Origin of the sequence: Pseudomonas sp. SbOxS1 (genome assembly GCF_013416725.1) — a bacterium.
Taxonomy (GTDB): Bacteria; Pseudomonadota; Gammaproteobacteria; order Pseudomonadales; family Pseudomonadaceae; genus Aquipseudomonas.
Genome location: NZ_JAAVXC010000002.1, coordinates 1 through 454,722 on the forward strand (window position 1 = coordinate 1; position 454,722 = coordinate 454,722).

Sequence of the window (454,722 nt, forward strand, 5' to 3'; positions counted from 1 at the left end):
CGTTTCGACTGCGCCGGAAGTGGGGCGAATTATAGGCCTCCAGAATCTGCCGTCAAGCACTGATTCCGGTTTTCTATCAATAACTTACAGAAAGCGCCAAAACGCCCCCAATTGAGCCCTATAGAGAGGAGACAAACGCTCCTCTATATAGAAGAGCTCTATCAGAGAACGCCCGAAGTCTTGAGTGCAGACACGGCGCCAGCGTCCAGACCCAGCACCCGCTGCAAAACCTCCAGCGTATGCTCGCCCAGCAAAGGCGGCGCATACCGATACTCCACTGGCGTCTCGGACAACCGTATCGGGCTGGCCACCTGCGGCACACTGCCAGCCAACGCGTGAGGCAACTCGATGGCCAACCCGCGCGCCTTGACCTGAGGGTCTTCAAACATCTGCGCCAGGTCATTGATGGGACCGCACGGCACACCGGCCTGCTCCAACTGAGCGACCCATTCAGCGGTCGTCTTGAACACCGTAGCCTGACGGATCAGGGGAATCAGCACCGCCCGGTTTGCCACCCGCAACTTGTTGGTCGCAAAACGCGGATCGTCCGCCCACTGAGGCTGCCCCGCCACTTCGGCAAACTTGCGGAACTGCCCATCATTCCCGACAGTCAGGATGAAATCGCCATCTGCCGTAGGGAAGTCCTGGTAAGGCACGATGTTCGGATGAGCATTGCCCAGGCGCTTTGGCGCGTTGCCCGTTGTCAGGTAGTTCATCGCCTGGTTGGCCAGGCACGCGACCTGCACATCCAGCAATGCCATATCGATATGCTGCCCACCACCATCGTGGTCTCGATGTGCCAGCGCGGCCAGGATGGCCACCGTCGAATAGAGCCCGGTGAGGATATCCGTCAGCGCCACGCCAACCTTGACCGGCCCCGCACCTTCTTCGCCTTCAGGCCGACCCGTCAGGCTCATCAGGCCACCAAGGCCCTGGATCATGAAGTCATAGCCCGCACGCTTGGCGTAAGGACCGGTCTGTCCAAACCCGGTAATCGAGCAATAGATCAGATCAGGATTGATCGCCTTCAGCGACTCATAGTCCAGACCGTAGGCTGCCAAACCGCCAACCTTGAAATTCTCGATCAGGATGTCCGACTTGGCCGCCAGCTCACGCACCAGCTTCTGCCCCTCCGGGCGCGTGAAGTCGATGGTGACCGATTGCTTGTTGCGGTTGGCCGACAGGTAATAGGCGGCCTCGCTGGTGTTCTCGCCATAGGCGTCCTTGAGGAACGGCGGGCCCCAGGCGCGCGTGTCATCGCCATTGCCTGGACGCTCGACCTTGATCACTTCGGCGCCAAGGTCGGCGAGGATCTGCCCGGACCATGGCCCGGCCAGCACCCGCGACAAATCCAGTACCCGTAGATGCGAAAGCGCGCCCATGGCGTTCTCCTATTAATAGAACGCCTGGATGCCGGTCTGTGCGCGACCGAGGATCAGCGCGTGGACGTCATGCGTACCTTCATAGGTATTCACCACTTCCAGGTTGACCAGGTGACGAGCAACCCCGAATTCATCCGAGATACCGTTGCCGCCCAGCATGTCACGGGCCATGCGAGCGATATCCAGGGACTTGCCGCAGGAGTTGCGCTTCATCATCGAGGTAATTTCAACCGCCGCCGTGCCTTCGTCCTTCATACGGCCCAGACGCAGGCAGCCTTGCAGCGCCAGGGTGATTTCGGTCTGCATGTCGGCCAGCTTCTTCTGGATCAACTGGGTAGCGGCCAACGGGCGACCGAACTGCTGACGATCCAGGGTGTATTGGCGAGCGGTGTGCCAGCAGAACTCGGCTGCGCCCAGCGCGCCCCAGGAGATGCCGTAACGGGCCGAGTTCAAGCAGGTGAAGGGGCCTTTCAGGCCACGGACGTCGGGGAAGATGTTTTCTTCCGGAACGAACACGTTGTCCATGACGATCTCACCGGTGATCGAAGCCCGCAGGCCGACCTTGCCGTGAATCGCCGGGGCGCTCAGGCCTTTCCAGCCCTTTTCCAGAACGAAGCCACGGATGTCGCCGGCATCGTCCTTGCCCCAGACCACGAACACATCGGCGATCGGGCTGTTGGTGATCCACATCTTGCTGCCGGTCAGGCTGTAGCCGCCTTCCACTTTTCGTGCGCGAGTGATCATCGCACCCGGATCGGAGCCATGGTTAGGCTCGGTCAGGCCGAAGCAGCCGATCCACTCGCCCGACGCCAGTTTTGGCAGGTATTTCTGTTTCTGGGCTTCAGTACCGAATTCATTGATCGGCACCATCACCAGGGAGGATTGCACGCTCATCATCGAGCGGTAGCCGGAGTCGACACGCTCGACTTCACGCGCAATCAAACCGTAGCTGACGTAGTTCAGGCCGCTGCCACCGTACTGCTCGGGAATGGTTGCACCCAGCAGGCCCACTTCGCCCATTTCGCGGAAGATCGCCGGATCGGTCTTTTCATGGCGGAAAGCTTCGAGCACGCGCGGCGCCAGACTTTGCTGAGCGAACTGCGCAGCGGTGTCGCGGATCATGCGCTCTTCTTCGGTGAGCTGTTGATCCAGCAGCAGGGGATCGATCCAGTTGAAGCTAGCTTTACCGGCCATGAGTGTGTCCTCTCGAAACAGGTCAAATAACGTGCAGTGATCCTAGGCCGGGTTCGACGTCTGGGCAAACGAGGATTTCGCATACTGTTGTGCTAATTTCTCACTCCGAAACGTCGCAAAACCCATTCAAGGCGATGTATTAGTGAGGTTGACGTACATGCGCAGGAAAATACCCAGCACAACGGCCCTGATCAGCTTCGAAGCGGCCGCCCGCCATGAAAGCTTCACCAAGGCAGCCCTGGAACTTTCGCTGACCCAAGGCGCGATTTGCCGACAGATCGCCAGCCTCGAGGAGTTCCTCGGGGTGGAACTGTTCCGACGCTCCCGGCGCGGGGTCAAGCTGACGGAGGCGGGACTTTCCTACAGTCGCCGGGTGGCCACTCAACTCGATGCGGTTGAGCGCGACACCTTGTCCGTGATGGGCCAGCAGGGCGCCAACGTCATAGAACTGGCCGTGGTTCCGACCTTTGGTACGCAGTGGCTGCTGCCCCGGCTCAAGGACTTTCAACACAAACACCCGGAAGTGACGGTCAACCTGACCAACCGCACGCGGCCGTTCCTGTTTGCCGACACCGATTTCGACGCGGCGATCTACTTCGGTGATGCCGATTGGTCGGGTACTGAATCCCACAGGCTGATGGGTGAAAATCCGATGCCCGTGTGCAGCCCCAACCTGCTAGGCAATAAGGATGCCCTTACACCCTCTGAAATCGCCGATCTGCCCCTGCTGCAACAGACCACTCGCCCCTACGCCTGGCGCCAATGGTTCGACTCTCAACACCTGAACGTCCCGCGGGACATGACAGGGCCGCGTTACGAGCTATTCTCCATGCTGGCCCAGGCGGCGATGCACGATATGGGGATTGCGCTGATCCCGCCGTTCCTGATTCAGCGCGAATTGGCTGAGTCGCGCCTGGTGATCGCCAACCCGCAGGCACTCTCCAGCATCAAGGCTTATTACCTGATGATTCCGGAGAGAAAGGTCGAATCGGCGTCTTTAAGGGCTTTTCGTGACTGGCTGGTAAATCAGGCCCATGGCTACAGCCTAGAAGGATAAAGGCCCCGAGCACTTATCTGACCTCGTAGTCAGAAAAATAAAAACCCTACAGATATAAGTATTTGTCGCATGGAAGAAAACTGTACGGCGAAGCAGTACAAACGTGCCACAAGCGCCTGACGACGCGGCTTTGAGCCACTATTTCATCGCGATGCCGCATCATTCATATGGCCGATGTGTAAATTGTTTGATTTGCGTAAAAATCCCGGAAAGGCACGGCCTGCAAGGGATTGAGCCGTTTGGTTGCGACATTCGGTCACGGGGTGACTTGTAGTTAATTTTCCGTCACCCGTCATAATCCCTTGAAAGGGCACAAAGTTCGCCTGCAAAATGCCGCGCCCCGCCTGAATTTGGCGGGGTCGTGCTGATCGGCCGCCCCAGCCGCACCATCCGTAGTGCATGGGTTTACTCAATAAGATCACGCAGGAGATTTGACGTGCACATTGGTGTTCCTCTCGAAACCCAGACCGGTGAAACACGGGTTGCTGCAACCCCCGAAACTATCAAGAAGCTCATCGGCCAGGGTCACAAGGTCACTGTACAAAGCGGCGCCGGCGTCAATGCCAGCGTTGTCGACAGTGCCTATGTAGCCGCTGGTGCGGTCATTGGCAGCGCCAGTGAGGCGTTTGGTGCAGAGTTGATTTTGAAGGTGGTCGCTCCCAGCGACAGCGAGCTTGCCCTGATAAAGAGCGGCACCGTTGTGGTGGGGATGCTCAATCCGTTCAACAACGAAACCATCGCCAAGATGGCCGAGTGCGGCATTACCGCCTTTGCCCTGGAGGCCGCGCCTCGCACCTCCCGTGCACAGAGCCTCGACGTACTGTCCTCGCAAGCCAACATCGCCGGCTATAAAGCCGTGTTGCTGGCCGCCCATCACTATCCGCGCTTCATGCCGATGCTGATGACCGCCGCGGGCACCGTGAAAGCGGCGCGGGTGCTGATTCTCGGCGCCGGTGTTGCCGGGTTGCAGGCCATCGCTACGGCCAAGCGCCTGGGTGCGGTGATCGAAGCGTCTGACGTGCGTCCCGCGGTTAAGGAGCAGATCGAATCCCTGGGCGCCAAGTTCGTCGACGTGCCCTACGAGACCGATGAAGAGCGTGAATGCGCTGTCGGAGTCGGCGGCTACGCACGCCCGATGCCGGCCAGCTGGATGCAGCGCCAGGCCGTGGCCGTACACGAACGCGCCAAGCAGGCTGACATCGTCATTACCACGGCACTGATTCCGGGTCGCAAGGCACCGACGCTGCTCAGCGCGGAGACCGTGGCCCAGATGAAACCGGGCTCGGTGGTTATCGACCTGGCGGCGGCACAGGGCGGCAACTGCCCGCTGACCGTGGCCGACCAGGTGGTTGTCGAAAACGGCGTGACCATCGTTGGCCCGACCAACCTGGCAGCCGCGGTCGGCGCCGATGCCTCGGCACTGTATGCCCGCAACCTGCTGGACTTCATGAAACTGTTGTTCGATAAAGAAGGACAACTGGTGATCAACCTTGAAGACGATATCGTCGCCGCGTGCCTGATGTGCCGCGACGGCCAGATCGTGCGCAAGAACGGCTGAGGATAAAAACAATGGAAGACATGCTGATCTCTCACGGTATCTACAACCTGATCATCTTCGTGCTGGCCATCTATGTCGGCTACCACGTGGTCTGGAACGTGACCCCTGCACTGCACACCCCACTGATGGCCGTGACCAACGCGATCTCGGCCATCGTCATCGTCGGCGCCATGCTCGCTGCCGCCCTCACCGTGACCCCACTGGGCAAGACCATGGGCACCCTGGCCGTGGCCCTGGCCGCGGTCAACGTGTTTGGTGGCTTCCTGGTGACCCGGCGCATGCTGGAAATGTTCAAGAAGAAAGCGGCGCCAGCAAAAGCTCCGGCAGCCAAGGCCGAAGCAATCAAGGCTGAGGTGCAGCAAGCATGAGCATGAATCTGGTTACTTCCCTGTATTTGATCGCCTCGGTCTGCTTCATCCAGGCGCTCAAGGGACTCTCGCACCCAACCACGTCACGTCGCGGCAACCTGTTCGGCATGCTCGGCATGGGCCTGGCGATCCTCACCACGGTCGGCCTGATCTACAAGCTGGGTGCCGAACTGGCCCACGACGGTATCGTCTACGTGATCGTCGGCCTGCTGATCGGCGGCACTGTCGGTACGATCATGGCCAAGCGTGTTGAAATGACCAAGATGCCCGAGCTGGTCGCCTTCATGCACAGCATGATCGGCCTGGCGGCGGTGTTCATCGCCGTGGCCGCAGTGGTCGAGCCACAGTCGCTGGGTATCGTGCAGAACCTCGGCGATGCGATTCCGGCCGGTAACCGCCTGGAACTGTTCCTGGGTGCTGCCATCGGTGCGATCACCTTCTCCGGTTCGGTCATTGCCTTCGGCAAGCTGGCAGGCAAGTACAAGTTCCGCCTGTTCCAGGGCGCGCCAGTACAGTTTGGCGGTCAGCACAAGCTGAACCTGCTGCTGGGCCTGGCCACACTGGCACTGGGCGTGACCTTCATGCTCACCGGCGACTACACCGCTTTCAGCGTGATGCTGGCGCTGGCCTTCGTGCTCGGCGTGCTGATCATCATCCCGATTGGCGGTGCCGACATGCCGGTCGTGGTGTCGATGCTCAACAGCTACTCCGGCTGGGCAGCGGCGGGTATCGGCTTCTCGCTGAACAACTCGATGCTGATCATTGCCGGCTCGCTGGTAGGTTCGTCCGGTGCGATCCTCTCGTACATCATGTGCAAGGCGATGAACCGCTCGTTCTTCAACGTACTGCTTGGCGGCTTCGGCAACACGGCAGACGCGGGCCCTGCAGGCTCGAAAGAAGCGCGTCCGGTGAAATCCGGCTCGGCTGACGACGCAACCTTCCTGCTGACCAACGCCGACACCGTGATCATCGTTCCGGGCTACGGCCTGGCGGTAGCACGGGCACAGCATGCGCTGAAGGAACTGACCGAGAAGCTGACCCATCGCGGCGTGACCGTGAAGTACGCGATCCACCCGGTTGCCGGTCGTATGCCTGGCCACATGAACGTACTGCTGGCCGAGGCCGAAGTGCCTTACGACCAGGTGTTCGAGATGGACGACATCAACTCCGAGTTCGGCCAGGCCGACGTGGTGCTGGTGCTGGGCGCCAACGACGTGGTCAACCCGGCCGCGAAGAACGATCCGAAATCGCCGATTGCCGGCATGCCGATCCTCGAGGCGTTCAAGGCCAAGACCATCATCGTCAACAAGCGCTCGATGGCCAGCGGCTATGCCGGTCTGGACAACGAACTGTTCTATCTGGACAAAACCATGATGGTCTTCGGCGACGCCAAGAAAGTCATCGAAGACATGGTTAAAGCTGTCGAGTAATACCGTTTCGCAGTACCACAACGCCCCGACTCGTCGGGGCGTTTTTGTTTGCGCAAATTGTCGGACAAACCACCGCGTTGTTACCGAAACGGTAACGGTGTTTTGTCTGGAAGCACCGGAATAGACACCTCGTTTGCGACCTTGGTAGCGGGACACAGCGCCGTGAAATTCACTAGACTGCACGTCCTGCTACCCGTTGCCCGAGATAACAATCCATGTACCGTGACCGTATTCGCCTGCCTTCGTTGTTGGATAAAGTGATGAGCGCCGCCGAGGCTGCCGCTCTGATTGAGGACGGCATGACCGTCGGCATGAGCGGCTTTACCCGCGCCGGCGAAGCCAAGGCCGTACCCCACGCACTGGCCGAACGGGCCAAGGTCACCCCGCTGAAGATCAGCCTGATGACCGGTGCCAGCCTGGGCAACGACCTCGACAAACAGCTCACCGAGGCCGGCGTATTGTCGCGCCGCATGCCCTTCCAGGTGGACAGCACCTTGCGCAAGGCGATCAATGCCGGCGATGTAATGTTCATCGACCAGCACCTTTCGGAAACCGTCGAGCAACTGCGCAACCAGCAACTGAAGCTGCCGGACATCGCGGTGATCGAAGCCGTGGCCATTACCGAGCAAGGCCATATCGTGCCGACCACTTCCGTGGGCAACTCGGCCAGCTTCGCGATTTTCGCCAAGCACGTGATCGTCGAGATCAACCTGGCGCACAATCCCAACCTCGAAGGCCTGCACGACATCTATATCCCGACCTATCGTCCGACCCGCACGCCGATTCCCCTGGTCAAGGTCGACGATCGCATTGGCAGCACCGCCATCCCGATCCCACCGGAAAAGATCGTCGCGATCGTGGTCACCAACCAGCCGGACTCTCCGTCCACCGTGCTGCCACCGGACGTGGACACCCAGGCCATCGCCGATCACCTGATCGACTTCTTCAAGCAGGAAGTCGACGCGGGTCGCATGACCAACAAGCTCGGCCCACTGCAGGCCGGTATCGGCACCATCGCCAACTCGGTGATGTGCGGCTTGATCGACTCGCCATTCGAAGACCTGACCATGTACTCCGAGGTGCTTCAGGACTCGACGTTCGACCTGATCGACGCCGGCAAGCTGAGTTTTGCCTCTGGCAGCTCGATCACCTTGTCGAGCCGCCGTAACGCTGACGTATTCGGCAACCTGGAGCGCTACAAGGACAAACTGGTCCTGCGCCCGCAGGAAATCTCCAATCACCCGGAAGTGGTCCGTCGCCTAGGCATCATTGGCATCAACACCGCCCTTGAATTCGATATCTACGGCAACGTGAACTCCACCCATGTCTGCGGCACGCGGATGATGAACGGCATTGGCGGTTCGGGCGACTTCGCGCGCAACGCGCACCTGGCCATCTTCGTGACCAAGTCGATCGCCAAGGGCGGGGCGATTTCCAGCGTGGTACCGATGGTCAGCCACGTTGACCACACCGAACACGATGTTGACATCCTCGTCACCGAAGTCGGCCTGGCAGACCTGCGCGGACTGGCACCTCGGGAGCGCGCTCGCGTGATCATCGACAATTGCGTACACCCGGATTATCGCCAGGCGCTGGACGACTACTTTACGAAAGCCTGCGCAATTGGCGGACACACCCCGCATATCCTGCGTGATGCCCTGAGCTGGCACATGAACCTGGAAGAAACCGGGAGAATGATCGCTGTTTGATTGATACAGATGGCAGCTGACGCAAACACAGTTTCGTCAGCTTGCTGTTGCCAAGCCTAATCACGCCAAAAACTGTACTGCTGTACCGGTCTTTTCCTACCGAATTCTCCTACACACTTCACTCAAATGAGCAAAAATGCACCACAACGGCGCAGACAGGTACAGTTGCCTTATTTTCGACCAGTACACCCCCTATAAACAGTTAACTGAGCTCTCACAATACAGATGAACTGTATCTACAGAGACTAGGCAAACAAGAGGATCATGGGCACCAGTTAAGCCACTACCTAATCCCGCCATAAGCGGAAGGATGAAAACCATGGAACGTACACTCAGTTCCGATCTGTTCTTCGAAGACACCGCTGCAAAAACCCAGGTTTCCATGCCTCTGCGCGTTATCGCCAACCTGATGCTGTGGCAGCGCCGCATCTCCAGCCGCCACCAACTGGCTCGTCTGGACTCGCGTCTGCTGGCTGATGCCGGGATTAGCGAAGCACAACGCTACGAAGAGCTGAGCAAGCCGTTCTGGCGCTAAGTTAGCGTCGCTGGCTCTGACCTGCAGGGTCCACCGCCAGCAACCCGAATTGAACAAACAGAGCCCGTCGTGGGGAACCACGACGGGCTTTGTCGTTTTAGACGCTTCAAACGCGAAACAGGTACAGTTTTGATATTATGAGAACTGACCGTTACAGTTATAAAATGGACTTTCATCCGATCGAACTGGTTTCTAGCAACCTTTCTCTTAAAGGCTGTTCGAAATGGAGTACACAGGCCTAATATCAGGCCAGAACGTGGCGCCCCCCGAGTGTCTGGCGTCTGACTCTCAGACACTGCACCACCTCTTAATTGTCTTATCCAAAGGAGTTACACCATGTCCCGTCTTCGTCTGCTCAGCGCTGCAGCCCTGCTTGCCGTGGCTGCCAATGCCCACGCCACCAGCTTCATCGTGACCACCGATGCCGTCGTCGGTGCACTCAAAGCCACGTCCGACGCGACCTCCGACGTCACGTCTTCGTTCAAGGACGACAAGATCGTGCTCGCGGCCCGTGACGATGCTGCCAGCTTCGTCGCCAGCGAAGGCAGCATCCGTGGGGTAAAACTGGAAAGCGCACTTGATCACATTCGCCATCAGGCTCCACAACTGAACGCAACCGACGCACAGTTGGCACAGGCCATCCTGACCATCTAATCGTTTGCCGAGATGCGGGACACGCATGGCGTGTCCCAATGTTTCAGCACTGGCTCTAGCCCGGGCCTTGCGCTAGCCTTGGGACTCACTTTCAACTGTCGAGTCTCATGCGTTTTCTTTCAAGCCTGTTGATTGCTCCAGTATTTCTAGCAGCCTGCTACTCAGGGGCGGCCCATGCCTTCGACGCGTTTAACCTTTCTACCCAGGGCATCGTGGCCAGCAGTTATGCCTCAGGCATGGTGACCTCTGCCCCCTTCGACCATAAACTGCTCGCCGCCCGGGATGATGCCGCGGCATTCATCGCCAGTGATGGCCAGATGAGAGGCGCACGGCTGGAATCGGCCCTGGCTTACCTGCGCCAGACCCAGCCAAAACTTCATGCCAGCGACCTTGAACTGGCACAGGCAATTCTCGTCCAATAGTTATCCCAAGTTTTTCCGGAGTCGTTCCATGCGTAACCCACTGATTGTTGCCACTCTTGGCCTACTTTTGTTGGCTGATGTGGCCCAGGCCCAAACCCTGGTTGCCACCAGCAACATTCTCATTCGTGCCACCCAGCGCACACTGGACTTCACTTCCGACACCACGACGTCGATCCGCGACTCGAAAATTGTCCGCGAAGCCCAGGACGATGCCGCCAGTTTCGTCGCCAGCAACGGCGATATTCGTGGCGCGCACCTGGAATCCGCTCTCAACTTGTTGCGCACTCGCGTTCCGGAAGCCCGCGAAGCCAGTGATCAGGATCTCGCCGAAGCCATCCTCGCACTGTGAGGTCTCCAACTGCCTGGCTGTTGGCCGGGGCCATGCTGCTGTTCGGCAGCACGGCCCACGCCGACCTCGAACTACGCCTCAAGACCGAAGGCCTGAGCCCCGCGCAACAGCAAGCCAGCCAAGCGTTGCTTGATGAAGCCATGCAGGCATTGCCGCCGCGGTTCATCGAGCAACTCGACCGGCGTATCGACGTCGGCTGGACCGATAACATGCGCAGCGATGCCTACGGCCAGGCGTCGCTGGTGTCCGAGCTCGATCTGAACCGCAACCTGTTGGCGAGCCTTACCGATGGCAGCGCCGCGACCAAGAAAACCTATCGCCCCCATGGCACTGTGCGCCGGGAGATGCTCGCCACGGTGCTGCATGAGCTGACCCACATTTATGACCGCTCGCGCCTCTGGCCGAATGAGGAGCGCACGCTTATCCAGCGCTGTACCCAGCGCAATGGCAGTTCAGGGCTGATCGGCATTCCCGATCAATGCCGCGGCCAGTCCGATCGACGCTTTACCCTCAGCGACGACCCGCGCCTGCTCGACCTTGCCGGCTGGCAGCAGTACGTTGGCCGTCGTGGCGAGCGCGAGCAGCACAACCGCCAGATCGTCCGCAGCCCGGATATCTACGAAACCAGTAGCCCCAAGGAATTCGTCGCGGTCAACATGGAGTATTTCCTCCTCGACCCGAGTTACGCCTGTCGTCGCCCTGCGCTTTACCGCTACTACAAGGAGCGCTTCGGCTGGGCACCTGTGACCAAGGGCGATTGCGGCAAGACCTTCGCATTCCTCAATGCTGGCAATGACTTCGCCAAGACGCCTTTGGGCCAGGTCGATCCGGAGCGGGTCTACGCCGTCGACTACCTGCTGGCAGAGGCCAACCAGAACTGGGTCAGCCGTTGGGGTCACAGCATGTTGCGCCTGGTGATCTGCGCACCGGGCCGGCCACGCGGGCCGGATTGCCGCCTGGACCTGGACCAGCACCTGGTGTTGTCCTACCGCGCGTTCGTGGGCGACGTGCAGCTGTCGAGTTGGGATGGATTGGTGGGTAAATACCCGTCACGCCTGTTCGTGTTGCCACTGGCCCAGGTGATCGACGAATACACCAAGACCGAACTGCGCAGTCTCGCCTCCGTGCCGCTGAACCTGTCTCGTGAAGAGATTGAAAACGTGGTGGAACGGGCCGCCGAGATGCACTGGAGCTACGACGGCAACTACTTCTTCCTGTCGAACAACTGCGCTGTGGAAGAACTGAAGTTGTTGCGTGGCGGCACCAACAACTCAAAGTTGGTTGCGCTCGACAACATCATGCCCAATGGCCTGCTGGAAGTGTTGAAGGGTCGCGGGCTGGCGGATACCAGCGTGCTCGACGATCCACGTGAGGCACTGCGCCTGGGTTATCGCTTCGACTCGTTCCGCGACCGCTATCAAGCAATGTTCGAGGTACTGAGAAAGCAACTACCGATCAAACAGGAAAAGGTCGAAGACTGGTTGTCCCTGACCGCGGCGCAGCGCCGCCAGTGGTTCGATCAGGCGGATTTGCGCACCAGCGCGGCATTGCTCCTGCTGGAGCAGGCAAGCTATCGCCAGCAATTGCTTTTGGCCCAGGACGAGGTCAAGCAACGTTACCTGGGTGCCCGCGAGCTGAAAAACGGCGGAATGGATAAAGCCAACGCGACACTGAGGCAAATTCTCGATAGCAGCGGTTTCCTCAGTCGTCCGGCGGAATTGCTCGGCAGCGGCGGGTATGGCTTGCCGCAACCTGCTGAATGGCAACGCCTGGAATCGGAGACCAGCCTGCGGCAGAAGCAGCTTCAGGCACTGACCGGGGATCTGGACAAGGAAGTCAGGGCGCTGCTCGATCCAGACCGGGCAGCGGAAATGGCGGCCAATGAGGCCAACGTGAAACAGATTGGCGAGCACCTGCGCAAGTTGCACAAGGCTTCGGGTGGGTTGGAGTTGCCGTAAAAAAGGCTTCGTGACACGAAGCCTTTTGCCAAACGAGGGTCAGAGCACCCCTTCGAGAATCTCGTAGACAATCCCGGAGCCCACCGCGATCAATACGATATCGCTACCCGCCCGGCGCCATTCATAACCCTGGTAATACGGCAGCCGCCCCAACGCGCGGCCGTCCAGGCGCTCGCCGTAATAGCCATGGGGCAGTGGCCGGCCGCGTTCCAGATGTATGCCTGGAGGCGGCGGCGCACCACGGACGAAATAGTCGTGATGGTCATGAATCGTCTGACGCACCGGACCAAAATCCCGGGGAGGTCCACCGCGATGGTTGTCCTGCCCGCCACGATGGTCATTGTCGTGGTTATCGTATTGGCCCTGCTGCGGGCCGCCGCGGTCATGATCGTTGCGCTGATCAGCGCTGGCGTTCAGCAACGGGGTCGCACTGAGCATCAGCACACCCAGGCTGGCAATCAGACGTTTCGGCATTTTCATTGGGGCTTTCCTCACCACACACACAACAAAAAGGGCTCCAGAACGTAGTCCTGAAGCCCTCGGTCTTGCTGGTTAGTCTGTGTCGGGAGGCTCTAATTCCTCTGTATCAGGAACTTTACCTTCAGCTGACGCGGGCCTTACGCACGCCATCGGCCAACGCCGAGCACAGGCTCAGGACGCCATCGATGGCCTGATCCGGCGTCGTGGCATTGGCGATGTGATCGATCAGTGCCGAGCCCACCACCACGCCATCTGCCAGGCGCGCGATGGACGCCGCTTGCTCCGGCGTGCGGATGCCGAAACCGATGCTGATCGGCAGGTCGGTATGGCGACGCAGGCGGCTAACCGCTTCTTCGACGTGTTCCAGCGTTGCGGCGCCAGCACCGGTCACACCAGCCACCGATACGTAGTACACAAACCCGGAGCTGCCATTGAGAACTGTTGGCAGACGCACATCGTCAGTGGTCGGGGTGGTCAGGCGGATGAAGTCGAGACCGGCCGCCTGGGCCGGGTCGCACAGCTCACCGTTATGCTCGGGCGGCATGTCGACCACGATCAGGCCATCGACACCGGCTTCTTTCGCGTCGGAGATGAAACGTGGCACGCCGTATTTGTGGATCGGGTTGAAGTAACCCATCAGCACCAGCGGCGTTTCGGTGTTGTCCTTGCGGAACTCACGCACCATTTCCAGGGTTTTCGCCAGGTTCTGCTTGGCTGCCAGCGCACGGATGTTGGCCAGCTGGATCGCCGGGCCATCGGCCATCGGATCGGTGAAGGGCATGCCCAATTCGATCACGTCGGCGCCAGCGGCCGGCAAACCCTTGAGGATCGCCAGGGAGGTGTCGTAGTCCGGGTCACCGGCGGTGACGAAGGTCACCAGGGCGGCGCGGTTCTGTTCCTTGAGTTCGGCAAAACGCGTTTGCAGGCGGCTCATCAGTGTTTCTCCTGCTTTGATTGTTCCATATGGTGCATCACGGTCTGCATATCTTTATCGCCACGACCGGACAGGTTGACCACCATCAGGTGATCCTTCGGCAGGTTCGGCGCGCGCTTGAACACTTCAGCCAGGGCATGGGCGCTTTCCAGGGCAGGAATGATCCCTTCCAGGCGGCAGCACTGGTGGAATGCCGCGAGGGCTTCGTCGTCAGTCACCGAGGTGTACTGGACACGCCCGATGTCATGCAACCAGGCGTGTTCCGGGCCGATGCCCGGGTAGTCGAGGCCAGCGGAGATCGAGTGGGCGTCGATGATCTGGCCATCGTCGTCCTGCAACAGGAAAGTGCGGTTGCCGTGCAGTACACCCGGAACGCCACCGTTCAGGCTGGCCGCGTGCTTGCCGGTTTCGATGCCGTGACCGGCCGCTTCAACGCCGATGATTTCAACGCTCTTGTCGTCGAGGAACGGGTGGAACAGGCCCATGGCGTTGGAACCACCGCCGATGCACGCCACCAGGCTGTCAGGCAGGCGACCTTCCTGGGCTTGCAGCTGGTCACGAGTTTCCTTGCCGATGACGGCCTGGAAGTCGCGGACCATCGCAGGATAAGGGTGCGGACCGGCCACGGTGCCGATCAGGTAGAAGGTGTTGTCGACGTTGGTCACCCAGTCACGCAGGGCTTCGTTCATCGCATCCTTGAGGGTGCCGGTGCCGGCCACGACCGGGATCACTTCGGCGCCCAGCAGCTTCATGCGGAACACGTTGGCCTGCTGACGTTCGATGTCAGTGGTGCCCATGTAGATCACGCAGTCCAGGCCAAAACGCGCAGCCACGGTGGCGGTCGCCACGCCATGCATGCCGGCGCCGGTTTCGGCGATGATGCGTTTCTTGCCCATGCGCCGCGCCAGCAGGATCTGGCCGATGCAGTTGTTGATCTTGTGCGCGCCGGTGTGGTTCAGCTCTTCGCGCTTCAGATAAATCTTCGCGCCGCCACAGAATTCGGTCAGACGTTCGGCGAAATAGAGCGGGCTCGGACGACCGACGTAGTCGCGCTGGAAATAGGCCAGCTCTTCCTTGAAGGCAGGATCTTCCTTGGCCGCTTCGTATTCACGGGCCAGATCGAGGATCAACGGCATCAGGGTTTCAGCGACGTAACGGCCGCCGAACGAGCCGAACAGGCCGTTGGCGTCAGGGCCGTTGCGCAGATTAGTCTGGGTCATGGGGCGCTCCAATTGAATGCGTGATATGACAATGGGCTTCACTCTACCCCTGACGCCCGGACCTGAAAACCGATAAGATCGCCACAACCTGTCAGGAAAACTCACAGATACCATGAGCCACGACCTGCCACCGCTGAATGCCCTGCGCGCCTTCGAAGCCACTGCCCGCTTGAACAGCGTCAGTCAGGCAGCCGAGCAGCTGCACGTCACCCATGGTGCGGTCAGCCGGCAGCTTAAAGTGCTTGAAGAACACCTCGGTGTGAGCCTGTTCACCAAGGAAGGACGCGGACTGAAACTCACAGATGCAGGCATGCGTCTGCGTGACGCCAGCGCTGAAGCGTTTGAGCGCTTGCGCACCGTGTGCGCCGAGCTCACCCAAAGCACCGCCGATGCGCCGTTCGTCCTGGGCTGTTCGGGAAGCCTGCTGGCACGCTGGTTCATACCGCGCCTGGGGCGACTGAATGCCGATCTACCCGACCTGCGCCTGCACCTGTCAGCCGGCGAAGGCGATCTCGACCCCCGTCGCCCGGGCCTGGATGCCCTGCTGGTGTTCGCCGAACCGCCCTGGCCGGCCGATATGCAGGTTTTTGAGCTCGCCAGCGAACGGATCGGCCCGGTCTTGAGCCCACGGTTCGCCGGCTATGAGCGCCTGAAAACGGCGCCGGCCACCGCGCTGCTCACCGAACCCTTGCTGCACACCACTTCGCGTCCGCAAGCCTGGCCCAGTTGGGCGCAGCAAAGCGGGCTCGACGCCAAGGCGTTGAAGTACGGGCAGGGATTCGAGCATTTGTATTACTTGTTGGAAGCGGCCGTGGCCGGGCTGGGCGTGGCGATTGCCCCCGAGCCGCTGGTGGCCGAGGACTTGAAGGCGGGTCGCCTGGTCGCCCCTTGGGGATTTTGCGAAACACCCGCGCATCTGGCCTTGTGGCTACCCAAGCGCGCCGCGGACGGGCGCGCCAGGCAACTGGCGCAATGGCTCAAGAATGAGCTGCGCCAGACAGATCATTCCCCGCGTTTAAACAGCAGGTAGGCCGCCAACAGGCCCAGCGCACCGACGGCAACACCGGCCGTCGTCCAAGGGTGCTCCTGTGCGTAATCGCGAGTGGCGATTCCGGTTTCACGGGTTTTGACCTTGACCTCTTCATAGGCATCCGAAAGCAGATGGCGCGAATGCCTCAACGCATTCTCGGCATTGCCTTTGAGCACCTTGAGGGTTTTACGCGACTCGTCCGAGGCGTCGTCCTTCAGGCTTTCCAAGGATTTGAGCAGACTCTCGATCTCCGCTTCCATGCTTTGCAATGAGGCTTTGCGTAACGAGCTGTTGGCCATGGTGGCTCTCCTGCATTGTTGATGAGTGGCGTGTGTTGGTTGGGACTTCAGGGACTCGAGAAAGTGCAGTAAATGTGAGCTTCCCTGTCGCACCGACCGAAGGAAGTAAGTCAGAAAATCACTGCTAGGCTGTATTTCACACCCTAAGGAGAACGCCATGACTGACCATCACACTTATAAGAAAGTCGAACTCGTAGGCTCGTCCACCAGCAGTATCGAAGACGCGATCAACAACGCGCTGGCCGAGGCCAGCAAGAGCCTCAAGTACATGGAATGGTTTGAAGTGACCGAAACCCGCGGCCACATCAAGGACGGCAAGGCTGCGCACTTCCAGGTGACGCTCAAGGTCGGATTCCGGATTGCCAGCAGCTGACGTTCGTCTAGTCTTCTGAACTTGCGCGCTGGCCGAGTGCCATAACGACTGGCAATGCGCTAGGCGCGTTCCGGCCAATGGCTGGATGCCTTTTTTTTGATCCGACCAGAGAATGCGACCGATGAAGAAGTTTATTTTGGCGGTAGGTTTGTTGAGCCTGGCGGGTACTGCCTTTGCTGACGGCGGCAAGTCCTGTGAAGAGTTGAAAGCCGAAATCGCTGCAAAGCTCGATGCCAAGGGCGTTTCGGGTTATTCGCTGGAAATCGTTGATAAAGGCAATGCATCTGGCGGAAAAATCGTCGGCACCTGCGAGAAGGGCAGCAAGGAAATAGTCTACAAAAAGTAGTCCCAACCCTATGCAAGCAAAAAGCCGACGCCATCGCGTCGGCTTTTTGCGGTTAGCGTGCTCAGCCCTTCATGACCTGCGCCAGCAGCTCATAAGAATGCAGGCGATCCGCGTGTTCGTAGAGGTCGCAGGTGAAAATCAGTTCGTCGGCCTGGGTCTGCTCGATCAGCACTTCCAGCCTGGCGCGGATTTTTTGCGGGCTGCCGATCATCGCCAACCCCAGGAAATCGCTGACGGCTTCTTTCTCGTGGGGCAACCACAGCCCGTCCATCGTTTTCACTGGCGGGCGCTGCACCAGGCTCTGACCACGCATCAGCGCGAGAATGCGCTGGAATACCGAGGTCGCCAGATAGTCGGCCTGTTCGTCCGTGTCGGCGGCCACCAGCGGCACGCCAAGCATCACGTAGGGCTTGTCGAGCACTGCAGAAGGCTTGAAATGATTGCGGTAGACGCGAATGGCCTCATGCATGAAGCGTGGAGCGAAGTGTGAAGCGAAGGCATAGGGCAAGCCGCGCTCCCCTGCCAGCTGCGCACTGAACAGGCTTGAGCCCAGCAGCCAGATCGGCACATTCGTGCCGGTCCCCGGCATCGCGATGACACGCTGGTCCGGGGTGCGCGGGCCGAGATAACGCACCAGTTCGGCCACATCTTCCGGGAAATCGTCGGCGCTGCCGGAGCGTTCACGACGCAGTGCACGGGCCGTTATCTGGTCCGAACCGGGCGCACGGCCAAGCCCCAGGTCGATGCGCCCTGGATACAGGCTTTCAAGCGTGCCGAATTGTTCTGCGATCACCAGCGGCGCATGGTTGGGCAACATGACTCCGCCGGAACCGACCCGAATGGTCGAGGTGCCACCGGCCAGATAGCCAAGCAGCACGGAGGTCGCAGAACTGGCAATGCCGTCCATGTTGTGGTGTTCGGCAACCCAGAACCGGTTATAGCCGAACTTTTCAACGTGCTGCGCCAGGTCCAGCGAGTTGCGCAATGACTGGGCGGCGCTGCCGTTCTCCCGCACGGGCACCAGGTCGAGGGTCGAGAACTTGATATCGGACAGTCGTTTCATAAACCTGCTTCTCCAATTGAGGGCGCAGGTTTTTTGTTACAAACGAAAACCTGCCGAATCCATAAGCGTGGTTCATGCAATGAGGGCATATACCCGAGTTTCAATAGCACGGCGAAATTTACCGGCAAAAAAGCCGATCGATCAGATGCGCTGAACTTTGCTCCCCGGCCTACCCTCAGAACCCTAGCGACCGAAACCACAATGGCGCGACGCTTCGCGCCGGATCTTGAGGAGACAGGCATGGCTATCACCAAGAAAGCATCGGCCCACTGGGAAGGTGATCTGAAAACCGGCATCGGCTCGATTTCCACCGAAACCGGGGTGCTCAGGGACGCGCCCTACGGCTTCAAGGCCCGCTTTGAGGGCGGCAAGGGCACCAATCCCGAAGAGTTGATCGGTGCGGCCCACGCGGGCTGTTTCTCGATGGCGTTTTCGATGATTCTCGGTGACGCCGGCCTCAAGGCTGACAGCATCGATACCAACGCCGAAGTCACCCTGGATCAGGTAGAAGGTGGTTTTGCGATCACGGCCGTGAAACTGATCCTCAAGGCCAAAATCCCCGGCGCAAGCCAGGCGCAGTTCGATGAGTTGAGCAACAAGGCCAAAGAGGGTTGCCCGGTGTCCAAAGTGCTGAATGCGAAAATCAGCCTGGATGCGACTTTGCTCAGCTGAATTCGCATTGAAACGAAAAGATCGCAGCCTCCGGCAGCTCCTACAAATGACGCTGATCCTGTAGGAGAGGCCATAGGCTGAGATCTTTTTTGAGTTGAATCAGATTTGCCGGGTAAAACTGTGGTCGAATAAATGACAGCAGCAAAAACGCATGACCTGTGCGCGCTGCCTCAAGGAGCTTCAACCATGAAACGTTTTGCCTTGGCGGTTATCTGTTGCGCCCTGGCCACTTCGGCCCTGGCGGCACCCAAACCTTGTGAAGAACTCAAGGCCGAAATCGAAGCCAAGATCCAGGCCCGAGGGGTGACGTCCTACACCCTGGAAATCGTTACCAATGACGAAGTGCACGATCAGAACATGGTCGTTGGCTCGTGCGACGGCGGCACCAGGAAAATCATCTACCAGAAGAATGACCGCTGACCGCAGTTACGGCACACAGTTGATCTGGCTCTCTTCGGCAACGATCTCATGCTTGGCGTTGTACAGCCGCGCTTCAGGGGTGAACGCCATGGAGCGAGCTTGTAACAGATAGCGCTGACCGGCTTCGAAATGATCGTATTTGACGATCATGTAGCACAGCCGCTCCGTGGTACCGCCGAACAAGTCCGAGCCCCCGCCGCCTGGTACTTCAAAATCGAAGCGCACGGTCAGTTCGTGGCTGCCGGGAGTGACCTGGAAAAAACGCCCGTCACGCAAGCGCTGGTTGTCCAATCGCTCGGCCATCAGCAATTTATCGTTAGGGAATGGCGTAGAGAAGTCGACCCACGCCATCTGCGGATTGGCCGCCGGCATCGGCGTCGAACAGCCGGCGACGGCACTTGCGGCCAGTAACAGCATCAACCTGCGCATGATGAATGTCCCAATGTCGGGATATTCAGAATAGCGCCGATCAGGTCCGTTGGCAGCCCGCCGGTGTGCCCTGGCCAATCACTTTTCGCTGTTGATCATACAACTTGGCCCATGGCCGGAAGCCGATATTCCCCGCTTGCAGTTGATAGCGCTCGCCCGCATTGAAGTCGTTGAATTTCACATTCAGCTGGCAGTCCCGCCACAGCGGTTCGGCATCGGGACCGATATTGGTGGGCTGGACCGGGAACTGGTAGCGAACGGTCAACTCATGGCTGCCGGGTTGAACCTCGAAATAGCGCTTGTCGGCGGCCGCCTTGTTGTCCACCTCCAGCGCCAGCAAGGCCGTATCTTCCTGATGTGACTCCAGATCGATCCATGCTTGCGTCGGATCAGGGCGAGGTAATCCGAATCCTGCACAACCGGCCAGCATCAGCAGGCCTCCCGTCAGCATCAACTTGCGCATAGCGGAGCTCCAGTCAAGCGGGATAGTCTTGCGAGCAGACTTTCCAGGGATTTTTTTATTTTGATCAGGCCGCGTCGAAGCCTTGGGTTACTTGATCGCGTTTTACGCATTTTGTTTCCGGGTGCGTTGTTTTTGTTACTCAACGGTTGTTCCAGCGTCAGCTACTACAGTCAGTTGGCCAGTGGCCAGCTGCAATTGCTGCGGGCACGGGAGCCCGTTGCCCGGGTGATTGCCGATCCGCAGCGCGATCAGAAACTGCGTGCGCATCTGGCTCAGTCACAAAAGGCGCGGACCTTCGCCAGCCAACAACTGCATCTGCCGGATAATCAGAGTTACCGCTTGTATGCCGACATTGGCCGTCCCTATGTCGTCTGGAACGTGTTTGTCACGCCGGAATTTTCCCTGAAGCCAAAAAACCATTGCTTCCCCATCGCCGGTTGTGTGGCTTATCGCGGCTATTACAGCCAGAGCGCGGCTCGCGGTGAGGCGGCGCTGCAACACCTGCAAGGCATGGACGTGTCCATCGGTGGAGTAGAGGCTTATTCAACCCTGGGCTGGTTCAACGATCCGATCATGAACTCGATGATGGGCTGGGGCGATGAACGCCTGGCCACGCTGATCTTTCATGAACTCGCGCACCAGCGCGTTTATGTGAAGGATGACACTGAGTTCAACGAATCATTCGCCACCTTCGTTGAGCAGGAAGGTACTCGACAGTGGCGGGCATTTCGCAATCTTCCCCCGGAAAGCGGGGCAAAGGCGCAACAACGGGACCAATTCATTCAGCTGATTCTGGACACCCGCACCCGGCTGGAAAACCTTTACAGCCTGCCGCTGCCGCCGGAACAAATGCGTCAGCGTAAAGCCGAGGCGTTCGAACAGTTGCGCGCCGAATACCGACAGATGCGTGATAAACAATGGGCCGGGGACAAACGCTACGACGCGTGGATCAATGCGCCGATGAACAATGCGCGATTGCTGCCGTTCGGTCTTTACGACCAGTGGGTGCCGGCGTTTGCTGCGTTGTTCAGGCAGGAGGGTGGGGATTGGGTGAAGTTTTATGCGCGGGTCGAGAAGTTGGGTGCGTTGCCGGTTGAACAGCGTAAAGCGGCTTTGAGGGCGTTGTCGTTGTAGGAGCGAGGCTTGCCCGCGAACCAGACGCCGCGGTAGATCTGTAGTACCGCGTCATCGTTCTTCGCCGGCAAGCCTGGCTCCTACAGGCGAACCAGACGCCGCGGTAGATCTGTAGTACCGCGTTATCGTTCTTCGCCGGCAAGCCTGGCTCCTACAGGCGAACCAGACGCCGCGGTAGATCTGTAGTACCGCGTCATCGTTCTTCGCCGGCAAGCCTGGCTCCTACAGGCGAACCAGGCGCCGCGGTGTATCTGTTGTACCGCGTCATCGTTCTTCGCCGGCAAGTCGGATCGCCGCCCGCTGGCTCCTACGGCCGCAAAAACGCCTGATGCATCTCTTCCAGCGTTTCGAAGTGATAGGCCGGTGCTTCAGCGCTCAACTCCTCCCGACTGCCGAACCCATAACCCACCGCTGCCCCGTCCAACCCATTACTGCGCGCACCAATCAGGTCGTGCTTGCGGTCGCCGATCATCAGGGTAGTGGCCGGGTCGAGGCCTTCTTCGGCCATCAGGTGGGCGATCAATTCGACTTTATTGGTGCGGGTGCCATCCAGTTCGCTGCCGTAGATCACCTTGAAGTGTTTGGCGAAATCGAAATGGCGGGCGATTTCCCGGGCGAAGACCCAGGGTTTGGAGGTTGCGATGTACAACTGTCGCCCTTGCCCACCCAGGGTTTCGAGCAGCGGCGTGACACCGTCGAACACACGGTTTTCGTACAACCCGGTGACCTTGAAGCGTTCCCGGTAGAAGTTCACCGCCTCCCAGGCCTTGGCCTCGTCAAAGTCGTAAAACTGCATGAAGGCCTGCAACAAGGGCGGGCCGATGAAGTGTTCGAGCTTGGTCAGGTCGGGCTCATCGATACCCAACTTGCCCAGGGCAAACTGGATCGAACGGGTAATGCCTTCGCGCGGGTCGGTCAGGGTGCCATCGAGGTCGAACAGAACGGTTTGGTAATGCATGAAAATTCCTGGGCGATAGCGAAACGTTTCAGATCTGGTCGTAGCCTTCGGCCAGATGCAAATCCTTCAGCTTCACGTAGTTCGCCGCGCTGTAGGTGAAAAAGGCTTGTTCCTTGTCGGTCAGTGGCCGGATCTGTTTCACCGGACTGCCCACATATAGAAAACCGCTTTCCAGGCGCTTGCCCGGTGGCACCAGGCTGCCGGCGCCGATGATCACATCATCGGCGACCACCGCGCCGTCCATGACGATGCTGCCCATGCCGATCAACACCCGGTTGCCGACGCTGCATCCATGCAACATCACTTTATGGGCGATGGTCACATCGTCACCAATCAGCAACGGGAAACCGTCGGGGTTGAAAGGCCCGGCATGAGTGATGTGCAGCACGCAGCCGTCCTGCACGCTGGTGCGCGCGCCAATGCGGATGCGGTGCATGTCGCCGCGGATCACCGTCAAGGGCCATACCGAGCTGTCTTCGCCGATTTCGACATCGCCGATCACCACCGCCGAGCTGTCGACAAAAGCGCCTTTGCCGAGCAACGGCGTGTGGTTCTGGTACTTGCGAAGGGACACGATAGGTTCTCTCTCTGTCGCTGATAGCTGCGGTGAGTGTCGATTGTAATTAAGATGGCTGCACGTTTCTTCCAGCCAAGGTGCCAACCGTGAGCGTGAACAACCCTCTTTTGCAGTCCTACGACCTGCCGCCGTTCTCCACGATCCGTGCCGAGCACGTGAAACCGGCCATTGAACAGATCCTGGCTGACAACCGCGCCGCCATTATCGAGATCCTCAAGACCCAGGGCAAACAACCGACCTGGGCCGGCCTGGTGCTGGCCATGGACGAACTCAACGACCGCCTGGGTGCGGCGTGGAGTCCGGTCAGCCACTTGAACGCCGTGTGCAACAGTGCCGAACTGCGCGAAGCCTACGAGTCCTGCCTGCCGGCCTTGAGCGCCTACTCCACCGAGATGGGCCAGAACCGTGAACTGTTCCAGGCCTATGAAGCCCTGGCCAACAGCCCGGAAGCCGCCAGTTTCGACGTAGCGCAGAAAACTATCCTGGAACATGCCCTGCGCGATTTCCGTCTGTCGGGTATCGACTTGCCGGAAGCCGAGCAGAAGCGTTACGCCCAAGTGCAGAGCAAATTGTCGGAGTTGGGCAGCCGCTTCTCCAACCAACTGCTGGACGCTACCCAGGCCTGGACCAAGCACATCACCGACGAAGCCGCCCTCGCCGGCCTGACCGACTCGGCAAAGGCGCAAATGGCCGCCGCCGCGCAAGCCAAGGACCTCGATGGCTGGCTGATCACTCTGGAATTCCCGAGCTACTACGCGGTGATGACCTACGCCCACGACCGCGCCCTGCGTGAAGAAGTCTACGCGGCGTACTGCACCCGCGCGTCGGACCAGGGCCCGAATGCCGGCCAGAACGACAACGGCCCGGTCATGCAGGAAATCCTCGACCTGCGTCAGGAGCTGGCCAAGCTTCTGGGCTTCGCCAGTTTCTCGGAGCTGAGCCTGGCCACCAAAATGGCTGAATCCAGCGATCAGGTGCTGAGCTTCCTGCGCGACCTGGCCAAGCGCAGCAAACCGTTTGCCGCCCAGGACCTGGAACAGCTCAAGGCTTACGCCACAGAACAAGGCTGCCCGGACCTGCAAAGCTGGGACAGCGGCTTCTACGGCGAAAAACTTCGCGAGCAGCGTTACAGCGTTGCCCAGGAAGCCCTGCGCGCCTACTTCCCGATCGATAAAGTACTGGGCGGCCTGTTCGCCATCGTGCAGCGCCTGTACGGCATCGAAATCGCCGAGCAGCAAGGCTTCGACACCTGGCACCCGGATGTGCGCCTGTTCGAAATCAAGGAAAACGGCCAGCACGTCGGCCGCTTCTTCTTCGACCTCTACGCCCGCGCCAACAAACGCGGTGGTGCCTGGATGGACGGCGCCCGTGACCGTCGCCGCACCGCCGAGGGCGTGCTGCAGAGCCCGGTGGCCAACCTGGTGTGCAACTTCACTCCAGCCGACAGCGGCAAGCCTGCGCTGTTGACCCACGATGAAGTCACCACCCTGTTCCACGAATTCGGCCATGGCCTGCATCACCTGCTGACCCGCGTCGAGCACGCCGGTGTTTCCGGCATCAACGGTGTGGCTTGGGACGCGGTCGAGCTGCCAAGCCAATTCATGGAAAACTGGTGCTGGGAGCCCGAGGGGCTGGCGCTGATTTCCGGTCACTATGAAACCGGCGAACCCCTGCCGCAGGACCTGCTGCAGAAAATGCTCGCGGCGAAAAACTTCCAGTCCGGCCTGATGATGGTCCGCCAACTGGAGTTCTCGCTGTTCGACTTCGAACTGCACGCCACCCACGGTGACGGTCGTAGCGTACTGCAAGTGCTTGAAGGCGTGCGCGACGAGGTGTCGGTGATGCGTCCTCCGGCCTACAACCGTTTCCCTAACAGCTTTGCGCACATCTTCGCCGGTGGTTACGCGGCAGGCTACTACAGCTACAAATGGGCTGAAGTGCTCTCGGCCGATGCTTTCTCCAAGTTTGAGGAAGAAGGCGTGCTCAATGCCGACACCGGCCGGGCGTTCCGCGAAGCGATCCTGGCGCGCGGCGGCTCCCAAGAGCCGATGGTGCTGTTCGTCGACTTCCGTGGTCGTGAGCCGTCGATTGACGCACTCTTGCGACACAGCGGCCTGAGTGAGGGCGCGGCAGCATGAGTGAGAGTCCCGTGATTACCAAACGACGCTTTATCGCAGGCGCAGTTTGCCCGGCCTGCAGCGAGCCGGACAAATTGATGATGTGGAGCGAAGACGATGTACCGCACCGCGAATGCGTGGCCTGCGGTTATTCCGATACGCTGAATGAACAAGGCCTGTCCGTTCCCAAGGAACTGGGCACCCGGGTCAACACTTCCGCACTCAAGCCTGCGGACACCAAGGTTCAGGCCGTGCAGTTTTTTCCAAACCCGAAGCTGAAGAAAAAACCTGACGAACAACACTGAGTAGAAAAACAACACCTCTCACGGCGCAATGCCGTGGGAGGTTTCGCTTATCGAGTGTCCGTCAAGGCGTGGAAATGCTGAGGTAGGCTTTGGCCAGCGCCAGCAGTTTCATCATGTCCTCGGCGTCAATATCGCCGTCACCATCGACATCTTTATTGAAGTTACGGATCTTGAATGATTGTCCCCCATCACTTGAGGAGGCGATGAGGGTGGTGGTGTCCAGCAAAGCGGTGGTCGTCGCGAAATTTTTTGCATCCCAAGTCTCTTCCTTCAATGCAAACTGCATCGATACAAGCACTTCGTTTGGATTGACGGCACTCGGACCCAGTTTTTGTAAAAAAATACCGCGGCGATTAAACATCGACATAATTAAATCCTTTTAATTGATACTCAAATCAATGCATTGAGCGACCGCAACGATACCGGTGCCTGGAGTGCTTCAACCAGACGCGATTTGTATCGTTCAATGACTTCGAAACCAGTCCGAAGAGCTGCCAGACGGCACTGGTCACCCGAGCCTTTCACGTATACTGTATGGGCATACAGCATGCGAGCCATCCCCATGAACGCGCCATTGCCCCCACGCGGTCGCGGCACCGCCACCAACCCGCACAACCGCTTCGCAGCCCATCGCTCGGTGGCCGAGGACGACGGCTGGTATCAGGAAGCGCCGATGACCCAAGGCACCGAGGTGTCCATCGAGACCGCGAAAACCATCATCACCCGCAACAACTCACCGGACCTGCCCTTCGATCGATCGATCAATCCTTATCGTGGCTGCGAGCACGGTTGCATCTACTGTTACGCGCGGCCCAGCCACGCTTATTGGGACATGTCACCAGGCCTGGATTTCGAGACGAAGCTGATCGCCAAGACCAATGCCGCGGACATACTGGAGGAACAGCTCTCCAAGCGTGGCTATCAATGTGCACCCATTAACCTGGGGTCCAACACCGATCCTTACCAGCCCATCGAGCGCGAGTACAAGATCACCCGCCAAACCCTCGAAGTGCTGCTGCGCTTCCGCCATCCGGTGACAATCGTGACCAAGGGCTCGTTGATTCTGCGCGATCTGGACCTGCTGGCCGAACTGGCCCGGCAAAGGCTGGTGGCGGTGATGATCAGCCTGACCACGCTGGACGACGAGCTCAAGCGCATCCTCGAACCCCGCGCTGCAGCCCCCAAGGCCCGACTTCGGGCGATCAGGGTGTTGCGCGAAGCGGGCGTTCCGGTGGGCGTGCTGTGTTCGCCCATGATTCCGATGATCAACGACAGCGAAATCGAAAACCTGCTCACAGAGGCCCACGCGGCTGGGGCACAGAGCGCCGCCTACATGATGTTGCGGTTGCCCCTGGAAGTCGCGCCCCTGTTCGAAGAATGGCTGGCGGCCCACTATCCGCAACGTGCGGCCCATGTCCTGAGCCTGATTCGCCAGAGCCGCGGCGGCGAACTGTACGACAGTCGCTTTGGCACACGCATGCGCGGTGAAGGCCCCTTTGCCGATCTGTTGGCACAACGTTTCGCCAAGGCCATCAAGCGCCTTGGGCTCAACCATCGGGAAGGTTTTAACCTGGACTGCGAAGCCTTCTGTCCGCCGGGTCGCCAAATGTCGTTGATTTAAGGACAATTAGCCTATGGTTGAGTACTGGGGATCGCGCTCGACTTTTTCGCCAGTCACGTTTTTTGTGACCTGGAACACAGGTTCTAGAGCGGTCTATTCAGTTTGAGTTAAGATTCGACGGCTACCTTGTTCATCGAGTGACTGACGGGTCGATTGACGACCTGGATGTTTTTTTAAACAGCCACTGGCTTCACACCGGACAAAACGGGAATATCCCTGACTCCGCCAAAGAGGATGAATCATGAGTGACAAGGATAAACAGCCGTTGGCTGCGTCGGCTTCTGCCCAACCCGAGGCGGAAACCGCCGATGCAGCGCTGCAGCATATCGTTGACGGCTTTTTGCATTTTCATCATGAGATCTTTCCGCAACAGGAAGAACTCTTCAAAAAACTCGCCACGGCCCAGCAGCCACGGGCGATGTTCATTACCTGCGCTGACTCGCGCATCGTACCCGAGCTCATCACCCACAGCTCGCCTGGCGACCTGTTCGTTACCCGCAACGTCGGCAACGTCGTACCTCCTTACGGCCAGATGAACGGTGGTGTTTCCACCGCCATCGAGTACGCGGTGCTGGCACTGGGCGTACAGCACATCATTATCTGCGGCCACTCCGATTGCGGAGCGATGCGTGCGGTACTCAATCCCGACAGCCTGGAAAAAATGCCTACGGTCAAAGCCTGGCTGCGGCATGCGGAAGTCGCGAAAACCATGGTGCACGACAACTGCAACTGCGCCGACGAAAACGAGCGCATGCATGTTCTCACTGATGAAAATGTCATCGCCCAGTTGCAACACTTGCGGACCCATCCCTCGGTAGCCTCGCGCATGGCGAACGGTCAACTGTTCATCCATGGCTGGGTCTATGACATCGAAACCAGCGAAATCAAAGCTTACGACGCGGATCAGGGTCGTTTCCTGCCGCTCGACGGCCGCCATCCGATTCCGGTGGCGACGCCCAAAGCGCGCTTCTAAATACTCCTAACCATCTGTGTGGTTTGACGCCGGCCGCTGTTTCAGCGGCCCGGCCTCGCCATGCCTGAAGAAAACTTCGGGAGAATCATCATGCGTGCTGCGCAACTTAAAGCTGTGCTGCCACGGGAGCTACTCGCTTCGGTGGTTGTGTTTCTGGTCGCCCTGCCCCTGTGCATGGGCATTGCCATCGCTTCGGGACTGCCGCCGGCCAAAGGCCTGATCACCGGGATCATCGGGGGACTGGTAGTCGGTTGGCTGGCCGGCTCGCCGTTGCAAGTCAGCGGCCCCGCGGCAGGCCTGGCGGTGCTGGTGTTCGAACTGGTACGCCAGCATGGCCTGGTCATGCTCGGGCCGATCCTGCTGTTGGCGGGCTTTCTACAACTGGTCGCCGGTCGGTTGAAACTGGGCTGCTGGTTTCGCGTGACAGCGCCCGCCGTTGTCTACGGCATGCTCGCCGGGATCGGGGTGTTGATCATCCTGTCACAGCTGCACGTGATGCTGGACGCCACACCCAAGCCTTCAGGGCTGGATAACCTGGCGGCCTTCCCGGCCGCCGTGGCTCAGGCTTTGCCATCCCTTGGCTGGCAGGCCGGTTTGCTCGGGCTGGGAACGATCGCTGTGATGTGGCTGTGGGAAAAGCTGCGTCCCCATTCCCTGCGTTTTGTTCCCGGCGCGCTACTTGGGGTAGGGATCGCCACCGTCGTCAGCCTGGTCTTGGCGCTGCAAGTCAAACGGGTGGAAGTGCCGGCCAACCTGGCCGAAGCCATCGACTGGCTCAAACCTGCGGACTTGCTGAACCTGGCTGACCCTGCGCTGCTGATCGCGGCATTCGCCGTAGCCTTCATCGCCAGCGCCGAAACCCTGCTATCCGCCGCCGCGGTCGACCGCATGCACAGCGGCCAACGTTCGGACTTCGATCGCGAACTGTCTGCCCAAGGCGTCGGCAACATGCTGTGCGGATTGCTCGGCGCGTTGCCGATGACCGGGGTGATCGTACGCAGCTCGGCTAACGTCCAGGCCGGGGCTACCACGCGCTATTCGACGATTTTCCACGGATTGTGGCTGCTGGCGTTCGTGATGTTGCTGTCGAGCGTGCTGCAAAGCATTCCCGTGGCGAGCCTGGCCGGTGTGTTGGTTTACACGGGTTTCAAACTGGTCGACCTCAAGGCATTTCGCGGTTTGGGTCGATACGGTCGAATGCCGATGTTCACCTACGCCGCGACGGCACTGGCGATCATCTTCACCGACTTGCTGACAGGCGTGCTGATCGGCTTCGGCTTGACCCTGGTGAAACTGGCGCTGAAGGCTTCACGACTGAAAATCAGCCTGATCGACCTGCCCCGGGACGGGGAAATGGAGCTGCGCCTGGTCGGTGCGGCGACCTTTCTCAAGGTCCCGGCGTTGACTCGGGTACTGGGCAGCATTCCAGCAGGTGCGACGGTGCATGTGCCGCTCAATAACCTGAGCTACATCGACCACGCTTGCCTGGAGTTGCTGGAGGAATGGGGGCGGGCGAATACGGCCAAGGGTTCGAAGCTGTTGATCGAATCGCGCGGGTTGAAGCGACGGCTTGAAGGGCGGGTACGGACTACGGTTGGTGTCGGATCGCCAGCGGTATAACAACAATTTCCTGTGGGAGCGAGCCTGCTCGCAATGAACGATAACGCGGTCTGCCTGACAAGCCGCGTCGCCTGAATCGCGAGCAGGCTCACTCCCACAGGTACTGCGTTCAGGATCAAGCCACTGGCTGTTCCAGATCCAGGCCCACGCCCAGGCGGCGGGACATACACGGCCAGCGCTTCCACGCGGCGCCAGTGTCCGGGCTGCTGAGTTTCTCGCGGTAGGCTTCGACCGATTCCAGCGCAAAGCTTTCGTCGTTGAGCATTTCGTCCACGGCGTGATGCACAGCTTCGTCCAGTTGATTGGCAAATTCCTCACCGATCAACTGGTGAGCAATCAGGTTGGCGACAGTCATGTCCAAGGGGATCAGTGGCTGGCCAAGATGCTTGATATACAGGTCGTTGACCTCTTCGACGAACCGGTGCGCCAGATAGGCTTCGTCCAGCAGGCTGTCGAGCCCGACGTGCCCGGCCATGATCGCCGGCGGCTGGAGGAAGTACTGTTCGGCGATTTTCAGCACCGGTTTTACCTGCGATTCGATACCCGCTTCCCTGGCGACTTCATTGGCTGCATCCAGCAGGTCTGGCACTTCATCGATGTAGGCGGCGACAAAACGTGTCAGTACGCCGTTGGCATCAGCCTCCGGTAATTGGATCGCGCGGTGTAGATGAGGCAGTTGGGTTTCCAGCTGACGTGTCAGCAGGCCGGTCTCGGCTTCGTGTTGTTGGGCTTTTTGGATCTGCTCGCGCAATGCGGCGGTGTTCATGAAAACTCCAGGAAACAAGGCAATGAAATAGGGAAGACATAACTTAGCTGGCTTACGAAAAATGCTAAGACGCATTTGTCATAATTGTTTCATCCTTGAGACGTCTCCGTTATATCGGTTCGCCACCACTCGTCTGCATCCTTCTCCATTCGTGCCCTGCAAAGCAAGTTAATGCTGTTTCAGATGATTTACGCCAGCACATTGCGAGGTGAGAGTCGCTGTCTATACTCGGGTTGGAATGGAGTTAGCTGATGACGCCCGACTGCAATGCAGCAAGGCCCGGCGATTCAAGTTCGTAGTCTGATGCAGCCGCTCCCTTGCCGCAGGTGAAAGCCGGCGGGATAACAAGAACGATAAGGGGAACCCGCAATGATGCGACATCCACATGTCTGGATGGGCCTCCTGTTGTGGTCGATTTTCAGTCAGGCGCAAGCGGCCTGGACTGTGAATATGGCGCCTGGAGCGACTGAAATCAGTCACGCTGTGTTTGACCTGCACATGACCATTTTCTGGATCTGTGTAGTGATCGGCATCATCGTCTTTGGCGCCATGTTCTGGTCGATGATCCTGCACCGCCGCTCTACCGGGCAGGTGGCGGCAAAATTTCATGAAAGTACCACCGTCGAAATCCTCTGGACCATCGTGCCCTTCATCATCCTGGTGGCCATGGCGGTTCCGGCGACTGCCACCCTGATCAAGATGTACGACGCCAGTGAGCCGGATATCGATATCCAGGTCACCGGCTATCAGTGGAAATGGCACTACAAGTACCTGGGCCAGGACGTTGAGTTCTTCAGCAACCTGGCCACTCCCGCCGATCAGATCCACAACAAGGAAGCCAAGAGCGAGCACTACCTGCTCGAGGTCGACAAGCCGCTGGTGCTTCCGATCGGCGCCAAGGTGCGCTTCCTGGTGACCTCCGCCGACGTGATCCACTCCTGGTGGGTACCGGCCTTCGCGGTCAAGCGCGATGCGATCCCGGGGTTCGTCAACGAAGCCTGGACCCGCATCGAAAAACCTGGCGTCTACCGCGGTCAATGCGCCGAGTTGTGCGGCAAGGATCACGGGTTCATGCCGATCGTGGTCGAGGTCAAGGACAAGCCCGATTACGAAAAATGGTTGGCTGAACGCAAGGCTGAAGCTGCGCAACTCAAGGAGCTGACAAGCAAGGAATGGACCCTCGACGAGCTGAAGGAGCGCGGCGACAAGGTCTATCACACCACCTGCGTGGCCTGTCACCAGGCCGAAGGCCAGGGGCTGCCGCCGATGTTCCCGGCACTCAAGGGCTCGAAAATCGCCACCGGACCGATCAAGGATCACCTGAGTATTGTCTTCCATGGCAAGCCTGGCACCGCCATGGCGGCGTTCGGCAAGCAACTGTCGGAAGTCGATATCGCAGCGGTCGTGACCTACGAGCGTAACGCCTGGGGTAACAACAAGGGCGACATGGTCACTCCCAAGGAAGTGCTGGAGCTGAAACAGGCGGAAAGCAAATGACCCGGTCTATTGCGCACCCAAGGAACCCGTCGGGGCATCACGCCTCGACCTGCCCAGCCCATCTGCTTGCAGGAGACAGGACATGACTGTTGTAGTCGATGACCATGTTCAGACCGGCACCGCCCACGAGCACGCCCACGGCCCCGCCAAAGGCCTGATGCGCTGGGTGCTGACTACCAACCACAAGGACATCGGTACGCTGTACCTGTGGTTTGCGTTTTCCATGTTCCTGCTCGGCGGCTCGTTCGCGATGGTGATTCGCGCCGAACTGTTCCAGCCAGGGTTGCAGATCGTCCAGCCGGAATTCTTCAACCAGATGACCACCATGCACGGCCTGGTGATGGTCTTCGGTGCGGTGATGCCGGCCTTTGTCGGCCTCGCCAACTGGATGGTCCCGCTGATGATCGGCGCCCCCGACATGGCGCTGCCGCGGATGAACAACTTTAGCTTCTGGCTGTTGCCGGCGGCGTTCATCCTGCTGGTTTCGACCCTGTTCACCCCCGGCGGCGGCCCCAACTTCGGCTGGACGTTCTACGCGCCGCTGTCGACGACCTATGCACCGGAAAGCGTGACGTTCTTCATCTTCGCCATTCACTTGATGGGGATCAGTTCGATCATGGGTGCGATCAACGTGATCGCCACCATTCTCAACCTGCGCGCCCCCGGCATGACCCTGATGAAAATGCCGCTGTTCGTCTGGACCTGGCTGATCACCGCGTTCCTGCTGATCGCGGTGATGCCGGTACTGGCCGGTTGCGTGACAATGATGCTGATGGACATCCACTTCGGCACCAGCTTCTTCAGTGCCGCCGGTGGCGGTGACCCGGTGCTGTTCCAGCATGTGTTCTGGTTCTTCGGCCACCCCGAGGTGTACATCATGATCCTGCCGGCCTTCGGTGCCGTCAGCTCGATCATTCCGGCCTTTTCGCGCAAGCCGCTGTTCGGCTACACCTCGATGGTCTACGCCACGGCATCTATTGCCTTCCTGTCGTTCATCGTCTGGGCGCACCACATGTTCGTGGTCGGCATTCCACTGGTGGGCGAGCTGTTCTTCATGTACGCCACGTTGCTGATCGCGGTGCCCACCGGGGTCAAGGTGTTCAACTGGGCCAGTACCATGTGGCAGGGTTCGCTGACCTTCGAGACGCCGATGCTGTTCGCCGTGGCGTTCGTGATCCTGTTCTCCATCGGCGGTTTCTCCGGGCTGATGCTGGCCATCGCCCCGGCGGACTTCCAGTACCAGGACACCTACTTCGTGGTCGCGCACTTCCACTACGTGCTGGTACCGGGGGCGATCTTCGGGATCTTCGCCTCGGCTTATTACTGGATGCCGAAGTGGACTGGCCACATGTACGACGAAACCCTCGGCAAGCTGCACTTCTGGCTGTCGTTCATCGGCATGAACATGGCCTTCTTCCCGATGCACTTCGTCGGGCTTGCGGGCATGCCGCGGCGGATTCCGGACTACAACCTGCAATTCGCCGACTTCAACATGGTGTCGTCGATCGGCGCATTCATGTTCGGTGCAACGCAGATTTTCTTCCTGTTCATCGTGATCAAGACCATTCGCGGCGGCCCGCCAGCACCGGCCAAACCGTGGGATGGGGCTGAAGGCCTGGAATGGAGCATTCCGTCACCGGCGCCGTATCACACCTTCACCACCCCGCCGGAAGTGAAATGAACACCTTGTCCCTTGTAGGAGCTGGCTTGCCAGCGAAGCTTTTAGCGCCAGTGAGGACGCGTTCGCTGGCAAGCCAGCTCCTACAAGGGTTTGGTGTTGAGGGTTCGAATCATGGCTGACTCGATTTCGATGAAGAAACTGGTCACCCGCCTGTTACTGGTGGTGGTAGCGATGTTTATCTTCGGTTTTGCCCTGGTGCCGATCTACGACGTGATGTGCAAGGCATTCGGCATCAACGGCAAGACTGCCGGGCAGTACGAGGGCGAACAAACGGTCGATACCTCGCGGCAGGTTCGCGTGCAGTTCCTGTCGACCAATTCCGCCGACATGTCCTGGGACTTCTATCCCAAGCACGACGAATTGACGGCCAACCCCGGGGCGGTGAACGAGATGATCTTCATCGCGCACAACCCTACCGATCGCCCAATGAGCGCCCAGGCGGTGCCGAGCATCGCCCCCAGCGCGGCGGCGGCGTACTTCCACAAGACCGAATGCTTCTGTTTCACCCAACAAGTGCTGCAGCCCGGTGAACGGATAGAGATGCCGGTACGTTTCATCGTTGACCGCGACATGCCCAAGGATGTGAAGCACCTGACGCTGTCCTACACGCTGTTCGATATCACCGCCCGACATCCACCGGTCGCAGTAAATACTGGCGGTTGAGCGTGCCCGATAAGGAGAACAATAAATGGCAACTCATGAACACTATTACGTTCCGGCCCAGAGCAAATGGCCGATCATCGCCACGGTCGGGATGTTCGTCACGGTATTCGGCCTGGCCACCTGGTTCAACGATCTGAAAGCGGCGCGGCCGGAATCCCACGGCCCGCTGATCTTTTTCGTCGGTGGCCTGTTGCTGGCCTACATGCTCTTTGGCTGGTTCGGTACGGTGATCAAGGAAAGTCGCGGCGGCCTGTACAGCGCGCAAATGGATCGCTCGTTTCGCTGGGGCATGAGCTGGTTCATTTTCTCGGAGGTGATGTTCTTCATCGCCTTTTTCGGCGCGCTGTTTTATGTGCGCCATGTGTCCGGCCCGGCACTCGGCGGTGAAGGCACCAAAGGCATCGCCCACATGCTGTGGCCTGCCTTCGAGTGGACCTGGCCATTGCTGAACAACCCCGATTCCAAGCTGTTCCCACCCCCCAAGGAGGTCATCAGCCCCTGGGGACTGCCGCTGCTCAATACCGTGATACTGGTGAGCTCCAGCGTCACCGTGACCATCGCCCACCATGCCTTGAAAAAGGGCCATCGCGGCGCGCTGAAAATCTGGCTGGCGCTCACGGTACTTCTGGGCTGTGCGTTCCTGGGCTTTCAGGCCGAAGAGTACATGCACGCCTACCACGAGCTGGGCCTGACCCTGGGTTCGGGCATCTACGGCGCCACGTTCTTCATGCTCACCGGGTTCCACGGCGCCCACGTGACCATCGGCACCATCATCCTGTTCGTGATGCTGATGCGGGTCATGCGTGGGCACTTCGACAGCGAACATCAATTCGGCTTCGAGGCGGCGAGTTGGTACTGGCACTTCGTGGATGTGGTGTGGATCGGGCTGTTCGTTTTTGTCTATGTGCTGTAGGAGCGAGCTTGCTCGCGAAGGTGTGCCAGACACGTTGATTTCGACTGAGACACCTTCGCGAGCAAGCTCGCTCCTACAACTACCACGGGACATGAGAGACAAGCTGGCCGCTGAAAAAACCCCAGGCGATCAAGCCGACGGTGATGGCGGCCAGTGCCACACGAACACTCAAGGCAATGACGAGGCGGTTCGAACTGCTGTCGTCCTTGACCAGAAAAAACAGGCCGCTGAACAGGCTGACAACCGTGGCAATCAGCATCAGGACGATGGCTGCTTTGAGCATGGTGACACTCCGGGGGACAAGCGATGCATCTGAGTATAGCTATCGCGATGACCGACTTTCTGGCGACGCCATGAAGCGCTTTCGGCCGGGCATCATTCCGACATTGGTGGTAGCGCTGTTGCTGCCCCTGCTGGTATCGCTCGGGTTCTGGCAATTAAGCCGGGGCGCGGAGAAAAGCGCGCTGCTGCAAAGCTACACTGAGCGCCGGGCCGCAGAACCGATGGCCAGCACCGAGCTGCAACACACCGCAGATCCTGCTTTCAGACGGATTCACCTGCACGGCCAGTTCGACGCCGCGCACAGCCTGTTGCTGGATAACCGCCAGCGCGGCGGCAAGGTCGGGGTCGAATTGCTGCAACCGTTTCAGGATCAGGCCACCGGGCTGTGGCTGCTGGTCAACCGCGGCTGGCTGCCATGGCCCGACCGCCGGACGCCACCGCAATTCACCACACCGACCGATGCCTTGAGTCTCGATGCATGGGTCTACGTTTCGCCCGGTGCGACCTTCCAGCTCCACGCCGACCCAAGCACCAGCACCTGGCCAAAATTGCTGACGGCCATTGACCCCAACGCACTCTGGACAGCCCTGGGCCGTGAAGGCTTTGCCTACGAATTACGCGCAGAAGCCGGACCTGCGACTTACCAGGCTGATTGGCCAGTGGTTGCCACGGGCCCGGAAAAACATATCGCTTATGCCGTGCAGTGGTTCGCCATGTCGATCGCCCTGTTCGGTCTTTATCTCTACCTCGGCTGGCACAACGCAAAGGAGAAACACCATGGGAGCGGCCATGAATCCACCCAGCATGTCTGAGGCAAAAGCGCCGGTGAACCGACGCAAGGGACGGTTGCAGTTACTGCTGATTGTGCTGGGGGTGGTCGGTCCGATGATCCTCGCCACCGGCATGTACAAACTGAATTTCTGGGTGCCGGAAGGCCGCAGTTATCACGGCGAACTGATCGGCAACGGACAAAGCCGCGCCGACCTTGGCGTACAGGCGCAGGAAGACCGCTGGCAGTTGCTGGTGACGGCACCGAAGGCGTGTTCGGTGGACTGCCAGCAACTGGTTTATCTGGCGCGACAAATCCAGATCGGCCTGGGTCGCGATGCCGGTCGCGCCAGTCACGCACTGGCGGTCACGCAGCCGCTGAGCAGTGATTACGAGACTAAACTTCAACGCGAGTACCCGCAGTTGCAGCGCTATCCACTGGACTTGCCGACCTACACCAAAGGTGCGCAGAGCAATGACTCTCCACACCTGTGGATCATCGACCCCCACGGCAATCTGGTGCTGCGCTACGACCCGTCAGTCAAAGGCAAGGATCTGCTCAATGACCTGCGGCACCTGTTGAAACTGTCGAACATCGGATAAGGGCATCGTCATGGCCAAGCCTGGATTTCGCCTCGCACTGTTTGCCACCTTGCTGGCACTGATTGTGGTGTTGCTCGGTGCTTATACCCGCCTGACCCACGCAGGCTTGGGCTGTCCAGACTGGCCTGGCTGCTACGGCTTTATCAGCGTGCCCAAAAGCGAAGCGCAACTGGCCCATGCCGAATTGCATTTCCCGGACACGCCGGTAGAAGCCCATAAAGGCTGGAACGAGATGATCCATCGCTACTTCGCCGGCACGCTGGGGCTGCTTATTTCCGTGTTGGCAGGTCGGGCGTGGGTCCATCGCCGGCATCCAGGGCAACCGGTGAAGCTGCCGTTGTTCCTGCTGGCGGTGGTGTTTGCCCAAGCGGCGTTCGGCATGTGGACGGTAACGCTCAAGCTCTGGCCGCAAGTGGTCACCGGGCACCTGCTTGGCGGCTTTGCGACCTTGAGCCTGCTGTTTCTACTGACCTTGCGCCTGTCCGGCGTACTGCCCGCACTGACGGTACCGCGACGCCTGCAGTACTGGGCGACGGCGGGGTTGTTGCTGGTCATAGGGCAAATCGCCCTGGGTGGCTGGGTCAGCTCCAACTACGCCGCCGTGGCCTGCATCGACTTTCCGACTTGCCATGGTCAATGGCTGCCGCCTGCGGACTTCGCCAACGGTTTTCACCTGACCCAGCACATCGGCCCGAACTACCTCGGCGGCCAACTGGACAGCGACGCCCGCACCGCCATTCACCTGACCCACCGGATCGGCGCGCTGTTGGTGACCCTGGTACTGCTCGGTCTCGCCTGGCAACTGAAAGTCGTCGGCATGACGCGACTCGCCGGGTTGGTGCTGATCGCCCTCGCGGCGCAAATCACCCTGGGCATCAGCAACGTGCTATTGCACCTGCCGCTGCCGATTGCCGTCGCCCACAACGCCGGGGGCGCAGCGCTGTTGCTGACGATGGTGCTGGTCAATTACCACGCCCGGACCAGTCTGGTTCGGGTCAAGCAGCCGACACGCTGGCGCTTCAGCCCGCGTAAACATTCAGCCGGGCCCATAACAATAAAAGGAGAAATGCCGTGGCGATTCTGATCGGCGAACGCCCCAGCCAGGCGATCTGGCGGGACTACCTGGAGCTGACCAAACCGAAAGTGGTGGTGCTGATGCTCATCACTTCGCTGGTGGGGATGTTCCTCGCGACGCGCGCCGGAGTGCCGTGGACCGTGCTGGTGTTCGGTAACCTGGGCATTGCCTTGTGTGCGGGCGGTGCGGCAGCGGTCAACCATGTGGTGGACCGGCGGATCGATGCGGTCATGGCACGCACCCACAAGCGGCCGCTGGCCGAAGGCCGGGTGTCTCCGGCCGCTGCACTGACCTTTGCCCTGGTGCTGGCGCTGCTTGGCCAGGCCTTGTTGCTGGCCTTCACCAATCCGTTGACGGCGTGGCTGACCCTCGCCTCCCTGCTCGGCTACGCAGTGGTCTACACCGGTTTCCTCAAGCGTGCGACGCCGCAGAACATCGTTATCGGAGGCCTGGCCGGTGCCGCTCCGCCGCTGCTCGGCTGGACCGCCGCCACCGGCCACGTCAGCGCCGAACCACTGCTGCTGGTACTGATCATCTTCGCCTGGACCCCGCCGCACTTCTGGGCGCTGGCGATCCACCGCAAGGAGGAATATGCCAAGGCCGACATCCCGATGCTGCCGGTGACCCACGGCGAGCACTACACCAAAATCCACATCCTGCTTTATACCTGCGCGCTGCTGGCCGTCAGCCTGATGCCCTACGTGATCCACATGAGCGGCCTGCTCTACCTGGTCTGCGCCATCGGACTTGGCGCCAGATTCCTGCAATGGGCCGTGGTGCTGTACCGTGGCACTCGGCCGCACGCGGCGATCAACACCTTCAAGTACTCTATTTACTACTTGTTCCTGCTGTTCATCGCCCTGCTCGTTGACCACTACTTATTGTTGAACCTATGACCCGAACCCAGAAAACCGTCTTCATCCTTGTCGCCCTGATCGCGCTGGTCCTGGGCCTGACCATCAATAAAGTACTCTCCGGTAAAGGCCAGGGCGATCCGACGGCACTGATCGACGCCGGCATCATTCTCCTGCCGCAAAGCCGCAACCTGCCGGATGTGAAGATGACCGACCAGGATGGAAAACCGGTGGCGATCAACGAGCTCAAAGGCAAGTGGAGCCTGCTGTTCTTCGGCTACACCTTCTGCCCGGACATCTGCCCGACCACCCTCGCCCAACTGCGCCAGATCAAGAGCGAGCTACCGCCCGAGGCGGTGGACAAGTTGCAGATCGTGCTGGTCAGCGTCGATCCGCACCGCGATACGCCCAAGCAGCTCAAACAGTACCTGGGCTACTTCGATCCGCAGTTTGTCGGCCTGACGGCAACGTCGATAGAAGAACTGCAGAAAGTCGCCAATGCCGTGAGCATTCCGTTCATTCCGGCGGACACCAGCAAGCCGAACTACACCGTCGACCATAGCGGCAATCTCGCGGTCATTGGCCCGGACGGAACCCAGCGCGGATTTATTCGGGCGCCGTTGAACAATGTGAAGCTGGTGGCGCAGTTGCCGGTGATGCTTAACCGACAATAAATGCCAAAATTCTAAGGTTGACGACTTTACGAAGGTGCTCTTGCGACACCTTCGTCGGAAACTCGCGCTCATTATCTAAGCGAACTTATGATCTTTTAACTCAATGGTATTTGCTCCCAGCTTCTCTAATCGTCTCTTCACAGGTACAAGCGATTCAAAATCCGGTTTGAAATGACCCGATTTATTCGAGATAATAAAACTGTTATCATTTAATCGAATCAGCTCACCTGCGCTAATAACCTCATCGCTTTTCGCCAACACACTTAAACTTAAATGACCCTGACTCCCTACGAAAAGTTCCTTGTGCTTGGTGTAGATGAAGCTCACAGTGTTTGAACCATTTGCAACATACGGATCAAAATGAAACGACCTAGGCCACCTCTGTACTACATGCAACTGCTCAAGCGAGGTTACTTTCCTGATAGGTATAGGGATTCTACGTTTTGCACCTGCACTGTAAATAGCTTTTTTATATGAATTAATTACTGCTTTTTTTGGCACATTTGCATCCAGCACGAGTGAATATAACTTATATTTTTCCGAAGCTAGGGATGCTGGTAGAGAGAAGGAAGGCATTTTTCTGTTCCTTGATAAAAATGCACTTATTCGCCAGAAAGATAAATGTCCACTTTCATCAGAATAATTAACCGGGTCACCCAAGCAGTATGCATAAGGATTTACCCCTCCTTTCCCGAATGGGCTCATATTGTCCGCACTGTTGAATCGCATTAAAGCCGGGTTAAATGCCCGATAACCATTTCCCAACAAATAATGCCCCGTTACCGAATCTGGCCGTGCGCCGTTGAATCCCAACAAACTTAACAAGCCACCTCCCGCAATACGACAGCCATAAGGTGAATAGGCAATAGGTCTAGGGCGATTAGCTTTTACTATCTGCAGCACTGAGCGCATTTGGTCTGTCGCCAGCAATGACGTTTCCACTGCATCTCCATATCGATCTTGCTGAGCAAAAAGCTGTTCGTTTTGCTGAAAAATCGAACGCTGCACAACTCCTTGAATCTCCGTAGCCAAGCGATTTTTGCAGTAAAAACGCTGAAGTCCAACATCCCTTTCAGGTGTGACTCCTATGAGCCGATCCAGCGCATCGTAGTGATAGCGGCATAGGACTCCTTGAACTTGCGCAGACATAGGTTGAACTCCTGGCAATTACTAATCCACATGATTCAGCATCGGTAATGGGCGCAATTCTGTCTACTAGCAGAACTGATAGGGTGAAGGTCCGCACGGCCCTGTAGGAGCCAGGCTTGCCGGCGAAGGCGCCCGTGAGATCGCCTTCGCCGGCAAGCCGGGCTCCTACAAGGGACGGTGTTTCAGGCAAAAAAAATGGGGCGCATTCAATGCGCCCCATTTTTCGTTACAGCTTCAGATCAGAACGCCGGCACGACTGCGCCTTTGTACTTCTCAAGAATGAAGGCCTTCACTTCCGGGCTGTGCAAGGCAGCCACCAGTTTCTTCATCGCTTCGCTGTCCTTGTCGTCCGGACGGGCAACGAGGATGTTCACGTAAGGCGAGTCGCTGCCTTCGATGACCAGCGCGTCCTTGGCCGGATCGAGCTTGGCTTCCAGCGCGTAGTTGGTGTTGATCAGGGCCAGGTCGACCTGGGTCAGCACGCGCGGGATGGTCGCGGCTTCCAGCTCACGGAACTTAAGGTTCTTCGGGTTCTCGGTGATGTCCTTGACCGTCGACAGGATGTTGTTCGAATCCTGCAGCTTGATCACACCGGCCTTGGCCAGCAGCAACAGTGCACGACCGCCGTTGGTGGCGTCGTTCGGGATCACCACGGTAGCGGTGCTTGGCAGCTCTTCCAGGGTCTTGTACTTGCTGGAATAAGCGCCCAGAGGCTCCAGGTGCACACCGGCAACCGAGACCAGGTTAGTGCCCTTGGCCTTGTTGAATTCATCCAGGTACGGCTGGTGCTGGAAGAAGTTGGCATCAAGGCGTTTTTCCGCAACCTGTACGTTCGGCTGGATGTAGTCGGTGAAGACCTTGACCTTCAGGTCGACGCCTTCTTTGGCCAGGGCCGGTTTAACGAACTCGAGGATTTCCGCGTGTGGCACCGGGGTCGCGGCGACAGTCAGGGTGTCGGCGGCGTGGGCGGAAAAGGCTGCAACGGCAGCGAATGCGACGAGTAGTTTTTTCATTCAGCTAACTCCATGTGGGTACCCGCTTGCGGCACCCGTTTGGCGCCTGCCAGCGAATGGCCGGCTCATTTGTCATTTACGAGAACTTTTTATTTCCGAGAAAAATGCACAACCAGCTTGTCGCCGACGGTTTGCAGGACCTGCACCAGCACCAGCAGCAACACCACCGTGACCACCATCACGTCAGTCTGGAAACGCTGGTAACCGAAGCGGATCGCCAGGTCACCCAGACCACCGGCACCGACCACACCGGCCATTGCCGTGTAGGACACCAGTGTAATGGCCGTCACCGTAATCGCCGCGAAAATGCCCGGACGGGCTTCGGGCAGCAAGGCATTGGTGATGATCTGCCGCGTCGTCGCGCCCATGGCCTGGGTCGCTTCGATGATGCCGCGATCCACTTCGCGCAGGGCGGTTTCCACCAGTCGCGCGAAGAACGGCGTGGCACCGACCACCAGCGGCGGGATCGCGCCGGCGACGCCCAGGGACGTGCCAGTGATCAACACGGTGAACGGAATCATCACGATCAACAGAATGATGAAAGGCAGCGAACGCAGAATGTTCACCACCAGGGACAACATCGCGTAGACGCCTTTGGCTTCCAGCAACTGACGCGGGCTGCAGAGGAACAACAGCACGCCCAGCGGCAGGCCCAGCAACACGGTGAACAACAGCGAACCACCGAGCATCAGCAAGGTATCGCCGGTGGCCAGCCAGATTTCGAACCAGTCGATGTTGGCGAAGAAACTAGTCAGGGCTTCCATTAGCGCAGCACCTCCATGTGGACGTCGGCCACGGTGAAGCGGGCGAAGGCCGCTTCCATGTCACCGCCGGTCACGGCCAGGGTCAGTTGCCCGTAAGGGATGTCCTTGATGCGGTCGATACGACCGGCCAGGATGCTGTAGTCCACACCGGTTTCCCGAGCGACGGTACCCAGCAACGGTGCGTAGGTCGCTTCGCCCTGGAAGGTCAGACGCACGATGCGACCCGGCACGTGAGCGAAGTCGTCACGCTGTTCGCCTTCGTCGATCTGCTCGTCTTCTTGCACGAAGCGCTTGGTCGTCGGGTGTTTCGGATGCAGGAACACCTCGGCGACCGAACCTTGCTCGACGATCACGCCAGCGTCCATGACGCCGACCTGGTCGCAGACCCGGCGGATCACGTCCATTTCATGGGTGATCAGCACGATGGTCAGCTTCAGCTCGCGATTGATCTCGGCCAGCAATTGCAGGACCGATGCCGTGGTCTGCGGGTCCAGTGCACTGGTGGCTTCGTCGCACAGCAGAATTTTCGGCTTGGTCGCCAGGGCGCGGGCAATGCCGACACGCTGTTTCTGACCACCGGACAACTGCGCCGGATACTTGTTGGCATGATCGGACAAGCCGACCCGGGCCAACAATTCCGCCACGCGCTGGTCGATGTCGCGGCGGGAAATTTCACCGGCCAGCGTCAGCGGCAGCGCAACGTTGTCAGCAACGGTCTTGGACGCCAGCAGGTTGAAGTGCTGGAAAATCATCCCGACCTGCTGACGGAAACGGCGCAGTCCGTTGGCGTCGAGCGCGGTGACTTCTTCGCCGTCCACGATGATCTTGCCGCCGCTGGAATTTTCCAGGCGATTGATCAGACGCAGCAGGGTACTTTTTCCCGCACCGGAATGGCCGATCAGGCCAAAGACCTGACCATTCTCAATCGTCAGACTGGTCGGATGCAGGGCGGGAATATCCTTACCGGCGACGCGGTAGGTTTTATGGACGTTTTGAAACTCGATCACGTAGCGAACCTTGTGGGGCGCGTTGGAAAAGGGTCAGCGGTTAGCCGGGCGCGCATTTTAGCCTGTCCGTATAGCAGTTCTTAGCATTTATTTCGCATTCGACCAGTCATTTGGCAATAACGCGATCAAAGGTCAGATAAAAGGAACGGCTAAAAACGCCATCAGTCACTACTTAGGCAACTCGAATTCAGCCGAGGAGTCACGCCTGATGAGTACTAAAAAGCCTGCCGCGCCAAAGAGCGACCTGGCCGGGACCGATACCCTGGACCGCAATAACACTAACGCCAAGCTCGACAGCCTGGAAAAATTCCGCTCCGACGCCACCGGCCAGGCCTTGCGTACCAATCAGGGCGTGAAGGTGGCCGACAACCAGAACACCTTGAAAGCCGGCGCCCGTGGGCCGTCGCTGCTGGAAGATTTCATCATGCGTGAAAAGATCACGCATTTTGACCATGAACGCATTCCCGAGCGCATCGTTCATGCCCGCGGGACGGGGGCCCATGGTTACTTCCAGAGTTATGAGAATCACAGCGTCTTGACCAAAGCCGGATTCCTGCAGGACCCCGGTAAAAAGACGCCCGTATTCGTGCGTTTTTCCACGGTGCAGGGCCCTCGCGGGTCAGGCGATACCGTGCGTGATGTACGTGGCTTCGCCGTGAAATTCTTCACCGATGAAGGCATCTACGACCTGGTGGGCAACAACATGCCGGTGTTTTTCATCCAGGACGCCATCAAGTTCCCTGACTTCGTCCACGCGGTGAAACCCGAGCCCCACAACGAAATACCCACCGGCGGCTCCGCCCACGACACCTTCTGGGACTTTGTTTCGTTGCAGCCGGAATCGGCGCACATGGTGATCTGGGCCATGTCCGACCGGGCGATCCCCAAAAGCCTGCGCAGCATGCAGGGCTTCGGGGTTCACACCTTCCGCATGATCAATGCCGAAGGAAAATCGCGCTTCGTCAAGTTTCACTGGCGCCCTGCCGCGGGTACCTGTTCGCTGGTGTGGGATGAAGCGCAAAAGCTTGCGGGCAAAGACACGGACTACCATCGTCGCGACCTCTGGGAGGCCATCGAGACGGGTGACTATCCGGAATGGGAGCTGGGCGTACAGGTGGTGGAGGAAGAAAACGAACACGCCTTCGATTTCGACATCCTCGACCCAACCAAGCTCATCCCTGAAGAGATCGTACCCATCACCCCGCTGGGCAAAATGGTGTTGAACCGCAATCCGGACAACTTTTTTGCCGAAACCGAACAGGTCGCGTTCTGCCCGGGGCATATCGTGCCGGGGATCGATTTCTCCAACGATCCGCTGCTGCAGGGCCGGCTGTTTTCCTACACCGACACGCAGATCAGCCGACTCGGTGGCCCGAATTTTCACGAGATTCCGATCAACCGAACGATTTCCCCCCTGCACAATGGCCAGCGGGATGCACTGCACCGCACCACCATCGACAAGGGCCGTGCGGCCTACGAGCCAAACTCAATCGATAGTGGCTGGCCGAAAGAAACCCCGCCCGCAGCGCAAGATGGCGGCTTCGAGAGTTACGCCGAGCGCATCGACGCCAACAAGATCCGTCAGCGCAGCGAGTCGTTCAGCGACCACTTCTCCCAGGCGCGGCTGTTTTTCCACAGCATGAGCAAGCATGAGCAAGAACACATCATCGCTGCGTACAGCTTCGAGCTGGGCAAGGTTGAGCGAGAGTTCATTCGGGCAAGGGAAGTGAATGAAATCCTGGCCAACATCGATCTGGAGCTGGCCAAGCGGGTGGCCCAGAACCTCGGACTTGCAGTGCCGAAAGCGGGGACCGTCGATGTGCCGAAAACGTCCCTGGAACGTTCGCCGGCCCTGAGTCAGGCCAACCTGCTGCCAGGCGATATCAAAACCCGCAAAGTAGCGATCCTGGCCGCCGATGGCGTAGATGGGGCCGCAATCGATGCCATGAAGAAAGCGCTCGAAGCTGAAGGGGCGCATGCCAAATTGCTCGGCCCGACCTCGGCACCGGTGAAAACTTCCGATGGCAAGTCGCTGCCGGTGGATGCGTCCATGGAAGGCTTGCCTTCAGTGGCATTCGATGCGGTGTTCGTGCCCGGGGGCGCGGCATCGATCAAGGCGCTGGGCACTGATGGCGTGGCGTTGCATTACGTGCTGGAGGCTTACAAGCATTTGAAAGCGATTGCGTTGGATGGCGAGGCGAAGCAGTTGCTGGATGTGTTGAAGCTGGAGGTTGATGCGGGGTTGATTGTTGGTACGGATGCTAAGTTGGCCAAGGCGTTTTTTGTGGCGATTGGTCAGCATCGGGTTTGGGACAGGGAACCCAAGGCCAAGGCGATTCCGGCTTAGGTTATTTGTTGAACGGGGAGGACGCCTTCGCGGGCAAGCCCGCTCCTACAGGAGCGGGGCTTGCCCGCGATGCTTTTAAGGCTGCTTGCGAGGGCTAAGAACAATCTGCGCCGGAACGCTGCGAATAATCTGCCGCTCCAGATTCAGATCAAACTGCGGATCAAGCTTCTTCACCCGCTTGGTCAGCAAGTTAGCCACCCATGGATAATCATCCGTACGCGGCACCTGAATGCTCACGTCGCACTGAAAATTCACCACATCGGCGGCAATAGCATCCAGTTGACGACGCATTTTCCCCATTTCGGTGATTTTCAGCTTCACCGTGGTGCTTTCAGCCTCTGGGTCAATGACCTTGGCTTTGCGCTTGGCTTCGGCGGACTTGAGGTCTGCTTCGGCCTTTTCCAGCTCAGCCTTGCGGGCTTGTGCGATGGCACCGTTGACGCCACCGGTCAGCGCAGGCGCTTTAGGCATCAAGACCCGGGCCCGGGCCAATGCGGTGGCAGCAGCGTTTACATCGCCTTTTTGCAGCACGATCTGGCTACGCAGCAGGTAGGCTTCGGCGAGTTGACGCTGGTATTGCTCAAGGGATTGATCGTTGGGGGACTCGGCCTGCAACGCGCCCAATTGACCTTCGGCCGTGGCCAGATCGCTGCTGGCCAGGCTTTGTTCCAGCTGTGCAATAGCCGTGGCCCGCGCATCCGGGGCCTCGGGGGCTGCCGGTGGCGTGCTTTGGCAAGCGCCCAGCAGCAAAGAAAATGCGACAAGGAGCAGATAACGGGAGGCGAACGACTTCATTCCTGCGACTCTCTATTTGCGCAAAAAACGAGCAAGTCTACACCCCTCGACGGGGCAGAACAAAACTCAGCAGAAACAGCGCGGCGGCCACCACTACAATCGACGGGCCCGCCGGGGTGTCCTTGAACCAGGACAGCGCCAGTCCACCACACACGGCGAGTATGCCCAGCAGGCTGGCGCCCAGTGCCATCTGCTCCGGTGAGCGGGCGTGACGTTGTGCCGCCGCTGCCGGAATGATCAACAACGAGGTGATCAGCAACACACCGACGATTTTCATCGCCACGGCAATCACCACGGCGATCAACAGCATCAGCGCCAGGCGCAGTCCCGCCACCGGCAGTCCTTCAACCCTCGCCAACTCTTCGTGCACGGTGATTGCCAGCAATGGCCGCCACAACGTCACTAACAACGCCAGCACCGCGGCGCTGCCACCGAGGATCCACGCCAGATCGGTCGGACTGATCGCCAGCAAGTCACCGAACAGATAGGCCATCAGGTCGATCCGCACTTCGTGCATGAAGCTTAGTACCACCAAGCCCAAAGAGAGGGTGCTGGGCGCGAGAATTCCCAAAAGCGTGTCGGAGGCCAGCGGCTGGCGCTGTTGCAAGGTCACCAGCAACACCGCCAACAGCAGGCAGCCGACGGTGACTGCAACCGTCGGGCTGACATCGAGCAGAAAGCCCAACGCCACGCCCAGCAATGCCGCGTGGGACAGGGTGTCGCCGAAATAGGCCATGCGCCGCCAGACCACGAAGGAGCCCAAGGGGCCCGCCACAACCGCCAGGGCCAGGCCTGCAAGCAGGGCGTAGAGCAGAAAATCAGCCATGCTTGCAGCTATCTCCGTGAACATGGTTATGGCCCGACGCGGGCGCCTTGACCACCGAACCGTGCAAATCGTGGGCGTGGTCGTGGTGGTGGTGATAAATCGCCAGGCTTTGTGCGTTTTTTCCGAACAGTTCGACGAATGCCGGATCGCCGCTGACCTGCTCGGGGTGGCCGGAGCAGCAGACATGGCGATTCAGGCAAACCACCTGGTCGGTGGTGCTCATCACCAGGTGCAGGTCGTGGGAAACCATCAACACACCGCAGCCGTGACGGTCTCGCAGGCGCGTGATCAGGCTATAGAGCTCGGCCTGACCGGCCACGTCGACGCCTTGTACCGGTTCGTCGAGCACCAGCAATTCCGGCTCGCGCAACAACGCCCGAGCCAGCAGGACGCGTTGCATTTCACCGCCGGAAACACTTTGCACGGGGCTGTCGATCACCTGTTCGGCGCCGACTTCCTTGAGCGCGGCCAAGGCCATCGCACGGTCCACACCCGGCACCAGACGCAAGAAGCGCAGCACCGAGAGCGGCAAGGTTGGATCGACATGCAGTTTTTGCGGCATGTAGCCGACCCGCAGTTTCGGCTTGCGCCAGACACTGCCGCTGTCGGGTTTCAACAAGCCGAGCACGGCGCGCACCAGGGTGGTCTTGCCGGCGCCATTAGGGCCGATCAGGGTCACGATCTGCCCGGGCTCTACGCTCAGTTCGATGTTATCCAGCACAGGTTGCCCGGCAAAGGTGACGGCAACCTGCTCGAGGCGGATCAGCGCGTTGCTCATCAAGCCCCCTGGCAGCCCGAACAGAGACCGATCACTTCGACGGTCTGGCCTTCGACAACAAACCCCACGTCCTTGGCGCTGGCGATGATCGCGTCGCTGATGGATTTCTGTTCGAGTTCGATGGCGGCGTGGCATTCACGGCAGATCAGGAACTGCCCCTGGTGCACGTGCGTCGGGTGATTGCAGCCGATGAAGGCGTTGAGCGAGGAGATACGGTGTACCAGGCCGTTTTCCAGCAGGAAATCCAGTGCGCGGTAGACCGTTGGTGGTGCGGCCCGGCGCCCGTCCTGTTCACTGAGGACCGCGAGAATGTCGTAGGCCCCCAGTGGCTTATGGCTTTGCCATACCAGTTCCAGCACCCGCCGACGCAATGCGGTCAGGCGCAAACCCTGGCGCGCGCACAAGGCATCGGCCTCAGACAGTGCGCTGTGGACGCAATGTGAGTGGTCGTGGGGACGGCTGGCAATCGGTGTTTTAGGCATGAGCGGCGACGAGTTTTGTGAGAGACGTTATTATGTTACCCGTTCTCGCCTCTTCGAGTGGTCATCGTGTCCCGACTTTTTTCCATCTTTGTCGCAATTTTCACCAGTTTTCTGCTGATTGGTTCGGCGCAAGCCGAGGTCAAGGTCCTCACCAGCATCAAGCCACTACAGCTGATCGCCGCTGCCGTACAGGACGGTGTGGCGATCCCGGAAGTCTTGCTGCCACCCGGCGCCTCGCCGCATAACTATGCCTTGCGTCCATCCGACGTACGGAAAGTGCAATCGGTGGATCTGCTGTACTGGATCGGGCCGGACATGGAAGGATTCATGCCTCGCGTGCTCAATGGTCGTACCTTGCCCAGCGTCGCAGTGCAAAATTTGCCCGGTCTAAAATTGCGTCACTTCGCGGAAGATAACCACTCCCACGCCGAAGAAGCCGACGAACACGACCACGATCACCGTCCGGGCAGCCTGGATGCGCATTTGTGGCTGTCGCCGGTCAACGCCCGGGTGATCGCGGCGAAAATGACCGAGGACCTGAGCGCCGCCGACCCGGCCAATGCAGCCCGTTACCAAAGCAACCTCAAGGCCTTCGGTGAGCGTCTCGACGCCCTGGACCTGCGCCTGAAGAAACGTCTGGCCAGTATTGAAGGCAAACCTTACTTCGTGTTCCATGAGGCCTTCGACTACTTCGAAGACGCCTACGGCCTCAAGCACGCTGGCGTGTTCAGTGTTGCGGCGGAAGTACAGCCGGGCGCCCAGCATGTTGCGGCGATGCGCGCGCGGTTGCAGGAAGTCGGTAAAACCTGTGTGTTCAGCGAGCCACCCCTGCGCCCACGCCTGGCGGAAACCTTGGTGGCCGGGCTACCGGTGAAACTGGCGGAGCTGGATGCGCTGGGCGGGTACACGCCAGCGACGGCCCAGGGGTATGAGCAGGTGCTGGAGAAGCTGGGGAATGATCTGGCGGGGTGCCTGGAGTCGTTGTAACAACCCATAACCTGTGGCGAGGGGATTTATCCCCGTTGGACTGCGCAGCAGCCCCTCTTTTTGGGGCCGCTGCGCAGCCCAACGGGGATAAATCCCCTCGCCACAATGTTTAGAGGGCGAAAGGCAATGGCGTGTTGACCGTCTGACGCTGCGCCAAACGCTGCTCAAACTCCATCGGATCGTGAATCAACACGTCCTGCCCGGCAAACGACTCCGCCGCGATCAACCGTGACAACCAGAAACGCACACACGCCACCCGCAACATCGTCGGCCACAACTCAGCCTCGGCCGCGGTAAACGGTCGCAATGCGGCATAAGCCCCCAGCAGTGCCCGCGCCCGTGGGCCGTCGATCAAGCCGTCGTCGTCGGAACACCAGTCGTTCAAGGCAATCGCCACGTCGTAGAGCATCGGCCCCGAACAGGCGTTGTAGAAATCAATCAGCCCGGTCAGGTGCGTGCCTTCGAACATCGCGTTATCGCGGAACAGGTCGGCGTGGATGTTGGCCCGAGGCAGCGCCAGGATTTTCTCTTTCTGCTGGGTGATTTCTTCCAGCGCCCGCTCCAGCAAAGCTTTCTGCCCGGCATTGAGGTGCGACAGGAATTGCGCGCCCTCTTCCAGCATCCAGTCCAGGCCACGATCGGTCTTGCGCTTGATCATCTTGGCCTGGGTCGCCAGGTGCAGGTGGGCAAGCAACTCGCCGACTTGCGCGCAATGCTGTGCGTTGGCTTGCTTGATGTGCTTGCCGGCCAGGCGTGGTTGCAGCAGCGCAGGCTTGCCGGCCAGCTCGCGCAACGCGACGCCGTCGGTGGTGCGCAGTGCGTAAGGCACCGGCAGGTCGGCTTCGTGCAGCACGTCGAGCAATTCGATGAAGAACGGCATCTCCTGGACCGGGCCGCGCTCGACCAGGGTCAGGACGAATTCGCCCTGCTCCAGGCTGATAAAGAAATTGGTGTTTTCGCTACCGGCGGCAATCCCCTGGAAATCAAGCAGGCGGCCGAGGCCATAAGGGGCGAGAAAAGCTTCCAGCTCGGGCCGAGCCAGGGGGGTAAACACAGACATGATTAAAACTGCCAGTACGAGGCGCCGCTCTTGAGCCAACGCCGATTGAAATTAAGAAACTACTTCCACTCAAAGATCTTCCACGACGGTATCAGCATATCCGGCTGATCCGAGCGGATGAAGTTACCGTCCGATCCATCGGCGCGCACCAGAAAATAGGGTTTGCCGACGCTCGGAGTGACCTTGATGGCGTAGAGAAAACCGTTCTGACGGTACTCCTGAATCGTTTTGTCGCCTTCCGTGCGAATGGTTACTTCCGGATCTGGCGATGGCGCATCGTCCGCCGCCATGGCGGCCAACGGAGTGACTGCAAACAACCCAGCCAGCAACAGGCGATTTAGTGTGCGCATGATAACCTTGTCCCTTTGTCGTCAACGGTCCCGCTATTCTAGCGCCGGACCCGCCGAAAAGGTTGATCCTGCTCATGAGCCAAGCCCCCCTCGTCCTGGTGGACGGTTCTTCTTACCTGTACCGCGCCTTTCACGCGCTGCCACCGCTGACCACGTCCAAAGGCCTGCCCACCGGCGCGGTCAAGGGCGTGTTGAACATGCTCAAGAGTCTGCGCAAGCAGTACCCGGACAGTCCCTTCGCCGTGGTGTTCGACGCCAAGGGTGGGACATTTCGCGATGACATGTACGCCGAATACAAGGCCAACCGGCCAAGCATGCCCGATGACATGCGTGTGCAGATCGAACCCCTGCATCAAAGCGTGATCGCCCTGGGCTTCCCGCTGCTGTGCGTTGAAGGCGTCGAGGCCGATGACGTGATCGGCACGCTGGCCCGCAGCAGCGCGGCGGCCGATCGCCCAGTGGTCATCTCCACCGGTGACAAGGACATGGCGCAACTGGTCGACGGCCACATTACCTTGGTCAATACCATGACCGGTAGCAGCATGGACGTAGACGGCGTGAAGGAGAAATTTGGCGTCGCTCCCGAGCAGATCATCGATTATCTGGCACTCATGGGCGATTCTTCCGACAACATTCCAGGCGTTCCGGGCATAGGCCCAAAGACCGCTTCCGGCCTGCTGGTGGGTGTGAATGGCGGACTGACCGAGCTCTACGCGCAGCTCGACATCGTCCCTACCCTGCCGATCCGCGGTGCCAAGAACCTGCCGGCCAAGCTCGAAGAGCACAAGGAGATGGCGTTCCTCTCCTATCAACTGGCGACCATCAAGGTCGATGTGCCGCTGGACATTGGCCTCGACGATTTGCAAATGGGCCCGGAAGATCCGGCCAAACTCTACGAGCTTTATTCGCTGCTGGAATTCAAAAGCTGGCTGAACGATCTCGATCGGGACGCCAAACGTCTTGAACTGAGCGCTGCTGCCTCCAAGCCCGAGCCGGTAGTCGATCTGTTCAGTGCCACCGAAGCCGAAACCGAAGCCGAGGTGCCGCCGGCCACGTCAGAAGCCCGTTACGAGACCATCCTCGACCAGGCGCGATTCGACGTCTGGCTGGATAAACTGAAGAACGCCAAACTGTTCGCCTTCGACACCGAAACCACCGGCATCGACGCGCAGCAGGCGCAATTGGTGGGCTTGTCGTTTGCGGTGCAAGCCAACGAAGCGGCCTACATCCCGTTGACCCACTCCTACATCGGTGTGCCTCAGCAACTGGATCGCGACACCGTCCTGCGCGCCCTCAAGCCGATCCTGGAAGACCCTAACAAGCTCAAGGTCGGCCAGCACGCCAAGTTCGACATGAACATCCTGGCCAACTGCGCCATCGGTGGCGATCAGGCAAACGGCATCACCGTGCGCGGCGTCGCGTACGACACCATGCTCGAATCCTATGTGCTCAACTCCACGGCCACCCGCCATGACATGGACAGCCTGGCGCTGAAGTACCTGGATCACACCACCGTGAGCTTCCAGGACATCGCCGGCAAAGGCGTGAAGCAGCTGACGTTCGATCAAATCGCGCTGGAGCAGGCCGGGCCTTACGCCGCCGAAGACGCGGACATCACCCTGCGCCTGCACCAGGCCCTGTTCGAAAAACTGACCGCCATCCCGACCCTGGCTAGCGTGCTGACCGACATCGAAATGCCCCTGGTACCGGTGCTCGCACGTATCGAACGCCAGGGCGCGTTCGTGGATGCCGCCCTGCTGGGCGTGCAGAGCATCGAACTGGGCGACAAGATGGTAGCGCTGGAGCGTGAAGCCTTCGAGATTGCCGGTGAGGAATTCAACTTGGGCTCACCCAAGCAGCTCGGCGTGATCCTCTACGAGAAGCTCGGGCTGCCGGTGCTGAAAAAGACCGCCAAGGGCCAGCCGTCCACCGCCGAAGAAGTGCTGGCCAAGCTGGCCGAGGACGACTATCGGTTGCCCAAGGTGCTGATGGAATACCGCTCCATGAGCAAGCTCAAAAGCACCTACACCGATCGCCTGCCGGAACAGATCAATCCGCGCACCGGACGCATCCACACCTCCTATCACCAGGCCGTGGCGTCCACCGGGCGCCTTTCGTCCAGCGACCCGAACCTGCAGAACATTCCGGTGCGCACTGCCGAAGGGCGGCGCATCCGCCAGGCCTTCGTCGCCCCGAAAGGCTACAAGCTGCTGGCGGCCGACTATTCGCAGATCGAGCTGCGGATCATGGCACACCTGTCCCGCGATGAAGGCCTGATGAATGCCTTCCGCAATAACCTGGACGTGCACACCGCCACCGCTGCCGAGGTTTTCAAGGTCGAGCTCAACCAGGTCACCTCCGACCAGCGGCGCGGCGCCAAGGCGATCAACTTCGGCCTGATCTACGGCATGGGTGCGCAGAAACTCGGCAAGGACATCGGCGTCGATACCAAGACCGCCAAGGCCTATATCGATACCTATTTCGCCCGTTATCCAGGCGTTCGTGAGTACATGGATCGCACCCGCGCCCAGGCGGCGGATCAAGGGTATGTGGAAACGTTCTTCGGGCGTCGGCTGTACCTGCCTGAAATCAATTCCAACAAGCCGCAGGAGCGCGCCGCCGCTGAACGCACGGCAATCAACGCGCCGATGCAAGGCACAGCAGCCGACATCATCAAGAAAGCCATGGTCGCCGTGGATGACTGGCTGACCTCGTCAGGCCTGGACGCCAGGGTCATCCTGCAGGTGCACGATGAATTGGTACTCGAGGTGCGCGAGGACCTGGTCGAACAGGTCAGCAAGGAGATTCGCCTGCACATGAGCGGCGCGGCGAAACTGGATGTGCCATTGCTGGTCGAAGTCGGGGTGGGCAATAACTGGGATGAGGCGCACTGAGTGGAGACTCTGCTGCGGCATGATGCCACGGCAGACCACGTAGAAGCTGCTTAGTCCAAAAGGCGCTTGGGGTTATTCCAAAGCTTCTGAAAAAAAACTGAACTTATCTGGCCACGGCCACTCAGATTTACTGAATGGCTGGTGAAGCCCTTCGATGCTCCTATGTTGTGTTAAGTGTTGGCAGATATCTGGACCCCGCCCTAGCGGTCTAGAACTTGAACCCCGGAACTTCCCCCTCCCCATAGAAGTCCGGGGTTTTTTTTGCCTGGAAAAAACTGGCTGATGCGATCATGCCGCGCTGGCCTGACCGCTCCCCAGACAGTTTTTTCACACTTATACAGTTACTTCGTCAGCGCCCTTGTCCGCCAGTTCCATCCAGCCTGCCAATACAGTGTAGGCGTCTTCCAGGCCCATGCGTTTCGGGGCGGAAAACAACTGGATCGTCACGGCATCGCCCCAACCCTTGCGAATTTCCGACTGCACCTTGAGCAGCGTGTTCTTGGCCGCGCCGTAGGTCAGCTTGTCCGCCTTGGTCAGCAAAATGTGCATCGGCATGCCGGCTGCGACAGCCCAATCGAGCATCAACAGGTCGAAGTCGGTCATCGGGTGACGGATGTCCATCATCAGGATCAGACCCTTCAAACTCTCGCGACCACCCAGATACGCTTCCAGGTGACGCTGCCAGTGTTGCTTGAGCGGGATCGGTACTTTTGCATAACCGTAGCCCGGCAGGTCGACCAGACGGCGTTCATCGTCTAGCTTGAAGAAGTTCAACAGTTGCGTGCGCCCCGGCGTTTTCGAGGTGCGCGCCAGGCTGGCATGGGTCAGGGTGTTCAGAGCACTGGACTTGCCGGCGTTGGAACGACCGGCGAAGGCGACTTCGAAGCCCTCGTCATCCGGACATTGGTCGACTTTGGCGGCGCTGAGCATGAAGGTGGACTGTTGGCACAGACCGAGGATGGGATTCTTGAGTTGCATGGGATTTCCGATGTGGGCGGCGCCAGGAATGGGCGCGGCAAGCAGTGTCGCTTCCGTTTCAGTGACGCCAGTATATAATGCCGCAGATTTTGTGTGCGCTTTGTCCCGACGCAGGATGAAGTTCACGAGAGCGAAAGACCTTGATTGCGCACTAGAACGCAGATCGCTCTCAACCCTGAAAAGGTCGTTTTATGACGAAATGGCTGCTAGTTGCCGGAATCTTGATGCCGCTTTACAGCGCTCAGGCTACACAGGATCCGGAAACTGTGTACAACCGTGTTTGTGGTGCCTGTCATTCCGGCCAACTACCCATGGCGCCCCGCAAGGGCGATCAGGAAGCTTGGAAGCCGAGGTTGGCGAAAGGTATGGAGACGCTGGTGCAACACGTGACCCAGGGTTTCAAGGCGATGCCGCCGCGTGGTTTGTGCATGGACTGCAGTGCCGAGGATTACCAAGCCATCATCCACTGGATGAGCGAGTAAACCCGGTCCATAACTTAACCCTTAGCCGTAGTTGGATTAGCTGATGAACAAATTGATCGTGAGTCTGCTGTTGACCGTGGGGATCTCCGGCATTGCCCATGCTGCAGGTGAGCCAGTCAAACCTGGTGACGCCGCCGCAGGCCAGGCAAAAGCCGCCGTGTGTGGCGCCTGTCATGGCCCGGATGGCAACAGCATGGCGCCTAACTTTCCAAAACTGGCAGGGCAAGGTGAACGTTACCTGACCAAGCAGCTGCACGACATCAAGTCGGGCAAGCGCACCGTTCTGGAAATGACTGGCCTGCTGACCAACCTGAGCGACCAGGATCTGGCGGACATCGCCGCCTACTTCGCCAGCCAGAAGGGCAGCGTCGGCGCCGCCGACCCGAAAGTCGTGGCTCGCGGTGAAGCACTGTTCCGCGGTGGCGACCTGGCCAAGGGCCTGCCATCGTGCACCGGCTGCCACTCGCCAAATGGCGCGGGCAACGCAGCCGCCGGCTTCCCGCACCTGGGTGGCCAGCACGCTCAATATATCGCCAAGCAACTGACCGATTTCCGCAAGGAAGAAGGTGGTCGGGCCAACGACGGCGACACCAAACCAATGCAGAGCATTGCCAAAAAGCTGAGCGACGAAGACATCGCCGCAGTGTCCAGCTACATCCAGGGCCTGCACTAAGACCGATCCATCGGGCGTTGCGCAGGGCATAGAACCCTTGCAACGTTAACGCTCGATTAATCCGTCACAGCAAGTATAAAAAGGGTGGCTTTGGCCGCCCTTTTTTGTGGCCGCTGCCGTTACACTACAGAACTCAGGCCCGCCATGACCTGTCTGAAATCAGGTCCCGCGAGGCGAAAAAATTTGTCCAGGAGTAAAGCATGCGTAATCTGATCATCAGCGCCGTTTTTGCCGCTGCCAGCCTGTTCGGCATGACTGCCCAAGCCGCTGAAGCCCCCGCTGCACCTTATGTCGAGCTGAGCAATCCGGTGCCGGTCGCCGTACCTGGCAAGATCGAAGTGGTGGAGCTGTTCTGGTACGGTTGCCCGCACTGCTACGCCTTCGAACCCGTAATCAACCCATGGGTTGAAAAGCTGCCTTCCGACGTGAACTTCGTGCGTATTCCGGCCATGTTCGGCGGCCCATGGGATGCACATGGCCAGATGTTCCTGACCCTCGAAGCCATGGGCGTCGAGCACAAGGTCCACGCTGCAGTGTTCGAAGCCATCCAGAAAGAACACAAGAAGCTGACCGACAAGAATGATATGGCGGACTTCCTGGCCACCCAGGGTGTCGACAAGGACAAGTTCCTGGCTACGTTTGACTCCTTCGCCATCAAGGGCCAGATCACCAAGGCTCGCGAACTGGCGAAAAAATATGAAATCTCCGGTGTTCCGACCATGATCGTCAACGGCAAGTATCGTTTTGACGTGGGTTCTGCTGGCGGTGCCGAACAAGCCCTGCAACTGGCCGACAAACTGGTCGACCAGGAGCGAGCGGCAAACAAGGCTGCCGCCAACTAAGAGGCGCCTGCCATGCGCCGCTGGGGAACCGAACGCATCGTTGGCCTGCATGATCCGCGGGTCAACGAGCATCACCTGGAATCGACAGGCCTGCCCGAAGACAGCCGTCTGCGCTTGCTCAGCTTCAATATCCAGGTCGGTATCAGCACCGAGCGGTATCGGCATTACCTGACCCGGGGCTGGCAACATCTGTTGCCGCACACCGGGCGTGCCGACAATCTGCAAAAAATCGGCAACCTGCTGGGCGACTTCGACCTGGTCGCCCTCCAGGAAGCCGATGGCGGCAGCCTGCGTTCAGGCTACGTCAACCAGGTCGAACACCTGGCCCAGCTCGGCGCCTTTCCCTACTGGTATCAACAACTCAATCGCAATCTCGGTCGCCTGGGCCAGCACAGCAACGGTGTGCTCAGTCGCCTGCGGCCGTGGGCGATCGAGGATCATCCACTGCCAGGGCCGAAGGGTCGTGGAGCGATCCTGGTGCGCTTCGGCGAAGGCCCGGAGGCGCTGGTGGTGGTCATGATGCACCTGGCACTGGGCGCCCGTGCCCGCAGCCTGCAACTGGCTTACATCCGCGAGGTCATCGGCGGTTATAAACACCAGGTGCTGATGGGCGACATGAACACCCACGCCAGTGACCTGCTGCAACACTCTCCATTGCGCGACCTTGGGCTTCTGGCCCCGCAAATGGAAGCGACGTTCCCCAGCTGGCGCCCACAGCGCTGCCTGGACCATATTCTGTTGAGCCCGAGCCTGACCCTTGAAAAGGTCGAGGTGCTGGCACAACCCATTTCCGATCACCTGCCGGTCGCGGTAGAGATTCGTCTGCCGGGTTCGCTCACGGCCGATGCATTGCCCGCGTTGAGTCCTGCCCCCCCGCGGATCCCATGAATGAGCGACGACGCACAGCGCTGGAAAGAGAAGTACCTGCAAAGCATCGAACAACAGGAAAAACTCGAACGACGCTGGGATGCCCGGCTCGACCTGTTGCGCCGGGGTCTGGTGCGCAGCACGCTGGCAGCCGAAGGCACCGACCGAGTCGTTGACCAATGCATGAAGGAGATGCGCGAAGTCGTGCGCACCGACGACATGGACGCCGGTCTCGCCGCCCTGCTGCCACGCCTTGAAAAAGCCGTACTCGACTCCGAGCAGCGACGGGAAACACGGATCAACCAGACCAGCGCCGCGCTCACCGCCCTGGTCACGCAGCTGCAAACATTGCCGCTGCCCCGGGAAGTCAGTCGCCCCCTCAAGCACTTCGCCAAGCAACTGGACAGTCGCGTCAGCCAGGCGCGCGAGATCCCGTTGCTGCTCGGCGAGCTGAGCGGACTGCAAGGCAAAGCCCTGAGTCAGCTGGAGGGCCCGGCGGAACCTGAGCGCCCTGGGCTGTTGCAGCGGCTGTTCGGTCAGCGTGACGCCGAAGAGTCGACCACTCCCACGGGGCAAGCTCTTGTCGCGCAGACGGGCGAAACCGTTCTGGCGCCCGTGGTTGCAACCCCGCCGGTCACTGCCGACACCGTGCCGCAGTTGCTCCACGACATACCGGATGCACCCCAGCCTGCTGCTGTTACGCCAGCCCCGGAGCCACAGCAAGCGCCAGCCGGTCCTGCGCAAGTCATGGCCGAAGCCGATACGCAGCAACCCGAGATACTCTCCGCACCGGTCGGCACCTCCACGGCCCAGGCTGACCCGGCCGTCAATCCCGACGAATTGAGCCCGGTGGTGCCGCTCGACACCCTGCCGCTGCCCTCGCCCATGGCCCAGGTCCTGGCGGCCATCGATCCGCAGCAGCCCGAGCAAGACATGCTCTACGCCCTGCCCGACTCGCCCGAACCGTCCTACAGCTCGGTAGCCAAACACATCGAAGACACCTTGTTGGGCTTGCTCGACGACCTGACGGTACCCGAGCGCCATCGTCCACAAGCCGAATCAATGCGTGAACGCCTGAAAAATGGCCTGAACTGGTACGAATTGCTGCCGATTCTCGACGATCTGGCGACGTTGATGCTGGCAATCTCCGACGGTGGCCAACACGAATTCGAAGCCTATCTGCAGGGGCTCAACGAACGCCTGGAATCGTTCCAGAGCAACTTGCAGGCCGCCAGCGCCGGCCATGCCGACAGCCGATCCGCCGCCCATGCGATGGACACGCAGATTCGCGAACAGGTCGACGGCTTGCAGAGCAGCGTTAAGGAAGCAGCCGACCTGGAAGATCTCAAGCACGTGCTGGAAAACCGTCTGGAAGGTTTGCTCGGTACCATGGATCAGCACCGCCAGCAGCGCGACGAGCGCGAGCAGGAGGTGGCGGCCCGCCTGCAAGGCCTGGCCGAACGGGTTGCCCACATGGAACAGGAAGCCCAGGGCTTTCGCGAGCACCTGGAAGAGCAACGCCAGAAAGCCTTGATCGACCCGCTGACCGGCCTGCCCAACCGCGCGGCCTGGAGCGAGCGCCTGGAGCATGAGATCGGCCAATGGCAGCAACACGGCAACACGCTGATGCTGGCCATGCTCGATCTCGATCACTTCAAGCGCATCAACGATAACTACGGGCACCTGGCGGGCGACAAAGTCTTGAAAATCATTGCCAGCGTGCTGCGCAAGCGCCTGCGCAAAACGGATTTCATTGCGCGGTTTGGCGGCGAGGAATTTGTCCTGCTGATGCCGTCCACAGTCCCGGCGAACGGCATGAAACTCCTGGAGGCCCTGCGCGCCGCCATCGAAGCCTGCCCTTTTCACTTCAGGGGTGAACCGGTGACCATTACCGTCTCCATAGGCCTGGCGGCATTCAGGCCCGGCGAGCATGGCGATGCGGTGCTCAAAAGAGCCGACCAGGCGTTGTACCGGGCAAAAAATGCCGGGCGCAACCGGGTGGAACTGGGCTAAGCGCTTCGTCGCTCCATTTTGTTCAAATCGTTGCGATGACCCAACACGCACAGGACAGTACGTTACACTGTTGCATTACTGTCTCTAGCGTGTTGGCTTCCCTCCATGAAATATCTTGCTCTCATCGTGTCGCTGATCCTGCTGGCCGGCTGCGCCAGCGGTCCCCGCTACGACACCAGCCATGCTTCGGCCAATCACGACAGTCGTATTCAGTTCGTCGTGCTCCACTACACCAATGCATCGCTGGAGCGCTCGCTGCAACTGCTGACCCATGGCGAAGTCAGCAGCCACTACCTGATCGGCGACGACAAGAAGGCGACCATCTACAAGCTGATGGATGAAAACCTGCGGGCCTGGCACGCCGGGGAAAGCCAATGGCAAGGCCGGACCTGGATGAACTCCAGTTCCATCGGCATCGAAATCGTCAATCCGGGCTTCAAGGACACGCCGACCGGGCGCCTGTGGTACCCCTATTCCGAAGCGCAGGTCGAGTCCCTGATCGTGCTGCTCAAGGACATCAGCCGGCGCTACGCGATCAGCCCTCGCAGCATTGTCGGCCATAGCGACATCGCGCCCTTGCGCAAGCTTGATCCGGGCCCCCTGTTTCCCTGGAAGCGCCTGGCTGAACAAGGGATCGGAATATGGCCGAACGAGCAAGCCGTAGCCCGCCAGCAAGCCTGGTTCGAAACACAGCTGCCGAGCATCAGTTGGTTCCAGGCGCAACTGGCACGCGTCGGTTATGAGACGCCGCAAACCGGCGAACTGGACGTCGCTACCCGCCATGTACTGGCAGCCTTCCAGATGCATTTCCGCCCGTCGCGTTTTGACGGTACGCCGGACGCACAAACGGCAGCGCTGCTTCAGGTTTTAAATCAGACAAAATAATGACGATCGCCCGACGGTCAGCGCGTTTCTCAAATAGCAGCTATAACTCATTGGTAATCCGTCGGATATTCCATAATGACTGTTGCTCGAGAGACACTTCGCAGCTGGTTCTATCGCCCTTGGTTCCTGGCGATGCTGGCTGCTGTCTTGAGCGCGACGTTGATGATGGCCGGCAGCTACTTTGTCGCCGTGCACCAGGTTGAGCAAAACGAAAGCTGGGAAATGAACGCCCAGGGTGAACGTTTTCTCGCTCGGCTGGAGCAACTGTTCGGGCAGTTACGCGAAAGCCTTGATGACCTCGAAGCCCAACCGTTGCGTAGCTGCGATGACGACATGATCGCGACCCTGCAGCAGGTCAGCTTCAATTATCGCTTCGTCTATGAGGCGGCCTACATGGACGCCTCGCGAATCTGTTCCAACCGTCCGCGCCAGGAAGGCTTGTCCCTGATACGCCCACCGGACATCCAGGGCCCCACCTACAGTTACTGGCTGAACACCACCACCGAGCCCGATGAAAACCGAGCCGCGCTGATGCTCGGACGCGGCAATTTCCGGGTCGCGACCTCTCGCGGTCATTTGACCGACATGGTCGACCTTTCGCCGGGAAGCAGCCTGCTGGTGGTCCTTGACCATGGCACCCGGGCGATTCCGGTACTGGGCGTTGCGCAAGCCTGGCCACCGACCGGCCATTGGCCACCAAAAACCCGCGATGCGCTGCAAGTCACCCAGACCAAGTTGATTTACCGCATGCCCACCGACAACCCGGAATACCAGTTGGTGCTGATCAGCCCGCGCAGCGGCACCCATATACCGCCCGTGTGGTGGTGGTTGCTGCCCGCCTGCCTGCTATTGGCACTGTGCGTGGGCTTCCTGGTGTTTTTGCTGGTGCGCCAGCGCCAGTCACTGGACGCGGAGCTGACGGGCGCCATCCGCCGAGGTGAGTTGCAGGTGCTGTATCAGCCGATCTTCGACCTCGACAGCCGCAATTGCGTCGGGGCTGAGGCCTTGCTGCGCTGGCGACGGCCGGATGGCACCCTGACCAGTCCCGACCTGTTCATCCCGATGGCCGAGAACACCGGGCAGATCCGCCAGATGACCGACTTTGTCCTGCAGCGCCTGCTTGAGCAGCTGGGGCAACTGCTGCGGGCCAATCCGCAGCTGTACATCTCGGTCAACCTGGCGGCCTGCGATGTCATGGTCCCGCGGATCGGCCAAGTGATGGCTCGCCTGCTGACCCTGCACCGGGTCGCGGCCAAGCAGATTGCCTTCGAAGTCACCGAACGTGGATTGATCGATGTGGTGGTGGCCCGGGAAAACCTGCAGGCCTTGCGGGATGTCGGGCATCAGGTACTGATCGATGACTTTGGCACCGGCTACTGCAGTCTCGCCTACCTGCAAACCCTGCCGGTGGATTGCCTGAAGATCGACAAGGCTTTCATCGATGCGCTGGGTCATGACGCGGCGAGCAGCGGTGTGGCGCCACATATCATTCATATGGCCCAGTCGTTGCACTTGAAGGTGATTGCCGAGGGCATCGAGCATGAAGCCCAGGCGGCGCTCCTGAGCAGTGAGGGGGTGAGGTTCGGCCAGGGCTGGCTGTTCGCTCATGCGCTGAGTGCGGTGCAGTTCATTGAGCTGATAACCCGAGGCCGCCGACTGGCCGGTCGACGCCTGGACGACGAAGCGTAAAAGCGCTTACACCGTCAACGTCATATAGAACTGAGTCCCCTGCCCCGGTCGCGAGTAGACGCCCATGCGTCCACCATGCAACTGCACGATTTCCTTGCACAGCGCCAGACCGAGCCCGGCCCCGCCTTTCTTGCGGCCGACCTGGACGAAGGGCTCGAAGATTCGGCCCTGCTGCCCATAGGCAATGCCTTCACCGTTGTCTTCGACGCTGATGATGACCCTTTCCCCATGGCGCCGGGCCTGCAAGCGTATCAGTCCGCCGGTGGCGGTATGGCGCAGCGCGTTATCGATCAGATTGTCGAGCACCCGGTCCAGTTGCGGCTGATCGGCTTGCAGCCGTGGCAAGGGTCCCTGGACTTCCACCAACAGCTCGACCCCCTTCTCCTGTGCGCCGTCAGTGAAACGAATCTGCGCCTGCTCCAGCAAATCCTCGATGGAGCACGGCGCCAGGGTGAGTTTCTGCAAGCCGTTCTGGTAGCGGGAGAAATTCAGCAAGTCGTTGATCAGCTGCATCAGTCGCTGCATTTCTTCGTTTACCGTGTCCAGCAGGTCCGCTTCCCGGGATTCTGGCGGGAAATGCGCGCGCTCGCGAAACAGGCCAAATGCCATGTGCATGCCGGTAACGGGCGTGCGCAGCTCATGGGAGGCGCGCAAGACGAACTCGCTACGCACCCGTTCGAAGGCACGCTGTTCAGTCACATCGTGCAGCACCATCACCGCACCGAGGATATGCCCCTGGGTATGAATGACCGGCGTCAGGCTATACGTCAGCAACCGCGCCTCGCCATCGACCTCGATACTCAGGTCATCCGGCATACGCTCCAGCGTACCGCCACGCAGTACCAGCTGCAGTTGCTCATCGAGTTCAGGGTGCTCCAGCGCCTCACCCAAGCCTCGCCCGAGCCGATCGGTGTCCCAACCCAGCTGGCGCTGCGCTACAGGGTTGAGGTGTTCCAGATGCCCCTGGCGGTCGATCATCAGCAAGCCATCGTCGATGCCGTCGAGCACCGCCTGCAAACGCTGCTGTCCCGCCAGCAGCTCATCGACGTTGGTGGCCTGATGTTCGCGTAGCGCCTCGGCCATGATCCCGAATCGCCGGGTCAGCTGATTCAGCTCCACGGCCGAGGACACCGGCAGCGTGACGTCGAAATTTCCCTGGCCAATATTATCCGCCGCCTGCGCGAGGGCCTCGATGGGCTCACCGAAACGCCGGGCGATGGCGTGGGCGGTGATAAAGCCGATGACCAGCACCGCCAGCCCGACCAAGCCAAGCAGCCCGGCAATCAGCAGCGCACGCTCGCGGGCCTTGCGTTCGACGGTGCTGATGTCATCCAGCGCTCGCTTGTGTTCGGCAATCAAGCCATTGCGCAATAGATTGAATTTTTCGGTCAGCTCATCGTTGCCGCTGAGCACGCGCTTCGGATCAGCGGACACTTCATACGCACCAATAAAGCTCAAATAGTCAGCCTTGGCCTTTTTGAAACCCTGGTTTTCACCCGGTGGCTCCTGGGCGATACCCTCCTCCAGCAGCTCCAGGGAACGCTGCCTGGACGCTTCGAAGGCCGCGGGATCATTTTTTTCGCTGAGCATGATGAGCAACTGATCGCCCAGCGTCTGCCGCAACTTGAGCCCCAGGTCCAGGGTGACGAAGTTATTGCGCACCAGCGCTTCCTGGCTCCCGGCCATCTGCAACACACTGACAAGGCCGAGCAGCAGCCCAAGCAGTGCGACGGTGATCAGCGCAGAAATGCTGAGGAACAGCCGGGTCTGCAACTTCATCGCCAGTTTCATCGACGCGAACTCACAGGTTGTACTGCTTGCGCTTGCGATACAGCGTCGACGCGTCGATCCCCAACGTCTTGGCAGCTTGATCCAGGGTACCCGCGGTGGCGAGGACAGCACCGATATGGGCCTTTTCCAGCTCATCCAGGCTTAACGGGGCACCAATACGCGGGGCGTTATTGATCGGGGATTCGGCCATGCCCAGGTGGCTGATCTCAACCCGTTCCTGCGGGCAAATGATGCTCGCACGCTCCACCACGTTGCGCAGTTCGCGAATGTTCCCGGGCCAGCGGTAACCCAGCAGCGCCTCACGGGCTTCCTCACTGAAACCCCGCGCCGGACGCGCGTATTCCTTGACGAAGCGGGCCAGGAACCGGTCAGCGAGGTTGAGAATGTCTTCCCGGCGCTCGCGCAGTGGCGGCAGGTGCAGCGTAATGACATTGAGGCGATATAGCAGGTCCTCGCGGAAACGGCCGTCGCGGACCATGTCTTCGAGGTTCTGGTTGGTGGCCGCCAGAATGCGCACATCGGCCCGACGGGTGACCGGGTCACCCACCCGCTCGTACTCTTTGTCTTGAATGAAACGCAGTAACTTTGGTTGCAAAACTAATGGAAAATCGCCGATCTCGTCGAGAAACAAGGTCCCGCCATCGGCCTGATTGACGCGCCCCAGGGTACTTTCACTGGCGCCGGTAAATGCACCCCGGCTGTGACCGAACAGCTCGCTTTCCATGAGTTCGGCCGTCAGCGACGGGCAGTTGATGGTGATACAGGACTTTTTCGAGCGCTTGCTCCAGCCATGAATCGCCTGGGATAACTCGCCTTTACCGGTGCCAGACTCGCCAAGGATCAGGATGTTGGCATCGGTGCTGGCCACCTGGCGGGCAGTCTCGAGCACGACCTTCATCGCCGGGCTGTGGGAGTCCAGGCCGTCCTTGGGTTTACGGACCTCACCTTCCAGCGCCTCCAGGCGTGCCGACAATTGCCGCACTTCCAGCTGTTTGGCCGTTGCCAGGCGCAACTGATCGGGGCTGCACGGTTTGACCAGATAGTCGGCGGCACCCGCCTGGATCGCATCCACGGCAGTGTCTACGGCCGAATGCGCAGTGACGATCACCACGCGCATCCATGGGGCCTGGATGCGCATCTGTGCCAGAACGTCCAGGCCGTTGTCCTCTCCGAGGCGCAAATCCAGGAAGCACAGGTCGAAAACCTGGCGTTGCAGCAAGGCTTCCGCCTGCGCAGCGCTGTTGGCGGTCGCCACGCTGTAGCCTTCATCTTCAAGGCAATAGCGGAAGGTTCGCAGGATGGCAGATTCATCATCCACCAGAAGAATGCGGCCTTGATGCTCAGTGGCGGATTCCATTTTCCTACGCTCCTTAATGAATGATCTTGGTTAGTCCCGGAAAAATCGGGCAAGTTGCATGGTTTATTCTGATCCATTCCTGCCTTAGCAGGGTAGCTAACTCCTGTTCCCTCGCCGCAGCGCCCGCAATTGCGCTTTCTGGAAAGAAAGCCCTTATCAGAGATGCCTTGCGTCCATTTCTGACAGCCGCACCCTCCTCTCAATTCAAAAATATTGCGATGTCTTTGCGCGGAGTCGTGCATTACGCACGACTGCACGAGGGCTCATCGTGCAGGATGCGTCGGGGCACATTCGCACCACAAGCTTAACTATTTGTTTTTAAACGATTTTTTTAAGAAAAAAAGCTGGCATGCCGGCTGCAATAACCTGATTAACGCAGGGCAACAACAAATGCCCTCAACCCAATTCCCCAGCGTGGGAGGAGCTTCAGGATGAATCGCCAACGTGCCGCCCAATTGCATCTCTCGCCACTGCATGTTCAGCAAGGCCTGTTTGCGGTGCTTGCACTGGTGATCACCTTGATCGCCAGTCAACAGTTTCTTCTGTGGGAACAGAGCCAGCAGCCAGAAGCCCCGCGCGTTTCGTTCGAGCGTCCGACCCAAACCCAATTCAGCGCGGCAGGCAGCGGTTTGGTAGATACCACCCCGATGCGAATGATGGACGTCGACCAGGCGCAGTCGGCCGATGAGATGTCCCGTCAGGAACGCTGGGTGTTCTAAGCACATCGACTTGGTGCGCTCGCCGCGCCGGGAAAGCAACACCTCTAAATAGAAGCGTAAGGAGAATCACCATGTTGAGCTGGGCAATCACATTCTTGATTATTGCCATCATTGCTGCAGTACTGGGCTTCGGTGGTATCGCGGGCACCGCCACGGGTATCGCCAAGATTCTCTTTGTCGTGTTCCTGGTGATGTTCATTGCTTCCTTCTTCTTTGGCCGTCGCGGCCGAGGATGAACATGAGCGTTTTAAAGACACTGGCAGCCGCCCTGCTACCGGGCGGTCCTGCCATGGCAAGCGAAGTTCCACAGTGGTACTGAATTGAAGACGCGAAAGAGGCGCATCGCTTCTTTCCCATTGCGCCACCCGAGGAAGGCAGGCGCATGACCAAGGGGTCGGGACGTTTTGCCTGTTTCAGGGGCGGAGTGACCTACGGGTACAGGGAGTGCCTGCGCAAGGGCCGGGTCAGGAAAGCTGCCACGCAAGTTCGCCGGCCAACCATGGCTCGACGGGCTTGCGTAGGGCTTGAAGCTCGAAGCGCCAGTGAGAAATAGTCTCTCCGGGCTTCATAAGTGACCGTACATCGAGAAAAATCGCCTGTCTTTTGCGCTCAACTCTCCGTGCGCATCTCGCGATTTTCCGTCATTTTGACACCCTTCCCCGCTGATCAAAAAACATTCAACCTGCCCTGTGATGGCCGGTTCACGGCACTTATGCCTGCTAATATGTCGTATTCGAACCGGTTGGGACGCGCGTTTCACTCAAAAAACCTCATGCCGATTCGGCATAGGGTAGGCGTTTACGGCATTAGACGTCGCTTCCTTGCATCGGAATAGTTGCGCCTTTTTTCGCCTGCCAGAGAGCCATTAACAAGCGCTCCGGGGCTCCTTATACGGGGACAGTTGCACTGACATTTTCGCCACAAGCGAAGCCGCTCATGCAGCTGTCCGAGTCAAACTGAAGTAAGGGTAAAGATATGAAGAAGGCAAAGCTTAGCCTCGCCTGGCAGATCCTCATCGGTCTGGTATTGGGGATTGCAATCGGTGCGCTGCTCAACCATTTCAGTGCCGAAAAAGCCTGGTGGATCAGCAACGTCCTGCAACCGGCAGGCGATATCTTTATCCGTCTGATCAAGATGATCGTGATCCCGATCGTCATCTCTTCCCTGATCGTCGGCATTGCGGGCGTCGGTGACGCCAAGAAACTTGGCCGCATTGGCCTCAAGACCATCATTTACTTCGAGATCGTCACCACCATCGCCATCGTGGTCGGTCTGCTGCTGGCCAACCTGTTCCATCCAGGTGCCGGCATCGACATGAGCACCCTGGGTACTGTGGACATTTCCAAGTACCAAGCCACGGCGGCCGAGGTTCAGCATGAACACGCATTCATCGAAACCATCCTCAACCTGATCCCGTCGAATATCTTCGCGGCCATGGCCCGCGGCGAAATGCTGCCGATCATCTTCTTCTCCGTGCTGTTCGGTCTCGGTTTGTCGAGCTTGCAGGCGGACTTGCGCGAGCCGCTGGTGAAGATGTTCCAGGGCGTATCGGAAAGCATGTTCAAGGTCACCCACATGATCATGAACTACGCGCCGATCGGCGTGTTCGCACTGATCGCGGTGACCGTGGCCAACTTCGGCTTCGCGTCCCTGCTGCCACTGGCAAAACTGGTGATCCTGGTTTACTTCGCCATCGCCTTCTTCGCCTTTGTGGTGTTGGGCCTGATCGCTCGCCTGTTCGGCTTTTCGGTGCTCAAGCTGATGCGCATCTTCAAGGATGAACTGGTGCTGGCCTACTCCACCGCCTCCTCCGAAACCGTGCTGCCACGTGTGATCGAGAAGATGGAAGCCTACGGCGCGCCAAAAGCCGTCTGCAGCTTCGTGGTGCCGACCGGTTACTCGTTCAACCTGGACGGTTCGACCCTGTACCAGAGCATCGCAGCCATCTTCATTGCCCAGCTGTACGGTATCGACCTGTCGATCAGCCAGCAATTGCTGCTGGTACTGACCCTGATGGTCACCTCCAAAGGCATCGCTGGCGTTCCGGGCGTGTCCTTCGTGGTGCTGCTGGCCACCCTGGGCAGCGTCGGCATCCCGCTCGAAGGCCTGGCATTCATCGCCGGTGTCGACCGTGTGATGGATATGGCGCGTACCGCTCTGAACGTGATCGGCAACGCCCTGGCCGTACTGGTCATCTCTCGTTGGGAAGGCATGTACGACGACGCCAAGGGCCAGCGCTACTGGAACTCCCTGCCGCACTGGCGCAGCAAGGAAAAGCTGCCGGCAGGTGAAACCACCAGCAACTGATAGCTGAACCCTGTGGTGGCTTTTCTGTGGGAGCCAGCCTGCTGGCGATAGCGGTATACCAAACAACAGAGATGTTGAATGTGCCGGCCTCATCGCCAGCAGGCTGGCTCCCACAGTGATCCGAGCCAGCCCTACCAACAAACCCCGGAGAAATCCGGGGTTTGTCGTTTCTGGCCACCCCGCTATCATTCGCGCATCTTTTGGGGGATTTGACTGATGCTTAATGGCCTGTGGCTTGGCTTCTTCATCGTGGCTGCCGTGTCGGCGCTGGCGCAATGGCTGATCGGCGGCAACGCCGGGATCTTCGCGGCGATGGTGGAGAGCATCTTCGCCATGGCCAAGTTGTCGGTCGAGGTCATGGTCCTGCTGTTTGGCACCCTCACCCTGTGGCTGGGCTTTCTGCGGATCGCCGAGAAGGCCGGGATCGTCGAATGGCTGGCCAAGGCCCTGGGGCCGCTGTTTTTGCGCCTGATGCCGGAAGTCCCGGCCGGCCACCCCGCCATCGGCCTCATTACCCTGAACTTCGCCGCCAACGGCCTGGGCCTGGACAATGCCGCCACGCCCATCGGCCTCAAGGCCATGAAGGCCCTGCAGGAGCTCAACCCCAGCGATACGATCGCCAGTAACGCGCAGATCCTGTTCCTGGTGCTCAACGCCTCCTCCCTGACCCTGCTGCCGGTGACGATCTTCATGTACCGCGCCCAGCAAGGCGCGCCCGACCCGACGCTGGTGTTCCTGCCGATCCTGCTCGCCACCAGTTGCTCGACCATCGTCGGCTTCCTGGCCGTGGCCTTCATGCAACGTCTGCGCGTCTGGGACCCGGTGGTGCTGGCCTACATGATTCCCGGTGCCTTGATCCTGGGTGGTTTCATGGCGTTGCTGGCAACGCTTTCTGCCACCGCATTAGCCAGTTTGTCGTCGATCCTCGGCAATCTGACGCTATTCGGAATAATCATGCTGTTCCTGGTGATCGGCGCGTTGCGCAAAGTGAAGGTCTACGAGGCGTTCGTCGAAGGCGCCAAAGAAGGCTTCGACGTGGCGAAGAACCTGCTGCCGTACCTGGTGGCGATGCTCTGCGCCGTGGGCGTATTGCGGGCTTCCGGCGCCCTGGATTTCGGCCTGGACGGGATTCGTCACCTGGTGGAATGGGCCGGTTGGGACACGCGTTTTGTCGATGCGCTGCCGACTGCGATGGTCAAGCCGTTCTCCGGCAGCGCCGCCCGGGCGATGTTGATTGAAACGATGAAAACCTCGGGTGTGGACAGCTTCCCGGCGCTGGTGGCGGCGACGATTCAGGGCAGTACCGAAACCACGTTCTATGTGCTGGCGGTGTACTTCGGTGCGGTGGGTATCCAGCGAGCTCGGCATGCGGTGGGGTGTGCGTTGCTGGCTGAGTTGGCGGGTGTATTGGGCGCCATTGGCGTCTGCTACTGGTTCTTCGGCTAACCGAGAATCCTGTGGGAGCGAGCCTGCTCGCGAAAGCGGTGTGTCAGCCAACATCAATGTTGAATGACAGGACGCCATCGCGAGCAGGCTCGCTCCCACATTTGGTCCTGTGCAGGGCTTATGATCTCGGTGGTGGCGCGACTTTCTGCCCTTGCTCCACCGCCCAAGCCACAACCTGCGCCGTCAGTTGATCGCTGGCCTGGCCGAACCCCGCCACCACCGCCGGCACCTTCACATCGCTCAACGGCAGGCGCACCTCAAAGCGGCGACTGGCAAGGATCCGCTGGTCATAACCGCGCACCAACAGGGCATCCAGGCGCACGACCACGCTGGCGGCGGCGCCTTGGTACTCCGTCTGAAACGCCTGCAAACTGCCACCCAGCTCCAGATCCGCCTGGAAATTGCTGTCATCGGTACTGAGCAGTGTCACCCGGCCATCACGCTGGAAACCATCGAGCAGGCGATTGCGCACCAGCACCGGCGCCGGATCGCTCCAGCGTGCGCCCTTGTAGTTGCTGATCACATCGCCCTGGGGAATGACGGCGATGTTCGGGCTGTTCAACGCCTCGCTGGCCTGGGGTTTGTTCAGGCGCAACGACCAGCGCTGCGGCGTGGCGTGAGCAGGCGCCACGCTGCTGTGCGCCGAGGGCAATCGATAAAGGTCGAAGGGTTCGGTCTTGGGCAGGATCGAGCACGAGCTGATCAGGGTGAAGCTGGCGAGGAGGGCGAGGCGGGTCAGCTTCATGGGGTGAATTCCTTGCTCTTGTCACTGCCCAGCAGATAGCCGCTGGGGTTGGATTCCAGGCGTTGAGAAATGGCGCGCAACGAGGTGAGGGTTTCACGCAATTCACGCACCGCCGGGGCCAGGCCATTGAGCCCCTGCATGCCGCTGTTGAGCGAATCCTGATTGGTGGTCAGCAGTTTGTTGATCGTCGCGGTGCTCTGCTCCAGCGACTTCATGGCCTGTTCGGCGCTGCCGAACATCTGTTTGCCCTTATCATTGAGCAAGCCATTGGCGTTGCGCATCAACGCCGACGTCTGTTCCATCATGGTGCTGGCCTGCTTGCCGACCGAGGAAAGTTGCTGCATGGCCTGTCGAATGTCGCCGCGCTGGTCGGCAATGACCCCGGTGGTTTGCTCCAGATGCTCCAGGGTCTTGCTGATGCGCTCGATGTTTTCCGTGGAAAACATCAGGTTGGCGTTCTGCATCAACGTATTCACCCCGGCCATCAGGTCGTTGCTGTCATTGAGCAATCGGGCGATGGGCGAAGGCGAGGCGACGATGGTCGGCAGTTTGCCGTCCTTACCCTTGAGTTTCGGGCTTTGGGGCGTACCGCCGCTGAGCTGGATGATCGATGTCCCGGTAACCCCGGTCAGCGCCAGCTTGGCCTGGGTGTCTTCCTTGATCGGGGTATCGCCGCCCAGACGGATCCGCGCCAGCACCCGGCGCGGGTCTTGCGGGTCCAGGCGCAGCGACACCACGTCGCCGACCTTGATCCCGCTGTACTGCACCGAACTGCCCTTGGACAGGCCGCTGACCGCCTCGTTGAACACGACCTCGTAGTCCTTGAACTCGGTGTCGACGCTGGACTTGGCCAGCCACAGGCCGAAGAGCAGGGCGCCTGTCACCACAATCACGGTGAACAGGCCGATCAATACATGATGGGCTCGGGTTTCCATGTCAGACCTCGTTGAGCTGTTGAGCGGCCGTCAGCGCCGCGCGGCCGCGAGGGCCATGGAAGTATTCGTGAATCCACGCGTCGTCGGTTTCCGAGACGACATCAATGGCATCGGCCACCAGCACTTTCTTCTGCGCCAGCACCGCCACGCGGTCGGTGATGGTGTAGAGGGTGTCGAGGTCGTGGGTCACCAGGAACACGCTCAGGCCCAGGGCATCACGCAGGGTCAGGATCAGTTGATCGAAAGCGGCGGCACCGATCGGATCGAGACCGGCGGTGGGCTCGTCGAGAAACAGGATGTCCGGGTCCAGCGCCAGGGCCCGTGCCAGTGCCGCACGCTTGATCATGCCGCCGGACAGGGAAGCGGGGTATTTGTCCGCCGCCGACAGCGGCAAGCCGGCCAAGGCCAGTTTCACCGCCGCCAGGTGCTCGGCATCGTCACGGCTCAAACCGGCGTGTTCGATCAGGGGCAGGGCGACGTTCTCGGTCACGGTCAACGAAGAGAACAGGGCGCCTTTCTGGAACAACACACCGAAGCGCCGTTCAATCAGGGACCGTTCGTGCTCGGGCAGGGTCGGCAGGTTCTTACCGAAGACTTTCACCTCGCCCTCGCTGGGCTGGCGCAAACCGACAATGCTGCGCAGCAGCACTGATTTACCGCTACCGGAACCGCCGACCACGGCCAGGATCTCGCCCTTGTACAGATCCAGGTCGAGGTTCTCGTGCACGCTCTGGCTGCCGAAACGATTGCACAGGCCACGGACTTCGATCACCGCCTCGGCGGGCGCTCGGGGTAAACGACTCACCAGCTCATCTCCATGAAAAACAGCGCGGCTACGGCGTCGAGCACGATTACCACGAAAATCGACTGCACCACGCTGGAGGTGGTGTGGGCACCGACAGACTCGGCGCTGCCGCTGACCTTGAAGCCTTCCAGGCAACCGATTGCGGCAATCAGAAACGCGAAGATCGGCGCTTTGACGATCCCCACCAGAAAATGCTGGACGCCGATGTCCGATTGCAGGAGCGACAGGAACATCGCCGGCGAAATATCCAGCGATACCGCGCAGACGACGCCGCCACCGATGATCCCCGAGACCATCGCCAGAAAGGTCAGCATCGGCAATGCCACCAGCAAAGCCAGGACCCGCGGCACCACCAGCAACTCGATGGGGTCGAGGCCCAGGGTGCGGATGGCATCGATTTCCTCGTTGGCCTTCATCGAACCGATCTGCGCGGTGAACGCACTGGCGGTGCGCCCGGCCATCAAAATCGCCGTCAGCAGCACGCCGAATTCGCGCAGGAAGGCAAAAGCCACCAGGTCCACCGTAAACACGCTGGCACCGAACGTGGTCAGCACCGTCGCCCCGAGAAAGGCCACCACGGCACCCACCAGAAAGGTCAGCAGGGCAACGATGGGCGCGGCGTCGAGGCCAGTCTGTTCAATGTGCGCCACCATCGGCGTGATGCGCCAGCGACTGGGACGAAACAGCCCCCGAACGATGGTTTCCAGAATCAGGCCGACGAACCCCAGCAGCTGCAGGGTGTCCTGCCAGACCGTGTCCACCGCGCGGCCAATGCGGGTCAGCAATTGAATGCCGACACTGATTTCCGGCTCCTTGAGCGGCACGCAGAAATCCGTCAGTGACTGGTAGACGGTCTGCAACAACGCGCGGTCGGCGGAGGAGAGGGTGCAATCGGGATGTTCGGCGGATCGGCCCAGGCGCTCGGAGCCCAGCAGCTCCACCAACAGCGAAGCGCCAGCGGTATCAAGGGCGCCGAGGCCATTGAGATCGATGTGGGTGCTGTCGTCGTATTGGCCTTCGAGCTTTTCGCTCAGGTGCTTGAGGTCGGCGTAATGGGCAAGCGTCCAGTCTCCCGTCACCCGAATCTGCGGCGGGGAGTGCGAGGTGTCCAATTGGGCATTGCCGGCCACTGTGCTGCTGGTCATAAGCTCCGTGCTTTTTCGGCTATTACGCAGAGCTATGTAATATCACGAACTGACTCACTTTTCTTTGACCGGTGTGCTGTCTGCCACCTTGAAGCGCAACACGCCGATCAATTGGCCGTCTTCGGTCAACACCCGCACCTGCCATTTTCCGGCCGGGTTGCCAGGGAAGTTCTGCTTGTGAGTCCAGGCCCGGTAGCCTTCCTTGCGCCCACCGTGAATATCCAGAGGGATGCGATCGACCTCTTTGCCGTTGAATTGCCAGACGTGATAAATCCGCTCATCCAGCCCGCGTGGCGCGTTGATCGCCGTGTAGGCATAGAGGCCGCCGCCGCGAATCTGCTCGGCGCTGACTTCTTCGAGGCTGGCGCCGGGGGTGCGGTCCTGCATCTGGGTGCTGATGGCCACGTCGGTCATCCACAGGGTCGCTGGCGGCACCCACGAACGCAGCACCCAACCGACACCGCCGATACCCACGGTAATACTCAGGATCGCCAGGGCGTTGCGCACGGTACGAATCGGAAAGATCGACGCCAGGCTGGGGAACGACAACAGCACGGCGATGCCCAGTGCCCATTTGAAGCTCTGCGAGGTGGTCAGGTGCATGATGACCGGCAATGCGGTGAGCAGGGCGGCGAACAGGGTCAGGGTGTGCAACGCCAGGAACGCCCAGCGCCGGGGCGCCAGCCACTTGTAGTAGAGCGGGTCGATGATGGAAATCAGCGCCGCGATACCCAACAGCCCGGTGAAGAACAACTGGCCGCTGTTCCACGTCGTGGTGATGAAAAAGAAGGGCAGGACGAAGAACAGGCTTTCCTGGTGAATCATCTGCGTCGCATAACGCAGCAGTGGCTGGGGGATTTCCCGCTTGAAGATTCGGGTGAACAGCTTGGTCAGGCTGTTTTCCAGCATCAGCCAGACCCAGCTGATCAGCATGATGGTGGTGATCCAGCTCGCCAGGCCCTGCTGGCGATCCACCAGGATGAAGCTGCCGATCCCGGAGATGAAACCGCCGAGCGCAATGACCCCGGGGTAGCGCTTCATCAGTTCGAGGATGCGCTGGACGATAAGGGTCAGGGTCGGCATTCGGCGGTTCACAGTAGTCGTAGGAAAAATCCCTGACAGGTTACCGCCTCATCCGCGAAAAGTGCTTACTTTCTGCGATGAAAACGCCATGCCGCCAGGCTCAACAGCAACAATCCTGACACCCCGGCAATGGCCCACATCAACTGGTCATAACTCACCAACGGCTTTTCGATCCGCACATAGCCCGGTTGCAGGAGCAGTTCGCGCATGGCCTTGTTCGCTTGCGCCAGCGTGACCGCCTGCAATTCCTTGACCGGGCTGGCGAAACGGCCGTTTTCGTAGTCTCCCAAGGCACTCCAGTAGTAGTCGGCCAGTGCGCTGTTGCCTTGCACCGCCCAGGCCTGGCGAGCGATGGCGGCCTGTTTGAGGCGGTTGAAGGTCTCGGCATTGAGACCGTCCTTGAGCAAACCGGCCTTCAGTTCATCCAGCACCTCTTGCGCTTCGGCCACGTCGTCGCGCTCAAGGTCGGCATTCAGGCTCATGAAGCCAACGCCGCCAAACACCTCGCGCTCGGCCCAGGGGCCATAGGACAGGCTGTGTGCCAGGCGCAGCTGGCGATAGAGTGCCCAGTCCAGATAGTCCTTGAGCAGGTCGAAGGTTTCGTCGTGTTGACTGTCCAGCACGGGCTCCGGTACCAGCCAGTGCAGCTTGGCCCCGCCACCGACGAAGCCGCGAATCAGGCTGCGCTCGTGGGCAGCGCTGGCCTGGATTTGTGGCAGGGGCGGGTGCTCTGTCGGGTCGATGGGGGTCAGCGCGCCATAAGCCCGATCCAGATAGGCCGGCAGTAACCGGTCGAGGTCGCCGACGACGATCAGCGTCATGTTGTTGGGCGCGTACCAGCCCTTGCGCACGTTCTCCAGCTGTTCGCGGGTCAGGTGATCGACTTCCGCGCGCTCAGGGCATTTGAGGCCCAGCTCCACGGCCAGTTGCTTGCTGGCGGTATTGCCCAGGTCCTGGCGATCCAGCCAGCGTTGCAGGTGCGTGTAGTGGCCGCCGTCTTCACGCTCGACCACTTGCTTGGCGGCGTGGATGGCATCGTCGTCGAAATGGGTCTGCGTCAGTAGCGCCAGCAGCAGGTCGAGCACCTTGCGCTGGTTTTTCGCCGGGGCTTCGATCACGAAGGTGGTGTCGGCGTTGCTGGTGAAAGCGTTCCACTCGCCACCCAGCGCCTGCATGCGCTCCTCCAGGCCGCCTTCACCGCTGGCGTCGATGCCGCTGAACAGCAAGTGTTCAAGCAGGTGCGGCAGTTCTTTATCGGCGCAACCGAAGTCATCCAGGCCGACGCCAACCACCAGACGAATCGCCACATGGCCGCGTTCGGTTCCAGGCTTGAGCAACATCTGCAAACCGTTGCGCAGGGTGTAGCCTTCGACCTGGAAGCGATCCAGGGCAAACGAGGGGAGTGAGCCAAGCAACAGACAGGCGAACAACAGACAACGCATAACGAGCTTCCCGGCAATCAATCGGAGATCCGTTTCGCATTCCAGGCAGCCATCGCGAGCAGGCTCGCTCCCACAGAGGGTTCTCAAATCAACTGTGGGAGCGAGCCTGCTCGCGATGATTTTGAACCCGAAACCAATGTTACTGACTAACCACCGTGCCAGACGTTCAAGGCGAATGTGTGATGTCCGCCAAATCGTCGACCGCCAGTGCCCCGGTGTCAGACGTTTCCAATACCACGTAGGCACTGCTGCAAAACAGTGAATTCAGACGCTTCATATCGGCAATCAACTCCAGGTGCAGCGAACTGGTCTCGATACTTTGCACGATCTTACGTTGCAAACGGCTGACATGGGCGTGGGCCAGGCGGCGTTCCTGTGCGCGAAAGCGACGTTTCTCACGCAGCAACTGACGGGCACTTTCCTTGTCGCCACTGAGAAATACCGACAAACCCAGGCGCAGGTTGGAGATCAACTGGCTGTGCAGCCCGGCCAACTCCTCCAGCCCCACTTCGGAAAACGACCGGCGCTGGGAAGTTTTCTGCTGCTGGACTTTGCGCAGCATGCGTTCGATCAAGTCACTGGCGAGTTTGAGGTTGATCGCCAGCTCGATGATTTCCGCCCAGCGCCGGCTGTCCTGGTCACTGAGGTCTTCCCGGGGCATTTGCGCCAGATACAGCTTGATTGCACTGTAGAGCGCCTCGACGTCATCGGTCAGACGCCGCATCTCCTGGGTCACGGCAGTTTGCTTGCCGTGCAGCACGTCGAGCATGGCCTCCAGCATGTTGTCGATCAGATCGCCCATGCGCAGGGTTTCCCGGGCCGCGTTGGCCAACGCCAGGCTTGGCGTGACCAAGGCGGTCGGGTCAAGGTGCCGGGGTTTGGCCATGCCGTTGGTTTGCGGGCGCTCGGGCAATATCCACGCACAGAACCTGGCCATCGGTCCGACACTGGGCAGCAGGACCAGGCAACGCGCCGTGTTGTAGAGCAGGTGGAAGCCGATGACCATTTCCTGGGGGCTGAAGTCGAGGCTGTCGATCCAGTGCACCAAGGGGTCGAGCACCGGAATGATCAGCAACAGGCCGATCATCTTGTACAACAGGCTGCCCAACGCCACCTGGCGGCCGGCGGCGTTCTGCATGCTGGTGCTGAGGAACGCGAGAATGCCACTGCCGATGTTGGCACCGATCACCAGGCCGATGGCCACTGGCAGGCTGATCACGTTGGCGCCGGCGAGGGTCGCGGTCAGCAGGACCGCCGCCAGGCTGGAGTAGGAAATCATCGCGAACAACGCGCCGACCAGGGCGTCGAGCAAAATGTCGCCGGTCAGCGAGGCGAAAATCACTTTCACCCCTTGGGCGTGGGTGATCGGCGCAGCCGCTTCGACAATCAGTTGCAGCGCCAGAATGATCAACCCCAAGCCGATACTGACCCGGCCCATTTGCCCGAGCCGCGTCTGTTTGCGCGACAGGAAGAAGATCACCCCGAGAAAAATCAGCAGTGGCGAGAGCCATGACAGATCGAAAGTCAGCACCCGTGCCATCAATGCCGTACCGACATCGGCCCCGAGCATCGTTGCCAGGGCGGGGGTCAGCGCCATCAGGCCCTGGCCGACAAACGAGGTGACGAGCATCGCCGTGGCGTTACTGCTCTGGACCATCGCGGTCACGACGATCCCCGAGATGAACGCCAGCCAGCGCTTGGACATGTTCTGGCCGATGACGTGGCGCAGGTTGGAACCGTAGACCCGCAAGATGCCGGTTCGGACGATGTGCGTGCCCCAGATCAGCAAGGCCACGGCTGAAAGAAGATTGAGCAGGGTGAGCATACAGGCCCCCTGTGGTGGTAGCGCCCCAAAGGGGCAAGTTGACGGTGCCGCGCGACGTTCTACGTTCTGTACTTAAGCTGTAGTTGGCTAACGGTCTGGGCGCCAGCATCGCATAGCTTAAGAAGCGATTGAAATGAAACTGTCACGAAAACAGTTTGATGCAGATAAAGAAAAAGGGACCCGAAGGCCCCTTTTTGTTCAGCAAAGCATTCGGGTTACTGCCCCGGAATGTCCTTGCGCAGTTTTACCGGGTCTTGCTGCTTTTTCTTTCTCGCAATCGCGGTGCGCATCTTGATGTTGATCGCTTCCACCGCCAACGAGAACGCCATGGCGAAGTAGACGTAGCCTTTTGGTACGTGCACATCGAAGGCTTCGGCAATCAGCACCATACCGACGATCAGCAGGAACGCCAGCGCCAGCATCTTCAACGAAGGGTGCTTGTCGATGAACGCGCTGATCGTGCCCGAGGCCAGCATCATCACCAGTACCGCCACGACAATCGCTGCCACCATGACCGGTACGTGGGAGACCATGCCGACGGCGGTGATCACCGAGTCCAGGGAGAACACGATGTCGATGATCGCGATCTGGATGATGGTGTAGAGGAAGTTGCCGCCCTTCATCGAAGGCTCGTCATCGGTTTCGTCTTCACCTTCCAGCGCGTGGTACATCTCTTGCGAGCTCTTCCACAGCAGGAACAGGCCACCGAAGAACAGGATCAGGTCACGCCCGGAGATACCCTGGCCGAACACTTCGAACAGGTCGGCGGTGAGACGCATGACCCAGGTGATCGACAACAGCAACAGAATCCGCGTGACCATGGCCAGCGCCAGGCCGAAAATCCGGGTGCGCTGTTGCATGTGCTTGGGCATGCGGCTGACCAGGATCGAAATCATGATGATGTTATCGATACCCAGGACGATTTCCAGGGCGGTCAGGGTAAAGAAGGCAACCCAGATTTCAGGGTTGGTCAGCCATTCCATGTGTATTCCTTTGAGCGATTGTTAAACCAAAAAGGGCCCCGACTTCAAACCGCGAAGCCTGGACCCGAAATGGTGAGTCTTGGGCTTATAGAGTGCTGAACAGCGGAAAAATCCCCATCAGCAATGCAGCAACCAGTATGCACATGCAAACCAGCACTGCCCACTTCAGGGTGAAGCGCTGGTGATCACCAAAATCGATACCGGCCAGGGCCACCAACAGGTATGTCGATGGTACCAGCGGGCTCAACAAGTGGACGGGCTGACCGACGATCGAGGCACGTGCCATTTCCACCGCGGTTATACCGTAATGGCTGGCGGCTTCGGCAAGTACCGGTAACACGCCGTAATAAAATGCATCATTCGACATGAAGAAGGTGAACGGCATGCTCACCAACGCCGTGATCACTGCCAGGTAGGGGCCGAGGAAATCCGGAATCACCGACAGCAGGCTTTTGGACATGGCATCGACCATGCCGGTGCCCGACAGGATACCGGTGAAGATGCCCGCGGCAAAGATCAGCCCGACCACCGCCAGCACGCTACCGGCGTGGGCCGCGACGCGATCCTTCTGCTGTTGCAGGCACGGGTAGTTGACGATCATCGCGATACTGAAAGCCACCATGAACAGCACCGGCAGCGGCAACAGACCGGCGATCAGGGTGCACATCAGGCCCAGGGTCAGCGCGCCGTTGAACCAGATCAAGTTCGGACGACGGGCATCCGGGAACTGCGAGACGGTAATCTCGCTGTGATCGATCTCATCGCCCACCAAGTGCAGTTCACCCAGGCGTGCACGTTCACGCTTGCCGTAGAAGTAGGCAATGGCGAGGATGGCCAGGACACCGGCCGCCATCGCTGGAATCATCGGTACGAAGATGGCCGACGGGTCGACGTGCAGCGCACTGGCGGCACGGGCGGTCGGGCCACCCCACGGGGTCATGTTCATCACGCCACCGGCGAGGATGATCAAGCCGGCCATGATCCGCGGGCTCATGCCGATGCGGCTGTAGAGCGGCAGCATGGCGGCCACGCAGATCATGTAGGTGGTCGCGCCGTCACCATCGAGGGAAACGACGAGCGCCAGTACGGCGGTACCCACCGACACTTTCAACGGGTCGCCCTTGACCATTTTGAGGATCTTGCGCACGGCCGGGTCGAACAGGCCGGAGTCGATCATCAGGGCGAAGTACAAAATGGCGAACATCAGCATCACACCGGTCGGCGCGAGCTTGGTAATGCCTTCGAGCATCATCGGGCCGATTTTCGGGCCGAAACCGCCGAACAGGGCGAAAACGATCGGGATGATGATCAGGGCGATCAACGCGGACAGGCGCTTGGTCATGATCAGGAACATGAACGTGATGACCATGGCGAAGCCAAGGAAAGTCAGCATGGGAATACTCCAGGCGTAGCGCGGCTAGGGAATGGGCGGATCGGACGGGATCAGCGCAGAACGGGAAGCACGAGGCGTACGGGCGGAGTTGCAGCGAAGCGGCGGATAGAAGAGAACATCAGGGTCACCATTGTTGTTGTTAAATGGGCCGGGCGAGCAATCGAACACTCGCATTAGCCAGCCGGTCTATTGCCGGCAGTGAGGGCGATCCTAATCGGGGAAGCTTTCAGCCAGCTTTCGCCGATGAAAGCATTGACCGGATGTGCAACCGGTCGTCGGACCGGGGCAGGGAGGGAAACCGAGTCGTGTCCTTCGCGAGCAGGCTCGCTCCTACACTGATTTTGTGTACGGCAAAGATCCCCTGTGGGAGCGAGCCTGCTGCTCGCGATGGCGTCAGAGAAAGCGCACCAGGAGGAAACGGTATGGCCAACATCCACACAGGCGGTTGCCACTGCGGGCAACTGCGCTACCAATTCAGCGGGCCATTGCACGATATCGCCCACTGCCATTGCTCAATTTGCCGGCGAGTCAGCGGCGGGATCGTGACCACGTGGATCACGGTGCCAGCGTCATCCTTTCAATGGCTGGCGGGAACACCGGCACGGTACGACTCTTCGCCAACCGGCGCGCGCTATTTCTGCGGTAACTGTGGGGCGCAGCTGGCATTCGTGACCCACCTGAGCCCGGACAGTATCGACTTGACCATCGCTACCCTCGACCATCCCGAGCAGGCCCCGGCCGAACGCCACATCTGGACCGACAGCCGCCTGCCGTGGCTACACCTGGACGAGCACCTGCCGGGCGAAGCCGAAGAAACCATGTGATCAAAAAATAGACAGGTCCAGCGGCCGAATCGCGCCCATCCAGATCGCGTGCTCGCTGTGATCCAGCAGATCGTTGCCGGTGTCCGGGTGCAGGAACACCACCAGCCCCTTGCGGTTGAGTGCCAACCACGGCAGCACATCCCCGATCAGCTCGGGGCCGAATGCCAGTTGGCAGCTCCAGTCCGGGTGCGGGCCGACAGGGCGCTCGTGTACCCGGCCCATTTTCAGCGGGAACAATTGTGCGGCTTGCTCACACAGGGCCCGCGCCTGGTTGATGGTGCTGGCATCGAAATAGACGTGGGCGTGGTAGCCCTTGATCCGTTGCATCTGAATCCCTCTAAAACCGAGTCGAACCCTCACCGTTTCCTGCAGGTCAAATGCAATACAGGAAGGCAAACAACGGAGTTCAGCCATGAAAAATGCCGAAACCCCGGTGGTGAAAGTGGTGCTTTATGGTGCCATGAGTAGCCTGGGCAGTGCGCTGATGGCTGAAATGTTGCGGCGCCAACATGAAGTGATCGCCATTCTCGATGACTTGACGGCGCTGGCGCCACGCCCGGGTTTGCGTACCAAGACCGGCGACCTGTTCGATGCCCAGCGTGTGAAGCAAAGCGTAGCCGGCAGTTCGGTGGTCATCTGTTTGCTGGACGCAACAGGGTTGCCATTCAACAGTGAACACGTGGAAAAAACCATCGTGCCCGGCCCGGTCGAGCAGGTGCTGGCCGTGGATGCCTTGATCGATGGCATGCAGGCGGCGGGCATCGCCCGGTTATTTCTAGTGGGGGATTTCGAAATCCTGGACGATCCGGAGTTCGAGGACGGGTTGCTACGCCATGCCGCCGAAGAAATCCGCGAAGCACTACAAAGCAGCCCCTTGCACTGGACGATGGTGAACGCCCCACGCGGGGTGCCGGGGCTGACCATCGAGCATTTCAGTCACCTGGGCGGCAACCTTGAACCGGATCTGGCCGAACCGCTGGCACGCCTGGCCCGCACGGCGGTGGGGATCGCCGATGAGCTGCGCCTGAACCTGCACATCGGCGAGCATGTCAATTTCATCGCGACCGACAGCTAAACCGCAATGGAGGGCAGCGCCATCCCGTTCAACGATTGCGCGCTACTGGCCTGCTCAGCCATCAACCAATCGACGAACTGCTGAATCAAGGCGCCACGCCGTTTGCGCTGCGGCAAAACCACGTAGTAACCGAGCCTGGAGATCACCGTTTCGGCAATCGGCCGACACAACAAACCTTGTGCCAGCAAGTTATCCACAAGGTGCCGCCAGCCAATGGCCACGCCCTGACCGCCAATGGCGGCCTGGATCAGCAAGGTGTAATTGTCGAAACGCAATTGGCCGGGTGCCGGGGGCGAGGTGATGCCCAGCTCGCGGAAGACCCCGCTCCAGTCAAACCAGTGACTGCTGTTTTCGCCCCGCAGGTGCAGGAGCGGAAACTCCAGCAAAGACCGGGCAGGCAAGGGCAGGGCACGGTCATTCAACAACTGCGGGCTGCACACCGGGAACACTTCCTCGCTGAACAGCCAATGACTCTCGCCCTGCTTGAAGCGGCCATCGCCGAACAGCACTGCCACATCGATATCGCTGCGCAGCATGTTATGGCTGCGTTCACTGGTCACCAGGCTGACGTCGACCTGTGGATTGGCCGCGTGAAAGCGGTGCAACCGAGGCATCAGCCAATAGGCGGCAAAGGCGAAATCGGTGGCGACCTGTAGCACTTCATGCTGTTGTTGCGCGCTGATCGCACTCAATCCTGCCTCGATATTCTGCAAACCGAGCTGAACCTGCTCGAAAAGAATGGCCCCCGCCTCGGTCAGTTCGATGCCGCGATAGATGCGGTCGAACAGTCGAGTCCCCAACTGTTCCTCCAATCGCTTGATCTGCTGGCTGACCGCCGGCTGCGTGGTGCCCAGCTCGTTCGCTGCCGCCGTGAAGCTGCGCTGGCGCGCCGCGGATTCAAAAGCGCGGAGCAAATCCAGGGAAAGGTCACCAAGCGCGTCATACATAAGCTGTGCTTATCCTAGTCATTGTCGGCCATGGGCTTTACCGTAAAGTGTGTGGGTTACATCCTCGATCCCAGCACTCTCGCATAAACATCCACTATGGAATGCCGCGATCACATGAAGCGCAAGAACATTCTTTTCATCATGGCCGATCAAATGGCCGCGCCAATGTTGCCGTTCTACGGTCCTTCGCCCATCAAACTGCCTAATCTGAGCCGCCTCGCCGCCGAAGGCGTGGTGTTCGACAGCGCTTATTGCAACAGTCCGCTGTGCGCGCCTTCGCGTTTTACCCTGGTCAGCGGCCAGTTACCGAGCAAGATCGGTGCTTATGACAACGCGGCGGATTTCCCCGCCGATGTGCCAACTTATGCCCATTACCTGCGGCGCCTCGGGTACCGCACCGCGCTGTCGGGCAAAATGCATTTCTGTGGTCCAGACCAGCTGCATGGCTATGAAGAGCGCCTGACCAGCGACATCTACCCGGCCGACTATGGCTGGGCGGTGAACTGGGACGAACCGGACGTGCGTCCGACCTGGTACCACAACATGTCGTCGGTATTGCAGGCAGGCTCCTGCGTGCGCACCAACCAACTGGATTTCGATGAAGAGGTGGTGTTCAAGGCCCAGCAGTACCTGTTCGACCACATTCGCGAGGATGGTGACCAGCCGTTTTGCCTGACGGTTTCGATGACTCACCCCCACGACCCGTACACCATTCCCAAGGCGTTCTGGGACCTGTACGACGACGCCGACATCCCGTTGCCGGCAACACCGGATCAACGTGAACTCGATCCGCACGCCCAGCGATTGCTCAAGGTCTATGACCTGTGGGACAAGCCCCTGCCTGTGGATAAGATCCGTGACGCGCGCCGCGCGTACTTCGGTGCTTGCAGCTATATCGACAGCAACGTCGGCAAACTCCTGCAAACCCTCGAGGATACCGGGCTGATCGATGACACCATCATCGTCTTCTCCGGCGACCATGGCGACATGCTTGGCGAACGTGGCCTCTGGTACAAAATGCACTGGTATGAAATGGCCGCTCGTGTCCCCCTGTTGATAAGTTCTCCAGGGCAATTCGGCGCCGCCCGGGTCAGCGCATCGGTATCCACCGCCGACCTGTTGCCGACCTTCGTAGAACTGGCCGGCGGCTCTCTTGAACCGGGCTTGCCGCTCGATGGTCGTTCGCTGGTTGCGCACCTGCAAGGGCAGGGCGGTCACGATGAAGTGTTCGGCGAGTACATGGCCGAAGGCACCATCGGTCCCTTGATGATGATTCGCCGTGGCGCTTACAAATTCATCTACAGCGAAGACGACCCTTGCCTACTCTTCGATGTACATAATGACCCGCGGGAGCTGGAAGAACTCAGCCAGTCGCCGCAACATCGCCAGCTGTTCGACGATTTTATCGCCGAAGCGCGGGCCAAATGGGACATTCCGGCGATTCACCAACAGGTACTCGCAAGCCAGCGGCGCCGGCGTTTTGTCGCCGAGGCCCTGACCATCGGCAAGCTGAAGAGCTGGGATCACCAGCCACTGGTGGACGCCAGTCAGCAGTACATGCGCAATCACATCGACCTCGACGATCTGGAGCGCAAAGCACGTTATCCACAACCCTGCCAAAACCAATAATCTCAAGGGGAAGTCCATGCAAAGGTTATCCACAGTACTGACGGTCGGGCTCCTGACCCTTGGCAGTGCATCGGTGTATGCCGATCAGAGTTGCGAGACGGTGAAAATGGCCGACCCGGGCTGGAGCGACATCGCCGCGACCAACGCCATCACCGGGTTTCTGCTGGACGGCATGGGCTACAAGGCCAAGGTCGACACCCTCGCGGTGCCGATCACCTTTGGCGGGCTCAAGGACGGCCAGGTGGATGTATTCCTCGGCAACTGGATGCCGGCGCAGCAGGGTTTCTACGACAAGTTCGTCGCCACCGGCGACGTCACGCAGCTGGCGAAGAACCTCGACGGCACCGAGTTCACCCTCGCCGTTCCGGACTACGTCTGGGATGCGGGTGTGCATAACTTTGCCGACCTGAACAAGTACGCCGACAAGTTCGACCACAAGATCTATGGCATTGGGTCTGGCGCACCGGCAAACATTTCGCTGCAAGAGATCATCAAGAAAAATGATTTCGACATGGGTCAGTGGAAACTGGTCGAATCCAGCGAGCAGGCCATGCTCGCGGAAGTGTCCCGCGCGGTGAAGAAACAGAAGTTCGTGACCTTCCTCGGCTGGACGCCGCACCCGATGAATGTGCAGTTGAAAATGCATTACCTGAAGGGCGGCGAGAAATACTTCGGTGACACCGGCAGCGTCCACACCCTGACCCGCAAAGGTTATGCACAGGCCTGCCCGAACGTCGGCAAGCTACTCACCAACCTGAGCTTCACCCAGGAGATGGAGAACAGCATCATGGCCGAGGTGGTGAACAAGAAAGTCAGCAATACCGATGCGGCCAAGGCGTGGATCAAGGCCAACCCGGCCGTGCTGGACAAGTGGCTCGATGGCGTGAAGACCGTGGATGGCAAGGATGCGTTGCCGGCGGTCAAGGCCAAGCTCTAAACCTGTGGGAGCGAGCCTGCTCGCGAAGGGGCCGTCAGATCCGACATTTATATCGACTGACACTCCGCATTCGCGAGCAGGCTCGCTCCCACAATGTCTGGTGCTGATACCCTTGCGCAAACACCCAACCCGAGAGGACCCATGGCCCTTCCCAGCCGCCATTCACTCTTCCCATTCCTCACATGGTTGCCCCGGCAAAGCCGCGCCAGCGTCGGTCGTGACCTGATCGTCGGCCTCAGTGGCGCGATTCTCGCGTTGCCGCAATCCATCGCCTATGCACTGATTGCCGGCCTTCCCCCGGAATACGGCTTGTATGCGGCGATCATCCCGGTGTTGATCGCTTGTCTGTGGGGTTCGTCGTGGCATTTGATCTGCGGTCCGACGGCGGCCATTTCCATCGTCCTGTACGCCAGCGTCAGCCCCCTGGCCGTTCCGGCGACGCAGGACTACGTCACCGTGATCCTGCTGCTGACTTTCCTTGCCGGGATTTTCCAGTGGCTGCTGGGGTTGCTGCGCTTTGGTGCGCTGGTCAATTTCGTCTCTCATTCAGTGGTGCTTGGCTTCACCCTCGGCGCGGCGGTGGTGATTGCCGTCGGCCAGTTGCCCAACCTGCTGGGGCTGGACCTGCCCAGCCAGGCCACTGCACTGGACAGTTTCATCACGCTGTTCAGGCACCTGGGTGAAGTGGATAAACCCTCGCTCATGCTCGGATTGGCCACCGTCGTGGTCGGCGTGATCCTCAAGCTGTGTTTGCCGCGCTGGCCGACGCTGTTGATTACGCTGGTGTTGGGTGCGCTGCTGGTCTGGCTGTGGCCCTCGATGTTCGGTCACGTAAAACTGGTGAGCGCCTTTATCGGCAAGTTGCCGCCCTTGAGTCCGCTGCCACTGGACCTCGACCTGATCCTGCGCCTGCTGCCCAGTGCCGTGGCGGTCGGTATGCTCGGGCTGGTCACCAGCCTGTCGATCGCCCGTTCGCTGTCGGCACGCTCGCAGCAACTGCTCGACGCCAATCAGGAAGTCCGCGCCCAAGGCTTGTCCAACATCGTCGGAGCGTTTTTCTCCGGATCGCTCTCGGCCGGCTCCTTCACCCGCTCAGGCCTGAGCTACGAAGCGGGGGCGTGTTCGCCATTGGCCGGCGTCTTTTCGGCCTTATGGGTGGCGTTGTTCGCCATCTTCGGCGCCAGCCTGATCGCACACATCCCCATCCCGGCCATGGCCGGCAGCATTTTGCTGATCGCCTGGGGCCTGGTGGACCATCGTGGCATTCGTGCGTTGCTGCGGGTCAGCCGCGCCGAGTTCGTGGTCATGGGCCTGACCTGTATCGCCACGCTGCTGCTGGAGCTGCAGACGGCGATCTATGCCGGGGTGCTGGCGTCGCTGTTCTTTTACCTCAAGCGCACCTCGCAACCGCGCGTGCAGCATTTACGCGACGGCGATGAAGACATTCTGCGGGTCGGCGGCTCGATCTTTTTCGGCGCCAGCCATTACCTGCAGGTTCGCCTGCAACGAATGCACGGTACACGGGTGGTGATCGAGGCGCAGCAGATCAACTTCATCGACTATTCGGGGGTTGAGATGCTGCATCAGGAAGCGCGGCGGTTGCTGCGCCAGGACCGCAGCCTGACCCTGCGCCGGGCACGGCCGCAGGTGGTGGATGAATTGAGGAAGCTGGAAGGGGCAGAGAAATGCCCGATCCGGTTTGAAGACTGAAACCCGGTCAGGCGGCCAATTGCCGGCGCAACTCCGCCAACACCGGCGCCGTATTCGGGCGCACCCCGCGCCACAGGAAGAAGGCTTCCGCCGCCTGCTCGGCCAACATCCCCAGCCCATCCATCGACACCGCCGCGCCGTGCTCGCTGGCCCAACGGCAAAACGAGGTCGGCTCCTTGCCGTACATCATGTCGTAGCAAAGGGTCTTGCCCGGTTCGATCAGGCTGCTGGCAATCGGCGGGACATCACCTGACAGGCTCGCGGACGTGGCATTGATGATCACGTCTACCGACTCTTGCAGCCAGTCATAACCACTGGCCGATACCGGGCCCAGGTCGCAGAACAGTTCCGCCAGTAACTCGGCCTTGTCCACCGTACGGTTGGCAATGACCACTGATGCCGGCTGCTCGGCCAACAAGGGTTCCAGCGCACCGCGCACTGCGCCGCCGGCACCGAGCAGCAGGATGCGCTTGCCCTTGAGGCTGAAGCCGGCATTGACCGTCAGGTCCCGCACCAGGCCCGCACCGTCGGTGTTATCGCCCAGCAAGCTGCCATCGTCCAGTTTGCTCAGGGTATTCACCGCGCCGGCCCGTTGCGCCCGCGCCGTCAGGCTGTCGGCCAGGCGATAAGCGTCTTCCTTGAACGGTACCGTCACATTCGCGCCACGGCCTTCGAGGAAAAACGCCCGGGCACAGCCGGAAAAATCATCGAGCGGCGCCAGCGAAGTGCTGTAGTCGAGTTTCTGCCCGGTCTGCTCGGCGAACAGACGGTGAATCAACGGCGATTTGCTGTGGCCAATCGGGTTACCGAATACGACGTAACGGTCCATCTGGATTCCTCGTTCAGGCCTTGGCCAACCAATCGCGGTCTTGCAGGAAATATTCAGTCAGGCGTGCTTCTTCGCTGCCAGGTTCGGCTTTCCAGTCGTAACCCCAGCGTACTTGCGGCGGCAGCGACATGAGGATCGACTCGGTACGGCCACCCGATTGCAGGCCGAACAGGGTGCCACGGTCGTAGACCAGGTTGAATTCGACGTAACGGCCACGACGGAACTCCTGGAACTCGCGCTGCTTGGCGGTATAAGCGTCGTTTTTGCGGCGCTGCACGATCGGCAGGTACGCCTCGATGTAGGCGTCGCCGATGGCACGCATGAAAGCGAAGCTGGTGTCGAAGTCCCACTCGTTCAGGTCATCGAAAAACAAGCCGCCGATGCCCCGGGGTTCGTGGCGATGCTTGATGTGGAAGTAGCTGTCGCACCAGGCCTTGTAACGCGGGTAGACGTCCGCACCGAACGGCGCACAGGCCTGCTCGGCGACGCGGTGCCAGTGCACGCAATCTTCTTCATTGCCGTAGTACGGCGTCAGGTCGAAGCCGCCGCCAAACCACCAGACCGGCTCTTCACCTTCCTTTTCGGCGATGAAAAACCGCACGTTGGCGTGGGAAGTCGGTACATGCGGGTTGTGTGGGTGGATCACCAGCGACACGCCCAGGGCCTCGAAGCCACGCCCGGCCAGTTCCGGCCGATGGGCGCTGGCCGACGGAGGCAAACCGCTGCCGAAGACGTGGGAAAAGTTGACGCCGCCCTTTTCGATGACCGTGCCATTTTCGACCACGCGCGTGCGTCCGCCACCGCCGGCAGGCCGGGTCCAGGCGTCTTCGACGAAACGCGTGCCGCCGTCTTCGGCCTCCAGGGCAGCACAAATACGGTCTTGCAGATCGAGCAGGTAGGCTTTTACGGCCTCGGTGCGGGTAGTCATGGCATCACCTTGGATCGGGCAAAGCTACGCGGCGCTCCATTGGAGCGGGCTGGCGCAAATGGGCGCGTAGCATACCACCGCCGAAGCGCTCGTCGCAGTTGACGCAGATCACGCTTAGGAGTCCGATAGGGCGCTTGGTAAAACGATCTCAGGAGAGTGCAGATGGCAAAGCGTATCCAGTTCCGTGCCCATGGTGGTCCCGAAGTGCTTGAGTATGTGGATTACCAGCCCGCCGAACCCGGCCCGCAGCAGGTCCGCGTGACCAACAAGGCCATCGGCCTGAACTTCATCGACACCTATTACCGCAGCGGCCTCTATCCGCCACCGTCCCTGCCATCGGGTGTCGGTTCGGAAGGCGCGGGCGTGGTCGAGGCGGTTGGCAGCGCAGTGACCCGGTTCAAGGTCGGCGATCGCGTGGCGTACGGCAGTGGACCGTTGGGTGCCTACAGCGAGGTTCACGTCTTGCCCGAGGCCAACCTGGTGCACCTTCCGGACGCCATCAGTTTCGAGCAGGCCGCCGGGGTGATGCTCAAGGGCCTGACCGTGCAGTACCTGCTGCGCCAGACCTATGAACTCAAGGGTGGCGAAACCATCCTGTTCCACGCCGCTGCCGGTGGTGTCGGATCCCTGGCCTGCCAATGGGCCAAGGCCTTGGGCGTAAAGTTGATCGGCACCGTGAGTTCGGCGCAGAAAGCCGAGCTGGCCAAGGCCAATGGCGCCTGGGCGACCATCGACTACAGCCATGAAAACGTCGCACAGCGCGTACTGGAATTGACAGACGGCAAAAAAGTCCCGGTGGTGTACGACGGCGTCGGCAAGGACACCTGGCTGACTTCGCTCGACAGCGCGGCGCCCCGTGGGCTGGTCGTGAGCTTCGGCAATGCATCCGGGGCCGTGGACGGGGTGAACCTGGGGATTCTGGCCGGGAAAGGCTCGCTGTACGTCACCCGGCCGACGCTGGCGACCTACGCCAACAACGCCGAGAACCTGCAGCGCATGGCCGATGAGTTGTTCGAGATGATCATCAGCGGCAAGCTGACCGTGGACATCAGCCAGCGTTATCCACTGGCGGATGCCGCGAAGGCGCAGACCGAGTTGTCGGCGCGGCGTACCACGGGCTCGGTTGTTTTGTTGCCTTGAGGACGCCTTCGCTGGCAAGCCAGCTCCTACAGGGTTCTGTGTTCGACACAAAACCTGTAGGAGCTGGCTTGCCAGCGAAGAACGATGACGCGGTATCAGTCCGGGCGCACAACATGCCCGGTCGCCAAATCCCGGATAACACTCGGGTTCTTGCGCCCACCCAGGTTCCCGCCCAACACCAGATCAACCTGACCCCGGAAATACTGCTCCACGCGAATCCGCGTGCGCGCCGCCGGCCGGCCCTGGGGGTTGGCGGAGGTCGACACCAGCGGCCCGACCAGTGCGCACAAATCCCGCACCTGCGGGTGATCGCTGACCCGCAACGCCACCGTTTCATGCACACCGGTAATCCACTGCGGCAACATGTTCTGATGCGGCACCAGCCAGGTGTTCGGCCCCGGCCAGGTACTGGCCATGCGGTCCATCCAGAGCTCGGGGAAGTCTTCGAAGAGGAAGTCGAACTGGCGGATGTTGTCGGCGACCAGGATCAGGCCCTTGTCCACGGACCGCCCCTTGATCAGCAGCAAACGATCCACCGCCTCTTCATCCCAGGGGTCGCAACCCAGACCCCAGACTGCTTCGGTTGGGTAGGCAATCACCGCCCCTGCGCGAACTGCTCGTGCGGCTTGCTGCACACGCCAACTGTTGACCATGAAAAACTCTCCAGAATAAGGCTCTGCGCAGTTTACCGTTCTTCATTGTAAAACCTAGCTTACCCGTGCAAACCAGCGCCCGTTTTCGCAGACAGCGCGGCCGTCCATTTCCAGCTCCGTCAACGTCGCCAGGACTTTGGGCAAGGTCCAACCGCTGGCATCGGCCAGCGCTTCACTGGTTTGAGGGCTGGCATGGAGCAGCTTCAGTAGCGGATGACTCGTTGCAGCCGCGGGTGTTTCTGTGGAAAACGGTAGCTGCTGCCAGCCGCGCAACGCTTCGAGGATATGCTCGATGGTTTCCACCAATACGGCGCCGTCGCGGATCAACTGATGGCAACCGCGAGCGCCAGGATGATGAATCGACCCTGGAATCGCATACACCTCGCGCCCCTGTTCCGCCGCCAGCCTGGCTGTGATCAACGAACCGCTGGCAACGCTGGCTTCGACCACCAGCACGCCCAGGGACAAACCGCTGATGATCCGGTTGCGTCGGGGAAAGTTGGCGGCGCTGGGAGCGGCGTCCAGCGGAAACTCCGAGAGCACCGCGCTGCCCGATGCGATCATGGCATCCGCCAGCCGCCGATTGCGCTGTGGATAAAAATTTTCAAGCCCCGTGCCAAGTACCCCCACCGTTCGCCCGCCGACATCCAGTGCCGCCTGATGCGCGGCGGCATCGATTCCCAGGGCCAGACCGCTGGTGATGACGAACCCGGCACCCGCCAGGCTGCGGGAAAACGCGGCGGCGGTGTCCATGCCTGGCCGTGAAGCACGACGGCTGCCGACCATCGCCAGCTGCGGTTTTTCCAGGATTTGCGGGTCGCCCGCCACGAACAGCAACGGCGGCGCGTCGCTGATTTGCGCCAGCAGCGCCGGGTAGTCGGGCTGGTCCCACATCAGCAAATGCTGGCCCTGGCGCTCTATCCAGGCCAATGCATGGCTGGCGCCGTCACGAATTTCAGGGGCGCGCCGGGCTTCGCAACAGACCTGCGGTAAGCCCAACGCTCGCCACGCACTGGCCGGTGCGCTGATGGCCTTGGACGCCGATCCGAAGGCTTCCAGCAATTTCCTGAAACGCGCCGGGCCAAGTTCCGGCAGACGATGCAGACGCAGACGCGCTTCCAGTTCCGCAGGGGAAACCGATGTAACAGGTGGTATCGACATGGATCATCCTTGATCGTTATGAGCACCCATCGAAACGGGAATAAGCTGTGGATAACTCTGTTGGTAACTTGTTAAGTGAGCTAAGGATTCTGCACCTTGTCCAGCACGGCCAAAGAACGTGAGGCATTCAACACCAGCCCATAGCTGAGCTTGTCGTAGGTGCGAAAAACCATCAGCAGGCCGGCGCGCTCATCCGGAATTTTCAATGGCTGGCCGGTGATCCGGTCGCGCACGGTTTCGCCGGTTTTCATGACCACCAGGACATTCCCTTCGGCCAGGCCGTCGCGTTGCCCCTTGTTCAAGGTGACCACGTCAAGCGCACCGATCTGCGTGACCCCACGCGGTACATCGATGATCAGGCCGTTGACCTGGGTGACGGGCGCGCTGGGCATGAAGGTCGAATTGATCGAGCGCTCCTCGCCGCTGAACAGGCGGTCGCCGAGGCGCACCTCCTGGGTCGTGCGTTGCAGCGCCAGGGTCGCGACGTCGTCTTCGGTGGCGACGATCTCGCCTGCGCCAATGTCATCGGCGTTGATGCCCAGGAACTCCTGGGTCTGCGGATCGGTGTAGACCTTGCCCTGGCGGAAGATGCCGTACACCGGCTGGGCCGGGTCGAAGTGGCCGCGGGCGAAGATGCGGTCACCTGTGCCGCTGAGTACGCGCTCGGCATCACCGGCAACGATATAAGGCGCCTTGTCGAACTCCTCGGCCTTGTCGACGATGCGGTTGCTCAGCAAAAAGCTGTTGATCGACTTCAGCGGGATGCTCGGGATGGCGTCGGCCACCGGACTGCTGCGCACTCGGGGCGAAAGCTTGATGGTGCCGCGTGAGGCGCCGCGATTGAGGGTCAGGCGCGGCTGGCCGTTGACGTAGACCAGCGATAGCGTGTCGCCGGGGTAGATGAGATTCGGATTTTCAACCTGTGAATTGGCCTGCCAGAGTTGGGGCCACTGCCACGGGTCACGCAGGTATTTTCCCGATATGTCCCAGAGTGTGTCGCCCGTTGCCACGGTGTACTGCTGTGGAAAACCCTCCCGAAGCTGCACTTGCCCGTGCGCAAAACCTGCCGAGGCCAGAAGCAGCAAGGCGAGTAGTGATTTCCTCATGCGATGAATCCCTTTATTATGTGCATTCGCGTGAAACGCCAGAGCCCTCGGTGGCTCGCTCCCGGCTTGCTTATGAAAAGAAGGGAGCTACGTTTTACAACGGTAGCCTGCATCTTCTCCGGAGCGGCCAGGCCATCGACCCGACTTTACTTCACACGTGCAGTAATCAGAGCTTATGGCCATTTTAAACATCCTCGAATTCCCTGACCCTCGCCTGCGTACGATCGCCAAGACAGTGACCGTAGTGGACGACGAAGTGCGTCAGCTGGTCGATGATATGTTTGAAACAATGTATGAAGCGCCAGGCATCGGCCTCGCCGCGACCCAGGTCAACGTGCACAAACGTATCGTCGTGATGGACCTCTCCGAAGACCGCACCGAACCGCGGGTGTTCATCAACCCCGAGTTCGAGCCCCTGACCGACGAGATGGAGCAATACCAGGAAGGCTGCCTCTCGGTGCCGGGTTTCTACGAAAACGTCGATCGCCCGCAGAAGGTCAAGGTCAAGGCCCTGGACCGCGATGGCCAGCCTTACGAACTGATCGCCGAAGGCCTGCTCGCCGTTTGCATCCAGCACGAATGCGACCACCTCAACGGCAAATTGTTCGTCGACTACCTGTCCACGCTCAAACGCGACCGTATCAAGAAGAAACTGGAAAAACTTCACCGCCAGAACGCTTGATGCCCCTCTTCAAAGGCTTGCTGCGGCAAGCCTTTTTCTTTTCAAGATGCTTTGTAATCGAGAGCTTTCATGACTGAGCCACTGCGCATTGTCTTTGCCGGCACCCCGGAATTCGCCGCCGAACACCTCAAGGCCCTGCTCGACAGCCCTTACGAGATCGTTGCGGTCTACACCCAGCCGGATCGCCCGGCGGGGCGTGGGCAAAAGCTGATGCCGAGCCCGGTCAAGCAACTGGCCCTTGAAAACAATATCGTGGTGTTGCAACCCCCGACCTTGCGCAATGCCGACGCCCAGGCCGAACTGGCCGCACTGAAGCCGGACCTGATGGTGGTGGTCGCTTACGGCCTGATCCTGCCGCAGGTGGTACTGGATATTCCGCGCCTGGGCTGCATCAACAGCCACGCCTCCCTGCTGCCTCGCTGGCGCGGTGCGGCGCCGATCCAGCGCGCCGTCGAAGCCGGCGACAGCGAAAGCGGCGTGACGGTGATGCGCATGGAAGCCGGCCTCGACACCGGGCCGATGCTGCTCAAAGTCGTCACGCCGATCAGCGCCCAGGACACCGGTGGCAGCCTGCATGACCGCCTGGCGGAAATGGGTCCGCCTGCTGTGATCCAGGCGATTGCCGGCCTCGCCGCCGGAACGCTGGAAGGTGAAGTACAGGACGACAGCCTGGCCACCTATGCCCACAAATTGAACAAGGACGAGGCACGCATCGACTGGTCGCGGCCAGCGGTTGAGCTGGAGCGTCTGGTTCGCGCCTTCAACCCTTGGCCGATCACCCACAGCACACTGAACGGCGAAGCGTTGAAAGTGCTGGCGGCGAACCTGGCCGAAGGGCAGGGCGCACCAGGTGAAATCCTCGGCGCCAGCAAGGACGGGCTGATCGTCGCCTGCAGTCAGCAGGCCCTGTGCCTGACCCGCCTGCAATTGCCCGGTGGCAAGGCGCTGAACTTCAGTGACCTGTTCAACAGCCGTCGTGAGAAATTCGCCATTGGCACCGTCCTCGGTCAAGCGGTGGACGCTCAATGAACCCGCGTCTGGCCGCCGCCAAGGCACTCGCCGCTGTCCTGAACGGTAAAGCTTCGCTCAACAGTTCTCTGCCGACGCAACTGGACAAAGTCGAAGACCGTGATCGCGGCTTCACCCAGGATCTGGCGTTTGGCACCGCTCGCTGGCAACCGCGCTTGTCGGCGCTGGCGGCCAAGCTGCTGCAGAAACCGTTCAAGGCTGCCGACGCCGATGTCGAAGCGCTGTTGCTGGTCGGTCTCTACCAACTGCTCTACACCCGCGTCCCGCCCCACGCCGCGATCGGCGAAACCGTGGGTTGCGCCGACAAGCTGAAAAAGCCTTGGGCCAAGGCCTTGCTCAATGCCGTACTGCGCCGCGCGCAACGGGAAAGTGAAACGTTGCTGGCCGAGCTGGAACACGACCCCGTCGTACGTACCGCGCACCCGCGCTGGCTGCAAAAGTCGCTCAAAGCCTTCTGGCCCGAGCAGTGGGAAGCCATTTGCACGGCGAATAACGCGCACCCGCCGATGATCCTGCGGGTCAACCGCCGTCATCACAGCCGTGAGGCCTACCTTGGCCTGCTCGGTGAAGCGGGTATCGCCGCCAATGCATGCGTTTACAGCCGCGACGGCATCATCCTTGAGGCAGCCGCCGACGTGCGCAGCCTGCCAGGCTTCGCCGAAGGCTGGATCAGCGTGCAGGACGAAGCGGCACAACTGGCTGCCGATTTGCTGGACCTGGCGCCGGGCCAACGCGTGCTCGATGCCTGCTGCGCACCCGGTGGCAAGACCTGCCACATCCTCGAAGCCGAACCCAAGCTGGCCGGTGTCGTCGCGGTGGACCTTGAAGCCAAGCGCCTGGTGCGGGTACGCGAGAACCTCGAACGCCTGAAACTGAGTGCCGAACTGATCGCCGCCGACGGCCGCGACACTGCAACGTGGTGGGACGGAAAGCCCTTCCAGCGCATCCTCCTCGATGCACCGTGCTCGGCCACCGGCGTGATTCGCCGTCACCCGGACATCAAGCTGACTCGCCAGGCCGATGACATTGCCGCGCTGGCGTTGCTGCAAGGCGAACTGCTGGACGCCCTGTGGATGACACTGGAAGTCGGCGGCATCCTGCTCTACGCCACCTGTTCCACACTGCCGACCGAGAACACCGAAGTGATCGAGGCTTTCCTAGCCCGCACCCCGGGTGCCCGCGAACTGGACCTGGCCACGACGGCCGGGATCAAACAGCCCCATGGCCGGCAATTGCTCGCCCAGGAAGGCGGCCACGACGGTTTCTACTACGCCAAGCTGATCAAGATCGCCGCCGCACGCGGTTAAACGGATTCAACGGAGTGACTGGATGAAAATCATCATCCTCGGAGCGGGGCAGGTCGGCGGTTCGCTGGCGGAGCACCTGGCAAGCGAAGCGAATGACATTACCGTGGTCGACACCGATGGCGAACGCCTGCGCGACCTCGGTGACCGGCTGGACATCCGCACGGTACAAGGTCGCGGTTCGCTGCCGAGCATTCTGCGCCAGGCTGGCGCCGACGATGCCGACATGCTGGTCGCCGTGACCAGCAGCGATGAAACCAACATGGTGGCCTGCCAGGTTGCCCATACCCTGTTCCACACACCGACCAAGATCGCCCGCGTCCGTGAAGCGGCGTACTTGACCCGCACTGAACTGTTCGACAACGAAGCGATCCCGGTGGATGTGCTGATCAGCCCCGAGCAAGTGGTCACCAACTACATCAAGCGCCTGATCCAGCATCCAGGCGCCTTGCAGGTGATCGACTTCGCCGAGGGCAAGGCGCAGTTGGTCGCGGTGCGGGCCTATTACGGCGGGCCGCTGGTGGGTCAGCAACTGCGCCAGCTGCGTGAGCACATGCCGAACGTCGAAACCCGCGTGGCGGCGATTTTCCGTCGCGACCGGCCGATCCTGCCGCAGGGCGATACGGTGATCGAAGCGGACGACGAAGTGTTTTTCATTGCCGCACGGGCGAATATTCGCGCGGTCATGAGTGAAATGCGCCGTCTCGACGAGACTTACAAGCGCATCGTCATCGCCGGCGGCGGGCAAATCGGCGAACGTCTGGCCGAAGCCATTGAAAGCCGTTACCAGGTAAAGATCATCGAGATGAACCCGGCACGCTGCCGTCATCTCTCGGACAACCTCGACAGCACCGTGGTGTTGCAGGGCAGCGCCTCCGACCGCGACCTGTTGCTGGAAGAGAACATCGCCGACGCCGACATCTTCCTGGCCCTGACCAACGATGACGAAGCCAACATCATGTCATCGCTGCTGGCCAAGCGCCTGGGGGCGAAGAAGGTGATGACCATCATCAACAACCCGGCCTACGTCGACCTGATCCAGGGCGGTGACATCGACATCGCCATCAGCCCTCAACTGGCCACCATCGGCACCTTGCTGGCTCACGTGCGTCGCGGCGATATCGTCAGCGTGCACTCATTGCGCCGCGGTGCGGCTGAAGCCATCGAGGCCATTGCCCATGGCGATGCGAAATCGAGCAAGGTGATCGGTAAGGCCATCGAGAACATCGGCTTGCCGCCTGGCACCACCATTGGCGCCATTATCCGCGATGAAGAGGTGATTATCGCGCACGATGACACCGTGATCGCCGCCGGTGACCATGTGATCCTGTTCCTTGTGGATAAAAAGCATATTCGCGATGTGGAAAAACTGTTCCATGTCGGATTGAGCTTCTTCTGAACCTTTAGGACGCCTTCGCTGGCAAGCCAGCTCCTACAGAGGATCGCGCATAACCTGTAGGAGCCGGCTTGCCGGCGAAGGCGATATCGAAAACGACACCTATTCGGAATTTATTCCATGATCGAATCCCTGGAAAAAATGCTCGCCAAGGGTGTGGATAACTCATTGCTGCGCTTCGGCCTGGGCAAGGGTTACCTGGATCTTGGGGATAACGCCAAGGCAGTCGAGCATTTCCAGCGCTGCGTCGAGATCGATCCGAAGTACTCGGCTGCCTGGAAGCTATTAGGCAAGGCTCATCTGGCGCTGGCGGATTTTGCAGCGGCGCGACAAGCCTGGGAGAAAGGCCTGGAAGCCGCCCAAAACCACGGCGATAAACAGGCCGAGAAAGAAATGACCGTGTTTCTGAAGAAGCTCGACCGTCAGGCGCACTGACTGCAGATCGCCCAAGCCGACCAACTCAGTACCAGCGTTCCTCACCCGGAGGACGCTTCTTGAAGCGCTTCATGCTCCACATGTACTGGCTCGGATACGCCCGCACATAGCGCTCGACGACCTGGCTCATGGCTGCGCAAGACGTGGCGGTATCGGTGCTGTACATCGCCTCGGGCGCGGCTTCCAGGATCACTTTGTAACCAGACCCGTCCGGCAACCGCAGCGCATGCAGGAACACACCAACCGCTTTGCCACCGGCGAGCATGTTCGGCACAAACTTGCTGGTCAGCGCCTGTACGGCGAAGAACGGCACGAAGATCCCGGCGGATTCGGCCGGTTCCGGGTCGGCGGGAATGCCCACTGCACCACCCCTGCGCACTTCCTTGATCACGCTGAGAATGCCTTCCTTGGTGGAAGCGGCCACCTTGTTGCCCAGTTGCACCCGTTGCTTTTGCAGCAATTCATCCACCGCTTTCAATTTCGGCGGACGATAGAAAATGATCGGTTTGCACTGGCTGCAGTAGAAGTGGTTGAGCACTTCCCAGTTGCCCAGGTGACTGGTGATGCCCACCACGCCTTTGCCGGAAGCGAGGGCGTCTTTCAATACGTCGAGGCCTTCCACTTCGCGGACCAGGTCGATGGAGCGCTGGGCCGGCCAGATCCAGGCACAGGCGCTTTCGGTCAGGGACTTGCCAATGTCTTTCAGGCTCTGGCCGACCAGACGCTCGCGTTCGGCAGGATCCATGTCCGGAAAGCATTTGGAGAGGTTGATCCGCACCACGTCGCGGGAACGGTTGGGGGTTTTCCACATCACCCAGCCAATCGCCGAGCCGACAGCCTGCACTGCCCGCCACGGGAGCAGGGCAAACAGCCGCAGAGCGCCTACCAGCAAGGCGCCTTTAAACTTATCCACAGGTCACTCCTGATCTTGTGCTGTGCGCGAGGCGGCTATTCTAACCGCCGTTGACCAGCTGCGCGTAGCGATCGCAATCGCGGGTATGGTCCATGACCATGCCCGAGGCCTGCATCAGGGCGTAGCAGATGGTCGGGCCAACGAAGGTGAACCCGGCCTTTTTCAAGCCTTTGCTCATCTCCACCGCCTCGGGCGTGATGGCCGGCACTTCGCTGCGATCCTTGAAATGATTAATTTTCGGCACGCCGCCGACAAAAGACCAGAGAAACCCCACCGGGTCCTCCAGCGCCATCCAGGCCTGGGCATTGCGTCGGGCCGCATTGAGCTTGAGGCGATTGCGGATGATGCCCGGGTCGAGCATCAATTCATCGATTTCCGCGTCGCTCATCTGCGCCACGCGCTGCACGTCGAAGCCGTACATCACCTGGCGATAATGCTCGCGTTTACGCAGCACGGTGATCCAGGATAGGCCGGCCTGGAACCCTTCGAGCAAAAGCAACTCGAACAATGCCTGCGCATCGCGTAGCGGCGTGCCCCACTCCTGATCGTGATAAGCCATGTACAGCGGATCTTCGGTACACCAAAAGCAGCGTGGCATAGGGCTCCAGGGGGCGTGCGCAGCAACGAATCGGGTATACTCCCGCTCTTTAAATCGCAGCCCAAGAAACAGGTGAATTTCGTGAGCCAGCCTACGCCAGCCGTGCGTACCTTCCAAGACTTGATCCTCGCCCTCCAGCAATACTGGGCCGAGCAAGGTTGTGTGGTACTTCAGCCCTACGATATGGAAGTAGGCGCCGGCACTTTCCACACCGCTACATTCCTGCGCGCCATTGGCCCGGAAACCTGGAACGCCGCTTATGTGCAGCCAAGTCGTCGCCCGACTGACGGCCGCTACGGCGAAAACCCGAACCGTCTGCAGCACTACTACCAGTTCCAGGTAGTGCTCAAGCCGAACCCGGACAACTTCCAGGAGCTGTACCTGGGCTCCCTCAAGCACGTGGGCCTGGACCCATTGGTGCATGACATCCGCTTCGTCGAAGACAACTGGGAATCGCCGACCCTTGGCGCCTGGGGTCTGGGCTGGGAAGTCTGGCTCAACGGCATGGAAGTGACCCAGTTCACCTACTTCCAGCAAGCGGGCGGCATCGAATGCTACCCGGTGACCGGCGAGATCACCTACGGCCTCGAGCGTCTGGCCATGTACCTGCAAGGCGTGGACTCGGTCTACGACCTGGTCTGGGCTGACGGTCCGTTCGGCAAAGTGACCTACGGCGACGTGTTCCACCAGAACGAAGTTGAGCAGTCGACCTACAACTTCGAACACGCCAACGTCGAGAAGCTGTTCGAACTGTTCGATTTCTACGAAAGCGAAGCCAAGCGCCTGATCGAACTCGACCAGCCGCTGCCGTTGCCGAGCTACGAAATGGTGTTGAAGGCGTCCCACACCTTCAACCTGCTGGATGCGCGCCGTGCAATCTCGGTAACCGCGCGTCAGCAATACATCCTGCGTGTACGCACCCTGGCGCGTTCCGTTGCGCAAGCCTACCTGCTGGCTCGCGCCAAGCTGGGCTTCCCGATGGCGACCCCGGACCTGCGTGACGAAGTACTGGCCAAGCTGGAGGCTGCACAATGAGTGCTCTGGATTTTCTGGTTGAATTGGGCACTGAAGAACTGCCACCCAAGGCCCTGAACACCCTGGCCGAGGCGTTCCTTGCCGGTATCGACAAGGGCCTGCAAGCTGCCGGCCTGAACTACGAGACCAAAACCGTGTATGCCGCGCCGCGCCGTCTGGCGGTGCTGATCACCTCGCTGGCCACCCAGCAGCCGGATCGCAGCATCAACCTCGACGGCCCGCCACGTCAGGCCGCGTTCGATGCCGAAGGCAACCCGACTCAAGCGGCACTGGGCTTTGCCAAGAAGTGCGGCGTCGACCTGAGCGAAATCGATCAGAGCGGCCCGAAACTGCGCTACAGCCAAAGCATCGCCGGCAAACCGACCGCGAGCCTGCTGCCGACCATCGTCGAAGATTCGCTGAACGACCTGCCGATTCCGAAGCGCATGCGCTGGGGCGCGCGCAAGGAAGAGTTCGTGCGTCCGACCCAATGGCTGGTGATGCTGCTCGGTGACCAGGTCATCGATTGCACCATCCTCGCCCAGAAGTCCGGCCGTGAATCCCGTGGTCACCGCTTCCACCACCCGGAAAGCGTGCGCATCGGTTCGCCGTCCAGCTACCTGGCCGACCTGCGTGCCGCTTACGTGCTGGCCGACGCCAACGAGCGTCGCGACATCATCAGCAAGCGCACCGAAGAGCTGGCCACCCGTCAGGAAGGCACGGCGATCGTTCCGCCAGCCCTGCTCGATGAAGTGACCGCGCTGGTCGAATGGCCCGTGCCGCTGGTGTGCTCGTTCGAAGAGCGTTTCCTCGACGTGCCGCAAGAAGCGCTGATCACCACCATGCAGGACAACCAGAAGTACTTCTGCCTGCTGGATGCCGAAGGCAAGTTGTTGCCACGTTTCATTACCGTGGCCAACATCGAAAGCAAAGACCCGCAGCAGATCATCGCCGGTAACGAAAAAGTGGTTCGCCCACGCCTGACCGACGCCGAGTTCTTCTTCAAGCAAGACAAGAAGCAGAAGCTCGAAGACTTCAACCAGCGCCTGCAAAACGTGGTGTTCCAGGAAAAACTCGGCAGCGTCTACGACAAGGCCGAGCGCGTTTCCAAGCTCGCCGCCTACATCGCTGCGCGCATCGGCGGCAACGCCTCGTGGGCCGCTCGCGCAGGTTTGCTGTCGAAATGCGACCTGTCCACCGAAATGGTCGGCGAGTTCCCGGAGATGCAAGGTGTCGCCGGCTACTACTACGCCCTCAATGACGGCGAGCCGGAAGACGTCGCCCTGGCCCTGAACGAGCAGTACATGCCGCGCGGTGCCGGCGCTGAACTGCCGTCCACCCTGACCGGTGCGGCCGTGGCCATCGCCGACAAGCTCGACACCCTCGTGGGGATCTTCGGGATCGGCATGCTGCCAACCGGTAGCAAAGACCCGTACGCCCTGCGCCGCGCCGCATTGGGTGTGCTGCGTATCCTGATCGAGAAACAGCTGGATCTGGACCTGAACGACGCCGTGGCCTTCGCCGTGAATGCGTTCGGTACCAAGGTCAAGGCTGCCGGCCTCAACGAGGCCGTGCTGGAGTTCATCTTCGACCGTCTGCGTGCTCGTTATGAGGATGAAGGCGTCGACGTGGCGACCTACCTGTCGGTTCGCGCCTTGAACCCGGGTTCGGCCCTGGACTTCGACCAGCGCGTGCAAGCGGTACAGGCCTTCCGCAAGTTGCCGGAAGCCGCGGCCCTGGCGGCGGTGAACAAGCGCGTATCGAACTTGCTGAGCAAGGTCGAAGGCTCGGTGCCGACCGTGGTGGAAGCCAAGTACTTCGACAATGCCAACGAGTTCTCCCTGTACTCGGCGATCCAGCAGGCGGACCAGGCTGTCCAGCCTATGGCCGCGGCACGTCAGTACAGCGAATCGCTGGCACGCCTGGCCGCCTTGCGCGAGCCGGTGGACGCGTTCTTCGAAGCGGTGATGGTCAACGCGGAAGACGCCAATGTGCGCGCCAACCGTTATGCACTGCTGGCGCGTCTGCGTGGCTTGTTCCTCGGCGTCGCCGATATTTCGTTGCTGGGGTAAGACTGTTTGAAACTGCTGATTCTCGATCGGGACGGGGTGATCAATTACGACTCCGACGCTTACATCAAGTCGGTGGAGGAGTGGATTCCACTCCCCGGTTCGATCGAAGCCATCGCGCAGTTGAGCAAGGCCGGCTGGACGGTGGCGGTCGCCACCAACCAGTCGGGCATCGCTCGCGGCTATTACGATCTCGCCACCCTGGACGCCATGCACGAGCGCTTGCGCTCGCTGGTGGCCGAGCAGGGTGGTGAAGTCGGCCTGATCGTCTATTGCCCGCACGGGCCAGACGACGGCTGCGATTGCCGCAAGCCAAAACCCGGGATGTTGAAAAGCATCGCCGCACATTACAACGTATCGCTGACTGATCTATGGTTTGTCGGCGATAGTCTCGGTGACCTGGAAGCCGCCAAAGCCGTCGATTCTCAGCCAGTTTTAGTTAAGACCGGGAAAGGCGAAAAGACTTTGGGCAAGACCCTACCGGCAGGCACTTTGATTTTCGACGATCTGGCGGCGATTGCCGCAGAACTTATCCACAATTAGAGCGCTTTCGACAGATCGGGAGTGCGCTTGAACAGTCGGGCAGTGCCCGTAACGGTAAACGTCGCCATGTCGATACTGCAGGCCATCAGAACATTTCTCTTTTACCTGCTGCTGGGCACCAGCTCTCTGCTGTGGTGCAGCCTGAGTTTTTTTATCGCGCCCTTTCTGCCGTTCAAGGCGCGCTATCGGTTCATCAACGTGTATTGGTGCCGCTGCGCCTTGTGGCTGAGCAAAGTGTTCCTGGGCATTCGCTACGAAGTGAAGGGTGCCGAGAACGTGCCCACACAGCCCTGCGTGATCCAGTCGAACCACCAGAGCACCTGGGAGACATTCTTTCTCTCGGCCTATTTCGAGCCATTGAGCCAGGTGCTAAAGCGCGAACTGCTCTACGTGCCTTTCTTCGGCTGGGCCATGGCCATGCTGCGCCCGATCGCCATCGACCGGGACAACCCGAAAGCGGCACTCAAGCATGTCGCCAAGAAAGGCGATGAATTGCTCAAGGATAACGTCTGGGTGCTGATTTTCCCCGAAGGCACGCGCGTTCCCTACGGCACCATCGGCAAATTCTCGCGAGGCGGAACGGCGCTGGCAGTGAATGCCGAGCTACCGGTACTGCCGATTGCCCACAACGCTGGCAAGTTCTGGCCAAAAACCGGCTGGAAGAAGAAGCAGGGCGTCATCACCGTGATCATCGGCGCGCCGATGTATGCCGAAGGTAGCGGACCCCGCGCCATCGCCGATTTGAACGACCGGGTTCAGGCCTGGAACGAACAAATTCAACGGGAAATGGGCTCTTTGCCACCCGCTCCACAAGCGCCGGCTGCCAACGATCAGGTGGTTGTCTGAGGTTCTGTGGATAACCTGTGTACCGTTTGTGAGAAAAGTGCTGTTTTTTGAATCTAACTTGATGATTTATATAGATATTTCTTAAAGCGAAAAAAACCCGAAAAACGTGCATAAGTTTTTTTCGGGCGCAAAAAAACCGGCTGATATAGCCGGTTTTTTTATGCCTGTAATGTGGGTGATTCACGCTTGCAGAGGATTTTTCAAAATTCAAAAAAAAGGCCAACGCACATGCGTTGGCCTTTTTCGTTTGGCGAGTGAACCGGGATCAGAAGTCCAGGTTGGAAACCGCCAGGGCGTTGCTTTCGATGAAGTCACGGCGAGGCTCGACCGCATCACCCATCAGGGTGTTGAAGATCTGGTCTGCGCCAATGGCGTCTTCGATGGTCACTTTCAGCATCCGGCGAACGCTAGGGTCCATGGTGGTTTCCCACAGCTGATCCGGGTTCATCTCGCCCAGACCTTTGTATCGCTGGATGGTGTGGCGCTTGGTGCTTTCAGCCATCAGCCAGTCCAGGGCTTCCTTGAACTCGGTGACCGCCTTCTTGCGCTCCCCACGCTGGATGTATGCACCTTCGTCCAGCAGAGTGCTCAGCTGAGCGCCCAGGGACACAACGGTCTTGTAGTCGTTGCTGCCGAAGAAGTCGCGGTTGAAGGTGACGTAGTTCGACAGGCCATGGGAGATCAGTTCGACCTCTGGTAGCCAGACGTTACGCTCACGGTCTTCACGCAGGCTGGCCTTGTACACCAGGCCGGACTTCTCGACGGTGCGCAGGCGCACTTCGTACTGGGCCAGCCAATCCTGCATCGCCGCGTGATCGGACAATTGTTCCAGGCTGACGGCAGGCAGGTAGATGAAGTGCTCGGTCAGTTCCTGCGGGTACAGGCGCGACAGGCGCTTGAGGGTCTTCATCACCAGGCGGAAGTCATTCACCAGGCGCTCAAGGGCTTCGCCCGAGATACCCGGTGCATCTTCGTTCAGGTGCAGGCTCGCGTCTTCCAGGGCCGACTGCGTCATGTACTCTTCCATGGCGTCGTCGTCTTTGATGTACTGCTCTTGCTTGCCTTTCTTGACCTTGTACAGCGGTGGCTGGGCGATATAGATGTAGCCACGCTCGATCAGCTCTGGGAGCTGACGGAAGAAGAACGTCAGGAGCAGGGTACGGATGTGCGAACCGTCGACGTCAGCATCGGTCATGATGATGATGTTGTGATAACGCAACTTGTCGATGTTGTACTCTTCGCGGCCAATGCCGCAGCCCAGCGCGGTGATCAAGGTGCCCACTTCCTGGGAAGAGATCATCTTGTCGAAACGCGCTTTCTCGACGTTCAGGATCTTACCCTTGAGCGGGAGGATCGCCTGGGTCTTGCGGTTACGTCCCTGCTTGGCGGAGCCGCCAGCAGAGTCACCTTCCACGAGGTACAGTTCGGAGAGGGCAGGGTCCTTTTCCTGGCAGTCAGCCAGTTTGCCCGGCAGGCCGGCGATGTCCAGTGCGCCCTTACGACGGGTCATCTCACGGGCCTTGCGCGCGGCTTCACGAGCACGAGCCGCGTCGATCATCTTGCCGACAACCAGCTTGGCTTCGTTCGGGTTTTCCAGCAGGAAGTCGGAGAAGTACTTGCCCATTTCCTGTTCGACCGCGGTCTTCACTTCGGAAGAGACCAGCTTGTCCTTGGTCTGGGAGCTGAACTTCGGATCCGGCACTTTTACCGAAATGATCGCGGTCAGGCCTTCACGGGCATCGTCACCGGTGGTGGCGACCTTGTGCTTCTTCGCCAGGCCTTCGGCTTCGATATAGGTGTTGAGGTTACGCGTCAGTGCGGAACGGAAACCCACCAGGTGAGTACCGCCATCGCGCTGCGGAATGTTGTTGGTGAAGCACAACAGGTTCTCGTTGAAGCTGTCGTTCCACTGCAGGGCGATTTCCACGCCGATGCCGTCTTCACGCTGGATGTTGAAGTGGAACACCTGGTTGACCGGGGTCTTGTTGGTGTTCAGGTATTCAACGAACGCACGCAGGCCGCCTTCGTACTTGAACAGCTCTTCCTTGCCGCTGCGCTCGTCCTTGAGGACGATACCGACACCGGAGTTGAGGAAGGACAGTTCACGAATCCGCTTGGCCAGGATGTCCCAGCTGAAGTGGATGTTCTTGAAGGTTTCGCTGGAAGCCTTGAAGTGGATCTGGGTGCCGGTGGTTTCGCTGTCGCCAACGATCTTCATCGGTTCCTGCGGAACACCATGGACGTAGGTCTGTTCCCAGATCTTGCCGCTACGGCGAACGGTCAGCACCAGCTCTTCAGACAGGGCGTTCACTACCGAGACGCCTACGCCGTGCAGGCCGCCGGATACCTTGTAGGAGTTGTCATCGAACTTACCGCCGGCGTGCAGCACGGTCATGATGACCTCGGCTGCCGAAACGCCTTCTTCTTTGTGCACGTCTACCGGGATGCCACGGCCGTTGTCTTTGACGGTGATGGATTCATCCGGGTGAATGATGATGCTGATGTCGTCGCAGTGGCCGGCGAGCGCTTCGTCGATCGAGTTATCGACCACCTCGAACACCATGTGGTGCAGACCGCTGCCATCGTCGGTGTCACCAATGTACATACCGGGACGTTTGCGTACGGCATCCAGGCCTTTCAGCACTTTAATGCTCGTTGAGTCGTACGTATTTTCTTCGCTCAATGCCTTCACTCCCGATGGTCGTGGGTCTGGGTGATACGGCCCTGTTCCACGTGGAACAGGGCGACTGGCGTTTCCGTCTGCCAGCCTTCCCTCAATAATTCGTGGTCTACACAGGTGATGAACACCTGGCAGCGTAAGTCTTCCAGCAAGCGGCAAAGCGCACGGCGGTGCTGCTCGTCCAGTTCGGACGGCAAGTCATCCACCAGATAAATACACTGACCGCGTCGGGCCTGGCTGACCAGGTGACCCTGGGCGATGCGCAATGCGCAGACCACCAACTTTTGCTGTCCTCGGGACAGGATGTCCGCGGCATTGTGAGCGCCCAATCTGAGGCGCAAATCAGCACGTTGCGGTCCTGCCTGGGTATGCCCCATCTGCTGATCCCGCTGAAGGGATCCGGCGAGTACAGCGCTCAGTTCACGGTCTTTGTCCCAGCCCCGGTAATAGCTGAGCGTTAGGCCCTCGAGCTCAACCAGTTCGCTCAAGGTCTGTTCAAATACCGGTTTCAAGGCTTTGATGTAGGCGCGGCGGTATTCATCTATTTCAGCGCTGGCCTGGCACAACTCCCTGTCCCAAACCGCTTGAGAAACGGCGTCAAGTGTACCATGCCGCAGCCAAGAGTTTCTCTGGCGCAGGGCCTTCTGCAGGCGTTGCCAGGTAGACATGAAGCGGGGTTCCACGTGGAACACGCCCCAGTCGAGAAACTGTCGGCGAATCTTCGGCGCGCCTTCCAGCAGGCGAAAGCTGTCCGGGTTGATCAACTGCAGCGGCAGGATCTCGGCCAGTTGCGCCGCACTACGGGCGTTCTGTCCGTCGATCCGGATCTGGAACTCCCCCTGGCGGTCCCGCGAAATGCCCAAGGCGCTGTGTCCACCTTCGGCCAACTCGACCTGGCCAAATACCGTGCACGCCAATTGTTCGTATTGAATGACCGGTAATAAACGGGTGCTACGAAACGAACGGGCGAGCCCCAGCAGGTGAATGGCTTCCAGGACACTGGTTTTGCCGCTGCCGTTGGCGCCGTAAAGAATATTGATTCGGGGGGAGGGGGAGAAGGTCACCGGGTGCAGATTGCGCACCGCGGTGACCGAGACGCGACTTAAGGACATCTAGCTTCTGCTGAACATGATTACAGACGCATCGGCATGACGACGTAGGCCGAATCGTCGTTGTCGGACTCCTGGACCAGCGCACTGCTGTTGGAGTCAGACAGGATCAGGCGAACCTGCTCGGTGGTCATCACACCCAGTACGTCGAGCAAGTAGCTCACGTTGAAGCCGATTTCCAGGGAGCCTCCGTTGTACTCTACGCCGACTTCCTCTTCCGCTTCTTCCTGCTCCGGGTTGTTCGCCTGGATCTTCAGCTGACCAGCGGCCAGTTGCAGGCGGATGCCGCGGTACTTCTCGTTGGACAGAATCGCCGTGCGGCTGAACGCCTCGCGCAGTGCCTGGCGATCACCGAGCACCAGCTTGTCGCCGCCTTTTGGCAGAACGCGCTCGTAGTCCGGGAATTTGCCGTCGACCAGTTTCGAGGTGAAAGTGAACTCACCGGTGGTAGCGCGAATGTGGTGCTGGCCCAGGACAATGCTGACGATGCCGTCCGGCTCGGTCAGCAAACGTGCCAGTTCAAGGATACCCTTGCGCGGCACGATGACCTGGTGGCGATCCGGCTGGCCGATATCAGCCTGCATCGAGCACATCGCCAAGCGGTGACCGTCGGTGGCCACGGCGCGAATGACGCCTGCCGAAACTTCCAGCAGCATGCCGTTGAGGTAGTAACGTACGTCCTGCTGGGCCATGGCGAAGCTGGTGCGCTCGATCAGGCGACGCAGTTTGCTTTGCTCGAGGCTGCACGTCAGCGAGCCCGGACCTTCTTCCACGGTAGGGAAATCGTTGGCCGGCAGGGTCGAGAGGGTGAAGCGGCTACGGCCAGCCTTCACTACCAGCTTCTGTTCATCGACCTTGATGTCGATCAGCGCGTCGTTCGGCAGGCTTTTGCAGATGTCCATCAGTTTACGTGCAGGCACGGTGATGGAACCTGTTTCAGCAGGCTCTTCGAGTTGCACACGACCAACCAGCTCGACTTCAAGGTCGGTACCGGTCAGCGACAATTGCTGGCCTTCGACAACCAGCAGCACGTTGGAGAGCACCGGCAAGGTCTGGCGGCGCTCGACGACGCCTGCGACCAGTTGCAGGGGTTTCAACAGGGCTTCGCGTTGAATGGTGAAATGCATGGTCTAGTCCCTTGCCTTAAAAGCTGCGCTGGTGTTCATCAAGTGGTCAGTGTACGCAGCAGGTTCTTGTAGTCCTCGCGGATGTCCGCGTCGGATTCCTTAAGTTCGTTGATCTTGCGGCAGGCGTGCAAAACTGTCGTGTGGTCACGGCCACCAAACACATCACCGATTTCCGGCAGGCTGTGGTTGGTCAGTTCCTTTGACAACGCCATGGCGACCTGACGTGGACGGGCGACCGAGCGCGAACGACGTTTGGACAACAAATCCGAGATCTTGATCTTGTAGTACTCGGCGACGGTGCGCTGAATGTTATCCACAGAGACCAGTTTGTCTTGCAGCGCCAACAGATCCTTCAGGGACTCGCGGATCAGCTCGATGGTGATATCGCGACCCATGAAGTGCGAGTGGGCGATCACGCGTTTGAGCGCACCTTCCAGTTCGCGGACGTTGGAGCGAATGCGTTGGGCAATGAAGAACGCCGCATCGTGTGGCAGTTCGACTTTAGCCTGGTCGGCCTTCTTCATCAGGATCGCGACACGGGTTTCCAGTTCCGGTGGCTCCACAGCCACCGTGAGGCCCCACCCGAAACGGGACTTCAAGCGTTCTTCAAGGCCTTCGATTTCTTTCGGGTAGCGGTCACTGGTAAGAATGACCTGCTGGCCACCTTCAAGCAGGGCGTTGAAGGTGTGGAAAAACTCTTCCTGGGAACGTTCCTTGCGGGCGAAGAACTGAATGTCATCGATCAGCAAAGCATCCACCGAACGGTAGAAGCGCTTGAACTCGTTGATCGCGTTCAACTGCAGCGCCTTGACCATGTCGGCCACGAAGCGCTCGGAATGCAGGTACACGACCTTGGCGTTCGGGTTCTTCTTTAATAGATGGTTACCCACAGCATGCATCAAGTGGGTTTTACCCAGACCCACACCACCATAAAGGAACAGCGGGTTGTAACCGTGCTTGGGGTTGTCCGCCACTTGCCAGGCCGCGGCCCGGGCCAGTTGGTTGGACTTACCCTCAACGAAGTTCTCGAAGGTAAAGGTGCGGTTCAGGTAGCTGGTGTGCTTGAGCGCGCCTTCAACCTGGACAGTACGTTGTTCGGCGCGCACCGGAGCCTGCTGCGAACTGGCACCGGCCATGGGGTCGAAGCTGTCACGGGAAGGCTCAAGCTCGGTGACTTCAGCGGCTTTTTGCGTTGCACGCTTGGCCGGTGACGCGACTGGAGCCGCAGGCGCGGCGGCGGCCGCAGCGGAAGCAGCCTGAACCTGGGACGCCGCAGCGGCGGCCAGCGGCGCATTCGGCGCGGCGCGCGGAGCAGAACTGCGTTTGCTGCCTATTAATAAGGAAAGCGCAGGTGCCATGCCGTTGCCGTGCTCGTCGAGCAATTCCAGGACGCGACTCAGGTATTTCTCGTTGACCCAGTCCAGGACGAAACGATTGGGTGCATAGACACGCAACTCGTCGCCTTCGGCTTCGACCTGTAGTGGACGGATCCAAGTGTTGAATTGTTGGGCAGGCAGCTCATCGCGCAAAAGCTCCACGCACTGCTGCCAAAGTTCCACTGACACGGATATCCCCTAAGTTGAAAGCCGGTGAGGCAAAAACAAGCGGTCATTGTAACGGCCTGACGCCGACTTATCCACACGTAGGCGTGTCATGCACCGAGAAGAATCAAGGTTTTATACGGCAGAAAGACGACCAATGGTCTGTGCATAAGCTCTGTGGATAACCACCTCTAAGCTCATTGTACAAGTGGGGGCGAAACTCGGTGGATAACCTTCCTGTGGATAACAGCGCTTTCCACACACAGGTTATCCGACAGCGCAGCACAGGCTGAACACTGTTTTCCACTGTAGTTGTCATTCGCTGTACATCAGGTGATACAAGGGCTAAAGCTACTTATCCACAGACATCTGCTTCCTAAGCTTTTATAAGCTTTACAGAAAAGCTTTAAATACTCTCCTTCTTTATTTTTATGTTTGGCGAAGGGGCAGGGCCGGAAAAACCTCTGGAGATCTATTTATAAGGAAACGTTGGTTGGAAATTGACCTAGAGGCTTGCTTTCTCTAGAATCCCCGGTCTCTTAAAACGGGGGCCATTCCGGCCCGTTGTGGACGAACCAGGTAACACGACAATGAAACGTACTTTCCAACCAAGCACTATCAAACGCGCTCGTACCCACGGTTTCCGTGCTCGCATGGCTACCAAGAACGGTCGTGCCGTTCTGTCGCGCCGTCGCGCCAAAGGTCGTGCGCGTCTGGCAGTTTGATAAGCCGGCACTGGAGGTGAGTCAGGACTTCAGTCGGGAAAAGCGTCTGCTTACTCCCCGGCATTTCAAGGCAGTCTTTGACTCCCCTACCGGCAAGGTTCCGGGGAAAAATCTCCTGCTCCTTGCGCGTAACAACGATCTTGATCACCCCCGTCTCGGGCTGGTTATCGGGAAAAAGAGCGTAAAGCTCTCCGTTGAGCGCAATCGCCTCAAACGTCTGATGCGCGAATCGTTTCGCCTGAACCAGGATTTGCTGGTCGGCTGGGACATCGTTATCGTCGCGCGCAAAGGTTTGGGTGACGTAGAAAACCCCGAATTGATTCAGCATTTCGGCAAACTCTGGAAGCGTCTGGCACGCAGCACGCCGGTACCAGCAGTCAAAACCGAAACTGTAGGGGTAGACAGTCCAGATGCGTAAACTGGCACTCGTTCCGATCCAGTTTTATCGCTACGCCATTAGTCCCCTGATGGCCAGTCACTGTCGTTTCTACCCCAGTTGTTCCTGCTACGCGTTAGAAGCCATTGAAAATCATGGCCTTCTTCGCGGTGGCTGGCTGACCTTTCGTCGTTTAGGTCGCTGTCATCCGTGGAATCCCGGTGGTTATGACCCGGTTCCATCTATCCCTACCTCCCGTTCTTCTTCGATGGCCGAGTAATCATGGATATCAAACGCACGATCCTGATCGTCGCCCTGGCAATCGTGTCCTACGTTATGGTTCTTAAATGGAACCAGGACTATGGCCAGGCTGCCCTGCCGACTCAGAATGTTGCTTCCAGTACGACCGCACCGGGCCTCCCGGATACGGCCACTGGCAATAAAGCGTCCGTCAGTGACGACATTCCGCACGCCGCAAACGATACCAGCGCACCTGCCGAAACTCCGGTTGCTGCAAGCACCGACCTCATCCAGATCAAAACGGATGTGCTCGATCTGGCCATCGATCCACAAGGTGGTGATGTTGCCCAACTGAGATTGCCGCTGTATCCACGTCGTCAGGACCATCCGGAAATTCCATTCCAGCTGTTCGACAACGGCAACGAGCGGACCTATCTGGCACAAAGTGGCCTGATTGGCAGCAACGGCCCGGACGCAAGTCCTACCGGTCGTCCGGTTTACTCGGCGGAGAAGAAGGTTTACCAACTGGCTGATGGCCAGGACCAACTGGTCGTGGACCTGAAGTTCAGCAAGGACGGCGTCAACTACATCAAGCGTTTCACCCTGAAACGCGGCCTGTATGACGTAACCGTTTCCTACCTGATCGACAACCAGAGCGCTCAGCCCTGGTCCGGTGCAATGTTCGCGCAATTGAAGCGCGACGCCAGCTCCGATCCGTCTTCCAGCACTGCCACCGGTACCGCGACTTACCTGGGCGCTGCCCTGTGGACAAGTTCGGAACCGTACAAGAAAGTGTCCATGAAGGACATGGACAAGGCTGCGCTTAAAGAAACCGTCACCGGCGGCTGGGTTGCATGGTTGCAACACTACTTCGTGACCGCGTGGATTCCGGCGAAGGGCGAAAACAACGTCGTCCAGACCCGTAAAGACAGCAAAGGCAACTACATCATCGGTTACACCGGTCCTTCGTTGACCGTTGCTCCGGGTGCCAAGGCTGAAACCAGCGCTGTGCTGTACGCCGGTCCGAAAAGCCAGGCTGTCCTGAAAGAGTTGTCCCCAGGTCTGGAACTGACCGTCGACTACGGCATCCTGTGGTTCATCGCACAACCGATCTTCTGGTTGCTGCAACACATTCACGCGATTGTGGGTAACTGGGGCTGGTCGATCATCTTCCTGACCATGCTGATCAAGGGGATCTTCTTCCCGCTGTCGGCTGCCAGCTACAAATCCATGGCGCGCATGCGTGCAGTAGCGCCGAAACTGGCCGCGCTGAAAGAGCAACATGGCGATGACCGGCAGAAAATGTCGCAAGCCATGATGGAGCTGTACAAGAAAGAGAAGATCAATCCGCTGGGTGGTTGCTTGCCAATCCTCGTGCAGATGCCGGTATTCCTTTCGCTGTACTGGGTTCTGCTGGAAAGCGTTGAAATGCGCCAAGCGCCGTTCATGCTGTGGATTACCGACCTGTCGATCAAGGATCCGTTCTTCATTCTGCCGATCATCATGGGTGCAACCATGTTCATCCAGCAGCAGTTGAACCCGACTCCACCGGATCCGATGCAGGCCAAGGTGATGAAGCTGATGCCAATCATCTTCACCTTCTTCTTCCTGTGGTTCCCGGCTGGTCTGGTGCTGTACTGGGTAGTGAACAACTGCCTGTCGATCGCCCAACAGTGGTATATCACTCGTAAGATCGAAGCCGCTGCCAAAGCGACTGCCTGACTTACACTGTGGGTAACCACTCAAAACGCCCCCTAGTGGGGCGTTTTGCTATCTGTCACTTTTGTCTGGATACCGGTTTATGAGCGCTCCTCGTGAAACCATTGCCGCCGTCGCCACCGCTCAAGGTCGGGGTGGTGTAGGCATCGTTCGTATTTCCGGGCCGTTGGCCAGCGTTGCCGCCGAGGCCTTCAGCGGTCGCGAACTCAAGCCGCGGTTCGCTCACTATGGCCCGTTCCTCGGTGAAAACGACGAGGTGCTCGATCAGGGCATCGCGCTGTATTTTCCCGGACCCAACTCGTTCACTGGCGAAGATGTCCTGGAATTACAGGGCCACGGTGGCCCGGTCGTCCTGGATATGCTGCTTCAGCGCTGCCTCGGACTGGGCTGCCGTCTGGCCCGGCCGGGGGAATTCAGTGAGCGTGCGTTCCTGAACGACAAGCTCGACCTGGCCCAGGCCGAAGCCATCGCCGACCTGATCGAAGCCAGTTCTGCACAGGCGGCTCGCAATGCATTGCGTTCACTACAGGGCGCTTTTTCGGCACGTGTGCATAACCTCACGGAACAACTGATCGGGCTGCGGATTTATGTCGAAGCGGCGATCGATTTTCCGGAAGAGGAAATCGACTTCCTGGCCGATGGCCACGTACTGAGCATGCTCGACAAAGTGCGCGATGAGTTATCCACCGTGATGCGAGAAGCCGGGCAGGGCGCCTTGCTGCGCGACGGGATGACCGTGGTTATCGCCGGTCGTCCGAATGCGGGTAAATCCAGCCTGCTCAATGCCTTGGCCGGCCGTGAAGCGGCCATCGTCACTGAGATCGCCGGCACCACGCGGGACGTCCTTCGCGAACATATCCACATCGATGGCATGCCGCTGCACGTGGTGGATACCGCCGGGCTGCGCGATACCGATGACCATGTGGAAAAAATTGGTGTGGAGCGGGCATTGAAAGCCATCGGCGAGGCCGATCGGGTACTGCTGGTCGTCGATGCAACCGCGCCCGAAGCGCTCGATCCTTTCGCGCTATGGCCGGAGTTCCTCGAAACCCGCCCCGATCCTGCGAAAGTCACGTTAATCCGTAACAAAGCCGATCTCACAGGCGAAGCCATGGCCCTGGAAGTCAGCGATGACGGGCACGTCACCATCAGCCTCAGCGCCAAGTCTGCAGGTGTTGGCCTGGAGTTGCTGCGCGACCACCTGAAGGCTTGCATGGGCTACGAACAGACCTCGGAAAGCAGCTTCAGTGCTCGCCGGCGCCACTTGGAAGCATTGCGTCACGCCAGTGCATCCCTTGAGCATGGCCGCGCCCAATTGACCCTGGCGGGTGCCGGCGAACTTCTGGCCGAGGATTTGCGCCAGGCTCAGCAGTCGCTGGGCGAAATCACCGGTGCATTCAGCTCCGATGACTTGTTGGGGCGAATCTTTTCCAGCTTCTGCATCGGAAAATAGTCCTTCTGCCCTCCACAGACAGGCCGTCCTGGCCTGTCTGCTTCCTCCCTTTCCAAAACAAATCCTCCAGTGCCGAGCAGATTTTTTCCGCTTGAGCGGTTTTTCCCTGCCTGAATTTCCTTTGATTGACGCTTTTCTGTGGATTAAGCCCTGTTAATAACCCCGGCTAAGGGCAGTTGATAACAGGGCCTCAAAACTGAAGATAACCACCCCTGTGGATAAGCACCTCATTCATCCACAGGCTTAAACCGGTTATCCAAGGGCCTCATTGGCACATGACCACAGGGTTTTGAATCTCTGTACACAAGGGATTTAAAGGGCTATAGCAATCTATCCACAGAAAGGCCGGTCAGTAGAAATAAACATAAAAACAAAGATTTAATAAATTTCTCTCTTTTTAATTTCTATAACCGCCACTTTTCCACAGCTGGTTAAATTTTGTGCAAAGGGTTCTTTAGGAAGGGCGAAGTCCCTATACTTGTCGACCAGGTCCAAAAACCTGAGCTCAAACTATTCCTGAATTACCTACTTAAGCAGGCACGAGGTGCGTGGTGGATTTCCCTTCCCGTTTTGAAGTGATCGTCATCGGCGGCGGTCATGCCGGTACCGAGGCAGCACTGGCCTCAGCACGTATGGGGGTCAAGACCCTGTTGCTGACGCATAACGTGGAAACCCTCGGTGCCATGAGTTGCAACCCGGCCATTGGCGGGATCGGCAAAAGCCATCTGGTCAAGGAAATCGACGCCCTCGGCGGTGCGATGGCCATTGCTACCGATAAAGGCGGCATCCAGTTTCGCGTCTTGAATAGCCGCAAAGGCCCGGCCGTACGTGCAACCCGCGCTCAGGCGGATCGGGTTCTGTACAAGGCGGCCGTGCGCGAAATCCTGGAAAACCAGCCGAACCTGTGGATATTTCAACAGGCTGCAGACGACCTGATCGTCGAGCAGGAACAAGTGCGCGGTGTCGTTACCCAAATGGGCCTGCGTTTCCTGGCCGATTCGGTGGTATTGACCACCGGTACGTTCCTCGGTGGACTTATCCACATCGGTTTGCAGAACTTTTCCGGCGGACGCGCCGGTGATCCGCCATCGATCGCGCTGGCTCACCGTCTGCGTGAACTGCCATTGCGTGTCGGCCGGTTGAAAACCGGTACTCCACCGCGTATCGACAGCCGGTCTGTGGATTTTTCGGTGATGACCGAACAACCGGGCGATACACCGATCCCGGTGATGTCGTTCATGGGCAACAAGGAACAGCATCCACAGCAAGTCAGTTGCTGGATTACCCACACCAACGCGCGCACCCACGAAATCATTGCCGCGAACCTCGACCGTTCGCCGATGTATTCCGCGGCGGGTGAAATCGAAGGCATCGGCCCGCGTTACTGCCCGTCGATCGAAGACAAGATCCATCGTTTTGCCGACAAGCAAAGCCATCAGGTCTTCATCGAACCGGAAGGTCTGACGACAAACGAGCTGTACCCGAACGGAATCTCCACTTCCTTGCCGTTCGACGTGCAATTGCAGATCGTGCAATCGATCCGCGGCATGGAAAACGCACACATCGTGCGTCCTGGCTACGCCATCGAATATGACTACTTCGACCCGCGCGACCTGAAGTACAGCCTGGAAACCAAAGTCATCGGCGGTCTGTTTTTTGCCGGGCAAATCAATGGCACCACCGGTTACGAAGAAGCTGGCGCCCAGGGTTTGCTGGCCGGGACCAACGCCGCACTGCGTGCCCAAGGAAAAGATGCCTGGTGTCCGCGTCGCGACGAAGCCTACATCGGTGTATTGGTCGACGACCTGATTACCCTCGGGACCCAGGAGCCGTACCGGATGTTCACATCCCGTGCCGAATACCGCCTGATCCTGCGCGAAGACAACGCTGACCTGCGTTTGACCGAAAAAGGCCGCGAATTGGGTCTTGTCGATGACGTGCGTTGGGCAGCGTTCTGCAAAAAACGCGAAAGCATCGAGTTGGAAGAGCAGCGTCTGAAAAGTACCTGGGTACGGCCGGGCACCGAACAGGGCGACGCGATTGCCGAAAAATTCGGCACGCCACTGACCCACGAATACAACTTGCTCAATCTGCTGAGCCGTCCGGAAATCGACTACGCTGGTCTGGTCGCCGTAACCGGTGGCGGCGCAGAAGATCCACAGGTTGCCGAGCAGGTCGAAATAAAGACCAAATACGCCGGGTACATCGATCGCCAGCAGGATGAAATCGCGCGCCTGCGGGCCAGCGAAGACACCAAATTGCCTGTGGATATCGATTACACGAACATTTCCGGCCTGTCCAAAGAGATCCAGAGCAAGCTCGGCGCGACCCGTCCAGAAACCTTGGGTCAGGCGTCACGCATCCCGGGCGTGACACCGGCAGCCATTTCCCTGTTGATGATTCATCTGAAAAAACGCGGCGCGGGCCGTCAGTTGGAGCAAAGCGCTTGAGTTCGTTGGTCACCCCGCAACACGCAGAAGAGTTATCCACAGGCGCTCGTCAGCTCGGTGTCGCTCTGACCGAAACCCAGCATGCACAGCTGCTGGGTTATCTGGCCCTGTTGATAAAATGGAACAAGGCCTACAACCTCACGGCCGTGCGCGATCCCGATGAAATGGTGTCCCGTCATTTGCTCGATAGCCTGAGCGTGATGTCGTTCGTCGAAAACGGTCGCTGGCTCGATGTTGGCAGCGGCGGCGGCATGCCGGGCATTCCCTTGGCCATCCTGTTTCCCGAGTCGCAAGTGACCTGCCTGGACAGCAACGGCAAGAAAACCCGCTTCCTGACCCAGGTCAAACTCGAGCTGAAACTGGATAACCTGCAAGTTATCCACAGTCGCGTCGAAGCGTTCCAGCCTGCACAGCCATTCAACGGGATCATCTCCCGGGCCTTCAGCAGCATGGAGAACTTCAGCAACTGGACGCGCCACCTCGGTGACACCGATACACGCTGGCTGGCAATGAAGGGCGTTCATCCCGCCGATGAGCTGGTAGCATTGCCGACAGACTTCCACCTCGATAGCGAACACGCCCTGGCCGTTCCTGGTTGCCAAGGCCAACGCCATCTGCTGATACTGCGCCGCACGGCATGATTGGGAACACAAGCAAGAATGGCTAAGGTATTCGCGATTGCGAACCAAAAGGGTGGTGTGGGCAAGACCACCACCTGTATCAACCTCGCAGCATCCCTGGTCGCAACCAAGCGTCGGGTATTGCTGATCGATCTCGATCCACAGGGCAACGCCACCATGGGTAGCGGTGTGGATAAACACGGCCTGGAAAATTCGGTCTATGACCTGTTGATCGGGGAATGCGATCTGGCCCAGGCCATGCATTTCTCCGAACACGGCGGTTACCAGCTGTTGCCGGCCAACCGGGACCTGACCGCGGCCGAAGTGGTTCTGCTGGAAATGCAGATGAAGGAGAGCCGCCTGCGCAGTGCGTTGGCGCCGATCCGTGAAAACTACGATTACATTTTGATCGACTGCCCGCCGTCACTGTCGATGCTGACCTTGAACGCACTGGTTGCCGCCGACGGGGTGATTATCCCCATGCAGTGCGAGTACTTCGCACTCGAAGGCTTGAGCGACCTTGTGGATAACATCAAGCGCATCGCCGAGCTGCTCAATCCGAACCTCAAGGTCGAAGGCCTGTTGCGTACGATGTACGACCCGCGCCTGAGCCTGATGAACGATGTATCGGCCCAGCTCAAGGAACACTTCGGCGATCAGCTGTACGACACGGTCATTCCGCGCAACATTCGCCTGGCCGAAGCGCCGAGCTACGGCATGCCGGCCCTGGCGTACGACAAATCATCGCGCGGTGCCGTGGCCTACCTGGCCCTGGCGGGCGAAATGGTCCGTCGCCAACGCAAAAACTCACGCATCGCCGCTGCTCAGGCAACTTAAGGAATCCCCATGGCCGTCAAGAAACGAGGTCTCGGACGTGGACTGGATGCACTGCTGAGTGGTCCGAGTGTCAGTGCGCTGGAAGAACAGGCAGTACTGGCCGATCAGCGCGAGCTGCAACACCTGCCGCTGGACCTTCTGCAACGCGGCAAGTACCAGCCGCGTCGCGATATGGATCCCCAGGCGCTGGAAGAGCTGGCGCAATCGATCAAGGCACAGGGCGTGATGCAGCCGATCGTGGTGCGGCCGATCGGTGGCGGCCGCTACGAAATCATTGCCGGCGAACGCCGCTGGCGCGCCAGCCAGCAGGCTGGCCAGGAAACCATCCCGGCGATGGTGCGCGACGTTCCGGATGAAACCGCGATCGCCATTGCGCTGATCGAGAACATCCAGCGCGAAGACCTCAATCCGATCGAAGAAGCGGTGGCCTTGCAGCGCCTGCAGACGGAATTCCAGCTGACCCAGCAACAAGTCGCCGAAGCCGTGGGCAAGTCCCGGGTAACCGTGGCCAACCTGCTGCGCCTGATTTCGTTGCCGGAAGTTATCAAGACCATGCTGTCCCACGGCGACCTGGAAATGGGTCATGCCCGGACATTGCTCGGTTTGCCGGATAATCAACAGGTTGAAGGGGCGCGACATGTTGTCGCACGCGGGCTGACTGTGCGCCAGACTGAAGCACTGGTACGCCAGTGGTTGAGTGGTAAACCGGAGCCTGTGGAACCCTCCAAACCGGACCCGGATATTGCCCGCCTGGAACAGCGCCTGGCCGAGCGCCTAGGCTCTGCGGTGCAGATCCGCCACGGGAAGAAGGGTAAGGGACAACTGGTCATTGGTTACAATTCTTTGGATGAACTTCAGGGCGTGCTCGCACACATCCGCTGAAACAATTCCTTATGTAGCGCGCAGTCGGAAATCACTACCTGACAGTTGAATAGGGGCAGAACCGCCCCTATACTCTGCGCGCATTTTGTCGGCACAAATTATGCCAAGTTATTGAATTCTGGCAGCCGACCATTGGAGAGCAATAGTGATGGAAACCCGCACGCCAAACCGCTTGCCCTTCCATCGCCTGGCAGTTTTTCCGGTGTTAATGGCTCAATTTGTCGTTTTGCTGATTGCTGCTTTGGCGCTCTGGCAATGGCATGGAGTCGTTGCCGGGTACTCGGGACTTTGCGGAGGCCTGATAGCCTTGCTGCCCAATGTTTATTTTGCTCACAGGGCATTTCGGTTTTCCGGCGCCCGAGCAGCCCAGTCCATCGTCCGGTCTTTTTATGCCGGCGAGGCAGGCAAACTGATTTTGACGGCAGTGCTGTTTGCACTGGTGTTCGCAGGTGTGAAGCCACTGGCACCGATTGCAGTATTCGGTGTCTTCGTGCTGACTCAGTCGGTCAGCTGGTTCGCTCCCCTGCTGATGAGAACAAGACTTTCGAGACCTTAGGGCGTTTGAGGCAACCATGGCAGAAACAACCGCTTCGGGCTATATCCAGCACCACTTGCAGAACCTGACTTTCGGTCAGCACCCTACCGGCGGCTGGGGCTTTGCCCACACCGCAGCAGAAGCCAAGGAAATGGGCTTCTGGGCTTTCCACGTCGATACACTCGGCTGGTCGGTCGCATTGGGTCTGATCTTCGTTCTTCTTTTCCGCATGGCGGCCAAGAAAGCGACTTCCGGTCAGCCTGGTGCTTTGCAGAACTTCGTTGAAGTATTGGTCGAATTCGTCGATGGCAGCGTGAAAGACAGCTTCCATGGCCGTAGCCCGGTGATTGCACCGCTGGCACTGACAATCTTCGTCTGGGTGTTCCTGATGAACGCCGTCGACCTGGTACCGGTCGACTGGATTCCTCAGCTGGCCATCCTGATCTCCGGCGACCACCACATCCCGTTCCGCGCCGTGTCGACTACCGACCCGAACGCGACGCTGGGCATGGCGTTCTCGGTTTTCGCACTGATCATCTTCTACAGCATCAAGGTCAAGGGCCTCGGCGGTTTCATCGGCGAGCTGACCCTGCACCCGTTCGGCAGCAAGAACATCTTCGTTCAGGCCCTGCTGATCCCGGTGAACTTCCTGCTGGAATTCGTGACCCTGATCGCCAAGCCGATCTCCCTGGCTCTGCGTCTGTTCGGCAACATGTATGCCGGCGAGCTGGTGTTCATTCTGATCGCTGTGATGTTCGGCAGCGGCCTGCTCTGGCTTAGTGGCCTGGGCGTTGTTCTGCAGTGGGCGTGGGCTGTGTTCCACATCCTGATCATCACCCTGCAGGCGTTCATCTTCATGATGCTGACCATCGTTTACCTGTCGATGGCGCACGAAGAAAACCATTAAGACCAGTTTCGACTAGTCTGATGTCCCTCCCGGTCAAACGGGAGGGTGCTCCTCACGGGGCATCTGAAACGATTTGTTTTACCGCTTTAAATTAAAAAAACCTAAACCATACGACGTAAAAGTCGGGAGGAAAGATGGAAACTGTAGTTGGTCTAACCGCTATCGCTGTTGCACTGTTGATCGGCCTGGGCGCACTGGGTACCGCAATTGGTTTCGGCCTGTTGGGCGGCAAGTTCCTGGAAGGCGCAGCGCGTCAGCCAGAAATGGTTCCAATGCTGCAAGTTAAAATGTTCATCGTTGCCGGTCTGCTCGACGCCGTAACCATGATCGGTGTTGGTATCGCTCTGTTCTTCACCTTTGCGAACCCGTTCGTTGGTCAAATCGCTGGCTGATTACTCGGATCTTCCGGGTAATTTGGTGTGATGGACAACGTAACTGCGAGGTGTTGGCGTGAACATTAATGCGACCCTGATTGGCCAGTCCGTTGCGTTCCTGATTTTTGTACTGTTCTGCATGAAGTTCGTATGGCCTCCGGTCATTGCGGCATTGCACGAACGTCAAAAGAAGATCGCTGATGGTCTGGACGCTGCCAGCCGTGCAGCTCGCGACCTGGAGTTGGCCCAAGAGAAAGCGGGTCAGCAACTGCGCGAAGCGAAAGCTCAGGCAGCTGAAATCATCGAGCAAGCCAAGAAACGCGGTAATCAGATTGTTGAAGAGGCTGTTGAAAAAGCCCGTATCGACGCTGACCGTGTGAAGGTTCAGGCTCAGGCCGAGATCGAACAGGAACTGAACAGTGTCAAAGACGCGCTGCGTGCCCAAGTGGGCTTGCTGGCAGTCGGCGGCGCCGAGAAGATCCTGGGTGCCACAATCGATCAAAACGCGCACGCAGAGCTGGTTAACCAACTGGCTGCTGAAATCTAAGCGAGGGCGATCATGGCAGAACTGACCACGTTGGCCCGACCTTACGCTAAGGCGGCCTTCGAGCACGCTCAGGCCCACCAGCAACTGGCCAATTGGTCAGCCATGCTCGGCCTGGCTGCAGCGGTGTCGCAAGACGACACCATGCAGCGCGTGCTCAAGGCCCCGCGACTGACGAGCGCAGAAAAGGCCGCCACGTTCATTGACGTGTGCGGCGACAAGTTCGATGCCAAGGCACAGAATTTCATCAACGTCGTTGCCGAAAACGACCGTCTCCCGCTGTTGCCGGAGATCTCCGCTCTGTTCGACCTGTACAAGGCCGAGCAAGAGAAGTCGGTAGACGTTGAAGTGACCAGTGCATTTGCATTGAACCAAGAACAGCAAGACAAACTCGCCAAGGTTCTCAGTGCACGACTCAACCGGGAAGTGCGCCTGCAAGTTGCGGAGGATGCCGCCCTGATAGGTGGTGTCGTAATCCGCGCCGGCGACCTGGTTATCGATGGCTCGATTCGCGGCAAAATCGCGAAACTTGCCGAAGCATTGAAATCTTGAGTTTGAAGGGGCAGCAGAGCAATGCAGCAACTCAATCCTTCCGAAATAAGTGAAATTATCAAGGGCCGCATCGACAAGCTCGATGTGACCTCCCAAGCCCGTAACGAAGGCACTGTCGTCAGCGTATCTGACGGTATCGTGCGGATTCACGGTCTGGCCGACGTAATGTACGGCGAGATGATCGAGTTTCCGGGCGGCGTCTACGGTATGGCCCTCAACCTGGAGCAAGACTCCGTAGGTGCCGTTGTACTGGGCGCTTACCAGTCTCTGGCTGAAGGCATGAGCGCCAAGTGCACCGGCCGCATCCTCGAAGTTCCGGTTGGTAAGGAACTGCTGGGTCGCGTAGTCGACGCACTGGGTAACCCTGTTGACGGCAAAGGTCCACTGGGCAACACCGAGACCGACGCGGTCGAGAAAGTTGCTCCAGGCGTGATCTGGCGTAAGTCGGTAGACCAGCCTGTACAGACTGGCTACAAGGCTGTCGATGCCATGATCCCTGTCGGCCGTGGCCAGCGTGAGCTGATCATCGGTGACCGTCAGATCGGTAAAACCGCTCTGGCGATCGACGCGATCATCAACCAGAAGAACAGCGGTATTTTCTGCGTCTACGTAGCCATTGGTCAGAAACAATCGACCATCGCCAACGTAGTTCGCAAGCTGGAAGAAAACGGCGCCCTGGCCAACACGATCATCGTGGCTGCCAGTGCTTCGGAATCTCCTGCGCTGCAATTCCTGGCACCGTACTCCGGTTGCACCATGGGTGAATTCTTCCGCGACCGCGGTGAAGACGCGCTGATCGTTTATGACGATCTGTCCAAGCAAGCAGTGGCTTACCGCCAGATTTCCCTGCTGCTGCGCCGTCCACCAGGCCGTGAAGCTTACCCAGGCGACGTGTTCTATCTCCACTCCCGTCTGCTGGAGCGCGCATCCCGCGTTTCGGAAGAGTACGTAGAGAAGTTCACCAACGGCGCAGTGACCGGCAAAACCGGTTCCCTGACCGCACTGCCGATCATCGAAACCCAGGCTGGCGACGTTTCCGCGTTCGTTCCGACCAACGTGATTTCCATCACCGACGGTCAGATCTTCCTGGAATCGGCCATGTTCAACTCGGGCATCCGCCCTGCAGTGAACGCCGGTGTTTCGGTATCCCGTGTGGGTGGTGCCGCTCAGACCAAGATCATCAAGAAGCTGTCCGGTGGTATTCGTACCGCCCTGGCTCAGTACCGTGAACTGGCGGCATTCGCCCAGTTCGCTTCTGACCTGGACGAAGCGACCCGTAAGCAACTTGAGCATGGTCAGCGCGTTACCGAGCTGATGAAGCAGAAGCAATACGCCCCAATGTCGATCGCTGACATGGCGTTGTCGCTGTATGCCGCTGAGCGTGGGTTCCTGACTGACGTCGAAATCACCAAGGTCGGCAGCTTTGAACAAGCGCTGATTGCTTACTTCAACCGCGATCACGCCGAATTGATGGCGAAGATCAACGTGAAGGGTGACTTCAATGACGATATCGACGCTGGCATGAAAGCCGGTATCGAGAAGTTCAAGGCCACCCAAACCTGGTAAGCCGCAGCGGGAGCCGCAAGGCTCCCGCTTGCTAACCTGATAGGTGTTACATGGCAGGCGCAAAAGAGATTCGCAGTAAGATTGCGAGCATCAAAAGCACGCAAAAAATTACCAGCGCCATGGAAAAAGTGGCGGTCAGCAAAATGCGCAAGGCACAAATGCGCATGGCTGCTAGCCGTCCTTATGCGGAGCGCATCCGCCAGGTTATTGGGCATCTGGCCAACGCCAACCCGGAATACCGCCACCCGTTCATGATCGACCGCGAAATCAAGCGTGTTGGTTATGTCGTAGTGAGCAGTGACCGTGGTCTGTGCGGTGGCTTGAACACCAACCTGTTCAAGGCCCTGGTCAAGGACATGGCGGTAAACCGCGAGAAAGGCGTCGAGATTGATCTGTGTGTAGTGGGTAGCAAGGGTGCGGCCTTTTTCCGCAACTTCGGCGGCAACGTCGTAGCAGCTATCAGCCACCTGGGTGAAGAGCCGTCGATCAACGACTTGATCGGTAGCGTCAAAGTGATGCTGGATGCCTACCTGGACGGCCGTATTGACCGCCTGTCCGTGGTATCCAACAAGTTCATCAACACCATGACGCAACAGCCTACCGTGGAGCAATTGATTCCACTGGTGGCAACCCCGGATCAAGACCTCAAGCACCACTGGGACTATCTCTACGAACCGGATGCCAAAGAGCTGCTTGACGGCTTGATGGTCCGCTACGTTGAGTCGCAGGTCTACCAGGCGGTGGTCGAGAACAACGCGGCTGAACAAGCTGCGCGGATGATCGCGATGAAGAACGCTACCGACAACGCCGGTGATTTGATCAGCGATTTGCAGCTGGTCTACAACAAGGCGCGTCAGGCTGCGATCACCCAAGAGATCTCGGAAATCGTCGGCGGCGCTGCCGCGGTTTAACGGTTCAAATATTCAGAGGATCCAGCTATGAGTAGCGGACGTATCGTTCAAATCATCGGCGCCGTTATCGACGTGGAATTTCCACGCGACAGCGTACCGAGCATCTACAACGCGCTGACAGTTCAAAGCGCGGCCGCAACCACCCTGGAAGTTCAGCAGCAGCTGGGCGACGGCGTGGTTCGCACCATTGCGATGGGTTCCACCGAGGGCTTGAAGCGCGGTCTGGAAGTGACCGACTCTGGCGCAGCCATCTCCGTACCGGTCGGTAAAGCGACCCTGGGCCGGATCATGGACGTACTGGGCAACCCGATCGACGAAGCTGGCCCAATCGCCACCGACGAGCGTTGGGGCATCCACCGTGCAGCGCCTTCGTTCGCTGAACAGGCAGGCGGCAACGACCTGCTGGAAACCGGCATCAAGGTTATCGACCTGGTTTGCCCGTTCGCCAAGGGTGGTAAAGTTGGTCTGTTCGGTGGTGCCGGTGTAGGCAAAACCGTAAACATGATGGAACTGATCCGTAACATCGCCATCGAGCACAGCGGTTATTCCGTGTTCGCAGGTGTGGGTGAGCGTACTCGTGAGGGTAACGACTTCTACCACGAGATGAAGGATTCCAACGTTCTGGACAAAGTGGCACTGGTTTACGGTCAGATGAACGAGCCGCCGGGTAACCGTCTGCGCGTAGCACTGACTGGCCTGACCATGGCCGAGAAGTTCCGTGACGAAGGTAACGACGTTCTGCTGTTCGTCGACAACATCTATCGTTACACCCTGGCCGGTACTGAAGTATCCGCACTGCTGGGCCGTATGCCTTCGGCAGTAGGTTACCAGCCGACCCTGGCTGAAGAGATGGGCGTTCTGCAAGAACGTATCACTTCGACCAAGGAAGGTTCGATCACTTCGATCCAAGCGGTATACGTACCTGCGGACGACTTGACCGACCCGTCGCCAGCGACCACCTTCGCCCACTTGGACGCCACCGTCGTTCTGTCCCGTGACATCGCTTCCCTGGGTATCTACCCAGCGGTAGACCCACTGGACTCGACTTCGCGCCAGCTGGACCCGAACGTAATCGGCCAGGACCATTACGACACCGCTCGCGGCGTTCAGTACGTTCTGCAGCGTTACAAAGAACTGAAGGACATCATTGCGATCCTGGGTATGGACGAGCTGTCGGAAGCCGACAAGCAGTTGGTAAACCGTGCTCGTAAGATCCAGCGTTTCTTGTCGCAGCCGTTCTTCGTGGCTGAAGTCTTCACCGGTGCATCGGGTAAATACGTTTCCCTGAAAGACACCATTGCTGGCTTCAAAGGCATCCTCAACGGTGACTACGACCACCTGCCAGAACAAGCGTTCTACATGGTTGGCGGCATCGAAGAAGCGATCGAGAAAGCCAAGAAACTGTAATCCCGGCGCCCGGTAACGGGCGCTAATTTAGGTTGAGGCAATCAGATGGCTATGACAGTCCATTGCGATATCGTCAGCGCGGAAGGAGAAATCTTTTCCGGTCTGGTCGAGATGGTGATTGCGCACGGTGCACTGGGTGATCTTGGTATCGCCCTGGGTCACGCGCCGCTGATCACTAATCTGAAGCCAGGTCCGATCCGCCTGGTCAAGCAGGGCGGGGAAGAGGAGGTGTACTACATCTCCGGTGGTTTCCTCGAGGTTCAGCCGAACATGGTCAAGGTTCTTGCCGACACCGTGCAACGTGCTGCCGACCTGGACGAAGCTTCCGCTCAGGAAGCCGTCAAGGCTGCCGAGAAGGCCTTGCATGAGCGGGGCGCGGAATTCGATTACGGTTCCGCTGCCGCACGTCTGGCCGAGGCCGCAGCCCAGCTGCGTACCGTCCAGCAGATCCGCAAGAAGTTCGGCCACTAAGGCGGCACTTGTTGTGTGATTGATTAAAAAGGGTAGCCTCGGCTACCCTTTTTTCTTTTCCGATATTCATCACGTTGGTCGCAGCCGCTGACCACCCAGGATTGGTAGCCAGTCATGTCTCTTGAAATCGTTATCCTCGCTGCTGGCCAGGGCACCCGCATGCGTTCGGCCCTGCCGAAAGTCTTGCACCCGATCGCCGGCAATTCGATGCTCGGCCATGTTATCCACAGCGCCCGACAACTTGATCCACAGCGCATTCACGTGGTGATCGGCCATGGTGCCGATGTGGTGCGCGAGCGCCTGGCCGCCGACGATCTGAACTTCGTCCTCCAGGACAAACAATTGGGTACCGGTCATGCCGTGGCCCAGGCAGTTCCCTTCATCAAGGCCGACACCGTGCTGGTGCTTTACGGTGATGTGCCGTTGATTGAAATCGAGACCCTGCAGCGTTTGCTCAAGCTTGTAGTGCCCGGGCAGATGGGTCTGCTCACCGTCGAGCTGGATGACGCAACCGGTTACGGCCGCATCGTTCGCGGCACTGATGGCAAGGTCTCTGCCATCGTCGAGCACAAGGATGCCAACGAAACCCAGCGCGCCATCAAGGAAGGTAACACCGGGATCCTCGCGGTTCCGGCCGATCGCCTGGCCGACTGGACGGGTCGCCTGTCTAATAACAACGCACAGGGCGAGTACTACTTGACCGACGTGATCGAAATGGCGGTCAGCGACGGTCTGGTGGTTGCCACCGAACAACCCCACGACGCCATGGAAGTGCAGGGCGCCAACGACCGCAAGCAGCTTTCCGATCTTGAGCGTCATTATCAGCTGCGCGCCGGCCGTCGCTTGATGGCCCAAGGCGTGACCCTGCGTGACCCGGCCCGTTTCGATGTTCGGGGTGAGGTCAGTGTGGGTCGCGATGTGCTGATCGATATCAACGTGATCCTCGAAGGCAACGTTGTCATTGAAGACGACGTGGTCATCGGCCCGAACTGCGTGATCAAGGACAGCACCTTGCGCAAAGGCGTGGTCATCAAGGCCAACAGCCATATCGAAGGGGCGATTCTTGGTGAAGGCAGCGATGCCGGTCCGTTCGCACGCTTGCGTCCTGGCACTGTGCTCGAAGCACGGGCGCATGTGGGTAACTTCGTCGAGCTGAAAAATGCTCACCTGGGCGAAGGTGCCAAGGCGGGCCACCTGACTTATCTTGGTGATGCCGAAGTGGGCGCACGCACCAACATCGGTGCCGGCACCATCACGTGCAACTACGATGGCGCCAACAAGTGGAAAACTGTGTTGGGCGAAGATGTATTCATCGGCTCCAACAACTCGTTGGTGGCACCTGTGGATATCTTGGATGGCGCTACCACGGCGGCGGGTTCGACTATTACCTCCACTGTGGATAAAGCGCAGTTGGCAGTAGCCCGTGGCCGGCAAAAGAACATCGACGGTTGGAAGCGACCGGAGAAGATCAAGAAAAGCTAAGTTATCCACACAGCAATGCTCGGAAGTAGTTATTCACAGGCTATAGCCTGTCAATAATATTAACCGGCAAGCCTCGCTTGGTTCAGGAGGCTTGCTGTTAATAATTTTATCCACAGGGTCTTTTGATCACTCCGCGCTTGACGAAGTTTCACTGATAGGGTTTGATTGCTTTCGCTATCTTTCGAATCGAAACTTATCAAATCATGTCGAAGCGCAACACACCTCAGCGACGCCACAACATCCTTGCCTTGCTCAACGAGCAGGGCGAAGTCAGTGTGGATGAGTTGGCCAAGCGTTTCGAAACCTCTGAAGTTACGATCCGCAAGGACCTGGCGGCCCTTGAGAGTAACGGTCTGTTGCTGCGTCGTTATGGCGGCGCGATCACCTTGCCTCAGGAACTGGTGGCCGACCTGAGTCAACCGGTCTCCAGATATAAGCAGGCCATCGCCCGTGCAGCCGTCGCGCGGATTCGCGAGCATGCACGCATCATCATAGACAGTGGCAGCACCACCGCATCGATGATTCCGGAATTGGGCCAGCAACCAGGCCTGGTGGTGATGACCAACTCCCTGCACGTCGCCAACGCCTTGAGCGAACTTGAGCATGAGCCGGTGCTGTTGATGACCGGCGGCACCTGGGACCCGCATTCCGAGTCCTTTCAGGGACAGGTCGCCGAGCAGGTACTGCGCTCCTACGACTTCGATCAATTGTTCATCGGTGCCGATGGTATTGATCTGGTCCGCGGTACAACCACCTTCAACGAATTGCTGGGACTCAGCCGGGTCATGGCCGAAGTCGCCCGTGAAGTGGTCGTGATGGTGGAGGCCGACAAGATCGGCCGCAAGATTCCCAACCTGGAGCTGCCCTGGAGCAGCGTCCATACCCTCATTACCGATGATCGCCTGTCGCTCGAAGCGCGGGATCAGATTAAAGCCCGCGGTATCACTTTGATTTGCGCGGCTGTCAGTCAGGAGAAATAACATGTGTGGAATTGTCGGCGCAGTTGCAGAACGTAACATCACCGCCATCCTGGTCGAAGGCCTCAAGCGCCTGGAATACCGTGGCTACGACAGCGCGGGTGTAGCGGTGTACACCAATGATCAAAAGCTCGAACGCGCGCGTCGCCCGGGCAAGGTCAGCGAACTCGAACTAGCCTTGGCCGAGGAAGCGCTGGTCGGTCGACTGGGCATTGCCCACACTCGTTGGGCCACTCACGGTGCACCGTGCGAGCGCAATGCGCATCCGCATTTCTCTGGCGATCTGGCAGTGGTGCACAACGGCATCATCGAAAACCACGAAGCCCTGCGTGAACAGCTCAAGGCCCTGGGTTACGTCTTCACTTCGGACACTGACACCGAAGTCATCGCCCACCTGCTGAACCACAAACTCAAGGATATCTCTGACCTGGCCGAGGCCCTCAAGGCAACGGTGAAGGAACTGCACGGTGCATACGGCCTGGCAGTGATCAGCGCGAAGCAACCTGATCGCCTGGTAGCAGCCCGCAGTGGCAGCCCGCTGGTGATCGGCCTGGGCCTGGGTGAGAACTTCCTGGCGTCCGACCAATTGGCGCTGCGTCAGGTGACTGACCGTTTCATGTACCTGGAAGAGGGCGATATCGCCGAAATTCGCCGCGACAGCGTGCAGATCTGGGATGTCAGCGGCAAAGCTGTCGAGCGTGAGACCGTGCAGTATCGCGATGGCGCCGAAGCAGCTGAAAAAGGCGAGTTCCGCCATTTCATGCTCAAGGAAATCCACGAGCAACCGTCCGTGGTGCAGCGCACCCTGGAAGGTCGATTGAGCCCGAACGGCGTGCTGGTACAAGCTTTCGGCCCACAGGCCGCCGAGCTGTTCGCCAAAGTGCGCAATGTGCAGATCGTCGCCTGCGGCACCAGCTATCACGCCGGCATGGTTGCCCGTTACTGGCTCGAAGAATTGGCCGGCATCCCGTGCCAGGTCGAAGTCGCCAGCGAGTTCCGCTACCGCAAGGTCGTGGTGCAACCCAATACTCTGTTCGTGACCATCTCCCAGTCCGGCGAAACCGCCGACACCCTGGCCGCGCTGCGCAACGCCAAGGAACTGGGTTTCCTCGCCAGCCTGGCCATCTGCAACGTCGGCATCAGCTCGCTGGTGCGAGAATCCGACCTGACCCTGCTGACCCAGGCCGGTCGCGAAATCGGCGTGGCGTCTACCAAAGCGTTCACCACGCAATTGGTGGGTCTGCTGTTGCTGACCCTGTCCCTCGGCCAGGTCCATGGCTCGTTGGCCAAAGGCGTTGAAGCCACGCTGGTCGAAGAACTCCGCCGCTTGCCAACCCGACTGGGTGAAGCGCTGGCGATGGACAGCACCGTGGAGAAAATCGCTGAACTGTTCGCCGAGAAGAATCACACCCTGTTCCTGGGGCGCGGCGCGCAATTCCCGGTTGCGATGGAAGGGGCCCTCAAGCTCAAGGAAATTTCCTACATCCACGCCGAAGCCTACCCGGCTGGCGAGCTGAAGCACGGCCCGTTGGCACTTGTGGATAACGACATGCCAGTGGTCACCGTGGCGCCAAACAACGAACTGCTGGAGAAGCTCAAGTCCAACCTCCAGGAAGTCCGCGCCCGGGGTGGCCAACTGATCGTTTTCGCTGACGAGAAGGCCGGCATGACCAATGGTGAAGGCACGCACGTTGTGCACATGCCGCACATCCACGACATCCTGTCGCCGATCCTCTACACCATCCCGCTGCAGTTGCTGTCGTACTACGTGGCCGTGCTGAAAGGCACCGACGTAGACCAGCCACGTAACCTGGCGAAATCGGTGACTGTGGAATAAGTTATCCACAGCTGATCGAACCTTATGTCTCTGAACAATTAGGTTTGTCACAAGATAAATAGCTTTGTCACAGATTAAATAGGTTTGTCACAAGGGCCCTTGAGAGTAAAATTCTTGCCGCGTCGCACCAAGCTCCTGCTTGGGCGACGCGGTCCCTCAACCCTTGGTCAGCAGTAATGGTCAAGCAAACCAGCGTTCCAGCCCGTCGTATCCCATCACGTCTTGTCACTCAGGACTGGATCGATAAGCGTATTGCCTCCGGCGTCGGCCAAGGCGTAAGGGAGCAGTATCGCCCTTGGATCAAGGTCCGATCCGTCGCGTCGCTAGGCTCTTCCCATATTGTTCCTGGTGTGAGGATTCGGCGAGCCCACCACCTCCTGTCGAAGGCGGAATTCCACTTCCATCTGATCCTGGAGCACGATCCCGCAGTAATCGACATCCGTGAGCAATTCCCACTTTTGCCACAGGCAGAGACCTACTCCATCGCATGCAGCCTTGGATATCGGCCAGTTTTCTACCCTAGGACCAAGGTCCCTCACGTGTTCACGACTGATTTTGTTATCACCTCGGCGGCTGAGGGTGGAGGCGAAAAAGTCGTTGCTAGAACGCTTAAGTACCGGAAGGAAATTACAGAGCTCTCCCCCAAGAAACGTGCCCGTTTATTGGAAAAGCTTGCGATTGAGAAGTTGTACTGGAGTCGAAGGGGGGTTGATTGGAAACTGGTGTTGTATGAGCATCTTTCTCCTGTGCATATTCAAAATTTGGTTAAGCTTCGGAGCCACGCATTAGTTTCGGCGTCCCTAGCAACTGAAAAAAACTTTCAGAAGGTCAGCGAATTCATCGACGCATCTAGGCCAAATGAAATTTCGCTGCGGCTCCTTATAACAAAACTCTCGAAAGCATTGTTCATGGATTACAAAGAAGTCAAATCGCTTTTTTTCCATATGCTTTGGCAAAGACGGCTGTCGATGGACTTCGAAAATCAAGAAATTGACCTAGCAAAACCTTTGAATGTTTCAACACAACAATCACTCGTAATAAATATTTGTGTTGAGAGGCGAGACCATGCGTAACCTCATTGCTAACTGTATTATTTCTCCTTCAGCAGAGTCAGCAATTTTCGCCTGTCCAGTACGATTACTTGAACTGGACTCGGCGCGGCGAAAAGTTATTGTTATTGATTATACATTCTCTCCCAAAAAACCGTGGGTCGAGGATCTTGACCCAATTCTTATTGAACTTGATTCAGCACTGTTACGTATATCTCCAGAGCAGGCCCCAGATTTTTTGATCCGAGATGATGATGAAATATCAGAAAACGAGTTGGCAAGTCGGGAGAGAAGATGGAACCTGGTTCGAGACCTTGTTGAGGGCCGTACCGTTGGGGAGCTATTAGCGGGCGGCTGTTTTGGTTCACGGGTTAATGCTCATGCGCTGGCCGTAGGCGTCGACCGAAAGCAAATCTACCGTTTATTGTTCAGGTACTGGAGCATGGGGCAAGTAAAAAATGCCTTCTTGAACAATTCTACAAATTGGGGAAAAGCCGAGAGTCGGAATATCGCGCCAGGTAAACATTTGGGCCGCCCGCCCAAGTATTTAGGCGTTGTTTATGAAGACCGGGCGATACTGCTCGGAGAAAAAGAGCGGTCAGTCATTAGACTCGCCTATGATCGGTTTGCCAGCGGAAAGTGCGGTACAGTTCGTGACGCATGGGACTGGATGCTAGGTGAGTTTTACACAAAAACTCTACCAGGAGGTGAACCTGGAGAAGTTGTAAGGGGAACTTATCCGACGATTTCCCAGTTCAAATATCATGGGAAGAAGTTTTTTGACGATAGTTATGTATTAAAAGGTCGTCGGGGTTCTATCCGGTGGAACAAAGATTACCGAGCATTAACAGGATCAGCAAGTGATGGGGTCTTCGGTCCGTGCCATCGATTTGAGATTGATTCGACCATCGCTGATATTTATTTGGTACACCGGATTAACCGTAACTGGTTGATCGGGAGGCCAGTTATTTATGTGGTTGTCGATAATTACTCTCGCATGATTGTAGGGATACATATCGGTCTTGAAGGCCCTAGCTGGAACGGCGCTCGCCACGCTTTATTTAATGCCTATACCCCTAAACAGGAGTTTTGTAAGCGTTATAACGTAGAAATTTCGGAAGATGAATGGCCTTGCCATCATTTGCCTTTCGAGCTCTCGGCAGATCGGGCTGAGTTGCTCAGTGAGGCGGGTGAAACTATGAGCAACACTCTCGGGACAATTCTAAAAATCGCTCCTCCTTTCCGACCTGACTGGAAATCGATTGTCGAGAGCCGATTCCGTCTAATCAACGAGGGGCTTGATCTAAAATTTTACCCCGGCGGTGTTGATGCCCGGCGCTTGGAGCGAGGTGATCGCGATTACGAGTTGGACGCAATCCTGGACATCGACCAATTTACTGAGATGGTCATTCTCGCAGTGTTGAACCACAACAGAAACTTGCGTCTACCGCACCTCTTGACTGAGCAGATGATTGCGGACGAGGTGAGCCCTACACCTCTCGAGATTTGGCGATGGGCAATGGACCACAGCCCCATCAACGCACGAACAAAAGGCGCTGAAGAACTTAAAATTGCATTGTTGCCGTCTCGGGAAGCCCCCATCAAACGCGGCGGGATCTACTTCCAAGGCCTGCTTTTTACGTGTGAAATTTTGCAGCGAGAGCAGTGGGCTGAAAACTCGCACAATGGCACCACTCGCTATGTCCGGGTTTGGTACGACCCTAACTGCGTAGACAGTGCATGGGTAAAGGTGGGCGCCGAATTTCATCCGCTGACACTGGCGCCTCACATGGCGCAAAAATTCAGTGGTTATCGCCTGGAGGAAATTTTGGACGTGCTTAGCATTACGAAGCAGGTTTCACCTGATGAGTCGTTTCAAGCAACTCAAGATCGGGTGAAATTGAAGCAGAGAGGCGAGGAGATCGTTGCCGAAGCGACCAAGATGAAAAAGCAGGCCGGGAAGCCACCATCCAAAGCCAAGTTTAAAGCGGACAAGCGTGTGAATCGCCAGGCTGAACTCGTGGTGGACCGTGCTCGCGATAGTGTTGACCTTAAAGTAATCCATTCCGGTTCTACGGCAAGTTCTGAATCACCTCGCGAACCTGCAGCCCTCGAAAAAGGCGAACTCTCTTCCCGAGGCCGGAGCTTCCTTAAGCTGGTAACCGGTGAATCTAAGGGCTGCGGCCATGAGTGAAAAAAAACATCAACCCGCGTCCTATAGACCGACGGGACTACCTCATTATGACGGCAATCCACTTATTGAGGCTCTCCCTCCTATCCTCAGCGATGAAGATGTCGCACGGAAGATTCTCCATTCACCGCTTAAACCTACTGAGGCTGAGCTCACCCTTCCTGCCAAGCTCAAAGTCCATGGGGTGAACAGACTCACTGATGCTGTTATCCCACTGGAAATCCACTTGCACTTGGAGGACATCTTCAGCCAACTGCTGAGACATGGATACACCTCCCGCGATCCTTTTCACCGCGATACTGTCGCCATGCTGCATGCTTCCTCGATCGAAGATCTGAAATATTCCGGATTCAAATCGTCGGCGTCGACGATAACGCTCGTTGGTCTTAGCGGCATGGGTAAGACTACAGCCCTGAGCGCGATCGCTCGCCTTTATCCGCAAACCATTAGGCACTCTGAATATGCCGGCCGGCCATTCATACAGACTCAGGTAGTTTGGCTGAAGATCGAATGCCCTCATGATGGTTCGCTTCGTGGATTCTGCGCTGCATTTTTCGCTGCTTTGGACGAAGCGTTGGGTGTGCATGATTACAGCAAGCTTATGTCCACGCGCATGAACATCAGCATTCTCCTTCAAAGGATCGGTCAGCTTTGTCGTAGTTACTTCATCGGCGCATTGATCATTGATGAGTTACAGCACCTCAACTCAGCACGTGTTGGTAATGGGAAGGAGACCTTGCTTAATTTTTTCGTAACCCTTTCGAACGAGGCTGGTATCCCATTGGTGTATGTAGGTACCAACGCCATGGTGCCGTTGTTCTCAGGTGTGTTGCGCAATGCACGACGTGCTGTGGGGATGGGAGTGGTGTCATTTGATCGATTCAGCGCGGACGATGATTACTGGCGATACCTCGTACAAAGACTCTGGGAATATGATTGGACAGGATCCCCTACACCGCTAACCGCGGCTTTGGAGGATAAGATCTATGACCTGACCCAAGGCAACACTGACTTTTTGGTAAAGCTGCTCACATTGACCCAGCGATATGTCATCTATGAAGGGCTACCAAAGGTATCGGAGGAAATTTTGCAGCGCGTTTACAACGAGCAGATGCGTTTACTGCATAAGCCTATCGAAGCGCTGCGCAGTGGTGATCCTCTTCAAATCGCAGATTTTGAAGACATGATGCCTGCGAAAGATCAGATCTCGCAGATGATGAATTTCGACTTAGTACGGCGTGCAAGACGGGCTGATCTGGCGTTGATTTCGAATATCGATGGGGCGAGCAAGAGAGAGAGGGCCAATGAGCCGAAAGCAAATCCAATGGTCCCAGTAAGCAAGTCAATCGATTCGAATATCGCTAAAGAAATCGCTGAATCTGACGACCTGGATGCAGCTTTATCGGCAGAAGGATGGATAGACGACAAGCCTTGGTAGTAATCCCTTTGACGAGCTCTAGCAGGAGACAGCCATGGAGCTTTTTCCGCAAGCTTTCCCTGATGAAACAATCTATAGCCTGGCGTCCAGGTACCATAAACTTGCAGCCAACTCTAGTTATCGTCAAACGAGCAACGAGTTATTTGGTCGATACTCTAGGACATGTGGCTCGGCTTTTCCTTGCTGTCTCGACGCTCTTTCACAGCGATTATCCAAGCAGTTGTCAGTGAATCACCTGATCCAGGAACATACGTTGTTACCGCTTTTCGCACCGTTTCTCAACGCCCGTCAGTTGGGAGTTGCTACTGAAGCTATGTGTGGTACATCCGGAATTGGTTTGAAAATGTCTTTGGGGAGCACTGCATCAGGGTTTGAGCATTTTGGATCTCTGAGGTTTTGCGAATGCTGCCTTGCCCACGATTATCAACATGTGGGTCAAGCGTATTGGCATCGAATTCATCAAGCAACTGGTGTGTTGGTGTGCCCGTATCATAAGGTCGTGCTTAAGATTGTGAGCAAACCACGCGATGATTGGAGGCATCTGTATCTACCTGACAGTCTCAAAGCTCGCGACGTAGAAGATGCAGTTTTGTATCAGGACGAAACCCCTCCGTTAATTGAGGTGGCCCGACTCATAGCTTGGGGGCTTTGTAACCCTGCCCAAGTGGCAAAGCTCCTCGCAAGTGGTTTGCTTCGTTTTCGGCTTACTGAGTTGGGAATGATTCATCGGGATCGTCTTCGTTTATCAAGGCTGGATACTTACCTTAATAAAGTTATGGAAGATGCACCTCGATCACGGGAGTATCAGGTACTGAACTCTGATGGATCCAGGGGAAGCGAGTGGGCTGTTCGGCTACTCCGTGCTCAGAGACGTTCCTATCACCCATTTCGTTTTTACTTCCTCTGCCACCTGCTAGGACTTACCCCCGAGAGATTTACCGAGTCGGACTTCGCCTTTACGTCTCAAGATCCATCGACTCGTGTTGGCACCAAGCGAATGCCTATCCTACCGCTACGCACCCCTAGCGATTCCGAGGTGAGCGCTCAACGAGAGCGATTCGTTGCCTGTTCCGAATCAGTACGAGTTCATGATCGGGTCGGGTATATGTGGTTATACCGGAATGATCGGAGCTGGCTGACGGAATACATCAGATCCCATCGAGTGCCAAATATTGGGCGTTCGCATGTGGATTGGGCTGCCAGAGATGCTGAACTTACGGTTGAACTGCAAAAAGCACATGACCACCTTCTCCAATCCAAGGATCGGCCGGTGAGGATCTCTCGTGCTGTACTTTCCCGTTCAGTTCCGCGTCACTACGATTTTCTGCGACTACCCGGAAAATTCCCTCTTTCTAGCCAGGCAACGGTGCGTCTAGTCGAGACCGAGCACGATTTTCAGTTGCGTAAGCTTCGTTGGGTGCTAGCAAATTCTCCTTATCCGGGCCGTCTCGCCTTTTCAGTCTTGCTGCGTTTGGCGGGAATTCGCATCAGGCATGTCTCGGACGTTGAGCTCCAAAACCTGTTACAAGAGATCCCATGCATGTAGCTAATCTGCTACCAAACTGTCTCAATACCTCCAACGGACCTACCTAGTCTATTCGCGAACTAAGAAATGGTTCTGTCAGCGAATCGGTTCGATGCTCTTCAATTTTACCGGCCAAAAGCACCTCCCTTGCCGACGGATAGTGTCGAAGTAGCCGGATAGCTTCTTTGCGTATGCGTTCTTCGACAGTGGGGTCGGTGGACAAATCGAGCAGGAACTCCTGTGTTTGGACAATTGCTCGTGTCCGTTCCTGTGGCAAGGTCACGTTAACCTCCTGAGGCTCACAGCCGATCTTCGCAAGGGGACAACATGCAAATATAGCCGTTGGTGCGAACTATAGCTGGAACGATTGCACGAGCCTGAGGAGTCGTAACAAGCCATGGTTGCTACATCCATAACCGACGGCCATCCTTCCCAACGCGGATGAACCTTGTTTAAATGGCCCGCGTATTCACTGCATTCCCAAATGGGTTGTCGACAGACGCTCTTACAGCAGTCGAACGAGTGACAACCCAACTCATCTCCTTATTGTGAATCAATGCAAGGAGCCGATGGCTTGGTGGAGGCCCGGCCTTGAAAGCCCGATAGAGGCTGGGCAAGCACAAATTGATTCGCGAGAGTGCGGAGCAATTCCTACTGGAGAGGTCATGGACCCAACCGCTCGAATCTTCGAGTCATGTTCGAAGTCGATTTAGCGGCACAGGTGTCGATAATCGCAGGCAACGAAATTTTCCAGGGGAGGTTAAGCTTTTTTGCTGTAGGCCGTATGCTTCATTTGAAGTAAAAATAATGCATGGTGGAGTACCTACGTCAAAAAAATCTCAGCGCCTTGCAAAGGTTATAAGCAAATCGTTATTCGTTAAACTGAAAAGTTGGCAGAAAGCAAAGTGAGTCGATCAGGTCAAGTCAAGCTATTTCCATGTCCGTTCCCTGACGAAAGTTTAGAGTCAATAGTTTTTAGGTATCACTTACTAACTGGTTCAAACAGTGAAACCGCCACATCAACTTCTTTATTTAATGTGCACTTTGCTCCTGGGGAATATAATCGAGAACACCTTCGCGTGCTTGTGGATAAATTGTATGGGGTTGGTAATGACAGGTATAATTCATTTTTGATTAATCATACTTATTATAGGTTAACTAAAAACTTTAATTCAGGAAGTATGTTAGGGCCGATTCGAGATGGTGGGTGGCGAATTACAAACTTCGGGTCGTCAAAATTTTGTCCAGAATGCATAAGAAATGATATTGAGGTTTTCGGTGTTCCCTATATTCATAGATCGCATCAGCCATATTTAGTTGATTTTTGCTGGGAACATCATGCGAAGCTGACTGCTATTAAGGGTAGACCGTCGCGTGGTAATTATCTGTGTGCAGAAGACTTCTATCAGTGCCTGACAGAAATTGCTAACCAAGAGGTTGCTAAAACGAAGTCTAGGTTCCAAATTAGAGTCGCAATATTTGTACACAAAATTCTGAATAATGATCTTCCTAGAATAGAGCGCGTTGACTTAGTTAGATCGGTTGACTATAAATTGTGGCGTTCCGGTAAAATAAAGAAAAAAGTTAACTTCAGTGGCAGAGTGCCAAAAAAACATAGGAATCGCTGGGTGGTGGATTCGCTTACTAAATCCTCAATATACGGCGAATCAACAGAGCTATTTTCAAATAGTGTTTCAGTTTCGGTAATGCTGCTTGCTTTTTTTTATAGTTTTGAGGAGTTCCGGGAAGCAGTATTAGACGCTATTAAGTATCGTGATGTTTCTCAATTTTCAGGTTTTGTGAAAAATAAAAGTCTAGTATGGTTCTATCGCAGACATGCTTTGGCTCTGGAAAAAAGTCGTGTTAATATCGAGCCTATAAGCCAGTGGCTATCAATAAATGATAAAGACTGGCATGAAGAATATATTGCAGTTGTTAATAGGGTTCCGCCCGTTAAAGATTATTTTGAAGGATGTTTAGACGAGCTAAAAAGTTTTGCTTATGAATCAACATACATAACCCGTTAATAGAAATACCAGTTAACAATAATGTCTGCTTAGTGAATACCAGAGGCGAGTCATTGTTGGTCTTCGAAGCCTACGAAGCCAAGGAGGAATCACTGCATCTTTGGAAAAGTGCAGTGAATGGAGGCGGTGGTGAATCCAGCGCCTCACCCACATTTAAAATTTTCCAATTATTTTTTTGTCAAAATTTACCACTATTTTTTATGAAGTCGTAAAGACAAACAGCTTTAGCAAAATCGCTGACTTGGTGTGAGGTGTCCGCATGTTTCTTTAAAATTTCAAATAGATCTTGCTGGCCAACTTTAATCAGTGCGGGCTCCATATATGGTAGCATTCTTAAAAACAGGTTGAATTGAAGTTCTTTGTAGAGTTCGTTCACGCTTGTCTTTAATTGCGGTATTGTTTTTGATCGTCGCAGTTCATATCCTTTACTGCGATAGTCATCAATTGTAAGCTTGTACCTTATGATGGCTCCTTCACATAGGTTGCTGGCTTTATCCGTCAATTCGCCAGTGGGCGTGATGCAACCTGCTTTTTTAAGGTAATAAAAAATCGGCAGTCGTTGAGTACCCTTTGCAAGCTTTGGGAAAACGCTCATAACCACGTCGAGAGCATCGTAGTTACCAGTTTCAAAAATCACCTCTCGGAGAAGGTGGCTTCGTTCCAGGCCAATAAGCCCTTGTTTTGCGATAGCCTCACCTTTTTTAACGGTAGAGATGGCGCCATATCCAACCACAAACTCGGTTAGCGATTCACTTTTCTCCAGATCCTGTTCCTGCCTCACATAGAGCTGTCCCTTTGGGTCATCTGTAATAACCAATTCATAAAGCTCATCCTTGATTGTCCTAAAAATATGCGCCGGGATGCGCTTTTTAGTCTCAGCAAGAACCTCGAAGAGTTCTGTGAAACTACTCGCGGTGATGAGCTTTACTGGAATTCTCTTATGGATGACAGAGTCGGTGATCGTAGGGCCGTCGAGCTCTTGTTTCCATTCAACAAAGATAAGTTTGTCTCGCAGGAAGTCGAGACTCTTTTCGGGGAAGCAGCTGATTATATCTTCAAGTATGTCTGCAATATGCGGGTCTGTTAGCGAGTAACCAAGGAAGATTACGGGGCGCTCGATAAAAATTGTCAACAGCTTAGATGAAAGGTAAGGGTTTTTTCTTCGGTATTCCTCATAATCGCCGGAAGTGAGCACCAACGAATTTGGCTGTGTGGCGCAGCCATGTATTTTATAAATCTCAGCAATACCGTGACTTCTACCGGCAATAAGGCCGTCTTGGCCGATGAAACTTGTGAATTTCGGAAACAGCTGCTCGATCAAACAGTCCCAGTTTGTGGTGATCACACCGTCGATATTAGCTTTTCGCAACAAATCTAGTTCATGTTTAAGCTCGGCATTAATATTTTCATGCGCTGACTTTAAATACTTCGATATTTCAATCTTTAATATTGAGCTGTCGTTAATTAAGTCAGTTTTAAATTCTTGTGCGGTCTGCTCCGAGCCAGGTAGCTCCCACCATTTATTGCAATAGGTCTCGGCAAGGAGTTGGGCATATTTTGGAAGGTCTCCGCTAGAGTTGGTTTTCAGACGCAGAGAGTTCTCACCTATGAAGTCACAGAATTTTTGGAGCAGTTGCTCCCAGCCTTCCACTCCTAAATACCGACGAGACATTCCTGATCCGATGAACAGCATCGGCGAAGCTTCGAATTTCTTGAAATGCTTATTTAGGTTTTCCTTGAAGGGCATTCTTACCTCTCCATTTTTTTGTGAGCTACATGTCAACCGGGCGGAAACTGTCTTGGTATGCTCGTAACTCCAGTTCCTCTGCCTCACAGTAGCAGCTTCAGATTCTCCTCTTACCAGTGAATGGCAATTGGAAGCGAATGGCCACTATAAATTGATTCCTGATGAAATCCTTGGGATATTTCTGTAAGGCCATCCGGATGGTATCGGGTCTGTTTTCACACTGACGTGGTTGTAGCCACCGCAGCCAGTCCAATATTAGAGTGCAAAGACTCAGGTTCTCATTCGGGGCAGCGAATCCTGTGATGCTATGAGGTAGCTATCGATCCTGAACGGTATTTTGAGTGGACGGTAAGTGCCAAGTGGCAATGAAGCACATCAACAAAAAGCCGCACATCACTCCAAGCATTACCGACGCACCATACCGCTCCAAAATGAAAGCTGCGGCGATCGGGCCGCAAGCTTGGGCGACAAGAACCGGCCGTGCGAGCAGTCCCATCCGTACGCCATAGCCTTGAGGTCCAAACAGGGCCAACGGAAGAGTACCCCGAGCGATGGTGAGAATGCCGTTACCTGCGCCGTAAAGTGCAATGGCCCCGAAAGCCAACCAGGGCAGACCCGAGATCAGCAGTGCAAGCCCAATCAAACAAAGCAATACACCAGCCCGTGCAGACCAGGTCGGGTGGAGATTTCTACCAATGGAAAACTCCGCCAGCCGCGCCACAACTTGCGAGGGACCAATCACCATGCCGATGGTCAATGCCACAGCAGTCGCGATTCCCAATTGCTTGAGGGCATTAAGTAGGTGCACTGAGATGCCAGATACCACCAGAGCCAGAATCGTCAGAATGGCGCCAATCAACAAGAGCAGGTGATTGGTAACGGGACGAAGCTCTGACGCACCGGGTGATGTGTTTATGACGGGATGGGGCGGTTGTTTTGTGCTTCCAGGAATCAACAGGGCGTGAATAGGGAATCCGATTAGCAAGTGAGCCGCTGCAATGACGCAGCAGGCGCTCCTCCAGCCGATCCAACTCTCCAGACCCGCAATCACCGGCCAGCCGATGGTGCTGGCGAACCCGCCTAACAGGGTCAAACCGGTAATTGACGTTCGAGCCCCCTCACCAAACAGTCGTCCCAAAGTTGAAAAAGCAGCGTCGTATAAACCTGCCGCCATGGCGAAGCCGATCAGGGTCCATGCGAGGTAGTAGGTGGCAATGCTGCCCGCTAGTCCCATCAATAGCATGCCGAGTGCCAACAGCAGTGAACTGGCGGCCAGGACTGAGCGTCCGCCATGGCGATCAATCTGACGACCCACTGCCGGTGAGGAAGCTCCCGCTACCAGAAGCCCCCAGGACAAGCCACCCACCACACCGGTGATGGACCACCCGGTTTCTTTAGCTATTGGAGCCGCAAGCACGGCGGGCAAGTAATAGGTCGAGCCCCAGGCAAGAATCTGAGTGAAGCCCATCCCCCATACGAGCCTGGAGCGATTGATCGGGGGATGGATCTGCTCTGGAAGTGTCACGACCGGCGCGCTCGTTTTTAGTTGTCAGTAACAACAAACTAGCGCCTTCCTCCGGGAGCCGTCAACCCGAAGATCCGTGTTGACGATTCCGAAATACGAGGATTATTGTTGCAGCTAACAACTAATTTGTGACGGTTATGACTAAGCTTAAAAACGATCAACTGACCCAGGACTCCGAGGACTTGTACGAGGCTATGAACCAGCTTGTTCGCGTCCATCAGTTCCGTGATCGTGATCGAATCTGCTGTTACGACGTATCTGTAACGCAGTGCTACGCCGTCGAAACGCTGGTCAAAAGGGGCTCGCTGCGCCTTCAGGTCTTGGCGGAAGAAATGTTCCTGGACAAGAGCACGGCGAGTCGAGTGATCGATACGCTGGAGCGCAAAGGATATGTGTCCCGTGTCGAGGATGTTGAAGATCGGCGTGCAGTACGAATCCAGGCAACGGATGCTGGACGTGAGCTGTACGAGAAGATCAGGGCTGACCTGATTGCCGAGGAGCGAGCGATGATCGAGAACCTCTCGCCTGAAGCTAGGCAGGGAGCGTTGAGCTTGCTTAGGCAAATTACACGGGCCACGGAGATTCGTTGCGGGCTTGTGAGCGAGTGCTGTCCAGCTGTGAAAAGCGTGGATTGAAAAAGGGAGGATTTTCCCTTTTTTTGCCAAAAATGTTGTTACTACCAACGTAATGGAACGCCAACAATGCAAGTTCGTTTAGCTGAAGCCAAAGACACCGTTTCTATAGCTGCCATCTACAACCAAGGGATTGAGGAGCGTAGTTCTACGTTTGAAACGACTCCTCGCAGTCCGGCAGACATGCTTGATCGCATCAACTCAATAGGACGTTATCCAGTGTTGGTCATGGTCAATGAAGACGATCAGATTGTTGGATGGGCTGGGCTCAGTAGCTATCGCGCTCGTGCCTGTTACGACGGCATTGCGGATTTCTCCATCTACCTGGATCGCAGCATTCGCGGCCAGGGGCTCGGCAAGCAGCTGCTTCAGTCACTGCTGAAAGAAGCCGAAGCTCGCGGATTCTGGAAAGTCCTTTCGCGCATTTTTACCTTCAATCACGCCAGCCTCGCACTGTGCGAAGCCTGCGGTTTCCGCCAAGTGGGTGTGTATGAAAAACACGCCTGCCTGGAAGGACGCTGGCTCGACTGCGCAATTGTTGAGCGCCTGTTTCCGGTCAATCAACCAGCCTGAAGAAGGAGTCGATCATGGAAAACAATCATCTTCCCGTCGCCATCATTGGAGCAGGCCCGGTGGGCCTTGCCGCAGCTGTCCACTTGCTGGCCAGAGGTATCACTCCGCTGATTCTGGAAGCCGGTCCTAAAGCTGGGTCCAGTATTGAAGAATGGGCGCACGTGAAGATGTTCTCTCCATGGCAGTTCAACGTGGACAAGGAAACGGGCAAGCTTCTGATGGCCGATGGTTGGAATCCACCACAGGAGAACGAATATCCAACAGGTCGTGAACTGCTGGATCGGTTTGTTCGACCTCTCGCAGACCTCGAACTGATTAAGCGTAACTTGCAGCTTAATACCCGTGTTCTGGCAGTCACCCGCGTCGGTCAGGATGTGATGAAGACTCAGAGCAGATCGACGGCTCCTTTCTTGCTGCGTGTTGCAGGGCCAGCAGGTGAGAAGGATGTGTTGGCCAGCGCCGTCATTGATGCATCGGGCACCTACCTGACGCCAAACTGGATGGGCGCTCATGGCATCCCAGCCTTGGGTGAAATCGCCCAAGCAGCGCACATTGCGTACGGCATTCCGGAGGTACTGGGTAGTGCCCGGAATCGATACGCCAACAAGCGAGTGCTGGTGGTAGGTGGTGGTCATTCCGCATTCAACGCTCTCCAGGATCTGGTGCTTCTAACTCAGGAGGCGCCCCAAACCAAAGTGCTTTGGGCGATCCGGGGAAATCCCCTTGAGCGCATTCTGGGTGGTGGTGCAAATGATCGGTTGGAAGAGCGCGGAAAGCTCGGCCAGAAAATTCGCCAGTTGCTGAATGACGGCGTGATCGAGTTGTTCAAAAACGTCGCTATCGATCAGGTTGTTGGCGATGGGCAAGGGTTGGTCGTGAAGACGGGGGAGCAGTTGCTTCCACTGGTGGACGAAATCATTGTGGCGACTGGATTCCGCCCAGACCTGAGCCTGCTTGCTGAGCTACGCGTATCACTTGATCCCGCTACTCAAAGCCCAATGCTGCTTGCTCCAATGATTGATCCCAACGAGCACAGTTGCGGTACGGTCAGACCCCATGGTGCGGTAGAACTGGCCCATCCCGAGGAAGGTTTGTTCGTTGTGGGGATGAAGAGCTATGGCCGGGCGCCTACGTTCTTGTTGATGACGGGGTATGAGCAGGTTCGGTCTGTTGTCGCGGCATTGGCGGGTGATTGGGATGCGGCCAAAAGGGTTGAGCTGGTCCTCCCGGAAACCGGCGTATGCAACTCGGATTTCGATGAAGTCGATGATCGCTTGAAAGCTTCGGCAAGTCAGGTGCCATGTTGCGGCGCTGGTGGGGGAATCCCTGAGGTCGCACCTCGTACCTCGCCGGGTTGTTGCAAAGCCTAGTGCACTGCCACTGAGCCCGCCGTCGATGTCCGGGGCGGGTTAGGGGCGACCTTCTTATTTCTACCGCATGACCAGGTAGTCCTTGAGCCCGAGGGGCGACCTTTTTCTGCGTGAATGACAGATTAATTACAAAAACCATATATATACCAGCGCAGATAATTGAAGATAAATGGAAAGCTATTTACGTGGCTAACGCTGTAATAGAGGGCTTTCATTGAAGGTGGTCGGCGGGAACCAATCGTTTTGATGGATTACTGTGTCGTTAGCTCTTTACGTTGCATACGAAAAATCATATATTCGTAAAACCGTATATGAGCTGAGGCTTCACAATGACCAGCAAAGCCCGTGTCCTGTTCGTCTGCACCGCCAACGCTGCACGCTCTCAGTTGGCCCAAGCGTTGTTGAGACATACCGACTCAGAGCATTTCGAGGCATTCAGTGCCGGCACAACTCCGACTCAGGTCGATCCGCGTACCTTTGAGGCGCTCTCACACATTGGTGTGAGCAGCGAAGGCTTACGCAGCAAGTCGATAGACGAATTCCGTGGTGAGCATTTCGATTACGTCATTACCTTGTGTGATAAAGCCGCCGCCGAATGCCTGTCGTTACCTGGCGCGGGTGAGGCGTTGGCCTGGAGTTTTGAGGACCCGGTGACCAGCACCAAACCCGATGCCTTCCGTCACACCCTTCACGAAATTCATGAGCGCATCAAGATGTTCGTCTTGGTCAAAAACAAACACTGAGAACCGATATGGCTGACCATCTGACACCGACCACTGTTTTCAAATGCCTGGCTGACGACACTCGGGTGCGCACCATGTTGCTCATCACGCGCGAAGGAGAGCTGTGTGTTTGCGAGCTGACCTGTGCGTTGAACGAGAGTCAGCCAAAAATCTCCAGGCACCTCGCACAACTACGGACTTGCGGCCTGTTATCGGACCGTCGGCAAGGCCAATGGGTCTATTACCGACTGCACCCCAATCTGCCGGATTGGGTTCATCAAGTGCTGACCACGGTGCTGGAAAGCAACAAGCACTGGTTGAGCCCCGATGCCAAACGGCTTGATGAAATGGGTGACCGCCCTGAGCGTGCAGCCGTGTGCTGTTAAAGCTGGATCGTCTGACTCCGCCTTCGACTACGAGACCGCTCGATGAAAATCTTGTTCCTCTGCACTGCCAACAGTTGCCGCAGCATCCTTTGCGAAGCGGCCTTCAATCACTTGGCACCGGAAGGCATGAAAGCCTATAGCGCTGGCAGTCAGCCTAAAGGCGAGGTGCATCCGCTGAGTCTCAAAACGTTGGAGAAAGCTGGTATTTCGACGACCGGGCTGTTCAGTAAGTCCAGCGATGTCCATGTGAACCTGGCTCCCGATTTCGTCATCACGGTGTGCGACAAGGCCGCCGGTGAAGCTTGCCCGGTATTTTTTGGACCGGCCACCAAGGCCCACTGGGGGCTTGCTGACCCTTCGGAATACCACGGGACTCAAGAAGAAATTGAGGCGGCTTTTGAAGCCACCTTGGAACAGATCAAAACCCGTATTGAAGCCTTCCTGGCTTTACCGCTATCCCAACTAAGCGCCGAACAGCTCAAGGCAGAGCTGGCCCTGATTGGCACGCTGTAACCACAGGAGCAATGATCATGAGTAAAAGCCGCCTTTCATTCCTGGACCGTTACCTGACGCTATGGATTTTTCTCGCCATGGCCTTGGGCATCGGTTTGGGGAGCCTGTTCGAAGGCTGGCCGCAGTGGCTCAACAGTCTTTCTGTGGGCACAACCAACATCCCCATCGCTATCGGCTTGATCGTGATGATGTATCCGCCTCTGGCCAAGGTTCGTTATGAGGAACTGCCGGAAGTCTTCAAGGACAAGCGCATCCTCGTGTTGTCTTTGGTCCAGAACTGGGTCATCGGACCGGTGTTGATGTTCGCCCTGGCGATCATCTTCCTTCGAGACCAGCCGGAATACATGACAGGCCTGATTCTGATCGGTTTGGCGCGTTGCATCGCGATGGTGCTGGTCTGGAATCAGATCGCCGGTGGCAATAATCAGTACGTCGCCGGATTGGTGGCGTTCAACAGCATCTTCCAGATCCTGTTTTTCAGTGTGTATGCCTGGGTCTTCCTTGGGCTGTTGCCGCCACTGTTCGGCCTGGAAGGCAGTGTGATCGAGACCAGCTTTGTCAGCATTGCCGAGTCGGTGCTGATCTACCTGGGTGTGCCATTCCTGGCAGGTTTCCTGACCCGCAAGATCCTCATCGCACGAAAAGGTGCCGTTTGGTTTCAGGAGCACTTCATTCCCAAGATCAGCCCGCTGACATTGGTGGCGTTGCTGTTGACCATCGTGGCCATGTTCAGCCTCAAGGGTGACGTGGTGCTGCAATTGCCATTGGATGTATTGCGCATCGCGATCCCCCTGACGATTTACTTCGTGGTGATGTTCTTCATCAGCTTCTGGATGGGCAGGCTACTCAAGGCTGATTACCCACGTACCACCGCACTGGCTTTCACAGCCGCGAGCAACAACTTCGAACTGGCCATTGCCGTAGCCATTGCCACCTTCGGCCTGGCTTCCCCGGTCGCCTTCGCCACGGTGATTGGTCCGTTGGTGGAAGTGCCGGTATTGATTTCCCTGGTCGGTGTGGCCCTTTGGTTGAAACGCCGCTGGTTCGATGAATCCAAGAGCGCCATTGCGCAGGACAACGACTATGTTTGATGACCATCTCCCCCAACTCGAAACCGAACTGGTCGATCTCCCATCGACAGACAAGCTCGCTATCGAAAAGACCTCCATCCACAAGCCGCGCATTTTGCTGCTTTATGGATCGACCCGTGAGCGCTCCTTCAGCCGTCTGCTGGTAGAGGAAGCCGCTCGGCTGCTGGAGCACTTCGGCGCCGAGACGCGGATTTTCAATCCGTCCGGTTTGCCGCTTCCAGATGATGCGCCCGATGATCATCCACGCGTGAAGGAGCTGCGCGATTTGGTGTTGTGGTCTGAGGGACAGGTCTGGTGCTCCCCAGAGCGTCACGGAAATATGAGCGCAGTGTTCAAGGCGCAGATTGACTGGGTGCCATTGGCCATGGGCGCGGTACGCCCGACCCAGGGCAAAACCCTCGCCGTCATGCAAGTATGCGGTGGTTCCCAGTCGTTCAACGTGGTCAATCAGCTGCGAGTGCTGGGCCGTTGGATGCGCATGTTCACCATCCCCAACCAATCCTCCGTGCCGAAGGCCTATATGGAATTCGACGACAACGGCCGGATGAAACCTTCTCCTTTCTACGACCGTGTCGTTGATGTGATGGAAGAGTTGGTGAAATTCACGCTGCTGCTTCGCGACCGCCAGGACTATCTGGTCGACCGTTATTCCGAGCGTAAAGAGTCAGCAGAAGAACTCATGAAACGTGTCAATCAGCGCTCCATCTGAGGTTTTTTCACCGTGCAACAACACCCATATTCCGTAATGCCGCTGGCACAGTTCAATGGCCAATTGATCTTCACCCCGTGCCCAGGCACGAAGGGCACCAAGCCTTTCGAGGCGTTGCAAACCCTCAAGGACGCAGGCGCATCGGCGTTGCTGACGCTGATGCCGACCGAGGAGTTGCTTCAGAACGAAATCGACCTGCTGCCCGAAGAGTGCCAGCTGCTTGGCATGGAGTGGTTTCACCTGCCCGTAGAAGACGATCAAGCTCCTGGCGAAGCATTTAAAGCCGCATGGGAGCTGCACCACCCACGACTCAAGCAGCTGCTGACCGAAGGGAAAACCATTGCCATCCATTGCAAGGGTGGCTCGGGGCGTACTGGTTTGGTCGCCGCTCAACTGTTGATCGAAAGTGGCGTGCCATTCAGCGATGCCATCCGTGATGTTCAGTCATTGCGTCCACGCGCCATTCAACATCCTGCCCATGTGGAATACATCGGTCAGTTCGACACCCAGTCGAACTCCCTCTGACAACAGATACAGAGCACAACAACATGACTATCAAAGTTGGCATCAATGGTTTCGGTCGGATCGGTCGCCTCGCTCTGCGAGCAGCCTGGAACTGGCCAGAGTTTGAGTTCGTACAGATCAACGATCCGGCTGGTGATGCAGTCACCCATGCGCACCTGATCAACTTTGACTCTGTGCACGGTCGTTGGCACAGCGAAGCCAGCGCAGAAGGCGATCAGGTAGTGATTGGCGGCAAGCGCATCAAAGTCACCGCAAACAAAGCAATTGCCGACACCGACTGGTCGGATTGCGATCTGGTGATCGAGGCCAGCGGCAAGATGAAAACCGTGGCGCTGTTGCAGGCCTATCTGGATCAGGGCGTTAAACGTGTGGTGGTCTGCGCTCCGGTGAAGGAAAAAGGCGCGTTGAACATCGTCATGGGCGTCAACCACCAGCTGTTCAACCCGACTGAACATCGCATTGTCACCGCCGCTTCGTGCACCACCAACTGTCTGGCGCCCGTGGTGAAAGTCATCCACGAGAAGCTGTGCATTCGTCACGGCTCGATCACCACCATTCACGACCTGACCAACACCCAGAGCATCCTCGATCAGCCGCACAAGGATCTGCGCCGTGCGCGTGCTTCCGGCATGAGCCTGATTCCGACCAGCACCGGCTCGGCCACTGCCATCGCCGAAATTTTCCCGGAGCTGCGTGGACGCCTGAATGGTCATGCCGTACGCGTGCCGCTGGCCAACGCTTCGCTGACCGACTGTGTCTTTGAAGTCGAGCGAGCCACCACGGTCGAAGAGGTGAACAAAATGCTCAAGGACGCTTCCGAGAACGAACTGAAAGACATCCTCGGTTTCGAGGAGCGTCCACTGGTGTCCATCGACTACCGTACCGACCCGCGTTCTTCGATCATCGATGCGCTGTCTACCATGGTCATCAACGGCACCCAGGTCAAACTCTATGCCTGGTACGACAACGAATGGGGCTATGCCAACCGTACCGTCGAATTGGCGAAAATGGTCGGTCTGGCAGTCTAAGGAGCGGTCATGAAAGCGTTGTCAGCCCTCGCTCCGGAAGTGCGGCAGTACCTGCTCGTCACGGGCAACTACTGGGCCTTCACCCTCACCGACGGCGCCTTGCGCATGTTGGTGGTGTTGCACTTTCACGCGTTGGGCTACAGCCCACTGCAAATCGCGGCATTGTTTTTGTTCTACGAACTCTTTGGCGTGATCACCAATCTGGTGGGTGGTTATCTCGGTGCCCGGTTGGGGCTGAACCGAACCATGAACATTGGGCTGGGCATCCAGGTCGCGGCGCTGCTGATGCTGACGGTTCCTGTGGCTTGGCTGACCATCCCATGGGTGATGGGCGCTCAGGCGCTGTCGGGGATTGCCAAAGACCTGAACAAGATGAGCGCCAAAAGCTCCATCAAGCTTCTGGTTCCGGATGGGCAACAGGGCAAGCTCTACCAGTGGGTGGCGATCCTCACCGGCTCGAAGAACGCACTCAAGGGTGTTGGCTTCTTTCTTGGTGGAGCCTTGCTGGCACTCATCGGCTTCAAAGGCGCCTTGTTGGCCATGGCGGGTGTCCTGGCGCTGATCTGGATCAGCAGCTTGATTCTGTTGAAAAAGGACTTGGGCAAGGCCAAAGCCAAGCCAAAGTTTCGCGACATCCTGTCCAAGAGCCGAGCGATCAATATTCTCTCGGCGGCACGGATGTTTCTGTTCGGCGCCCGCGACGTCTGGTTTGTGGTGGCCCTGCCGGTCTACCTGAGCAGTGTCTTCGGTTGGGATTTCTGGGAGGTTGGCGGCTTTCTGGCAGCCTGGGTAATTGGATACGGCATCGTGCAGTCCTTTGCGCCCAACATCACCGGCAAGAAACGTGGGCATGTACCGGACGGTCGTGCGGCGTTTCTGTGGGCACTGGTTCTGGCGGGTCTACCTGCGGCCATTGCGCTCGGGCTGAAATCCGGTTTGTCGCAGCAGGCGGTGCTGCTCGGTGGATTGATGGTCTTTGGTGCACTGTTCGCGGTGAATTCGTCGCTGCACAGCTATCTGATCGTGTCCTACGCCAAGGAAGACGGTGTGTCGCTGGATGTGGGGTTTTATTACATGTCCAACGCCATGGGACGGTTGATCGGCACGGTGCTCTCGGGCTGTGTTTATCAGGTGTATGGGCTGGGCGCGTGCTTATGGATATCGAGTGCATTCGTACTGCTTGCAGCTTTAATTTCAATTGCATTGCCTCGTCATGTGCCTAGTGAATGAACGCTTCGGCCGATTGCTGCCTTTGGCGAGAGGTTGCTAACGATCCATAACTGCCGGTCGCAGTCGCCAGAAATTGAGCACCCAGACTATTCCCCATGTTCAGACCGTTTCTGAATTGCTTATATCCCCCCCAGGGGGATAATATTCGCGTAATTCATTAGTCGCGAAGACTCAAATTATGAGTGAGCACGAACACACGCATCCACACGTCCACCAAACTCATGATGCGATTATCAAACGCCTCAAGCGGGCAGACGGTCATTTGCGTGGAATCATCACCATGATCGAAGAGGGGCGTGAGTGCGTAGACATTGCTCAGCAGCTCCATGCTGTGGAAAAAGCCGTATGTCAGGCAAAGCGCACGCTCATCCAGGATCACATTGATCACTGTCTGGAGGACACCGTCTCGGCATTGAACAATGGCGAGCGAGCACCACTGGAAGCCTTCAAGCAAATCACCAAGTACCTCTAGGTCAGACATGCCCAATTTCGCTGAACTGCTGCAACAAGGCGGGGCTCACGCCTGGCTGTATTTCCCGAGCGCTATCTTGCTCGGTGCCTTGCACGGCCTGGAACCGGGCCACTCAAAAACCATGATGGCAGCATTTATCGTCGCCATCCGTGGATCGGTGAAGCAGGCCGTTTTGCTGGGCTTGGCCGCAACGCTCTCGCACACGGCAGTGGTGTGGTTGGTCGCCATCGGTGGCATGTATCTGGGCAAAGGTCTGGACGCCCAAACGACTGAGCCGTACTTCCAGCTAGCGTCCTCTGCGCTGATCATAGTAATTGCACTCTGGATGCTGTGGCGTACGTGGCGCGGCGAACAGATTTTCAAGTTCGAGCAAGGTGATGATCACCACCACGGCGACCATGACCATGGTCATCACGATGAGACTCAACACATTGATACGGGCCACGGGCGAATCGAACTGTCGATCTTTGAACAGGGAATGCCCCCACACTGGCGCATGAAGGCGTTGAGTGGACATGCCTGGTCAGCGGCAGAGGTACGACTGTCGACTACCCGTTCAGATGGCAGCATTCAAGCGTTCTCGTTCGTCGAGCGCGAAGGTTTTCTGGAATCGACCACCGATATTCCTGAGCCTCATGACTTTAGTGCTCGTTTGAGTCTTGGGCATGCGGGTCATTCCCATGATTACGATTTGGATTACCAGGAGCACGGACACAGTCACGAGCACTCCGAGCTGGAAGGCTTGGAACTGTCGATAGATGGGTATCAGGATGCACATGAGCGTGCCCATGCCAACGATATCCGTAAGCGCTTCACCAATCGTGAGGTCACCACTGGCCAGATCATCATGTTCGGTTTGACCGGGGGACTGATTCCTTGCCCTGCGGCTATCACCGTTCTGCTGCTCTGCCTTCAGGTCAAAGAAGTCGCGTTGGGAGGCATGCTGGTACTGTGTTTCAGCCTTGGTTTGGCTCTTACATTGGTATCCGTCGGTGCGGCGGCGGCCATTGGCGCTAAACAAGCTTCCAATCGTTGGCCTTGGCTTGGCGCAGTTGCGCGTCGCGCACCTTATCTGTCCAGCGTGCTGATCATCGGTGTTGGATTTTACGTGGGGGTTCACGGCTGGATTGGCTTGAGTGCTGCCTAGGCCAGTTTAAACCACTGGCAGATCTGGAATCAGCATGTCAAAAGCTTCTATTTTGTACCGATAATGCTGGCTTAATTCAGGTCCGGTGATATCGCCGGAGCTAGGGCTCTCGGCAGGTCGTTATGCCCAAGCCTCCAATTGTAAGAGCCATTTGCAGCGACTACACTCCAGCCCATGAAACGCTATCTGCGGTTTTGCATCATCTTCCTGATTAGCTTGGCGCTTCCCCTCAGCGGGATGGCGGGCGTTCAGGCACCGACAGAACCTTGCCCAATGAAGACGATGGGCATGGCGGTGATGGACGACATGGGGATGGACTGCTGCAACGATATGAAAAGCCCTGTCGAGCACGGCAAACCTTGCAAGCCGGGTCAAGAATGCAAGACGGGCGGCATGCTGCAAGTCTCGATCTCCAAGCCTCCGGTAACCGTATTCAGCCCCGTAGTGCTTTCTTTCCTTAGCGATTCCCTACCTGTTCAGACCCCATCCGGGGTATGGCGACCCCCTCGCGTTTGATTCCTGTCCCACATTGAGCCTCGTTCCGCGTTAGCGGGATGGACTAGCTGCGCGCTTGTCTTTTGACGCGTGCGGTGGATGATCACAGGAATCATAAACATGAACCCCAAGTGCTATTGCACAGGTTGGTCCCTCGTGGCCGGTCTGGCGGCAAGCGTACTGGCATTGCCGAGCTTCGCTGCTGCTTTGACACTCGATGAAGCGTTGCGGCTGGCCGAAAACAATGCACCGTCGCTGACCGCACAAGACGCCAAAATTCAAGCTGCCAGCAGTGCAGTTATTCCAGCCGGAGAACTACCTGACCCCAAGTTACTGCTGGGTGTGCAGAACTACCCCGTTGGCGGTCCGGATCGCTGGAGCATCGACCAGGACTTCATGACCATGCAAATGGTCGGAGTCAGGCAGGAGATGCCCAACAGCGACAAGCGCAAAGCGCGGATTGAGGTCGCCGATGCGGCTGTTGATCGCGCCGCTGCGGAGCGTCGAGTCGAACGTCTGAAGGTACGCCAGTCCACGGCGTTAGCTTGGATCAGTAGCTACTCGGTTGAGCGCAAAGATGCGCTGTTCCAGGACTTCTACAAAGAAAACCGCCTGCTGAACGACACTGTCCGGGCCCAGATTGCCGGTGGCCGCGCTCAACCCGCCGATGCGGTGACGCCCAAGCAAGAGGCGGCTCAACTGGCCGAGCAACAGGACGATCTGATTCTCCAGAGAGCGCAGGCCCGAGCAGCCCTCAAACGCTGGATTGGCTTAGCCGCCAACGACAAGCCTGTGGGCAGCTTGCCTGAATGGCCGGTCGATACCTCCGGCTACGCCCATAAACTGCAACACCATCCCGAGTTGGCGGCGTTTGCGCCGATGACCCGCGAGGCGCAAGCCAAGGTTCGTGAAGCCGTGTCGGAGAAGCAGTCAGACTGGAGCTGGGAGCTGGATTACCAGCACCGTGGCCGTGAGTTTGGCGACATGGTCAGCGTGCAGTTTTCCTGGGATTTACCGCTGTTTCCTGATTCTCGTCAAAACCCCAAAATCGCCGCCAAACAAGCGGAACTCAGACAGCTTGAGGCTGAGCGCGAAGCCCTGTCTCGCGAGCACACCCAGCAACTGGAAAACGAACTGGCTGACTATGAGCGCCTGAATCGTGCTGTGCGCCGCAACCAGGAAAGCCTGTTGCCGCTAGCCACGGAAAAGGTCGAACTCAGCATGGCCAGTTATCGCTCGGGCAAAGGCGATTTAAACGCCGTTGTTGCCGCCAGGCGTGAACTCATCGAAGCCCGTCTCAAACAGATCGACGTGGAAGAGCAGCGAGCGCTGACCAGTGCGCGGCTGTATTTTGCTTATGGGGAGTCCAGCCAATGATCCTTAAAAAAGGAAACGGGGCATTGCTGGTGGGCATCTCGCTGGCATTGGGTGTTGCCGGTGGTTACTGGTTCGCTCAGCAGCGCATGAGCGAAGTACCCAGTACCGCCCCGGAGCAGGCCATCAATTCACCGGACGAACGCAAAGCTCTGTATTGGTACGACCCGATGTACCCGCAGCAAAAGTTCGATAAGCCGGGTAGGTCCCCTTTCATGGACATGCAATTGGTCCCCCAGTACGCCAACGGCGCAGGGGATCGGGCGACCGTCAGTATCGATCCAAGTCTCACCCAGAATCTCGGTCTTCGTTTTGCAACAGTCAGTCATGGGATCTTTGACTCCAGCCTCGATGCGACCGGTGTCCTGGCATTCAACGAACGGGATGTCGCCGTGATACAGGCTCGCACTCCTGGCTTTGTGGAGCGGGTCTATGCCCATGCTCCAGGCGATGTGCTCAAAGCCAACGCGCCTTTGGCGGATATCCTGGTGCCGGAATGGGCCGCTGCTCAGACAGAGTTCCTTGCCCTGAAGCGCAACGGGGATGCTGCTCTATTGGATGCGGCCCGCCAGCGTCTAAAGCTCACAGGGATGCCGGCAGCACTGATTACTCAGGTAGAGCGTGGCGGCAAGGTTCAGCCGTACCTGACTCTGACCAGTCCCATTGGCGGTGTGCTGCAAGAGTTGAACGTACGTGCAGGTATGACCGTGGCCATCGGCGATACCCTGGCACGCGTCAATGGCTTGAGCAGTGTCTGGCTAGCCGTGGCCGTTCCAGAATCGGATACCGGATCGATCACCGTGGGACAGGCTGTCGAAGCGCGTCTGCCAGCTTTCCCAGGGACAATACTCAACGGCAAGGTCAGCGCGATTTTACCAGAGACCAATCCGGACAGCCGCACTCTTCGCGTACGTGTCGAGTTACCCAATCCGGACGGACGCCTCAGACCAGGTTTGACGGCGCAGGTACGTCTGAATCGTTCGACCGAGCAGAGAGTGTTGTGGGTGCCGAGCGAGGCGGTGATTCGCACGGGCCGACGTGCCTTGGTGATGCTCGCTGAAGACGGTGGCCGCTACCGGCCGGTGGAAGTACAACTCGGGCAGGAAAGCGATGGCAAGACGGCGATATTGAAAGGCCTGGAAGAAGGTCAGAAGGTGGTGACGTCTGGCCAGTTCCTGCTCGACTCAGAGGCCAGTCTCAAGGGTGTCGTTGCAGGCGCAGGGGAAGCGTCACCTCCCGGCGCAGCAGCCTCTGCGTTGCATGAGGCTGAGGGGCAGATCGTCGAGATCAACGACAATGAAGTCACGCTCGCCCATGGCCCCTTCAAGACACTCGGCATGCCTGGTATGACGATGACATTCCCACTCGCCAATCCGGCGCTGATGCAAGGCCTCAAGCCGGGCGACAAGGTTAGGGTCGCGGTGAGCCAGACCGACGACGGCTTGCGTGTTGAACGTCTGGACAAGTCGGGGAGCCAGCCATGATTGCTTCCCTCATTCGTTGGTCAGTGGCTAACCGGTTCCTGGTGCTACTGGCGACATTGTTCGTCACGGCCTGGGGCATTTGGTCGGTGCAGAGCACGCCCATCGATGCTTTGCCGGACCTCTCTGATGTACAGGTGATCATCCGTACTCCCTTCGCGGGACAGGCACCGCAGATCGTCGAGAACCAAGTGACCTATCCGTTGGCCACCACCATGCTCTCGGTGCCGGGGGCCAAGACCGTGCGGGGTTATTCCTTCTTTGGCGATAGCTTTGTCTATGTACTGTTCGAAGACGGCACTGACTTGTACTGGGCGCGTTCGCGCGTGCTGGAGTATCTGAGCCAGATACAAAGTCGGTTGCCGGCCAGCGCCAAGCCGGCCTTAGGACCGGATGCAACGGGGGTGGGTTGGATCTATCAGTACGCACTGGTGGATCGCAGTGGCGGACACGATTTGGCCCAACTGCGCGCACTTCAGGACTGGTTCCTCAAGTTCGAACTCAAGACCCTGCCTAATGTCGCGGAAGTGGCCACCGTGGGGGGCATGGTCAAGCAGTATCAGGTGCAGCTTGATCCGCTCAAACTGGCCAGTCTCGGCATCACTCAGGCTGAGGTGACTGAGGCCATCGGTAAGGCCAATCAGGAAACTGGTGGCTCCGTGTTGGAGATGGCGGAGACCGAGTTCATCGTACGCGCTTCCGGCTACCTGAAGACGCTCAATGACTTCCGGGCGATTCCACTCAAGCTGGGGTCTGGGGGTGTGCCGGTGACCCTTGGCGATGTCGCCACGATCCAGTTGGGTCCGGAAATGCGGCGTGGCATCAGCGAACTCGACGGCGAAGGTGAAACCGTCGGCGGCGTAGTGATTTTGCGCAGCGGCAAGAATGCTCGCGAGACCATTGCGGCGGTCAAGACCAAACTCGACGAACTGAAAAGCAGTTTGCCGGCCGGGGTGGAAATCGTCACCACCTACGACCGCAGCAAGCTGATCGACCGCGCTGTGGAAAACCTCAGCCACAAGCTCATCGAAGAGTTCATCGTCGTTGCGTTGGTGTGTGGGATCTTCCTCTGGCACTTGCGTTCATCGCTGGTGGCGATCATTTCGCTGCCGGTTGGGGTGCTGATTGCCTTCATCGTCATGCGCTACCAGGGCATCAACGCCAACATCATGTCCTTGGGCGGGATAGCCATCGCTATCGGCGCCATGGTCGATGCCGCCGTGGTGATGATCGAGAACGCCCATAAAAAGATCGAGGCCTGGCACGCGGCCAATCCTGGGGCGGAGCTGAAGGGTGAGCATCATTGGCACGTGATGACCGAAGCAGCGGCAGAGGTGGGGCCGGCACTGTTCTTCTGTTTGTTGATCATCACCCTGTCGTTCATTCCGGTGTTCACGCTGGAAGCGCAAGAGGGGCGTCTGTTCGGCCCTTTGGCTTTCACCAAGACCTACGCCATGGCCGCAGCGGCGGGATTATCAGTGACCTTGGTGCCTGTGCTGATGGGTTACTGGATTCGAGGGCGAATCCCCAGTGAACAACAGAACCCGTTGAACCGATGGTTGATTCGGATCTATCAGCCCGCCCTGGATGCGGTGCTGCGTCGACCAAAGATCACGCTGCTGGTGGCGCTATTGGTTTTTGTCAGTTCGCTATGGCCAATGTCGCGCTTGGGTGGCGAGTTTCTCCCCCCGTTGGACGAGGGTGACCTGCTCTACATGCCTTCAGCACTACCGGGACTGTCGGCGCAGAAGGCGGCGCAGTTGCTGCAACAGACCGACCGCCTGATCAAGACCGTGCCCGAAGTCGAACACGTTTTCGGTAAAGCGGGGCGTGCCGAAACAGCCACCGACCCGGCACCGCTGGAGATGTTCGAAACCACCATTCAGTTCAAGCCGCATGCGCAGTGGCGCCCGGGCATGACCCAGGAAAAACTGGTGGAGGAACTGGATCGGGTGGTGCGGGTTCCAGGGCTGACCAATATCTGGATTCCGCCGATTCGCAACCGTATCGACATGCTGGCCACGGGGATCAAGAGCCCGATCGGTGTAAAGGTTGCCGGCACTAACCTGACAGAGATCGATGCCGCCACTCAGGCAGTCGAGCGTGTGGCCAAGGGGGTACCTGGTGTCAGTTCGGCTCTGGCCGAGCGACTGACCGGTGGCCGCTACATCGATGTGGATATCGACCGCAAAGCTGCCGCCCGCTACGGATTGAACATCACCGATGTGCAGTCCATCGTCGCCGGTGCCATCGGCGGTGAAAACGTCGGGGAAACCATTGAAGGGCTTGCACGCTTCCCGATCAACGTGCGTTACCCACGAGAGTGGCGTGACTCGGTCGGCGCCCTGGAGCAATTGCCGGTCTATACCCCTCTGGGGAGTCAGATCACCCTCGGCACTGTGGCGAAGGTCAAGGTCACGGACGGTCCGCCGATGCTGAAGAGCGAGAACGCACGCCCTTCAGGCTGGGTGTACATCGATGTGCGTGGTCGGGACATTGCCTCGGTGGTCGCTGATCTACGCCGGGTGGTCAACGAGCAGGTCAAGATGCAACCGGGCATGAGCCTGAGCTACTCCGGCCAGTTCGAGTTTCTCGAAAGGGCCAACGCACGCCTCAAACTGGTGGTACCGGCCACGCTGTTGATCATTTTCGTGCTGCTCTACCTGACGTTCGCCCGCTTCGATGAGGCCTTACTGATCATGGCCACTCTGCCATTCGCACTGACTGGCGGAGCATGGTTCCTCTATTTGTTGGGGTTCAATCTGTCGGTTGCCACCGGGGTCGGGTTCATTGCATTGGCCGGTGTGTCGGCCGAGTTCGGTGTGATCATGCTGCTCTACCTGAAGAATGCCTGGGCCGAACGTGAAGACCTCGGTGACAGCTCTGAGCGCGGGCTGGTGGCGGCGATTCGTGAAGGCGCCGTGCAGCGCGTTCGACCCAAGGCCATGACTGTGGCCGTCATCATTGCTGGCCTGTTACCCATCCTATTGGGCAGCGGTACGGGCAGCGAGGTGATGAGTCGCATTGCTGCACCCATGGTTGGCGGTATGGTCACGGCACCCTTGCTTTCCCTGTTTGTCATCCCGGCAGCCTATCGCCTAATGCGTCGGCGCCATCTCCCAGTTGAACCCACTACCTCTCAAGGAAAAGTCGTATGAAACTGACCCTGATCGCAGTTGCAAGCACCGTCGTTACCCTGTCTCTTTCTGCCCTGGCAGAAGACATGCCGGGCATGAAAATGGACGGTATGGAGGGCATGCAGATGAAGCAAGATGCAAAGCAGGCTCCAGTCGCCAAAGCAGAGGGCACAATCAAGTCTATTAACTCTGAGAAGCACACTGTGACTATCGCTCATGGCGCCGTGCCGGCGGTGCAGTGGCCTGCTATGACCATGGCTTTTTCCGCAACGGAGGAACAATTGGCGGGTCTAGGCGCTGGAGATCAGGTTGTTTTCGAATTCAGGTCTGAAGGCGCGAAAGCCACGATTGTATCGATTAAAAAAATGAAATAACCATGAGGTGCCTAGCCCCCTCCCACACGATGTAGGTAGGAAGGGGCTTGGTGCCTGTTGAACGATTTTGCTATCAACCAACCGCGATCACGTTAAAACGCCGCGACTTGAAGCTGATCGTCTCTTTGAACTCCTCCACCTTCCCGATGCGACGAATACTCGCCCAGGTGCCTTTGTAATAAGGCACAACGTTGCGGTCCGTCCATGGCGTAGTCAAATTCCCCATCACACCGTTGAAGTGCCCAAATTGCATGAAGGTTTGATTCCGTTTGATGTCAGGCTCCACATAGGCCAGCGCATAGGACGAACCGTAGTCGTTGAACACTTCGACCACATCCCCAGATTCAATTTTCAGCGCCTGTGCGTCATCGGGATTGATCTCCAGATAAGCCATCGGCACGCGCCGCTGCACAAAATCGTTGTACTGGTCGTGGTAGAGGGTTTGCCACACTTCGTTGATGCGTCCATTGTTGACCCAGAACTGGTGTTTCTCCTTCTGTTCCGCCACTGGTTTTGGCAATCCTGGCCATGTAGCTGGCTTGAACTCTGCCTTGCCGTCCGGGGTGTCGAACTTGTAATCGGTGTAGAGCATTTCGGTGCCGATCAGCTTGCCGTCTCGGTATTCTTTAGCCGGTAGCTGGACACCATTGTTGCCCATGGCTTTCAGCCGTTCGTAGGTGACGAGATTTCCAGTGGTCCCACCCTGACTGTCGATGGGGCCAGCGCCAGGTTGGCCAGCCATACGGAAGCCGTCATTGAAGGCGTCCTCCTCGCTATTCCAGTCGAACCCTGAAAAGCGCGTCGCCATGTCCTGTTTACCTTCGTCCGTATACATCTGCCGAAGGGTGTTAGCGATAGCCGCTGCGATCAGGCAATCGGCTTTCGCCGAGCCGGGAGGATCCATGAATTTTTGTGACAGCCGCATCCTGCGTTCACCGTTCATCGAGGTGAGATTCATCTCGCCCGGATGGGCTGCCGGTAGCATCACATGGGCGGCTTCTGCCAGCTTGGTGGGGTAGAGGTTGATATTGGCGAAGAAGAGACCGCCTTTGTTTTTCACCGCGTCGTAGACTGCATCCACCATCTGCGCGGTTGTACCGCCGCGAACGTTGGCCATGGCCTCCCTGACGATGCCGGCGCGCTTCAGAATGACTGCACGATGTTGCTCAGCATTTAGCGTGGTCTGGAATGGGTTGGCCCCCCAAGCCGTGTACATCATTCCCTTACCGTTGATGATTTCCTGATCCACATAGATCTTGGTATTGCCTGGATAAGGGGGGCGTGTGTAACCCTCTTGATGTCCACCCATTCGCACCACTCCTGTACCTCGTCGGCCGACGTTGTGGGTGGCAAGCACCAAGTCGACCAAGGCAGACTGAATGAGGTAGTTGTCATTGCCCCAAATAATCCCTTTTTCGTAGGCGTGCATGGTATGCGGGCGATGGCCAGAGGCCTTGGGTTTGTAAGCCCATTCGGCCGCTTGCTTGAGCTTGTCCACCGAGATCCCGGTAACGCGACTGGTTTCTTCGAGCGACATTCGATTGGCTTGAAGTGCCTGGTCAAACGCTTTGGTATGGGCCGCGATAAACTCCTCGTCATGCCATTTTTGGTCGACCACGTAGGTCAGCAGACCATTGAACAGAGCGATATCCGTTCCCGGTTCGATATCCAGGTGAAGCACGTTGTCCTTACCGGCTGCTTGCTCCGCTATAGAGATGGTTGGTGTCCTGCGAGGGTCGACAAAAATCAACTTGGCTGGAGCAACGGTTTCCCCTGGGAAGCGCTGTTTACGTTTGTCGAGCGTCTGCCCCTGTAAATTGGGCAGCCAATGCGCCAAGAAGTAATTGGTTTGTGTTTCGTACGAGTTGCAACCGATAGCAACGATGACGTCGGCCAATTCGGCGTCTTCATAGCTGTTGTTGAGTTCGCCAATGCCCATCTCGCGTGTGGCGTGGCACTCGGAGTTATAGGCGGGGCGATTGTGGATACGTACCAATGGTGTTTGCAGTGCCATGAACATCAGCTTGCCGGTGCCCCAGGTATTCTCGAATCCGCCTCCGGCACCTCCGTGATCGAAGCAGTCGAAGGCGAGCGAGGCAGGCCCATCATTATCAAGAATCTTCTTGGTCACCCCGGCGTAAAGCGCCAACGCATCATCCCAACTGGTGTCCACCCACTGATCAGCCACATAAACGCGTGGGCTGCGTAACCGCTCCTTGCCTACGCCATCGGGGTTGTACATGACCTTGGCCAGCTGTCCTCCCCGTGTGGACGAGAGACCTTTGTTAACGTCGCACTGCTTGTCCGGCACGATCATGATGTTGTAGCGCTTGCCGTCCTTGTCAGTGATCGTGTTCTGCATCGCAGGCGTCATGATGATGGCCATGGGAGGTAACTGTTTGCGGAAGTCGAGCCCGAGCGCGTTCTCATCAGGGGCGCGTCCACCTTCCTGATTTTCCGGCCACTTGTAGACGTGATAGCCGCAACCCACGATGCAGAAGTGGCATGTCAGGTTGGTCTTTTGGGCATCTGTCGGAGGCAGTGCCATACGATCTTTGTTGGTTGCCATTTTTAATCTCCTTATCAAAGGAGGTTGGACTGACGTCCGTAGATCAACCCTTCAACGGCAACTGCACGTACCGAATCGTCATTGGGGTTGTACTCAAGCACTATGCTCGGCAGGTTCTCGGTGGCTTGGCCGGAAACCATTTGGCCAATATTCTCAGGGTCGAAAATGCTGAAATGACAGGGGCATTTGAACAGCTTTTGCCCTGGGTCATAGGCCACCGGACAGCCCATGTGTGTGCATAGCGTGCTGTAGGCGACAATGTCGCGCTCTGGGCCGACACCACCTGGAACGGGAGCGCCCATCTTGATCAATGCGCAAGGTGAGGCCGCGTCGGGATAGGCGAATAAGACTGGTGTGTTGACCTGCAATTTCTGAGCTTTGGTGAGGGGCTTCATTTGGTAGGGGAGGTTTACTCGCCCCTCTACCGTTGGCTTAGTTGTTGCCGCTTGAGTGAGTTCGGGCAGTCCTATCGCTACGCTTGCCGCAACCCCGCCGCCCACCTTCAAGAAGAGTCTTCTGGATATCGATGCCATCTCTGCCTCCGCATTACGCTTGCGATGCAGTCGGCCCTGTCTGTGTCGTAAGCGACGATAACTTCAACCCATTGAGCATAGTAGACCGTACGTTTTTTGCCGAATTGTTCGAGCTATGCTTGCATCGCACATGATTGTGCGGACATTTCCAATTAGCGAGTTGCTACGTTGTCTGGTTATTGGCGCGGTGGTGTTCTGCCATTCAGAAACGATTTAACGCATAGGCCAGTTGTAACTGAAGGCATCCGGTTGGCACACGGACGTTCGAACTCTGTGACAAAGCTAATTGTTTCAAAAACAACCTGAAAAATCCCAGTGGAGGGTCTTGTGACAAAGCTATTATCAGGATCAACGTCGCACCTATGTCTAGAGGCGTTGAGTTATCTAGCTGGCTGAGACAAACCTAATTGTTTCGGCACACCTTAAAAATCGCAGCCTTTTGGTTGCGATTTTTTTTATCTGAATCGAGGACACGCCCATGGACCGCTTCCAGGAAATGCAGGTCTTCGCCGCCGTCGCCCAGGACCAGGGCTTTTCGGCAGCGGCGCGGCGCTTGGGCCTGTCGGCCGCCAGTGTTACTCGGGCGGTGGCGGCGCTGGAGAAGCGCATTGGCACGCAGTTGCTCACGCGTACTACCCGCAGTGTGTATCTAAGCGAGGCGGGGCAGCGTTATCTGGAGGACTGTCGGAGAATTCTGGCCGAGGTGCAGGAAGCTGAGGATTCGGCGGCGGGCAGTCACGCCCAGCCCCGTGGGCAGCTGACGATCACGGCGCCGGTTTTGTTTGGTGAGTTGTTCGTCACTCCGCTGATGGTGAGTTTTCTCACGCAATTTCCCGACGTGACGATCAATGCGCTGCTGGTAGATCGGGTAGTGAGTATCGTCGAGGAGGGGGTCGATGTGGCCATCCGCATCGGTGAGCTGCCTGATAGCAACCAGCATGCGATCCGGGTGGGAGAAGTGCGGCGGGTGATCTGTGCATCGCCGCGGTTTCTGGCTATCCATGGCCGGCCAAAACATCCACAAGAGCTGGCTCAGGCGCCAATTATTGCGACATCCGCCATTGGACAGTTAAAGCACTGGCCCTTCCTCGAGCGGGGCGAGCCGCTGAGTGTGCGGGCAGAACCGCGTCTGACGGTGACGGCGAATCAGGCAGCGATCACCGCCGCCGCGCTTGGGCTGGGTTTCACCCGGGTTCTGTCCTATCAGTCGGCGAGCAAAGTGGCGGCAGGGGAGCTGGAGATCGTTCTGGCGGATTTCGAAATGCCGCCATTGCCCATCCATGTGCTCTACCAAGGCGGGCACAAAGCTGCGGCGCGCGTTCGCAGTTTTGTCGACTTTGTGGTGAAGGCACTGCGCGAGCATTCCGCTTTGCAGTAATGATGGTTTGTTTCACTGGATGAAATAATTGATTGCGTTTGCTGGGTATTCTGTTGTTTTGGTGACTGGTAGAAGATGGCCGCCATCGGTGCTGATCTCTCCCGACTAGCGCCACTGACCTGCGGAGTCGACCATGCAAGCCATCAAACTCTACAACTTCCCACGTTCTGGCCACGCGCATCGTGTGGAACTGATGCTTTCGCTGCTGCAACTGCCGACCGAGCTGATCTTCGTCGACCTGGCCAAGGGCGAGCATAAAAAACCGGAGTTCCTGGCCCTCAACGCTTTTGGCCAAGTGCCGGTGCTGGACGATCAAGGTGTGGTGCTGGCGGACTCCAATGCGATCCTGGTCTATCTGGCGCAAAAATACGGGAACGGTCGCTGGCTGCCTGCCGATCCGGTTGGTGCTGCCAAAGTGCAGCGCTGGTTGTCGGCCGCTGCCGGGCCAATTGCCTTTGGCCCCGCCCGGGCCAGGCTGATCACCGTTTTCGGTGCGCCGTACAACCCTGATGAAGTGATTCCTTACGCCCATAGCGTGCTTAAGGTGATCGATACGGAACTGGCCGACACAGCTTTCCTGGCTGGCAGCGAACCGACCATCGCCGACGTGGCTGCCTACAGCTACATCGCTCATGCACCGGAAGGCAATGTGTCGCTAGACGACTACGCCAACATCCGCGCCTGGCTGGCAAGGGTCGAAGCCTTGCCCGGTTTCGTCGGCATGCCGCGTACTGTCGCCGGTCTGCAAAAAACTGCCTGATGTTTTTCGCCCGACTTTGTCGGGCCCTTCACGCTGTGCCAATGGCGCAGGGGAGAAGCCGCAATGGACCATTCACCGTGGCATGCTGGCGAAAAAGAGTTGCAGGCTCACATCGGTGTCAGTGAGCGAATGGACGTACTGGGGCGCAGGGTGATTCGCGACCAGATGCCGGATCAACACCGCACCTTCTATCAGCAGCTTCCGTTCATGTTGTACGGCGCGGTGGATGCTGACGGTCGCCCTTGGGCCAGCGTGCTTGAAGGTGAACCGGGTTTCGCTCACTCACCCGAACCAGGATTGTTGCAATTTAGCAGCTTGCCGGCTGCCGATGATCCCGCGCAGTTGAGCGCGGGGGCGGCGATCGGGCTGCTGGGCATTGAATTGCATACCCGGCGCCGCAATCGCATCAATGGCCATATCGGTGCAATGACCGCCAGCGATTTTGCTGTGACGGTGGATCAGTCCTTTGGTAATTGCCCGCAGTACATCCAATTGAGGCAGTTCCGTTCGGTACCCCTGGCGGATCCGGCAACACGTCCCGCGCAGCAATTCAATGAACTGGATGAAGCGGCCAAAGGCATGATTGCCGAGGCGGACACCTTCTTTGTCGCGAGTTTCGTTGACGTCGATGGCGTACGGTCGGTGGATGTTTCCCACCGTGGCGGCCAGGCGGGTTTCGTCCAGGTGGAAGGGAATCGGCTGACCATCCCGGACTTCGCCGGCAACCTGTTTTTCAATACCTTGGGCAATCTGCTGATCAATCCAAAGGCCGGGTTGCTGTTCATCGATTTCAATTCCGGTGATCTGCTACACCTCAGCGGGCGCACCGAAATCATTCTTGATGGTCCGCAGGTTGAGGCATTTCAAGGCGCCGAACGTTTGTGGATGTTCCACGTGGAACACGTTGTGCGTCGTCCCGCTGCTCTTGGTTTGCGCTGGCGCTTTGACGGTGTTTCTCCCACCAGTTTGCTGACGGGGACGTGGGAGCAGGCCAAGGCGCGCTTGCAAGCCAAGACCTTGGGCGATCAATGGCGGCCGCTGCGGGTGGTACGGATCGAAGCCGAAAGCCAACACATCCGCTCGATATACATGGAGCCAGCCGACGACGCCGGGTTGCCGTTGTTTCAGGCCGGGCAGCATTTACCGCTGCGCTTCAATATTGATGGCGAAACCCATATCCGCACCTACAGTCTGTCGAGTGCGCCATCGGATGACTTTTTCCGTATCAGCGTGAAGCGTGATGGGCGGGTGTCTTCGCACCTGCATGAACAGGTTCGCGTCGGTGACCTGTTGGAGGCTCGTGCGCCCCAGGGGCATTTCACCGTGGCGCCCCATGAGCGTCGGCCACTGGTGTTGTTGGCCGCTGGCGTGGGGATTACGCCGCTGCTGTCGATGCTGCGTGAGGTGGTCTATCAAGGCTTGCGCACCCGCCACATCCGGCCGACCTGGTTTTTCCAGAGTTCGCGCACGTTGGCCGATCAGCCGTTTCGTCCAGAGGTGGACCAATTGCTCGAGCGTGCCGGCGACGCGGTCAGGGTGGTGCGCCTACTCAGTCAGCCTGAGCCGGAGGCGCTGGAGGGCGAGGACTTCGATTTGACCGGGCGAATCGATATCGCTCGGCTCTCGGAACTGCTTGAGGTGGAGGACTATGATCAGCTGGATTTTGTGCTCTGCGGGCCCGGCAGTTTTACCCAGGCGTTGTACGACGCCTTGCGCGAACTGGATATCCGCGACGCGCGGATTCACGCTGAAACCTTCGGTCCCTCGACGTTGCGCCGTCGGCCCGACCCCGACGCCGTAATCATCGAACAACCGCCAGCGGCGACCACCTCGGTGCCGGTGGTGTTCCAGCGCTCAGCCAAGGAGGCGCGCTGGCAACCGGACGGCGGCACTCTGTTGGAGCTGGCGGAAAGCCGCGGATTGCACCCGGAATTCAGCTGCCGTGGCGGCTCTTGCGGCACCTGCAAGACCCGGCTGATCAGTGGCCAGGTCAATTATCCACAGCCACCCGCGGAGGTACCGGACGAAGGTCAGGTGCTGATTTGTTGCGCAGTACCGGCTCAAGGCGCGCAGCCTCTGGTCCTGGACCTCTGAGGGATCATCGCAGGAGCCATTGCCCATTGGTCGATGGCTGAGTAGGGTAGGGGGAGTACGAAAAAGGGCCGAGAAAGGCCCTTTGTGCATTTCAGGGACAGGCGTTTTCTCATGGTTTTTTTCACCCGCGCGATCGTCTCGCTGATGACGCTTGCGCTGCTCAGTGGTTGCGAGCAGCACGATGATGCCCCGCCACTCGATCAGCAACTCTATGTCTGGCAACGGCAATGGACTCCGGCGCATGACACTGCGTTGCGAGACAGCCGCGCAGACTTTTCCACCTTGCGGGTGCTGGCATTACAGGCCTTCCCTCAGGCAGGCTGGGGTCGCGCGCGGATTGATCCGGCGCTGCTCAAGCGCGATGGCAGGCCGTTGATTGCGGTGGTTCGCCTGGATGGCCAGCTCAAGTCGCTGGATCAGGACGAGGTCATGGGGCAGATCCAGCAACTGATCAGCGATTGGCAGGGCCAGGGACTGATCCTTACAGGGATAGAAATCGACCACGATGCGGGCAACGCCCGGCTACCCGCCTATCGTGAGTTTCTTGCGCACCTGCGCTCTGTGCTGCCGACGTCCATGGTCATGAGCATCACCGCATTGCCGGCGTGGCTCGACAGTCCTGAGTTGCCGGCGTTGTTATCCACCGTCGATAGCAGCGTGTTGCAGGTGCATGCCGTGAGTGATCCTCGACGCGGTTTGTTCGATCCGGACCTTGCTCGCCAATGGGCAATGGCCTGGAGTCGCATCACGTCGAAACCCTTTTTCCTGGCCCTGCCGGCCTATGGCGTCGCGTTGTTGCCAAGTGTTGGTGGCGCTCCCATCGTGGAAAGCGAAGTAGCGATTGAACGTCACGGCAAGCGCCGGGAGTTGTTGGCTGATCCACTGCAATTGAGCGAGCTGGCTACCCGGTTGCGTGCCGATCCGCCGGCTCATCTGGCCGGGCTGATCTGGTTTCGCCTGCCGTTGGCCAACGACCGTCGAGCCTGGAGCCTGACGACCCTGCGCGCGGTGTCCCGCGGTGAGGTCCTTGAGAGTCAACTGGCACTGAATCTTTCAGAGCACGAAGGTCTCTATGACATCGCTATCACCAATGTGGGCAACCTCGACAACACCTGGCCCGAGCGCGTGACGCTGGGTGTACAGGGCTGCGAGGGCGCCGATGCGCTGGCCGGTTATACGTTGCAACAAGAGCCGAACCTGCTTACCTTCACCCGCCTGCGCGACGGTCGGATAGCGGCTGGCGGACAGCGCGCCATCGGTTGGGCACGCTGCGCAACCATTGATCAAGGAGCTTCGAATGTTCACCCGTAACTGGCCCCGTCACTTGCTCTGTCTGAGTCTTGGCCTGCCGATGGCGGCCATGGCGTGCGGGCCGGATTTCCCCATGCGGCTGCTGGACAATCGAGGTCAATCGTTGGCGGAGTTGCCGGAAGGCAATTTCAGTTTCGAGGTGAGTCGCCTCGGTCATGGGATTGCCGGTCTCAAGCCTGTCACGGCAGCCACCCTCGACCCTGGCGCAGCCTATGGTGAAACCTCCGATCACGCACAGCAGCGGGATCAGGCCGAGCAGGCAGGTTTGACCCATGAACAGCAGGCGCAGGTGAAACGGTTGCGTGGGCTCGCCGATGCCCGCCAGGTTGAAGCACAGGGCGCGAGCCTGCCCGCCGAGCTCAAGTTGTATATGGCGGGCGCGGTGGCGTTCAATGCCGGCGACCATTCGCTGGCTGCCGAATACTTCCGCCAGGTGCTGGCACTGCCCGCCGATCAACGAGCATTGCGCAGCACCTGGGCTGCCTACTCGCTGGGGCGGGCGTTGTTTGCCATGAGTTCGCAGGCCGATGCGGCTCCCGACCTGCTGGAACAATCGCGCAAAGCGTTCGAACAAACGCGTCAGCTGAGCATCGACGGCTTCAGCGACCCATTGGAATTGGGCGTCGCCAGCCTCGGTGAAGAAGCCCGCGTGGCCCGGACGGCGGGTGACTGGAACCGCGCCATCGAACTCTATGCCACGCAAAACCTTCAGGGTTCGGCCGTGGGTTACACCTCGTTGAAGCTGTTGATGGCTGACCTGGCTTCGATGCCCGAGGATCAACTGGCCATGCTGCTCAAGGGAAAGCCCGTGCAGCAACTGGTGACCGCCTCCTTGATCAGTCGGCTGGGCTGGTCATTCGGTGATCAACCACCAAACGAGAAAAAACTGATCAAACTGTTGCAGGACAGCACGCGCGGCAGCCTCGACAATGCGGACCGTCTCGCAGCGATGAATTATCAACAGGGCGATTTCAGCAGCGCCAAAGCCTTTCTCGAGCATGCTGGCGATGGCGGCCTGGCCTGGTGGCTGCGGGCCAAACTGGCGGTGCGCGATGGTGATAAAGCGGCGGCGGCTGCAGCGTATGCCAAGGCAGCCAAGGCCTTCCCGCAGAATGAATCGTGGGGCGATCGGAGAACGCCGGACTTCGATTTTGAAACCCTGCAACCCAAATGTCGGGTGGAAGGCGAAAGCGCGATCCTGGCCCTGCAACGCGGGGATTATCTGCAGGCGTTCGACCAGTTGTACCGCAGCCAAGGCATCTATTGGTTCGATGCGGCCACTGTTGCCGAGCGTGTCCTGACGCTGGAGGAACTCAAAAACTACGTCGACACCCAGGTTCCGGCTCCGCCACCACTCAGTCAGCAGGACCTGGACAACTATGTACCCCTGCCGGTGGCTGCGAGCCTGCGCAATCTGCTTGGGCGGCGTTTGCTGCGCGAAGGGCACTACGAGCAAGCGCCGGCTTATTTCGATAACGATGGCTTGCGCCACAAAGCCAGGTTGTACGGCCAGCAACGCATGGCGGCTGATTCGGCATGGTGGCCGACGCGACGTGCCGCGGCACTGTTCAACGCGGCCTGGACCGCGCGCGAGTGGGGGATGGATATCCTCGGCTACGAAATGGCGCCGGACTATGCCACGTTAGGTGGCAACTTCAGTCTTGAGAGCACTGAACTCAAGGTCGGGCCGCTGGTAGCCGAGGACGAAGTGAAGCGTCAGCAAGCCAGTGCCGCCCAACCCGATCAGCGCTACCACTATCGCTTCGTGGCAACCGCACTCGCCAGCCGAGCAGCCGACAATCTGCCGCACACCAGCCAGGCGTTTGCCGCTGTGCTGTGTGAAGCGTCAGGCTGGAACAGCAGCCTTGAAGAGCAAAGTGCGCTCTACCAGCGATATGTCAAAGAGGGACCATTCGTGGAGTGGGCGGCGGATTTTGGGCATCAATGCCCATATCCCGACTTTGAGAACGCCGATAAGCGCTATGTCACCCAGGTCACCGACGCTGCTCGCTCGGCCCTGCGACCGTACAAGACAGCGCTGCAGATGGGTGGCTTGCTGGTGGTGATGGCGGTGGCGTTGGTGCAGGTCAAGCGCCGCCGCAAGGTGCGATAAGGTTCAAGCCTGTTGAACAAAGGTCAGCCGCACGGCGAAACCGATCAGCAGGCTACCGAACAGCCACTGTTGCAGGCGTTGGGCGCCGGGGCTGCGTTGCAGCCAACGACCCAGCGCGGCACCGGTCAAGGCGTAGGTGCTATCGAACAGCAAGCCGACACCGACCAACACCAGGCCCAGGACCGCAAACTGCGCGAGTACCGGTCCGTTGAGTGGATCGATGAACTGCGGCAGCAACACCGAGCAGAAAAGCAGCGCCTTGGGGTTAAGCAGGTTGGTCAGTAAGCCGCGGCGAATCGCTTCGCCCCAGCGTGGTTTTTCGTCCGTTGCACCTGGAGCGCTCAGGCTTGGCAGCATCGTCGTTCGCAGGCATTGAATGCCGATCCACAGTAGATAAGCCGCACCGACCAGGCGCACCACATCAAAGGTCCAAGGCGCCGCCTTGAACAATGCCGCCAACCCCAACGCCGCCAGCACCACATGACAACCGCGGGCGATCCCCAGGCCGATCGCCGTGGCCAACGCAGCGCCTTTGCCCTGACGGGCACCCGTTTGTAGCAGCAGGATCATGTCCGGGCCGGGTAACAGATAGACCACTGCCAACGCCATGAAAAACAGCCCCAATCCCGCCATGTTGCACCCCTGTTCGTTGTCGATTCAGTAGGGCCAGTCTAGAGCCAGGGAGCAGGGCATGTGCTTGCGTAGTTCGCTTCTAAAGCTGACTGATTTGGCATAACCTGCCAACAAATCACAGCTCTGCCAGCAGGATCTGCCAAACGATGAAACTGGATGCCTACGACCGCAAGATTCTCGCCGCGCTGCAACGGGATGGTCGCCTGAGCAATGTGCAGTTGGCTGAAGAAATCGGTCTGTCGGCTTCACCATGCTTGCGCCGGGTGCGGATGCTTGAAGAGGCCGGGGTGATTCGTGGTTATCAGGCCAATCTGGATCGCGACGAAGTCGGGCTCGGGTTGACCGTGTTCGTCGGGGTGAAAGTCGAGCGCCATAACGATGAACAGGCTGAATCTTTTCGCTTGGCCGTGACGGCATTGCCTGAGGTGATTTCGGCGTTCCTGGTGTCAGGAGAGTCGGATTTTCTGTTGCAAGTGGTGGTACCGGATTTACGTGCCTACGACCGGTTTCTCACTGGGTGTTTGCTCAAGTTGCCGGGGGTTAGCGATATCCGCAGCAATTTTGCGATTCATACGGTGAAGACGCCGGGAGCGTTGCCGTTGGGACATTTGCCGTCATAGACCGAGGCGACTTCTTCGCGAGCAGGCTCGCTCCCACATATGAATGCATTCCAATGTGGGAGCGAGCCTGCTCGCGAAAGCGAACGGGAGGCCTACATCTGCGTCGCCATCCCCTCCACATTCATCGCCGCCTGGCGCAAGGCTTCGGAACGGGTCGGGTGTGGATGACAGGTCAGGGCAATGTCTTCGGCGGACGCGCTGAACTCCATGGCCACGCAATACTCGCCAATCATTTCACTGACGCTGGGCCCCACGAGATGCACACCGAGGATTTCGTCGGTGCGCTCATCGGCCAGGACCTTGGCGAATCCTTCGGTTTCGTGATTGATCTTCGCCCGGCTGTTGGCGGTAAACGGAAACTTGCCGACTTTGAATGCGCGACCTTCGGCCTTCAGTTGTTCTTCGGTCTTGCCGACGCTGGCCAGTTCGGGTTTGGTGTAGATCACGTTGGGAATCAGCTCGTAATTGACCTCGCCGGCCTTGCCGACGATCTGTTCGACGCAGGCCATGGCTTCGTCTTCAGCCTTGTGGGCGAGCATCGGGCCGGAGGTGACGTCGCCAATCACCCACACCCCTGCGGCTTCGGTGCGGTGCCCCTTGTTGGCGAGCATGCCGCGTTTATCGGTGGCGAGGCCGACGTTCTCCAGCCCCAGGCCTTGGGTGTAAGGCCGGCGCCCGATGGCCACCAGCACGTAATCGGCCTCCAGCGATTCGGCGGTACCGCCTGCGGCGGGTTCGACGCTGAGCTGCACACCGGTTGCGGACGTCGTGGCGCTGGTCACTTTTGAACTCAGCTTGAAACTGATGCCTTGTTTGCTCAACGAGCGTTGCAGGGTTTTGCCCGCTTCGCCGTCTACGCCCGGGCAAATCCGGTCAAGGAATTCGACCACGGTCACTTGCGCCCCCAAGCGCCGCCAGACGGAACCCAGCTCCAGCCCGATCACCCCGGCGCCGATCACCACCAGGTGTTTCGGCACTTCTTTCAATGACAGTGCGCCGGTGGAATCGAGGATGCGTTGGTTATCGATGTCCACGCCGGGCAGGGGAGTGGGTTCGGAACCGGTGGCGATGATGATGTCTTTGCCGGTCAGTTCGGTCTTGCCGCCGGCGTTATCCGTCACACTGACTTTGCCGGGCCCGTCGATGTGGCCCCAACCCTTGATCCAGTCGACCTTGTTTTTACGAAAGAGAAACTCGATGCCTTTGGTCAGCCCGGTCACGCTTTCATCTTTCTGTTTCATCATCTGGGCAAGGTTGAGCGTGGGCTTGACCTCGATCCCCAGGTTGGCGAATTCCGCTCCCATGGCTGCATCGTAAAGTTCGGAGGCGTGCAGCAATGCCTTGGACGGCATGCAACCGACGTTCAGGCAGGTACCGCCAAGCGTGGCGCGACCTTCTACGCACGCCGCCTTCAATCCCAGTTGGCCCGCACGGATGGCTGCGTTGTAGCCACCGGGGCCACCACCGAGTATCACGACGTCATAGGTGCTCATGGATGTACTCCTGGATTGAAAGCGGGATCGGGAGGTATAAAAGTAGCCTTCGAATAAAATTACGACCGTAATATGTGCGTTTCGATGCATTTCGGTCAAGGCTTCAGCCTAGCGACAGGTTGGGAAACTTTAGATAGGGCGATTGAGTACGAAAATTTCACCGATATCGTTATATCGTAACGAAATGCCGTGTGGGCCATGATAAACACTGGAGTGGTATGCAAGTCGATCTCGAAGAGGGTGATGATGGAGCGCAGGTAGCCAGGCTACCGCGCTTTCAGCAGGCAGTTTTTCAAGGGCGACGATTGCGCCAGTTCGCCATCGGCCTCGGCGCGCTCGCGGCAATGGGCCTGGTGCTGGGCTTTTTTGTCGAGCTGTTTGCGCCGCAATCCCTTTGGCCTGCCCTGTTGTTCAATCAGTGCGCCGCGTTGCTGGTGCTGGTCGCTGGCTTGCAGTCCGCCGGGTGGGTGACGCAATGGCGTGCAAGGGCGATGAACCCCTTGGCGCCGGTGGTCGACTCTGAAGAAGCTGAAGTCCCGGTGGGTTGGTACGAGCGGCTGCTGGAGCGAATCAGTCAGCGTTGGCTGAAGCTACTCAGGCAAATCGGTGCGCCAACGCTGTGGCTGGGTGGTTGGGCGCTGCTGGCGTTGTTGTGCGTCGAACAGGCCTGGAACCTTGCTTTGCCGCCTGCAGCGCTGGGAATGTCGGCCACCATCGGCGCGGCCCTGGGGTTGTTAATGGCCTTTGGGTTGCTGGTTCTGGAACGTCAGCTTGCCCAGGAAAACAGCGCTCAATGGCCCGAGGCGGGAGCCTTGGCCCAGCTGACCCGCGTGGCAATCATCAGCCTGATACTTGGAGCGTTTTGCCTGTTGTTCGGCAATGAAACGTCGGTTTGGCCGGTGCGTCTGGCGGTACTGATCGGCCTGTTGCCGGGGTTCGTCGCCTTCGAATTGCTACTTCGTGCCGTACTGTCATTGTTCAGCCCACGTCGCGAACAACTTGAACCTGCACTGCTGGCGCGCAGTTTTGTCGCCGATATGCTGCGCTGGCCGCCGCAACCACTGCAGGCGTTGCAGCACGAATTGCACAACCGCTTCGGCATCGACCTGCGGCAGATCTGGGCCTTCACTTACATGCGCCGGGCATTTTTTCCGGTGCTGGTCGTTGTGGCCATCGTCGGTTGGTCACTCACCGGTGTTCACGAAATTCCGCTGCAAGGGCGGGGGATCTACGAGCGTTTCGGCAAACCGGTGATGGTGTTCGGTCCGGGTCTGCATGCAGGTTTACCGTGGCCGTTGGGTCGGGTGCTGAGTGTCGAAAATGGAGTGGTTCACGAATTGGCCACCAGCGTCGGCGAAACGTCGGCACCCGTGCAGGCAGATCCGGCCGAAGGCCCGGCGCCGACGACCGCCAACCGGTTGTGGGACGCCAGCCATGTGAATGACAAATCCCAGGTGATTGCCAGCAGCCGTGCCGACAAGCAGAGCTTTCAGATCGTCAACATGGACGTGCGTTTTGTTTATCGCATCGGTTTGAGCGATCAGGCGGCATTGGCAGCAACCTACAACAGCGCGGATGTGCCGACGTTGATCCGAAGCACCGCCAGTCGCATTCTGGTCCACGACTTCGCCTCACGAACCCTTGATGGTTTGCTCGGTGAGGACCGGGTAGGGCTCGCAGAGGAAATCGGCCGGGCCGTGCAGGCCGACCTGCAGAAACTCGACAGCGGCGTGGAAATTCTCGCCACGGTGGTCGAAGCGATTCATCCCCCGGCGGGGGCGGCCAATGCTTATCACGGGGTGCAAGCCGCACAGATCGGCGCGCAGGCTTTGATCGCCCGTGAACGTGGAGCCGCTGCCGAAGCCACCAACCAGGCGCAGTTGCAGGCGAGCATTGCCCGGGATCAGGCAACGGCGACTGCCCATGAAATCAATGCGACGGCCAAGGCCGGCGAGCTGAAATTCAGCGCCGAGAAAAAGGCTTACGCCAGTGCCGGCCAGGCCTTCGTGCTGGAGCAATACCTCGGTCAACTTTCCCAGGGCCTGGCCAATGCCAGGTTGCTGGTCCTCGATCATCGTCTGGGCGGCAGCAGCAATGCGCCGACCATCGATCTGCGTACATTCACGTTGCCGGCTGACCCTGCGCCGTCGCGTAAAACCGCTCAGCCAGGAGCCGCCAATTGAGCCAGTCACATACCCACGATCACGCCGACCACAGTGGCCACGATCACGGCCATGGCGGACATCACCACGGTCATCACCATCACCACCACGGCGATCCGCAGGAAGCCGGTCCATTCCCTTGGCGACGCATGGGCTGGGCGGCGTTGTTGGTCGCGTTTGCCGTGGCGGCTGCGAGCCTGGTGCAAGTGCGTTCGGGCGAAGCCACGGTCATCACGCGTTTTGGCAACCCATCGCGAGTGTTGCTGGAGCCAGGCCTTGGCTGGCGCTGGCCGGCACCGTTCGAAGCGGCGATCCCGGTGGATCTGCGACTGCGCACCACGTCCAGCGGTTTGCAGGATGTGGGCACGCGGGACGGCTTGCGCATCATCGTTCAGGCTTACGTTGCGTGGCAGGTGCAGGGTGATGGGGACAACGTGCAGCGCTTTATGCGCGCTGTGCAAAACCAGCCGGACGAAGCGGCTCGACAGATCCGCACCTTCGTCGGCTCCGCCCTGGAAACCACGGCCAGCAGTTTCGATCTGGCGAACCTGGTGAACACCGACGCCAATCAGGTGCACATCGCCGATTTCGAAGCGCAGCTGCGCAAGCAAATCGATCAGCAGTTGTTGACCACCTATGGTGTGCGAGTGCTGCAAGTTGGTATCGAGCGCCTGACCTTGCCGTCGGTCACGCTCACTGCGACGGTCGATCGCATGCGCGCCGAGCGTGAAACCATCGCGACCGAACGCACTGCCATCGGCAAACGCGAAGCGGCGCAAATTCGCTCCGCGGCGGAACGTGATGCACGAATCGTCCAGGCCGATGCCACGGTGAAAGCGGCTGACATCGAGGCGCAATCCCGGGTCGAAGCGGCGCAGATTTATGCGCGTGCCTACGCCGGCTCACCGCAGCTTTACAACCTGCTGCGCTCGCTCGACACCTTGGGCACGGTGATCACCCCGGGCACCAAACTGATACTGCGTACCGATGCCGCGCCTTTCCGGGTGTTGGTTGACGGTCCGCCGACGCTCGATAACAAACCCGGATCTCAGCCATGAATTTGGTTCCACGTGGAACAAATGAGTTGAGCAGCCCGTGGATTCAGGCCGGACGCTTGGCGTTTCTCGCCCTGTATGCGGTGACGGTGTTGGCCGCTTTGGCATGGGCGTTCTCCAATGTGCGACAGATTGATCCGCAAAATCGCGCGGTGGTTTTGCATTTCGGCGCGCTGGATCGCATCCAGAATGCCGGTTTGCTGTTGGCCTGGCCTCGACCGTTTGAGCAGGTGATATTGCTGCCAGCGGCGGACCGGGTAATCGAGCGTCGAGTGGAAAACCTGTTGCGCACGGATGCCGCATTGCAGGCCGATCGCGCGGCCAGTTTTGCGACGCCTATCAGTGACGCACTGGCAGGCTCCGGTTATTTGCTGACGGGGGATGCGGGTGTGGTGCAACTGGATGTGCGGGTGTTCTACAAGGTCACTGAGCCGTATGCCTTCGTACTTCAAGGCGAGCATGTGCTGCCAGCCCTCGATCGCCTGGTGACCCGCAGCGCCTTGGCACTCACTGCTGCACGAGATCTGGACACTATTCTGGTCGCCCGACCGGAGTTGATCGGCGCTGATAATCAGGCTGCAGAAAGGCGCGAGCGTCTGCGCGGCGATCTGGTGCAAGGCATCAACCAACGCTTGGCGCAATTGGCCGCGACGGGGCAGGGGCTGGGGATCGAAGTGGCACGGGTCGACGTGCAGTCGAGTCTGCCGGCCCCTGCGATCAATGCGTTCAACGCCGTACTGACCGCCAGCCAGCAAGCCGACAAGGCCGTGGCCAACGCGCGCACCGAGGCCGAGAAGCTGACCCAGACCGCCAATGAACAAGCCGACCGCACGCTGCAAGTCGCCCATGCTCAGGCGAGTGAACGGCTGGCGAAAGCGTCGGCTGATACCGCCACGGTAATGAGCCTGGCCAACTCCCAACAACAAGCCGCCGACCCGCAAATGTTGCTGCGGATCTACCGCGAGCGGATGCCGAAAATTCTGGGCCAGGCCGGCTCAGTCACCACGGTTGATCCGAAAGACGATTCCCGCCTGATCATTCAGGGAGCTGCACAATGACCGCTCAAACCGCCGCTGCACCGAGCATGTTGTCCTCGGCCGAACAACGCAGCGCTGCCCGTCAACTGACCCTGGCCATGCTCGCACTTGGCTTGCTCGCGCTGGGCCTCGTATGGCGCTGGTTGTCGCCGGAACAGACCGGGGTCAGCCAATTGCTGCTGGGTGTTGCTTCCGTGCTGGTGGCCGTACCAGTGATGCGTTCAGCCTGGTACAGCCTGCGGTATCCAAGCCTGCACGGCATCACCGATCAACTGATCGCCCTGGCCATGCTCGGTGCATGGGCAACAGGCGATTTGCTGACGGCGGCATTGCTGCCGATCATCATGATCTTCGGCCATGTGCTGGAAGAGCGCAGCGTGATCGGTTCGCAGGAAGCCATTCATGCCCTGGGCAAACTCACCCGCAGTCACGCGCGCAAGGTGCAGGCCGACGGCTCCATCGTCGAGGTCGACAACGGTACGCTCAGGGCTGGCGATCTGGTGGAAGTCCGTGCCGGTGATCGGGTGCCGGCGGATGGTCGGGTGATGTCCGGCCAAGCGAGTCTGGACACCGCCTCCATTACCGGCGAGTCGGTGCCGATGGAAGCGGGCGTCGGCATGGCGGTGTTCGGTGGCGCGATCAATCTCGATGGCCTGCTGCGCGTTGAAGTGACTCGGACCGGCGACGAATCGACCCTCGGCAAAGTGATAGCGCTGATGCAAAACGCCGAGCGTTCCAAGCCGCCGATAACCAGGTTGCTGGAGCGTTACGCCGGTAGCTATCTGGTGCTGGTATTGCTGCTGGCCGCAGTTACCTGGTTCATCACCAATGATGCCCAGGCCATGCTCGCGGTGCTGGTGGCTGCCTGTCCTTGTGCGTTGGTGTTGTCGGCACCCGCTACGGCGATTGCCGGGGTAGCGGTAGCCGCGCGGCACGGCATTCTGATTCGCAGCTCGGCGTTTCTCGAGGAGCTGGCAGACCTCACATCGCTGGTGGTCGACAAGACCGGAACCCTGACCTTCGGTACCTTGCGCCTGCAATCCATCGAGAGCCCGCTGGAGGATCGCAACCCCGTCTTGAAGCTCGCCGCCAGTCTCGGGTCCGCCAGCAGTCACCCGGTCAGCCGGGCGCTGGCGGGGCTGGTCGCACAAGAGCATTTTCTGTTGCTGTCGGACATTCGCGAGCGGCAGGGTTTGGGCGTGGTGGCCATGACGGAGCAGGGCGAGGCCGCGTTGGGGCGCCCGGAGTTGTTCGCCCAATTGGGCATACCGACCTCAGATGTTCCCGACCACGACGGCCCGATTGCCGGGCTGGCGCTCAATGGCAAGTTCCTCGCTTGGCTGCTGTTGGCCGACAGCGTCAAACCGGAAGCCAGGTTTGCCTTGAGCGAACTGAAGGACCTTGGATTGGGCCGGCAGCTTTTGCTCACCGGCGACCGGCACAGCGTCGCTCACACACTCGCCCGGGATGTCGGCATCAGCGAGGTCGAAGCGCAGGCCTTGCCCGAGGACAAATTGAATCGCGTGTTGAAAGAAATCGGTAACGGTTTTCGTCCTATGGTGGTGGGTGATGGCATCAACGATTCCCTGGCGCTCAAGGCTGGCGTTGTTGGTGTGGCGATGGGTGCAGGCGGGGCGGACATCGCGCTGGCTTCAGCGGATATCGTGCTGATCGGTAGCGACCTGCGGCGCCTCGGCACCTGCGTGCGCTTGAGTCGACAGTGCCGTCAGACCTTGCAAGTGAACGTGATCATCGGTTTGGGCTGGACCCTGGCAATCGTTGCTTTCGCGGCGTTTGGCTGGCTCGGGGCAGCAGGGGCGATGATCGCCGCATTGCTGCATAACCTCAGCACATTGCTGGTGTTGGGAAATGCCGGGCGTTTGCTGCGCTTTCAGGAACCACTGTTCAAGCTCAAGGAAGAGCCGTTTTAAAAATACAGAACTGTCGGCCGAATTTGCAGTCATCTAGGTGAGAGCGGTCATTTCTGCGAATTCGGCACAATGTTGGAGTCATAGAAGACCGCTATGAAATCGATAGCCAGCTATTTTTCAAGGATGGTCTAACCTCTCAGCAGACGTCTGAAACAAGGGGGATTTTCCATGCTCGCGCAACTTCCACCGGCCTTACAGAATCTGCAGCTACCGCTACGCCTGCGACTCTGGGACGGCCATGAGTTCAATCTGGGGCCGACGCCCAGTGTCACAATTGTGGTCAAGGACCCACAAATGGTCACCCAGTTCACCCATCCTAGCCTGGACGCGCTAGGAGCTGCGTTCGTCGAGGGCAAACTGGAACTGGAAGGTTCCATCAGCGATGTGATCCGCGTCTGTGATGAGTGGAGTCAGGCATTGCTCGGTGATCTCGACAGTCAGCCTGTGCGCACCCCCCACGACAAGGAAACAGACGCTAAAGCGATTTCCTACCACTACGACCTCTCCAATGCGTTTTATCAGCTGTGGCTCGACAGCGACATGGCGTATTCCTGCGCTTACTTCGAGACGGGCAGTGAATCCCTTGAGCAGGCTCAACAGGCAAAATTCCGTCATCTGTGTCGCAAGTTGCGCCTGCAACCTGGCGAGTACCTGCTGGATGTCGGCTGCGGTTGGGGAGGTCTGGCGCGGTATGCAGCCCGTGAATTTGGCGCGAAGGTGTTCGGTATTACCCTCAGCAAGGAACAACTGGCCCTGGCTCGGGAACGCGTAAAAGAGGAAGGGTTGGAGGATTTGGTCGAGCTGCAGTTACTCGACTACCGCGACCTGCCTCAGGACGGGCGCTTCGATAAAGTGGTCAGCGTCGGGATGTTCGAACACGTCGGGCACGAAAACCTGGCCGAGTATTGCAAAACCTTGTTCGGCGCGGTGAAAGAGGGCGGGCTGGTGATGAACCACGGGATCACCGCCAAGCACACCGATGGACGTCCTGTGGGACGCGGTGCCGGGGAGTTCATCGAGAAGTATGTGTTCCCCAACGGCGAACTGCCGCACCTGTCGATGATCTCTGCCGAGATCAGTGAAGCAGGGCTGGAGATCGTCGATGTCGAGAGCCTGCGCCTGCATTACGCGCGCACCCTGGATCACTGGAGCGAACGCCTGGAAGACAACCTCGAGGCCGCCTCGAAGCTGGTGCCGGATCAAGCCCTGCGCATCTGGCGCCTGTACCTGGCGGGTTGTGCCTATGCGTTTGCCCGTGGCTGGATCAACCTGCACCAGATACTCGCGGTAAAGGCCCACGCCGATGGCAGCCATGAGCTGCCGTGGACGCGAGACGATATCTACAATCCCTAGAGGATGGGCGAAATAAGCCGGGCGACCCGCATGCCGACCTGCTGCAAGCGATGGGTCTCCCGGCCTTCTTCCTTGGCGATTTCGTGAGCCTGGTCGAAGTCGTCGTTGAGCATCTGCTCCACCTGGGCGGCGAACGCCCTGTCGACCGTCAGCAGCATCACTTCGAAATTCAATCGAAACGAACGGTTGTCCATGTTGGCGCTGCCGATGGCGCTGATTTCACTGTCGATCAACACCACTTTCTGGTGCAGGAACCCGGGTTCGTAGCGGAACACCCGCACACCGGCGCGCACGGCTTCGAAGGCATAAAGGCTGGAAGCGGCGTAGACGATTCGGTGGTCGGGCCGCGACGGCAGCAGAATCCGCACATCCACCCCGCGCAACACCGCCAGGCGTAACGCAGCGAGGACCGCTTCGTCAGGAATGAAATAAGGGCTGGTGATCCACACCCGTTCGGTCGACGCGTGAATCGCTTCGACGAAGAACAGTGAACAGGTTTCGTAGGCATCTGCCGGGCCGCTGGCGAGCATTTGGCACAGCACTCCGCCGTCCGGATAAACCTGTGGCAGGATCAGCTGTGGTAATTCGCGAGCCGCCCAGAACCAGTCTTCGGCGAAGGACTCTTGCATGCAGGCCACCACCGGCCCCCGAACTTGCACATGGGTATCGCGCCACGGTGCCAGCGGTGGTTTCTCGCCCATGTATTCATCGCCAACGTTGTGGCCACCCACGAAGCCAAGGATGCCGTCGACGACCACGATCTTGCGGTGGTTGCGAAAGTTGACCTGGAAGCGATTGAGCCAGCCGCTGCGGGTGGCGAAGGCTTTGACCTTGACGCCGCCATCGCGCAGCGACTGGACGTAAGCGTGGGGCAGGGAGTGGCTGCCGATTCGGTCGTAGAGCAGGTAAATCACCACGCCTTCGCTGGCTTTGTGCAGCAGCAGGTCACGCAGGCGTCGGCCCAGGCGGTCGTCGTGGATGATGAAGAACTGGACCAGTACGGCTTCCTTGGCCTGGCTGATGGCGTGGAAAATCGCCTCGAAGGTTGCCGGTCCATTCACTAGCAAGCGCACCTCATTGTTTGCCAGGCAGGGCATGCGCCCCAGTTTCGGCATCGCCCTCAGCGACGCGTAGGCGCTGGATGCGCGAGCGGTGAGGGCTTCCTCCACCCACGGTCGCCAGTTGAGCTCGGAGACAGCCTTGCGCATCTCCTCGTTGGCCTGGCGCCGAGCCTTGATGTAACCGTCGAAGGAACTGCGGCCGAATACCAGGTAGGGGATGAGTGTCAGGTAAGGCATGAACAACAATGACAAGGCCCAGGCAATCGAGCCTTGGGCGGTGCGGACAGTCAACACGGCATGGATTGCCGCAATCAAGCCCAATGAGTGCAGCAGCGCGATGACATAACCAAACACATGCGGTCCAAAATAATCCATGGGGGGCAGCCTTGCTCCTGAAGATTCAATGCTTAACAGACCATGTTCCGTGCAGAATGTCGCTATTTAATTGGCCCATGAACCGAAGCCCGCCGGCGACGTCTAACGGCCACTACTGATCAGGAGTTACTCGATGAACGTTCGTCTTCTGGGTTTGGCCATGGCATTTGGTTTGGCACTTCCTGTGGCTGCTCAGGCGCAGATGCTTCAGCCAGGTTTGTGGGAATTGACCTCGAGCAACATGAAAGTCGACGACCAGAACCTGCCGGATCTGCAACTGATCCTGGGCCAAATACAAAGCCAGATGACCCCTGAACAGCGCGCGCAGCTGGAAAAACAGGGCATCACCATGGGTGGCAAAGGGATTCGGGCGTGCTTGACCCCAGAGCAGGTCAAGAGCGACAACATTCCGCTGACCGACCCGCAATCGGGCTGCAAACAGGAAATCACCGAGCGCACCGGTAACCAGTGGAAATTCCGCTTCAGCTGCCCGAAAGCGCAGGGCGCGGGTGTCGCCACCTTCCTCAGCGATCGCGAGTTCACCACCAAGGTCAATGGTACGTTCAACGCCACCGGCATCCAGCAGAAGGGTAGCCTCGATACCCGCGCGGTCTGGCTGGGACAGGACTGTGGCACCGTGAAGCCAAGAGCCTAAACGTTATCGGGCTAGCCTTGCTCTTGTTTTGCAGGAGCGAGGCTTGCCCGCGAAGACGTCCGTTCAGCCACCTCAAATCCCCGACTGACCCAACCACTCACACACCGCCTCAACCTTCATCCTGCCAAAATCCTCCCCGTTGCGATTGCGCACGCTGACAAACCCGCCAGCCTTTTCCTGTTCGCCGATCACCACCAGGTACGGCACTGTCTGGCTGTGATGCCGAATCTTGTGGCGAACTTTTTCGTTGCGCAGGTCCGCCAGGGCGCGTACGCCACTGCGGCGCAGGCGTTCGGTGACCGCGTGGGCGTAGCTCGTTTGTCGGTCATCCATGCTGACCACCACCACATGGGCCGGCAGGCGCCAATGCTGCAGCTCCTGGTGGCTCGACCAGCACGTGCCATAGATGCGTTGCTGCAAGGTACCGTTGATGTGATCGAGGGCAAACGCCTGCAAGACCCTGGTGGTCGGGACATGCGGGCCGCTCGTCAAATAGTCGGTGTCTGCGAGGCGATACAGCGACAGATCGGCGCAAGACGGGGAGTGACTGCGACTGCGGCGAATCGAATGGTTGGCCGCTGCCAATGATTGCATGCGCGCTTCGATCAGCGGCAAATCAGCGGCCTTGATTGGGCGCTCGACAGCGAACTCGCAATAGAAGCCGTCACCCAGCGCCGAGCCGGTTCGCAATTGAGCATGGGGATGCAATTGCTTGACCGCCATCGCCAGTATCAGCGAACAGGAGCGCCGGAGAATCTCCAGGCCGTCGGGCTCCTGGGGCGTAACGATACTGACCCTGGCATTGGCCCGGATCACGAACTCACAGTCTACCAACAGGCCGTCCACCCGACCCGCTACCGCAGCGTTGGCCAGCCCGGGGCCAATACTCGCGGCAACTTCATGCACGGAGAGCGGTTGATCGTATTCACGCAATGAACCATCGGGCAGAGTGATCTGGATCATGATTGTTGTTCTCGAATGCTTCGATCACATGCGTCAGCGGATTAACCTTAGATCCAAACCCTGGTCGCTGTCATGTAGACGTTTGTCGTGCCCGCTCAAAACTCTTTCTGCAAGGCCCTGTAGTCGCGCAGAAGAGTGATTGTCGATGCGCGACACATCCTTGGTCCATATCCCGGCGCAAAGCCTGGAAACGCATTATGCGACCTCCCAGTTCCAGCGACTTTCAGCGACGGCATCGTGGGCATGCAGGCTTTCAGCGTGGATAACGCGTATCTGGAAGCCGCTGATACCGGGTGAGCGTTTCAGGGCCAGGTTCAAGCGTCGAGCGGCGTCTTCGCAAAACATCAGGTTCTGCCCATTGGCCAAGGCGAACGCCTGTTCATCAGCGCGCTTGACTGCGGTCTGCACCGCGGTGCCGAGCGCCGCTTCGGCGTCGTTGATCACTGCGATCAGTGGCAACTCCTCTACACACTCGTGCAAACGCAGACTCAATTGCGCCGTGCTGCGTTGACTGTGGGGCGTTGCGACGATGCCTTCAGCGGAGCCGAGCCAAGCCAGCACCTCGGCGTGATGCAATGTCCGGTTGGCAAAATCATCGACGAATTGCTGCTGAATCAGTTGCCGGGAAAGCGCCGCTGAACAAGGACAGGTAGAGGAATAAGGCAGTGCGATTTTTAGTTCCACGTGGAACATCTGGTTTTTCAAACGGGCTTCGATGCTGACGGGATAGCTTTTCCAGCCGGCCAAGGGACTAAGCAGAGCTGGTCTTTTCAGCAGCATATCGGTGTGAATGATCAGGTAGGCGTTGTTTGATAGCCCGTCGTGACTGCTCAGGAAACTGTGCAAAACCCGTCGCAGCAGCTTGGGTGTGAGCGGCTCTTGCTCGAGCGTTTCCAGCGCCAGGTACAACCGTGACATATGAATACCGCGTGCCTCGCCGTTATCGAGACTCACGCCGGCATCGGCCGTTGCAGGCGATTTTTTGCCGTCGAGCAAAACAGGAAGAGCAATGCCACACATGCCCACCCACTCCAGTGGCAGGGCTTGGCGTGAGGCCTGCGTGGCGATGTCCGGCAGAGTCAGTGCGTTCATGAGAAGATCCAATGTGGAGGTCTTCGTGCAATGTTATATGATAACAATGCAGCAGCGATACCCTCTTCCCTGAATGGGCATCCCCATGAGCTCGCCATCGGCCAATAGCGTTATCGCTTTGGTGCAAGAACAAAAAAGTCCAGAGCTCAGCAACCCGCGAGACGGCTGCAGGTGAACTTGGCGCTGCTGCCGCCAGAGCTGGAAAACCGGTTGATCGTGGTCCAGCCGACACGTCGGTTATAGCCGACCCACGCTTCCCCATCGGAGGCTATGCCGGTGAAAAACGTCAGTTGACCGTAGCGGCTGTTGGTCTGTGCCCAATGCCGTTTCCCGACGGTTTCAAAGCCCCGTAAATACATCGTGCTACCGGCAGTGTTGACGCTGTAGGCGTTGCCTTCGCCATCCACACAGGCCAGCAGGTTGGCGCTGCGGGTGCAGTTGGCCAAGGGCTGATCTTGCGCCAGGGCGTCGACCGCAACGAACAGTGAAACGCTCAATAGCATTGATTTGAGGGCATGACGCATAGCGTTTCTCGGTAACGGGACAGGCTCCAGCATCCAGCCCTTTGTCTTGGTGGGCAAGAGGGAAGTGGCTTGCTTGCATTGTTATATTATAACATTAAATGCAGCCCGGCGATTTGACCGGGCACCCTGTGAGGAACCTCTGATGCCAAATCGCCTTCCCGTGACCGTCCTCTCGGGCTTTCTTGGGGCCGGAAAAAGTACACTTCTTAATTACATACTACGTAATAGAAATGGTTTGCGCGTTGCTGTCATCGTCAATGACATGAGTGAAATCAACATAGACGGCAGTGAGGTCCAGCGCGATGTCAGTCTCAATCGTGCGCAAGAGAAACTCGTAGAGATGAGCAACGGCTGCATTTGCTGCACGTTGCGTGAAGACTTGCTGAAGGAAGTCAGCTCGCTGGCCCGGGAGGGGCGTTTTGATTACCTGTTGATCGAATCAACCGGCATTTCAGAGCCGCTGCCAGTGGCGGAGACATTTACCTTTCGCGATGAAAACGGCCAGAGCCTCACCGACATCGCCCGGCTCGACACCATGGTCACCGTGGTCGATGGCATGAATTTCCTGCTCGACTTCCAGGCTGCCGAAACCCTGGCTTCCCGTGGCGAAACGCTGGGCGAGGAGGATGAGCGGGCGATAACTGATCTGTTGATCGAGCAGATCGAATTCGCCGACGTCATCCTGATCAGCAAGATCGACTTGATCAGCAGCCGCGAACGCGAGGAGCTGACGGCCATCCTCAAACGCCTTAACGCTCAGGCGCAGATCATCCCGATGGTCATGGGCGAAGTGCCGCTGGAGAAGATCCTCGATACCGGTCGCTTCGACTTCGAGAAAGCGGCGCAGGCGCCGGGCTGGTTGCAGGAGCTGCGCGGCGAGCATGTGCCGGAAACCGATGAATATGGCATCGCGTCCTACGCCTACCGCGCGCGTCGCCCGTTCCATCCGCAGCGCTTCTTCAATTTCATCGACGGCCCGTGGCTCAATGGCAAGCTGCTGCGCTCAAAGGGTTTCTTCTGGTTGGCGAGCAAACACACCGACGCCGGCAGCTGGTCCCAGGCCGGTGGGATGATGCGTTATGGTTTTGCCGGGCGCTGGTGGCGTTTCGTGCCGAAGGACCAGTGGCCGCAGGACGAGGAAAGCACAGCCGCCATCTTGAAGAACTGGGACGTTGATAGCGGGGATTGCCGGCAGGAGCTGGTGTTCATCGGCCAGGACATCGATTTCATGCAGCTTGCCGCCGAGCTTGCCGATTGCCTGTTGAGCGATGAGGAGATGGCGCTGGGAGCAGAGAGCTGGTGCTCGTTGCCTGATCCGTTCGGCCCTTGGTATGAAGAGGCCGCTTGACCCTCAAGGCTTGAGCCAGGTCCCCTGGCTCTGGGCTTCGCAAAACGGCTTCAAATACGCCGCATCCGTGGCGACGCCGTAATAGTGAATATCCTGCCGGTAAGGCATATTGGCGACTTGGGCGTTGCTGCACACGCCGAACGCCCCGCCAGGGCATTGGTCGACGTACTGCACCTCGACTTTCTGCCCTGCAAGGCTGGGCTGGCAGAAGCCTTCGGCAAAGAGTTTTTGCGGAATGTTGCGGTTTTGCTGGCAGACTTTCACGTCCAGCCGTTCCGCCTGGCTGTGGACCACGCAAGCCTGGGCCAGCGCCTCGCCGCTATTGAGCGCCAGCAGCAACGACATGCCTATCCACCGCATCCTTACCTCCCAAGACACCTTCGATCATGTTGCAGAACATACCCACCCATGTCATCGCCGGGCCGTTGGGGGCCGGCAAGACCAGCCTGATCAGGCACCTACTGGCGCAACGTCCCGCTGGCGAGCGTTGGGCGGTGTTGATCAATGAATTCGGGCAGATCGGTATCGATGCCGCGTTGCTGACCCGTGACGCCGATGGTATCGCACTGGGTGAAGTGGCCGGAGGCTGTTTGTGTTGCGTCAACGGTGCGCCGTTTCAGATCGGCCTCGGCCGACTGTTGCGCAAGGCGCGACCGGATCGACTGTTCATCGAGCCGTCCGGGCTGGGGCATCCGGCGCAGTTGCTCCGGCAGTTGCGTGACGCGCCGTGGCAGGGTGTCCTGAGTGTCCAACCCTGCGTCCTGGTACTGGACGCCCTGGCGCTTGCCGCTGGCAAGCCGCTACCGCCGGCGCAACAGGAGGCGCTGGAGAGTGCCGGCCTGTTGCTGATGAACAAGTCGGAACACCTTGATGAAACCGCTCGCCAACGCCTCGCCGCGCAGTTGCCGGTACGCCCGTTGTACTGGGCGCACCACGCAGCCTTGCCATTGAGCCAGTTGCCTGGCCTGGACGCTCAGGCGGTGGCGGGTGTGGATAACTTCGTGGCGCCCAAGGGGCTGGCGCAGTTGCCGGCGATCTGGACCGATCCGGCGTTGCCGATTTGCTTGAGCCAGGCACAGGAGGGCGGCTGGAGCATTGGTTGGCGCTGGCATCCAGGCCAGACCTTTGACACTGACAGGATCGATCGGTGGCTCGCAGGCCTTGAATGGCGGCGGGCCAAGTTGGTTATCCACGGCATCGAGGGCTGGGTGTCGGCGAATGCGCTGGATAACGCGGTGCTGGAATGGAAAAGCAGCGAATGGCGGCAAGATTCGCGGATTGAGCTTATTTTTAGTGAGTCGCAGGATGTCGAGGGGCTGAAAAGAGGCCTGGACGGCTGTCGCTTGGGGTGAAGATCAAACGACTCAAGGCCGCCACTTGGTATGTTCCTGGCGCCACTGGCTCAATTCGATCACCTCGGCACGTGGCTTGACCACGTCGACCACCGAGGGGGTGTCGTCGAATGGCACGGGATAAGGCGCCAGCTCGATCTGTGCGCTGTGCGGGCCGAATTGTGTGATGGTACCGTTGTGGCGGGTTTCGCCCGTCACGGTGAATTCGAAGTTATACACACGGGCCAATCGTCGCCGGCCATTGGCATCCTTGATGAAGGCGATTTTTTTCAATGCCACGTTGCCATCCAGCAGCTCGATCCCGAGCTTGGCGCAATGCTGCTTGACCCGCTCGAGTGCGTGTTCGCGCAAGCCGTGGTTGTGCCAAAGCCAGGCACCCGCGGTAGCGAACAGCATCAGCACTAGAATATTTCCGAGGGTCAGCATCAACAGGGCGCTCCAACAAGATAGTGTCAGCTTAACTGTGTCGCCGGTCTGTCGTACAGGCTGCGTTTAGTCGCATACTGCGTGGCTCGAATTTCAATCGTTTTACGGATAACTCACCGCATGAAACGTACGCCCCATCTGCTCGCTATCCAGTCCCACGTGGTGTTCGGTCACGCCGGCAACAGTGCCGCGGTTTTCCCGATGCAGCGGGTCGGGGTGAATGTCTGGCCGCTCAACACCGTGCAGTTCTCCAATCACACCCAGTATGGCCAATGGGCGGGTGAGGTGCTGGCGCCGCACCAGATTCCCGATCTGGTCGACGGTATCGCGGCCATTGGCGAGCTGGGCAATTGCGATGCGGTACTGTCCGGCTACCTCGGCAGTGCAGCCCAGGGCAGGGCGATACTGACGGGCGTGGCGAAGATCAAATCGATCAATCCCAAGGCGCTGTACCTGTGTGACCCGGTGATGGGCCATCCGGAGAAGGGCTGCAGCGTCCCGGCGGAAGTCAGTGATTTTCTGCTGGAGGAGGCTGCCAGCGTGGCCGACTTCATGTGCCCCAATCAACTGGAGCTCGACAGCTTCTCGGGACGCAAGCCGCAGTCGCTGTTCGATTGCCTGGCGATGGCGCGTGCGCTGCTGGCACGCGGGCCGAAGGCGGTGCTGGTCAAACACCTAGATTACCCTGGAAAAAAGGCGGATGTCTTCGAGATGTTGCTGGTGACGGCCGAAGGCAGCTGGCATCTGCAGCGTCCGCTGCTGGCGTTTCCGCGTCAGCCGGTGGGAGTTGGCGACCTGACGTCGGGGTTGTTCCTGGCTCGTGTCCTGCTGGGCGACAGCCTGGTGGCGGCTTTCGAATTCGCAGCGTCGGCGGTGCATGAGGTGTTGCTGGAAACCCAGGCCTGCGCCAGTTACGAGATGGAACTGGTTCGGGCTCAGGACCGGATCGCCCATCCGCGGGTGCGGTTCGAGGCAACCCCTATCAGTTTGTAATCCGGTTACGGCTAAAAAGATCGCAGCCTTCGGCAGCTTCTACAAAAGGCTGCGATCCTTTGCTTTAAGCGTCGCCCTTGATTTCCTGATAACGCTTTTCCAGCTCCTGACGAATCTGACGGCGTTGTTGGGCCTGCATATAACGGCGCTTGTCTTCGCTGTTTACAGGTTGCAGCGGCGGCACCGGCGCGGGCTTGCGCTGGTCATCCACCGCAACCATGGTGAAGAAGCAGCTGTTGGTATGGCGTACCGAGCGCTCACGGATATTCTCGGTCACCACCTTGATGCCCACCTCCATGGAGGTGTTGCCGGTGTAATTGACCGACGCCAGGAAGGTCACCAGTTCACCGACATGGATCGGCTCGCGGAAAATCACCTGGTCTACCGACAGGGTCACCACGTAGCGGCCGGCATAGCGGCTGGCGCAGGCATAAGCGACTTCGTCGAGGTACTTGAGCAGGGTGCCACCATGAACATTGCCAGAGAAATTGGCCATGTCGGGGGTCATCAATACTGTCATCGACAGCTGGGCGTTTCCGGGTTCCATAGCGATCTCACGGGTCGAGGCAAGGTTTGAGGGACGCACCTCTGCGGGCGCTTCAGCGGTTTTTTTCAAACCAACAGATATCGGGACGCCACGCGGACGACCGCCGTCACGCCTAATCGATCTGTTTCCATATATTGCACCGCCTTTGCGCCGGAAGTCGCGGTGTTACCCTGCAAAAGCCCAGACCAAGGGAATAGTCCTACACGAGAAGCAGATTTTTACACTGCTCAAATCGGAGACTTCCTGCGTCCGGTGATCAAGCCATTGCACCCAAGGAGCCCCACGCCATGCATGCCATCAGTTTTATTCAGGATCTGGCAGTGATCATGTTGGTCGCAGGCGTGGTGACCGTACTTTTCCATCGGTTCAAGCAACCGGTGGTGCTGGGCTACATTGTGGCCGGCTTCATCATTGGCCCGCACACTCCGCCGTTCGGCCTGATCCACGACGAAGAAACCATCAAGACTCTGGCGGAGTTGGGGGTGATTTTCCTGATGTTCTGCCTGGGCCTGGAGTTCAGCCTGCGCAAGCTGTTCAAGGTCGGTGCCACGGCGTTTATCGCGGCGTTCCTGGAAATCGTTCTGATGATCTGGATCGGCTACGAAATCGGCCGCTGGTTCGATTGGAACACCATGGACTCGCTATTCCTCGGGGCGATCCTGGCCATTTCCTCGACCACCATCATCGTCAAGGCGCTCAATGACCTGAAGATGAAAAACCAGCGCTTTGCGCAGTTGATATTCGGCGTACTGATCGTCGAAGACATCCTGGGTATCGGCATCATCGCCTTGCTGTCGAGTATCGCGGTCAGCGGCACGGTCAGTTCGGGCGAAGTGTTCTCCACTGTCGGCAAGCTCTCGCTGTTCATGATCGTCGCGCTGGTCATTGGCATCTTGCTGGTGCCGCGCCTGTTGGCCTACGTGGCCAAGTTCGAAAGCAACGAAATGCTGCTGATCACCGTGCTGGGCCTGTGTTTTGGTTTCTGCCTGCTGGTGGTCAAGCTTGAGTACAGCATGGTGCTCGGTGCGTTCCTGATTGGCGCGATCATGGCGGAGTCGCGACAGTTGCTGAAAATCGAGCGCCTGATCGAGCCGGTTCGCGACCTGTTCAGTGCGATTTTTTTTGTCGCCATCGGCTTGATGCTCGACCCCATGATATTGCTGCAATACGCCTGGCCAATTGCGGTGATCACCGTGGCGGTGGTGCTCGGCAAGATGCTGTCCTGTGGCCTTGGTGCCTTTATCGCCGGCAACGACGGACGTACCTCGTTGCGCGTCGGGATGGGGCTGTCGCAGATTGGCGAATTCTCTTTCATCATTGCAGCGCTGGGCATGACCCTGCAGGTCACCAGTAACTTCCTTTACCCGGTGGCCGTGGCGGTCTCGGTGCTTACCACGCTGATGACGCCCTATCTGATCCGCGCAGCCGACCCGCTGTCGATCAAACTGGCCGCGGTGATGCCGCAACGGCTGGCTCGGGTGTTGGGGATGTATGGCGAATGGCTGCGCAGCATCCAGCCGCAGGGCCAGGGTGCGTTGCTGGCTTCGATGATTCGGCGGATTTTGCTGCAGGTGGGGGTCAATCTGGCATTGGTGATCGCGATCTTCTTCGCGGGCGCCTACTTCGCCGAAGGCATGTCCACTTACCTGCAAGACTGGATCAGCGACCCGAGCTGGCAGAAAGCGTTGATCTGGGGCGGGGCGCTACTGCTGTCGCTGCCCTTCCTGATTGCCGCGTATCGCAAGCTCAAGGCGCTGTCGATGTTGCTGGCGGAAATGGGCGTCAAACCGGAGATGGCGGGCCGTCACACGCAGCGAGTGCGCCGGGTGATCTCCGAAGTGATCCCGATCCTCTCGCTGCTGGTGATTTTCCTGCTGTTGGCAGCCTTGTCGGCCAGTATTCTGCCGACCAACAAGTTGCTGGTCCTGATCGCCGTGGTTGCGGCCGCCGTGGCAGCACTGCTCTGGCGCTGGTTCATCCGAGTGCACACCCGGATGCAGGTGGCCTTGCTCGATACCCTGGAAAACCACAAGGATTCGCCGGGGCATTGATCATGTGAGGGGCGTCGAACGGCTCAGCTTTCCAGCCAGACGTCCCGCGCCCAGTGCCAGACCGATTCCCAGGTTTCTTCGGCGATCAGCTCTTCTTCGGCCTGCCAAAGCACCACGGTGCCGTCTTCTTCGACGCAGTAGTAGTCGTCGCCGTCCTGGCAGATCGGGATCAGGCTGCGATCGACGCCGGCATCCCAGGCGTTGGCGGCTACGTCCGGCAGGTAGGTGTGGGATTGCGGGTCAGTGACGGTGACCGGCTCCAGGCTGCCATAGACCACGTCGCTGACGGTCAGCAGGAACTCTCTGAAGACGAACGGAATGTCGATGAACAGCTGTTCTTCGATTTCGACCAGCAGATCTTCGTCGGGCAACTCCAAGGGGACCGGTACCGGTTCGTTGGCTTCACGCAGTTGTTCGATGATTTCTTCCACGTCCGGGATCCTCTTGCTTGTATGGCGCGGTTTATATGGGGCGGTTTATACAGTAGCTCGCTATAGATGCAACCGCGAAATAGAAAACCCCAGCCGAGGCTGGGGTTTTTATTACAGCAAATGAAGCGCGGAGGGGAATCAGCCGTTCTGGCGGATACCGGCCACCAGCCAAGGCTGGTTTTCGCCCTGTGCACGTTCCATGTTCCAGCTTTCGCTGAATACTTCACCCTGGTCGAAACGCGAGGTTTTCGACACGCCGCTGAAGGTCAGGGTGGCGATGGTCTTGTCGGCGCGATCATCCACACCGTCCAGTTGCACATTGAGGTTATCAATGTAGGTGGACTGGAAGCCGTCACCCAGGTCAGCACGTTCGCGCTTGAGGAATTCCAGCATTTGCGGGGTCACGAACTCGGCGATCTTGTCCATTTCGTTCGCGTCCCAGTGTTGCTGCAGGGACTGGAAGTGATTGCGCGCGGCTTCGATGAAGTTGTGTTCGTTGAACCAGGCTGGAGCATTGATTACCGGACGAGCGGCAACCGGTGCTGCCGCGCCGCCGAAGATCGAACCGCCAGCAGGCTTGGGTTCGAACGCTTCACGTTGCATCGGCGCGTAGCCTGCCGGAGCCATTTGCGGCTGCTGCTTGCGACGACGAGCGGCGATGAAGCGGAAGACCAGGAACGCGATGACCGCCATGATCAGGATGTCGAAGATCTGCATGCCCTGGAAACCGTCGCCCATGAACATGGAGGCCAGCAGGCCACCGGCTGCGATGCCGGCCAGAGGGCCGAGCCAGCGCGAAGCGCCACCGGCCTTGGCTGCGGCGCCAGCGGCACCGGCTGCACCAGCGGTCGCTGCAGCGCCGCCCATGCCTGGAGAAGAAGGAGCCATCTGGCTGGTCTGGTGTGTCGGCGCAGCGCCTGCGCTTTTGCCACCACCAAAGCGCTTGGCGGCATTGGCGTCGAGGCTCATCGTCAAGCCGATGCACAACGCCATGGCGATGCTAAGAAAACGTTTCATAAAGGGAATTCCCATTTGTGGAAGGCACGCGCGCCATGTTGCACAGCTGAAGTGTTACTGGCTAGCGGCAGAGTGTTTCGAGCTTTTGCCTGACAGGTTGCATTCAGCTTCAGTCAGCGCAATAGGGCTTGTTAACTTTGGTCTGTAGGAAAAGTGGATAAGTTCTGTAGGAAAGGGCATCTAGCGTCGCAGCGCGAGCATGATGACGCCCGCCGTGATCAGGCCGATCCCACTCCATTGGCGCAGATCGAGCCTTTCGCCCAGCAGGACCACACCCAGCACGGCCACCAACACCACGCTGAGTTTGTCCACGGGGGCGACCAGTGAGGCCGGGCCGACCTTTAGTGCACGGAAGTAGCAAATCCACGACGCACCGGTGGCCAGTCCCGACAACAACAGGAACAGGTAGCTCCTGGCAGAGATCGATCCTAAAGACTGATATTGGCCCGTGGCGTACAAAATCAAGGCCAGGCTGACCAGTACCACCACGGTGCGTAACAGGGTGGCGAAGTCTGAATTGATGTTTTCGATGCCGATCTTCGCGAAAATGGCGGTCATTGCCGCGAAGGCTGCGGATAGCAGGGCCCAGAATGTCCAGGAAGAAAAGAAGCCTGAGCCCATGAATACCTCTCCGATGATCGCTCCCACGCTCCGCGTGGTAGCGCCGCCATGGACGCTCTGCGTCCACTGTGACGCAGAGCGTCACGGGATGCATTCCCACGCGGAGCGTGGGAACAATCAATAGTCAGTGCGACCTTAAATAGCTTCCAGCTTGGCGTAACCCAGCATCAGCCACTTGCTGCCTTCGCTGAAGTTAACCTGCACCCGAGCCGCCGCCCCGGCACCTTCGAAGTTGAGGATCACACCGTCACCGAAGATCGAGTGGCGTACCGTCTGGCCCAGGCTGAAGCCGGTCTGCGGAATTTCGCTGCCGCTGAACAGGTTGCTGCCACTCATCGACTGGTTGCCGCCATACGGACGGCTGACGCTGTTGGACAGCCGCACTTCCTGAATCAGGCCCTTGGGCACTTCGCGTACGAATCGCGAAACCTTGTTGTAGGTCTCGCTGCCGTATAGGCGTCGGGTTTCAGCATAGGTCATCACCAGGTTCTGCATGGCCCGCGTGATGCCGACATAGGCCAGGCGACGCTCTTCCTCAAGACGGCCGGGTTCTTCCAGGCTCATCTTGTGCGGGAACAGGCCTTCTTCCATGCCCACCAGGAACACATAGGGGAATTCCAGGCCCTTGGCGCTGTGCAGGGTCATCAATTGAATGCTGTCTTCGTGTTCGTCGGCCTGGGTATCGCCGGCTTCCAGCGAGGCGTGACCGAGGAAGGCCGCCAGTGGCGTCAGGTCCTCGTCCTCTTCGCTGTTTTCGAAGTTGCGCGCCGCGCTGACCAGTTCCTCAAGGTTTTCTACCCGGGCCTGGCCCTTCTCGCCTTTTTCCGCTTCGTGATAGGCGATCAGTCCCGATTGTTCGATGACGGTCTGGGTCATCAGGTGCAATGGCATTTCCATGCACTTGGCGGCAAGGTTCTCGATCAACTCGATAAATGCGCCCAGCGCGCTGGCTGCCCGGCCGGTAACGCCTTTATTGGCCACCAGCAGGCGCATGGCTTCCCACATCGACACATCGCTGTGGCGGGCGTGGTCGCGGATCGCTTCGACGGTTTTCTCGCCGATGCCCCGGGCCGGCACGTTGATCACCCGTTCCAGCGCGGCATCGTTGCCACGGCCTTCGAGCAGGCGCAGGTAGGCCATGGCGTTCTTGATTTCTGCACGTTCGAAGAAGCGCTGGCCGCCGTAGATGCGATACGGAATGCGCTCGCGCAGCAAGGCTTCTTCCAATACGCGCGATTGGGCGTTGGAGCGGTACAGAATCGCGATATCACTGCGAGTCAAGCCGGTTTTCAGCGCACTTTCGATGGTTTCGACAACGTAGCGAGCTTCATCGTGTTCGTTGAACGCGGCGTACAGGTTGATCGCTTCGCCGTCGCCGCCATCGGTCCACAACTCTTTGCCCAAACGCCCGGTGTTGTTGGCGATCAGGGCGTTGGCAGCCTTGAGGATGCCGGCGGTGGAGCGATAGTTCTGCTCCAGGCGAATGGTTTCAGCGTCCGGGAAGTCTTCGGAATACTGGTAGATGTTCTCGATTTTCGCGCCACGCCAGCCATAGATCGACTGGTCGTCGTCGCCGACCACCATCAGGCTATCGCCACCTTTGGCCAGCAGGCGCAACCAGGCGTACTGCACGGCGTTGGTGTCCTGGAACTCGTCCACCAGGATGTGCCGGAAGCGCTTCTGATAGTGCGCCAGCAGGCCCGGGTGATCGCGCCACAGGTCGAGCGCGCGCAGCAGCAACTCGGAGAAGTCGATCACGCCGGCGCGCAGGCAGGCGGCCTCGTAGGCTTCATAGATGCCGCGCATGGTTGCCAGGAACAGGTCGCCGCTGGCCTGGATGTGTTGCGGGCGCAGGCCTTCGTCTTTCTGTCCGTTGATGAACCATTGGGCCTGGCGGACGGGCCAGCGCTGTTCGTCCAGGCCGAGTTCGCGGATCACCCGCTTGACCAGGCGTTGCTGGTCGTCGCTGTCGAGAATCTGGAAGGTCTGGCTCAAGCCTGCTTCCTGCCAGTGCGCCCGCAACAAGCGGTGCGCCAGGCCGTGGAAGGTACCCACCCACATGCCAGCCGGGTTGATACCCATCAGTTGCTCGATGCGCTGGCGCATCTCGGCAGCAGCCTTGTTGGTGAAGGTCACCGACAGGATGGAGTGGGGCGAGGCGTTTTCGACCTGGATCAACCAGGCGATACGGTGCACCAGCACTCGGGTTTTACCGGAACCAGCACCGGCCAGGACCAACTGACGACCCACGGGGGCAGCTACGGCCTGGCGTTGGGCATCGTTGAGGGAGTTCAGCAGAAGGGAGAGATCATCGCGCATCGGGGCATTCTATGGGGCTGCGTCACCACGGGCAAACCCCGCTTCGTTTTAGCCGATGAAAGTTACGCGCGGGACGACCGGTCAGTCATCGGTTGCAATCGTTTGCCGGCCCCGTCTGACGGCATTTTGCCACTGCTGACGGCTGATACTTTGGTCTGTTTTTTGATCAGGAGCAGTTTGGTCCGGGCATTGGCTTGTGTATGCTCCGTCCACGTTTCGGGCACATGCTCATCATTATAAGAACAAGAACACTGCCTATGACCCTCAGCATCGACCTGTCGGGCCCTACTGTGGAGCCCCGGGTGATCCGTAAACAATTCGCCATGGAAATGGCGGTCGAACGCACGCGTCTGCTGTATCAGGGTTCCTTGCTGCCCACGCTGTTCATGTTGATCAATGGCCTGGTATGCGCCGGATTGCTCTGGAGTCCGCAGCGTTATTTCCTGGTCAGTGTCTGGCTGGTGTGGTTGCTGTCGCTGGTCGCATTGCGGGTGATCCAGGTGGCGGCCTTCGATTCGGCGATTCCCAACCGCCAGGCGCATCCGATCTGGCGCCGCATGTTTTTACTGGGTTCCGGGCTCACCGGCCTGACCCTGGCCGGTGCCGGCATTGCCCTGGTTCCCGCCGATAACTTCATTCAACAAGCGTGGGTGTTCGGCCTGATCGGTGCCGCAGCGCTGTCGGCCAGTGTGGCCTACGCGGTGAGTTTGCCGGCGTTCCTGTCCTTCACCTTGCCCTGCCTGTTGCCGGCCATTGCCTATATGTTCTGGGGTGGGGACGAGCACGGTTGGGGCTGGTTCGGCCTGATTCTGCTGGGTGCGCTGAGTGTGGTCGCCTGGCAGGTGAATCGGTTGATCGATCGCGGCCTGTTGCGACGCTTCCAGAATCAGGCGCTGATCGAGAATCTGCAGCAGGCGCAGAACTGCAGCGACCAGCTCAATCAGAAGCTGGCCAGGGAGATCGATCAGCGTCGACGTGCCGAAGACGAATTGCGCGAAATCCAGGTCGACCTGGAAAACCGTGTCGCCCAGCGCAGTCTGGAGCTGGAGGCGGCCAGCCAGGCGCTGAGCCAGAGTGAGGCGCGCCTGGCGCTGGCATTGAAGGCCAGCGAGCTGGGGTTGTGGGACTGGAACCTGCAAACCGACGAAGTCCATCACACACATATCCTGGAACTTTTTGGCCTGGCGCCGGAACAGGTAACGGCATTACTGCGCCACCTTAAACCACGCCTGCACCCCGACGATCTTCCTGCACTGAAAAGGGCGCTGGTCGAGCATTTGAAAGGCCGCACCGAGGATTACCAGATCGAGTACCGCGTGCGGCATGGCGATGGCCACTGGGTGTGGATCGAGGACCGCGGGCGGGCGGTGGAGCGCGCCGATAACGGCCGGGTGATTCGCATGGTGGGCACGCGGCGCGATATCAGTGTCGGCAAGGCCCAGGAAGAACAACTGCAGTTGGCGGCGACGGTGTTCGAGGCGGCCAGCGAAGGCATCGTGATTTTCGATCCGAATTACGCCCTGATCGCGGTCAATCAAGCCTTCAGCCGGGTGACCGGCTATGAAATCGAGGAAATTTTGGGGCGTAAAGTGGTCGATTTGCCCTGCAGTCGCGATGCTCGTCGGCATTACGGTGCGATCCATCAAGCGCTGGAGCAGCACGGCAGTTGGCAGGGGGAGCTGGTCGAAACCCGCAAGAATGGCGAAATGTATCCGCAATGGCTGCAATTGACCGCAGTGCGCGATGCTCGGGGAAAAGTCAGTCATATCGTGGGCTTTTTCGCGGATCTCTCGGCACGACGAGAATCCGAAGAGCGCATGCGCTACCTGACCCATCACGACGAACTCACGGGCCTGGCCAATCGCTCGATGTTCCGCGAACGGCTGAGCGAGGCGCATCAGCGTGTGCGTCAGGGCGGGTATCGCAGCCTGGCGTTGTTGCACATCAACCTGGATCGCTTCAAGCAGCTCAACGACAGCCTGGGTCATGAGGTGGCCGATCAACTATTGCAGAAGATGGCCCGGCGCCTGGTCAACGCATTGCCCGAGGCAGACACCATCGCACGTTTGTCCGGCGATGAATTCGCCGTGCTGTTCAATGCCTATGGCAACCTTTCCAGTCTGGCGCGGGTGGCGACTCGCTTGTCGGCCAAATTGCGTTTGCCGCTGACCGTCGAGGGGCATGAGCTGGTGGTCAGTGCATCCATGGGCATCAGCCTGTTGCCAGACAACGCCCGGGAAATATCCGCATTGGTCAGTCAGTCGAACATGGCCATGCAGCACGCCAAGCATTTGGGCGGCAACAATTTCCAGTTCTACACCGATAGCCTGCAAGCCAGCACCCTGGAGCGCCTGCAGCTGGAAAATCACCTGCGTAAAGCGGTCGAAGAGAAGCAGCTGAAGGTGTTTTACCAACCGAAACTGTGCCTCGCCACGGGCAAGCTCAATGCCGCCGAGGCCCTTGTGCGCTGGGACCACCCGACCATGGGACGTGTGCCGCCGGGGGATTTCATCGGTCTGGCGGAGGAGACCGGGTTGATCGGCCCGATCGGCGAATTCGTCTTGCGCCAGGCCTGCTGGCAAGCCTGCGAGTGGCAGCGCCTGGGGCTCGAGGGGATCCGGGTGTCGGTCAATCTGTCGGTGCATCAATTGCGCCAGGGCAAGCTGGTCAGCCTGGTGCGCCAGGTGCTGGAAGAAACCGGGCTGGCACCGCATTACCTGGAGCTGGAACTGACCGAAAGCCAGCTGCTCGACAGTGTCGAGCACATTATCGCGACGTTCCAGCAACTGCGTGATTTGGGGGTGAAGTTGGCGATCGACGATTTCGGCACCGGGTATTCGTCCCTGAGCTACCTCAAGCGCATCCCGGTGGATTACGTGAAGATCGATCAGGCGTTTATCCGGGGGCTGGGAGAGGGTACGGAAGACGCGGCGATCACCCGGGCGATCATTGCGATGGCGCACGGCTTGAAATTGAAAGTGGTGGCTGAAGGCGTGGAACGGCAGGAGCAGCTTGAGTTTTTGAAAGCTGAGCGTTGTGACGAAGTGCAGGGCTATCTGATCAGTCGGCCGGTTGAGGCCGATGCCCTGGCGGGTTTGCTACAAGCGCAATGCGTAACGTGAGCGACGAGGTTTCCCGCCAGGCACCTGGTGTGTCTGGCGGGAAGTTCTACAGCGCGGAATAAATGCGGCGCTTAGTGGGTAATCAGTACTTTATCGATATGGTGCAGCAATTTGCCTTCGTAGAAGATGCTGACGCCGGTGACATTCGAGTTGCCCATTTTTTTGTATTCGACAAACTTGTCTGTTACGACCTGCAGCGAAATATCGTTGGAATGTTCAAGTTGCAATTCCAGGCGTAAATCAAAGGATTTGTCTTGCATTGCACTCATGACCAGTTTTGGCGTAATTCCCGTGTGGGCAACCGTTACGGTGCCAAAAGTGCGGAAAGAGGCTGCGCCGGGCATTCGGTCGATTTGTGCGGTCCAGTCTTTGGTTTTAATGCTCATGATATGTAACTCCTGTAATCAAGTTTAGTTGCATCCTGCCAGAGCAAGATATCTAACTGGACTTTCATTTGGGAGTTATAGTTGCATTGTATTTGTAAGGTTGTATGAAGTTTGGCTGTAAGTGCGGATTGTTCGGTAAGTTTACCGCGGCTCAAGTTCTCGAAAAAACCTGGAGAGACTTGAGCGCGCTAATTGCGTGGATTTGATGTATCAGGCGAGCTCGCCACACAGGTCCAGTTCAACAAGCCGCCGTACCTCAGCGGTTTCAACTCCTGCACCCAGCAAGCCATGCAGCTTGCCAAACGCCGCTTCACGGGTCATGCCGCCACCTGAAAGCACGCCGGCAACCCGCAAACGACTACCCGCCTCATAGACATCCAGCTCTACGCCACCCTCGTGGCACTGCGTGACTGCCACCACCACGACTCCCGTGTCCCGTGCCTTTTCCAGGCTGGCAAGGAATCCCGGATTGTCGCTCGGTCCAGTACCGCTGCCGTAGCACTCCAGCACCAGGCCCTGGATACCGCTATCGATCAGGCCGTTCAGAATTTCGGCGCCGATGCCGGGAAACAACGGCAGCACCGCGACGTTCGACAGTTTCCTGGGTTGGTTGTAATTCAGTTGCGCCGGAATCGAGGGCGCTTTGACACCACCACCCTGACGTTCCAGTCGCTTGAAAGGATGTCGGCCGAAACTGCGCACTTTGGCGCAACGGGTCGGGTCCAGCAGTTCGCCGTGGAAATACAAGTGCACACCCGACGCCAGGCCTTGGCCCAATGCAACCAGCGCGCCGCCGAGGTTTTCCCAGGCATCGCTGTCGGCGACGCCGGCCGGCAGCATCGAGCCGGTAAAGCAAACGCGGGCGTGCAGGCCGAGCAGTTGAAAACTCATGGCGGCGGCGCTGTAGGCGAGGGTGTCTGTGCCGTGCAGGATCAGCACGCTGTCGCAGCCCTGGACATCCACGGCATCGACCACTGCTTCACGCAGTTGCTGCCAATACGCCGGGGTCATGTTGGCGCTGTCGATCAGCGGCGACATCTCGCGAAAGCGCCATTGCGGTACCACGAGATCAGGCTGGCTGTGCAGGTACTCACGCATCCGCGCTTCGAAACCGGATGCCGGCGCCAGGCCGTGGGCGCTGGCCTGCATGCCGATGGTGCCGCCGGTGTAGAGCACCATGACGTGCTGGGCGGCAGGGTAGGTCGAGGAATTCATGGAGGCACTCCGAGAACGATGATTTCCTGTGTGGGAGCGGGCTTGTTCGCGAAGATGGAGTGTCAGGCGACATTAATGTTGCCAGATACACCGCTTTCGCGGGCAAGCCCGCTCCCACATGGGGTTTCGCACTTTAACCGATCAGCGATGCGCTGCGGGTACGCCTTGCGTGGCACCGGGGGCCTGTAGGAGCGAGCTTGCTCGCGAAGGCGTTTTTTCAGGCACATTCATGTTGAATGTGCCTCCGTCTTCGCGGGCAAGTCGAATCGTCGAACCGCCACTCCTACAGGGCTCTCGGTGTTTTCAAAAAATAAAAAAAAGGGCCTGGAGAGTGATCTCCAGGCCCTCAAAAGGTGAGAGGTGTCTAGTCCCTCGACCTGGTGAGCGGTGCTACAGCGTTGGTTAAGCCTTCAGAGGCACCAGACGCGGGGCAATCATGTTTTCCGGGCGCAGGATGTCGGCGAGCATGGCTTCGTCGAGCAGACCTTCTTCGCGCACCAGTTCCAGCACGCCGCGGCCGCTTTCAAGGGCGATACGGGCGATGCGGGTGGCGTTTTTGTAGCCGATGTACGGGTTCAGTGCGGTGACCAGACCGATCGAGTGTTCGACCAGTTCACGGCAGCGCGCTTCGTTGGCGGTGATGCCGACGATGCAGTGTTCGCGCAGCATGTCCATGGCGCGTTGCAGCAGGCGGATCGAGTCGAGGATCTTGAAGGCGATCAGCGGCTCCATCACGTTCAGTTGCAGTTGGCCGCCTTCGGCTGCCATGGTCAGCGCCAGGTCGTTACCGATGACTTGGAAGGCCACCTGGTTCACGGCTTCCGGGATCACCGGGTTGACCTTGCCTGGCATGATCGAGCTGCCTGGCTGACGCGCTGGCAGATTGATTTCGTTGATGCCGGTGCGTGGGCCGCTGGACAGCAGGCGCAGGTCGTTGCAGATCTTCGACAACTTGACCGCGGTGCGCTTGAGCATGCCGGAGAACAGCACGAAGGCGCCCATGTCGGAGGTGGCTTCGATCAGGTCGGCGGCTGGAACCAGCGGTTGACCGCTGATCAGGGCCAGACGCTGTACGGCCAGGGCCTGATAGCGCGGGTCGGCGTTGATGCCGGTGCCGATCGCGGTGCCGCCCAGGTTCACTTCGGTCAGCAGTTCCGGAGCCAGCGTCTTCAGACGGGCCAGGTCTTCGCCCATGGTGGTGGCGAAAGCGCGGAACTCTTGACCCAGGGTCATCGGCACGGCGTCTTGCAGCTGGGTACGGCCCATCTTCAGGACATGGTTGAATTCTTCACCCTTGGCCGCGAATGCCTGAATCAGGCTGTCGAGGCTGGCCAGCAGCGTGTCATGACCCAGCAACAGACCCAGGCGGATCGCCGTCGGGTAGGCGTCGTTGGTCGACTGCGCCATGTTCACGTCGTCGTTCGGGTGCAGGTACTGATATTCGCCTTTCTGGTGACCCATGGCCTCCAGCGCGATGTTGGCGATGACTTCGTTGGCATTCATGTTGGTTGAAGTGCCAGCGCCGCCTTGAATCATGTCCACCACGAACTCTTCGTGGAAGTCGCCGCGGATCAAACGTGCACAGGCTTCGCTGATGGCAGCGTGCTTGGCTTCGCTCAGGTGACCCAACTCGCGGTTGGCGTCAGCGGCGGCCTGTTTGACCATGGCCAGACCGACAACCAGTTTCGGGTAGTGCGAAATCGGAACGCCTGAAAGGCGGAAGTTATTCACCGCTCGCAGGGTCTGGATACCGTAATACGCTTGAGCCGGTACTTCGAGAGCGCCAAGCAGGTCATTTTCTGTGCGGAATGATGCAGCGGAGGACATGATAGAAATCATCTCAATATGGACCCGGGCTGTGCCGGAACACTGCAAATGCTAGGCTTGTGGAGAATTTTGGGCCAATGCTGTTAAACACTGGCCTATGCACATTCGGCATAATGCCCGTGTGACGCCGTGTTGACGGCGAGCGTGTGACCTAAATTGGTGCGTGTCCGGGAGGACGTGATGAATCTGGAAAGTAAATGGCTGGAGGACTTCAGTGCCCTGGCCGCCACCCGCAGCTTCTCCCAGGCAGCGGAACGCCGCTTCGTGACTCAACCGGCCTTTAGCCGCCGAATCCGCAGCCTCGAAGCCGCGCTGGGATTGACCCTGGTCAACCGTTCGCGCACGCCGGTCGAGCTGACGGCGGCGGGGCAGTTGTTCCTCGTCACGGCGCGTACTGTGGTCGAACAGCTCGGCGAAGTACTGCGCCACCTGCATCATCTGGAAGGCGGGCAGGGCGAAGTGATGCAAGTCGCGGCGGCGCACTCACTGGCGCTGGGATTTTTCCCGCGCTGGATCGCGCAATTGCGCAATGAGGGCCTGAACATCGCCACGCGACTGGTCGCCACCAACGTGGGCGATGCGGTGCATGCGTTGCGCGAAGGTGGATGCGACCTGATGCTGGCGTTCTATGACCCGGATGCGGCCATGCAGATGGACCCGGAAATCTTTCCTTCCTTGCACCTTGGGCACACCGAAATGCTCCCGGTGTGCGCGGCAGATGAGCAGGGAAACCCCCTGTTCGATCTGGAGGGCGAGGCCAGCGTGCCGTTGCTGGCCTATAGCGCGGGCGCGTTTCTCGGGCGTTCGGTCAATGGATTGCTGCGCCAGCGCGCGCTGCGCTTTACTACGGTGTATGAAACGGCCATGGCCGACAGCCTGAAAAGCATGGCACTGGAAGGGCTGGGAATTGCCTGGGTCCCGCAACTGAGTGTGCGCGCCGAACTGGCACGCGGTGAGTTGGTGGTCTGTGGCGGTCCGCAGTGGCATGTGCCGCTGGAGATTCGTTTGTACCGCTGCGCGTTGGTGCGCAAAGCCAACGTGCGGTTGTTGTGGCGCAAGCTGGAGGGCGGGGCAGCGCAGGGCACGACCAATTAACGATGCCTTTGTAGGAGCACAGCTTGCTGGCGATGGCGTCTTCGAAATCGCCATCGCCAGCAAGCTGTGCTCCTACAGGGGGCGGGGCGATGGCGAGTATTTCTACTGACCTGAAAGTCAATAAAACCGGTGCTTTGCGCCGTTTGACAGATGGTCGCAATGGGGGCTGTTTATCTGCCTCATTGAGGTATACTGCGCGGCCTTCGGCCGGTTCGCCTGGCCATAATTCGTACAATCAAGCCACGCATTCTGCGTGGCTTGTTGTTTTTTGATGCGCCTGCGGGCGCCCAGAGAGAAGAGGCACGACGATGAGTGCATTGGTTGGCGTGATCATGGGCTCCAAGTCCGATTGGTCCACCCTTAGCCACACCGCCGATATGCTGGAAAAGCTCGGCATCCCTTACGAGGTGAAAGTGGTCTCTGCCCACCGCACCCCGGACCTGCTGTTCCAGTACGCTGAAGAAGCCGAGGCGCGTGGCATCGAGGTGATCATCGCCGGTGCCGGTGGTGCAGCCCACTTGCCTGGCATGTGTGCGGCCAAGACCCACCTGCCGGTGCTGGGCGTGCCGGTGCAGTCGGCGATGCTCTCGGGCGTCGATTCCCTGCTCTCGATCGTACAGATGCCAGCAGGCATCCCGGTTGCCACCCTGGCCATCGGCAAGGCCGGCGCGATCAACGCAGCCCTGCTGTCGGCGAGTATCCTGGGCGCCAAGCACCCGCAGTTCCACGCGGTGCTGAAAACCTTCCGTGCTGAGCAGACAGACAGCGTCCTGGAAAATCCAGACCCACGCATCGCCTGAGGTTGTTGACGATGAAGATCGGTGTAATCGGTGGCGGCCAGTTGGGTCGCATGTTGGCGCTGGCGGGTACTCCGCTGGGTATGAACTTCGCTTTCCTCGACCCGGCGCCGGACGCGTGTGCCGCCGCGTTGGGCGAACACCTGCGAGCCGATTACGGCGACCAGGATCACCTGCGCCAGCTGGCCGATGAAGTCGATCTGGTGACCTTCGAGTTCGAAAGCGTTCCGGCGGAAACCGTGGCGTTCCTCTCGCAGTTCGTGCCGGTTTACCCGAGCGCCGAAGCCCTTCGTATTGCCCGCGATCGCTGGTTCGAAAAGAGCATGTTCAAGGACCTGGGGATTCCGACCCCGGCGTTCGCCGACATTCAGTCCCAGGCTGACCTGGACGCTGCCGTAGCTTCCATCGGTCTGCCCGCCGTGTTGAAAACCCGCACCCTGGGTTACGACGGCAAGGGCCAGAAAGTCCTGCGCACACCTGAAGATGTCGTTGGCACTTTCGCCGAGCTGGGCAGTGTGGCTTGCCTGCTGGAAGGTTTCGTACCTTTCACCGGCGAAGTCTCGCTGATCGCCGTGCGTGCCCGCGATGGCGAAACCCGGTTCTATCCGCTGGTACACAACACCCACGACAGCGGCATCCTCAAGCTGTCCGTGGCTAGCACCGATCATCCGTTGCAAGCCTTGGCCGAAGATTATTCCAGCCGGGTGCTCAAGCAGCTGAATTATGTTGGCGTGATGGCGTTCGAGTTCTTTGAAGTCGACGGTGGCCTGAAAGCCAACGAAATCGCCCCGCGTGTGCACAACTCCGGGCACTGGACCACTGAAGGCGCCGAGTGCAGCCAGTTCGAAAACCACCTGCGGGCGGTTGCCGGTCTGCCGCTGGGTTCGACCGCCAAGGTCGGCGAAAGCGCGATGCTGAACTTCATCGGTAAAGTGCCGGAGACTGAAAAAGTCCTGGCCATCGCCGATTGCCATCTGCATCACTATGGCAAGGCGTTCAAGGTCGGCCGCAAAGTCGGTCACGCCAACCTGCGTTGTGCAGACCGCGAAACGCTGGCCGCGCAGATCCTCAAGGTCGAAGCGCTCATCGCCGAGTAAAACAGTTTCATGTGGCAGCGGCGGAACCATTGCGGGACCGCCGTTCTCTCATGGCAGGATGCCAAAGTCTGACTAGGCTTTGGCATAGCCACTTCATTCAGAGGGAAATGCCATGGGAATTATCGGAACCATCTTTATCGGCTTGATCGTTGGCCTGCTGGCTCGGTTCCTGAAACCGGGCGATGACAGCATGGGCTGGATCATGACCATCCTGCTCGGTATCGGCGGTTCGTTGGCAGCCACTTACGGCGGCCAGGCCCTGGGTTTCTATCAAGCGGGTGAAGGCGCAGGCTTCATCGGGGCACTGGTGGGCGCCGTCATCTTGCTGGTGATCTACGGCCTGATCAAAAAGAACTGATCCAAGCGACAAAGTCCTCTCGGCTGTGCAGTCCGGGAGGACTAGAATGCTCGGCGATTTCCTTAACCCTACCGGGCATTTTCATGCGACGTCTTCTGCTGACTCTTGTTTTACTGAGTTCGGGCCTTGCCCATGCCGGCGAACTGCCGGAAACCGACTGGCTCGAACTGATGCCCAAGTCGGACCAGAAAGCCCTCGAGGCCATGCCCGAAATCGACCACGACTCCCCGGAAGCCAATGGCACCTTCACTGAAAAAGGTGGCATGAAGCAGAGCAAGGGGTTGCCTGCGGTGATGTATTCAACCAAGACCGTAGCGTCGATGAACGACAAGGACATCCGTATCGGTGGTTATCCGGTACCCCTGGAGTCCGATGCCAAGGGCCGCAGCACGCTGTTTTTCCTGGTGCCATACCCGGGGGCCTGCATCCATGTACCGCCGCCACCACCCAATCAACTGGTGCTGGTGCGTTATCCCAAGGGCTTGAAGCTGGCTGATATCTACACGCCGCTGTGGGTGACCGGCACGCTGAAGATCGAGAAGGTCAGCAATGACCTGGCGGATGCGGCGTATGCGCTGGATGCGGCGAAGGTGAGGGTGGTGCAGGAGTCGGATTTGTAGAAACTCAAACCTGTGGGAGCGAGCCAGCTCGCGAATAGGCCATCACATTCAACATCTCTGTTGACTGTCATGCCGTCTTCGCGAGCAGGCTCGCTCCCACATGGGTGTTGTGGTGTTACAGGGGTTTGCTGCTGATGCTCACGCCCAGGGTATGACTGGCACCTGGCGCCAACATCACCACATCACCCATCACATTCGCCGTTTCAATGCACAGCATGCGCTGCCAGCCATCGTTGGCCATGTCGCTGAACGTCGCGGCGCGCTCGGTCCACGGGTTCCAGATCACTGCCGAGCGTGAACCGGTACTGGTCAGTTCGATGCGCCGCTCCCAGGCCGGGTCGACAATGCTGAGCCGGGGCGGCGTATCGAGGTAGATGCGATCGGTTTCGCCGGTAAAGTGCAAGTCACCGGACTGGGGCACGGTTTTCCAGTCGTCCAGCGTCTCGATATAGCTCAGGCCGTCCAGCCCTTCGACATGCACATTGCGCACATCGCTGACCGCGAAATAGCTGTGCAGCGCCTGGCTGATCGTGACGGTGTCGGTACCCTGGTTGAGACTGGTCAGGCTGATATGCAGCTGCTCGTCCAGGCGAATGCTCAACTTCAGGCCGACCTTGTGCGGCCAGCCTGGCAAGCCACCTTCGGGACAGGGCAGGAGGAACTCGATCTTCAGGCTTTCGCCCTCGGCCTCAATGCCGCCCAATTCCCAGTCGATCGCCCGCACCAGCCCGTGAGCGGCGGCGGGTTCGTCGCTGATGCGCATCGCCTGGACGCTCTGCGGGTTGCGCGCCAGGTTACCGAACCACGGCCAGCACACCGGCACGCCGGCGCGGATGCTTTTGCCCGCCTTGAAGACGGCCTCGTCGTTGAGCCAGATCAGCGGTGGCTGGCCAGCCAGTTGATAGCTGAGGATGTGCGCACCTTGCTGGGCCACCAGCAGTTCGGCCTGGCCGTGGCGGATGCGCCAGCAGTTCAGTTCATCCAGTTTGACGGCTTCAACGTTGGGCGTGCTCATGGGACAGCTCTCGATCAGTAACAATGACTGCAATGGACCGCAAAACGCTTGTCGGGTTTAACGCAGCCCGGATTTAACGTGCTCTGGGCGGAACCGAACGAGTACGGCCGCTGCCATCGATGGCAACGAACACAAACACCGCTTCGGTGACTTTTCGCCATTCGCTCGACAGTGGGTCGTCGCTCCAGACCTCGACCATCATCTGGATCGAGCTGCGGCCGATTTCCAGTGCCTGGGTATAGAAGGAGAGCTGGGCGCCCACTGCAACCGGAACCAGAAATGCCATGCGGTCGATCGCGACAGTGGCCACGCGACCACCCGCCACCTTGCTGGCCATCGCAGTACCGGCCAAGTCCATCTGCGCCACCAGCCAGCCGCCGAAAATATCGCCAAAGCCATTGGTTTCGCGAGGAAGCGCGGTGATTTGCAGGGCCAGGTCGCCTTGCGGGATCGGATCTTCTTGTTCGAGCTCTATCATGCCGGGGGTGCCTCTGACCCGTGACTCTTCGTGTGTCTTTCAGTGAATAGCCGTCTTCAGGAAAAACGATTCATCCCCGAACATACAGCGTTCGTCACGTTTTTCGTCAGGCGCCTAAAGGGAAACTCTGCGAAATCGCCTATGAACCTGACAGGCGTTTTCGCACAGCAACCCTTACAAGTTATTACTTAATTGCGAGTATATCGGTCGGTAGACTCCGATACGACCATCCGGTTCTCATTTTGACCATCAAATACGCACCTCTATGTGCTTTTTCGAACAATTTGCTATCGTGCCGGTCCTGCCCGAGCCCTTGCCAGCGTTGTTGGGGCGGCAGATTTGACTATAAGAGATGCCTTGCCATGACCACAGCGCCCTCGAGTATCGCGCAGCCTTCCCAATCCGCACGTCCGTTGACCCGCAACGATTACAAGACGCTATCGCTGTCGGCCCTGGGCGGCGCGCTGGAATTCTACGACTTCATCATCTTCGTGTTCTTCGCCACGGTGGTGGGCAAGCTGTTCTTCCCGGCGGACATGCCCGAGTGGCTGCGCCTGATGCAGACCTTCGGCATCTTCGCCGCCGGCTACCTGGCGCGGCCACTGGGCGGCATCGTGATGGCGCACTTCGGCGACCTGCTGGGGCGCAAGAAGATGTTTACCCTGAGCATCTTCATGATGGCGGTGCCGACCCTGATCATGGGCCTGTTGCCGACCTATGCGCAGATCGGCATGTGGGCCCCGATCCTGTTGCTGCTGATGCGGGTGATCCAGGGCGCGGCCATTGGCGGTGAGGTGCCGGGAGCCTGGGTCTTCGTTTCCGAGCACGTACCGCAGCGGCACGTCGGCTATGCCTGCGGCACCCTGACCAGCGGCCTGACGGCGGGGATCTTGCTGGGTTCCCTGGTCGCTACGGCGATCAACAGCGTTTACACGCCGGTTGAAGTGGCGGATTACGCCTGGCGGATCCCGTTCCTGCTCGGTGGTGTGTTCGGTCTGTTCTCGGTGTACCTGCGCCGTTGGCTGCACGAAACCCCGGTGTTCGCCGAGCTGCAACAGCGCAAGGCTTTGGCCGAAGAAGTGCCGCTGCGCGCGGTGCTGCGTGACCATCGTGGTGCGATTGCCATTTCGATGCTGCTGACCTGGCTGTTGTCCGCCGCCATCGTGGTGTTGATCCTGATGACCCCGACCGTGCTGCAAACGGTCTACCACTTCGCGCCCACCACTGCGTTGCAGTCCAACAGTGTGGCAATCGTGTTCCTGAGCATTGGTTGCATCATTGCCGGCGCCTTGGCGGATCGTTTTGGCGCGGGGCGTGTGTTCGTTGTTGGTTGCACGGCGTTGCTGGCCAGTTCCTGGACCTTCTACCACAGCCTGGCTGACCATCCCGACTGGCTGTTCCCGTTGTACGCCCTGACCGGTCTGCTGGTGGGCACCATCGGCGCGGTACCGTACGTGATGGTCAAGGCGTTCCCGCCGGTGGTGCGTTTCAGCGGCCTGTCGTTCTCGTACAACGTGGCCTACGCGATTTTCGGTGGCCTGACGCCGATGATTGTCAGCCTGCTGCTCAAGGAAAGCCCGATGGGGCCGGCCTATTACGTGGCGGTGCTGTGCGGGGTCGGGATTTTGGTGGGTGGGTATCTCTGGAAGAAGGGTCGCTAATTTCGACTTTCCTGTCGTCTGTACCGGCTCAATCGCCAGCAGGCTGGCTCCCACATTGAAATGCATTCCAATGTGGGAGCCAGCCTGCTGGCGATTGGAGCGCCATGAATCATCCAGTAAAAACTCGAATACTGGCCTTTCATCCAATTGTCATATTTCAGCCATAGAGTGTTCACACGGCCTGCTGATACTTGGCCCCGAATAACACACCCTATCTGCTAGGAGTAAGGCATGAAACTGAAGCGTTTGATGGCGGCAATGACTTTTGTCGCTGCTGGCGTTGCGACTGCCAACGCGGTTGCCGCTGTTGACCCGTCGATCCCGAGCTACACCAAGACCACCGGTGTGTCGGGCAACCTGTCCAGCGTCGGCTCCGATACCCTTGCCAACCTCATGACCCTCTGGGCTGAGAACTACAAAAAAGAATACCCGAACGTAAACATCCAGATTCAGGCCGCTGGCTCCGCCACAGCGCCACCTGCGCTGACTGAAGGCACCTCCAACCTGGGCCCGATGAGCCGCAAGATGAAGGACACCGAACTGGCTGCCTTCGAGCAGAAGTACGGCTACAAGCCAACCGCTATCCCGGTTGCCGTGGACGCCCTGGCGGTGTTCGTGCACAAGGACAACCCGATCCAGCACCTGACCATGGAACAAGTCGACGCGATCTTCTCGTCCACTCGTCTGTGCGGCGCTAAAACCGACGCGAAAACCTGGGGTGACCTGGGCGTGACTGGCGACCTGGCCAACAAGCCGGTGCAACTGTTCGGTCGCAACTCGGTATCCGGCACCTATGGCTACTTCAAGGAAGAAGCCCTGTGCAAAGGCGACTTCAAGCCAAACGTCAACGAACAACCAGGTTCGGCTTCGGTCGTGCAGTCGATCAGCTCCTCGCTGAACGGCATCGGTTACTCGGGCATCGGCTACAAGACCGCTAGCGTGAAGACTGTGGCCCTGGCCAAGAAAGGCTCCACTGACTTCATCGAAGACACCGAAGAAAACGCCCTGAACGGCAAGTACCCGCTGTCGCGCTTCCTGTACGTATACGTCAACAAAGCCCCGAACAAGCCTCTGGCCCCGCTGGAAGCCGAGTTCGTGAAGCTGGTTCTGTCGAAACAGGGCCAGGAAGTTGTGGTGAAAGACGGCTACATCCCACTGCCAGCCAAGGTTGCTGCAAAAGCACTGGCTGACCTGGGTCTGCAAGAAGGCGGTACCGAAGTCGCAAAAAAGTAAAACCCTGATCCGGGGCTAGCCCCGGATCTGTAGGAGTGAGCGGGCGGCGTTCCGACTTGCCCGCGAAAGCGGTGGTTCATTCAGCATTGATGGTGAATGTAATGACGCCTTCGCGAGCAAGCTCGCTCCTACAACCCCCCAAATTCTCGCTCCGCTGCCGGTTTCACCGGGTGGCGGATTTGTTGCGTCACTGCACTGTCATCTTTCTGTCATACAGGATCGCTAGGGTGTGCGAATGAATGATCTGGCCAATTCCACAATGACTACAAATCCCCCCAAGCGAATTGATTTCAATACGCCTGAGCTACAACGCAAGCGCCGCATCCGCGCGCTCAAGGATCGCCTGACCCGCTGGTACGTCCTGGTGGGCGGCCTAGCCGTTCTCGGTGCGATCACGCTGATCTTTTTCTTCCTCGCCTACGTCGTTGCGCCCCTGTTCCAGGGTGCCAGCCTGACGTCCAGGGACGCCATCACGCCGGCCTGGATGCAAGACGCCGGCAAGCCGTTGATGATCTCCCTGGAAGAGCAGAACCAGGTCGCGATGCGGGTTTCCGACAAGGGCCAGGCGCTGTTCTTCGATATCGACAGTGGCGCTGAACTCAAGCGCGTCGATCTGCCGCTCCCGGCCGGTGCCACCGTGACGTCCATCGGTGACGACCAGCCAGGTCAACCGCTGGTGGCGGTGGGCTTGTCCAACGGCCAGGCCATGGTGTTCCGTCACACCTACAAAGTCAGCTACCCGGACGGCAAGAAGACCATCTCGCCGGCCATTGAATACCCGTATGGCGAATCCCCGATCACGTTGAACGAGTCGGGCGGTGCGCTTGAACACGTCAGCCTCAACGCCAACGATTCGACCCTGATGCTGGTGGGCGCCACCGGTTCGCAACTCAATGTTTTGTCGCTGACCAGCGAAGAAAACATGATGACCGGCGAAATCACCAACGAGCAGAAGCGCATTGATCTGCCGCAGATGACTGAGCCGGTGAAGAACATCTTCGTCGACCCGCGTCAGCAGTGGTTGTACGTGATCAACGGTCGCGCCCAGGCCGACGTCTTCAGCCTGCGCGACAAGAGCCTCAACGGTCGCTACAAACTACTGGAAGATGGCGAAGCTCAAATCACCGCCAGTACGCAACTGGTGGGTGGCATCTCGCTGATCCTCGGCGACTCCAAAGGTGGCCTGGCCCAGTGGTTCATGGCCCGCGACCCGGATGGCGAGCAGCGTCTGAAGCAGATCCGCACTTTCCAGATGGGCACCACGCCGATCGTTGAAATCACCGCCGAAGAGCGCCGCAAGGGCTTCGTCGCCCTCGACGCCTCCGGCAAGCTTGGCGTGTTCCACAGCACCGCACACCGTACCTTGCTGGTCGACCAGGTAGTCGAGGGCCAGGGCCTGTTCGGTCTGTCGCCACGGGCCAACCGCGTGATCGTCGAAGCCGGCGGCAAGTTGCAACCATTGCTGCTGGACAACCCGCACCCGGAAGTATCGTGGAGCGCGTTGTGGAGCAAGGTCTGGTACGAAAACTACGACGAGCCTAAATACGTCTGGCAATCGACCGCCGCCAACACCGACTTCGAACCGAAACTGAGCCTGTCGCCGCTGACCTTCGGTACCCTGAAAGCCGCGTTCTACGCCATGCTGCTGGCCGCTCCCCTGGCCGTCGCCGCCGCGATCTACACCGCGTACTTCATGGCCCCGGGCATGCGCCGCAAGGTCAAGCCGGTGATCGAGCTGATGGAAGCGATGCCGACGGTGATCCTCGGTTTCTTCGCCGGCCTGTTCCTCGCACCTTATGTGGAAGGGCATCTGCCAGGCATCTTCAGCCTGCTGATGTTGCTGCCGGTCGGCATCCTGGTCGCCGGTTTCACCTTCAGCCGCCTGCCGGAATCAATTCGCCTGAAAGTCCCTGACGGCTGGGAAAGTGCCCTGCTGATTCCGGTGATCCTGTTCGTTGGCTGGCTGTCGCTGTACATGAGCCCGTACATGGAGAACTGGTTCTTCGGCGGCGACATGCGCATGTGGATCTCCCACGACCTGGGCATCACCTACGACCAGCGCAATGCCCTGGTGGTCGGCCTGGCCATGGGCTTCGCGGTGATCCCGAACATCTACTCCATTGCCGAAGACGCCGTGTTCAGCGTGCCGCGTGGCCTGACCCTGGGTTCCCTGGCCCTCGGTGCCACGCCGTGGCAGACCATGACCCGCGTGGTAATCCTGACCGCCAGCCCGGGCATCTTCTCGGCGCTGATGATCGGCATGGGTCGTGCGGTGGGTGAAACCATGATCGTGTTGATGGCCACCGGTAACACCCCGGTCATGGAAATGAACCTGTTCGAAGGCCTGCGCACCCTGGCCGCCAACGTCGCGGTGGAAATGCCGGAGTCGGAAGTCGGCGGCAGCCACTATCGCGTGCTGTTCCTCTCGGCGCTGGTGCTGCTGCTGTTCACCTTCATCATGAACACCCTCGCGGAACTGATTCGTCAGCGTCTGCGCAAGAAATACTCGTCGCTTTAAGAAAGGTAGAAGTCTGTGAAACAGAACTCCCTGAAAGGATGGTTCAAGAGCGGCGCCCCGGGCGTCTGGATCAGCGGTGGCGCGGTGTCCATCGCGGTCATCATGACCATTGGCCTGCTGGCGGTGATTGCCGTGCGTGGCCTGGGTCACTTCTGGCCGGCGGATCTGATCCACGCCAGCTACGACGTGCCGGGCCAGGCCAATCACCTGGTCGTTGGCGAAGTGGTGCAGAAGGAAGAAGTGCCGCGTGCGCGCCTGAAGAGTGCCGGCCTGCCGGTGCCTGACGAAGGCCCGGAGTTCATGACCCGCGAGCTGATCAAGGTCGGCAACCGTGACCTGAACGGCACCGATTTCACGTGGATCGTCGGCGAGTGGCTAACTAACCAGAAGACACCAGTCGAACTGATGGCGCTGGAACGCCGCGAGTGGGGCAACTTCTACGGCTACCTGGTCAACGTCAAACAGGACGGTAAGGTCATTGCCGAAGGCGAGGCCGCATGGCCTGAGCTGCAGGCGCGGATCGAGCGCGTGAATCAGCTGGCTGGCCAGCTCAAGACCCTGGAAAAAGTCGACATCGGCGCGATCAACGCCGGTCTCGAACGCATCCGCCTGCACGGCCGCAAGCTGGAACTGGACGGCAAGCTCGACGCCGCCGCGCAAGCGGACATGGAATCCGAGCGTGCCGAGCTCAATGCCCGTTATCAGGACGTTGAAGCACGCCTGGGTGATCTGCACGCGCAGTTCAACCGCGACAGCCTCACTGCCCGCGATGCCAACGGCAAGGAAATCGAAATTGGCCTGGGTAAAGTGGTTCACGCCTACCAGCCGAACGCCATGGGCACCTTCACCAAGATCGGTTTCTACTTCAGCAAGGTCTGGGAATTCCTGAGCGACGACCCGCGTGAAGCGAACACCGAAGGCGGGATTTTCCCGGCGATCTTCGGCACCGTGATGATGACGTTGATCATGGCGATGATCGTGACCCCGTTCGGCGTCCTGGCTGCGGTGTACCTGCGTGAATACGCCAAGCAGAACACCCTGACCCGGGTGATCCGCATCGCGGTGAACAACCTGGCGGGCGTTCCGGCCATCGTCTACGGCGTGTTCGGCCTGGGCTTCTTCGTCTATGTGCTGGGTGGCTCGCTCGACCGTCTGTTCTTCCCTGAAGCCTTGCCGGCGCCAACCTTCGGCACGCCGGGCCTGCTGTGGGCATCGTTGACCCTGGCGCTGCTGGCGGTGCCGGTGGTGATCGTGGCCACCGAAGAAGGCTTGGCGCGGATTCCTCGCACCGTGCGTGAAGGCTCGTTGGCCCTCGGCGCGACCAAGGCCGAAACCCTGTGGAAAATCGTACTGCCGATGGCCAGCCCGGCGATGATGACCGGCATGATCCTCGCCGTGGCCCGCGCCGCCGGTGAAGTGGCGCCGCTGATGCTGGTGGGTGTGGTGAAGCTGGCGCCGTCGCTGCCGGTGGACGGTAACTACCCGTACCTGCACCTGGACCAGAAGATCATGCACCTGGGCTTCCACATCTATGACGTGGGCTTCCAAAGCCCGAACGTCGAGGCCGCGCGGCCGTTGGTATATGCCACGGCGCTGTTGCTGGTGCTGGTGATCGCGACGTTGAACCTGTCGGCCGTCTATATCCGCAACCACCTGCGCGAGAAGTACAAGGCGCTGGATAGCTAATCACCGCGGACCCTGTAGGAGCTGGCTTGCCAGCGAAGCTTTTGGCGTCAGTGAGTACGCCTTCGCTGGCAAGCCAGCTCCTACAAGGGATCGGCGCCAGACAGAGATTGAGTAAGCCGCTGGCCTGAACACCAGGCCAGGGGTCAACCGAACCGAATTTGTTAGCACAGGGAGCCTCCCATGCAGCACGAAGCACATACCCACGGCATCAACATGTCGGCCCTGGGTCGCGACAAACAGAGCCTGAGCCTCGAGCAGGAAACCGTGGCCATCGAAGTGCCTGGCCTGAGCCTGTTCTACGGCGACAAACAAGCGCTGTACGACGTCAGCATGAACATCCCGAAACAGCGCGTGACCGCCTTCATCGGCCCGTCCGGCTGCGGCAAGTCCACGCTGCTGCGTACCTTCAACCGCATGAACGACCTGGTGGATGGCTGCCGTGTCGAAGGCGCGATCAACCTGTACGGCAACAACATCTACCGCAAGGGCGAAGACGTGGCTGAGCTGCGCCGTCGTGTCGGCATGGTGTTCCAGAAGCCGAACCCGTTCCCGAAAACCATCTACGAGAACGTGGTCTACGGCCTGCGCATCCAGGGTATCAACAAGAAGCGTGTGCTCGACGAAGCCGTCGAGTGGGCGTTGAAAGGCGCGGCACTGTGGGATGAGGTCAAGGACCGCCTGCACGAGTCGGCACTGGGCCTGTCCGGTGGTCAACAGCAACGTCTGGTGATTGCCCGTACCATCGCCGTGGAACCGGAAGTGCTGCTGCTCGACGAACCGTGCTCGGCACTCGACCCGATCTCGACGCTGAAAGTCGAAGAGCTGATCTACGAACTGAAATCCAAGTTCACCATCGTCATCGTGACCCACAACATGCAGCAGGCCGCGCGGGTTTCCGACTACACGGCGTTCATGTACATGGGCAAACTGGTGGAGTTCGGCGACACCGACACCCTGTTTACCAATCCGGCGAAGAAGCAGACCGAAGACTACATCACCGGTCGTTACGGCTAGGAAAGCTGTGGTTGCTCACTGAACTGACGCTGCGGCCCACCGCACCTTACCGGACGCTCCAAGGACGCCAACATGATTAGTAAAGAAGGCCTTACCCACCACATTTCCCAGCAGTTCAACGCCGAGCTCGAGGAAGTGCGCAGCCACCTCCTGGCCATGGGCGGGCTGGTGGAAAAGCAGGTCAACGACGCGGTCACTGCGCTGATCGAGGCCGATTCCGGCCTGGCCCAGCAGGTGCGTGAGATCGACGACCAGATCAACCAGATGGAACGCAATATCGACGAAGAATGCCTGCGCATCCTGGCCCGTCGTCAGCCGGCGGCGTCCGACTTGCGCCTGATCATCAGCATTTCCAAATCGGTGATCGACCTGGAGCGCATCGGTGACGAAGCGACCAAGATCGCCCGTCGCGCCATCCAGCTGTGCGAAGAAGGCGAAGCGCCGCGCGGTTACGTCGAGGTCCGCCACATCGGCGACCAGGTGCGCAACATGGTCCGTGATGCCCTGGATGCCTTTGCCCGTTTCGACGCCGACCTGGCGTTGTCGGTGGCGCAGTACGACAAGATCATCGACCGCGAATACAAGACCGCCTTGCGTGAGCTGGCGACCTACATGATGGAAGACCCACGCTCTATCTCGCGGGTCTTGAGCATCATCTGGGTACTGCGTTCGCTGGAGCGCATCGGCGACCACGCGCGCAATATCTCGGAGCTGGTGATTTACCTGGTGCGCGGCACCGACGTACGTCACCTGGGTCTCAAGCGCATGAAGGAAGAAGTTGAAGGAACCAGCGGTGAAACCGCTAATGTTCCGGGCAAATCTGACGATAAGTAAGATTGCCCAATCAAAGCGCCCGGCCTATTGGCCGGGCGTTTTCGTTTGCGGTCCACGAATTCGAAAAGCAGCACCCCGCGATCGAAAAGTCCCGGCGTGACTGAAGGTTTCTGGCAATGTGCCATCAGCAAGGCGGTAGGCTTGCCGGGATTTTTTAAAGGGGTTATGGATGAGTAAGGTCAGTGTGTTGGTCGTGGACGATGCCTCGTTCATTCGTGACCTGGTGAAGAAATGCCTGCGCGACTATTTCCCGGGCATGCGCATCGAAGACGCGGTCAACGGCCGCAAGGCCCAGTCGCTGCTGGCAAGGGAGGCCTTCGACCTGGTGCTGTGCGACTGGGAAATGCCGGAAATGTCTGGCCTGGAACTGCTGACCTGGTGCCGCGAGCAAGACAGCCTCAAAGGCATGCCGTTCGTGATGGTGACCAGCCGCGGCGACAAGGAGAACGTCGTCCAGGCGATCCAGGCCGGCGTTTCCGGCTACGTCAGCAAACCGTTCACCAACGAGCAGCTGATCACCAAGGTCAAGCAAGCGCTGCACAAGGTCGGCAAACTCGACAGCCTGATGAGCGTAGCGGCGACCAAGACAGTTTCGGCATTCGGCAACGACACCCTGAACGCATTGACCGGCAACAAGCCTGTCGTGAGCGCTCCAGTGGCGGCTGCACCGTCCCCGGGCTTACTCAACAGCCCGCCGGTCAAGGCCCCGGTGGCGGCTGCTGGCGGTGGGCGTGGCCAAGGTCAGCTGCGGTTACCCAATGGTATCCAGCAGTGTGTGATCAAGGCGCTGAGCCTCAAGGAAGCGCTGCTGGTGGTCAAGCGCACCGACAGCCTGCCGCAGGTGCTCGACAGTGCCGTACTGGATCTGGAGCAGGGCGAGCGTGCCGAAGTGGCCCGTCTCAATGGCTACCTGCACGCCGTGGTGGCCCACGAGCCCAAGCCCGACAGCGACTGGCTGCAGCTGACCTTCCGTTTCGTCGATCAGGACGCGCAGAAACTGGACTACCTCTCCCGTCTGATTGCCCGTGGTACTGCGCAGAAACATTTCATTCCTGGCGCGTAAAATCGGGTTTGCCTGCCAGGCCGCCTTCGCGGGCAAGCCTCGCTCCTACAAGGGATTGCATATTATCTGTAGGAGCGAGGCTTGCCCGCGAAGAGGCCCTGGAAATCACCGCACATCTGTCTGAACATCTGCCGACTACCCGGGTCCATTGCAGCTGCTAGGCTCAATCCCAAACCTGACTCGACAGAATCCCGCCCATGCTCGCGCGCCTGCTGTTTTTCTGTGGTCTGTTCATAGCCTCGACCGCGGCCGTGGCCATGACCATCTACAAGTCCACCGACGTCAATGGCGTGGTCTCCTACAGTGACCGCCCCACGACAGGCTCCAAGGTGTTCACTTTCCAGGATCGCATGGACGAGCGCCTTGAGCGGCAGGTGTACCTCGTCATCACGAAGAAGGACGGGGTGGACAGCGTGTACGTGCGCAATGACCTGTACGCACCGGTAGAGATCGAGTTGAGTTTCGCCGGTTTGAAGAACGTCAGCGGCGCGCCGAGTCGACCGATTCGCCGGGTGATGCCGTTGCGCAGCAGCATTCGCCTGGCGCAGCTCACGGCGACTAAGGCTGGGAGCCCGATTGCCTACATCCCAAAGTTTGAGTACTCCCTGGGCGACCCCGCAGGCGCCTCCATGGCCTATCGCTACCCGTTGCCCTGGCGTGGCGGGCCGTTCCGGGTCAGCCAGGGCGCCAATGGCCAATATAGCCACTTCGGCCCGAAGAATCGCTATGCCATAGACATCGCCATGCCCGAAGGCACGCCGATCATTGCTGCGCGAGGCGGGGTTGTGATTAAAACCGAGAACAGTCAGAGCGGGCGTGGTACCGACGCGTCGGGCAATTTTGTGCGGGTGCTGCACGATGACGGGACCATGGGCGTGTACCTGCACCTGAAACAGGGCTCGGTCAGCGTTCGGGAGGGGCAGCGGGTGGCAGTGGGTAGCCCGTTGGCGCTGTCGGGCAATACCGGCAACAGCAGCGGGCCACACCTGCACTTCGTGGTGCAGCGCAATACAGGGATGGGGCTGGTCTCGATTCCGTACCAGTTCAATCAGCCGGTCAATGCGTTGCCCAACTTTGCGTTGGGCAAACAATGAAGGTAAGGAACAGATTGTGGCGAGGGGATTTATCCCCGTTGGGCTGCGGAGCGGCCCCGCTTTCTGTGGAGTATCAGGTCCACCATATTTGCAGGATTTGAGACGGCTTCGCCGTCTAACGGGGATAAATCCCCTCGCCACAACAGCCCTCTGGCTTCTGATTAATCGAGCATCAACACCTTGGCCAACACAATCTTCGGCCCTTTCATCTTCTTGATGATGATGCGCAGGCCTTCGACTTCCAGCACTTCTTCCTCTTCAGGAACGCGCTTGAGGCTTTCGTAGACCAAGCCTGCGAGGGTTTCGGCTTCAACGTGGTCCAGGTCGATGCCCAGCAGGCGCTCGACCTTGAACAGTGGTGTATCGCCCCGTACCAGCAGCTTGCCTGGCTGATAGGCGAGGATGCCGCGCTCGGCCTTGCGATGTTCGTCCTGGATATCGCCCACCAGCACTTCCAGCACGTCTTCCATGGTCAGGTAGCCGATGATGTTGCCGTCGGCCTCTTCGACCACGGCGAAGTGCGAGCCGCCCTTGCGGAACTGCTCCAGCAACTGCGACAACGGCATGTGCCGCGACACGCGCTCCAGCGGGCGGGTCAGTTCGGCCAGGTTGAACGACTCGGGAATGTGGTCCAGGGCCGCCAGCTCAAGCAGCAGGTCCTTGATGTGCAGCAGGCCGACGAACTCCTTGCGCTCGCTGTCGTACACCGGGTAGCGGCTGAACTTGTGGCGACGGAACATCGCCAGGATTTCCTTGAGTGGCGCGTTGAACTCCAGGGTCACCAGGTCTTCGCGGGAGTTGGCCCAGTCGACCACTTCCAGCTCGCCCATTTCCACGGCCGAAGCCAGTACGCGCATGCCCTGGTCGCTCGGGTCCTGGCCACGGCTGGAGTGCAGGATCAGTTTCAGCTCTTCGCGGCTGTAATGATGCTCGTGATGCGGGCCGGGTTCGCCTTGCCCTGCGATGCGCAGGATCTGGTTGGCGCTGGCGTTGAGCAGGTAAATGGCCGGGTACATGGCCCAGTAGAACAGGTACAGCGGCACGGCGGTCCACAGCGACAGCAGTTCGGGTTTGCGGATGGCCCAGGATTTCGGGGCGAGCTCGCCGACCACGATGTGCAGGTACGAAATGATGAAGAACGCGGTGAAGAACGACACGGCCTTGACCACTTCGGCCGAATCGACGCCCACGGCACTCAGCACGGGGGCCAGAAGGTGCGCGAATGCCGGTTCACCGACCCAGCCCAGGCCCAGCGAGGCGAGGGTGATACCCAATTGGCACGCCGACAGGTAGGCATCGAGCTGACTGTGCACGGTGCGCAGGATGTGCCCGCGCCAGCCGTGCTGCTCAGCGATGGCTTCGACCCGGGTCGAGCGCAATTTGACCATGGCGAATTCCGCCGCAACGAAAAAGCCGTTGAGCAATACCAGGATCAGAGCAAAAAGGATCATGCCGAAGTCGGCGAATATTGTTGCGAGGGTCAAGCCAGGGGAAGGGTCCATGATGGAGTTTTGCGGGTTCCGTGTAATCGAAAGGAAAGAAAAAAGTGCGCCTGAAAGGCAGGCACAAGTCAGCCAATGTAGCGGCTGACCGGGCGATTGCCTAGTGGCGTGTGCTGGCCGGTATCAGTCGGCGGTGCTGATCACCCGGGATTTGCTGACCTGGGCCGGGGCGAAATGGCAGGTAAAGGTGCTGCCGTGCCCTGGCACGCTGCTGATTTCCATCCGCGCGCGGTGACGCAACAGCACGTGTTTGACGATCGCCAGGCCCAGCCCGGTGCCGCCGGTATTGGAGTTGCGGCTGGAGTCGACGCGGTAGAAGCGTTCGGTCAGGCGCGGCAGGTGTTTGCTGTCGATGCCGATCCCGGAATCCTGCACGCTCAGGTGCGCGCCTTGTTCGTCACCCCACCAGCGAATGCGGATGTTGCCTTCGGCCTGGGTGTATTTCACTGCGTTGAACACCAGGTTGGAAAACGCGCTGCGCAGCTCCGCTTCACTGCCCTTGAGCAGGATCGTCGGATCAGCTTCCAAGGTGATTTTCTGGTTTTTCTGGCCGGACAGCTGTTGCGCGTCACCCTTGATCGATTGCAGCAAGCCGTCGATGGCCACCGGTTGGTTGTCCGACGGGTAATCGGTGGCTTCCAGCTTGGCCAGCAACAGCAGGTCGTTGAGCAAGGTCTGCATGCGCCCGCCTTGCTGCTGCATTTGCTGCAGGGCACGGGTCCAGCGCGGGTTCACTTCCTCGACGTTATCGAGCAGCGTTTCCAGATAGCCGCAGATCACCGTCAACGGCGTGCGCAGCTCGTGGGAGACGTTGGCGATGAAGTCTTTGCGCATCTGCTCCAGCTGATGGATACGCGTCACGTCGCGCACCAGCATCAGGTGCTCATTGTTGCCGTAGCGGGTGATGTACAGCTGGATGCGCATCCGGTCGTTGGTCGGTGAGGGGATTTCCAGCGGTTCGGCGTAGCTGTCCTGTTCGAAATATTCCTTGAAGCGCGGGTGGCGTACCAGGTTGGTCACCGGCTGGCCGCTGTCCTGCGGCGTCTTGAGGCCCAGCAGGGTCTCGGCAGCGCGGTTCCACCATTCCAGGTTGCCGTCGCTGTCGAGCATGACCACCGCGTCTTTCAAGGCCGCGGTGGATTCCTGGACCCGGTCGATGACCGCTTGCAGGCGCCCGCGAACGCGTTGGTCGCGACGTTGCAGATGGTAGATGTTGTCGAACACTTCGCCCCACAGGCCATAGCCATCGGGTGGCGCCTCATCGGGTTTGTGCAGGCGCAGCCATTCGTGCAGGCGCAGCAGTTGCTTGAGGGTCCAGACCAGGTAAACGCCGAGTCCCGCGGCGAGGCTCCAGCCGTAGTAGCCGGTAACCAGGCCGATCACCAGGCAGGCGGTGACCAGCAGCAGCATGTGGCGAATCAGGGTGCCATGCCAGTTTTGGTTCACTTGAAAGCGCGTCCTTGTCTACTTCTAAAACGGGGGAAATCCGGGTCAGGCTTTTGTGGAAAAGCGGTAACCGGTGCCGCGCACGGTTTGTACCAGGTTTTCGTAGGCATCGCCGAGGGCTTTGCGCAGGCGCCGGATGTGCACGTCCACGGTGCGTTCCTCGACATACACATTGCCGCCCCAGACCTGATCCAGCAACTGGCCACGCGTGTAGGCGCGTTCCTGGTGGGTCATGAAGAACTGCAGCAGACGGTATTCAGTGGGTCCCATTTCCGCCGGTTTGCCGTCGATGGTCACGCGGTGGCCAATCGGGTCCAGCAGCAGGCCGCCGACTTCAATCGGCGCTTCGCCATCGGAAGGGCCGGCACGGCGTAGCACGGCCTTAAGGCGTGCAACCAGCTCGCGTGGGGAAAAGGGCTTGGTGATGTAGTCATCGGCGCCGACTTCCAGGCCCTGGATCTTGTTGTCCTCTTCGCCCTTGGCGGTGAGCATGATGATCGGGATATCCCCGGTCAGCTCGTCGCGCTTGAGGCGGCGGGCCAGCTCGATGCCGGACGTGCCGGGCAGCATCCAGTCGAGCAGGATCAGGTCCGGCTTGCGGTCGACGATGATGGCGTGGGCCTGCTGGGAGTTCTCCGCCTCCAGGCAGTCATAGCCGGCCATTTCCAACGCAACGGCGATCATTTCGCGAATGGGCGCTTCGTCGTCGACGATCAGAATGCTCCTGCCAACCATGCCTTAATCCTCTTGTCATTTAACTGTCTTGCGCCGCATTAGATAACGGAATTATTGCAGTCGTGTGACAGTATTTTAGTCGCCCGGCGATTGTCATGAACCTGGACTAAGCTCTAAGTCCGAATCCTGACAACCACAAACGGAAGGTTTCCATGAAACACATTGCTCAATCCTGGAAGGCTTTGCTGGTAACTGCTGCGCTAACGCTGCCGACCATGGCTTTCGCCGCCGACCCCGCGATGATGAAGGACGGCATGATGGTCGATCATAAGGGGATGACCCTGTACACATTCGACAAGGACTCAGGCGGCAAGTCGATGTGTAATGGTGATTGCGCCAAGAACTGGCCACCAATGATGGCGCCAGCGGGTGCCACGGCTACAGGCAAGTGGAGCGTGATCAAGCGTGATGACGGCACCAGTCAATACGCTTACGACGGTAAGCCGCTTTATACGTTTGTAAAAGATGAAAAGCCTGGAGACATGACGGGCGATAAAATGAAAGACGTCTGGCACGTCGTTCACGAATCGCAGAAGTAACGGATTCGGCCCGGTTTGATTGCCCCGCTTTGCGGGGCAGTCATCGTTTTAGCGCAACCCGTAATCCAGCACAATCCCGACAAAAATCGCCATCCCGGCCCAGTGGTTGTGCAGGAACGCCTTGAAACAGCGCATCCGGTCCTTGCTGCGGGTGTACCAGAACTCCCAGGCAAAACAGCCCGCCGCCACCGCGAGCCCCAGATGGAACCAGCCGCCGAGCTCGAATTTCGACCCGGCCAGCAGCAGACAACCCAACGCCAACCCTTGCAGGGTCAGGATGATCACCCGGTCCGCCTCGCCAAACAGGATCGCCGTGGATTTCACACCGATCTTCAAGTCGTCGTCGCGGTCGGTCATCGCGTAGTAAGTGTCGTAGCCCACCGTCCACATCAGGTTGGCGATCCACAGCAGCCATGCCGCCGCCGGCAGTTCGCCGGTCTCAGCGGTGAAGGCCATCGGCATGCCCCAGGAAAACGCCGCGCCCAGCACCACTTGCGGGTAATAGGTGTAGCGCTTCATGAATGGGTAAGTGAAGGCCAGGGCCAAACCACCGAACGACAGCCAGATCGTTGCCGCATTGGTGCACAGCACTAGCAGGAAACTCAGGCCCATCAGCAGCGCAAAGAACACCAGCGCTTCTTTGGAGCTGATCCGGCCGCTCGGCAACGGGCGCTGTTCGGTGCGTTTCACATGGCCGTCGACCTTTCGGTCCGCCCAATCATTGATCACGCAGCCGCCCGCGCGGGTCAGCACCACGCCAAGGACGAAAATCACGATATTGGCCAGCGATGGCGAACCCTTGCCAGCAATCCACAGCGCCCACAGCGTCGGCCACAGCAGCAGGTAGATGCCGATCGGCTTGTCCATGCGCGTCAGCTGAATGAAATCCCTGGCCCGGGGATTCAAGCGGTTCAAGGACTTGAGCAGGCTCTGGTACATCAGCAATTCTCCGGATGGGCGCGGGCGGCACTCCACAGGGTCGGCAGGAAAATCTCGGCCACCAGCACACTCAAGGCGCCACGGTCGAAGCGCGAGCGGCGCGCCCACAGCCCAGGCGCTCGCACTTCACTTGGCAGCCACGCCTGCGGGTAGTGGCAAACCTCGATGGCCCGGCGCTGGAAGGCGTGATCGCAAAACAGCAACTCGCCCAGGGAACGGCTGCCCAATTCATCCATGTGCAAGCCGTCGCCCTGCAATGCACTGCGTGCCGCGACGCTGCGGGCAAACACCAGGGCTTGCCCGTGACCACGCAAATACACCTCGCGCACCCAGCCTTCACTGCCTTCGGCCAGGTCGAGCGCGGCGCATTCATCCGTGCGCAGGGTCTGCCAGCCTTCGAACAACGGCGTGACGCTGAACGCATCATTCGTCAGGTGAATAAGGCGTCTGGTCAGCGAGCCATGATCGAACAACCAGTCGAGGATAGACGTGTCGGGTAGAGGCGTCAGTTGGCTTTGAACGAGCCAGATTGGCGGCGGGCAGGGGGATTCTGTGTGTTGCACAATGAGTCATTATTGGCAGCAAAGGAGGTCGCGAGCTTACCATGTGCGCCACGAATTTTGATTGACCCGGCAGCCCATTGCGCCGAACAGGCTTGCATCTGTTGGGCCCGATCAGTAAAAAAACGCTTTGAGCTGGATGGCAACGCAGTAACCATCGACCATCCGCGCCGGCAATAGCCTGAATCCCGAGGAAATACCTGAATGAAAAAGTGGCAATGTATCGTCTGCGGCCTGATCTACAACGAAGCCGACGGTTGGCCCGATGACGGCATCGCACCGGGCACCCGTTGGGAAGACGTCCCGGCAGACTGGCTGTGCCCGGACTGCGGTGTGGGCAAAATGGATTTCGAAATGATCGAAATCGCCGCCTGAATAACTAAGGAGTAAGGAATGAACGCACCTGTCGTAATCGTTGGTACCGGGCTGGCGGGCTACAACGTGGCTCGCGAGTTTCGCAAACTCGACAGCGAAACCCCGCTCCTGCTGATTACCGCCGATGACGGGCGCTCCTACTCCAAGCCGATGCTCTCCACCGGTTTCGGCAAGAACAAGGATGCCGACGGCCTGAGCATGGCCGAACCGGGCGCGATGGCCGAGCAGTTGAAGGCCGAAGTGCGTACCCATACCCGCATCAGCGGCATCGACCCGGGCCACAAGCGCCTGTGGATCGGCGAAGAATCGGTCATTTACCGTGACTTGATTCTGGCTTGGGGTGCCGAAACCGTACGCGTACCCATCGAAGGCGACGCGGCGGATTGCGTGTTCCCGATCAACGACCTGGAAGACTACGCACGCTTTCGCGCGGCAGCGGCCGGCAAGCGTCGGGTCCTGTTATTGGGCGCCGGCCTGATCGGCTGCGAATTCGCCAACGACTTGACCCTGGGCGGCTACGAGGTGCAACTGGTTGCACCGTGCGAGCAGGTCATGCCGACCCTGTTGCACCCGGCGGCGGCCGCAGCGGTCCAGGCCGGCCTTGAAAGCCTGGGTGCGCGCTTCCACCTCGGCCCGGTGCTCAATCGCCTGCAGCGGGTTGCTGACGGCCTGGAAGCCCATCTTTCCGATGGCCAGGTGATCCCGTGCGACGTGGTGGTGTCGGCCATTGGCCTGCGTCCGCGCATCGACCTGGCTGCTGCTGCCGGCCTGCAAGTCAATCGCGGCGTAGTCGTCGACCGTCACCTGCAAACGTCCCACGCCAACATCTACGCCCTGGGCGACTGTGCCGAGGTCGATGGGCTGAATCTGTTGTACGTGATGCCCCTGATGAGCTGTGCGAGGGCGCTGGCGCAGACCCTCGCCGGCAACCCGACGGTGGTCAACTATGGCCCGATGCCAATCACCGTCAAAACCCCGGTGTGTCCATTGGTGGTATCCCCGCCGCCACGGGGTGCGGAGGGCGTCTGGACCGTCGAAGGGCAGGGTGCCGACATCAAGGTTTTATGCCGCGATAACAGCGGCAAATTGCTCGGTTATGCCCTGACAGGCGCGGCCGTGATGGAAAAACTGGCCCTCAACAAAGAGCTTCCGGCACTGCTGGCGTAAATACCGGTCGTTCTGTCGGAATCACCCCCCTTTTGCCCAAACATTGGCCGCGCCGACACTGGCGCGGCTCCTCGCTGCGTGCCATCCTCACTCCCGTCGGCCGCAGAGTAGAGCACCTGCGGCGCTTTGGGCGCTGCTCCACAGAGAGCGGCACGGACATAACAACAAAAAACCGTCAAAGGGGCTTCACTAATATGCGCAAACCAGAACTCGCCGCAGCTATTGCTGAAAAAGCAGATCTCACCAAAGAGCAGGCCAACCGCGTCCTCAACGCCGTTCTCGAAGAAATCACCGGCGCCCTGCACCGCAAAGACAGCGTGACGCTGGTAGGTTTCGGCACCTTCCTGCAACGCCACCGCGGTGCCCGCACCGGCAAAAACCCGCAAACCGGTGAGCCCGTCAAAATCAAGGCCAGCAACACTGTTGCGTTCAAGCCGGGTAAATCGTTGAAGGACAGTGTTAATCCGTAATTCGCATTCCCCGTCGCGGGGTTGCGCAATAAAAAATGGGCACGCCAACCGGGTTGGGTGCCCATTTTTTTGGTATGGACTTTAACTCCAAGGGGGTCATCCATAACCCGGTGTTTTGTGGGAAATGTCCGACAGCGTTGTGGGGCGGAGGAGCGAAAGATCGTCTGGACTCGGTCCGAACCTTCGAAAGCTCCGATGCCTCCAAACGGCAAGTTTTGAATCATTAAACACAACTCGAAAATGATGAAATCCCTTACAAAATCGAGGAAGCATCCGACGCTTTTTTAAGGTTGGCCTTCGGAAGCGCGACGGTTAGCGTGGTCACTCCCAATATTCCTCGGAGATGCACCATGCCCAAGGTCAACGAATTGCCCGGCGGATCAGCGGCCGAAAGCACTACCCCCTACATGTCCGCGACTTCAAGAAAGTTGCACCATGCTGCCACTCGCGCCCTGGACCATTACCTCAAGCCCAATGCCCTGGTCATGAGCGGGGCTCATCCACCCAGCACGATCTTTGTCGTGGCGCCAGACATCGACAACGAGACGCTATTGGCCCACGCCTGTGAGTCGTTGGCGTCGGCCAATGTGATGGCGAGTGAAATCGCCGCGATGCTCGAAGGGGCGCACCGCAGTACGATGCTGGCGCTTCAGCAGGTGATCATGCTCGGAGAGCTGGCGGTGAATCGGGTGCTGGATAACGTCGCCCCGACGCACCCTGCCTGACTCGGCAAGAGGCGGCTTACGTCAGTGACTTGGTAGTCATCGGCGTCAAAAAACCTGGCATCTCCTCCTAACGTAACTCGAAGGTGGCGTTCTGGAATTTAATCGCTACACTGCGCCGGCCGTTCATTTTTCTTTTGAGGCTTGCGCATGAAATTTCGTTTTCTGCTGTGGATGCTGGGTTTGTTGATGGGTAAGGCCAGTCGGACCAATCCGGCGTTTCAGCAGCAGCTGGGTGACAAGGAACTGGTGTTTCAGCTGCAGACCCTGGACGGGAAAGTAGCGCGGCACTTCCGAGTGAAGGATCAGCGCATAACCAGCAAGGCAGGTGTCCACGCTGAGCCGGCGTTTGCGATTGCCTTCAAGGATGCCGGCTATGGCTTTGCCACCATGCAGGCGAAGAACAAGCAGTTGGCGTTCATGACGGGGATTCAGGACAAGTCGATCCAGATCAAGGGCAACCCGGCGCTGGTGATCTGGTTCCAGGGGCTGACCAAGTATTTGAAGCCGAAGAAGGTCAAGCCTAAGGCTTAAGGTCTTTCAGGTCGCCTGCAGGGATTCATTTAGTGCACATTGAAATGTCTCAAAAGGAAACATGAACTGTCATTGTTGACAGTATCTTAACAATATTGATTAGCGCTTCATTGGTGCAGAGGTCCATGGCGGACCTCGATAGCCCGTGAAGGAGCAAGATCATGAATCAAACGAATGTAGAATCTACGGCGGGTGCGCTCGATCCGATTTTTAATGGAAATGGCATCCTGAGATTGCCGCACCCTGCGATATCCGGGTTTCAAGCGTCTGCCGTACTTACCTTGGCTGCAGGTAAGCTAATCGTTGTTATCCCGTTATTGGGGCAGGGAGCTGGGTTTGCGGTGGCTCGGTTGAATGAGGACGCTTCACTCGACAAGGACTTCGATGATAAGAAACAAGGGTTTGTTCATGTCGATCTTGAACAATATGAAGAGCTCAAGATATTCGGGATCAGTGCAGCCACGAATGGTGGATGGTTGATTTTCGGTAGCGCCACGTTGGCAACTGTCTCGGGCATGCTAATTGTTCGTCAGCTCCCGAATGGTCAGCTGGATACCTCATTAAATGGTACGGGTATTCTCCATATCCCCAACAATGAGTTTGGTAACTCCAACCACGATCCAATGCAGCAAATTATCGAAAAAAATTCCTATTCTGCCAACCAGGCTTCTCGCCCCACCTTACCGTCTTTGGTTGAGCAGGCAGACGGCAAGTTTGTTCTGCTCACCTATGGCTCGGACAATGCTGGCAAACGAAAAGGCATTGTGTTGCGCCGTAACCTAGATGGTTCACGGGATCTGACTTTCAACGGTACCGGGTTTGCAATAGTCGAACTTGCAGATGTTGCACATGAATCGAATACCGCCGCAGCCGTCGCGGTGCAAGCGGACGGGCATTTGTTGGTTTGTGGGCAATTTAACAACGGCCGAGATGATCGCGGAGCCTTTGTAACGCGTTTAGACACTCAAGGTAGGCTGGATCCCGGGTTTAACTCAGGTCGCACCGTTACCATTTCTAATACAACCCAGATTGGATTTAACTCCGTTACGGTGCGAAAAAGTGATGGCGCCATTTTGGTGGCCGGTTATGTGCAACCCGGGATTGGAGAGTCACACCAGGGTTTGATTGTGGTTCTCAATACCAGTGGCTCTTACAATCTTGTGTTCAACCGCGGGAAACCGTTGTACAGCGCGCTGACGCCTGATGGATCGGCATGGTATCGCTGTGCATGGGCGACAAGCGGATCAATCGTGGTTGCCGGAGGCACTGGCAATGGCTATCCGACAGAAATTCTCACAGCAATAACAGCGCGACTTGTTGCTGATGGTTCTCTGGACCCGACGTTCAATGAGGGAAAAGGTTTCGCCATTTTCAATGACGATGAAGGCTATGAGTCGACTCTGGACATGACGGTGATGGAGGACGGCAGGATCGTAGTTTGCGGTGCGCTGTACAACATTGTCGGGCCATGGCCTGATGTTACCGGCGGCTGGGTGCTGCGCTATCTTGCTTAGGCGAAGAGATAGTCCGGGTTGAATTCATCGCGGGCAAGCCTTGCTCCTGCCAGGGTGGAGATGACCCCTGTGAGAGCGGGCTTGCTCGCGATGCTTTTCAGCCTTGGCTAAATTGCGAAGCCAGTTCACGCAGCAACACTTCAGCCTCAAGCACTTTACTAACGACGTCTTCGGCCTTGGCACGGCTCAGGCCGAGTCGTTCCAGCAGGGCATCCGGAATGTCTTCATCCGGTCCGGAGCCAATGCCACGGCTGCGCAGCAGGCGCACAGCCAGGCAAACCAGGTTCGGGTATTCGGCGTAGGTGCCGTCGTAGCCTGGGTCGTGCTGGAAGCGCAGCGCGGTGGTGAGTTCTTCCGGCATGTCCCAGTAGCGCATCAGCCATGAGCCGATCTGTTCACGGCTGATGCCCAGCAGGTGTTGCTCGATGTAGCTGTGGCACAGGTGCGGGTTGACCTCCATGTGCCGGCAGATCAGCGAGAAATGCGGCGGGAACACGTGGGCCAGCAGCAGGTAGCCGAAGTTGTGCAGCAGGCCCGCCAGGTAGGTCAGGCCCGCTTCCGGGCGCTGGGTGCGGGGCATCGCGCGGGTCAGGCCTTCGATGACTGCGGCCGTGTAGATCGATTGCTGCCAGTACGGGGTGCTGTGTTGCGGGCGGTCCTTGGGCAGGCTCAAGGTTTTGCCCAGGGCCAGGCCCAGCGCCAGGTTGATCACCAGGTCGAAACCCAGTACCCGGACGATCGCGTCTTCCACCGAACGAATCTTGCCGGGGGAGGCGTAGTACGGCGATGCGGCCCAACTCACCACCTGGGCGGCCAGCGCCGGGTCGGTTTCGACCACGCCGGTGATGTCGTCGATGGTGGCGTTGGGGTCGACGCGCAGTTTGATGATCTTCTGTGCCGTTTCGGCCAGCGGTGGAATCTCGATGGTCGCTTCCAGTCGTTGCTGGATACGTCGGGCGGTGAACGCCTGGACGGCCTGGGAGATTTCCTCGCGGTCATCGTCAGGGCGATCGAGGTTCGGGCGGATGCTGCTCAGGTTCTCGCCGAAGTTGGCGGCACTGGCCTTGGTCAGCATGGACTTGAAGGCTTCACTGCTGATTTCCAGCAGCACGCCCGGCTCACCTGAGTTGACCAGTATCATGGGCTCGCGCAACAGGCTTTCTTCATACAGGCAGGGCGAGCTGGTCAGCGATGGCAGGCCCGGCAGCAGGCTCAGGCTGTGTTTGCCGAGCATTTTCTGCAGGCGCTCGGTCGACACGGCCGTGAGGCGGCGGCCTGTGAGTTCGGTCAGGCGATTGAGGTCCAGTAACTGGCTTTGCGGATACAGCACCATCAGCGTACCGACACTGTCATCGAGCAGCACGGCCTGGACTTTGCGCGCGGCGTTCAGGCCGTGATGGTCGAGCACTTCTTCGAAGACAATGCCCATTTTGTCCAGCAGTAGCCGAATGACCGACGGAGCGTGCGGGGCAGCGGGTGCGAGGGCAACTTCGGTCATGGTCTGTATCCGTTCCAAAACAATTTCAGGAGTATAACCAGCTTGCTCAAAACCATGGCCTGGAAACTGAGACGCTGCTCACACTTGGCCGTATTGCTGCCCATGGCGCAGCCAGCGGTCAAGTAACGGGCTGACATGGTCTGGCCAGCGTTCCAGCAGGGCTTGGGCGGCGTCGCGTACGGCAGGCAGCAGGTCGGCGTCACGCATCAGATCGGCGACCTTGAATTGCAGCAGGCCGGTTTGCCGTGTGCCGAGCATTTCGCCAGGACCGCGCAGTTCGAGGTCTTTTTCGGCGATCACGAAGCCGTCGTTGGTTTCACGCATGATACCCAGCCGCTGGCGTCCGATCTGTGACAGCGGCGGATGATAAAGCAGCACGCAGTGGCTGACCGCGCTGCCCCGCCCGACGCGGCCGCGCAGCTGGTGCAGTTGCGCCAGGCCCAGCCGTTCGGGGTTTTCGATGATCATCAGGCTGGCGTTGGGCACGTCCACGCCGACTTCGATCACGGTGGTGGCAACCAGCAGCTGCAGGTTGCCAGCCTTGAACTCGGCCATCACCGCTGCTTTTTCGGCGGGCTTCATGCGTCCATGGATCAAGCCGACTTTTAATTCGCCGAGGGCGGCGGTGAGGTCTTCGTGCGTAGTTTCGGCGGCCTGGCAGGTCAGCTCTTCCGATTCTTCGATCAGCGTGCACACCCAATAGGCTTGACGCCCTTCGGCACAAGCACCGCGCACCCGTTCGATCACTTCGACGCGCCGTGTGTCGGTGACCAGCACCGTGTTTACCGGGGTACGGCCCGGGGGCAGTTCGTCGAGGATCGAGGTGTCGAGGTCGGCGTAGGCGCTCATGGCCAAGGTTCGGGGGATCGGCGTGGCGGTCATGATCAGCTGATGCGGGCACATTCGTCCGCCGACGCCTTTCTGCCGCAGCGCCAGGCGCTGCTGTACGCCAAAGCGGTGCTGTTCATCGATGATCGCCAGCGCGAGATTCTTGAACTGCACTTCGTCCTGGAACAGCGCGTGGGTGCCGACCACCATCGGTGCGCCGCCCGCAATCTGCTCAAGCGCGGCGACACGGTTCTTGCCCTTTAGCTTGCCGGCCAGCCAGGCGACTTCGATGCCCAGCGGTTCGAGCCAGCGCTTGAACGTGATGAAGTGCTGCTCGGCGAGGATTTCGGTGGGCGCCATCAGGGCGACTTGATAACCGGCTTCCAGTGCCTGTAGTGCAGCCAACGCGGCGACCACGGTTTTGCCCGCGCCGACGTCGCCTTGGATCAGTCGCAACATGGGTTCGTGCTGACTGAGGTCGTAGGCGATTTCGTTGCCGACCCGCTGCTGTGCGCCGGTCGGGGTGAAGCCCAGGTTGGCCAGATATTGGGTGGGCAGCTTCGTGGCTTTCGGCATCGCTGGCGCGCGCAGGGCACGCATGCTCTCGCGCAGGCGTTGCTGGGACAGTTGATGGGTCAGCAGCTCTTCGAAGGCCAGGCGGTGCTGGGCCCAGTGATGACCCAGGGCGAGTTCGTCGACATCGGCATCGGCAGGCGGGTTATGCAGGTAGCGGATCGCATCGGCCAGCGGCGCCAATTGGTAATCGCGGGCCAGTTCCGTTGGCAGCCAGTCGGGCAGGCTGCTCGGACCGAGCAGGGTCAGGGTTTGCAGGCACAGCTGGCGCAGGCGCTGTTGGGTCAGGCCTTCGGTGAGCGGGTACACCGGGGTCAGGGTTTCATCCACGGGCGGCGGCTCGTCGCCGGTGAGGGCGCGATACTCCGGGTGGTAGATTTCGAGCCCCGATGCGCCGGGCCGCGCTTCGCCGTAGCAGCGAATCCGCGTGCCGCGCTTGAGGCCTTCTTTCTGTGCGTTGCTGAAGTGATAGAAGCGCAGGCTGAGCCCGCCGGTACCGTCCTGCAGGCGCACCACCAGGCTGCGGCGTCGACCCATGACCACATCGGCACCGCTGACGGTGCCTTCGATCACGGCATCCTGCCCTGGGCGCAGCGCGCCGATCGGCACGACGCGAGTGCGATCCTGGTAGCGCAGCGGCAGATGAAACAGAACGTCCTGGAGGTTTTCCAGGCCGACCTTGGCCAGTTTTTCGGCCATGGCTTCGCCGACACCCTTGAGTGCCGTCACCGACACTTGCGACAACTCGGTCATGGCGTCGCTTAACCGGCCGTTACCGGTGCGGCGGGTTTGGCCACCGAGCACAGGCGAATGGAGTCAGCGAGGATCTCAATGGCCTTCGGCCGCGGGAAGCTCGCACGCCAGGCGATGGCTACGGTGCGGAATGGCACCGGCGCCGACAGCGGGCGAACCTCGATCACGCCGGGGGCGTAGTGATGGCTGTCGACCGCCGACAGCGGCAGGATCGAAATGCCGAGACCGGAAGCCACCATGTGGCGGATGGTTTCCAGCGAACTGGACTCCACCGTGGTGTGCTTGGCGCCGTCGTTGCCCTTGGCCAGGGTCGGGCAGGCTTCGAGTACCTGGTCGCGGAAGCAATGGCCTTCGCCGAGCAGCAGCAGGCTCTTGTCGTTGAGCAGGTTGGCGTCGATGGATTCTTTCTGCGTCCATGGGTGCTGCGCCGGCATCAGGACATAGAACGGCTCGTCATAGAGCTGCAAGGTCAACACGTCGGCTTCGTTGAACGGCAGGGCAATGATGATCGCGTCGAGTTCGCCGTTGCGCAGTTTGTCGCGCAACACGTGGGTGAAGTTTTCCTCGATGTACAACGGCATCTGCGGGGCAACCCGGTGCAGTTGCGGAATCAGGTGCGGGAACAGGTACGGGCCGACGGTATAGATCGCGCCGACCTTGAGCGGCGCGGTTAGCTGGTTCTTGCCAGCCTGGGCCAGTTCGCGGATGCCTTGGGCCTGTTCGAGCACTTTTTGCGCCTGGGCGACGATGCCTTCGCCGACCGGGGTCAAGCGCACGGCGCTTTTGCTGCGCTCAAAAATCAGCACACCGAGTTCGTCTTCAAGCTTTTTCACGCCCACCGACAGGGTAGGTTGGCTGACGTGACAACGCTCGGCGGCATGGCCGAAGTGTTGTTCTTGGGCGAGGGTAACGATGTAGCGTAATTCTGTGAGGGTCATAGCAAGCGTCCATGAAGTTGCGGGCCAAGCATACCGCTTGCAATCGATAGACGCACGTTATCAGAAGGCAGGTGGCGAGTGACACAGGGCAATATCGGTTTGGCGTTTCCAGATAGACAAAAGGCACCTTTCGGTGCCTTTTGCATTTCCAGTTTCCTGGGTTGCCGGTGTGATTAGCGCCGGCGTTTGTCGATCGAGTAAACAAAGGGCGCAACAATTTCGATTGAGCCGTTGGTCAGCATGTCGGCCGGTGGCTTAGGCAGCGGCTGGGCACGGCGGATCATGTCCAGGGTCGCCCGGTCCAGATCGGCTGTGCCCGAAGCGCCAACCAGTTCGAAGGACAGGACGTTGCCTTCGGCATCCACCACGAAACGCAGGCGGTTCATGCCTTCCTTGCCCCGTGCCTGTGCGCTGGCCGGGTACTTCTTGTACTTTTGCAGGTGCGCCAGCAATGCGCCTTGCCAACTGGCCTTGGCCGCGACTTGAGCGGCGGAAGGGCCAGGTGCGGGCTGGGCGGATTTCTCCGACGGGGCCTGGGTCGGTTGCGCCTCGCTCGGTTTGGCTTCCGACGGTTTTTCCTTCGGCGGCTCGGGCTTTTTCTCTACCGGTTTGGGCGGCTGAGGCTTCGGCTTGGGTTTTACCGGCTTGGGCACGGCAATCTCGGCCTTCGGCGCTTCAGCAAGCTTGGGTATCGGCAGTTCTTCGACCGGAGCGGGCGGCTGCGGTGGCGTGACGACCTTCGGCGGTGCAGGCGGTGGCGGGGCGGGAACCGGCGCCAACTCGACCATCATTGCCTGGGGAGGCAATTCGATGGGCGGGTGGGCCGTCCAGTTCACGGCCAGCGCGATGGCCAGCGCGTGAACGCCCAGCACGATAGCCAGGCTACCGCTGTAACGCGTCAGCTTATGGCGCGTAGTGATCATTTCTTGGCTGCCGTCTCGAGTCCGACCAGGCCGACCTTCAGGTAACCGGCGGCGCGCAAGTTGTCCATCACGCTCATCAGGTCGCCGTAATCCACACCTTTATCGGCCTGGAAGAAGATCGTCGTGTCTTTCTTGCCCTGGGTCCTGGCGTCGAGCGTGGCGCCGAGTGCTTCGGCCTTTACTTCGTCTTCGCCGAGGAACAGGCGCTGGTCAGCCTTGACGCTGAGGAACACCGGTTTCTCCGGCCGTGGCGCCGGCTTGGCGGTGGACGCGGGCAGGTCGACCTTGATGTCCACGGTGGCCAGCGGGGCTGCCACCATGAAGATGATCAGCAACACCAGCATCACGTCGATGAACGGCGTGACGTTGATTTCGTGGTTTTCGGACAGATCGTCGTCTGCCCCTTCTTTCAAATGCAGGCCCATGGCCGATTACCCCACTTTCACCATGTGCGGTTGCGAGCTGCGCTCGGGCTGGTGGTCGAGGTCGCGGCTGACCAGCAGCAGGACCTGTGCCGACGCGTCGGACACCTGGGCCTTGTAACCGGCGATGGAGCGGGCGAAAACGTTGTAGATCACTACCGCAGGAATCGCTGCAACCAGGCCCAGTGCGGTCGCCAGCAGGGCTTCGGCGATGCCGGGAGCCACGACGGCGAGGTTGGTGGTCTGGGTCTTGGCGATGCCAATGAAGCTGTTCATGATGCCCCATACGGTACCGAACAGACCGACGAACGGCGCGGTGGAACCGATGGTGGCGAGCACGCCGGTGCCGCTGCTCATGTTGCGACCGCAAGCCGCTACCAGGCGCTCAAGACGGAAGCTGACGCGTTCCTTGATGCCTTCTTTCTCACGGCTGTTGACCGACAGGCGCATCTCTTCGAGGGCGTCATGGACCAGCAGGTTGGCCAGGGTGCCTTCCTTTGCCGCAGTGGCACTGGCTTCTTTAAGGGAGGCGGATTTTTTCAGCTGGGCGATTTCACCGCGCAGACGACGCTTGGCGCCCATCAACTCAAGACCCTTGGCGATCCAGATGGTCCAGGTGATGATCGAGGCGATGGCCAGGCCGATCATCACGATTTTGACGATGATGTCGGCGTTCTGGTACATGCCCCACGGCGACAGGTCATGGGCCATGCCCAGGGTGTTGTCGGCCTCCAGGACTTCGGGAGCGTTTTCACCGTTAGTGTCTGCCGGTACTGCCTGGGCAGGATCGGTCGCAACCGGTGTCACTGCCGGAGCGGCGTGGTCGGCCTGGGCAGGTGCGGCGGCAGCAGCCGGTGCGGCGGGGGCTTGTGCGTCAGCAAAAGCGGCGGTTGGCGCCAGCATCAGGCTGAGTAGCAGGGCGGCCACCGCGCTCCAGGCGCGAGGTCGTTTGGTTGGCGAAGCGGAGAGTTGATTACGTGTCATGCTGGGCCGGACCTGAGGGAAAAAGACGGTTAATGTTCTTCCAGGCCTCGTAAGGCCGAGAACAAAAGTGGTCCGCATTATTGCAAGTAATTCTTGTTAACAGAAGTAATAGAGTATCTTTTTTTCCTGCATTGCTAGCCGCTCGTCCATTGGCAGCGCTGGTTTGTCCATTTTTGAGGAGAGTTTCCTGATGTCCGCACCCTCTGTTTTGATCGCCGGTTGCGGTGATGTCGGCAGTCGTCTGGCCACGCAATTGTTGAAAGGCGGGTGGGAAGTCCATGGCCTGCGTCGTGACGTTTCACGCCTGCCCGACGGGGTTGTAGGAGTGGCCGGCGACTTGTTCAATAAAGACTGCCCGGCGACCTGGCCGGTGGGTGCAGTTGATTACCTGGTGTACTGCGCGGCCGCCACTGATCACGATGAAGCGGGTTATCGCGCCGCTTATGTCCAGGGCTTGCGGCATGTGCTGGAGTGGCTGGATGACTATGGGCAGGTGCCCAATCGCTTGCTGTTCGTTTCCAGCAGCAGTGTCTACGGCCAGCAGCAGGGCGAGTGGATTGACGAGACTTCGCCAGCCGTGGCGGCGGGTTACTCGGGGCGGGTGATGCTTGAAGCGGAGCAGATTGCGCTCAATAGCGGCATCCCGGCCAGTATCGTGCGCCTGACCGGTATCTACGGGCCGGGTCGTGAGTGGTTGCTGACCCAGGTTCGCCGGGGCTATCGCGTGGCGATCGATCCGCCGCTGTACGCCAATCGCATTCATGCCGATGACGCGGCCGGGTTGATGGCCTGTCTGCTGGAGGCGGACCGGCGTGGCGTGGCACTGGATGACGTCTATATAGGCGTTGATGACGCGCCCGCAGCGCTGGCGGATGTGGTGGGCTGGTTGCGCGAGTATCTGGGTGTGACCGAATGGGCGGACGACGCCACTGTGCGCCGCACCGGGAGCAAGCGTTGCAGCAATGCGCGGGCGAAGGCGTTGGGCTGGACACCGAAGTATCCGAGTTTTCGCGAGGGTTATGCGGCGATCATTGAAGGGCGTTGCTGACCTGTAAACGCCACAACCCCCTGTAGGAGCGAGCTTGCTCGCGAAAGCGGTCTGACAGGCAACGCATTTGTTGACTATTACGGCCTCTTCGCGAGCAAGCTCGCTCCTACAAGGGGGTGGTGTTGCTTACTGCTTCTCGAGCAGCCACTTGCGATTGCCCGGCGTGTACTGGGGCATTTCGTCTGCCTGGGCAGTATTCACCGCCTGGAAAATTTCCAGTTCCTTGCCTTTGCGCGCAAAGATCCAGGGGTTTCCCTGTCCGTTAAGTTGCAACCACATATTGTCGTTGCCACCGCTCATCGACGCACAGTCACCCGCCAGGCACAGGGCATAACGATCGGCTTCCGGCAGGCCGATGACCTGGCCGTCGGCCTGGAACTGCACGCTATTGCCTTCGCCGGGGCCGCTGACGACCTTCCAGCTGCCGCCCATGTACGCCGAGTACAGCGCGCGTTCGAAGCTGGCACCCATCGGTGCGCCATCCGGAACCGGAATCAGCGCGCGGTCGAAGACCTGCTCAGGTTCGTTGTCGCTGGCGGCCTGGCTCAGTTGCTTGCCGTCACGCTTGAGCTCGCTGGCAGAGCTGCCATAAAAGTCGACCTTCCAGGCGCCGGACTGTTCGCCCAGCAACCTGCCTTCGACATTTTCAAAGCCATTGGTGTAGCGGGCCTGACTGGCCTTGGTGTTGACGTCCCATTCCAGGTTTGGGCCGTAGGCCTGGAGGGCTTCACGCAGGGGGCCGCCTTTGGCTGCAGCATCGATCGCCGCCTGGTTGATCCAGGTGCCGCTGATGTCACGGTCGGCAGGGTTGCTGGCACATCCGCCCAAAAGCAGGGCGAGCAGCGAGAGAACAAGCGCGTTGCGCATGGTGGAATCCTTTCAGACTTTCTTTACTGCAGAGCGGTCGGCGCAGCCATGGGCTGCGCCAGACGCATTACTCGATGACCAGGATGGCATCCATTTCAACCTGCGAACCCTTTGGCAGGGCCGCAACGCCGATGGCGGCGCGAGCTGGGTAAGGCTGGTCGAAGTATTTGCCCATGATCTCGTTGACCTTGGCGAAGTGGCTCAGGTCGGTGAGGAAGATGTTCAGCTTGACGATGTCCTTGAACGAACCGCCGGCAGCTTCAGCCACGGCCTTCAGGTTCTCGAACACCTGGACGGTCTGGGCTTCGAAGCCTTCGACCAGTTCCATGGTTTTTGGGTCCAGAGGGATCTGGCCCGACATGTAGACGGTGTTGCCAGCCTTGATCGCCTGGGAGTAAGTACCGATGGCGGCCGGGGCCTTGTCGCTGGTGATAACAGTCTTGGTCATGAATGACTCCTTGTAATGGATGGGTGGCTACGCGCGCATGCGGGTGATGCGGATCACCCCGGTCAGGGCGCGCAGTTTCTTGATCACGCGGGCCAGGTGCACGCGGTCGTGTACGCTGACCACCAGTTGGACCACGCTGATGCGACCATCGCGTTCATCCATGCTGATTTTTTCGATGTTGCCGTCGGCCGCATTGACGCTGCTGGCCAGCAGGGCGATCAGGCCGCGCTGGTGTTCCAGCTCGACGCGCAGTTCGACGTTGAATTCGCCGGTGACATCCTTGGCCCATGAGAGCTGGATGCATTTTTCCGGGTTGTGGCGGATTTCGCTGATGTTGCGGCAGTTGTCCAGGTGCACGACCATGCCTTTGCCCGCGGACAGGTGGCCGACAATCGGGTCGCCCGGGATCGGCGTGCAGCACTTGGCGTAGCTGAGGACCAGCCCTTCGGTACCACGAATCGCCAGCGGGCCTTCCGGGCTCGGCAACTGTTCGCCTTCGCCAAGCAGGCGTCGGGCGACGACGTAGGCCATGCGATTGCCCAGTCCGATATCTTCCAGCAAGTCTTCGATCAGTTCCAGGCGGTATTCGGCGAGCATCGCCTTGACGCGTTCGGCCGGGATTTTTTCCAGCGAACTGTCGAAACCGTTGAGCACCTTGTTCAGCAGGCGTTCGCCCAGGCTGATGGACTCGGAGCGGCGCTGCAGTTTCAGCGCATGGCGAATGTGGGTGCGCGCCTTGCCGGTGACCACGAAGTTGAGCCACGCCGGGTTCGGCCGCGCGCCGGGTGCGCTGACGATCTCGACCGTGGAGCCGCTTTGCAGCGGTTCGGACAGCGGTGCGAGGCGACGGTTGATCCGGCAGGCAATGCAGCTGTTGCCGACGTCGGTGTGCACCGCGTAGGCGAAGTCGACCGCCGTGGAGCCCTTGGGCAGCTCCATGATCCGGCCTTTGGGCGTGAACACGTAGACCTCGTCCGGGAACAGGTCGATCTTCACGCTTTCGATGAATTCCAGCGAGTTGCCGGCTCGTTGCTGCATTTCCAGCACGCCCTTGACCCACTGGCGGGCACGGGCGTGCGTGCCTTTGGGCTGCTCGTCGCCGCTGGATTTGTACAGCCAATGGGCCGCGATGCCGTTGTTGGCCATCTCTTCCATTTCACGGGTACGGATCTGGATCTCGATCGGAACACCGTGCATGCCGAACAGCGTGGTGTGCAGCGACTGATAGCCGTTGGCCTTGGGAATCGCGATGTAATCCTTGAAGCGCCCCGGCAACGGCTTGTACAAATTATGAACAGCACCCAGCACGCGGTAGCAGGTATCGACCTTGTCGACGATGATCCGGAACGCGTAGACGTCCATGATCTCGTTGAAGGCCCGACGCTTGCCGCGCATTTTCTTGTAGATGCCGTAGAGGTGTTTCTGCCGACCGCTGACCTCGCCCTGGATGCCATCGATGGCCAGGCAGTGACTGAGGGATTCTTCGATCTTGTTGACGATTTCCTTGCGGTTGCCCCGGGCGCGCTTGACCGCCTGGTAGATCCGCGCGGAACGCATCGGGTGCATGGCCTTGAAGCCGAGGTCTTCGAATTCTATGCGGATGGCGTGCATGCCCAGCCGGTTGGCGATGGGCGCATAGATTTCCAGGGTTTCCTTGGCGATGCGCCGGCGTTTTTCGCCAGACAGCACTTCCAGCGTGCGCATGTTGTGCAGGCGGTCGGCCAGCTTGACCAGGATCACGCGAATGTCGCGGGCCATGGCCATGGCCATTTTCTGGAAGTTTTCAGCCTGGGCTTCGGCCTTGGTCTCGAAGTTCATCTGGGTCAGTTTGCTGACCCCGTCGACCAGTTCGGCCACGGTTTCGCCAAATTGCGCTTGCAGCGCTTCCTTGGCAATGCCGGTGTCTTCGATCACGTCATGCAGCATGGCCGCCATCAGGCTCTGATGGTCCATGTGCATGTCGGCAAGAATATTCGCCACCGCGAGTGGGTGCGTGACGTACGCCTCGCCGCTACGGCGGCGTTGGCCGTCGTGGGCTTGTTCGGCGTAGAAATACGCTCGGCGGACCAGGTTGACCTGGTCTTTGCCGAGGTAGGTCGATAAGCGATCGGCGAGGGCGTCTATGCTCGGCATGATGACTCCTGCCGTAAGCTTTTATCCCGCGCCGTGCTACGTCGACCAGGCATAGGCTTAGACGGCCTCGTTGGACTCGTCCTCGAATGCAGCGAAAAGCGGTTCATCTTCAACGATTTCGGCTTCGGCGATAGCTGCGTAGTCGATCAGGCCTTCAGCGATTTCACGCAGGGCGACGACGGTAGGCTTGTCGTTTTCCCATGCTACTTTCGGCTCTTTGCCGCCGGTGGCCAGTTGACGGGCACGCTTGGTAGAGAGCATGACCAGCTCAAAGCGGTTATCCACGTGTTCTAGGCAGTCTTCAACGGTTACGCGGGCCATGGTCTTCCTCGTAGCAAATGCAATATGCGCGCTGCCCGGATGGGCGAGCGGACTCAACAGTTTAAAAAATCACCAGCGATTAGGGAAGCGCTGATTTTTTGACCAAGCCCTTCAACGCGCTGCAAGTGCCAATGTAAAGCCCTTGCAGCTGTTTTGGGAAGAGCTCTTTAGCCGAGCAATTCAGCCAACAATTTGCCAAAACGTTGCTGCTGGCGTTTTTGTTGTAGCTGATTGGCGCGGAAAATCGCCTTCAGGTCGTGCAGCGCGTGGGCGAAATCGTCGTTGATCACCAGGTAGTCGTAGTCGACGTAGTGGCTCATTTCGCTGACGGCTTCACGCATGCGGCCGTCAATGATCTCGTCACTGTCCTGGCCACGATTGGTCAGGCGCTGGTGCAGGGCCTGCAACGACGGCGGCAGAATGAAGATCGAGCGGGCCTGGGGCATCAGCTTGCGTACTTGCTCGGCGCCTTGCCAGTCGATTTCCAGAATCAGGTCGTGGCCTTCGTCCAGGGTCTGCTGCAGGTGGCTTTGCGAAGTGCCGTAGAGATTGCCGAATACTTCGGCGCGCTCGAGGAAGTCGCCGTGCTCGATCATCTTCACGAACTCGCTGCGGTCGACGAAGTGATAGTTCACGCCATTCACTTCACCGGGACGCATGGCGCGGGTGGTGTGGGAGACCGAGACGCGGATCTCCGGATCGGCGTCGGTCAGGGCCTTTACCAGGCTGCTCTTGCCCGCGCCCGAAGGGGCGGAAATGATGTATAGGGTGCCAGTGCTGTGGGTCATGTCGGGGTTGCCTTACTCAATATTCTGCACTTGTTCGCGCATCTGCTCGATCAACACCTTGAGGTTGACCGCCGCCTGGGTGCTGCGCGGGTCGAAGGCTTTGGAGCCCAGTGTGTTGGCTTCGCGGTTGAGCTCCTGCATCAGGAAGTCCAGGCGCCGCCCGGCGGCACCGCCGGACTTGAGCACCCGGCGAACTTCGATGATGTGAGTACTCATGCGATCCAGTTCTTCGGCAACGTCGCTTTTTTGCGCGAGCATGACCATTTCCTGCTCCAGGCGCTGCGGGTCCATCTCGGCCTTCATGTCGGCAAAGCGGTCGAGCACTTTCTGGCGCTGGGTGGCGAGCATCTGCGGAACCAGTTCGCGCAGGGTCACCACGTCTTCTTCGATGGATGTCAGGCGGTCGTTGATCAACCGCGCCAGTTCCGCGCCTTCGCGCTCACGGCCGGCCTTGAGCTCCTTGAGGCCCTGGTTGAACAGCGCCAGCGCCTCGGCGTTCAGCGCCTGTGGGTCGGTCGCATCGCCCACCAGTACGCCGGGCCAGGCCAGCACTTCGAGCGGGTTCAGCGCAGCCGGATTCTTGATCAGGCTGGCGATGGTCTCGGCGGCTGCAACCAGTTGTGCTGCGCGCGCCTGGTCCACTTGCAGTGGTTTGCCGGTGTTTTCTTCGGTGAAGCGCAGGGTGCATTCGAGCTTGCCTCGGGACACGCCCTGGCGCAGCGCCTCGCGGACGGCGCCTTCGAGGTCGCGGAAGGACTCCGGCAGACGCAGGTGGGGTTCCAGGTAGCGGCTGTTGACCGAGCGCAGCTCCCAGCTCAGGGTACCCTGGACCCCGGCTTTCTCGACGCGGGCGAAGGCGGTCATGCTGTGCACCATGGAGGTACCTCGCAATGCAGATCGGCGCGCAACTGACGTTCCGGCCATCCGATATCAATGAATTTAAGCTGACTGGCAGCAAAGGCGCAGGATTGTAGCGCAGTGGCGTGGATGCGCCCAAACACACGGTGTGACAAAGGCCTGCAAGTCGTCGCCAGCGGGCTTTGCAGAGCCTTCGCTCGTCCGAGGAATTTTTTAGAAGTGCCCAGTCGTGGCTGGCGGCTCTATAATGCTCCGCAGTTTTCCGTCCCCGTACAGGTATCCCTTATGAAACGTCCAAGTGGTCGCGTTGCCGATCAGCTCCGCTCGATCCGCATTACCCGCAACTACACCAAACACGCCGAGGGATCCGTACTGGTGGAGTTCGGTGACACCAAGGTGATCTGCACCGTCAGCGTCGAAAACGGCGTGCCGCGGTTCCTCAAGGGCCAGGGCCAGGGCTGGTTGACGGCCGAGTACGGCATGCTGCCGCGCGCTACCGGCGAGCGTAACCAGCGTGAAGCCAGCCGTGGCAAGCAAGGCGGCCGCACCCTGGAAATCCAGCGCCTGATCGGTCGTTCCCTGCGCGCTGCGCTGGACATGTCCAAGCTGGGCGACGTCACCCTGTACGTTGACTGTGACGTGATCCAGGCAGATGGCGGTACGCGCACCGCCTCCATCACCGGCGCCATGGTGGCCCTGGTCGATGCCTTGAAAGTGATCAAGAAGCGCGGCGGCCTGAAAGGCGGCGACCCGCTCAAGCAAATGATCGGTGCCGTGTCGGTGGGCATGTATCAAGGCGAGCCTGTGCTCGACCTCGACTACCTGGAAGACTCGGCTGCCGAGACCGACCTGAACGTGGTGATGACCAGCTCTGGCGGCTTCATCGAAGTCCAGGGCACTGCCGAAGGCGCGCCGTTCCAGCCTGAAGAGCTGAACGCCATGCTGGAGCTGGCGAAAAAAGGCATGAACGAAATTTTCGATCTGCAGAAGGCTGCACTGGCTGACTGATTGTTTCGACGTATGGCAAGGAGAGCGCCATGAGTGATGAGCAGATGCTGCTTCCCACCCCGAGCCCCGAGGCTCGCCAGTGGGCGATGTTTTGTCACCTCTCGGCGTTTCTCGGTGTCTGGTTACCGTTCGGTCATCTGATTGGGCCGCTGATACTTTGGCAGTGGAAGCGTGAAACAGATCCGTTCATCGACGCTCAAGGTAAAGAAGCTCTGAACTTTCAGATCACAGTGGCCTTGGTTTCGGGTATTTGTTACCTGTTGATGCTGGTTTTGATCGGTTTTGCGTTGCTGCCGTTGGTGCTGATCGGAGCGATAGTGCTGTCCATCATTGCCGGGCTCAAGGCCAATGATGGAGTGCCTTATCGGTATCCGTTCACCTGGCGCCTGATCAAATAACGATCAACTTTGCCCCCTGTAGGAGCCGGCTCGCTCCTACAGATGGCGGCAACCAGCGAGCACAAAAAAGCCGACATCGCTGTCGGCTTTTTTGCATCTGCGAAACGACGCCTAGATGGTCAGCGTCCAGTCGTAGTCCACGATCAGCGGTGCGTGTTGCGAGAACCGTGGCTGACGTGGCAGGCGCGCACTGCGTACGAAGCGGCGCAGGCCCGGGGTCAGGATCTGGTAATCGAAACGCCAGCCGAGATTGAGCATTTCGGCCTGTTCGTTATCCGGCCACCAGCTGTACTGGTCGCCTTCACGGCTGACTTCGCGCAGGGCATCGACATAACCCATGTTGCCGACAATCTCGTCCATCCAGGCGCGTTCAGGCGCCAGGAAGCCCGGGGATTGCTGGCTGTCACGCCAGTTCTTGATGTCCAGCTTCTGTTGCGCCACATACAGCGAGCCACAATAAATGTACTCACGGCGTTTGCGCCGCTGCTTGTCCAGGTACTTGGCGAAGTCGTCCATGAGCTTGAACTTCTGGTTCAAGTCCTCATCGCCGTTCATCCCGGAAGGAAGCAGCAGGGTTGCAATACTGACTTTGTCGAAATCTGCTTGCAGGTAGCGCCCGTAGCGGTCGGCCGTCTCGAAGCCGAGACCGCTGATGACAGCCTTCGGTTGCAACCGCGAGTACAAAGCCACGCCGCCTTGGGCGGGAACTTCGGCGTCGCAGGCATAAAGGAAGTATCCATCCAGTTGGAAGGCTGGATCGTCCAGTTCAAAGGCGGAGGCACGGGTGTCCTGCAGGCAGATGACGTCGGCATTCTGTGCCTGCAGCCAACTGAGCAAACCTCGCTCGACTGCGGCCTGAATACCATTGACGTTCACACTGATGATCCGCATAAATGGCCCCAAAAATCGCGTGCGTGTATGATACACGGCGTCAACCTAATTAGCTAAATCCGTGGTATTTGGGGTTTTTTTCATGCAAGCGTATCAGCGCGATTTCATTCGTTTTGCCATCGATCGCGGCGTTTTGCGCTTCGGTGAGTTCACCCTGAAGTCCGGGCGCACCAGTCCTTACTTCTTCAATGCGGGCCTGTTCAACTCGGGCTCGGCCCTGGCACAGCTGGGTCGTTTCTACGCCGCTGCCATTGCCGAGAGCGGCATTGGCTTCGATGTGCTGTTTGGCCCTGCCTACAAAGGCATCCCTTTGGCGGCGACCACTGCAGTGGCATTGGCCGAGCATCACGGTCGTGACCTGCCATGGTGCTTCAATCGCAAGGAGGCCAAGGCCCACGGCGAAGGCGGCAGCCTGGTCGGCGCGCCGCTGACCGGCGATGTGCTGATCATCGACGACGTGATTACCGCCGGCACCGCGATCCGTGAAGTGATGCAGATCATCGCTTCCCAGGACGGCGCCAAGGCAGCCGGCGTGCTGATCGCCCTGAACCGTCAGGAGCGTGGCAACGGTGAGTTGTCGGCGATCCAGGAAGTGGAGCGTGATTTCGGTATTCCGGTGATCAGCATCGTTTCGCTGAATCAGGTGCTGGAATTCCTGGCTGATGATCCGCAGCTCAAGCAGCACCTGCCTGCTGTGGAAGCGTACCGCGCCCAATTCGGCGTTTAACGCCAATCCCTTGTGGGAGCGAGCCTGTTCGCGAAAAACGTCAACGATAACGCTGGGTGCCTGACGCCCCGCGGTGTTTTGGCGTCCATCGCGAGCAGGCTCGCTCCCACAGGGATCACAGGCAAAAAAAGACCCCGCTCAGCCAGGCTGAGCGGGGTCTTTTGGTTTGCGCTGTCGCTTATGGACGCTTGCGATTGCTGATCAGGGTGCCCACACCGGTATCGGTGAAGATTTCCAGCAGAATCGCATTCGGCACCCGACCATCAATGATCAGCGAGCTGCCCACTCCGCCCTGGACGGCTTCCAGCGCGCAACGGATCTTTGGCAGCATGCCGCCATAGATGGTGCCGTCGGCGATCAGGTCATCGACCTGCTGGGTGGTCAAGCCGGTCAGGACCGTGCCCGACTTGTCCATCAGGCCCGCAATGTTGGTCAGCAACATCAGCTTCTCGGCTTTCAGCGCCTCGGCCACCTTGCCGGCCACCAGGTCGGCGTTGATGTTGTACGACTCGCCATTGGCGCCAACGCCGATTGGCGCGATCACCGGGATGAAATCACCTTTGACCAGCAGGTTCAGCAGGTCGGTGTTGATGCCGACGACTTCGCCAACATGGCCGATGTCGATGATTTCCGGGGTGGTCATCTCTGGTGTCTGGCGGGTGACGGTGAGTTTCTTCGCACGAATCAGCTCGGCGTCCTTGCCGGTCAGGCCGATGGCGCTGCCGCCGTGGCGGTTGATCAGGTTGACGATGTCCTTGTTGACCTGGCCACCGAGGACCATCTCGACCACGTCCATGGTCGCGGCATCGGTCACGCGCATGCCGTCGACGAAGTGGCTCTCGATCGACAGGCGCTTGAGCAGATCACCGATTTGCGGGCCGCCGCCGTGAACCACGACCGGGTTGATACCCACGGCCTTCATCAACACGATGTCGCGGGCGAAGCCGGTTTTCAGCTCCTCGCTTTCCATCGCGTTGCCGCCGTATTTGATCACCAGTGTCTTGCCGACATAGCGGCGAATGTAAGGCAGCGCTTCGGACAGGACCTTGGCGGTGTTGGCGGCGGCTTCGCGTTCGAGGGTCATTCAGGGCTCCGGGTGAATCAGAACGGTAGTTGGAGATCAGGTGCAACACGCTTCAGCTGGACGTGGAAAACGTCCTTGATGCGTTGCAATTCAGCCTCGTCATCGGCCTCGAAACGCAGGACCAGCACCGGAGTGGTGTTGGAGGCGCGTACCAGGCCCCAGCCTTTGGCATAGTCGACTCGCACGCCGTCAATGGTGGTCAGGTCGGCGCCTTCGCCCCACTTCGCGTCGTGCAATGCATCAATGATGCTGAATTTGCTCTCTTCGGTCACATGGATATTGATTTCCGGCGTAGAAATATCGTTCGGGAAGGTCGCGAACAACTCTTCGGCGGTGATTTTTTCCTTGCTGAGGATCTCCAGCAGCCGCGCGGCGCTGTAAATGCCGTCGTCGAAACCGAACCAGCGCTCCTTGAAGAAGATGTGCCCGCTCATTTCGCCGGCCAACAGGGCGCCGGATTGTTTCATTTTCTTCTTGATCAACGAATGACCGGTTTTCCACATCAGCGGACGACCGCCGTATTCCTTGATCAGCGGGATCAGGCGGCGGGTGCATTTGACGTCGAAGATGATTTCCCCGTCGGGGTTGCGTGCTACCACATCCTTGGCGAACAGCATCAGCAGGCGGTCCGGGAACACGACGCTGCCGGTGTTGGTGACCACACCCACGCGATCGCCGTCGCCGTCGAAGGCCAGGCCCAGGTCAGCATTGGTTTCCTTGACCTTGGCTATCAGGTCTTCCAGGTTTTCCAGCTTGCCCGGATCCGGGTGGTGGTTGGGGAAATTGCCGTCTACGTCGCAGAACAACGGGATGACTTCGCAGTTCAGCGCTTCGATCAGCTGTGGGGCAATCACGCCCGCCGCGCCGTTACCGCAGTCCACCACGACTTTCAGGCGGCGGGCGAGCTTGATGTCCTGAACGATTTCAGTGTTGTAGCGGTCGAGGATCTCGACCCGGGTGATGCTGCCCTTGCCGCTGCTCAGGTCGTTGGTCTTGAGGCGATCATGCAGGGCCTGGATCTGTTCATTGGCCAGGGTGTCGCCGGCAATGACGATCTTGAAGCCGTTGTAGTTCGACGGGTTGTGGCTGCCGGTGAGCATCACGCCGGACTTGCCGGCCAGTACGTTGGCGGCGTAGTACAGCGCCGGCGTTGGCACCAGGCCGACGTCACTGACGTGGCAGCCGCTGTCTGCCAGGCCTTGTATCAGTTGTTCAACCAGCTCCGGGCCGGACAGGCGGCCGTCACGGCCAACGGACACATTGGGTTCATCCTGGGCCAGACTCTGGGCACCGATGGCGCGACCGAGCCAGTAAGCCGTTTCGGCGTTGAGAAATTCCGGGACGGTGCCGCGTATGTCATAGGCGCGGAAAATGCTGTCGGGGAACTTGGGGGCAACGCGCACTGGGGTGCTCATCTGGGGAAATGCTCCATATTGAAAGTGGCTGGACCTGCCTGCGAATGACTCGCGGGCAGGTTCAAACTGAAAGGTATGACGGCGTTTTTCGCGCAGAGTTCGTGGTGCGAAAAGGCCATGCCAGCGACGCGAGCGGCTTTTGTGCCGGTCAATCCCTTGATTTCAGGCGTAGAGAGAACGAATCAGTGGCTGCCGGAATGACCGAAGCCGCCGGTACCACGTTGGGTTTCGACGAACTCTTCAACCATCTCGAAATGCGCCTGCACCACCGGCACCAGCACCAGTTGCGCCAGGCGTTCGCCGACGGCCATGGTGAAGTCGGTCTGGCCACGGTTCCAGCACGAGACCATCAGAGGTCCCTGGTAGTCGGAGTCAATCAGCCCGACCAGGTTGCCCAGGACGATACCGTGTTTATGGCCCAGGCCGGAGCGCGGCAGGATCAGCGCCGCCAGGTTGGGGTCGCCGATGTAGATCGACAGGCCCGTGGGGATCAGTACCGTTTCACCCGGCTTGATCACGATGTCCTGCTCCAGCATGGCGCGCAGGTCGAGGCCGGCGGAGCCTGGTGTGGCGTACTGCGGCAGCGGGAATTCGGTACCGATGCGGGGGTCGAGGATCTTGGCTTGCAAAGCGTGCATGTAAATTAAACCTGGTTCAGACGTTCGGCGATAAAAGTGATCAGCTGGCGAGCAATCTTGCTCTTGCTGGTCTGGGCGAAGAGTGTGGCGTGAAGTTCACGGTCGATCACGCTGCAGGCGTTTTCTTCACTGTTGAAGCCAATGCTCGGGTTGGCGACGTCGTTGGCGACGATCAAATCGAGGTTCTTGTCTTTCAGCTTGCGGGCAGCGTAGTCGAGCAGGTGTTCGGTTTCGGCGGCGAAACCGACGCTGAACGGACGGTCGGGGCGTGTGGCGATGCTGGCCAGGATATCCGGGTTGCGCACCATTTGTAGTAACAAGCCGTCGCCGTTCGTAGGATCTTTCTTGAGTTTCTGTGGTGCGACGACTTCCGGGCGGTAATCCGCGACCGCTGCCGAGGCGATAAACAGGTCGCAAGGAATCGCAGCTTCACACGCAGCGAGCATGTCACGGGCGCTGACGACGTCAATGCGCGTAACGCGGTCCGGGGTCGGCAGATGCACCGGGCCCGTGATCAAGGTGACGCGGGCGCCGGCTTCAACCGCCGCTTCGGCCAGGGCAAAGCCCATTTTTCCGGAGCTGTGGTTGGTGATGTAGCGCACTGGGTCGATGTTTTCCTGGGTCGGGCCGGCGGTGATCAGCACGTGCTTGCCGGTCAGTGCCTGACGCTGGAAGCAGTCTGCCGCGCATTGCGCCAGCTCCGTGGCTTCGAGCATGCGCCCCAGGCCGACGTCGCCGCAGGCCTGGCTGCCGGAGGCCGGGCCGAAGGCCTTGATGCTGCGACTTTCGAGGGTTCGCAGGTTGGCCTGGGTGGCTGGGTCGCGCCACATTGCCTGGTTCATCGCCGGAGCCACGGCAACCACTGCGTCGGTGGCCAGCACCAGCGTGGTCAGCAGGTCATCGGCAATGCCCTGGGCCAAACGCGCGATCAAATCTGCGGTGGCAGGTGCGATCAGCACCAGATCGGCCCATTTGGCCAGTTCGATATGGCCCATCGCCGCTTCTGCCGCCGGGTCCAGCAGGTCCAGGTGGACCGGATGCCCGGACAGGGCCTGCATGGTCAGCGGGGTGATGAACTCGGCGCCGCCACGGGTCATGACCACACGCACTTCGGCGCCCTGATCGATCAGGCGGCGAACCAGATCGGCGCTCTTGTAGGCGGCAATACCGCCGCCCACGCCCAGAACAATGCGTTTCCGATACAGCCGCTGCATAGGCCTGCCTTTCATTTTCGTTGATGACTGCGTTGCGATACCCCCTCCCCAGGAGTGAAATCGCCCGCAAAAAAGATGGGCTACGATATCACAGCGACCGCTACGGAACAGCGGCGCCCACAGACAGGGAGGTACTATGAGTATTCGCGATTGGCCGACGTCGGAACGGCCGCGGGAGAGGTTGCTTGAACAGGGCCCGGGAAGTCTTTCGGATGCCGAATTGCTGGCGATATTTTTACGCACCGGCGTGGTGGGTAAAAGTGCCGTAGATCTGGCGCGACACCTGTTGAATCAGTTTGGCAGCCTGCGTTTACTGCTGGAGGCCGACCAGGAAACGTTCAGCAGGCAATTGGGCCTCGGGCCGGCGAAATTCGCACAGTTGCAGGCTGCTCAAGAAATGAGCAGGCGCCATTTGGCCGAGCGTGTGCGGGAAAAGTCGGCGCTGGAAAATCCGCAGGCGGTGCGTGAATACCTCAAATCGATGCTTCGTCATGAGCCCCACGAGGTGTTTGGCTGCCTGTTTCTCGACTCCAGGCACCAGGTGCTGGCATTTGAGGTGCTGTTCCGCGGCTCGATCGACAACACCAGCGTTCATCCGCGGCAAGTGGTCAAGCGTGCACTGGCTCACAATGCGGCGGCACTGATCCTCTGCCACAACCATCCGTCGGGTAACACCGACCCCAGCCAGGCCGACCGGCTGTTGACCAAGCGTCTGCAAAAGGCGCTGGACCTGATCGATGTGCGGGTGCTTGACCATTTCATCATCGGCGATGGCAACCCGCTGTCGATGGCGGAGTATGGGTGGATGTGAACCCCTGTAGGAGCGAGCTTGCTCGCGAAGGCGTCGTGTCAGTCAACGTACTCAGTGACTGAATGGACACCTTCGCGAGCAAGCTCGCTCCTACAGGTTTTGTGTTGAGGAGGACTACTTGATGTTGACCTTGGAGTAGTCCTGACGGCCGAACGGGCTGACCGAGTATCCCTCGACACTCTTGCTGGTCAGGGCGAAGGCGGTTGGGTGCGCCAGGGGCAGCCACAATGCCTGTTGCTGGATCTGCGTCTGGGCCTGTTCGTAGAGTTTGCTGCGCACACCTTGCTCGCCGGTGGTCTTGCCGGCGCTGATCAACTTGTCCAGGTCCTGGTTGCAATAGCGGGCAAAGTTGGTACCGGACTTGACCGCCGCGCAGGAAAACTGCGGCGTGAGGAAGTTGTCCGGGTCGCCGTTGTCACCGGCCCAGCCCATGAACAGCAGGTCGTGTTCGCCGGCTTTGGCGCGGCGAATCAGCTCGCCCCATTCGATCACGCGGATTTCGGCTTGAATGCCGATTTCCGCCAAATCGGACTGGAGCAGTTGGGCGCCGAGACTCGGGTTAGGGTTCAGCAGGCTGCCGGAAGGGCGGGTCCAGATCGTTGTCTGGAAGCCCTCCTTGAGCCCTGCCTTGGCCATCAACGCCTTGGCCTTCTCGATGTCGTGCGGGTAACCCGGCAACGTTTTCGCATAGCTCCAGGTGTTGGGCGGATAGGGGCCGTTGGCGGGTTCGGCGGTGTCTTCGAACACGGCCTTGACGTAGTTGGCCTTGTCGAAGGCGAGATTGATCGCCTGGCGCACTTCAGGTTTGTCCAGCGGGGGGTGCTGGCTGTTGATGGCAACGAACGCGGTCATGAAGGCGTCAGTTTTTTCGACTTTCAGCGTCGGCTCTTTTAGCGCGGCCTGGACATCCAGGGGCTTGGGCGACAGGGCGATCTGGCATTCGTTGCGGCGCAATTTCTGCAGGCGCACGTTGGCGTCAGGAGTGATGGCAAAGATCAACGGGTCGACCGAAGGCTTGCCGCCGAAGTACTCGGCATTGGCTTTGTAGCGAACGGTGGCGTCCTTCTGGAATCGCGTGAAAACGAACGGGCCAGTGCCGATCGGCTGGCTGTTGAGCTTCTCCGGCGTGCCGGCTTTCATCAGCTTGTCGGCGTACTCGGCCGAGTAGATCGAGGCGAAGCCCATGCTCAGGGTGGCGAGAAAGGTCGAATCCGGGTGATCAAGGGTAAAACGTATGGTCAGCGGGTCCAGCGCGTCGATCTTCTTGATCAATGCGGGCAATTGCATCGATTGGGCATGGGGAAAGCCGCTCTGGGCGACTTTATGCCAAGGGTTGGCCGGGTCGAGCATCCGGTCGAAGCTGAACTTCACGTCCTCGGCAGTCAATTCGCGCGTTGGGCTGAAGTAGTCGGTGCGATGAAATTTCACCTGCGGGTGCAACTTGAAGACGTAGGTCAGGCCATCCGGCGTGACCTCCCAGCTGTCCGCGAGGCTGGCGACCACTTTGCCGCTGGCTGTGTCGAAGTCCACCAGGCGGTTCATCAGCACGTCGGCCGAGGCGTTGGTGGTGGTCAGCGAGTTGTATTGCACCACGTCGAACCCTTCGGGGCTGGCCTCGGTGCAGACGCTCAGGGCGGCGGCGTAGGCCTGTGGGCCCAGCAGAAGCGGGGCAAGCAACAGCGGTAGGGCAGCGAGGCGCATGGTCGGGTTCCTTTACAGATCGAAGGCCCATCTGCAAGTGCAGTCTGGAAAAGGCTTACCCTAGTGGGCTGGATTGCAAATGACTATCCCCTTTTTCGTTTTCAGGGGACTATAGCCGACTGATTCTGGTGAGCGCTGGTTGGAAAAACGCTGGATTGGCCTGTCGGTAAGATTCTCTGCGACGAGCGGTCGCAATCGACGATAGCCTTGATCCAAGGCGCCTGGCGCCTGAAAAATGGGCTTTTTATCAATTCAGCGCACACCGAATGTTGTTGCTCTCCAGTCTTTCTGGTATAAAGCAGCGCTCTTTTCTAGGGGCCCGGTTCCTTCACTGTAGGTGTAGCCGGTAAGACCTCTAAAGAATCGCGGCGCCTGGCGCCACAATGACTAGAGATTAAGCGGCCAACCCATGCCGGGTTGGGCATGTGGTTTTAGAGGGCTGAGGCATGTCTAGAGTATGTCAAGTTACCGGTAAGGGTCCGGTAACTGGGAATAACATTTCCCACGCAAACAACAAAACCCGTCGTCGTTTCCTGCCGAACCTGCAGCATCACCGCTTCTGGGTTGAAGAAGAGAAACGTTTCGTGCGTCTGCGCGTATCTGCCAAAGGCATGCGTATCATCGACAAGCGTGGCATCACTGTCGTGCTGGCCGAAATCCGCGCTGCTGGCAAGATCTAAGGGAGCTAATCATGCGTGAATTGATTCGTTTGATTTCGAGCGCCGGTACTGGTCACTTCTACACTACCGACAAGAACAAGCGTACTACCCCGGACAAAATCGAGATCAAGAAATTTGATCCGGTTGTTCGCAAGCACGTGATCTACAAGGAAGGCAAAATCAAGTAATTGATTTTTCCCGACTTACGAAAAAGGCCCGTATCGCGAGATACGGGCCTTTTTTGTTGACTGATGAACGGAGAATGCCCAGCCATCAACCGCAGTACATTCGAGTAATTACCTCGTCGAAATCGGTAATGATACGAAGGCGCTCGGGGTCAAACTCCTGACTGAGAGAGTTGACTGTGACCGTAGACGCACGTGCTGCCACGCGTGCCTGCTCCCTGACTTCACGTGTCAGGTGTTTGCCGATGAGGAAGTCCGCTCGCTGCGCATAGCATCGCGGTGCGGGTTCTTCTGCATATGCCGGCATCAAGGTGGCTGTAAAAATAAGAGTCGCCAGCAGGGTGGTGGTTGAAATCCTGTTCATGTGTATTCGCTTCCTTGTGAACGATGGTGTTGAGGCTCCCTTCGCCGGGAGGGGTATCAGCATTCGCTACAGGCAACGATTTGGTGCGGTAATTATTTGTTGTGCGGCCTTTCTGTCAGTAAAAAGTAAAAGGCCCGAATCACGAGATACGGGCCTTTTTTGTTGCGCGTGTCCCTTGGCAGAGCAAATCCTCAGGCCTTCTGTTCAAACGCCACATAGATCTTGCGGCAAGGTTCCAGCACTTCCCAGGTACCCCGGAACCCGGCCGGGATCACGAAGCGGTCACCCGCGCGTACGGTTTTGCTGTTGCCGTCGTTGTCACGCAGCACAGAAACACCCTGCACGATTTCGCAGTATTCATGCTCGGTGAAATTCACCAGCCACTGGCCGACGGCACCTTCCCACACGCCGGCATTCAACTGGCCGCAAGGGCTGTTGTAGTGGTTGTACACTGCTTGCTCGGGATCGCCCTTGAGGACTTTCGCCGGGTCTGGGCGATAGCGTTCGACGGCAGTGGTGGCCTGGCTGAAGTCGACGATGTTCTGGATGCTCATTGTTGTATTCCCCCGTGATTGCGACGCGAGTGGTTGAAAGAACCAAAGTCTATGTTTATTAAAATGAACATCGCAAGGCCGTTTGCCGGCCTTATGTCAAATATATTGAAACTTCACCTGCCGCTGGTTTAGGGTGGTGGTTGCCTTCGGCCGTCAGCAGGCCGACGGGGCAGAATTCCTGACAGCACCCGCGCAGAACGCGGGTGTCGTATTCAATAAGAGGAGGACACTCGCATGACCACCCTGACTCGTGCCGACTGGGAACAACGCGCTCGCGATCTGAAGATCGAAGGCCGCGCCTACATCAATGGTGAATACACCGATGCCGTCTCCTCCGAGACCTTCGAGTGCATCAGCCCGGTCGATGGTCGCCTGCTGGGCAAGATCGCCAGCTGTGACGCCGCCGATGCCCAGCGCGCTGTTGAAAACGCTCGCGCCACTTTCAATTCCGGCGTCTGGTCGCGCCTGGCGCCAACCAAGCGCAAAGCCACCATGATTCGTTTCGCCGGCCTGCTGAAACAGCACGCCGAAGAGCTGGCCCTGCTTGAAACCCTGGACATGGGCAAGCCGATCAGCGACTCCCTGTACATCGACGTTCCCGGCGCGGCGCAAGCCCTGAGCTGGAGCGGCGAAGCCATCGACAAGATCTACGACGAAGTGGCGGCTACCCCGCACGATCAGCTGGGTCTGGTCACTCGCGAGCCCGTCGGCGTTGTCGGCGCCATCGTGCCGTGGAACTTCCCGTTGATGATGGCCTGCTGGAAACTCGGCCCGGCGCTGTCCACCGGTAACTCGGTGATCCTCAAGCCGTCGGAAAAATCCCCGCTGACTGCCATCCGTATCGCCGCCCTGGCCGTTGAAGCCGGTATTCCGAAAGGTGTGCTCAACGTGCTGCCGGGTTACGGTCACACCGTCGGCAAGGCCCTGGCCCTGCACAACGATGTCGACACCCTGGTGTTCACCGGTTCGACCAAGATCGCCAAACAACTGCTGATCTACTCCGGCGAGTCGAACATGAAGCGCGTCTGGCTCGAAGCCGGTGGCAAGAGCCCGAACATCGTGTTCGCCGATGCGCCGAACCTGCAGGAGGCCGCCGAAGCCGCTGCCGGTGCCATCGCCTTCAACCAGGGCGAAGTCTGCACTGCCGGTTCGCGCCTGCTGGTGGAGCGCTCCATCAAGGATAAATTCCTGCCGCTGGTGATCGAGGCCCTGAAAGGCTGGAAGCCTGGCAACCCGCTGGACCCGGCGACCAACGTCGGCGCGCTGGTCGATACCCAGCAGATGAACACCGTGCTGTCGTACATCGAGTCTGGCCATGCCGACGGCGCCAAGCTGGTGGCCGGTGGCAAGCGTACGCTTCAGGAGTCGGGCGGCACCTACGTTGAGCCGACCATTTTCGACGGCGTGAGCAACGCGATGAAAATCGCCCAGGAAGAAATCTTCGGGCCCGTGTTGTCGGTCATCACCTTCGACAACGCCGAAGAAGCCGTCGCCATCGCCAACGACACGCCTTACGGCCTGGCCGCAGCGGTGTGGACTGCCGACATTTCGAAGGCTCACCTGACCGCCCGCGCACTGCGCGCCGGTAGCGTCTGGGTCAACCAGTACGATGGCGGCGACATGACGGCGCCGTTCGGTGGCTTCAAGCAGTCCGGCAACGGTCGCGACAAGTCGCTGCACGCGTTCGACAAGTACACCGAGCTGAAGGCGACCTGGATCAAGTTGTAATGTGACGCGAGCCCTGGCTATGCCGGGGCTCAACGCAGATCCCCTGTGGGAGCGAGCCTTTGTGGTGAGGGGATTTATCCCCGTTCGGCTGCGAAGCAGTCGCAAAGCCAGTGCAAGCGGTGTATCGATACTCCGCTGTTGCAGGTTTTGGGGCCGCTGTGCGACCCAACGGGGATAAATCCCCTCGCCACAAAGGCTCGCTCCCACAGTGTTTTGTGCTGTACAAAAATTATCCACAGGAGCGTGGAACATGCGTTGGGCGACGTATTTCGCCGTGTTGGCGTCTGTCTTGAGTGTCGGCCTGGCCCTGGGTGTCAGCATGCCGCTGGTGTCGTTTCGCCTGGAAAGCTGGGGCTACGGCTCGTTTGCCATCGGTGTAATGGCGGCGATGCCGGCCATTGGTGTGTTGTTGGGTGCGAAGATTTCCAGTCATCTGGCGGCGCGTCTCGGCACGGCCAATCTGATGCGCCTGTGTTTGTGGGGAGGGGCCGTGTCCATCGGTCTGTTGGCGTTGTTGCCCAGCTACCCGATCTGGCTGGTGCTGCGCTTGATGATCGGCGTGGTCCTGACCCTGGTGTTCATCCTGGGTGAGAGCTGGATCAACCAGCTGGTGGTCGAAGAGTGGCGCGGGCGGCTGGTAGCGCTGTACGGCAGCAGTTATGCGTTAAGCCAGTTGGCCGGGCCGATACTGCTGGGCGTCCTGGGCACCGAGCACGATTATGGCTTCTGGGTCGGCGTTGGATTGCTGGTGGCGGCACCGTTGCTGCTGTTGGGCCGCAGTGGCGCGCCCAGTAGCGAAGCCTGCAGCGTGACCTTCGGTGATTTGCTGACCTTCTGTCGCGGGTTGCCGGCGATTGCCTGGGCGGTGTCGCTGTTCGCGGCGTTCGAAGCCATGATCCTGACGTTGCTGCCGGTGTATTGCCTACAGCAGGGCTTCACCACGGAAATCGCCCTGGCGATGGTCAGCACGGTGGTGGTGGGGGATGCTTTGCTGCAATTGCCGATCGGCGCACTGGCCGACCGGATGTCGCGCCGCGCACTGTTCACCTGGTGTGCGGTGGTCCTGCTGGTGTCGAGCCTGGCGATCCCGTTGCTGATCGACACCCTGCTGATCTGGCCGCTATGGGTGCTGTTCGGTGCCAGTGCTGGCGGGCTGTTTACCTTGTCGCTGATCCTGATTGGCGAGCGTTATCGCGACGACGCGCTGGTTCGGGCCAACGCCCACATCGCACAGCTGTGGGGGATCGGTTGTCTGCTCGGGCCGTTGATCGCCGGTGCCGGTAGCCAGTGGATCAGCGGGCATGCGTTGCCTTTGCTGATGGCGGCGGGGGCGCTTGGCCTGGTGATTCTGCTGTCGCGCCAAGGGGCGTTTGGTAGGGTGGTCGAACCGGCCTAGAGCATGCGCTCCAGCCCGACCGTATTGCTGAGCCAAGCATTGAAACGTCGCCACCAACTCGCCGGTTCCTCGGTCAGGGTGTGCATTTTGCCGTCGTCTTCGGTCACCCATACCACTTGGCCATTCTCCAGCCGCGCCTGATAACTCAGGGGCGGCGCCATGCCTTCCAATGCCAGTTCGCGCACCCGGGCCGCGAGCTCCGGGCTGTCCACCAGCACGCCAACCTCGGTGTTCCACAGCACCGAGCGCGGATCGAAGTTGAATGAGCCAATGAAGGATTTTTGCTGGTCGAAGACGATCGCCTTGCTGTGCAGGCTGGAGTCTGACTCGCCATAGGACCTGCGAGAAAACAGGCGAGGCCCGCTGCCGCCTTCATCGCCGGGCTGGCGGCGCAGCTCGAAGAGTTGTACGCCATGCTCCAGCAACGCTTTGCGATACGGGGCGTAGCCGCCATGCACCGCCGGCACGTCGGTGGCCTCCAGTGAATTGGTCAGCAACCTCACCGACACGCCGGCATCGGCGCGGCCGGTCAGATACACCAGGCCCGGCTGACCGGGCACGAAGTAGGCCGAAATCATCACCAGTTCTTTACTGACGCCATTGAGCTCGGGCGCCAATTGGGTGGTCAGCAGCAGCTGCGGGTCTGGCTCGCCGTCCGCCAGCACCTTGCTCGGTGCGTCCCACAATGCCTGGTTCCAGGCCCAGATCAGCTCTTTGCGCCAGGTATCCAGGCGCGGGTCAGTGGCAAACTTCATCAACTGCTGAAAGAGCGCATGGTTCTGCCTGCGTGATTCTTCCAAGGATTCTTCTAGTCGGGTCCGGGTGTTCTTCAGGTCCTGTGCGGTCGGTTTGCTCGACAGGAACTGTTCGACCGGTTTGCTTAAGGCGCTGTTCCAGTACTGGTCGAAGCTGTGGCCCAGCTGCTCGGCGACGGGGCCGACGCCGAGTATGTCGATATCGGTGAAATTCAGATTTGGTTCGGCATCGAAATACTCGTCCCCCAGATTGCGCCCGCCAACGATGGCCATGCTGTTATCGGCCAGCCACAACTTGTTGTGCATGCGCCGGTGTTGCTGCGACAGGTTGAACAGGCGGCCCATGGTGCGCGTCACGCCGGTGCTGCGCCCCAGGTGCAACGGGTTGAATACGCGAATCTGGATCTGGGGATGTGCTGCGAGGGTGGCGATGGTGACGTCCTGGCCGTCGCTGGTGGTGTCGTCGAGGAGAATGCGTACACGCACGCCGCGGTCAGCAGCCTTGAGCATTTCTTTCACCAGCATTCGCGTACTGACGCCGTCATGCACGATGTAGTACTGCAAATCTAGGCTGCCCTGGGCGTTGCGGATCAGTTCGGCGCGGGCGGTGAAGGCTTCGGTGCTGTCCGATAACAGGCGGAAGCCGGACTTGCCTTCGTGGGGCGCCGCCTGGGCCTGGACCGAACGACCAAATGCCGAAGCGCTCGCCGGCAGCGCCTGGCTCGGTTCGCGCTGCACGTCGAAACTGGCGCAGCCGCCAAGGAACGAAGCAAGTAACACCAGAGCAAGCAGGGGCTGTCTGACTCTCACGTGGGACCGTTCCGATTGGCGGCAGATGTTGGCATATGGACGCTGGTCTGCGCAGAAAGGTCAGTCGATCAGCCCGTCGGTCTCCGCCAATAGCTTGATGGCGGCGGCCCCGACCTTGCGCACGGCTTCTTCGATCTGTGCCGTTGGTTTGGCAGCGTAGTTCATGCGCAGGCAATTGCGATATTTGCCCGAGGCGGAAAAGATGCTGCCGACGGCAATCTGTACGCCCTGATCGTGCAAGGCGCGATTGAGTTTCAGGGTGTCGAAGCCTTCCGGCAGTTCGACCCACAACATGAAGCTGCCTTGCGGGCGGCTGGCGCGGGTGCCTGCGGGGAAATACCGCGTGACCCAATCGATCATCGCGTCGCGATTACGCTGGTATTGCGTACGCATCCGCCGCAAATGCGGCTCAAAATGACCGGCCTTGAGAAATTCGGCGATGGCAATCTGCGGTTGCGGCGCAGTAGAGCCGGTGCTGATGTATTTCATGTGCAGCACGCGTTCCAGATAGCGTCCCGGTGCGACCCAACCGATGCGCAGGCCGGGGGCGAGGGTCTTGGAAAATGAGCTGCACAACAGGACGCGACCGTCTTCATCGAAGGATTTGATGGTGCGCGGGCGCGGATAGCTGTAGGCCAGTTCGCCATACACATCGTCTTCGATGATTGCCACGTCAAAGCGCTGCGCAAGCGTCAACAGTGAGCGTTTGCGTGACTCCGGCATGATATAGCCCAGCGGGTTGTTGCAGTTGGGGGTCAACTGTATGGCCTTGATCGGCCACTGTTCCAGTGCCAGTTCCAGTGCATCCAGGCTGATCCCGGTGAGCGGGTCGGTGGGGATCTCCAAGGCTTTCATGCCCAGGCCCTTGAGGGTTTGCATTGCGCCATGAAAGCTTGGCGAATCCACGGCCACGATATCGCCCGGCTCGCAGATGGAGCGAATGCTGGTGGACAGCGCTTCGTGGCAGCCAGTCGTTACTACTAGGTCGCCGGGGCCCAGTTGGCAGCCGGAATCGAGCATCAGTCGGGCGATCTGCTCGCGCAGTTCGAGATTGCCGTGGATGTTGTCGTAATACAGGCCAGGCATGTCTTGTCGGCGACTGAGTTGCGCCAGGCCGCGCAGCAGGGGCTTGAGGGTCGGGGTTGTGATGTCGGGCATGCCGCGACCCAGTTGCACGACATCCTTGCGCGGCACCGCACGAATCAGCTCCAGCACCTGATCCCATTGGGAAATGTCCACCGGTCGCTGCGCTGGGCGGCCCACCGCTGGCAGTTCGGGCAGCTCGCGGCTGACCGGCACGAAATACCCGGATTTAGGCCTTGGCGTGGCCAGCCCACTGTCTTCCAGTACGCGATAAGCCTGCTGCACCGTGCTCAGGCTGACGCCGTGTTCAACGCTCAGCGCCCGCACCGACGGCAGCCGGTCACCGGGGCGATAGAAGCCCTGTTCGATTCGCGTGCCGAGCAACTCGGCGAGGTTGACGTAGAGCGTCATGGTGCAGTCTCGTCAGAGGTCATGTGGTTGACCAGTACAGATGGGGCAAAAAATCAGGATTCAGTGCTTCTGGTGGCAAATCTGTATGGAAATAATACAGGTTGGTTGAATCTGTAATGCTTTTCGCCGTCCACGCATCATGAAAGCTCTGGCTACCCAAGTAAACAGGAGCAATCAAAATGAACGGCTTGAGCGATGTGCGGCTGACGTTACACAGTCAGGAGCTGGCGGCAGGGCAGGATCACGGCGCGCGCGAGGCGGACAGGCGCAATGCGCCGTCCGGCCTGAAGCGCTGGAATCGGTTCTGGTGTCGTCTGCACACGCGCAAGGCGTTGCTGGAGCTGACACCCGCCCAGCTCAAGGATGTCGGGCTGACGCGTGAGCAGGCGCGGGAGGAGGGGCTCAAGCCTTTTTGGCGGATCTGATTCTTGCGGAGTCTGGTAGATCCATTCGCTGGCAAGCCAGCTCCTACAGAATGCGCATGCCATTGTAGGAGCGGGCTTGCCCGCGAAAGCGTCGGTACAGGCACCGAGAACCTTTCAGACCAACTCCTTCAACCGATGCCACAACATCCCCAACGCCAACAACGGCGAGCGCAAATGCTTGCCCCCGGGGAAGGTGATGTGCGGCACCTGGGCGAACAGATCGAAGCCACCACTGTGCTGGCCGCTGATAGCCTCGGCCAGCAACTTGCCCGCCAGGTGCGTGGCGTTCACACCATGACCTGAATAGGCCTGGGCGTAATACACGTTCGGCTGGTCTTTGAGCCGCCCGATCTGCGGCAGACGGTTGGCGCCGATGCCGATCATCCCGCCCCACTGATAATCGATCCTCACGCTGGCCAATTGCGGGAAGACGTCCAGCATCTTTGGCCGCATATAGGCGGCGATGTCTTTCGGATCTCGCCCCGAGTAATGGCAGGCGCCGCCGAACAGCAGGCGGCGATCCGCCGAGAGTCGGTAGTAATCCAGCGCCACCCGTTGATCGCAGACCGCCATGTTTTGTGGCAATAGCGCGTGGGCCAGTTCTTCGCTCAAGGGTTCGGTGGCGATGATATAGCTGCCGGCGGGCAGCACTTTGCCGCTGAGTTCGGGGTTGAGTCCATTGAGGTAGGCGTTGCAGCCCAGTACCAGCGTTTTTGCCCGTACCGAGCCTTGGGCTGTATGTACCTTGACCTCGGGACCGTAATCGATGCGCGTCACGGCCGACTGTTCGAACAGCTTCACGCCCAATTGCTGCGCGGCGGCGGCTTCGCCCAGCGCCAGGTTCAGCGGGTGCAGATGCCCGGAGCCCATGTCGATCAGGCCGCCGACGTAGCGGTTGGAGCCGACCACGGTGTGCATCTCATGGGGTTGCAGCAGGCGGGTTTCGTAGCGGTAACCGAGGCTGCGCAATTCTTCGGCGTCTTCGGCGAAACCTTCGAGATCGCGGGGCTTGTTGGCAAGGTCGCAGTAACCCCAGGTCAGGTCGCAGGGGATCTGGAAACGCTCGACTCGCTGTCGAACGATTTCCACCGCTTCCAGGCCCATGAGCTTCATCTGGCGCACACCGTCGGTGCCGATCACGTTGGCAAACTGATCAAGGCCATGGCCAACCCCCCGAATCAACTGTCCGCCATTGCGGCCGCTGGCCCCCCAGCCGATTTTATGGGCTTCAAGCAGCACCACGCTCAGGCCGCGTTCCGCCAGTTCCAGCGCTGTGTTCAGCCCGGAGAACCCGCCACCGACCACGCAAACGTCGGCCACGAGTTCGCCGGTCAGCAGCGGATAGTCGGGCTGAGGCAGGCTGCTGGCGGCGTAATAGGAGGCGGTGTGCCGGTGATTCGGGGCAGGCTGCTGGGCACGGCCATTCATGTGCGTGATCCTGATTCGTGCGTCTGGAAAATTTGACGGAGCATAAGCCGGACCTCTAAGGCGGGCAACACTGGTCGGCCGGTGCTGTCTGGATCGGGGCTTTTACGTCAGAATCCGCTTCTGTTTCGAAAACGGTAGTGGTTTGCATGAGCTGCAACAGTCAGAAAATTCGCACGTTGCGCCAGCAGATTCCCTCGTTCGAGTGCGTCCCCGGCTGTCATGACTGCTGTGGCCCGGTAACGACTTCGCCGGAGGAAATGTCCCGCCTGCCACGCAAGAGCCGCGCCGAGCAGGATGCGGCGATGGACGAACTCAATTGCGTCCATCTGGGGCCGAACGGCTGCACGGTGTATGACGAGCGACCGCTGATCTGCCGACTGTTCGGTACCACCAAGACCTTGCCTTGCCCGAATGGGCGCGGGCCGGTGGAGTTGATTCATCCGAGTGTCGAGAAGCAGGTTTTTGAGTACATGGCCTCGAATCGGCAGGTACTGGTTTGATCGTTCCCACGCTCTGCGTGGGAACGCAGCCCGGGACGCTCTGCGTCCCAAGAGCCGAACGCGGAGCGTCCGTTGACACATTCCCACGCAGAGCGTGGGAACGATCCATGTAGGGTCAATCCGGAATCGGCAGGCTCAAGCTCTCCTTTACCTCTTCCATCACGATATAGCTCTTGGATTCGCGCACATGCGGCAGCTTGAGCAGGATGTCGCCCAGCAGTTTGCGGTACGAGGCCATCTCCGAAATCCGCGCCTTTACCAGGTAGTCGAAATCTCCTGACACCAAGTGGCACTCCAGGACGTGGGGCAGCTTCAGCACCGCGCGTCGGAACTCTTCGAAGGTATCGCCGGACTTGTAATCGAGGCTGATCTCGACGAACACCAGGAGACTGCCCTTGAGGTGCTGCGGATTGAGCCGGGCGTTGTAGCCCATGATGATCCCTTCGCGCTCCAGGCGCCGCACCCGCTCGGTACAGGGCGTGGTCGAGAGCCCAACCTTTTCCCCAAGCTCCGTAAAGGAAATCCGTCCATCCGCTTGCAGGATCCGCAGGATGTTGCGGTCGATCTTGTCCAGCTCACGTTTGGTCTGAGTGTTGGTACGCATAGGGGATGCGCCTCCGTGAAAAGGGTTTTTGCCGAGAATTGTCGCCAAATATAGGCGCTTATATAGTGAAAAGCACTGGTAAATCTTTTTTAAACTGCGCACATCCGAAGCTCTGAACAACAAACGTCAGCGGTTAGCCGCGATGAGGGAAATGAAAATGCGCGTTATGGTCTTGGGTAGCGGCGTCATCGGTACCACCAGTGCTTATTATCTGGCGCGTGCCGGGTTTGAAGTGGTGGTAGTGGACCGGCAGCCGGCTGCTGCCATGGAGACCAGTTTCGCCAACGCCGGGCAGGTTTCGCCGGGTTATGCCTCGCCGTGGGCCGCGCCGGGCGTGCCGCTCAAGGCCATCAAATGGCTGCTGCAGCGCCATGCGCCTTTGGCGATCAAGGCCACTGCCGACATCGATCAGTACCTGTGGATGGCACAGATGCTGCGCAACTGCACCGCCAGCCGTTACGCGGTGAACAAGGAGCGCATGGTGCGCCTGTCCGAGTACAGCCGTGACTGCCTCGACGAATTGCGCGCCGAAACCGGTATCACCTACGAAGGCCGCAGCCTCGGTACTACCCAACTGTTCCGTACCCAGGCCCAGCTTGATGGCGCAGCGAAAGACATCGCCGTACTGAAAGAGTCTGGCGTGCCGTTCGAACTGCTCGACCGCGAAGGCATCGCCCGCGTTGAACCGGCACTGGCCAGCGTCACCAACATCCTCGCCGGCGCCCTGCGTCTGCCGAACGACCAGACTGGCGACTGCCAGATGTTCACCACCAAGCTTGCAGAAATGGCCGCTAACCTCGGTGTGCAGTTCCGTTTCGGCCAGGACATCCAAAGCCTCGACTTCGCCGGTGATCGCATCAACGGCGTGTGGATCGATGGCAAGCTGGAAACCGCTGACCGCTACGTGCTGGCCCTCGGCAGCTACTCGCCGCAACTGCTCAAGCCACTGGGCATCAAGGCGCCGGTGTATCCGCTCAAGGGTTACTCCCTGACCGTGCCGATCACCAACCCGGCGATGGCCCCGACTTCGACCATTCTCGACGAGACCTACAAGGTCGCGATCACCCGTTTCGACAACCGCATCCGCGTTGGCGGCATGGCGGAGATCGCCGGTTTTGACCTGTCGCTGAACCCGCGTCGGCGCGAAACCCTGGAGATGATCGTCAACGACCTTTATCCTCAGGGTGGCAATCTGGCCGAGGCCAGCTTCTGGACCGGCCTGCGTCCGACCACGCCGGACGGTACGCCGATTGTCGGTGCTACCCCGTTCAAGAACCTGTTCCTGAACACCGGTCACGGCACCCTCGGCTGGACCATGGCTTGTGGCTCCGGCCGCTTGCTGGCGGACCTGATGGCCAAGAGAAAGCCGCAGATCAGCGCCGAAGGCCTCGATATTTCCCGTTATGGCAACAAAACCCAGGAGCCTGCAAAGCATGTCAGTCCAGCGCCAGCTCACCAATGAGCGCATGAGTCAGATCGTCACCCATAACGGCACGGTTTACCTGGCCGGGCAGGTCGGCGACGACATGAACGCCGGGATTGAACAGCAGACCCGTGAAACACTCGCCAATATCGAGCGTTTGCTCGATCTGGCCGGCACCGACAAGCATCAATTGCTGTCGGTGACGATTTACCTGAAAGACATCGACGCTCATTTCGAAGGCATGAACGCGGTGTGGGACCAGTGGTTGCCCAAAGGCGTAGCACCGGCCCGTGCCACGGTTGAAGCGAAGTTGTGCGAACCGGAAATCCTGGTGGAGCTGTCGGTTGTAGCCGCTCTGCCATAACTGCCTTCAAATCAGCAGCTCATAAAGATCCCTCTTCCGGTGCAACTGGCGGTTTACGCCGTCAGCAGCGCCGGTTTTTTTTTCAACGACCGACCAGAAGTCTGCCGCCATGCGTCCTGCCCGTGCCCTGATCGACCTCCAAGCCCTGCGCAACAATTACCGACTCGCCCGTGAAGTCACGGGGGCCCGTGCCCTCGCGGTGATCAAGGCCGATGCCTATGGCCATGGCGCCGTGCGTTGTGCCCAGGCGCTGGAAGCCGAAGCGGACGGGTTTGCCGTGGCCTGCATCGAAGAGGCCCTGGAGTTGCGGGCGGCGGGCATTCGCGCGCCGGTGTTGCTGCTGGAAGGTTTTTTCGAAGCCGATGAACTGTCGCTGATCGTCGAGCATGATTTCTGGTGCGTGGTGCATTCGCTGTGGCAACTCGAAGCGATCGAGAAAGCCGCATTGAGCAAGCCGATCACGGTCTGGCTCAAGCTCGATTCGGGCATGCACCGGGTCGGCCTGCATCCGAAGGATTATCAGGCGGGTTATCAACGGCTGCTGGCCAGCGGCAAGGTCGCGAAGATCGTGTTGATGAGCCACTTCGCCCGTGCCGACGAATTGAACTGCCAGGCCAGTGCCGAACAGGTCGCAGTCTTCGAAGAGGCGCGTCAGGGCTTGTCGGCCGAGGTCAGCCTGCGAAATTCCCCTGCGGTGCTCGGTTGGCCACAGATTCCCAGCGACTGGGTGCGCCCGGGCATCATGCTCTACGGCGCCACGCCGTTCGAGGAAGCCAACGCCGTGGCCTCGCGCCTGCAACCGGTGATGACCCTTGAATCGAAGGTGATCAGCGTCCGTGAATTACCAGCCGGCGAACCAATCGGCTATGGCGCCAAATTCATCACCCAGAAGCCGATGCGCGTTGGCGTGGTGGCCATGGGTTATGCCGATGGCTATCCGCGGCTGGCGCCGACCGGGACGCCAGTATTGGTCGCTGGGCAACGCAGCCAGTTGATCGGCCGGGTGTCGATGGACATGCTGTGCGTCGATCTGACTGACATTCCACAAGCGGGTCTGGGGTCGACCGTCGAATTGTGGGGTAAAAACATCCTCGCCAGTGACGTGGCCATCGCCGCCGGCACGATTCCTTACCAGATCTTCTGCAACCTGCGCCGGGTGCCAATGCTCTATTCCGGGAGCGAGGGCTAAACCGCCCGGACCGGAAGTCGCCTCGCCGAACAGGATTCAGGTCAAGGTGTTGTAAATACTGAACGCTGTCGCCATGATAACGCTCAATATTCCAACAACCTGAATCCCTGGAGGCTCCTGCATTGGACGTCGGTGAACGACTGCAATCAATCCGCAAGCTCAAAGGTCTTTCCCAGCGTGAGCTCGCCAAACGCGCGGGCGTCACCAACAGCACGATTTCGATGATCGAGAAGAACAGCGTCAGCCCCTCGATCAGTTCGCTGAGGAAGGTGTTGGGCGGGATTCCCATGTCCATGGTCGAGTTCTTTTCCGAAGAAATCCTGCAGGAAAAACCGACTCAGATCGTCTACAAAGCCAACGAGCTGATCGATATTTCCGATGGTGCAGTGACCATGAAACTGGTCGGCCGGGCACACCCGAGCCGCGCTATCGCATTCCTCAATGAAATCTACCCGCCAGGCGCCGACACCGGTGACGAGATGCTCACCCATGAGGGCGAAGAAACCGGCATTTTGGTGGAAGGGCGACTGGAACTGGTGGTCGGGCTTGAAACATTTGTGCTCGAAGCTGGCGATAGCTACTACTTTGAAAGTACCAAGCCGCATCGTTTCCGTAATCCGTTCGATGCGCCGGCGCGACTAATCAGCGCAGCAACACCCGCGAACTTTTAAGGAAAGAGGCGCCCTGCCAGCATGGCCGAGGCACCCGAGACGTTTGACCGTTGCGCAACAAGACCCCTTCGACTTTGGGGTTGTTTCAGTGTCGCGGGCTTACCGCTATACTTGCGCCCGCCTGCGAACCGTGGCCGTAGGCGTGACTAGCCACCATTGAGGGTGAACGCGTGAATCTAATTATGAAAATGCTGGCCGCACCAGCAACCGTACTGGCCCTCTGGGCTGTCAGCGCTCAAGCTGCGACCAACGACGAAATCGCCAAGCGCCTTGAGCCAGTCGGCCAGGTCTGTGTCCAGGGCAAAGAGTGCAAGGGCATGGAAGTCGCCGCTGCGGCTGGCGGCGGCGGTGGTGCCAAGGCACCCAAGGATGTCATTGCCAAGCATTGCAATGCTTGCCACGGCACCGGCCTGCTGGGCGCGCCGAAGATCGGTGACAAAGCCGCGTGGAAAGAACGCGCCGATCACCAGGGCGGCCTCGACGGCATCCTGGCCAAAGCCATTACCGGTATCAACTCGATGCCGCCAAAAGGCACCTGCGCCGACTGCTCCGACGACGAGCTCAAGGGCGCCATCAAAGAGATGTCCGGCCTGTAACCCGTCCGCCTCTTTCGCGAAAAAGCCGCTTGCGAGCGGCTTTTTTGTGCCTGCAATTTGCCGCCCGAGGCTGTTCATTGCAGCAAAGACCCGGCAAGCTCGGTCCAACCCCAATTCATGGAATGTACGGGAGGATCGGATGGTGCAGCTGTGTTCTATCGAGCAAGCGGTCGACGAGGTGTTGGCGAGGTTGCCGGCGCATATCCACATGGGCCTGCCCTTGGGCCTGGGCAAACCCAACCCCTTCGTCAACGCGCTGTATCAACGTGTCGCGCAATTGCCGCAGCGGCAACTGACGATCTACACCGCCCTGTGCCTTGGCCGTCCCGCGTTGGGCGACGGATTGCAAAAGCGCTTTCTCGAGCCCTTCATCGAACGGGTCTTTGGCGATTATCCGGAGCTGGATTTCCTCGCCGCCCTGCAGCGCGACAACCTGCCATCCAACATTCACATCCAGCAGTTTTTCATGCAGCCGGGCAGCCTGCTCAACAGCGCGTCGGCCCAGCAGGATTACGTCAGCAGCAACTACAGCCATGCCGCCCGGGATATCAACGCCGCCGGGTTGAACCTGGTCGCGCAACGGGTGGCCAGCCATGTGGAACACCCCGATCGCTTGAGCCTGAGCTGCAACCCGGACATCACCCTGGACCTGTTGCCGATGATCGCCAGGCGCCGGGCGGCCGGGGAGACGGTCCTGATGGTCGGACAGGTGCACGACGATTTGCCCTACATGCCCGGTGACGCTGAAGTCGGCATCGACACTTTTGACCTGCTGATAGACGAGAAGGACAGCACCACGCTGTTTTCCACGCCGAACATGCCGGTGGGTTTGCAGGATCACTTCATTGGCCTGCACGCCAGTACGCTGGTGCGTGATGGCGGCACCCTGCAGATCGGCATCGGTTCCATGGGCGATGCGCTGACCGCTGCATTGCTGGCACGTCAGGCCGACAACGACGCCTACAAGGCTTTACTGAGCGACTTGGATCTGAGCCAATGGGCACGACTGATCGAGCGCGAGGGTGGCATCGAACCGTTCGCCAAGGGCCTTTACGGCTGCAGCGAAATGTTCGTCAACGGCTTGCTGGTGCTGGCCGATGCCGGGATCGTGCGGCGCAAGGTGTACCCGGATGTGCCGACCCAGCAGCAGGCCAACGCCGGCACCCTCGACGAAGCGGCGCAAACCGACGGTATTTCGGTGCATGGCGGCTTCTTCCTCGGCCCGCGCAGTTTCTATCAGCGCCTGCGCGAGTTGCCGCAGAGCAAGCGGCTCGAATTCAACATGACCCGCATCAGCTACATCAATGAGCTGTACGGGCAGGAAGAGCTCAAACGCCTGCAGCGGCTCGATGCACGATTTATCAACACCGCGTTTACCGTAACCCTGCTAGGCGCCGGTGTGGCGGATCAGCTGGAAGATGGGCGCGTGCTCAGCGGTGTAGGCGGACAGTACAACTTCGTTGCCCAAGGGCATGCGCTGGAGGGTGCACGGTCGGTGTTGCTGCTGCGCAGTTGGCGCGAGTCGGGCGGTGACGTCAGTTCCAACATTGTCTGGGAGTACGGTCATTGCACCATCCCGCGACACCTGCGGGACATCGTGGTCACCGAGTACGGCATTGCCGATCTTCGCGGCAAGACGGACGCGGCGGTGATCGAAGCCCTGCTGAACATCAGCGACTCGCGTTTTCAGCCGGGCTTGATCGAGCAGGCACGGAAGGTTGGCAAGTTGCCGAAGGATTTCCACCTGGATCCGCGTTTCACCGACAACACACCACAGCGTTTGCAGGCGATTCAGGCGCGGCATTCGCCGTTGTTTCCAGAATATCCGCTGGGTTGTGATTTCACGGAGGTGGAGCGGGATGTGTTGCGGGCGCTGAACTGGTTGAAGAGCAAGTTCAAACTGAGTGAAGTGCTGGAGTTGGGCAAGGCTGCGCTGGATGCGCCGGAGCCTGCATCGTTTTCCGAACATCTGGAGCGTATGCAGCTGACCAGACCTGAGGGACTGAAGGAGGACTTGTTTCAGCGGTTGTTGCTGACAGGTCTCAAGGCCACTACACCGGTCTGATCGTTCCCACGCTCTGCGTGGGAATGCCTCTTCGGACGCTCTGCGTTCGGCTCTTGATGGGACGCAGAGCGTCCCGGGCTGCATTCCCACGCAGAGCGTGGGAACGATCAATGCGGTGTGGCGGCTTTACTCGATGAAGGTCACGACGCCGCCAGCCAGCGACTGCACCCGCGCCAGCGACTCAACACGATAACCCTGGGCATCGAGCTCCGCACGACCGCCCTGGAACGACTTCTCGATCACGATCCCCAGGCCGGCCACGGTGGCACCAGCCTGCTTGATGATCGAGATCAGCGCCTGGGACGCCTTGCCGTTAGCCAGGAAGTCATCGATGATCAGTACGCGGTCGCTGCTGGTCAGGTGGCGCGGAGAAATCGCCACGGTGCTTTCGGTCTGCTTGGTGAACGAGTAAACGGTCGCCGACAGCAGGTTTTCAGTCAGGGTCAGGGACTGGTGCTTGCGAGCGAAAATCACCGGCACACCCAGGTTCAGGCCAGTCATGATCGCCGGCGCAATGCCCGACGCTTCAATGGTGACGATCTTGGTGATGCCCGAATCCTTGAACAGCGTGGCGAATTCATCGCCGATCAGCTTCATCAGGGCCGGGTCGATCTGGTGGTTCAGAAAGGCGTCGACTTTCAGGACCTGATCGGAAAGCACGATGCCTTCTTCGCGGATTTTCTTGTGCAGGGCTTCCATGAAGCTGTCCTCTTTTGGCGCCTTTTGCGCCGAAGGTCTAAATAAAGTGGTCAATTCTAGCGCTTTAACATCGCGCGTATATCTGCCAATGCGCTATTGCCACGCACGGCTTTGACTTCGGTTGGTGTGTCGTCGTTGCCTTCCCAGGCCAGGTCGTCCGGCGGCAGCTCATCGAGGAAGCGGCTCGGTGCGCAGTCGATGATCTCGCCGTACTGCTTGCGCTTGGCGGCAAAGGTGAAGGCCAGGGTCTGACGTGCGCGGGTAATGCCCACGTAGGCCAGGCGCCGCTCCTCTTCGATGGTGTCGGCTTCGATGCTGGAGCGGTGCGGAAGAATTTCCTCTTCCATGCCCATGATGAACACGTAAGGGAATTCCAGGCCCTTGGAAGCGTGCAAGGTCATCATCTGCACGCCTTCGGCACCTTCTTCCTCTTCCTGCTGACGCTCGAGCATATCGCGCAGCACCAGTTTGCCAATGGCGTCCTCGACGGTCATCTCGCCTTCTTCGTCCTTCTCGAGCGTGTTTTTCAACGCTTCGATCAGGAACCACACGTTGCCCATGCGGTAGTCGGCGGCCTTGTCGCTGGAGCTGTTGGTGCGCAGCCAGTTCTCGTAGTCGATGTCCATGACCATGCTGCGCAGGGCCGAGATCGGGTCTTCGCCAGCGCATTGCTCGCGAACCTTGTCCATGAAGCGCTTGAAGCGCGACAGGCGATCGGTGAAGCGGCTGTCCAGATGCTCGCCCAGGCCGATTTCGTCGGTGGCGGCATACATCGAGATTTTTCGCTCGGTGGCGTAGTTGCCCAGCTTCTCCAACGTCGTCGAACCGATCTCGCGGCGTGGGACGTTGATCACGCGCAGGAAGGCGTTGTCGTCGTCCGGGTTCACGATCAGGCGGAAGTAGGCCATCAGGTCTTTCACTTCCTGGCGCCCGAAGAAGCTGTTGCCGCCGGACAGGCGATAGGGAACCTGATGATGCTGCAACTTCAGTTCAATCAACTTGGCCTGATAGTTACCCCGGTACAGGATCGCGAAATCGCTGTAAGGCCGGTCGGTGCGCAAGTGCAGGCTGAGGATTTCCACGGCCACGCGCTCGGCTTCGGCGTCTTCGTTGCGGCAGCGGATCACTCGGATCTCGTCGCCGTGGCCCATTTCACTCCACAGCTGCTTTTCGAATTCGTGGGGGTTGTTCGAAATCAGCACGTTGGCGCAGCGCAGGATGCGGCTGGTGGAGCGGTAGTTCTGCTCCAGCATCACCACTTTCAGGGACGGGTAGTCGTCCTTGAGCAGCATCAGGTTTTCCGGGCGGGCGCCGCGCCAGGCGTAGATCGACTGGTCGTCGTCGCCAACCACGGTGAACTGATTGCGTTTGCCGATCAGCATCTTCACCAGCAAGTACTGGCTGGCGTTGGTGTCCTGGTATTCGTCCACCAGCAGGTAACGCACCTTGTTCTGCCACTTTTCCAGAATGTCGGCGTGCTCTTCGAACAGTTTCACCGGCAGCAGGATCAGGTCGTCGAAGTCCACCGCGTTGAACGCCTTGAGCGTGCGCTGGTAGTGGGTGTAGACGATGGCGGCAGTCTGTTCCTTGGGGTTACGCGCGTTTTCCAGGGCCTGGGCCGGCAGGATCAGGTCGTTTTTCCAGGCGCCGATCATGTTCTTGATCTCGTCGACGCCGTCGTCGCCCGAGTATTCCTTCTGCATGATGTCGGTCATCAGGGCCTTGACGTCGGTCTCGTCGAAAATCGAGAAACCGGGTTTGTAGCCCAGCCGCACGTGTTCCTTGCGGATGATGTTCAGGCCCAGGTTGTGGAAGGTGCAGACCGTCAGGCCGCGGCCTTCACCGGCGCGCAGCAGGGTGCCGACCCGCTCCTTCATCTCGCGCGCGGCCTTGTTGGTGAAGGTCATGGCGACGATGTACTGGGCGCGGATGCCGCAGTTCTGGATCAGGTGGGCAATCTTTCGGGTGATCACGCTGGTCTTGCCGGAGCCTGCACCGGCGAGCACCAAAAGAGGGCCGCCGACGTAGCTCACGGCTTCTTGCTGCCGGGGATTGAGTCGGGACATAGGTAAATTCAGGAGTCAGTCACGAAATGGGCCGGCATTTTAACAGGCTCAGCGAATTGTGCTGCTCTCTCCGACTTGTGACGTATAACGCGATCTGTATTTGCCGGTTTTGTTACTTTCACGCAGGATGCACAACAAAATCGCGTCTAATGTTCGTAATTCCGGATACAAAGGCCTCGGATGTCCATTGGTCATCAGGGATCGGCGCGGCATAATGCCGCCGCCTACATCTTTGCAGAGTCTAGGGAGCTAGATTGTCTACGCCTGTCGAACCCTTGCGTTTGCTGCTACTGGCCGAAGAGCCAGCGTGGGCAGCGTTGTTGCGCGAGTGTCTGGCTCCGATGGGGAGCTCGGCCGTGCTCATCAGCGCTCCGAGCTGGGAGTCGGTCAGCAGTCTGTTCGATGACAGCCGCAGTGCGGTGTTGTTGACGATCCCGGCTCTCCAGCCGGCGCCGGGCCGTTGCTGCCTGCCGACGGTGTTGCTGCTCGAGCATGAGCCCCTGATTCCGCCCGATGGCGTCAGCGACTGGCTGGTACGCGATCATCTCGACCCGGGCATGCTGCGCCGTTGCCTGCGCCATGTGCGTGAGCGCGGCTTGCTGGAAAACACCCTGCAACGCCTGGCCGAGCAGGATCCGCTGACCGGCATCGCCAACCGCCAGGGTTTCCAGACCCTGCTGACGGCACGGCTGGCGGAAAACGACGGACGCGGCCTGGCCCTCGGTCATCTTGATCTCGACAACTTCCGTTACGCCAACGATGCCCTCGGCCACCAGGCCGGCGACCGCCTGATCCTGCAGGTGGTCGCACGGCTCAAAGGCCAACTCGAAGCCGGCGATCAGCTGGCGCGACTCGGCAGCGACGAGTTCGCCTTGCTGATCGACACCCGCCGCGCCCCTCAACGCGCGGAATGGATGGCCGAGCGCATCACCGAAGCGCTGGCCGAGCCCTATTGGGTCGACGGCGAAAGCCTGCTGATCGGCTCCAGCCTGGGCATTGCCCATGCCCGGGCACAGGCGGGCGCCGACCCGTTGATGTGGCACGCGCATATCGCCATGCAGCAGGCCAAGAGCACCCAGGGCTGTACGTTTCATATTTTCAACGAACGCATCAACCGCAATGCCCGCAGCGTCGCCGACCTCGAAACCGAGCTACGCCGGGCCTTGCGCCGCGATGAGCTGGAGTTGCATTACCAGCCCCGGATGAACCTTGAAGACGGGCAAATCGTCGGCCTCGAAGCCTTGGTGCGCTGGCGCCATGCCGAGCGCGGCTTGCTGCCACCGAGCGAGTTCGTGCCCCTGGCCGAGCAGAGCGGTTTGATCGTGCCACTGGGTTACTGGGTCATTTCCCGGGCCTTACGCGATATGCAGGCGTTGCTTGAGCTCGGTTTGCCGCCGTTGCACATGGCGATCAACCTGTCGTTCCGGCAGTTTCAGGACAGCCAGTTGCTCTCGACCCTGAGCCGCTTGATCAGCGAGCGCGGTGTCGAAGCGCAATGGCTGGAATTCGAACTGACCGAAACCGCGGTCATGCGCCGCAGCGACCTGGTGAAGCAGACCATGGACGCCCTTGGGCGCCTGGGTGTGCGCTTCTCCCTCGATGACTTCGGTACCGGTTTTTCATCCTTCGTGCACCTCAACAGCCTGCCGATCACGTTGCTGAAGATCGACAAGAGCTTTGTCGGCGGCATGGAGCAGCGCCAGGAAAACCGCCAACTGGTGCACGCGATGATCAACCTGGCGCACAACCTCAACCTGGAAGTGGTCGCCGAGGGCGTGGAAACACCGGAGCAACTGGAGCTGTTGCGCGGGTTCAATTGCGATCAGGTGCAGGGGTATTTGATCAGCAAGCCGTTGCCGTTGGCGGATCTGGTGGAATACCTGATGTTTGACGGCAATCAGCAGGCGCCGCTGGAAATCGTCGTTTAAACGCAAAACCTGTAGGAGCGAGCTTGCTCGCGAATGCGGTGGGTCAGTCGACAAATGTGTTGAATGACGAACCGCCTTCGCTGGCAAGCCAGCTCCTACAATTTTTCATTCGGCCTGGATGGCGTCGAAACGGTCTGGCACCGGCTCCCGCCGAATCATCCCCTTCATCTTCCACTCAAACGCCAGCGTCAGGGCCACCGCTGCACAGGCCAGCCCCAGCGCCAACCCCCACCAGACGCCCGTTGGCCCCCAGTCCAGGTGAAACGCCATCCACCAGGCTGCCGGGGCGCCAATCAGCCAGTAGCAGCCCAGTCCCACCAGGAAGGTGGTCTTGGCGTCCTTGAGCCCGCGAATGCAGCCCATGGCGATGGTTTGCGTGCCGTCGAACAGCTCGAACCACGCCGCCACTGCCAGCAGGCTCACGGCCAGGTTGATGACGTCGCGAAACGCCGGGTCGTTGTGATCGAGAAACAGCCCGACCAGCTGGTTCGGCAAAAGCCAGAAGACCATCGCAAAACACAGCATCGCCGCCGCGCCGAAAGCCAGGCCAACCCTTCCGGCCAGCCGTGCGTCCAGCAACTGCCCGGCACCGTAATGCTGACCGATGCGCATGGTGATCGCGTAGGAAATCCCCGCGGGCACCATGAAGGCCACCGAGACGATTTGCAGTGCGATCTGGTGCGCCCCCAGTTGCGTGCTGCCCATGGTGCCCATGCACAGCGCGGCGAAGGCAAACAGCCCGACCTCCACGGCGTAGGTGCCGCCAATCGGCAGGCCCAGGCGCCACAGTTCCTTCAGATACTTGCGGTTGAGCCGCGACAAGCCCTGGCGCAGTGGGTAGGCGTCGTAGGCCGGGTGCCGGCGAATGTGCCACGCCAGCGCCAGGGCCATCAGGTTGGCGACAATCGCCGTGACCAGGCCGATGCCCATCAGCCCCAGTTTCGGCAAGCCGAACATTCCGGTGATCAACGCGTAGTTCAGCAGGAAGTTGGCGACGGTACCGCCCAGGCTGATGACCATTACCGGCGTTGCCCGGCCGATGGCACTGGTAAAGCCACGCAGGGCCATGAAGCTCAGGTAGCCGGGCAGGGCGAACGGCAGGAAGATCAGGAATTGACCGGCCGACTGGACGTTGCTTTCGGTCTGGCCGAACAGCAGCAGTACCGGCTTGAGGTTCCACAGCAGCAGGCCGGCGCCCAGCGCCATCAACCATGCCAGCCAAAGCCCGGCCTGGGTCAACCGGGTGGCGCCGAGAATATCGCCGGCACCTTGGCGGATGGCCACCAGTGTGCCGACCGCCGCGATCACGCCGATGCAGAAAATCGACACGAACGAATAGGTCGCCGCGCCAAGTCCACCGCCAGCCAGTGCCTCGGGGCTCAGGCGCGCCATCATCAGGGTGTCGGTGAGGACCATCAGCATGTGCGCCAACTGCGAGGCGATCAACGGCCCCGCCAGCCGCAGGATGGCCCAGAGTTCAATACGCGCTGGATGCTGCATGGTCATCACGCTCGTTTATCAAAGAGAACAGGAAAGCGTCGATTCTCGGCGCTCTGCGGCGTTTGCACAAAGGGATAAAAAGGATGGGTAGCATGATTCAAACTCATGCTGGAGAGTTTCTGCTAGGGTACTCAAAATTGCTGTAGGAGCTTTCCTGATGTCCCGTCGTCTTCCTCCTTTATATGCCCTGCGCGCATTCGAAGCGGCGGCGCGGTACACGTCGTTTACCCGGGCCGCGGAAGAGCTGTCGATTACCCAAAGTGCAGTCAGTCGGCATATTCGTACCCTCGAAGAGCATTTTGCCTGCCGGCTGTTTCACCGCAGTGGCCGTAATCTGCAGCTGACCGAGTCGGCGCGATTGATCCTGCCGGGTATTCGTGACGGTTTCACCGCCTTGGAGCGCGCCTGCAATACCTTGCGCGCCGAAGACGACATCCTGCGCATGAAAGCCCCGTCGACCTTGACCATGCGCTGGTTGCTGGCGCGGCTCAGCCGTTTTCGGCACCTTCAACCGGGCAATGAAGTACAGCTGACCAGCGCCTGGATGGACATTGACTCGGTGGACTTCAATCAGGAACCGTTCGATTGCGCCGTGATCCTCAGCAACGGGCATTTCCCGCCGGACTGGGAGGCTACTTTGTTATTTCCAGAGGAACTGATTCCGGTGGGCGCGCCTAACCTTCTGAACGATCAGCCTTGGGACGTTGCACGCCTGGCCAGCACCGAACTGCTCCACCCAACGCCCGACCGTCGCGACTGGCGCAGTTGGCTGGAGCGCATGGGCCTGACCGATCAAGTCTCACTCAAGGGCGGCCAGGTGTTCGACACGCTGGAGCTGGGGATGATCGCCGCCGCCCGAGGCTATGGCGTGTCCATGGGCGATTTGTTGATGGTGGCTGAGGATGTTGCGCAGGGGCGTCTGAGCTTGCCGTGGCCGACGGCGGTCGCCAGCGGTGAGAATTATTACCTGGTCTGGCCGAAAACCCGCCCCGGAGGCGAGCGTTTGCGCCGCCTCAGCGTTTTCCTCCTGGGCGAGGTTCGGGCCATGGAGCTACCGGCGGTCGAGCACCTGGGTCACCTCAATTCAGCAACAAGCTAATTGCACTTGGCATTGCTGGAGACTTCCTTGCTCGCCTGTTTCAACAGGTTACCCAACTCAGCCGCATTGGTGCTGTTGTAAATCCGCCCCCCGGTGTTTTCAGCGATACAGCGTGACGGGCCGCCAGCACCGATTTTCACCACGTTGACCCGAAGGCGCGGTTGTTCCCTGGCGATTCGACGGGAAACCGCGCAAACGTCCTGCCCGCAACCGTCTTCGCCGTCGACAAACATCACGATGACCGCATCGTTATTGCGCCCGTCGACGGTACTCGCCGCGTGGGCCAGGCTGTCGGCCAGCGGTGTGCCGTCGTCTGGAATCAGGCCTCGAATCCCGTTGATCAGCCGCGGGCGGTCGCCGAACTTGTACATACCCCGGTCCGGTGTTCTTTCGCAGCCGGCGAAGGTGATCAGGCGCGTGTCGATTTTCGGGTCCAGCCCGTTGATCATGCCGGCCAGCGATTCCTTGGCGACATCCATGCGGCTGGGTTTGGAGGTGAGCCGCATGGTGCGGTTCGGGTCCAGGAGCTTGTTGATGTCAGGACCGTAGAACCAGTCCTCGTCGGCTTTCACTGACTTGATGTTCAAATCCATCGAGCCCGAAGTGTCGAGCACCACCACGAACTGCGGGACCTCTGACTTCGGCGCTGTTTTGCGGCATGCGAAGTTGTCCAGCGTCGGGGCGGGTGGCGGGGCCGCCACTTCCGGTTTTGGCGGGGGAACCGGTTTGGGTGGCGGGGTCGGCTTGGGTTCCGGTGCGGGAGCGGGAGCCGGTGCCGGTTTGGGTGGCGGGACCGGCTTGGGTTCCGGTACCGGTACCGGTTCTGGCTTGGGTTCTGGTGGCGGAACAGGTTTCGGTTCCGGTTCCACGACTGGCGCGGGGACAGGCTCAACCGGCTTCTCAACGGGCTTCTCAACCGGTTTCTCCGCAGGCGTAACCACCGGCGCTACAGGCGCTACAGGCGGAACCACGACAACCGGCTCACGGTGCAGGAACCACCAGAGCCAGAGCGCCAGAAGCAGCAACAACAGCGCGAGCAAGGCCGCCGCGAGCCACCAGCCACGCCGCGATGGCGCTACGACCGGCGCCACCGGAATTACCGGTGGCACGATCGGTTTGGGCGGACGCTGGTTCCAGCGCACCACCAAAGGCTCACCGTTGAGGCTGTAGAGTTTGTCCAGTTCAGGCGTGCCGAGCAGGCTGCGCAGGTCATCCGCTTCCGTCGGTTGACCGCGTTTTTGCAGTTCATCCGCCAGCTGTCCGAGGGACGTCTGACGCACCTCATAGGTTTGCAGCAAACGTCGTTGCGCGTCCTCGTTGAGATCGGCATAAGGCGTGGGTTGGCCGCCCAGTTCCGTCCACCATTCCAGCACGTCGCCGCTGCCCATCCGCGGGATGGCAAACAGGCTGGCGACGGTCGGCGGAAAGTGTTTCTGGATGAGGGCGACTTTGGCTTGCAGTGCACTCATCCCCTCCGATGTGGCTTGCGCATCCCTGATGACCCGCTGCATGACGATGATTCCTGAAAAAAGCAGGCATCCGTCGGGATGCCCTGCGGGGTGAAAAGTTACTCTTCGTAGCCGAGGCTGAATTGCAGCTGATTGACCTTCTTCTGCAACGTTTTCAGCTCTTGCTGCTTGGCCGCCAGCGCCGCTGGCGTAGGTTTGGCCGTTGGCGCTACTTGCGTAGCCTTGAGCTGCTTCTCGAGGTCGGCAATCTGCTTCTGCACCTGGGCTTCATTGCCACGCCGGGCCTTGAGCGAGTTCAGCAATTGCGTCAGCGACTGATTCAGCGCCGCCTGGGATTTCTGCTGGCTGGCCAGATCGGCCTTGGTGCTGAGCTGCTGGGCCTGAATGTTCTCGTACACCTGACGGAACATTGCGTTTTGCCGTCGGGACTCGCTCAGGGCCTCTTCCTTCTGCTTGACCTGATCGCTGTAACCACCGGAATAGTCACAGTTCATCTTGGTCAGCATGCTGCTGTCGCGATTGGTCGCATCGCATTCGCCAGGCGTGGTCGCGCAACCGCTCAGGGCCAGGACGGCAGTGATGACCATCAGTTGTCGTAGCGTCATGTGCTTAACCCAGGGTAATTGCGGAGCGTTGGCTGTATAGAGCGTCGACTTCCTTCTGCAGGCTGACGACTTTCTGGTTCATTCTCTGAATGTTCATCTCCACTTGCCTGATCTCGGCGCTGGAGCCTTGTGAACGCTCGGCGTCTGCCACCTTGCGGTACTCGGTGACTTTGGTACGCATGTTGGCAAGGTCTTTGCGCAGGCGTGCGATGTCCGAATCGATCCCGGCGATTTGCGCCTGGGCCCTGCTCTTGTCGACTTTCTTGTTGGCGATGTCCTTTTTGATCTGGGCAATTTGCGCACGGTCATCATTGATCACTTGCTGGGCGGTCGCCGTCCGGGCGATCACGTTCTGCGTGTCTTGTTCGACGTCGCTGTTCATCTTCGCCAGGCGGGTGGTGGTGTCGGCGTATTGGGCGCGACGTTGATCCAGGTAATAGTTCGCGCCCATGGCCACGCCACACGCGGTAATACCGGCGGCGATGACGCACACGGTTTTGTTGTTGCTGTTGGACAGCGCGCAAGCGAGGATGCCGACACCGGCGCCGACGGCACAGGCCTGGTATCCGGACTTGCTGAAGAACTCTGCGTCATTGCCCTGGGTCAGGCGCGGGTCGGGACCTTCACTTTCGCCATCGCCGAGCATGGAACTGCCAGTGTTGGCGCAACCGGTCATTAGCAGGCTGCTGGCGACTACGAAAGCGATCTGTAGTTTGAAGCGAGTCCAAAGGCTGCGCGACATGGTGAAACTCCTACGTAACGGTGTTGACGCGTTGTTATTGAGTGACGGTTTTGCAGCTGTTCAGCCAGGCTGCAGTGTCGATTTTCTGCTTTTGCAGGAACGCTTTCTGATTGGCCCAGTGCGTGCGCAAATAAGGTTTCAGGTCTTGCAACTGTTTGTTGCGGGTGATGATTTCTTCCATCACCGGGACTTGCGTTTCAAGCAGTGGCTGGCCGTACAAAGTAGCCGACTCCACCAGGCTGCTGGCGTAGTAACGGCTGAGTTTGTGCAGGCGATCCTTTTGCTCCTCGAGCTTGCCTTTACGCATGTCGCAACTGGCGTCTTTGTCCGTGCCTTCGCAATTGAGCTTGTAGTTCTTTTGCAGGAAGTCCACGTACTGGCCGTCGTCGAGCATCTTGGTGCACAGGAACGCACCCAGGTTGAGGCTGGCGCGGATCGCCTGGTCGCGGGTTTCTTCCTGCTGCTGGTTGCTGGCGCGCAGCTGGTTCTCGAGGGCCTGGAGCTTTTCCTTGAGCGCTTTGTCTTCGACGCCCGAGGCGAGGCTGTTCAGCGATTGCACGGTGCCTTTGTCGGCGGATTCGGGTTCCTGGCTGCCGGTGCCGAGTTTCTTCCAGCTGCTTTCGATGCTGGCGACTCGTTCGCGAGAGGTGAGGGTCGGGGAGACCAGCACCAATCGCAGGCCGGTGGTCTTGTTTTTCACCTGGCCTTCGGCATTGTAATACGGTTCTTCCTTACGTAATGCAGTATGCAGGTCGGCCTGCGCGGTCAGGTAGTTTCCGCCACGGACGACGTAGCCACCGGCCTGACCGTGCTGGCGGTCGAGTTTGTTCAGGCGAAACGGCTCGAACATCATTTCGTCGACGTTACCGAGCATGTCATGCAGGCCCAGCGGGTTGGGCTTTTGCAGGCCGGTCAATTGCACTTTGCCATTAGACGATTGCGCCCCGGCGAACCACTCGTAGGCGTTGATGCCTTCTGGCATCGGGTAGTGCGTGTCGCGGAATTCAGCAGCACCGACCTCCAGCCCGCCGCGCGCGGCGAACTCCCACTCGACCTCGGTCGGCAGGCGCAGGAAACCCAAGGCGCCGTCCTCCTTCGGCAGCTTGCCGGCGGCGTTTTTGCGCAGCCACAGGTTGTACTTGTCGGCGGCGTCGATGGCTTGCACCCAGCTCACCGCCGTTTGCGGCAAGCGCAGCTTGGTGGCGGCGGTGGGGCAGGTCGCTTCGGTCAGCGCGGCGTATTGCAACTGACTCATCTCGTACTTGGCCATCAGGTAGTAGCGGGACTTGTCGTTCTTGGCCCCGGTAAAACTGCCGGCGATAAAGGTCGGTCGAGTCTGCTCGACATAGCCGTACTCCGCGCCGTCCTGACCGATATTGATCGGGTAGTCATCCAAGGGACCTGCGACCGGAATGAACACCTTGCGAAACACCATCGAGCCGTCGCAGGGCATCGGCAGCACGACGTCGCCAGCCTCGGGCTGCGGGTTGTAATACTTCTCTTCCCAGCCCGCCGCCGAGGCGTCGAGCAAGTAGCCGAGGCTCAGGGGTAACAGCAAGCCAAAACGTTTATAGCTCACGCAGACTCTCCGCAGGTTGGATGTTGATGGCTCTCAGGGCGCCGATCATGGCCACCAGTGCAGCGACCAGGAAGGTCAGGAGCAGGGCGGCCAGGCCATGCCAAACAGTGATGTGGCAAACGAAGGTGCCGGTGGCCTGGCTGCCGCCGAGCAGGTAGTCGAACAAATGACTGCCCACGGCATAAGACCCCAGCCCGCCCACGTAGCCGGCCAGACTCAGCACCAGCGCTTGCAGGACCACGAAACCGCCGACGGACCTGCGCTTGAAACCCAGCAGGCGCAGGACTGCCAGGCTTTTGCGTTTACGATCGATGTTGGCCAGGAACGCGCCAACCATGGACGCCACGCAGCCGATCAGTGCCGCGATGGCGATCACACCGAAGATCAACCCCAGCACATGATTGATGGCTTTGACGTTGTCGATGTCGGCCAGTCGGCTCGACGTTTCGATGTGTTGTTCGTTGAGCCAGTGTTCCAGCGGCGCGACTTGATCGATGTCGCGCGCATACACGCGGGCGCGGGCATATAGCGGTTGCAGATTATCCTGAGGCTTGCCGGTGGTAATGCCGAACTCACTGACCTGATAACCGTCGCGAAAGCGCTCCAGAGCCAGCAACAGCGGCGGGGCGACAAACCCGGCAGCGCGACCGAAGCGGGCACCGTCGAGCACGGCCAGTACCGTCAGCGTCATCTCGCCACGTTCATTGACACCATCCAAGCGGCGCAAGGCCCGCAGCTGCACGCTGTCACCGGCCTTGGCTTGCAGGCGTTGCGCTGCGCTGGCGCTGAGGATCACTTGATTGCCGACGGGGGTGAGTGACGCCAGGTTCAGTTGTGGGTCGCCGGGCTCGGTGGCGATGATTTCGGCGCCTTCGACAAACCGTTGCATGCCGATCAGCAGGTCAGCCTGGGTATTGAGCGAGCGGGTCTGGCCGAGGGCAAAACCGGTCTCGGGGCGCTGGCGCAAACGCTCGATCCAGGCCGAGTCGTAGTTGCCGTTGCTGAGCATCTTCACTTCAAGGTTGCGCGGGTCGCGCAGCAGTTCGTCCTGCAGCTGGCTGACCACCCCGTGCTTGAGCCCGAACAGCAACAACAACGGCGCGATCACCGCCACCAGGGAGGCGGCGATACACAGTGAGACCTTGCGGTCGTGCCACAGGTCTTGCAGTGCCAGTGAGCCCAGCAGGTGCAAGCGATCAATCCATCGGTTCAAACAGCGTCTCCCCTTGATGGCTGATAGCGCCGAGTCGCGGCAAGCCGAAATCCTTCAGCAAGGCCCAGTCATGGGATACAACGAGCGCACTCAGGCCCATGCTCGACACCAGGCTCAGGAGCAACTCGAACAAACGCCGTGCACCGTGAGGGTCGAGCGCGGCGGTCGGCTCATCGGCCAACAGCAGCAGCGGTTCATGGGCAATTGCCCGAACGCAGGCAACGCGCTGGCGTTCGCCGATCGACAAGGCCTGGGGTTGTTTATCCAGCAACCCTTGCAGGCGCAACACGTCAACGGCGTGGTCGATGTGATCGCTCCTGGCTGGCATCCCGAGCAGACGGCGCGGCAGGCTGATGTTGTCGCGCACACTCAGGAACGGCAGCAAGCCGCCGCTCTGCAAAATGAATCCAAGATGCCGTGAACGCACCGCTGCAAGAGCAGGCTGGTCGTCAGTGGCCAGCAATTGGGCGATATCCTGGGCGTGCGTCGGGCCCAGCCGAAAGCGCTCGAGTTCCACCGGCGCGAGCAACAGGCCGATGGCTTCGAGCAACGTGCTTTTGCCGCTGCCGCTCTCGCCGGTGATGGCGAGGATTTCCCCGGCGCGGACCTGCAAGTGCGGCAGTCGCACATGATGAGCCTGTGCGCCTTCACCACGGCGCACCAGCAGGTTCTTGATATCGAGCATCGGCGTCTCGTTAAGGCATCATTTCCAGCGGTACGGGGTAGACGTTGTCCCGCGCATCGCTGTCTTTGGCTAAAGCGACCCAACGATCGACATCGGCGTTGTAACGCTGGTAATGCCGCAGTTTGGTGTTCAGCGTGCGGATGAATTTTTCCTGTGCCAGGCCATCCCAGCTCTTCCAGGTCTCTTCATCCAGGTTCAGCACTTCACTCTGGTAAGGCAGGTCTTCGAGGTATTCACCGAGGACGCCCATGTCCGCCAGCTTGGCATTGCTGTTCTGCTTGAGCTGATTGGGATCGGCACCCATGGTCGCCGCCACCGAGCGCAGGCGATTGAACATGTCCGTCGGCGAAATCAGGCCTTCGTTGGCGGCATCGAGAATCTGCTTCATCACATCGCTCAAGTCGCTGAGCTGTGACTTGGTCAGCAGCACCCGCACGTCGGTGGTCGGGATGTTCTGCTTGATCAGGTCGCGGTCGGTGATCCATGCCTTGAACACTGGCGGGGCCTTGCTGTTGGTCTTCTCGCCGAGATAGGCCAGTTGCATGGCGTGGCCGATCAGCGCCGCGTCTTCGAGCATTTTTTTATCGGCCGGGTCCTGCTTGGCGTTCGCTGCGCTGCCGATGGCTTCTTCGCCCATGTAGGCGGCTTTGACTTGTGTAGTGATCGCTGCGGCCAGTGCGTCGACCTTGCGCCCGAATTCCTGCACATCGCCAGCGTTCACCGGGTAGTACAGCGAAGTGTTGGTGCCCGGGTAGGTCGACAAGTCCTTGTATTGCGCCTCGGCCTTGGCATGGTCCTTGGCGCCGGCCGGGGTTTTCAGGTGCAGGGTGTAAATCGCCACGCCCGGGTTGGCGGCTTCGATACGCACCTGTGCAGCGCTCAAGCCGGTCTTCGACAGCTTGTCGTCGCCTTCGATGGCGCCTGCATCGGTGATCAGCACCACGTAGCGTGCGCCGAACTGGTTCCAGTCGACCTTGTCGATGCTCTCCATGACGCCGGCAAACGAGTCTTCATCGAAGCTGCTGCTCGACACGGTGGCCTGTTTGAGGTCTGCAATCTTGGCGAAAAAGTCGGCGCTGTCTTTCACCTTGGTAGGGTCGGCGTACATCTTGGTGGTGTATTCCAGCCCCGGCACCGCCTGGGTGTTGGAGCGGAAAGCCACCAGGCCGAACTTGACCTGCTTGCCGAGGTTCTGCGCGTCGATCTTCTGGTAAACCTTGCGGATCGCCTCACGGGTGCGGTCGATGTAGGGGTCCATCGAGATCGTCGAGTCGATGACAAATACCACGGCCGCACTGAATTCCTTCAGCTGGTTGGCCTTTTTGTCTTCGGCTTCCTTGCTGCCGGCAGCGCTGCCTGCAGCACCGCCCTTGGCGTTCTTGTCATCCGGCTTGCTGACGGAAGCGACGTTGAGCAGGCGCGTGCGGAAACCGCTTTCGGTCATGACTTCTTCGCCACTGAGCACCGGCAGCAGGTAGAACTGCTTTTGCAGGTCGACGAAGTATTCAGGTTCTTCAGCCAGCACGCCGGGTGCTTGCTGGCCCTTTTTCAGCGTGGCCCGCAGCGGCGCCACTTTGCTGACCGGGTCCGGTGCATCAAGAATGCCCTCGACGGTGGCGCGGTCCTTGAAAAACAGCAGCCGGTCGCGGTTGGCCGGGTTAGTGAAAGCCAGCGTCAGCTGCATCTTCCAGTCGGTGGTGCAGCTGGCAGGCAGCCAGCCAATGGTTTTGCCGTAGCTGTCGGGGCCGACTTTCAGCCACTCGGCGTTGTTCGCCTGGGCACGCTCGTACACATAAAAGCGGCTGAAGACGGGCGGTGCGTCGCCTGCCGCACCGCCCGCCGTCGGGCTGACTTTGCAGCCCGGCGTGGTCAGCACGCGTTGGAACAGGGTCTTTTTACCGGCCTGGATCAGCGGTTTGTCATCGGCCTGGGACAGCGGGCTGATGCACAGCGCCAGTAATGCGGCACCGCTCAGCAGGAATCGACTCAGGGGCGAACGCATCACTTCTGCAACTCCTCGAAGCGCTGCTTGGCTTCGGCGTTGTTCGGGTCCTGGGTCAGGATGGTTTCGTACCAGTAGGCGGCGGTGGCGTTGTCCGCAGTCGGGAAACACTCGCTGGCCTTCAGGTATTTAGGGTCGTATTCACGGGCATAGGCGTTGGCGATCAGCGCGTCACCGGCCTGGGCACGGTTGGCGTACAGGCGCTGGGCGACGCCGCAGTGCTTGCTGGCCTTGGCCTGGTTGATGATCTCCAGCAATTTGGCACTGTCGGGCGCCGCCTTGATGCAGGTCTGGACGAAGGTCAACTCGGGCAGGCTGTTCATGCTGTCGAGGGTGCAGGCTTGCGCGTCGGCGCCGGCAGGTGCGACGGGGGCGGCGGGAGTGGTGGCAACCGCAGGGGCCGGGGTGCGTTTGTAGAACCAGAATCCGCCGCCTGCCGCCAGCAGCAACACCACAATCAACAGACCAATCAGGCCTTTATTGCTTTTTTTCACCGGTGCGGGAGGAGGCGAATAGGCAGGCTCGGTGTGCACCGACTCCAACTCCAGTTCTGGCTCGGCGGTGGACAGGGTCAGTTCAGGCAGGTCCGGGATCTCCGGGATCTCTGGTTCCGGTGCCGGTGCGCTCGGCGCCGCCAATTCGGCACCGCCGTATGTCGAGCGTGTCTGGCCGCCGGCCGTGGACGGCAGCAAACCAACGCCAGGGCGAACCACGCCTTTATCGGCATGGCCGTGGCTCTGTTCGCGCAGTTCGATCTGGAATTGCGAGTTGGCGACGCCTTCCAGCAGCGGGTCGACCACGTCCGGGCCGACCTGAGCTTCCAGACCTTCGCCGCTGGCCGTGAGGTTGAAACGCGAGACCTTGAACCAGAATGGATTGTTGCTCCAGGCCTTGTGGTCCTGAAGGTAAAAACCGTCCTGGTTGCGCTGAATGGAAAACTCCAGCTGTTCCTCGCCACCCTGCCATTTCTTCACAGTGAGGCGGGCCTGGCCAGGCACATTGGGCTCTAACGCGAGCAGGTCGACACGAATTGGCATTGCTTATCTCGCTGCGAAGGCTGTGAGCACTTGGCCCAGCCGTTCGTTCTGTTCAGGGGTGATTTCACGTCCGGCACCATGGCCGGCATTGTCCTGCGTGATGTAGGCCAGGCCCGAGAGCCAGTCGCCCAGGTACCGTTGCGCCTGATTCGACGGTTGCGCCGGCAGCTCGGGCACTTGTCCCGGGCCAATGTCGGTGTAGAACGAGAACAAGGGCGCCTTGGCTCCGGTGCGGCTGTTCGGGCGCTCGTTCACCGGTTTCTGGAGGTAGCCGAACCAGGACACGAAATCGCGCAGCACACGTTGCACTTCCAGTACCTGGCGCTCGACCAGTTGATCGCGCCGCGCGCCACTTTGTGCGCGCTTGAGGACGGCGCGGCTCAGTTGCCCCGGCAAGTCCTGGCGATAGCCGGCGGTGATCAGTTCATCGACCACCGCTTCCAGCAAGGCCTTTTCCAGCCCCAGCAGGTTGAGCAGGCTTTGCCGGGTTGTCAGTTCCCGCAGGTGCGCGATCCAGGCCTTGAAGGCCGCTTTGGCAAAGCGATGCTCATTGCTTTGCAGCTCGGGCGCCGGGTTGCCGGTTTTGTTGCTCGCCGGCGTGCTGGCGGGGCTCAGGTCGTCACCGAAATCGAAATCAAAACCGGCGTCGTTGCCGTACAGGCTCTGGCTCGGCGTCGGCGCGACCGGTTCGTCGGTCACGGCCGGCTCGTCATCGGTTTCGTATACGCCGCTGAGGTACAGGTCGCGCACCTCTTCGCTCGGCATGTCGAGTTGATCGATCAATTCGCCAAGTACCGCCGGGCGACGGCCCAGGCCCGTCAGAATCATTTGCGCCTTGGCTTTCTTGGCGGCTGCGGCGCTGTCGTCGTCAGCGTGGTACCAGGTGCTCAGGCCGTGAGTGGTCAGGCCTTCGAGGCATTCGCTCAATTGCTCGCGGATGCGCTGCAATTTGAATTCGATATTGGCCACGCCTTTGAAACTGCCACTGAAGTGGCTGATGCCACCGTCATCGTTGCGCAGCATTTCTGTCCAGGCGCTGGCCGGGTTCTTGATGTGTTTGCACACCAGAGCGTTGCTGGCGAAGCTGGTGCCCAGCGCGCTGACACGTTCCTGATAGAGGGCATTGAGGCCGGTTTCCGCACCGGTCGCGTCTTGCCCGATGAACGCCGCGTCCATACGCGGTTTGCGCACCAGATAGGTGTTCTGGAACGGAGTGCCGGCCCAGTCGTTCATCCAGCTCAGGCTGCCGAAACGCTCCAGCATGGTCAACTTGATCATGCCGTTCCAGCTCTCGTCGTACTGATCAGGCGTCAGGCTCAGGGAGTTGGTGATGCGCAGGTCGAGCATGGTCAGCGCCCAGATCAGGCCGGTGTCGCGCTTGCTGCGAGCGGCCGAGTCGGCGCCCTGGGTTTTTTCGATCCAGCGGGTCAGCACCGGGCCTACGTCGTTGACGTCGCTCTGTTTGGTCGAGCCTGTGCACACCACCAGCGCGTTCATTTCCTGGTTGTCGGTGTAGCGTTCGAACAGGTAGGCGACCTTGCCGCGCAGGATCAGCTGGGAAACGGAGTTGTCCTTGGCGGTGGACTCGGGGTCGTTGGAGTCGGCGATCTCGTGCAGTTTCTGGCGCCCGCGATAACCGGGGAAGTCCAGCAGGTCGACCTGATTGACGATGTCATCTACTGGCGCTTCGATCAGGCGGAAGGTCATTTCGGCGGTCAGTGCCGCCAGTTGTGCGACCGCAATGGCCTGACTGTTTTGCAGGCGATCGCCCACCAGCGGTCGAACATCGATCGGCAAGTCCTGCGGGCTGCCGAAGCGTTCGAGGATGTCGACGTTCATGATGCTGTCGCGCTGGCTGTAGGTGTCGTTGTCGAAACTCACCAAGGCCTTCAGCGGAGCGAACACGGTCTCGGGCAGGCCCAGCTTGTGCAGCGCGCCGGCCAGTTGCTGGTACACGCGCGTCAACTCGCGTTGCTCACCCCAGAGAATCGAAAACAGCTCGGCCCTCTCCTGGAAATTCAGGCGTGGCGCCAGTTGCAACGCTTTGGGCCAGTACAGGTGCTCGAGCTTCTTCACCGAGTTGCGGAAGTTGTCGCGCAGGTAATCCCACAGCGACACCAGGTCGTCGGCGTTGACGCCCGTTTGCAGCGGTCCGGTTTCGCGGCCTTCAAACGGTTTGAGCACGCGCTGGATGCGCTCTTCATCGATCTCGTAGGAAATCCGTTCAAGGTCGAAATCCTTGAACCAGGCGTTGGCGAGAATCTTCGCCAGCTCGATTTCCTTGAACAGCGTGAGTTCTACCGGGAAGTCATTGTCCTGACTGATCGTCGCCCGACGGCTGAAACGCGTTACCAGGCCGGTGGCTTCCTTGCCACCGCCCACCGGGTTGATGTGCTTGATGAAGTCCAGGCGCTGGTCGCCAAACTCGGTTTCCAGCTTGCCGTTCTGACCGGCGGCGAGGGCCGAAATCAGGTAGGACTTGCCGGCCTGGGACAAGCCGAAAAAGCCAATGGTCATCGGCGTGCAGGCCACGCGACCGAGGCTTTGGGCCAGGTTGCGGGCGCGGTGCAGGCGGATGTTCAGGTTGTCGGCTTCGCTGTCCAGGCGCGGCGCATTGCCGCGCGTCTGGCCAATCCAGTCCAGCGCCTGACCGGCGCCTTCATAAACAGCGGCCCAACTGGCAGAGAGCTGAGTTTGATCGGGGGTCAGGTCATTCATTTGCGTTTCACACTTCCACTGTCGAGCCAGTACTTGGTCTCGCTCAGGCCGGCGTCGAGCATGGTGTTGAGTTCCAGCTCGAGGTCGCTGCGCGGGTTGAAGTTGACGTTGTTGCTGTTGGATTCGATGTCACGAACCGAGAGGCGGTCGCTGACCAGATCCTGCTTGCGGGTGTATTTGTCCGCCGGTTTGACCTCGAACCGCACCTTGAGCAGCGGCGCGCTGCCGTTTTCACCGATTGCGCGGGAAAACTTCTCCCGACCCGCCTTGGTGAACCGCAAGGTATACAACGGCGAAGCGGCCCAGCGTTCAGCGGCCAACTGGCGGAAACCGAGGCGCAGATCGCCGCGCATTTCCAGCTGTGGCGTGTCGGCGGCGTCGCCATCGCCAATTACCGGTAGCTTGATTTTGTAGTCTTCGGACTGGATATCGCGGTACAGAACGTCGGCGTCCTTGATCACGTTGTTCAGGTCGATGACGCCGATGTTCTTGACCGTCGAATACGGCTTGAGCGCCGATGCCCGGAAGTAGAAGTTCGGCACGCTGTGGTTGGCGCACAACAGGCAGAGCATGGCACCGACCGAGGCGGTGCTTTTCGGGTCGTCGATCCGGCCGTTCTTGTGAAACGGATACCAGCCGCCGGTGCGGTAGTTTTGCAGCGCCAGAATGCGCCCCGGGGGCAGTGGCAACACCTTGCGAATGAACGCCTGGATGCCGGGCAGGCGCGAAGGGCGGCCAGTCAGCAGCAAGACATCACACGGGTAATGCGCGACCACTTCACACAGCGCACCGAGGATCTTGGTGATGTTGATCTGGTCGTTGAGGAACGCGGCGTGGAGCTTTTGCAGATCGAAGCTGATCGGCGCGGCATACAGGTCGAAACCGCTCTGGGCGCCGACATCTCGACGCACGGCGGCATTGACGTAGTCGAGCACGGTCTGGCTGATTGCGTTGTCACCGAGCAAATGGCGGTAGCTTTGCGGGATGACTTCCTGCGGGACCTGCGGATCGTAATGCTCGTACGCCTTGAGCAGCGCCAGGCCCAGCGGGGCGAACACCTGGAGGTTCAATTGCTGACGCAGGATCATGTCCTGGGCACTGACCGATTCATCGCCACACAGTCGCGACATCAGTGAGTTCGGGGCCTTCACGCCGGCGTTCTGCAAGGCTTTTTCGAAACTCGGCAGGATGAAGTCCTGAATCACGTCCAGCAGGATGTCGTCGCCGGCCACTTTGAAGCCATCGCGAAAACGCTGTTCGGGCACGATGTGCACATTGCTGCCGCTGCCGGTATTGCCCGCGCGGTCGAGACGATAGTCGGTGATCACCAGGTCGGTGGTGCCACCGCCGATGTCGATGGTCGCGAGGGTGATGCGTTGGCGGTCGGCCTTGTCCGGCCGGGCGATGGTGTCAAAAAACTCTTCCGGGTGACCGGCGAAGTTCTCGTTGACCTCGGTGTACAGGTAAACCAGCTGGCCGCAGGACGCTTCGTCCCATTCCACACGGATACTCGGGATCGGCGTGCGCGGGCTGACGGCCTGATCCAGATGTGGATCTTCCTCACCGGCGTGCCAGCCGAGGCTTTTCCACACCAGGCCGATGGCCTGCAGCATGCGTTCGTTGAGGATGCTGCGCTCGGCCTGCGGCATGCCCGGCGGCACGGTCAGGGTAATGCTGTTGAGCTGGCGCGGCACGCGGGTGTGACCCTGGCGCGAGCGCTGGGCCGGGCTGTTGATTTGCGACAGCGCCTGGGCCAGTACTTCGGCGAGCATGAAGGTCATTAGCGAGCTGCGTGAGTAACGCGGCATGAACACCGGCAAACGATCGTCTTCTTCGAGGCTGTAAAGCGCCTCGCCGGTTTCGTTGATCAGGTGCGAGAACGGCGCGGCGGTGGCAAACGGTTCATTGTCGGTCTTGATGTACGAACAGTTGAAACGCCAGCCGTGGCCATAGGCGTTTTCGTCCCACAGATAACGTTTCGGGCTGGACAGGCCAGTGGAGCCTTCGGTGCCGCGGCGACGACTGGCCAGGCGACCGGCCTCATTGCCGACACGGGCAATCGTCGCCCATTGGAACGCATCGTGACGACCGCTCTTGACCGAGCAGTGGTCCTTGCCGAAATACGCCTGGGCGAATTCCACGCGGCTTTCGAACGGCAGGTTGTAGGTGTGTTCGGGGGTGATCAGGTCGCGCAGTTCCAGCACGTAGTTCTGCTTCAGCCCGGAGCCGGCCTGACCGTGGTTTTCGATCAGGATGCCGCAGGTGCGCGAGTTGCCGACGTCCAGTACCAGGTCCACCGGAATCGGTTTGACCAGGCCATTGCTGTCGTTGGCGACCACTTTCAGCTCGGGGATTTCAACTTTCGCCCCGGCCTTTGCCTGCTGGGCGGCTGACGGTTTGCTCAACAGGCTGAGCAAGTTGAGGTAGTGCGCCAGGTGATGGTTGGCGCGGATATCGATGTCCAACTCCGCGCGCGAACGGTGGGCATTGCCCTCATTGAACACTTCCAGCAACCATTCGTTGACCCACGGCTGCGCCAGAAACCAGCGGGTTTCGCTCGCCTTGGTCGCCAGTTTGAAAGACACGCCGGAGCTGATGTCTTCTTCGTTTGGCGCCAGATAGGCAGTGCCGTCACGCTTGGGCATCACACGGCTGTCGAACGCCATCGTCAGGCGATGGGTGTTGCCGTCGATGTCGGGAGTCTCAAGTTTCACCAGGCGCATGCGCGACCAGTTGCTCGGACCTTCGTCGAAGCGATGCGGCGGCATGAAGCGGAAAAACGGGATCGGCAGCCAGATACCGTCGAGCAAATCGAGGCTGCTTTTCATGTCGACGCTGAACGCAGGTTTGGCTTTTTCGACCTTTTCCGGTTCGGGTTCGTAGAAAAAGAAGTCTTTCTCTTCGTTGTACGCCAGGCGGCAGATCAGCCCGCTGATCATCGGTGCGAACTCGCCCGCCGGTTCCTTGCGGGGATCCAGGCGCAGGGCGAAATCCATGAACTGGATGCCGGTGTCGCTGACCAGCGTGACGGTGTCTTCGAATTGAGTGACTTCAGGCAACATGTCGGGTTATTCCGTTTTTTCGGCCACTTGCCGCATGGACATGGGGAATTGTTCTTTTCCGTAACCGCCGGTGCAGTCCGCGATCGTGGTCGCCCCTGGGCGGCAGTTGACCTTGGGCATCTCGTAAGTGCTGCCATCGGCGCAAACGGCCTGGCCCTGGCTGTCGATGGCCAGGCTGCCACCCTTCATAGTAGCGCTCACCGGCCCACTGCATTTCGATCCGTTGGCCTGGTGGACGGTGACTTGGCCCTTACCGTCCTTGAGCTGGTATTCCAGGCGCAGCGGTTTGCCGGTTCGGCTGTCCTGTATCCCGGCGCCTGCGCTGTACTGACCATCGAGAAATTTGGCGGCACCGTCGGCGGCGTCTGGCGGGATGCTCAGGGGCGGGCCGGATTTTGCGGCGGCGGATTTTTCTGCTTCGGGCGATGTGACATCCGGCGGTGTGGTTTTGTTTTCTGGTGACTCAGTTTTGTTTTCAGGTGACTCAGTTTTGTTTTCGGGTGGCGCAGTTTTGTTTTCAGCTGCCGGGTCTATGGCCGGGTCTTTGGTTAAGTCGGCGGGTGCCATGTCAGCCTCGTTACCCTCGACGGCCGGCGTTTCCACACCTTGCGTTCCGGTCACGGCGGTGCCGGTTCCAGTGGTCGAGCCTATGACAGTGCCTGTCACCGGGACGCCATTCAGCGTCGTGACATTGCCGGTCAGAGGTGGCTCTTCCAGTTGTTTTTCCACCGGTACAACGCCCTTGGGCAGCAAATCTACCGCCACCAACGGAATCGGGACGCACCCTCGCAGGCCGAGCAACAGCCACAAAAGCAGCAGCAGGAGCGGCAGCAGCAACAGCCACCACCAGCGACGCCACCACGGACGAGCAACCACCGGCACAATGGGCGCAACAACAGGCGCCTCGGCCACGGGTGGCAGCGTGAACGCGGGCGGGACCTGATAGAGGCAGTGCAGGGGGTCGCTGTTGCCGGTACCGGCATGCTCGAAACCCCAGAAGGTCAGCACCGGTTTGCCTTGCACCAGGTAGACGAAGTTTTCGTCCGGGAAATGAATCACGCGCTTGAGCAGCTTGCCGAACACGGCCTTGTCGCCTTGCTGCTGTTCGGCGGAGTCAGTACCCAGGAAACGCTGGCTCAATTCTTCGAGCGCGGTCTTCAGCGCTTCAAGCTGGCGGCGGGCAGGGGCGCGTTCTTCTTCGGTCGCGCTGCTCCACGGAATCACGTCGCCGTCGAGGGCGCTGTACCAATCGATCCGGTTGCCGAGTTCATCGCTTTGAGGGATGGCCAGATGATCTACCAAATCGGGATTCTTGCGGCGAATGGCTTCGCGCAATTGCAGGGCTGCCCGGTAGACCGGTTGACCTGTTTCGCCGAGGGCAGTGAATGACCCGCTCTTACCGCTGCGTAATAGTGCCCCGCGCATTCAAACTCCATACGATCCGTTGCGCAAAAATGACAGACAAATGTGTCTGTACCTGCTCCTGCATTTGGCAAGCGACCATGATGCCATAATAGTGTCGCCGTCAAACTGCCGGAGGTTTAAACCTTATGAGACTAACGTAAGCGTGCGGAGGTTGCATAAGGTCAATATTAATTGGCTTTGGAAGGTTCGGGCGTGGGCTTTTTTGAGCTGGGTGAATCGTTTCTTTAGTGCGATAAAAATTGCCGGCTAGAGCGTTGTCGGCCGATATTGCAGCGCCTCGGCCAAATGTTCGCGTCTGATTCCGTCGGCTTGTTCAAGGTCCGCCAGCGTGCGCGCGACCTTGAGCAATCGATGGGCTGAACGCAGGGAGAGGTTCAGCCGCTCACAAGCGGTTTCCAGCCAGTTTTCATCGACTGTGGATAACGTGCAGTGCTTACGCAGACCCGGTAGATCGAGAAAGGCATTGGCACAGCCTTGACGCTTCTGTTGTCGCTCGCGCGCCTCGGCCACTATCAAAGCAGCGCTGGCGCTGTCCTCTCCCGGTTTCACGGCTGGATTCAGCGCCGTGGCCTCCCGTGCCACGGTCAGGTGCAGGTCGATCCGATCCAGCAAAGGGCCCGACAGCTTGTTGCGATAGCGCTGCACCATTTCAGGTGTGCAGGAGCAGCGCCCGGTAGGTTCGCCAAGATATCCACAGGGGCACGGATTCATTGCCGCCACCAACTGGAACCGCGCTGGAAACCGTACGCGATCCTTCGCCCGGGAAATCACGATATGCCCGGACTCCAGGGGCTCTCTTAACACCTCAAGCACCCGGCGTTCGAATTCCGGAAGCTCATCAAGAAACAAAACACCATGATGGGCGAGGGTAATCTCGCCCGGCTGCGGTTTCGAGCCGCCGCCCACCAGCGCAGGCCCTGAAGCAGAGTGGTGGGGCTGGCGAAACGGCCGATGCGGCCAATGGCTCAACGGTACGCAACTGGTGACCGATTGAATCGCCGCCACCTCCAGCGCTTCGCTTTCGGACAGCGGCGGCAGCAGCCCCGGCAGGCGACTGGCCAACAATGTTTTTCCGGTCCCCGGCGGCCCGCTGAGCAACAGGTTGTGCGCGCCCGCTGCGGCAATCAACAGCGCTCGTTTGGCCGCCAGTTGTCCCTGCACTTCATTCAAATCGGGATAGGGTTTGCTGGCGTAGAGCAAACCATTGGAGACATAGGGCTCGATCGGCGTATGCCCATTGAAATGCGCAACCGCCTCCAGCAAATGATCCACCGCAATCACCTTCAAGCCCGACGCCAGGCATGCTTCCTCGGCGTTGGCCCGCGGTACGACCAGCGAACGCCCAGCCTTGCGCGCCGCCAATGCCGCGGGCAATACACCGCGCACGGCCCGGACCGCGCCAGACAGCGCAAGCTCCCCCAGGCACTCCACATCATCGAGCGTCAGCGTTGGCACCTGCACGCTGGCCGAGAGAATCCCCAACGCAATCGCCAGATCGAAGCGCCCGCCATCCTTGGGTAAATCCGCCGGCGCCAGATTCAACGTGATGCGCCGAGGCGGAAACTGCAGCCCCGAATTGATGATCGCACTGCGCACTCGGTCCTTGCTTTCCTTCACCGCCGCCTCGGGCAGGCCGACCATGGTCAGCGATGGCAAACCATTGGCCAGATGGACTTCAACGGTGACAGAGGGAGCATCCACGCCAACCTGGGCGCGGCTGTGGACGATGGAGAGGGACATGGTCGTTCCTTGAGGTGACGGAGGCCGCTTCCTGCGGGTTTTTCAAGGGTAGTCAGGAGATGAGGATTTCGCGTGGCGACAGGGAAGATGATTTTTCGCAGGATGTTACGAGTCATCCTGAGGCGTGCTGGCAGGCAAAAAAAACCGCCATTCAGGCGGTTCTTTGGTAGGCGGGCTCAGGCTCTTTTGCCGGCAAGCAGGCCAGGAGGTTCAAGATCTTTGCCATGAGTGGCAGCGACATCAAGGAATCGTTGTTGATTGGCTGAAATATTGCCAGCCAGCCGAAGCGCTTCAGCATGATACTGAACGATGAGTAAAAGCCTGGCTTTTCGCTTTTTGTGAATCATGGACACCTCCTGTGCTTGGGAGTGAGACCGATACTATTAATCGTTCAGGTAAATGACAGGTCGATTGGTCCGGTCGAAGCTGAATCCGAGGTTCTGGTAGTAGGGGACGACATTTGGGTCAGGATCCTGGATTTCTATTTCATTGCACCCCAGCATTCGCGCATAAGTATCTGTAGCCAGCAGAGCCATCGGGGCAATCAAGCCACGAAGAGGATGAGATCTGTCTGGGTGGCCCTGTAATAGAACGATCTTTATGCAAATAGTGCTTTTACGCGGAGTGGCATAACACAAACCACACAGCTTCTCTTCGTACCAGAGGGCCAAATCCAGTCCCTTGGCATCTTTGCACTTCCAATCCGGCACGTTTTCCCATGGGTAGAGTGCAGCTTCCATCCACGGTTGACAGGCAGCTATGGCGGCGGGAGTTATAGGGTCGAACCTAACGGCCTCGGTGTTGAGTTTCCTAGCCCGAGATTTACAGTCCTCGACGAAAATTTTATATGCGAGCATTCGTGCATTTGATTTGTAAGTCTGGTTTCGAAGTTCGGTACCTTTTCCTTTTCGTCTCATTGCTAGCGTCTATCGAATAACAAGGCGAAAAGCATAAAGAATAGGATGCGGACTGATAAATCAGGCGGGAGAGCTGCTTTTTGTAGGACGGTGCCGAGATAGTTGAAGGACGTTGGTGAAAGAGTGTGGCTGGCCTTGCTGGATGAAGGTTGCTGGTTATGATCTCGTTGAATTCAGACGTAGGTAACGTGAATGAACAGGAATGGAATGCGCCCGATTCATCCTGGTGAAATTCTTAGCGAGGAATTTTTTAAGCCGCTGGGCATTTCAACCGCTGCGTTGGCCAGCTGGCTGAACGAGCCTGAGGCTGAAGTAAGCGAGGTTGTTAGTCAGCAGAGCGGTGTCAGTGCTGGTCTGGCGCAAAAGCTATCCATCCACCTGAACACCACGCCCGAGTTCTGGCTGAATCTGCAATCGACCTATTATTTGCGTTCAGCCCAGATCGAGCGTGGTTGAGCGTTAAGTATTCAAAGCGACTGCATGAGTCGTGAAGCCCGCTTCCACTGTGGGGGCACTTCCAGGTCTCCAAACCCAGTGCTGAACATTCAGCTAGGTATGAGCTTGGTGGCCGGATACTTGGCGACGCAATCGGGCTGTGGCGGTTCTCTTGTAGGATGTTGCCGGATGTTGCCGGGTTTTTTGCGAGGTTTGAGATCAAAAGATCGCAGCCTGCGGCAGCGCCTACAGGGGGGCTGTCCAGTGTGGGATGCCGGTTAACCGAGGCGACTCCCTTCGCGGGCAAGCCCGCTCCCACAGGGGATCGCATTTCACAGAGAAATAGGTGTGTTACTCGGCAGGTGGAGTGAGCTTCGCTTCCAACTCCGCCACTTTCGCCTCAAGCGCCTCCAACCGAGCCCGCGTGCGCGCCAATACGACCATCTGGCTATCGAACTCTTCCCGGCTAACCAGATCGAGCTTGCTGAATCCGCTCTGCAGCAGCGCCTTGAACTGGCTTTCGATTTCGCTTTTCGGCAGTGGAGTGTCGCCACTGAAGAGGCGGGAGGCGGTGCCTGTCAGGGCGTCGAGGAAGTCTTTGGGCGCGAGCATGGGGGAATGTCCTGGTAGCAATGACGGGCAGTGTACCACGCAGTGTCTATAGTCAAATTCGCAGGCAAGGGGTGCACGCTTTTCGCGCATGGGGACGGACGGTCTCGCACCGTTGTTGTGCGTAACGCGTTGGGTGTTGTCGTGAAGTGGTCGCGATCTGTTGGCAAAGGCTTGAAAACTATGTGTTTTGTGGAGATGGCAAGCTTTCTGCTTAGATGCTGATGACCCATGCACTGATGCAGTCGCTGTGACGAATGCAGTGCGCCAGGCGAAACGCGGGGAGTGTTTCGCAAGGAGCGGTTAGCTGGCGTCGGACGGGCAGGTAAGGCCGACGATGCGTTACAAAGCCAGGCACTGCGCTTAGACTTGAGACGGGTTTGTTTTCCTGGGGCAAGTCCACCAAATTCGGGAGAGAGTTTTCATGAAGCTAGTCACTGCCATCATCAAGCCGTTCAAGTTGGACGACGTGCGCGAGTCGTTGTCCGAGATCGGCGTGCAGGGCATTACCGTTACTGAAGTCAAAGGCTTCGGTCGGCAGAAGGGTCACACCGAGCTGTATCGCGGCGCGGAGTACGTGGTCGATTTCCTGCCAAAGGTGAAGATTGATGTCGCCATTGACGACAAGGATCTCGACCGGGTTATCGAGGCGATAACCAAGGCGGCCAACACCGGCAAGATCGGTGACGGCAAGATCTTCGTGGTCAATCTGGAACAGGCGATTCGCATCCGTACCGGCGAAACCGATACCGACGCAATCTAAGCCGCCACAAACCCAACGCCCCAGGAGAAAACAAAATGACTCTGCGTAAATTCGCAGGGCTAGGAGCCCTGTTGTCCTTCGTAATGCCCGGCCTGGCCATGGCGGCAGACGAAGTGGCCGCCCCAGTCCTCAACTCCGGCGATACCGCCTGGATGTTGACCTCGACAGCCCTCGTGCTGTTCATGACCATTCCAGGCCTCGCGCTGTTCTACGGCGGCATGGTGCGCTCCAAAAACATTCTTTCCGTGATGATGCAGTGCTTCGCCATTACCGGTCTGATCAGCGTCCTGTGGGTCATTTATGGCTACAGCATCGCGTTCGACACCACGGGCATGGAGCAGGGCGTCGTCAACTTCAACTCCTTCTTCGGTGGCATGGGCAAGGCCTTCCTCGCCGGTGTCACGCCATCCAGCCTGACCGGTCCTGCGGCGCTGTTCCCTGAGGCGGTGTTCATCACCTTCCAGATGACGTTCGCCATCATTACCCCGGCGCTGATCGTCGGTGCCTTCGCCGAGCGCATGAAGTTCTCCGCGATGCTGATCTTCATGGCCATCTGGTTCACCCTGGTGTATGCACCGATCGCGCACATGGTCTGGTCCGGCAACGGCGGCCTGATGTGGGACTGGGGCGTGCTGGACTTCGCCGGCGGCACCGTGGTGCACATCAATGCTGGTGTGGCCGGTCTGGTTGCCTGCCTGGTACTGGGCAAGCGCAAAGGCTTCCCGACCACGCCGATGGCACCGCACAACCTCGGTTACACCCTGATGGGCGCGGCCATGTTGTGGGTCGGCTGGTTCGGTTTCAACGCCGGTTCCGCTGCGGCGGCCAACGGCACTGCCGGCATGGCGATGCTGGTTACCCAGATCGCTACCGCCGCCGCTGCACTGGGCTGGATGTTTGCCGAGTGGGTCACCCATGGCAAGCCAAGCGCACTGGGTATCGCTTCGGGTGTCGTGGCCGGTCTGGTTGCGATCACTCCTGCCGCTGGCACCGTGGGCCCGATGGGCGCCCTGGTGATCGGTCTGGCAGCGGGCGTGGTGTGCTTCTTCTGCGCGACCACCCTGAAACGCAAGCTCGGCTATGACGACTCCCTGGACGCCTTCGGCGTGCACGGTATCGGCGGTATTCTCGGCGCGATCCTCACCGGTGTGTTCGCTGCACCGGCCCTGGGTGGTTTCGGCACTGTCACCGATATCGGTGCGCAGGTCTGGATTCAGCTCAAGGGCGTGGGCTTCACGGTGATCTACACCGCGATCGTCACCTACATCATCCTTAAGGTCCTGGACGCCGTCATGGGCCTGCGTATCACCGAGGAAGAAGAAGCGGTCGGTATCGATCTGGCGCTTCACAACGAACGCGGCTACAACTTGTAAGCACGCGCATGAAAAAACTTGCCCGGCTTGCCGGGCATTTTTTTGTCTGGATTTTGTCAATGAAGGGTGAGCTGAAAGGTTTTTTCCTACAGGTTTTACGATGTTTGCGCCGGGTGTATTTGTACGGTCGAAGGCTTACAGGAATGAAGGATGATCAGGGCCTTTGTTTTTTCCCAGAGCGCGCTAGAATGCGCCCCGGACGTGCGGAGAACTGTATGTGGCAACAGACTCTGATAACCCTTCGGGCGAGGCCCCGGGGCTTTCATCTGGTAACGGACGAGTTACTCGCCGGCCTGCCTGAACTCAAGGCGTGTCGGGTCGGTCTGTTGCATTTGTGGATACAGCATACCTCGGCGTCGTTGACCATCAACGAGAACGCCGATCCGGCGGTACGTCGCGACTTCGAACGATTTTTCAATCGTCTGATCCCACAAGGAACAGACGGCTATGAGCATAACGACGAAGGCCTGGACGACCTCCCGGCGCACTTCAAGGCCAGCGTGCTTGGCTGTCAGCTCAGTTTGCCGATTTCGGCGGGCCGACTGGCGCTAGGGACCTGGCAAGGCGTTTATCTGGGCGAGCACCGTGATCATGGCGGTGCCCGTAAAGTCCTCGCCACCGTGCACGGTGAAGGGGCATAACCGCTGGTCAGCAGCGGCTGTTGATTTTTTTCCGGCGGCCTTCGACAGAGGGCAAAGCTGGGCTATAACTAATCTGCTTTTCGCAAGTCATGAGGTAGAACATGAGCGACGATGATCTGGAAAACGACGACCTCGAAGTAGGCGACGACGACGAAACCGAAGAAGGTCTGGAAGCAGCGGCGGAAGACGTCGCTGAAGACGACGGCGGTGATGCCCCCGTTCCGACCGCCAAAGGCAAGGCCAAGGCAGCGGTATCGGTTGATGAGCTGCCGAGTGTCGAAGCCAAGAACAAGGAACGCGACGCCCTGGCCAAGGCCATGGAAGAGTTCCTGGCTCGTGGTGGCAAGGTGCAGGAAGTGGAGGCCAATGTGGTCGCCGATCCTCCCAAGAAGCCTGACAACAAGTACGGCAGCCGGCCTATCTGAGCCTGCTACCCGCTTGCTGAAAAAGCCCGCCGTCGCTGCGGGCTTTTTCATGCCTGAAACAAAGTCGTGCGCAGCGCCTGTAGGAGCCGGCTTGCCGGCGAAGGGGCCCTTGAGTCTTGTGCAATCCTTGCGACCGCCTTCGCTGGCAAGCCAGCTCCTACAGGTTCGGGGTCAGGCCAGTCCGGCATTCCACTGCGCCAGCAACGCCGGCAGCTCGGTCAGGCTGCGGATCTCGGCATCCGGCAAGCGCTCGGCCTCCCAGACTTTGCCCGCCGGGTTGAACCAGATTGCCCGCAGCCCTGCCTGTTGCGCACCGGCAATGTCGTCCCCCGGATGATCACCGATATGCACGGCCGTCCCAGGGGTTGCACCACCGCGCAGCAAGGCTTCGTGGAACAGCCGCGCATCGGGCTTGGCGATGCCGATGTCTTCGGCGCACAACGCAAACTTGAAGTAGTCCGCCAGCCCCAGGCGGCGCACATCGGCGTTGCCGTTGGTGACCACGCCGAGGGTGTAATGGTTGGCCAGTTTCTGGAGAGTGGGTTGCACCTCCGGGAAGATTTCCAGCTGATGCCGGGCATGCAGGAACACTTCGAAACTCTGATCGGCCAGGTCCGACGCCTCGGCGTGGGCGTACCCGGCTTCTTCCAGCGCTTGAAACAACACGCGACGACGCAAGGCGCTGATGCGGTGTTTGAGTGCCGGTTCGATGCTCAGGATGCGTTCGCGAATGGCCCACAAATGTTCCACCGGAACAGCACCCAGGTTGGGCGCATGTTCAGTCAGCCATTCACGCAATACGGCTTCGGCGCTGACGATCACCGGGGCGGTGTCCCACAGGGTGTCATCGAGGTCGAAGGTGATCAGTTGGAGAGTCATGAATCGTCGCCCTTAATGCGTTTGGCCCGTGGATGGGCGCTGTCGTAGACGGTTGCCAGGTGCTGGAAATCCAGGTGGGTGTAGATCTGGGTGGTCTTGATATCCGAGTGGCCGAGCAGTTCCTGCACCGCCCGCAGGTCTTGGGAGGACTCCAGCAGGTGACTGGCGAAAGAGTGTCGCAACATGTGCGGGTGCAGGTTTTGCCCCAGTTCGCGTTCGCCCGCGGCCTTGACCCGCAGCTGGATCGCCCGTGGTCCCAGGCGCCGGCCTTGCTGGCTGACAAACACCGCTTCGTCCGCCGGATTGGCCAGGGCCCGCAGTGGCAGCCACTGTTCCAGCGCCTCGCGGGCTTTTGCGCCCACTGGCAGCAGACGGGTTTTGCTGCCCTTGCCGTGCACCTGAACCATGCCGTCCGCCAGATCCAGCTGATCGAGATTGAGCCCGGTCAGCTCCGACAGGCGCAGCCCGGAGGAATAGAACAGCTCAAGGATCGCCTGGTCCCGACGCGCCAGGAAGTCGTCTTCGACGCCACCTTCCAGCAGTTGCAGCGCACGGTCGGTATCGAGGGTTTTCGGCAAGCGACGTTCGCCCTTGGGCGGTGCCAGGCCATTGGCCGGGTCGTGGTCGCAGAGGCCTTCGCGGTTCAGGTAGTGATAAAGCCCGCGGACGGCCGACAGCAGGCGTGCCAGGCTGCGGGACGATTGGCCTTGTGAATGCAGGCGGGCGACCAGGCTGCGCAGGCGCTGGATGTCCAGGGCCGCCCAACTGTCGATGTTCTGCTTGAGGCACAAGTCCAGCACTTTGTCGAGGTCGCGGCGATAGGCCGATAGCGTGTGTGGCGACACCTGCCGCTCACTGCGCAGGTGTTCGCAGTAAGCGTCCAGTTGCCGTTCCATCTCAGCGTACCGAGCGCAGGGAGCTGTTGAACCGTGGCAGCACGCGGCCCATGACTTCGGCGATGTAGCTCAAAAACAGCGTGCCCACCGAGCTCTTGTAGTGCTGCGGGTCACGGCTGGCGATGGCCAGGATGCCGTGGATGCCGTGGATGCCTTGGTGACTGATGGCAACAACGGCGCTGGAGCCGATCTGCTTGCGCTGTTCTTCGCCGAACAGAAAGTCCAGTTCATGCTCGCGCAGGGTGCCGCTGACGCTTTTTTCTTCCTGCAGCAAGCCGCCAATGGCCACTTGCGCCTCGGCGTGGGTTACCCAGCGGCCAACCGGCATGGGGTTGTCGCCCAGCAGGATGAGACTGACGAAGGGCACCTGGAAGTCCTGGCGCAGGCTGTCTTCGACGCACATCACCACGTCTTCCAGGGTGTTGGCGTCCATCAGCGCAAGGATCAGGCGGCGGGTCTTGTCGAAGAGGCGGTCGTTGTCGCGGGCCACATCCATCAAGTGTGAGAGGCGGTGCCTCAACTCGATGTTGCGGTCTCGCAGGATGGTCATCTGGCGTTCGACCAGGGACACGGTGTCGCCACGTCGATGGGGAATGCGCATGGCCGGCAGCAGTTCTTCGTGTTCGACGAAGAAGTCCGGATGAGCCTCCAGGTACGCGGCAATCGCCGCCGCCTCCAGGCTTTCGGACGCTGATTCGTCGGGCTGTCGGGCGGGTACCTGGGGCTTATCGGTCATGGCTTTGGCTCACTCAAAGACGTACTTGTCCTTCGTATACGCGTACTGCCGGGCCGGTCATCATGACCGGTTGGCCAGGGCCTGCCCATTCAATGGACAGGCGCCCGCCGGGCAGGTCGATCAATAGCGGCGAATCCATCCACCCCTGGCTGATCGCGGCCACCGCCGCGGCACAGGCGCCGGTACCGCAGGCCTGGGTTTCCCCGGCCCCGCGCTCCCAGACGCGCAACTGCGCGCGGCCCCGGTCGATGACCTGGAGAAAGCCGACATTGACCCGTGCCGGGAAGCGCGGGTGATGTTCGATTTTCGGCCCCAGTTCATGTACCGGTGCATTGTTGATGTCACTGACCCGCAATACGGCGTGGGGGTTGCCCATGGACACGGCTGCCAGCTCGACCGGTGTGCCGTCGACGTCAACCTGATAACTCAGGGCCTGCTCCGGCGCCTGGAACGGAATATCGGCCGGCACCAGGCGCGGCGCGCCCATGTTCACGCCAATCTGGCCGTCGTTGCGGACATCCAGCTCGATGATGCCGCTTTTGGTCTCGACACGGATCTGCCGTTTCGCGGTCAGGCGCTTGTCGAGCACAAAACGGGCGAAACAGCGCGCACCGTTGCCGCATTGTTCCACTTCGGAGCCGTCGGAGTTGAAGATCCGATAGCGGAAGTCCACGTCCGGGTTGCTCGGGGCTTCGACGATCAGCAACTGGTCGAAACCGATGCCGGTGTGTCGATCACCCCAAAGCTTTGCATGCTTGGGCAGAATATGCGCGTGCTGGCTGACCAGGTCGAGGACCATGAAGTCATTGCCCAGGCCGTGCATCTTGGTAAAACGCAGCAGCATGGTTTTACTCCGGCAGCAGGCTTTCGCCAGCGAACAACTCGGCTACCGTTTCACGGCGACGCACTTCAAATGCCTGATCACCGTCCACCAACACTTCAGCGGCGCGGCCGCGGGTGTTGTAGTTGGAGCTCATGACAAACCCATAGGCACCGGCCGAATGCACGGCCAGCAGGTCGCCTTCTTCCAGCGCAAGCTCACGCTCCTTGGCCAGGAAGTCACCGGTCTCGCAGATCGGCCCGACGATGTCGTAGGGGCGGGCAGCGGTAGTGCGCGGGCGCACGGCGGTGACGTCCATCCAGGCCTGGTACAGCGCCGGGCGGATCAGGTCGTTCATGGCCGCGTCGACGATGGCGAAGTCTTTGTGTTCGGTGTGCTTGAGGTACTCGACCTGGGTCAGCAGCACGCCGGCGTTGGCGACGATGAAGCGGCCCGGTTCGAATACCAGCGCCAGGTCGCGACCGTCGAGGCGCTCGCGCACGGCCTTGATGTAGTCAGCAGCCAATGGCGGCTCTTCATCGCGATAACGCACACCCAGGCCGCCACCGAGGTCGATGTGGCGCAGGTAGATGCCGCAATCGCCGAGACGGTCGACCAGGCCCAGCAGGCGGTCGAGGGCATCGATGAACGGTGGCAGGGTGGTCAGTTGCGAGCCGATGTGGCAATCGACGCCGACCACTTCCAGGTTCGGCAGCTGCGCGGCACGCACGTACACGTCTTCGGCGTCGGCAATGGCGATGCCGAACTTGTTCTCTTTGAGACCGGTGGAGATGTACGGGTGAGTACCGGCATCGACGTCCGGGTTGACGCGCAGCGAGATCGGCGCCCGAACGCCAAGCTCGGCCGCCACCACTTGCAGGCGTTCCAGCTCGTCAGTGGATTCGACGTTGAAGCAGTGCACGCCGACTTCCAGCGCGCGACGCATGTCATCGCGGGTCTTGCCGACGCCGGAGAACACGATCTTGTCGGCGCTGCCGCCAGCGGCCAGCACACGCTCCAGTTCACCACGGGAAACGATGTCGAAACCGGCGCCCAGGCGCGCCAGGACATTCAGTACACCCAGGTTGGAGTTGGCCTTGACCGCAAAGCAAACCAGGTGAGGCATGCCAACCAGGGCATCGGCATAAGCCAGGTATTGGGCTTCGATGTGCGCGCGCGAGTAAACGTAGGTCGGTGTACCAAAGCGATCAGCGATAGCAGACAGGGCAACACCTTCCGCGAACAGTTCACCGTCACGGTAGTTAAAAGCGTCCATGATGTTCCCTTATTGGTAGACGTCGTGCTTGTGCGACTTGGATGGCTGCTTTTGCGAGGACTGGGCTTGCTCTGCAGGGTCCTGATCTTCATCGGGCAGGTACAGCGGGCCTTTTTGACCACAGGCTGAAACCAGGCAGGCAAAAGCGACGATCGAAGCGAGCGCGGCTAGGGAAGAGATCAGGCGCTTCATGGCGAAATCCTTGAAAATGCAGTAATTGCGCCGGAGTATACCGGCCACCCGGCAGCTTGCCTATGCGACGGGGCTCCCGTCCGGCGGGCCTTGCAAGATGCCAGTCGGTATCATGCAATCCCTGTGGGAGCGAGCCTGCTCGCGAAAGCGGTGGGTCAGGCAGCTATGATGTTGTAGGTGTCGGCCTCTTCGCGAGCAGGCTCGCTCCCACAATTCGTAATCCTTTGCATTCGGCAAGCAGCGTCCGTATCGTGCGGCGCTTGAGCCTGATCAGACACTTTTTGAGGTTGCCGTAATGAGTTTGTCCGAAGCGCGTTTCCACGATCTGGTCGATGCCACCCAGCAGACGTTGGAGGACATCTTTGACGACAGCGACCTGGATATCGATCTCGAAAGCTCGGCCGGCGTGCTGACCGTGAAGTTTGAAAGCGGCAGCCAGTTGATCTTCAGTCGTCAGGAGCCCCTGCGCCAGCTGTGGTTGGCGGCAGTGTCCGGTGGCTTCCACTTCGACTACGACGAAGAAAGCGAGCGCTGGATGTGCGACAAGAGCGAAGAGCAGCTGGGTGAAATGCTCGAGCGCATCGTCAAGCAGCAAGCCGGTATCGAACTTGATTTCGAAGGCCTGTAACGTCGTGACCCAGCCTGCGCCCGTTCGTCCTCCGAAGCCGCTTTACAGCAACGTCAGCCCGGCCGTCCCTTCGCCGTGCAGCGGCGTGTGCCGGCTGGATGAGCAGAAGGTCTGCCTCGGGTGTTTCCGCCATGTCGAAGACATCCGCGAATGGCGCTCGGCGGATGACGAACGCCGACGGGTGATCTGCGCCCAGGCCTCGCATCGCAAAACCACCGCCAATGCCCGGTAGGGGCACAGAGCCGTACGCCGGTGGCGGCTTGTATATTTTTTGAGCTGTGATAGTGTCCGGATACGCCTCAACCCATCGAGGCTTGTGAAAACCCCGCCTTTTTCTGGCGGGGTTTTGCTTTTTTCGTGCAGAAGAAAGGAGTCTGCCCTGATCATGACCGCACCTTCCATCACCCTTACCCGTCTGGACGTACAACGTCTGGAGCGCCTGATCGACAGCCTGGACGAAACGCTGCCGGGCGTTATCGCGCTGCAAACCGAACTGGATCGCGCCGATACACTGGTCGGCCACGATGAAGTGCCCGCCGATGTCGTGACCATGAATTCCCGTGTGCACTGCCGTGAAGAGGGCAGTGGCAAGGACTACCACCTGACGCTGGTGTATCCGAAGGATGCCAACGCCGATGAAGGCAAGATCTCCATCCTGGCGCCAGTCGGCAGCGCGTTGCTGGGCCTGAAAGTCGGCCAGCACATTGACTGGCCGGCACCGGGCGGCAAGACGTTGAAACTGACCCTGCTTGAAGTCGAATCGCAGCCAGCCAACGGCGGCGACTACAACGTTTGACCCCACCTCAGACCTGTTCGAGCGCCTCGTTCAATGCGCGCTCCAGGTCGGTCTTGTAGCGCAGATACAGATTGCTTGACCCCTGACCATCACCGAGCAGGCCTGAAAGGTCCAGATCGGTGATGTAGCAGCGGTACCGTTCGGTCTCGCGGCGTTGCTCGACGATTTCCCGGGCGACCACGCTGAACAGCTGGTCGCCATGTTCCAGCTCGGAAAACTCCCGCTGATTGCAATACAACGTGACCTGTACCTTGCCTGGTGCGGCTTTGCCGACGATCGCCTGTACGTCATAGAAAGGTTTGTTGGCCGGGGTTTGCGGTGCAGGTCGGGCATCCACCCGACGCGCCCGGCCTGCGCCTGAAGGCAGCAGCTGGTAGTACAGGGTGTCCGGGTTCGCGGGCTGGGCCGTGTCCATCGGCAACGCAGCATCGCGCCGGTACTGGATCGATTGCAGGAAACGCTGCAGCGGCACCAGCAGGCTTTGTTCGTCATGCCACGGCAGGCGCTGCTGCCACAGGGCATTGAATTCATCGAGCACGTACAGATCGGCGTGCGCTTCGTTGACCCGGTAGAACACCTGGATGCAGTCCGGTCGACCCATGGGCAGCAGCAACGCCAGGTCGTGGTCGTCCAATGCCATCGGGTCCAGGTGCAGCGGGCTGTAGCTCGCCAGTTCTTCACCGAGGTAGTCGAGCAGTGCCGGCAGGGTGGCCAGCGCGATGTGATTGACCTGGCCGGGTATCAGTTCCAGCACGTGGTAGTGCTGCTGGACCTGGATCAGGTAGCGGTGATTGAGATTGCTCAGCAGCAGATCCTGCGCGGTGTCGAGGATGTCTTCGACGCGCTGGGCGATGAATTGCGCGCGGTTGTGGCAGAAACAACGCACTCTCAGCCTGGGTTGCCGCGGCCCGCCAGGCAGGGCGTTGAGATAGTCGCGCAGGCAATCGAGCAGGGCATGGGGCCCGTCGTAGCGGCTGACCAGCACCTCGTTCCAGCTATTGCGCGTGACCTGGTCCAGGGTCAGCACCAGGTTTTCCTTCACGCCTGCGTAGCTCAAGGAGTCGGTGCGCTCGGTGGTCATCAGGATGTTCAGGTCGCGGTGGTGCTTGAGCGGATCGATGCCTACGTTGACCAGGATCAGTACTTCGCTGGGCACGCTGGCGCGCAACAGGGGTTCTTCGGCGACGGTCGGCAGAGGCAGCGGAATGCTCTGCTGCAGGCTGCCGAGCAGGTTGAACAGCTCGAATTCGCTCAGGTCGCTGCTGCCCGGGTGCAAGGCCAGGCGGGTGCTGCTGTCGATCACACCGTTGCGGTGGCACCAGGCCAGCAGCTCAAGCAAATGACGACTGCGTTTGATCGGGGCGAAATGCTCCCACTCAAGGGCGGTCAGGCTGCCGTTGTACAAGCCCCACTGGCTTTGCTCCGGTTCTTTCCTGTGCGGCGCGTACACCAGCGTCAGGGTGTCTTCGGCCAGGTCCGGGGCGATGCCGGGGTTGATGAACTCGACCTTGTCCGCCTTGCGCTCGAAGGCCGCGTACAGGCGTCGACCCAGCACGCTGAGGTCGCGCTTGTTGATCGGGCTGATGGTTTGTTCATGGCGGGCAAACTGGGTCAGGAAGCGATAGCTGAAATTCAGTTCGTTGACCAGGGCCCGGCGCTCCGAGATGACCTGGCGGACTTTCCACTGGCTGCGGCTGTCGAGCAGGGCCAACTGGCGCTGATCCCATTGCCATTCGCGGGCCAGGCGCTCAAGCAATGAGCGTTGCCAGCCCTGGGTACGTGCGCCGCTGCCGGTGAGTTTGCGATTGACCTTCAGGTAGAGCGCCCGGCGCACCAGCTCCAGTCGCTCCGGTTCGTTGCGGGCGATGAGGTACTCCGCGATGCGCCGATAAACCACGACATACGGGTCCAGCTCATCGAGGTCGAGCCGATTGGCGAACACTGCCTGTTTGAAGCGCAGGCTCAGGCATTGGACGCTGGGGTGTTCGCTGGCGTACACCTCGGTCAGCAGGAGTTTGAGCACCGATTTGTACGGCGACTCGATGCCCTTGAACAACTGCCAGAGCCCGGCACCAATGAACTCCCCGGGCGGAATGCGGGCCAGATGGCCCAGGTCCAGGGTTTCATCGGCGCGGATGAAGCGCTTGGACGTCAGCGTGTGGGTGTACCGCTCATAGTTGGCTTCCTCGTACACCGGCACCAGCCACCAGATCGGCGTGCGTCCCGCCAGCCAGATCGCGGTGCGATAAAATTCGTCCAGCAGCAGATAGTGCTGGGTAGTGCCGCAGTCTTCCGAACTCAGCTGGCTGTCGCGCTCACCCCGTACGAAGCGGATCGGGTCGATCAGGAAGAAGTGCGCTTCGGCGCCCTGGGTCGCAGCCCAGGCTTCGAGCAACTGGCATTTCCTGCGCAACTCAGTGAGCTCGTTTTCGCTCAGGTCCGGGCTGTGGCAGACCCATACGTCCATATCGCTCTGGTCGGCCTGGGCCAGGGTGCCGAGGCTGCCCATCAGGAACAGGCCGTGAATCGGCCGTGGTGGATTGCTGCCGTGGCGCGGCTTATAGGAAAAGGAGCGGGTCAGGCGCTGGGCTTCGGCGAGGACGCTGGCATCTGGCTCGAAATTCGACAGCCCGGCCGGCGTGCTGCCCGAAACATACCCCGGCAGCAGCGGATGGTTGACATGGAAGAACAGCGGCAGGAGGTTCAATACCCCTTGCTGGCGCGTCGATAACCCATCCATGGCACGTGCCATGCGCCCCTCGTTGAGCTTGAGGAAGCGTGCGCGCAGCTGGCTGAGCACCTTGCGGTCAATTCCCTCGTCCAGATCGGGGCGGATTTCATGGGTGCGGGTCATGTCAGCTCAAACCGGCTCGCAGGGCTCGGACGTGGAGGCTCTCGGGATGAGGGGCAGTTTAGCGCCTCGGCGCCGGGACTTTTAAGCTGATTCTGTATTTCTGGCGTCAGATTTTTATCGAAGGGCGAAAACGGATAAAAAGTGCGCCCGCGGAAATCCTTAATCAGGCCTTCCGAGGGCGATGCAGGGGAATTCAGGCTGTTTCTTCGGCTCTCAGAATGGTGAGCACGGTTTGCACGTTTTGCGCAGCATCACGACCCAGGCTGGTCAGATAGCCGCCATCAGGCTGGTCGATCAGTTCTTTTTCATGCAGGCGTTTGGCAGCGGCAATGTGTTTCGGGGCAGCGGTCTGATGAATTTTCAAACCTTCCTGGGAACTGTCCAGGTTGAAGAGTGCGAGGACTTCCAGTTCGGCAACCAACTCAGGGGTAAGCGACATAAGGACTCCAGACTTTCTAGGAATTGGGCGACAGCGCTCCTAAGGTGATCTCACTCGCGCAGCATGTCCAGTGCTCGTACCAGGGTTATTGCTTTTCCGGCGGCAACTCGGGCAGTGCACGCAGCGCGGCTTCGTACCATTCGGTATTGAACGCGCGGTCTTCGTCGAGCATCGTGTCGATTTCTATGGCCAAAACGTGGGCCATCAGGTTGAGGATGTCCTCGCGCTCGTAACCCACCAGCGTCAGCTTGTTGAAGGTGGCTTTGGCGGCTGGCGGATTGTCGCTTTCGATCTGGTTCTCGATGGCTTCGGTCAGCGTGGTTTCGGCGAATTCTTCTTCGTCGTTGTCGATATCGGTTGGCTCGCTCATGGCAGGCTCCTTTGGGAAAGGTCACCAGTTTAACTGCATTCAGCCGCGTGATGCTGCTGGCAAGAAAGCCTGGAGCATTCTATAAACAGGCACTGCCCACCCCCGCACGGCCTGGAGGCTATGTGATGCTCAAGCTTTATGGTTTTTCCGTCAGCAACTACTACAACATGGTCAAGCTGGCACTGCTGGAGAAAGGACTGCCGTTCGAAGAAGTGCCGTTTTATGCCGGTCAGACCCCCGAGGCGCTGGCAATCAGCCCCCGTGGCAAAGTACCGGTGCTGCAGGCAGAGCAGGGTTACATCAATGAAACCAGTGTGATCCTCGAATACATCGAGCAAAGCCAGAAAGGTAAGGCACTGCTGCCGAGTGATCCCTTTGAGCGGGCGCAGGTGCTGGCGCTGGCCAAGGAGATCGAGCTGTATATCGAGCTGCCGGCGCGTGCCTCTTATCCAGAAGCTTTTTTTGGCATGACGCTACCGGAAGCGATCAAGGAAAAAACCAAGGCCGAACTATTGCAGGGTATTGCGGCGCTGGGCCGTCACGGAAAATTCAGCCCCTACGTGGCAGGCGAACACCTGAGCGTGGCGGATCTGTATTTCCTGTACAGCGTGCCGCTGGCGTGCGGTGTGGCGAAGAAGCTGTTTGATATCGATCTGTTGGCTGAGCTGCCGGCAGCCAAGGCGCTGCTGGAGCTTCTGGGCGACAACCCGAATGTTCAGCGGGTTGCGGCGGACAAGGAGGCGGCGATGCCAGCGTTCATGGCGATGGTCGCGTCCAAGAAGTAGATTGGTAGTGTTCTGAAGTCAGTCATCGCGAGCAGGCTCGCTCCCACATTGGATTTGATGTGTGATCACCATCCAATGTAGGAGCGAGGCTTGCCCGCGAAGCTTTTAGCGGCTGGCGAGCAATGCCTGACCGCGAGCCACGGCTGCCTTCACCTGCGCCGGCGCGGTGCCGCCGATGTGGTTACGGGCATTGACCGAACCTTCCAGGGTCAGCACGGCAAACACGTCCTGATCGATCTGGTCGCTGAACTTGCGCAGTTCTTCCAGGCTCATTTCCGCCAGGTCCTTGCCGCTTTCCACGCCGTATTTCACAGCATGGCCGACGATTTCATGGCAGTCGCGGAAGGGCAGGCCGCGGCGTACCAGGTAGTCCGCCAGGTCAGTGGCGGTGGAGAAGCCGCGCAGGGCTGCTTCACGCATCATCGCGTGCTTGGGCTTGATCGCCGGGATCATGTCGGCAAAGGCGCGCAGCGAGTCGCGCAGGGTATCGGCGGCGTCGAACAGCGGTTCCTTGTCTTCCTGGTTGTCCTTGTTGTAGGCCAGGGGTTGGCCTTTCATCAGGGTCAGCAGGCCCATCAGCGCGCCGAATACACGACCGGTCTTGCCACGTACCAGCTCTGGCACGTCCGGGTTTTTCTTTTGCGGCATGATCGAGCTGCCGGTGCAGAAGCGGTCCGGCAGATCGATGAACTGGAACTGCGCGCTGGTCCACAGCACGAGCTCTTCGGAGAAGCGCGACAAGTGCATCATCGCGATACTGGCCGCCGAGCAGAACTCGATGGCGAAGTCGCGATCGGACACGTTGTCCAGCGAGTTGCCGCCCACGGCATCGAAACCCAGCAACTGGGCGGTGTATTCGCGGTCGATCGGGTAGGTGGTGCCGGCCAGCGCAGCACTGCCCAGAGGCATGCGGTTGGTGCGCTTGCGGCAGTCGACGAGGCGCTCGTAGTCGCGGCTGAGCATTTCGAACCAGGCCAGCATGTGGTGCCCGAAGGTCACCGGCTGCGCCGTCTGCAGGTGGGTGAAGCCCGGCATGATGCTGCCCGCTTCGCGCTCGGCCTGCTCCAGCAGGCCTTTTTGCAGGCGGGTGATTTCGCTGAGGATCAGGTCGATTTCGTCACGCAGCCACAGGCGGATGTCGGTGGCGACCTGGTCGTTACGGCTGCGGCCGGTGTGCAGTTTCTTACCGGTCACGCCAATGCGGTCGGTCAGGCGCGCCTCGATGTTCATGTGCACGTCTTCGAGGTCGATGCGCCAGTCGAACTGGCCGGCCTCGATTTCACCCTGGATGGTCTTCAGGCCATCGGTGATGCTGTCGCGCTCGGCATCGGTCAGCACGCCGACCTTGGCCAGCATGGTGGCGTGGGCAATCGAGCCCATGATGTCGTGGCGATACAGGCGCTGGTCGAAGGTGACGGAGGCGGTGAAGCGGGCGACGAAGGCGTCGACGGGTTCACTGAAGCGGCCGCCCCAGGACTGATTGGTCTTGTCAGTGCTCATGAATTCGCTCGTATCGGCTGTAGAAAGATGGCGTTGAAAGCTGCCGCGGATAATAACAGGGTTGCCAATCCTGTCGCTGGCACTGGTCGACTGGTTTTCATTGCCCGGGGTGTCCGAGCCTGCGTGCGAACAATTTGCACAACGATATTTTTCAATTGAGCAATATCGTTCCGGCAACCGTCTACAGTTGGACTGTAGGATGAGCGCACTTCTCGGTGCGCAAGAGGACTATAAGAAGAGGGGGTGTTCATATTGCGTATCAGCAAACCCTGTGGCGATGTGTCGCCAAAGCGGGCCTGGGCCGCTAATCGCCCGGCAGATAAAAATTTAGCTGCCCGACCAGCGGCACTTTTTGACGCTCGCGCTAGTCTTAGCGTGGATCGCGGTGACGGACGTCACTTCACCTGTCTACGCTATCCTTGTGCGAGACTCACGCAGGAATCCAGCGCAATATGAATGTCCTGATCGTTGATGACGACCCCCAAGCCCGCGAGCGCCTGAGCCGAATGGTTGGCGAGCTCGAGGGATACAGTGTCCTGGAGCCCAGCGCCACGAACGGCGATGAAGCGTTGGCACTGATCGACAGCCACAAGCCGGATATCGTGCTGCTCGATATCCGCATGCCAGGCCTCGATGGCCTGCAAGTGGCCGCGCGATTGTGCGAACGTGAAACCCCGCCTGCCGTGGTGTTTTGCACGGGGCCCGATGAATTTGCCGTGGAAGCCTTACAGGCCAGCGCCGTAGGCTATCTGGTGAAACCTGTGCGAACTGAACAATTACATGACTCGTTGAAAAAAGCCGAACGGCCCAATCGTGGCCAGCTTGCCGCCCTGACTCGCCCTGCTGCCGAAAGTGGCAACGGCCCGCGCAGCCATATCAGTGCCCGTACCCGCAAGGGGATCGAGCTCATCCCGCTGGATCAGGTGGTCTATTTTATCGCTGACCACAAGTACGTGACCTTGCGTCACGAAAGCGGTGAGGTGCTGCTGGATGAGCCGCTCAAAGCCCTTGAAGATGAATTCGGCGACCGTTTCGTGCGCATCCACCGCAACGCACTGGTCGCTCGCGAGCGCATCGAACGCTTGCAACGAACACCGCTGGGGCATTTCCAGCTGTTCCTCAAGGGCCTCAATGGCGATGCATTGATCGTCAGCCGACGTCATGTGGCTGGCGTGCGGAAAATGATGCAACAGCTTTGATTCGCTGGTCGCAGGCGGACATCACACCCGATTGCCGGATATCCGGGGCCAGGGAGGCCGAGTAGTTTCTGATACAAGTCAAAGTGGATTTGGCTGAGCTGTTATTATCCGCCGTATCTATTCAGTACGGATTGATCCATGTCCTCTCGCCAGATCCGCATCGCCACCCGCAAAAGCGCTCTTGCCCTGTGGCAGGCCGAATACGTCAAAGCCCGTCTGGAACAGGCCCATCCGGGCCTGCTCGTGACTTTGGTGCCCATGGTCAGTCGCGGCGACAAGCTGCTCGACTCACCCCTGTCGAAAATCGGCGGCAAAGGCCTGTTCGTCAAGGAACTGGAAACCGCGCTGTTGGAAAACGAAGCCGACATCGCCGTGCACTCCATGAAGGACGTGCCGATGGACTTCCCTGAAGGCCTCGGTCTGTTCTGTATCTGCGAGCGCGAAGACCCGCGCGACGCATTTGTCTCCAATACCTACGCCAGCCTTGAAGCGTTGCCGCCTGGCAGCATCGTCGGCACCTCGAGCCTGCGCCGCCAGGCCCAGTTGCTGAGTCGTCGTCCGGACCTGGAAATCCGCTTCCTGCGCGGCAACGTCAACACACGCCTGGCCAAGCTCGACGCCGGCGAGTACGACGCCATCATCCTGGCGTCCGCCGGCTTGATCCGGCTGGGCTTTGAAGATCGCATCACCTCGGCCATCAGCGTCGACGACAGCCTGCCGGCCGGTGGCCAGGGCGCAGTGGGTATCGAATGCCGCACCGCCGACAGCGAAATTCACGCACTGCTCGCGCCGCTGCATCACCAGGATACGGCGACCCGCGTGAGCGCCGAGCGTGCCCTTAATAAACACCTCAATGGCGGCTGCCAGGTGCCGATCGCCTGCTACGCCGTGCTTGAGGGTGAGCAGGTCTGGTTGCGAGGCCTGGTGGGTGATCCGAGTGGTGGCCTGCTGCTCAGCGCCCAGGCCCGGGCGCCGCGTGGCGATGCCGAGGCTCTGGGGGTGCAAGTGGCCGAAGACCTTTTGAGCCAGGGCGCCGCCGATATTCTCAAAGCGGTCTACGGCGAGGCAGGTCACGAGTGACGGGCTGGCGTGTGCTGCTGACGCGTCCGGCGGATGAGTCGGCGGCGTTGGGCAGTCTGTTGGCCGATCAGGGGATTTTCAGCAGTAGCTTGCCGCTTTTGGACATAGTGCCGATCCCGGTCTCTGACACAATCGGTGAAGTGATCCGCGAACTGGATCGCTACAGCGCAGTGATCGTGGTCAGCAAGCCCGCCGCGCGAATCGGCGTCGAACTGCTTCAGCGGTTCTGCGTTCAAGCGCCGTGTGTGAAGTGGTTCAGCGTCGGCGCGGCGACGGCACAGATTCTTCAGGATCATGGCCTGGGCGTGAGCTTTCCGGATGAAGGCGATGACAGCGAAGCCTTGCTTGAACTTGCGGATTTGCGCGAGTGTCTCGCCCGACCCGATCCGCGTGTGCTGATCCTGCGCGGGGAGGGTGGGCGTGAACTGCTGGCTGAGCGTTTGCGCGAGGCAGGTGCTAGTGTCGAGTATCTGGAGTTGTACCGCCGCGAGCTGCCGCAATACCCCTCGGCAGCCCTGGAGCAGCGCATCGAAGCGGAACGCCTGAATGCGCTGGTGGTCAGCAGTGGACAAGGTTTTGAGCACCTGCATCAATTGGCTGGCGATGCCTGGCCGCAGTTGGCGCAGTTGCCGTTGTTTGTACCAAGCCCCAGGGTCGCCGAGCTGGCACGTGCTGCCGGTGCCCAAACAGTTGTGGATTGTCGTGGCGCCAGTGCCACGGCTTTGCTGACGGCGTTACGGGAGCATCCCGAACCCGTTCTCTAATGCAAAGGATGGATACGTGAGCGAAACAGCCTTGCCTAAAGATGACGTGCGGCCAGTACTTGATGCACCGGTTGATGAAATGCAGCCGCCACCTGCTGCGGTGCAGCGCCGCGGCAATGGGCTGGCCATCGTCGCGCTGCTGCTGGGCGCTGCCGGTGTCGCGGTGGGTGGTTGGGGAGTCTGGCAGGTGCGTCACCTGCAAGCGACCAACCAGCAGCAGCTGGGTCAGGTGCAGGCGTTGAGTGACGAGGCGCAAAGCCTGAAGCTCAATGACCAGCGCCTGAGCGCGCGCCTGGAGCAACTGCCCGGCGCCGATGTGCTGGAAGAGCGCAGCCGGTTGGTGATTCAGCTTCAGGGTGATCAGCAGCGACTCAATCAACGCCTGGAAACCGTCCTCGGTGCCAGCCGCAAGGACTGGCGCCTGGCCGAGGCCGAGCACTTGCTGCGCCTGGCCAGCCTGCGCCTTTCGGCCTTGCAGGACATCAGCAGCGCCCAGGCCCTGGTGCAGGGTGCCGATGAAATCCTCCGTGAGCAGAATGACCCCGGCTCCTTCGCCGCTCGCGAGCAAGTGGCCAAGACCCTGGTAGCCTTGCGCAGCACCGAGCAACCGGATCGCACCGGTTTGTTCCTGCGGCTGGGGGCGTTGCGCGACCAGGTGATCAGCCTCACCGAGCTGGCGCCCGAGTACAAGGATCGCGGCGAATCCCTGCTGGGGTTAACCGCCGATGGCGACGGCGCCAGTCGCTGGGCGCAATGGTGGGATCAGATCTCGCGCTACATCCGTATCGATTTCAACGCCGACAAAAATGTCCGTCCTTTGCTGGCCGGGCAGAGCCTGAGCCAGGTTCGCCTCGCCCTGAGCCTGGCGCTGGAGCAGGCGCAATGGGCTGCGCTCAACGGTCAGGCGGCGGTGTATTCGCAAGCGCTGGCAGAGGCGCGGGATGTGCTCAAGGGCAACTTCAACCCGGACAATCCTCAGAGCAAAGTGATGCTCGATCAGGTGGCGGAACTGAGCAAGCAGCCTGTCTCTGTGGTCACCCCGGACCTGACCGGAACCCTGAGTGCGGTCCAGGGCTATCTGGAACGGCGTAACGTCAACGCCGAGGACTCGATCAAGCCGCTGGCCAAACCTGCCGCGAATACCGCGCAGGAGGCCACCCCATGAAGCGCCTCTATGTGATCGTGTTCCTGGCCATTGCGGCGGCGGCTGCGCTGGGCTTGGCCATCGCCGAGCATTCGGGTTACGTCCTGATCGCCTACAAGAGCTTTCGCTACGAATCGAGCCTGTGGGCAACGCTGGCCTTGATCGCCGTTCTCTGGCTGGTCATCTGGGGCATCAAGGCGTTGGTCGAACTGGTGACGACCTCCGGTGGCGTGGTCAATCCGTGGTCTCGGCGCAATCGCAGCCGCCGGATCCAGGTGGCGATCGAACACGGGCAACTGGACCTGGCCGAAGGTCGCTGGGCCAGCGCGCAGCGTCACTTGCACCGGGCCGCGGAAGCCGAGCGTCAGCCGCTGCTTTACTACCTCGGGGCTGCGCGCGCCGCGAACGAACAAGGTCGATACGAAGAAAGTGACAATCTGCTGGAGCGCGCCCTGGAGCGTCAGCCCCAGGCCGAGTTGGCGATAGCCTTGAACCACGCGCAATTGCAGACCGACCGCGGTGATACCGAGGGCGCCCTGGCGACCCTGCAGGCGATGCGCGAGCGCCACCCTCATAATGCCCAGACCCTGCGTCAGTTGCAGCGCCTGCTTCAGCAGCGGGGTGACTGGTCGGCAGTGATCCGCCTGTTGCCTGAGCTGCGCAAGGACAAAGTCCTGCCAGCGGCTGAACTGGCCGAGCTGGAGCGCCGAGCCTGGGGTGAGAACCTGTCCCTGGCGGCGCATCAGGAAGAGGAAGGGACGCTCGGTTTGCAAGCACTCGATCGCGCATGGCAACAGCTGACGTCGGCTCAGCGCCAGGAGCCGCAATTGGTGCTCGCCTATGCCGAGCAACTGCGGCAACTGGGGGCCCAGGTCCAGGCCGAAGAGGTCTTGCGCACGGCTTTAAAGCGAAACTACGACAGCCATCTGGCGCGCCTCTATGGATTGGTGCGCGGCAGTGACCCGGCTCGCCAACTGCAGCTCGCCGAGGGCTGGCTGAAAGATCATCCAACCGATCCCGGCCTGTTGCTGACGCTGGGTCGCTTGTGCCTGCAAAGCAGCCTGTGGGGCAAGGCCAGGGATTATCTGGAAAGCAGTCTGCGAATACAGCGCAACCCGGAAGCCTGCGCCGAACTGGCACGCCTGCTGGCACAGATGGGGGACACCGAGCGCAGCAACCAGCTGTTCCAGGAAGGCCTGGGCTTGCTCGATGAGCGCTTGCTGGCGGCACCACTACCGGCGTTGGCTCATGTTTGATCATTGAGTGACGGATCGCTCGAGTGGGCGATCCGCTGCTTCAAAACTTGTCGGAATTTTCCCTTCGCAATGCTGCTTCAGCAAAGTCCTACAGACCACTACGTCTGATCCCCTGATGTCTGTCGGGAATTCCCTACGTATTTGCTGAAATGTCTGCATCTGCCCGCCTTGAAAGGGCTGCGCGCTTTCCACTACCGTAGCCGTCGGACTCTTATTGTTACGGAAACGCCATGTCGTTGGCCTGCCCACGCTCCCTGTTTTTTACTGTGTTCATCGCAGGCGCCCTGGCCCTGGGCGTTTCCTATTACCTGGAATATGCGGTCGGCCTCCAGGCATGTGGCTTGTGCCTGTTGCAGCGCGCTTGCCTGGCGCTGCTGAGCGGTTTGAGCCTGATGGCTTCGGTGCATGGTCCCGGTCGCCTGGGGGCCTTTGTGTATTGGCTGCTAGCACTGCTCTGCGGCCTGCTGGGGACCTTCGCGGCCTGGCGTCAGGTATTGCTGCAAACCGATCCGGTGTATCAATTTTCCGCCTGCTCACCTGACCTGGCCGAGGTATTCACCAGTGCCCCTTGGTTGCGGATTGCGCAGATGATGTTCCAGGGTGCCGTCGATTGCCCGCGGATCGCCTGGACGTTGTTTGATTTGAGTATTCCGGAATGGAGTCTGCTGTTCTTCGTTGCTGTGATGATTCCAGGTATTTATCAGCTGATACGCCTGGTCTTGAGCGCTCTACGACGACCACTCGGCGACAAGTCGTCGCACCGGGTGCTTGTCAAAGATTAAACACTTGTATGAACTTTATCGTCTGCGTACCTTGAAGCCACCGTCGCGCGGGCATAATCTGGCCCGCACGTGTCATTGGATTTATGTTGCTCGATGACGCTCTGCCTGGTCGAATCTTGATTCTCAAGCCTGCGACAGGTGTAGAGCAGCATGACCCACAAGGGAAGAGAGATCGCCATGCTCGAAAGTTGTCAGAATGCTCAGGAACGTTGGGGTGGAGTTCATCTGCTGATTGACCGCTGGTTGCAGGAGCGTAAAGAGCTGATCGATGCGTACGACAAGCTCGGAGCAAAACCTGAGGCACTGTCCGAGAACCGCAAACCCTTGCAAGAGTTCTGCGGCGTGCTGGTCGATTACGTATCCGCCGGCCATTTCGAGATCTACGAACAGTTGACGGGGGAGGCCAAGGCCTTCAACGACAAGCGTGGCCTGGAACTCGCCGAGACCATTTACCCACGCATCGACGTCATCACCGAAAAACTCCTCGCGTTCAACGACCTGTGCGATGCCGGGAAGTGTGTTGCCGATGAGTTCAAGACACTGGGTGGCTTGCTGCATGAGCGCTTCGAACTGGAAGACTGCCTGATCGAAGTGCTGCATACCGCTCACAAGGAAGAAGATTCGGTTCAGGCCTGATCGTTCTCCCCGCAAGCCCTGAAAACGGTGCGCCATGGCGCGCCGTTTTTCGTTTGTGCTTTCAGCTGGTGGCGCCGCGCAATTCGACCTCGAACACCAGGGGCGTGAAGGGGGCGATCAAATCGCCGGCACCGTCGGAACCATAAGCCTGTGCCGATGGAATCACCAGGCGCCATCTGGCACCGACCGGCATGTCTTGCAGCGCGCTGCGCCAGCCACTGATCACGCTGTCGAGACTGAACCATTGCGGTTGGTTGTTCTGGTCGAACACTGTGCCGTCCGGGAGTCGCCCGATGTAAAGCACCTGGACCTTTCCGTTGGGGCCGGCCTTGGCGCCAGTACCCGGTGCCAACTCGGTCAGCAGTATTCCATCCGCCAATTCACGAACGCCGGGTTTGGCTTTTTCCCTGGCGAGAAAGTCTTGCTCGTTTTTAACTGCCAGCTCGTTTTGCGGCGCAGGCGTTTGCAGGGTCCCCTGCGTTTCGTGCTCACGCAAAATCTGTTCGATCTGCTCGTCTTTCAATGCCAGTGGCTTGCCTTGATAGGCCTGCTGTAGTCCTTCGACCAGTGCCTGAATCTGCAAGTCGGGAACCTCCTGGCGCAAGCGTTCGCCGAGACTTGCGCCCAGGCTGTAAGCGAGATCGTGAGCGTCTTTTTCCTGGTTTTTTTCAGTGGCGTTGGCCACGGAAAAAATCACGCAGAACGATAAAAAAAGGTAGCGCGACATGGGCACTCTCCGGCCTTGGTTGCGGGCGATTATGCCAGCGTGAATGCGCTCAACGGTGAACTGCTTTGGCGCCAACGCAGAACATTTTCAATTCGTTGCAACGCAGCGCTTTCGATACTGTCAAGATGCCCTAGCGGCGGTAGCAGCAGAGGTCTAGTATGAGCCGCACTCACGTCAGCCAGGAGGTAAACCATGTCGGCCACCAAGAAGCCTGTAAGTACTCCGTTGCACTTGCTCCAACAACTCTCGGGCAGCTTGCTCGAGCATCTCGAAAACGCTTGTTCCGAAGCTTTGGCTGATGCTGAAAAACTGCTCGCCAAACTGGAAAAGCAGCGCGGAAAAGCGCAAGAGAAATTGCACAAATCCCGTACCAAATTGCAGGACGCAGCGGCGGCCGGAAAGGCCAAGGCGCAAACCAAGGCCAAGGACGCGGTGAAAGAGCTCGAGGACCTGCTTGATGCCCTCAAGGATCGTCAATCGGAAACTCGCGGCTACATCCTGCAACTCAAACGCGATGCCCAGGAAAGCCTGAAACTGGCCCAGGGTGTTGGTCGCGTACAAGAGGCTGTCGGCAAGGCGTTGTCCCTGCGTTCGGCCAAGCCTGCTGCGGCTCCTGCGAAGAAAGCCGCTGCCAAACCGGTTGCCGCAAAAGCACCGGCCAAGCCTGCCGCCAAACCTGCCGCCAAGGCACCGGTGAAAGCCGCAGCCAAACCTGCTGCAACCTCTGCAGCGAAAAAACCTGTCGCGGCCAGTGCTGCAAAACCGGCTGCCAGAACCGCAGCTGCCAAACCTGCTGCCAAGACAACCGCTGCCAGAACAACGGCCGCGAAACCGGCTGCCAAACCGGCCGCCAAAACCGCTGCTGCGAAACCCGCCGTGGCCAAAACCGCAGCCGCCAAACCAGCCGCTAGAACGGCCGCTGCCAAACCTGCTGCCAAGCCGGCCGCAAAACCTGTAGCGGCGAAAACCGCTGCCAAGCCTGCTGCAAAACCAGCGGCCAAACCGGCGGCAAAAGTAGCAGCAAAACCTGCCGCAAAACCGGCGGCTAAAACGGCTGCGGCCAAACCAGCCACTGCCGCAAAACCTGCCGCGGCAAAACCGGCAGCCAAGCCTGCCGCAGCCAAGCCGGCGGCAAAACCAGCAGCAGCTAAACCAGCAGCCAAACCTGCCGTGAAAAAACCGGCCGCTGTTGCCAAGCCGACTCCGGCTCCGGCTGCCGCTGCCGCTGCCAAGCCAGCAACACCAGCACCCTCTGCTTCGGCTGCTCCTGCGCCGACAGCACCAACCTCGACAGTCTCCACTGCACCAACGCCAGTGGCACCGTCGAACTCCAGCACCAACCCAACCAGCGCTTCTTAAGTGCCGGTTACCGCGACGCGCAGCTGATGCAGCGCGTCGCGGTGCAGGTGGGCGGCGTCTGTCGTCACACCTTCAAGCCAGATCACCAGATCGGCCGCGTCACCCTGCGGCCAATCCCGAGCCGATCGCTCCAGGCGCAATAACAGATTTCGCTCGGCCTCCAATTCAAGTGCCTTGACCTGTTCGCGTAGCGAGTGCAGTTCGGCATCCTGTGCGGCGGCAACCTTCCATTGCACGCGCAGTGCCCGCAACGGTTGCACGACATCGACGTCCCAGGCTCGCGCCACACCGCGAAGTTGCTGCAGGCGTTGTTCATCGCAGGCGATCCCCCGCTGTCCCAGCCAGGCCGCGCACAGCAGCAAACACACATTGACGCCGCCCGCCTGTAATCGCAGGCATGCCTGCTCAACGCCCGGGCGGGCATAAAGGGTCAGGGAAAAGCTCCACAGGTCAGAGGACATAGTGCTACTCGCGCCAGTTGCGAGCGAAGCTGGTAGACTCCGCCGCCATTATGATTCGACTTCAGAACCTGACTTTACAGCGTGGCCCGCAACGTCTGCTAGAAGACGCCGAGCTAACCCTGCACGCCGGCCAGAAAGCCGGCCTCATCGGTGCCAACGGCGCCGGCAAATCGAGCCTGTTCGCCTTGCTCAGGGGCGAACTGCACCCTGACTCGGGTGATTGCTTCCTGCCGGCCGACTGGCGTATCGCCCACATGCGCCAGGAGGTCGACACGCTCGAACGCCTGGCGGTCGACTACGTGCTCGATGGCGACCTGCGCCTGCGCCAGGTGCAACGCGACCTGGCGGCAGCCGAAGCGGCCCATGACGGTGCCGCACAGGCCCGCTACTACTCCGAGCTCGATAGCGCCGACGGCTACACCGCCGACGCACGGGCGCGCAAGCTGCTGGCAGGCTTGGGCTTCACCAACGAGCAGATGGATCGCCAGGTCGGCGATTTCTCCGGTGGCTGGCGGATGCGCCTGAACCTGGCGCAGGCCTTGATGTGTCCTTCGGACCTGCTGTTGCTCGACGAACCGACCAACCACCTGGACCTCGACGCCATCATCTGGCTCGAAGAATGGCTCAAGAGCTATCCCGGCACCCTGATGCTGATTTCCCACGACCGGGACTTCCTCGATGCCGTGGTCGATCACGTGGCCCACGTCGATCAGCGCAAGATCACTCTCTATCGCGGTGGCTACAGCGCCTTCGAGCGTGCCCGTGCCGAACGCCTGGCCCAGCAACAGCAGGCCTACGAGAAGCAGCAGGCGCAACGTGCGCACATGGAAAGCTACATCGCCCGCTTCAAGGCCCAGGCCACCAAGGCCCGCCAGGCCCAGAGCCGGATCAAGGCCCTGGAGCGGATGGAAGAGCTGACCGCGGCGCACGTCGACTCGCCGTTCGACTTCGTCTTCCGCGAATCGCAGAAGATTTCCAGCCCGCTGATCGACCTGTCCGATGCCCGCCTGGGCTACGGAGAGAAAACCGTGCTGGAGAAGGTCAAGCTGCAACTGACCCCCGGCGCGCGCATCGGCTTGCTCGGCCCGAACGGCGCCGGTAAATCGACCCTGATCAAAAACCTTGCTGGCGAGCTCTCGCCGCTGGCCGGCCGCTTGACCCGTGGCGAGAACACCGTCGTCGGCTACTTCGCCCAGCATCAGCTCGATTCCCTGGATGCCAAGGCCAGCCCGTTGCTGCACTTGCAGCGCCTGGCGCCGACCGAGCGCGAACAGACCCTGCGCGACTTCCTCGGTGGTTTCGACTTCCGCGGCGCGCGGATCGACGAGCCGGTGCTGAATTTCTCCGGTGGCGAAAAGGCGCGCCTGGCGCTGGCGTTGATCGCCTGGGACCGGCCGAACCTGCTGCTGCTCGACGAACCGACCAACCACCTGGACCTGGAAATGCGCCTGGCGCTGACCATGGCCCTGCAGGAATTCAGTGGTGCGGTACTGGTGGTCTCCCACGATCGCCATTTGCTCAAAAGCACCACCGACAACTTCTACCTGGTGGCGGACGGCAAGGTCGAAGAGTTCGACGGCGACCTTGAGGACTACACCCGCTGGCTGGTGGAGTATCGCCAGCGCAACGCCCCGGTCAGCAACACCCCGGTCAATCCGGACAAGACCGACAAGAAAGCCCAGCGTCAGGCGGCCGCGGCGTTGCGTCAGCAACTGGCGCCGCACAAGCGCGAGGCTGACAAGCTCGAAGCCGAGTTGGGCAAGCTGCACGAGAAACTGGCGAAGATCGATGCCAGCCTGGGCGACAGCGACATCTACGAGCCGTTGCGCAAGAATGAATTGCGCGATCTGCTGGCTGAGCAGGCCAAGTTGAAGGTGCGTGAAGCGCAGCTCGAAGAAGCCTGGATGGAAGCCCTGGAACTGCTGGAAAGCATGCAGGCGGAGCTGGAGGCGCTCTCCTGATGGAGGCCTTCAAGCTGCCGCTGCCGGCGATGTGGGTCGAGCCGATCTGGCTCGGCGTGCAAATCCTGCTGATCCTGCTGGCCGGTTACATCGCCCAACGCTTCGTTGCCAAGTGCCTGACCCGCCTCGGTGAGCGTTACCCGTTCCCGCCACAATTGCTGATGCCGCTGCGCGGCGGCCTGCGTTGGCTGATCATGGGCAGTGCGCTGATCTTCGTGCTGGAGCGCCTGGGGGTTTCGGCCACCGTGCTCTGGACGGCGCTGTCGGGGTTCGTCGCGGTGGCGGCGGTGGCGTTTTTCGCCATGTGGAGCGTCCTCTCCAACCTGTTGTGCGCGATCCTGATCTTCACCGTCGGGCCGTTTCGCCTGGGTGATGTGGTCGAGTTGGTGGACACCACCGACAAGCCCGGCGTCAAAGGCCGGGTGGTGGCGATCAATCTGCTGTACACCACGCTGATCGAGGCGGAAGAGCTGGGTACTGGTAGCGCGATGGTGCAGGTGCCTAACAGCTTGTTCTTTCAGCGCTCGGTGCGGCGTTGGCGGGGGACGGATGTATTCCCTTCCAGCGGGTTTGAAAAGTAAGACTTCTGTTGCCTGATCTATTGCCATCGCGAGCAGGCTCGCTCCCACAGGTGCACTCGATCAACTGTGGGAGCGAGCCTGCTCGCGAAGGGGCCCTAAAGGCATACAACGCTGGTCGGCAACCGCAATATCCTGCAAAAAAATCGGTAGTCACCAGCCCAAAGCCGCATTAGCTTAGACATCTGTCACGAGTCTGAGTCGAGGTGTGCAATGGAGCTTCAAACATGGCTGGCGTTTTTTGCCGCCTGCTGGGTGATCAGCCTGTCTCCCGGTGCCGGCGCCATTGCGTCGATGTCCAGTGGTCTGCAATACGGTTTCTGGCGCGGTTACTGGAACGCCCTGGGCCTGCAATTGGGCCTTGCAGTGCAGATTGCGATTGTCGGCGCCGGTGTCGGCGCGATTCTCACGGCATCCGCCACCGCCTTCTATGCGATCAAATGGTTCGGCGTGGCCTACCTGGTTTTTCTCGCCATCAAACAGTGGCGTGCACTGCCCAGCGACATGAGCGATGACGCGGCGGTCCGGCAGATTGGCAAGCCGATGGCCCTGGTGTTCCGAGGCTTTCTGGTAAACATCAGCAACCCCAAGGCGTTGGTGTTCATGCTGGCGGTGCTGCCGCAGTTCATTGATCCGCACGCACCACTGCTGATCCAGTACGTGATCATCGGTGTCACCATGGTCTGCGTGGACCTGATCGTCATGGCCGGTTACACCGGGCTGGCTTCCAAGGTGCTGCGTATGTTGCGCACACCGAAACAGCAAAGGCGCATGAACCGGACCTTTGCCGGACTGTTCATCGGCGCGGCGGCGTTCATGGCCACCCTGCGTAAAGTCGCGGTTTAAACCATCAGGCACGAAAAAGGCGACCTCTTCAGGTCGCCTTTTTCGTTTAAGGCCTGTCGCGCAATCTACGACAAAGCTTGAGTGAAAGTGATTGGGAGGGAACAATATGTTACTTCGTGTTTCCAATTGAGATTCATTCATGATTGCCCCGTCCCGATTCCTGGCCTGGCTGATAGCGCCAGTGTTTGCCCTGTGCAGTTTCAATCTGCTGGCCGACACCGTGGAAGGCGCACCGCAGGCGCTGCACTTGCTTGATTACATCGGCGCGGACTACCCGCAAGCGGTGCAGGCAGGCAAGGTCGTCAACGAATCCGAATACCGTGAACAGCTGGAATTCACCCAGGCGTTGCAAGGCTTGATTGCCGGCATGCCGGCCAAACCGGAAAAGGCCGGGCTGGAGCAGGGCATCAGTCAGCTGCGCGAGGCGATCACCGCACGCCAGGACGGTGCGGACGTCGCCCGTCAGGCTCGGCAGCTTGGCGCAAAACTGGCCGTGGCCTATGAAGTCAGCCAGGCCCCGATCATCACCCCGGACCCGACCCGCGGCGCGCCACTGTACGCCCAGCATTGCTCTGTGTGTCACGGCGATGCAGGCGCTGGCGACGGCCCGGCGGGTGTGGGGCTGACCCCGCCGCCAGCTAACTTGCGTGATAACGCGCGCCTGGACCACCTGAGCCTCTACGCGATCTACAACACGGTAGGCCTGGGGGTCGAAGGCACCGACATGCCGGCTTTCGGCGATCAGCTGGATGATCGTCAGCGTTGGGACCTGGCAACCTATGTCGCCAGCTTCAGTGCCGATCCGCAGACCGCCAGCAGCGACAAGATCTACAACATTGCCGATCTGGCTCGTCAGACCCCGGCCGAAGTGCAGGCCACCGACGGCCCGCAGGCCGCCGCGACTTTCCGCGCGCAACGGGCCCAGCCGCCGCAGGCCAAGCGTGGCCCGGCGCAGTTGCTCGACTACACCGCCAGCACCCTGGACAAGAGCGTCGCGGCTTACCGCGCGGGCGATCACGATCAGGCCTATGACCTGTCGGTAGCGGCGTACCTGGAAGGCTTCGAACTGGTCGAAAGCTCCCTGGACAACGTCGATGCCACCGTGCGCAAGGACACTGAGAAGTCGCTGATGGCTTACCGGCAGTCGTTGCAGGATGGCTTGTCGGTAGACCAGGTCGAGCAGCGCTTGGAGGCGGCCAAGGCCAAATTGAAGACGTCTGCCGATTTGTTGGGCAGCGATGGTCTGAGCTGGTCGTTGAGCTACATTTCCGGGCTGTTGATTCTGCTGCGCGAAGGCCTGGAAGCGATTTTGGTGCTGGCGGCGATCCTTGCCTTCCTGCGTAACACTGGCCAGCAATCGGCGGTACGCAGTGTCAACGTCGGTTGGGGCCTGGCGCTGCTGGCCGGTCTGGGCACCTGGGCACTGGCGGCGTATGTGATCGATGTCAGCGGCTCGCAGCGTGAGTTGCTGGAAGGCGCAACGGCGCTGTTCGCCAGCGTCATGGTGTTGTGGCTCGGTGTGTGGATGCACGACCGTCGTCATGCCGCGGCCTGGCAGGATTACATCAAGAGCAGCCTGGTGGGCGGTGGTGGGCGTTTCGGTTTTGCGATCCTGGCGTTCTTCTCGGTGTATCGCGAACTGTTCGAAGTGATCCTGTTCTACGAAACCCTGTGGTTGCAGGCCGGGCCTGCGGGCCATGACGCCGTGCTGGCCGGTGGTGCGACGGCGCTGGTGCTGCTGGTCGGCCTGGCCTGGGTGATCCTGCGCGGCTCGGCGAAACTGCCGCTGGCGCTGTTCTTCAGCATCAACGCCGGTTTGCTTTGTGCCTTGTCGGTGGTGTTCGCCGGGCATGGCGTGAAGGCGTTGCAGGAAGCCGGGATCTTCGGCACGCGGCCGGTGCCATTCTTTGAGTTCGATTGGTTGGGGATTCATGCGGATGCGTATTCGTTGAGTGCGCAGGCGGTGGCGATACTGGCGATCGTTGTGCTGTATGGGCGTAGTCGTATGGCCGAGAAGCAGCGGGTTACGGCTTAAAAGCATTCGCTTCGCTCATATTCGCGAGCAGGCTCGCTCCCACAGGATTTGCGTATAACCTGTGGGAGCGAGCCTGCTCGCGAAGCTTTTTAGAGGGGAAAAAAACATGCGCGTATGGATTGATGCCGACGCCTGCCCCCGGGCGGCCAAGGATCTGGTGGTGAAGTTCGCCCTCAAGCGCCAGTTCGAGGTGGTGCTGGTGGCCGGCCAGCCGCAGAGCAAGCCTGGCCTGGCGCTGGTGAAACTGATTGTGGTGCCAAGTGGCCCTGATGCGGCCGACGATTACCTCGTGGAACACGCGGTGCCTGGTGAGCTGGTGATCTGTAGCGATGTGCCGCTGGCCGACCGGCTGGTGAAAAAAGGCGTTGCCGCGCTGGACCCGAGGGGTAAGGAGTTTGACGCGCAGAACATGGGCGATCGGCTGGCCGTGCGCAACCTGTTCACCGACTTGCGTGAACAGGGGCAGATGAGTGGCGGGCCGGCACCCTTTGGCGAGCGGGAAAAGCAGGCGTTTGCCAATGCGCTGGACCGGATACTCACTCGTCTTTCCCGCTCACGCTGATCGTTCCCACGCTCTGCGTGGGAATGCAGCCAGGGACGCTCCGCGTCCCTAAAGCGGACGCAGAGCGTCCGGTGAGGCATTCCCACGCGGAGCATGGGAACGATCGGGTTCGGGTTTCAGTGTCAGGCGTCGTTTTCGTGGGTCAGTTCGAGCACGCGGTCGACCAGTTTGTTGATGCCAGACGCCGCCTCACTGATGCTCCCGGCCAGCATGTACGCCGGAGTGCTCACCAGTTTGCGTGCCTTGTCTTCGACGATATCGCTCACGGCACACTCCATGTGGGTGGCGCCCATCTTGTTCAGGGCCGCTGCCGTTTGTGCGTCGTTGCCGATGGTGCACGTCACGCCGGGCCCATAGATTTTCGCCGCCAGGGCAGGCGAGATGCAGATCAGGCCGACCGGTTTGCCGGCCTCGGCAAAGGCTTCGGTCAAGGCCAGGACGTCCGGCTGAACGGTGCAGGCGGTACCTTCGATGGCGAAGTTGGAAAGGTTCTTGGCCGAGCCGAAGCCGCCGGGAATGATCAGCGCATCGAATTCCTCGGCGTCGGCCTCGCGGATGTCCTTGACCTCGCCACGGGCAATTCGGGCGGACTCCACCAGCACATTGCGCGACTCGGGCATTTCTTCGCCGGTCAGGTGATTGATCACGTGCAGCTGCGCGATATTCGGTGCAAAACACTGCACCTGCGCGCCACGCTGGTCCAGGCGCAGCAGGGTCACCACGCTTTCGTAAATTTCGGCGCCGTCGTATACGCCACAACCGGAAAGGATCACTGCAACTTTTTTGCTCATGGGCTTTTCTCCAGATTCATGGCGTTAAATGTCCACTAATTTGTCACTCGTTGCCATAGGGATAATTCGAGGCTACACATAGGATCTGTCCTCAAGATTCCCATCAGGGCGCGTCATGGACTTCATTCTGTATGCGGTGCCGTTTTTCTTTGTGCTGATCGCGGTCGAGCTGCTGGCCGACCGTTGGCGCGGGGTCAGCAACTATCGGCTGGCGGACGCGATCAACAGCATCAGCACCGGCGTGCTGTCGACCACCACGGGCCTTTTGACCAAGGGCGTGGGGTTGGTGACCTATGCGTTCGCCCTCAAGCACCTGGCACTGTTCGAGCTCTCGGCTGACAGCGCCTGGACCTGGGTGTTCGCCTTTGTCCTCTACGATTTCTGCTACTACTGGCTGCACCGCATGGGCCACGAGCGCAACATCCTCTGGGCCGCGCATTCGGTGCATCACCAGAGCGAGGACTACAACCTCTCCACCGCCCTGCGCCAGACCAGTACCGGGTTCCTGCTGAGCTGGATCTTCTACCTGCCCATGGCTGTCGTCGGCGTACCGTTGCTGGTGTTCGTCAGCGTCGCGGCGCTGAACCTGCTGTACCAGTTCTGGGTGCATACCCGGCACATTCCCAAGCTCGGCTGGTTCGAGTGGTTTTTCGTCACGCCATCCAATCATCGGGCTCACCATGCACAGAACGCTCTCTACATGGATCGCAACTACGGCGGCGTGTTCATTATTTGGGACCGTCTATTCGGCTCGTTCCAGGAAGAGGACGACAACGAACCGGTGATTTTCGGCGTGACCACGCCGCTGGCGAGCTGGAACCCGGTATGGGCCAACGTACAGTTCTACGCCCAGTTGTGGGCGGATGCGCGTCGTGCCGAAAGCACCTGGGACAAGCTGCGGATCTGGTTCATGCGCACCGGCTGGCGGCCGGCGGACGTGGCGGCCAGGTACCCGATGAACAAGCCGGACCTGAGCCAGTTCCGTAAATTCGAAGTGCCGCTGGACGGGCGTCAGCAGCTCTACGTGCTGCTGCAGTTCTGCGTCTACGTCGCACTGGGCAGCTATTTGATGAACTTTGCGCCCAGTCTGTCGACGGCTGCGTTGGTGTTGGGCTGGGGGGCTGTGGCGCTGGGCCTGTTCGTATTGGGCGTGGCCCTGGAGAATCGCCCGTGGGCGCTGAAGCTGGAGTTGCTGCGCCTGGCATCGAATGTGCCGCTGGTATGGCTGGCGCCGCTGGTGGGGCTGTGGCCGGCCAGCGCGGTGGGCTGGGTCGGCCTGCTCAGTTACAGTCTGATCAGCGGTATCGGGCTTTACTGCTGCAGAAACCGGTTTACTCGACTGGCGTCTTAGGGTTGCCGGTATTGTGCTGTTGGGCTTTCAGGGCTTGCTCGTCGGCATAGATCTGCTTGGCCAGGCGAGCATTCTTGAACCGGCGGCGCAGCCACAGGCCCAGTCCGAGGACGAGCAGGGCACCGAGCACCCACAGTTCGTACTTCTTGATGCTGCCAAGCATCCCTTCCAGTACCGCGCCGAAGTGATAGGCCGCCGCCGCCAGGGCGGTGGCCCAGATCGCCGCGCCAATCCCGTTGAGCAGCAAGTAACGGCCCGGCGGATAGCCCGACAGGCCGATCGCCACCGGCATCACGGTGCGCAGGCCGTAGACAAAGCGGAAGCTCAGGACCCAGATGTCCGGATGCTTGCGGATGTGCTCCAGCGCCCGGTCACCCATCAACTGCCAGCGCGGTTTGCGCGCCAGCAACTTGCGCCCGTGCTTGCGTCCCAGGAAGTACCACAGCTGATCGCCGGCATAGCTGCCGAAGAACGCCACGACCACCACCAGGTTGATGTCCATGTATCCACGGAACGCGAGGAAGCCCGCGAGCACCAGGATGGTTTCGCCTTCGAAGAACGTGCCTAGGAAAAGCGCAAAGTAGCCGAAGTCATGCAGGAATTGTTGGAGCATTGTCTGGGTGCTGGCGAAATGAACGCGCAGCCTAACCCTTCGTACACATTCAGGAAAGTGTCCAAATGTGTCTCGACGTGAACATTTCCTACAAGGACAATGGAATGCGGCTACCTGTCACAGGGTGCACACAACTGTAATACCTTCGTCATAATGGCCGCTTATAACTGTCACGCTCGCACGCCTGCGGGCTCAGGAGTCTGCCGTGAGCTTTACCCCCGCCAACCGTTTATTCCCTGCAACCCGCCTGCGCCGCAACCGCCGTGACGATTTTTCCCGTCGACTGGTCCGTGAAAACGTGTTGACCGTCGATGACCTGATCCTGCCGGTGTTTGTGCTGGACGGTGAAAACCGTCGCGAGGCGGTGGCCTCGATGCCGGGCGTCGAACGCCTGACCATCGATCTGTTGCTCGAAGAAGCGGCCAAGTGGGTCGAGCTGGGGATTCCGGCGCTGGCGCTGTTCCCGGTGACGCCGCCAGGGCTCAAGTCGCTGGATGGCGCCGAAGCCTGGAACCCCGAAGGCATTGCCCAGCGTGCCACCCGCGCGCTGCGTGCGCAGTTCCCTGAGCTGGGGGTGATCACCGACGTCGCCCTGGACCCGTTCACCACCCACGGCCAGGACGGCATTCTCGACGAAGAAGGCTATGTGCAGAACGACATCACCGTCGACGCACTGGTCAGGCAAGCCCTGTCCCATGCCGAAGCGGGCGCCCAGGTGGTTGCACCTTCGGACATGATGGACGGTCGCATCCAGGCGATCCGCGAGGCCCTCGAAGTGGCCGGTCACGTCAACGTGCGGATCATGGCCTACTCGGCGAAGTACGCCAGTGCCTATTACGGCCCGTTCCGCGATGCGGTCGGTTCGGCGCTGAACCTGGGTAAGGCCAACAAGGCCTCCTATCAGATGGACCCGGCCAACAGCAACGAAGCCCTGCACGAAGTGGCGGCTGACTTGTCAGAAGGCGCAGACATGGTCATGGTGAAGCCAGGCATGCCCTATCTGGACATCCTCTGCCGGGTCAAAGAAGAATTCAAAGTGCCGACCTTTGTTTATCAAGTCAGTGGCGAATACGCCATGCACATGGCGGCGATCCAGAATGGCTGGTTGAGCGAAGGGGTTATCCTCGAATCCCTGACCGCTTTTAAACGTGCAGGCGCTGATGGCATCCTGACATATTTCGCCGTTCGTGCTGCTCAATTGTTACGAGAGCAACAATAGCCCTCCCAGGAACATTCGATGAATACCGAAGTACTCACTGAAGTTGCCGTAAAAGACGCTCAACCTGTGGTGGAGCAAGTCGACGAGACCCCGCCGGAGCTGGAGCCAGCTCCGCCCGCGGCGGTCATCGAGACTGCTGTGGCAGCGCCGGCGATTGCCATTCCCGGCCTGGATGACAGCAGCCTGTACATCCACCGTGAGCTGTCGCAACTGCAGTTCAATATCCGCGTGCTGGAACAGGCACTGGACGAGTCCTACCCGCTGCTGGAGCGGCTGAAGTTCCTGCTGATCTTCTCCAGCAACCTGGACGAGTTCTTCGAGATTCGTGTCGCCGGCCTCAAGAAGCAGATCACCTTTGCCCGGGAACAGGCCGGTGCCGATGGCTTGCAACCGCACCAGGCCCTGGCCCGCATCAGTGAGCTGGTACACGGTCATGTTGACCGCCAGTACGCGATCCTCAACGACATTCTGCTGCCGGAACTGGAAAAACATCAGGTCCGCTTCATCCGTCGCCGCAACTGGACGACCAAGCTCAAGACCTGGGTCCGGCGCTACTTCCGCGACGAAATCGCCCCGATCATCACCCCGATCGGCCTCGACCCGACGCACCCGTTCCCGTTGCTGGTCAACAAGAGCCTGAACTTCATCGTCGAGCTCGAAGGCATCGATGCCTTCGGTCGCGACTCCGGCCTGGCGATCATCCCGGCACCGCGCCTGCTGCCGCGCATCATCAAGGTGCCGGAAGAAGTCGGCGGCGCTGGCGACAACTATGTGTTCCTGTCGTCGATGATCCACGCCCACGCCGATGACCTGTTCCAGGGCATGAAGGTCAAGGGCTGCTACCAGTTCCGCCTGACCCGAAACGCCGACCTGGCGCTGGACTCCGAAGACGTCGAAGACCTGGCGCGTGCCTTGCGCGGTGAACTGTTCTCCCGCCGTTATGGCGACGCGGTGCGCCTGGAGGTCGCCGATACCTGCCCGAAACACCTGTCCGACTACCTGCTCAAGCAATTCAACCTGAGCGAGACCGAGCTGTATCAGGTCAACGGTCCGGTGAACCTGACGCGTCTGTTTAGCATCACCGGCCTGGACAGCCAGCGCGAGCTGCAGTACCTGCCGTTTACCCCGCAGATCCCGAAACTGCTGCAAAACAGCGAGAACATCTTCAGCGTGATCAGCAAGCAGGACATCCTGTTGCTGCACCCGTTCGAGTCATTCACTCCAGTGGTCGACCTGCTGCGCCAGGCCGCCAAGGACCCGCATGTGCTGGCGGTGCGCCAAACCCTGTATCGCTCCGGCGCCAACTCGGAAATCGTCGATGCGTTGGTGGACGCGGCGCGTAACGGCAAGGAAGTCACCGCGGTGATCGAATTGCGCGCGCGGTTCGATGAAGAATCCAACCTGCAACTGGCCAGCCGCCTGCAAGCGGCCGGTGCGGTGGTGATCTACGGTGTGGTCGGCTTCAAGACCCACGCCAAGATGATGCTGATCCTGCGCCGCGAAGCGGGTGAGATCGTGCGTTACGCGCACTTGGGCACGGGTAACTACCACGCCGGCAACGCCCGCCTGTACACCGACTACAGCCTGCTGACCTCCGACGACGCCCTGTGCGAAGACGTGGGCAAACTGTTCAGCCAGTTGATCGGCATGGGCAAGACGCTGCGCATGAAGAAGCTGCTGCATGCGCCGTTTACCCTGAAAAAGGGCATGCTCGACATGATTGCCCGCGAAACCCAGTTCGCCCTCGACGGCAAACCGGCGCACATCATCGCCAAGTTCAACTCGCTGACCGATCCGAAGATCATCCGTGCGCTGTACAAGGCCAGCCAGTCTGGCGTGCGCATCGACCTGGTGGTGCGTGGCATGTGCTGCCTGCGGCCGGGCATCGCCGGGGTTTCGCACAACATCCATGTGCGCTCGATCATCGGTCGCTTCCTGGAACACACCCGGGTCTTCTACTTCCTCAATGGCGGCGATGAGCAGATGTTCCTCTCCAGCGCCGACTGGATGGAGCGCAACCTCGACAAGCGCGTCGAGACTTGCTTCCCGGTGGAAGGCAAGAAGCTGATCATGCGGGTCAAGAAAGAGCTGGAGTTGTACCTCACCGATAACACCCACAGCTGGAGCCTGCAGTCGGACGGTCGTTACATCCGTAACACGCCGACCGGCAACCAGAACCCGCGCAGCGCCCAGGCTACATTGCTGGAGCGGTTGGGTAGCCCGATCCTGACGGTTCGGTAACACCGGCACGAGGTAAAAAAATGGCGATCCCTGCGGATCGCCATTTTTGTTTCCACCCTGTAGGAGCTGGCTTGCCAGCGAAGGCGTCCTCGATTTCGACACAAGGCTCGATGACGCCTTCGCCGGCAAGCCGGCTCCTACAGGGGCCGTTTTGCGGCGATAGGTTGTTTATCGAGCGGTCAGTACGGTATCCACGCGCGTGAGCCACTGCGCTTCGATCTCGAAGTCGGCCTGGGTCAGTTGGTTGTCTTCCAGCCAGTGCTCCGGGAACACTACTTCCAGGCTGTTGCCATTGGCGTTCAGTTCCACCTGGGGCATTTGCTGGGTGCCGCGGATGTGATGGAACAGGATCGCGAAGCGCAGCAGCACGCACAGGCGAATCAGCTTGATACCGTCATCGCCGAATTCGGCGAACTTGTCCTTGGGAATGTTACGGCGGTGACCGCGAACCAGCAGTGCGAGCATCAGCTGGTCCTCGCGGGAGAAGCCGGCCAGGTCCGAGTGCTCGATCAGGTAGGCGCCGTGCTTGTGGTACTGATAGTGGGCGATGTCCAGGCCCACTTCATGCACCTTGGCCGCCCAGCCGAGCAGTTCGCGCCAGACGCCGTCTTCCAGGTCCCAGTCCTTGGCCACCTGATCGAAGGCATGCAGGGCTTTGCGTTCGACTCGCACTGCCTGTTCCAGGTCGACGTGATAACGCTCCATCAGCGAGGTCAGGGTGCGTTCACGCACGTCTTCGTGATGATGACGACCCAGCAGGTCATAGAGCACGCCTTCGCGCAACGCGCCTTCACAGTGGTCCATGCGTTGCAGTTCAAGGGAATCGAAGATGGCTTCGAGGATGGCCAGGCCTGCCGGGAAAATCGCCCGTCGGTCCGGCTTGATGCCTTCGAAGTCGATTTTCTCGACATCGCCCAGTTTGATCAGCTTGCGCTTGAGCCAGGACAGGCCTTCGGCATTCACTTCGCCGCTGCCGTGGCCGCCGGCCTTCAGCGCCAGGCCGATGGCGCGGATGGTGCCCGAGGAGCCGATGGCTTCATCCCAGGTCAGGCGGTGCAGGGCGTGTTCGATGCTCATGATCTCCAGCCGTGCTGCCGTATACGCCTGGGCGTAACGGGCCGGGGTGATCTTGCCGTCCTTGAAGTAACGCTGGGTGTAGCTGACGCAACCCATCTGCAGGCTTTCGCGCAACAAGGGCTCGAAGCGCTGACCGATGATGAATTCGGTACTGCCGCCGCCGATGTCGGCCACCAGGCGTTTGCCCGGGGTGTCGGCGAGGGTGTGGGACACGCCGAGATAGATCAGGCGCGCTTCTTCACGGCCGGAGATGACTTCCACCGGGTGGCCGAGGATTTCTTCGGCTCGGTGGATGAATTCGTTGCGGTTACGGGCTTCACGCAGGGCGTTGGTGCCGACGATCCGCACGGCGCCCGTAGGCATACCGTTGATCAGTTGGGCAAAACGCTTGAGGCAATCGAGCCCGCGTTGCATCGATTCTTCGCTGAGGTGGCGTTCGTCGTCGATACCGGCGGCCAGCTGAACCTTCTCCCCGAGACGTTCGAGAATGCGGATTTCGCCGTTCTGGGCCTTGGCCACGACCATGTGAAAGCTGTTGGAGCCCAGGTCGATTGCGGCGATCAGGGACAGATTCTTGGCTTGGGATTGCGGCATGGTCAGGGTCTCGGTCGATAACCTCGACATCGTGCCACGATCACAGGCTGGCGCCAACGCGTTGTGTTCAAAGCCGATCGTTCCCACGCTCTGCGTGGGAATGCCTCAACGGACGCTCCGCGTCCGCTTTTGGGACGCAGAGCGTCCCTGGCTGCATTCCCACGCGGAGCGTGGGAACGATCACTTCACCCGGCCGCCTCAACCGTTCCAATGAAATTCGCCAGCTCCACCGTCCGCGGATTGGCGAACAACTCCTTCGGATCCCCCACCTCATGCACCAACCCCTGGTGCATGAACACCAACTTGTCCCCAACCTCCCGGGCAAAACGCATTTCATGGGTGACCATGATCAGCGTCATGCCTTCCTTGGCCAGTTGGCGAACCACGCTCAGCACTTCGTTGACCAGCTCCGGGTCGAGCGCCGAGGTGATTTCGTCGCACAGCAATACCTTGGGCGACATGGCCAGCGCGCGGGCAATCGCCACCCGCTGTTGCTGCCCGCCGGACAGTCGATCGGGGAAGGCGTCGAACTTCTCCCCCAGCCCGACCCGTTCCAGCATCTGCCGCGCCAGTTCGGCAGCCTTGGTTTTCGGCACTTTCTGCACCACTTGAGGCGCAAGCATCACGTTCTCGCCGACCGTCAGGTGCGGGAACAGGTTGAACTGCTGGAACACCATCCCGACTTTCTGCCGCAGGCTGCGCAGGTCGGCGCGGGCGGCGTCGAGGTATTCGCCGTCGACTTCGATGACGCCATCGTTGATCGATTCCAGGCCGTTGAGGGTGCGCAGCAAGGTCGACTTGCCCGAGCCGCTGCGGCCGATGATCGCCACCACCTGGCCTTGCTCGACACTCAGGTCGATGCCTTTGAGCACATGGTGGTCGCCATAGTATTTATGCAGGGCGGAAATTCTAAGCAGAGGCATGCAGTCTCCTTTCCAGGTAGCGCGCACTGAGGGACAAGGGGTAGCAGAGCAGGAAGTAGCCGAGGGCGACCAGGCCGTAGACCATGAAAGGCTCGAAGGTGGCGTTGGCCAGCATGCCGCCGGTCTTGGTCAGTTCGGTGAAGCCGATGATCGAGGTCACGGCAGTGCCCTTGACCACTTGCACCGAGAAACCCACGGTCGGCGCCACGGCGATGCGCAGCGCTTGCGGCAAAATCACGTAGCGCAGTTGTTCCAGGGGGTTCAGCGCCAGGCTCGACGAGGCTTCCCACTGGCCGTGGGGGATCGACTCGACGCAACCGCGCCAGATCTCTGCCAGATAGGCACTGGTGAACAACGTCAAGGCGATTGCCGCGGCGGCCCAGGGCGAAATCTCCACCCCGGCCAGCGCCACCCCGAAGAACACCAGGAACAGCTGCATCAACAGCGGCGTGCCCTGGAACAGTTCGATGTAGGTGCGGGAAAAGCTGCGCGGCAGGGGTTTGTTCGAGAGGCGCATCAGCATGATCAACAAGCCGATCAGCCCACCGCCCACGAACGCCACCAGCGACAGCGCCAGAGTCCATTGCAGGCCCGTGAGCAGGTTGCGCACGATGTCCCAGAAGGTGAAATCGCTCATCGGCTGCTCCTTGCGATGAACCGGTGGCCGATCCAGTTCAGCAACTGGCGGATCAACAAGGCCATGCACAGATAGAGCAGCGTGGTCAGGGCATAGGTTTCAAAGGCGCGGAAGTTGCGCGACTGGATGAAGTTGGCGGCGAAGCTCAGCTCTTCGGTGGCGATCTGCGAACAGACCGCCGAGCCGAGCATGACGATGATGATCTGGCTGCTCAGGGCCGGCCAGACCTTGCCCAGCGCCGGCAGCAGCACCACGTGGCGGAAGGCTTCGAAGCGCGTCATCGCCAGTGCCGCCGCGGCTTCCAGCTGGCCTCGCGGGATCGCCTGGACGCCGGCACGGATGATCTCGGTCGAGTAGGCCCCCAGATTGATCACCATCGCCAGCACCGCTGCCTGCCATTCGGAAATCTGCACGCCCAGTGACGGCAGGCCGAAGAAGATGAAAAACAACTGCACCAGGAACGGCGTGTTGCGGATCAACTCCACGTAGACCGCGAAAATCCCGGCGAAGGGGCGGATGTTCCATGCCCGCACCAGCGCCCCGACGATGCCCAGGCCCACCCCCAGCACTGCGCCGATGGCCGTCAGTTCAAGGGTGAACAACGCGCCGCGCAGCAACAGGTCGGTGTTGTGCACCACCGGCAAGAAATCGAACTGATAAGCCATAGCGTGTCTCCTGCGCGCCGGATCAGAGGTCGGCCGGCAGCGGTTCTTTCAACCAGGCCAGGGCATTTTTCTCCAGCGCGCCGTCGCTCTTGGCGGTCACGAGGATCTGGTTGACCTTGTCCAGCAGCGCCGGCTCGTTCTTGTTCACGCCCACGTAGACGGGCGAGTCCTTGAGCTTCACTTTCAGCGCCGGCACGCGTTTGGGGCTCTTCTCGCTGATCGCGACCATCACCACGTTGCCGCTGGCGATCAGGTCCACTTGCCCGGCCAGGTACGCGGCGATGGTCGAGTTGTTGTCTTCGAAACGCTTGATGGTCACGCCTTCGGGGGCGACCTTGGTCAGTTCGATGTCTTCGATGGCGCCACGGGTGACGCTGATGGTTTTGCCCTTGAGGTCGTCCAGGCTCTTGATGTCGGCGTCTGGCGGACCGAACACGGCGAGATAGAACGGCGCATAGGCGCGGGAGAAGTCGATGACTTTTTCCCGCTCGGGGTTCTTGCCCAGGCTGGAGATCACCAGGTCGACCTTGCCGGTGGTGAGGAACGGGATGCGGTTGGTGCTGTTGACCGGGGTCAGTTCAAGCTTGACCTTGAGCTGGTCGGCCAGCAGTTTGGCGGTGTCGATGTCCAGGCCGCGGGGCTTCATGTCCGGGCCGACCGAGCCGAAGGGCGGGAAGTCCTGCGGTACGGCGACCTTGAGGACGCCGCGCTTGACCACATCTTCCAGGGCGTCGGCGTGGGCGGGGGCCTGACACAGCACGAGGCTGGTGAACAAGGCAGCGAGGAGGGCGCTGTAACGCTGGGTCATGGCAAGTCTCCGGATCTTCGAGAAGTGATTTCTGCGGATCGACAGAGCACGGGCCATGCCAACATGCCGGCTTCGGGGCGCCAGGCCGCGGTTTTGCTGGCGTCGCACGGTCTTACTGGTCTGAACAGTCAGGTAACCTTTCGCACCCCGATGGCGCAACCGTGAAAGCAATCGAACCCCCATGGGGCACGACTTGCCGGGCGCGGCGAATAGCTTTACAACTGATCGCACATTGGCCTGGTTCGACTGGAAAACCATGAATTCGATCTCTCGCGCCGTACCTGAAGTGGCGCTGCAAGCCATCCGCAAACTGATCACCGAACAGGGTTTCGGGCCGGGGGATGCCTTGCCCTCGCAACGGGACCTGGCCGTGCAATTGGGTGTCAGTCGGGCATCGTTGCGCGAGGCGTTATCCTCGCTCAGCGCCCTGGGTGTCATCAGTATCCAGCCGGGTAAGGGTGTGTTCGTGCAGGCGCCCGTGGAGCTGCCCCGAGGCGAGGCGGCACCCGGGTGGCCGTTCGCGGCACAGGCTTCGCCCCTGGATATCTTCCAGTTGCGTTATGCGCTGGAGGGCTTCGCTGCGGGGCTGGCGGCCGTGACCTTGAGCATCGATGAGCTCGATGCACTGGAAGATAACGTCGCCGCCATGCGCGACGAGCTCAAGCGGGGCGACTTCGAAGCGGCGGCCCGCCTGGACTTTGAATTCCACCGGCGCATTTTGCTGGCCAGCGGCAACCAGGCGATGCTGAGCATCCTGACGGCCAGCGCCGACATCTTCCTGGAAAGCCAGAAGCTACCGTTCATCCGGGCCGAGCGGGCCATGGAAACCTGGCAGGAACACCGCAAGATCCTGCGCGCGCTGGCGCGCCGGGCCTCGGGGGCTGCGCAAAAGGCCATGCATGAACACGTGCGCAACGCGGCGCTGCGCACAGGAATTGCGTTCGTCGCTCCCGCCACGGCGTGACCTGGGCTATACCCAAACTCATGTAACACCATAGCGAGACTCAATCATCTGCACCTTCCTGAACGAGGGAAGGGCCGTTATGATGGGCCACGTTTTTTTGCTTACAACCCTGGAGAATTCCATGAGCAGCGATCTTATCAAACACGTTAGCGACGCTAGCTTCGAGGCCGACGTACTCAAGGCTGAAGGCGCTGTACTGGTCGACTACTGGGCTGAGTGGTGCGGCCCTTGCAAAATGATCGCTCCTGTCCTGGACGAAATTGCAGAGACTTACAAAGGCAAGCTGACCGTTGCCAAGCTGAACATCGACGAAAACCAGGAAACCCCCGCCAAGCACGGCGTGCGTGGTATCCCTACGCTGATGCTGTTCAAGAACGGCAACGTTGAAGCGACCAAGGTCGGCGCACTGTCGAAGTCGCAACTGGCGGCTTTCCTCGACGCCAACATCTAAGCGTCGTTACAGCGTGTCAGAAAAAGGCCCCGCAATTAGCGGGGCTTTTTTCGTTGTAGAGGGCTAGACGCTCCGAAACTCAGGTGTTACATTCGGCCCCGCGCTGGTTTCTCCAGTGCCCCCTGCTAGCCGTCGCCGACGCTCTCCTTTTCGAATAAGTACGCGATCCTGTCGCCTTCTCCGCGGCGCGGCCTCATTAAGCCAAAAGCTTAATTTCCCCCCTCCATAAATGATTACGTCATTCCTATATGAATCTGACTGAACTCAAGCAAAAGCCGATTACCGAACTGCTCGAATTGGCCGAACAGATGGGCATAGAAAATATGGCCCGTTCGCGCAAGCAGGACGTGATTTTCTCCCTGCTGAAAAAGCACGCGAAAAGCGGCGAGGAAATCTCCGGTGATGGCGTGCTGGAGATTCTCCAGGACGGCTTCGGCTTCCTCCGCTCTGCAGACGCCTCCTATCTCGCCGGCCCAGACGATATCTACGTCTCGCCGAGCCAGATCCGTCGCTTCAACTTGCGCACCGGTGACACCATCGTTGGCAAGATCCGCCCTCCGAAGGAAGGCGAGCGTTATTTCGCGCTGCTCAAGGTCGACACGATCAACTTCGACCGTCCGGAAAACGCGAAAAACAAGATTCTCTTCGAGAACCTGACCCCGCTGTTCCCGACAGTGCGCATGAAGATGGAAGCCGGTAACGGTTCCACCGAAGACTTGACCGGTCGAGTCATCGACCTGTGCGCCCCGATCGGTAAAGGCCAGCGCGGTCTGATCGTTGCACCGCCGAAAGCCGGTAAGACGATCATGCTGCAGAACATTGCGGCGAACATCGCGCGTAACAATCCTGAAGTTCATCTGATCGTATTGCTGATCGACGAACGTCCGGAAGAAGTAACCGAGATGCAGCGCACCGTGCGCGGCGAAGTGGTTGCCTCGACGTTCGACGAGCCGCCAACCCGCCACGTGCAGGTTGCCGAAATGGTGATCGAGAAGGCCAAGCGCCTGGTCGAACACAAGAAGGACGTGGTGATCTTGCTCGACTCCATCACCCGTCTGGCCCGTGCCTACAACACCGTGATCCCGAGTTCCGGCAAGGTATTGACCGGTGGTGTCGATGCCCACGCCCTGGAGAAACCGAAGCGTTTCTTCGGCGCCGCGCGGAACATCGAAGAAGGCGGCTCGCTGACCATCATCGCCACCGCGCTGGTTGAAACCGGCTCGAAGATGGACGAAGTGATCTACGAGGAATTCAAAGGCACCGGCAACATGGAACTGCCTCTGGATCGCCGCATCGCTGAAAAGCGTGTGTTCCCGGCCATCAACATCAACCGTTCGGGTACCCGTCGCGAAGAGTTGCTGACCGCCGACGACGAGCTGCAGCGCATGTGGATCCTGCGCAAGCTGCTGCACCCGATGGACGAAGTGGCTGCCATCGAGTTCCTGGTCGACAAGCTGAAAACGACCAAGACCAACGATGAGTTCTTCCTGTCGATGAAGCGCAAGTAAGTCGATAGACCAGCAAAAGCCGGGGAAACCCGGCTTTTTGCTATCTGAATTTTGCTCAACCGGTAGTTCGTGGTTCTGAATAGAGGGGTTCGGCGCTAAACTGCCCACCCCGAACGCCACGGCCAACACGAGGCTCACGCATGCAGTATCGCGACTTGCGCGACTTTATCAGCGGCCTGGAACAGCGCGGCGAACTCAAGCGCATCCAGGTTCCGGTGTCCCCAGTGCTCGAAATGACCGAGGTCTGCGATCGCACCTTGCGCGCCAAGGGCCCGGCCCTGCTTTTCGAAAAGCCCACCGGTTTTGACATTCCCGTGCTCGGCAACCTGTTCGGTACCCCCGAGCGCGTGGCGCTGGGCATGGGCGCCGAAGCGGTCAGCGAACTGCGCGAGATCGGCAAGTTGCTGGCGTACCTCAAGGAGCCCGAGCCGCCGAAGGGGCTGAAAGACGCCTGGTCCAAGCTGCCGATCTTCCGCAAGATCATCTCGATGGCACCCAAGGTGGTCAAGGATGCGATCTGCCAGGAAGTGGTCATCGAAGGCGACGACGTCGATCTGTCGACCTTGCCGGTGCAGACCTGCTGGCCAGGCGACGTCGCGCCGCTGATCACTTGGGGCCTGACGGTCACCAAAGGTCCGAACAAGGATCGGCAGAACCTCGGCATCTACCGTCAGCAAGTGATTGGCCGCAACAAGGTCATCATGCGCTGGCTGAGTCACCGTGGCGGCGCGCTGGATTACCGCGAATGGTGTGAAAAACATCCTGGCCAGCCGTTCCCGGTCGCCGTGGCGCTTGGCGCAGATCCTGCGACCATTCTTGGCGCCGTGACCCCGGTGCCGGACAGCCTCTCCGAGTACGCCTTCGCCGGCCTGCTGCGCGGCAACCGTACCGAACTGGTGAAATGCCGTGGCAACGACCTGCAAGTGCCGGCCACCGCCGAGATCATCCTTGAAGGCGTGATCCACCCGGGCGAGATGGCCGATGAAGGCCCGTACGGCGACCACACCGGTTACTACAACGAAGTCGACAGCTTCCCGGTGTTCACGGTCGAGCGCATTACCCATCGCATCAAGCCGATCTACCACAGCACCTACACCGGCCGTCCACCGGATGAGCCGGCGATTCTGGGTGTGGCGCTGAACGAAGTGTTCGTGCCGATCCTGCAGAAGCAGTTCCCGGAGATCACCGACTTCTACCTGCCGCCCGAAGGCTGTTCGTACCGCATGGCCGTCGTGACCATGAAGAAGTCGTACCCGGGGCATGCCAAGCGGGTAATGCTCGGTGTCTGGTCGTTTTTGCGACAGTTCATGTACACCAAGTTCGTTATCGTCACTGACGACGATATCAACGCACGGGACTGGAACGACGTGATCTGGGCCATCACCACGCGCATGGACCCCAAGCGTGACACGGTGATGATCGAGAACACGCCGATCGACTACCTCGACTTCGCCTCGCCGGTGTCCGGCCTGGGTTCGAAGATGGGGCTCGATGCCACGCATAAATGGCCGGGTGAAACCACGCGCGAGTGGGGCCGTGTAATCGTCAAGGACGACGCCGTGACCCAGCGGATCGATGCCATCTGGAATCAGTTAGGAATAGATTGATGCGTGTAACCTTGCAGCCCTCCGGAGCCGTACTGGATATCTTGCCCGGCGAGCGGATTCTCGATGGCGCACGCCGCCTGGGCTATGAATGCCCGCAAAGCTGTCGCAACGGTAACTGCCATGTGTGCGCTGCGCTGCTGGTGGAAGGGCGCGTCGAGCAGTCAGGTCTCGTGCGCGACCATGGCGAGTTCTACACTTGCATAGCAGAGCCGCTGGAAGACTGCATCGTGCTGTGGGATGGCGTGCTCGCGCTGGGAGAATTGCCGGTGCGCAGTCTGTCGTGTCAGGTCACCAGTTGCACCGAAGTCGGCGGCGATACCTGGCGGGTGCGGCTGCGGGCGCCTGCCGGCAAGCCACCGCGCTATCACGCGGGCCAGTACCTGATGATCCATCGCGACAACGGCGAGAAGTCGTCCTTCTCCCTGGCCTCGGCCCCCTCCGGTGGGCGTGATCTGGAAATCCACGTGCTGGCGCGCGAAGCCAGTGCGCTCAACCTGATCGAGCAGTTGCAGCGCAATGCCATGGTACGTGTCGACATGCCGTTCGGTGATGCGCACCTGGCCGAGTTGCCGGACGGTCCGCTGGTGCTGATTGCCGCGGGCACTGGAATGGGTCAGGTCCATGGCCTGATCGAACATTGCCGTGCAGAAGGCTTCAAGCATCCCGTGCATCTGTATTGGGGCGTGCGTCGTCCTGAAGACTTTTATGAAGTCGAGCATTGGGATGAGTGGCTGAAACTGCCCAACCTGTTCCTGCATAAAGTCGTCAGCGATCAATGTGGCTGGCAGGGGCGCTGCGGTATGTTGCATGAAGCGGTATGCGAGGACTTTCCTGACCTTAAGGCCCTGCACGTATACGCTAGTGGCTCGCCGGCCATGGTCTACGGCACCCTGGATGCGCTGGTCGAGGCGGGGATGGACGCGCACCAGATGCGCGCCGACGTATTCGCGTACGCACCCAGGTCCTGATGCTCCCCCCACACTGTAGGAGCGAGCCTGCTCGCGATGGTCGTTAACGATTACGCGGGAAGTCAGGCTACCCGCGGCGTTCTTGAGTCCATCGCGAGCAGGCTCGCTCCTACAGTGTGGAGGTATATAACTCCGTATATAGCCTATCGGTATTTATAAAATCTTATAAATGTCGGTAGGTTATATCTCATTCAAGTGATTAATTAAGAGTGGCGCCAAGGCGCTTCATTTACTTGAATACATATGTGCCTTATTGCTACAGCGGTGCGTTCTATTTAGTAACTGTTTACTCGCGGGGAGCTGAACGCTATTCGCCATGAGCGCCATTGAATCTTCGTTTTTGAACCTGTCCTACCCTCCGCAGCTCGATCTGGGGCCGCAACTCACGCACGAACAATTACTCAGCTCGATGCAGTCGACCATGGCGCGCCACCAAGGCGGGCCGGTGTGGCTGTTCGCGTATGGGTCGCTGATCTGGCGCCCGGAGTGCACGGCAGTCGAGCGCGTTCGCGGGCGAGTGCATGGCTACCATCGCGGCCTGTACCTCTGGTCCCACGAGCATCGTGGCACGCCGGAAATGCCCGGGCTGGTATTCGGTCTGGATCGCGGCGGCTCCTGCAGTGGTTTCGCCTATCGCTTGCCGGAAGAACAGCTGGACGCGTCACTATATGCGCTTTGGAAACGCGAGATGCCGTTTCCATCCTATCGCCCACACTGGCTCAACTGCCGACTTGAAGACGGCAGCAAGGTTCAGGCATTGGGATTTGTCCTGGAGCGGCACTTGCCCAGCTATGCCGGCAACTTGCCGGATCACGTACTGAGCCACGTGTTCGAAAACGCTTGCGGGCGTTACGGCACTACTCGCGATTATGTCGAGCAGACTGCCCACGCCCTGCGTAGCCACGCCATGCCAGACCGGAATCTGGAGGCGCGGCTCAAGCGTTGTAAATCAAAGGATGATCAAGCGAGTGCTTCGCGGCTCTGACTGGCGACCTGCTTGTGCCACAGCGTTGGCGCAAGGAAGGCCATCGCCAGCAGGCAGGCACCGATCAGCAGGACGAAACCGCCATCCCAACCGAAATGGTCCACGGTGTAGCCCATCGCCGCACTGGCCGCGACCGAACCGCCCAGGTAGCCGAACAAGCCGGTGAAGCCCGCAGCCGTACCGGCGGCTTTCTTCGGTGCCAGTTCCAGTGCCTGCAGGCCGATCAGCATCACCGGGCCGTAGATCAGGAAGCCGATAGAGACCAGCGCAATCATGTCGACGGTCGGGTTGCCGGCCGGGTTGAGCCAGTACACCAGCGTCGCCACAGTCACCAATGCCATGAACACCATGCCGGTCAGGCCACGGTTGCCACGGAAGATCTTGTCCGACATCCAGCCGCACAGCAGCGTGCCCGGAATACCGGCCCACTCGTAGAAGAAGTACGCCCATGACGTCTTGTCCACGGTGAAGCCCTTGGCTTCCTTGAGGTAGGTCGGTGCCCAGTCCAGCACGCCGTAGCGCAGCAGGTAGACAAAGACGTTGGCCAGGGCGATGTACCAGAGCATCTTGTTGCGCAGCACGTATTTGACGAAGATTTCCTTGGCGCTGAATTCTTCTTCGTGGCTGGCGTCGTAGCCTTCCGGGTAGTCATTCTTGTATTTCTCGATCGGCGGCAGGCCGACCGATTGCGGGGTGTCGCGCATGGTGATGAAGGCAAACACCGCGACCGCCATGGCCACTGCCGCCGGCACATAGAACGCCGCATGCCAGTCGTTGAACAGACCCATGCCGAGCAGGAACAGCGGACCGATCAAGCCGCCACCCACGTTGTGCGCCACGTTCCACAGGGACACCACGCCACCGCGTTCCTTCTGCGACCACCAGTGCACCATGGTCCTCCCACTTGGCGGCCAGCCCATGCCCTGCGCCCAGCCGTTGATGAACAGCAGGACGAACATGATGGTCACGCTGGACGTCGCCCAGTGCGCAAAACCGAACGTGAACATCACCGCCGCCGAGACCATCAGGCCAAACGGCAGGAAGAAGCGCGGGTTGGAACGGTCGGAAACGATGCCCATCAGGAACTTGGACAAGCCATAGGCAATGGCGATGGCCGACAGCGCCACGCCCAGTTCCCCACGGGTGTAGCCCTCTTCGATCAGGTAAGGCATGGCCAGGGAGAAGTTCTTGCGCAGCAGGTAGTAGCCGGCGTAACCGATAAAGATACCGGCGAAGATCTGCCAGCGCAGGCGTCGGTAGGTGCTGTCTATTTTTTCTTCAGGCAGCGGAGCCTGATGTGCGGCAGGACGAAAGAAAGCAAACATTCAAGAGCTCCAAATTTCTTGTTTTGACTGCGGATGCGAATGTTACAGTTTCGTTACCGAAAATAGCACCGGTTCTCATCGGCTAAACAGCGGAAATGTTGGAAAGCGAGCGTTCCTTTATGAACATGTCGCTCAGACGTAAATGAAGGGCGGTGTAGGAAGATTCCCCGCTACCGCTTTGATGCGCATGTACCGTCCGGAGTAGTGCGGATCTTTGGGAAATGTCCTGCGCAGTTACCGGAAGCCATGACCTTCAGCCAAAAGCCTTCGATCTTTACCCTTTTGTGTAGCGGCCAGGTCTGGCGATGCTGGGTAAGAAGGGGAGGTGTTATGCGGTGGGTTATGTGTGTGGTGCTGCTGTGGTTGTTGTCTGCTGAAAGCGGAGCGAGTGAGGTGTTCCTGATACCGGAGCACAACCCCAAGCCGATTTATCCGCCGGCGCTGCAACGGGCCGGGATCATCGGTGATGTCCGGGTCAGGTTTACGGTCCATGCCGATGGCTCAGTCAATAAGGTAAGCATTTTGCAAAGTGACCATCATGATCTGGCCGAGGCGACCAGGGTTGCGATAGAGCAGTGGCGATTCAAGCCATGGACGGTTGGAGATGGAAAGCCCGCCGAGCAGGAGGTGATTGCGCCGATGATCTTTGGATTCGATTCAGCGCCACCACTTCATCTCAATGAATGGCTCAAGAAACTCAAATGTCGCGATCTCAACGAAGTCACGGTCAACACCCCGGAACACGCCTGGGCTGACACCACGGCGTTCTACTACACCCGTGCTTATCTATCGAATGCGTTTTCCACGACAACGTTGCCTAACGAGCGGCGCCTGGCGCTGATAGCCAAGATGAACAGGCAGGTGCCGATCATTGTCAGGCAATGCATGAACAACCCGGTTTCCAGGTATGTGAGGTTTTTACCGGAGGATATTCGCAAGTTGCTTTAGTTTGGGGTGGTCTGGACACCATTGATGGGAGTCCAGACCGTGTGGCGGGCTCAGCGAACCTGCACCACCACCTTGCCAACTGCCTTGCGCTGACCAAGATCATTGATCGCCTGAGCGGCATTACCCAGCGGATACACCTGCGACACCAGCGGCTTCAACTTGCCTTCGGCAAACCAGCCAAACAATTGCTGGAAGTTGGCGGCGTTGTCCTGCGGCTGACGCTGGGCAAACGAGCCCCAGAACACGCCGAGCACCGCTGCACCTTTGAGCAGTGCGAGGTTCACCGGCAACTCGGGGATGCGTCCGCTGGCAAAGCCGACCACCAGCAAGCGGCCGTTCCAGGCGATGGCGCGGATGGCCTGGTCGAACAGGTCGCCACCCACCGGGTCGTAGATCACGTCGGCGCCCTGGCCATCGGTCAGGCGCTTGATTTCGTCCTTGAGGCTGGTTTCGCTGTAGTTGATCAGCTCGTCGGCACCCGCCGCCTTGGCCACGGCGAGTTTTTCCGCGCTGCTGGCTGCGGCGATTACCCGGGCGCCCATGGCCCTGCCGATTTCCACTGCCGCCAGGCCGACACCGCCGGAGGCGCCGAGCACCAGCAGGGTTTCGCCGGGTTGCAGGTTGCCGCGCTGCTTGAGGGCGTGCATCGAGGTGCCATAGGTCATGCTGAAGGCGGCGGCGGTGTTGAAGTCCATGGAGGGCGGGATCGGCAACACGTTGTAGCCCGGCACCGCGACCTGTTCGGCGAAGCTGCCCCAGCCGGTCAGGGCCATGACCCGGTCTCCGACTTTCAGGTGGCTGATTTTTTCGCCCACCGCACTGACCACGCCGGCCGCTTCACCGCCCGGGGAAAACGGGAAGGGCGGCTTGAACTGGTACTTGCCCTCGATGATCAGCGTGTCGGGGAAGTTCACCCCGGCGGCGTGCACTTCCAGCAGGATTTCGTTCTTCTTCGCGACAGGACTGGCGACGTCTTCCAGCACCAGCGATTCGGCAGGGCCGAAGGCTTTGCACAGCACGGCTTTCATCAGGGCTATTCCTTTGGGAGTGATGGCCGATAAGTGTAGGTGTGAGAGTCGACGGGTCAACGAGCATGCCCGGCACTGATAGTCAGCCATAAGCTTGTACTGGCGTGGCGGGTGGTTATGCTAGGCCGCAAACCGGATAAGGAGCGAATTGTGAAAGCGTGGATCATGTTGTTGCTGGGCCTGTCCCTTTCTGTGGCAGCGGTGGCCGAAGAGGCCAAGGAAGAGGCGGCGCCGAAGGTCAATTACGTCACCCTGAGCCCGCCGTTCGTGGGTAACTACGGGCTGGATGGCACGCCGAAGCTCAAGGTCTACAAGGCCGATGTGGCTTTGCGTGTGACCGGTGACGAGGCGACCAAGGCGGTCAAGGCCAACGAACCGCTGATCCGCAATCAGCTGGTGGCGCTGTTTGCCCAGCAGACCACCGAGACGATGAACAATGTCGAGGCTAAGGAAAAGCTGCGTCAGGAAGCCCTGAAGCAGACACAGCAGATCATGAATGATGAAACCGGCAAGCCGGTGGTTGAGGATCTGTTGTTCAACAACCTCATCATCCAGTAAGGCTTTCGCTGTCCTGTCGGGCCTCTTCGCGAGCAGGCTCGCTCCCACAATGGATCTGCATTCACTGGAGATCCCCTGTGGGAGCGAGCCTGCTCGCGAAAGCATTCTGATAGTCGCAGCAATTCTTACGGCTTGAGCGCAATCACCGCCGCCCACTGCTCCGCCGTCACCGGCATCACCGACAGCCTCGACCCCTTCTGCACCAGCGGCATCTCCGCCAGCGCTGCCTGCTGCTTCAGGTAATCCAGCTTCAACACCCTGGTAAACGTCTCCACATGCGCGACATCGATCGCGCTCCAGGCATTTTTCTCGGGGGTTGCCTTGGGGTCGTAGTAATGGCTCTCAGGTTCCAGCGCCGTCGGGTCCGGGTACGCCGCTTCGACGATCTTGCCGATGCCGGCAATCCCCGGTTCCGGGCAGCTCGAATGGTAGAAAAAGAACTCGTCCCCCACCGCCATGGCGCGCAAAAAGTTACGCGCCTGATAGTTGCGAACCCCGTCCCAGCGCGCTTTGCCAAGCTGCTCCAGGCCTTTGATCGAGAGTTCGTCGGGCTCGGATTTCATCAGCCAATAGGCCATGGTTCTGGCTCCTTGCGAGGTGGGTGAAGAGGTTGTCCGGCAATTTTATGACAAACCGACAGTCGGTTGACGCCATCATTTGCGTGACGGTTCACGTTGTCGCAAAATGCCGGCCTTTCAAGCTTGACGCTGCTGCACGGCCTACAAACGGAAACCGCTGCTGTCATCGTGTTGATATGCCTTTGGGGGGCAATCGATGAAACGCAAACCGGATTTACTATGGATTCTGGTCATTTTGTTCGGCCTCGGCGTCGTGACCACTGGCTATGCCCAAAGCCTGTGGGTCAACAAGACCGATGCACCGGTCGAGATCTCGCCATTGCAGCAACAGTCGACCGCCTTCAAGCGCTGATCCCGCTTTTCGACGCCACTGATGCCGGTGGCGTCTAGCCTGCGTGATACCAGGCCTTGTCCGTCACCGTTCCTTGCAACGGCACATCCCAGCTCGCCTGAGCCAGTCGCTCGACCTTCTGACATTCATGGGCCAGCCCCAGCAACGTCGGCTTGCGCCAGTCATTGCGGCGAGCCAGGTAGGCCAGGCTTCGATCATAGAAGCCGCCGCCCATGCCCAGGCGTCCGCCGACATCGTCAAACCCCACCAATGGCAGCAACACCAGATCCAGAGCCCAGACTTTGCGTTGCCGGGCGAGGCTGTGCCGGGGTTCGAGAATACGGAAGCGATTGGGCTTGAGTTTTTCGCCGGGGCGAATCCGCTGGAACACCATTTTGGTTCGCGGCCAGGCACTGAGCACCGGTAGATAGGTGGCCTTGCCCCTACGTTGCGCCGCACGCAGCAAAAGGCGCGGATCGATTTCACCGTCGGTGGGCAAATAAAGAGAGATGTGTTTGGCGCGGCGGAACAGCGGTTGCTGGGCCAATTGCTTGTACAGCCCGCGAGCCGCCTGGCGCTGCTGACTGGGTGTCAGTGCGCGGCGGGCCTTGCGCAGCATGCGTCGAAGTTGCGGTCGAGGGAGCAGCGCAGGTTCGGTCATGGATTCGGGCTTCGCCTGTACGGTTTCGTAAAGCGTCTCTTTAAAAAACAGAGCAGTAAAAACGCCGATGCCGGTATTTAAACCGGCATCGGACTGGAATCAGGCTCCCCGGATGTACCGCTGTCGACTTAGCCCTTGAACCCGAAAGTTCAAGGTGGAAGACGCAGTAGGCTTTAAGGCTTTCCGTCTAGCGGACATGCACACCAGCCCAACGTGCGACCTCCAGGGTATAGCAAATCGGCTCAGGGACATCGCCAACTGGCAAGCACCCCAGGGAGTGATGAGAGTATACCGCAAGCGGTGACGCGAATCAGCCTTTGGTGACATCCGGATCAGTGGCAAGCACCAGATCGACACGATCGAGCAGGTCGCGCACCTGTTCGCGGGTCGAACCGCTGGCCTGGATGTCCGGTCGTTCTTCCTTGTGCAGCAGGTCGTGCGTGATGTTCAGCGCGGCCATCACGGCGATGCGATCGGCGCCGATGACTTTGCCGCTGCTGCGGATTTCGCGCATCTTGCCGTCCAGGTAGCGAGCGGCGCTCACCAGGTTGCTGCGCTCTTCCTGGGGGCAGATGATCGAATATTCTTTGTCGAGGATCTGCACAGTGACGCTATTGCTTGAACTCATGAGTCTTGCTCCAGGGCCTTGAGGCGCGAAATCATCGATTCGACCTTACGCCGGGCGATTTCGTTTTTTTCAATGAGGTGCGCGCGTTCCTCGCGCCAGGTCTTTTCCTGAGCTAGTAAGAGTCCGTTTTGGCTCTTAAGTTGCTCGACTCGGGTAATCAGCAGTTCGAGTCTGGCCATCAGCGCTTGCAGGTCGGTGTCTTCCATTGTTTTCACTGTCTGATGGTGGTCGGACTGTAGGAGCGAGCCTGCTCGCGATGAACCTGAGAACGCCGCGGGGTGTCAGGACCCCAGCGTTATCGTTGACGACCATCGCGACGGTGCGACGATTCGACAAGCTCGCTCCTACAGGGGTAGTCGATGTAGGATACAAGGCCTTCATTCTAGACATAGCGCCGTCTGGCGCCTAGCTGCCCATGACCATTCAGAATTCCCCGTACCAAGGCTTCGCCACCCTGCTGACCGCCAGCGGCCATAACGTCTCGCCTGCCGAACTGCACGGCCTGCTGCTCGGCCGCAGCTGCGCCGGCGCCGGTTTCGATGCCGAAGGCTGGCTGATCGACGCCGCCGAACTGCTCGAAAGCGAGCCCCAGGACAATGTCCGCGCGGCCTTGATCGGCCTGCAAGAGATGGTCAAGGGCGAGCTCACCGGCGACGACGTCACCGTGGTCCTGTTGCTGCCGAGCGACGACGCTCCGCTGGCCGAACGCGCCGCGGCACTGGGCCAATGGTGCCAGGGCTTCCTCAGTGGTTTTGGCTTGAACTGCCGCGACAGTAGCATGCTGAGCACCGAGGCCACTGAAGTGTTGCAGGATCTTGCAGCCATTTCCCAGGTGCAAGACGCCCTGGAAGAGTCCGAAGACGGCGAAACCGACTATATGGAAGTCATGGAGTACGTACGCATCGCACCGTTGCTGCTGTTCTCCGAAACCAAGAAAGACGTGGCGGCCGCCGCCAAGCCGTCGCTGCACTGATCAAAAAGCCAGGGAAAGCCATCTGCCCATGATTCATATCCCCAAGTCGGAATACAGCCGTCGCCGCAAGGCGTTGATGGCGCAGATGGAACCCAACAGCATCGCCATCCTGCCTGCCGCCGCGGTAGCCATCCGCAACCGCGACGTCGAGCACGTCTACCGCCAGGACAGCGACTTCCAGTACCTCAGCGGTTTTCCCGAGCCCCAGGCCGTGTTGGTCCTGATGCCGGGGCGTTTGCATGGTGAATACATCCTGTTCTGCCGTGAACGCAACGCCGAGCGCGAGTTGTGGGACGGCCTGCGCGCCGGGCAAGAGGGCGCGATTCGCGACTTCGGAGCCGACGACGCCTTCCCGATCACCGACATCGACGACATCCTGCCCGGCCTGATCGAAGGCCGTGACCGCGTCTACTCGGCCATGGGCAGCAACCCGGAATTCGACCGGCACCTGATGGAATGGATCAACGTGATCCGTTCCAAGGCCAACCTCGGCGCCCAGCCGCCGAACGAATACGTTGCCCTGGATCACCTGCTGCACGACATGCGCCTGTATAAATCGGCGGCAGAAGTGAAAGTGATGCGCGAAGCCGCGCGGATTTCCGCCCAGGCCCATGTGCGTGCGATGCAGGCTAGCCGCGTCGGGTTGCATGAGTTCAGCCTGGAAGCCGAGCTCGATTACGAGTTTCGCAAGGGCGGGGCGAAGATGCCGGCCTACGGTTCGATCGTCGCGGCAGGGCGCAACAGCTGCATCCTGCATTACCAACAGAATGACGCGCTGCTCAAGGACGGTGACCTGGTGCTGATCGACGCCGGTTGCGAGATCGACTGCTACGCCAGCGACATCACGCGCACCTGGCCGGTCAACGGCAAATTTTCCGTAGAACAGAAGGCGATCTACGAACTGGTGCTGGCCGCCCAGGAAGCCGCGTTTGCCGAGATTGCCCCGAACAAACACTGGAACCAGGCCCACGAAGCCACGGTGCGGGTGATTACTTCGGGCCTGGTCGAACTGGGACTGTTGCAGGGCGACGTCGACGAACTGATCGCCAGCGAAGCCTACAAGGCGTTTTACATGCATCGCGCCGGCCATTGGCTGGGCATGGATGTGCATGACGTCGGCGAGTACAAGGTCGGCGGCGAATGGCGCGTGCTGGAGGTGGGCATGGCGCTGACCGTGGAGCCGGGGATCTACATTGCCGTGGACAACCAGAGCGTGGCGAAGAAATGGCGCGGCATTGGCGTGCGCATCGAGGACGATGTCGTGGTCACCAGGACCGGCTGTGAAATCCTGACCAAAGGCGTACCGAAAACCGTCGCCGAAATCGAGGCCCTGATGGCGCAAGCACGGACACAAGCGGCATGAATCGAGTCAATCTGGCGATTATCGGAGGCGGCCTGGTCGGCGCCAGCCTGGCGTTGGCCTTGCAGGCCGGGGCGAAGGCCCGTGGCTGGAAGATCGTGTTGATCGAACCGTTTGCCCCCGGTGACACCTGGCAGCCCAGTTACGACGCGCGTTCCACAGCGTTGTCCTTCGGCGCGCGGCAGATTTATCAGCGCTTGGGCGTCTGGCAGGAAATCTCCCGCCGCGCAGAGCCGATCAAGCAGATTCACGTCTCTGACCGTGGGCGTTTTTCCACGGCGCGACTGTCGGCGATGGAAGAGGGCGTTCCGGCGCTGGGTTATGTGGTGGAAAACGCTTGGCTCGGCCATTGCCTGTGGCAAGGCCTGGACAAGGACGTGATCACCTGGCGTTGCCCGGCGGAAGTCACGCGCATGGAGCCGCTTACCGACGGCTACCGCCTGACCCTGAATGACGAAACCACGCTCGATTGCGATCTCGCGGTGCTCGCCGATGGCGGCCGTTCAGGCTTGCGCGAGCAACTGGGCATCGGCATTAAGAAGCGCCCGTACAATCAGAGCGCGCTGATCGCCAACATCACCCCGAGCGAAGCCCATGGCGGTATGGCGTTCGAGCGCTTCACCGACGATGGCCCGATGGCGTTCCTGCCATTGCCGGACAACCGTTGTGCGCTGGTCTGGACGCGTCTGGGCATGGATGCGCAACGACTGGCCGCGCTTGATGATCGCAGTTTCCTCAGCGAGCTGCAGGGCGTGTTCGGTTATCGCCTCGGTACGTTGAAGCAAGTCGGTGTGCGGCACCTGTATCCGCTGGCGTTGGTGGAGGCCGAAGAGCAGGTGCGCTCGCACCTGGTGGTGCTCGGCAATGCTGCCCACAGCCTGCACCCGATTGCCGGCCAGGGGTTCAACCTGTCCCTGCGCGATGCCCAGGCGCTGGCCGATGCGCTGCTCGCCAGTGAACACCTGCCGGGGCACTTCGCCACCTTGCAGGATTACCGCGAGCGCCAGCGACTGGACCAGAACCTCACCGTGGGCTTCTCCGACCAGGTCACGCGCCTGTTCGGCAGTACTCAGCCGCTGGTGTCATTGGGGCGCAATCTGGGCTTGCTCGGTCTTGACCTGCTGCCGCCAGCCAAGCGCTGGTTCGCCCGGCAGGCCATGGGCCTGGGTACCCGTCCTGATGTTTAACTGGCTGACACGCAAGTTTGGCAAGGCCCGTTTGATGTGCCGGTTCATGAACCTTTATCCGCCGTACCTTGGCGCCGGGGTTCGGGTACGGCACATCAGCGATGACTTTCGTGACGTCCAGGTGTCCATGGGCCTGAGTTGGTACAACCGCAACTACGTCGGCACGCAGTTCGGTGGCAGCCTGTATTCGATGGTCGACCCGTTCTTCATGCTGATGTTGATGGAAAACCTCGGTCGCGAGTACATCGTCTGGGACAAGGCCGCCGACATCGATTTCATCGCGCCGGGCAAAGGTCCGGTGTTCGCCCGTTTCAACATCGATGACACCTTGCTCGACGAGATCCGCCGGCAGACGGCGGAGGGCAGGAAGTACCTGCCGCAATTGCAGGTCGATATTCATGACGGCGCCGGCAACCTGGTGGCGCGTGTCGGAAAAACCCTTTACGTGCGGCTCAAGCCGCAAGCGAGACAGGCTTAAAGCATGGAAATGCGCGCAGATCTGCTGATTGTCGGGGCCGGAATGGTCGGCAGCGCCCAGGCGCTGGCGTTGCAGGACAGCGGGCTGGAAGTCCTGCTGCTCGATGGCAGCCCGTTGAGCGTCAAACCCTTTGACCCGCAGGCACCATTCGAGCCGCGCGTCAGTGCATTGTCGATTGCCAGCCAGCGAATTCTCGAGCGCCTGGGTGTCTGGGACGGCATTGCCAGCCGGCGCAGCAGTCCCTACAGCGAGATGCAGGTCTGGGATGGCAGCGGCACCGGGCAAATCCACTTTTCGGCGGCCAGCGTGCATGCCGATACGCTGGGCCATATCGTCGAGAACCGCGTGGTTCAGGACGCCTTGCTCGACCGTTTGCACGACTGTGACCTGGGCATGCTGGCCAACGCACGCCTGGAACAGATGCGCCGCTCCGGCGACGACTGGCTGCTGACCCTGGCCGATGGCCGAACCTTGCGTGCGCCGCTGGTGATCGCGGCGGATGGCGCCAATTCGGCGGTGCGGCGCCTGACCGGTGTCGCCACGCGGGAGTGGGATTACCTGCACCACGCCATCGTCACCAGTGTGCGCTGCGCCAAACCTCATCAGTCGACTGCCTGGCAGCGGTTTACCGACAATGGCCCGCTGGCGTTCCTGCCGCTTGAGCGCGACGGTCAGCAGGATTGGTGCTCGATCGTCTGGTCGACCACGCCGAGCGAAGCCGGGCACTTGATGGCGCTGGATGACGAGGCTTTCTGTCGTGCGCTGGAGCGGGCCTTCGAAGGTCGACTTGGCACGATACTGAGCGCGGACCCGCGCCTGTGCGTGCCGCTGCGCCAGCGCCATGCCAAGCGTTACGTGGCAGAAGGCCTGGCCTTGATCGGCGACGCCGCGCACACCATTCACCCGCTGGCCGGGCAGGGCGTGAACCTCGGTTTCCTCGATGCCGCGGTGCTGGCCGAAGTGCTATTGAAAGCGGCAACCCGTGGCGAGCGCCTGGCGGATGTGAAGGTGCTGAGCCGTTACGAACGTCGGCGCATGCCGCATAACCTGGCGCTGATGGCGGCGATGGAAGGCTTTGAGCGACTGTTCCAGGCTGACCCGTTGCCGGTGCGATTGTTGCGTAATGCCGGGTTGAACCTGGTCGACCGGATGCCGGAGGCCAAGGCGCTGTTCGTGCGTGAGGCGCTGGGGTTGATTGGGGATTTGCCGGCACTCGCCAAGGCCTGATTTTTTCGCTGTGGCTGCTGGCCTCTTCGCGGGCAAGCCTCGCTCCTACAGATCACCGAGAACCTGTAGGAGCGAGGCTTGCCCGCGAAGGCGTCGGCACATTCACCACACATCCCTGCTGTGCAACATCTGGTAACTCCTCCGGGAACTGTTCGATTGAGAAGGGAAATGTGAGTCCTTATCATTTGGCCTCACTTTTTCAATCGAGAGACCGCTCCCATGTTGGCACCGAAGCGTCTACTGACCGCACTGGCCATGACCCTGATCGGCAGCACCGCCGCCCAGGCCGCTGACGAGGTGGTGGTCTACTCCTCGCGCATCGATGAACTGATCAAGCCAGTCTTCGATGCCTACACCGCGAAAACCGGCACCCAGGTGAAGTTCATCACCGACAAGGAAGCGCCGCTGATGCAGCGGATCAAGGCCGAGGGCGAGAACACGCCCGCCGACCTGCTGCTGACCGTCGATGCCGGCAACCTCTGGCAAGCCGAGCAGATGGGCATCCTCCAGCCCTTCACCTCGAAAACCATCGACGCCAACATTCCGCTGCAATACCGTGCGGCTTCCCATGCCTGGACCGGCCTGAGCCTGCGGGCGCGGACCATCGCCTATTCCACCGACCGGGTGAAACCGGGCGAACTGACCACCTACGAAGCACTGGCCGACAAGAACTGGGAAGGTCGCCTGTGCCTGCGCACGGCGAAGAAGGTCTACAACCAGTCCCTGACCGCCACCATGATCGAAGTGCACGGCGCCGAGAAAACCGAGAAAATCCTCAAGGGCTGGGTCAACAACCTGTCCACTGACGTGTTCTCCGACGACGTGGCAGTGCTCGAGGCCATCAATGCCGGCCAGTGCGACGTCGGCATCGTCAACACCTACTACTACGGCCGCCTGCACAAACAGAAGCCGGACCTGCCGGTGAAACTGTTCTGGCCGAACCAGGCGGATCGCGGTGTGCACGTCAATCTGTCGGGCATCGGCCTGGTCAAGCACGCGCCGCACCCGGAAGCGGCCAAGGCCCTGGTGGAGTGGATGACCACGCCGGAGGCGCAGAAGATCTTCGCCGACGTGAACCAGGAATTCCCGGCCAACCCGACTGTGCAGCCATCGGCCGAAGTCGCTGCCTGGGGCAAGTTCATTGCCGATACCCTGCCGGTGGAAGTTGCTGGCAAGCGCCAGGCTGAAGCGATTCGCATGATGGATCGCGCTGGCTGGAACTGAGTCGCCCGATATAATGCGCCCCGCCTGTGCGGGGCGTTTTGTTTTTGCGCAGGCACCTCTGACCCTGTAGGAGCGAGCCTGCTCGCGATGAACGTCACGACACCGCTGACCGTCAGGCACCCCGCGTTATCGTTAACGTTCATCGCGAGCAGGCTCGCTCCTACAAGGGTTTTTGTTATCTCCTCATCTGCTTGAGAGCTATACCTTGGCCCACCCCGCCCAACGCCGCTGGTATCCCCTGGTCTTCGCCATCGCTGCGCTGGTCCTGTTGCCCCTGAGCGTCCTGCTGCTGTCCTGGCAAGCTATCGACCCGCAGATCTGGTCCCATCTGTGGGAGACCCAGATGCCGCGCCTGCTGGGCAACACCCTGACCCTGATACTCGGTGTCGGCGTTGGCGTGACGGTCCTGGGGGTGAGCCTGGCCTGGCTTACCAGCCTTTGCGAATTCCCCGGTCGGCGTTGGCTGGACTGGGCACTGATGCTGCCCTTCGCGATTCCGGCCTACGTGCTGGCATTCGTCTTCGTTGGGCTGCTGGATTTTGCCGGTCCCGTGCAGACCCTGCTGCGGGAATGGTTCGGCAGCGGCCTGCGTTTGCCGCGTGTGCGCTCCACGGGCGGGGTGATCCTGGTACTGGTGCTGGTCTTCTATCCTTACGTTTACCTGCTGGCTCGCACCGCGTTCCTGGCCCAGGGCAAGGGCCTGATGGAAGCGGCGCGGGTGCTCGGTCAATCCCCGTGGCAGGCGTTCTGGCGCGTGGCAATGCCTATGGCACGCCCGGCCATCGGTGCTGGCGTGGCCTTGGCGCTGATGGAAACCCTGGCGGATTTCGGCGCCGTGTCGGTGTTCAACTTCGACACCTTCACCACCGCCATCTACAAGACCTGGTACGGATTCTTCAGCCTCTCAACCGCCGCGCAACTGGCCAGCCTGTTGCTGCTGGTGGTGATGCTCGTGCTGTACGGCGAGCGTCGGGCTCGCGGCGCCAACCGGGCGAGCAATGAACGGCCACGTGTCAAGGCGTTGTATCACCTTCACGGCCTCAAGGCGCTGCTGGCAACGGGGTGGTGCGCGCTGGTGTTCGCCTGTGCCTTTGTCATTCCGATGCTGCAACTGGTGGTGTGGTTCTGGCAGCGCGGGCGCCTGGATCTGGACGAGCGTTACACCGGCCTGATCGTCCACACCTTGTACCTGGGAACAATGGCGGCGCTGATCACCGTGAGTGTCGCCCTGGTATTGGCGTTCGCCCGGCGACTGGCGCCGACCCAGGGGATCCGCGCCGGGGTCAGCCTGGCCAATCTCGGCTACGCCTTGCCCGGCTCGGTGTTGGCGGTGTCGATCATGCTGGCGTTCAGTTACCTGGATCGCGTGCTGGTGATCCCGCTCTCCGGCTGGCTCGGCGGGGCTGGCAAGCCGTTGTTGCTGGGCAGCCTGCTGGCGTTGCTGCTGGCCTATCTGGTGCGCTTCATCGCCGTGGCTTACGGTCCGTTGGAAAGCAGCCTGGCGCGAATACGGCCATCTTTGCCCGAAGCGGCACGTAGTCTGGGTGTCAGTGGGCCGCGACTGTTTTTCAAAGTGTATCTACCGTTGCTGCTTCCCGGTTCGTTGAGCGCGGCGTTGCTGGTGTTCGTCGATGTGCTCAAGGAAATGCCCGCGACCCTTCTGATGCGCCCCTTTGGCTGGGACACGCTGGCGGTGCGGATCTTCGAAATGACCAGTGAAGGCGAGTGGGCGAGGGCGTCTTTGCCGGCCTTGACCCTGGTTTTGGTCGGGCTGCTACCGGTCATCGGATTGATACGGCGTTCGGCGCATCGAAACAGCTAGGTGCCAGTCCTACACCTTGCGGCTACAATGCGCGGCATTCGGTGCGGTCCATCTGACAGACAAGGTAGTGAAAACGGCTGGAAGCCTTTTATTTCAGGGCTCCCGCACAAATGATCACTCGTCCGCACCTTCGCCACGCCCGGAAGGAGAAACCCATGGGACAGCGTACGCCTCTGTATGACCTTCATCTTGCCCTCGGCGCGAAGATGGTCGATTTTGGCGGTTGGGATATGCCTTTGCATTATGGATCCCAGGTCGAGGAGCACCATCAGGTGCGCCGCGATTGCGGTGTTTTTGATGTATCCCACATGACCGTGATCGATGTCGACGGCCCCCAGGCCAAGGCATGGCTCCAGCATTTGCTGGCCAACGATGTCGAACGCCTGCACAAACCCGGTACCGCGTTGTACAGCACCATGCTCAATGAGCGCGGCGGTATCGTCGACGACATGATCGTCTATCGCCTCGAAAGCGCTTACCGCCTGGTGGTCAACGCCTCTACCCGCGATCAGGACCTGGCGTGGATGCAGGCGCATCTCGACGGGTTCGACGTGCAGCTCAACGAGCGTTCCGAACTGGCGATGCTCGCCATCCAGGGCCCCCATGCCCGGCAAAAGATTGCCGAGTTGGTGAGCCAGGCGCGCGGCGCATTGATCCACAAGCTCAAGCCTTTCGAAGGCCGGCCCGACGGTGACTGGTTCATCGCACGCACCGGCTACACCGGTGAAGACGGTCTGGAAATCATTCTGCCAGCCGACCAGGCGCCGGGATTCTTCAACGATCTGGTGGGGGCGGGCATTTCCCCCATTGGCCTGGGCGCGCGTGACACCCTGCGGGTCGAGGCGGGCATGAACCTGTACGGTCAGGACATTCACCAGGACGTTTCGCCGCTGGCCTCCAATATGGCCTGGAGCATCGCCTGGGAACCGGCCGCTCGCCAGTTCATCGGCCGCCAGGCGCTGGAAGCCGAACGCAGCGGCGGCGTACAACACAAACTGGTGGGGCTGGTCCTTGAGGAACGCGGGGTTTTGCGCGCTCATCAAGTGGTCCGCATCGCCAATGTTGGCGAAGGGGAGATCACCAGTGGTAGTTTCTCTCCTACGCTAAGCAAGTCGATTGCACTGGCGCGCGTGCCGATGGCCACTGCCGACCGCGCAGAAGTGGAAATCCGTGGCAAGTGGTACCCGGTCCGAGTGGTCAAGCCGACCTTCGTCCGCCATGGCAAAACCTTGATCTAACCTTTTCCGGCGGGCGTTGACCGCCGATAATTTTCCTGAGGACACAGAACATGAGCGATATCCCTGCCGACCTGCGTTTTGCCGAGAGTCACGAATGGGCTCGCCTGGAAGCCGATGGCACCGTCACCGTGGGCATCAGCGATCACGCGCAGGAAGCGCTGGGTGATGTGGTGTTCGTTGAGCTGACCGAAGTCGGCAACGTCTTCGCCGCCGGTGATCAGTCCGGTGTGGTGGAGTCGGTTAAAGCGGCCTCCGACATCTATTCCCCGGTAGCCGGTGAAGTGATCGCGGTCAACGAAGCACTGAGCGGTGAGCCTGAACTGCTTAACTCCGACCCGTACGGCGCGTGGATCTTCAAACTCAAGCCAAGCAACACGGCTGACCTGGACAAGCTGCTCGATGCAGCAGGTTACAAGGCCGCCATCGGCGAATAAGCCTTCAGCGTCACCCCAAAGCCCCGACCTGTCGGGGCTTTTTTGCTTCTGGCGATTTTTTCCTTTGTAGGAGCGAGCCTGCTCGCGATGGTCGTCAACGATGACGCTGGAAGCCTGACACCCCGCGGTGTTCTGGAGTTCATCGCGAGCCTGCTCGCTCCTACAGGGGTTCGCGTCTGGCATCGACTGCTATGCTGGTTTGACCGTGTTGCATCGACGTTGAGCGCCAGTCAAGAGAGAGCCCGTCATGTCCCAGTTGCCGTCCCTGAGCCAGTTACGCGACCCCAATGCCTTTCTTCGCCGCCACCTTGGGCCTGATGCCGCCGAGCAACAGGCGATGCTCGACAGCCTTGGCCTCGGTAGCCGGGTCGAGTTGATCGAGCAGACGGTACCGCCGGGAATCCGCCTGAACCGACCACTCGACCTGCCGCCGGCCCTCGACGAAGAAGCCGCGCTGGCCAAGCTGCGCGGTTACGCCGAGCAAAACCAGGTCTGGACCAGCCTGATCGGCATGGGCTATTACGGCACGCTGACGCCGGCTGTCATATTGCGCAACGTCCTGGAAAATCCCGGCTGGTACACCGCATACACACCCTATCAACCGGAAATCGCCCAGGGCCGTCTTGAAGCGCTGCTCAATTTCCAGCAATTGACCATCGACCTCACGGGCCTTGAACTGGCCAACGCCTCGCTGCTGGATGAAGCCACTGCGGCGGCGGAAGCCATGGCCCTGGCCAAGCGTGTCGCCAAGTCGAAGAGCAACCTGTTCTTTGTCGACGAGCACTGCCATCCGCAGACCATTTCCGTGGTGCAAACCCGAGCGGAAGGCTTCGGCTTCGAATTGATCGTCGACGCTGTGGAAAACTTGAAACAGCACCAGGTATTTGGTGCGCTGCTGCAGTACCCCGACACCCACGGCGAGATCCGTGATTTACGCCCGCTAATTGATCATCTGCATGCCCAACAGGCGCTGGCGTGTGTCGCCACCGATCTGCTGAGCCTGCTGTTGCTCACCCCGCCGGGGGAGTTGGGCGCCGACGTGGTGTTCGGCTCATCCCAGCGTTTCGGCGTGCCCATGGGGTACGGCGGCCCTCACGCGGCGTTTTTCGCCAGCCGTGACGAGTACAAGCGAGCGATTCCAGGCCGCATCATCGGCGTGTCGAAAGACGCCCGCAGCAATGTTGCCCTGCGCATGGCGCTGCAAACCCGCGAGCAGCATATCCGTCGTGAAAAGGCCAACTCGAACATCTGCACCGCTCAAGTGCTGCTGGCCAATATCGCCAGCTTCTATGCGGTTTATCACGGCCCGGAAGGGCTGAAACGGATTGCCCAGCGCGTGCACCGGCTGACCTGCATCCTTGCCGCGGGCCTTGAGCGCAAGGGCATTACCCGTCTCAACCAGCACTTCTTCGACACCCTGACCCTGGAGGTCGGTGGCACCCAGACCGCGATCATCGAAAGTGCCCAGGCCGCGCAGATCAACTTGCGTATTCTGGGGCGCGGGCAATTGGGTCTGAGCCTCGACGAAACCTCTGACGAAACCACCGTAACAAAACTGTTCGACCTGTTCCTGGGGTCTGATCATGGGCTAAACGTCGACGAACTGGACGCTGAAACCCTGGCTGGCGGCATTCCCGACACGCTGGCGCGAACTTCGCCCTATCTGCGCCACCCGGTGTTCAATGCCCACCACAGCGAAACCGAGATGCTGCGCTACCTCAAGCAGCTGGAAAACAAGGACCTGGCGCTCAATCAATCGATGATCCCGCTGGGCTCGTGCACCATGAAGCTCAACGCCACCAGCGAGATGATCCCGATTACCTGGCCGCAGTTCGCCAACCTGCATCCGTTTGCACCCAGGGAACAGGCTCTCGGCTACACCTTGATGATCGAAGAACTGGAGCGCTGGCTCTGCGCGATAACCGGTTTCGATGCGATCTGCATGCAGCCCAACTCCGGGGCCCAGGGTGAATACGCCGGGCTGCTGGCGATCCGCAAATACCACGAGAGCCGCCAGCAGGGCGGGCGGGATATCTGCCTGATTCCTTCGTCGGCCCACGGCACCAACCCGGCCTCGGCACAGATGGCCGGGATGCGCGTGGTAATTGTCGAGTGCGACGAGGCGGGCAACGTCGATCTGGAGGACCTGAAAGACAAGGCCGCCGAGGCCGGGGATAAACTGGCCTGCCTGATGGCGACGTATCCGTCGACCCATGGCGTGTATGAGGAAGGCATCAGCGAAATCTGTGAAGTTGTCCACAGCCATGGCGGCCAGGTGTACATGGACGGCGCCAACCTCAATGCCCAGGTTGGCCTCGCGCGCCCGGCGGACATCGGCGCCGATGTGTCACACATGAACCTGCACAAGACTTTCTGCATTCCCCATGGCGGCGGAGGGCCGGGCATGGGGCCGATTGGCGTGCGCGCCCACCTCGCGCCGTTCGTGGCCAATCATCCGGTCGTGCCTATCGATGGACCGCAGCCGCAGAATGGCGCGGTCAGTGCGGCGCCCTGGGGCAGTGCAAGCATTCTGCCGATCAGCTGGATGTACATCGCCATGATGGGGCCGCAATTGGCCGACGCCAGTGAGGTGGCGATCCTGGCGGCCAACTACCTGGCGCGGCACCTGTCCGGTGCGTTTCCAGTGCTCTACACCGGCCGCAACGAGCGGGTGGCCCACGAATGCATTCTCGACCTGCGCCCCCTCAAGGTGCTGACCGGCATCAGCGAAGAAGACGTTGCCAAGCGCCTGATGGACTATGGCTTCCATGCACCGACCATGTCGTTCCCGGTGCCGGGGACGTTGATGGTCGAACCCACCGAAAGTGAATCGAAGGCAGAGCTGGACCGTTTTATCGGCGCGATGCTGAGTATCCGCGCGGAAATTACCGAGGTGCAGAACGGCAACTGGCCGGCCGAGGACAACCCGTTGAAGCGTGCGCCGCATACGCTGGCGGATATCACTGGCGTGTGGGAGCGGCCTTACAGCATCGTGCAGGCGGTCACGCCGGATGCGCATACCAAGGCGCACAAGTATTGGCCGGCGGTGAACCGGGTGGACAATGTCTACGGCGACCGGAACCTGTTTTGTGCGTGTGTGCCGCTGGATGAATACCGCTGAACAACACACACACCCTCTGTAGGAGCTGGCTTGCCAGCGAAGAGGCCCTTGCATTCAACATCCATGTTGACTGTTACACCGCTTTCGCTGGCAAGCCAGCTCCTACAAGGGATTTGTGGTGGGCATAAAAAATGCCGCTCATGTGAGCGGCATTTTTTGTTCGGCAACCTGGGCTTATTCCGAAGCCACGGCGTTCTTCGCCAGGATCGCATTCGCCAGTTCCATATCCGTGGCCTGCAGCCCCGGGTTGTCGGCGCGGACTTTCTGCATCGCCGCTTCCAGGTACGGACCGCGGATGCCGCCGTCACTGGCGACGAAGCTGCTGGCATCGTCCTGGGCAGCGATGATCATCTTGTTGTCCTTGAACGTCAGGTAGGTCGAACCGGTGGTTGCACCGGAGGTAAGGACGTTACGCCAAAAGCTATCAGCCATCGCCGAGCCGACAGGCAAGGACAACAAGGCGATGGTAGCGACAGCAACTTTGAAACGCATGATGGGTGACTCCACTGATTAACTGCGGTGTTGGATTGTCGGCCCCCCATCGAGTTCCATGACGGCCCACCTACTTCTGCTCGCTCTGCGGTGTCACCCGCAACACCTCTTCGATCGTGGTCAAACCCGCCGCCACTTTCTGCGCGCCTGACAGGCGCAGGCTGCGCATGCCTTCCTTGAACGCCTGGCGCCGTATCGCCAGCAAGTCGGTGTCGGGATTGATCAGTGCCTTCAGGCCGTCGCTCAACTGCATGATTTCGTACACCCCGGCACGACCGTGATAGCCGGTATCGCGGCATTCCAGGCAGCCAATGGCGCGCTGGGCGTTGCCAGGCAGCGGCGCTTGCCAGGGTCGGGTCAGGGTTTGCCAGTCTTCCTCGCCCAGGGCCTGCGGAGCCTTGCAGTGTGGGCACAGGGTGCGCACCAGGCGTTGGGCCATCACGCCAAGCACGGTGGCCTTGATCAGGTAATGCGGCACGCCGAGTTCCAGCAGGCGACTGATGGCGCTGGGCGCATCGTTGGTGTGCAGCGTCGACAATACCAGGTGCCCGGTGAGGGCGGCCTGGATGGCCATCTCGGCGGTTTCCAGGTCGCGGATTTCACCGATCATGATGATGTCCGGATCTTGCCGCATCAGCGCCCGGACCCCGGCGGCGAAGGTCAGGTCGATGTTGTGCTGGACCTGCATCTGGTTGAACGCCGGCTCGACCATTTCTATCGGGTCTTCGATGGTGCAGAGGTTGACCTGGGGCGTCGCCAGTTTTTTCAGCGTGGTGTAGAGCGTGGTGGTCTTGCCCGACCCGGTCGGCCCGGTGACCAGGATGATGCCATTGGGCTGGCGGGTCATGTCCTGCCAGCGCCGCAGGTCATCGGCGGAAAAACCCAGCTGATCGAAATCCTTGAGCAGCACCTCCGGGTCAAAGATCCGCATGACCATTTTTTCGCCGAAGGCCGTGGGCAAGGTCGAGAGTCGCAACTCGACTTCACCGCCCTCCGGGGTCTTGGTTTTCACCCGACCGTCCTGGGGTTTGCGTTTCTCCGCGACGTTCATTCGCCCCAGGCTTTTCAGGCGACTGACGATGGCCATGGTCACCTGCGGCGGGAACTGGTAGACGTTGTGCAGCACGCCGTCGATGCGAAAGCGCACCGTGCCCTGTTCGCGCCGGGGCTCGATGTGGATATCGCTGGCGCGCTGCTGGAAGGCGTACTGGAACAGCCAGTCGACGATATTGACGATGTGCGCGTCGTTGGCGTCGGGCTCCTGATCGCTGGCGCCGAGGTTGAGCAACTGCTCGAAGTTACCCAGGGTACTGACCTGTTGATCGGCATTGCTCGCGCCGCTGACCGATTTGGCCAGGCGAAAGAACTCCACGCTGAAACGCTGGATGTCCACCGGGTTGGCCACCACGCGCTTGATCGGCAGTTTCAGCACGTGGGTCAGGTCGGCTTCCCAACCGGTGACGTAAGGCTGGGCGCTGGCGATGGTCACTGCGTCGCGATCGACCGACACCGCGAGGATCTTGTGACGCTGGGCAAAGGCGTAGGACATCAGCGGCGTCACGGCCGCGACGTTGATCTTCAACGGATCAATACGCAGGTAAGGCTGGCCGGCTTGCTGGGACAGCCACAGGGTCAGGCTTTCAAGGTCCAGGTGCTTGCCGGGACGGCTGAGGTCGTCCAGGTGTTGGCTGGCGATGAACTCCAGCGGGTGCATCTGGCCATTGGCGGCGTGACGGCGTCGGGCGTTGAGCGCCTGTTCGGCTGAGTCCTGGCTGACAAAGCCCTGGGCGACCAGTTCACGCAGCACATCATTGAGGTCCAGCCAGCGGTCCTGAAAGGCGATTTGAACGGACATGCGGGCTCCTTTTGAACAACAGTGCGCAAAGGATAGCCGTGACCCCGCAGGCCGTTGGGCCACTACCCGACGAAGCCGTTTCGGGAATTTTCAGCCCACCGCCAGAGCCGTTTCGACCCAGGCAGAATCGGCGGTTTGCAGATCGACCGAGCACACGCTGATCAGGTTTCGAAGTTTTTCCGCAATCACCTGGGCGCGATGCCAGCTCAATCCGTCGATGACGACATCGATGGCCAGCAAGTCGTCCCGACGCTGCACATTCACCTGTTGCGGTGTCAGGAACTGCATTGCGAACAGGTTGAGCGCGCGGCACAGCAGGTCCGGTTCGGCTTCGGCGAGCAATTGGTAGTGAACGCGGCAATGGGCGTTGCCGGCATTCCAGGCATCGGCACGGGTGGGCGAGGTATTGACGGCTTCCAGGTAGGGCATGTTCGGTCTCCAGGCTGATTGGAGAAATTTTTACATTCGGTGGCGGGTATTTCTTATCTATGATTAGCCGTAATACAGATTTGGCGAATCGTGTAATTCACAAAACTATAAGTTGAAGGTTTTTTTATGCACAGCGAGCTGGACAGCTACGACCGCAGGATTCTCGCCTTGCTGCAGGAGGATGCTTCGCTCTCCAGCGCGCAGATTGCGGAGCAGGTGGGACTTTCGCAGTCGCCCTGTTGGCGGCGGATTCAGCGGATGAAGGAGGAGGGGATCATTCGCGGCCAGGTCACCTTGCTCGACCGCAAGAAAATCGGCCTGAACACGCAGATTTTTGCCCAGGTAAAACTCAACGCCCATGGCCGTTCGAACTTCACCGAATTCACCGAGGCGATTCGAGGTTTTCCCGAGGTATTGGAGTGTTACGTGCTGATGGGGGCGGTGGATTTCATGCTGCGGATCGTCGCGGCGGACATCGAGGCGTATGAGCGGTTTTTCTTCGAGAAGCTGTCGCTGGTGCCGGGGATTCAGGAGGTGAACTCTATCGTGGCGTTGTCGGAGATCAAGTCGACCACCAGTTTGCCGGTCTAGGATTTTGTAGTGCCTGTACCGGCCTCTTCGCGGGCAAGCCTCGCTCCTACAGGAGCAAGGCTTGTCTGCGATGGCGATATTACAGACGCAGCAACATCTTCCAGGCACGATTCTGATAGACCGCGATCGCCTGTTGCTTGCGCGCATCCAGGGTTTCGTCGGTGATCGGCTCGTTGGCCAGTTGTGCCAGCTTGTTCAGCTCGCCGTAGAGGCGATCCATTTCCGGGATCTCCAGCACGTTGCGCGCGTGGTGCAGCCAGACCTGGATGCGTTCGATGCGCGGCAGTTGCTCGGCCAGGTCTTCCGGCTGTTGCTGGTAACGCTGCAATTGCAGCGAGGTGGCTTCTTCGCCCAGCAGACGTGGCAGCCAGCTGCCCAATTGCGCGGCGCCCTGGCGATTGCCGCGGGTGTTGCGCTCGGCGGTCCAGGTGCGGGCCAGCAACCAGCGCGAGGTGTTCAGGGAGAACAGGCCCCAACGCGGGTCTTCGAGTTCTTCGAGGAACTGCTCCGGTGCGGCTTTGCGAACGTCTTCATCGTCCAGGCCGGCCTGTACCAGCGGGCGCCAGTCTTCCAGCAGGGCGTCGAGCGCGACACGCAAATCGTGGGTCGACTGACGTGGTGCGGCTTGGCCGAGGCTGCTGATCAGCGCGCGCATTTCAGCCAGGTTCTCGACCCAGTCCTGCAACAGGCGCCAGTGGCCATTGAAGCGGTACTGCTCGGCCAGGCGCTGGCTGCTGCCCAGCAAGTGCCAGCTGAGCGCGGCGAATGCGTCGTCCAGCGGCGTTTCGGCGCTGATCTGCGGTGCTGGCAGGCTCAACGAGTAACTGTGGGCGTCGTACAGGCGATAGCCACGTTCGGCCTTGCTGATATCGCATGGCATCAGCGCCAGTTTTTCGGCCAGTTCGGCGGCCAGTTCCAGCAGCGCGGCAGGTTCGCCTTCGCGCAATTCCAGTTCCAGTTCGCAGATTTCTTCTTTCTGTTTGCCGACTACCACGTGGCCCAGGTCCAGTGCCGCTTCGATGACCACTTTGGACTTTCCGCGGCCCCAGGCGATTTCCGCGCGCTCGCGGACGAAATCGGTGGTGAAGATGGCTTTCAGGGTTTTCTTGTCCAGTTCAGCCAGTTCTTCGGGCCAGCATTCGCCGTCCAGTTTTTTCAGGTCGAGCTTGGCTTTGGGCAGGTTCCAGTCGTACTCGTTACGTACGGACAGGCCAGCGACGCTTTGGCCGCGGGTCTTGAGGGTCTGAATCACTTCTTCGCCGTCCTTGCGCAGGCGCAGGGCGACTTTGGCCCGGGCCAGGTCACGCTCGGGGGTGTCGAAGTATTGATTCATCAACTCACGGCGTTCCCAGCCACTTTTGTTGCGTTTTTTCAGTAGCGGGTGCTCGCGCAGGGCGGCGAGGGTTTCGCGGCTGACGCGGAGCTTGATTTCGGTTTCTTTCTGCATGGCCGGAAAATCCAGGATCGGGAGCGCAGCCGAGGGAATTGGTGGCTGCCAAGGTCGTGCAGTGTACAGGACTCGACCTGCCTTCGCCGTGCGACGGTTTATTCCTGTCACCGGATGGCTCTATGATGGACTTCAATTCGGGAGTTGGAGTCAGCGATGCCTTTGCCGTCCATGAAAGATCAGTTCGCTGCGCTGATCGCTGCGCCGTCCGTCAGTTGTACCCAGCCAAGTCTCGATCAATCCAATCGTCCGGTGATCGACCTGCTGGCCGCCTGGCTCGGTGACCTGGGCTTTGCCTGCGACATCCAGCAGGTCAGCCCCGGCAAATTCAACTTGCTGGCCAGTTTCGGCAGTGGCCCCGGCGGGCTCGTGCTGGCCGGTCACAGTGATACGGTGCCGTTCGATGGCGCGTTGTGGCAGACCGACCCCCTGAAACTGACGGAGGTCGACGGGCGCTGGGTTGGTCTGGGCAGCTGCGACATGAAGGGCTTTTTCGCCCTGGCCATCGAAGCCGTCAGGCCGCTGCTCGACCAACCGTTCAAGCAGCCGCTGCTGATTCTGGCCACCTGCGATGAAGAAAGCTCGATGTCCGGCGCCCGGGCGCTGGCCCAGGCAGGAAGGCCGCTGGGTCGTGCGGCGGTGATCGGCGAGCCGACCGGGCTCAAGCCGATCCGCATGCACAAAGGCATCATGATGGAGCGCATCGATATCCTCGGGCAGAGCGGCCACTCCTCGGACCCGCGCCTGGGGCACAGCGCGCTCGAAGCCATGCACGACGCTATCGGTGAACTGCGCGGCCTGCGCTTGTTGTGGCAGCGCGAATTCCGCAATCCGCAGTTCAGCGTGCCGATGCCAACCATGAACTTCGGCTGCATCCATGGTGGCGACAACCCCAACCGCATCTGCGGGCAGTGTTCGCTGGAATTCGATCTGCGGCCGTTACCGGGTATGGACCCCAAGGTCCTGCGTGCCGAGATTTTGCAGAAGCTCAGGCCGATTGCCGAGCGGCATCAGGTCAAGATCGATTACGCCCCCCTGTTCGCCGAAGTACCGCCTTTCGAGCAGGCTGAGGATGCAGAACTGGTGCGCATTGCCGAAAAGCTCACCGGCCATGCCGCCGAAGCAGTGGCATTCGGCACGGAAGCGCCTTATCTTCAGCAACTTGGCTGCGAAACACTGGTGCTTGGCCCGGGCGATATTGCCTGCGCTCACCAACCGGGGGAATTCCTCGAAATGTCACGTTTGCAGCCTACGGTGCATCTATTACGACAGTTGATTGAACATTACTGCCTGACGCCGGCCCAAGCCTCGGGGGCATTGGCTTGAACACGGTCAATGTGGGAGCGAGCCTGCTCGCGATAGCTATCGACCATCCGCCATCGATGTCGACTGCATTGCCCTCATCGTGAGCAGGCTCGCTCCCACAGGATCTGTGTTTTGGTCGATTAACCGTATAAATTGCCGATGTCCCAACCCGTATTCATGAGGAGAGCGCGCGTGTCGCCAAGCCTGTTCCGACGATAACCATCAGCCCGCTGTGCGTTTTCTGTTCCGCCCTTTTTTCGGCTGCTATTTATTACAGGCCCAGGTTCATGCCCGAATACGTCAATTGGCTTCGTCACGCTTCGCCCTACATCAACGCCCACCGCGATTGCACCTTTGTCGTCATGCTGCCCGGCGATGGCGTTGAACACCCGAACTTCGGCAACATCGTCCACGACCTGGTGTTGTTGCACAGCCTGGGCGTGCGGTTGGTCCTGGTCCATGGTTCGCGCCCGCAAATTGAAGCGCGCCTCGAAGCTCGCGGCCTGACCCCGCATTACCATCACGGGATGCGCATCACCGATGCCGCGACCCTGGAGTGCGTGATCGATGCGGTTGGCCAACTGCGCATCGCCATCGAAGCGCGACTGTCCATGGACATGGCGTCGTCGCCGATGCAGGGTTCGCGCCTGCGGGTGGCCAGCGGCAACCTGGTGACCGCGCGGCCGATCGGCGTGCTTGAGGGTGTCGACTATCACCACACCGGTGAAGTGCGTCGGGTTGACCGCAAGGGCATCAATCGCCTGCTGGACGAGCGCTCCATCGTGCTCTTGTCGCCACTGGGTTATTCGCCGACCGGTGAAATTTTCAACCTCGCCTGTGAAGATGTCGCCACGCGCGCGGCCATCGACCTGGGCGCAGACAAACTGTTGCTGTTCGGTGCCGACCTGGGCTTGATCGATGAACACGGCCGGCTGGTACGCGAACTGCGTCCACAACAGGTGCCAGCGCATCTGCAACGTCTGGGCAGCAACTACCAGGCCGAGCTGCTGGATGCCGCCGCTGAAGCCTGCCGTGGCGGCGTGGCCCGCAGCCATATCGTCAGCTACGCCGAAGACGGTGCGCTGCTGACGGAGCTCTTCACCCGTGACGGTGGCGGCACGCTGGTGGCCCAGGAGCAATTCGAGGTGGTGCGCGAAGCGGCCATCGAAGACGTCGGCGGCTTGCTGGACCTGATCAGCCCGCTGGAAGAGCAGGGGATTCTGGTGCGTCGCTCACGCGAAGTGCTCGAGCGTGAGATCGAGCAGTTCAGCGTGGTCGAGCGTGAGGGCATGATCATCGCCTGTGCGGCGCTGTATCAGATCGCCGATTCCGATGCCGGAGAGCTGGCGTGCCTGGCGGTGAACCCGGAGTACCGGCATGGCGGTCGCGGCGATGAACTGCTCGAACGCATTGAAACTCGCGCACGGGCCCAGGGGCTGAAAACCTTGTTCGTCCTCACCACGCGCACGGCTCACTGGTTCCGCGAGCGCGGCTTTGTGCCGAGCAGCGTCGATCGCCTGCCGTCGGCACGGGCATCGCTGTACAACTATCAGCGTAACTCGAAGATCTTCGAAAAAACCCTCTAAGGCGAGGGCTGTCGTGGCGAGGGGATTCATCCCCGTTGGACTGCGCAGCAGTCCCATTTTTGGGGCCGCTGCGCAGCCCAGCGGGGATAAATCCCCTCGCCACAGTATGTTGCGTTATTGCTGCACAAACTTCGCGCTGACATACGGCGAGTAATCCGGCAGCACTGTTTCAACCTTCCCTTGTTCCTTCAAGAACTTCGCCGTCTCGCCAATCGCCTGCGCCGTACCGCCGGCCAGCAGTGCGCTGGTCTGTTGTGCCTTGGCATCCGGAAACGCGGACCCGGCCAGCAGTTCCGGCACGTCGGCGGCGTTGGCACCGGTCAATTTGGCGATTTTTTGCACCGGTACCGAATCCGCGGTCCAGCTGTCCTTATGCGCCGCATAGTCGGCAAATGAGTCCAGGGTGACCTTGGCGAACCGGGCGATGACCTCCGGGTGCTTCTCGGCGTAATCCTTGCGCGCTACCCAGACTTCGAAGGTCGGTGCACCCCATTGGCCGACTTGCGCGGCATCGGTCAAGGTCTTGCCGGTCTTGCGAATTTCCCCCAGAGCCGGCGACCAGACGAACGCGCCGTCGATGTCTCCACGCTTCCAGGCGGCGGCAATTTCTGCCGGTTGAAGGTTCACCACTTTGACTTTCGACGCGTCCAGCCCCCAGTGCTTCAGCGCGCCCAACAGACTGTAGTGAGAGGTGGAAACGAACGGCGTGGCGATGGTCTTGCCGATCAGATCTTGCGGTTTATCGATGCCACTGCCGTTGCGCACCACCAAGGCTTCGGCGGCATTGATCTGTGCGGAAACGAGGAACGCGACGATCGGCAGATTGCGCGAAGCCGCGGCGGCCAGTGGGCTGGAGCCGAGGTTGCCGATCTGCACATCGCCGGAGGCAATGGCGGTGACCACTTCCGGGCCACTGTTGAAGCGTCGCCAGTCGATTTTCTCGCCAATGGTCTTTTCGTACAGGCCATCGGCCTGGGGGACTTTGCTCGGATCGATACCGGTCTGGTAACCCACCGTGAGGTTCGCCGCGTGGGCGGAAAAAGAAACCATCAACGATACACAAACTGTAACAAATGGTCGGGATAGTGCGCGCTTGATCGTCATGGCATCGGCCTCTTCGACAGGTTTTATGGCGGAATTGCTACTAAACCTAATCGATCTAAAAAACGACCAATAAATACCATTTAGGAATTAGCTTATGAGTCAGCCGCTCTATCCCGAGGGCGATGAGGCGGTGAGCTAAATTCCTAAAGGGTATGAGGAAAGAATCCGATCATTCTTTTCAGGTTTATGACGATCTCATGAACCTGTAGGGACCAAAAAACGGCGGATTAGACTATGGTCGTAGACACACAAAGTTACGATTGACTTGTGGGTCACGCTCTGGCGCTAATCGCGCATCTTAGGACCCGGGGCATCGATTCCGGGCCAGGAATACAAGAATTAGAGACGAGAGGAGTTTAACAATGAACAAGTCCACCTTGGCGCTGGCCGTGGCCGTAGGGGTTATGGCGCAGCAGGCAGGCGCCGCGGGTTTCATCGACGACAGCAAGGCTTCCGTAAGTTCCCGTACCTATTATTTCGACTCGGACAAGCGTGAAGGTGCCTCGACGCCTGCCAACCGGCAGCGCGAAGCGGCTGAGGGTCTGAAGTTCGATTACCAGTCGGGCTTCACCCAAGGCGTTGTGGGCTTCGGTATCGACGCCCAGGCGCTGGTCGGCATCCATCTGGATGGCGGCAAGGGCCATCACCCGGACAACAACTCCTTCTCCCCTAGCGATTCCGATGGTTCGGCAGAGAGTTCGTGGACCCGTGCAGCGGCCAACGTCAAGGCACGCTTCTCGAAGACCGAGGCCCACTACGGTGGTGCCTTGCAGCCGAACATGCCGATCCTGATCGCGAACGACAGTCGCGTACTGCCACAAACCTTTGAAGGTGGCACCATCACCTCGAAGGAAATCGACAACGTCACCTTCAACGTCGGTCAACTCGAGCACGCGACCGGTCGCGCCTCCTCCAACAGCACCGGCCTGTCTGTGGCTGGCGCAACCCAGGACAGCAACCAGTTCCGTTATGCCGGTGCTGACTGGAAGGTCACCAAAGACCTGTTGCTGCAGTACTACTTCGCGAACCTGGAAGACTTCTACAAGCAGAACTTCCTCGGCCTGGTGCACGTTTACCCGATCGCGCCTAACCAGTCGTTCAAGACTGACATTCGCTACTTCGACAGCAGCTCCGATGGCAAGAACGGCAGCGGCCAGGCGGGCTACCAATTTAACAACAACAACGGCTTTGCCAAGACCCCGGGCGAGGTCGATAACAAGACCTGGAGCGCCACGTTCACCTACACCCTGGGTGGCAGTGCATTCCTGCTCGGGCACCAGCGTGTCAACGATGACGGTGGCTTCGTCTTCCTGAACCAGGGCAACGTTGTCGATGGCAATGGTCGTAACGAAGGTGCCGGCGGCGCCAGCTTCTACTCGTTCACCGATGCCACCGTGGGCAGCTTTATTCGTGCCGGTGAAAACACCACGTACGGCCAGTACTCTTACGACTTCGCTTCGCTGGGCGTCCCAGGTTTGAAAGCTTCGGCTGCTTACCTGTACGGCCGGGACATCAAGGCCACCAATGGCGTGGGTGATGACCTGAACGAGCGCGAGACCGACCTGCGTGTGGATTACGTGATTCAAACCGGTCCGCTCAAAGGGTTCGGTACGACCCTGCGTCACGGTATGTATCGTGGCAACACCAGTACGCTTGATGAAGACCAGACCCGTCTGATCTTCAACTACACCTACGCCTTCAAGTAAGCCGTAGCCAGAAGCCTCGTCTTTGGACGAGGCTTTTTTTCGCGTCCATTTTTATATTCCATAAACAATGCACGTGATGATTTTTTATTCTTTTTAGCTTTTTTCTTAAGCGCTTAAAGTAAGGCCTTCCGAGAGGCACCGTAAGCCTCGGATCAAGTTTCAAACCTCCCGAACACCCAAATTTTCCAGGAATCGGTTTGTCGCCGATACCTCGGGTCTGCGCTGTCGGGGCATATTCCTGAATGCGATTAAAATGGATTTCTCAATTCTTTTTAGGATTATGAAGGGGTATTCTGCGCGACCCAAAAAAACGACCGGTCCAGACGGTCTGGCGCGAAAGGCGCTTACGGATCCAGGGCATTCGACCCAGGACCAAGAATTAGAAAACGATAGGAGCGAAACAATGAACAAGTCCACCTTGGCCCTGGCTGTGGCCGTAGGGGTTTTGGCGCAGCAGGCAAGCGCCGCCGGTTTCATCGAAGACAGCAAGGCAACGTTGGGGCTGCGCAACTTCTACATCAACACTGACTATCGTGACGGTACCGGTCCGAACAAAAACGAAGAATGGGGCCAAGGCTTCGATCTGCGTTTCATCTCCGGTTATACCCAGGGCACTGTCGGCTTCGGTATCGACGCGATCGGCTTGCTGGGCGTCAAGCTGGATTCGGGTGGCGGCACCAACGGCGCCACTGCAACCTCTTACGGTGGCACGGTTTTCCCAAGCAAATCCAATGGCGAGGCGGTTGATAACTTCTCCAGCCTGGGTCTGACTGCCAAAGCCAAGGTTTCCCAGACCGAGCTGAAGCTGGGTACTCTGCAGCCAAAACTGCCGGTCATCGTGACCAACGATGGTCGTCTGCTGCCGCAAACCTTCCAGGGCGGCCAGATCACTTCCGGCGACATCAAGGATCTGACGCTGGTCGGCGGTCAGATCGAAGCCGCTAAAGGCCGTAACTCCAGCAACAACGAGCAGCTGTCGATTTCGGGTGCAAACACTCGCGGTCCCAAGTTCCGCGACAGCAACAAGTTCATCTACGCCGGTGGTGACTACAAACTCACCAAGGACCTGACGGCTCAGTACTACTACGGCAACCTGGAAGAGTTCTACAAGCAACACTTCCTGGGCCTGGTGCACAACTGGGCAATCGGCCCCGGCGTACTGAAGTCGGATTTGCGCTACTTCAACAGCTCCGATGACGGTGCCAACGGTCACGATCCGCTGTACTTCACCACTGGCAACTACAACGCCCCAAGCGGTAAAGGCAAGGTCGACAACAACCTGTACAGCGGTCTGTTCCTGTACACCGTTGAAGGTCACACCTTCGGTGGTGGTTACCAGGTCAGCAACGGCAGCAGCGACTTCCCGTACCTGAACCAGGGCGACGGTGCATCGGCCTACATCACCACCGATTCGCAAATCCAGAAGTTCGCCCGTGCCGGCGAGAAAACCTGGCAAGCACGTTACTCGTTCGATTTCGCCAAGGTCGGCGTACCTGGCCTGACGGCGGGCGTGGTGTACTTGCATGGCGACGACATTGATACCGTCAACGCTGCCGGTCGTGAAGCGGCCAGCGGCGCTTCCGAGTGGGAACGCGACCTGACCGTGGGTTACGTCGTTCAGTCCGGTGCGTTGAAAAACCTCGGCGTGCAGTGGAAAAACGCCACCTGGCGCACCGATCTGCCGAACACTCGTTCCCAGGACGAGAACCGCCTGATCGTCAGCTACTCGATCCCGCTGTTGTAATAGCGCTCGGGTAACCCAAGCAAAAAAAAGCCCCGCCCGGCATCACGTCGGGCGGGGCTTTTGTGTTTTCGAGGCGGGCTCACCCCCGTAAACCCGCCTGGAAAGTCCCCTCTTTGCAGCAACTCAAGGCCTTCTCGAACCTTGTGGTGGATGTTCGGCGCGATGCATTCGCGCGTCCAGTGAAGAGATGTTTAATATTCTTTTTAGAGCTAAACAAATCGATATTTATTCTTTTTAATGAATAAGAAATGCAGGCACAGTTGATCTCAACCAGCACTCACCAGGAGCAGCACCATGAGCATCAGACTGGGCGATATCGCCCCGGATTTCGAACAGGATTCCAGCGCCGGTACCATCCGGTTCCACCAGTGGCTGGGCGATAGCTGGGGTGTGCTGTTTTCCCACCCGGCCGACTTCACGCCGGTGTGCACCACCGAGCTCGGCTTCACGGCCAGGTTGAAAGATGAATTCGCCAAGCGTGGAGTCAAGGCCATCGCGCTGTCCGTCGACCCGGTGGATTCGCACCACAGGTGGATCGAAGACATCAACGAAACCCAGAACACCGTGGTCAATTTCCCGATTCTTGATGATGCCGACCGCAAGGTCTCGGACCTGTACGACCTGATCCACCCCAATGCCAACGACACCCTGACGGTGCGCTCGCTGTTCGTGATCGACCCGAACAAAAAGGTCCGGTTGACCATCACCTACCCGGCGAGCACCGGCCGCAACTTCAATGAAATCCTGCGGGTGATCGACTCGCTGCAACTCACCGACAACTACAAGGTGGCCACCCCGGCCAACTGGCAGGACGGTGATGAGGTGGTGATCGTGCCGTCGCTCAAGGATGAAGATGAAATCAAACAGCGCTTTCCCAAGGGCTATCGCGCGGTGAAACCGTACCTGCGCCTGACGCCGCAGCCGAACCGGTAGCCCGTACATCGCTCGTTCCCACGCTCCGCGTGGGAATGCCTCCACGGACGCTCTGCGTTCGGCTCTTGAGGGGACGCGGAGCGTCCCGGGCTGCATTCCCACGCGGAGCGTGGGAACGATCAATCAAAGCAGGGGATTTCAGGCCGTTTCGACGGCCTTTTTTTTCGTCTGGAAGAAATTGAACTCATATCTCCAAAACGAATAACCAAATGAATAAATATGATTTATGGATATATAAATCACCTGTTAAGGTCACCTCATCAAAGCGAGATCGCAAACCGCGAATCGCCAACACCGTTCAAGGAATCCTCTGAATGCTGGTCGTCTCACTCGGTGGCAGTCCCAGCCAGCGCTCCCGTTCCGGGGTGTTGCTGGAGCGCTCCCAGCGTTGGTTGCAAGGGCAGGGCGTGGAAGTGGTGAGCTACCAGGTACGGGACTTCCCGGCCGAAGACTTGCTGCATGCACGCTTCGACAGCCCGAAGGTGATCAACCTGCTGCAACAGATTGAAAACGCCGATGGCCTGCTGATCGCCACGCCGGTCTACAAGGCTTCGTTTTCCGGTGCGTTGAAAACCGTGCTGGATCTGCTGCCCGAGCGTGCCCTGGCGCACAAAGTGGTGTTGCCAATGGCAACCGGGGGCAGCATCGCCCACATGCTGGCGGTGGATTACGCGCTCAAGCCGGTGTTGTCGGCATTGAAGGCCCAGGAACTGCTCCAGGGGATCTTCGCCGTCGACAGCCAGATCGCTTACGGCGAAGGCAGCGCCCAGGCGCAGTTGGCGCCAGAGCTGGAGCAAAGATTGAACGAGTCGCTGGAGTTGTTTTTCAGCGCCATGACGCGACGGCCCAAGCCGCTCGATCCGCAATTGTTGAATGATCGTTTGTTGAGTGCTCGCTGGAGCATTTAAGCCTTACCCCAAATTGATGTACTGGCCTTACTCGCCCGCTAACGGGCAAGCAGGTGCAGCCAAAAACCCAACTGCAAAAAGGAGAGCGCCATGCGCCCTGTCATTTTGCGTCGCGGTCTGGTCGCTCTGTTTGCTGCGGCTGTCACCTTCGGCGCCATTACTCAAGCTCAGGCCGAGACACTTCGAATCGGCTATCAGAAATACGGTACCCTGGTGCTGCTCAAAGCCAAGGGCACCTTGGAAAAACGCCTCGCCGCCCAAGGCGTCGACGTGCAATGGACTGAATTCCCCGGTGGCCCGCAACTGCTCGAAGGCCTGAACGTCGGCTCCATCGACTTCGGCGTCACCGGCGAAACCCCGCCAGTGTTTGCCCAGGCAGCCGGCGCTGATCTGCTCTACGTCGCCTACGAACCGCCAGCGCCGCACAGCGAAGCGATCCTGGTACCGAAGGACTCGCCGATCAAATCGGTGAAGGATCTCAAGGGCAAGAAAGTTGTCCTGAACAAAGGCTCCAACGTGCACTACTTGCTGGTCCGCGCCCTGGAAGACGCCGGCCTCAAGTACACCGATATCCAGACCGTATTCCTGCCGCCGGCCGATGCCCGCGCCGCGTTCGAGCGTGGCAGCGTCGATGCCTGGGTCATCTGGGACCCGTACCAGGCCGCCGCCGAACAGCAACTGCAAGCGCACACCCTGCGCGATGGCCAGGGCATCGTCGACAACCACCAGTTCTACCTCGCCACCAAGCCCTATGCACAGAAAAACCCTGAGGTGATCAAGACCCTCGTGGAAGAAGTGCGCGCGGTCGGTGAATGGTCCAAGGCCAATCCGGAAGACGTGACCAAACAGGTTTCGCCACTGCTCGGCCTGCCGGCGGACATCACCCTGACGTCGGTGAAACGCCAGGGCTACGGCGCGCTGTTCCTGACCCCGGAAGTGGTCGCCGCGCAACAGAAAATCGCCGACAGCTTCTATCAGCTCAAGCTGATTCCCAAGCCGTTGAGCATCAAGGATGTGATCTGGACGCCACCGGCGGCCGTTGCCAAAGCACAGTAATTCGATTCCCTAAGGAGACCACTCCATGAGCCTCAATATCTTCTGGTTCCTGCCTACCCACGGCGACGGCCATTACCTTGGCACCGCCGAAGGCGCTCGCGCCGTCGACCACGGTTACCTGCAACAAGTCGCGCAAGCGGCGGATCGCCTGGGCTTCGGCGGGGTGCTGATCCCTACCGGTCGTTCCTGCGAAGACTCGTGGCTGGTGGCCGCGTCGCTGATTCCGGTGACCCAGCGTTTGAAATTCCTCGTCGCGCTGCGCCCCGGGATCATTTCCCCGACGGTGGCGGCGCGTCAGGCCGCGACCCTGGATCGCTTGTCCGGCGGGCGTGCGCTGTTCAACCTGGTGACAGGCGGTGATCCGGAAGAATTGGCCGGTGACGGTCTGTTCCTGAGCCACGAAGAGCGTTATCAGGCCTCGGTGGAATTCACTCGCATCTGGCGTCGCGTGCTGGAAGGCGAAACCGTCGATTACGACGGTCAGCACATCAGCGTGAAGGGCGCCAAGCTGCTCTATCCGCCGATCCAGCAACCGCGTCCGCCGCTGTACTTCGGTGGCTCGTCGGAAGCGGCACAAGACCTCGCTGCAGAGCAGGTCGAAATGGTCCTGACCTGGGGCGAGCCACCGGCCGCCGTGGCCGAGAAAATCGCCCAGGTGCGCGCCAAGGCCGCCAAGCTCGGGCGCACCGTGCGCTTCGGCATTCGTCTGCATGTGATCGTGCGCGAAACCAACGCCGAGGCCTGGCAAGCAGCTGATCGACTGATCTCGCACCTGGACGACGACACCATCGCACGTGCCCAGGCTTCACTGGCGCGCTTTGATTCCGTGGGCCAGCAACGCATGGCTGCGCTGCACGGTGGCAATCGTGACAACCTGGAAGTCAGCCCCAACCTGTGGGCCGGTGTTGGCCTGGTGCGCGGCGGTGCCGGCACGGCGCTGGTGGGTGACGGTCCAACCGTGGCTGCCCGCGTGAAGGAGTACGCGGACCTGGGTATCGACACCTTTATCTTCTCCGGTTATCCACACCTGGAAGAGTCGTATCGCGTTGCCGAGCTGTTGTTCCCGCACCTGGATATCGAGCGTCCCGAGCTGCCGAAAAGCGCCGGTTACGTCAGCCCGTTTGGCGAGATGGTCGCTAACGACATTCTCCCTAAAGCCGCGTCCCAGAGCTGAGGCGCGCCATGAAGAAGATCATTCACAGCCTTGCACCCTGGGCATTGCCGGTCTTGCTGTTGGCGGTGTGGCAGTTATCGGTGTCGGCGGGCTGGTTGTCGACGCGGATTCTGCCGGCGCCCGTTGCCGTGATCGAAGCCGGGGTGAGCCTGGTCAGCAGTGGTGAAATCTGGACGCACCTGGCCATCAGCGGCTGGCGCGCGGCGCTGGGCTTCGCCATTGGTGGCGGCATCGGCCTGACCCTGGGCTTTATCACCGGTCTGTCGAAATGGGGCGAGCGCCTGCTCGACAGCTCGGTGCAGATGATCCGCAACGTGCCGCACCTGGCGCTGATTCCATTGGTGATCCTGTGGTTCGGCATCGACGAGTCGGCGAAGATTTTCCTGGTGGCCCTGGGCACCTTGTTCCCGATCTACCTCAACACGTATCACGGCATCCGCAACGTCGACCCGGCGTTGGTGGAAATGTCGCGCAGCTACGGTTTGTCCGGTTTCAGCCTGTTCCGCCAGGTGATTTTGCCGGGGGCGTTGCCTTCGATCCTGGTCGGTGTGCGCTTTGCCTTGGGCTTCATGTGGTTGACGCTGATCGTCGCCGAAACCATCTCCGCCAGCTCCGGCATCGGCTACCTGGCGATGAATGCCCGGGAGTTCCTGCAGACCGACGTGGTGGTCCTGGCGATTCTGCTGTACGCGGTGCTCGGCAAACTGGCCGACCTCGCGGCCCGTGGACTTGAGCGTGTGTGGCTGCGCTGGCATCCGGCTTATCAAGTCGTTAAAGGAGGTGCCGCATGACTGCTCAACAACCTCCACGCCTGCTGCGCGGGATTCCGCTGGCGGTGCGCAAGCTGCAAAAAACCTTCGGCTCGCGGCAGGTGCTGCGCGAGATCGACCTGCACATTCCAGCCGGTCAGTTCGTCGCGGTGGTCGGTCGCAGCGGCTGCGGCAAAAGTACCTTGCTGCGCCTGCTGGCCGGGCTCGACCAGCCTACGGGCGGTGACTTGCTGGCCGGCTCCGCGCCGCTGAGCGAGGCTCGGGAAGATACGCGGCTGATGTTCCAGGAAGCGCGTCTGCTGCCGTGGAAAAAAATCATCGATAACGTCGGCCTTGGGCTCAAGGGCAACTGGCGGCCGCAAGCGCTGGAAGCCCTGGAGGCGGTTGGCCTGGCGGATCGCGCCAATGAATGGCCGGCGGCCTTGTCCGGAGGGCAGAAGCAACGTGTGGCGTTGGCTCGTGCATTGATCCATCAACCGCGCCTGCTGTTGCTCGACGAGCCATTGGGTGCGCTGGATGCCCTGACCCGCATCGAAATGCAGCAACTGATCGAACGGCTCTGGCAACAGCACGGCTTCACCGTGTTGCTGGTCACCCACGACGTCAGCGAAGCGGTGGCGATCGCCGATCGGGTGATCCTGATCGAGGACGGCGAAGTCGGCCTCGACCTGCACGTGGAACTGCCGCGCCCTCGGGTACGCGGCTCCCATCGCCTGGCGGCGCTGGAAACCGAAGTCCTCAACCGCGTGCTGTCGCTACCTGGCCAGCCGCCGGAACCGGAACCTGTTTCACCCTTGCCTACGCAGTTGCGTTGGGCTCAATAACTCAAGCCTCAATCAACGACAGGAATCAACATCATGACTATCAAGGCCATCAACGTTCGCAACCAGTTCAAAGGCTCGATCAAGGAAATCGTCCTCGGTGACGTGCTGTCGGAAATCGATGTGCAGACGGCTTCCGGGATCGTCACGTCGGTGATCACCACGCGTTCGGTGAAAGAGCTGGAACTGGCGGTGGGCAGCGAAGTGATCGCGTTCGTGAAATCCACCGAGGTGTCGATCGCCAAGTTGTAAGGGCATGCACTGCAAACAACCCTGGAGGGTTCGAGCCCTTCGGGGTTTTTTATGCGCGTCAATCAGTGAGTCCGGCGGTGCGGCCATCGCGAGCAGGCTCACTCCCACAGGGAAACGCATTCCAAATGTAGGAGTGAGCCTGCTCGCGATGAGGCCAGTCAGGCCAATGAAAAAATCAGCCTGGAATAGCGCGCTTTGGCAAATAGGGCGGCAGGTACAGCCCCAGATACGCATCAAACACCCGCATCCCTTCCTCAGCCATGCGCGGCGTGATCTGCCCATGCTGCTGCACCGAGCGCGCATAAACGCGGTCACCGAGCTCCATGGCCAGGGCAAACACATCGACATCGTCCGGCAGCCGTGGCAGCTCGAAATGGTGATCGAACAGCTTGTGCATCAGGTCGCCCAGCTCAATGTCGTGCTGGCGGTCGGCCTGGGTGACTTCAGTCAGGCCGTGCTGGGCCAGGATGAGCTGGCGGGCGGCGGCGTCTTCGTCGTAGATGTCGAGCATGCGCTGCTCGACCAGCCGCGACAGGTCACGCCAGCCACTCAATGCGTCATGGTCGATGGGCGCCTGCAGGCAGGCGCGGAAGGCCGCATGGACGTCGGCCGTCAGCGCTTCGAGCAGGGACGGGACGCTGGCGAAGAAGTGGTACACGGAGGAGGGTGGGATCTGCGCGCGTTCGGCGACACTGTAGATCGACAGACTGGCCACGCCCTCGGCAGCCAGCAGCGTGCGGGCGGCATCGAGTATCGAATCGATCCGGGCCTGGCTGCGTGCGCGGGGTTTGCGGGGGGTGGCGGTGCGGGTCATTGGAGTCTCCTGCGGGGCAGGGGGCATTGTACGAGCAGGCTTCTGTGTTGTCTGCCAGGACGCCTTCGCTGGCAAGCCAGCTCCTACACGGATCGCGCTGAACGATGGATTTGTGTTCAACGCGCCCTCTGTAGGAGCTGGCTTGCCAGCGAACCGCCGCAGGCGGCCATAAAAAAACGCCGCGGGCTGTGAGGCCGGCGGCGTTCTTGTTTAGTGCAACCACTTACACGGTATGCAGGTACCAGTTGTACTCAAGGTCGGAGATGGAGTGTTCGAACTCTTCCAGCTCGCTCTCTTTACAGGCCACGAAGATATCGATGTATTTCGGATCGATGTACTTGGCCATGACTTCGCTGTCGTCCAGCTCGCGCAACGCATCACGCAGGTTGTTCGGCAGGCTCTGCTCGTTTTGCTCGTAGCTGTTGCCTTCGACTGGAGCGCCAGGTTCGACCTTGTTGACCAGACCGTGGTGCACGCCTGCCAAAACCGAAGCCATCAGCAGGTACGGGTTGGCATCGGCGCCGGCCACACGGTGTTCGATACGTACGGCATCGGCGGAGCCGGTCGGTACGCGAATCGCCACGGTGCGGTTGTCCAGGCCCCAGCACGGCGAGTTCGGCACATAGAACTGCGCGCCGAAACGACGGTAGGAGTTGACGTTCGGGCAGAGGAAAGCCATCTGCGCCGGTAGGGTCTCGAGCACACCGCCGATCGCGTGTCGCAGCGCGGCGTTCTGCTCGGGATCCTCACTGGCAAAAATATTCTTGCCGTCTTTGTCGAGAATCGAAATGTGCACGTGCAGACCGTTGCCCGCCTGGCCCGGGTAAGGCTTGGCCATGAAGGTGGTGTCCATCTCATGGTCGTAGGCGATGTTCTTGATCAGGCGCTTGAGCAGTACTGCATAGTCGCAGGCCTTGATCGGGTCGGCCACGTGGTGCAGGTTCACTTCGAACTGCGCCGGGGCACTTTCCTTGACGATGGCGTCGGCCGGGATGCCTTGCTCTTTCGCACCTTCCAGGATGTCCTGGAGGCAGTCGACGTATTCGTCGAGGTCGTCGATCAGGTAGACCTGTGTCGAATGCGGGCGTTTGCCGGAAACCGGCGAGCGAGGGGGTTGCGGACGACCGTTCACGTTCTCCTGGTCGATCAGGTAGAACTCGAGTTCGAACGCGGCGCAGATGGTCAGGCCCATTTCGTCGAACTTGCGCACCACGTTGGCCAGCACTTCGCGCGGGTCAGCGAAGAAGGGTTCGCCTTCGAGTTCGTGCATGGTCATCAACAGTTGCGCGGTCGGGCGCTTCTGCCAGGGCTCGTTGCACAGGGTATCGGGGATTGGATAGCAGATTCGGTCAGCATCACCGATGTCCAGGCCCAGGCCGGTGCTTTCCACCGTGGAGCCATTGATATCCAGGGCAAATAGAGAGGCCGGCAGGTTGATGCCTTTCTCGTAAACCTTGTGGAGGCTGGTGCGTTCGATGCGCTTGCCGCGCACCACACCATTCATATCCGCAATCAGAAGGTCAACGTACAGAACCTCAGGATGTTCCTTAAGGAACGCGTTCGCTTCGTTAAGCTGAACGGCACGCGGGGGTACCGACATGATGCAACACCTTTGTTGTTAAAAATATCAATCATTGATCTTTTCGGATTCCAGTCAACCCGAACGGCATGCCGAAGTCAAGCGAGGCCTTTTTTGCCCTAAAAAAGCGCTCGCGTGGCTTTTTTGAGGCGCTTTGGGGCGTTTTTATACCCCTTGGCCGTTTGACGCCCGCAGGCTTGAGCGGGCCGTGTTGTATTTTTTACGGGGGTGTTGTGTAAAAAAATGAACAAGGCTAAGCTCGAATCAAACCCATAACAGCAATAATACCGGGGTGCTTCATGTCTCGCCTGCCGATAATCGGCGTTACCGCCTGCTCTTCGCAGACCGGTCTGAATGCTTATCACATCAGTGGCGACATCCACGTCAGCGCCGTGGCCGCAGTGGCCCAGAGCCTGTCGGTGATCTTCCCGTCCCTGGCGGATCAACCGTCCCTGTCCGATATTCTGGACGGCCTCGACGGCACACCCATTACGGTTACTCCATTCAATATAGAACCGATTCACAATAGCGGCTCGGCCTTTGTGCAGGGCACCGCTCGCGATTCTGCACGCCTGATATGCGCAGAAGTACACACAAGCACGGTAGCCTGGCGCAAACTTGCATTTCACCGCGACGCCGATGCGTCAACTATCGCCTGACCTCAAGTGTCAGGAAACTCAAAGCCTAGAGGCATTTATGAGTAACAACCTCGACCAGCTCACCGATTGGTTGAAAGACCACAAGATCACAGAAGTCGAATGCATGATCGCCGACTTGACCGGGATTACCCGGGGCAAGATTTCGCCGACCAACAAATTCATCGCCGAAAAAGGCATGCGTCTGCCAGAAAGTGTGCTGCTCCAGACCGTGACCGGCGATTACGTCGAAGACGACATCTATTACGAGCTGCTCGACCCGGCCGACATCGACATGATCTGCCGCCCCGACCAGAACGCGGTGTACCCGGTGCCATGGGCCATCGAACCGACCGCCATCGTCATCCACGATACTTACGACAAGCAGGGCAACCCGATCGAGCTGTCGCCGCGCAACGTGCTCAAGAAGGTCCTCAAACTCTATGCCGACAAAGGCTGGCAGCCGATCGTGGCGCCGGAAATGGAGTTCTACCTGACCAAGCGCAGCGACGACCCGGATTATCCGTTGCAGCCGCCCATCGGCCGCTCCGGTCGCCCGGAAATCGGCCGCCAGTCGTTCTCCATCGAGGCGGCGAACGAGTTCGATCCGCTGTTCGAGGACGTCTATGACTGGTGCGAACTGCAGGAACTGGACCTCGACACGCTGATCCACGAGGACGGCACGGCGCAGATGGAGATCAACTTCCGTCACGGCGACGCACTGTCCCTGGCCGACCAGATCCTGGTGTTCAAGCGCACCATGCGCGAAGCCGCGCTCAAGCACGACGTGGCGGCGACCTTCATGGCCAAGCCGATGACCGGCGAGCCGGGCAGTGCCATGCACCTGCACCAGAGCATCATCGACATCGAGACTGGCAAGAACATCTTCTCCAATGAAGACGGGACCATGAGCGAGCTGTTCCTGCAGCACATCGGTGGCCTGCAGAAACTGATTCCCGAGTTGTTGCCGCTGTTCGCACCCAACGTCAACTCGTTCCGCCGCTTCCTGCCGGACACCTCGGCACCGGTGAACGTGGAATGGGGCGAAGAAAACCGCACCGTGGGCCTGCGGGTACCGGATGCCGGCCCACAAAACCGGCGCGTGGAAAACCGCCTGCCGGGTGCCGACGCCAACCCGTACCTGGCCATTGCCGCAAGCCTGCTGTGCGGCTACATCGGCATGGTCGAAGGCCTGAACCCGAGTGCACCGGTGGTGGGCCGTGGTTATGAGCGCCGCAACCTGCGCCTGCCACTGACCATCGAAGACGCGCTCGAGCGCATGGAAAACAGCGCAACCATCGAGCGTTACCTAGGCAAAACTTTCATCACTGGCTACGTCGCGGTCAAGCGGGCCGAGCATGAAAACTTCAAGCGCGTGATCAGTTCGTGGGAACGGGAATTCCTGCTTTTTGCCGTCTGACGCGCCGGGCGCCGCCGTTGTCGGGTGGCGCTCTCACCTGGACTTTTTAGGAGATTGGTATGACCAGCAACAACCCGCAAACCCGTGAATGGCAAACCCTGAGCAGCGATCACCACCTGGCCCCGTTCAGCGACTTCAAGCAGCTGAAGGAGAAGGGCCCGCGGATCATCACCAACGCCAAGGGCGTCTACCTGTGGGACAGCGAAGGCAACAAGATCCTCGACGGCATGGCCGGCCTGTGGTGCGTAGCCATCGGTTACGGTCGCGATGAACTGGCCGACGCCGCCAGCAAGCAGATGCGCGAGCTGCCGTACTACAACCTGTTCTTCCAGACCGCCCACCCGCCGGTGCTGGAACTGGCCAAGGCCATCGCCGATGTTGCGCCAGAAGGCATGAACCACGTGTTCTTCACCGGTTCCGGCTCCGAAGGCAACGACACCATGCTGCGTATGGTTCGTCACTATTGGGCGATCAAGGGCCAGCCGAAGAAGAAAGTCATCATCAGCCGCAAGAACGGCTATCACGGCTCCACCGTGGCCGGCGCGAGCCTGGGCGGCATGACCTACATGCACGAACAAGGCGATTTGCCGATTCCGGGTATCGTCCACATCGCCCAGCCGTACTGGTTCGCCGAAGGCGGCAACATGACCCCGGAAGAGTTCGGGATCTGGGCTGCCAATCAGCTGGAAGAGAAAATCCTGGAAGTGGGCGTGGACAACGTCGGCGCCTTTATTGCCGAGCCGATCCAGGGCGCCGGCGGCGTGATCATTCCGCCAGACAGCTACTGGCCGCGCATCAAGGAAATCCTCGCCAAGTACGACATTTTGTTCGTGGCTGACGAAGTGATCTGCGGTTTCGGCCGTACCGGTGAGTGGTTCGGCAGCGATTTCTACGACCTCAAGCCCGACATGATGACCATCGCCAAAGGCCTGACCTCCGGCTACATCCCTATGGGTGGCCTGATCGTGCGCGATGAAGTGGTCGAAGTGCTCAACGAAGGCGGCGATTTCAACCACGGTTTCACCTACTCCGGGCACCCGGTGGCGGCGGCTGTAGGCCTGGAAAACATCCGTATCCTGCGCGACGAAAAAATTGTCGAGCGCGTGAAGACAGAAACGGCACCGTATTTGCAGAAACGTTTGCGCGAACTGAATGATCACCCGTTGGTGGGCGAAGTTCGTGGAGTAGGCCTGCTGGGCGCGATCGAACTGGTTCAGGACAAGGCCACACGCAAGCGCTACGAAGGCAAGGGCGTTGGCATGATCTGCCGGCAGTTCTGCTTCGATAACGGGCTGATCATGCGTGCCGTGGGGGACACCATGATCATCGCGCCACCGTTGGTGATCTCGCCTGCGGAAATCGATGAGTTGGTGACCAAGGCACGCAAGTGCCTTGACCTGACCCTGAGTGCGTTGCAGGCCTAAGTGCTAGGCTCTGGGCGGGAGTCATGAAACTTTCGCTCAGAGCTGTCAGAAACGTTGGCCTTTCCTTGAAAGACCGCCTCGGATCTTGCCAGACTAGCCGCGGTTCCAGTTGTCCGGGTTCGGCCGCTGAACAAAGTGGTTCAAAAAAGAAAAATTTGGAGCATTACGCATGAAGGCATTAGGAAAAAAGCTTGCTGGCAAGACCCTCCTCGCCATGTCCCTGATGGGCATTATGGCGGGTGCGGTTCAGGCGGACGACAAGGTGTTGCACGTCTATAACTGGTCTGATTACATCGCTCCGGACACTATCAAGAAGTTTGAAGACGAGTCGGGCATCAAAGTTGTCTACGACGTCTTCGACAGTAACGAAACCCTTGAAGCCAAGTTGCTGGCAGGCAAGTCCGGTTACGACATCGTCGTACCGTCGAACAACTTCCTGGCCAAGCAGATCAAGGCCGGCGTCTACCAGAAGCTGGACAAGTCCAAGCTGCCTAACTGGAAGAACCTGAACACCGACCTGCTTAAAGCGGTATCGGTGAGCGACCCGGGTAACGAGCACGCCTTCCCGTACATGTGGGGTTCGATCGGTATCGGCTTCAACGCCGAGAAGGTCAAGGCTGCACTGGGCGCCGACGCTCCAGTCGATTCCTGGGACCTGATCTTCAAGCCTGAAAACGCCGCCAAGCTGAAGTCGTGCGGTATCAGCCTGCTGGATTCGCCAACCGAGATGATTCCGGTGGCGTTGCACTACCTGGGCCTGCCAACCGACAGCCAGAAGAAAGAAGACATCGACAAGGCTGAAGCGTTGATCATGAAGGTCCGTCCTTCGATCGCCTATTTCCACTCGTCCAAGTACATCTCCGACCTGGCCAACGGCAACATCTGCGTGGCCGTGGGTTACTCGGGCGACATCTACCAGGCCAAGTCCCGCGCGGCTGAAGCCGGTGACAAGGTGAAAGTCAGCTACAACATTCCGAAAGAAGGTGCTGGCAGCTTCTACGACATGGTCGCCATCCCTAAGGATGCCGAAAACGTCGAGGGCGCCTATAAGTTCATGACCTTCCTGCAGAAGCCGGAAATCATGGCTGAAATCACCAACGCCGTACGTTTCCCGAACGGTAACGCAGCGGCCACGCCGTTGGTTGATAAAGACATCACCAGCGATCCAGGCGTCTACCCACCCGCGGACGTACTGGCCAAGCTGTACGCGATTGCCGACTTGCCGGCAGCGACCCAGCGGATCATGACTCGCAGCTGGACCAAGATTAAATCCGGTAAGTAAGTAATACACACTGTAGGAGCGAGCCTGCTCGCGATGAACCTGAGAGCCCCGCTGGGTGTCAGGCACCCAGCGTTATCGTTGACGACCATCGCGAGCAGGCTCGCTCCTACAGTTATCCGTATAAAAGTTTTGCTGGAACGGTTTTTCGAGGGTAAGTTGCGCGCCGGTTTTGTTGTCAGGCAGCCATGGCTGTCATGTAACGCGGGGCAACTTGAGCCCAACTCATTTTAGAGGACCTCCACTTGCCTATTTTTTCTTTGTTGCGCAATGCCATGCTGGTCGCTGCCGGGTTGACGCTTGCCGTCAATGTTCAGGCGGCTGGCACCGTGCATATTTATAACTGGTCGGATTACATCGGCGAGACCACCCTGGCCGACTTCCAGAAAGAGACCGGCATCAAACCGGTTTATGACGTATTCGATTCCAACGAAACCCTGGAAGGCAAGTTGCTGGCCGGGCGTACCGGTTATGACGTGGTCGTGCCGTCCAACCACTTCCTTGGCAAGCAGATCAAGGCCGGTGCTTTCCAGAAGCTCGACAAGTCTAAGTTGCCGAACTACAAGAATCTCGACCCTGTACTGCTCAAGCGCCTGGAGCAGAACGATCCGGGTAACCTGTACGCCGTGCCGTACCTGTGGGGCACCAACGGCATCGGTTACAACGTCGACAAGGTCAAGGCTGTGCTGGGCGTCGACAAGATCGATTCCTGGGCCGCGGTATTCGAACCGGAGAACATCAAGAAACTGCAAAGTTGCGGCGTGGCGTTCCTCGACTCCGCCGATGAAATGATGCCGACGGTCCTCAACTACATGGGCCTGGATGCCAACAGCACCAACCCCGAAGACTACAAAAAGGCCGAAGCCAAGTTGCTGGCGGTGCGCCCTTACGTAACTTACTTCCACTCCTCCAAATACATCGCGGACTTGGCCAACGGCGATATCTGCGTGGCCATCGGTTTCTCCGGCGACATGTTCCAGGCGCGCAACCGCGCGGCCGAAGCCAAGAAAGGCGTGAACATCGCCTACTCGATTCCCAAGGAAGGCGGTGCGTTGTGGTTCGACATGCTGGCGATTCCGAAGGACTCGGCCAACGTGAAAGAAGCGCACGCGTTCATCAACTATTTGCTGAAACCTGAGGTGATCGCCCAGGTCAGTGATTACGTCGGCTACGCCAACCCTAACCCCGGGTCGGACAAACTGATGGAACAGTCCATTCGCACCGACGAAGCGGTTTATCCACCGCAAGCCGTACTCGACAAGACCTACGTGTCCATCGAGTTACCACCAAACATTCAACGTTTGATGACCCGCAGCTGGACCAAGGTCAAGTCGGGTAAATAGCTTCAAGGCTCAAACTATCCAAGGTTGGCTCAGCTTGAGCGAACTGTACTCTTTTTTTTCGGGAGTTTCGTAAATGGCAGTTGCCTCCGGCGCCTATAAGAAAGCCCTCGAGGGCGACCAGTCACCTAAGCAGGTGCTGGTCAAAATCGACCGGGTCACGAAGAAGTTCGACGAGACGATTGCCGTGGACGACGTGTCCCTGGAAATCAAGAAAGGCGAGATTTTCGCCTTGCTCGGCGGTTCGGGATCGGGCAAATCCACTCTGCTGCGCATGCTCGCCGGCTTCGAACGACCGACCGAAGGGCGGATCTTCCTCGACGGCGTGGACATCACCGACATGCCGCCGTACGAGCGGCCGATCAACATGATGTTCCAGTCCTACGCCCTGTTCCCGCACATGACCGTGGCGCAGAACATCGCCTTCGGCCTCAAGCAGGACAAGCTGCCTGCCGCCGAGATCGATGCCCGGGTGGCGGATATGCTCAAGCTGGTGCAGATGACCCAGTACGCCAAGCGCAAGCCGCATCAGTTGTCCGGCGGCCAGCGTCAGCGTGTGGCCCTGGCCCGTTCGCTGGCCAAGCGTCCGAAGCTGTTGCTGCTCGACGAGCCAATGGGCGCGCTGGATAAAAAACTGCGTTCGCAAATGCAGCTGGAGCTGGTGGAGATCATCGAGCGCGTCGGCGTAACCTGCGTCATGGTGACCCACGACCAGGAAGAGGCCATGACCATGGCCGAGCGCATCGCGATCATGCACCTGGGCTGGATCGCCCAGATCGGCAGCCCGATCGACATCTACGAAACCCCGACCAGCCGCCTGGTCTGCGAATTCATCGGCAACGTCAACATCTTCGACGGTGAAGTGATCGACGACGCCGAGGGCCACGCGATCATCACCTGCAAGGACCTCGACCGGAAGATCTATGTGGGGCACGGCATCAGCACCTCGGTGCAGGACAAGTCCGTGACCTATGCGATCCGTCCGGAAAAACTGCTGGTGACCCCGACCATGCCGACCTGTGAATACAACTGGTCCAGCGGCAAGGTGCACGACATCGCCTACCTGGGTGGTCACTCGGTGTTCTACGTCGAACTGCCGAGCGGCAAGATCGTCCAGTCGTTCGTGGCCAACGCCGAGCGCCGCGGCCAGCGGCCGACCTGGGGTGACCAGGTGTACGTGTATTGGGAAGACGATAGCGGCGTGGTACTTCGCTCATGAACATGCGCAAATTCAAACGCCGGCTCAATCGAATAATTCCCGGTGGCCGCCAGCTGGTCATCGGGGTTCCCTTCATCTGGCTGTTCCTGTTCTTCATGTTGCCGTTCTTCATCGTCTTGAAGATCAGCTTCGCCGAAGCCGACGTGGCCATTCCGCCGTACACCGAGATCTACAGCTACGCCGAACAGAAGCTGCAGGTGCTGCTCAACCTGGGCAACTACGCGATGCTCGGCGACGATGAGTTGTACATCGCCGCCTACCTCGGTTCGCTGAAGATGGCGCTGATCAGCACCATCCTCTGCCTGCTGATCGGCTATCCGATGGCCTACGCCATCGCCAGCGCCCGCAAAGAGCTGCAAACGGTGCTGGTGCTGCTGATCATGATGCCGACCTGGACCGCGATCCTGATCCGCGTCTACGCGTGGATGGGCATCCTCAGCAACAACGGCCTGCTCAACGGCTTCCTGATGAGCATGGGCTGGATCAGTGAACCGCTGCAGATCCTCAACACCAACCTCGCCGTGTACATCGGCGTGGTGTATTCGTACCTGCCGTTCATGATCCTGCCGCTGTACGCCAACCTGGTGAAGCACGACACCAGCCTGCTGGAAGCCGCGTCTGACCTCGGTTCGAGCACCTTCAACAGCTTCTGGAAGATCACCGTGCCGCTGTCGAAAAACGGCATCATCGCCGGCTGCATGCTGGTGTTCATCCCGGTGGTGGGTGAGTTCGTGATCCCGGAACTGCTCGGCGGTCCGGAGACCCTGATGATCGGTAAAGTGCTCTGGCAAGAGTTCTTCAACAACCGTGACTGGCCGGTGGCATCCGCCCTGGCGGTGGTGATGCTGGCGATCCTGATTGTGCCGATCATTCTGTTCAACCGCAGTCAGGCCAAGGAAATGGAGGGTAAAGAATGAAACGCTTCCGTTTCTCCAGCCTGATGCTGGTACTGGGTCTGATGTTCATCTACCTGCCGATGCTGATCCTGGTGATCTACTCCTTCAACGCCTCGAAACTGGTGACGGTGTGGGGCGGCTGGTCGATCAAGTGGTACGTCGGCCTGATGGACAACACCCAACTGATGGGCTCGGTGGTGCGCTCGCTGGAAATCGCCTGCTACACCGCGATTGCAGCCGTCGCACTGGGAACGCTGGCCGCGTTCGTCCTGACCCGCATCACCCACTTCAAGGGCCGTACACTGTTCGGCGGCCTGGTCACGGCACCGTTGGTGATGCCCGAAGTGATCACCGGTCTGTCGCTGTTGCTGCTGTTCGTGGCCATGGCGCAGATGATCGGCTGGCCGCAGGAGCGTGGCATCGTCACGATCTGGATCGCCCACACCACGTTCTGTGCGGCGTATGTGGCGGTGGTGGTGTCGGCGCGCTTGCGTGAGCTGGACCTGTCCATCGAAGAGGCGGCCATGGACCTCGGTGCCAAGCCGTGGAAGGTGTTCTTCCTGATCACCATCCCGATGATCGCCCCATCGCTGGCGGCGGGCGGCATGATGTCGTTTGCCCTGTCGCTGGATGACCTGGTGTTGGCGAGCTTCGTGTCGGGGCCGGGTTCCACCACCTTGCCGATGGAAGTGTTCTCGGCGGTGCGCCTGGGTGTGAAACCCGAGATCAACGCCGTGGCCAGCCTGATCCTGCTGGCGGTGTCGCTGATGACGTTCCTGGTCTGGTTCTTCAGCCGTCGTGCCGAAGAAGCGCGCAAGCGTGCGATCCAGCAAGCCATCGAAGAAAGCGCTGCCGATTCGTGGAAGCAACCGGACGTGCGTCGCGCGCAGCCGGAAGCGGCTTGAACCTGAAATCGGGTTGACCACATCCTGTGGCCAACCCAGATCCATTGTGGGAGCGAGCCTGCTCGCGATGAGGGCGTGTCAGTCGGCATCTCTGTCGTCTGATACACCGCCATCGCGAGCAGGCTCGCTCCCACAGGTTTTTTGTCGGTCAGGAAATCCAGGGAGATTGGCGGATGACCTCGACAAAATTCATCGGCTTGAACCCCGGCTCCTGATCCATCAACACGTCGGTCTTCACATTGCCGAACGTGGTCTGCGGACGATGGCGCAAGCCGTCGGCAAAGGCGCAGATGATGCACTCCTTGAACCCTTCACCCCGTGGATGCGCATGCACCACCGCTTCACGCTGCACCGTGGAAAACGCCGCGTAGTCCATGCCCAGCACGTCCATTTCAACGCCGGCGGTCACCAGCGCCACGGTCGGCCTCAGGTGCTGCGGCACGCCCGGCGTGGTGTGCAGGGCGATCGACAGCCAGACCTGCTCGATGTCGTCATCGCTAAAGCCGTAGGGCTTGAGAAACGCGGCCGCCGCGTTGGCACCATCGACTTCGAAGCGTTCGTTGGCGCTGCGATAACCCTCCACCAGACCCAGGTCATGGAACATCGCGCCGACATACAAAAGCTCCGGGTTGTAGGCCAGTTGCTTGCGCTCGCCGCTCAGCGCACCGAACAGGAACACCCGGCGCGAGTGGTGGTAGAGCAGGTCGGATTCGATGTCGCGGATGTATTCGGTGGTAGCTTTGGCCAAGGCGCTGTCGGGGATCTTGATGCCTGCGATGGTGGTGCTCATGGGCTTTTCCTCAAAGTTGACGCCGGGGCGGCGCTGAGGGTTAAAGTCTGTTCGCGGCCCTCAAACGGGACAATCGATCCATGGCTGCGATCCTTGCCAATGAGCATGCATATCGCGCCATTGGCTAGGGTTGCTCAAATTGAATGGGCTTTTGTGGCGAGGGGATTTAGCGAAACGTCGCACCGCCCCGTTGGAGTGCGTAGCGCTCCCAGGATTTTTGGGGCCGCTACGCAGCCCAGCGGGGATAAATCCCCTCGCCACAATTTAGTCCTGGAGATGATTCAGACCATGCACAAAACCGTTGCAATCGTGGTCTTCGCCGGCGTCCAGTCGCTGGACGTCACCGGCCCCATGGATGTGTTTTGCGAAGCCAATCGCTTCCTCGCCCCCGAGGATCACTATCGCCTGGAAGTGATTGGCGTTGAGCGCGGCGTGATGGCGTGTTCCAACGGTTTGGCGCTGAACGCCCATCGGCATTTCAGCGAAGCGCTGGAGTCTTATGACCTGCTGCTGGTGGCCGGCGGACCGCAATTACCGTTCTTGACCTTCGGCCCTGCGTTCGATGCCTGGCTGCGCGATGCCTGCGCGCGGGCGCGTCGCTATGGCTCGATCTGCAACGGTGCGTTCATGCTCGCCAAGGCGGGATTGCTGCAAGGGCGCACGGTGACCACCCATTGGGGGGATGCGGCGGCGTTGGCTGATTTGTGTTTGACGACTCGAGTCGAAGCCGATCGGCTTTACGTTCAGGACGGCGAGCTTTTCACCTCGGCGGGGGTGACGGCCGGGATTGATCTGTCGCTGTATCTGCTGGGGCGCGATCACGGGCCGGACGTGGCCTTGAGCGTGGCAAAACGCTTGGTGGTGTTCACCCAGCGCTCGGGCGGGCAGTCACAGTTCAGCCCGTTTCTCACGCCCCACGCGCAGCCGACCTCCGCCGTGGCGATGGTCCAGCATTACGTGTTGGCGAACTTGACGGGTGACCTGAGCATCGCCGACCTGGCCAACGCCGCCAACATGAGTGCACGCAACTTTTCCCGGGTATTTGCCAAGGAAGCGAAAGTCACCCCGGCCGAGTTTGTCGAGCGGGCGCGCGTGGACGCGGCGCGGGTGATGCTGGAAAGCACCCGCGCGCCGCTCAAGACCGTGGCCTACCAGTGCGGGTTCCGCGATGCCCAGCACATGCGCAGCGTGTTCAACCGCAGGCTGGGGGTGACGCCGCAGCAGTTCAGGCAGAATTTTGCGGCTATGGTGTAAAGCATGAGCTTTTGTTGTTCTTGCAGGCCTCATCGCCAGCAGGCTGGCTCCCACAATCGATCTGTGCGCACAGGACCACTGTGGGAGCCAGCCTGCTGGCGATGAGGCCAGTCCAGCCAATACAAATTTACTGAGCTGACCGCGCCGGCAACAGCTTCAACGTACTCTTCGTATTCGCGGTCACCTCTTCATCATTGAGATGCGCCTGGAAATAAACCCCCTCGATATACGCCTCAGCCTGATCATCAAAGTGCCTGTCAAACGGCACACCACTCTGGCCAACCGGGTTGACCGTCAAACTGTGGGCCGGGTCGGCGAAGTCGATCAGGCGCCGGGTCGATGGGCCGTACGTCACTGGCCAGGGTGCCGGGCCGATCTTGGCCGACAGGTTGTTCGGCACTTCATGGGTGCCGGGGGCCGCGAACGGGCCGACATTGAAGATCCGGTCCAGCGGCTTTTGCTGCCCCAGCGGGTGGCCATGGGTCAGCGTGTGCGCCTTGCCCCATTGCCATTGCGAGAAATCGGCACCCAGCGTGGCCGTGAGGTGGGCGATGCTGGCCAGCCACGCCACTTTGACGGTATCGGCGCGGGTTTCCTTGCCGAGGGTATTGCGGTTGTCCCACCAGGGTGAATCCGGCGTTGCCGCCAGGCGCGGCAGCGCAGCATCGATCACCCGGGTCGAGAGCAGCGTTTCGAAGAAGTCATTGCCCAGGTCGTCGTGCATCGCCGCGTCAGCCAGGTTGAACAGGAACTGGTTGAACAGCGTGGCGCTGGTGGAATCCAGCGGGTAGTCGCCTTTCCACTGGGCCAGTTGCTCCACCAGCTTGAGCTCCGCAGGGTCGCTGACCACTTCGCGCAGGGTCGGCAGCAGCGGCGCCAACAGCCGCGGGCCGTAGGCGGTGGTGGTGCCCAGTTGCAGCTGCTGGCTGTTTTCCAGATCCCATTTGACGTTCTTGTCGCTGAGCTGGCGATTGAGCTGCTGGCCTCGATCGGCGAGGTTGTAATAACCGGGGATCTCCATCCCCGTCGGCGACAGCGGCTGGAAGTTGGCCGAGACGATGTAGCCCCGTGCCGGGTTCTCTTCCTGCGGGTTGGCGCTGAACGGATAGAAACCGTCCTTGTCGGCATCGCTGGTGCTGCCGTCGAGGATAAACCACGGCCGCACCCCGGCAGGGCGCTTGGGCAGTTGCGCCGCGGCCCACCAGCCGATGTCGCCCTTGGCATTGGCCCAGACGATGTTCAGGCCGGGCGCCTGGACCTTGGCGGCAGCGCTACGGGCCTTGGCCAGGGTATCGGCGCGATTGAGCTGGTAGAAGCCGTCGATGATCGGGTTCTGGCTTTCGAGAAACCCCCACCACATGGCGATCGGCGTCTTGCCGACGCTGTTGCCCAGCGCATCGTTGACGATCGGACCATGGGGTGACTGGCGTAGCGTCAGGGTGACCGGGGCCTGGCCCTTGACCGCGATCTGTTGTTCGCTGCTGACCATGTCCACCCATTTGCCGCGATACCAGACCTGATTCGGATTGTCCGGATTGACCTTTTCGGCAATCAGGTCGAGGTCGTCGTTCTGGAACATGGTGATGCTCCAGCCGAAGTCCCGGTTCATGCCCAGCGAAGCGAACGGCATCAGGGCCTGATAGTGGCCATAGAGCTCGAAGCCCGGCGCTGATAGCTGCGCTTCGTACCACACCGACGGCGCGGAAAAGCGGATGTGCGGGTCACCGGCCAGCAGCGGCTTGCCGCTTTTGGTGCGGTTGCCGGCAACCGCCCAGGCGTTGCTGCCCTCGAACTGCGGCAAACCGTTGTCGGCCAGGGCCTGTTCGCTCAGACGGGCGAGGGCGTTGAGGTCTTTCCAGTCGGCGCTGGCGAGGGGTGACGGGGCCGTGCTGTGTTGGGTCGCCAGCACGCCCTTGGCTTGCCAGTCGAGATCGAAGACGCTCAGATAGTCAGCGCCCAATTGATCGCGCACGTAGGTCAGCAGCGGTTCGGTGCGAAACGCCGCGGCAAAACTGTAGGCCATGTAGCCGGCGATGCTGATGGTGTCCTGCGCCGTGAACGGGCGCTTGGCAATGCCCAGCACATCGAACTCTACGGGTTTTGCGTGACTGTCCTGGTACTGGTTGATGCCGTCCAGGTAAGCCTGCAGGGCCAGGAAGGCGGGCGATTGCTTGTCCATGTTCGCCAGGTAGGTTTCGGCACGTTCACGAATGCGCAGGCTGCGCATCAGCTTGTCGGTGTCGAGCAGCTTCGGCCCGAGCACCTCGGCCAGTTCGCCACGGGCGAGGCGACGCAAAACCTCCATCTGGAACAACCGATCCTGGGCATGGACATAGCCGAGGGCGCGATACAGGTCGGTTTCGTTGTCGGCACGGATATGCGGGATGCCCCGCTCGTCATAGCGCACGGTGACTGAACCTTGCAGCTGCTGCAGCTCCACCATGCCCTGGCGTGACGGCTGCTTGCTGTAGACGTACCAACCGGCACCGGCGGCGAGCGCGACGATCAGCAAACCGAGCGCGGTCAGGCTACGTTTCATGGTGACTCCTTATTGTTATTGGTGACAGCAATTCCCTGGCGAGACTGTTTAACACGACAGGCTGGTTTGGCCCATCGCCCGTAGGAGGGATTCTCGTTTGCTGTCGGGGTTACCTCGTCGGGACGACAGGCCACGGGCAGTAACACCCCACGGCCAGTGTGTGCGTGGCACTCACTTCGCGACCTTCGTTCAGCGCTTGCAGGATCGGTTCGATAAAGCTGTTGCTGGAATTGCAGGTCAGGCCTTCGCTATAGGGCCCGAAATAGGCCAGCCTGCCGTTGCGGTCCCAGATCGCCACGGCGGGGCTGGCGGGGATCTGTTCGGAGCCGGGCAGGACGTCGATGGCTTTCAGGCTGCCGAGGGTGGCGGGCAGTTGGCCGTGGCTGCCGGGCTTTTGCACCGTGTAAAACTCCACGCCGTGCGGGACATAGCGTTCGACCAGTTCGGTCAGGTGTTGTTGATTGCCGACATTGCACGGGCAGGCCGGGTCCCAGAAATGCACGAGGCGGATGGCGCCGGGGCCGGCAAGGTTGTCGGGCAGGCGCAGCGGGTCACCGGAGAACACCGCCGTGTGCTCGCTGAATGCCCGCAGGTAGCGCCCCTGAAACCAGTCGTAGGCGGCCCACAGCACCCCGGCGCACACGAGGGCAAGCAGGCTGGCGATCAGGGTGGCGCGATAGGGCGAGCGCATGGGGTCACTCCTTGTGGGGCGGCTAGCTTGCCATGCTTGCCGCGACAGATGAATATCGCAGGTCTATAAAGTCCGCTTCGTACCCTGGAATGCCCATGTCAGTGACCTTCGATCCCGATCATCTGCGTGCCAGCCTGCGGCCGCTGGCGCAAGGGCTGCCGTTGTCAGCGGAGGCCTTGGCTTATCAACGGTTTTATGGGCTGGACTTCTCGACGCGCAATGTACGCAGCGCCTTGGGTTGTTTCCAGGTCGATGGTTACGAGGTGGTCAGCCAGGTCTGGTGGCCAGAGCAGGTGAAGGCGACGCTGTTTGTCTTTCACGGTTTCTACGACCACACCGGTCTCTACCGGCATGTGATCGAGTGGGCGCTGGAGCAAGGCTTCGCCGTGATTGCCTGCGACTTGCCGGGCCATGGGCTGTCCAGTGGCGAACGGGCGAGCATCAAGGACTTCGCCGAGTATCAGGATACCCTGCAAGGCTTGTTTGCCGAGGCGCGATCGCTCGACCTGCCACAACCCTGGCACCTGTGCGGGCAGAGTACCGGTGGCGCCATCGTGATCGATCATGTGCTCAATGCGGGGGCGGGCAGCCCGGCCCAGGGTCAGGTGATCCTGTTGGCGCCGCTGGTGCGTCCACGGGCGTGGGGCTGGTCGCAACTGAGCTATTACCTGCTCAGGCCTTTCGTCAAAGCCATTGCCCGACGCTTCAGCGAGAACTCCAACGACCCGGAATTCTTGCCGTTCCTGCAAGCCGATCCGCTGCAGCCGCTGCGATTGCCGACAGCATGGGTCGGCGCGCTGGCACGATGGATCAAGCGTGTCGAAGCGGCGCCAGCAAGTACGAGGAGGCCGTTGATTGTGCAGGGGCAAGCGGACATGACGGTAGATTGGGAGCATAACCTTGAGGTGCTGCGGGCCAAGTTCGACCGGCCCCAGGTGCTGATGTTGCCCGAGGCGCGGCATCACCTGGCGAATGAGGCGCAAGTGTTGCGTGGGGAGTATTTCGGGTTTTTGACCAAGCGGATCAAGGGGCGCAATCTTTAGCGACAGAAAGGCCCTCATCGCCAGCAGGCTGGCTCCCACAATGGATCTGCGTGCGCCGGTCCCCTGTGGGAGCTAGCCTGCTAGCGATAGCGATCTAACTATCGCCAAAAATCACTGGCTGAGATTGGAAGTACTCTGCCCCACCGCCAACCCCGCCCGAATCGCCGCCAGCGCCGCTTGGTAATAAGCCTTGCCTTCAGCCGACTCGGCAAACGTGGCGAACTCTTCCAGTTCCTCATCCGACAGGTCGCGATAGACGTACAGCAACGTGTTGCTCAGGTCGCTGCCGATCTGGTCCATCAAGCGCTGGCGCTGCCCGTTCAGCATGCTTTGGGTCTGGCCGGCGCCGAGAAGGCCGGGGATCATCGAACTGAGGCTGTCGGCCGCGACACCGGCAATCGCCAGGCTGACTTCCGCGCCAGCCTCGCGGGCAGGCAGGGCCTGGGCCAGGTGGCCGATGATCAGCAGGCGGCTGTCGCTGGCCTGCATCTTGGGCAAGCCCTTGGCGTTTTTCGCCAGTTGATCGCGGCGGGTCGCGAGCAATTCGGCGGCGACGATTTTCTTGCCCAGCGGCGATTGAAAGAACGCCAGCGCCGGTTTCGGATCGGCGAGGTTCTTGCGCAATTGCGCTTCGGCACGCTGGTCCACGGCATTGGGGGCGAAACGCTGGTTGCTGTTGTCGACCAGCGCCTGGAAAACCGCCGGTGGGAGGCTGCTTTGGTAGCGCTGTTGAGCGGCCGAGAGGGCGTCGTTGAAATGCGCGCGTTGTTCTGGCCAGCCGGCGACATTGTACAGTTGGTCGTGGCCGTCTGCCCAGGCGGGCATAACACAGAGCATCAGCAGGGAGAAAAGCAAACGGCGCATAGGGACTCCTGTCAGCAGGCGACTATTCTCCGTGTGGCATACAGTCTTGTCGAGAATTCGTATCAACCCGCTGCATGGCTCTGTCGGATTTTCAGGCGCAGGAATACTATGCGCGCCATGCAAATACCTTCTGATCACCCGCTGCTGTTACAAATCGTCGACGACCTGGCCACCAGCGGTTGGTCGCAGCAGAATATTTTCCTTTCTCAGGATCTGACCCGAGCGCTGGCGGCCGAGTGCCGTAAACGTGCGGCCGAAGGTGAACTGGCCCCGGCTGCCGTGGGTCGAGGGCCGTCGTCGGAGATACGCGAGGGGATTCGCGGCGATCATATCCAGTGGATCGAGCCCGGCCAGGCCGAGGTCTGCGACAGCTATCTGGCGTTGATGGACAGCCTGCGCGAGGCGCTGAACCGTGGCCTGTTCCTGGGGCTGGAGGATTTCGAGAGCCATTTCGCGATGTACCCGCCCGGCGCCTTCTACCTCAAGCATGTCGACCGTTTTCGCGACGACGACCGGCGCATGGTGTCGGCGGTGGTCTACCTCAATGATGCCTGGCTGCCTGAGCAGGGTGGTCAATTGCGTATGTACCTGGACGAAGGTGCGCAATACGATGTGGTACCCGTCGGTGGATGCCTGGTGGTATTCCTGTCCGGGGAGGTCCCCCATGAAGTCCTGCCTGCGAGCCGTGAACGCCTGTCGTTGACCGGCTGGTTCCGGCGTCGGGGCAACGAGCCGTTCTGATCATGCAAAAGATACTGGTAAGCCGCTGCCTGCTGGGCCACCGCGTACGTTATGACGGCGGGGCCAGCGGGCCTTTCGATCAGTTGCAGCGCTGGATCGACGAAGGTCGGATCGTGCCGTTGTGCCCGGAAGTTGCCGGTGGACTGCCGACGCCACGGGCGGCGGCGGAAATTCCCGGCGGGCAGGGCGGTGCAGTGCTGGATGGCCAGGCCTGGGTGATCACCACTGAGGGCGAGGATGTCAGTGCGCAGTTTCTGTCGGGGGCTTATCAGGCCCTGGAACTGGTGCAACAGCACGGCATCCGCGTTGCCGTGCTCAAGGCCAACAGCCCGTCGTGCGGCAATCTGCTGACCTACGACGGGACGTTCAGCGGGGTGAAGGTCAGTGGCGAAGGCGTGACGGCGGCGCTGCTCAGGCGCCATGGGGTGCAGGTCTTCAGTGAGCTGGAGCTGGCTGAAGCGGCGCAGGCATTGGCGGCACTGAGCTGACGACGAACGTCCATCTTTGTAGGAGCTGGCTTGTCGGGTCGCCGCATCGCAGCGAAGAGGCCGTAACAGTCAATGAAAGTGTTGGCGGGAGGATCGCCTTCGCCGGCAAGCCAGCTCCTACAGGTCAATGTTTCGGCATTACATCCGAGTCCGGCCCCAGCCACTTCTGCTCCAGCGCCTCCAGGCGCCCATCCGCCTTGATCCGTTGCAACGCGCTTTCCAGGCTGGCGTGAAACGCCGGGTTGCCCTTCTGGAACGGAATCGACAAGTTCACCGCCTGGGCGGCTTTCGGCTTTTGCTCTGTCAACGACTGCACCAGCAATATCGAGCGCGGTTCTTCTTTCTGCGCGATCAATTGCGCTTGGGTTTGCACATAAGGTTCGCTGAAGTCGAAACGATCCGCGAGCGCCGGGGTCTGTGCAATGTGGTTGATGGCAATGTCGTATTTGCCACTTTCCACGCCGGTCAGCAGATCACTGGCGTCGGTAACGACAAAGTCGGCGCGCACCTCCAGTTCGTTGGCCAGCAGCTGACCCAACTCGACTTCGAAGCCCGTGAGCCTGCCATCCTCCTTGAAGCTGAAGGGGGGGTTATTAGCCTCAAGGGCAATGCGCAGCTCACCGCGATCGTTCACGTCGTCAATCAGTTCGGCATGAGCCAGCGGGCTCAAAAGGGGTAGCAGGCAGATCAGGCCAGGCAGAAAACGCATGGTCACTCCTTTGAAATCATTATCGCGATGCTCTGATTCAGGCTCGCTTTGCTATGGTTGTCGAGTGCCTTCGACAACGATTGACCATGAAGTTGTGATGGTCACGCGGATTTTACGGAAAAACTGGAGAAGAGAATGAAAACCTTTATGTCACGTGCTGCTTTGGCTGGCCTGCTGATGGGCGTTTCGGTGCTGGCCAGTGCGGCTACACCGGCCCCCCAGGGTGCCGAAGTGTCCATCGTTTCTCCCAAGGACGGTGGCACGGTTCCGCAGACCTTCGTGGTCAAATTCGCTGTCGAGAATATTGCGTTGGCGCCAGCGGGGGATGCCACCAAGAATACCGGGCATCATCATTTGCTGATCGACGTTGACGAGTTGCCCGCCGCTGGGCAGACGATCCCGGCCGATGCCAATCACGTGCACTTCGGCAAGGCACAAACCCAGGCTGAAGTCACACTGACACCGGGCAAGCACACGCTACAACTGATTCTGGGCGACAAAAATCACACGGTGTTCGATCCACCGATTGTTTCCGAGAAAATCACGGTCAACGTTAAATAAAAAAGGGAGCCCCTGCGAGGGGCTCCCTTTTTTTACAACCACTCGATGCTGTTAGAACAACACACGGCTACGGATGGTGCCCTTGACGTGTTGCAGCTTCTGCTGCGCCAAGTCCGAGTACTCGGCGTCTACGTCGATTACCACGTAGCCGACTTTCTCGTTGGTCTGCAGGAACTGACCGGAAATGTTGATGCCGTTTTCGGCGAAGACCTTGTTGATCTCGCTCATCACACCCGGGATGTTCTCGTGGATGTGCAGCAGGCGGTGCTTGCCAGGGTGAGCCGGCAGCGCCACTTCCGGGAAGTTCACGGACGATACCGAGGTACCGTTGTCGCTGTACTTGACCAGCTTTTCAGCCACTTCCAGGCCGATGTTGGCCTGCGCCTCGGCGGTCGAACCACCGATGTGCGGGGTCAGGATCACGTTGTCCAGGCCACGCAGCGGACTTTCGAACTCTTCGTCGTTGGAGCGTGGCTCCACCGGGAACACGTCGATGGCCGCGCCGATCAGGTGCTTGTCCTTGATCGCATCCGCCAGGGCGTCCAGCTCGACCACGGTGCCGCGTGCGGCGTTGATCAGGATGCCGCCCTTCTTGATGGCGCGGATTTCCTTCTCGCCGATCATCCACTGGGTGGCAGCGGTTTCCGGTACGTGCAGGGTCACGATGTCGGACATGCCCAGCAGTTCGTGCAGGTTGCCGACCTGGGTGGCGTTACCCAGTGGCAGCTTGGTCACGGTGTCGTAGAAGAACACCTGCATCCCCAGGCCTTCCGCCAGGACCGACAGTTGAGTACCGATCGAGCCGTAGCCGACGATGCCCAGCTTCTTGCCGCGGATCTCGAAGGAGTTGGCCGCGCTCTTGATCCAGCCGCCACGGTGGCAGGAAGCGTTCTTCTCAGGGATACCGCGCAGCAACAGGATCGCTTCGGCCAGTACCAGCTCGGCAACGGAGCGGGTGTTGGAGTACGGCGCGTTGAACACGGCGATACCGCGCTCGCGAGCGGCACTCAGGTCGACCTGGTTGGTGCCGATGCAGAAACACCCTACAGCCACGAGCTTCTTCGCGTGATCGAAGATCTCTTCGGTCAGTTGAGTGCGCGAGCGAATGCCGATGAAGTGAGCATCAGCGATCTTTTCCTTGAGCTGGGCTTCCGGCAGAGAACCTGTGAGGTACTCGATGCTGGTGTAGCCCGCCGCCTTGAGGACGTCGACAGCCGATTGGTGGACGCCTTCGAGAAGAAGGAACTTGATCTTGCTCTTATCGAGAGAAGTCTTGCTCATCTGCGTAAACCTGTATCCCGGAGAAAATTGGCAGGAAATGGTCAACAGACGCTGACCCGAGCGGCAGGAAAGCCGTCGCCGCAGAATAGCCGTTGGGCACTATGCTGCGGGGTCGGTATGCTAGCATATGCGCCCCGCTAAACACTCATTCCTGCGACGTGAAGCGTTCTCAGGATGACCATGAATTGTTCGAGAGTTCTGTCGATGACCAATCCTGCCCTGATTGATGAGCTGAAGACCCTGGTTGAGCCTGGCAAGGTGCTGACCGATGCCGACTCCCTGAATGCTTACGGTAAGGATTGGACCAAGCATTTCGCCCCGGCCCCGAGCGCCATCGTGTTTCCCAAGACCACCGAGCAGGTCCAGGCCATTGTCCTGTGGGCCAACAAGCACAAGGTGGCACTGGTGCCTTCCGGTGGTCGCACCGGCCTTTCCGCCGCTGCGGTGGCGGCCAATGGCGAAGTGGTCGTGTCCTTCGACTACATGAACCAGATCCTCGACGTGAACCTGACTGACCGCACCGCCGTTTGCCAGCCTGGCGTGGTCACCGAGCATCTGCAGAACGTGGCGGAAGAAAAGGGCCTGTACTACCCGGTAGATTTTGCTTCGGCCGGATCGAGCCAGATTGGCGGCAATATCGGCACCAATGCCGGCGGGATCAAGGTGATTCGCTACGGCATGACTCGTAACTGGGTGGCTGGCATGAAAGTCGTCACCGGCAAGGGCGACGTGCTGGAACTGAACCGCGACCTGATCAAGAACGCCACCGGCTACGACATGCGTCAGCTGTTCATCGGTGCCGAAGGCACTCTCGGTTTCGTGGTCGAAGCGACCATGCGCCTGGATCGCGCGCCGAAAAACCTGACTGCGATGGTCCTGGGTACCGCCGATTTCGACTCGATCATGCCCGTGCTGCATGCCTTCCAGGGCAAGCTCGACCTGACCGCTTTCGAATTCTTCTCCGACAAAGCCCTGGCCAAGGTCATGGGCCGTGGTGACGTGCCGGCGCCATTCGAAACCGATTGCCCGTTCTACGCGCTGCTGGAATTCGAAGCGACCACCGAAGAAGTGGCCAACCACGCGCTGGAGACCTTCGAGCACTGTGTCGAGCAGGGCTGGGTACTGGACGGCGTGATGAGCCAGAGCGAAACCCAGCTGCAGAACCTGTGGAAACTGCGCGAATACATCTCCGAAACCATTTCCCACTGGACGCCGTACAAGAACGACATTTCGGTGACCGTGTCGAAAGTCCCGGCGTTTCTCAAGGAAATCGACGCGATCGTCGGCGAACACTACCCGGATTTCGAAATCGTCTGGTTTGGCCACATCGGCGACGGCAACCTGCACTTGAACATCCTCAAGCCGGAAAACCTGAGCAAGGACGAGTTCTTCGCCAAGTGCGCCACCGTCAACAAGTGGGTGTTCGAAACCGTCGAGAAGTACAACGGCTCGATTTCTGCCGAGCATGGCGTGGGCATGACCAAACGTGATTACCTGACCTACAGCCGTTCACCGGTTGAGATCGAGTACATGAAAGCGGTCAAGGCGGTGTTCGACCCGAACGGGATCATGAACCCGGGCAAGATTTTCGCTGTTTGACTTTCGAATTCAAAAGCTACGAACCAGGAGTCGGTCCATGAGCTATCAGCACCAGTATGTCGACGGTACGCGTATTCACTTCCCGCTGGGGAAAGTGGTGTGCATCGGCCGTAACTACGCCGAACACGCCAAGGAACTGGACAACCCGGTGCCGACCGAGCCATTGCTGTTCATCAAGCCGGGCAGTTGTGTGGTGCCCCTGGAAGGCGGTTTCAGCATTCCGACCGAGCGTGGCTCGGTGCATTACGAAGCGGAAATCGCGGTACTGATCGGCAAGCCTTTGTCGACCAAGCCCAGCGTTGAAGAAGTGCTGGACGCCATCTCCGGCTTCGCCCCGGCCCTGGACCTGACCCTGCGCGACAAGCAGGCCGAGTTGAAATCCAAGGGCCTGCCCTGGGAAATCGCCAAGTCCTTCGACGGAGCGGCGGTCATTGCACCGTTCGTCTCCGGTAGCACCTTCGCCGACCTGACCGACATCGGCATTCGCCTGACCATCAACGGCGAAGTGCGCCAGGATGGCAACAGCAGCGCGATGCTCAACCCGATCGTGCCGATGATCCAGCACATGGCCGGTTGCTTTTCGCTGCAGGCCGGTGACGTGATTCTCACTGGCACGCCGGTTGGCGTCGGCCCGCTGAGCGTTGGCGACGAGATCGTCCTGGAACTACCGGGCGCCAGCAGCTTCAGCAGCAGCGTTCGCTAAACCCTGCGCAAAACCCCTGTAGGAGCTGGCTTGCCAGCGAAGAGGTCCTTACATTCAACATCCATGTTGACTGTTACACCGCTTTCGCTGGCAAGCCAGCTCCTACAAGGGTGCGGTGTCCCTGCAGGGTTATCCCGCCATTTCCCGTTTTTTTCACATACGGTCTGGATAATTCCACGACTTTCGGCGTCTGCGCCGGGCCCAATTGTGCTATTACCCCAAGCCTGAATTTCTGGAACGCATGCCCTGATGGCCACTCAACCGCTCTCGTCGCTCAAACCTGTCCGTCGCTCGCGCTTTGCCCTGCGTTGGTATTCCTGGCTGTTGCTGCTGGTCGCCGCCGCCTACGGCCTGGCGTTTGCCATGCATTGGGATGACCGTGGCGTGCTCTGGGTGAAGGAGCGTTTCAAAAGCCCGGCCGAGCGTCAGGACAGCGTCTGGCTGCCGGACTACCGCGCGGTGATCGACGCCAAGCCACTGCCGGGCATGGAAAAGGACGAAGCGTCGGACGTCACCTACGATGCCCAGACCAAAACCCTGTTTTCGGTGATGGGCAAGAACCCGTTCCTGGCCGAGTTGTCGCTGCAAGGCGACGTGCTGCGCAAAATGCCCCTGGTAGGCTGGAGCAATCCTGAAGGGGTGACGGCGCTGGGCAACGGTATGCTGGCGATTGTCGATGAGCGTGACCACCAGGTGACCCTCGTCAAGGTCGATGCCGACACTCGCGAGCTGAACATCGCTGATTTTCCGAAGTACGACCTCGGCCCTTCAAAAGACCAGAACAAGGCTTTCGAGGCCGTCGTCTGGGATGTGCGCAATCAGCAATTGCTGCTGGGCGAAGAGCGTCCACCCGCGCTGTTCACCTGGAAAGTAGACGGCAAGACGCTCACTGGCGACAAGCAAAAGCGTGCCAGTCATGCGCTGGACATGCGCAACCTGTCTGCCCTGTCCATCGATCCGCGCACTGGCCACACCCTGGTGCTGTCCGCCGACTCCCACCTGTTGTTGGAGCTGGACGAGAAAGGCGAGCAGGTCAGCTTCATGACCTTGTTGGGTGGCTTCAACGGCTTGAAAAAGACTATCCCGCGGGCCGAAGGCGTGACCATGGACGAGGCCGGCACGATATACATGGTGAGTGAGCCAAACCTGTTTTACCGTTTCGAAAAGCAGAAATAATCGCCTTTCCGTGTAGGCTTTTTTGCCTCTGGTTGTAGGATCAGGCCAATGGCCATTAAGCTTCAATTCAGGCAGGCGTGATATTTCATCCGCCTGCCCTGAATCCGAGCCCGCCTGAATGCGTCGATTAGCCCGCCCCAAACCTCTGCTTTTGCTCCTGTCGGTGATTGCCCTGAGCGTATTGATCGCGTTCGGGCAGCACCTGCGCCTGTTCGAGCGCGCCTGGTTCAACTTGCACGCGCTCTGGCAGCCGATGAACACCCAGTCCATCAGCCTGGACCAGTATCGGGTGGTGCTGGAGGGGCAAGTCATCGAAGGGCTGGACGACGATGTTTCAGCCCTGACCTACGACCCGGTGCGCAAAAGCCTGTTCACGGTCACCAATCAAAACTCCGAATTGATCGAGCTGTCCCTCGATGGCAGGATTTTGCGCCGCATCGCGTTGGTCGGTTTTGGTGATCCGGAAGCCGTTGAGTTCATCAGCGCCGACACCTACGTGATCACGGACGAGCGCCAGCAGCGCCTGATCAAGATTCATCTGGAGCATGACACCACCTTCCTCGACGCCGCGGACGCGGAGCAGATGACCCTCGGTGTGCACATGAGCGGCAACAAGGGTTTCGAAGGCCTGGCTTACGATTCGGTAGGCAAGCGCTTGTTTGTCGCCAAGGAACGCGACCCGATGCTGATCTACGAAGTGCACGGGTTTCCGCATTTCAATCCGGAAAAGTCCTACGCGGTACATGTGGTCAACAATCCAAAGCGCGATGCCGGGATGTTTGTGCGGGACCTGTCGAGCCTGCAATACGACGAGCGCAGCGGGCACTTGCTGGCGCTGTCCGACGAGTCGCGGCTGATTCTGGAACTGGATGTGGACGGGCGACCGCTGAGCACCATGTCACTGAACAAGGGTCGGCAGGGTCTGCAAAAGACCGTACCGCAAGCGGAGGGTATCGCCATGGACGACGACGGTACGATGTACCTGGTGAGTGAGCCGAACCTGTTTTACGTCTTTAAAAAACCTTCACCGAACTAACAAGCACCGCAAAACAACTGTGGGAGCGAGCCTGCTCGCGATGGGGTCATGACATTCAACATCTCTGTTGGCTGTTAGGCCGTCATCGCGAGCAGGCTCGCTCCCACAGGTTTTGCGTTGTCTTACTGAGCGCGCAGGGTCTTCACGCCTTCGCTGGTCCCCAGCAACAGCAGGTCGGCCGGACGCGCTGCGAACAAGCCGTTGGTGACCACGCCGACGATCGCATTGATCTGCGACTCCAGTTCAACCGGGTTGGTGATCTGCAGGTTGAACACGTCGAGGATGATGTTGCCGTTGTCGGTCAGCACGCCTTCGCGGTAGACCGGGTCGCCGCCGAGTTTCACCAGCTGGCGGGCCACGTGGCTGCGGGCCATCGGGATCACTTCCACGGGCAACGGGAATGCGCCAAGCACGGGCACCAGTTTGCTGGCGTCGGCGATGCAGATGAAGGTCTTGGCCACGGCCGCGACGATTTTCTCGCGGGTCAGGGCCGCGCCGCCGCCCTTGATCAGGTTCAGGTGCTCGTCGCTCTCGTCGGCGCCGTCGACGTAGAACTCCAGGTCGCTGACCGTATTGAGCTCATAGACCGGAATCCCGTGGCCCTTGAGGCGTGCGGCAGTGGCCTCGGAGCTGGCGACTGCGCCATCGAACGCGCCCTTGTGCTTGGCCAGGGCGTCGATGAAGCAGTTGGCGGTGGAACCGGTGCCGACCCCAACGATGCTCTTGTCGTCGAGTTTCGGGAGGATGAAGTCGACGGCGGCCTGGGCCACTGCCTGTTTGAGTTGATCCTGGGTCATGCGGGCTCCGAGGTGCCGAAGAAGGGGAACGAAAGGCCGGCATTATAGGCTTCGGGGCGGGGAAGGTCATTGCCCGATTGGCAGCTAGAACTGTAGGAGCAGCCGGTCGACGCTCGATTGCTCGTGATGTACGTGAACGATAACGCGTAAAACCAGATACCCAGCGGCGCCCTCGGGTTTTTCGCGAGCAGGCTCGCTCCTACAGGGTGGTCGTGCGGCCAAAAGCCGGGTTAGACTCCTTGATCCTGCCCAACCCGCTCAGTGATGCTTTCCGATGCTTGAACAGTACGTCAAAAAGATCCTCACCTCGCGCGTTTATGACGTTGCCGTAGAAACCCCATTGCAGACTGCCCGCCAGCTCTCCGAGCGGCTGGGCAACGAGATTTTGCTCAAGCGTGAAGACTTGCAGCCGGTGTACTCGTTCAAGATTCGTGGCGCCTACAACAAGCTGACGCAACTGAGCGCCGAAGAGCGCGCTCGTGGCGTGGTCACCGCTTCCGCGGGCAATCATGCGCAAGGCCTGGCCCTGGCGGCGAAGGTCCTGGGCGTGAAAGCCACCATCGTCATGCCCAAGACCACGCCCGAGATCAAGGTCGAAGGCGTGCGTTCGCGTGGAGGCAAAGTGGTGCTGCACGGCGATTCGTTTCCGGAGGCCCTGGCCTACTCGCTGAAACTGGTCGACGAAAAAGGCTACGTCTACATTCACCCCTATGACGATCCCCACACCATTGCCGGGCAGGGCACGGTGGCCATGGAGATTTTGCGCCAGCACCCGGCGCCCCTGGATGCGATCTTCGTTCCGGTCGGCGGCGGCGGACTGATCGCCGGTATCGCGGCGTACGTGAAGTACCTGCGGCCGGACATCAAGGTCATCGGTGTCGAACCGGACGACTCCAATTGCCTGCAAGCCGCCATGGCGGCAGGTGAGCGCGTGGTGTTGCCCACCGTGGGCATCTTCGCCGACGGCGTTGCGGTGGCCCAGATCGGCCAGCACACCTTTGATATCTGCAAAGACTACGTCGACGAAGTCATCACCGTCAGCACCGACGAAATCTGCGCGGCAATCAAGGACATCTACGACGATACCCGTTCGATCACCGAACCTGCCGGCGCCCTGGGCGTGGCCGGGATAAAGAAATACGTGGAGTCCCGCGGCGTCACCGGCCAGACCTTCGTCGCCATCGACTCCGGGGCCAACGTCAATTTCGACCGCCTGCGCCATGTCGCCGAGCGCGCCGAACTGGGCGAAGGCCGTGAAGCCATCATCGCGGTGACCATCCCTGAACAGCCGGGGAGCTTCAAGGCGTTCTGCGAAGCCATCGGCAAGCGCCAGATCACCGAATTCAACTACCGCTACAACACCGGCAGCGAAGCGCACATCTTTGTCGGGGTGCAGACTCACCCGGAAACCGACCCTCGTCGCGCGCTGATCGCCAGCCTGAGCGAGCAGGGCTTTCCGGTCGTCGACCTGACTGACAACGAACTGGCGAAGTTGCACATCCGTCACATGGTCGGCGGGCGCGCGGCGCATGTGGTCGATGAAGTGATCCTGCGCTTCGAATTCCCGGAGCGTCCGGGGGCGCTGTTCAACTTCCTTAATAAGCTCGGCGGGCGCTGGAACATCTCGATGTTCCACTATCGCAACCACGGTGCGGCCGATGGTCGTGTGGTCGCGGGCCTCCAAGTCCCCCACGAGGAGCGTCACCTGGTGCCGGCAGCGCTGGAAGAAATCGGCTACCCGTACTGGGACGAAAGCGACAACCCGGCCTATCAGCTGTTTCTTGGCTGAGCGGCTACGCTGAGGGGCAACGCATAAGGAGATCGAACCATGGAAACCTTAACTGCCCTCAAGACGGCGCATATGGTGGCGACGGTGGTCGTGCTGCTTTGCGCGCTGGGCCTGGGGATCTGGGTTTGGCGCACCAAGCGTAATGGCGACGCGACGGCAGCGAGCCGCACCTTGCAAAGTCCGCGTGTATTCATCTGGTTGTTGATGGCGCTGGCGTTGCTGAGCATGCCGTTCACCGGTTGGTGGATGGTGCATCTGGTGGGCTGGCCGCTGGGGCAAACCTGGTTGCTGGCCTCGAGCGTGCTCTACACCTTGGCGGCGCTGGCGTGGTTCTGGTTGCTGGTGCGGCTGAACAAGGTGCGTAAGACGCCGGGCGGGGTGGGCAAATTTACCTTTGCCTTGGCGTTGTTCAGTTTTGTCTGTTTTGTAGCTATCGCGGGGTTGATGGGCGCCAAGCCGGTTTAACCGTATAAACCGAGTTGCCCCATTCGCGAGCAGGCTCGCTCCCACAAGGGAATCTGTGTCGTTCACAAATCCCCTGTAGGAGCGAGGCTTGCCCGCGAAGGCGATTTCAATCGCGCAACGAAATCACCGGCCAGCCACGCTTTTCGGCCTCGGCCCGCAGATTCGGGTCCGGATCGACCGCCACCGCATTCACCACCTGCTCCAGCAGCGGCAAATCATTCATCGAATCACTATAGAAGTAGCTGTCCTCCAGGTTGTGCCCGGTCTCCTCCAGCCAACGATTCAACCTCGTCACCTTGCCCTCACGGAAGCACGGCACGTCGGTGCTGCGCCCGGTATAACGCCCATCGAGCATTTCGCATTCGGTGGCGATCAGGGTTTCGACACCCAGGCGCTCGGCAATAGGGCCTGTGACAAAGCGGTTGGTGGCGGTGATGATCACCAGCTTGTCGCCAGCATCGCGGTGTTTGGCCAGCAGTTCGATAGCCTTGGGCAGCACGATCGGTTCGATGCAGTCGCGCATGTAGTCGTTGTGCCACTGATCCAGCGTGACCATTTCGGTACGGCCAAGCACTTCCAGGCAGAAGTTCAGGTAGGCGGCATTATCCAGCTTGCCTGCCAGGTAGTCCTGGTAGAACTCGTCGTTGCGTGCCTTGTAGGCAACGGCGTCGAGGAAGCCGCGCTCACAAAGGTAGTCACCCCAGGCATGGTCACTGTCGCCGCCCAAAAGCGTGTTGTCCAAGTCGAATAAAGCCAGCCGCATTGCAGTTACTCGCTGAAAAGTCTGTAGAAAGGCGTCCACAATACGGACTTTTCACAAGAGTGCACATAAGGTAGGCCGGCGCGTTGCTGCCTTCACAACCTTTGTGGAACAATGCGACGACATGCGTTTGCGAGGTTGTTGCCGTGATCGACCCCGATGGTTTCCGTCCTAATGTCGGGATCATTCTCACGAATGATGCCGGCCAGGTGCTATGGGCTCGCCGTATCAATCAAGATGCCTGGCAGTTTCCTCAAGGCGGGATCAACCCCCAGGAGACGCCGGAAGACGCCTTGTACCGCGAGTTGAACGAAGAAGTGGGCCTGGAGCGCGAAGATGTTGAAATACTCGCCTGCACTCGGGGCTGGTTGCGCTATCGTTTGCCGCAACGTCTGGTCAGGACGCACAGCCAGCCGCTGTGCATCGGCCAGAAACAGAAATGGTTTCTCCTGCGCCTGGTCTCCAATGAGCAGCGGGTGCGGATGGATTTGACCGGTAAACCGGAATTCGATGGCTGGCGCTGGGTCAGTTATTGGTATCCGTTGGGCCAGGTGGTGACATTCAAGCGCGAGGTGTATCGACGCGCCCTCAAAGAGCTTGCCCCGCGCCTATTAGCGCGCGACTGACGACGGAGTTCGACCCCGAGCCATGCTCAATACGCTGCGCAAGATCGTCCAGGAAGTTAACTCCGCCAAGGATCTCAAGGCGGCGTTGGGGATTATTGTGTTGCGCGTCAAAGAGGCCATGGGCAGCCAGGTCTGCTCGGTCTACCTGCTTGACCCCGAGACCAACCGTTTCGTGCTGATGGCCACCGAGGGCTTGAACAAGCGCTCGATCGGCAAGGTCAGCATGGCGCCCAATGAAGGTCTGGTCGGCCTGGTCGGCACGCGTGAAGAACCCCTGAACCTCGAAAACGCCGCGGATCACCCGCGCTACCGCTACTTCGCCGAAACCGGTGAAGAGCGTTACGCCTCGTTCCTCGGGGCGCCGATCATTCACCACCGTCGCGTTGTCGGCGTGTTGGTCATCCAGCAAAAAGAACGCCGACAGTTCGATGAGGGTGAAGAAGCCTTCCTCGTGACCATGAGCGCGCAACTCGCCGGGGTTATCGCCCACGCCGAGGCCACCGGTTCGATCCGTGGCCTGGGCCGCCAGGGCAAGGGTATCCAGGAAGCCAAGTTCATCGGTGTGCCGGGCTCGCCGGGTGCGGCAGTCGGCACCGCGGTGGTCATGCTGCCTCCAGCCGACCTGGACGTGGTGCCCGACAAGACCATCGTCGACATCGAAGCGGAGCTGGGGCTGTTCAAGACGGCCATCGAAGGCGTGCGCGCCGACATGCGCGCGTTGTCCGCCAAGCTCGCCACGCAGTTGCGCCCGGAAGAGCGCGCCTTGTTCGACGTCTACCTGATGATGCTCGACGATGCGGCGCTGGGCAGCGAAGTGACCACCGTGATCAAGACCGGGCAGTGGGCCCAAGGCGCGTTGCGCCAGGTGGTCACCGATCACGTCAACCGTTTCGAACTGATGGACGACGCTTACCTGCGTGAGCGGGCGTCGGACGTCAAGGACCTCGGCCGCCGCCTGCTCGCCTACTTGCAGGAAGAGCGCCAGCAAACCCTGGTCTACCCCGACAACACCATCCTGGTCAGCGAAGAACTGACGCCGGCCATGCTCGGCGAGGTTCCGGAAAACAAGCTGGTGGGCCTGGTGTCGGTACTCGGCTCCGGTAACTCCCACGTCGCGATCCTTGCCCGGGCCATGGGCATTCCGACGGTGATGGGCCTGGTCGACCTGCCGTATTCCAAGGTCGACGGCATTGGCATGATCGTCGACGGTCATCGCGGCGAGGTCTACACCAACCCCAGCGACGTGCTGCGCAAGCAGTTCGCCGAAGTGGTCGAGGAAGAGAAACAACTGGCCCTCGGGCTGGATGCGCTGCGCGATCTGCCCTGCATCACGGTCGATGGCCATCGCATGCCGCTTTGGGTCAACACCGGCCTGCTGGCGGACGTGGCACGCGCGCAGAAGCGCGGAGCCGAAGGTGTCGGCCTGTACCGAACCGAAGTGCCGTTCATGATTAACCAGCGCTTCCCGAGTGAAAAGGAACAGCTGGCGATCTACCGCGAACAACTGGCCGCGTTCCACCCGCAACCGGTGACCATGCGTACCCTGGACATCGGTGGCGACAAGTCGCTGTCGTACTTCCCGATCAAGGAAGACAACCCGTTCCTCGGCTGGCGCGGCATTCGCGTCACCCTCGACCACCCGGAAATCTTCCTGGTGCAGACCCGTGCCATGCTCAAGGCCAGTGAAGGCCTGAACAACCTGCGGATTCTGCTGCCGATGATCTCCGGTACACACGAACTGGAAGAAGCCCTGCACCTGATCCACCGGGCCTGGGGTGAAGTGCGCGACGAAGGCTGCGACGTACCGATGCCGCCGATTGGCGTGATGATCGAGATTCCGGCGGCGGTGTACCAGACCAAGGAGCTGGCGCGGCAGGTGGACTTCCTCTCGGTCGGTTCCAACGACCTGACCCAGTACCTGTTGGCCGTGGACCGTAACAACCCGCGTGTGGCCGACCTTTACGACTACCTGCACCCGGCGGTGCTGCAAGCCCTGCAAACCGTGGTGCGCGACGCCCATGCCGAAGGCAAGCCGGTGAGTATCTGCGGCGAAATGGCCGGTGATCCGGCGGCAGCGGTTCTGTTGATGGCGATGGGTTTCGACAGCCTGTCGATGAACGCCACCAACCTGCCGAAGGTGAAGTGGATGCTGCGCCAGATCAACCTGAGCAAGGCCAGGGAACTGCTGGCCGAGTTGATGACCATCGACAACCCGCAGGTTATCCACAGCTCGCTGCAATTGGCGCTGAAGAACCTTGGGTTGGCGCGGATGATCAATCCGGCGGCGATCAAGCCCCTCTAAACCGCTGATGGCCCCATCGCGAGCAGGCTCGCTCCCACATTGGATTTGTGATCAACGCAGATCCCTTGTGGGAGCGAGCCTGCTCGCGATGAGGCCAGGTCAGGCAATACAAAACTAAAGCCGAATTTCCACTTCCCCCAAATGCCCGCCATACGGTCCGAAACTCCTTTCGACCAAATGCCGCGCACCATCCGCCTGCACAATCAACGCCGTACTCGCCCGCGTCCCATAACTCTGGCTGGCAATAAACACACTCGATAGCAATGTCTCGGTAGCCAACCCCACCCCGGTGTCCGGCAGGTCCGCAAACGGCGCTTGCTGTGAATCACTGAGCAAGGCCAGCAGCGCCTGAGGTTGCGGATCATCCAGCACCTCGCTCAGCGCCGCCTTGGCCTTGAGCAGTTTCGGCCACGGCGTATCCAGCCCGGCGTTCGACAGGCCGTAGACCCCCGGCGGCAGCATCACCGCTTCCGATTCCCGCGCATTGAAATGCCACAACTCGTTGGCGTTGCCGATCAGCAGGTTAAACCCGCCATATTCCGGCGAACGTGCGACAACGTCGTCTAAATAGTCATCAATTGGCACTTCGCCAGTGAGAAAACGCGCCACCAGTTCACCCCGAGACTTGCGCCCTGGCGGTCGATGCGGATCGCGGATGTTGGTCAGCGCGGCAAAGCGCCCGTTGGCGCCGACACCGAGCCAGGTTCCACCGGCCTCCAGGTCGCGCCCGGCATGCACCTGCGGTGCTTCGGGCCATTGCGCCAGCGGCAGGCTAGGGCGGGCATAGAATTCGTCGCGGTTGGCCGCCACGATCAGCGGTCGGGCGTGGCCCGGTCGCCAGGCGAAAACAATCAGGCACATAAGGTGATCCTTGTGTGTTTTTTGCCCACTCTACGCAGACATCGTGCGGGTATCCATCGCCATCCAGTGGAGCCCAAGGCCATGCATCCGTTACCATGCCGCTCCGGTTTTGGGGTTGGGTGGGGAAACAGCATGGAATTTCTGCTCTATCTGGCGCTCGGCGCTTGTGCCGGGGTGCTGGCGGGGCTGTTTGGCGTGGGTGGCGGGATCATCATCGTCCCGGTGCTGGTGTTCAGTTTCACCCTGCAAGGTTTCGATGCATCGATCCTGACCCACCTCGCCGTCGGTACGTCCCTGGCGACGATCATCTTCACCTCGGTCAATGCGGTACGCGAGCATCACCGTCGCGGCGCGGTGCGTTGGCCAATTTTCCTGTGGATGACCGTCGGCATCTTGATCGGTGCCGGTTTCGGGGCGCTGACCGCCGAGGCGATTTCCGGGCCGAACCTGCAGAAAATCATCGGTGTGTTCGCCCTGGTGATCGCCGCGCAGCTGGCGCTGGACGTCAAGCCCAAGGCCAGTCGAACCGTGCCGGGCAAAGTCGGTCTGACCGTGGCCGGCAGCGTCATTGGCTGGGCCTCGGCGATTTTCGGCATTGGCGGCGGTTCGCTGACCGTGCCGTTTTTGACCTGGCGCAGCGTGCCGATGCAGCAGGCGGTGGCGACATCGTCGGCCTGCGGCCTGCCGATCGCCTTGGCAAGTGCATTAAGTTTCATGATTCTGGGCTGGCACGATCCGCTGCTCCCGGCCCATAGTCTGGGTTTTGTTTATTTGCCGGCGCTGCTGGGCATTGCCCTGACCAGCATGGTCTTCGCCCGCTTCGGCGCGCGACTGGCGCACAATCTGTCGCCAAGGTTGCTGAAAAGACTGTTTGCCGCTTTGCTGTTCTGCGTTGGCCTGAACTTTCTAGTCTGAAGCATCTGCTCTGACGCTCGGCACAATCCTGGCTTAATCCTGAGGTGGCAGCGTCGCCCGGGAATTGATTTGAACTCATGAGGAGTCGCAATGCTGCCTTACCCGCAGATCGACCCGGTGGCCCTGGCCATCGGTCCGCTGAAAATCCACTGGTACGGGTTGATGTACCTGATCGGCATCGGCGGCGCGTGGCTGCTGGCGTCGCGCCGATTGAACCGCTTCGATCCGACCTGGACCAAGGAGAAGCTCTCCGACATGGTGTTCTGGATGTCGATGGGGGTGATTGTCGGTGGCCGCCTGGGCTACGTGCTGTTCTACGACCTGAGTGCTTATATCGCCAACCCGCTGTTGATCTTTGAAGTGTGGAAGGGCGGCATGTCGTTTCACGGCGGCTTCATCGGCGTCATGTTGGCCGCCTTGTGGTTCGGTAAAAAGAACAACAAGTCGTTTTTCCAGCTGATGGACTTCGTCGCACCGATGGTGCCAATTGGCCTGGGCGCCGGGCGTATCGGCAACTTCATCAACGCCGAGTTGTGGGGCAAGGCGACCGATGTGCCGTGGGCGATGGTCTTCCCGACCGATCCGGCGCAACTGGCGCGTCACCCGTCGCAGCTTTATCAGTTTGCGCTTGAGGGCGTGGCGCTGTTCCTGATCCTGTGGCTGTTCTCGCGCAAGCCGCGGCCGACCATGGCGGTATCGGGGATGTTCGCGCTGTTCTATGGCATCTTCCGTTTCATCGTCGAATTCGTCCGCGTACCGGATGCGCAACTGGGCTATCTGGCCTGGAACTGGCTGACCATGGGCCAGGTGCTCTGCGTGCCGATGATCGTCGGCGGGCTGTTCCTGATCTGGCTGGCGTATCACCGCGCTCCGGCGACTCCAGCGGCAGCCGTATAAAATTCGAACCCCGCAGCGGTGGCTGCGGGTTCAAGGACACAGGTAACTCATGAAGCAATATCTCGAACTGGTCGCCCACGTCATCAAGAACGGCACCAAACAGGCCAACCGCACTGGCGTGAACACCATCAGCTTTCCGGGCGCGATGTTGCGCTACAACCTGCAGGAAGGTTTTCCGGCGATCACCACGCGCAAGATGGCCTTCAAATCGGCTATCGGCGAGATGTGCGGGTTTCTGCGTGGCGTGAACAATGCCGCCGAGTTCCGCGCGTTGGGCTGCAAGGTCTGGGACCAGAACGCCAATGAAAACGCCCAGTGGCTGGCCAACCCGTTCCGCCAGGGTGAAGACGACCTCGGTGAGATCTACGGCGTGCAATGGCGCAAATGGCCGGCGTACAAGCAGATCCCGATGAGCAACCCGGCCGCCATCGAGCAGACCCTGAAACAGGGTTATCGTCAGATTGCCGAAGGTGAGGAAGACGGCCAGGCCTACGTGGTGCTGTACAAAGCCATCGATCAGGTTCGCCAGTGCGTCGACACCATCATCAAGGACCCGGGCAGCCGCCGCATCCTGTTTCACGGCTGGAACGTCGCGCAACTCGATGAAATGGCACTGCCGCCGTGCCATCTGCTGTACCAGTTCCACCCGAATGTCGAGACCAAAGAGATCTCCCTGACCCTCTACATCCGTTCCAATGACCTGGGCCTGGGCACGCCGTTCAACCTCACCGAAGGCGCCGCGCTGCTAAGCCTGATCGGACGCCTGACCGGCTACACGCCGCGCTGGTTCACCTATTTCATCGGCGACGCCCACGTCTACGAAAATCACCTGGACATGCTCAACGAACAGCTCAAGCGCGAGCCGTTCCCGATGCCCAAGCTGGTTATTTCCGATCGCGTACCGGAGTTTGCCAAAACTGGTGTGTATCAGCCGGAGTGGCTGGAGCTGGTCGAGCCGGGTGATTTCTCGCTGGAAGGCTACGAGCACCATGCGCCAATGACCGCGCCAATGGCGGTCTGAGACTGGCACCGCTTCGCGGTGTTCGCTGGCAAGCCAGCTCCTACAGGTTCGCGGCGGACCTGTAGGAGCGAGGCTTGCCCGCGAAGAGGCCCTCAATGCCCATGACTTCTCCCGACATGGGAATGCTCCACTTCCGTCGCCACAACCCCGCCACTCACTTCCAACCGCTGCAAAATCCCGCATTGATCAATACCCGGCCCTTCGCCACAGCGTTGGCGCAGGTCGAGCAGTTGCGCCTGCAGGGCCAGCAGCCCATCGATCCGCGCCTTGACGTGATGGATGTGCTCGTCGATCAGCGCGTTGACGCTTTCGCACTGGTCCTGCGGGCTGTCGCGAAACGCCAGCAGGCTGCGGATTTCTTCGAGGGTCATGTCCAGGGTGCGGCAGTTGCGGATGAAGGTCAGGCGTTCGGCGTGGGCCTGGGTATAGACCCGGTAGTTGCCGTCGCTGCGGGCCGGCTCCGGCAGCAGGTTCTCGCGTTCGTAGTAGCGGATGGTTTCCACGGCGCAGTCGGTGAGTTTGGCCAGCTCTCCAATCTTCATGACGGCAATCTCCAAATGGGTGCTTGACCCTATAGTGGCTACAGGGTCTTTACTTGGCAACAAGCACCTTCAAGGACGCGACCTGATGAGCGATTCCCTTCACACCCACAAACCCGAGGCTGACCACGATCACAGCCACAAACTGCAGCCTGTGCACAAACATGTCCATGGCGGTCACGGGGATTCCTGCTGTTCGGCCAAAGCTGCGGCGCCTTCGCTGATCAAGTTGAGCGAAACGCCAACCGCCGGCGCGCGGCTGAGCAGTTTCCGCATCGAGGCCATGGATTGCCCGACCGAGCAAACGCTGATCCAGAACAAACTCGGCAAGCTGGCGGGTGTGCAGCAACTGGAATTCAACCTGATCAACCGTGTGCTCGGCGTGACCCACGACCTGCCAGGCACTGCGCCGATCATCGACGCCATCAAGTCCCTCGGCATGCAGGCCGAGCCACTGGAGCAGGGCGTCGAAGCGCCCACCCCGGCGCCTGCGAAAAAGCCCTGGTGGCCATTGGCGCTGTCGGGTCTGGGTGCGCTGCTGGCCGAGGTGATTCACTTCACTAGCGCTGCGCCGAACTGGGTGGTGGCGGTCATCGCACTGGTCTCGATCCTCAGCGGCGGCCTTGGAACCTACAAGAAGGGCTGGATCGCCCTGAAGAACCTCAACCTGAATATCAATGCGCTGATGAGCATTGCGGTGACCGGTGCGATCCTGATCGGACAGTGGCCGGAAGCGGCGATGGTGATGTTCCTGTTTACCGTGGCAGAGCTGATCGAAGCCAGGTCGCTGGACCGGGCGCGCAACGCCATCAGCGGCCTGATGCAGATGACGCCGGAGCAGGCCACGGTGTTGCAGGCCGATGGCAGCTGGGTTGCGCAAAACGTCAAATCCATTCAGCTCGGCGCGCGGGTGCGGGTACGCCCCGGCGAGCGAATTGGCCTGGACGGTGAAGTGCTGTCGGGCAGTTCGACCATCGATCAGGCACCGATCACGGGTGAAAGCCTGCCGGTGGAGAAAACCGTTGGCGACAAGGTGTTCGCCGGCACCATCAACCAGGCCGGTTCCCTGGAATATGCCGTGACTGCCGAAGCAAACCATTCGACGCTGGCGCGGATCATTCACGCCGTCGAACAGGCTCAAGGCGCGCGGGCACCGACCCAGCGCTTCGTCGACCGCTTCTCGAAAATCTACACCCCGGCGGTGTTTGTCCTGGCCCTGGCGGTGGCGGTGATTCCACCGCTGTTCATGAATGCGTTGTGGTTTGACTGGATCTACCGCGCGCTGGTCCTGCTGGTTGTCGCCTGTCCTTGTGCCTTGGTGATTTCCACACCGGTGACCATCGTCAGCGGCCTCGCCGCGGCGGCGCGCAAAGGCATCCTGGTGAAGGGCGGTGTTTATCTGGAGGGCGGCTACAAGCTCGACTATCTGGCGCTGGACAAGACCGGCACGATTACCCACGGCAAACCGGTGCAAACCGATTACCTGTCACTCGACCCGACTGCCGACGCCACTGCTGCAGCGATTGCGGCGGCGCTGGCTGGTCGCTCGGATCACCCGGTGTCACGGGCCATCGCCAACGCGGCTGTGGATAAACAGCATGCACCTTGGGCTGTGGATAACTTTGAAGCTCTGGGCGGGCGCGGCGTGCGCGGCGAGATCAATGGTCAGCTCTACCACTTGGGCAACCATCGATTGGTGGAAGACTTGGGTTTGTGCTCGCCTGCGCTGGAAGAGAAGCTGTTTGCACTGGAGAAACAGGGCAAGTCTGTCGTGCTATTGCTCGACAAGTCCGGTCCGCTGGCACTTTTCGCCGTCGCCGACACGGTAAAGGAAACCAGCCGCGAAGCCATTCAGCAACTGCACGAACTGGGCATCAAAACCCTGATGCTCACTGGCGACAACGTCCACACCGCCCAGGCGATCGCCGCACAAGTCGGCATCGATCAGGCTCAGGGCGATTTGTTGCCAACCGACAAGCTGCAGGCCATCGAAACACTTTATGCACAGGGTCATCAGGTCGGGATGGTCGGCGACGGCATCAACGATGCACCGGCACTGGCGCGTTCGCAGATTGGCTTCGCCATGGCCGCCGCGGGCACCGATACCGCCATCGAAACCGCCGATGTCGCCCTGATGGACGACGATCTGCGCAAAATCCCCGCATTCATTCGCCTGTCGCGACAAACCTCGAGCATCCTCAAGCAGAACATTGCCCTGGCATTGGTCATCAAGGCGATCTTTCTTGGGGTAACCTTCGCCGGGCTCGCCACCATGTGGATGGCGGTGTTTGCCGACATGGGCGTAAGCCTGTTGGTGGTGTTCAATGGATTGCGCCTGCTGCGCAAATAAACGATGAGGGACGGTTGTGCTGAGTGCCGAGCTGAAGGCGTTTTACATGGTTGCCCGCCTGGGCAGCATCACCCTGGCAGCAAAAAAGCTCGGCTTGAGCCAACCCACGGTGACCACCCAGATTCGCAACCTGGAAAGCCAGTACTCGGTTGAGTTGTTCTATCGTGGCGGCCGCCGCCTGAGCGTCAGCGATGAGGGGGCGCGGCTGTTGCCGATGGTCAAGGCACTGCTGCAGCAGGAAGCCGAGATCGAATTTTTCCTGCGCAACAGCGGACAGGTCCAGGGCACATTGCGCATCGCCGCCACGGCGCCGTATTACATTCTCGATCTGGTGAAGACGTTTCGCGAGCGCTTGCCGCAGGTGGAAGTGTCGGTGGAAATCGGCAACTCCCAGCAGGTGCTCGAAGCGCTGGAGGAATACCGGGTGGATGTCGCGGCGTCCTCGCAGTTGCTGGAGGATGCGCGGCTGATTCGGCGGGTGCTTGGCAGCGATCCGCTGGTGCTGGCGGTGCATCGCAATCATCCGCTGGCGGTGCACGATCACGTGCCGCTCGGCGCATTGGCCGGGCATACCTTGTTGATGCGCGAATCGGGTTCGACCACTCGGCGGTTGACTGAAGAGTTGCTCGCCAGCGCCGGTGTGAGTTTCGGGCCGCTGCTGGAGATCGGCAGCCGCGAATCGATTCGCGAGGCGGTGTTGCGCAACATCGGCATCAGCATCATTGCCCGCCAGGAAGTGCCACACGATCCGCAATTGCGCGTGCTAACCATCGAGAATGCGCCGCAGATTCCGGAGTACCTTTACTGCCTCAAAGAGCGAAAAAACGCACGGTTGCCGGCGGCGTTTCTGGGGTTGGCGCAGGAAATGTCTCCCGCCTGAGATTTGTACTGTCTGTGCAAGCCCCTTCGCGAGCAGGCTCGCTCCCACAGTTGATCGCGCTTTCCCTGTGGGAGCGAGCCTGCTCGCGAAAGCGTCAGCCCGGGCAACCAAAATCCTTGAATACCACTATCGGCGGTTTTTGCCTTACTGCCACATGACGGACGCATTACAACCCTAGGATGGCCCCATCTGCTAGATGAGGCCCGTCCATGAACAACTCGATCACAACTGCCCTGAGCAACCCCGGCGCACCGATGAAGGTGCGCGGCGTACAGAAGCGCTTTGGCGCGTTCACCGCGCTGGATAACGTTTCCCTCGACGTCGCGGCCGGTGAACTGGTGTGCCTGTTGGGCCCGTCGGGCTGTGGCAAGACCACCTTGCTGCGTTGCATCGCCGGGCTGGAGAAGCAGGACAGTGGCGAGCTGTATCTGGGCGATCGCGACGTTTCCCACCTGGCGCCCCAGGCGCGGGACTACGGCATTCTGTTTCAGTCCTACGCGCTGTTTCCCAATCTCACCGTCGAAGCGAATATTGCCTACGGACTGGCCGGCAGCGGTCGCGATCAGGTGCGTCAGCGTGTCGGTCAGATGCTGGAACTGGTCGGCCTCAGCGGCAGTGAGAAAAAGTACCCGGGCCAGTTGTCCGGTGGGCAGCAGCAGCGCGTAGCGCTGGCTCGCGCCTTGGCCCCGGCGCCCTCCTTGTTGCTGCTGGACGAACCGATGTCGGCACTCGATGCCCGCGTGCGCGAGCACCTGTGCACCGAGCTGCGCCAGCTGCAACGCAGCCTGGGCATCACCACGCTGATGGTCACCCACAATCAGGACGAGGCCATGCTGATGGCTGACCGTATTGCCGTGATGAACAACGGCCAGGTCGAGCAGTACGCCACGCCGCAGGAAATCTACAACCGTCCGGCCACGCCGTTTGTGGCGGAGTTCGTCGGCCAAGGCAATTGGTTGCCATTCCGCCGCAACAGCGACAGCCACGCCCAGGTCGGCGGAATGAACCTGCGCCTGGCCGACGGCAGCGCAAAAAATGCCTCGGGCCGTTTGTTCTGCCGCCCGGAAGCGATCAACGTCAATCCGCCGGTACATGAAGAAAACCTGTTCCCGGCCAAGGTTCGCGAAATCACCTTCCTGGGCAATCGCTGCCGCATGAGCTTCGAGCTTGATCACTTGCCTGGCCACGCACTGTTGGCCGAACTGGCACCCGAAGCCATGCCGCGTCTTGGCGCGCAGCAGATCATGGTGGCCTTGCCGCCACAGAGCCTGCAGGTGTTTGCCTGATGAATGCGAACATCGCTGTGGCACTGCCGCACAAGCAGGCGCGGCAGATGTCCCGCGCCGAACTCGGCGACCGGTTGTTCGTGGTCGGAGGCAAAGTCCTCTTGCTGGTGCTGCTTGGCGTCGCGGTACTCATGCCGCTGCTCGCCATCTTCTGGCGCGGCTTCAGTTCCGAAGCCGGGCAGGGCGGTGGTTGGGTTGCAGCCAGGGAACTGGTAACCAGTGCCAATTTCCACTGGTTGCTGGGTAACAGCCTCAAGGTTTCCCTTAGCGTTGCGGCCATTGTCGTACCGCTGGCCTACCTGTTTGCCTACGCCCTGCAACGCACATTGATTCCGGGCAAGGGCATCTGGCGTGGCATTTCTCTGCTGCCATTGATGGCGCCGTCGATGCTGCCCGGCATTGCACTGGTTTATCTGTTTGGTAACCAGGGCATGTTGCGCGGCTTGCTCTCGGACAATATCTACGGCTTCTGGGGCATTGTGCTGGGTGAAGTCATCTACACCTTCCCACACGCCTTGATGATTTTGCTGTCGGCACTGTCCTTGGCGGATGCGCGACTGTTCGACGCCGCCTCCAGCATGGGCGCAAGTCCGGCTAAAGCCTTTCGCAGCATCACCTGGCCGGCGACTCGTCAGGCAGTGTTCGCTGCGTTCTGCCTGGTGTTCACCCTGACCATCACTGACTTCGGCGTACCCGTAGTGGTCGGTGGCGATTATCAAGTGCTGGCGCTGGAAGCCTACAAAGCCGTTGTCGGCCAGCAACAGTTCGGTCGCGGCGCGTTGATCGGCATGGTGCTGTTGCTGCCGGCGCTGTTCAGCTTCGGGGTCGATGCCTGGTTGCGTCGGCGTCATGGCGACTCCATGAGCGGCCGTGCACAAGTCTTCAAACCGGCGCCCTCGAAACTGCGCGACGGATGCTACCTGGCGATTGTGCTGCTGATCTGCGCCGTGTTGCTGATGGTGTTCGGCATGGCGGTGTTCTCGTCGCTGGTGAAGTTCTGGCCGTACAACCTGTCGCTGTCGCTCAACCACTACCAGTTCAACGACACCGCGGGTGGCGGCTGGCTGGCCTACGGCAACAGCGTGAAGATGGCGTTGTGCACGGCGCTGATCGGCAGCCTGTTGATCTTCACCGGTGCGTACCTGATGGAGAAAACCAAAGGTCAGCGCGGGCTGAACCTGGCCCTGCGCATGCTCAGCTTCGTACCGATGGCGGTGCCGGGCCTGGTGCTGGGCCTGGGTTACGTCTTCTTCTTCAATCTCACCGGCAACCCGCTGCATGTGCTTTACGGGACCATGACCCTGCTGGTGGTGTGCACCATTGCGCATTATTTGACCACCGCGCAAATGACCGCCACCACCGCGCTGCGCCAACTCGATGCCGAGTTCGAAGCCGCCGCGTTGTCACTCAAGGCGCCGCTGTACCGCCATTACCTGCGGGTCACCGTGCCGATTTGCCTGCCGGCGTTGCTGGACATTGTGCGCTACCTGTTCGTCTCGGCCATGACCACCGTCTCGGCAGCGATCTTCCTCTACAGCCCCGACACCATCCTTGCGGCGGTCGCGGTGCTGAACATGGACGACGCAGGCAACGTCGGCGGTGCGGCGGCGATGTCGACCCTGATTCTGTTCACCTCGGCGGGCGTGTCCCTGCTGCTGGCCTGGGCTTCGCGCGGTTTGCTGCGCCGCTCGCAAGCCTGGCGGCAGACCGCGCCTGGTCACTGATTCACCCTCTCAACTCAACTACAGGAAAAGATCATGTTCAAGCCCCTGGCCCTGGCCGCTGCTGTCCTCACCGCTTTCAGCCTGAACGCCTTCGCGGCGAAAACCGAGTTGACGGTGTACACCGCCCTCGAAGCCGAACAACTCAAGACTTACAAACAAGCCTTCGAACAGGCCAACCCGGACGTCGAGATCAAATGGGTGCGTGACTCCACCGGGATCATCACCGCCAAATTGCTGGCCGAAAAAGACCGCCCACAGGCGGACGCCGTATGGGGCCTGGCGGCTTCGAGCCTGGCGATCCTCGACCAGCAAGGCATGCTTCAAACCTACGCGCCGAAAGACCTCGGCAAGATCGGCGGCAACTACCGCGACGCCGCCAACCCGCCAGCCTGGGTTGGCATGGACGTGTGGGCCGCGACCATTTGCTACAACACCGTCGAAGCCGAAAAGCAGGGCCTGACCAAGCCCGTGAGCTGGCAAGACCTGACCAAACCCGAGTACAAAGGCAAGATCGTCATGCCTAACCCGGCGTCGTCCGGCACCGGTTTCCTCGACGTCAGTGCCTGGCTGCAAACCTTCGGCGAGAAGCAGGGCTGGGCGTACATGGATGGCTTGCACCAGAACATCGGCCAGTACGTTCATTCCGGTTCCAAGCCCTGCAAACTGGCGGCGGCGGGTGAATTCCCGATCGGCATTTCCTTTGAATACCCGGCTGTCCAACTCAAACGCCAGGGCGCGCCGCTGGACATCATCCTGCCGAAGGAAGGCCTGGGCTGGGAAATCGAAGCCACCGCCGTGATCAAGGGCACGCCACATGAAGACGCCGCGAAGAAGCTCGCGGACTTCTCGGCCAGCCCCGAGGCGATGGAGCTTTATAAAGAGAACTTCGCCGTACTCGCGCAGCCGGGCATCGCCAAGCCGCAGACCGAGTTGCCGGCTGACTATGAACAGCGTTTGATCAAGAACGACTTTGCTTGGGCGTCGAAGAACCGCGACGAGATCCTGAGCGAGTGGCGCAAGCGTTATGACGGCAAGTCCGAGAAGGTGGCGGCCAAGTAAGATCTTCTCAGCCTGATCGGGCCTCTTCGCGGGCAAGCCTCGCTCCTACAGGTGATGTGTCGTACGCAATATTCGCGACCGACACTTCACCTGTAGGAGCGAGGCTTGCCCGCGAAGGCGGTCTACAATTGAGCACTCATCCAACTTCATCGCGAGACTTCTGATGAACCCCAACGAACAAGCAGTCGCCAAGGTTTTCGCGTTATACGAGCGCTTCGGCGATGCCGACTACATCGGCGAGCCGGTATCGCAGATCGAGCACATGTCCCAGGCCGCGCAGTGCGCGATGGCCGAGGGCTTCGATGACGAAGTGGTGCTTGCCGCGTTTTTCCACGACATCGGGCACATCTGCGCCGAAGGCGCCGAGAACATGGGCGGCTTTGGCGTGGTCAGCCATGAACGGCTGGGCGCTGATTACTTGCGCAGTGTTGGTTTCAGCGAGCGCATGGCGCGGCTGGTGGAATATCACGTCCAGGCCAAGCGCTACCTGACGCTCAAGGAGCCTGGGTATTACGAGCGATTGAGCGAAGCCAGTCGCAGGACCCTGGAGTATCAGGGCGGGGTGATGACTGAAGCTGAGGCTGAAGCCTTCGAACAGGATCCGCTGTGCACGGTGAGTTTGCGCATGCGGCAGTGGGATGAGTTGGCCAAGGAGATGCATGTACCGGTCATTGATCTTGGCATCTTGAAGGAAAAGGCGGTGCGTCTGCTGGCTGCATAAAACTGCTGGACCGAGGTGCGGCCATCGCGAGCAGGCTCGCTCCCACAGGGGATTTTCGGTGATCACAAGTCCAATGTGGGAGCGAGCCTGCTCGCGATGGGGGCAGTGAGTACACCAACATTTACAACTGCTGCGCCAGCTCTTCGATCTGTTCCTGCCGCTCCGCCTGATTCAACTTCGGATGCGCATTGAGCGACGACCACTGCGGATGAGCCCGCGCCTTGTTCAGCGTTTCCGGCAGTTTGCCCTCGCGCCAGGTCTTGTCCTGGGGTGTGGCGACCTGGATGCTGTCCATCGCTGCATGCCCACGGGCATCCAGCGCTTGCAGCAGTTGCCGTTGGCGCAGGGCCAACAGCCGCAGTACGTTGTCATCGACCGTCAGCTCACGCTGGCCCTTGATCTTGCCCAGCAACCGACCGCCATAACTGCGCACGGTTTGCAGGGCACCGCCGGCAATCGCGCCGGCCAGTGCCGCCGCACCGAGGGTAATGCCACCGACCAGCAAGTCGACTCCGGCGCCGGCTGCCGCACCGGCCGCGATCCCGCCGCCGACCCGCACGCCCAGTTGCTTGAGGGTTTCCGGGTTGAACAAGTCATCGCCCCAGCGACCATCGAGCAGCGGCAAGTCGCTGGCCGCCGCGTCCTGTGGGCGGAAGGCATAGAGCTTGAGCAGGGCTTCGACGCAGCGTTGTTCGCGCTGGCGAACAGCTTTGCGCAGTTCGTTGATGGCTTGCTGTTCCTGCTCGGCCTCGCTGACCACGCTGCGTCGGCAGGCGGCGCAATCAATCAACAACTCGGCGATCAAGCGCGCCGCACTTTGCTGGCGCGCCAGGCGTTGCGCCTGTTGATCGGCAATCAATCGCTCAAGCTGTGGACGGGCATGTTCCAGCAGCAGCGCGAGGCTCTCATAGAGCCGGCGTTCGCCATCCTCCGGCGGTGCGACGCTGTCAAAGCGCACCAACGCATGCAAACCCAGGCGCGCCAATGCTTCACGCCATGCCGGCTCACGGTGGTTGTCGCTGCTGACAAAATTCAGCACCGGCAGCAATGGTTTGCCGCAACTGGCCAGCACTTCCAGCTCATCGCGATACTTGGCAAGGACCGGTTCCCGGGCGTCGATCACATAGAGCCCGGCGTCCGATGCCAACAGCTGGCGCAGGACCTTGGCTTCCTGTTCAAAGCGCTGTCGGGCTTCGCTACCTTCCAGGAATCGCGCCAATCGTGCCGGGCCGTCCAGTCGCTCGCCGGGACGCTCCAGGCGTTCGAGGTAGTCGAGCAGGGCGATGGCGTCTTCCAGTCCGGGCGTGTCGTAGAGATCCAGCAACGGCTCACCGTCCACCGACAAGCGCGCGCCTTCGACATGCCGCGTGGTGCTGGGGCGATGGGACACTTCGCCGAAACCGACATCGCGAGTCAGGGTGCGCAACAACGAGGTTTTGCCGACGTTGGTGTGGCCGACGACCGCGAGTTTCAGAGGCTGCTTCCTGGTGTCAGTCATGACCCGTCTCCAGCCAGTTCATCGGTGCACAATCGGCGAACGGCAACTCCAGTTGTTGCAGCGCCACGTGCCAATCGCCGAGGCGTTCGGCGTCCAGCGCTTCGCCGGGCGGTGCCTGCAGCAACCAGATGCGTGTGGCGCTGGCGCTGCGGGCCAGTTCGGCAATCAGCGCCAGGCTGCCGCGATCCGGCGAGCGTCGTGGATCGCAAGCGATCGCCAGGCGCGCGGGAGGAAAGCGGCTCAGTTGTTCGAGGAGTTTGTGTCGCGATTCGCGGCTGTCGAGGATGCCGGCGTTGCTCACGCTCTTGGGCAGTTGCGGCGGCCACGGGCGGTCGTCGTCCAGTTCGATGGCGACCAATAACGCGCCATCGCTTTGCTGTTCATTGACGCCGCTTAGCACGCGGTGAAGTTCGGCCGGCGCGGCATCGCTGACACCCAGGCGTTCACTGGTGGGCATCAGCCGCTCGCGCAGTTGCGCGTACCCGGGCAGGTTCAAGTCCAGGCGCAAGGCAGACTTACCGGTTTTCCAGCGCCACAGGCAAAACACGGCGAGCAACAGGCGCGGCACCACGCCGTAAACCAGCAACACGCCCACCAGCCATGCCGCCCAGGCCTGGCGGGCGCTTTCGATATTCAGTGCGGCGTCGCCACTGGCGCGGATCATCTCTTCGGTGGGCACGCTGAAGCCAAGCAAGGCCGGCAGCGTACCCAAGGCCTGGGTCACGGCGATAAAGGTGTCGGCGCTGAGGATCGTGGTTTCCCAGACGAAGCCGTAGCGCCGGGTCGCCATCAACGTCAGCAGAATCACCAGTGCACTGAGCATCGCCAGCAACCACAGGCTGTTGACCAGCACGCCGATCGCCCAGCGATTGAGTTTCTGGCGTTGCAGCAACAGCAGCAGGGCCGGCGCCAGTTGCGCGGCCTTGGCGTCCCGGGCGAGTTTTTCGCTCAGCCACAACCACAAGCGGCCAAGGCTGGCGCCGTGTTCGCCGGCAAACACCAGGCCCAGGGCCCAGCTCAGCAGCAGGATCAGATTGAGCCCGAGCAGACTGCCCAGCGCCCAGAACACATTCACCGGGTGCAAGCCGTCGCCCATGGCGGCAAAGGCCAGGCCCCCGCCACTGATCACGGCCAGCACCGCAAGTACGATCAGCGCCAGTCGCGCGCCTTGCAGCCAGTGTTTCAGTGCATCGCTCAGGCCATCGCGTTCGGCCAGCCACAGGGCGCGGCGTTGAATGCGTGTCGGCAGGTCGCCGCCGGCGCTGCGGGCCAGGCGATTGGCTTCCAGATCTTCCAGGGGGCCGGCGTGTTCTTCGCGCAGGCGGATGGCTTCTGTCAGCCAGAGATTGTTCAGTTCAGTCACGCGGCATCCCGTCGCTCAATTGAACTGTGAGCATAACCGCTGTGGCGCTTATCGGGGAAAGCGCGGCTCTGGTATCCTCGCCGGCATGACTAAATCACTCCCCCTCAGCCTGATCGCAGCCCTCGGTGAAAACCGCGTGATCGGCGTCGACAACAGCATGCCCTGGCACCTGCCGGGGGACTTCAAATACTTCAAGGCCACCACCCTGGGCAAGCCGATCATCATGGGGCGCAAGACCTGGGATTCCCTTGGCCGCCCATTGCCGGGTCGCTTGAATATCGTGGTCAGCCGTCAGGCGGATCTGGTACTCGAAGGCGCGGAGGTCTATCCGTCGCTGGAAGCGGCCGTGGCGCGTGCCGAAGAGTGGGCGAAGGAGCAGGGCGTCGATGAGCTGATGTTGATCGGCGGGGCGCAGTTGTATGCGCAGGGGTTGGCGCAGGCTGATCGGTTGTATCTGACCCGTGTGGCGCTGAGTCCGGAAGGGGATGCGTGGTTTCCGGAGTTTGATTTGAACCGGTGGAAACTGGTTTCCAACATTGAAAACCCGGCTGTGGATGACAAGCCGGCATACAACTTCGAAGTTTGGGAAAAAGCCTAAAAGCATCGCCAGCAGGCTGGCTCCCACAGTGGGTTTGAGGTGGAACACAGATTGTGTGAACACCCAAAATCCCTGTGGGAGCCAGCCTGCTGGCGATGAGGCCAGATCAGGCGCTAAAGAACTTAGGCGTGCGCCAATGCCGAATGCTCATCCGCATCCAGCAGCGCTTTATCCGTCTGCTGCATCACCTGGCTGGTAATCGCGCCGGCCGTCATCGAACCACTTACGTTCAACGCCGTACGCCCCATATCGATCAACGGCTCGACCGAAATCAGCAACGCCACCAGTGACACCGGCAAGCCCATCGCCGGCAACACGATCAACGCGGCAAACGTCGCACCCCCGCCAACGCCAGCCACACCTGCCGAACTCAGCGTGACAATCGCCACCAGCGTCGCGATCCACAGCGGGTCCAGCGGATTGATGCCAACGGTTGGCGCCACCATCACCGCCAACATCGCCGGATACAGGCCGGCGCAGCCGTTCTGGCCAATGGTCGCGCCGAACGAGGCGGCGAAACTGGCGATGGACTGCGGGATGCCCAGGCGGCTGGTCTGCGCTTCGATGCTCAACGGGATCGTTGCTGCACTCGAACGACTGGTGAACGCAAACGTCAGCACCGGCCAGATCTTGCGGAAGAACCGCAGTGGGTTGATACCGGCGGCCGACACCAGCAACCCATGCACCACAAACATCAGGCCCAGGCCGATGTAGGACACCACCACGAAACTGCCGAGCTTGATGATGTCTTGCAGGTTGGAGCCGGCGACCACTTTGGTCATCAGCGCCAGCACGCCGTACGGGGTCAGTTTCATCACCAGGCGCACCAGGCGCATCACCCAGGCTTGCAGGGTGTCGATGGCGTTGATCACTTTCTGACCTTTCTCCACGTCGTCCTTCAACAGCTGCAGCGCCGCAACCCCGAGGAACGCAGCAAAGATCACCACGCTGATGATCGACGTCGGCTTGGCCCGCGCCAGGTCGGCGATCGGGTTTTGCGGGATGAACGACAGCAGCAACTGCGGCACGTTCAGGTCGGCGACCTTGCCGGCATAGTCGCTCTGGATGGTTTGCAGGCGCGCCATTTCCTGGGTGCCAGCCACCAGGCCCTCGGCGGTGAGGCCGAACAGGTTGGTCAGGCCGATGCCGATCAAAGCCGCGATGGCGGTGGTGAACAGCAGCGTGCCAATGGTCAGGAAGCTGATCTTGCCCAGCGACGAGGCGTTGTGCAGGCGGGCCACGGCGCTGAGGATCGAGGCGAATACCAAGGGGATCACGATCATTTGCAGCAGCTGCACATAACCGTTGCCTACCAGATCGAACCAGCCGATCGAGGCTTTCAGCACCGGGTTACCGGCACCATAGACAGTGTGCAGCGCGACACCGAACGCCACGCCCAGCACCAGCGCGAGCAGGACTTTTTTCGCCAGGCTAAATGTCGTGTGGCGGGTTTGCGCCAGGCCCAGCAGCAGGGCGAGGAACACCAGCAGATTGAGAATCAGCGGCAGATTCATTGGAACTCCCATTAGACATGTGCGAACTGCCTTCCGGGGCAGCTGCGAACCGGCAAGCCTAACAGCTTGAAAACTAATGATTTAATATCAAAAACGTCTTGAAAGTGTCGTTTTTGGAATAAGCGCGCGTCGCTTTTGAGAATGTGGCTGGCGCGAAAGGTACGTTGGCGGTCGCTGACGGATGAGGACTGTCACAGGTATTTGTTAGCGTCGATGTCTTTCAATCAGGGAGATATGAGGATGAAGTTCGCACCGAAATTACTGGCTGCAGCTCTTTGCCTTGGCCTCGCCGGCCAGGTATTCGCAACGGATCTGAAACACTGGCCAGCCGATCAGGCCAAGGCGCTGGATGCCATGATTGCCGCCAACGCCAACAAGGGTAACTACGCGGTGTTCGACATGGACAACACCAGTTACCGCTACGACCTCGAAGAGTCGTTGCTGCCGTTCATGGAAAACAAAGGCCTGATCACCCGCGACAAACTCGATCCCTCCCTGAAACTGATGCCGTTCAAGGACACCGCTGACCACAAGGAAAGCCTGTTCAGCTACTACTACCGCCTCTGTGAAGTCGACGACATGGTCTGCTATCCATGGGTCGCCCAGGTGTTCTCCGGCTTTACACTCCAGGAACTCAAGGGCTACGTCGACGAATTGATGGCCTCCGGCAAGCCGGTGCCAGCGACTTACTACGAAGGCGACGTGGTCAAGAAACTCGACGTCAACCCGCCGAAAATCTTCACCGGCCAGCAAGAGCTCTACAACAAGCTGATGGAGAACGGCATCGAGGTCTATGTGATGACCGCCGCCTCGGAAGAGCTGGTGCGCATGGTCGCGGCCGATCCGAAGTACGGCTACAACGTCAAACCGCAGAACGTGATCGGCGTGTCGATGCTGCTCAAGGACCCCAAGACCGGCGAATTGACCACCGCGCGTAAGCAGATCACCGCTGGCAAGTATGACGAGAAGGCCAACCTGGGCCTCGAACTGACCCCGTACCTGTGGACCCCCGCGACCTGGATGGCCGGCAAGCACGCGGCGATCCTGACCTACATCGACGAGTGGAAAAAACCGGTGCTCGTCGGCGGCGATACCCCGACCAGCGACGGCTACATGCTGTTCCACGGCGTCGACGTGGCCAAGGGTGGCATCCATCTGTGGGTCAACCGCAAGGACAAGTACATGACCCAGATCCAGGGCATGATGGCCAAGAATGCCGCAGCCCAGGCCAAGGAAGGGCTCACCGTGACGGCAGACAAGAACTGGGTGATCGTCAAGCCTGAAGAGATCCAGTAAGGATTTTGATTCACTGTAGGAGCGAGCCTGCTCGCGATGGTCGTTAACGATGACACTGGCTGCCTGATACCCCACGGCGCTCTGTCGACCATCGCGAGCAGGCTCGCCCCTACAATTTGATGGGTGTTGTTCCCCCAATCCAGTGTGCAAAGCTGATCCATTGTGGGAGCGAGCCTGCTCGCGATGAGGCCAGTCGGGGCAATGAAAGCCTCTGTTCGATCAACTTCTTCCTACAGTCGCAATCTGCACGTTCTTGCGTAAGGGACTACGACTACTTCAGAATCCGCCGACTTGTGCGCCTGTTTGGCGGGTTCTATCTTCTCCGCGTCGCTGCTCTTCAGCGATCGGGTTTGGTAGCCCGGATTTTCCAGGCGCATGACTACACCTTTGGCAGGCTTTTTCGACTCTGCTTTTATGGTGGTCATGCGTAGGGCGCTTTCGAGCGCGCCGGCTCCCTGGACCGGTCTACCAACCTGCGTATGGCTGCCACCTTCGTTTGGTAGCGAAGGTGATGGCTCCTTGTTTCCAGGAGATTCATCAATGCTCAAAATTACCCCCGATCCACCGGACACCGACAACCTGTCCGCCCGCATCAACGCCACCCCACGCAAACCCAGCCGAACATTCCTGGTCGCCCCCGGACTCGACACCGAAACCCTTTTAGCCCACGCCTGCGAATCCCTCGCCTCGGCCAACGTCATGGCCAGCGATTTCGCCGGACTGCTGGAAGGCTCTCAACGCAGCACGATGCTGGGGATTGCGCAGCTCATCATGCTGGGCGAACTGGCGGTGAACCAGGCGTTGGATAACCTCGACCCTCAGCAATAACGCGGACAAAAAAATGCCCCGCACCTGGCCGGGTAGATCGTTCCCACGCTCTGCGTGGGAATGCAGCCCGTGACGCTCCGCGTCACTGGACGCAGAGCGTCCCTTGAGGCATTACCACGCAGAGCGTGGGAACGATCAGCCCCGCACCTGGCGGGGCATTCCCTCGCTCTATCGCCAGCATACCGACGACCACATCCTGCCCCATTTCAGAAATGCCCTACATCATTCAAAGAAGCGTCTGATTTTTCCTCCACTTCGACTCTTCTAGCTTTCGTCCTTTCGATCTGACAAGGACACATTTCGCATGAAGCGCTACCACATCACAGTCGGGGCCAAAACCACCGTTGGCGGCACAGTCGTAAGCGGTTGGCATCGAGGCAGCATCTTTGGCCAGAACTTGGCCCGCGAAGGCGATCAAGTCAAATGCCCCGAATGCGACAGCACCGGGACAATCATTTGCGTCGGCCCACGCCTGTCGGAGGAGTGGGAAGGACGCAAGCCCGCACTGGACGGCGACCTGTGCAAGTGCAAGTGCGATCCATCGCCCAAGTTGATTGCCAATCAGACCATCAGATGCCAAACGATTGAAGGCGGCGGCATTGCGCCGCCTGCCCGAGCCGCGGCTCAATTCGCCACACCGGTCGAAGCTCGCCAGCCGGCAGCCGAACCGAGCTCCTCCAGCGTCCGTCCTGCAACGAGCTACGGCGAACAGACGGGACAGGTCTGCCAGAACCTTTGGCGCAGCTATCAGCAAAGAGCCGAAGCCATCGTGGCACCGGGCGGCATCCTGATCGCCGACCCAAAGGCGCGTAATCGCGCAATCAATGCGGCGTACGCCCGATTGTGGCTGGAGGATCAGCGCTTCCAATGGGCGGGACTTGCTGCGTTCGCCTCCAAGCAGGTGGGTTGTGGGTTGTTGCATGCGGCTGATTCGATCGAAAAAATCGATGCGCAGCAGGAGGCGAAACGGCGTCGGGTCGAGGCACTCAGGAAGCGGCCCGCTGGCTTGTTCGGATGGGCCAGCAAGAGTAAGCAGCAAGCGAGAACGCGCGAACTTGAGCAGGCTGAACGGGATTACGAAGAGGCCCGTCGCAACAATCCGACATGGTGGCTCGACGTGCGGAGCCCGAACGAATCGTTGTCACTCGTACAGGAGCAACTCCAGTACGTGCACGACATGCTGGCGCTGGGCAATACCACGCTGTTTCTGGATGTGTTTCCGCTACATGCTTTTTACAAGGAGCGTGGGCTGTTCTCGCTCAAAATCTGCTTGGAATCACGCCAGAAAATTTATGGACATGATCAATATCCGGTCCTGTGGCCGATTGAGCAGGGAAGGTTGAGATTCGGTTATGACCACAAGGAAATCCTGCAAACCTTTGAAGCCATGGATGCAGGCAACATCGCAGAAAGTGTTGTTTTTCTTGCCGAACATGAACAGAAGAACATCTTGCAACCAGCAATGTACAGCGACGTGCAATTGGTTCGTTTGCTACGTAGCAACCAATTCTCCTATGTCACGAACATCCCATCCGGTGCTGCGGCAGCGGTCGAGCTGACTCTGGCCAGTCAGTGCAATCCCAGCGAAGACGGGCGCACCGTGGGCTTCAGCAATGATTACTTTGCCAACCTGGCCGATATCGATCAGCGCATGCCTTTTGTACTCAAGGCCGCGACACAATTTGATGAGTTGCTACGACGCTCTGATCGCCACCTTATCGAACAGGCGATTCTGGACATCGCCGCAGGCCGGGGCGTGCGATGAGTCGGCTACGACGCATAGGTTGGCGACGCAAGGTTTTGGCAATCGTAGTCGCGGTTTTGCTGATCGTGACGGTGATCCGAGCGCTTTCGGACGAGCCTGTGATCGCGCTGATGATTGGCGAGCCTTGGGAAGCCATGCGTTTGCGCTCCAGCGCGGTTATCGCTCCGGTTTTTCCTGGATATTCCTGGTTCAACATGCCCAAGTCTGATGCGCGCTTACGTTTTATCGACCCTCAACTCGGATTTGAAACCCCACTAGCTCGCTTTTTCACGGTTAGTTTCGATAAGGATGGGTTAGTCAGAAGTGTCCGTATGTCTCCGCAGATCGAGCCGCTATTGCTCGACGACACGCTTAAGGTTCTGTTGGATCTGCAAGACCAATGGCGCCAAGGGGGTTGGATACCAATCCGGCTTGATGATTTTCCTTCGTTCGCCGACACACCTCAATGGCGTGCCAGATTGCGAGACGTGAACATTGGCGGCACTGCCTACTGGCGAGCTGACGACAAGTACCAGGTGATGCTGGGAGTTAATCGGTTCAGGGACGATAAGCGTCCCACAGAAGAGCGCTACCTCATCACGTTGCAGCTTGCCACTCCATGGGGAAGGCCATGAGTTTGCGCTTAGTAAATGGCATTCTTCGGTCAACTATATATATAGCTGGAGGCGTCCTACCTGCCTTAGGGTTGGCCCTGTTCAGCCTGCTTTTTACGATCTTTGGTGACGTCCTTGGCATATTGCTCAGCGCACTAGCATGGTTGGGAACCAGCGGGCTTGTTTTGGCGGCGCTAATCCGGCCCAGTACCGCCGGGTCGCGCGGCAGGCTAGTCATATCGGTAATGTTAGTAATTGGGCTGATTGTAATATTTCCTGTGCTGATATATTCATTAACCCACCCTAGCAGCAAGATGTGGTTTGGTGCGGTAGTTCTTGGGCCGACATTGGTAGCGTTTCACTACCTGTGGCAAGTTGCGCGGAGCTCTCGCTCCGGCGAATGAGGAACTCTTGTTTTTGATTTCCCTGATATAGGGTGTTTTGAGTTGAAAAGTTAGAAGTACCAAGGGCCGATATAATCGGCTGACAATTGATCCAAAAAATACCCCGCACTTGGCGGGGCATTTTTTGTTCAACGCTTAAGCCTTACAGCCCATCAAGCATCGCCTTGTTACGCACAGCACCCTTGTCGGCACTGGTCGCCAGCAGGGCATAAGCCTTCAACGCCGTGGTCACTTTACGTGGACGCACTTCCACCGGTTTCCAACCCTTCTTGTCCTGCTCGACCCGGCGTGCCGCCAGTTCTTCATCACTGACCAACAGATTGATCGAGCGGTTCGGGATGTCGATCAGCACTTTGTCGCCGTCCTGCACCAGGCCGATGGCGCCACCGGCAGCAGCTTCAGGCGAAGCGTGGCCGATGGACAGGCCCGAGGTGCCGCCGGAGAAGCGGCCGTCGGTGAGCAGGGCGCAGGCTTTGCCCAGGCCTTTGGATTTCAGGTACGACGTCGGGTAGAGCATTTCCTGCATGCCCGGGCCGCCTTTCGGGCCTTCGTAGCGAATGATGACGATGTCGCCTTCCTTCACTTCGTCGGCGAGGATGCCGCGCACGGCGCTGTCCTGGCTTTCGAAGATCTTCGCGTTGCCTTCGAACACGTGGATCGACTCGTCGACGCCAGCGGTTTTCACCACGCAGCCGTCCAGGGCGATGTTGCCGTACAGCACGGCCAGGCCGCCTTCTTGCGAGTAGGCGTGCTCGACGCTGCGGATGCAGCCGTTTTCACGGTCGTCGTCCAGGGTTTCCCAACGGGTCGACTGGCTGAACGCGGTTTGCGTCGGGATGCCTGCAGGACCGGCCTTGAAGAAGTGATGCACCGCTTCGTCGTTGGTCTGGGTGATGTCCCACTTGGCGATGGCTTCTTCCATGCTGCGGCTGTGCACGGTCGGCAGCTGGGTGTGCAGCAGGCCACCACGGGCCAGCGAACCGAGGATGCTGAAGATCCCGCCGGCACGGTGCACGTCTTCCATGTGGTACTTCTGGATGTTCGGCGCGACCTTGCACAGTTGCGGCACGTGACGGGACAGGCGGTCGATGTCGCGCAGGTCGAAATCGATCTCGGCTTCCTGGGCGGCGGCCAGCAAGTGCAGGATGGTGTTGGTGGAACCGCCCATGGCGATGTCCAGGGTCATGGCGTTTTCGAACGCCTGGAAGTTGGCAATGTTGCGCGGCAACACCGAGTCATCGTTCTCGCCGTAGTAACGCTTGCACAGCTCGACGATGGTGCGGCCGGCCTGCAGGAACAGCTGCTCGCGGTCGCTGTGGGTGGCCAGGGTCGAACCGTTGCCCGGCAATGCCAGGCCCAGGGCCTCGACCAGGCAGTTCATCGAGTTGGCGGTGAACATGCCGGAGCACGAACCGCAAGTCGGGCAGGCGCTACGCTCGTACTCGGCAACCTTCTCGTCAGAAGCGCTGGAGTCGGCGGCGATCACCATGGCGTCGACCAGGTCGAGACCGTGGCTGGCCAGTTTGGTCTTGCCGGCTTCCATCGGGCCGCCGGAGACGAAGATCACCGGGATGTTCAGGCGCAGGGAGGCCATCAACATGCCAGGGGTGATCTTGTCGCAGTTGGAGATGCAGACGATGGCGTCGGCGCAGTGGGCATTGACCATGTACTCGACGGAGTCGGCGATGATCTCGCGGCTCGGCAGCGAATACAGCATGCCGTCGTGGCCCATGGCGATGCCGTCGTCGACGGCGATGGTGTTGAATTCTTTTGCCACGCCGCCTGCGCGTTCGATTTCACGGGCGACCAGTTGGCCCAGGTCCTTGAGGTGGACGTGGCCCGGTACGAACTGGGTAAAGGAGTTGGCAATGGCGATGATCGGCTTTTTGAAGTCGTCATCTTTCATCCCCGTTGCACGCCACAGTGCGCGTGCGCCGGCCATGTTGCGGCCGTGGGTGGATGTTTTCGAGCGGTAATCAGGCATGAAGCACTCCGGGCGGCTAATCAGGTATCAAAAGGGAAGTGAGCTTCTATTGACGTCTGGAACACTCAGAAATGGCCGGGTGTCCGGAAGTTGCCGATAACTTTGCGGGATCGCCGCGCGCTTCAGCTTGAGCTCATAAACCCGCCGGGGATGACTGGCGATGAATGTTCGCGATTCTACACGGCTGGCGGCTGGAGGGAATGCCTGCACGCGTGGAGGCAGCATTCACAAGACGTGCGGACAGCCCCCTGTAGGAGCGAGCAAGCTCGCGAAAAACCTGAGAGCGCCGCGGGGTGTCAGGTTTCCAGCGTTATCGTTGACGACCATCGCGAGCGGGCTCGCTCCTACATAAGGCAGGATCGTGTTGCGTGATCAGTGCGTTCACCGCCAGGCCGACCGCGCTCAGGATCAGGAAACACAAGGCGAGGGCAGTCGTCAGGTCTTCAGTCGCGAGGTTGATCACCACGCTGATCACGCCGCCGCACATGAAGATCATCACGCCGCCGACCGAGGAGGATGTGCCGGCATCCTGTGGATAAAGGGTCATGGCTTTGGAGTTGGCGATAGGCCTGGCAATGGTGGTGCCAGCCGTACAAATGAGCATGGGGATCAGCACCGCAGCGGCATTGAGCCCGAACTGGCTGGCCAGCCACAGCATGACCAGACCCGACAGTGCGATCAGTCCCAGGCCGATAACGATCTGCGAATTGGCTGGCAGGCGTCGATGGAGCGCGCTGGCAACTATTCCCCCGAACACATAAGCCACGCCGTACAGCAACAATGCCCAGGCAAATTCGTAAGGCGAGAGAGCCAGGCGCTCCATGAAAATGATCGGCGAAATGACGATGAATGAAAAATGGCAGGCAAAGGCCAGGGCGGAAATCAGCCAGTAGCCCATGAAGCGTGGATCGGAACACAGCCGCCAATAGGCACCGAAAAAGCCACCGGGCGACATTTTACGAGTGCGCGGGATTTGCTCGAGCAAGACGCCAGTCTTTACCCAGACAATGGCCGCCAACCCGATAAAGACATAGAAGCTGCCCTCCCAGCCCAGATGTAATTGCAGCCAGGTCCCCAGCAACGGTGATATGGAAATGAACACCCCGCCGCCGGTCGTCATCCAGATCCTGATTCGCTCCTGCTCCCTGCCGACAAACACGTCCTGTACCAGTGCTTGCGACAGCGCAAAGGAGCCGCAACCCACGGCCTGGATGACGCGAAATACCAGGAACCAGTTGTATTCGCTGGAAAGCAGGCAGCCGGTTGCGCCAATCGCAGAAATGGCGATCCCGGTCAGCAGCAGGTTCTTGCGCCCCCACCTATCCGACAGCGGTCCGACCAGCACCACGGAGAGCGCCAGGCCAATGGCGAACAGGCTGACAGAAAGGGCAATGTCAGACGGCGATGTGCGGAAGTAGTCGGAAAGCGCGGGAAAGGACGGGAGCACCACGTCCAGGGGGAAAACGCCCAGTAGCGTCATGGTCATCAATAGCAGGATGAATGACGATTTTTTCGCGGTGTGCGGGGAGGGGCTCATCAACAACGCGCTCGATCCGTGAGGGGGGGTCGAGAGTCGACTTGATGTGGGGGGAAGTCAATGGAGGGAGGCGTAGGACCTTTCTGAATCTACTGTAGGAGCGAGCCTGCTCGCGAAAAACCCGCGAGCGCCGCGGGGAGCCAGGCTTCCCGCGTTATCGTTGACGTCCATCGCGACGGTGCGACGATTCGACAGGCTCGCTCCTACAAGGGTTTGGTGCTGTTAGCTGTTTGGCAGCAACCGGCAAGTAATGCTCTTGATGTAGCGGGTTTCCGGGATGGCCGGGTGCACCGGATGATCCGGACCTTGGCCGCCACGTTCCAGCATCTGGATGTTACGGTCCAGATGGCGGGCGCTGGTCAGCAGGATGTTCTGCAGGTCGTCTTCGGGGAGGTGCATCGAGCAGGAGGCGCTGAACAGGATGCCGTCCTTGGTCAGCAGGCGCATGGCTTGTTCGTTCAGGCGGCGGTAGGCGCCTTCTCCGTTCTTCATGTCTTTCTTGCGTTTGATGAATGCCGGCGGGTCGGCCACGATCACGTCGAAGCGCTCTTCGCTGGCCTTGAGCTCTTTCAGGGCTTCGAAGACGTCGCCTTCGATGCAGGTCATCTTCTCGGCGAAACCGTTGAGCGCGGCGTTGCGCTCGACGCCGTCGAGGGCGAAGGCCGATGCGTCGACGCAGAACACTTCACTGGCGCCGAATGCAGCGGCTTGAACGCCCCAGCCGCCGATGTAGCTGTACAGGTCGAGCACGCGCTTGCCCTTGGCGTACGGTGCCAGGCGTGCGCGGTTCATGCGGTGGTCGTAGAACCAGCCGGTTTTCTGGCCCTGGATGACCGGCGCTTCGAATTTCACGCCGTTCTCTTCCAGTGCAACCCACTCCGGCACCAGGCCGAACACGGTTTCGACATAGCGGTTGAGGCCTTCGGCATCACGGGCGGCGGAGTCGTTCTTGAACAGGATGCCACTCGGCTTGAGAACCTGGGTCAGTGCCGCGATCACGTCGTCTTTATGGGCTTCCATGGTCGCCGAGGCGATCTGCACCACCAGGATGTCGCCGAAACGGTCGACCACCAGGCCTGGCAACAGGTCGGAATCGCCGTAGACCAGGCGATAGAACGGTTTGTCGAACAGACGATCGCGCAACGACAGGGCCACGTTCAGGCGATGCACCAGCAGCGACTTGTCGAGGGGCAGCTTGATGTCGCGCGACAGCAGGCGCGCGCAAATCAGGTTGTTCGGGCTCATCGCAACGATGCCCAGCGGCTTGCCGCCGGCGGCTTCGAGGATCGCCTGGTCGCCGGCCTTGAAGCCGTGCAACGGGGTGGCAGCCACGTCGATTTCGTTGCTGTAGACCCACAGGTGACCGTTGCGCAGGCGACGGTCGGCGTTGGCTTTGAGGCGCAGGCTAGGCAGGGACATGACGTCGCTCCGGAAAAAAGAGCGGGAGTATACCGTGTTGCACAAGGCCGCGGCGCGGTGGATGGACATGCGGTTGAGTCAGGCCAGGATCGGATGAAACTTCAATCGGTGCGCCGGCCAAGGTGTCGGATCCAATTCAGAAAAGTTAGAATCTGCGCCTGACCCAGAGTGTGTACTTATGTCCCAAGAGCTTACCGCCGAACAAATCCAGCAATCCTTGCAAGGCATCAGTGTGCCGGCCCAACCGCAGATCATGGTGGATCTGCAGATGGAGCAGTACATGCCCGACCCGGATCTGGACGTGATCGCGAAGCTGATTTCCCAGGACCCGGGCCTCTCTGGCTCCCTGCTGAAAATCGTCAACTCGCCGTATTACGGCCTGAGCAACAAGATCGCCTCGATCCAGCGCGCCGTGAATCTGCTGGGCAGTCGTTCGATCATCAACCTGATCAATGCGCAGTCGATCAAGGGCGAGATGAACGATGACACCATCGTCACCTTGAACCGGTTCTGGGACACCGCCCAGGACGTGGCGATGACCTGCCTGACCCTGGCCAAGCGCATCGGCGCCCAGGCCGGCGATGAAGCCTATGCCCTGGGCCTGTTCCACGACTGCGGCGTGCCGCTGATGCTGCAGCGGTTCCCCAACTACATGAGCGTGCTGGAACAGGCCTATGCCAACGCCGGTCCCGATTGCCGGGTGGTGGACACCGAGAACCGGACATTCAACACCAACCACGCAGTGGTCGGGTACTACACGGCCAAGTCCTGGCGCCTGCCGGATCACGTGTCTGCCGCGATTGCCAATCATCACAATGCCCTGGCGATATTCACCGACGAGTCGTCACGCAACAGCGCCCTGAAGAACCTGTTGGCGATCCTGAAAATGGCCGAGCACATTTGTGCGTCCTACCGGGTGCTGGGCAACCAGGCCGAAGACCACGAGTGGAACAGCATCGGGCATTTGGTGCTCGATTACGTTGGCCTCTCGGATTACGATTTCGAAACCCTGAAGCAAACGATTCGCGACCTCGGCACTCACCGCTGAACGGCGAACCTCTTCTCACCGAGCGCCTGATCCGAGAGCACCATGCCTGAACTGCCAGAAGTCGAAACCACCCGCCGCGGGATTGCGCCGTACCTGGAAGGCCAGCGCGTCAGCCGGGTGATCGTGCGCGATCGCCGCCTGCGCTGGCCGATCCCCGAAGACCTCGATGTGCGCTTGTCCGGTCAGCGCATCGTGCTGGTGGAGCGGCGCGCCAAGTACCTGTTGATCAATGCCGAGGTCGGCACCTTGATCAGTCATTTGGGCATGTCGGGGAATTTGCGCCTGGTGGAAGCCGGCCTGCCGGCAGCCAAGCATGAGCATGTGGATATCGAGCTGGAGTCGGGCCTGGCCTTGCGCTACACCGACCCGCGGCGGTTCGGTGCGATGCTGTGGAGCCTCGATCCGCTCAATCATGAGCTGTTGATTCGCCTGGGGCCGGAGCCGTTGACCGACCTGTTCGATGGCGAGCGGCTGTTCCAGCAGTCACGCGGGCGCTCGATGGCAGTCAAGCCGTTCATCATGGACAACGCGGTGGTGGTGGGTGTCGGCAATATCTATGCGACCGAAGCGCTGTTCGCCGCCGGTATCGACCCGCGCCGTGAAGCCAAGAGCATTTCCCGGGCGCGGTATCTGAAGCTGGCGATCGAGATCAAACGCATCCTGGCGGCCGCCATCGAGCGCGGCGGCACCACGCTGCGCGACTTTATCGGCGGGGACGGGCAGCCGGGTTATTTTCAGCAGGAACTGTTCGTGTACGGTCGCGGCGGTGAGCACTGCAAAGTCTGTGGCACGGGCCTGCGGGAAGTGAAGCTGGGGCAGCGCGCCAGCGTCTTTTGCCCGCGCTGCCAGAGCTGACAGTTCACAAATCCCCTGTGGGAGCGAGCCTGCTCGCGATGGCGTCGGAGCAGGCAGCGCAGGACTTCAAGCCTTCCCGGTAATCTTCCGGTACTTCTCCATCAACTGCTCTTCAGTCTCTGGATGGGCTTCGTCCAGAGGAATGCAATCCACCGGGCAGACCTGCTGGCACTGCGGTTCATCGTAGTGGCCGACGCACTGGGTGCACAGGTTCGGGTCGATCACGTAGATTTCTTCGCCCTGGGAAATGGCGGCGTTGGGGCACTCGGGTTCGCAGACGTCGCAGTTGATGCAATCGTCGGTGATGATCAGGGACATGCTAACTCCAGCCGGGGCGGCAGGCCCGGGCGCAATAAATCAATGCGCTAATTGTGCCGCATTGCAGCTGTAGGAGCCAGCGTGCAGGCGCAGGCGGTGCGTCAGGTGCACCGCGTGGCCTTGTTCGCTGGCAAGCCAGCTCCTACAGTCCGGGTCTACTTCTTGAATCGAAGTGTCAGGGCGTCCGCCACGATCGGGTGCACGAACTTGGTGATATCGCCGCCCAAGGCTGCGATTTCACGAACCAGCGTCGAGGAGATGAACGAATAACGCTCGGACGGGGTAAGGAACAGGCTTTCCACATCCGGGGCCAGCTGGCGGTTCATGTTGGCCAGCTGGAATTCGTATTCGAAGTCCGACACAGCGCGCAAGCCACGCAGGAACACGTTGGCGTTCGTCTCTTTGGCAAAATGCGCCAACAGCGTCGAGAAGCCTACGACTTCAACGTTCGGCAGATGCTTGGTGACTTCGCGGGCCAGCTCCACACGCTGTTCCAGGGGGAACAACGGGTTTTTCTTCGGGCTGGCGGCAACGGCAATGATCACGTGGTCGAACAGGCGCGAGGCGCGTTCGACCAGATCGCCATGGCCCTTGGTAATAGGGTCGAAGGTACCTGGGTACAACACTCGGTTCATCGCGTCGTCCTGGCGGGAGTGCGTTGGGGATTCGGATGGTATCGCAGCCAAACCGGTCGGCCAAGTCGCCTGTTGGGTAAGAAAGCACTATAGACGATGGGAATAATCACTTTTTTCATGGGTTTTTTAAACGTTCGGCCAGGGAAGTCGCCAGTTGCGCCGTCAGGCCATAGACCGACAACTGCGGGTTTGCACCGATGCTGGTGGGGAACAGCGAGCCGTCATGGATCGACAGATTGCCCAGTTGATGATGCCGGCCAAGGCTGTCGGCGACGGCATTTTTCGGGTCTTCACCCATGCTGCAACCGCCCATCACATGGGCGCTGCCCAAACGCGTGCGGTACAGCGCCAGGTTGAGCCCGTCGATCAGCGTACGCGCTTCGCTTAGGGTTTTAACGTAGCGAGCATCGGCGTGCATGGGCATCACGGCCCTGGCACCCCCAGCGAACTGGATCTCGGCCATGCTGTGGAAGGCCCGGCGCAAACCGTCCCAGACGTAGGGTGAAACCTGGTAGTCGAGCACCGGGGTACCGTCATTGCGCAGTTGAACGCTGCCACCGGGGCTGTCCGGGTGGAAGCCGTCGCGCAGCAGCGCCAGCATGGCGTGGGTGTGCGGCAGGTCGGCCATGTGCCGGGCGCTTTCCTGGCCGAAGCCGCCTAGTAGGGTGGCAGCCAGCGCCGGGTGCAGCGGCGGGACTTCCAGTTTGTAGCCAATTTTGCCTGCGGTGCCATCCTGCCATTGGAAATAGTCGGAGTAGATCGACTGTGGCGCGCCGTAGAATGGGTTGATGACCTCGTCGAACAAGCCGGCGGACATGTTCACCAGATGCAGGAAGGTTCGTGTACCCAGCCGCTTGTGCGGATCGGGCGCGTCGGAGCGCAACAGCAGCGCCGGACTGTTGATACCGCCGCCGGCCAGCACGTAATGCCTGGCCTTGACCTTGATACTGCGCCCGGTGGGCTCCACGCAGCGCTCGTCCATCGCCACGCAGTGCAACCCGGTGACGGTGTCGCCGCTGATGATGAGTTTTTCGGCGCGGGCCAGATACAGCAGCTCGCCGCCGTTTTCCAGGGTGGCCGGAATGGTCGTGACCATCATCGATTGCTTGGCGTTGGTCGGGCAGCCCATGCCGCAGTAGCCGAGGTTCCAGCAGCCGCGCACATTGCGCGGGATGACATGCCAGCTGTAACCGAGCTTTTCGCAGCCCTTGCGGATCACATCGTTGTTGGCATTGGGCGGCACCATCCATGGAGCGACCCCCAGGCGCTGTTCCATTTTCTCGAACCAGGGCGCCATTTCAGCAGCGGAGTGGCCCTTCACGTCGTGTTCCCTGGCCCAGTGTTCCAGGGTTGGTTCTGGCGTGCGGAAGCTGGAGGTCCAGTTGATCAGCGTGGTACCGCCCACCGCCCGGCCCTGGAGGATGGTGATCGCGCCGTCCTTGCTCATGCGGCCGATGCCTTCCTGGTAGAGGCTGGCGTAGGCCTGGTCTTCGAGCAACTTGAAGTCGCTGCTGGTCTTGAGTGGGCCTTCCTCGATCAGCAGCACCTTGTAGCCGGCCGCACTGAGGATTTCGGCGGTGGTCCCGCCACCGGCGCCGCTGCCGATGATCGCCACATCCGCTTCGAGGGTCAGGTCCTGGGTCAGTTGCGAGCCGTCATGGGTTTTCCAGCCTCGGGCCATGCCTTCGCGGAACGGGTCGGGTACGGGCATCTTTGGATTCTCTTTTTATTGTTGGATGAGGTGGTGAAGCGGCTGGCGCCTTCGCGAGCAGGCTCGCTCCCACAAGGGGTACGCGATCTCTGTGGGAGCGAGCCTGCTCGCGAAGGGAGCGACGCGGTCTCAAACCGTTGGCGGCCCCGGATACCCGCAATGCGCCCATGACTCCTTACGCCCGTACCAGGCCATCATCACCAGCTGCAGCAATGAGCTGTGCCCCATGCGCAGCAGGCTCAACGAGCTGTTTTCCCAGCGATCGAGGAAGTGCCAGATATCCTCGGCGCCGGCGTTTTCCCAGCTGCCCCAGATCCCGGTCAGCGGCCCGCGGGTCACGGCCATGCCCAGCACATCGAACAATTGCCGGGTGAGCTTGAGCATTTCCGGCGACAGGTGATCGAGGTTGTAGTCGAGGCTTTTCAAGGTGCCTTCGACAGCCTCGGGCATGCTGGCGGCCGTTACAGCACCGTCCAGCATCACTGGCACAAGGGCGCGCAGAAACTGCAGGTCGCCGCTGCGCAGCGCCGTGAAACCACTGGCAGGTACGCTCGACGAGCAGCCGCCGAGGCTGGCCCCCAACCCGGCGGTGGCAAGAAAGGCGCTGGCGCCGAGGCTGAATTTAAGCAGGCCGCGCCGTGACAGCGCGGGTGTTTCGGACAGGCTTGGGTGCATTGTTGTTATTACCCGGCGGTGGTCATCGTTAGCGGATAAACAGCTTCTGGATCAGTTTCTGAATGGCTTTGCCATAGGGCGGGTAGATCAGTTTTGCCGCGTTGAACCTTTGCTTGATCAGCACACCCTTGGCCTTGCTGAAGGTCAGGAAGCCTTCGTAGCCGTGGTAATGGCCCATGCCCGAAGGGCCGATGCCGCCGAACGGCATGTCATCCTGGGCCACGTGCAGCAGGGTGTCGTTGAGGCACACGCCTCCGGAGTGGGTCTCGTTGAGCACGCGGTTTTGCTCGCGCTTGTCGTAGCCGAAGTAGTACAGCGCCAGTGGGCGAGGCCGCTGGTTGATGTAGGCAAACGCCTGGTCCAGATGCTTGTACGGCACGATCGGCAACAACGGGCCGAAGATTTCGTCCTGCATCACCGTCATCTCGTCGCTGACGTTGAGCAGCAGGCTATGCGCCATGCGGCGTCCCTGGCCTTGCTCGAACAATGGAATCAGCAGCGCGCCCTTGCTGGTGGCGTCGCTGACATAGCCCTTGAGTCGCGCCAGTTGCCGGTCATTGATGATCGCGGTGTAGTCCGGGTTGTCGGCGAGGGTCGGATAAAAGCCACGAACCGCCTGTCGATAGGCTTCCACGAACGCGCCCACGCGATCTTCCGGCACCAGCACGTAATCCGGGGCCACGCAGGTCTGGCCAGCATTGAGGGTCTTGCCGAAAGCGATACGTTCGGCGGCATCCTTGAGCGGTACGTCATGGGAAACAATGGCCGGGGACTTGCCACCCAGTTCCAGCGTGACCGGCGTCAGGTTTTCCGCTGCTGCGCGCATCACGTGTTTGCCGATGCTGGTGGCGCCAGTGAACAGCAGGTGATCGAAAGGCAGTCGTGAAAATGCCACGCCGATATCAGCTTCGCCCAGCACCACGCAAACCAAGTCTTCCGGGAAGATTCGCGCGAACAACGCCTTGAGCAGCAAACCGGTGGCCGGGGTCGATTCGCTGAGTTTGAGCATCACTCGGTTACCCGCCGATAACGCGCCGACCAAGGGCCCGATGGCCAGGTACAGCGGATAGTTCCACGGCACGATCACCCCGACCACGCCCAGTGGCTGGTAGACCACCTTCGCCGAAGCCGGCTGGAACGCGACACCGACCTTGCGCCGCGAGGGGCGCATCCAGCCCTTGAGGTGGCGGCTGGCGTGATGAATCCCTTGCAGGCTGGGCATCAGTTCGGCGAGCAGGGTTTCATCGGCGCTGCGGTTGCTGAAGTCCTGGCTGATCGCATCGATCAGGGCCTGGCGTTCGTTGTCCAGCAAATCCCTTAGCGCCTTGAGCCATTGTTGGCGCTGGGCCGCGGGAGGCATCGGGTTGGCGGCATAGGCCGCGCGCTGTGTGTCGAACAGGGTCTTGAGCTCTTCCAGTGGCTGCTGGAGGTTTTGCAGGTAGGAAATGTCAGCAGTCATGGTCGGCTCCGGATTTATTGTAGTAAGCGCATTTTTAGAGTCTATACTCTAAAAAGTCAAATACCATCCTCGGCACCGCTTTGTTTTATCGCTCGCGGATAGGCCGTAAGATGCCCCTCAACGCACTCTGAATTTAAGCTCAAGCCATGGCCCCCAGGATAAAAACCAGCGAGCGCATCGTGCAGAACAGCCTGGAGCTGTTCAACCAGCAGGGCGAGCGCAGCATCAGCACCAACCACATCGCCGCCCACATGGAGATTTCTCCGGGCAACCTGTACTACCACTTCCCGAACAAGCAGGCGATCATCGCCGTGCTGTTCAGCGAGTATGAGAGCTTGGTGGACAGCTTCCTGCGCCCGCCACAGGGGCGCGCCGCCACGGTGGAAGACAAGCGCTTCTACCTCAAGGAGCTGCTGTCAGCCATGTGGCGCTACCGGTTCCTGCACCGGGACCTGGAGCACTTGCTCGACAGTGACCCGGAACTGGCGGCCCGCTACCGGCGCTTTTCCCAGCGCTGCGTGATCCAGGGCGCCGCCATTTACGAAGGTTTTGTCGCCGCCGGCATCCTGAAGATGGATCGGGTGCAAATCGAGTCCCTGACGATCAATGCCTGGATCATCCTCACCTCCTGGGTGCGCTTTTTGTGCACCACGCGGGAAAACTCCAGCCACCTCAGCGAGCAAGCCATCAAGCGCGGCGTGTACCAGGTACTGGTGCTGGAGGCGGGTTTCGTCACGGATCAGGCGCGTGACGCGGTTGATGCGCTGTTTGAAGAGTTTTACGTGCCGTTGGCCCAGGCATTGGAAGAAGTATGAAATAACCAATTCAGCAGGATCGAAAACTGCCCATCACAGGAGCCCGTTATGCCCATTGCGCAACTGATCAGCCCGCAAGCACTGGACCTGAAAAAGGACCAGCCGGGGTTGGTGATTCTTGATTGTCGTTTTGCTCTCGAAGACCCGGATTACGGCCAGCGCAGCTACGCACAAGGGCACATCGGCGGCTCGTCTTTTGCCGATCTCGAGCGCGACCTGAGTGGCAAAGTGGTCAAGGGCGTGACCGGGCGTCATCCATTGCCCGAGCCGGCGGACCTGATCGAACGCCTGCAAACCTTTGGCATCAACGCCGACAGCGAAGTGGTTTTGTATGACGACGGTCCGGGTGCCTTTGCGGCGCGGGCCTGGTGGCTGCTGGCCTGGCTGGGCAAGCGTGACGGCGTGTTCATCCTCGATGGCGGGCTCAAGGCTTGGCACGCGGCGGGCCTGCCCCTGAGCCTTGATCCACCGTCGACCGGTCGCGGCACATTTACCGGCGTGCCGGACAACGCGCTGATCCTCAACGCCGAGCAGTTGCAGGAGCGACTGGCCCAGCCCACGCTGACCTTGCTCGATGCCCGTGCCTTGCCGCGCTTCAAGGGCGAAGTCGAACCGATCGACCCGATTGCCGGGCACATCCCCGGTGCGCAATGTGCGGCCTTCACCGACAACCTGGGCAGCGACGGGCGTTTCCTGCCAGCCGATCAGCTCAAGCAGCGGTTTGCCGCGAAGCTCGACGGGCGTTCGCCGGCCGATCTGGTGGCGTATTGCGGTTCTGGCGTGACGGCGTGCCATAACCTGTTCGCCCTGTGCCTGGCGGGTTATCCGTTGGGGGCGCTGTATGCCGGGTCGTGGAGTGAGTGGATCAATGATCCGGCGCGGGGCGTTGCCACCGGCGAATAAGCCCTACACCCCCTGTGGGAGCGAGCCTGCTCGCGAAAGCGGAATATCTGCCGACTGATAAGTTGATTGACACACCGCTTTCGCGAGCAGGCTTGCTCCCACAGGGGTAACTGGTTTTCTTGAGCGTTAATAAAGGCGCGCGCTGCGATACGCCCCAGGCCCAACCCCATACACCTGCTTGAATTGCCGACTCAAGTGACTCTGGTCGGCAAACCCCAGTTGCGTCGCGACGTCCAGCGGCAAACAGCCGCCCTGCAACAACGCCCGCGCCCGGGCGATGCGCTGTTGCATCAGCCAGGTGTGCGGCGGCATGCCGGTGGCGCGGCGGAATACCCGGGCGAAGTGGAAGGGCGACAGGTTCACTGCCGCTGCCAGTTCTTCAAGCGAAGGAGGCGCCGCCAGTTGCGTGTGCAGCAGGTCCTTGGCCAATGTCACCGCCCGGTGCTCCTTGCCCGGTTTGCCGGCAACCGGCACCGCCGCATGACGTTGCAGCAGGGACAGCATCAGTTCCCGCCAGGCGGTTTGTTGCTGCAGTGCGGTGGCCGGGCTTTCCAGCAAACGATGCAACTGACAGAAGCCGTTCACCAGATCCTGGTCGCGATACAGCGTGGCGCCAAACGCCGGCAGGTGATGGGTCGGCAGTTCCAGCTCGGCCAGCAGTGAAAGAATCTGCCCGCTGTCGGGATAGAACGCCCGGTACAGCCAGCCGTCCTCCGTGCCCTTGTGGCCGGTGTGCAGCTCATCAGGGTTGATCAGCACCAATGTGCCGCTGCCGGCCAGATGCTCGGCACCGCGGTAACGGTAACGCTGGGCGCCGGCCATGATCATGCCGATCACATAGCCGTCATGCACATGGGGGGCGAAACGGTGCTCGATGTAGCGTGCCGACAACAGCTCGACCCCGGCCAGCGGCGGCGTTTGCCAGAAGTGGATGGACTCGCCCTGGGCGTTATCCATAGCTTATCCGCGACCCATGTTGGCCAGCCACTGCGGGATGCGTCGCTCCAGGTAGTACCCTGGTTGGCGGAAGGTGCCATCGACGAAGCCGACATGCCCGCCTCGGGCCTGCAATTCGAATTGCGTGCAGGCTGACAACTCGTCGGCGTGCGGCAGGCTGTGGGGAAAGACGAAGGGGTCATCGGCGGCGTGGATAATCAGGGTCGGCGTGCAGATCTCGCCGAGGAAGTAGCGGCTCGATGCGCGGCGATAGTAGTCGTGGGCATCGGCGAAACCATTGAGCGGCGCGGTCACCCGGCCATCGAAATCCCAGAACGTGCGCATGTTTTCCAGCGAGCCGAGGGCCGCAAGGGTCGCGAGGCCTTCTTCGCGGCCGTCATGCTGAAACTGCCGTTGCTTGTTCTTGATGTAGGCCAGCATCTCGCGCATGAAATGCGCCTGATAGACCTTGGAGAAACCCTGGCCGATGCGGTCGGCGCACTGGTCCAGGCGGAACGGCACCGACACCGCCACCGCACCGAGCACGCCGCTGGC

At 59.8% G+C, this 454,722-nt stretch carries 426 protein-coding genes, 1 other RNA gene and 4 pseudogenes (1 of these 431 only partly in view); 254 read left to right on the top strand and 177 right to left on the bottom strand.

Annotated elements, in window-relative coordinates:
- Positions 1-161 precede the first annotated feature (161 nt).
- Entirely contained in the window at positions 162-1,382 is a 1,221-nt protein-coding gene (locus HFK74_RS00885) for a CaiB/BaiF CoA-transferase family protein (RefSeq protein WP_180201983.1), read from the bottom strand.
- A 12-nt stretch (positions 1,383-1,394) separates the two neighbouring features.
- Positions 1,395-2,576, bottom strand: a complete 1,182-nt coding sequence (locus HFK74_RS00890; RefSeq protein WP_008064832.1) for an acyl-CoA dehydrogenase — start codon at positions 2,574-2,576, stop codon at positions 1,395-1,397.
- 157 nt (positions 2,577-2,733) lie between these two features.
- Here HFK74_RS00890 and HFK74_RS00895 point away from each other — a divergent pair, with 157 nt between their 5' ends.
- The 10 genes from HFK74_RS00895 (at position 2,734) to HFK74_RS00940 (ending at position 12,616) form a co-directional block, all read left to right on the top strand.
- A complete protein-coding gene (locus HFK74_RS00895; RefSeq protein WP_008064831.1) occupies positions 2,734-3,633 on the top strand; it encodes a LysR family transcriptional regulator in 900 nt (299 codons plus the stop codon).
- Between the two features lie 436 nt (positions 3,634-4,069).
- Positions 4,070-5,191, top strand: coding sequence for a Re/Si-specific NAD(P)(+) transhydrogenase subunit alpha (locus HFK74_RS00900; protein WP_008064829.1), 1,122 nt, complete (start codon positions 4,070-4,072; stop codon positions 5,189-5,191).
- 11 nt (positions 5,192-5,202) lie between these two features.
- Positions 5,203-5,559 carry an NAD(P) transhydrogenase subunit alpha gene (locus HFK74_RS00905; protein WP_008064823.1) on the top strand — a complete coding sequence of 119 codons (357 nt, stop codon included), beginning with the start codon at positions 5,203-5,205 and terminating at the stop codon, positions 5,557-5,559.
- Positions 5,556-6,989 carry an NAD(P)(+) transhydrogenase (Re/Si-specific) subunit beta gene (locus HFK74_RS00910; protein WP_008064822.1) on the top strand — a complete coding sequence of 478 codons (1,434 nt, stop codon included), beginning with the start codon at positions 5,556-5,558 and terminating at the stop codon, positions 6,987-6,989. Before HFK74_RS00905 ends, HFK74_RS00910 begins: the two co-directional genes overlap by 4 nt.
- Before the next feature lie 215 nt (positions 6,990-7,204).
- Positions 7,205-8,698, top strand: coding sequence for an acetyl-CoA hydrolase/transferase family protein (locus HFK74_RS00915; protein ID WP_180201984.1), 1,494 nt, complete (start codon positions 7,205-7,207; stop codon positions 8,696-8,698).
- Positions 8,699-9,017: 319 nt separating this feature from the next.
- Positions 9,018-9,233, top strand: a complete 216-nt coding sequence (locus tag HFK74_RS00920) for a DUF1127 domain-containing protein (RefSeq protein WP_180201985.1) — start codon at positions 9,018-9,020, stop codon at positions 9,231-9,233.
- Positions 9,234-9,569: 336 nt separating this feature from the next.
- Entirely contained in the window at positions 9,570-9,887 is a 318-nt protein-coding gene (locus HFK74_RS00925) for a DUF2388 domain-containing protein (RefSeq protein WP_008064820.1), read from the top strand.
- 107 nt (positions 9,888-9,994) lie between these two features.
- Positions 9,995-10,309 carry a DUF2388 domain-containing protein gene (locus tag HFK74_RS00930; protein WP_180201986.1) on the top strand — a complete coding sequence of 105 codons (315 nt, stop codon included), beginning with the start codon at positions 9,995-9,997 and terminating at the stop codon, positions 10,307-10,309.
- A gap of 28 nt (positions 10,310-10,337) precedes the next feature.
- On the top strand, positions 10,338-10,658 hold the full coding sequence (locus HFK74_RS00935; RefSeq protein ID WP_008064818.1) for a DUF2388 domain-containing protein: 321 nt from the start codon (positions 10,338-10,340) through the stop codon (positions 10,656-10,658).
- Positions 10,655-12,616: a DUF4105 domain-containing protein gene (locus HFK74_RS00940; RefSeq protein WP_180201987.1), complete on the top strand. Its 1,962-nt coding sequence runs from the start codon at positions 10,655-10,657 to the stop codon at positions 12,614-12,616. Before HFK74_RS00935 ends, HFK74_RS00940 begins: the two co-directional genes overlap by 4 nt.
- Positions 12,617-12,655: 39 nt before the next feature.
- Here the strand turns inward: HFK74_RS00940 and HFK74_RS00945 are convergent, their stop codons facing one another.
- The 3 genes from HFK74_RS00945 to trpB form a co-directional block, all read right to left on the bottom strand.
- Positions 12,656-13,096, bottom strand: a complete 441-nt coding sequence (locus tag HFK74_RS00945; RefSeq protein ID WP_180201988.1) for an anti-virulence regulator CigR family protein — start codon at positions 13,094-13,096, stop codon at positions 12,656-12,658.
- Between the two features lie 121 nt (positions 13,097-13,217).
- The gene (gene trpA, locus HFK74_RS00950; RefSeq protein ID WP_180201989.1) at positions 13,218-14,030 is read right to left on the bottom strand and encodes a tryptophan synthase subunit alpha; all 813 of its coding nucleotides are present in this window, start codon (positions 14,028-14,030) and stop codon (positions 13,218-13,220) included.
- Positions 14,030-15,250: a tryptophan synthase subunit beta gene (gene trpB / locus HFK74_RS00955; protein ID WP_180201990.1), complete on the bottom strand. Its 1,221-nt coding sequence runs from the start codon at positions 15,248-15,250 to the stop codon at positions 14,030-14,032. The genes trpA and trpB overlap by 1 nt, the downstream gene beginning before the upstream one ends.
- 112 nt (positions 15,251-15,362) lie before the next feature.
- On the opposite strand from trpB, the gene HFK74_RS00960 reads away from it, so the two are divergent.
- On the top strand, positions 15,363-16,280 hold the full coding sequence (locus tag HFK74_RS00960; RefSeq protein ID WP_180201991.1) for a LysR family transcriptional regulator: 918 nt from the start codon (positions 15,363-15,365) through the stop codon (positions 16,278-16,280).
- Here the strand turns inward: HFK74_RS00960 and HFK74_RS00965 are convergent.
- Positions 16,253-16,579 (bottom strand): YqjD family protein, encoded by a 327-nt coding sequence (locus tag HFK74_RS00965; RefSeq protein WP_020798079.1) that lies wholly within the window; start codon positions 16,577-16,579, stop codon positions 16,253-16,255. The genes HFK74_RS00960 and HFK74_RS00965 overlap by 28 nt on opposite strands.
- 157 nt (positions 16,580-16,736) lie before the next feature.
- Between HFK74_RS00965 and HFK74_RS00970 the strand changes: the two genes are divergently transcribed.
- Both HFK74_RS00970 and HFK74_RS00975 read left to right on the top strand, forming a co-directional pair.
- A complete protein-coding gene (locus tag HFK74_RS00970) occupies positions 16,737-16,952 on the top strand; it encodes a dodecin (RefSeq protein WP_008027736.1) in 216 nt (71 codons plus the stop codon).
- 121 nt (positions 16,953-17,073) lie between these two features.
- A complete protein-coding gene (locus HFK74_RS00975) occupies positions 17,074-17,298 on the top strand; it encodes a DUF1161 domain-containing protein (RefSeq protein WP_180201992.1) in 225 nt (74 codons plus the stop codon).
- Positions 17,299-17,359: 61 nt separating this feature from the next.
- Here HFK74_RS00975 and HFK74_RS00980 read toward each other — a convergent pair whose 3' ends face one another.
- Entirely contained in the window at positions 17,360-18,361 is a 1,002-nt protein-coding gene (locus HFK74_RS00980) for an LLM class flavin-dependent oxidoreductase (protein WP_180201993.1), read from the bottom strand.
- Between the two features lie 240 nt (positions 18,362-18,601).
- Between HFK74_RS00980 and HFK74_RS00985 the strand changes: the two genes are divergently transcribed.
- Both HFK74_RS00985 and HFK74_RS00990 read left to right on the top strand, forming a co-directional pair.
- Complete coding sequence (locus tag HFK74_RS00985) at positions 18,602-19,033, top strand: OsmC family protein (RefSeq protein WP_180201994.1); 432 nt, start codon at positions 18,602-18,604, stop codon at positions 19,031-19,033.
- 186 nt (positions 19,034-19,219) lie between these two features.
- Entirely contained in the window at positions 19,220-19,453 is a 234-nt protein-coding gene (locus HFK74_RS00990) for a DUF1161 domain-containing protein (RefSeq protein WP_180201995.1), read from the top strand.
- 6 nt (positions 19,454-19,459) lie between these two features.
- On the opposite strand, the gene HFK74_RS00995 is transcribed toward HFK74_RS00990, so the two are convergent.
- The gene (locus HFK74_RS00995) at positions 19,460-19,882 is read right to left on the bottom strand and encodes a hypothetical protein (RefSeq protein ID WP_180201996.1); all 423 of its coding nucleotides are present in this window, start codon (positions 19,880-19,882) and stop codon (positions 19,460-19,462) included.
- A 40-nt stretch (positions 19,883-19,922) separates the two neighbouring features.
- On the bottom strand, positions 19,923-20,345 hold the full coding sequence (locus HFK74_RS01000) for a hypothetical protein (RefSeq protein WP_180201997.1): 423 nt from the start codon (positions 20,343-20,345) through the stop codon (positions 19,923-19,925).
- A gap of 60 nt (positions 20,346-20,405) precedes the next feature.
- Between HFK74_RS01000 and HFK74_RS01005 the strand changes: the two genes are divergently transcribed.
- On the top strand, positions 20,406-21,479 hold the full coding sequence (locus HFK74_RS01005) for an aminopeptidase (protein WP_180201998.1): 1,074 nt from the start codon (positions 20,406-20,408) through the stop codon (positions 21,477-21,479).
- 307 nt (positions 21,480-21,786) lie between these two features.
- Here the strand turns inward: HFK74_RS01005 and HFK74_RS01010 are convergent, their stop codons facing one another.
- A complete protein-coding gene (locus HFK74_RS01010; protein ID WP_180201999.1) occupies positions 21,787-22,437 on the bottom strand; it encodes an HAD family hydrolase in 651 nt (216 codons plus the stop codon).
- A 28-nt stretch (positions 22,438-22,465) separates the two neighbouring features.
- The gene (locus tag HFK74_RS01015; RefSeq protein WP_180202000.1) at positions 22,466-23,011 is read right to left on the bottom strand and encodes a gamma carbonic anhydrase family protein; all 546 of its coding nucleotides are present in this window, start codon (positions 23,009-23,011) and stop codon (positions 22,466-22,468) included.
- Between the two features lie 89 nt (positions 23,012-23,100).
- On the opposite strand from HFK74_RS01015, the gene prlC reads away from it, so the two are divergent.
- Positions 23,101-25,152 (top strand): oligopeptidase A, encoded by a 2,052-nt coding sequence (gene prlC, locus HFK74_RS01020; protein ID WP_180202001.1) that lies wholly within the window; start codon positions 23,101-23,103, stop codon positions 25,150-25,152.
- Positions 25,149-25,436 (top strand): YheV family putative zinc ribbon protein, encoded by a 288-nt coding sequence (locus tag HFK74_RS01025; RefSeq protein WP_008064765.1) that lies wholly within the window; start codon positions 25,149-25,151, stop codon positions 25,434-25,436. Before prlC ends, HFK74_RS01025 begins: the two co-directional genes overlap by 4 nt.
- A 61-nt stretch (positions 25,437-25,497) precedes the next feature.
- Here HFK74_RS01025 and HFK74_RS01030 read toward each other — a convergent pair whose 3' ends face one another.
- Positions 25,498-25,803 (bottom strand): hypothetical protein, encoded by a 306-nt coding sequence (locus HFK74_RS01030; RefSeq protein ID WP_180202002.1) that lies wholly within the window; start codon positions 25,801-25,803, stop codon positions 25,498-25,500.
- A gap of 195 nt (positions 25,804-25,998) precedes the next feature.
- Here HFK74_RS01030 and HFK74_RS01035 point away from each other — a divergent pair, with 195 nt between their 5' ends.
- The 3 genes from HFK74_RS01035 (at position 25,999) to HFK74_RS01045 (ending at position 29,650) form a co-directional block, all read left to right on the top strand.
- Positions 25,999-27,057 carry a PA0069 family radical SAM protein gene (locus HFK74_RS01035; RefSeq protein WP_180202003.1) on the top strand — a complete coding sequence of 353 codons (1,059 nt, stop codon included), beginning with the start codon at positions 25,999-26,001 and terminating at the stop codon, positions 27,055-27,057.
- A 241-nt stretch (positions 27,058-27,298) separates the two neighbouring features.
- Complete coding sequence (locus tag HFK74_RS01040) at positions 27,299-28,030, top strand: carbonic anhydrase (RefSeq protein ID WP_180202004.1); 732 nt, start codon at positions 27,299-27,301, stop codon at positions 28,028-28,030.
- 90 nt (positions 28,031-28,120) lie between these two features.
- A complete protein-coding gene (locus HFK74_RS01045) occupies positions 28,121-29,650 on the top strand; it encodes a SulP family inorganic anion transporter (RefSeq protein ID WP_180202005.1) in 1,530 nt (509 codons plus the stop codon).
- A gap of 115 nt (positions 29,651-29,765) precedes the next feature.
- On the opposite strand, the gene HFK74_RS01050 is transcribed toward HFK74_RS01045, so the two are convergent.
- Positions 29,766-30,416 carry a hypothetical protein gene (locus HFK74_RS01050; protein WP_180202006.1) on the bottom strand — a complete coding sequence of 217 codons (651 nt, stop codon included), beginning with the start codon at positions 30,414-30,416 and terminating at the stop codon, positions 29,766-29,768.
- 369 nt (positions 30,417-30,785) lie between these two features.
- Between HFK74_RS01050 and coxB the strand changes: the two genes are divergently transcribed.
- The 4 genes from coxB to HFK74_RS01070 all read left to right on the top strand — a co-directional run bounded on the left by coxB (position 30,786) and on the right by HFK74_RS01070 (position 35,170).
- The gene (gene coxB, locus HFK74_RS01055; RefSeq protein WP_179054894.1) at positions 30,786-31,913 is read left to right on the top strand and encodes a cytochrome c oxidase subunit II; all 1,128 of its coding nucleotides are present in this window, start codon (positions 30,786-30,788) and stop codon (positions 31,911-31,913) included.
- Between the two features lie 82 nt (positions 31,914-31,995).
- A complete protein-coding gene (gene ctaD / locus HFK74_RS01060) occupies positions 31,996-33,594 on the top strand; it encodes a cytochrome c oxidase subunit I (protein ID WP_008064745.1) in 1,599 nt (532 codons plus the stop codon).
- A gap of 111 nt (positions 33,595-33,705) precedes the next feature.
- Positions 33,706-34,257 (top strand): cytochrome c oxidase assembly protein, encoded by a 552-nt coding sequence (locus tag HFK74_RS01065; RefSeq protein ID WP_180202007.1) that lies wholly within the window; start codon positions 33,706-33,708, stop codon positions 34,255-34,257.
- A 25-nt stretch (positions 34,258-34,282) separates the two neighbouring features.
- The gene (locus tag HFK74_RS01070; RefSeq protein WP_180202008.1) at positions 34,283-35,170 is read left to right on the top strand and encodes a cytochrome c oxidase subunit 3; all 888 of its coding nucleotides are present in this window, start codon (positions 34,283-34,285) and stop codon (positions 35,168-35,170) included.
- 79 nt (positions 35,171-35,249) lie between these two features.
- Here the strand turns inward: HFK74_RS01070 and HFK74_RS01075 are convergent, their stop codons facing one another.
- Complete coding sequence (locus tag HFK74_RS01075) at positions 35,250-35,453, bottom strand: twin transmembrane helix small protein (protein ID WP_008152470.1); 204 nt, start codon at positions 35,451-35,453, stop codon at positions 35,250-35,252.
- Between the two features lie 70 nt (positions 35,454-35,523).
- On the opposite strand from HFK74_RS01075, the gene HFK74_RS01080 reads away from it, so the two are divergent.
- From HFK74_RS01080 to HFK74_RS01100, 5 genes are read left to right on the top strand one after another with little or no spacing between them, the layout of a single operon-like run.
- On the top strand, positions 35,524-36,264 hold the full coding sequence (locus tag HFK74_RS01080) for an SURF1 family protein (protein WP_180202009.1): 741 nt from the start codon (positions 35,524-35,526) through the stop codon (positions 36,262-36,264).
- Positions 36,230-36,823 (top strand): hypothetical protein, encoded by a 594-nt coding sequence (locus HFK74_RS01085; protein WP_180202010.1) that lies wholly within the window; start codon positions 36,230-36,232, stop codon positions 36,821-36,823. The genes HFK74_RS01080 and HFK74_RS01085 overlap by 35 nt, the downstream gene beginning before the upstream one ends.
- A gap of 10 nt (positions 36,824-36,833) precedes the next feature.
- Entirely contained in the window at positions 36,834-37,907 is a 1,074-nt protein-coding gene (locus tag HFK74_RS01090; protein ID WP_008064734.1) for a heme A synthase, read from the top strand.
- Entirely contained in the window at positions 37,895-38,794 is a 900-nt protein-coding gene (gene cyoE / locus HFK74_RS01095; RefSeq protein ID WP_008064733.1) for a heme o synthase, read from the top strand. The genes HFK74_RS01090 and cyoE overlap by 13 nt, the downstream gene beginning before the upstream one ends.
- On the top strand, positions 38,791-39,426 hold the full coding sequence (locus HFK74_RS01100) for an SCO family protein (protein WP_180202011.1): 636 nt from the start codon (positions 38,791-38,793) through the stop codon (positions 39,424-39,426). The genes cyoE and HFK74_RS01100 overlap by 4 nt, the downstream gene beginning before the upstream one ends.
- Before the next feature lie 75 nt (positions 39,427-39,501).
- On the opposite strand, the gene HFK74_RS01105 is transcribed toward HFK74_RS01100, so the two are convergent.
- From HFK74_RS01105 to HFK74_RS01120, 4 genes are all read right to left on the bottom strand, one after another.
- Complete coding sequence (locus tag HFK74_RS01105; protein ID WP_180202012.1) at positions 39,502-40,575, bottom strand: RHS repeat-associated core domain-containing protein; 1,074 nt, start codon at positions 40,573-40,575, stop codon at positions 39,502-39,504.
- Between the two features lie 239 nt (positions 40,576-40,814).
- Positions 40,815-41,588: a MetQ/NlpA family ABC transporter substrate-binding protein gene (locus HFK74_RS01110; RefSeq protein WP_180202013.1), complete on the bottom strand. Its 774-nt coding sequence runs from the start codon at positions 41,586-41,588 to the stop codon at positions 40,815-40,817.
- A gap of 89 nt (positions 41,589-41,677) precedes the next feature.
- Complete coding sequence (locus tag HFK74_RS01115; RefSeq protein ID WP_008002212.1) at positions 41,678-42,352, bottom strand: methionine ABC transporter permease; 675 nt, start codon at positions 42,350-42,352, stop codon at positions 41,678-41,680.
- The gene (locus HFK74_RS01120) at positions 42,352-43,359 is read right to left on the bottom strand and encodes a methionine ABC transporter ATP-binding protein (RefSeq protein WP_180202014.1); all 1,008 of its coding nucleotides are present in this window, start codon (positions 43,357-43,359) and stop codon (positions 42,352-42,354) included. The genes HFK74_RS01115 and HFK74_RS01120 overlap by 1 nt, the downstream gene beginning before the upstream one ends.
- Positions 43,360-43,519: 160 nt before the next feature.
- On the opposite strand from HFK74_RS01120, the gene katE reads away from it, so the two are divergent.
- Positions 43,520-45,706, top strand: a complete 2,187-nt coding sequence (gene katE / locus HFK74_RS01125; protein WP_368738153.1) for a catalase HPII — start codon at positions 43,520-43,522, stop codon at positions 45,704-45,706.
- A gap of 75 nt (positions 45,707-45,781) precedes the next feature.
- Here the strand turns inward: katE and HFK74_RS01130 are convergent, their stop codons facing one another.
- The 4 genes from HFK74_RS01130 to zur are packed head-to-tail and all read right to left on the bottom strand — an operon-like array spanning position 45,782 to position 48,587.
- Positions 45,782-46,501, bottom strand: a complete 720-nt coding sequence (locus HFK74_RS01130; protein WP_180202016.1) for a PA5502 family lipoprotein — start codon at positions 46,499-46,501, stop codon at positions 45,782-45,784.
- Positions 46,502-46,538: 37 nt separating this feature from the next.
- A complete protein-coding gene (znuB, locus tag HFK74_RS01135; protein WP_180202017.1) occupies positions 46,539-47,327 on the bottom strand; it encodes a zinc ABC transporter permease subunit ZnuB in 789 nt (262 codons plus the stop codon).
- Positions 47,320-48,105 (bottom strand): zinc ABC transporter ATP-binding protein ZnuC, encoded by a 786-nt coding sequence (gene znuC, locus HFK74_RS01140; protein ID WP_008064713.1) that lies wholly within the window; start codon positions 48,103-48,105, stop codon positions 47,320-47,322. The genes znuB and znuC overlap by 8 nt, the downstream gene beginning before the upstream one ends.
- Positions 48,105-48,587, bottom strand: a complete 483-nt coding sequence (gene zur / locus HFK74_RS01145; RefSeq protein ID WP_180202018.1) for a zinc uptake transcriptional repressor Zur — start codon at positions 48,585-48,587, stop codon at positions 48,105-48,107. Before zur ends, znuC begins: the two co-directional genes overlap by 1 nt.
- 57 nt (positions 48,588-48,644) lie before the next feature.
- Here zur and HFK74_RS01150 point away from each other — a divergent pair, with 57 nt between their 5' ends.
- Positions 48,645-49,574: a zinc ABC transporter substrate-binding protein gene (locus tag HFK74_RS01150; RefSeq protein WP_368738150.1), complete on the top strand. Its 930-nt coding sequence runs from the start codon at positions 48,645-48,647 to the stop codon at positions 49,572-49,574.
- Between the two features lie 109 nt (positions 49,575-49,683).
- On the opposite strand, the gene HFK74_RS01155 is transcribed toward HFK74_RS01150, so the two are convergent.
- Positions 49,684-50,634: a homoserine kinase gene (locus tag HFK74_RS01155; RefSeq protein ID WP_180202020.1), complete on the bottom strand. Its 951-nt coding sequence runs from the start codon at positions 50,632-50,634 to the stop codon at positions 49,684-49,686.
- 59 nt (positions 50,635-50,693) lie between these two features.
- On the bottom strand, positions 50,694-50,984 hold the full coding sequence (locus tag HFK74_RS01160) for a DUF2782 domain-containing protein (RefSeq protein ID WP_180202021.1): 291 nt from the start codon (positions 50,982-50,984) through the stop codon (positions 50,694-50,696).
- A 74-nt stretch (positions 50,985-51,058) separates the two neighbouring features.
- Here HFK74_RS01160 and polA point away from each other — a divergent pair, with 74 nt between their 5' ends.
- Positions 51,059-53,878, top strand: a complete 2,820-nt coding sequence (gene polA, locus HFK74_RS01165) for a DNA polymerase I (RefSeq protein WP_180202022.1) — start codon at positions 51,059-51,061, stop codon at positions 53,876-53,878.
- A 333-nt stretch (positions 53,879-54,211) separates the two neighbouring features.
- On the opposite strand, the gene yihA is transcribed toward polA, so the two are convergent.
- A complete protein-coding gene (gene yihA / locus HFK74_RS01170; RefSeq protein ID WP_008064701.1) occupies positions 54,212-54,856 on the bottom strand; it encodes a ribosome biogenesis GTP-binding protein YihA/YsxC in 645 nt (214 codons plus the stop codon).
- A gap of 191 nt (positions 54,857-55,047) precedes the next feature.
- On the opposite strand from yihA, the gene HFK74_RS01175 reads away from it, so the two are divergent.
- The 7 genes from HFK74_RS01175 to HFK74_RS01205 all read left to right on the top strand — a co-directional run bounded on the left by HFK74_RS01175 (position 55,048) and on the right by HFK74_RS01205 (position 62,307).
- Positions 55,048-55,338: a cytochrome c5 family protein gene (locus HFK74_RS01175; protein ID WP_180202023.1), complete on the top strand. Its 291-nt coding sequence runs from the start codon at positions 55,048-55,050 to the stop codon at positions 55,336-55,338.
- 43 nt (positions 55,339-55,381) lie between these two features.
- Complete coding sequence (locus tag HFK74_RS01180) at positions 55,382-56,011, top strand: cytochrome c (RefSeq protein WP_008064698.1); 630 nt, start codon at positions 55,382-55,384, stop codon at positions 56,009-56,011.
- A gap of 200 nt (positions 56,012-56,211) precedes the next feature.
- Complete coding sequence (locus HFK74_RS01185; protein WP_180202024.1) at positions 56,212-56,853, top strand: thiol:disulfide interchange protein DsbA/DsbL; 642 nt, start codon at positions 56,212-56,214, stop codon at positions 56,851-56,853.
- 12 nt (positions 56,854-56,865) lie between these two features.
- A complete protein-coding gene (locus HFK74_RS01190) occupies positions 56,866-57,741 on the top strand; it encodes an endonuclease/exonuclease/phosphatase family protein (protein ID WP_180202025.1) in 876 nt (291 codons plus the stop codon).
- Positions 57,742-59,733 (top strand): diguanylate cyclase, encoded by a 1,992-nt coding sequence (locus tag HFK74_RS01195; protein ID WP_180202026.1) that lies wholly within the window; start codon positions 57,742-57,744, stop codon positions 59,731-59,733.
- Positions 59,734-59,838: 105 nt separating this feature from the next.
- Positions 59,839-60,618 (top strand): N-acetylmuramoyl-L-alanine amidase, encoded by a 780-nt coding sequence (locus HFK74_RS01200; protein WP_180202027.1) that lies wholly within the window; start codon positions 59,839-59,841, stop codon positions 60,616-60,618.
- Between the two features lie 75 nt (positions 60,619-60,693).
- A complete protein-coding gene (locus HFK74_RS01205; RefSeq protein ID WP_180202028.1) occupies positions 60,694-62,307 on the top strand; it encodes an EAL domain-containing protein in 1,614 nt (537 codons plus the stop codon).
- Positions 62,308-62,313: 6 nt separating this feature from the next.
- Here the strand turns inward: HFK74_RS01205 and HFK74_RS01210 are convergent, their stop codons facing one another.
- On the bottom strand, positions 62,314-64,098 hold the full coding sequence (locus HFK74_RS01210) for a KinB sensor domain-containing domain (protein WP_180202029.1): 1,785 nt from the start codon (positions 64,096-64,098) through the stop codon (positions 62,314-62,316).
- A gap of 10 nt (positions 64,099-64,108) precedes the next feature.
- Positions 64,109-65,455, bottom strand: coding sequence for a sigma-54-dependent response regulator transcription factor AlgB (algB, locus tag HFK74_RS01215; RefSeq protein WP_180202030.1), 1,347 nt, complete (start codon positions 65,453-65,455; stop codon positions 64,109-64,111).
- A 431-nt stretch (positions 65,456-65,886) separates the two neighbouring features.
- Here algB and HFK74_RS01220 point away from each other — a divergent pair, with 431 nt between their 5' ends.
- From HFK74_RS01220 to HFK74_RS01235, 4 genes are all read left to right on the top strand, one after another.
- On the top strand, positions 65,887-66,174 hold the full coding sequence (locus tag HFK74_RS01220; RefSeq protein WP_180202031.1) for a hypothetical protein: 288 nt from the start codon (positions 65,887-65,889) through the stop codon (positions 66,172-66,174).
- Between the two features lie 71 nt (positions 66,175-66,245).
- Entirely contained in the window at positions 66,246-66,410 is a 165-nt protein-coding gene (locus HFK74_RS01225) for a DUF1328 domain-containing protein (RefSeq protein WP_003177151.1), read from the top strand.
- 739 nt (positions 66,411-67,149) lie between these two features.
- On the top strand, positions 67,150-68,481 hold the full coding sequence (gltP, locus tag HFK74_RS01230; protein ID WP_180202032.1) for a glutamate/aspartate:proton symporter GltP: 1,332 nt from the start codon (positions 67,150-67,152) through the stop codon (positions 68,479-68,481).
- A 216-nt stretch (positions 68,482-68,697) separates the two neighbouring features.
- Positions 68,698-69,927, top strand: a complete 1,230-nt coding sequence (locus HFK74_RS01235; protein ID WP_008064687.1) for a nucleoside recognition domain-containing protein — start codon at positions 68,698-68,700, stop codon at positions 69,925-69,927.
- Positions 69,928-70,045: 118 nt separating this feature from the next.
- Here HFK74_RS01235 and HFK74_RS01240 read toward each other — a convergent pair whose 3' ends face one another.
- From HFK74_RS01240 to HFK74_RS01280, 9 genes are all read right to left on the bottom strand, one after another.
- Positions 70,046-70,672: an ABC-type transport auxiliary lipoprotein family protein gene (locus HFK74_RS01240; protein WP_180202033.1), complete on the bottom strand. Its 627-nt coding sequence runs from the start codon at positions 70,670-70,672 to the stop codon at positions 70,046-70,048.
- Positions 70,669-71,607, bottom strand: coding sequence for an MlaD family protein (locus HFK74_RS01245; RefSeq protein ID WP_180202034.1), 939 nt, complete (start codon positions 71,605-71,607; stop codon positions 70,669-70,671). Before HFK74_RS01245 ends, HFK74_RS01240 begins: the two co-directional genes overlap by 4 nt.
- A gap of 1 nt (position 71,608) precedes the next feature.
- Positions 71,609-72,412 (bottom strand): ABC transporter ATP-binding protein, encoded by an 804-nt coding sequence (locus HFK74_RS01250; protein WP_008064682.1) that lies wholly within the window; start codon positions 72,410-72,412, stop codon positions 71,609-71,611.
- A complete protein-coding gene (locus tag HFK74_RS01255; protein WP_180202035.1) occupies positions 72,409-73,557 on the bottom strand; it encodes an ABC transporter permease in 1,149 nt (382 codons plus the stop codon). The genes HFK74_RS01250 and HFK74_RS01255 overlap by 4 nt, the downstream gene beginning before the upstream one ends.
- Before the next feature lie 54 nt (positions 73,558-73,611).
- Positions 73,612-74,640 carry a DUF5924 family protein gene (locus HFK74_RS01260; RefSeq protein WP_180202036.1) on the bottom strand — a complete coding sequence of 343 codons (1,029 nt, stop codon included), beginning with the start codon at positions 74,638-74,640 and terminating at the stop codon, positions 73,612-73,614.
- 65 nt (positions 74,641-74,705) lie between these two features.
- Positions 74,706-76,082 (bottom strand): pitrilysin family protein, encoded by a 1,377-nt coding sequence (locus HFK74_RS01265; RefSeq protein ID WP_180202037.1) that lies wholly within the window; start codon positions 76,080-76,082, stop codon positions 74,706-74,708.
- Between the two features lie 166 nt (positions 76,083-76,248).
- Positions 76,249-77,907, bottom strand: a complete 1,659-nt coding sequence (locus HFK74_RS01270) for a Na/Pi cotransporter family protein (protein WP_180202038.1) — start codon at positions 77,905-77,907, stop codon at positions 76,249-76,251.
- A gap of 215 nt (positions 77,908-78,122) precedes the next feature.
- Positions 78,123-78,890: a TerC family protein gene (locus HFK74_RS01275; protein WP_180202039.1), complete on the bottom strand. Its 768-nt coding sequence runs from the start codon at positions 78,888-78,890 to the stop codon at positions 78,123-78,125.
- 85 nt (positions 78,891-78,975) lie between these two features.
- Positions 78,976-80,283 (bottom strand): CitMHS family transporter, encoded by a 1,308-nt coding sequence (locus HFK74_RS01280; RefSeq protein WP_180202040.1) that lies wholly within the window; start codon positions 80,281-80,283, stop codon positions 78,976-78,978.
- Positions 80,284-80,705: 422 nt separating this feature from the next.
- On the opposite strand from HFK74_RS01280, the gene HFK74_RS01285 reads away from it, so the two are divergent.
- Positions 80,706-81,107, top strand: a complete 402-nt coding sequence (locus tag HFK74_RS01285; RefSeq protein ID WP_180202041.1) for a GFA family protein — start codon at positions 80,706-80,708, stop codon at positions 81,105-81,107.
- On the opposite strand, the gene HFK74_RS01290 is transcribed toward HFK74_RS01285, so the two are convergent.
- Complete coding sequence (locus HFK74_RS01290) at positions 81,108-81,434, bottom strand: DOPA 4,5-dioxygenase family protein (protein ID WP_180202042.1); 327 nt, start codon at positions 81,432-81,434, stop codon at positions 81,108-81,110.
- Positions 81,435-81,519: 85 nt separating this feature from the next.
- Between HFK74_RS01290 and HFK74_RS01295 the strand changes: the two genes are divergently transcribed.
- Positions 81,520-82,182 carry an NAD(P)-dependent oxidoreductase gene (locus tag HFK74_RS01295; protein ID WP_180202043.1) on the top strand — a complete coding sequence of 221 codons (663 nt, stop codon included), beginning with the start codon at positions 81,520-81,522 and terminating at the stop codon, positions 82,180-82,182.
- On the opposite strand, the gene HFK74_RS01300 is transcribed toward HFK74_RS01295, so the two are convergent.
- Positions 82,179-83,129: a LysR family transcriptional regulator gene (locus tag HFK74_RS01300; RefSeq protein WP_180202044.1), complete on the bottom strand. Its 951-nt coding sequence runs from the start codon at positions 83,127-83,129 to the stop codon at positions 82,179-82,181. The genes HFK74_RS01295 and HFK74_RS01300 overlap by 4 nt on opposite strands.
- A gap of 114 nt (positions 83,130-83,243) precedes the next feature.
- Between HFK74_RS01300 and betC the strand changes: the two genes are divergently transcribed.
- From betC to HFK74_RS01315, 3 genes are all read left to right on the top strand, one after another.
- Positions 83,244-84,758 (top strand): choline-sulfatase, encoded by a 1,515-nt coding sequence (betC, locus tag HFK74_RS01305; protein WP_180202045.1) that lies wholly within the window; start codon positions 83,244-83,246, stop codon positions 84,756-84,758.
- Between the two features lie 16 nt (positions 84,759-84,774).
- Positions 84,775-85,695, top strand: coding sequence for a choline ABC transporter substrate-binding protein (choX, locus tag HFK74_RS01310; protein ID WP_180202046.1), 921 nt, complete (start codon positions 84,775-84,777; stop codon positions 85,693-85,695).
- Between the two features lie 141 nt (positions 85,696-85,836).
- Positions 85,837-87,405 carry a SulP family inorganic anion transporter gene (locus HFK74_RS01315; RefSeq protein WP_180202047.1) on the top strand — a complete coding sequence of 523 codons (1,569 nt, stop codon included), beginning with the start codon at positions 85,837-85,839 and terminating at the stop codon, positions 87,403-87,405.
- 7 nt (positions 87,406-87,412) lie between these two features.
- On the opposite strand, the gene aroE is transcribed toward HFK74_RS01315, so the two are convergent.
- Positions 87,413-88,234 (bottom strand): shikimate dehydrogenase, encoded by an 822-nt coding sequence (gene aroE / locus HFK74_RS01320; RefSeq protein ID WP_180202048.1) that lies wholly within the window; start codon positions 88,232-88,234, stop codon positions 87,413-87,415.
- Positions 88,235-88,247: 13 nt separating this feature from the next.
- Positions 88,248-89,162, bottom strand: a complete 915-nt coding sequence (hemF, locus tag HFK74_RS01325) for an oxygen-dependent coproporphyrinogen oxidase (RefSeq protein WP_180202049.1) — start codon at positions 89,160-89,162, stop codon at positions 88,248-88,250.
- Positions 89,163-89,324: 162 nt separating this feature from the next.
- Here hemF and HFK74_RS01330 point away from each other — a divergent pair, with 162 nt between their 5' ends.
- Complete coding sequence (locus HFK74_RS01330) at positions 89,325-90,302, top strand: NADPH:quinone reductase (protein WP_180202050.1); 978 nt, start codon at positions 89,325-89,327, stop codon at positions 90,300-90,302.
- 95 nt (positions 90,303-90,397) lie between these two features.
- On the opposite strand, the gene HFK74_RS01335 is transcribed toward HFK74_RS01330, so the two are convergent.
- The 3 genes from HFK74_RS01335 to HFK74_RS01345 all read right to left on the bottom strand — a co-directional run bounded on the left by HFK74_RS01335 (position 90,398) and on the right by HFK74_RS01345 (position 93,222).
- Entirely contained in the window at positions 90,398-90,955 is a 558-nt protein-coding gene (locus tag HFK74_RS01335; RefSeq protein ID WP_095194510.1) for an L-threonylcarbamoyladenylate synthase, read from the bottom strand.
- A gap of 54 nt (positions 90,956-91,009) precedes the next feature.
- A complete protein-coding gene (dprA, locus tag HFK74_RS01340) occupies positions 91,010-92,116 on the bottom strand; it encodes a DNA-processing protein DprA (protein ID WP_180202051.1) in 1,107 nt (368 codons plus the stop codon).
- An 80-nt stretch (positions 92,117-92,196) separates the two neighbouring features.
- On the bottom strand, positions 92,197-93,222 hold the full coding sequence (locus HFK74_RS01345; protein ID WP_180202052.1) for a LysM peptidoglycan-binding domain-containing protein: 1,026 nt from the start codon (positions 93,220-93,222) through the stop codon (positions 92,197-92,199).
- A gap of 175 nt (positions 93,223-93,397) precedes the next feature.
- Between HFK74_RS01345 and def the strand changes: the two genes are divergently transcribed.
- From def to HFK74_RS01370, 5 genes are all read left to right on the top strand, one after another.
- Complete coding sequence (def, locus tag HFK74_RS01350; RefSeq protein ID WP_008064647.1) at positions 93,398-93,904, top strand: peptide deformylase; 507 nt, start codon at positions 93,398-93,400, stop codon at positions 93,902-93,904.
- Positions 93,905-93,973: 69 nt separating this feature from the next.
- On the top strand, positions 93,974-94,933 hold the full coding sequence (fmt, locus tag HFK74_RS01355) for a methionyl-tRNA formyltransferase (RefSeq protein WP_180202053.1): 960 nt from the start codon (positions 93,974-93,976) through the stop codon (positions 94,931-94,933).
- Complete coding sequence (rsmB, locus tag HFK74_RS01360; RefSeq protein ID WP_180202054.1) at positions 94,930-96,240, top strand: 16S rRNA (cytosine(967)-C(5))-methyltransferase RsmB; 1,311 nt, start codon at positions 94,930-94,932, stop codon at positions 96,238-96,240. The genes fmt and rsmB overlap by 4 nt, the downstream gene beginning before the upstream one ends.
- Before the next feature lie 22 nt (positions 96,241-96,262).
- Positions 96,263-97,636: a Trk system potassium transporter TrkA gene (gene trkA / locus HFK74_RS01365; RefSeq protein WP_180202055.1), complete on the top strand. Its 1,374-nt coding sequence runs from the start codon at positions 96,263-96,265 to the stop codon at positions 97,634-97,636.
- A gap of 117 nt (positions 97,637-97,753) precedes the next feature.
- Complete coding sequence (locus HFK74_RS01370; RefSeq protein ID WP_008064640.1) at positions 97,754-98,068, top strand: tetratricopeptide repeat protein; 315 nt, start codon at positions 97,754-97,756, stop codon at positions 98,066-98,068.
- 25 nt (positions 98,069-98,093) lie between these two features.
- Here HFK74_RS01370 and HFK74_RS01375 read toward each other — a convergent pair whose 3' ends face one another.
- The gene (locus HFK74_RS01375; RefSeq protein WP_008064638.1) at positions 98,094-98,981 is read right to left on the bottom strand and encodes a lysophospholipid acyltransferase; all 888 of its coding nucleotides are present in this window, start codon (positions 98,979-98,981) and stop codon (positions 98,094-98,096) included.
- A 40-nt stretch (positions 98,982-99,021) separates the two neighbouring features.
- Positions 99,022-99,579 carry a DNA-3-methyladenine glycosylase I gene (gene tag / locus HFK74_RS01380; protein WP_180202056.1) on the bottom strand — a complete coding sequence of 186 codons (558 nt, stop codon included), beginning with the start codon at positions 99,577-99,579 and terminating at the stop codon, positions 99,022-99,024.
- Positions 99,580-99,660: 81 nt separating this feature from the next.
- Between tag and glyQ the strand changes: the two genes are divergently transcribed.
- The 4 genes from glyQ (at position 99,661) to HFK74_RS01400 (ending at position 104,051) form a co-directional block, all read left to right on the top strand.
- Entirely contained in the window at positions 99,661-100,614 is a 954-nt protein-coding gene (gene glyQ / locus HFK74_RS01385) for a glycine--tRNA ligase subunit alpha (RefSeq protein WP_003213601.1), read from the top strand.
- Entirely contained in the window at positions 100,611-102,665 is a 2,055-nt protein-coding gene (gene glyS / locus HFK74_RS01390) for a glycine--tRNA ligase subunit beta (RefSeq protein WP_180202057.1), read from the top strand. The genes glyQ and glyS overlap by 4 nt, the downstream gene beginning before the upstream one ends.
- A gap of 6 nt (positions 102,666-102,671) precedes the next feature.
- Positions 102,672-103,205, top strand: a complete 534-nt coding sequence (gmhB, locus tag HFK74_RS01395; RefSeq protein WP_033045461.1) for a D-glycero-beta-D-manno-heptose 1,7-bisphosphate 7-phosphatase — start codon at positions 102,672-102,674, stop codon at positions 103,203-103,205.
- Positions 103,206-103,271: 66 nt separating this feature from the next.
- A complete protein-coding gene (locus HFK74_RS01400; protein WP_180202058.1) occupies positions 103,272-104,051 on the top strand; it encodes a 1-acyl-sn-glycerol-3-phosphate acyltransferase in 780 nt (259 codons plus the stop codon).
- A gap of 265 nt (positions 104,052-104,316) precedes the next feature.
- On the opposite strand, the gene gyrB is transcribed toward HFK74_RS01400, so the two are convergent.
- Genes gyrB through dnaA form a run of 4 tightly spaced genes read right to left on the bottom strand, consistent with a single transcriptional unit; the run spans position 104,317 to position 110,532 of the window.
- Positions 104,317-106,734 (bottom strand): DNA topoisomerase (ATP-hydrolyzing) subunit B, encoded by a 2,418-nt coding sequence (gene gyrB / locus HFK74_RS01405; RefSeq protein ID WP_008064629.1) that lies wholly within the window; start codon positions 106,732-106,734, stop codon positions 104,317-104,319.
- A 5-nt stretch (positions 106,735-106,739) separates the two neighbouring features.
- Positions 106,740-107,843: a DNA replication/repair protein RecF gene (recF, locus tag HFK74_RS01410; RefSeq protein WP_008064628.1), complete on the bottom strand. Its 1,104-nt coding sequence runs from the start codon at positions 107,841-107,843 to the stop codon at positions 106,740-106,742.
- Positions 107,844-107,863: 20 nt separating this feature from the next.
- Positions 107,864-108,967: a DNA polymerase III subunit beta gene (dnaN, locus tag HFK74_RS01415; RefSeq protein ID WP_008064624.1), complete on the bottom strand. Its 1,104-nt coding sequence runs from the start codon at positions 108,965-108,967 to the stop codon at positions 107,864-107,866.
- A 38-nt stretch (positions 108,968-109,005) separates the two neighbouring features.
- Positions 109,006-110,532, bottom strand: a complete 1,527-nt coding sequence (dnaA, locus tag HFK74_RS01420) for a chromosomal replication initiator protein DnaA (protein WP_180202059.1) — start codon at positions 110,530-110,532, stop codon at positions 109,006-109,008.
- A gap of 566 nt (positions 110,533-111,098) precedes the next feature.
- On the opposite strand from dnaA, the gene rpmH reads away from it, so the two are divergent.
- The 25 genes from rpmH (at position 111,099) to HFK74_RS33470 (ending at position 137,597) form a co-directional block, all read left to right on the top strand.
- Positions 111,099-111,233: a 50S ribosomal protein L34 gene (gene rpmH / locus HFK74_RS01425; protein WP_003213577.1), complete on the top strand. Its 135-nt coding sequence runs from the start codon at positions 111,099-111,101 to the stop codon at positions 111,231-111,233.
- Positions 111,234-111,249: 16 nt separating this feature from the next.
- Entirely contained in the window at positions 111,250-111,651 is a 402-nt protein-coding gene (rnpA, locus tag HFK74_RS01430; protein ID WP_197677877.1) for a ribonuclease P protein component, read from the top strand.
- The gene (gene yidD, locus HFK74_RS01435; protein ID WP_080725322.1) at positions 111,644-111,889 is read left to right on the top strand and encodes a membrane protein insertion efficiency factor YidD; all 246 of its coding nucleotides are present in this window, start codon (positions 111,644-111,646) and stop codon (positions 111,887-111,889) included. Before rnpA ends, yidD begins: the two co-directional genes overlap by 8 nt.
- A 2-nt stretch (positions 111,890-111,891) precedes the next feature.
- Positions 111,892-113,571 (top strand): membrane protein insertase YidC, encoded by a 1,680-nt coding sequence (gene yidC / locus HFK74_RS01440; protein ID WP_008064617.1) that lies wholly within the window; start codon positions 111,892-111,894, stop codon positions 113,569-113,571.
- Positions 113,572-113,650: 79 nt separating this feature from the next.
- Positions 113,651-115,021, top strand: a complete 1,371-nt coding sequence (gene mnmE / locus HFK74_RS01445; RefSeq protein ID WP_180202061.1) for a tRNA uridine-5-carboxymethylaminomethyl(34) synthesis GTPase MnmE — start codon at positions 113,651-113,653, stop codon at positions 115,019-115,021.
- A gap of 551 nt (positions 115,022-115,572) precedes the next feature.
- Positions 115,573-117,471, top strand: coding sequence for a tRNA uridine-5-carboxymethylaminomethyl(34) synthesis enzyme MnmG (gene mnmG, locus HFK74_RS01450; protein WP_008064613.1), 1,899 nt, complete (start codon positions 115,573-115,575; stop codon positions 117,469-117,471).
- A complete protein-coding gene (gene rsmG / locus HFK74_RS01455; protein WP_008064612.1) occupies positions 117,468-118,112 on the top strand; it encodes a 16S rRNA (guanine(527)-N(7))-methyltransferase RsmG in 645 nt (214 codons plus the stop codon). Before mnmG ends, rsmG begins: the two co-directional genes overlap by 4 nt.
- Before the next feature lie 18 nt (positions 118,113-118,130).
- Positions 118,131-118,928 carry a ParA family protein gene (locus HFK74_RS01460; RefSeq protein WP_008064610.1) on the top strand — a complete coding sequence of 266 codons (798 nt, stop codon included), beginning with the start codon at positions 118,131-118,133 and terminating at the stop codon, positions 118,926-118,928.
- A gap of 9 nt (positions 118,929-118,937) precedes the next feature.
- A complete protein-coding gene (locus tag HFK74_RS01465) occupies positions 118,938-119,810 on the top strand; it encodes a ParB/RepB/Spo0J family partition protein (protein ID WP_180202062.1) in 873 nt (290 codons plus the stop codon).
- A 148-nt stretch (positions 119,811-119,958) separates the two neighbouring features.
- Positions 119,959-120,366, top strand: coding sequence for a F0F1 ATP synthase subunit I (locus HFK74_RS01470; protein WP_008064605.1), 408 nt, complete (start codon positions 119,959-119,961; stop codon positions 120,364-120,366).
- 16 nt (positions 120,367-120,382) lie between these two features.
- Positions 120,383-121,252: a F0F1 ATP synthase subunit A gene (gene atpB, locus HFK74_RS01475; protein WP_007969902.1), complete on the top strand. Its 870-nt coding sequence runs from the start codon at positions 120,383-120,385 to the stop codon at positions 121,250-121,252.
- 134 nt (positions 121,253-121,386) lie between these two features.
- Positions 121,387-121,644 carry a F0F1 ATP synthase subunit C gene (atpE, locus tag HFK74_RS01480; RefSeq protein ID WP_003097235.1) on the top strand — a complete coding sequence of 86 codons (258 nt, stop codon included), beginning with the start codon at positions 121,387-121,389 and terminating at the stop codon, positions 121,642-121,644.
- A gap of 58 nt (positions 121,645-121,702) precedes the next feature.
- Entirely contained in the window at positions 121,703-122,173 is a 471-nt protein-coding gene (locus HFK74_RS01485) for a F0F1 ATP synthase subunit B (RefSeq protein WP_008064601.1), read from the top strand.
- Between the two features lie 12 nt (positions 122,174-122,185).
- Positions 122,186-122,722, top strand: coding sequence for a F0F1 ATP synthase subunit delta (locus HFK74_RS01490; protein WP_180202063.1), 537 nt, complete (start codon positions 122,186-122,188; stop codon positions 122,720-122,722).
- A 21-nt stretch (positions 122,723-122,743) separates the two neighbouring features.
- The gene (gene atpA, locus HFK74_RS01495) at positions 122,744-124,288 is read left to right on the top strand and encodes a F0F1 ATP synthase subunit alpha (protein WP_008064597.1); all 1,545 of its coding nucleotides are present in this window, start codon (positions 122,744-122,746) and stop codon (positions 124,286-124,288) included.
- 50 nt (positions 124,289-124,338) lie between these two features.
- A complete protein-coding gene (gene atpG, locus HFK74_RS01500; RefSeq protein ID WP_008064595.1) occupies positions 124,339-125,199 on the top strand; it encodes a F0F1 ATP synthase subunit gamma in 861 nt (286 codons plus the stop codon).
- Between the two features lie 27 nt (positions 125,200-125,226).
- Positions 125,227-126,606: a F0F1 ATP synthase subunit beta gene (gene atpD, locus HFK74_RS01505; RefSeq protein WP_008064593.1), complete on the top strand. Its 1,380-nt coding sequence runs from the start codon at positions 125,227-125,229 to the stop codon at positions 126,604-126,606.
- Positions 126,607-126,651: 45 nt separating this feature from the next.
- The gene (locus HFK74_RS01510) at positions 126,652-127,077 is read left to right on the top strand and encodes a F0F1 ATP synthase subunit epsilon (RefSeq protein WP_007969909.1); all 426 of its coding nucleotides are present in this window, start codon (positions 126,652-126,654) and stop codon (positions 127,075-127,077) included.
- 114 nt (positions 127,078-127,191) lie between these two features.
- Positions 127,192-128,559 carry a bifunctional UDP-N-acetylglucosamine diphosphorylase/glucosamine-1-phosphate N-acetyltransferase GlmU gene (gene glmU, locus HFK74_RS01515; RefSeq protein WP_180202064.1) on the top strand — a complete coding sequence of 456 codons (1,368 nt, stop codon included), beginning with the start codon at positions 127,192-127,194 and terminating at the stop codon, positions 128,557-128,559.
- Positions 128,560-128,759: 200 nt separating this feature from the next.
- Positions 128,760-129,539 (top strand): DeoR family transcriptional regulator, encoded by a 780-nt coding sequence (locus HFK74_RS01520; protein ID WP_180202467.1) that lies wholly within the window; start codon positions 128,760-128,762, stop codon positions 129,537-129,539.
- Position 129,540: 1 nt separating this feature from the next.
- The gene (gene glmS / locus HFK74_RS01525; RefSeq protein ID WP_180202065.1) at positions 129,541-131,373 is read left to right on the top strand and encodes a glutamine--fructose-6-phosphate transaminase (isomerizing); all 1,833 of its coding nucleotides are present in this window, start codon (positions 129,541-129,543) and stop codon (positions 131,371-131,373) included.
- A gap of 176 nt (positions 131,374-131,549) precedes the next feature.
- Positions 131,550-132,446 carry a TnsA endonuclease N-terminal domain-containing protein gene (locus HFK74_RS01530; RefSeq protein ID WP_180202066.1) on the top strand — a complete coding sequence of 299 codons (897 nt, stop codon included), beginning with the start codon at positions 131,550-131,552 and terminating at the stop codon, positions 132,444-132,446.
- Positions 132,439-134,616 carry a Mu transposase C-terminal domain-containing protein gene (locus tag HFK74_RS01535; RefSeq protein WP_257230231.1) on the top strand — a complete coding sequence of 726 codons (2,178 nt, stop codon included), beginning with the start codon at positions 132,439-132,441 and terminating at the stop codon, positions 134,614-134,616. Before HFK74_RS01530 ends, HFK74_RS01535 begins: the two co-directional genes overlap by 8 nt.
- Positions 134,609-136,051: an ATP-binding protein gene (locus HFK74_RS01540; protein WP_180202067.1), complete on the top strand. Its 1,443-nt coding sequence runs from the start codon at positions 134,609-134,611 to the stop codon at positions 136,049-136,051. Before HFK74_RS01535 ends, HFK74_RS01540 begins: the two co-directional genes overlap by 8 nt.
- A 34-nt stretch (positions 136,052-136,085) precedes the next feature.
- Positions 136,086-137,597 (top strand): TniQ family protein, encoded by a 1,512-nt coding sequence (locus tag HFK74_RS33470; protein WP_180202068.1) that lies wholly within the window; start codon positions 136,086-136,088, stop codon positions 137,595-137,597.
- A gap of 43 nt (positions 137,598-137,640) precedes the next feature.
- On the opposite strand, the gene HFK74_RS33400 is transcribed toward HFK74_RS33470, so the two are convergent.
- Entirely contained in the window at positions 137,641-137,859 is a 219-nt protein-coding gene (locus HFK74_RS33400; RefSeq protein WP_368738151.1) for a BPSL0761 family protein, read from the bottom strand.
- A 622-nt stretch (positions 137,860-138,481) separates the two neighbouring features.
- Here HFK74_RS33400 and HFK74_RS01550 point away from each other — a divergent pair.
- Complete coding sequence (locus tag HFK74_RS01550) at positions 138,482-139,603, top strand: TniQ family protein (protein WP_180202069.1); 1,122 nt, start codon at positions 138,482-138,484, stop codon at positions 139,601-139,603.
- 178 nt (positions 139,604-139,781) lie between these two features.
- On the opposite strand, the gene HFK74_RS01555 is transcribed toward HFK74_RS01550, so the two are convergent.
- Both HFK74_RS01555 and HFK74_RS01560 read right to left on the bottom strand, forming a co-directional pair.
- The gene (locus HFK74_RS01555) at positions 139,782-141,350 is read right to left on the bottom strand and encodes an SIR2 family protein (RefSeq protein ID WP_180202070.1); all 1,569 of its coding nucleotides are present in this window, start codon (positions 141,348-141,350) and stop codon (positions 139,782-139,784) included.
- A gap of 316 nt (positions 141,351-141,666) precedes the next feature.
- Positions 141,667-142,875, bottom strand: coding sequence for an MFS transporter (locus HFK74_RS01560; protein WP_368738152.1), 1,209 nt, complete (start codon positions 142,873-142,875; stop codon positions 141,667-141,669).
- Positions 142,876-143,012: 137 nt separating this feature from the next.
- On the opposite strand from HFK74_RS01560, the gene HFK74_RS01565 reads away from it, so the two are divergent.
- From HFK74_RS01565 to HFK74_RS01645, 18 genes are all read left to right on the top strand, one after another.
- Positions 143,013-143,510: a MarR family winged helix-turn-helix transcriptional regulator gene (locus tag HFK74_RS01565; protein WP_180202071.1), complete on the top strand. Its 498-nt coding sequence runs from the start codon at positions 143,013-143,015 to the stop codon at positions 143,508-143,510.
- 66 nt (positions 143,511-143,576) lie between these two features.
- Positions 143,577-144,080, top strand: a complete 504-nt coding sequence (locus HFK74_RS01570; protein WP_180202072.1) for an arsinothricin resistance N-acetyltransferase ArsN1 family A — start codon at positions 143,577-143,579, stop codon at positions 144,078-144,080.
- Between the two features lie 14 nt (positions 144,081-144,094).
- Positions 144,095-145,450 carry an NAD(P)-binding domain-containing protein gene (locus HFK74_RS01575; RefSeq protein ID WP_180202073.1) on the top strand — a complete coding sequence of 452 codons (1,356 nt, stop codon included), beginning with the start codon at positions 144,095-144,097 and terminating at the stop codon, positions 145,448-145,450.
- A gap of 329 nt (positions 145,451-145,779) precedes the next feature.
- Positions 145,780-146,193, top strand: coding sequence for an arsenate reductase ArsC (locus HFK74_RS01580; protein ID WP_180202074.1), 414 nt, complete (start codon positions 145,780-145,782; stop codon positions 146,191-146,193).
- A gap of 8 nt (positions 146,194-146,201) precedes the next feature.
- Positions 146,202-146,558 (top strand): metalloregulator ArsR/SmtB family transcription factor, encoded by a 357-nt coding sequence (locus HFK74_RS01585; RefSeq protein WP_175375644.1) that lies wholly within the window; start codon positions 146,202-146,204, stop codon positions 146,556-146,558.
- Positions 146,559-146,600: 42 nt separating this feature from the next.
- On the top strand, positions 146,601-147,071 hold the full coding sequence (locus tag HFK74_RS01590; protein ID WP_180202075.1) for an arsenate reductase ArsC: 471 nt from the start codon (positions 146,601-146,603) through the stop codon (positions 147,069-147,071).
- A gap of 17 nt (positions 147,072-147,088) precedes the next feature.
- Entirely contained in the window at positions 147,089-148,162 is a 1,074-nt protein-coding gene (gene arsB / locus HFK74_RS01595) for an ACR3 family arsenite efflux transporter (protein ID WP_180202076.1), read from the top strand.
- On the top strand, positions 148,155-148,871 hold the full coding sequence (gene arsH / locus HFK74_RS01600; RefSeq protein WP_180202077.1) for an arsenical resistance protein ArsH: 717 nt from the start codon (positions 148,155-148,157) through the stop codon (positions 148,869-148,871). The genes arsB and arsH overlap by 8 nt, the downstream gene beginning before the upstream one ends.
- Before the next feature lie 12 nt (positions 148,872-148,883).
- A complete protein-coding gene (locus tag HFK74_RS01605; RefSeq protein ID WP_180202078.1) occupies positions 148,884-149,396 on the top strand; it encodes a cyclin-dependent kinase inhibitor 3 family protein in 513 nt (170 codons plus the stop codon).
- A gap of 23 nt (positions 149,397-149,419) precedes the next feature.
- On the top strand, positions 149,420-150,424 hold the full coding sequence (locus HFK74_RS01610; protein WP_180202079.1) for an ArsJ-associated glyceraldehyde-3-phosphate dehydrogenase: 1,005 nt from the start codon (positions 149,420-149,422) through the stop codon (positions 150,422-150,424).
- A 9-nt stretch (positions 150,425-150,433) separates the two neighbouring features.
- On the top strand, positions 150,434-151,654 hold the full coding sequence (gene arsJ / locus HFK74_RS01615; RefSeq protein WP_180202080.1) for an organoarsenical effux MFS transporter ArsJ: 1,221 nt from the start codon (positions 150,434-150,436) through the stop codon (positions 151,652-151,654).
- A 178-nt stretch (positions 151,655-151,832) separates the two neighbouring features.
- Positions 151,833-152,126, top strand: coding sequence for a metal-sensing transcriptional repressor (locus tag HFK74_RS01620; RefSeq protein WP_180202081.1), 294 nt, complete (start codon positions 151,833-151,835; stop codon positions 152,124-152,126).
- Positions 152,127-152,133: 7 nt separating this feature from the next.
- Entirely contained in the window at positions 152,134-153,273 is a 1,140-nt protein-coding gene (locus HFK74_RS01625; protein ID WP_180202082.1) for a nickel/cobalt efflux protein RcnA, read from the top strand.
- Positions 153,274-153,447: 174 nt separating this feature from the next.
- Complete coding sequence (locus HFK74_RS33045; RefSeq protein ID WP_257230233.1) at positions 153,448-153,789, top strand: hypothetical protein; 342 nt, start codon at positions 153,448-153,450, stop codon at positions 153,787-153,789.
- 99 nt (positions 153,790-153,888) lie between these two features.
- Entirely contained in the window at positions 153,889-155,145 is a 1,257-nt protein-coding gene (locus HFK74_RS01630) for a TolC family protein (protein ID WP_180202470.1), read from the top strand.
- Positions 155,142-156,626, top strand: coding sequence for an efflux RND transporter periplasmic adaptor subunit (locus tag HFK74_RS01635; protein WP_180202083.1), 1,485 nt, complete (start codon positions 155,142-155,144; stop codon positions 156,624-156,626). Before HFK74_RS01630 ends, HFK74_RS01635 begins: the two co-directional genes overlap by 4 nt.
- A complete protein-coding gene (locus HFK74_RS01640) occupies positions 156,623-159,781 on the top strand; it encodes an efflux RND transporter permease subunit (RefSeq protein WP_180202084.1) in 3,159 nt (1,052 codons plus the stop codon). The genes HFK74_RS01635 and HFK74_RS01640 overlap by 4 nt, the downstream gene beginning before the upstream one ends.
- The gene (locus tag HFK74_RS01645; protein ID WP_180202085.1) at positions 159,778-160,134 is read left to right on the top strand and encodes a copper-binding protein; all 357 of its coding nucleotides are present in this window, start codon (positions 159,778-159,780) and stop codon (positions 160,132-160,134) included. Before HFK74_RS01640 ends, HFK74_RS01645 begins: the two co-directional genes overlap by 4 nt.
- 73 nt (positions 160,135-160,207) lie before the next feature.
- On the opposite strand, the gene HFK74_RS01650 is transcribed toward HFK74_RS01645, so the two are convergent.
- Together HFK74_RS01650 and HFK74_RS01655 are read right to left on the bottom strand one after the other, a co-directional pair.
- Complete coding sequence (locus HFK74_RS01650) at positions 160,208-162,703, bottom strand: arsenate reductase (azurin) large subunit (RefSeq protein WP_180202086.1); 2,496 nt, start codon at positions 162,701-162,703, stop codon at positions 160,208-160,210.
- 14 nt (positions 162,704-162,717) lie between these two features.
- The gene (locus HFK74_RS01655; protein WP_180202087.1) at positions 162,718-163,236 is read right to left on the bottom strand and encodes an arsenate reductase (azurin) small subunit; all 519 of its coding nucleotides are present in this window, start codon (positions 163,234-163,236) and stop codon (positions 162,718-162,720) included.
- Positions 163,237-163,714: 478 nt separating this feature from the next.
- Between HFK74_RS01655 and HFK74_RS01660 the strand changes: the two genes are divergently transcribed.
- The 5 genes from HFK74_RS01660 (at position 163,715) to HFK74_RS01680 (ending at position 170,892) form a co-directional block, all read left to right on the top strand.
- On the top strand, positions 163,715-164,614 hold the full coding sequence (locus HFK74_RS01660) for a LysR family transcriptional regulator (protein WP_180202088.1): 900 nt from the start codon (positions 163,715-163,717) through the stop codon (positions 164,612-164,614).
- 133 nt (positions 164,615-164,747) lie between these two features.
- Positions 164,748-165,374, top strand: a complete 627-nt coding sequence (locus tag HFK74_RS01665) for a glutathione S-transferase family protein (RefSeq protein ID WP_180202089.1) — start codon at positions 164,748-164,750, stop codon at positions 165,372-165,374.
- 63 nt (positions 165,375-165,437) lie between these two features.
- On the top strand, positions 165,438-167,468 hold the full coding sequence (locus HFK74_RS01670) for a pyridoxamine 5'-phosphate oxidase family protein (RefSeq protein ID WP_180202090.1): 2,031 nt from the start codon (positions 165,438-165,440) through the stop codon (positions 167,466-167,468).
- A 111-nt stretch (positions 167,469-167,579) separates the two neighbouring features.
- Positions 167,580-168,779, top strand: a complete 1,200-nt coding sequence (locus tag HFK74_RS01675) for a DUF3142 domain-containing protein (protein ID WP_180202091.1) — start codon at positions 167,580-167,582, stop codon at positions 168,777-168,779.
- Positions 168,766-170,892 carry a hypothetical protein gene (locus HFK74_RS01680; protein WP_180202092.1) on the top strand — a complete coding sequence of 709 codons (2,127 nt, stop codon included), beginning with the start codon at positions 168,766-168,768 and terminating at the stop codon, positions 170,890-170,892. Before HFK74_RS01675 ends, HFK74_RS01680 begins: the two co-directional genes overlap by 14 nt.
- 3 nt (positions 170,893-170,895) lie before the next feature.
- On the opposite strand, the gene HFK74_RS01685 is transcribed toward HFK74_RS01680, so the two are convergent.
- Positions 170,896-171,525 carry a LysE family translocator gene (locus HFK74_RS01685; protein ID WP_180202093.1) on the bottom strand — a complete coding sequence of 210 codons (630 nt, stop codon included), beginning with the start codon at positions 171,523-171,525 and terminating at the stop codon, positions 170,896-170,898.
- Positions 171,526-171,671: 146 nt separating this feature from the next.
- Here HFK74_RS01685 and HFK74_RS01690 point away from each other — a divergent pair, with 146 nt between their 5' ends.
- Entirely contained in the window at positions 171,672-172,145 is a 474-nt protein-coding gene (locus tag HFK74_RS01690) for an Lrp/AsnC family transcriptional regulator (RefSeq protein WP_180202094.1), read from the top strand.
- Between the two features lie 92 nt (positions 172,146-172,237).
- Here HFK74_RS01690 and lpdA read toward each other — a convergent pair whose 3' ends face one another.
- The gene (gene lpdA, locus HFK74_RS01695) at positions 172,238-173,638 is read right to left on the bottom strand and encodes a dihydrolipoyl dehydrogenase (RefSeq protein ID WP_180202095.1); all 1,401 of its coding nucleotides are present in this window, start codon (positions 173,636-173,638) and stop codon (positions 172,238-172,240) included.
- Positions 173,639-173,856: 218 nt separating this feature from the next.
- On the opposite strand from lpdA, the gene hflK (HFK74_RS01700) reads away from it, so the two are divergent.
- From hflK (HFK74_RS01700) to cfaB, 5 genes are all read left to right on the top strand, one after another.
- Positions 173,857-175,821 (top strand): protease modulator HflK, encoded by a 1,965-nt coding sequence (hflK, locus tag HFK74_RS01700; RefSeq protein WP_180202096.1) that lies wholly within the window; start codon positions 173,857-173,859, stop codon positions 175,819-175,821.
- Positions 175,818-176,858, top strand: a complete 1,041-nt coding sequence (gene hflC / locus HFK74_RS01705; RefSeq protein WP_180202097.1) for a protease modulator HflC — start codon at positions 175,818-175,820, stop codon at positions 176,856-176,858. The genes hflK (HFK74_RS01700) and hflC overlap by 4 nt, the downstream gene beginning before the upstream one ends.
- On the top strand, positions 176,855-177,913 hold the full coding sequence (gene hflK, locus HFK74_RS01710) for a protease modulator HflK (RefSeq protein ID WP_180202098.1): 1,059 nt from the start codon (positions 176,855-176,857) through the stop codon (positions 177,911-177,913). The genes hflC and hflK (HFK74_RS01710) overlap by 4 nt, the downstream gene beginning before the upstream one ends.
- On the top strand, positions 177,910-179,823 hold the full coding sequence (locus HFK74_RS01715) for a heavy metal translocating P-type ATPase (protein WP_180202099.1): 1,914 nt from the start codon (positions 177,910-177,912) through the stop codon (positions 179,821-179,823). Before hflK (HFK74_RS01710) ends, HFK74_RS01715 begins: the two co-directional genes overlap by 4 nt.
- Before the next feature lie 168 nt (positions 179,824-179,991).
- On the top strand, positions 179,992-181,176 hold the full coding sequence (gene cfaB / locus HFK74_RS01720; RefSeq protein WP_180202100.1) for a C17 cyclopropane fatty acid synthase CfaB: 1,185 nt from the start codon (positions 179,992-179,994) through the stop codon (positions 181,174-181,176).
- Here cfaB and cls read toward each other — a convergent pair.
- On the bottom strand, positions 181,173-182,612 hold the full coding sequence (cls, locus tag HFK74_RS01725) for a cardiolipin synthase (RefSeq protein ID WP_180202101.1): 1,440 nt from the start codon (positions 182,610-182,612) through the stop codon (positions 181,173-181,175). The two genes, cfaB and cls, sit on opposite strands and share 4 nt — an antisense overlap.
- 133 nt (positions 182,613-182,745) lie before the next feature.
- Here cls and HFK74_RS01730 point away from each other — a divergent pair, with 133 nt between their 5' ends.
- Positions 182,746-183,267: a DUF3617 domain-containing protein gene (locus HFK74_RS01730; protein ID WP_020797958.1), complete on the top strand. Its 522-nt coding sequence runs from the start codon at positions 182,746-182,748 to the stop codon at positions 183,265-183,267.
- Positions 183,268-183,339: 72 nt separating this feature from the next.
- Here HFK74_RS01730 and HFK74_RS01735 read toward each other — a convergent pair whose 3' ends face one another.
- From HFK74_RS01735 to HFK74_RS01745, 3 genes are all read right to left on the bottom strand, one after another.
- Complete coding sequence (locus tag HFK74_RS01735; RefSeq protein ID WP_180202102.1) at positions 183,340-184,230, bottom strand: His/Gly/Thr/Pro-type tRNA ligase C-terminal domain-containing protein; 891 nt, start codon at positions 184,228-184,230, stop codon at positions 183,340-183,342.
- 195 nt (positions 184,231-184,425) lie between these two features.
- Positions 184,426-185,322 (bottom strand): GTP cyclohydrolase FolE2, encoded by an 897-nt coding sequence (gene folE2 / locus HFK74_RS01740; RefSeq protein ID WP_180202103.1) that lies wholly within the window; start codon positions 185,320-185,322, stop codon positions 184,426-184,428.
- A gap of 146 nt (positions 185,323-185,468) precedes the next feature.
- A complete protein-coding gene (locus HFK74_RS01745) occupies positions 185,469-185,846 on the bottom strand; it encodes a glutamine synthetase (protein WP_180202104.1) in 378 nt (125 codons plus the stop codon).
- Between the two features lie 142 nt (positions 185,847-185,988).
- Between HFK74_RS01745 and zigA the strand changes: the two genes are divergently transcribed.
- Positions 185,989-187,194 carry a zinc metallochaperone GTPase ZigA gene (zigA, locus tag HFK74_RS01750; RefSeq protein WP_180202105.1) on the top strand — a complete coding sequence of 402 codons (1,206 nt, stop codon included), beginning with the start codon at positions 185,989-185,991 and terminating at the stop codon, positions 187,192-187,194.
- Between the two features lie 3 nt (positions 187,195-187,197).
- Here the strand turns inward: zigA and HFK74_RS01755 are convergent, their stop codons facing one another.
- Positions 187,198-187,554: an NADH:ubiquinone oxidoreductase gene (locus tag HFK74_RS01755; RefSeq protein WP_180202106.1), complete on the bottom strand. Its 357-nt coding sequence runs from the start codon at positions 187,552-187,554 to the stop codon at positions 187,198-187,200.
- A gap of 26 nt (positions 187,555-187,580) precedes the next feature.
- Here HFK74_RS01755 and HFK74_RS01760 point away from each other — a divergent pair, with 26 nt between their 5' ends.
- Positions 187,581-188,546: a GTP-binding protein gene (locus tag HFK74_RS01760; RefSeq protein WP_180202107.1), complete on the top strand. Its 966-nt coding sequence runs from the start codon at positions 187,581-187,583 to the stop codon at positions 188,544-188,546.
- Between the two features lie 12 nt (positions 188,547-188,558).
- On the opposite strand, the gene HFK74_RS01765 is transcribed toward HFK74_RS01760, so the two are convergent.
- A complete protein-coding gene (locus tag HFK74_RS01765) occupies positions 188,559-188,972 on the bottom strand; it encodes a DUF3301 domain-containing protein (RefSeq protein WP_180202108.1) in 414 nt (137 codons plus the stop codon).
- 120 nt (positions 188,973-189,092) lie between these two features.
- On the opposite strand from HFK74_RS01765, the gene pdxY reads away from it, so the two are divergent.
- The gene (pdxY, locus tag HFK74_RS01770) at positions 189,093-189,965 is read left to right on the top strand and encodes a pyridoxal kinase PdxY (protein WP_180202109.1); all 873 of its coding nucleotides are present in this window, start codon (positions 189,093-189,095) and stop codon (positions 189,963-189,965) included.
- Between the two features lie 64 nt (positions 189,966-190,029).
- Here pdxY and HFK74_RS01775 read toward each other — a convergent pair whose 3' ends face one another.
- Entirely contained in the window at positions 190,030-190,512 is a 483-nt protein-coding gene (locus tag HFK74_RS01775; protein ID WP_020797950.1) for an acyl-CoA thioesterase, read from the bottom strand.
- 287 nt (positions 190,513-190,799) lie between these two features.
- Between HFK74_RS01775 and HFK74_RS01780 the strand changes: the two genes are divergently transcribed.
- Positions 190,800-192,563: a cation:proton antiporter gene (locus HFK74_RS01780; RefSeq protein WP_180202110.1), complete on the top strand. Its 1,764-nt coding sequence runs from the start codon at positions 190,800-190,802 to the stop codon at positions 192,561-192,563.
- A 23-nt stretch (positions 192,564-192,586) separates the two neighbouring features.
- Here HFK74_RS01780 and HFK74_RS01785 read toward each other — a convergent pair whose 3' ends face one another.
- The 4 genes from HFK74_RS01785 to uvrD all read right to left on the bottom strand — a co-directional run bounded on the left by HFK74_RS01785 (position 192,587) and on the right by uvrD (position 196,951).
- Entirely contained in the window at positions 192,587-192,994 is a 408-nt protein-coding gene (locus tag HFK74_RS01785) for an SMI1/KNR4 family protein (protein ID WP_003187120.1), read from the bottom strand.
- A 138-nt stretch (positions 192,995-193,132) separates the two neighbouring features.
- Positions 193,133-194,011, bottom strand: coding sequence for a Tim44 domain-containing protein (locus HFK74_RS01790; protein WP_180202111.1), 879 nt, complete (start codon positions 194,009-194,011; stop codon positions 193,133-193,135).
- Between the two features lie 180 nt (positions 194,012-194,191).
- On the bottom strand, positions 194,192-194,632 hold the full coding sequence (locus tag HFK74_RS01795) for an EamA family transporter (RefSeq protein WP_180202112.1): 441 nt from the start codon (positions 194,630-194,632) through the stop codon (positions 194,192-194,194).
- A gap of 135 nt (positions 194,633-194,767) precedes the next feature.
- The gene (uvrD, locus tag HFK74_RS01800; protein WP_180202113.1) at positions 194,768-196,951 is read right to left on the bottom strand and encodes a DNA helicase II; all 2,184 of its coding nucleotides are present in this window, start codon (positions 196,949-196,951) and stop codon (positions 194,768-194,770) included.
- A gap of 257 nt (positions 196,952-197,208) precedes the next feature.
- Between uvrD and HFK74_RS01805 the strand changes: the two genes are divergently transcribed.
- Entirely contained in the window at positions 197,209-200,073 is a 2,865-nt protein-coding gene (locus tag HFK74_RS01805) for an EAL domain-containing protein (RefSeq protein WP_180202114.1), read from the top strand.
- 71 nt (positions 200,074-200,144) lie between these two features.
- Here HFK74_RS01805 and HFK74_RS01810 read toward each other — a convergent pair whose 3' ends face one another.
- The 3 genes from HFK74_RS01810 to aspA form a co-directional block, all read right to left on the bottom strand.
- Positions 200,145-200,459 (bottom strand): hypothetical protein, encoded by a 315-nt coding sequence (locus HFK74_RS01810; protein WP_180202115.1) that lies wholly within the window; start codon positions 200,457-200,459, stop codon positions 200,145-200,147.
- A 210-nt stretch (positions 200,460-200,669) separates the two neighbouring features.
- Positions 200,670-201,674 (bottom strand): asparaginase, encoded by a 1,005-nt coding sequence (locus HFK74_RS01815; protein WP_180202116.1) that lies wholly within the window; start codon positions 201,672-201,674, stop codon positions 200,670-200,672.
- A 402-nt stretch (positions 201,675-202,076) separates the two neighbouring features.
- A complete protein-coding gene (gene aspA, locus HFK74_RS01820) occupies positions 202,077-203,501 on the bottom strand; it encodes an aspartate ammonia-lyase (protein WP_008064537.1) in 1,425 nt (474 codons plus the stop codon).
- A 180-nt stretch (positions 203,502-203,681) separates the two neighbouring features.
- Between aspA and HFK74_RS01825 the strand changes: the two genes are divergently transcribed.
- The 5 genes from HFK74_RS01825 to HFK74_RS01845 all read left to right on the top strand — a co-directional run bounded on the left by HFK74_RS01825 (position 203,682) and on the right by HFK74_RS01845 (position 207,468).
- A complete protein-coding gene (locus HFK74_RS01825) occupies positions 203,682-204,596 on the top strand; it encodes a LysR substrate-binding domain-containing protein (protein ID WP_180202117.1) in 915 nt (304 codons plus the stop codon).
- 308 nt (positions 204,597-204,904) lie between these two features.
- Positions 204,905-205,396: a 5-(carboxyamino)imidazole ribonucleotide mutase gene (purE, locus tag HFK74_RS01830; protein WP_007971731.1), complete on the top strand. Its 492-nt coding sequence runs from the start codon at positions 204,905-204,907 to the stop codon at positions 205,394-205,396.
- A gap of 11 nt (positions 205,397-205,407) precedes the next feature.
- On the top strand, positions 205,408-206,490 hold the full coding sequence (locus HFK74_RS01835; protein ID WP_180202118.1) for a 5-(carboxyamino)imidazole ribonucleotide synthase: 1,083 nt from the start codon (positions 205,408-205,410) through the stop codon (positions 206,488-206,490).
- A 112-nt stretch (positions 206,491-206,602) separates the two neighbouring features.
- Complete coding sequence (locus HFK74_RS01840) at positions 206,603-206,848, top strand: GlsB/YeaQ/YmgE family stress response membrane protein (RefSeq protein ID WP_008064532.1); 246 nt, start codon at positions 206,603-206,605, stop codon at positions 206,846-206,848.
- Between the two features lie 83 nt (positions 206,849-206,931).
- Positions 206,932-207,468 (top strand): DUF3299 domain-containing protein, encoded by a 537-nt coding sequence (locus HFK74_RS01845; RefSeq protein WP_180202119.1) that lies wholly within the window; start codon positions 206,932-206,934, stop codon positions 207,466-207,468.
- 115 nt (positions 207,469-207,583) lie between these two features.
- On the opposite strand, the gene HFK74_RS01850 is transcribed toward HFK74_RS01845, so the two are convergent.
- Together HFK74_RS01850 and HFK74_RS01855 are read right to left on the bottom strand one after the other, a co-directional pair.
- On the bottom strand, positions 207,584-208,483 hold the full coding sequence (locus HFK74_RS01850; protein WP_180202120.1) for a D-hexose-6-phosphate mutarotase: 900 nt from the start codon (positions 208,481-208,483) through the stop codon (positions 207,584-207,586).
- A 73-nt stretch (positions 208,484-208,556) separates the two neighbouring features.
- Positions 208,557-208,961, bottom strand: a complete 405-nt coding sequence (locus tag HFK74_RS01855) for an acyl-CoA thioesterase (RefSeq protein ID WP_007896491.1) — start codon at positions 208,959-208,961, stop codon at positions 208,557-208,559.
- A gap of 362 nt (positions 208,962-209,323) precedes the next feature.
- Between HFK74_RS01855 and HFK74_RS01860 the strand changes: the two genes are divergently transcribed.
- The 8 genes from HFK74_RS01860 (at position 209,324) to HFK74_RS01895 (ending at position 220,064) form a co-directional block, all read left to right on the top strand.
- Entirely contained in the window at positions 209,324-210,622 is a 1,299-nt protein-coding gene (locus HFK74_RS01860; protein ID WP_008064528.1) for an MFS transporter, read from the top strand.
- 231 nt (positions 210,623-210,853) lie between these two features.
- The gene (locus tag HFK74_RS01865; RefSeq protein ID WP_180202121.1) at positions 210,854-211,855 is read left to right on the top strand and encodes a phosphate ABC transporter substrate-binding protein PstS; all 1,002 of its coding nucleotides are present in this window, start codon (positions 210,854-210,856) and stop codon (positions 211,853-211,855) included.
- A gap of 235 nt (positions 211,856-212,090) precedes the next feature.
- Positions 212,091-214,373, top strand: coding sequence for an ABC transporter permease subunit (locus tag HFK74_RS01870; RefSeq protein WP_180202122.1), 2,283 nt, complete (start codon positions 212,091-212,093; stop codon positions 214,371-214,373).
- Positions 214,374-214,388: 15 nt separating this feature from the next.
- The gene (gene pstA, locus HFK74_RS01875; protein ID WP_180202123.1) at positions 214,389-216,059 is read left to right on the top strand and encodes a phosphate ABC transporter permease PstA; all 1,671 of its coding nucleotides are present in this window, start codon (positions 214,389-214,391) and stop codon (positions 216,057-216,059) included.
- A gap of 180 nt (positions 216,060-216,239) precedes the next feature.
- Positions 216,240-217,073 carry a phosphate ABC transporter ATP-binding protein PstB gene (gene pstB, locus HFK74_RS01880; protein WP_008064516.1) on the top strand — a complete coding sequence of 278 codons (834 nt, stop codon included), beginning with the start codon at positions 216,240-216,242 and terminating at the stop codon, positions 217,071-217,073.
- A gap of 72 nt (positions 217,074-217,145) precedes the next feature.
- Positions 217,146-217,907: a phosphate signaling complex protein PhoU gene (gene phoU, locus HFK74_RS01885; protein WP_053163921.1), complete on the top strand. Its 762-nt coding sequence runs from the start codon at positions 217,146-217,148 to the stop codon at positions 217,905-217,907.
- A 169-nt stretch (positions 217,908-218,076) separates the two neighbouring features.
- Positions 218,077-218,970, top strand: a complete 894-nt coding sequence (locus tag HFK74_RS01890) for a response regulator (protein WP_180202124.1) — start codon at positions 218,077-218,079, stop codon at positions 218,968-218,970.
- A gap of 197 nt (positions 218,971-219,167) precedes the next feature.
- On the top strand, positions 219,168-220,064 hold the full coding sequence (locus tag HFK74_RS01895) for a M23 family metallopeptidase (RefSeq protein ID WP_180202125.1): 897 nt from the start codon (positions 219,168-219,170) through the stop codon (positions 220,062-220,064).
- 161 nt (positions 220,065-220,225) lie between these two features.
- Here HFK74_RS01895 and HFK74_RS01900 read toward each other — a convergent pair whose 3' ends face one another.
- The 3 genes from HFK74_RS01900 to phoB form a co-directional block, all read right to left on the bottom strand.
- Positions 220,226-221,566 carry a hemolysin family protein gene (locus tag HFK74_RS01900; protein ID WP_180202126.1) on the bottom strand — a complete coding sequence of 447 codons (1,341 nt, stop codon included), beginning with the start codon at positions 221,564-221,566 and terminating at the stop codon, positions 220,226-220,228.
- A gap of 123 nt (positions 221,567-221,689) precedes the next feature.
- Complete coding sequence (gene phoR / locus HFK74_RS01905; protein ID WP_218953535.1) at positions 221,690-222,976, bottom strand: phosphate regulon sensor histidine kinase PhoR; 1,287 nt, start codon at positions 222,974-222,976, stop codon at positions 221,690-221,692.
- A gap of 81 nt (positions 222,977-223,057) precedes the next feature.
- Complete coding sequence (phoB, locus tag HFK74_RS01910; protein ID WP_008064504.1) at positions 223,058-223,747, bottom strand: phosphate regulon transcriptional regulator PhoB; 690 nt, start codon at positions 223,745-223,747, stop codon at positions 223,058-223,060.
- Positions 223,748-223,899: 152 nt separating this feature from the next.
- On the opposite strand from phoB, the gene HFK74_RS01915 reads away from it, so the two are divergent.
- Positions 223,900-224,286 carry a hypothetical protein gene (locus HFK74_RS01915; protein WP_180202128.1) on the top strand — a complete coding sequence of 129 codons (387 nt, stop codon included), beginning with the start codon at positions 223,900-223,902 and terminating at the stop codon, positions 224,284-224,286.
- Positions 224,287-224,334: 48 nt separating this feature from the next.
- Here the strand turns inward: HFK74_RS01915 and ubiA are convergent, their stop codons facing one another.
- Positions 224,335-225,225: a 4-hydroxybenzoate octaprenyltransferase gene (gene ubiA, locus HFK74_RS01920; RefSeq protein ID WP_180202129.1), complete on the bottom strand. Its 891-nt coding sequence runs from the start codon at positions 225,223-225,225 to the stop codon at positions 224,335-224,337.
- On the bottom strand, positions 225,225-225,788 hold the full coding sequence (locus HFK74_RS01925) for a chorismate lyase (protein WP_180202130.1): 564 nt from the start codon (positions 225,786-225,788) through the stop codon (positions 225,225-225,227). Before HFK74_RS01925 ends, ubiA begins: the two co-directional genes overlap by 1 nt.
- A gap of 201 nt (positions 225,789-225,989) precedes the next feature.
- Between HFK74_RS01925 and HFK74_RS01930 the strand changes: the two genes are divergently transcribed.
- The 6 genes from HFK74_RS01930 to HFK74_RS01955 all read left to right on the top strand — a co-directional run bounded on the left by HFK74_RS01930 (position 225,990) and on the right by HFK74_RS01955 (position 230,567).
- Entirely contained in the window at positions 225,990-226,160 is a 171-nt protein-coding gene (locus tag HFK74_RS01930) for a rubredoxin (RefSeq protein WP_007995385.1), read from the top strand.
- A gap of 18 nt (positions 226,161-226,178) precedes the next feature.
- Entirely contained in the window at positions 226,179-227,327 is a 1,149-nt protein-coding gene (locus tag HFK74_RS01935; protein WP_180202131.1) for an NAD(P)/FAD-dependent oxidoreductase, read from the top strand.
- Positions 227,328-227,521: 194 nt separating this feature from the next.
- The gene (locus HFK74_RS01940) at positions 227,522-227,797 is read left to right on the top strand and encodes an HU family DNA-binding protein (RefSeq protein WP_003213368.1); all 276 of its coding nucleotides are present in this window, start codon (positions 227,522-227,524) and stop codon (positions 227,795-227,797) included.
- 350 nt (positions 227,798-228,147) lie between these two features.
- The gene (locus HFK74_RS01945) at positions 228,148-228,522 is read left to right on the top strand and encodes a DUF6124 family protein (RefSeq protein ID WP_180202132.1); all 375 of its coding nucleotides are present in this window, start codon (positions 228,148-228,150) and stop codon (positions 228,520-228,522) included.
- 147 nt (positions 228,523-228,669) lie between these two features.
- Positions 228,670-229,053, top strand: a complete 384-nt coding sequence (locus tag HFK74_RS01950; RefSeq protein WP_180202133.1) for a helicase — start codon at positions 228,670-228,672, stop codon at positions 229,051-229,053.
- 161 nt (positions 229,054-229,214) lie between these two features.
- Positions 229,215-230,567, top strand: a complete 1,353-nt coding sequence (locus HFK74_RS01955; RefSeq protein WP_180202134.1) for a hypothetical protein — start codon at positions 229,215-229,217, stop codon at positions 230,565-230,567.
- 97 nt (positions 230,568-230,664) lie between these two features.
- Here HFK74_RS01955 and HFK74_RS01960 read toward each other — a convergent pair whose 3' ends face one another.
- From HFK74_RS01960 to exbB, 6 genes are all read right to left on the bottom strand, one after another.
- Entirely contained in the window at positions 230,665-232,065 is a 1,401-nt protein-coding gene (locus HFK74_RS01960; RefSeq protein ID WP_180202135.1) for an aminoacyl-tRNA deacylase and HDOD domain-containing protein, read from the bottom strand.
- Between the two features lie 78 nt (positions 232,066-232,143).
- Positions 232,144-234,219 carry an ATP-dependent DNA helicase RecG gene (gene recG / locus HFK74_RS01965; protein WP_180202136.1) on the bottom strand — a complete coding sequence of 692 codons (2,076 nt, stop codon included), beginning with the start codon at positions 234,217-234,219 and terminating at the stop codon, positions 232,144-232,146.
- Positions 234,220-234,227: 8 nt separating this feature from the next.
- On the bottom strand, positions 234,228-235,157 hold the full coding sequence (locus HFK74_RS01970; protein ID WP_008064487.1) for a hydrogen peroxide-inducible genes activator: 930 nt from the start codon (positions 235,155-235,157) through the stop codon (positions 234,228-234,230).
- 173 nt (positions 235,158-235,330) lie between these two features.
- The gene (locus HFK74_RS01975; RefSeq protein ID WP_180202137.1) at positions 235,331-236,080 is read right to left on the bottom strand and encodes an energy transducer TonB; all 750 of its coding nucleotides are present in this window, start codon (positions 236,078-236,080) and stop codon (positions 235,331-235,333) included.
- Positions 236,077-236,505 (bottom strand): TonB system transport protein ExbD, encoded by a 429-nt coding sequence (gene exbD / locus HFK74_RS01980; protein WP_008064483.1) that lies wholly within the window; start codon positions 236,503-236,505, stop codon positions 236,077-236,079. The genes HFK74_RS01975 and exbD overlap by 4 nt, the downstream gene beginning before the upstream one ends.
- A gap of 6 nt (positions 236,506-236,511) precedes the next feature.
- Positions 236,512-237,486, bottom strand: a complete 975-nt coding sequence (exbB, locus tag HFK74_RS01985; RefSeq protein WP_180202138.1) for a tonB-system energizer ExbB — start codon at positions 237,484-237,486, stop codon at positions 236,512-236,514.
- Between the two features lie 190 nt (positions 237,487-237,676).
- On the opposite strand from exbB, the gene HFK74_RS01990 reads away from it, so the two are divergent.
- Positions 237,677-238,534: an SDR family oxidoreductase gene (locus tag HFK74_RS01990; RefSeq protein ID WP_180202139.1), complete on the top strand. Its 858-nt coding sequence runs from the start codon at positions 237,677-237,679 to the stop codon at positions 238,532-238,534.
- A gap of 126 nt (positions 238,535-238,660) precedes the next feature.
- Here the strand turns inward: HFK74_RS01990 and HFK74_RS01995 are convergent, their stop codons facing one another.
- The 6 genes from HFK74_RS01995 to HFK74_RS02020 all read right to left on the bottom strand — a co-directional run bounded on the left by HFK74_RS01995 (position 238,661) and on the right by HFK74_RS02020 (position 243,967).
- Positions 238,661-239,401, bottom strand: a complete 741-nt coding sequence (locus HFK74_RS01995; protein ID WP_180202140.1) for a hypothetical protein — start codon at positions 239,399-239,401, stop codon at positions 238,661-238,663.
- 67 nt (positions 239,402-239,468) lie between these two features.
- A complete protein-coding gene (locus tag HFK74_RS02000; protein WP_003229509.1) occupies positions 239,469-239,849 on the bottom strand; it encodes a RidA family protein in 381 nt (126 codons plus the stop codon).
- A gap of 27 nt (positions 239,850-239,876) precedes the next feature.
- The gene (spoT, locus tag HFK74_RS02005; protein ID WP_008062824.1) at positions 239,877-241,982 is read right to left on the bottom strand and encodes a bifunctional GTP diphosphokinase/guanosine-3',5'-bis pyrophosphate 3'-pyrophosphohydrolase; all 2,106 of its coding nucleotides are present in this window, start codon (positions 241,980-241,982) and stop codon (positions 239,877-239,879) included.
- A gap of 57 nt (positions 241,983-242,039) precedes the next feature.
- A complete protein-coding gene (gene rpoZ, locus HFK74_RS02010; RefSeq protein ID WP_007921129.1) occupies positions 242,040-242,303 on the bottom strand; it encodes a DNA-directed RNA polymerase subunit omega in 264 nt (87 codons plus the stop codon).
- 167 nt (positions 242,304-242,470) lie between these two features.
- A complete protein-coding gene (gmk, locus tag HFK74_RS02015; RefSeq protein ID WP_046818551.1) occupies positions 242,471-243,091 on the bottom strand; it encodes a guanylate kinase in 621 nt (206 codons plus the stop codon).
- A 12-nt stretch (positions 243,092-243,103) separates the two neighbouring features.
- On the bottom strand, positions 243,104-243,967 hold the full coding sequence (locus tag HFK74_RS02020; RefSeq protein ID WP_180202141.1) for a YicC/YloC family endoribonuclease: 864 nt from the start codon (positions 243,965-243,967) through the stop codon (positions 243,104-243,106).
- Between the two features lie 267 nt (positions 243,968-244,234).
- Between HFK74_RS02020 and rph the strand changes: the two genes are divergently transcribed.
- Together rph and HFK74_RS02030 are read left to right on the top strand one after the other, a co-directional pair.
- Complete coding sequence (gene rph / locus HFK74_RS02025) at positions 244,235-244,957, top strand: ribonuclease PH (RefSeq protein ID WP_008062828.1); 723 nt, start codon at positions 244,235-244,237, stop codon at positions 244,955-244,957.
- Between the two features lie 29 nt (positions 244,958-244,986).
- The gene (locus tag HFK74_RS02030; RefSeq protein WP_180202142.1) at positions 244,987-245,355 is read left to right on the top strand and encodes a DUF4870 domain-containing protein; all 369 of its coding nucleotides are present in this window, start codon (positions 244,987-244,989) and stop codon (positions 245,353-245,355) included.
- A gap of 111 nt (positions 245,356-245,466) precedes the next feature.
- Here HFK74_RS02030 and HFK74_RS02035 read toward each other — a convergent pair whose 3' ends face one another.
- Positions 245,467-246,246 (bottom strand): exodeoxyribonuclease III, encoded by a 780-nt coding sequence (locus HFK74_RS02035; protein WP_008062840.1) that lies wholly within the window; start codon positions 246,244-246,246, stop codon positions 245,467-245,469.
- Positions 246,247-246,328: 82 nt separating this feature from the next.
- Here HFK74_RS02035 and pyrE point away from each other — a divergent pair, with 82 nt between their 5' ends.
- Complete coding sequence (gene pyrE / locus HFK74_RS02040) at positions 246,329-246,973, top strand: orotate phosphoribosyltransferase (RefSeq protein ID WP_180202143.1); 645 nt, start codon at positions 246,329-246,331, stop codon at positions 246,971-246,973.
- 178 nt (positions 246,974-247,151) lie between these two features.
- Here pyrE and argB read toward each other — a convergent pair whose 3' ends face one another.
- The 4 genes and pseudogenes from argB to coaBC form a co-directional block, all read right to left on the bottom strand.
- Entirely contained in the window at positions 247,152-248,057 is a 906-nt protein-coding gene (gene argB, locus HFK74_RS02045) for an acetylglutamate kinase (protein WP_008047078.1), read from the bottom strand.
- 17 nt (positions 248,058-248,074) lie between these two features.
- A pseudogene (locus HFK74_RS02050) lies at positions 248,075-249,451 on the bottom strand (phosphomannomutase/phosphoglucomutase); the annotation flags it as partial.
- A gap of 203 nt (positions 249,452-249,654) precedes the next feature.
- Complete coding sequence (gene dut, locus HFK74_RS02055) at positions 249,655-250,110, bottom strand: dUTP diphosphatase (RefSeq protein ID WP_008054604.1); 456 nt, start codon at positions 250,108-250,110, stop codon at positions 249,655-249,657.
- A 5-nt stretch (positions 250,111-250,115) separates the two neighbouring features.
- Positions 250,116-251,324: a bifunctional phosphopantothenoylcysteine decarboxylase/phosphopantothenate--cysteine ligase CoaBC gene (coaBC, locus tag HFK74_RS02060; RefSeq protein ID WP_180202145.1), complete on the bottom strand. Its 1,209-nt coding sequence runs from the start codon at positions 251,322-251,324 to the stop codon at positions 250,116-250,118.
- Between the two features lie 136 nt (positions 251,325-251,460).
- Here coaBC and radC point away from each other — a divergent pair, with 136 nt between their 5' ends.
- A complete protein-coding gene (gene radC, locus HFK74_RS02065) occupies positions 251,461-252,135 on the top strand; it encodes a DNA repair protein RadC (RefSeq protein WP_180202146.1) in 675 nt (224 codons plus the stop codon).
- 114 nt (positions 252,136-252,249) lie between these two features.
- Here radC and HFK74_RS02070 read toward each other — a convergent pair whose 3' ends face one another.
- On the bottom strand, positions 252,250-253,836 hold the full coding sequence (locus tag HFK74_RS02070) for an ABC transporter substrate-binding protein (RefSeq protein WP_180202147.1): 1,587 nt from the start codon (positions 253,834-253,836) through the stop codon (positions 252,250-252,252).
- 446 nt (positions 253,837-254,282) lie between these two features.
- Here HFK74_RS02070 and rpmB point away from each other — a divergent pair, with 446 nt between their 5' ends.
- Positions 254,283-254,516: a 50S ribosomal protein L28 gene (gene rpmB, locus HFK74_RS02075; RefSeq protein ID WP_003176907.1), complete on the top strand. Its 234-nt coding sequence runs from the start codon at positions 254,283-254,285 to the stop codon at positions 254,514-254,516.
- Positions 254,517-254,527: 11 nt separating this feature from the next.
- A complete protein-coding gene (gene rpmG, locus HFK74_RS02080; protein ID WP_007894709.1) occupies positions 254,528-254,683 on the top strand; it encodes a 50S ribosomal protein L33 in 156 nt (51 codons plus the stop codon).
- Positions 254,684-254,768: 85 nt separating this feature from the next.
- Here the strand turns inward: rpmG and HFK74_RS02085 are convergent, their stop codons facing one another.
- Complete coding sequence (locus tag HFK74_RS02085) at positions 254,769-255,044, bottom strand: peptidase inhibitor (protein ID WP_180202148.1); 276 nt, start codon at positions 255,042-255,044, stop codon at positions 254,769-254,771.
- A 191-nt stretch (positions 255,045-255,235) separates the two neighbouring features.
- Positions 255,236-255,598, bottom strand: coding sequence for a cupin domain-containing protein (locus HFK74_RS02090; RefSeq protein ID WP_008054608.1), 363 nt, complete (start codon positions 255,596-255,598; stop codon positions 255,236-255,238).
- Between the two features lie 234 nt (positions 255,599-255,832).
- Between HFK74_RS02090 and HFK74_RS02095 the strand changes: the two genes are divergently transcribed.
- Both HFK74_RS02095 and HFK74_RS02100 read left to right on the top strand, forming a co-directional pair.
- Complete coding sequence (locus tag HFK74_RS02095; RefSeq protein ID WP_180202149.1) at positions 255,833-257,326, top strand: aldehyde dehydrogenase; 1,494 nt, start codon at positions 255,833-255,835, stop codon at positions 257,324-257,326.
- A gap of 250 nt (positions 257,327-257,576) precedes the next feature.
- Positions 257,577-258,722: an MFS transporter gene (locus tag HFK74_RS02100; RefSeq protein WP_180202150.1), complete on the top strand. Its 1,146-nt coding sequence runs from the start codon at positions 257,577-257,579 to the stop codon at positions 258,720-258,722.
- Here the strand turns inward: HFK74_RS02100 and HFK74_RS02105 are convergent.
- On the bottom strand, positions 258,719-260,287 hold the full coding sequence (locus HFK74_RS02105) for a phospholipase D family protein (protein WP_180202151.1): 1,569 nt from the start codon (positions 260,285-260,287) through the stop codon (positions 258,719-258,721). The genes HFK74_RS02100 and HFK74_RS02105 overlap by 4 nt on opposite strands.
- Positions 260,288-260,347: 60 nt before the next feature.
- Positions 260,348-261,781: a PLP-dependent aminotransferase family protein gene (locus HFK74_RS02110; RefSeq protein ID WP_180202152.1), complete on the bottom strand. Its 1,434-nt coding sequence runs from the start codon at positions 261,779-261,781 to the stop codon at positions 260,348-260,350.
- A gap of 179 nt (positions 261,782-261,960) precedes the next feature.
- Here HFK74_RS02110 and HFK74_RS02115 point away from each other — a divergent pair, with 179 nt between their 5' ends.
- Positions 261,961-262,206, top strand: coding sequence for a DUF1127 domain-containing protein (locus tag HFK74_RS02115; protein ID WP_180202153.1), 246 nt, complete (start codon positions 261,961-261,963; stop codon positions 262,204-262,206).
- A gap of 114 nt (positions 262,207-262,320) precedes the next feature.
- Here the strand turns inward: HFK74_RS02115 and HFK74_RS02120 are convergent, their stop codons facing one another.
- Positions 262,321-263,634: an FAD-binding oxidoreductase gene (locus tag HFK74_RS02120; RefSeq protein WP_180202154.1), complete on the bottom strand. Its 1,314-nt coding sequence runs from the start codon at positions 263,632-263,634 to the stop codon at positions 262,321-262,323.
- A 146-nt stretch (positions 263,635-263,780) separates the two neighbouring features.
- On the opposite strand from HFK74_RS02120, the gene HFK74_RS02125 reads away from it, so the two are divergent.
- Positions 263,781-264,134, top strand: coding sequence for a YkgJ family cysteine cluster protein (locus HFK74_RS02125; RefSeq protein WP_180202155.1), 354 nt, complete (start codon positions 263,781-263,783; stop codon positions 264,132-264,134).
- A 115-nt stretch (positions 264,135-264,249) separates the two neighbouring features.
- On the opposite strand, the gene HFK74_RS02130 is transcribed toward HFK74_RS02125, so the two are convergent.
- Entirely contained in the window at positions 264,250-264,738 is a 489-nt protein-coding gene (locus tag HFK74_RS02130; protein WP_003177284.1) for an Lrp/AsnC ligand binding domain-containing protein, read from the bottom strand.
- A gap of 157 nt (positions 264,739-264,895) precedes the next feature.
- Between HFK74_RS02130 and dadA the strand changes: the two genes are divergently transcribed.
- The 6 genes from dadA to HFK74_RS02160 all read left to right on the top strand — a co-directional run bounded on the left by dadA (position 264,896) and on the right by HFK74_RS02160 (position 271,046).
- Entirely contained in the window at positions 264,896-266,200 is a 1,305-nt protein-coding gene (dadA, locus tag HFK74_RS02135) for a D-amino acid dehydrogenase (protein ID WP_180202156.1), read from the top strand.
- Positions 266,172-266,525, top strand: coding sequence for a RidA family protein (locus tag HFK74_RS02140; protein ID WP_180202157.1), 354 nt, complete (start codon positions 266,172-266,174; stop codon positions 266,523-266,525). Before dadA ends, HFK74_RS02140 begins: the two co-directional genes overlap by 29 nt.
- 109 nt (positions 266,526-266,634) lie before the next feature.
- Positions 266,635-267,714 (top strand): alanine racemase, encoded by a 1,080-nt coding sequence (alr, locus tag HFK74_RS02145; RefSeq protein WP_180202158.1) that lies wholly within the window; start codon positions 266,635-266,637, stop codon positions 267,712-267,714.
- Between the two features lie 122 nt (positions 267,715-267,836).
- The gene (locus HFK74_RS02150) at positions 267,837-268,385 is read left to right on the top strand and encodes a cupin domain-containing protein (protein ID WP_007947433.1); all 549 of its coding nucleotides are present in this window, start codon (positions 267,837-267,839) and stop codon (positions 268,383-268,385) included.
- A 182-nt stretch (positions 268,386-268,567) separates the two neighbouring features.
- On the top strand, positions 268,568-268,981 hold the full coding sequence (locus HFK74_RS02155) for a cytochrome c5 family protein (protein WP_306669899.1): 414 nt from the start codon (positions 268,568-268,570) through the stop codon (positions 268,979-268,981).
- 139 nt (positions 268,982-269,120) lie between these two features.
- Positions 269,121-271,046: an acetyl-CoA hydrolase/transferase family protein gene (locus HFK74_RS02160; protein WP_180202159.1), complete on the top strand. Its 1,926-nt coding sequence runs from the start codon at positions 269,121-269,123 to the stop codon at positions 271,044-271,046.
- A gap of 126 nt (positions 271,047-271,172) precedes the next feature.
- On the opposite strand, the gene HFK74_RS02165 is transcribed toward HFK74_RS02160, so the two are convergent.
- On the bottom strand, positions 271,173-271,745 hold the full coding sequence (locus HFK74_RS02165; RefSeq protein WP_020799401.1) for a xanthine phosphoribosyltransferase: 573 nt from the start codon (positions 271,743-271,745) through the stop codon (positions 271,173-271,175).
- 56 nt (positions 271,746-271,801) lie between these two features.
- Positions 271,802-273,811 carry a DNA helicase Rep gene (gene rep / locus HFK74_RS02170; protein WP_008054626.1) on the bottom strand — a complete coding sequence of 670 codons (2,010 nt, stop codon included), beginning with the start codon at positions 273,809-273,811 and terminating at the stop codon, positions 271,802-271,804.
- Between the two features lie 254 nt (positions 273,812-274,065).
- Between rep and HFK74_RS02175 the strand changes: the two genes are divergently transcribed.
- Positions 274,066-275,739, top strand: coding sequence for a bifunctional diguanylate cyclase/phosphodiesterase (locus tag HFK74_RS02175; protein WP_180202160.1), 1,674 nt, complete (start codon positions 274,066-274,068; stop codon positions 275,737-275,739).
- A 105-nt stretch (positions 275,740-275,844) separates the two neighbouring features.
- On the opposite strand, the gene HFK74_RS02180 is transcribed toward HFK74_RS02175, so the two are convergent.
- Positions 275,845-277,239, bottom strand: a complete 1,395-nt coding sequence (locus tag HFK74_RS02180) for a NorM family multidrug efflux MATE transporter (RefSeq protein ID WP_180202472.1) — start codon at positions 277,237-277,239, stop codon at positions 275,845-275,847.
- A 157-nt stretch (positions 277,240-277,396) separates the two neighbouring features.
- Here HFK74_RS02180 and HFK74_RS02185 point away from each other — a divergent pair, with 157 nt between their 5' ends.
- Entirely contained in the window at positions 277,397-278,338 is a 942-nt protein-coding gene (locus HFK74_RS02185) for a LysR substrate-binding domain-containing protein (protein WP_180202161.1), read from the top strand.
- On the opposite strand, the gene HFK74_RS02190 is transcribed toward HFK74_RS02185, so the two are convergent.
- From HFK74_RS02190 to HFK74_RS02255, 14 genes are all read right to left on the bottom strand, one after another.
- The gene (locus HFK74_RS02190) at positions 278,335-279,849 is read right to left on the bottom strand and encodes a VWA domain-containing protein (RefSeq protein ID WP_180202162.1); all 1,515 of its coding nucleotides are present in this window, start codon (positions 279,847-279,849) and stop codon (positions 278,335-278,337) included. The genes HFK74_RS02185 and HFK74_RS02190 overlap by 4 nt on opposite strands.
- A gap of 56 nt (positions 279,850-279,905) precedes the next feature.
- Positions 279,906-280,412 carry a hypothetical protein gene (locus tag HFK74_RS02195; protein WP_180202163.1) on the bottom strand — a complete coding sequence of 169 codons (507 nt, stop codon included), beginning with the start codon at positions 280,410-280,412 and terminating at the stop codon, positions 279,906-279,908.
- A gap of 4 nt (positions 280,413-280,416) precedes the next feature.
- Positions 280,417-281,154, bottom strand: coding sequence for a hypothetical protein (locus HFK74_RS02200; RefSeq protein ID WP_180202164.1), 738 nt, complete (start codon positions 281,152-281,154; stop codon positions 280,417-280,419).
- Positions 281,155-281,188: 34 nt separating this feature from the next.
- Entirely contained in the window at positions 281,189-282,733 is a 1,545-nt protein-coding gene (locus tag HFK74_RS02205) for an SUMF1/EgtB/PvdO family nonheme iron enzyme (protein ID WP_180202165.1), read from the bottom strand.
- A complete protein-coding gene (locus tag HFK74_RS02210) occupies positions 282,723-283,946 on the bottom strand; it encodes an ABC transporter permease (RefSeq protein WP_180202166.1) in 1,224 nt (407 codons plus the stop codon). The genes HFK74_RS02205 and HFK74_RS02210 overlap by 11 nt, the downstream gene beginning before the upstream one ends.
- Positions 283,930-284,631, bottom strand: coding sequence for an ABC transporter ATP-binding protein (locus HFK74_RS02215; protein ID WP_180202167.1), 702 nt, complete (start codon positions 284,629-284,631; stop codon positions 283,930-283,932). Before HFK74_RS02215 ends, HFK74_RS02210 begins: the two co-directional genes overlap by 17 nt.
- Positions 284,632-284,641: 10 nt before the next feature.
- A complete protein-coding gene (locus HFK74_RS02220) occupies positions 284,642-286,633 on the bottom strand; it encodes a vWA domain-containing protein (protein ID WP_180202168.1) in 1,992 nt (663 codons plus the stop codon).
- Positions 286,633-287,670, bottom strand: coding sequence for a hypothetical protein (locus HFK74_RS02225; protein ID WP_180202169.1), 1,038 nt, complete (start codon positions 287,668-287,670; stop codon positions 286,633-286,635). The genes HFK74_RS02220 and HFK74_RS02225 overlap by 1 nt, the downstream gene beginning before the upstream one ends.
- Before the next feature lie 3 nt (positions 287,671-287,673).
- Positions 287,674-290,388 (bottom strand): putative virulence factor, encoded by a 2,715-nt coding sequence (locus HFK74_RS02230; RefSeq protein ID WP_180202170.1) that lies wholly within the window; start codon positions 290,386-290,388, stop codon positions 287,674-287,676.
- Positions 290,385-293,450 carry a virulence factor SrfB gene (locus tag HFK74_RS02235; RefSeq protein WP_180202171.1) on the bottom strand — a complete coding sequence of 1,022 codons (3,066 nt, stop codon included), beginning with the start codon at positions 293,448-293,450 and terminating at the stop codon, positions 290,385-290,387. The genes HFK74_RS02230 and HFK74_RS02235 overlap by 4 nt, the downstream gene beginning before the upstream one ends.
- A 6-nt stretch (positions 293,451-293,456) precedes the next feature.
- Positions 293,457-294,875 carry an SrfA family protein gene (locus tag HFK74_RS02240; protein ID WP_180202172.1) on the bottom strand — a complete coding sequence of 473 codons (1,419 nt, stop codon included), beginning with the start codon at positions 294,873-294,875 and terminating at the stop codon, positions 293,457-293,459.
- Between the two features lie 246 nt (positions 294,876-295,121).
- The gene (locus tag HFK74_RS02245; RefSeq protein WP_180202173.1) at positions 295,122-296,615 is read right to left on the bottom strand and encodes a YifB family Mg chelatase-like AAA ATPase; all 1,494 of its coding nucleotides are present in this window, start codon (positions 296,613-296,615) and stop codon (positions 295,122-295,124) included.
- 176 nt (positions 296,616-296,791) lie between these two features.
- Positions 296,792-296,962: a hypothetical protein gene (locus HFK74_RS02250; protein WP_180202174.1), complete on the bottom strand. Its 171-nt coding sequence runs from the start codon at positions 296,960-296,962 to the stop codon at positions 296,792-296,794.
- Between the two features lie 36 nt (positions 296,963-296,998).
- On the bottom strand, positions 296,999-297,355 hold the full coding sequence (locus HFK74_RS02255; RefSeq protein WP_306669895.1) for a hypothetical protein: 357 nt from the start codon (positions 297,353-297,355) through the stop codon (positions 296,999-297,001).
- Positions 297,356-297,724: 369 nt separating this feature from the next.
- On the opposite strand from HFK74_RS02255, the gene HFK74_RS02260 reads away from it, so the two are divergent.
- The gene (locus HFK74_RS02260; RefSeq protein WP_180202176.1) at positions 297,725-297,988 is read left to right on the top strand and encodes a HigA family addiction module antitoxin; all 264 of its coding nucleotides are present in this window, start codon (positions 297,725-297,727) and stop codon (positions 297,986-297,988) included.
- 330 nt (positions 297,989-298,318) lie between these two features.
- On the opposite strand, the gene HFK74_RS02265 is transcribed toward HFK74_RS02260, so the two are convergent.
- Positions 298,319-298,579, bottom strand: a complete 261-nt coding sequence (locus tag HFK74_RS02265; protein ID WP_180202177.1) for an accessory factor UbiK family protein — start codon at positions 298,577-298,579, stop codon at positions 298,319-298,321.
- 421 nt (positions 298,580-299,000) lie between these two features.
- Between HFK74_RS02265 and glnK the strand changes: the two genes are divergently transcribed.
- From glnK to sutA, 4 genes are all read left to right on the top strand, one after another.
- On the top strand, positions 299,001-299,339 hold the full coding sequence (gene glnK / locus HFK74_RS02270) for a P-II family nitrogen regulator (protein WP_002555808.1): 339 nt from the start codon (positions 299,001-299,003) through the stop codon (positions 299,337-299,339).
- 35 nt (positions 299,340-299,374) lie between these two features.
- Positions 299,375-300,712, top strand: coding sequence for an ammonium transporter (locus HFK74_RS02275; protein WP_180202178.1), 1,338 nt, complete (start codon positions 299,375-299,377; stop codon positions 300,710-300,712).
- A gap of 215 nt (positions 300,713-300,927) precedes the next feature.
- On the top strand, positions 300,928-301,353 hold the full coding sequence (locus HFK74_RS02280; RefSeq protein WP_008066362.1) for a secondary thiamine-phosphate synthase enzyme YjbQ: 426 nt from the start codon (positions 300,928-300,930) through the stop codon (positions 301,351-301,353).
- Positions 301,354-301,454: 101 nt separating this feature from the next.
- Positions 301,455-301,778, top strand: a complete 324-nt coding sequence (gene sutA, locus HFK74_RS02285; RefSeq protein ID WP_007980816.1) for a transcriptional regulator SutA — start codon at positions 301,455-301,457, stop codon at positions 301,776-301,778.
- A 171-nt stretch (positions 301,779-301,949) separates the two neighbouring features.
- Here the strand turns inward: sutA and HFK74_RS02290 are convergent, their stop codons facing one another.
- From HFK74_RS02290 to HFK74_RS02315, 6 genes are read right to left on the bottom strand one after another with little or no spacing between them, the layout of a single operon-like run.
- A complete protein-coding gene (locus tag HFK74_RS02290) occupies positions 301,950-302,657 on the bottom strand; it encodes an HAD family hydrolase (protein ID WP_180202179.1) in 708 nt (235 codons plus the stop codon).
- Positions 302,654-303,553 carry a tyrosine recombinase XerC gene (xerC, locus tag HFK74_RS02295; RefSeq protein ID WP_180202180.1) on the bottom strand — a complete coding sequence of 300 codons (900 nt, stop codon included), beginning with the start codon at positions 303,551-303,553 and terminating at the stop codon, positions 302,654-302,656. Before xerC ends, HFK74_RS02290 begins: the two co-directional genes overlap by 4 nt.
- A 1-nt stretch (position 303,554) precedes the next feature.
- Positions 303,555-304,289 carry a DUF484 family protein gene (locus HFK74_RS02300; protein WP_180202181.1) on the bottom strand — a complete coding sequence of 245 codons (735 nt, stop codon included), beginning with the start codon at positions 304,287-304,289 and terminating at the stop codon, positions 303,555-303,557.
- 13 nt (positions 304,290-304,302) lie between these two features.
- On the bottom strand, positions 304,303-305,133 hold the full coding sequence (dapF, locus tag HFK74_RS02305) for a diaminopimelate epimerase (protein ID WP_175387316.1): 831 nt from the start codon (positions 305,131-305,133) through the stop codon (positions 304,303-304,305).
- 4 nt (positions 305,134-305,137) lie between these two features.
- Positions 305,138-306,385, bottom strand: a complete 1,248-nt coding sequence (gene lysA / locus HFK74_RS02310) for a diaminopimelate decarboxylase (protein ID WP_008066385.1) — start codon at positions 306,383-306,385, stop codon at positions 305,138-305,140.
- Between the two features lie 9 nt (positions 306,386-306,394).
- Complete coding sequence (locus HFK74_RS02315; RefSeq protein ID WP_008066386.1) at positions 306,395-306,577, bottom strand: lipoprotein; 183 nt, start codon at positions 306,575-306,577, stop codon at positions 306,395-306,397.
- Positions 306,578-306,872: 295 nt separating this feature from the next.
- On the opposite strand from HFK74_RS02315, the gene cyaY reads away from it, so the two are divergent.
- The 3 genes from cyaY to rnk all read left to right on the top strand — a co-directional run bounded on the left by cyaY (position 306,873) and on the right by rnk (position 308,001).
- On the top strand, positions 306,873-307,205 hold the full coding sequence (gene cyaY / locus HFK74_RS02320) for an iron donor protein CyaY (RefSeq protein WP_180202182.1): 333 nt from the start codon (positions 306,873-306,875) through the stop codon (positions 307,203-307,205).
- A 4-nt stretch (positions 307,206-307,209) separates the two neighbouring features.
- Positions 307,210-307,437 carry a DUF1289 domain-containing protein gene (locus HFK74_RS02325; RefSeq protein ID WP_081504876.1) on the top strand — a complete coding sequence of 76 codons (228 nt, stop codon included), beginning with the start codon at positions 307,210-307,212 and terminating at the stop codon, positions 307,435-307,437.
- Positions 307,438-307,590: 153 nt separating this feature from the next.
- Positions 307,591-308,001, top strand: coding sequence for a nucleoside diphosphate kinase regulator (gene rnk, locus HFK74_RS02330; protein WP_008015509.1), 411 nt, complete (start codon positions 307,591-307,593; stop codon positions 307,999-308,001).
- A 7-nt stretch (positions 308,002-308,008) separates the two neighbouring features.
- Here rnk and HFK74_RS02335 read toward each other — a convergent pair whose 3' ends face one another.
- From HFK74_RS02335 to HFK74_RS02345, 3 genes are all read right to left on the bottom strand, one after another.
- Positions 308,009-310,855: a class I adenylate cyclase gene (locus HFK74_RS02335; protein WP_180202183.1), complete on the bottom strand. Its 2,847-nt coding sequence runs from the start codon at positions 310,853-310,855 to the stop codon at positions 308,009-308,011.
- Positions 310,856-311,048: 193 nt separating this feature from the next.
- Positions 311,049-311,294: a TIGR02647 family protein gene (locus tag HFK74_RS02340; RefSeq protein ID WP_008066390.1), complete on the bottom strand. Its 246-nt coding sequence runs from the start codon at positions 311,292-311,294 to the stop codon at positions 311,049-311,051.
- An 85-nt stretch (positions 311,295-311,379) separates the two neighbouring features.
- Positions 311,380-311,664, bottom strand: coding sequence for a hypothetical protein (locus tag HFK74_RS02345; protein ID WP_008066392.1), 285 nt, complete (start codon positions 311,662-311,664; stop codon positions 311,380-311,382).
- A 125-nt stretch (positions 311,665-311,789) separates the two neighbouring features.
- Here HFK74_RS02345 and HFK74_RS02350 point away from each other — a divergent pair, with 125 nt between their 5' ends.
- Positions 311,790-312,449 (top strand): glutathione S-transferase family protein, encoded by a 660-nt coding sequence (locus HFK74_RS02350; RefSeq protein WP_180202473.1) that lies wholly within the window; start codon positions 311,790-311,792, stop codon positions 312,447-312,449.
- A gap of 105 nt (positions 312,450-312,554) precedes the next feature.
- On the opposite strand, the gene argH is transcribed toward HFK74_RS02350, so the two are convergent.
- The gene (gene argH / locus HFK74_RS02355) at positions 312,555-313,949 is read right to left on the bottom strand and encodes an argininosuccinate lyase (RefSeq protein ID WP_180202184.1); all 1,395 of its coding nucleotides are present in this window, start codon (positions 313,947-313,949) and stop codon (positions 312,555-312,557) included.
- 452 nt (positions 313,950-314,401) lie between these two features.
- On the opposite strand from argH, the gene HFK74_RS02360 reads away from it, so the two are divergent.
- The 7 genes from HFK74_RS02360 to rsd all read left to right on the top strand — a co-directional run bounded on the left by HFK74_RS02360 (position 314,402) and on the right by rsd (position 320,810).
- Entirely contained in the window at positions 314,402-315,148 is a 747-nt protein-coding gene (locus tag HFK74_RS02360) for a LytTR family DNA-binding domain-containing protein (protein ID WP_008066399.1), read from the top strand.
- Between the two features lie 138 nt (positions 315,149-315,286).
- Positions 315,287-316,228, top strand: coding sequence for a hydroxymethylbilane synthase (hemC, locus tag HFK74_RS02365; RefSeq protein ID WP_180202185.1), 942 nt, complete (start codon positions 315,287-315,289; stop codon positions 316,226-316,228).
- Positions 316,225-316,992: a uroporphyrinogen-III synthase gene (locus tag HFK74_RS02370; protein WP_180202186.1), complete on the top strand. Its 768-nt coding sequence runs from the start codon at positions 316,225-316,227 to the stop codon at positions 316,990-316,992. Before hemC ends, HFK74_RS02370 begins: the two co-directional genes overlap by 4 nt.
- 16 nt (positions 316,993-317,008) lie before the next feature.
- Positions 317,009-318,157, top strand: a complete 1,149-nt coding sequence (locus HFK74_RS02375; RefSeq protein WP_180202187.1) for a uroporphyrinogen-III C-methyltransferase — start codon at positions 317,009-317,011, stop codon at positions 318,155-318,157.
- Complete coding sequence (locus tag HFK74_RS02380; RefSeq protein ID WP_180202188.1) at positions 318,154-319,392, top strand: heme biosynthesis protein HemY; 1,239 nt, start codon at positions 318,154-318,156, stop codon at positions 319,390-319,392. The genes HFK74_RS02375 and HFK74_RS02380 overlap by 4 nt, the downstream gene beginning before the upstream one ends.
- Before the next feature lie 230 nt (positions 319,393-319,622).
- Positions 319,623-320,174, top strand: a complete 552-nt coding sequence (locus tag HFK74_RS02385) for a disulfide bond formation protein B (RefSeq protein WP_180202189.1) — start codon at positions 319,623-319,625, stop codon at positions 320,172-320,174.
- Between the two features lie 177 nt (positions 320,175-320,351).
- Positions 320,352-320,810, top strand: a complete 459-nt coding sequence (gene rsd, locus HFK74_RS02390; protein WP_083349898.1) for a sigma D regulator — start codon at positions 320,352-320,354, stop codon at positions 320,808-320,810.
- A gap of 61 nt (positions 320,811-320,871) precedes the next feature.
- Here the strand turns inward: rsd and HFK74_RS02395 are convergent, their stop codons facing one another.
- Positions 320,872-321,537 (bottom strand): FKBP-type peptidyl-prolyl cis-trans isomerase, encoded by a 666-nt coding sequence (locus tag HFK74_RS02395; protein WP_180202190.1) that lies wholly within the window; start codon positions 321,535-321,537, stop codon positions 320,872-320,874.
- 192 nt (positions 321,538-321,729) lie between these two features.
- On the opposite strand from HFK74_RS02395, the gene HFK74_RS02400 reads away from it, so the two are divergent.
- Positions 321,730-322,896, top strand: coding sequence for an AlgP family protein (locus tag HFK74_RS02400; protein WP_180202191.1), 1,167 nt, complete (start codon positions 321,730-321,732; stop codon positions 322,894-322,896).
- Here the strand turns inward: HFK74_RS02400 and HFK74_RS02405 are convergent.
- The gene (locus tag HFK74_RS02405; protein ID WP_180202192.1) at positions 322,893-323,357 is read right to left on the bottom strand and encodes a TIGR02444 family protein; all 465 of its coding nucleotides are present in this window, start codon (positions 323,355-323,357) and stop codon (positions 322,893-322,895) included. The genes HFK74_RS02400 and HFK74_RS02405 overlap by 4 nt on opposite strands.
- A 50-nt stretch (positions 323,358-323,407) precedes the next feature.
- On the opposite strand from HFK74_RS02405, the gene HFK74_RS02410 reads away from it, so the two are divergent.
- The 5 genes from HFK74_RS02410 to HFK74_RS02430 all read left to right on the top strand — a co-directional run bounded on the left by HFK74_RS02410 (position 323,408) and on the right by HFK74_RS02430 (position 329,339).
- Positions 323,408-325,318, top strand: a complete 1,911-nt coding sequence (locus HFK74_RS02410; protein ID WP_180202193.1) for an ATP-binding cassette domain-containing protein — start codon at positions 323,408-323,410, stop codon at positions 325,316-325,318.
- Positions 325,318-325,899, top strand: a complete 582-nt coding sequence (locus tag HFK74_RS02415) for a mechanosensitive ion channel family protein (RefSeq protein ID WP_180202194.1) — start codon at positions 325,318-325,320, stop codon at positions 325,897-325,899. Before HFK74_RS02410 ends, HFK74_RS02415 begins: the two co-directional genes overlap by 1 nt.
- A gap of 210 nt (positions 325,900-326,109) precedes the next feature.
- On the top strand, positions 326,110-326,742 hold the full coding sequence (locus tag HFK74_RS02420) for a LysE family transporter (RefSeq protein ID WP_180202195.1): 633 nt from the start codon (positions 326,110-326,112) through the stop codon (positions 326,740-326,742).
- A gap of 139 nt (positions 326,743-326,881) precedes the next feature.
- Positions 326,882-328,777, top strand: a complete 1,896-nt coding sequence (locus HFK74_RS02425; RefSeq protein ID WP_180202196.1) for an FTR1 family protein — start codon at positions 326,882-326,884, stop codon at positions 328,775-328,777.
- A 106-nt stretch (positions 328,778-328,883) separates the two neighbouring features.
- Positions 328,884-329,339, top strand: coding sequence for a YaiI/YqxD family protein (locus HFK74_RS02430; protein WP_180202197.1), 456 nt, complete (start codon positions 328,884-328,886; stop codon positions 329,337-329,339).
- 122 nt (positions 329,340-329,461) lie between these two features.
- Here the strand turns inward: HFK74_RS02430 and elbB are convergent, their stop codons facing one another.
- Positions 329,462-330,130 (bottom strand): isoprenoid biosynthesis glyoxalase ElbB, encoded by a 669-nt coding sequence (elbB, locus tag HFK74_RS02435; protein WP_180202198.1) that lies wholly within the window; start codon positions 330,128-330,130, stop codon positions 329,462-329,464.
- A 115-nt stretch (positions 330,131-330,245) separates the two neighbouring features.
- Here elbB and HFK74_RS02440 point away from each other — a divergent pair, with 115 nt between their 5' ends.
- Positions 330,246-331,481 (top strand): sterol desaturase family protein, encoded by a 1,236-nt coding sequence (locus tag HFK74_RS02440; protein WP_180202199.1) that lies wholly within the window; start codon positions 330,246-330,248, stop codon positions 331,479-331,481.
- On the opposite strand, the gene HFK74_RS02445 is transcribed toward HFK74_RS02440, so the two are convergent.
- Complete coding sequence (locus tag HFK74_RS02445; protein WP_180202200.1) at positions 331,462-332,094, bottom strand: DedA family protein; 633 nt, start codon at positions 332,092-332,094, stop codon at positions 331,462-331,464. The two genes, HFK74_RS02440 and HFK74_RS02445, sit on opposite strands and share 20 nt — an antisense overlap.
- 205 nt (positions 332,095-332,299) lie before the next feature.
- Between HFK74_RS02445 and hemB the strand changes: the two genes are divergently transcribed.
- On the top strand, positions 332,300-333,313 hold the full coding sequence (gene hemB, locus HFK74_RS02450) for a porphobilinogen synthase (RefSeq protein WP_180202201.1): 1,014 nt from the start codon (positions 332,300-332,302) through the stop codon (positions 333,311-333,313).
- A gap of 18 nt (positions 333,314-333,331) precedes the next feature.
- Positions 333,332-335,554 carry a polyphosphate kinase 1 gene (gene ppk1, locus HFK74_RS02455; protein ID WP_180202202.1) on the top strand — a complete coding sequence of 741 codons (2,223 nt, stop codon included), beginning with the start codon at positions 333,332-333,334 and terminating at the stop codon, positions 335,552-335,554.
- Between the two features lie 168 nt (positions 335,555-335,722).
- On the opposite strand, the gene ppx is transcribed toward ppk1, so the two are convergent.
- From ppx to HFK74_RS02480, 5 genes are all read right to left on the bottom strand, one after another.
- Positions 335,723-337,225 carry an exopolyphosphatase gene (gene ppx / locus HFK74_RS02460; protein ID WP_180202474.1) on the bottom strand — a complete coding sequence of 501 codons (1,503 nt, stop codon included), beginning with the start codon at positions 337,223-337,225 and terminating at the stop codon, positions 335,723-335,725.
- A gap of 185 nt (positions 337,226-337,410) precedes the next feature.
- Positions 337,411-338,148 carry an amino acid ABC transporter ATP-binding protein gene (locus HFK74_RS02465; protein WP_180202203.1) on the bottom strand — a complete coding sequence of 246 codons (738 nt, stop codon included), beginning with the start codon at positions 338,146-338,148 and terminating at the stop codon, positions 337,411-337,413.
- Positions 338,135-338,785 carry an amino acid ABC transporter permease gene (locus HFK74_RS02470; RefSeq protein WP_180202204.1) on the bottom strand — a complete coding sequence of 217 codons (651 nt, stop codon included), beginning with the start codon at positions 338,783-338,785 and terminating at the stop codon, positions 338,135-338,137. The genes HFK74_RS02465 and HFK74_RS02470 overlap by 14 nt, the downstream gene beginning before the upstream one ends.
- Positions 338,782-339,450 carry an amino acid ABC transporter permease gene (locus HFK74_RS02475; RefSeq protein WP_180202205.1) on the bottom strand — a complete coding sequence of 223 codons (669 nt, stop codon included), beginning with the start codon at positions 339,448-339,450 and terminating at the stop codon, positions 338,782-338,784. The genes HFK74_RS02470 and HFK74_RS02475 overlap by 4 nt, the downstream gene beginning before the upstream one ends.
- Positions 339,451-339,472: 22 nt before the next feature.
- Positions 339,473-340,258, bottom strand: a complete 786-nt coding sequence (locus HFK74_RS02480) for a transporter substrate-binding domain-containing protein (RefSeq protein ID WP_180202206.1) — start codon at positions 340,256-340,258, stop codon at positions 339,473-339,475.
- Between the two features lie 256 nt (positions 340,259-340,514).
- Here HFK74_RS02480 and HFK74_RS02485 point away from each other — a divergent pair, with 256 nt between their 5' ends.
- From HFK74_RS02485 to HFK74_RS02510, 6 genes are all read left to right on the top strand, one after another.
- Positions 340,515-341,222 carry a FadR/GntR family transcriptional regulator gene (locus HFK74_RS02485; RefSeq protein WP_180202207.1) on the top strand — a complete coding sequence of 236 codons (708 nt, stop codon included), beginning with the start codon at positions 340,515-340,517 and terminating at the stop codon, positions 341,220-341,222.
- Between the two features lie 121 nt (positions 341,223-341,343).
- Positions 341,344-341,673, top strand: a complete 330-nt coding sequence (gene trxA, locus HFK74_RS02490; protein WP_003206727.1) for a thioredoxin TrxA — start codon at positions 341,344-341,346, stop codon at positions 341,671-341,673.
- A gap of 248 nt (positions 341,674-341,921) precedes the next feature.
- Complete coding sequence (rho, locus tag HFK74_RS02495; RefSeq protein WP_003206716.1) at positions 341,922-343,181, top strand: transcription termination factor Rho; 1,260 nt, start codon at positions 341,922-341,924, stop codon at positions 343,179-343,181.
- A 140-nt stretch (positions 343,182-343,321) separates the two neighbouring features.
- The gene (gene ubiD, locus HFK74_RS02500) at positions 343,322-344,788 is read left to right on the top strand and encodes a 4-hydroxy-3-polyprenylbenzoate decarboxylase (RefSeq protein ID WP_180202208.1); all 1,467 of its coding nucleotides are present in this window, start codon (positions 343,322-343,324) and stop codon (positions 344,786-344,788) included.
- On the top strand, positions 344,788-345,756 hold the full coding sequence (locus HFK74_RS02505; protein WP_180202209.1) for a CDP-6-deoxy-delta-3,4-glucoseen reductase: 969 nt from the start codon (positions 344,788-344,790) through the stop codon (positions 345,754-345,756). The genes ubiD and HFK74_RS02505 overlap by 1 nt, the downstream gene beginning before the upstream one ends.
- 316 nt (positions 345,757-346,072) lie before the next feature.
- The gene (locus HFK74_RS02510; RefSeq protein WP_008055242.1) at positions 346,073-346,741 is read left to right on the top strand and encodes a gamma-glutamylcyclotransferase; all 669 of its coding nucleotides are present in this window, start codon (positions 346,073-346,075) and stop codon (positions 346,739-346,741) included.
- Here the strand turns inward: HFK74_RS02510 and glpT are convergent.
- The gene (gene glpT / locus HFK74_RS02515) at positions 346,717-348,066 is read right to left on the bottom strand and encodes a glycerol-3-phosphate transporter (RefSeq protein WP_180202210.1); all 1,350 of its coding nucleotides are present in this window, start codon (positions 348,064-348,066) and stop codon (positions 346,717-346,719) included. The two genes, HFK74_RS02510 and glpT, sit on opposite strands and share 25 nt — an antisense overlap.
- 330 nt (positions 348,067-348,396) lie before the next feature.
- On the opposite strand from glpT, the gene HFK74_RS02520 reads away from it, so the two are divergent.
- Entirely contained in the window at positions 348,397-349,014 is a 618-nt protein-coding gene (locus HFK74_RS02520; RefSeq protein ID WP_180202475.1) for an energy transducer TonB, read from the top strand.
- Positions 349,015-349,064: 50 nt separating this feature from the next.
- On the opposite strand, the gene HFK74_RS02525 is transcribed toward HFK74_RS02520, so the two are convergent.
- Positions 349,065-350,042, bottom strand: a complete 978-nt coding sequence (locus HFK74_RS02525; RefSeq protein WP_180202211.1) for an NADPH:quinone oxidoreductase family protein — start codon at positions 350,040-350,042, stop codon at positions 349,065-349,067.
- A 150-nt stretch (positions 350,043-350,192) separates the two neighbouring features.
- Here HFK74_RS02525 and HFK74_RS02530 point away from each other — a divergent pair, with 150 nt between their 5' ends.
- The gene (locus HFK74_RS02530) at positions 350,193-350,600 is read left to right on the top strand and encodes a flagellar basal body-associated protein FliL (protein WP_180202212.1); all 408 of its coding nucleotides are present in this window, start codon (positions 350,193-350,195) and stop codon (positions 350,598-350,600) included.
- 125 nt (positions 350,601-350,725) lie between these two features.
- Here HFK74_RS02530 and HFK74_RS02535 read toward each other — a convergent pair whose 3' ends face one another.
- Positions 350,726-351,178 (bottom strand): EVE domain-containing protein, encoded by a 453-nt coding sequence (locus HFK74_RS02535; RefSeq protein ID WP_008055236.1) that lies wholly within the window; start codon positions 351,176-351,178, stop codon positions 350,726-350,728.
- Positions 351,179-351,374: 196 nt separating this feature from the next.
- Between HFK74_RS02535 and HFK74_RS02540 the strand changes: the two genes are divergently transcribed.
- On the top strand, positions 351,375-351,530 hold the full coding sequence (locus HFK74_RS02540; RefSeq protein ID WP_008055235.1) for a hypothetical protein: 156 nt from the start codon (positions 351,375-351,377) through the stop codon (positions 351,528-351,530).
- A 34-nt stretch (positions 351,531-351,564) separates the two neighbouring features.
- Here HFK74_RS02540 and HFK74_RS02545 read toward each other — a convergent pair whose 3' ends face one another.
- The 4 genes from HFK74_RS02545 to HFK74_RS02560 all read right to left on the bottom strand — a co-directional run bounded on the left by HFK74_RS02545 (position 351,565) and on the right by HFK74_RS02560 (position 353,004).
- Complete coding sequence (locus HFK74_RS02545) at positions 351,565-352,170, bottom strand: 5-formyltetrahydrofolate cyclo-ligase (RefSeq protein ID WP_180202213.1); 606 nt, start codon at positions 352,168-352,170, stop codon at positions 351,565-351,567.
- Between the two features lie 101 nt (positions 352,171-352,271).
- Positions 352,272-352,450, bottom strand: a non-coding RNA gene (ssrS, locus tag HFK74_RS02550) — 6S RNA.
- Positions 352,451-352,480: 30 nt separating this feature from the next.
- Complete coding sequence (locus tag HFK74_RS02555) at positions 352,481-352,798, bottom strand: cell division protein ZapA (RefSeq protein ID WP_008055229.1); 318 nt, start codon at positions 352,796-352,798, stop codon at positions 352,481-352,483.
- Positions 352,795-353,004, bottom strand: coding sequence for a TIGR02449 family protein (locus tag HFK74_RS02560; RefSeq protein WP_007982902.1), 210 nt, complete (start codon positions 353,002-353,004; stop codon positions 352,795-352,797). Before HFK74_RS02560 ends, HFK74_RS02555 begins: the two co-directional genes overlap by 4 nt.
- A gap of 209 nt (positions 353,005-353,213) precedes the next feature.
- On the opposite strand from HFK74_RS02560, the gene HFK74_RS02565 reads away from it, so the two are divergent.
- The 10 genes from HFK74_RS02565 (at position 353,214) to gcvP (ending at position 365,862) form a co-directional block, all read left to right on the top strand.
- Positions 353,214-353,771, top strand: coding sequence for a YecA family protein (locus tag HFK74_RS02565; protein WP_180202214.1), 558 nt, complete (start codon positions 353,214-353,216; stop codon positions 353,769-353,771).
- Positions 353,772-353,799: 28 nt separating this feature from the next.
- Entirely contained in the window at positions 353,800-355,134 is a 1,335-nt protein-coding gene (pepP, locus tag HFK74_RS02570) for a Xaa-Pro aminopeptidase (RefSeq protein ID WP_180202215.1), read from the top strand.
- Positions 355,131-356,318, top strand: a complete 1,188-nt coding sequence (gene ubiH, locus HFK74_RS02575) for a 2-octaprenyl-6-methoxyphenyl hydroxylase (protein WP_180202216.1) — start codon at positions 355,131-355,133, stop codon at positions 356,316-356,318. The genes pepP and ubiH overlap by 4 nt, the downstream gene beginning before the upstream one ends.
- Positions 356,311-356,796 (top strand): DUF4442 domain-containing protein, encoded by a 486-nt coding sequence (locus tag HFK74_RS02580; protein WP_180202217.1) that lies wholly within the window; start codon positions 356,311-356,313, stop codon positions 356,794-356,796. Before ubiH ends, HFK74_RS02580 begins: the two co-directional genes overlap by 8 nt.
- A gap of 9 nt (positions 356,797-356,805) precedes the next feature.
- Entirely contained in the window at positions 356,806-358,023 is a 1,218-nt protein-coding gene (locus HFK74_RS02585) for a 2-octaprenyl-3-methyl-6-methoxy-1,4-benzoquinol hydroxylase (protein ID WP_180202476.1), read from the top strand.
- Between the two features lie 219 nt (positions 358,024-358,242).
- Positions 358,243-359,247, top strand: a complete 1,005-nt coding sequence (locus tag HFK74_RS02590; protein ID WP_180202218.1) for an extracellular solute-binding protein — start codon at positions 358,243-358,245, stop codon at positions 359,245-359,247.
- 205 nt (positions 359,248-359,452) lie between these two features.
- Positions 359,453-361,069: an iron ABC transporter permease gene (locus tag HFK74_RS02595; protein ID WP_180202219.1), complete on the top strand. Its 1,617-nt coding sequence runs from the start codon at positions 359,453-359,455 to the stop codon at positions 361,067-361,069.
- A gap of 155 nt (positions 361,070-361,224) precedes the next feature.
- On the top strand, positions 361,225-362,307 hold the full coding sequence (gene gcvT, locus HFK74_RS02600) for a glycine cleavage system aminomethyltransferase GcvT (RefSeq protein ID WP_008064933.1): 1,083 nt from the start codon (positions 361,225-361,227) through the stop codon (positions 362,305-362,307).
- Positions 362,308-362,357: 50 nt separating this feature from the next.
- On the top strand, positions 362,358-362,741 hold the full coding sequence (gcvH, locus tag HFK74_RS02605) for a glycine cleavage system protein GcvH (RefSeq protein ID WP_180202220.1): 384 nt from the start codon (positions 362,358-362,360) through the stop codon (positions 362,739-362,741).
- 247 nt (positions 362,742-362,988) lie between these two features.
- A complete protein-coding gene (gcvP, locus tag HFK74_RS02610) occupies positions 362,989-365,862 on the top strand; it encodes an aminomethyl-transferring glycine dehydrogenase (RefSeq protein ID WP_180202221.1) in 2,874 nt (957 codons plus the stop codon).
- A gap of 174 nt (positions 365,863-366,036) precedes the next feature.
- Here the strand turns inward: gcvP and HFK74_RS02615 are convergent, their stop codons facing one another.
- The 3 genes from HFK74_RS02615 to HFK74_RS02625 form a co-directional block, all read right to left on the bottom strand.
- Complete coding sequence (locus tag HFK74_RS02615; protein WP_008064936.1) at positions 366,037-366,354, bottom strand: DUF2388 domain-containing protein; 318 nt, start codon at positions 366,352-366,354, stop codon at positions 366,037-366,039.
- Positions 366,355-366,424: 70 nt separating this feature from the next.
- The gene (locus tag HFK74_RS02620; protein WP_180202222.1) at positions 366,425-368,209 is read right to left on the bottom strand and encodes a GspE/PulE family protein; all 1,785 of its coding nucleotides are present in this window, start codon (positions 368,207-368,209) and stop codon (positions 366,425-366,427) included.
- Positions 368,210-368,299: 90 nt separating this feature from the next.
- A complete protein-coding gene (locus HFK74_RS02625; RefSeq protein ID WP_180202223.1) occupies positions 368,300-368,638 on the bottom strand; it encodes a hypothetical protein in 339 nt (112 codons plus the stop codon).
- Between the two features lie 126 nt (positions 368,639-368,764).
- Between HFK74_RS02625 and HFK74_RS02630 the strand changes: the two genes are divergently transcribed.
- Positions 368,765-369,229: an Lrp/AsnC family transcriptional regulator gene (locus HFK74_RS02630; protein ID WP_008064939.1), complete on the top strand. Its 465-nt coding sequence runs from the start codon at positions 368,765-368,767 to the stop codon at positions 369,227-369,229.
- A 79-nt stretch (positions 369,230-369,308) separates the two neighbouring features.
- Here HFK74_RS02630 and HFK74_RS02635 read toward each other — a convergent pair whose 3' ends face one another.
- Positions 369,309-370,676, bottom strand: coding sequence for an inorganic triphosphatase (locus HFK74_RS02635; RefSeq protein WP_180202224.1), 1,368 nt, complete (start codon positions 370,674-370,676; stop codon positions 369,309-369,311).
- A 156-nt stretch (positions 370,677-370,832) separates the two neighbouring features.
- Here HFK74_RS02635 and argE point away from each other — a divergent pair, with 156 nt between their 5' ends.
- Both argE and argA read left to right on the top strand, forming a co-directional pair.
- Positions 370,833-372,002 (top strand): acetylornithine deacetylase, encoded by a 1,170-nt coding sequence (gene argE / locus HFK74_RS02640; protein ID WP_180202225.1) that lies wholly within the window; start codon positions 370,833-370,835, stop codon positions 372,000-372,002.
- Between the two features lie 266 nt (positions 372,003-372,268).
- A complete protein-coding gene (gene argA / locus HFK74_RS02645) occupies positions 372,269-373,567 on the top strand; it encodes an amino-acid N-acetyltransferase (RefSeq protein WP_180202226.1) in 1,299 nt (432 codons plus the stop codon).
- A gap of 114 nt (positions 373,568-373,681) precedes the next feature.
- On the opposite strand, the gene tauA is transcribed toward argA, so the two are convergent.
- A complete protein-coding gene (tauA, locus tag HFK74_RS02650) occupies positions 373,682-374,671 on the bottom strand; it encodes a taurine ABC transporter substrate-binding protein (protein ID WP_180202227.1) in 990 nt (329 codons plus the stop codon).
- Between the two features lie 362 nt (positions 374,672-375,033).
- On the opposite strand from tauA, the gene HFK74_RS02655 reads away from it, so the two are divergent.
- The 9 genes from HFK74_RS02655 to HFK74_RS02695 all read left to right on the top strand — a co-directional run bounded on the left by HFK74_RS02655 (position 375,034) and on the right by HFK74_RS02695 (position 384,035).
- On the top strand, positions 375,034-376,377 hold the full coding sequence (locus HFK74_RS02655; protein ID WP_180202228.1) for an OprD family outer membrane porin: 1,344 nt from the start codon (positions 375,034-375,036) through the stop codon (positions 376,375-376,377).
- A gap of 403 nt (positions 376,378-376,780) precedes the next feature.
- Complete coding sequence (locus HFK74_RS02660) at positions 376,781-378,121, top strand: OprD family porin (RefSeq protein WP_180202229.1); 1,341 nt, start codon at positions 376,781-376,783, stop codon at positions 378,119-378,121.
- Between the two features lie 294 nt (positions 378,122-378,415).
- Entirely contained in the window at positions 378,416-379,054 is a 639-nt protein-coding gene (locus HFK74_RS02665; protein ID WP_096514324.1) for a peroxiredoxin, read from the top strand.
- 314 nt (positions 379,055-379,368) lie between these two features.
- The gene (ssuE, locus tag HFK74_RS02670) at positions 379,369-379,962 is read left to right on the top strand and encodes an NADPH-dependent FMN reductase (protein ID WP_180202230.1); all 594 of its coding nucleotides are present in this window, start codon (positions 379,369-379,371) and stop codon (positions 379,960-379,962) included.
- A gap of 90 nt (positions 379,963-380,052) precedes the next feature.
- Positions 380,053-381,018: a sulfonate ABC transporter substrate-binding protein gene (locus tag HFK74_RS02675; protein ID WP_180202231.1), complete on the top strand. Its 966-nt coding sequence runs from the start codon at positions 380,053-380,055 to the stop codon at positions 381,016-381,018.
- A gap of 25 nt (positions 381,019-381,043) precedes the next feature.
- Positions 381,044-382,192, top strand: a complete 1,149-nt coding sequence (gene ssuD / locus HFK74_RS02680) for an FMNH2-dependent alkanesulfonate monooxygenase (RefSeq protein WP_166618582.1) — start codon at positions 381,044-381,046, stop codon at positions 382,190-382,192.
- Between the two features lie 8 nt (positions 382,193-382,200).
- Complete coding sequence (gene ssuC / locus HFK74_RS02685) at positions 382,201-382,983, top strand: aliphatic sulfonate ABC transporter permease SsuC (RefSeq protein ID WP_180202232.1); 783 nt, start codon at positions 382,201-382,203, stop codon at positions 382,981-382,983.
- Positions 382,980-383,786, top strand: a complete 807-nt coding sequence (gene ssuB / locus HFK74_RS02690) for an aliphatic sulfonates ABC transporter ATP-binding protein (RefSeq protein ID WP_180202233.1) — start codon at positions 382,980-382,982, stop codon at positions 383,784-383,786. The genes ssuC and ssuB overlap by 4 nt, the downstream gene beginning before the upstream one ends.
- 33 nt (positions 383,787-383,819) lie before the next feature.
- Positions 383,820-384,035 (top strand): molybdopterin-binding protein, encoded by a 216-nt coding sequence (locus tag HFK74_RS02695; protein WP_007967989.1) that lies wholly within the window; start codon positions 383,820-383,822, stop codon positions 384,033-384,035.
- A gap of 175 nt (positions 384,036-384,210) precedes the next feature.
- Here the strand turns inward: HFK74_RS02695 and HFK74_RS02700 are convergent, their stop codons facing one another.
- Positions 384,211-384,849 (bottom strand): TetR/AcrR family transcriptional regulator, encoded by a 639-nt coding sequence (locus HFK74_RS02700; RefSeq protein ID WP_180202234.1) that lies wholly within the window; start codon positions 384,847-384,849, stop codon positions 384,211-384,213.
- Positions 384,850-385,072: 223 nt separating this feature from the next.
- A complete protein-coding gene (locus HFK74_RS02705; RefSeq protein ID WP_007976355.1) occupies positions 385,073-386,449 on the bottom strand; it encodes a glutamine synthetase family protein in 1,377 nt (458 codons plus the stop codon).
- A 278-nt stretch (positions 386,450-386,727) separates the two neighbouring features.
- Here HFK74_RS02705 and HFK74_RS02710 point away from each other — a divergent pair.
- The 4 genes and pseudogenes from HFK74_RS02710 to HFK74_RS02725 form a co-directional block, all read left to right on the top strand.
- Positions 386,728-387,000, top strand: a pseudogene (locus HFK74_RS02710) (gamma-glutamyl-gamma-aminobutyrate hydrolase family protein); the annotation flags it as partial.
- A gap of 124 nt (positions 387,001-387,124) precedes the next feature.
- Positions 387,125-388,483, top strand: coding sequence for a glutamine synthetase family protein (locus tag HFK74_RS02715; RefSeq protein ID WP_180202236.1), 1,359 nt, complete (start codon positions 387,125-387,127; stop codon positions 388,481-388,483).
- Positions 388,484-388,542: 59 nt separating this feature from the next.
- Positions 388,543-389,907 carry an aspartate aminotransferase family protein gene (locus HFK74_RS02720; protein ID WP_180202237.1) on the top strand — a complete coding sequence of 455 codons (1,365 nt, stop codon included), beginning with the start codon at positions 388,543-388,545 and terminating at the stop codon, positions 389,905-389,907.
- A gap of 169 nt (positions 389,908-390,076) precedes the next feature.
- Positions 390,077-391,189 (top strand): polyamine ABC transporter substrate-binding protein, encoded by a 1,113-nt coding sequence (locus HFK74_RS02725; protein ID WP_110747941.1) that lies wholly within the window; start codon positions 390,077-390,079, stop codon positions 391,187-391,189.
- A gap of 2 nt (positions 391,190-391,191) precedes the next feature.
- Here HFK74_RS02725 and HFK74_RS33405 read toward each other — a convergent pair.
- Positions 391,192-391,278 (bottom strand): annotated as a pseudogene (locus tag HFK74_RS33405) (outer membrane lipoprotein carrier protein LolA); the annotation flags it as partial.
- A gap of 153 nt (positions 391,279-391,431) precedes the next feature.
- Between HFK74_RS33405 and HFK74_RS02730 the strand changes: the two are divergent.
- From HFK74_RS02730 to HFK74_RS02745, 4 genes are all read left to right on the top strand, one after another.
- Positions 391,432-392,529, top strand: a complete 1,098-nt coding sequence (locus HFK74_RS02730; RefSeq protein WP_008064957.1) for a polyamine ABC transporter substrate-binding protein — start codon at positions 391,432-391,434, stop codon at positions 392,527-392,529.
- A gap of 73 nt (positions 392,530-392,602) precedes the next feature.
- On the top strand, positions 392,603-393,745 hold the full coding sequence (locus HFK74_RS02735) for an ABC transporter ATP-binding protein (RefSeq protein WP_008064958.1): 1,143 nt from the start codon (positions 392,603-392,605) through the stop codon (positions 393,743-393,745).
- Between the two features lie 35 nt (positions 393,746-393,780).
- On the top strand, positions 393,781-394,662 hold the full coding sequence (locus HFK74_RS02740) for an ABC transporter permease subunit (protein ID WP_177325085.1): 882 nt from the start codon (positions 393,781-393,783) through the stop codon (positions 394,660-394,662).
- The gene (locus HFK74_RS02745; RefSeq protein ID WP_180202238.1) at positions 394,659-395,546 is read left to right on the top strand and encodes an ABC transporter permease subunit; all 888 of its coding nucleotides are present in this window, start codon (positions 394,659-394,661) and stop codon (positions 395,544-395,546) included. Before HFK74_RS02740 ends, HFK74_RS02745 begins: the two co-directional genes overlap by 4 nt.
- Before the next feature lie 148 nt (positions 395,547-395,694).
- Here the strand turns inward: HFK74_RS02745 and HFK74_RS02750 are convergent, their stop codons facing one another.
- Complete coding sequence (locus HFK74_RS02750) at positions 395,695-396,336, bottom strand: HD domain-containing protein (protein WP_180202239.1); 642 nt, start codon at positions 396,334-396,336, stop codon at positions 395,695-395,697.
- A 288-nt stretch (positions 396,337-396,624) separates the two neighbouring features.
- Here HFK74_RS02750 and HFK74_RS02755 point away from each other — a divergent pair, with 288 nt between their 5' ends.
- Positions 396,625-397,590: a GlxA family transcriptional regulator gene (locus tag HFK74_RS02755; protein ID WP_180202240.1), complete on the top strand. Its 966-nt coding sequence runs from the start codon at positions 396,625-396,627 to the stop codon at positions 397,588-397,590.
- A 127-nt stretch (positions 397,591-397,717) separates the two neighbouring features.
- Here HFK74_RS02755 and HFK74_RS02760 read toward each other — a convergent pair whose 3' ends face one another.
- Both HFK74_RS02760 and HFK74_RS02765 read right to left on the bottom strand, forming a co-directional pair.
- Positions 397,718-400,129, bottom strand: a complete 2,412-nt coding sequence (locus HFK74_RS02760) for a penicillin acylase family protein (protein WP_180202241.1) — start codon at positions 400,127-400,129, stop codon at positions 397,718-397,720.
- 109 nt (positions 400,130-400,238) lie between these two features.
- Positions 400,239-400,820 (bottom strand): DUF6436 domain-containing protein, encoded by a 582-nt coding sequence (locus HFK74_RS02765; RefSeq protein WP_180202242.1) that lies wholly within the window; start codon positions 400,818-400,820, stop codon positions 400,239-400,241.
- 95 nt (positions 400,821-400,915) lie between these two features.
- On the opposite strand from HFK74_RS02765, the gene HFK74_RS02770 reads away from it, so the two are divergent.
- Entirely contained in the window at positions 400,916-401,863 is a 948-nt protein-coding gene (locus tag HFK74_RS02770) for an alpha/beta hydrolase (RefSeq protein ID WP_180202243.1), read from the top strand.
- A 111-nt stretch (positions 401,864-401,974) separates the two neighbouring features.
- Here HFK74_RS02770 and HFK74_RS02775 read toward each other — a convergent pair whose 3' ends face one another.
- Entirely contained in the window at positions 401,975-402,727 is a 753-nt protein-coding gene (locus HFK74_RS02775; protein WP_180202244.1) for a DUF2059 domain-containing protein, read from the bottom strand.
- 108 nt (positions 402,728-402,835) lie between these two features.
- Between HFK74_RS02775 and HFK74_RS02780 the strand changes: the two genes are divergently transcribed.
- Together HFK74_RS02780 and HFK74_RS02785 are read left to right on the top strand one after the other, a co-directional pair.
- Complete coding sequence (locus tag HFK74_RS02780; protein WP_180202245.1) at positions 402,836-403,468, top strand: 2OG-Fe(II) oxygenase; 633 nt, start codon at positions 402,836-402,838, stop codon at positions 403,466-403,468.
- Positions 403,469-403,470: 2 nt separating this feature from the next.
- On the top strand, positions 403,471-403,956 hold the full coding sequence (locus HFK74_RS02785; protein ID WP_180202246.1) for a DUF523 domain-containing protein: 486 nt from the start codon (positions 403,471-403,473) through the stop codon (positions 403,954-403,956).
- A gap of 124 nt (positions 403,957-404,080) precedes the next feature.
- Here the strand turns inward: HFK74_RS02785 and HFK74_RS02790 are convergent, their stop codons facing one another.
- Positions 404,081-404,665: a transporter substrate-binding domain-containing protein gene (locus HFK74_RS02790; protein WP_180202247.1), complete on the bottom strand. Its 585-nt coding sequence runs from the start codon at positions 404,663-404,665 to the stop codon at positions 404,081-404,083.
- 135 nt (positions 404,666-404,800) lie between these two features.
- Between HFK74_RS02790 and HFK74_RS02795 the strand changes: the two genes are divergently transcribed.
- Positions 404,801-405,226, top strand: coding sequence for a DUF4399 domain-containing protein (locus tag HFK74_RS02795; RefSeq protein WP_180202248.1), 426 nt, complete (start codon positions 404,801-404,803; stop codon positions 405,224-405,226).
- Positions 405,227-405,277: 51 nt separating this feature from the next.
- Here the strand turns inward: HFK74_RS02795 and serA are convergent, their stop codons facing one another.
- Positions 405,278-406,507, bottom strand: coding sequence for a phosphoglycerate dehydrogenase (gene serA, locus HFK74_RS02800; RefSeq protein WP_180202249.1), 1,230 nt, complete (start codon positions 406,505-406,507; stop codon positions 405,278-405,280).
- 204 nt (positions 406,508-406,711) lie between these two features.
- On the opposite strand from serA, the gene HFK74_RS02805 reads away from it, so the two are divergent.
- The 4 genes from HFK74_RS02805 to HFK74_RS02820 all read left to right on the top strand — a co-directional run bounded on the left by HFK74_RS02805 (position 406,712) and on the right by HFK74_RS02820 (position 411,021).
- Positions 406,712-408,106: an FAD-binding oxidoreductase gene (locus HFK74_RS02805; protein ID WP_180202250.1), complete on the top strand. Its 1,395-nt coding sequence runs from the start codon at positions 406,712-406,714 to the stop codon at positions 408,104-408,106.
- 37 nt (positions 408,107-408,143) lie between these two features.
- Positions 408,144-408,809, top strand: a complete 666-nt coding sequence (locus HFK74_RS02810) for a fumarylacetoacetate hydrolase family protein (protein ID WP_180202251.1) — start codon at positions 408,144-408,146, stop codon at positions 408,807-408,809.
- 249 nt (positions 408,810-409,058) lie between these two features.
- Positions 409,059-409,985, top strand: coding sequence for an SdiA-regulated domain-containing protein (locus HFK74_RS02815; RefSeq protein WP_180202252.1), 927 nt, complete (start codon positions 409,059-409,061; stop codon positions 409,983-409,985).
- A 118-nt stretch (positions 409,986-410,103) separates the two neighbouring features.
- Positions 410,104-411,021, top strand: coding sequence for an SdiA-regulated domain-containing protein (locus HFK74_RS02820; protein WP_180202253.1), 918 nt, complete (start codon positions 410,104-410,106; stop codon positions 411,019-411,021).
- A gap of 122 nt (positions 411,022-411,143) precedes the next feature.
- Here HFK74_RS02820 and rpiA read toward each other — a convergent pair whose 3' ends face one another.
- On the bottom strand, positions 411,144-411,818 hold the full coding sequence (rpiA, locus tag HFK74_RS02825) for a ribose-5-phosphate isomerase RpiA (RefSeq protein ID WP_180202254.1): 675 nt from the start codon (positions 411,816-411,818) through the stop codon (positions 411,144-411,146).
- Between the two features lie 274 nt (positions 411,819-412,092).
- On the opposite strand from rpiA, the gene ilvA reads away from it, so the two are divergent.
- A complete protein-coding gene (gene ilvA, locus HFK74_RS02830; RefSeq protein WP_008064979.1) occupies positions 412,093-413,607 on the top strand; it encodes a threonine ammonia-lyase, biosynthetic in 1,515 nt (504 codons plus the stop codon).
- A gap of 39 nt (positions 413,608-413,646) precedes the next feature.
- Positions 413,647-414,072 carry a DUF2269 family protein gene (locus HFK74_RS02835; RefSeq protein ID WP_180202255.1) on the top strand — a complete coding sequence of 142 codons (426 nt, stop codon included), beginning with the start codon at positions 413,647-413,649 and terminating at the stop codon, positions 414,070-414,072.
- A gap of 106 nt (positions 414,073-414,178) precedes the next feature.
- Here HFK74_RS02835 and HFK74_RS02840 read toward each other — a convergent pair whose 3' ends face one another.
- Complete coding sequence (locus tag HFK74_RS02840) at positions 414,179-414,835, bottom strand: HAD family phosphatase (RefSeq protein WP_180202256.1); 657 nt, start codon at positions 414,833-414,835, stop codon at positions 414,179-414,181.
- 143 nt (positions 414,836-414,978) lie between these two features.
- On the opposite strand from HFK74_RS02840, the gene HFK74_RS02845 reads away from it, so the two are divergent.
- A complete protein-coding gene (locus tag HFK74_RS02845) occupies positions 414,979-415,458 on the top strand; it encodes an RNA pyrophosphohydrolase (protein ID WP_008064982.1) in 480 nt (159 codons plus the stop codon).
- A gap of 22 nt (positions 415,459-415,480) precedes the next feature.
- Positions 415,481-417,760, top strand: coding sequence for a phosphoenolpyruvate--protein phosphotransferase (gene ptsP / locus HFK74_RS02850; RefSeq protein ID WP_180202257.1), 2,280 nt, complete (start codon positions 415,481-415,483; stop codon positions 417,758-417,760).
- Between the two features lie 114 nt (positions 417,761-417,874).
- Here ptsP and HFK74_RS02855 read toward each other — a convergent pair whose 3' ends face one another.
- Positions 417,875-418,621: an NRDE family protein gene (locus tag HFK74_RS02855; RefSeq protein WP_180202258.1), complete on the bottom strand. Its 747-nt coding sequence runs from the start codon at positions 418,619-418,621 to the stop codon at positions 417,875-417,877.
- A 132-nt stretch (positions 418,622-418,753) separates the two neighbouring features.
- On the opposite strand from HFK74_RS02855, the gene HFK74_RS02860 reads away from it, so the two are divergent.
- The 3 genes from HFK74_RS02860 to HFK74_RS02870 all read left to right on the top strand — a co-directional run bounded on the left by HFK74_RS02860 (position 418,754) and on the right by HFK74_RS02870 (position 421,454).
- Positions 418,754-419,536, top strand: coding sequence for a sulfite exporter TauE/SafE family protein (locus HFK74_RS02860; RefSeq protein WP_180202259.1), 783 nt, complete (start codon positions 418,754-418,756; stop codon positions 419,534-419,536).
- A 90-nt stretch (positions 419,537-419,626) separates the two neighbouring features.
- Entirely contained in the window at positions 419,627-420,433 is an 807-nt protein-coding gene (gene lgt / locus HFK74_RS02865; RefSeq protein ID WP_008064986.1) for a prolipoprotein diacylglyceryl transferase, read from the top strand.
- Between the two features lie 49 nt (positions 420,434-420,482).
- On the top strand, positions 420,483-421,454 hold the full coding sequence (locus HFK74_RS02870; RefSeq protein ID WP_180202260.1) for a thymidylate synthase: 972 nt from the start codon (positions 420,483-420,485) through the stop codon (positions 421,452-421,454).
- Positions 421,455-421,546: 92 nt separating this feature from the next.
- On the opposite strand, the gene cadR is transcribed toward HFK74_RS02870, so the two are convergent.
- Positions 421,547-421,996 carry a Cd(II)/Pb(II)-responsive transcriptional regulator gene (cadR, locus tag HFK74_RS02875; protein ID WP_150773704.1) on the bottom strand — a complete coding sequence of 150 codons (450 nt, stop codon included), beginning with the start codon at positions 421,994-421,996 and terminating at the stop codon, positions 421,547-421,549.
- An 85-nt stretch (positions 421,997-422,081) separates the two neighbouring features.
- Here cadR and HFK74_RS02880 point away from each other — a divergent pair, with 85 nt between their 5' ends.
- The 6 genes from HFK74_RS02880 to HFK74_RS02905 all read left to right on the top strand — a co-directional run bounded on the left by HFK74_RS02880 (position 422,082) and on the right by HFK74_RS02905 (position 430,013).
- Entirely contained in the window at positions 422,082-424,343 is a 2,262-nt protein-coding gene (locus tag HFK74_RS02880; protein WP_180202261.1) for a heavy metal translocating P-type ATPase, read from the top strand.
- A gap of 16 nt (positions 424,344-424,359) precedes the next feature.
- Positions 424,360-425,223: a LysR family transcriptional regulator gene (locus HFK74_RS02885; RefSeq protein ID WP_180202262.1), complete on the top strand. Its 864-nt coding sequence runs from the start codon at positions 424,360-424,362 to the stop codon at positions 425,221-425,223.
- Between the two features lie 209 nt (positions 425,224-425,432).
- Complete coding sequence (locus HFK74_RS02890; protein ID WP_180202263.1) at positions 425,433-426,509, top strand: putative 2-aminoethylphosphonate ABC transporter ATP-binding protein; 1,077 nt, start codon at positions 425,433-425,435, stop codon at positions 426,507-426,509.
- A complete protein-coding gene (locus tag HFK74_RS02895; protein WP_180202264.1) occupies positions 426,509-428,233 on the top strand; it encodes a putative 2-aminoethylphosphonate ABC transporter permease subunit in 1,725 nt (574 codons plus the stop codon). Before HFK74_RS02890 ends, HFK74_RS02895 begins: the two co-directional genes overlap by 1 nt.
- A 33-nt stretch (positions 428,234-428,266) precedes the next feature.
- Positions 428,267-429,292 carry a putative 2-aminoethylphosphonate ABC transporter substrate-binding protein gene (locus HFK74_RS02900; protein WP_180202265.1) on the top strand — a complete coding sequence of 342 codons (1,026 nt, stop codon included), beginning with the start codon at positions 428,267-428,269 and terminating at the stop codon, positions 429,290-429,292.
- 163 nt (positions 429,293-429,455) lie between these two features.
- A complete protein-coding gene (locus HFK74_RS02905; RefSeq protein WP_180202266.1) occupies positions 429,456-430,013 on the top strand; it encodes a phosphonate degradation HD-domain oxygenase in 558 nt (185 codons plus the stop codon).
- 121 nt (positions 430,014-430,134) lie between these two features.
- Here the strand turns inward: HFK74_RS02905 and HFK74_RS02910 are convergent, their stop codons facing one another.
- Together HFK74_RS02910 and HFK74_RS02915 are read right to left on the bottom strand one after the other, a co-directional pair.
- Complete coding sequence (locus HFK74_RS02910) at positions 430,135-431,511, bottom strand: GTPase/DUF3482 domain-containing protein (RefSeq protein WP_180202267.1); 1,377 nt, start codon at positions 431,509-431,511, stop codon at positions 430,135-430,137.
- Positions 431,504-432,874, bottom strand: a complete 1,371-nt coding sequence (locus HFK74_RS02915) for a DUF2868 domain-containing protein (protein WP_180202268.1) — start codon at positions 432,872-432,874, stop codon at positions 431,504-431,506. Before HFK74_RS02915 ends, HFK74_RS02910 begins: the two co-directional genes overlap by 8 nt.
- Positions 432,875-432,959: 85 nt before the next feature.
- Between HFK74_RS02915 and HFK74_RS02920 the strand changes: the two genes are divergently transcribed.
- A complete protein-coding gene (locus HFK74_RS02920; RefSeq protein ID WP_180202269.1) occupies positions 432,960-433,472 on the top strand; it encodes a dihydrofolate reductase in 513 nt (170 codons plus the stop codon).
- A 122-nt stretch (positions 433,473-433,594) separates the two neighbouring features.
- Here the strand turns inward: HFK74_RS02920 and HFK74_RS02925 are convergent, their stop codons facing one another.
- Positions 433,595-434,986, bottom strand: a complete 1,392-nt coding sequence (locus HFK74_RS02925; RefSeq protein WP_180202270.1) for an L-cystine transporter — start codon at positions 434,984-434,986, stop codon at positions 433,595-433,597.
- 240 nt (positions 434,987-435,226) lie between these two features.
- Between HFK74_RS02925 and HFK74_RS02930 the strand changes: the two genes are divergently transcribed.
- From HFK74_RS02930 to HFK74_RS02945, 4 genes are all read left to right on the top strand, one after another.
- Positions 435,227-436,282, top strand: a complete 1,056-nt coding sequence (locus tag HFK74_RS02930) for a haloacid dehalogenase-like hydrolase (protein ID WP_180202272.1) — start codon at positions 435,227-435,229, stop codon at positions 436,280-436,282.
- A 540-nt stretch (positions 436,283-436,822) separates the two neighbouring features.
- Complete coding sequence (locus HFK74_RS02935) at positions 436,823-437,110, top strand: DUF6124 family protein (protein WP_180202273.1); 288 nt, start codon at positions 436,823-436,825, stop codon at positions 437,108-437,110.
- A 304-nt stretch (positions 437,111-437,414) separates the two neighbouring features.
- Positions 437,415-438,875 carry a PAAR domain-containing protein gene (locus HFK74_RS02940; protein WP_180202274.1) on the top strand — a complete coding sequence of 487 codons (1,461 nt, stop codon included), beginning with the start codon at positions 437,415-437,417 and terminating at the stop codon, positions 438,873-438,875.
- The gene (locus HFK74_RS02945; protein ID WP_180202276.1) at positions 438,872-439,489 is read left to right on the top strand and encodes a hypothetical protein; all 618 of its coding nucleotides are present in this window, start codon (positions 438,872-438,874) and stop codon (positions 439,487-439,489) included. Before HFK74_RS02940 ends, HFK74_RS02945 begins: the two co-directional genes overlap by 4 nt.
- Before the next feature lie 525 nt (positions 439,490-440,014).
- Here HFK74_RS02945 and ilvD read toward each other — a convergent pair.
- The 4 genes and pseudogenes from ilvD to HFK74_RS02960 form a co-directional block, all read right to left on the bottom strand.
- Positions 440,015-441,856 (bottom strand): dihydroxy-acid dehydratase, encoded by a 1,842-nt coding sequence (gene ilvD, locus HFK74_RS02950; protein ID WP_180202277.1) that lies wholly within the window; start codon positions 441,854-441,856, stop codon positions 440,015-440,017.
- A gap of 249 nt (positions 441,857-442,105) precedes the next feature.
- Positions 442,106-442,183: pseudogene (locus HFK74_RS33410) on the bottom strand (outer membrane lipoprotein carrier protein LolA); the annotation flags it as partial.
- Entirely contained in the window at positions 442,167-443,393 is a 1,227-nt protein-coding gene (locus HFK74_RS02955; RefSeq protein WP_180202279.1) for a multidrug effflux MFS transporter, read from the bottom strand. The gene HFK74_RS02955 and the pseudogene HFK74_RS33410, both read right to left, overlap by 17 nt.
- Before the next feature lie 222 nt (positions 443,394-443,615).
- Complete coding sequence (locus HFK74_RS02960) at positions 443,616-444,812, bottom strand: class I SAM-dependent rRNA methyltransferase (RefSeq protein ID WP_008065056.1); 1,197 nt, start codon at positions 444,810-444,812, stop codon at positions 443,616-443,618.
- A 232-nt stretch (positions 444,813-445,044) separates the two neighbouring features.
- On the opposite strand from HFK74_RS02960, the gene HFK74_RS02965 reads away from it, so the two are divergent.
- Both HFK74_RS02965 and mutM read left to right on the top strand, forming a co-directional pair.
- Positions 445,045-445,860 carry an HDOD domain-containing protein gene (locus tag HFK74_RS02965; RefSeq protein WP_180202477.1) on the top strand — a complete coding sequence of 272 codons (816 nt, stop codon included), beginning with the start codon at positions 445,045-445,047 and terminating at the stop codon, positions 445,858-445,860.
- Positions 445,861-445,902: 42 nt separating this feature from the next.
- Entirely contained in the window at positions 445,903-446,715 is an 813-nt protein-coding gene (gene mutM, locus HFK74_RS02970) for a bifunctional DNA-formamidopyrimidine glycosylase/DNA-(apurinic or apyrimidinic site) lyase (RefSeq protein WP_015097228.1), read from the top strand.
- 66 nt (positions 446,716-446,781) lie between these two features.
- Here mutM and HFK74_RS02975 read toward each other — a convergent pair whose 3' ends face one another.
- The 5 genes from HFK74_RS02975 to HFK74_RS02995 form a co-directional block, all read right to left on the bottom strand.
- A complete protein-coding gene (locus HFK74_RS02975) occupies positions 446,782-447,033 on the bottom strand; it encodes a YfhL family 4Fe-4S dicluster ferredoxin (protein WP_003195146.1) in 252 nt (83 codons plus the stop codon).
- A 155-nt stretch (positions 447,034-447,188) separates the two neighbouring features.
- Complete coding sequence (gene coaD / locus HFK74_RS02980; protein ID WP_180202280.1) at positions 447,189-447,668, bottom strand: pantetheine-phosphate adenylyltransferase; 480 nt, start codon at positions 447,666-447,668, stop codon at positions 447,189-447,191.
- Between the two features lie 115 nt (positions 447,669-447,783).
- Positions 447,784-449,379: a GMC family oxidoreductase gene (locus HFK74_RS02985; protein ID WP_180202281.1), complete on the bottom strand. Its 1,596-nt coding sequence runs from the start codon at positions 449,377-449,379 to the stop codon at positions 447,784-447,786.
- A gap of 129 nt (positions 449,380-449,508) precedes the next feature.
- Positions 449,509-450,054 carry a twin-arginine translocation pathway signal protein gene (locus HFK74_RS02990; protein ID WP_180202282.1) on the bottom strand — a complete coding sequence of 182 codons (546 nt, stop codon included), beginning with the start codon at positions 450,052-450,054 and terminating at the stop codon, positions 449,509-449,511.
- Positions 450,055-450,082: 28 nt separating this feature from the next.
- A complete protein-coding gene (locus HFK74_RS02995) occupies positions 450,083-451,513 on the bottom strand; it encodes a coniferyl aldehyde dehydrogenase (protein ID WP_180202283.1) in 1,431 nt (476 codons plus the stop codon).
- A 146-nt stretch (positions 451,514-451,659) separates the two neighbouring features.
- On the opposite strand from HFK74_RS02995, the gene HFK74_RS03000 reads away from it, so the two are divergent.
- Both HFK74_RS03000 and HFK74_RS03005 read left to right on the top strand, forming a co-directional pair.
- Positions 451,660-452,328, top strand: coding sequence for a TetR/AcrR family transcriptional regulator (locus tag HFK74_RS03000; protein ID WP_008065071.1), 669 nt, complete (start codon positions 451,660-451,662; stop codon positions 452,326-452,328).
- A gap of 48 nt (positions 452,329-452,376) precedes the next feature.
- Positions 452,377-453,231 carry a sulfurtransferase gene (locus tag HFK74_RS03005; protein ID WP_180202284.1) on the top strand — a complete coding sequence of 285 codons (855 nt, stop codon included), beginning with the start codon at positions 452,377-452,379 and terminating at the stop codon, positions 453,229-453,231.
- Positions 453,232-453,357: 126 nt separating this feature from the next.
- On the opposite strand, the gene HFK74_RS03010 is transcribed toward HFK74_RS03005, so the two are convergent.
- Entirely contained in the window at positions 453,358-454,188 is an 831-nt protein-coding gene (locus tag HFK74_RS03010) for an AraC family transcriptional regulator (protein WP_180202285.1), read from the bottom strand.
- A 3-nt stretch (positions 454,189-454,191) separates the two neighbouring features.
- Positions 454,192-454,722 carry the 3' portion of a hydrolase gene (locus tag HFK74_RS03015; RefSeq protein ID WP_180202286.1) on the bottom strand. 468 nt of this gene lie beyond the right edge of the window, so only the last 531 of its 999 coding nucleotides appear in the window; its start codon lies beyond the right edge, outside the window; the stop codon is at positions 454,192-454,194.

Coding starts and splice junctions, on each gene's coding strand:
- HFK74_RS00885 (WP_180201983.1), bottom strand. CDS start 1,382: ATGGGCGCGCTTTCGCATCTACGGGTACTGGATTTGTCGCGGGTGCTG.
- HFK74_RS00890 (WP_008064832.1), bottom strand. CDS start 2,576: ATGGCCGGTAAAGCTAGCTTCAACTGGATCGATCCCCTGCTGCTGGAT.
- HFK74_RS00895 (WP_008064831.1), top strand. CDS start 2,734: ATGCGCAGGAAAATACCCAGCACAACGGCCCTGATCAGCTTCGAAGCG.
- HFK74_RS00905 (WP_008064823.1), top strand. CDS start 5,203: ATGGAAGACATGCTGATCTCTCACGGTATCTACAACCTGATCATCTTC.
- HFK74_RS00910 (WP_008064822.1), top strand. CDS start 5,556: ATGAGCATGAATCTGGTTACTTCCCTGTATTTGATCGCCTCGGTCTGC.
- HFK74_RS00915 (WP_180201984.1), top strand. CDS start 7,205: ATGTACCGTGACCGTATTCGCCTGCCTTCGTTGTTGGATAAAGTGATG.
- HFK74_RS00920 (WP_180201985.1), top strand. CDS start 9,018: ATGGAACGTACACTCAGTTCCGATCTGTTCTTCGAAGACACCGCTGCA.
- HFK74_RS00925 (WP_008064820.1), top strand. CDS start 9,570: ATGTCCCGTCTTCGTCTGCTCAGCGCTGCAGCCCTGCTTGCCGTGGCT.
- HFK74_RS00930 (WP_180201986.1), top strand. CDS start 9,995: ATGCGTTTTCTTTCAAGCCTGTTGATTGCTCCAGTATTTCTAGCAGCC.
- HFK74_RS00935 (WP_008064818.1), top strand. CDS start 10,338: ATGCGTAACCCACTGATTGTTGCCACTCTTGGCCTACTTTTGTTGGCT.
- HFK74_RS00945 (WP_180201988.1), bottom strand. CDS start 13,096: ATGAAAATGCCGAAACGTCTGATTGCCAGCCTGGGTGTGCTGATGCTC.
- trpA (WP_180201989.1), bottom strand. CDS start 14,030: ATGAGCCGCCTGCAAACGCGTTTTGCCGAACTCAAGGAACAGAACCGC.
- trpB (WP_180201990.1), bottom strand. CDS start 15,250: ATGACCCAGACTAATCTGCGCAACGGCCCTGACGCCAACGGCCTGTTC.
- HFK74_RS00960 (WP_180201991.1), top strand. CDS start 15,363: ATGAGCCACGACCTGCCACCGCTGAATGCCCTGCGCGCCTTCGAAGCC.
- HFK74_RS00965 (WP_020798079.1), bottom strand. CDS start 16,579: ATGGCCAACAGCTCGTTACGCAAAGCCTCATTGCAAAGCATGGAAGCG.
- HFK74_RS00970 (WP_008027736.1), top strand. CDS start 16,737: ATGACTGACCATCACACTTATAAGAAAGTCGAACTCGTAGGCTCGTCC.
- HFK74_RS00975 (WP_180201992.1), top strand. CDS start 17,074: ATGAAGAAGTTTATTTTGGCGGTAGGTTTGTTGAGCCTGGCGGGTACT.
- HFK74_RS00980 (WP_180201993.1), bottom strand. CDS start 18,361: ATGAAACGACTGTCCGATATCAAGTTCTCGACCCTCGACCTGGTGCCC.
- HFK74_RS00985 (WP_180201994.1), top strand. CDS start 18,602: ATGGCTATCACCAAGAAAGCATCGGCCCACTGGGAAGGTGATCTGAAA.
- HFK74_RS00990 (WP_180201995.1), top strand. CDS start 19,220: ATGAAACGTTTTGCCTTGGCGGTTATCTGTTGCGCCCTGGCCACTTCG.
- HFK74_RS00995 (WP_180201996.1), bottom strand. CDS start 19,882: ATGCGCAGGTTGATGCTGTTACTGGCCGCAAGTGCCGTCGCCGGCTGT.
- HFK74_RS01000 (WP_180201997.1), bottom strand. CDS start 20,345: ATGCGCAAGTTGATGCTGACGGGAGGCCTGCTGATGCTGGCCGGTTGT.
- HFK74_RS01010 (WP_180201999.1), bottom strand. CDS start 22,437: ATGCATTACCAAACCGTTCTGTTCGACCTCGATGGCACCCTGACCGAC.
- HFK74_RS01025 (WP_008064765.1), top strand. CDS start 25,149: ATGAGTGAGAGTCCCGTGATTACCAAACGACGCTTTATCGCAGGCGCA.
- HFK74_RS01030 (WP_180202002.1), bottom strand. CDS start 25,803: ATGTCGATGTTTAATCGCCGCGGTATTTTTTTACAAAAACTGGGTCCG.
- HFK74_RS01035 (WP_180202003.1), top strand. CDS start 25,999: ATGAACGCGCCATTGCCCCCACGCGGTCGCGGCACCGCCACCAACCCG.
- HFK74_RS01040 (WP_180202004.1), top strand. CDS start 27,299: ATGAGTGACAAGGATAAACAGCCGTTGGCTGCGTCGGCTTCTGCCCAA.
- HFK74_RS01045 (WP_180202005.1), top strand. CDS start 28,121: ATGCGTGCTGCGCAACTTAAAGCTGTGCTGCCACGGGAGCTACTCGCT.
- HFK74_RS01050 (WP_180202006.1), bottom strand. CDS start 30,416: ATGAACACCGCCGCATTGCGCGAGCAGATCCAAAAAGCCCAACAACAC.
- coxB (WP_179054894.1), top strand. CDS start 30,786: ATGATGCGACATCCACATGTCTGGATGGGCCTCCTGTTGTGGTCGATT.
- ctaD (WP_008064745.1), top strand. CDS start 31,996: ATGACTGTTGTAGTCGATGACCATGTTCAGACCGGCACCGCCCACGAG.
- HFK74_RS01065 (WP_180202007.1), top strand. CDS start 33,706: ATGGCTGACTCGATTTCGATGAAGAAACTGGTCACCCGCCTGTTACTG.
- HFK74_RS01070 (WP_180202008.1), top strand. CDS start 34,283: ATGGCAACTCATGAACACTATTACGTTCCGGCCCAGAGCAAATGGCCG.
- HFK74_RS01075 (WP_008152470.1), bottom strand. CDS start 35,453: ATGCTCAAAGCAGCCATCGTCCTGATGCTGATTGCCACGGTTGTCAGC.
- HFK74_RS01080 (WP_180202009.1), top strand. CDS start 35,524: ATGAAGCGCTTTCGGCCGGGCATCATTCCGACATTGGTGGTAGCGCTG.
- HFK74_RS01085 (WP_180202010.1), top strand. CDS start 36,230: ATGGGAGCGGCCATGAATCCACCCAGCATGTCTGAGGCAAAAGCGCCG.
- HFK74_RS01090 (WP_008064734.1), top strand. CDS start 36,834: ATGGCCAAGCCTGGATTTCGCCTCGCACTGTTTGCCACCTTGCTGGCA.
- HFK74_RS01100 (WP_180202011.1), top strand. CDS start 38,791: ATGACCCGAACCCAGAAAACCGTCTTCATCCTTGTCGCCCTGATCGCG.
- HFK74_RS01105 (WP_180202012.1), bottom strand. CDS start 40,575: ATGTCTGCGCAAGTTCAAGGAGTCCTATGCCGCTATCACTACGATGCG.
- HFK74_RS01110 (WP_180202013.1), bottom strand. CDS start 41,588: ATGAAAAAACTACTCGTCGCATTCGCTGCCGTTGCAGCCTTTTCCGCC.
- HFK74_RS01115 (WP_008002212.1), bottom strand. CDS start 42,352: ATGGAAGCCCTGACTAGTTTCTTCGCCAACATCGACTGGTTCGAAATC.
- HFK74_RS01130 (WP_180202016.1), bottom strand. CDS start 46,501: ATGAAGTCGTTCGCCTCCCGTTATCTGCTCCTTGTCGCATTTTCTTTG.
- znuB (WP_180202017.1), bottom strand. CDS start 47,327: ATGGCTGATTTTCTGCTCTACGCCCTGCTTGCAGGCCTGGCCCTGGCG.
- znuC (WP_008064713.1), bottom strand. CDS start 48,105: ATGAGCAACGCGCTGATCCGCCTCGAGCAGGTTGCCGTCACCTTTGCC.
- zur (WP_180202018.1), bottom strand. CDS start 48,587: ATGCCTAAAACACCGATTGCCAGCCGTCCCCACGACCACTCACATTGC.
- HFK74_RS01155 (WP_180202020.1), bottom strand. CDS start 50,634: ATGTCTGTGTTTACCCCCCTGGCTCGGCCCGAGCTGGAAGCTTTTCTC.
- HFK74_RS01160 (WP_180202021.1), bottom strand. CDS start 50,984: ATGCGCACACTAAATCGCCTGTTGCTGGCTGGGTTGTTTGCAGTCACT.
- polA (WP_180202022.1), top strand. CDS start 51,059: ATGAGCCAAGCCCCCCTCGTCCTGGTGGACGGTTCTTCTTACCTGTAC.
- yihA (WP_008064701.1), bottom strand. CDS start 54,856: ATGCAACTCAAGAATCCCATCCTCGGTCTGTGCCAACAGTCCACCTTC.
- HFK74_RS01175 (WP_180202023.1), top strand. CDS start 55,048: ATGACGAAATGGCTGCTAGTTGCCGGAATCTTGATGCCGCTTTACAGC.
- HFK74_RS01180 (WP_008064698.1), top strand. CDS start 55,382: ATGAACAAATTGATCGTGAGTCTGCTGTTGACCGTGGGGATCTCCGGC.
- HFK74_RS01185 (WP_180202024.1), top strand. CDS start 56,212: ATGCGTAATCTGATCATCAGCGCCGTTTTTGCCGCTGCCAGCCTGTTC.
- HFK74_RS01190 (WP_180202025.1), top strand. CDS start 56,866: ATGCGCCGCTGGGGAACCGAACGCATCGTTGGCCTGCATGATCCGCGG.
- HFK74_RS01195 (WP_180202026.1), top strand. CDS start 57,742: ATGAGCGACGACGCACAGCGCTGGAAAGAGAAGTACCTGCAAAGCATC.
- HFK74_RS01200 (WP_180202027.1), top strand. CDS start 59,839: ATGAAATATCTTGCTCTCATCGTGTCGCTGATCCTGCTGGCCGGCTGC.
- HFK74_RS01205 (WP_180202028.1), top strand. CDS start 60,694: ATGACTGTTGCTCGAGAGACACTTCGCAGCTGGTTCTATCGCCCTTGG.
- HFK74_RS01210 (WP_180202029.1), bottom strand. CDS start 64,098: ATGAAACTGGCGATGAAGTTGCAGACCCGGCTGTTCCTCAGCATTTCT.
- algB (WP_180202030.1), bottom strand. CDS start 65,455: ATGGAATCCGCCACTGAGCATCAAGGCCGCATTCTTCTGGTGGATGAT.
- HFK74_RS01220 (WP_180202031.1), top strand. CDS start 65,887: ATGAATCGCCAACGTGCCGCCCAATTGCATCTCTCGCCACTGCATGTT.
- HFK74_RS01225 (WP_003177151.1), top strand. CDS start 66,246: ATGTTGAGCTGGGCAATCACATTCTTGATTATTGCCATCATTGCTGCA.
- gltP (WP_180202032.1), top strand. CDS start 67,150: ATGAAGAAGGCAAAGCTTAGCCTCGCCTGGCAGATCCTCATCGGTCTG.
- HFK74_RS01235 (WP_008064687.1), top strand. CDS start 68,698: ATGCTTAATGGCCTGTGGCTTGGCTTCTTCATCGTGGCTGCCGTGTCG.
- HFK74_RS01240 (WP_180202033.1), bottom strand. CDS start 70,672: ATGAAGCTGACCCGCCTCGCCCTCCTCGCCAGCTTCACCCTGATCAGC.
- HFK74_RS01245 (WP_180202034.1), bottom strand. CDS start 71,607: ATGGAAACCCGAGCCCATCATGTATTGATCGGCCTGTTCACCGTGATT.
- HFK74_RS01255 (WP_180202035.1), bottom strand. CDS start 73,557: ATGACCAGCAGCACAGTGGCCGGCAATGCCCAATTGGACACCTCGCAC.
- HFK74_RS01260 (WP_180202036.1), bottom strand. CDS start 74,640: ATGCCGACCCTGACCCTTATCGTCCAGCGCATCCTCGAACTGATGAAG.
- HFK74_RS01265 (WP_180202037.1), bottom strand. CDS start 76,082: ATGCGTTGTCTGTTGTTCGCCTGTCTGTTGCTTGGCTCACTCCCCTCG.
- HFK74_RS01270 (WP_180202038.1), bottom strand. CDS start 77,907: ATGCTCACCCTGCTCAATCTTCTTTCAGCCGTGGCCTTGCTGATCTGG.
- HFK74_RS01275 (WP_180202039.1), bottom strand. CDS start 78,890: ATGGAATGGCTGACCAACCCTGAAATCTGGGTTGCCTTCTTTACCCTG.
- HFK74_RS01280 (WP_180202040.1), bottom strand. CDS start 80,283: ATGCTGACTTTCCTTGGCTTCGCCATGGTCATCACGTTCATGTTCCTG.
- HFK74_RS01285 (WP_180202041.1), top strand. CDS start 80,706: ATGGCCAACATCCACACAGGCGGTTGCCACTGCGGGCAACTGCGCTAC.
- HFK74_RS01290 (WP_180202042.1), bottom strand. CDS start 81,434: ATGCAACGGATCAAGGGCTACCACGCCCACGTCTATTTCGATGCCAGC.
- HFK74_RS01295 (WP_180202043.1), top strand. CDS start 81,520: ATGAAAAATGCCGAAACCCCGGTGGTGAAAGTGGTGCTTTATGGTGCC.
- HFK74_RS01300 (WP_180202044.1), bottom strand. CDS start 83,129: ATGTATGACGCGCTTGGTGACCTTTCCCTGGATTTGCTCCGCGCTTTT.
- betC (WP_180202045.1), top strand. CDS start 83,244: ATGAAGCGCAAGAACATTCTTTTCATCATGGCCGATCAAATGGCCGCG.
- choX (WP_180202046.1), top strand. CDS start 84,775: ATGCAAAGGTTATCCACAGTACTGACGGTCGGGCTCCTGACCCTTGGC.
- HFK74_RS01315 (WP_180202047.1), top strand. CDS start 85,837: ATGGCCCTTCCCAGCCGCCATTCACTCTTCCCATTCCTCACATGGTTG.
- aroE (WP_180202048.1), bottom strand. CDS start 88,234: ATGGACCGTTACGTCGTATTCGGTAACCCGATTGGCCACAGCAAATCG.
- hemF (WP_180202049.1), bottom strand. CDS start 89,162: ATGACTACCCGCACCGAGGCCGTAAAAGCCTACCTGCTCGATCTGCAA.
- HFK74_RS01330 (WP_180202050.1), top strand. CDS start 89,325: ATGGCAAAGCGTATCCAGTTCCGTGCCCATGGTGGTCCCGAAGTGCTT.
- HFK74_RS01335 (WP_095194510.1), bottom strand. CDS start 90,955: ATGGTCAACAGTTGGCGTGTGCAGCAAGCCGCACGAGCAGTTCGCGCA.
- dprA (WP_180202051.1), bottom strand. CDS start 92,116: ATGTCGATACCACCTGTTACATCGGTTTCCCCTGCGGAACTGGAAGCG.
- HFK74_RS01345 (WP_180202052.1), bottom strand. CDS start 93,222: ATGAGGAAATCACTACTCGCCTTGCTGCTTCTGGCCTCGGCAGGTTTT.
- def (WP_008064647.1), top strand. CDS start 93,398: ATGGCCATTTTAAACATCCTCGAATTCCCTGACCCTCGCCTGCGTACG.
- fmt (WP_180202053.1), top strand. CDS start 93,974: ATGACTGAGCCACTGCGCATTGTCTTTGCCGGCACCCCGGAATTCGCC.
- rsmB (WP_180202054.1), top strand. CDS start 94,930: ATGAACCCGCGTCTGGCCGCCGCCAAGGCACTCGCCGCTGTCCTGAAC.
- trkA (WP_180202055.1), top strand. CDS start 96,263: ATGAAAATCATCATCCTCGGAGCGGGGCAGGTCGGCGGTTCGCTGGCG.
- HFK74_RS01370 (WP_008064640.1), top strand. CDS start 97,754: ATGATCGAATCCCTGGAAAAAATGCTCGCCAAGGGTGTGGATAACTCA.
- tag (WP_180202056.1), bottom strand. CDS start 99,579: ATGCCACGCTGCTTTTGGTGTACCGAAGATCCGCTGTACATGGCTTAT.
- glyS (WP_180202057.1), top strand. CDS start 100,611: ATGAGTGCTCTGGATTTTCTGGTTGAATTGGGCACTGAAGAACTGCCA.
- HFK74_RS01400 (WP_180202058.1), top strand. CDS start 103,272: ATGTCGATACTGCAGGCCATCAGAACATTTCTCTTTTACCTGCTGCTG.
- recF (WP_008064628.1), bottom strand. CDS start 107,843: ATGTCCTTAAGTCGCGTCTCGGTCACCGCGGTGCGCAATCTGCACCCG.
- dnaN (WP_008064624.1), bottom strand. CDS start 108,967: ATGCATTTCACCATTCAACGCGAAGCCCTGTTGAAACCCCTGCAACTG.
- rpmH (WP_003213577.1), top strand. CDS start 111,099: ATGAAACGTACTTTCCAACCAAGCACTATCAAACGCGCTCGTACCCAC.
- yidD (WP_080725322.1), top strand. CDS start 111,644: ATGCGTAAACTGGCACTCGTTCCGATCCAGTTTTATCGCTACGCCATT.
- yidC (WP_008064617.1), top strand. CDS start 111,892: ATGGATATCAAACGCACGATCCTGATCGTCGCCCTGGCAATCGTGTCC.
- mnmE (WP_180202061.1), top strand. CDS start 113,651: ATGAGCGCTCCTCGTGAAACCATTGCCGCCGTCGCCACCGCTCAAGGT.
- HFK74_RS01460 (WP_008064610.1), top strand. CDS start 118,131: ATGGCTAAGGTATTCGCGATTGCGAACCAAAAGGGTGGTGTGGGCAAG.
- HFK74_RS01465 (WP_180202062.1), top strand. CDS start 118,938: ATGGCCGTCAAGAAACGAGGTCTCGGACGTGGACTGGATGCACTGCTG.
- HFK74_RS01470 (WP_008064605.1), top strand. CDS start 119,959: ATGGAAACCCGCACGCCAAACCGCTTGCCCTTCCATCGCCTGGCAGTT.
- atpB (WP_007969902.1), top strand. CDS start 120,383: ATGGCAGAAACAACCGCTTCGGGCTATATCCAGCACCACTTGCAGAAC.
- atpE (WP_003097235.1), top strand. CDS start 121,387: ATGGAAACTGTAGTTGGTCTAACCGCTATCGCTGTTGCACTGTTGATC.
- HFK74_RS01490 (WP_180202063.1), top strand. CDS start 122,186: ATGGCAGAACTGACCACGTTGGCCCGACCTTACGCTAAGGCGGCCTTC.
- atpA (WP_008064597.1), top strand. CDS start 122,744: ATGCAGCAACTCAATCCTTCCGAAATAAGTGAAATTATCAAGGGCCGC.
- atpG (WP_008064595.1), top strand. CDS start 124,339: ATGGCAGGCGCAAAAGAGATTCGCAGTAAGATTGCGAGCATCAAAAGC.
- atpD (WP_008064593.1), top strand. CDS start 125,227: ATGAGTAGCGGACGTATCGTTCAAATCATCGGCGCCGTTATCGACGTG.
- HFK74_RS01510 (WP_007969909.1), top strand. CDS start 126,652: ATGGCTATGACAGTCCATTGCGATATCGTCAGCGCGGAAGGAGAAATC.
- glmU (WP_180202064.1), top strand. CDS start 127,192: ATGTCTCTTGAAATCGTTATCCTCGCTGCTGGCCAGGGCACCCGCATG.
- glmS (WP_180202065.1), top strand. CDS start 129,541: ATGTGTGGAATTGTCGGCGCAGTTGCAGAACGTAACATCACCGCCATC.
- HFK74_RS01530 (WP_180202066.1), top strand. CDS start 131,550: ATGGTCAAGCAAACCAGCGTTCCAGCCCGTCGTATCCCATCACGTCTT.
- HFK74_RS01535 (WP_257230231.1), top strand. CDS start 132,439: ATGCGTAACCTCATTGCTAACTGTATTATTTCTCCTTCAGCAGAGTCA.
- HFK74_RS01540 (WP_180202067.1), top strand. CDS start 134,609: ATGAGTGAAAAAAAACATCAACCCGCGTCCTATAGACCGACGGGACTA.
- HFK74_RS33470 (WP_180202068.1), top strand. CDS start 136,086: ATGGAGCTTTTTCCGCAAGCTTTCCCTGATGAAACAATCTATAGCCTG.
- HFK74_RS01555 (WP_180202070.1), bottom strand. CDS start 141,350: ATGCCCTTCAAGGAAAACCTAAATAAGCATTTCAAGAAATTCGAAGCT.
- HFK74_RS01565 (WP_180202071.1), top strand. CDS start 143,013: ATGACTAAGCTTAAAAACGATCAACTGACCCAGGACTCCGAGGACTTG.
- HFK74_RS01570 (WP_180202072.1), top strand. CDS start 143,577: ATGCAAGTTCGTTTAGCTGAAGCCAAAGACACCGTTTCTATAGCTGCC.
- HFK74_RS01575 (WP_180202073.1), top strand. CDS start 144,095: ATGGAAAACAATCATCTTCCCGTCGCCATCATTGGAGCAGGCCCGGTG.
- HFK74_RS01580 (WP_180202074.1), top strand. CDS start 145,780: ATGACCAGCAAAGCCCGTGTCCTGTTCGTCTGCACCGCCAACGCTGCA.
- HFK74_RS01585 (WP_175375644.1), top strand. CDS start 146,202: ATGGCTGACCATCTGACACCGACCACTGTTTTCAAATGCCTGGCTGAC.
- HFK74_RS01590 (WP_180202075.1), top strand. CDS start 146,601: ATGAAAATCTTGTTCCTCTGCACTGCCAACAGTTGCCGCAGCATCCTT.
- arsB (WP_180202076.1), top strand. CDS start 147,089: ATGAGTAAAAGCCGCCTTTCATTCCTGGACCGTTACCTGACGCTATGG.
- arsH (WP_180202077.1), top strand. CDS start 148,155: ATGTTTGATGACCATCTCCCCCAACTCGAAACCGAACTGGTCGATCTC.
- HFK74_RS01610 (WP_180202079.1), top strand. CDS start 149,420: ATGACTATCAAAGTTGGCATCAATGGTTTCGGTCGGATCGGTCGCCTC.
- arsJ (WP_180202080.1), top strand. CDS start 150,434: ATGAAAGCGTTGTCAGCCCTCGCTCCGGAAGTGCGGCAGTACCTGCTC.
- HFK74_RS01620 (WP_180202081.1), top strand. CDS start 151,833: ATGAGTGAGCACGAACACACGCATCCACACGTCCACCAAACTCATGAT.
- HFK74_RS01625 (WP_180202082.1), top strand. CDS start 152,134: ATGCCCAATTTCGCTGAACTGCTGCAACAAGGCGGGGCTCACGCCTGG.
- HFK74_RS33045 (WP_257230233.1), top strand. CDS start 153,448: ATGAAACGCTATCTGCGGTTTTGCATCATCTTCCTGATTAGCTTGGCG.
- HFK74_RS01630 (WP_180202470.1), top strand. CDS start 153,889: ATGAACCCCAAGTGCTATTGCACAGGTTGGTCCCTCGTGGCCGGTCTG.
- HFK74_RS01635 (WP_180202083.1), top strand. CDS start 155,142: ATGATCCTTAAAAAAGGAAACGGGGCATTGCTGGTGGGCATCTCGCTG.
- HFK74_RS01640 (WP_180202084.1), top strand. CDS start 156,623: ATGATTGCTTCCCTCATTCGTTGGTCAGTGGCTAACCGGTTCCTGGTG.
- HFK74_RS01645 (WP_180202085.1), top strand. CDS start 159,778: ATGAAACTGACCCTGATCGCAGTTGCAAGCACCGTCGTTACCCTGTCT.
- HFK74_RS01650 (WP_180202086.1), bottom strand. CDS start 162,703: ATGGCAACCAACAAAGATCGTATGGCACTGCCTCCGACAGATGCCCAA.
- HFK74_RS01655 (WP_180202087.1), bottom strand. CDS start 163,236: ATGGCATCGATATCCAGAAGACTCTTCTTGAAGGTGGGCGGCGGGGTT.
- HFK74_RS01660 (WP_180202088.1), top strand. CDS start 163,715: ATGGACCGCTTCCAGGAAATGCAGGTCTTCGCCGCCGTCGCCCAGGAC.
- HFK74_RS01665 (WP_180202089.1), top strand. CDS start 164,748: ATGCAAGCCATCAAACTCTACAACTTCCCACGTTCTGGCCACGCGCAT.
- HFK74_RS01670 (WP_180202090.1), top strand. CDS start 165,438: ATGGACCATTCACCGTGGCATGCTGGCGAAAAAGAGTTGCAGGCTCAC.
- HFK74_RS01675 (WP_180202091.1), top strand. CDS start 167,580: ATGGTTTTTTTCACCCGCGCGATCGTCTCGCTGATGACGCTTGCGCTG.
- HFK74_RS01680 (WP_180202092.1), top strand. CDS start 168,766: ATGTTCACCCGTAACTGGCCCCGTCACTTGCTCTGTCTGAGTCTTGGC.
- HFK74_RS01685 (WP_180202093.1), bottom strand. CDS start 171,525: ATGGCGGGATTGGGGCTGTTTTTCATGGCGTTGGCAGTGGTCTATCTG.
- HFK74_RS01690 (WP_180202094.1), top strand. CDS start 171,672: ATGAAACTGGATGCCTACGACCGCAAGATTCTCGCCGCGCTGCAACGG.
- lpdA (WP_180202095.1), bottom strand. CDS start 173,638: ATGAGCACCTATGACGTCGTGATACTCGGTGGTGGCCCCGGTGGCTAC.
- hflK (WP_180202096.1), top strand. CDS start 173,857: ATGCAAGTCGATCTCGAAGAGGGTGATGATGGAGCGCAGGTAGCCAGG.
- hflK (WP_180202098.1), top strand. CDS start 176,855: ATGAATTTGGTTCCACGTGGAACAAATGAGTTGAGCAGCCCGTGGATT.
- HFK74_RS01715 (WP_180202099.1), top strand. CDS start 177,910: ATGACCGCTCAAACCGCCGCTGCACCGAGCATGTTGTCCTCGGCCGAA.
- cfaB (WP_180202100.1), top strand. CDS start 179,992: ATGCTCGCGCAACTTCCACCGGCCTTACAGAATCTGCAGCTACCGCTA.
- cls (WP_180202101.1), bottom strand. CDS start 182,612: ATGGATTATTTTGGACCGCATGTGTTTGGTTATGTCATCGCGCTGCTG.
- HFK74_RS01730 (WP_020797958.1), top strand. CDS start 182,746: ATGAACGTTCGTCTTCTGGGTTTGGCCATGGCATTTGGTTTGGCACTT.
- HFK74_RS01735 (WP_180202102.1), bottom strand. CDS start 184,230: ATGATCCAGATCACTCTGCCCGATGGTTCATTGCGTGAATACGATCAA.
- folE2 (WP_180202103.1), bottom strand. CDS start 185,322: ATGAACGCACTGACTCTGCCGGACATCGCCACGCAGGCCTCACGCCAA.
- HFK74_RS01745 (WP_180202104.1), bottom strand. CDS start 185,846: ATGCGTCATGCCCTCAAATCAATGCTATTGAGCGTTTCACTGTTCGTT.
- zigA (WP_180202105.1), top strand. CDS start 185,989: ATGCCAAATCGCCTTCCCGTGACCGTCCTCTCGGGCTTTCTTGGGGCC.
- HFK74_RS01755 (WP_180202106.1), bottom strand. CDS start 187,554: ATGCGGTGGATAGGCATGTCGTTGCTGCTGGCGCTCAATAGCGGCGAG.
- HFK74_RS01760 (WP_180202107.1), top strand. CDS start 187,581: ATGTTGCAGAACATACCCACCCATGTCATCGCCGGGCCGTTGGGGGCC.
- HFK74_RS01765 (WP_180202108.1), bottom strand. CDS start 188,972: ATGCTGACCCTCGGAAATATTCTAGTGCTGATGCTGTTCGCTACCGCG.
- pdxY (WP_180202109.1), top strand. CDS start 189,093: ATGAAACGTACGCCCCATCTGCTCGCTATCCAGTCCCACGTGGTGTTC.
- HFK74_RS01775 (WP_020797950.1), bottom strand. CDS start 190,512: ATGGAACCCGGAAACGCCCAGCTGTCGATGACAGTATTGATGACCCCC.
- HFK74_RS01780 (WP_180202110.1), top strand. CDS start 190,800: ATGCATGCCATCAGTTTTATTCAGGATCTGGCAGTGATCATGTTGGTC.
- HFK74_RS01790 (WP_180202111.1), bottom strand. CDS start 194,011: ATGAAACGTTTTCTTAGCATCGCCATGGCGTTGTGCATCGGCTTGACG.
- HFK74_RS01795 (WP_180202112.1), bottom strand. CDS start 194,632: ATGGGCTCAGGCTTCTTTTCTTCCTGGACATTCTGGGCCCTGCTATCC.
- uvrD (WP_180202113.1), bottom strand. CDS start 196,951: ATGCGCGATGATCTCTCCCTTCTGCTGAACTCCCTCAACGATGCCCAA.
- HFK74_RS01805 (WP_180202114.1), top strand. CDS start 197,209: ATGACCCTCAGCATCGACCTGTCGGGCCCTACTGTGGAGCCCCGGGTG.
- HFK74_RS01810 (WP_180202115.1), bottom strand. CDS start 200,459: ATGAGCATTAAAACCAAAGACTGGACCGCACAAATCGACCGAATGCCC.
- HFK74_RS01815 (WP_180202116.1), bottom strand. CDS start 201,674: ATGAATTCCTCGACCTACCCTGCCGCCCAGCACGTCATGGTGCTCTAC.
- aspA (WP_008064537.1), bottom strand. CDS start 203,501: ATGTCCTCCGCTGCATCATTCCGCACAGAAAATGACCTGCTTGGCGCT.
- HFK74_RS01825 (WP_180202117.1), top strand. CDS start 203,682: ATGAATCTGGAAAGTAAATGGCTGGAGGACTTCAGTGCCCTGGCCGCC.
- purE (WP_007971731.1), top strand. CDS start 204,905: ATGAGTGCATTGGTTGGCGTGATCATGGGCTCCAAGTCCGATTGGTCC.
- HFK74_RS01835 (WP_180202118.1), top strand. CDS start 205,408: ATGAAGATCGGTGTAATCGGTGGCGGCCAGTTGGGTCGCATGTTGGCG.
- HFK74_RS01840 (WP_008064532.1), top strand. CDS start 206,603: ATGGGAATTATCGGAACCATCTTTATCGGCTTGATCGTTGGCCTGCTG.
- HFK74_RS01845 (WP_180202119.1), top strand. CDS start 206,932: ATGCGACGTCTTCTGCTGACTCTTGTTTTACTGAGTTCGGGCCTTGCC.
- HFK74_RS01850 (WP_180202120.1), bottom strand. CDS start 208,483: ATGAGCACGCCCAACGTTGAAGCCGTCAAACTGGATGAACTGAACTGC.
- HFK74_RS01855 (WP_007896491.1), bottom strand. CDS start 208,961: ATGATAGAGCTCGAACAAGAAGATCCGATCCCGCAAGGCGACCTGGCC.
- HFK74_RS01860 (WP_008064528.1), top strand. CDS start 209,324: ATGACCACAGCGCCCTCGAGTATCGCGCAGCCTTCCCAATCCGCACGT.
- HFK74_RS01865 (WP_180202121.1), top strand. CDS start 210,854: ATGAAACTGAAGCGTTTGATGGCGGCAATGACTTTTGTCGCTGCTGGC.
- HFK74_RS01870 (WP_180202122.1), top strand. CDS start 212,091: ATGAATGATCTGGCCAATTCCACAATGACTACAAATCCCCCCAAGCGA.
- pstB (WP_008064516.1), top strand. CDS start 216,240: ATGCAGCACGAAGCACATACCCACGGCATCAACATGTCGGCCCTGGGT.
- phoU (WP_053163921.1), top strand. CDS start 217,146: ATGATTAGTAAAGAAGGCCTTACCCACCACATTTCCCAGCAGTTCAAC.
- HFK74_RS01890 (WP_180202124.1), top strand. CDS start 218,077: ATGAGTAAGGTCAGTGTGTTGGTCGTGGACGATGCCTCGTTCATTCGT.
- HFK74_RS01895 (WP_180202125.1), top strand. CDS start 219,168: ATGCTCGCGCGCCTGCTGTTTTTCTGTGGTCTGTTCATAGCCTCGACC.
- HFK74_RS01900 (WP_180202126.1), bottom strand. CDS start 221,566: ATGGACCCTTCCCCTGGCTTGACCCTCGCAACAATATTCGCCGACTTC.
- phoR (WP_218953535.1), bottom strand. CDS start 222,976: ATGCTGCTGCTGGTCACCGCCTGCCTGGTGATCGGCCTGGTTACCGGC.
- phoB (WP_008064504.1), bottom strand. CDS start 223,747: ATGGTTGGCAGGAGCATTCTGATCGTCGACGACGAAGCGCCCATTCGC.
- HFK74_RS01915 (WP_180202128.1), top strand. CDS start 223,900: ATGAAACACATTGCTCAATCCTGGAAGGCTTTGCTGGTAACTGCTGCG.
- ubiA (WP_180202129.1), bottom strand. CDS start 225,225: ATGTACCAGAGCCTGCTCAAGTCCTTGAACCGCTTGAATCCCCGGGCC.
- HFK74_RS01930 (WP_007995385.1), top strand. CDS start 225,990: ATGAAAAAGTGGCAATGTATCGTCTGCGGCCTGATCTACAACGAAGCC.
- HFK74_RS01935 (WP_180202131.1), top strand. CDS start 226,179: ATGAACGCACCTGTCGTAATCGTTGGTACCGGGCTGGCGGGCTACAAC.
- HFK74_RS01940 (WP_003213368.1), top strand. CDS start 227,522: ATGCGCAAACCAGAACTCGCCGCAGCTATTGCTGAAAAAGCAGATCTC.
- HFK74_RS01945 (WP_180202132.1), top strand. CDS start 228,148: ATGCCCAAGGTCAACGAATTGCCCGGCGGATCAGCGGCCGAAAGCACT.
- HFK74_RS01950 (WP_180202133.1), top strand. CDS start 228,670: ATGAAATTTCGTTTTCTGCTGTGGATGCTGGGTTTGTTGATGGGTAAG.
- HFK74_RS01955 (WP_180202134.1), top strand. CDS start 229,215: ATGAATCAAACGAATGTAGAATCTACGGCGGGTGCGCTCGATCCGATT.
- HFK74_RS01960 (WP_180202135.1), bottom strand. CDS start 232,065: ATGACCGAAGTTGCCCTCGCACCCGCTGCCCCGCACGCTCCGTCGGTC.
- recG (WP_180202136.1), bottom strand. CDS start 234,219: ATGACCGAGTTGTCGCAAGTGTCGGTGACGGCACTCAAGGGTGTCGGC.
- HFK74_RS01970 (WP_008064487.1), bottom strand. CDS start 235,157: ATGACCCTCACAGAATTACGCTACATCGTTACCCTCGCCCAAGAACAA.
- HFK74_RS01975 (WP_180202137.1), bottom strand. CDS start 236,080: ATGATCACTACGCGCCATAAGCTGACGCGTTACAGCGGTAGCCTGGCT.
- exbD (WP_008064483.1), bottom strand. CDS start 236,505: ATGGGCCTGCATTTGAAAGAAGGGGCAGACGACGATCTGTCCGAAAAC.
- exbB (WP_180202138.1), bottom strand. CDS start 237,486: ATGACACGTAATCAACTCTCCGCTTCGCCAACCAAACGACCTCGCGCC.
- HFK74_RS01990 (WP_180202139.1), top strand. CDS start 237,677: ATGTCCGCACCCTCTGTTTTGATCGCCGGTTGCGGTGATGTCGGCAGT.
- HFK74_RS01995 (WP_180202140.1), bottom strand. CDS start 239,401: ATGCGCAACGCGCTTGTTCTCTCGCTGCTCGCCCTGCTTTTGGGCGGA.
- HFK74_RS02000 (WP_003229509.1), bottom strand. CDS start 239,849: ATGACCAAGACTGTTATCACCAGCGACAAGGCCCCGGCCGCCATCGGT.
- spoT (WP_008062824.1), bottom strand. CDS start 241,982: ATGCCGAGCATAGACGCCCTCGCCGATCGCTTATCGACCTACCTCGGC.
- rpoZ (WP_007921129.1), bottom strand. CDS start 242,303: ATGGCCCGCGTAACCGTTGAAGACTGCCTAGAACACGTGGATAACCGC.
- gmk (WP_046818551.1), bottom strand. CDS start 243,091: ATGACCCACAGCACTGGCACCCTATACATCATTTCCGCCCCTTCGGGC.
- HFK74_RS02020 (WP_180202141.1), bottom strand. CDS start 243,967: ATGGTGCACAGCATGACCGCCTTCGCCCGCGTCGAGAAAGCCGGGGTC.
- rph (WP_008062828.1), top strand. CDS start 244,235: ATGAAACGTCCAAGTGGTCGCGTTGCCGATCAGCTCCGCTCGATCCGC.
- HFK74_RS02030 (WP_180202142.1), top strand. CDS start 244,987: ATGAGTGATGAGCAGATGCTGCTTCCCACCCCGAGCCCCGAGGCTCGC.
- HFK74_RS02035 (WP_008062840.1), bottom strand. CDS start 246,246: ATGCGGATCATCAGTGTGAACGTCAATGGTATTCAGGCCGCAGTCGAG.
- pyrE (WP_180202143.1), top strand. CDS start 246,329: ATGCAAGCGTATCAGCGCGATTTCATTCGTTTTGCCATCGATCGCGGC.
- argB (WP_008047078.1), bottom strand. CDS start 248,057: ATGACCCTCGAACGCGAAGCCGCCGCCAACACCGCCAAGGTCCTGTCC.
- dut (WP_008054604.1), bottom strand. CDS start 250,110: ATGCACGCTTTGCAAGCCAAGATCCTCGACCCCCGCATCGGTACCGAA.
- coaBC (WP_180202145.1), bottom strand. CDS start 251,324: ATGCAGCGGCTGTATCGGAAACGCATTGTTCTGGGCGTGGGCGGCGGT.
- radC (WP_180202146.1), top strand. CDS start 251,461: ATGAGTATTCGCGATTGGCCGACGTCGGAACGGCCGCGGGAGAGGTTG.
- HFK74_RS02070 (WP_180202147.1), bottom strand. CDS start 253,836: ATGCGCCTCGCTGCCCTACCGCTGTTGCTTGCCCCGCTTCTGCTGGGC.
- rpmB (WP_003176907.1), top strand. CDS start 254,283: ATGTCTAGAGTATGTCAAGTTACCGGTAAGGGTCCGGTAACTGGGAAT.
- rpmG (WP_007894709.1), top strand. CDS start 254,528: ATGCGTGAATTGATTCGTTTGATTTCGAGCGCCGGTACTGGTCACTTC.
- HFK74_RS02085 (WP_180202148.1), bottom strand. CDS start 255,044: ATGAACAGGATTTCAACCACCACCCTGCTGGCGACTCTTATTTTTACA.
- HFK74_RS02090 (WP_008054608.1), bottom strand. CDS start 255,598: ATGAGCATCCAGAACATCGTCGACTTCAGCCAGGCCACCACTGCCGTC.
- HFK74_RS02095 (WP_180202149.1), top strand. CDS start 255,833: ATGACCACCCTGACTCGTGCCGACTGGGAACAACGCGCTCGCGATCTG.
- HFK74_RS02100 (WP_180202150.1), top strand. CDS start 257,577: ATGCGTTGGGCGACGTATTTCGCCGTGTTGGCGTCTGTCTTGAGTGTC.
- HFK74_RS02110 (WP_180202152.1), bottom strand. CDS start 261,781: ATGACGCTCTACGTCAACCTCGCCGAGTTGCTCGGCACGCGAATCGAA.
- HFK74_RS02115 (WP_180202153.1), top strand. CDS start 261,961: ATGAACGGCTTGAGCGATGTGCGGCTGACGTTACACAGTCAGGAGCTG.
- HFK74_RS02120 (WP_180202154.1), bottom strand. CDS start 263,634: ATGAATGGCCGTGCCCAGCAGCCTGCCCCGAATCACCGGCACACCGCC.
- HFK74_RS02125 (WP_180202155.1), top strand. CDS start 263,781: ATGAGCTGCAACAGTCAGAAAATTCGCACGTTGCGCCAGCAGATTCCC.
- HFK74_RS02130 (WP_003177284.1), bottom strand. CDS start 264,738: ATGCGTACCAACACTCAGACCAAACGTGAGCTGGACAAGATCGACCGC.
- dadA (WP_180202156.1), top strand. CDS start 264,896: ATGCGCGTTATGGTCTTGGGTAGCGGCGTCATCGGTACCACCAGTGCT.
- HFK74_RS02140 (WP_180202157.1), top strand. CDS start 266,172: ATGTCAGTCCAGCGCCAGCTCACCAATGAGCGCATGAGTCAGATCGTC.
- alr (WP_180202158.1), top strand. CDS start 266,635: ATGCGTCCTGCCCGTGCCCTGATCGACCTCCAAGCCCTGCGCAACAAT.
- HFK74_RS02155 (WP_306669899.1), top strand. CDS start 268,568: ATGAAAATGCTGGCCGCACCAGCAACCGTACTGGCCCTCTGGGCTGTC.
- HFK74_RS02160 (WP_180202159.1), top strand. CDS start 269,121: ATGGTGCAGCTGTGTTCTATCGAGCAAGCGGTCGACGAGGTGTTGGCG.
- HFK74_RS02165 (WP_020799401.1), bottom strand. CDS start 271,745: ATGGAAGCCCTGCACAAGAAAATCCGCGAAGAAGGCATCGTGCTTTCC.
- rep (WP_008054626.1), bottom strand. CDS start 273,811: ATGTCCCGACTCAATCCCCGGCAGCAAGAAGCCGTGAGCTACGTCGGC.
- HFK74_RS02180 (WP_180202472.1), bottom strand. CDS start 277,239: ATGCAGCATCCAGCGCGTATTGAACTCTGGGCCATCCTGCGGCTGGCG.
- HFK74_RS02185 (WP_180202161.1), top strand. CDS start 277,397: ATGTCCCGTCGTCTTCCTCCTTTATATGCCCTGCGCGCATTCGAAGCG.
- HFK74_RS02190 (WP_180202162.1), bottom strand. CDS start 279,849: ATGCAGCGGGTCATCAGGGATGCGCAAGCCACATCGGAGGGGATGAGT.
- HFK74_RS02195 (WP_180202163.1), bottom strand. CDS start 280,412: ATGACGCTACGACAACTGATGGTCATCACTGCCGTCCTGGCCCTGAGC.
- HFK74_RS02200 (WP_180202164.1), bottom strand. CDS start 281,154: ATGTCGCGCAGCCTTTGGACTCGCTTCAAACTACAGATCGCTTTCGTA.
- HFK74_RS02215 (WP_180202167.1), bottom strand. CDS start 284,631: ATGCTCGATATCAAGAACCTGCTGGTGCGCCGTGGTGAAGGCGCACAG.
- HFK74_RS02220 (WP_180202168.1), bottom strand. CDS start 286,633: ATGCGTTCGCCCCTGAGTCGATTCCTGCTGAGCGGTGCCGCATTACTG.
- HFK74_RS02225 (WP_180202169.1), bottom strand. CDS start 287,670: ATGCCAATTCGTGTCGACCTGCTCGCGTTAGAGCCCAATGTGCCTGGC.
- HFK74_RS02230 (WP_180202170.1), bottom strand. CDS start 290,388: ATGAATGACCTGACCCCCGATCAAACTCAGCTCTCTGCCAGTTGGGCC.
- HFK74_RS02235 (WP_180202171.1), bottom strand. CDS start 293,450: ATGTTGCCTGAAGTCACTCAATTCGAAGACACCGTCACGCTGGTCAGC.
- HFK74_RS02240 (WP_180202172.1), bottom strand. CDS start 294,875: ATGCGCGGGGCACTATTACGCAGCGGTAAGAGCGGGTCATTCACTGCC.
- HFK74_RS02245 (WP_180202173.1), bottom strand. CDS start 296,615: ATGTCCCTCTCCATCGTCCACAGCCGCGCCCAGGTTGGCGTGGATGCT.
- HFK74_RS02250 (WP_180202174.1), bottom strand. CDS start 296,962: ATGATTCACAAAAAGCGAAAAGCCAGGCTTTTACTCATCGTTCAGTAT.
- HFK74_RS02255 (WP_306669895.1), bottom strand. CDS start 297,355: ATGGAAGCTGCACTCTACCCATGGGAAAACGTGCCGGATTGGAAGTGC.
- HFK74_RS02260 (WP_180202176.1), top strand. CDS start 297,725: ATGAACAGGAATGGAATGCGCCCGATTCATCCTGGTGAAATTCTTAGC.
- HFK74_RS02265 (WP_180202177.1), bottom strand. CDS start 298,579: ATGCTCGCGCCCAAAGACTTCCTCGACGCCCTGACAGGCACCGCCTCC.
- glnK (WP_002555808.1), top strand. CDS start 299,001: ATGAAGCTAGTCACTGCCATCATCAAGCCGTTCAAGTTGGACGACGTG.
- HFK74_RS02275 (WP_180202178.1), top strand. CDS start 299,375: ATGACTCTGCGTAAATTCGCAGGGCTAGGAGCCCTGTTGTCCTTCGTA.
- HFK74_RS02280 (WP_008066362.1), top strand. CDS start 300,928: ATGTGGCAACAGACTCTGATAACCCTTCGGGCGAGGCCCCGGGGCTTT.
- sutA (WP_007980816.1), top strand. CDS start 301,455: ATGAGCGACGATGATCTGGAAAACGACGACCTCGAAGTAGGCGACGAC.
- HFK74_RS02290 (WP_180202179.1), bottom strand. CDS start 302,657: ATGACTCTCCAACTGATCACCTTCGACCTCGATGACACCCTGTGGGAC.
- xerC (WP_180202180.1), bottom strand. CDS start 303,553: ATGGAACGGCAACTGGACGCTTACTGCGAACACCTGCGCAGTGAGCGG.
- HFK74_RS02300 (WP_180202181.1), bottom strand. CDS start 304,289: ATGACCGATAAGCCCCAGGTACCCGCCCGACAGCCCGACGAATCAGCG.
- dapF (WP_175387316.1), bottom strand. CDS start 305,133: ATGCTGCTGCGTTTTACCAAGATGCACGGCCTGGGCAATGACTTCATG.
- lysA (WP_008066385.1), bottom strand. CDS start 306,385: ATGGACGCTTTTAACTACCGTGACGGTGAACTGTTCGCGGAAGGTGTT.
- HFK74_RS02315 (WP_008066386.1), bottom strand. CDS start 306,577: ATGAAGCGCCTGATCTCTTCCCTAGCCGCGCTCGCTTCGATCGTCGCT.
- cyaY (WP_180202182.1), top strand. CDS start 306,873: ATGAGTTTGTCCGAAGCGCGTTTCCACGATCTGGTCGATGCCACCCAG.
- rnk (WP_008015509.1), top strand. CDS start 307,591: ATGACCGCACCTTCCATCACCCTTACCCGTCTGGACGTACAACGTCTG.
- HFK74_RS02335 (WP_180202183.1), bottom strand. CDS start 310,855: ATGACCCGCACCCATGAAATCCGCCCCGATCTGGACGAGGGAATTGAC.
- HFK74_RS02340 (WP_008066390.1), bottom strand. CDS start 311,294: ATGTCGCTTACCCCTGAGTTGGTTGCCGAACTGGAAGTCCTCGCACTC.
- HFK74_RS02345 (WP_008066392.1), bottom strand. CDS start 311,664: ATGAGCGAGCCAACCGATATCGACAACGACGAAGAAGAATTCGCCGAA.
- HFK74_RS02350 (WP_180202473.1), top strand. CDS start 311,790: ATGCTCAAGCTTTATGGTTTTTCCGTCAGCAACTACTACAACATGGTC.
- argH (WP_180202184.1), bottom strand. CDS start 313,949: ATGAGCACTGACAAGACCAATCAGTCCTGGGGCGGCCGCTTCAGTGAA.
- HFK74_RS02360 (WP_008066399.1), top strand. CDS start 314,402: ATGAATGTCCTGATCGTTGATGACGACCCCCAAGCCCGCGAGCGCCTG.
- hemC (WP_180202185.1), top strand. CDS start 315,287: ATGTCCTCTCGCCAGATCCGCATCGCCACCCGCAAAAGCGCTCTTGCC.
- HFK74_RS02380 (WP_180202188.1), top strand. CDS start 318,154: ATGAAGCGCCTCTATGTGATCGTGTTCCTGGCCATTGCGGCGGCGGCT.
- HFK74_RS02385 (WP_180202189.1), top strand. CDS start 319,623: ATGTCGTTGGCCTGCCCACGCTCCCTGTTTTTTACTGTGTTCATCGCA.
- rsd (WP_083349898.1), top strand. CDS start 320,352: ATGCTCGAAAGTTGTCAGAATGCTCAGGAACGTTGGGGTGGAGTTCAT.
- HFK74_RS02395 (WP_180202190.1), bottom strand. CDS start 321,537: ATGTCGCGCTACCTTTTTTTATCGTTCTGCGTGATTTTTTCCGTGGCC.
- HFK74_RS02400 (WP_180202191.1), top strand. CDS start 321,730: ATGTCGGCCACCAAGAAGCCTGTAAGTACTCCGTTGCACTTGCTCCAA.
- HFK74_RS02405 (WP_180202192.1), bottom strand. CDS start 323,357: ATGTCCTCTGACCTGTGGAGCTTTTCCCTGACCCTTTATGCCCGCCCG.
- HFK74_RS02410 (WP_180202193.1), top strand. CDS start 323,408: ATGATTCGACTTCAGAACCTGACTTTACAGCGTGGCCCGCAACGTCTG.
- HFK74_RS02415 (WP_180202194.1), top strand. CDS start 325,318: ATGGAGGCCTTCAAGCTGCCGCTGCCGGCGATGTGGGTCGAGCCGATC.
- HFK74_RS02420 (WP_180202195.1), top strand. CDS start 326,110: ATGGAGCTTCAAACATGGCTGGCGTTTTTTGCCGCCTGCTGGGTGATC.
- HFK74_RS02425 (WP_180202196.1), top strand. CDS start 326,882: ATGATTGCCCCGTCCCGATTCCTGGCCTGGCTGATAGCGCCAGTGTTT.
- HFK74_RS02430 (WP_180202197.1), top strand. CDS start 328,884: ATGCGCGTATGGATTGATGCCGACGCCTGCCCCCGGGCGGCCAAGGAT.
- elbB (WP_180202198.1), bottom strand. CDS start 330,130: ATGAGCAAAAAAGTTGCAGTGATCCTTTCCGGTTGTGGCGTATACGAC.
- HFK74_RS02440 (WP_180202199.1), top strand. CDS start 330,246: ATGGACTTCATTCTGTATGCGGTGCCGTTTTTCTTTGTGCTGATCGCG.
- HFK74_RS02445 (WP_180202200.1), bottom strand. CDS start 332,094: ATGCTCCAACAATTCCTGCATGACTTCGGCTACTTTGCGCTTTTCCTA.
- ppk1 (WP_180202202.1), top strand. CDS start 333,332: ATGAATACCGAAGTACTCACTGAAGTTGCCGTAAAAGACGCTCAACCT.
- ppx (WP_180202474.1), bottom strand. CDS start 337,225: ATGCCGCAATCCCAAGCCAAGAATCTGTCCCTGATCGCCGCAATCGAC.
- HFK74_RS02465 (WP_180202203.1), bottom strand. CDS start 338,148: ATGCCTCTGCTTAGAATTTCCGCCCTGCATAAATACTATGGCGACCAC.
- HFK74_RS02470 (WP_180202204.1), bottom strand. CDS start 338,785: ATGAGCGATTTCACCTTCTGGGACATCGTGCGCAACCTGCTCACGGGC.
- HFK74_RS02475 (WP_180202205.1), bottom strand. CDS start 339,450: ATGGCTTATCAGTTCGATTTCTTGCCGGTGGTGCACAACACCGACCTG.
- HFK74_RS02480 (WP_180202206.1), bottom strand. CDS start 340,258: ATGACCCAGCGTTACAGCGCCCTCCTCGCTGCCTTGTTCACCAGCCTC.
- HFK74_RS02485 (WP_180202207.1), top strand. CDS start 340,515: ATGAATTCGATCTCTCGCGCCGTACCTGAAGTGGCGCTGCAAGCCATC.
- trxA (WP_003206727.1), top strand. CDS start 341,344: ATGAGCAGCGATCTTATCAAACACGTTAGCGACGCTAGCTTCGAGGCC.
- rho (WP_003206716.1), top strand. CDS start 341,922: ATGAATCTGACTGAACTCAAGCAAAAGCCGATTACCGAACTGCTCGAA.
- ubiD (WP_180202208.1), top strand. CDS start 343,322: ATGCAGTATCGCGACTTGCGCGACTTTATCAGCGGCCTGGAACAGCGC.
- HFK74_RS02505 (WP_180202209.1), top strand. CDS start 344,788: ATGCGTGTAACCTTGCAGCCCTCCGGAGCCGTACTGGATATCTTGCCC.
- HFK74_RS02510 (WP_008055242.1), top strand. CDS start 346,073: ATGAGCGCCATTGAATCTTCGTTTTTGAACCTGTCCTACCCTCCGCAG.
- glpT (WP_180202210.1), bottom strand. CDS start 348,066: ATGTTTGCTTTCTTTCGTCCTGCCGCACATCAGGCTCCGCTGCCTGAA.
- HFK74_RS02520 (WP_180202475.1), top strand. CDS start 348,397: ATGCGGTGGGTTATGTGTGTGGTGCTGCTGTGGTTGTTGTCTGCTGAA.
- HFK74_RS02525 (WP_180202211.1), bottom strand. CDS start 350,042: ATGAAAGCCGTGCTGTGCAAAGCCTTCGGCCCTGCCGAATCGCTGGTG.
- HFK74_RS02535 (WP_008055236.1), bottom strand. CDS start 351,178: ATGGCCTATTGGCTGATGAAATCCGAGCCCGACGAACTCTCGATCAAA.
- HFK74_RS02540 (WP_008055235.1), top strand. CDS start 351,375: ATGAAACGCAAACCGGATTTACTATGGATTCTGGTCATTTTGTTCGGC.
- HFK74_RS02545 (WP_180202213.1), bottom strand. CDS start 352,170: ATGACCGAACCTGCGCTGCTCCCTCGACCGCAACTTCGACGCATGCTG.
- HFK74_RS02555 (WP_008055229.1), bottom strand. CDS start 352,798: ATGAGTTCAAGCAATAGCGTCACTGTGCAGATCCTCGACAAAGAATAT.
- HFK74_RS02560 (WP_007982902.1), bottom strand. CDS start 353,004: ATGGAAGACACCGACCTGCAAGCGCTGATGGCCAGACTCGAACTGCTG.
- HFK74_RS02565 (WP_180202214.1), top strand. CDS start 353,214: ATGACCATTCAGAATTCCCCGTACCAAGGCTTCGCCACCCTGCTGACC.
- pepP (WP_180202215.1), top strand. CDS start 353,800: ATGATTCATATCCCCAAGTCGGAATACAGCCGTCGCCGCAAGGCGTTG.
- ubiH (WP_180202216.1), top strand. CDS start 355,131: ATGAATCGAGTCAATCTGGCGATTATCGGAGGCGGCCTGGTCGGCGCC.
- HFK74_RS02580 (WP_180202217.1), top strand. CDS start 356,311: ATGTTTAACTGGCTGACACGCAAGTTTGGCAAGGCCCGTTTGATGTGC.
- HFK74_RS02585 (WP_180202476.1), top strand. CDS start 356,806: ATGCGCGCAGATCTGCTGATTGTCGGGGCCGGAATGGTCGGCAGCGCC.
- HFK74_RS02590 (WP_180202218.1), top strand. CDS start 358,243: ATGTTGGCACCGAAGCGTCTACTGACCGCACTGGCCATGACCCTGATC.
- gcvT (WP_008064933.1), top strand. CDS start 361,225: ATGGGACAGCGTACGCCTCTGTATGACCTTCATCTTGCCCTCGGCGCG.
- gcvH (WP_180202220.1), top strand. CDS start 362,358: ATGAGCGATATCCCTGCCGACCTGCGTTTTGCCGAGAGTCACGAATGG.
- gcvP (WP_180202221.1), top strand. CDS start 362,989: ATGTCCCAGTTGCCGTCCCTGAGCCAGTTACGCGACCCCAATGCCTTT.
- HFK74_RS02615 (WP_008064936.1), bottom strand. CDS start 366,354: ATGCGTTTCAAAGTTGCTGTCGCTACCATCGCCTTGTTGTCCTTGCCT.
- HFK74_RS02620 (WP_180202222.1), bottom strand. CDS start 368,209: ATGTCCGTTCAAATCGCCTTTCAGGACCGCTGGCTGGACCTCAATGAT.
- HFK74_RS02625 (WP_180202223.1), bottom strand. CDS start 368,638: ATGCCCTACCTGGAAGCCGTCAATACCTCGCCCACCCGTGCCGATGCC.
- HFK74_RS02630 (WP_008064939.1), top strand. CDS start 368,765: ATGCACAGCGAGCTGGACAGCTACGACCGCAGGATTCTCGCCTTGCTG.
- HFK74_RS02635 (WP_180202224.1), bottom strand. CDS start 370,676: ATGCAGAAAGAAACCGAAATCAAGCTCCGCGTCAGCCGCGAAACCCTC.
- argE (WP_180202225.1), top strand. CDS start 370,833: ATGCCTTTGCCGTCCATGAAAGATCAGTTCGCTGCGCTGATCGCTGCG.
- argA (WP_180202226.1), top strand. CDS start 372,269: ATGCCCGAATACGTCAATTGGCTTCGTCACGCTTCGCCCTACATCAAC.
- tauA (WP_180202227.1), bottom strand. CDS start 374,671: ATGACGATCAAGCGCGCACTATCCCGACCATTTGTTACAGTTTGTGTA.
- HFK74_RS02655 (WP_180202228.1), top strand. CDS start 375,034: ATGAACAAGTCCACCTTGGCGCTGGCCGTGGCCGTAGGGGTTATGGCG.
- HFK74_RS02660 (WP_180202229.1), top strand. CDS start 376,781: ATGAACAAGTCCACCTTGGCCCTGGCTGTGGCCGTAGGGGTTTTGGCG.
- HFK74_RS02665 (WP_096514324.1), top strand. CDS start 378,416: ATGAGCATCAGACTGGGCGATATCGCCCCGGATTTCGAACAGGATTCC.
- ssuE (WP_180202230.1), top strand. CDS start 379,369: ATGCTGGTCGTCTCACTCGGTGGCAGTCCCAGCCAGCGCTCCCGTTCC.
- HFK74_RS02675 (WP_180202231.1), top strand. CDS start 380,053: ATGCGCCCTGTCATTTTGCGTCGCGGTCTGGTCGCTCTGTTTGCTGCG.
- ssuD (WP_166618582.1), top strand. CDS start 381,044: ATGAGCCTCAATATCTTCTGGTTCCTGCCTACCCACGGCGACGGCCAT.
- ssuC (WP_180202232.1), top strand. CDS start 382,201: ATGAAGAAGATCATTCACAGCCTTGCACCCTGGGCATTGCCGGTCTTG.
- ssuB (WP_180202233.1), top strand. CDS start 382,980: ATGACTGCTCAACAACCTCCACGCCTGCTGCGCGGGATTCCGCTGGCG.
- HFK74_RS02695 (WP_007967989.1), top strand. CDS start 383,820: ATGACTATCAAGGCCATCAACGTTCGCAACCAGTTCAAAGGCTCGATC.
- HFK74_RS02700 (WP_180202234.1), bottom strand. CDS start 384,849: ATGACCCGCACCGCCACCCCCCGCAAACCCCGCGCACGCAGCCAGGCC.
- HFK74_RS02705 (WP_007976355.1), bottom strand. CDS start 386,449: ATGTCGGTACCCCCGCGTGCCGTTCAGCTTAACGAAGCGAACGCGTTC.
- HFK74_RS02715 (WP_180202236.1), top strand. CDS start 387,125: ATGAGTAACAACCTCGACCAGCTCACCGATTGGTTGAAAGACCACAAG.
- HFK74_RS02720 (WP_180202237.1), top strand. CDS start 388,543: ATGACCAGCAACAACCCGCAAACCCGTGAATGGCAAACCCTGAGCAGC.
- HFK74_RS02725 (WP_110747941.1), top strand. CDS start 390,077: ATGAAGGCATTAGGAAAAAAGCTTGCTGGCAAGACCCTCCTCGCCATG.
- HFK74_RS02735 (WP_008064958.1), top strand. CDS start 392,603: ATGGCAGTTGCCTCCGGCGCCTATAAGAAAGCCCTCGAGGGCGACCAG.
- HFK74_RS02745 (WP_180202238.1), top strand. CDS start 394,659: ATGAAACGCTTCCGTTTCTCCAGCCTGATGCTGGTACTGGGTCTGATG.
- HFK74_RS02750 (WP_180202239.1), bottom strand. CDS start 396,336: ATGAGCACCACCATCGCAGGCATCAAGATCCCCGACAGCGCCTTGGCC.
- HFK74_RS02755 (WP_180202240.1), top strand. CDS start 396,625: ATGCACAAAACCGTTGCAATCGTGGTCTTCGCCGGCGTCCAGTCGCTG.
- HFK74_RS02760 (WP_180202241.1), bottom strand. CDS start 400,129: ATGAAACGTAGCCTGACCGCGCTCGGTTTGCTGATCGTCGCGCTCGCC.
- HFK74_RS02765 (WP_180202242.1), bottom strand. CDS start 400,820: ATGCGCTCGCCCTATCGCGCCACCCTGATCGCCAGCCTGCTTGCCCTC.
- HFK74_RS02770 (WP_180202243.1), top strand. CDS start 400,916: ATGTCAGTGACCTTCGATCCCGATCATCTGCGTGCCAGCCTGCGGCCG.
- HFK74_RS02775 (WP_180202244.1), bottom strand. CDS start 402,727: ATGCGCCGTTTGCTTTTCTCCCTGCTGATGCTCTGTGTTATGCCCGCC.
- HFK74_RS02780 (WP_180202245.1), top strand. CDS start 402,836: ATGCGCGCCATGCAAATACCTTCTGATCACCCGCTGCTGTTACAAATC.
- HFK74_RS02785 (WP_180202246.1), top strand. CDS start 403,471: ATGCAAAAGATACTGGTAAGCCGCTGCCTGCTGGGCCACCGCGTACGT.
- HFK74_RS02790 (WP_180202247.1), bottom strand. CDS start 404,665: ATGCGTTTTCTGCCTGGCCTGATCTGCCTGCTACCCCTTTTGAGCCCG.
- HFK74_RS02795 (WP_180202248.1), top strand. CDS start 404,801: ATGAAAACCTTTATGTCACGTGCTGCTTTGGCTGGCCTGCTGATGGGC.
- serA (WP_180202249.1), bottom strand. CDS start 406,507: ATGAGCAAGACTTCTCTCGATAAGAGCAAGATCAAGTTCCTTCTTCTC.
- HFK74_RS02805 (WP_180202250.1), top strand. CDS start 406,712: ATGACCAATCCTGCCCTGATTGATGAGCTGAAGACCCTGGTTGAGCCT.
- HFK74_RS02810 (WP_180202251.1), top strand. CDS start 408,144: ATGAGCTATCAGCACCAGTATGTCGACGGTACGCGTATTCACTTCCCG.
- HFK74_RS02815 (WP_180202252.1), top strand. CDS start 409,059: ATGGCCACTCAACCGCTCTCGTCGCTCAAACCTGTCCGTCGCTCGCGC.
- HFK74_RS02820 (WP_180202253.1), top strand. CDS start 410,104: ATGCGTCGATTAGCCCGCCCCAAACCTCTGCTTTTGCTCCTGTCGGTG.
- rpiA (WP_180202254.1), bottom strand. CDS start 411,818: ATGACCCAGGATCAACTCAAACAGGCAGTGGCCCAGGCCGCCGTCGAC.
- ilvA (WP_008064979.1), top strand. CDS start 412,093: ATGCTTGAACAGTACGTCAAAAAGATCCTCACCTCGCGCGTTTATGAC.
- HFK74_RS02835 (WP_180202255.1), top strand. CDS start 413,647: ATGGAAACCTTAACTGCCCTCAAGACGGCGCATATGGTGGCGACGGTG.
- HFK74_RS02840 (WP_180202256.1), bottom strand. CDS start 414,835: ATGCGGCTGGCTTTATTCGACTTGGACAACACGCTTTTGGGCGGCGAC.
- ptsP (WP_180202257.1), top strand. CDS start 415,481: ATGCTCAATACGCTGCGCAAGATCGTCCAGGAAGTTAACTCCGCCAAG.
- HFK74_RS02855 (WP_180202258.1), bottom strand. CDS start 418,621: ATGTGCCTGATTGTTTTCGCCTGGCGACCGGGCCACGCCCGACCGCTG.
- HFK74_RS02860 (WP_180202259.1), top strand. CDS start 418,754: ATGGAATTTCTGCTCTATCTGGCGCTCGGCGCTTGTGCCGGGGTGCTG.
- lgt (WP_008064986.1), top strand. CDS start 419,627: ATGCTGCCTTACCCGCAGATCGACCCGGTGGCCCTGGCCATCGGTCCG.
- HFK74_RS02870 (WP_180202260.1), top strand. CDS start 420,483: ATGAAGCAATATCTCGAACTGGTCGCCCACGTCATCAAGAACGGCACC.
- cadR (WP_150773704.1), bottom strand. CDS start 421,996: ATGAAGATTGGAGAGCTGGCCAAACTCACCGACTGCGCCGTGGAAACC.
- HFK74_RS02880 (WP_180202261.1), top strand. CDS start 422,082: ATGAGCGATTCCCTTCACACCCACAAACCCGAGGCTGACCACGATCAC.
- HFK74_RS02890 (WP_180202263.1), top strand. CDS start 425,433: ATGAACAACTCGATCACAACTGCCCTGAGCAACCCCGGCGCACCGATG.
- HFK74_RS02895 (WP_180202264.1), top strand. CDS start 426,509: ATGAATGCGAACATCGCTGTGGCACTGCCGCACAAGCAGGCGCGGCAG.
- HFK74_RS02900 (WP_180202265.1), top strand. CDS start 428,267: ATGTTCAAGCCCCTGGCCCTGGCCGCTGCTGTCCTCACCGCTTTCAGC.
- HFK74_RS02905 (WP_180202266.1), top strand. CDS start 429,456: ATGAACCCCAACGAACAAGCAGTCGCCAAGGTTTTCGCGTTATACGAG.
- HFK74_RS02910 (WP_180202267.1), bottom strand. CDS start 431,511: ATGACTGACACCAGGAAGCAGCCTCTGAAACTCGCGGTCGTCGGCCAC.
- HFK74_RS02920 (WP_180202269.1), top strand. CDS start 432,960: ATGACTAAATCACTCCCCCTCAGCCTGATCGCAGCCCTCGGTGAAAAC.
- HFK74_RS02925 (WP_180202270.1), bottom strand. CDS start 434,986: ATGAATCTGCCGCTGATTCTCAATCTGCTGGTGTTCCTCGCCCTGCTG.
- HFK74_RS02930 (WP_180202272.1), top strand. CDS start 435,227: ATGAAGTTCGCACCGAAATTACTGGCTGCAGCTCTTTGCCTTGGCCTC.
- HFK74_RS02935 (WP_180202273.1), top strand. CDS start 436,823: ATGCTCAAAATTACCCCCGATCCACCGGACACCGACAACCTGTCCGCC.
- HFK74_RS02940 (WP_180202274.1), top strand. CDS start 437,415: ATGAAGCGCTACCACATCACAGTCGGGGCCAAAACCACCGTTGGCGGC.
- HFK74_RS02945 (WP_180202276.1), top strand. CDS start 438,872: ATGAGTCGGCTACGACGCATAGGTTGGCGACGCAAGGTTTTGGCAATC.
- ilvD (WP_180202277.1), bottom strand. CDS start 441,856: ATGCCTGATTACCGCTCGAAAACATCCACCCACGGCCGCAACATGGCC.
- HFK74_RS02955 (WP_180202279.1), bottom strand. CDS start 443,393: ATGAGCCCCTCCCCGCACACCGCGAAAAAATCGTCATTCATCCTGCTA.
- HFK74_RS02960 (WP_008065056.1), bottom strand. CDS start 444,812: ATGTCCCTGCCTAGCCTGCGCCTCAAAGCCAACGCCGACCGTCGCCTG.
- mutM (WP_015097228.1), top strand. CDS start 445,903: ATGCCTGAACTGCCAGAAGTCGAAACCACCCGCCGCGGGATTGCGCCG.
- HFK74_RS02975 (WP_003195146.1), bottom strand. CDS start 447,033: ATGTCCCTGATCATCACCGACGATTGCATCAACTGCGACGTCTGCGAA.
- coaD (WP_180202280.1), bottom strand. CDS start 447,668: ATGAACCGAGTGTTGTACCCAGGTACCTTCGACCCTATTACCAAGGGC.
- HFK74_RS02985 (WP_180202281.1), bottom strand. CDS start 449,379: ATGCCCGTACCCGACCCGTTCCGCGAAGGCATGGCCCGAGGCTGGAAA.
- HFK74_RS02990 (WP_180202282.1), bottom strand. CDS start 450,054: ATGCACCCAAGCCTGTCCGAAACACCCGCGCTGTCACGGCGCGGCCTG.
- HFK74_RS02995 (WP_180202283.1), bottom strand. CDS start 451,513: ATGACTGCTGACATTTCCTACCTGCAAAACCTCCAGCAGCCACTGGAA.
- HFK74_RS03000 (WP_008065071.1), top strand. CDS start 451,660: ATGGCCCCCAGGATAAAAACCAGCGAGCGCATCGTGCAGAACAGCCTG.
- HFK74_RS03005 (WP_180202284.1), top strand. CDS start 452,377: ATGCCCATTGCGCAACTGATCAGCCCGCAAGCACTGGACCTGAAAAAG.
- HFK74_RS03010 (WP_180202285.1), bottom strand. CDS start 454,188: ATGGATAACGCCCAGGGCGAGTCCATCCACTTCTGGCAAACGCCGCCG.